We start from the raw sequence: 450,566 nt of genomic DNA on the forward strand, positions 1-450,566 counted from the left end.
CAATGCCGATGGGGGAACCGCCAACCAGCTCCGCCCCAACGGCCACATCGCTGCGCGCAAGGCCGGTGACGAGGCTGGTCCAGCCGCCGGTATGTTCGATGATCACGATCTGGCCATAGCCTCTATACGTGCCGGCAAAGGCCACGCGGCCCGCTGCCGGCGCCACCACCTGCGCCCCAGCGCGCGGTGCCAGCGTTATGCCCTGGCTCAGGGCCGCCCCCTGCGGTGCACCAAACCCCACAATCGTGCGTCCTGCCACGGGCAGGATATAGGGCGCTGGCGCATTGGCGGGTCCTGTGGGAGACGACGTTGCCAGTGGGGCCGCGAGCGGTGCCTGCTCGCCTTCGCCGGGTCGCAGGCTTGGCCCCGGCAGAGCGGCCAGACGCTGACGCAGGCTGGCGGCGCGATCCAGTTCGCCCACCAGCCCATCAAGATCGCGCGCCTGTTCCGCTAAGGCCAGAGCGCGTTCGGATTCGCGGTTGGCGGACATGCCCGCCTCGCGCGCAGCCAGACGCTGGCGCGTTTCGATCGCGGCGAGTTGCTGGCGTCGCTGCGCCAGAATGCCTTCCTCCTCGCGCAGCGCCGCCACGGCCTGCTGCGCCTGTCGCTGCAATTGCCGGGAGCGGGCGATGCGGCTGCGCAGGCTGGCGGTGCGGGCCTGCACTTCAGGCACCGCGCTGGCCATGACCGCGCGCAGATAGACCACGTCGCGCACTTCGCCCGGACGCAGCACAGAAAGCGCCACAGGACGCCTTGAGAATTGCTGAAGCGCCGCAGTAAGCCGGACAACGGGCCGCTGCTCGCGCCCCAGCTCCTCGCGCAGAGTGTCTCGCTCCCCTTCGATAAGGGCACTGCGCGCTTCTGCTGCGGCAATGCTGGCTTCGGCCTGCTGGACCCGGGCGGCCAGTGCGGCGGTTTCGCGGGCGGTACGCTGGGCGGCATCTTCGGCGCTGGCGGCTTCCTGCTCCAGCCGCTCACTGCGGGCCTGAGCCTGTTCACGCTCCGCCAGTGCCTGGCGCAGGGCATTTCGCGTCTCCACCGGACTGTCATAGACTGGCGCGCGCTGGGCGCTGGCGGCAAAGCCAAGCAGCAGGAACGATGCAGCCAGAAGCAAAATCCGCGACATCGCCCTATCCTGACCGATGATAGGGGTGTCCGGCAAGGATCGATGTGGCGCGAAACAGCTGTTCCATCAGCATGGCGCGCGCCAGCAGATGCGGCCAGGTGGCCTTGCCGAACGCCAGCAACAGGTCCGCCTCATCCCGCTCTGCCTGCGAGTGACCATCTGCGGCGCCGAGCACGAAGCGGCATTCGCGCATGCCGCCATCGCGCCATTTCTCCAGGGTTTGGGCCAGCTCCTCACTGGAGATATCGCTGCCCTTTTCATCAAGCAGGACGGTCTTGAACGGGGTTTGCGGATCGGGAATGCGGCCGCCTGTTTCGGGCAATTCGGTCAGCTTCAGCGGCCAGGCGATGCGCTTTTCGTAACGTGCCACAAGCTCCGCCTCTGGCGAGCGGGCAATCTTTCCACGGGCGATCACATGCAGGAGCATGCGATTGCTCTAGCCGCAATTGCAGGCGCGAGCCATCGGGGAGAGGTTTGTTTTGGGTGGGTTTGTTGTTTCTTGGAGGCTTTGTCTGGCCTCAAACGTTCCCAACAGCCTTTGCGCCGTCGTCGCCGAAGCCCCACATCCTCTCGAGGTTGTAAAAGCTGCGCACTTCGGGGCGGAACAGGTGGACGACCACGTCACCTGCATCGATCAGCACCCAGTCTGCCGCCGGCAGGCCTTCGATGCGCGGAGCTGGCTCGCCCGCCTTCTTGAGCCTTTCGGCCAGCTTGGAAGCCATGGCGGCAACCTGCCTGGTCGAGCGGCCGGAAGCGACGATCATGTGATCGGCGATCGAGCTCTTGCCTTCGAGCGGGATGGATACGAGGTCCTGCGCCTGATCATCCTCGAGCTGTTCGAGGATCAGGGCGTGGATCGAGCCAGGCTCTGCCTGGATGGTGTGCGGTGTGTCAGTCATGGAAATGATGGTTGCGGTGCCCGTTGATGCCGGGGTGGCTTGCGCCTGTATCATCGCGACTTTTCATGCTCCTGAATTGGAAAAGGGACAAATGCGGCATGGGGCCAGAACGCCTCATGCGTCATGTCCCCGTGCTGAACGATCGTTGGACGAACTGGTTGGTACGGAATTGCGAATGAGCGAATGCGTCACTTCATCCCTGGGAGCCGGGCCGGAAAACCGGTCCGCCCAATCAGGATCCGCATCACGAATTTGTGTTGCCGAGCGCGGATCAGGATCAAAACGCAATTCTATCAGCGCAGGTGCGCTCCATTCGCCCCGGTTGCGTAATCCGGCTGCGGATAACCGGTAACGCCGCAGCCAAGCCATCGCGGGGCTCGCGAGGGCGTCCTCGTCATAGCCGGGCCGGGCAATCACCGCAATCGGCATTTCACGGGCAATTTGGCGCCAGTTCCGCCACTTGTGGAACTGGGCGAGATTATCCGCCCCCATCACCCACACAAACTGGCGGCGCGGGAACATCCGCTTGACCGCGCGCAGCGTATCCACCGTGTAGCGCGTGCCCAGCTGCTGTTCGATCGCCGTGACCTTGATCGGGGCACTGCGGCTCATCATCCGGGCAGAGTGCATGCGGGCGGCAAAAGGCGCCATGCCCTGACGCGGTTTCAGCGGATTGCCGGGGGAAACCATCCACCACATCTCGTCCAGACCCAGCGCCCGCATGGCGAACAGCGACACCCGCCTGTGGCCGTGATGCGCGGGATTGAACGAACCGCCCATCAGGCCGGTCAGCGGCGCAGCGGGGCCGCGGCGGAATCTCACGATTGCGGGCGACGCGGGGAGACGCGAAAGCCGTGGCGGTGCAGCTGCGCCTTGAGCGCCCATGCCGGATATTCATCGTCCAGACGGCCGATTTCATCGAGCGTTGCCAGCTCATCCGATGTCAGTTCGATGTCGCTTGCGGCGAGGTTCTGCGCCAGCTGGTCCGCCCTTTTGGCGCCTACGATCACCGATCCCACGACCGGCTGGTGCAGCAGCCATGCCAGCGCAATCGAAGCGACGGAGACATCGCGCGCGGCCGCCATCGGCCGCATGGCGGCAACCGCATTTGCCGCCAGCTGCTTGTCCGCACGCGGGAAATCCAGCTTGGCGCGGCGACCTTCGCCCGACACCGTGCCATCTTCTCCAAAATCATACTTGCCGCTCAGCAGTCCGCCGATCAGCGGGCTCCAGACCATCAGGCCAAGACCCTCACTCTGCATCATCGGCACCACATCGCGCTCCAGCTCGCGGCCAGACACCGCGTAAAACGCCTGGTTGGAGATGAACTTGTCCCACCCGCGGCGCTCGGCAATACCCAGCGCCCTGGCGATCTGCCACGCGGCCCAGTTGGACACGCCGACATAGCGTGCACGGCCAGAGCGCACGATATCCTCCAGCGCGCGCAGACCTTCTTCCATCGGCGCAATCGGGTCCCAGCCGTGAATCTGATACAGATCGACATGGTCGAGGCCGAGCCGGTCGAGGCTGGCGTCGATCTGGTTCATCAGGTGATAGCGGCCATATCCGCCGTCATTCGGGCCTTCGCCCATCGGGCCCATGCCCTTGGTGGCGATCACCACCTGATCGCGCGCCACGCCGATATCGCGCAGCGCCTGACCGAGGAATTCCTCGCTCTGCCCCGCCGAATAGACATTGGCCGTATCGATGAAATTGACCCCGGCATCGATAGCCTGGCGGATCAGTGCGGTAGAGCCCGCCTGATCCAGATCATGCTGGAAGAACGCGCTGGGCTTATTGCCGAAAGTCATCGCGCCAAGGCATATCTCGGACACCACGAGACCCGATTTGCCAAGCTGGTTGTAACGCATGATTTCTCTCCCCGTGCAGGTTTCCCGCCAGCTTCAGGGCCGCGCCTGGCCGCTGCCAAGGACCTGCCACTTATAGGTGGTCAGCCCTTCCAGCGCGACCGGGCCGCGTGCGTGCAGGCGGCCGGTGGCGATGCCGATTTCCGCGCCCAGTCCAAACTCGCCGCCATCGGCATATTGGGTGGAGGCATTGTGCATCACGATCGCGCTGTCCACTTCGGCCAGGAAGCGATCCGCCGCCTGCTGGTCGGCAGTGATGATGGCATCGGTGTGGCCGGAGGAATGGCGGGCGATATGATCCATCGCCGCATCGATTCCATCGACCACGGCAACCGAGAGGATCGTGTCGAGATATTCGGTGTCCCAGTCATTGGCGCTGGCAGGCACTATGCGGGGGTCGAGCGCCTGCGCGCGGGCATCGCCGCGCAGTTCGCAGCCTGCATCCAGCAACGCGCCGATGATCTCGCCCGAAGCCGGGAAGGCGGCATCCAGCAGCAGGGTTTCCATCGCGCCGCAAATGCCGGTGCGGCGCATCTTGGCGTTGAGCGCGATGGTGCGCGCCATTTCCGGATCGGCTGCCTGATGGACATAGGTGTGGCAGATGCCGTCCAGATGGGCGAGCACGGGCACGCGGGCATCGGCCTGGACCCGTTCCACCAGCCCCTTGCCGCCGCGCGGCACGATCATGTCTATCAGCCCGGCGGCGCGCAGCATGGCGCCCACGGCTTCGCGGTCCTGCGTGGGCAGAAGCTGGATAGCATCGGCAGGCGCGCCGCCTGCAGCCAGCCCCTCGGCCATAGCCGCATGAATTGCGCGGTTGGAGTGAACCGCCTCGCTGCCGCCGCGCAGCAGCGCCGCATTGCCGGACATCAGGCACAGCGCAGCGGCATCGGCGGTAACATTGGGGCGGCTTTCGTAGATGATCCCGATCATGCCGATGGGGATGCGCCTTCGCACCAGTTCCAGTCCGCTGGGCACGGTGCTGCGATCGATCACCTGGCCCACGGGATCGGGCAGGCCGGCGACATTCTCGACCGCCGCCGCCATCGCTTCCAGCCGCGCGGGATCGAGCCGCAGACGATCGAGCATGGCCCCGGTCAGCCCATTGGCTTGCCCGGCGGCCACATCTTTGGCGTTCTGCGCCAGGATCTCGCCAGCATGGGTGCGCAGCGATGCCGCGGCTGAACGCAGCGCGCGGGCCTTGTCCTCATCCGACATCAGCGCGAGCTTGCGCTGCGCCGATCGGCCAGCCAGCGCGAGCTGTTCAATCAGCTGCGCAGGCGTTCGCGAGTCTGTTCTTGCGCCACTGTGCGCAGCGGATTGCGCGGGGCTGGATTGCAGTGTCTGGGCCATGCCAGCGCAACTATCATCGGCATCGCGCCTTGTCAGGCGGATTCGCCAGCAGCGAATCGTTTCGGGCGAAACGGATATGGTTCCCGGCAATCTCAACTATTTTTGCAGCCGCGAAACGCTTCACCGCACGACGGGTTCGATTCGCCCCAATCTTAACAGAGTCTGATAGACCTCTCCGGTCTGTCCGCTAGGCAAGCCGTGACGGGTTTTTACAAGAAGTCGGGGTCATTTTGGACACACAAACCGCTGGCGGGTATTGGGACCGCCTGCGAGCATTGTTCCCGGAGCGCGAGTTTTTCATGCGCTCCCAAGGGCAGGTTCGCTTTATCACAATTACCAGCCGGGTGCAGATGGTCACCGCCGGTCTTGTGCTCTCTGCACTGGTCGGCTGGGGTATCTCCATGGCCGCGATGGCCATCGGTCAGTACCAGGCCAGTTCCGAACGCGCCGAACTGCTCAGCCGAGAGGCGCAGGTCGCAACGGCGGAAAGCCGGGTTGAGGCCTACCGCGATGACCTGGCATCCGAAACTGCCGATCTTTCCAAGCGTCAGGACTACCTCGATGGCATCCTGGCCATGTTGCCCGAAGACCTGATGACAGAAGGCGTGGACGGCGAAGACACGGTTACCGACAGCACCGAGGAATCGGCAGAACTGATCAGCATGATCGAAGGCGCCATTCCCGAAGCCGCCGGACTGGCCCGCCTCGAAGCCCGCCAGCTGGCCTTTGTGGAACGGCTGACCCGCTATTCCGACCGCCGCGCCGCACGCACCGAACAGGCAATCCGCTCGCTCGGCCTCGATCCGCGCATGGTGATGATTGCAGACGAGCAGGCACAGGGTGGCCCGTTCGAGATGCTGGCATCGGATGCCGACGGATCGCTCGATCCGCGCTTCGAACGCCTCGCCATCAGCCTGTCGCGGATGAGCTCGCTGGAACGCGGCCTCAGCGAAATTCCGCAGGTCATGCCTGCCGACATGCGCAATATTTCATCGGGCTTCGGCTATCGCCGCGATCCCTTCAATGGCCGCGGCGCAATGCACAGCGGCCTTGATTTCCGCGGGCCTTATGGCGCCCCGATCCATGCCGCCGCCGATGGCCATGTCAGCTTCGTGGGCAACAAGTCCGGCTATGGCCGCGTGGTCGAAATCAGCCACGGCAACGGCATGATGACGCGCTATGCCCATATGTCGCGCTGGAACGCGCGCGTTGGGCAGGACGTGGTGGCGGGTGACGTGATCGGCAATATCGGCAGCACTGGCCGATCCACCGGACCGCACCTGCATTTCGAAGTTCGCATCAACGGGCGCGCAGTCAATCCGCGCCCCTTCCTGGAGACAGCCCCCAATGTTCTCGAAGAAGCCAGAGCGGAATACGCTCACACCGACGGCCCGGACCATGGCGAGTAGCGGCGCGACCTTTTCGGTGATCGGTGCAGACGTCACCATCAAGGGCGACGTGGAAGCATCCGCTGACCTGCATGTCGATGGAACGGTAACCGGCGACCTTTCCTGCGCCTCTCTGGTGCAGGGCGAATCGAGCCTGATCGAAGGCGCCATCACTGCCGAGACAGCGCGCCTTTCCGGCCAGGTCAAAGGCACCATCAAGGCGCGCAGCCTGGTGATCCTGAAGAGCGCCCGCATCGAAGGTGACGTCGATTATGAGACGCTGACCATCGAACAGGGTGCAACGGTCGAAGGCCGTCTGGCCATGCGTGACCGTCGCGACATGGCGAAGGGTGCAGGCGCACCACCTGCCGCCGCCGCCAAGGACAGCGAGCCGAAACTGTCGCTCGCCAACTGACATCATCCCACTGACAACATCCGCCAGCCGGATTTGACCAGACTGATATAGATATGAAAAGGGCGGCCCTGGAGCCGCCCTTTTTCTTGTCTTGAATAATCGGTGTGTGAGCGGACTATCAGTCCTGCTTGGCGCCTTCGCCAGCTTCGGCGGCGCGCTTGGCTTCCAGCCATGCTTCGGCTTCGGCTTCCTGGGCCGCCTGGGCCGCGGCCTTTACAGATGCGTCACGCTCTGCCTTCAGCTCCTCGATCAGCGCTTCGCGATCGTCGCGCCGTGGCACGACAATCTCTTCCTCGCCTTCGGCAACGGGCGGAGCATGCGCCGCAGCCTTCTTGGCCGCCTTGGCCACGGCGGCATCAAGCTCACGCTGCGAACACAGGCCCAGCGTGACCGGATCCTTGGGCTGGATGTTCTGGATGTTCCAGTGGCTCCGCTCCCGGATGGCGTTGATGGTGTTGCGGGTGGTGCCGATCAGCTTGCCGATCTGCGCATCGGAAATTTCCGGGTGGTTGCGGATGATCCAGGCGATGCCGTCTGGCTTGTCCTGCCGCTTGGACACCGGCGTATAACGCGGGCCCTTGGTGCGGCTGACATCGACGGGAGCCTTCTGCATCTTCAGGCGATATTCCGGATCGGCCTGGCCCTTTTCGATTTCCGCATGGGTCAGCTCGCCCGAATGCACCGGATCGCGCCCGGTGTACTTCGAACTGGCAAGATCGTCTGCCATGGCCTGCACTTCGAGAATGTGCAGACCGCAGAATTCGCTGATCTGCTCAAAGCTGAGCGCAGTATTGTCGACCAGCCAGGAAGCGGTCGCATGAGGCATGAGGGGAGTGGGCTGGGCCACGCGAAATCTCCGTATGAAATAAAAGGGCCGCCCCTTGCGGAGCGGCCATTGAAGCGCCCGATGTAGGCGCATCGCGCCCAAACGGCAAGCACAAGCGTCGGCGCGGCTTTTCAGCGCCCCGTCAGCAGGCCATTTTCATTCCATCGAGGAACTCGCGCGCGCTTTCCCCCCAGGTGAAGGTCTTGCCATAGGCGGCGCAGGCATCGCGGTCGCACAGCAGGGCGCGCTCTATCGCGCGGTCCAGATCGTGGTCCATCGCACCCACGGTTGGCGTCAGCACATCCATTGGCCCCGCCACCGGAAAGGCCGCCACCGGGGTGCCGCAGGCCAGCGCCTCTATCATCACAACGCCGAAAGTGTCGGTAAGGCTGGGGAACACCAGCGCATCGGCCCCGGCATAGACACCGGCAAGATCCGCGCCCTGCTTGAAGCCGAGGAAATGGGCCTGCGGGAACCGGGCCTGCAACGCCGCCCGGGCCGGACCGTCTCCCACCAGCACCTTGCTCCCCGCGTGGCGCGCGGTCAGGAACGCCTCGACATTCTTTTCAACGGCGATGCGGCCGGCATACAGGATGATCGGGCGTGGCAGGCTGAAGAATATGTCGGGCGGCAGTACTTCCGGCCTGAAATTGTCCAGATCGACGCCGCGGCCCCATGTCCTGACCGGCGAAATGCCTTCATCGGCCAGCGACTGCCTGATTGACGGGGTCGACCCGAAGGTGAACTGCGCAGGGCCGTGAAACCAGCGGAAATAAGGCCAGAACACCTTGGACGAGATGCCCGTCCGCAGCGCCAGATAGGTCGGGAAATTGGTGCAGAAGGCGGTGGTGAACGGCCTTTTACGGCGCAGGCACCAGCTGCGCGCCGCAAGGCACAGCGGTCCTTCGGTCATCAGGTGAATGGCATCGGGATCAAACCGGGCGATCTTTTCACCCACATCCGATGGCCGGGTCATCGCCAGCCGAATCTCAGGATAGGTCGGACAGGGGACGGACCTGAACTGGTCGGGCGTGACCAGCAGCACGGCATGGCCCTGCGCCGTCAATTGCTGCCAGACATTCCTGGTGGCGTTGACCACGCCGTTGATCTGCGGTGCCCAGGCATCGGTGACGATTGCAATTTTCATGGGGTCCTGCCTCGTGCGGGATTACGCGGCCACGGGGACGGCGGAACTGTCTGCGTCGGCCGGAAGCGCGGGCTCGGGGGGTTCGGCCAATGCGGTTGCTTCGGCAGGGGCTGATGGTGCGCGGCGGGCGATTTCATCGGGCCAGTGGAGGATTTCCATGCGCCCGTCGGCATGTTCGACCAGCGCGTTGCAGCCTTCCACCCAGTCACCGTCGTTCCAGTATTCGACCTTGTCGAACTGGCGGAATTCGGCAGTGTGGATGTGGCCGCACACCACCCCGTCCACACCGCGCTGGGCTGCGGCGCGGGCCACCACTTCTTCAAAGTGGGAGATGAATTCGACCGCGTTCTTGACCTTGTGCTTGGCCATTTTGGACAGCGACCAATAGGGCAGGTCCAGCTTCTGGCGGACCGCATTGACCCACACGTTAAGGCCCATCATCAGATGGTACAGCGCGTCTCCAACGAAGGCGAGCCAGCGATGCGCCAGCATGATCGTATCGAATTCATCGCCGTGCAGCACCAGCAGGCGGCGGCCATCGGCGGTATCGTGAAAGGCCGCGCGGCGGATTTCCACACCGCCAAAGCTGAGTCCGGAAAACTGGCGGAACATCTCGTCATGATTGCCGGGGATATAGACGATGCGCGTGCCGCGCTTGGCCCGCTTCAATATGCGCCAGACAATGTCGTTATGAGTCGAGGGCCAGTAGAACTTCTTCTTCAGTCGCCAGCCATCGATAATGTCCCCCACCAGATACATCGTCTCGCTGTCGACATTATCGAGGAAGTCGATCAGCAGCTCCGCATTGCAGCCCTTGGTGCCCAGGTGGATATCGCTGATCCAGATCGTGCGGAACGTGCGCCGCTGGGACTTTTCCGGTTCGGGAATCGATGGCTCATGCCGCTCGAAATCAGGCAGTGAGCTGATCGGCAGGTTATTTCCGAAATCACCCTGCATATAATCGCCAAACATGCCTCAAGAATCCCGAATAAGCTTCCATGGCTTGGATTCTGTAGACGCAGATTGTGACAGGCGATCCGCAGTTTAGGGTCAGATCGGCGACAATGTGACCATTTCGTGACCCGCCAGAGCGTGGACCTGGCGCCAGCGGAAGAGCGCTTTCAGCCCTCGATCACATAGGGTTGGCGGCCCACCCAGGGGGAGATCATGTTGTACGGCACGGTCACGAACACCGCCTCCACCCCGGCAATCTTGCCGTCCACGATCTTGAACAGTTCGAGCAACACGAAGCTGTGCGGGAAGTGGAAGATCGATGTGTGCTTGCTGCCATCGGTCCAGGTGACTTCCTTCACCTTGCCCGAGTGATCGATAAATCCGCCAGCCAGCACAATGCCCTTCTGCTCATCGATCAGGGGAAAGCGCCGGTCGCGCAGCCGGTCATCATAGATATACTGGCCAAGGCGGAACTGGTCGGCGGTGCCCATGCGCGCGATGGGATAGCCATCGATCTCCACATTGGTGGTTTGCAGGCCGTTTTCGATCCGGTCGCAATCATCGGTGAAGCTGGTGAACAGTCTGCCGTCATTCAGCTGGATGGTGTCGAAATAGCCGTTGGCGATGGCGATCATCTCGTCCCGCGACACGCGGCGGGCTTCTGGCACATCCTCCAGCATCAGCTGGCGCGGCGCGTCATAGCCTTCGATCTGCGGGAAGGGTCCAAATTCGAATTCCCGGCAGATGATGGTTTCCACCTCGGCGATGCGGCCATCGCGGGCGGCAAGGCGCAGCGCCATGATGGCGGGGTGGCCGCTTTCCTCGATAATGCCGATCCAGCTTGCCTGCCCGGTCTGGGGATCGGCGCACTTCAGATCATAATACTCGCGCGTGGCGGAAATCGTGTTCCACAGACCATCGCCAATGGTCAGCTCGACATTATTCTCCGTAAAAATGGCATCGTCGGTGAAGGAAAGCCGCGCAGGATCATGCGCCACCAGCGCCGCCAGATAGTCATCGACGAGCGCATAGAGCGCAGCACGCGCGGGGCCACTGGCCGGGGTATTCATTGCGCAATCTCCAATACCATCTTGCCGAAATGCTCGCCCGCTTCCATCCGCTGGTGCGCCCTGGCCGCCTGCTCAAGCGGAAATATCCGGTCCATTTGCGGGCGCAGCGCGCCCTCGGCCACGAATGGCCAGACATTTGCCGCGATCTCATCGGCCAGCAGCGCCTTGAATGCATCGCTGCGCGGACGAAGCGTGGACCCGGTCAGCGTCTGGCGGCGCACCATCAGCTTCACCACGTTGATCTGCGCCTTGATCCCGCCGAGCGTGGCGATGGTGACCAGCCGCCCGTCCACCGCCAGGCAATCCAGATTGCGCTGCGTATATTCGCCCGCGACCACGTCCAGGATGACATTGGCACCGCCGCCATCCGTCAGCGCCAGCACCTGCTCGCCAAAATCTGATGTCTTGTAATTGATTGCGTGATTCGCGCCGACCTGCCGCGCCAGTTCGCATTTCGCGTCACTGCCGCAGGTGGCGATCACGGTGATGCCGAACAGACGCGCCAGCTTGATCGCCATCGTGCCGATGCCGCTGGTTCCGCCATGCACCAGCAATGTCTCGCCATCGCGGGCATGGCCGCGCTCGAAAACATTGTGCCACACGGTGAACAGCGTTTCCGGCATCGCCGCCGCTTCGGCCATGGACAGGCCGGCGGGCACCGGCAGGCAGTGGCCCGCCTGCGCCAGGCAAAAGGCCGCATATCCCCCGCCGTTCACCAGCGCGCAGACCTGCTGGCCCATCATCGCCGGATCGACACCCTCGCCCAGCGCCGCGATCTGGCCCGAAACCTCAAGTCCGGGCAGGTCTGAAGCGCCCGGCGGCGGCGGATAGACGCCCATTCTTTGCAGGCAATCGGGGCGGTTCACCCCGGCATGGCTGACCGCGATCAGCACCTGGCCCGCGCCGGGCTGAGGCACTGGCCGCTGTGCCAGACGCAGCACATCTGGCCCGCCCGGCTTTGAAATCGTCATGGCCGGCATGGTGTCGGTAATCGTCTTGCCCAATTTTTCCTCCGGCACCGGTGGGTGTGCGGCGGGTTTGCAGCTGGCTGCGCAGCTGGTCCTGCTCCACAACACTAGAGACGTGGCCCATTGACAGCAAGCAGGACGCTGGCAATGTTGCATCGCAATGGAAGACGACCTTCCTCGACCGCGCACAGACGCAGCCGGCCTTCTGGCCAGCGAAGCGCTCGACAGCTATTCGCAGGACGAGCTGCTGGCACGCATCCAGTTGCTGGAGGCGGAAATAGTCCGGGTGAAGGCGCATCATGCCAGGGCGGCGGATCATATGAAATTCGCCGATGCGCTGTTCAAACCGCGAGAGAACAACTGACATGGGGCCGGCCGGGTCCCCTTTCCCTCTCGAAATTGCGCTTTGGCGCACCATATTACTGATATCGTCGCAAGAGCCGGAACATACCGGCCACCGGGCTTCACCACGCCTATGCCGCGCACCGGGAGGGCGGCGTTGGTAGAATAGCAACACTTCGGATCGTATTTTCCGCCCAACGGATAGGATTTCATGCCAAGTTTCGCGCAAAACCTCGAAAAGACCCTCCACACGGCGCTCAAGCACGCGACCGATCGCAGCCATGAGTATGCGACGCTGGAACATTTGCTGCTGGCCCTGATCGATGATCCCGATGCCGCAGAAGTGATGAACGCCTGCGGGGTCGAACTGACCGAGCTGGGCAATGTGGTGCGGCAATATCTCGATCAGGAATATCAGTCGCTCAAGACCGAGGATGATGCGGAACCGCAGGCAACTGCCGGTTTCCAGCGGGTGATCCAGCGCGCCATCCTGCACGTGCAGACGTCGGGCAAGGACACGGTAACCGGCGCCAACGTGCTGGTTGCGCTGTTTTCGGAGCGCGATTCCTACGCCGTCTATTTCCTCCAGCAGCAGGATATGAGCCGGCTCGACGCGGTCAGCTTCATCAGCCACGGCATCGGCAAGGGTGGTCGGCAGATCGAAAACCGCGCCATGGGCAGCGCCGAAGAGGGCGAGGCCAAGAGCGAGGAAAAGCCGGACAAGAACAAGAAGGATTCCGCGCTCGACCAGTTCTGCGTCAACCTCAACCAGAAGGCGCTGGACGGCAAGATCGATCCGCTGATCGGGCGCGGCCCGGAAGTGGACCGGACGATCCAGATCCTGTGCCGCCGGTCAAAGAACAACCCGCTGTATGTGGGCGACCCCGGCGTGGGCAAGACCGCCATCGCCGAAGGGCTGGCGCGCAAGATCGTGGAAGGCGATGTTCCCGAAGTGCTGGAAGAAGCGGTGATCTATTCGCTCGACATGGGCGCGCTGCTGGCCGGTACACGCTATCGCGGTGATTTTGAGGAACGCCTCAAGCAGGTCGTCTCCGAGCTGGAGAAACTGCCGGAAGCCGTTCTTTTCATTGATGAAATTCACACAGTCATCGGCGCTGGCGCAACCAGCGGCGGGGCTATGGATGCGTCCAACCTGCTCAAGCCCGCGCTGTCATCCGGCGCGATCCGCTGCATCGGCTCCACCACTTACAAGGAATTCCGCAATCACTTCGAAAAGGATCGCGCGCTGCTGCGCCGGTTCCAGAAGATCGACGTGAACGAACCCACGGTGGAAGACACGATCAAGATCCTGCGCGGCCTGAGAAGCGCATTCGAAGAGCATCACAAGGTCAAGTATACGCCCGACGCCATCAAGACCGCGGTGGAGTTGAGCGCGCGTTACATCAATGACCGCAAATTGCCCGACAAGGCGATTGACGTGATCGACGAGGTGGGCGCGATGCAGATGCTGGTCCCGCCCAGTCGCCGCCGCAAGACCATCACCGCCAGGGAAATCGAGAAGGTGATCGCCACCATGGCGCGCATCCCTCCCAAATCCGTCTCCAAGGATGACAAGACGGCGCTGGCCAATCTGGACCGCGACCTGAAGCGCGTGGTTTTTGGCCAGGACCCGGCGATTGAGCGGCTTTCCACCGCCATGAAGCTGAGCCGTGCCGGGCTGCGCGATGCGGACAAGCCAATCGGCTCGTTCCTGTTCTCCGGTCCCACCGGCGTGGGCAAGACCGAAGTCGCGCGCCAGCTGGCCTCCATCATGGGGATCGAGCTCAAGCGCTTCGACATGTCGGAATATATGGAACGGCACTCTGTGAGCCGCCTGATCGGCGCGCCTCCGGGCTATGTCGGCTATGATCAGGGCGGCCTGCTGACCGATGCCATCGACCAGCATCCGCATTGCGTGCTGCTGCTGGACGAGATCGAGAAGGCGCACCCCGACCTGTTCAACATCCTGCTGCAGGTGATGGATAATGGTCGGCTGACCGATCATCACGGCAAGACGGTGGATTTCCGCAATGTGGTGCTGATCATGACCACCAATGCCGGGGCGGCAGATGCGGCCAAGCAGGGCATCGGCTTTGGCGCAGGCACCAGGCATGAAGCCAGCGCCGAAGCGGTGAAGAAGATGTTCACCCCGGAATTCCGCAACCGCCTCGATGCCATCGTGCCGTTCGATTACCTTGGCACCGACACGGTCAGCCGCGTGGTCGACAAGTTCATCCTGCAGCTGGAATTGCAGCTGGCCGACCAGAACGTGCATATCCAGTTTGATGGCGATGCGCGTGAATGGCTGGCCAAGCGCGGCTATGACAAGCTGTACGGCGCAAGGCCGATGGCGCGGCTTATCCAGGACAAGGTGAAGCAGCCGCTGGCCGAGGAACTGCTGTTCGGCAAATTGGCCGGTGGCGGCGAGGTGCATGTGAGCGTGAAGGACGGCAAGCTCGCCTTCGAGCTTACACCCGCACCGCCCAAATCCCGGCCCAAGAAGGCGCGCAAGAAGCCTGCTGCGAAGAAGAAGCCGGGGGCGCCTGCATCAGAGGACACAGGTGAAAAGGGCGAAGAATAGCTCTTGCCTCGGGTCCAGCTGCAGATTTGCCAAGCAAGAACACGGGTCCGCCAAAGGCCCGTGTTTTTGGTTTCTCAGCGTCGCATCTGGAAACTTTCCGTTAGGGTTTTGCGTTCAGAACCTGAACACTCTCTCAATTCGCTTTTTGCAAGAAGGGTCGCACCACAATGCCAGAACGAACAAAAAAGCCTTACGTCAGTCCTGCCGTAAGCAATATGGGTAAGTTCGAGAACATCGAATTGTCCGAACTTACCCCCGCCAGATTAAAGATGATCATGTCATTGCGAGGCGAACAGGCTCCTCAAACTGCACGGCAGGCAGAGGGCGATGAAGCGCCTTCGGTCAGCCATCGCCGAAAGGCCTGATCCGGCGCGGGAGACAGGCGGGGTCGGAGCCCTGCGCGCGCCGATCCGCGGCTAATCGAGCTGCACCAGCTTTTCGCGAGAAGTTGCGCCGCGCAACAAGCTGAGCCGTGAAGGCGCGGTGCCAAGAGCTTTTGCCAGCAAGGCCATCACCGCGTCATTGGCCGCGCCATCCTGGGGTTTGACCCGCGTTTTCAGCAATAATCTGCCGCCGGAAATCTCGATAGCCTCGCTGCGAGCGCCGGGCGTCACCCGCACGGCCAGCCGTCCCTGTGCATCCGCCAGCGCGCGGATCGCATCGGCCGATGGAGAGTCAGTTTTCGGGCGGGCCATGGCCGAGGCCACTCAGGGCGGCCAGGTGACGCTGTGCCAGCTTGCAATAACGCTCCGTCTGGAAGCGGATCTTGGCGATCTGCGTCTCATCCTGTCTGCGCAGGAATTTGGCCGGACGCCCGATCCAGATCTCGCCCGCCGGTATCGCCTTGCCGGGGCTGAGCAATGCGCCTGCCGCCAGCATCGCGCCCGATCCGATGCGGCAATCGTCCATCGCAATCGCGCCCATGCCCACAAACGCCCGGTCTTCCAGAGTGGCCCCGTGGACCAGCGCCATATGCCCGATCACGCAATCCTCACCGATGATGGTGGGGCAGCCGTCCGTGTCAGGGCGCGGGCCTTCGACGTGGAACACGCTGCCGTCCTGCACATTGCTGCGCGCGCCCACTTCGATGCGGTGAATGTCGCCGCGCAGCACGCAATTATACCAGATGCTGGCCTGCGCCCCGATGGTGACATCGCCGATGATGCGCGCACCCGGCGCAACAAAGGCGGTTTCGTGGATTTGCGGATATTTGCCTTCGAAAGGCAGAATGGTGGCGCCGGGAAATCTGCTGTCTGCATTCATCGCAGCGCCTCCCAGTCAGCCCGATCCAGCGAATAGGCAATGATTGTGTCAGAGCCGAATGCCGCGCTGGCAAAATCGAGCGCTTCGTCCCGCTTCATCCCAAGGCGCAGCATCAGGCCCCAGCTTGCGGCATTTTCCGGCACAGTCAGGGCTATGATGCTGGGGGCGGCGAATATCTCAAACGCGGCATCGCGCACGGCAATGGCGGCTTCGCGGGCATAGCCATGCCCCCAGCTATCCGCCCGGAAGCGCCAGCCGATCTCGAACTCGCCCTGCGGACCGCCCTCCTGATTGCTGCGCTTCATGCCGCAAAAGCCCAGCACTTCGCCCGATAAATGGCCGCCGTCGTCTTTGCGTTCGACCAGCCAGAAACAGAAATGGTTGAGCGCGCGGCATTCTTCCACCCGCTGGCGTTGTTTCCGCTCGCCTTCCGCATCAAGCAGGCCGCCCAGCCACTCCATCACTGCAGGGGTGTTTGTGTGGCGCAGGAATGCGTCCCAGTCGGCATCGCCGGCCCAGTCGCGCACGATCAGGCGGTCTGTTTCGACCCGGAAATCAGCCATTGAGCAGGCGCGCGGCCAGCGGCGCGTGATAGCTCAGCACCCCGGTGCAGCCTGCGCGCTTGAACGCCATCAGCGTTTCCATCACCAGCGCTTCACGATCGCCCGCTCCGGCAGCGGCGGCGGCCTCTATCATCGCATATTCGCCGCTCACCTGGTAAGCGAAGACGGGCACGTCAAAGCGATCCTTCACCCGCGCCACGATATCCAGATAAGGCAGGCCGGGCTTGACCATCACGCTGTCTGCACCCTCGGCAATATCCATGGCCACTTCACGCAGCGCCTCCGCGCCATTGGCCGGGTCCATCTGGTAGGTCTTCTTGTCGCCCTTCAGCAGGCCGCCCGATCCCACAGCATCGCGGAACGGGCCGTAAAAGGCAGAGGCATATTTGGCCGCATAGGCCATGATCTGCACGTTGTGATGCTCGCCCATTTCCAGCGCAATGCGGATCGCCCTGATGCGGCCATCCATCATGTCTGACGGGGCGATGATGTCCGCGCCCGCCTGCGCCTGGTTGATCGCCTGATCCACCAGCATCGCGACCGTATCGTCATTAAGGACATATCCGGCCTGATCGATCAGGCCGTCCTGCCCGTGGCTGGTATAGGGATCGAGCGCGACATCGGTCAGCACGCCCACATCATCGCCGCAGGCATCGCGGATCGCCTTGATCGCGCGGCACATCAGATTGTCCGGGTTGAGCGCTTCCTCCCCGTCATCGCTGCGCTTTGCCGCAGGAGTGTTGGGGAACAAGGCGAGGCACGGAATGCCCAACGACACCGCTTCGCGCGCGCGCTGGGCGATCAGGTCCACCGACCAGCGCGATACGCCGGGCAGCGATCCGACCGGCTCCTCCACGCCCGCGCCTTCTGTCACGAACAGCGGCCAGATCAGATCGGCAGGCGTCAGCACGGTTTCACGGTGGAGCGCCCGGCTCCATGAAGTAGCGCGGCTGCGGCGCAGGCGGGTGGCGGGGTAGGAAGCTGTCATATCGGCCTTGGCTCCTGCCGCAAAAGCGCGTCCGGGGCAATCACCGGCGGATTTCAGCGGACCTTCTGGCGGTTTTCCAGACGGTCAATCTCGCGCACCGGCTCCTCGCTTGCGTCGGGGTCCGGCGCCAGGTCGACAAGCGCCGCGCCCGGCTCCACCCGTTGCAGCGAAGCCAGCTGGGCGCGGAATTCCTCCAGCTCGCGGCCTTCCAGCTGCGCGCGGGTGACAAAGCGCACGCTGGCTGGATCGACCTTCTGCCCGCCGCGATACATCTCATAATGAAGGTGGGGTCCGGTGGACAGGCCGGTGGAGCCGACATAGCCAATCACCTGCCCGCGGCGGACCTGCTGGCCCCGGTTGACGGCAATCCGGCTCATATGTGCATAGCCCGTTGCCAGATTGCCGGCATGATCCAGCTTCACATAATTGCCATAGGACCCGTTACGGCCGGCAAAATTCACCCGGCCATCGGTAACGGCATAGATCGGCGTGCCGTGGCTGGCGCGGAAATCCAGGCCGGCATGCATGCGGCGGATGCCCAGGATCGGGTGGCGGCGCATGCCATAGCGCGAGGTGATGGCGCCGGGCACGGGAGCCATCAGGCCCTGACGCTCCTCGCCCACGCCCGATGCCTCGTAATAGCGGCCCTCACGCCCCCAGCGCATCATGCGGCGGCGCGGCTCCCCATTGCGGTAGATCGCGGCATAGAGCACATCGCCCGCCTCAACCTCGCCGGTGGCGGCGCGTTTGTAATCCACGATCAGGTCGAACGTGTCGGTGGAGGAGATTTCCCGGTCGAGATCGAGCTCATTGCTCAGCACCCGCAGGAACTGCTGGACCGACTTGGCCGGAGCGCCTGCCGCGCGGGCGGAGCGGTAGAGGCTGCTGCCCACGTCGCCGCGGATGCGCAGCGGAGTGGTATCCACCAGAATCGGCCGGGGATCGAGGAACAGCTCCCCGTTGCGGCGCTCAACCGCGATCTGCAGGTCGAAGCGGGCGCGAAAGCTCAGCGCGTCCAGCGGGCGCGGCTGGCCATCTGCAAGGCGGCGGCCAAGCGTGATATCCACTTGCGTGCCAGGGGCGATATCTTCCAGCGGCATGGCCTGGCCAACCATGCCGGCAATGCGTTCCGCCTCTACCTCGCTGACACCGGCGCGGCGCAACATGCGGTCAAAACCGTCACCGGGAGTAAGCGTGGCGACCATTTCGATGCGCGGGCGTTCGGGCGCGTTGGCAAGCGGGATAACCGCCAAGGTGGCGCCCATGCGCCGCCCGCTATCCCCGCCCAGCGCCAGCGGCATGATCATCTGGCTGCGAAACTCATCGCGGGCATCTTCATCGATCTGCATGGCTGGAGCCGCTTCAACCGGGGAGAAGCCGGGCCAGCCGGACAGCGCCACCGCCGAAAGCCCGACCAGTGTGGCGACACCGCGCAGCCAGCGCCGCGATCCGATATCGCGCGCAAGGTCTGGTGCCAGGTCCAGTCCGGACAGGGTCAGGGAAGCATGTTCGCGCCATTCGTGATAGCGATCCGCAAAGCTGGCGATGCGCGCCTGTTTGCGCGGCGCCGCCCTGCCTTCATGCAGGATCTGGTCATGCAACAATTGCGCAGGCGGAAAGTCACCGTCCTGCGGTGTCACCTGAGCCTGATTGTCGCGATCCTTGAACAAACGCGCCCTCCTTGCGGCCGCGTGGAATTATTATCGGCAAATGGCCAGTGACGCGGTCCGCTACCCGCGCCTGCTGTGGCCTGACCATCTGCGCGCATAAAGTAAATTCCGCCTTAACAGCGACCAGCCGAGTCTCCGGAGCGCCGAACCGTGTCTGCCGGGGCGGTGGTCTGCCGATTACTCTGTGGGTAAGCGGTTGCGTATGCGGCCTGTGGCCTCCAGATTACCCGGTACTGTGGCAGCCCCTTATCATGACAGCCGGATTCGAGCCGTGCTTGGTCCGACCAATACCGGAAAGACCCATCTGGCGATTGAGCGCATGTGCGGCCATGCGAGCGGCGCCATCGGCTTTCCGCTGCGGCTGCTGGCGCGCGAGGTCTATGACAAGGTCTGCGCGATCAAGGGTGCAAGCCAGGTTGCGCTGATAACGGGTGAGGAGCGGATCGAACCGTCGGGCGCGCGCTATCTGCTGTGCACGGTGGAGGCGATGCCGAGGGACGGCGGCAACCGCGCCTTCGTGGCGCTGGACGAGGCGCAGCTGGCAGCCGACCGGGAGCGCGGGCATATCTTCACCGATCGCCTGCTGCATGCGCGCGGGCGGGATGAAACCATGCTGCTGGGTGCGGCCACGCTCGAGCCAATGGTCAGGGCGCTGGTGCCGGGTGTGGAAGTGGAGGAAAGGCCGCGCTTTTCCACCCTCAGCCATGCCGGTTCCACCAAGCTTTCCCGCTTGCCGCCGCGCAGCGCCGTCGTCGCCTTCTCGATCGAGCAGGTCTATCAGGTGGCCGAGTTGCTGCGCCGTTTTCGCGGCGGGGCGGCCGTGGTGATGGGCGCGCTCAGCCCGCAAACGCGCAACCGCCAGGTGGAATTGTTCCAGTCGGGAGAAGTGGACTACATCGTGGCGACCGATGCCATCGGCATGGGCCTCAACCTCGATGTCACCCATGTGGCCTTCGCCTCGCTCTCCAAATTTGACGGCGTTCGCCAGCGCAGGCTCACGCCTGCGGAGATGGCGCAGATTGCCGGACGCGCCGGTCGCCATCACCAGGACGGCACTTTCGGAACCCTGTCGGGCGGGCGCGGCAAGGAGCCGCTCGAATTTACCGAGGAAGAAATCTACGCGATCGAGCAGCACCGCTTTGCGCCGATCCCGCGTCTGTTCTGGCGCAATCCCCAGCCGCGCTTCGATTCCATCGACACGCTGATCGGCGATCTGGAAATTTCCCCGGAGGTGCCGCAACTGGCACTGGCGCCCGAAGCCATCGATCTGGCGGTGCTGAAAAGGCTGGTGGAAGATCACGCGCTGACCGCTGACGTCAGGACGCCGGGTCAGGTCAGGCGCTTCTGGGATGCGTGCCAGCTGCCCGATTTTCGCCAGCAGGGCGCGGACATGCACGCGCGCTTCGTGGGCCGCTTGTGGCGCGATTTGCGCCAGGGCCATATCGGCGCGGATTATGTCGCCGCGCGCATTTCGGAACTGGGCGAGGTGCGCGGCGATATCGATGTGTTGCAGGGCCGCCTGTCAGCCATCCGCAGCTGGGCCTATATCTGCCAGCGGCCCGACTGGGTGCTGGCGCGCGATGAAATGGCGGACCGCGCACGGGCCGTGGAAGCCAGATTGTCCGACGCATTGCACCAGAGGCTGACAGAACGTTTTGTCAATCGCCGCACTGCTGTATTGATGAAGTCGATGGGAAAGGATGCTGCATTGCTGCGTGTGGAATTGGCCGAGGATGGACAGGTTAAGGTTGAGGGACAGGTGATAGGCCATCTCGATGGTTTTCGCTTCGTGGTCGATGCCGATGCCGGAAAGGAAGACCGCAAGCTGATGCTGGCGGCGGCGGAAAAGCACATGCCGCAATTGCTGGCGCAAAAGGCGCAGGCGCTGATCGCGCAGGAACTGGGGGAGCTGAACATTGCCCACGGCGCGATCATGCGCGCCGGCAAGCCGGTGGCACAGCTTGAGCGCGGCAAGACCCCGACCCGCTTCCGCATCGTGCTGGCAAAGGAGCTGGTCGCTCTGGACCATGCGCACCGCGCGCGTTTGAGCGAGGCGCTGGAGCTGTGGCTGGAAGCCCAGATGGCACCGCTCGCTCCGCTGCGCAGCCTGGAACAGGCGGCGCAGGACCCCGATGCCGGTAGCGAGGTGCGCGCGCTGCTGCTGACGCTGGTTGACCGCAACGGCACCGTGCAGCGGGAATCCGCCGGCCTTGCAGCAATCCCCAAGGAAAAGCGGCCCTATATGCGGCGTCTTGGCGTCACCATCGGGGCGCTGGATGTATTCGTGCCCGCGCTGCTCAAGCCCGGTCCCCGGCAGTTGATGCGGGAACTGGGGATTGACCGGCGTCCGCTCAATCCGAACATGGAAGCGGTGATAGAGGCGCCTAGGCAGATCCCCGCGGGTTATCGCCGCGCAGGCCGGCAGGCGATCCGCATCGACATGGCGGAAAAGCTTTTTCGCGCCGCGCATGACCAGCGCGGTAAATCCAGCGGGCGCGGTTTCAGCGTCGATTCCGCGCTCGCCACTTCGATGGGCTTGCAGGCGGACAGTTTCGAACGGCTGATGCGCGACGCCGGTTTCCGGGCTGGCGAGCAGAAGCAACTGGCGGAAGGTGTGTTCGGCCCGCCCCGCCCCAGGCCGTGGAGCTGGCGTCCGCCGCGCAAGGACAGCCAGCCGCGGCCGGACAGGCAGGCCAGCAAGCCCGTCGCTGTCAACAGCGTGTTCGCCGGCCTGGCGGACCTGATCGGCTGAGCCTGTCCACAGATGCGGATCGACCTGCTGCTGTGCCGCCTGCGCTTCTTCAAAAGCAGATCATTGGCGCAGCGTATGATCGCGCAGGGTCATGTTCGCCGCAACCGGGTGCGTGTGACCCGCGCGGATCAGGCGATTTTTGCAGGCGATGTCCTGACCCTGCCGCTGGGTGCATCTGTGAAGGTGATAGAAATCCTTGCTTTACCCATCCGGCGCGGTCCTGCAGCGGAGGCACAATCCTGCTACCGCGAGCTTGACGCTGGCGCTTCAATCGCCGTAGCAGACATAATTCGGCGCCCTCTAGTGGACCAGTTTGAAGGGAATACGCACACATGACCTATGTCGTCACCGACGCCTGCATCAAATGCAAATACACCGATTGCGTCGAGGTCTGTCCGGTTGATTGTTTCTATGAGGGGGAGACCATGCTGGTCATCAATCCTTCGGAATGCATCGATTGCGGCGTTTGCGAACCCGAATGCCCGGCCGAAGCAATCCTTCCCGATACCGAGAGCGGGACCGAGAAGTGGCTTGAGCTGAACACCAAATACTCCGCCGAATGGCCCAATATCACCGAACGCAAAGACGCGCCTGCCGATGCTGATGAGCACAAGGGCGAAGAGGGCAAGTTCGAGAAGTACTTCTCCCCGGAGCCCGGCGAAGGCGACTGATTCAGCGCCGCGCCGCGCCTGTTCCACACCACTGCTGCCCGCCATCACACCGCTGATTGGCGGGTCTTGTGCTGTTGTTCTGCAGGGCTGGCATTTATGTTACGAATCTGTTATATAATTGCCCAATCGCCCGTATCGCTCAAGTGAAACGGGTGGATAGGAAGGCAGGTCTCCCCCTCTCAGCGTCATGACAAAGGAATACCGGCTGCCGGTGGGTCGTGCAGTCCGATGGTTCCGTGTCGCTGAAAAAGAGATCTGACCGGCAACGAAAGGAATGTTCATGGCAACCAATGCGCCAGCCTTCGATGTAGGCGATTACGTTGTTTACCCCAAGCACGGTGTTGGCCGTGTGATCGAACTGCAGAGCGAGGAAATCGCCGGAATGCAGCTCGAACTGTATGTTTTGCGTTTCGAGAAGGAGCGCATGACGCTCCGCGTTCCCGTCAACAAGGTTGAATCGATCGGAATGCGCAAGCTTTCCAGCGACAAGACGCTGAAGGAAGCGATGGAAACCCTCAAGGGCAAGCCCAAGGTAAAGCGGACCATGTGGTCACGCCGTGCCCAGGAATATGAAGCCAAGATCAACTCGGGTGACCTGGTGTCCATCGCCGAAGTGACGCGCGACCTGTTCCGTCCGGAAGACCAGCCGGAACAGTCCTATTCCGAGCGTCAGATCTTCGAGGCGGCATCCAGCCGCCTGGCACGCGAGCTCGCAGCAATGGAGAAGACCGATGAGCCGACAGCGCTCACCAAGATTCTCGAAGTGCTGAAAGAGCATGCGCCGCAATATTACGACAACACTGAAGACGCCTGACGGGAGCCTAAGGCTACCACAAAGGCACAAAGGGGCCGCTTCGCACCGCCGAAGCGGCCCTTTTTGCATCCAAACGAGACGCCGCGACCAAACGCTGGAACCACTCGACAAGCGCATTTGTTTGCCGCACTCCTTTCGTGTATCAGTGCGTTAATACACAGACACGCAGGTCAGGATTCGCTATGAACGGCAAAGATTTCGAAAAGATGTTCCGCACTGTCGGTCCACTGGTGGCGATGGCCGCGATGAGCGGCGTCATGGCGGCCGGACGCAAGAACAGGAAATTTGAATTCGACTGGGGCCACGGCCCGGATTTCGGCAAAGGATTCGGCAAAGGATTCGGCAAAGGTTTCGCCAATGGTTTTGGGCCCCGCAGTGGTGTGCCTCTCGCTGACCTGGAGATGGATGGCGATGTGCCGGAGGCGCTGGTGCTATCCGGGGCGGACAATGTGGTGGTGACGCGCGGCGATGACTTCAGCATTGCCATCCAGGGGGATGATGAGGCGAAGGATACACTCCGCTTCCGCTTGCAGGACGGTGCGCTGCACGTGGCCAGCGACAACAGCAGCCATGGCGGCGAAGGCATCGCCACTGTAACCGTCACCATGCCCGCTCCGCGCAAGCTCACCATCGCCGGTGCAGGTAAAATCACTGTCGATGGTCTTGCCGAAGATGCCGAGGTGGTGATCGCGGGGTCCGGAAGAATTCGCGCGCATGACCTGAATGTAGATCGGCTCGACGTGTCGATCGCGGGGTCCGGAAAGTTCAAGGCTGACGGCACCGTGCGCGCACTCTTCCTGACAGTGGCTGGCAGTGGCAGCGGCAAGCTTGGCGAATTGATGGTGGAAGAGGCGGAAGTCACCATCGCCGGATCGGGCAATGCAGTCTTTGCCAGTGACGGCGAAGTGAAGGCGCGGTTGATGGGTTCGGGCAATGTCACCGTGCGCGGATCGGCGCGCTGCCGGGTGCACGCGATGGGTTCGGGCAGTCTGGTGTGTGAGCCGCGCAAGGACAAGCCGGCCTGATTTCGCCGCCATTCATTGCCTGATAACGCAGGGCAGGTCATGATCGGGCCAAGTTCCAGTTCTACAGGACCCGCCCATGCGTGCCGCAACGCTAGTCTTTGCCGCCATCGCCCCGCTGCTGCTGGGTGGATGCCTGGCCAGTGCCGCAGTGGATCTGGCTACCGCGCCCGTCCGCGTTGCCGGAAAGGCGGTGGACCTTGCCACCACCAGCCAGTCCGAAGCCGATGAAGCGCGCGGGCGCGAAATCAGGCGGCGTGAGGAGCGGTTAGGCCGCCTGCAGCGCCAGTATCAGGATCTGGCCGAGGATTGCAGCGATGGTGAAGACAATGCCTGCCGCGAGGCCCTTGCCGTGCGCCGGGAAATGGACGCGCTGATGCCGGGCATTCCTGTTGAACAGGCCGAGTAGCCCCTAGGCAGCAGCCCGCTTCAGCCGGTCATTGATCGCTGCGCCAATGGCATCGCGCGGAACAGGCGCAACGGCAATGCGCGGGCGGGATGACGCCGCAGCTTCATGCAGGCAGGCATAAAGCCGCGCCGCCGCCTGAGCCAGATCGCTCGATGGGGACAGGTTGGAATCCCCCTCCACATCGCCAAAGCCGATCAGATACTCGTCGTCCGTCGCGGTCAGGGCGTTGAGGCGCAGCGGCTTGCCGGGCGAATAATGGCGCGCCATCTGCCCCGGTGCCTCTATGCCCGCCACGGATTCCACCGGGGCAGAGCCAAGCGCTGCCTCCAGCTGGGCCCGGGTAATCGGCCCTTCGCGCAGCAGGCTCCACATCCCCCCGTCACGTAAGGCGACAATGGTCGATTCCAGGCCTCTGGGACATTCGCCGCCATCCACAATCCCGGCAATCCGGTCCCCCAGCGATGCGGCGACGTGCGCGGCACTGGTGGGGCTGATGCCCGTGCTGCGATTGGCAGAGGGGGCCGCAAGCGGCAGCTCCAGCCGTTGCAGCAGGCTGCGCGTCAGATCATGCGCGGGCATGCGCAGCGCAATGGTGGAAAGTCCGGCGGTCACCGCGGGCGCGATCTCGGCTCCCGGGTTCAGCGGCAGCACCAGCGTGAGCGGTCCGGGCCAGTATTGCGCCGCCAGCGCCTCTGCCCGCGCATCGAAACGGGCGATCCGGCGGGCCATTTCCAGCGAAGAGACATGCACGATCAGCGGGTTGAAGCTGGGCCGCCCCTTGGCGCGGAAGATGGCCGCAACCGCATCCTCGCTGTCCGCCCGCGCGGCCAGGCCATAGACCGTCTCTGTCGGCACGGCGACGATCTGCCCTGCGCGGAGCAGCTCTTCGGCGCGGGCAAGTCCGCTTTCATCGCTTGGCAGGATGTTGCTCATGGCGCGGCGCTATCGCGCCAGGCAATTCCTGCCAAGCCTATTGCACACTTCCCGGCACATGGAAGCTGGCCGGATCGGGCCGCGCGATGGCCACTTCTTCGGGCACGGGCAATTGCGGAATCCAGCCATAGGGAATGCGATAGGCGCGGTAGATCGAGTTCAATCCGCCATAACCCTCGCTTGGTCCGTTCATATATTCCCACACGATGTCGCCTTCGCTGGTGACTTCGAAAATCCGCCCCGGTGCGCCTTCGGTGATCAGCGTGTTGCCGTTCTCCAGCCTCTGGGCGGAACTGATGTTGAAGCTGTAGAAATTGGCGTTGGCATAGCTCCACACCACTTCCAGCGTGACCGGATTGATTTCCAGCACGCGCGATCCCGGCCGCTGCATCACCGCATTGCCGTTGGGGGAGACCGCAGTGGGATCGCCATAACCGGCAGATCCGCCATTATCGAACACCAGCAGGTTTCCGGCCCCGGGCAGGCCAATCGGAATCAGATGCGCATGGTGCTGGCCGATGATCTGGCCGATCGCCTGTTGTGCCAGCGAATCGCTGAAATCCGGGCCGATCCGCCACACCACGGACCCGTCCCGCGCAATGATGGCGATGACATTGGCCTGCCTGCTGGAAATGATCACATTATCGGGATTGAACCGCTCATCACCGGCATCGAACCAGCGATTGGGCCCAAGATAGGTGGCGGAATTGACGTGGAACCAGTCAAATGCGTCCCTTTGCGCCAGACGGCGAATGGCGGTGCGGGCGGCCACATCAAAGCCCAGCTCGTCCACATGCTGCGATGCGCGCCATTCCCAGATGATCTCATTACCGGCGCTCAGCTCGATCAGCCGGTCATCTTCCAGCACGATATCGGCAATCGTATCATCGGTCAGGCTGGAATGGGTCAGCAACAGCTTGCGCGTGCCCTCCAGCGTGGGAGAGATGCCGGGTGACGGGTAGCCTGCGGGGAAATTGGCCAGTTGCCAGTCATGGTGCTGGCGGCCGCTCATGACCTGCTCGCCGTCTATCTCGATCGCTTCGGACTGGTGGTATTGCCACAGCTGCGTGCCGCCAAAGTCCTGCGCGATCATGGCGCGCGATTCCTGGTGGCGGGGAAATGTCCCCGTCGGCCCCACGGCAATTCCGCCCGGCAATACGCGCGCAGGCCCGCCGGAGGAGACGTTGAAGCCATCCCAGCGCTTCACCACGCGGCCATTCATGTCGATCACGATCACCGCCGGCGTACCAAGGATGGAAAGGACGGTGTAACCGCCCTGCGCCTGCTCCGGATCGTAGATCGTGGTACCGGTGGGATAGACGCTGGGCGCGGCCAGCATCGGCGATCCCAGCGCCAGAGCAGCCAGACCGGTAATGCATGCACCCAGCACGCGCAGGACCCTGCGTTTCATAATTTCCCTCCCCCATGTCCGGCCCCGCGCGTGTTATCGCGCCCTCATCCCGTCAGGGCCTGTGGGCATGTTGTAAGACAATGGCGAGCAGGTGCAATCCACTTGGCGGCTTGACGAGTGGGCGGTGAAAGCGCGAGGCAGTGCGGATGAGCAAGACCAATGACCTGCTGGCCCGCATTGCGCAGGCGCTCGAGAGCGCACAGGCACCGCAACACCCTCCTGCCGACTGGCTGGCCGCGCCCGCCTATGTCTGGAACGGATCGGCGCGCGCGGTGGAACGGATTGACGCACCGGCGCTGGCGCTGCTGCGCGGGATCGACCGGCAAAAGGCCATCGCGGCCGACAATGTGGCGCGGCTGGCTGGCGGCCATGCAGCGCATGACATGCTGTTGTGGGGCGCACGCGGCATGGGCAAGTCCGCCCTGATCCGCTCCGCCGTGAAGGAGGCGCAGGCGGGCGGCGGCGGCATCGCGCTGGTGCAGGTGACCACCGATGCACTGGCAACTCTGTCTGCCCTGTTTGCCAGTCTGGCGGGGGTGGAGCGCAATTTCCTGGTGTTCATCGACGACCTGGGTTTTGCCGAGGGCGATTCGGTTGGCCCGCGCCATTTGCGCAGCTGGCTGGATGGCGGGGTGGAGGCACGTCCGGCCAATGTCAGGCTGGCCGTCACCTCCAACCGCCGCGCCATCCTGTCCCGCCATGCCAGCGAGCAGGACGATCCGCTCAATCCGCGTGACAGTGTGGATGACAGCCTGGCGCTGGCCGATCGCTTTGGCCTGTCGCTGGGCTTCCACGCCTGCTCGCAGGACGATTACCTCGCCATATTGCGCGGTTATGCGGCGGAATATGCGCTTGATCTGGATGAGGCCGAGGCGCTGGAATGGGCCAAGCGGCGCGGCGCGCGGTCCGGACGCACCGCATGGCATTTCATCACCGAACTGGCCGGACGGGCCGGAAAGCCACTCGGCTGACGCGTCTCAGAAGTTGCCCGGCAGCAGATCGACCGGCGGGTCATCGAAGGCGCGCGCCGGATCGCCGTTCAGCTCTCGGCGCGGCGGCAGCGGTTCACCGCGATTGCGCACGGGCACTGCGGTTGCAGCAGCAGCCGGATTGGTGACCCGCCAGATGATGTTACCGGTGTCATCGCTCACCAGCAGGGCGCCGGTCCGGTCCCATGCCACCCATGTGGGGCGGCCATGCGTCTTGCCCTCTCCCGCCAGGAAGCTTTCCAGCACCGTCACCGGCTTGCCGAGCGGATTTCCGCGCTCATCAAAAGCGACGTAAACCACGTCATAACCGGCGGCAGGCTTGCGGTTCCACGATCCGTGGCGGGCGATAAAGGCACCCTGGCTGAACTGTTCGCCCAGCATCGTGCCGCCTTGCGTAAAGACAAGACCCAGAGGTGCCACATGCGCGCCCAGCGCGAATTCAGGCGTGCGGGTATATTCGGTGAGGAATTGCGGCATCGGCGCCTCAACCCGCTCGTCGATCACATCGTTATAATAAACCCACGGCCAGCCGTAATTGACGCCCAGCGGCACGTTGGTCAGGTAATCAGGCACCAGGTCCGACCCCAGCTGGTCACGCTCATTCACCGTGGTCCACAGCTCTCCGCTCCACGGGTTCCACGCCAGTCCATTGGGATTGCGCAGGCCCCCGGCATAGACGCGGGAGGAGCCGTTTTCGAGGTTGAGTTCGTGAATGGCGGCGCGGCCCAGTTCGATATCCATCCCGCCTTCACCGATGTTGGAGGCCGAACCGACCGCGACATACAGCAGCGTGCCCTCATCGTTGAGGATGATGTTGCGCATCCAATGGTTGCCCGCGCCGGGCAGGTCCATCAGCTTCTCCGCCTCGCCGGAAACCACGTTGGCGCCTTCGGCATAATCGAAGCGCAGCACCTCATCGTGGTTGGCGATGTAAAGGTTGCCGTCACGCCAGGCGATGCCCGACGGAGAATCGAGATCATCGCGCAGGACGTGCTGTTCCTCCGCCACGCCGTCACTGTCCGCGTCGCGCAGCAGCACCAGCTTGTTCGGCGATGGGACCGCAGCGCCTGCCTGGCTGAACAACAGGCCGGCAATGAAATTGGTGATCGCATTACCGCCTGCGACAACGCGTTCGGGTGCGTTGGAGAGCGTTACCAGCACATCGCCATTGGGCATGGTGTAGATCACGCGCGGATGCTCCAGCCCTTCGGCAAAGCGGGTGACGACCAGCCCGTCGGCGGCGGCAGGTGCCTCGCCATCTTCCCAGCCGATCGGCCTTGCCACACCCACGGTGGGAATGGTCTGCGGATCGGGCTCTGCCAGCACAGGGTCCGTGCCCGACGTTTCCTCAATCGTGTATTGCGCGGTATCCCCGCGGGTCAGCCACCAGAAGGCGGCACCGACCACGATGGCAAAGGCGAGGATGAAGATGACGATGTTTCTGATAATGCGCATGGACGATGAAATAGGCGCTGCGACGCCTTGCGGCAAATGCTTTGGTCGCTAGAGGCGTTGGAATGTATGATTTTCGCCCCGCCCCCGGCCTTCCCAAAGCCGATCTGTACCGCGATCTGCTGCAGGCTGCCGATGCGCTGACGAGCGGGGAAAGCGATGGCGTGGCCAATATGGCCAATGTCGCCGCCCTGCTGTGGGAAATGCTGCCCGATGTGAACTGGACCGGCTTCTATCGCCTGCTTGATGGTGAGCTGGTGCTCGGCCCCTTTGCCGGACGGCCCGCCTGCATCCGCATTGCGCTGGGCGTGGGCGTCTGCGGCGCTGCCGCGGCCAGCGGAGAGACCCAGCTTGTCGCCGATGTGCATGCTTTTCCCGGCCATATCGCCTGCGACGCGCAAACGAAGTCCGAGCTGGTCGTGCCCGTCATGCGGCAGGGCCGGGTGATCGCCGTCATCGATCTGGACAGCCCCCTGCCCGCGCGCTTTGACGCAGAAGACGCGGCGGCCATGGAGCAACTGGCCGCACTCCTCTCTGACCGGATCTGATTTCAGGGCCATTTGCCCCGTTTCGGGACAGCGCACCGCACAGGCTTGGGAACAGGCCCCTCCACATATAGTAAACACCGGCTTAATTCCGCTCTGTTCGCGCGGATTCGCTATGTTTGAGGGGCATTTCCCATGTCGAAGTACATTGCCGTCCTGACCGCCACTGCGTCGCTCGCGGCCATTGCCGCACCCGCCATGGCGCAGGAGAGCCCGCTCGATGATCGCTATATCGAGATCGCGCAGGCTGGCACTTATGATGGCGAGTGGGAAGGCAACTGGCAGGATCAGGACAGCTACACCGGCGAATGGGAAGGCACTTACGCTGACGAGGACGGATATGTCATCGAGACGCAGTATGAAGGCACCTGGAACGGCGAAGAGCAGGACGAACGGCCTGTATATCAGGACGGCAGGCACCGCATGGGCCGTCCCCGCATGGATGGTCACCACATGGATGGTCACCACATGGGTGGACGCCGCCCCGGCCCGCGTTTCGCCTATTCGCTGGCAGAGCGTGAGGAATGGCTGGCCCAGTGCCGCGCGCTCCGCAATGACGGCTATGATCGCCGCCCGGTCTATTATGAAGAAGAACGCGAGAATAATGGCGGCCTTCTGGGCGGCCTGCTGGGCGCAGTTGTCGGCGGCATTGCCGGCAACCGGATCGCCGATGGTGAACGCCTTGCCGGCACGCTGATTGGCGCTGGCCTTGGCGGCATTGCCGGCGCGGTGATCGGTTCGGCCATCGGCGAGGACAAGGACGATCACCGCATCGTCTACGCGGACGATTTCGAAGACGAAAAGCCGCTGATCGATTATTGCGAGGCCTATCTGATCAATTACGAGCGCGGCTATGGCCCCGCACAGACAGCCCGGATCGCCTATGCACCGGTCATGATGATGCCTGTCGCCTCCGGAATGCAGAATTTTGGCCGCGGCGGCCGGCCCATGATCCACCGTGAGATCGTGATCGAGGAACCTCGCGAGGAGACAGCAGCTCCCGCACCGCGCAGGGTCATCCGCCGCGCCGTTGAAGCTCAGCCCTCCAAGCTTCAGGAAATCAAGTAAAGGCTTGGTATAAAAAGGTAATGTGGAGCAAAGAGTCGCGCGGCGCGACTCTTTGCCCAGCCCCGATATCCCCTAGATACCACCGCCGGTAAGCCGCTGGCAGATCAGGTCCAGCTGGTCGAGCGTGCGGTACTTGATCGTCACCGCGCCTGATCGCGGATCGGCATCGGTGGCGATCTTCACCGGCAGGCCGAGGAATTCCTCCAGGTGGTTCTCTACCGCCGCGATATCCGCATCGCGCGCAGGATCGCGTGGTTCGCGTGCTGTACGCTGGCGTGACACCTTGCCGCCATCCTGCGATGCGCGGGCCAGCTTTTCCACCTCACGCACCGAAAGCCGCTTGTCGATCGCCTGCTTCGCCAGCTCCGCCGCATTGTCTCGCCCGATCAGGGCGCGGGCATGGCCCATATCCAGCCTGCCGTTTTCGAGATGGTCGAGCACTTCCGCAGGAAGGCTGAGCAGGCGCTGGAGATTGGCCACATGGCTGCGCGATTTCTCCACCAGACGGGCAATTTCCGCCTGTGTCATGTCTTCCAGTTCGGACAGGCGCTGATAGGCGCGGGCCTCCTCCACCGGATTGAGATCTTCGCGCTGGATATTCTCGATCAGCGCCAGGGCCATCACGTCCCGGTCCGCCAGATCGCGAATTAAGGCTGGAATTTCATGAAGTTGCGCCTTTTGCGCAGCACGCCAGCGGCGCTCCCCGGCCACCAGCTGATAGCGGCCATTGGGCAAGGGGCGGACAATCACGGGCTGGATGACACCGCGCGTCGCAATCGATGCGGCCAACTCCTCCAGCGCATCCTCCGCAAAGTGGCGGCGGGGCTGATCGGGATGTGCCTCTATCACTGCAATCGCCAGACTGGCCAGACCGTCACGCTGGCCCAGTTTTGCACCCGGTGTTGCACCCTGCGCGCGATCGCCCGCAGACTGACCGTCAGCGCGCGCCAGCGGCTCTTCACGGCGCGTCTCGCCCATCAAGGCGCCCAGGCCGCGGCCCAGCTTGCGGCGCGGCAATGGCTTGGCCGTGGTCTCGGCGTTTTCCTGCGTGCTCATGCGGCTTTCCTTTCCTGTGGCAGGCGGCCGATCAACTCACGCGCCAGCGCCATGTAGGCGCGGCTTCCGGCGCATGCGTGATCATAGACCAGCGCAGGCAGGCCGTGGCTTGGTGCCTCCGACAGCCGGACATTGCGCGGAATCACCGCCTCAAAAACAAGTTTGCCCAGACATTCGCGCACATCGTCGGACACCTGATCGGTCAGGCGGTTACGCCTGTCGAACATGGTCAGGACGATGCCGACAATACCCAGATCGGGGTTGAAACGCTGCTGAACCTGCTCAACCGTCTGCAAAAGCTGGCTGAGGCCTTCCAGCGCAAAGAACTCACACTGCAGCGGCACCAGCAGCGTATCTGCCGCACACAGCGCGTTGAGTGTCAGCAGACCCAGCGAAGGCGGGCAATCGATGAAGCACACATCGTGGCCCTGATGATGCTTCAGCGCATTGCGCAGGCGATGCGTGCGCTCTTCCACACCAACCAGTTCGATTTCCGCCCCGCTCAGATCCACCGTTGCCGGGATGAGATCGAGACCCGGAATGCGCGACTGCATGATGCAATCATCCACCGGCACATTGTCCACCAGTATGTCGTAGGTCGAAAGGCCGCGCTGAGACGCATCCACGCCGATGCCGGTTGAGGCATTTCCCTGCGGGTCCAGATCGATCAGCAAGGTTCGCCAGCCAGTCGCCGCCATGGCGGTCGCGATATTGATGGCGGTGGTGGTCTTGCCCACACCGCCCTTCTGATTGGCTATGGCGATACAGATCATTGGATCGGTGGCCTCCCGTGCCCTTTGACGATTCCGGCCTGCGGATCCGTGCTTGATTGTTCCACGTGGAACATCGCCCTGATCGATTCGGGCTGCTCAGACAGTTCTTGCGCTGCCGAACGCCCCTTCGGCAACAGCCACACGGTCTGCTGTGTGGAAAAACGGGCGGATAAGCGGAGGAGTTTTCCCAGCGGAGCGAAGGCGCGCGCGCAGATTACCGCGCTTTCAAAGCTTTCCACATTTTCCAGACGGGACCCATGAACATGGCAATTGGTGAGCGAATATTCCCTGGCAACGCTCTCCAGCCAACTCACCCGGCGCTTGCGCGATTCGACCAGGTGGAAGGCGAGATCCGGCCGTGCGATGGCCAGTATCAACCCGGGCATGCCCGCCCCGCTGCCAAGATCGAGCCAGGGCGATGTTTCACGTGGAACATGCGCAAGCAGCTGGAGACTATCGGCAATATGCCTCTGCCACACCGATTCCAGACTGTTGTTGGAGATCAGGTTCTGCTGCTCATTTTCCCGCGCCAACAGGTCAATGAAGGCGGTCAGCCGCTCCATGCCCGCCGCATCGCACAGGTTTGCGCAATAGGTGCGCGCTTCTTCCTCGGTGGAAATCATGCTGCCTCTGTAGCCGAATTACGCCGCGCGTGTACCAGAACCGCAGCCAGAGCCGCAGGGGTAATTCCCCGCACCCTGCCCGCTGCGGCCAGATTGGCCGGCCTTGCCGTGCTGAGCCGCTCGACCATTTCGTTGGAAAGGCCGGGAACCTGCGCATAGGCGAACCCGTCACCAAGCAGCACGGCCTCGCTTGAACGCAGATCGCGCAGCTCTGCATCCTGCCGTTCCAGATAGGGAGCGTAAGCCGCATCCTCCGCAAGTTCTTCCGCCAGAGCGCTGTCGGTGCGACATTCAGCAGGCAGCAGCGGGATGAGTGCGTGCAGATCGATATTGGGGAAGCGCAGCCATTCCCGCAACGTCAGCCGCCCGGCATCCTGCTTCGCTGAAATACCCAGGTCGATCAATTCACCGCCGGTCACCTTGCGATCAAGCGCGCTATCCCACACTGACCGTTCCTGCTCGCGGGAGGTGACCCACCCGGTGCGCTCCGCCCCGACACAACCCGCATCGATGGCGAGCGGAGTCAGCCGGGTGGTGGCATTATTGGCACGCAGGCGCAGGCGGTATTCGGCCCGCGCGGTGAGCATGCGATATGGCTCGCTCACACCGTGCAAGGTCAGGTCATCGACCATCACCGCCATGTAGGAATTTGCCCGGTCGATGGGGGCAGGCGCCACGCCCCGGACTTTTGCCGCCGCATGCATACCTGCAATAAGGCCCTGTGCAGCGGCCTCCTCATAACCGGTGGTGCCGTTGATCTGGCCCGCGCAATACAGGCCGGGCATTTCCTTCAGCTGCAGATCAGGGCCGAGCGCGCGTGGATCGATATGGTCATATTCCACCGCATAGCCGGGGACGACCATCTCCACCTGCTCCAACCCCTCCATCGTGCGCAGCATCGCGAGCTGCACATCGGTGGGCAGAGAGGTGCTGATACCATTGGGATAGACCATATGCGTGCCCAGCCCCTCAGGCTCGAGGAAGACCTGATGACCGTCGCGATCGGCAAAGCGGTGAATCTTGTCCTCTATCGATGGGCAATAGCGCGGACCGGCAGCACCGATTGCCCCGGTGAACAGCGGCGAACGATGCAAATTATCGGCAATAATCGCGTGGCTGGCGGGATTGGTGCGGGTGATGGCACAGAAAACCTGAGGATTGACGCGCTCCGGCGTCAACGCAGACATGGTCCACGGATCACTGTCAGACGGCTGTTCTTCCAGACGCGCCCAGTTAATCGTGCGCCCATCGAGACGCGGCGGTGTACCTGTCTTCAGCCGCGCCATCGGCAGGCCGGAATTGCGCATCTGCGCGGCAAGGACCTGAGCCGATGATTCGCCGATCCGCCCGCCTGTCAGCCGCTCCTCACCACGAAACAGCGTGCCGCCCAGGAATGTACCGGTACACAGGATCACTGCACCGGCAGGCACCTCGGTCCCGTCGCCCAGAATGACGCCGCAGACACGGTCTTCCTGAAACAGCAGCGAAGCCGCCTCACCCTCTATCAGGGTAAGATTGTCCTGCGCGCGGATCATCTTCTGGATCGCGGCGCGGAACAGGGTCCTGTCTGCCTGCACGCGCGGACCCTGAACCGCACTGCCCTTTGATCGGTTGAGCATGCGGTAATGAATGGCAGCGGCGTCGGCTGCGCGGGCGATCAGTCCATCGAATGCATCGACTTCGCGCACAAGATGGCCCTTGCCCAACCCGCCAATGGCCGGATTGCAGCTCATCGCGCCGATGGTGGCGATATCGAAGGATATGAGGGCCGTCCGCGCACCCATGCGCGCAGCCACAGAAGCAGCCTCGCAGCCGGCATGACCTCCACCGATCACCAGAATATCAAATGCGCTCATCCTGCCCGCCGATAGAACGCTGAGGCGCCAGCGTCAAAGTGGCAATGTTTCACGTGGAACACCGGGCGGCTACTTGCCGATGCAGAACCGGCCGAACAGCGCATCGAGAACATCCTCTGTCGACGTGCGTCCCAGCAGCGCATCAAAGGCAAGCCGCGCCTGACGCAGCCTTTCAGCGACCAGCAGGAGGTCGCGTTCACCTGCAATCGCGCCCAGCTCGTCGGCCGCGAGGCTCACCAGATCACGCTGCCGCCTGTTCAGCGCCAGCTCGCCGGGCCGGGGCAACTGCCCGCTGGCATGGATGACCAGGGCGGACTTCAACGCGTCCATCCCCTCCCCCGTCACAGCGGAGATGCGAAACGCGGGGGTGAGCTTGGGGCAGTGGTCTTCGCGGTCGCACTGCGCATCAATCTCCCACGCGCCTGCAGGACCAGCCCCTTCCGCGCCAAGCCACAGCACCAGGTCTGCGCGGGCAATTTCGCCATGGGCACGATCTATTCCGATGGCCTCGATCTCATCTCCGCTTTCGGTGCGAAGTCCGGCCATATCGACGAAGGAAAACGGCACGCCACCCATGGAAACAGGCCTGACCAGCACATCGCGCGTGGTGCCGGGAATGGCGGCGGTAATGGCCGCCTGATTATCAAGCAAAGCGTTGAAAAGTGTGGATTTACCAGCATTTGGCGGTCCAGCCAGCGCCACCCGGTATCCCTCCCGCAAGGGTTCCGCGGACGGAGCATCAAGGGCCTGCCTCAGCGATAGCGCCAGAGCTTCGATATCCTGCGCAAATCCGGCGGGCAGCGCATCGACATCGTCCTCATCCTCAAAATCGAGGACGGCTTCGACCTGCGCAGACAAATGCAGTAGCTGTTCACGCCAACCCTCCACCTGGCGCGACAAATGCCCGCCTGCTGAAAGGATAGCCGCCTGTCGCTGCAGTTCGGTCTCTGCCGAGAGCAGGTCCGCGAGGCCTTCGGCCTCCGCCAGATCTATCCGGCCATTGGCAAAGGCACGGCGGGTGAACTCACCCGCCCTCGCCTTGCGCAGGCCGGGAATGGCTGAGAGAGCGGCTTCCACCGCAGCGATGACCGCGCGGCCGCCATGCAAGTGAAATTCGGCCAGATCTTCTCCGGTCACCGATGCCGGGCCGGGGAACCACAGCACAAGGCCATCATCCAGCCGCTGGCCCCGATCATCGGTCAGCCATGCGCGCGTGGCCTGCCTGGGAACCGGCAATTTTCCTGCCAGCCTGCCGAGAGCATCACCCGCTGCCGGGCCGGTTACCCGGATGACTGCGATACCCGCCGGCGGCGCTCCGCTCGAAAGCGCGAATATCGTGTCCATCATCGGGGAGGTCAGTTGCCTGAGGAGCGGTTCTTCCCGGAAGGCGTGCTTCCAGCCTGGCCCATCGAATTCTCGATGAAGTTCTGGAACATCTTCAGCCCCAGCTGACCCATCGGCGCCAGCTGCTTGGCATAATCCTCCAGCTGGTCGACACTGGACACACCCTTCATCGCATTGCTGATGGCGTCGACATAGGCCGCATTGGCCTTCTCCACATCGGGCAGGCCCATGAAACGGCGTGCTTCCTCCGGGGAGCAATCGATCTCGATATTCATTTTCATGGCACATGCCCTTCACTTGCGGCGCATCGCCGCCTTGGCGAGATACGCGTCCAAGTGTCATATATGAGCAAGACGGTGGAAATTTCCAGTGGTGGGCACAAATTGCTGGCCGAACGCACATCTGGCCCAAACGCAAAACGGGGAGCCGAAGCTCCCCGTTTCCTTGTCAGTGCACCACAATTCTACTGGTTCATCGTGGCGAAGAAGTCTTCGTTGGTCTTGGAATCCTTCATCTTGTCGAGCAGGAATTCCATCGAGTCGATCGTGCCCATCTGCATCAGAATCCGGCGCAGCACCCACATCTTGGAGAGCTGTTCCTTGTCGACCAGCAGCTCCTCCTTGCGCGTGCCGGACTTGCCGACATCGAGTGCGGGGAAGATGCGCTTGTCGGCAACCTTGCGGTCGAGGACGATTTCGGAGTTACCCGTACCCTTGAATTCTTCGAAGATGACCTCGTCCATGCGGCTGCCGGTATCGATCAGCGCGGTGGCGATGATGGACAGCGAACCGCCTTCCTCAATGTTACGCGCAGCACCGAAGAAGCGCTTGGGGCGCTGCAAGGCGTTGGCATCCACACCGCCGGTCAGCACCTTGCCGGAGCTTGGCACCACGGTGTTGTAGGCGCGGCCAAGGCGGGTGATGGAATCCAGCAGGATCACCACATCGCGCTTGTGCTCAACCAGACGCTTGGCTTTTTCGATAACCATTTCAGCAACTTGCACGTGGCGCGTAGCGGGTTCGTCAAAGGTGGAGGAGATCACTTCACCCTTCACGCTGCGCTGCATGTCGGTCACTTCCTCGGGACGTTCGTCCACCAGCAGCACCAGCAGGATCACTTCGGGATGGTTGTCGGTGATGGCCTTGGCCATGTTCTGCAACAGCACGGTTTTACCGGTACGCGGCGGTGCCACGATCAGCGCGCGCTGGCCCTTGCCCTGCGGCGCGATCAGATCGATCACCCGGGCCGACTTGTCCTTGACCGTCGGATCCTTGGTATCGAGGTTCAGGCGTTCATCGGGATAGAGCGGCGTGAGATTGTCAAAATTGGTGCGGTGACGCACGGCATCAGGATCATCGTAATTGACCTTGAGCAGCTTGGTCAGGGCGAAGTAACGCTCCCCGTCCTTGGGTGCGCGGATCTCGCCTTCCACCGTATCGCCGGTGCGCAGGCCCCATTTGCGGACCTGGTTGGGCGAGACATAGATATCGTCGGGCCCGGCCAGATAATTGGCTTCGGGGCTGCGCAGAAAGCCGAAACCATCCTGCAGAACCTCGATTGTACCGATGCCGAGGATTTCCTCACCGTCTTCCGCCACTTCCTTGAGGATGGCGAACATCAGGTCCTGGCGGCGCATGGTCGATGCACCTTCGACGCCCAGTTCCTCTGCCATGGAGACGAGTTCTGCCGGCGTCCGCTGTTTCAGTTCTTTCAAATGCATGATTCGTAATTCCGTATGTAGTCTGGGAGCCGGCGGGCCGTCTGGGCTTGGAGAAAGCAGACCCGGTCGCTCTGGATGGCGACCTCAAAAGCCGGAATGGTTGCGAATTATGCTTTTCGCGTGGCGCGGTCAATTCGCAATCGATGAAGCGAGCCGCAAAGCGCGACGTAAGGTCAGAACGGCCGGACGATCACCAGGATCACGATCACCGCGGCGGCAATTCCGGGCACTTCGTTGAACAGGCGCAATTGCTTGCCCGTCAGCGTCCGCTCTCCGCGTGCCAGCTTCTTGTGATAGGCGGCCAGATAGCCGTGATAGCCCGACAGGCCGAGCACCAGCAGCAATTTGGCATGCAGCCAGCCTTCGCTCCACAGATTGAGCGTATAGGCCAGCGCCAGCCCCAGCACCCACACCACGATGATCGAGGGGAGCAGGATGATCTTGAGCAGTTTGCGCTCACGATCGATCCACGTCGCTTCTTCCGGCGATCCTTCGGCGGCTTCCTGATGATAGACGAAATAGCGCGGCAGCATGAACAACCCCGCCATCCAGAAGATCACGAAGATGATATGACCGGCCTTGAGCCACAGATACGTCATCGAAAGCACATCCAGCATGGGTTTGATCTAGGCATTCGTTCGCACCAAGTCATCAGTTGGTTTTGGGCCTGTTTGCAGACCTGTTTCAGGCCTTGTCCGACCGGACGATCTCGAGCAGACGTTCAACATGGGCGATGGGAGTGGTCTTGTCGATCCCGTGACCCAGGTTGAAGACATGCGGGCGCCCTTCGAAGGCACGCAGCACCGTGCGTGCCGCTTCCTCCAGCTCCGCCCCGCCCGATATCAGCAGCAGCGGATCAAGATTGCCCTGCACAGGCATGCTGGCTGGCAATTCGCGGTGAATCCAGTGCGGATCGACAGTCTCATCGACGCCGATGGCATCAACGCCGGTCTCCCGCGCATAGGCGGGCAATTTGCCGCCAGCGCCCTTTGGAAAGCCAATGATCGGCACGTGCGGATGGCGCTGGCGAATCGTATCGACGATGCGCGCCGTGGGCGCGACCACCCAGCGTTCGAACTGCTGCGGGGAGAGACTGCCGGACCAGCTGTCAAACAATTGCACCGCCTCGGCACCCGCTTCGATCTGGCCGGAAAGATAGGTGATCGAGCTTTCGACGATCGCATCGATGATCTCGGCAAAGGCCACCGGGTCGCGATAGGCCATTGCGCGCGCCACATGGTGATCCCGGCTGCCCTCTCCCGTCACCATATAGGTCGCCACGGTCCAGGGAGAGCCAATGAAGCCCAACATGGTGGTTTCAGGACCCAGGGCCGCCCGCACCTTGCGAACGGTCTCGTACACCGGCTCAAAATGATGCGGGGCAGCTTCAAGCGAGCTGAGCGTGGCATCCACCAGCCGCGGCGAGAGATGCGGGCCCTCGCCTGCCAGGAATTGCAGATTCTGCCCCAGCGCATGGGGAACGATCAGGATATCGGAAAACAGGATTGCCCCGTCAAAGCCGAAACGGCGGATCGGCTGGAGGGTGACCTCGGCCGCAGCGTCGCTATCGTAAACCAGTTCCAGAAAGCCGCCCTTTTCGGCCCTGAGGGCGCGATATTCAGGCAGGTATCGGCCAGCCTGCCGCATCAGCCACACGGGTCGCTGATCGGTCACTGCACCGCGCAAAGTATTGAGAAGAAGGCCAGGCATCGAGGGGTCCAAACAATATATATCTATATATTTATATAGGTTGCAGGAGTCTGTTGGTCCTGTGGATTTCGGGGATAGCGCGCCCTTGCCCGATTTCTCCCGGAATGAACAGAGGCGGTTGCACTGCGACTCGCTGGTCTTGACTGGTCAAGCAAAGCTTCTCCCCATTATCCCCAGCCTGTCCAAAACCACATCGGCCTGTCCACAAGCCTGCGCCTGAAAGAGCCGGTAGTGGGGGTGGAATCCTCTCCCATGCTTGTCCGCCGCTCTCTCCCGTGGTTTATGCTGGTATTTGTCCACATGGCCCGGCTGCATCTTCACCTCCTGTCTGACTCGACCGGCGAAACGCTCGAGATGATCGCCAAGGCTGCGCTGGCGCAGTTCGATGGCGCCGATGTCACGCGCCATTTCTGGCCGATGGTGCGCTCCAAGCAGCACCTGGACCGGATCCTGCAGGATTTCACCGCCAACCCCGGCCTGGTACTTTTTACGCTCGCCAATCCGGAGACAAGGGGCCACCTGGAAGAACGGTGCAGGACTCTGGGACTGCCGCATGTGGCGGTGCTGGATACGGTGACGCACGCACTGGCCGAAAGGCTGGGCCAGGAAGCCCATTCGCGCCCCGGTGCCCGCCACGTGATGGACGAGGCTTATTTCAGGCGCGTCGATGCGATCCAGTTCACCATCGCCCATGATGACGGGATCGGATGGGAAAACTGGGAGGAAGCGGACATCGTGCTGGCGGGCGTGTCGCGCACGTCGAAAACGCCCACCAGCATTTACCTCGCCAATCGCGGTTTCAAGGTGGCGAATATTCCGCTGGTGGTGGAAAGCCCGCCCCCCACATCGCTGTTTCGCCTGCGCGGGCCGATGGTGGTGGGCCTGACCACTGCGCCCAAGCGGTTGATCCAGATCCGCCGCAACCGGCTGCTGTCACTCAATGAAAAGGCGCAAACGGCCTATGTCGATGAGAGCCGCGTGGAAAAGGAGCTGAGCTTTGCCCGGCGCATGTTTGCCGACAATGGCTGGGCGGTGATCGATGTCACCCGCCGATCGATCGAGGAAACCGCGGCGGCCGTGATCAAGCTCCATCAGGAACGCGCTGCACGCGATACGCCGCCACAGTCTGGCCCCAAGCCAATCTGATGCCGCTATGATCTTGCTCCAATGATTATACTCGCCTCCAAATCCGCCTCCCGCAAGGCCATGCTGGATGCCGCCGGTGTGCGTTTCGACGCGCGCAGTGCCGACATTGATGAGCGCGCGCTGGAGCAGCAACTGGAAGGCGCACTGCCGGGCCGGATCGCCGTGGAGCTGGCCAAAGCCAAGGCACTGGCGGTGGATGGTGGGGAAAGTCTGGTGCTGGGCAGCGATTCGCTGGTGGTCGCTGGTGGCCGGCGGTTTGACAAGCCGGGCAGCCGGGATGAAGCCGCCCGGCATCTGCGGTTCTTTTCCGGGCGCGAAATGCAGCTCCATTCGGCAGCCGCCATCGCGCAGCGCGGCGAAATCGTATGGAGCTGTGCGGCGATGGCATCGTTGCATGTTCGTCCCCTGAGTGAGAGCTTCATCGAGGCATATCTCGATGAAGAATGGCCGCAGGTCAGCTATTGCGTGGGGGTTTTTCGGATAGAGGGACCCGGCGTGCAATTGTTCGAACAGATCGAAGGCGATCATTTCACCGTGCTGGGCATGCCTTTGCTGCAAGTGCTGGCGGCGCTGCGCAATCTGGGGGAGATGCCTGCATGAGCATGGCATATGCAGAGGTGATCGGCGATCCGATTGCGCAGTCCAAATCGCCCGCAATTCACGGCTACTGGATCGACCGGCTCGGACTCGATGCGCAATATCGCGCGTGCCACGTCACTGCCGCCGGGCTGGAGGCGTATATCGCCTCGCGCCGCGACGATCCGGACTGGCGCGGCTGCAATATCACCATGCCGCACAAGCAGGCGGTGATCCCTTTCCTTGACCGGCTGGAAATCGGCGCGGAGCTGATCGGAGCGGTCAACACTGTCACCAGACGTCACAATGGCGCATTGATCGGAACCAGCACCGATGGCGCGGGATTCCTCGAACCTCTGAAAGCGCATCTGGCGCAAAAGCACCTGTTCCGCATGGCGCGCGTGCTGGGGACAGGCGGCGCAGCGCGGGCGATTGTGGCGGCGCTGGCGGAGCAGGGTTTCACCATCGTTCTGGCCGGCCGCAATCCCGCCAAGGCGCAGGCCATCCTCGATGAAATCGATCCCGAGGGGCAGCATCACGCGGTCGATATCGCCCATTTCGCCACCTTCACCGATTTTGCCTTCGATGACCGGCAGGGCTGTTTCGATCTTCTCGTCAACGCCAGCCCGCTGGGTATGGCGGGTCAGGCCGAGCTGGCCTTTGACATGAGCCATGTCCCGCCCGGCTGCGTGGTCTATGACATCGTCACCCATCCGCTGGATACGCCGCTGCTCAAATCCGCGCGCGCCGCAGGGTTTGAAACGCTCGACGGGCTCAACATGCTGATCGGTCAGGCGGCGGCGGCGTTCAAGAAATTCTTCGGTGTCGCCCCGCCGCGCGAAGATGGCGATGCGGCCTTGCGCAAGATTCTTGCCCAATGACCGGGGATGCGGCGGACGGGCCGCTCATCCTTGGCCTCACCGGGTCGATCGGTATGGGCAAGTCCACCGTGGCAGGCATGTTTGCCGATCTGGGCGTGCCGGTGTTCGATGCCGATGCGCAGGTGCGCCGGATGCAGGGCGCAGGCGGATCGCTGATCGCGCGCATAGAGGAGGTGTTCCCCGGCTCGACCGGTCCCGAGGGCGTGATCCGCGAAAAGCTGGGCGCGATAGTCTTCAACGATCCCGGCGCGCTCGCCCGGCTGGAAGCGATTGTCCACCCCGCCGTTCGCGCCGCGCGTGAGGCATTTCTGGCCCGGCACCGCGATGCGCCGCTGGTGGTGTTCGATATTCCGCTGTTGTTTGAGAAAGGCGGCAGCGAGGACGTCGACAAGATTCTCGTCGTGTCAGCTCCCGCCGATGTCCAGCGCGCCCGCGTGCTGGCCCGTCCGGGCATGAGCGAGGAGCGGCTGGCCGCGATTCTTGCCCTGCAAATGCCCGATGCGGACAAGCGCGCGCGTGCTGATTATGTGATCGATACCTCGGTGCCCCTGGGCGAAACCGCAAAATCGGTTGCGGCGCTGGTGGAGAAGCTGGTGCATTGATCAACTGGCTCTTGCCAGCGCTGGCTGCGCGCATAATAGTCTGCCCATGCGCGAAATCGTCTTCGATACCGAAACCACCGGCCTCGACCCCGGCAGTGGTGACCGGCTGGTAGAGATTGGCTGCGTCGAAATGGTCAACAGGGTCACGACCGGGCAGAGCTTTCACGCATATTGCAACCCGCAGCGCGACATGCCGCTGCAGGCAGAGCAGGTCCACGGCCTTTCCGCCGCCTTCCTGTCCGACAAGCCGCTGTTTGCGGATATCTCGCAGGATCTGCTGGCCTTCATCGGCGATGCTCCGCTGGTGGCGCATAATGCGCAGTTCGATTTCGGCTTCCTCAACCATGAACTGGCCGCGTGCGAGCTGGACCCGATCGGGCTGGATCGCATGATCGATACGCTGGCGATTGCCCGGCGGCGCCATCCCGGCGCCAAGCATTCGCTCGATGCGCTGTGCTCGCGCTATGGCGTCGATCGCAGCCAGCGCGTGAAGCACGGCGCGCTGCTCGATGCCGAATTGCTGGCGCAGGTCTATGTGGAACTGACCGGTGGCCGCCAGATCGGGCTGGAGCTGGCCACGCAGCTTGAGGAAGAAGTTGTGACGATCCGCAGTTTCACACCGCGAACCGGATCTTTTCGTGCGCCCCGCCCGCATAATGCGTCGGAACAGGAAATTGCCAGGCACAAAGAGTTTCTAGAATCGTTGGAATCACCACTCTGGCTTAATTGAGTCCCAATCTGGGCGCATACGGTTTGAGCTTACAGGGTGCGAAAGATAACAGAAGGAGAACCCCCACATGGATATTCGCGTTTCCGGCCATCAGATCGATACGGGCTCGGCGCTGCAGGAGCATGCTTCGGACCGCCTTGAATCAATCATCGAAAAGCATTTCAGCCGGGCGCTTTCATCCACTGTCACATTCGGCAAGGCGCCATCGTCCGCCTTTGCCTGCGATATCGTGCTGCATGTGAATCACGGCCTGTTCCTGAAAAGCCATGGCCAGGCGCACGATGCGCACATCGCTTTCGACCAGGCGGCGGACAAGATCGAGAAGCAGCTGCGACGCTACAAGCGGCGCCTGAAGGATCGCCATGAACAGGCAGCCTATGCGCAGAAGGAAGAGGATGCGGCCTATACCATCTTCGCCTCGCAGGAACCTGAGGTTGAAGAACTGCCCGAAGAAGCGCCTCCGGTCATTGCCGAAACCCGCATCGATATCCCTGAAGCCAGCGTTTCGGATGCAGTGATGCTGCTGGATTTACGCCATACCAATGCGCTGTTTTTCAAAAATGCTGGAACTGGAAGGCATAATATGGTCTATCGCCGCGACGACGGATCGATCGGCTGGGTCGAACCATCCTGAGCGTTGCTGGCACCCAATCCTCGGCGGCGTTATTGAACCTCTAAGTTCGCACAGTTTTTTGCGATATTTCAGCGGTTTTCCGGCAGGAAAATCGTGACCGAGAGATTTGTGAAGCCCAAGATCATGGATGCCCTTTTTGCAATGAAGCCTGAATCGGTGGCTATCGTTGATGCCGCCGACAAGCAGGATATCCTGCAGAACCTGAGCGCGTTGTTCGCCCGGGCGTGGGATCTTGATGCCGCAATGGTGCTCGAACATCTTGATGAGCGGGAAAAGCTGGGAAGCACCGGCTTTGGCCGCGGCGTTGCTATTCCGCACGCCCGCATCCCGGGTCTTTCCCGTCCCGTTACCGCGCTGTTGCGGCTGCGCCATCCGGCCAGTTTCAACGCCGCCGACGGGCTTCCGGTGGACCTGTTCTTCGGATTGCTCTCACCTGAAAACAGCGGCGCCAGTCACCTGCATGCGCTGGCCGCTATCTCCCGCCTCATGCGGGACGAGGATATTCGGGAAGAATTGCGCGATGCCCCGCATGAAGAGGCCATTTATGGCCTGCTGACCAATGTCTCGGACAGATCCGTCGCCTGATCCCGTGCCAAGCGGAGCTGCCGTGCATTTTCGCGCGCTTGAGTCGCTTTATGCGTCCGCGCCGATAAACAGCATGTTCCGCTCAAGGCTGGAAGTGATTGGCGAGGGTCTTTCGCGCATCACCTTCGATGTCGATGAAGCGATGCACCATGCTGCCGGTGCCGCGCATGGCACGATCTATTTCAAGATGCTGGATGATGCGGCCTTCTACGCCGCCAATTCGCTGGTGTCCGACCGCTTCCTGCTGACCACCGGTTTCAACCTGCATTTCACCAAGCCCGTGCGGCATGGCCGGGTGGTGGCGCTGGGCAAATGGGTGAGCGGCAAGCGCCGCGTGTTCGTGGCCGAAGCCAGCCTGGTGGATGAAGAAGGTGACGAGATCGGCCGGGGAACCGGAACCTTTATGCGGTCCCACATCGCACTTTCGGGTCTGCCCGGATACAAGGCAGAAGGTTAAGCTGTATGGATGCCCGCATTCCCGCCCATCTGGAAGTTTCCGGCCTTTTGCGCGCCGTGCAGGCCGCTGGCGGCTTTGCCACGGTGATCGCAAAGGGTGAACGCGATGCCGGGACATTGCTTGTAATATGTTGCGAAAATGGCACAAAATTACGTGCTTATGAAAGAATGCCACAGGCGGATGGCACCAGAAAATGGGTGCTGACAAAGCGGGAAGACCCTGAAAATCCATCGGAATTTTCCGAATATTGTGACAGGCGAAAGCGCCAGGACAGCGATTTGTGGATCGTTGAACTGGATATCGCAGATGGTGAACGCTTCATCCTATAACCGGGAACCATTGGTTGACTATTAAGTCTCCGTCGCTATTTGGCCCGCGACTTCCAAAGCGTTAGTCATTCGCGATACGGCAATTACGCCGGGCCGGATGGTGCGCAGACGGGGGGCAACCGACAGGTCTTTCTTTTGTAAGGATCGCGGCATTTTCGGGTTGTAGTGAAACCCGCGATCGCTGGCCTGTGACGGGTTTCCCACCGCCTCGAGTTACAGGAAACATGAATCGCAAGACCCATCGTGTCGGGGCGTTAGCCTCGGCTGCAATGCTGGTTGCAGTATTTTTCGGTGTCGGCCTGACCGGCGCCATGGCCCAGGACCAGGCCGAGCCGACAGCGCTCGAACAGGTCGAAACTCAGGCTCCAGATGCCACACAGGCGCCCCAGAATGCGGTGCGCTTCGTTTCCCAGCCGATGGTGCAGGACATTCCTGCCCCCGAACTGGTTGATAGCCCCACGGCACTGGAAGCATCATCGCTGCGTGAACTGGTCGCAAAGACCCCTGTCAGCAACGCCATGTCGCGTGAGATGGAGTGCCTGGCTGAGGCAGTCTATTTCGAATCGCGCGGTGAACCGCTCGCCGGCCAGCTGGCCGTGGCGCAGGTGATCATCAACCGTGCCGAATCCAATCTCTTCCCCGATGATTATTGCTCGGTTGTCACGCAGCGCGCGCAATTCTCATTCGTTCGCGGCGGGCATATCCCCACCCCCAACACATCGTCGCTGGCCTGGGAACGGGCCCGTGCAATTGCCCGCATCGCGCATCAGGAATTGTGGGACAGCGAAGCCGATGATGCGTTGTATTTCCACGCGGCGCATGTTTCGCCGCGCTGGGCGCGCAACAAATCCACCCGCGCGCGGATCGACAGCCACATCTTCTATCGCTGAGTGATTGCCGGCTGGCTCCCCATCAGGGCGCCGGCCGGTATCGTCGCCGGGTATCAGTCGGCCAGTTCCACCCACACAGGAGCGTGATCGCTGGCCTTTTCCCGCCCGCGGTGTTCCTTGTCCACGCCCGCTGCCACCAGCCGGTCTGCGCATGCGGGTGACAGCAGCAGGTGATCGATGCGGAAGCCGTGATCGCGCTGCCATGCACCGGCCTGGTAATCCCAATAGGTCCACACTCCGCCGCGCGGGTTGAGCGTATCGATCGCGTCGGTCCAGCCATCGTTGAGCAGGCGGCGATAGGCATCGCGTGATTCCGGCTGCATCAGCGCGTCATTCTCCATCGCCTTGATCGACCACACATCCTTGTCTTCGGGGATGACGTTGTAGTCGCCCAGCACCACTGCGGGGATCTCTGCCGCCAGATGCTCCGCCATGCGCGCGCGCAACCGCTTCATCCACGCCAGCTTGTAATCGAATTTGGGGCCGGGCTGCGGATTGCCGTTGGGCAGGTAGAGATTGCAGATGCGTATGCCGTTCACCTCGGCCTCAAGATAGCGCGCCTGTTCGTCGCTATCGTCGCCGGGCAGGCCGCGCTGCACTTCAACCGGCTTCACGCCGTCAGCCAATATGGCCACGCCATTGAAGCTTTTCTGCCCGTGCCAGATGGCATGATAGCCGATCTTCTCGAATTCCTCGGCCGGGAAGCCCTGATCCTGCGTCTTGATTTCCTGCAGGCAGGCGACCGCGGGGCGGGTTTCCGCCAGCCATTCCAGCAGACGCGGCAGGCGCGCCTTGATGCCGTTGATATTGAAACTGGTTATTCGCAAAGTGCCCCCCTTGGCGTCGTCAGATGCCGAAGGAACTGCCACAGCCGCAGCCAGAGGCGGCATTGGGGTTTTCCACCCTGAACGCCGCACCGCCAAGCGATTCGACGAAATCAACCACGCAGCCAGCCACCAGATCCAGACTGACGGGATCGACCACCAGCTTGACGCCATCGGTCTCGCTCACTGCGTCATCGGCCTGCAGATCGTCATCCAGATCGAACTTGTACTGGAAGCCGGAACAACCGCCGCCTTCCACCGAAAGGCGCAAGATTGCGGGCTTGCCCTGCTTCTGCGCGATCCATCCCACGCGCTGCGCGGCGGACTTGGTGAGGGTGAGCGTTTGATCCATGCACGTGATGTAGGATGCGCACGCCCCGCACTCAAGGGCGCTTGGCCACCTGCACTCAGGCCATGGAGATATATTCGCGCATCTGCTCGGCCTCGGCCTCGATAATTCCCATCCGGTATTTCACCAGATCGCCGATGGACACGAAGGCCAGCAGCGCATCGCCGTCGACCACCGGAAGGTGGCGGATGCGCCGCTTGGTCATCAGCGAAAGCGCCTTGAGCACATCGCAATCAGGACCGATAGTGATGGCCGGTGACGTCATCACGTCACTGACCGGCCGCTGCAACACATCGGCCCCTTCACGGGCGATGCAATAGAGCAGGTCGCGCTCGGAAAATATGCCCACAACCCTGGAATCCTGCGTTACCGGCAGTGCGCCGATGCGCTTCTCCGCCAGAAGGCTGGCAGCGTGATGGACCAGGTCGCCGGGCGAACACTGGATGATGTCCTGTTTGTGACCTTCTATCAGGCGGGCGATTGACATCGTTTTTCTCCTTATCCCGTCGTCATCATGCCACGCTTTGCCGAGTCTGGGCAAATTCTGGCCCGATCATGCCGAAATGCCGCGTTGCCAGCACCCTCTTGTGAGGGCATGAGGCGGGCCATGGCCAAGCATTCCCCGCTCGACGATCCACAGACAGCTACCTACGCCTGGGCGCGTTACCGGCGGCTGATGCGGTTCATGTTCATGCTGACGGTAGCCGTGGTGATCATCGCCATGGCACTGATCTACAAGCAGAACGGAATGATATCGGTCCACTTCTTCATCGCCACCGCGCTGGGGATCGGTTTTTCGATGCTGTTGATGAGCGCGCTGATGGGGCTGGTGTTCCTGTCCAGCGGCACCGGTCATGACGAATCGGTGGAAGACCCGCTCAAGGATGAGACAGACCAGGCCTGACTAGGCCGACTCATCTGCCTGATCCGCGCGCCCGCGCAGGCGGAATTCCTCTACCGGTTCTCCGCCAATCAGGTGCTGCTGGATGATTTGCTCCAGCACGTCCTCATTGCAGGAGTGATACCAGATGCGGTCGGGCCAGATCATGGCAATTGGCCCGGCAACGCAGATTTGCAGGCAATCGGCCTTGCTGCGCTGGATACCGCCGCTGCCATCCTGCCGCTTGGGACCGAAAAGCCCCAGCTGCTTGAGCCGCTTCTTGAGGAACTTCCACGCGCGTTCGCCTTCCTCACGCCGGCAGCATTCCTGCTTTTCGGATATGCCGCACAGGAAGATGTGCCGCTCAATCGTCTCTCCGCCAATCTTGTGCAGAGCGCGCGAAGCCTGTTCCAGCTGATCGGGGGAATGGCCTGTATCGCTCATGTGCGGAGCCAGCCGAAGCGCTGCAGGGCGCTAGCCAGGATCAGCGCTTCTTGCCGGCGATGCGGGCAATCTCTGCCTTGACCAGCCGCTCCACAATCTCGGGCAGGTGGGCATCGAGCCATTGCGCCATCATCGGGCGCAGCATTTCGCGAACCAGCCCCTCGAGAGAGGTTTCGCCCGAGCGGACGATCTGTGGCGGCACTGATGGGCCAGAGAGCATGCTGAGCGCGGCAAGCGACTGGCGCATGGCATCGGCAGCTTCGTCCGTGGTCAGCCCTTCGCCCGAATCGCCGATTTCATCCTGTGCCATTTCAGCGGCGATCATGCCCAGATCGAGTACGTCGTCATCTGCCTGAACATGTTCCTGACCATATGACGCGTCGCGAACCATGCCGGCGCTTTCCCGGCGCTTGCGTTCAGCCTGCGCAATCTCGCGATTGTCACGGGCGATCACCTTCTTGATCGATTCGAGGATCTCCTCGACTGACGGTTCGCCATCCTGACGCATAAAGCCCCTGCCTGCCTGAACTGTGCGCGTCTGAACTGCGCGCGCCCGATCCGATTGATCAGTCTTGCGAAATCTCGCCATCTTGTGCCGGTATGTCAACGGTGCGCGTGGACCGGGCGACAGGATCGGGATCGCTGTGCCAGTCGAGATAGATCCCGCGCGAACGTTCATAATTGACCACGGGATCGTACAGCGGGCCTTCGCTCTCCAGTCCCAGATCGCGCGCTTCGGCGCGGCCCATCGCGGCCAGCAGGCTAAACCCGGCGACATATTCATTGCGGCGGGCCGTCACCAGCTGGACCTGTGCACGCAGCAATTCCTGCTCGGCATTCAGCACATCGAGGATCGACCGGTTGCCGATGGAATTTTCCGCGCGCACGCCTTCCAGGCTGAGCTCTGCGGCATCAACGGCGGACTGGGTCGAAGCGATGATTGACCGGGCCGCCTGCCAGTTGGAATAGGATGAGCGGACCTGTGCGATCACGCTGCGTTCCGTGGCAATGCCCTGCTCCAGCGCGACCGAGGAATTGGCCTGCGACTGGCGTTGCTGGGCGGAAATACGGCCACCCTGAAAAATCGGGATCGACAGGCGCAGGCCCGCCTGTGCCGAGGTGCTGACCTGCGATGGTGCCGCGGCGCCGGGAATGCTGCCCAGCGTGCCGAGGTAATTCTGATAGCCGCTGCTGGCGAAAGCCTCGATCCGCGGCAGGCGTCCGGCACCGGCGGCATCGATATCGTAGCCGGCAGCCTGAATGCGCTCCCGCGCGGCGATCAGGTCCGGGTTATGTTCCAGCGCCAGGTCCACGGCCTGTTGCAGATCGGCAGGAAGGCCGGGCAGCGGCGGCGGCGCTTCCAGAGCATTGGGAGCAGAGCCAACCAGCGCGATGTAGTTTTCCCGCGCGATCACCAGATTGGCCTGCGCTGTGCGATAATCGCTGCGGGCAAGCGCCAGCCGGCTTTCCGACTGGGCCACGTCGGTGCGCGTCAGATCGCCAATCTCGAACCGGTCGCTGGTGGCTTCCAGATTGGTTGACAGCACGTCGACGTTATTCGCCGTCAGGCCGACGATCGCCTCATTCTGGATGACGTCCATATAGGCGGAGACGACGCGCGTGAAAATCGTGCTTTCGGTACCGCGCAGATCGGCGCGGCCCGCCTCGACCCGGTTTTCCGCCGCGCGAACGCCATTGCGTACGCTGCCGCCGGAATAGAGCGGCACGCCAAGATCGATATTGGCCGACAGCGATCGCTGCGGGGAAATGAAGCTGGCAGAGCTTTGCTTCAGGAATTCGGTCAGGCTGGCCGAGGAACTGAGCGAAGGCAGGCCGCTGGCGCGCTGGATCGGCACGGTTTCATCGGTGGCGCGCAACTGTGCACGCGCGGCTTCCAGTTGCGGATTGCTGAAATATGTCTGTGCCAGCGCTTCCTTCAGCGTATCGGCAGCAGCCGGGCTGGCAGTTAGACAGACGCAGGCGAGCAGACTCGCTTTCAACCCTTTGGCGGGCATGTTCAGAATCTCCAGCCCTTGGGCTCATCAAATTGGGGAAGGCGAGGAATGCCGATTTCCGCGATCGGTTGCAGGGCAATGGTTCCTGCCAGCTTGCGGCCCTGTGCCAGATGGGTAACCCCATCCCTGACAATGCCGGTAACGATCCGGCCATTGTCGGCCAGGCGCTTGGCCAGTGCATCGGGAATATGTTCAGCCGCCCCGTCAATAATCAGCAGATCGGCCTTTTTCCCGCGCCCGGCTTCCAGTGCCTCCTGCGGGGTAAGCACCTTGAGAGAGGCGACCAGCGGACGCAGCAATTCGGCCAGATAGCCGCTGCCGCCATCGACGACGATCGCGCTTTCATGCGGCTTTGGCGCGGCTTCCTGCAACATCTTGCCGTGCACCAGTGGGGCCGCCAGGAACTTGCCATCGCCCAGCGGGATGGCCCGGTCGACATAGGCAACGCCCTTGACCGATGCGGGCACGAAATCCTCGCGCGCAACTTCGCCCATGCGGCGGATAACGTCATCGCCAACCACGCCGCTGGTGCGCAACTGGCTGTCAATCATCGCCCTGCGGGCGGATTGCGAGCCACTGGAAAGGGGCCGGGTTTCAACCATGGTCACTGCTATATATCTCTCGTCGCTTGAATGGGCGGAGCCTTAAGCGCAACATAGCGCAAGGCCAAGGCCTTTGACCATAACAGGGTGCAGCCTTAAGGGATGTCGAAAATTGTATCAGCAGGAGTCACCCTTCGATGAATGACGTCACCATTATCCGCGAGGAAGACATCATCGAGAGTGTGGCCGACGCGCTGCAATACATCTCCTATTACCATCCGATGGATTACATCAAGGCTCTGGGTAAGGCTTATGATGCGGAAATGGGGCCGGCGGCCAAGGATGCCATCGCCCAGATCCTGACCAACAGCCGCATGTGCGCGGAGGGGCATCGGCCGATCTGCCAGGACACCGGCATCGTCAACGTGTTCGTCAAATGGGGCCAGGATTGCCGCTTGGCATCGGACAAGGCCTTGCAGGACGTGGTCGATGAAGGCGTGCGCCGCGCCTATAATCACAAGGACAACAAGCTGCGCGCCTCGATCCTGGCCGATCCCGCTTTCACCCGCCGCAACACGCGTGACAACACGCCGTCGGTGCTGTCGGTGGAGATGGTGCCCGGCAACACGGTATCCATCGATGTCGCGGCCAAGGGCGGCGGCAGCGAGAACAAGAGCAAGTTCAAGATGATGAACCCGTCCGACAATATCGTCGACTGGGTGGTCGAACAGATCCCTTCGATGGGCGCGGGCTGGTGCCCACCAGGCATGCTGGGCATCGGCATTGGCGGCACGGCGGAACATTGCATGAAGCTGGCCAAGCTCAGCCTGATGGAACCGATCGACATGGGTCAGCTCAAGGCGCGCGGCGCGCAGAGCGATATCGAGCAGCTGCGCATCGATATCTATGACGCGGTCAATGCGATGGGCGTGGGCGCACAGGGGCTGGGCGGGCTTTCCACCGTGCTCGATGTGAAGATTCTCGACGCGCCTTGCCATGCGGCGGGCAAGCCGGTGGCGATGATCCCCAATTGCGCCGCCACCCGCCATGCGCATTTCACCTTGGACGGATCAGGTCCGGCCTATCTCGATCCGCCAGACCTCAGCCAGTGGCCCGATGTGCACTGGCAGCCCGATGCGGCGGCCAAGAAGGTCGATCTGGACAATCTGACCGCGGAAGAAGTTGCCGGCTGGCAGAACGGCGACCGCCTGCTGCTGAACGGCAAGATGCTGACGGGCCGCGATGCGGCGCACAAGCGCATTCAGGACATGCTGGAACGCGGGGAGGAGCTGCCGGTCAGCTTCCGGGGCCGCGCCATTTATTATGTCGGCCCGGTCGATCCGGTGATGGGCGAAGTGGTCGGCCCGGCGGGCCCCACTACCGCCACCCGGATGGACAAGTTTACCGAAATGATGCTGGACCAGGGCCTGCTTGCGATGATCGGCAAGGCCGAGCGCGGGGCCGATGCGGTGGACGTGATCAGCCGCTTCAAGGTGGCCTATCTGATGGCCACGGGCGGGGCTGCCTATCTGGTCGCCCGCGCCATCAAGGAATCGAAGGTGGTCGCCTTTGAGGATCTGGGCATGGAGGCGATCTACGAATTCACCGTGAAGGACATGCCGGTAACGGTGGCGGTGGATGCCAGGGGCAATAATGTCCACACGCTTGCCCCGCTGCACTGGCGCCGCCGGATTGCCGAGGAAGGCCTGTTGCAGCCCGGTTGATCGACCAAATGCCGTCCCGCTTCGACCGGGATATGGCGCGGGGCTGGCGTCCGGGGGCTGGCTGGGGGTAAGTAAAGCGGAATGAACAGGGAAAAACCTGAAGATCTGGTCGCGCGCGTGCCTTTCAGCACGGTACTGGCATCAATTGTCGGACTGTGGGTGTGCTATTTCCTGCTGACCACCCTGCGCGGTGAGCTGGTTGATCTGGGCTTTGTGACAGAGGCGTTCTGGCGCCGCGCGCTGGCATCGTTCCTCGGCATACTCATCACCATCGGCCTGTGGTCGATCCTGCGGCTGTTCGATCCACGCCCCTTGTGGCTCAAGATCTGTGCGGCGCTGCTGCTGTCCATGCCGGTGGCCATGCTGATCGCACAGAGCAACCAGATGGTCTTCTCATCGATGGAGGAACGGGTGTTCACGCGCACGGCGGAACAGCGCGGCTTTACCGTCCACCGCAGTGAAACGGGTGACCTGCTGGTGGATATTCCCGCGATGGGCATTCCCACCATGCCGGGCGCGGAAGCCGGCACCGACACCGTCACCGTCAATGCCACCAGCCTGCAAGGCACGCAGTGGCAGCAGCTGACCGAAGTGGCGTATGGCCGCTATTTCATGATGCTGGCGTGGTGCGCGCTCTATCTGGCGCTTCTGACAGGCGAAAAGGCCCGCGCGGCGGAACGGCGAGAGGGCACCTATCGGCGCGCGGCAAAGGCGGCGGAGCTGCGATCGCTGCGCTATCAGGTCAATCCGCACTTCCTGTTCAACACGCTCAACTCGCTGTCGGCGCTGGTGCTGACCGGCAAGACGCAGGCGGCGGAGCGGATGATCCAGATGCTTTCCACCTTCTATCGCCGCAGCCTGGCCGATGATCCCACCTGCGATGTGACGCTGGAGCAGGAGATTGCGCTGCAAAAGCTCTACCTCGATATCGAATCGGTGCGCTTCCCGCTGCGGCTGGTGCCAGATTACCAGGTGCCACCAGACCTGCAGGATTGCCTGATTCCCGGCATGATCCTGCAACCGCTGGTGGAAAATTCGGTCAAGCACGCGGTCGCTCCATCGTCCGGGCAGGTGACCATCACCCTTGCCGCGCGTGAGGAATACGGGCGGCTGGTGGTGACCGTTTCCGACGATGGACAGAGCGCTGCCGGCAAGGATGAGACCCGTCCCGGCTATGGCATCGGCCTGGCCAATGTGCGCGAACGGCTGGAAGCGCGCTTTGGCCATGAGGCATCGATTGTGTCCGGCCCCGTGCCCGGCGGCTATGCCACCCACCTGCGCCTGCCGATCCTGCGCGACCGCCATGCCGCCGAGGCTGCGGAATGAGTGCCGCGAACGATATCGCCGGTCTGCGCACGCTGATCGTGGATGATGAGCCGCTGGCGATTGAGCGGATGCAGGTGCTGTGTGCCGAGCTGGCCGGAATCTCGGTTGTCGGCACCGCCAGCGATGGCGAAGCGGCGCTGCGGCTGGCGGAAAAACTGCAACCGGACCTGCTGCTGCTGGACATGACCATGCCGGGCATGGACGGGCTGGCGGTGGCGCGCGGTCTGGGCAAGGTCAGTCGCACCACAGCGGTGATATTCGTCACCGCGCATGAGAATTTCGCCGTTGAGGCGTTTGACATGGATGCCGTGGATTATGTGCTCAAGCCTGTCGCCGCTGACCGGCTGGAACGCGCCATCGGCCGCGCGCTGGCCCGGCGCGACAATGCCGGTTCGTCTCCGGACGTCCAGTGGCTGAGCGAATTCTGGGTGCCCAACCGGTCTGAACTGCTGCGGATCGATGCCGATCAGGTCAGCCGCATCGATGCCGAGCGGGATTATGTGCGCCTGCATGTTACCGGCCCGGATGAAGCGCCGCGCAGCTATCTGCTGTTGCAGACCATTGCCGGGCTTGAGGCCAAGCTGGACCCGGACAAATTCATCCGCATCCACCGCTCCACCATATTGCGCCGCGACGAGATCCGCGGCCTGCGCCATGAAGGTCTGGGCGTGTGGTGCGTGGAATTGCAGGATGGTGAGGATCTGCGCATCGGGCGAACCTATCTGCGCAAGGTAAAGGCTCTGGCCGGCCGGTGATCGGGTTCGAGCAAGCCAAGCTCTACATGATCAATTATTCGGGCATGTCGCGCGATGCGCTGCATATCCATATCAGCATATTGCTGTTTTTCGCGGCGCTCTGGCTGAGCGGCCGGAAGCTGGGCAGCCTGCTGCCGCTGGTGATCGTGTTCGGCTTCTGCATCGCGGGAGAGATTGCCGACATCTTGCGGCTGGCACGGCTGCTGCAATGGCAGCAACCGCTTGAAAATTTTCATGATATCGCCAACACCATGTTCTGGCCGGTGGCCTTCACCGCCTATGGCCGGTGGCGCAGCCAGCGCCCTTCGATATCACCGGATGAACCTGCCGATAGTGACCCGGACGCATAGAAGGGCGCCCTGGGGCAGGCGCCCTTCCGCTTCGCAGCAAGGCCATTCAGCCGCCGCGACGCTGATCGTCGATGATCTCCGCAAAATGATTATCAAGCTGGCGCTTTGCATCGCGGTAGCAGGTGCGCGCCTCGCGTGAGGTCATGTTGGAACCGGTCGCCCGTTCGTTCATGCCGCACACATTCTTGGCGGCACTTTCGATCCGGCGATCAAGCTCTGCCCGGCCATCTTCCGTGGTCAGGTCGAGATCGGTATGCGTCACGCCAGTTGTCCGCGTTTCGCGCTCAGCTGCCGAGGCGGCTGGGGCGGCAAACAGCGCAGCGCTGGCCAATGCGAGAGTAATAGTCTTGATCATGCCCTTCTCCTTCCTCCGTTTGAATTCCCTTCGCGACCTCCCTTCCCCGGGGGGTCGCGCCGCAACCGGTGGGACTGGTATCGGCTGCGGCGCAATTGCAGGGATAGGGCGGAGCGCGATTCGGGTCCTGTCATGCTCGACTTGGGGCTGCTCTGGATCGACCGGCGAGTCCCAGCCCCGACGAAAAGGCCAGAGCCATCCACGAACTGCAATTTGCGAATGTCAGCGCCTTTGGGCACAAGGGTGATCATGGGTGTTGCCATCATCTTCCTGCTGGGAATCGCCAATTTCACCATGCACCGCGCCGTGCTGGAAAGCGGGCATGCCATGGTTCGGTCGATAGCTGCGCCGGGAAGTGTATTTGGCCCCCGGGTCACGCTGGCGCTGGAATTTGCACTGCTGCTGGCGGCCATGTTGCTGGTGGGAAACGGCATGGCGCTGTGGGGCTGGGCCTATGCGCTGTATACCGCAGGCAATGGACTGGCCGCGTGGCTGATCCTGTCGCGGCGCATATGAAGCGCCCTGTTACCTTGCCTGCGCCGATCTGCTAGCGATTGCCGCGATGGCCGACCACCTGACCCTTTTTCATATCAGCGACATCCATTTCGGGCTTGAGGACAATCTCGCGCTCGACTGGGTCAAGGCGGAGATTGCCGCGCGCCAGCCCGATGCGGTGGCGATTACCGGCGATCTGACCATGCGCGCCCGGCACCGGGAATTTGCCGCTGCCGCCACATGGATTCGCTCTCTCGATGCGCCGGTGACGGTGGAGCCGGGCAATCATGACCTGCCCAATTACCACCTGCCGTCACGCTATCTCAATCCGCTTGGCCGGTTTGAGGCTTTTCGCGATCTGGTTGAAAAGCGGCTGGAATTTCCGGGCCTGGCGCTGGTGCCGCTCAACACCAATGTTTCCGCCCAGCCGCGGTTGAACTGGTCAAAGGGATGGGTCAGCCGCCGGGCGCTGGACAATTGCCTGTCGCAGATTGACGCCCTGCCTGCCGGTACGCGGGTGATCGTGACTGCCCATCACCCGCTGCGGGAGGCGGGCACGCATGGCACCGCGCTGACCCGCAATGGCAATCATGCGCTGGATCAGCTGGCCCAGCGCAATGTTCTCGCCGTGCTGAGCGGCCATGTGCACGACGCTTTCGACCTGATGCAGGACACGCCCAGCGGACCTGTCCGGATGATCGGGGCGGGCACGCTGTCCCACCGCATTCGCTCCACCCCGCCGGGATTCAACGAACTGACGTGGGATGGCAGCAAGCTCACCGTCCATGTGCGCAATCTTGAGGGCATCTCGTCGCATGACATGATGGTGGACGAGGTCCCCGAAGACGCCATGCCGCCGCGTGAGGCGGGGGAACCTGTGGCACCCATCGGCCGCATTCCGCGCACCGATCCGCCGGTGGATTGAGGGGCTGGCGGCTCTTTGCGGGCCGAGCAGTTCTGCGCATGAGGCAAAGCGCCGTGCCGGGGCGGCACCAGAGCCGCCTTCAACCGTTTAGAAAGCGTGGCCCGCAAGATCCTCGTTGTCGAAGACGACCTCCTCAACCGCATGTTCTACCATGAGGTGCTTCAGAACCGTGGCTTTGAAGTGGCGATGGTTTCCGACGGGGCAGACGTGCTTGACGAGGTGCACCGCTTCGAACCCGACCTGATCACCATGGACATCCAGCTGCCGCATATTTCCGGCCTGCGCCTGATCCGCAAATTGCACCGTGATGAGGTGACGCGCGCCATCCCCGTGCTGGCTATCACCGCCTTTGCCGGAAAGGGCGAGGAGGCGCGTATTCGCGAGGCGGGTGCGAAGGGCTACCTCTCCAAGCCGGTTACGATCGATAAATTGCTGGCAGAGGTGGATAGCCTGTTCGCGCCATAGGATTGCGCCACAGGTTCGCGCGACAGGTTCGGGCCATCGGTGACCATGGTGTGCAGGCAAAGAAAAAGGGCGGCCCCTCGTGGGGACCGCCCTTCACATTTTCCACCGTCGCGGAAACTCTTGCAGCGCCAATTAGCGCTTGCTGAACTGGAAGCTCTTGCGTGCCTTGGCACGGCCATACTTCTTGCGTTCCACCACGCGGCTGTCACGGGTGAGGAAGCCGGCGGCCTTCACCGTCGCACGCAGCGCGGGTTCAAACTTGGTCAGTGCCTGGCTGATGCCATGCTTCACTGCGCCGGCCTGGCCGGACAGGCCGCCACCCTTGACGGTAGCGACGACATCATACTGGCCTTCGCGGTCAGAGATGGAGAACGGCTGGTTGATCACCAGGCGCAGCGTCGGACGTGCGAAATACACTTCCTGGTCGCGGCCATTGACCGTTACCTTGCCGGTGCCGGGCTTGATCCATACGCGGGCCACGGCGTCCTTGCGGCGGCCGGTGGCATAGGCACGGCCCTGCGCGTCCAGTTCCTGCTCACGCAGAACGGCAGCAGGTCCGGTACGGACGGGAGCAGCCACTTCATCAGAAGCAGGCGCATCGCCAGCGATATCCTTCAGATCGGCGAGATCTGACACGGTGTTGTTTTCCTCAGCCATCAGACAGTAGCCTTGTTCTTGCGATTCATGGAGGCAACATCGAGCACGGCGGGCTGTTGGCCGTCATGCGGGTGCTCGGTGCCATTGTAGAGGTGCAGCGCCTTCATCTGCGCCCGGCCCAGCGGACCGCGCGGGATCATGCGTTCCACAGCCTTTTCCAGAACACGCTCGGGAAAGCGGCCGTCCAGCACCTTGCCAGCGGTGACACCCTTGATGCCGCCCGGATAGCCGGTGTGCTTGTAATAGACCTTCTGGCCCAGCTTGTTGCCGGTGAACTTCACCTTGCCCGCATTGAGGATGATCACGTGGTCACCACAATCGACGTGCGGGGTGTAGCTGGCCTTGTGCTTGCCGCGCAGGATATTGGCGACAATCGTGGCGAGCCGGCCAACGACCAGGCCGTCGGCATCAATGATATGCCACTTCTTTTCGACCTCGGCCGGCTTGATCGACCGGGTCTGCTTCGACAGAGCCTTCATGGCTTCAAAATTCCTTGTTTCGCGAATGGTGCGCCGCAGGGCTTGCCGGGAATCACCGTCACAGCCTGCGAAGGCGCGGCATTTGTCCTTTTGGGGGCGGGAAGTCAAGCATTCGTGCGGCATAGCAGGGAGGTAAAATAATACCTTAACCCAAATGCAGGGCGTGAATGCGTGTGTTTTCGTCAGGCAGCAATCAGCCGCCAGCTCTCCACCGTGCGCCGTTGATCGCCGGCCAGATCGGTAACAACCTCGCGGCTGGCTTCGTGCATCAGGCCGGTCTGCGGATCGCACACGGCCACAAACCTTGTGGTCACTGCTCCGGACTCGCCCCAGGGAAGGGCTATTTCCTGCTGTTGTTCGCGGGTCGTTTCCACCGGCGCGAAAATGTCACGCGGCAGCTGGCTGGTCATGCGCGCACCGGCCTGGTGCAGCGCTTCCACCAGCAGATCGAGCTCCTGCCCGTCAGGTCCATTGCGCTCATATTCCCTGTTCAGCCCTGCCAGAGCCTCTTCAATCTCGTGCGATTCATGCGGGCCCGCACCATCCACGATCTGGCCCATCCGATCGAGCAGCAGCGGGAACACGCCGGTTTCAACCCGCTGTTCTTCCAGCCGGGCAAATTCCGCGATCCGGCTGGGAGCGGCTACGCTGGCAGACAGCTGCGTGCCCTCCAGCCTGTAGCCGGCGCCAAATGGCTCGAAGTGTACGTTGAAGTTGCGCGTAACCTCCAGCATCGCACCACCCACCATCTGGCGTTGCAGCTTGCGGGTATAGACCATCGGCACTGGCGGCGGGGCAAAGATACCGGATGCCCTGTGCCCGGAAGAGCTGTCCCCGGAAGACCTGTCTGTCGCCCATGCAGCGCGCGTGGCGAGCACAGGCGCCAAGGCGGCACCCAGAGCCAACATGATAGCGCTACGGCGATCAGAACGCTTCATCGCGATGCCTCCGTACCTGTCAGTCCGTCTATCCATGCGCTGGTGGCTTGTGCACTGGCTGTGGTTATCCACCCGGCAACCGCCGGGGTATCATAGGAATGCAAGTCGGCCAGTCTTGCAACAGATTTCTCCAGCAGCGATCCATGGGTCTTCAGCAGAACACCCACTTCGCGTGCCTCTCCCCGCTCACCCTGCCATTCAAAAATCGAGATCATGCCCGGCACGATATTGGCACAGGCGATGAGCCTTTCGTCAAGCAGCTGCCCGGCAACGCGGCGCGCCTCCTCTTCACTGGGAAAGGGGCACCAGATCAGCGCGGGGCCTTCGCTCACCGTGCACCTTGTCCCAGTCTGTGCGCGCCCCATGCCGTGGCCGCGACCAGTGCAGCCCCCACCACCTGATGCGCCACGGCCAGCCACAGCGCGACACCTGTCATCACCGTGGCGATGCCCAGAATGATCTGCGTACCAAAGGCGATGTGGATATAGACAGAGGCGCGCCGGTCACCCGCCTTCTTCAGTGCGCGGGCCATCACGATCAGCGCGGCCACCGCCACCCACGCCCACCAGCGGTGGATCCAGTGGATCAGGAAGGGATCATGCGTCAGCGTCCACAGCGCGCCGCGGGTCCAGCCGATCTCCGGGAACAGGCGTCCTTGCATCAGCGGCCAGCTGTCCGAAGCCAGTCCCGCATTCAGCCCTGCCACCCACGCGCCGAACAGCAGCTGGATGAACAATATCGCCAGTGTCGCCGTACCCAGCGCCGTGAGGCGGGCGGGCCGCGCCTGCGGATTGCCTGCCAGCACCAGCAGGTCACGCGCGGTCCAGATCAGGCCGCCGAGCGTGAACAGCGCCGTCAGCAGATGGATGGAGAGCCAGAAGTGGCTGACATCGGTCATCTCTCCCGAAAGGCCGGAGCGGACCATGAACCAGCCGAACGCGCCCTGCAGACCGCCCAGCGCCAGCAGCGCCACAAGGCGCGGCTTGTAGCCTGCGGGGATCGCCCCGCGAATCCAGAACCATGCCAGCGGCAGGGCAAAGGCCATGCCGATCACCCGCCCGATCAGGCGGTGGAACCATTCCCAGAAGAAGATGAACTTGAAATCGCTCAGCGTCATTCCCGCCGGCCCGGCTTCGAACCGGTATTCCGGCGTTGCCTGATAGGCGGCAAATTCCGCCTGCCACTGCGCCTCGCCAATGGGCGGGATCGCGCCGGTGACCGGCTTCCATTCGGTGATCGACAGGCCCGATTCGGTCAGCCGGGTAATACCGCCGACAGCCACGATCAGGAGGATGAGGATCGCCACGCCAAACAGCCAGCTGGCCAGGGCGGCGGGGCGAAGGGGCGATGCGGGCACTTGGGCCAGGCCATTTTCTGCTGCGGTTGCGACCATCTGCGCGATTTGCGCTTTGATGCCCCGAATCGCAAGACCGCATTTGGACGGTGGAGAGCGTGACAGCAAAAAGCCAAAAAACATTGCGCAATGTTATAGCGTTACATACATAGCCGCACATGAACTCAATCATCTTCAGGATTCGCGGCCAGCTTGACCGTGTTGGCGTGGTCTTGTCATGCCTGTGCCTGGTGCACTGCGTGGTCGGGCTGGTGCTGGTTGCGGGCCTGGGCCTTGGCGGCACTTTCCTGCTCGATCCGTCGATTCACAAGGTCGGCCTGCTGCTCGCCACCATCATTGCCGGCGTGGCCATCGGCATTGGCGCAATCCGCCACCGCCGTCCGCTGCCCTTCGTGGTGGCGATGACGGGCCTGTCCTTCATGGGCGGCGCGCTGGCGATCGGGCATGGCTATGAAGAGGCGGTGCTGACCGTGATCGGCGTGGTGCTGGTGGCCAGCGGACACATCCTCAACTTGCGCCGCGCAGTCTAGGCGCTATCCCGGCGAGCCTATGAGCACGCCCATCTCCATCACCGTAAACGGCGAAAGCCGCCGCAGCCAGGCCTCCACCATTGCCGATCTGGTGCGCGAACTGTCGCTCAAGCCGGAAAAGGTCGCGGTCGAACACAATGGCGTGATCGCGCCCCGCTCGACATTGGAGGATGTTCCGCTGGCAGACGGCGATGTGCTGGAGATCGTCACTTTCGTGGGCGGCGGCTGACGCGGGCGCCGCTCGGGGCATGGATCGGTCTTGCCTATGCGCTGCTTGGCGGATACCGCCCCGCGCATGACTGACCAGCCGAAAATTTCGCCCGAAGCCTCCAGCGATGGCTGGGAAGTGGCCGGCCACCGCTTTACCTCGCGCCTGATCGTGGGGACGGGCAAGTACAAGGACTTCGCCCAGAACGCAGCCGCCGTGGAGGCATCGGGCGCGCAGATCGTGACCGTGGCCGTTCGCCGGGTGAACATCTCCGACCCGACCCAGCCGGTGCTGATGGATTTCATCGATCCCAGGAAGATCACCTATCTGCCCAATACCGCGGGCTGCTTCACCGCAGAGGATGCGATCCGCACATTGCGGCTGGCGCGTGAGGCTGGCGGCTGGGATCTGGTAAAGCTGGAAGTGCTGGGCGAGGCGCGCACGCTCTATCCCGATATGCGTGAGACGCTGAAAGCCACCGAAGTGCTGGCCAATGAAGGCTTCAAGCCGATGGTCTATTGCGTGGACGATCCCATCGCCGCGCGGCAGCTGGAAGAGGCGGGCGCGGTGGCGATCATGCCGCTGGGCGCTCCCATCGGATCGGGGCTGGGCATTCAGAACAAGGTGACCATTCGCCTGATCGTCGAAGGTGCCACAGTGCCGGTGCTGGTCGATGCCGGGGTGGGCACCGCCAGCGAAGCGGCTGAGGCGATGGAGCTGGGCTGCGATGGCGTGCTGATGAACACCGCCATTGCCGAAGCAAAAGACCCGATCCGCATGGCGCGGGCGATGAAATACGGCGTGATCGCGGGCCGCGAAGCCTATTTGGCGGGCCGCATGGGGCGCCGCAAATATGCCGATCCCAGCAGCCCGCTGGCAGGATTGATCTGATCTGGACCTGATCTGGACCTGATCTTCGGCACGGCGCTTACCAGTTCTTAACCATGATCGGCGAAACATCGGACCTGTAATCCGCAGGAGCCGATCATGGCGCAGACGAAAACGACATCGCAGACCATCGCCGAATTGCGCGAATTCGCCAGTTTTACCGCTGAGGAACAGCTGTTTATCGAGCGCAGCCTCGATGTCGGGCTGGGCCGCGGAGATGCCTTCAAGTCATGGGTGGAGGAAGGCGGTTCCTGCTCTGCGATTCGCGGGCAATATATCGCCTACCGCGAACTGCGCGCCTTGCGCGGCAGTGTGCCATCGATCGAATCGCTGGACGGCGTGGCCGAGTTCATCGGCGCGCTGGTGCGTATGTCCGCAGCCGACCTGGCACAGGAACAGCTCAGCTGCTTTTCCGCCTATCGCTTCCTGTATGAGCGGCTGCTGGGTGCGCCGGTGCGCCCATGGCTGCCCGCAGCTTTCTGCGGCGCTGCCGCGCTTCCGCAAATCCGCCCTGAACGGCGCAAGATGCTGCTCCAGTCATTGAGCGAGGCGGCCGCCACAGCGCCCGCATGGTCCACCCGCGAACCGGGCTTCTTCCCCGAGAGGATCGAAGACGAAGCGGCGTGAGTTAATTGCCCGACATCGGGGTGAGCGAAATTATTGTGCGCCCGTATCGATCATGATGGGATAGTATCGCAAGGCTGGCATCGTACCGGACAGACAATTGTTCAGAACCAAGCCATTCCAGACTAACTGTTGGACGGTTTGAATCCTCGGCAAATGATCGCCCGGAAGCAATCAGAATATTGCCCGCGTCGGTCGGCGCGTCATCACGGTCAACGATCGATACCTGCGTTGAATAGCCTGTCGTTGCTCCGCAATTTCGTTCGAAAGCGACCGCATCGGCATTTCCAAAAGGCGCGCGGGCGCGTTCCAGAACCACATTCTCGCAACCATCTGTGCATCCGGCAAGCATGGCGGCAACAAGAACTGGTGCGATGAAATGACGGTGGATCAATACAGTTCGTCCAGCCGGTTCTGATATTTCTCGCGAATGAAGGGTCGGCGGATCTTGAGCGTCGGCGTCATCTGGTTGTTCTCGACGCTGAAGGATTCATCCGCGAAGGTGAACTTGCGGATCTTCTCGATCACCGAGAGGTCATTATTGGTGCGGTCCACCGCTGCCTTGATCGCGCTGCGGAAGGCGGGCAGGTCCTGCAGGGCGGCCATGTCGAATTTCTCGCCACTGGCGCGCGCCCAGCCAACGGCCCATTCGGCATCGGGCACAATCAGCGCCACCATATAGGGGCGCTTGTCGCCGCTCACCATGGCCTGCGATATCTCGGGCTGCAGGGTCAGCATCCCCTCCAGCTTCTGCGGGGCGATATTGTCACCCTTGTCGTTGACGATGATGTCTTTCTTGCGATCGGTGATCACGATCCGTCCACCATCATCGAGATGGCCGATGTCGCCGGTGTGCAGCCAGTCGTCTGGCAGTGCCTTGGCGGTATCCTCCGGATTTTGCCAATAGCCCTTCATCACGCATTCGCCGCGCACCAGGATCTCGCCATCTTCGGCGAATTGCACTTCGACACCGCGCAGCGGCGGGCCAACCGTGTTCAGGCGAATTCCGGCGGTGGGGTAATTGCAGCTGACCACGGGCGCGGTCTCTGTCTGGCCATAGCCTTGCAGCATCGTCAGCCCCATGGCCTGGAAGAAGCCGCCCACTTCCGGGTTGAGCGGCGCGCCGCCCGATACCAGCGCCTTGATCCTGCCGCCGAAGCGATCGCGGATCTTGGGGCGCAGGGTCAGGTCGAGCAGCCAGCCGGTGGGAATATCGCGCAAGGCCCACTTGCCGCTGACCTGCCGCTCTCCCAGCGAAATGGCCCGTTCCAGCAGGAAACCGGCGATGCCGCCCTGCTTCTCCAGCGATTTGATGATCTTGCCGCGCAGCAGTTCGAACAGGCGCGGGACCACGATCATGAAAGTGGGCTGTGCTTCCACCAGATTGGTGGAGAGCTTGTCCAGCCCCTCGGCAAACCAGATGTCGGCACCCAGGCCAATCGGAAGGTAGAGCCCGGCGGTGTGTTCCAGCGCATGGCTCATCGGCAGGAAGGACAGGAAGCGGTCTTCGCCCCAGCCGAAATCTCCCGCAAGAATCTCGCCCGCAGCGATGCAATTGTGCAGGATTGCCCCGTGATGCAGCATCACCCCGCGCGGAGAGCCGCTGGTGCCGCTGGTATAGATGATGCAGGCAATGTCGTCGCGCGTCACGCCCTCCAGCCGGGCGTCCACTTCGGCCCGTGCGGCCTGTGCATCGCCGGTAATCAGGTCCGGCCAGTCATGCATGACAAAGCCGCTGGCCTGCGCCGATGGAATATCCTCCATCGTGATGACATGTTCGGCATGGCCCGATCCCAGCATGGCGGTAAACAATGGCTCGGCCAGCTTGCTGTTGGATACGACCACGGCGCGCGCGCCGCTATCGTCCAGGATATGCGCGTGATCGCGCTTAGTGTTGGTGGTGTAGGCTGGCGTGGTGACGCAGCCTGCGGCCATGATCGCCAGATCGGCAATGCACCATTCGGGGCGGTTTTCGGATACCAGCATCACCCGGTCACCCGGCTTCAGGCCCATTGCCGTCAGCCTTGTCGCCAGCAGGCAGACCTGCCGCGATGCCTCGGCATAGCTGGTGGAAGTCCACTTGCCGTCAATCTTGGCGGTCAGGAAGGGCTTGTCCCCCTGCTCGTCCGCGCGTTTCAGGAACAGACCGACCAGGCTGCGCGCATTTTCAATATCCTGCAGCTGCACCTGCCGCGATCCTCCATCCCATGCCGATTCGTGCCGACAAACAGTGACGTTACTTATGCAACTTCCTAGGCGCTGGAGTGCGCGCGGGCAAGATCAGGGCCGGCAAGATCAGGGAATGATCGCAACACCTTCGCTGCGCGGATCGGCTCCGCCGACCCAGCTGCCATCCACCAATATCGCGGCATTGGTCTTCAGTGGCAGGCCGCGGGCCATAACTTTGTGGCCCAGCGCCTCCAGCGCAGGCTGCATCGCCAGCAGGGAAGAGCCTTCCTCCAGCACAATCGTGTCACCCGGCGAATAGAGCACCGGCAGGGCCAGCGCCCGGTCCAGCGGCAGGCCCCAGTCGATCACGCCGATCAGCACCCGGGCCACCTGCACCGGGATGGTGCTTCCGCCCGCCGCGCCCACGGCCATCACCAGTTCGCCGTCAGGGCCATAGACCAGCGTTGGCGACATGGAGCTGCGCGGGCGTTTTGATCCCTCCACGCGGTTGGCCACCGGAATGCCATCGCGCTGCGGCACAAAGCTGAAATCGGTCAGCTCATTATTCAGGTAGAAGCCGCCATACATATGGCCCGACCCGAAAGACCCCTCAACGGTGGAGGTCCATGACACCGCCGCGCCCCACTGGTCCACCGCCACGAAATGGCTGGTGCCGCTTTCCACCGGCTCTGCGCCATCGGCCATGATCGCGCGCGTTCCCGGCGGCGTTCCGGCAGACACGATCTGCAATGTCCGATCGGCAGAGATCAGTGTGCCGCGTTCGCGCAGGTAATTGCCATCCATCAACCCGGCGACGGGGACGGACACGAAATCATCATCCGCCAGATACAGCTCGCGGTCGGCATAGGCGAGGCGCTGGCTTTCGGCGAACAGGTGCCACGCGGTGGGCGATGCCGGCCCAAGCGCGCCCATGTCAAACCCCTCCAGCTGCTTGAGGATCGCGAACACCGTGGTCGCGCCAGAGGAAGGCGGACCCATCCCGCAGATGCGATATTGCCGGTATGTGCCGCACGGGCTTTCCCGCCACAGCGCCCGATAACTGGCGATGTCGGTGGCGGACATGTCGGCGGCGCCCGGCGTGGCATCGGCAATCACCTGCGCCATCGCCCGGCCATGCATGCCGGTATAGAAACTGTCCGGCCCCTCAGTGGCGATCCGTTCCAGTGTGGCGGCAAGCGCGGGATTGCGCACCAGCGTACCGACCGGCAGCGGCTCCCCCGCGGCATCATAGAACAGCGCGCGGCCCGCCTCGACATTGCCGGCGCGATTGGGCGAGCGTTGCAGATATTCGCGGAACCGCTCGGTAATCACGAAGCCGTCCCGCGCCAGAGCGATAGCGGGCTGGAACAGCTGCGCCCATTCAAGGCGGCCAAACCGGTCATGCGCCTGTTCGGCCAGGCGGATATTCCCCGGCACACCGATGGATAGGCCGGTCAGCACGGCCTGCGGAAATGGCACGGGATTGCCGTCTTCGCCCAGGAACCAGTCGGGCGTGGCTGCGGCGGGAGCGGTCTCGCGGCCGTCCAGCGTTGCCACCTGGCCATCGGATGTTCCGCGCACATAGAAGCCGCCGCCGCCAATGCCGGAGCTTTGCGGCTCGACCACGGTCAGCGCCAGCATGGTGGCAATGGCCGCATCGGTGGAACTGCCGCCCTGCCGCAACATCTGCGCACCGGCCTCGGCAGCGCGGGGGTCGGCAGCGCTGACGACTCCGGAAGAATGCGCAGCCGGATCAATGTTTGTCAGAGCCGGATTTTCGAGAGCTGGAGCTTCGCGCGTCGTGCAAGCTGCAAGCGCCAGCGGGGCTGCAAATGCGATCAGGAAATTGCGGGCCATGCGCATTCCCTATTCGGTTCCCACCGCCTCGGCAATGGAGCCGATACAATCGCGCTCCATCAGCGATTCCAAACCGGCGCAAATGTCTCTGGCGATGCCGGGGCCGCGATAGATCATGGCGCTGTACAGCTGCACCAGGCTGGCACCGGCGCGAATGCGCTGCCAGGCGTCCTGCGCTGTCGAGATGCCGCCCACGCCGACCAGCGGAATTGCCCCGCCCGTCGCCTGCCGGAAATCGCGCAGGCGCTGCAACGCCATGTCCCTCAGCGGCGCGCCGGATAGGCCCCCGGCCTCGCCTGCATGCGCGGATTTGAGGGGAGGGCGGGCAATGGTGGTGTTTGATATGATCAGCGCGGCCAGACCTTTGTCCATCGCAATGCGAGCAATGGCATCCACATCGGCCGGTTCCAGATCGGGCGCCACTTTCAGGAAAACGGGCACATGCTCCTCCCCGCGCGCTGCCAGCACGGCATCGAGCAGGGCGGACAGCGCGCCCTCATCCTGCAAGGCGCGCAGGCCGGGGGTGTTGGGGCTGGAGATATTGACGGTCAGGTAATCGGCCAGCGGAGCCATCAGGTCGGTCATCGCGGCATAATCGGCGATGCGGTCCTCCGAATCCTTGTTGGCGCCGATATTGATACCCACGATTCCGCCGCGCCAGCGCCGCTCCGCCAGACGGGCCGCCGCTTCCTCACCGCCGCGATTGTTGAAGCCCATGCGGTTGATCACCGCCTGATCTTCCGCCAGCCGGAACAGGCGCGGCTTGGGGTTGCCCTGCTGCGGGCGCGGGGTGATCGATCCCACCTCTGCATGGCCAAAGCCCAGCCGCAGCAGCGCATCGGGCACTTCGCCGTCCTTGTCGAAGCCTGCCGCCATTCCCAACGGATTGGGGAATGTCAGGCCAGCCACTTTTGTGCTGAGCGGACCATCGGCGGCGGGCGCTTCGCCCTCCGGCATCATCTTGAGTGCGTTGATGGCGAGGCGATGCGCCTTTTCCGCGTCGAGCGCGAATATGGCCGGTCGGATCAGGCGATAGAACATGGCTTGCCTATGGCAAAGCGCGGGGCACCTGTCGATGAATGTGGGCCACTGTTGGAAAGATAGGATTTTTCCTTCGAAAATAGTGCAAAAACAGACCGAATCTGGCCGAAAAACCACGTTTCGTGTCGTTTCCTTACAATTGAGAATCACACGAATCGGATAGGAAGTTTCTGCGACCCGAAGGGCTCGACGCGCTAACGCGACGGGTTCTCGACTTTCAAGGGCGGTCCCGCATGTCGGGGCCGCCCCTTTTTTATGCCTCTACCATGTCGCCATGATGCTAACGACTCGCAACAAGCTCTCTGGCGTTGAAAGCGCGCAAATCCGTCACTAGGTGAAATCGGACCGATACACTCCGATTAACCCTGGGACCGTCTTATGCGCCTGTCCAGCATGGCCGATTATGCCGTTGTCACAATGTGCGCCGCCGCGCGCCATTGCGGCTTTGCGCGCGTTTCGGCCTCGGATCTGGCGGAAGAAACGGGCCTGCCCCTGCCCACCGTGCAGAAGCTGGTGAGCGCGCTTTCCAAGGCCGGTCTGCTCAAGAGCATGCGCGGATCGGGCGGCGGGATAAAGCTGGCCCGTCCGGCGGCGGCCATTTCGCTCGCCGATATCGTGGAGGCCATCGAAGGGCCGATCGCGCTGACCGCCTGTGTCGAGGCGGGCCGCCATGATTGCGCGCTGGAGGCCAAATGCAGCGTGCGCCCGCACTGGGGCGTGGTGAACCAGGCGCTGCACGGCGCGCTGGACAATGTGAAGCTGAACCAGCTCGCCCAGCTGCCCGCAGCCTCAAAAGAACAAGAGATCGCATGAACAAAGAAACCACCATCGCTGAAGCCGATACCTCTGGCGGCGAAATTCAGGACAAGGCTGCGCGTGATGCCGCCCGCAAGCTGGAATCGTACGAATTCGGCTTCTCCTCGGATATCGAGCAGGAATTCGCGCCCAAGGGCCTGAATGAGGATACCGTCCGCTTCATCTCCGCCAAGAAGGGGGAGCCTGAATGGCTGCTGGAATGGCGGCTGAAGGCGTTCCGCCTGTGGTTGACGATGGAGGAGCCGGACTGGGCCAAGGTCGGCTATCCCAAGATCGATTACCAGGACGCCTATTATTACGCTGAGCCCAAGGCCAAGCCAAAGCTGGGCTCGCTGGACGAGGTCGATCCCGAAATCCTGCGCGTTTACGAAAAGCTGGGCATTCCGATTGCCGAGCAGGAAGTGCTCGCCGGCGTCGAAGGCGCGCGCAAGGTGGCGGTGGATGCCGTGTTTGACAGCGTTTCCGTGGCCACCACCTTCCGCAAGGAACTGGAAAGCGCCGGCGTCATCTTCCGCTCCATTTCAGAGGCGGTGAAGGAATATCCCGAGCTGGTGAAGAAGTGGCTGGGCAAGGTCGTGCCCCAGCGTGACAATTATTTCGCCGCGCTCAACTGCGCGGTCTTCTCTGACGGCACCTTTGTCTACATCCCCGAAGGCGTGCGCTGCCCGATGGAGCTGAGCACCTATTTCCGCATCAATGCGGAGAATACCGGCCAGTTCGAACGCACGCTGATCATTGCTGAAAAGGGCAGCTACGTCTCCTATCTGGAGGGCTGCACCGCGCCGATGCGCGATGAAAACCAGCTCCACGCCGCAGTGGTGGAACTGGTGGCGATGGAAGATGCCGAGATCAAATATTCGACCGTACAGAACTGGTATCCCGGCAATGCAGAGGGCCTTGGCGGGATCTATAATTTCGTCACCAAGCGCGCCCTGTGCCAGGGCGATCGCAGCAAGGTCAGCTGGACCCAGGTGGAAACCGGCAGCGCGGTGACGTGGAAATATCCGTCCTGCGTGCTCAATGGTGAGGACAGCGTGGGCGAGTTCTACTCGGTCGCCGTCACCAATAATTTCCAGCAGGCCGATACCGGCACCAAGATGATCCACAACGGCAAGGGCAGCCGGTCGACCATCATCTCAAAGGGTATTTCTGCCGGCAAATCGAACAACACCTATCGCGGCCTCGTCCGTGTGGGCGCGAATGCTGACAATGTCCGCAATTTCACCCAGTGTGACTCGCTCCTTCTGGGCAGCGAATGTGGCGCGCACACCGTGCCCTATATCGAAGTGCGCAACCCCACCGCGCAGATCGAGCATGAGGCCACCACCTCCAAGATCAGCGACGATCAGCTGTTCTACGCCATGCAGCGCGGGCTGGATCAGGAAGCCGCTGTGGCCCTGATCGTCAACGGCTTCGCCAAGGAAGTGCTGAAAGAACTGCCGATGGAATTTGCGGTTGAGGCGCAGAAACTGCTGGCAATCTCGCTGGAAGGGAGTGTGGGGTGAAGACAATCTACACCGACAATTACGGCGTCTATCCCTGGGCGATGCTCGCAGTTGCCCTGTACATGTTTTGGTCCGCCTACGAAGGTTTCGCAAGTGATGATGGGAATCGCTTGGGCCTTGGCATCGGAGCCGGTGCATTATTCCTCATTCTGGCGCTCAGGCGAGTATGGGACCGGCGGAACGCCCGTGTAGAGGGGCGCGATCCTTCGATTGTTCGAGTAGAGAAAAATGACTGAAAAAAAGACCCTCAAGATCCGCACCCCGTCGGCGGATGACACTGCGCCCGATCTCAAGAAGAAGGGGCGTGGCTGGGAAATCTCGGAAAAACGGCTCGACAATCTGCACGATCAGGCGCGCAAGTTGCGGCGCCATTCGACCGAGGCGCACAAGGCGCTGGCGGAGCGTTTCTCCAAGGCTGACATGGGCAGGCATGTGTTCAAGCGCCATGCGGTGATCGGCTCTGCCATTGTCGATTTTGGCTGCCACACGCTGGGCCTGGCTATCTCCATCGATGAGGAAGAGCCGGGCGTGGTGGAAACCCGCCGCGACAAGAGCCTGGAATCGGTCGGCGTGCGCGTGATGCGCATCAAGGCTGCCGATATCCTCGAGAACATGGACGATGTGCTCGCCCGCATCACCACCGTCATGCGGGAGCGCATAGCCGACAAGAACGTCGCCCGCGCCGCACACCGCGATGAAATGCGCCGGGGCGGCTCCGACCGCAACGATCGCCCCGGACGCTCCGACCGCCCGAATTACCCCAGGAAGTACTGATGCTGAAAATTGAAAACCTCCACGCCGAAATCGGTGGCACCAAGATCCTCAAGGGCCTGACTCTGGAAGTGGCCGCGGGTGAAGTGGCCGCGATCATGGGCCCCAATGGTGCGGGCAAATCCACGCTGGCCTATGTGCTGGGCGGGCGTCCGGGCTATGAAGTGACCGCAGGTTCCGTCACCTTCAAGGGACAGGACCTGCTGGATCTGGAACCGCATGAGCGCGCCGCGCTCGGCATGTTCCTGGGCTTCCAGTATCCGGTTGAAATCCCCGGTGTTTCCAATGTGCAATTCCTGCGCGAAGCGCTCAATTCGCAGCGCCGCGCCCGCGGGGAGGAGCCGCTTTCGGGCGGCGAATTCCTCAAGCTGGCGCGCGAGAAGGCGGCTCTGCTCAAGCTCGACATGGACATGATGAAGCGGCAGGTGAACGTCGGCTTTTCGGGCGGCGAAAAGAAGCGCGCAGAGATGGTCCAGATGGGCATTCTCGATCCCGCCTTTGCCGTGCTGGATGAAACCGACAGCGGCCTCGATATCGATGCCCTGCGCACCGTGGGCGATGGCATCAACGCCATCATGCGCGCGCCGGACAAGGGCGTGCTGCTGATCACCCATTACCAGCGCCTGCTCGACTATGTGAAGCCGGACAAGGTGCACGTTCTGGCCGCCGGCCGCATCGTCAAGACCGGCGGGCCGGAGCTGGCATTGCAGCTGGAAAGCGAAGGCTATGAGGCGGTGACTGCATGAGCGCGGCACCCATCACCCAGCCAGTCACACGGCCCACCATGCGCGACGAAGCATGGCGCTATGCCGATTTCGATGCGATTACGACTTTCGCACCCGAAGCCTTCGATGAATGGCGCGAGATTGACGTGGCGGCAGGCGAAACCTTCCGCGAATGCTTCATTCTGGATAGCGCCGCACCGACCTTGCGCCGCATCCGCATCAATGTGGCCAAGGGTGCACGCGCCGAAGTGTTCGCAGTCAATGCGGCGGGCGATTATGCCCGTGTGGAGCTGGCCGTCAGCCTTGCCGAAGGCGCACATTTCGAATTTGGCGGCGTGACCATTGGCGGCGGCGATGCCACGCGCGAATTCGTCACGCGGCTGGATCACGGCGCGCCCGATGCCACATCAAACCAGGTGGTTCGCAGCGTCCACTGGGGCCAGGCCACGGGCAATTTCCTTGGCCGGATCGACGTGGGCCGCGATGGCCAGCGCACCGATGCGGCGCAGGATTTCAAGGCCGTTCTGCTGGAGCGCGGAGCTTCGGCCAATGCCAGGCCCGAGCTGGAAATCTATGCGGATGACGTGAAATGCGCGCATGGCGCGGCCATCGGCCAGATGGACGAAATGGCCCGCTATTACATGGCCAGCCGGGGCATCGCGCCCGACATCGCGCGCGAACTGCTGATCCGCGCCTTCATCGCCGATGCCTTCGCCGCTCTTGATGACGAGGATGCGCGGGACGGACTGCTCGAAATTGCACTGAAAACACTGGGAGAGAGATGATGAAAAAACATGTTTTGACCCTTCTTCCCGCCGCTTTGCTGGCGGGTTGTGCCACCGTTGGAAGTCTTGAGCCGATCACCATTCCGGCAAGCGAATTCCGGCCGATCGAACGCGCCGACCGCGTCTTTGCAACCGAGCGCTGGGTGATCGATTATTACCTGCGGCTCGATGGCCGCGGCAGTGAGGAAGTGACCAGCCAGCTGGGCCGGGACGGCACCGGAAATGCTGACCGCGTCCTGCTGTTCTCGACAGACAATTATGCCGACGATTCGGTTCAGGGTGAGCAATGGCGCGTCGCGCTGGACAGCAGCGACATCGGCTATCTGGTGATCCAGGCGGGCAAGCGGTACAAATGCTATCGCGGTCCCAATGCCGGAAACTGGCAGCGCGATCTGTGTCCGTAAGCACCGATCATAAGGTGGCCGCGCTTGCGCGCCGGGCCGATTTTCCCGGGCTGGTAACGGCATCGGGCGCGGCATGGCATTATCTCGATTCCGCGGCAACGGCGCAAAAGCCGCAGGCGGTGATCGATGCCGCCAGCCGTGCGATGGGCCGCGATTATGCTACCGTCCATCGCGGGGTCTATGCGCGCTCGGCGGAAATGACGCTGGCCTATGAGGCGGCGCGCCGCCGCGTGGCGCAGTTCATCGGCGGGCAGGAGGATGAGCTCGTCTTCACCAGAGGTGCGACCGAGGCGATAAATCTCGTCGCGCAAAGCTGGGGACTTGCCAATCTCAAGTCAGGCGACCGCATCCTGCTTTCCGAGCTGGAGCATCATTCCAACATCGTGCCGTGGCAGATGCTGGCTGAGCGCGTGGGCGCGCAGATCGATGTCTGCCCGCTGACCGACGATGGCCGGATCGATCTGGACGCGGCGCAGGCGATATTGACCAGCGATCACAAACTGGTGGCCTTTGCCCATGTCTCCAACGTGCTCGGCTCCGTGCTGGATGCGCGCCGCGCGGCCGATCTGGCTCACGCAGTAGGCGCGAAGATATTGATCGATGGCTGTCAGGCCGTGCCGCGCCTGCCGGTTGATGTCACCGCGCTGGATTGCGATTTCTATGCCTTCAGCGCGCACAAGCTTTATGGCCCCACCGGCATTGGCGCATTGTGGGCGAAAGCGGATATCTTGAATGCCATGCCGCCGTGGCAGGGCGGCGGTGCGATGATCGACAAGGTCACTTTCGCGCGCACCACCTATGCCCCCGCACCGCAGCGTTTCGAGGCCGGAACGCCCGCCATCGTGGAGGCAATCGCCTTCGGTGCGGCCTGCGATTATGTCTCCGCCATCGGGCTGGAGGCCATTCACGCGCATGAGGCGGAGCTGGTGGCGCAAACGCGCGACGCGCTGCGCCAGATGAACGACATCACGCTGTTTGGCCCGGAAGACAGTGCCGGGATCGTCAGCTTCTCGATCGACGGAATCCACCCGCATGATCTGGGTACGATCCTGGATGAGGAAAACGTCGCCATAAGGGCTGGCCATCATTGCGCGCAGCCCCTGATGGACAAGCTGGGAGTACCGGCCACGGCGCGCGCCAGCTTCGGCATTTACAGCGATGAGACAGATGTTGCCGCACTGGTCCGCGGCATTGAACGAACCAAGAGGATTTTCGGCTGATGAACAAGCCAGAAGACAAGAAGGAATTTGTCGCGGCACCGCCGCCCAATGCGCAGGTTGTTGCCGAAGCGACAAAACCGCCACGCGCCCGGGTAGAAGATGCCGTAGAAGATGCTGCGGAGGATACACCGGTAGAAAGCGCCGCCGAAAAGCTCGAGCGCAAGCGCGATTACCTTGACGGTTTCCTCCAGCAGAAGCCGCAGAATGTCTCCCCCGGTGAACCCGGCGGCGATCTGTATGAGGAAGTTATCGCGGCGCTGAAGGACATCTACGATCCGGAAATCCCGGTGAATATCTATGATCTTGGCCTGATTTACGGGGTCGACGTGTCGGACGAGGCGGACGTGGTCGTCACCATGACGCTGACCACGCCGCATTGTCCGGTGGCCGAATCCATGCCCGCCGATATCGAGATGCGCATTGGCTCCATTCCCGGCGTGCGCGATGCCGAGGTCAACGTGACGTGGGACCCGCCTTGGGACCCGGCCAAGATGAGCGACGAAGCCCGCCTTGAGCTGGGGATGCTGTGAGCACACAGGCTCCCTCCCTCACGGTCGATCTGGCCGATTACTCCGATCCGCGCGATGCGGCGGATCTGGTGGCGCTGCTTGATGCCTATGCGCGCGATCCGATGGGCGGGGGCGAGCCCCTGTCTGACAAGGCGCGCGCAAACCTGGCCTCCGGTCTTGCCGCCACGCCGGGCGCGTTCTCGCTGATCGCGCGGGTCGATGGGCAGGCGCTGGGGCTGGCCAATTGCATCATGGGCTATTCGACATTCGCCGCCGCGCCGCTGGTCAATATCCACGATATGGCGGTCTTGCCCGGCCACCGCGGCAAGGGAATTGGCCGCGCGCTGATGGCCGCGGTTGAGGCCGAGGCATTGAAACGCGGTGCCTGCAAGATCACATTGGAAGTATTGACCGGAAACGAAACTGCCAGGGGCCTGTATGCCGCCTGCGGTTATGGTGACTATGTCCTCGATCCCGAGGCTGGCCACGCGGTGTTCTGGCAGAAGAGGCTGACATGAGGGAAACCAAGATCAAGACCCGCCAGATTCCCGCCGCCGTCACGCTGACGCCGCGCGCCGAGCAGCGCATCGCCGATCTGATGGCCAAGGCGCCCGAAGATGCGATCGGGGTCAAGCTCTCGACCCCGCGCCGCGGCTGTTCGGGCCTCGCCTATTCTGTCGATTATGTGACCGCGGAAGTGGCATTTGACGAGAAGATCGTCACGCCCGGCGGCACGCTCTACATCGATGGCGCCAGCGTGCTCTATCTGGTGGGCAGCGTGATGGACTGGGTGGAGGACGACTTCACCGCCGGATTCACCTTCGCCAACCCCAACGCCAAGGGCGCCTGCGGGTGCGGCGAAAGCTTCATGGTCTGAAATCCCGCGGACCGGCGGCAATCGCCGGGTCCGTTGAAGCCAGTCCTCAGGCCTCGCCCAGTTCCTCGGCAATGAAGGCCATCAGCGCCTGGTCATAATGGTCGCTCAGCCCGTTGGCGGCGATCTGCTGGTCGAGCCAGTCCTGCTCATAGAGCGAAAACGAAGCCGCCTCCTGCACCAGTTCATCGCGGCCGGGGAGCTGCCCCTTTTGGCCAAACACCACCCCAAAGGCATTGGGCGCAGATTGTGCCATGCGGCCCATGAAATGGCCGATGTTTGGCTTGTTGCGGCTGACAAAGCTCTCCAACTCCACCATCCGCTCACGGCTGAGCTGGGCGCTGGGTGAGGCAAAACCCATCAGGTAATTGCCCACGCCCTGGACGAACAGTTCCATGAATTCCGGCGCATTGGCTGCTTCGAGTGTCGCGTCCTTCAGGCGAAAGAGCATTTCAGCTTCGCGCTGGCTTACGGCAGCGGGCCGGTCACTCGCCTGACCGAAAATGACCCGGCGCATGATGGTGCATTCGCTGGGCGTCACATGGGTGTTGGACAGTTCTCCGCCATCGCGGGTGGGGCCAACGCCGGTCAGGACGGCGCGTTCAATTTCCCGCAGCACGAAGTATTTCAGCGCTTCGGGGACGTTGCAGGCCTTGTCGGTGATCTCCACCAGCAATTGCAGCTCTGTCATGGAGCACAGATGGCCGTCGCGCTCGATCTCGACGATCAGCCAGCCAGCCTCGCTGTCGCTGGCATAGCCGCGCGGCTCGGTGCCGTTGAGGACATATTCCTTGATCGCCTCGACAAAGAAATCGCTCCAAACGGGCGTGCGATCTGCAATTGCGCGTTGCAGCGAGAAGATGGCCGAAGCCTCCTCCCGCGTGATCGTGCCATTGGCCCAGCCTGCGGCGCGTAGCTGCAGAATCTCATCATCGGAAATGGCACCGTCAACTGCGGCCTGGCGCGTGAAATCGGCAAATTGGGCAGTCATTGCTCGCATCGTCCCCTTGATCGGAAGGGGTGTCTATCGCGCAATAGGCTTAAATTCTCCTTACCCGCGCCACCCTCAGCGCTGTCGGCGCAGCGCCTGCATGCAGGAGTAGCGGTCCACTTCCGCGCCATCGCTGGCCCGGCGGGCCTCCAGCCATGTCGCCACCGGCTCACCCCCGGGCCGCAGCGGATAGAGATAAATGTCCATGACGCAGGCCGGGGCAGCAAATTGCAGCTTGCGCATATCGCCTTCGGTGACATCCAGCCGCGGATCGCCGAATTGCCGCACCAGACTGCGCGCATCCTCGCGGATTACTCCGCTCAGACCCGGCCCGCTCTGGATTTCCGGCATGCGAAAGCCTGCCACGGGCGGCGGGGGCGGAGAGGTGGGTGGTGGGGCCGGCTGCTGAGTGGGCACACGGCTGGGCGGCGGCGGGCCAGCCGGTCCTTGCGGCGCGCTGACGCAGGCAGAGAGCAGAAGGGTCAGGCCCAGGGTTGCGATGATGCGCATGTCAGCAGGCATTCTTTCTATGGACCAGATGCGCGGCACCGGCCGCCCCCAGTACTGGCGCAAGGAAGTTAACGAAGGGTACCGCCAGCATAGCGGCTACAACGCCGCCAAGCACAAATCGCTCCCACTTGCTGACCGGGCACAGGTCTTGCGGTTGCTGGCGATGGCGCAGCCAGACCATGTCCTGCAATTCGCGCCCCACCAACAGGGCGTTGACCAGCCAGAACAGCAGCGCCGTTCCGACGCCTGTAAACAGCAGCGCCAGCGCGAAGGGCAGGGCGATCAGATTGGCCAGCAGAGCGCGGCCCGCTCCGCGCAGGCTGTTGCGCATCTGCTCGGCAAAAGTCAGCTCCCGCGCGGCACTGGCGGCATGCGGATAGTGCCGCGCCTCCACCGCATGGACCACGTCTTCGGCATAGAACTGGATCACCGCCATCGCGGTGATGCGCCAGGTCAGCCACAATCCCGTCAGCGCCAGCAGGGCAGACGCCACTTCGCGCAGGTTGCCCGCGCCGGTGAACATGGCATCGCCCAGTCCCAGCCATTCCAGCGCCGCATCGAAGGCGTACCAGCCCGCCCAGGCCAGCGCGACAAAGGCGACGATGGTCACGCCAATGCTCTTGAAAAGAATGCGCAACACCTTGCCATCGGCAAGCTGGCCGATCGCGAGCATCAGAGAGGTGGCAATTGCTGGCATTGTTGGCTTGCGATTGCTTCTGTGAGCGGCCAAGTCAATCTTTCGACCCTATCTTGGAACCACGGGAATAAACATGTCCGAACCACGTTATGATGTAATCGCCATCGGTAATGCCATTGTCGATGTAGTGGCCTCCTGTTCAGACGAGCTGATCGAGGAGCTGGGTATGACGCGCGGCGGCATGACCCTGATCGATGCCGACCAGGCGCGCGACCTTTATGATGCGATGGGTCCGGCGCGTGAAATCAGCGGCGGATCGGCGGCCAACACGCTGGCCGGCCTGTCCGCCCTGGGCGCGCAATGCGCTTTCGTGGGGCAGGTGGCGGATGATCAGCTGGGGCAGGTCTTCGCCCATGATATCCGCGCCGTGGGGATCGATTTCGATATTGCCGCGCGCGAAGGCGAACCGCCCACCGCGCGCTGCCTGATCTTCGTCACGCCCGATGGCCAGCGCACCATGAACACCTTCCTGGGCGCATCGCAATTCCTGCCCGCCGATGCTCTGGATGAGGAAGCCGTGGGCGGCGCACAGATCCTCTATCTGGAAGGCTATCTGTGGGACCCGGAAGAGCCGCGCGCAGCCATGCGCCGCGCTATTGAAAGCGCCAAGGCGGCGGGCCGCAAGGTCGCTTTCACCCTGTCGGATGCCTTCGTGATCGATCGCTATGGCGATGACTTCCGCGCGCTGATCGCCGATGGACTGATCGACATATTGTTCGCCAATGAAGTGGAGCTGGCCGCCATTACCGGCGAGGCAGACTTCGAGGCCGGCCTCGCCACGCTGGAGGGCAAGGTCCCGGTGCTGGTGGTGACCCGCAGTGAGAAGGGCGCGGTTTCCATCGCCCATGGCGAACGGGCGGCAGTATCCGCCGAACCGGTCGAACACGTGGTCGACACCACCGGCGCGGGCGACCTTTTCGCCGCCGGTTTCCTGTTCGGCTATGTCCGCAGCAAGCCGCTGGAGACTTGCCTGCGCATGGGCTCCATCGCCGCCGCAGAAGTTATCAGCCACTACGGTGCCCGGCCGGAGGCCGATCTGGCAAAGCTGATGCAGGAGAAGCTGGGCTAGGGCTGGTTATCGAAACCGGATTCGCCGAGAAGATCGTCGAGAAACAGCGACATGAGCATGGGCTGCCCGGTCACTTCGGCCTTGGCATAGACCTGGCTCAGTTGCGAGCGGACGGTGCCACCGGCGGCTCCGCGCATCTCGGCGATCTCGGCGCTTGAAAAGCCCTTCAGCGCAAACAGCGCCACTTCGGCTTCGGATCGCGACAGGCCCCAGTCGGCAAAGCGGTCCTGGATCAACTGGCCCAGTGCCCCGCGCGCGGCGGACAATGCCCGATCGCGGCGGCGTGCCTCGCTCTGGAGCCGCGTGAAGGTCAATGCGGCATAGGCGATTCCGGCCAGCAGGGCGAAGCCGACCAGCAGGTCCAGCGCAAACAGCGGGCCGAACTTGCCATCCCGGGACCAGCGACTTTCGCCCACCGCATCGAAGATGAAATAGATCGCGGCCACGGCCTGAAGGCCGATCACGGCCAGCGCCATCGCGGGCTTGTTCGCGGGTGTTGCTGCCATGGTACTTATGTTGATCCCCGCCGGTTTGAACATCTGCTTATACACTGTTTCTGAGGCCAGACGTATCTCACCTGCATGCATCACGCAGCAGGAGATATGCGTTGGACGACAATCTGAAATCCGCACTGACAAAGGTGCCTGCGGTCACGCTCGGTTTCTGGATCATCAAGATCCTGGCCACCACCTTTGGGGAGACTGCGGGCGACACGGTCAGCATGTCGATGAATCTGGGCTATCTTGTCGGCACGGCCATCTTTGCTGCGATTCTGCTGGCGCTGGTGATCTGGCAGATCCGTGCGACAAGGTTCCACCCGGCGCTTTACTGGACCACCATCATCGCCTCCACCACTGCGGGCACGACGATGGCGGATTTTGCCACGCGCTCGATGGGGATCGGCTATCCCGGCGGTTCGCTTTTGCTGCTGGGGCTGGTGCTGCTGTCGCTGCTGGCGTGGCGTATGGCTCTGGGCACGATATCGGTCGATTCGGTGCATGAGCCCAAGGCGGAGATCTATTACTGGGTCACCATCACCTTCTCGCAGACGCTGGGCACGGCGCTGGGTGACTGGGTGGCCGATGGGCCGCTGGGATATCTGGGCGCGGCGGTAATCTTCGGTGGCTTGCTGGCGCTGGTCGCGGTGGCCTACTGGCGCACCAAGGTGAGCCATGTGGTACTGTTCTGGCTGGCCTTCATCCTCACCCGCCCGCTGGGCGCAGTGGTCGGCGATTTCCTCGACAAGCCGGTCGCCAGTGGCGGCCTCGAACTCAGCCGCGGTGCGGCCTCGCTGGTGCTGGGCGCGGCGATCGTGCTGCTGGTGTGGCTGGTGCCGCAGCGGGCCGGGAGCAGGGCTGCTGCTGCCTAGCCGCCCTTGGTCCGCGCAATTTCGCGCCAGCCGATGTCGCTGCGGTAGAACCCGCTGGGGAAATCCACCTTGGCCACGGCGGCGTAGGCGGCTTGTTGTGCCGCCTGCACGTCCGTGCCCCTGCCTGTGACGTTCAGCACCCGTCCGCCGCTGGCGCGCAAGGTGCCGTCATCCTCGTCCAGCGTGGTGCCGGCGTGGAAGACCTTGGCGCCGTCTGCCTCTGCTTCGGCAATGCCGCCGATGGTGCCGCCTTTTTCGGGCGTGCCGGGGTAGCCCCTGGCGGCCATCACCACGGTCAGGGCGGCATCGCGGGAGAAGCGCGGACGCTCCATCGCGGCAAGGCTGTTGTTGGCGCAGGCCAGCAGGTAATCGGTCAGGTCGGATTCCAGCCGCATCATCAATACCTGGCATTCCGGATCGCCGAAGCGGCAGTTGTACTCCACCAGCTTGGGACCTTCGTCGGTCAGCATCAGCCCGGCATAGAGCACGCCGGAATAGGGCATGCCCTCATCCGCCATCTGCTTTACCGTGGGGGCGATGATCTTCTGCATCACTTCCGCCCGCAGTTCCGGGGTGAGCACGCGCGCGGGGCTGTATGCGCCCATGCCGCCGGTGTTGGGGCCGGTGTCGCCTTCGCCCACGCGCTTATGATCCTGCGCACTGCCGAAAGTCACGATGGTGGCGCCATCGGTGATCGCGAACAGGCTCACTTCCTCGCCGGTCATGAATTCCTCGATCACCACTTCGGCACCCGCATCGCCGAATGCGCCGTCAAACATGTCTGCCAGCGCGGCTTCGGCATCGGCGCGGTTTTCGGCAATCACCACGCCCTTGCCCGCCGCCAGCCCATCGGCCTTGAGCACGTATGGGGCCTTGAACCCGTCCAGTGCGGCCACTGCCTGTTCCAGCGATGTGGCGCGGACATATCCGGCGGTGGGAATATTGGCGCGGTCGCACAACTGCTTGGTGAAGCCCTTGCTCCCTTCCAGCTGGGCAGCGGCGGCGGAGGGGCCGAACACGGCGAAGCCCTCTGCGCGCAGGGAGTCGGCAAGCCCGTCCACCAGCGGTGCTTCGGGGCCGATCACCACCAGGCCGATCTGCTCCTGCTCGCAAAAGGCGATCACCAGTTCATGGTCGGTCACGTCGATGTTGAGACATTCGGCATGGTCCGCGATTCCCGGATTTCCCGGGGATGCGAACAGCTTTCCGCCTTCTTCGGCGATCACACGGGATTGCGCCAGCTTCCAGCTAAGCGCATGTTCGCGTCCGCCCGATCCCAGCAAGAGGATGTTCATGCCCGGCTCCAATTCCAGTTCCGATTTTGATTCTGCAAGTGATGGGCTGGTAGCCAAGGAGAGCGCCGGGGACAATTCCGGTGCCTTGACCATCACCGAGATTTCGCAGGCACTCAAGCGCACGGTGGAGGACCGGTTCGGCCATGTGAAGCTGCGCGGCGAGCTTTCGGGCGTGAAGCGCGCCGCCTCCGGCCACCTCTATTGCAGCCTGAAGGATGAAGGCGCGGTGATTGACGGGGTGATGTGGCGCGGATCGACGCAGCGCCTGTCCTTCGTGCCCGAAGACGGCATTGAAGTGATCGCGACGGGCAAGCTGACGACCTATCCGGGCCGGTCGAAATACCAGATCGTGATGGAGCGGATGGAGATCGCCGGTGAAGGCGCGCTGCTCGCCCTGCTGGAAAAGACCCGCAAGCGGCTGGAGGCGGAAGGCCTGTTCGCGCCTGAGCGCAAGCGGCAGCTGCCGTTCATTCCCACAACCATCGGCGTGGTCACATCGCCCACCGGTGCGGTGATTCGCGATATCCTCCACCGGCTGGCCGATCGCTTTCCCAGCCATGTGCTGGTGTGGCCGGTGCTGGTGCAGGGCAATGGCGCCGCCGCGCAGATCTCGGCTGCGATAAACGGCTTTGGGGCGATGCCCGAAGGCGTACGGCCCGATCTGCTGATCGTGGCGCGCGGCGGCGGATCGATAGAGGATCTGTGGGCCTTCAATGAAGAGGTGGTGGTGCGCGCCATCGCTGCCTCGCCGATCCCCACCATTAGCGCGGTGGGGCATGAAACCGATACCACGCTGGCCGATTTTGCCGCCGATGCGCGCGCACCCACGCCCACCGCCGCCGCCGAAATGGCGGTGCCGGTGCGGGCGGACCTGGCCAATACGCTGGATGATCTGGGCCTGCGCCAGCGCAAGACCGCTCTGCGCCCCGTCACTCTTGGACGCGAGCGGCTGGAGGCGCGTGCACAGCGCCTGCCCCGGCCCGAACAATTGCTGCAATTGCCCGCGCAGAAACTGGATGACCTGGGTGAGAAATTGCGCCGCGGCCTGCTCGACCGTGCAGCTTCGGGGCGGGAGCGGCTGGGCGCGCTGCGCCTCTCGCCCGCTGTGCTGGAGCGCAACTGGCGCGAATCGAAGCAGCGGCTCGATACCGTCCGACTCTCGCCCATGCTGGTCACGCGGCCGATTGCCGAAAAGGCGCAGAAACTGGCGGCACTGGCGCGGCTGGCCGAGCAATTGCATCCCGAAAAGCCGCTCCAGCGCGGATATGCGATGGTTTTCGATGCAGCGGGCAGGCCGGTGACGGACAAGGCTTCAGCGCAGGTAAAGCCTTCGCTCGCCATACGTTTTCGCGATGGCGATCTTCAGGTGGTGCCGGCGGGCAGGAAAAAACCGGCCCAGCCCAAGGCTCCAGCGGCAGAAGGTGGCCAGCCCAAATTGCTTTAAGACCAGCCTCTTGATAGGGATGCGCGCATGTTGATGTCTTCTTCCGAAAATGCCGCAACGCTGATTTACGGCCCCAACGGGTTTCGCGTGATCAAGCCCGGCCACTTTGTCGTCTGCGCCGTCAGCGGCGAACCCGTTCCGCTGGAGGAGCTGCGCTATTGGAGCGTGGACCGGCAGGAAGCCTATGCCAGCGCGGAACTTTCCACCCAGCGCGCCCTTGGCCTGAAGTGAAACTGGCCTTCAGGCTTCTGGCCCTGATCTCAGGCGTTGCCCTGGCGGGCGGCTATGCGCTTGCTTCATCGCAGCAGGGCCAGACAGGCGAGGCTGCCAGACAAGGCGCAGCTTCATCCGCTTTCCCGGCGCTGGAAACCGCATCGCGAGTGGCCGACATGTCCGATGGCTTCGTGTTCGAAGGGGATACCACCCAGGGCGGCTGGCTGCGTGGACGAGTGCCGCACGGCACCGTCGCTGCGCGGCTGGGCGATCAGGACCTGACTTTCAACGAAGAAGGATATTTCTTCGCCGCCTTTGACCGCGATGCAGGGCCGCAAGCGCAGCTGGTCGCGCAGCTTGAAGATGGCCGCGAGGTGACGGCAAATCTGGCGGTAGCCCCGCGCGACTGGCAGATAGAACGCGTCAACGTGGCGCGCACTGCCGGCGGTGCAAGTGCGGAATTCATGGAGCGCCGCCGCCCGGAACTGGCGCGGATCAATGCCGCACGCAATGTCGATGCCCCCGCCACCGGCTGGAGCGAGCGCTTCATCTGGCCGCTGACGGGCCGCATTTCGGGCCGCTTCGGATCGCAGCGCATCTATCGCGGGGAACCGGGCAGCTATCATTCGGGGATCGACATCGCCACCGGCGGCACCGGCAACCCGTTTGTCGCGCCTGCCGCAGGGGTGGTGACGCTGGCAGCGGAAACGCCGTTCAGCCTGGAGGGATATCTGCTGATCATCGATCACGGGCAGGGCCTCAACAGCGCCTTCCTGCACCTGTCCGAAATCGCCGTGAAACCGGGCGATGTGGTGGAACAGGGGCAATATCTGGGGCGCATCGGCTCTTCCGGGCGCGCTACCGGGCCGCATCTGCACTGGAGCCTGAAATGGCACGATGCGCGGCTCGATCCGCTGCTGTTCACCGGCCCCATGCCGTGATGCTGCAAAAGGCGCGACGCCGTGCCTTATAGCCGGCGCAAGTGGCGCCTTGCCGCCCTTGTCCTGCTGGCCGTGCTGCTGATCCCGGGAACTTTCTGGCGCAGCGAAATGGCGCCTGTTGCCGATGCGCAGGTGCGCTTTGTGCCGCTGGCCCTGCCTTCCGGCAGTTCGGGCGATGCAAGGCTTACGGCAGAGGCCGCGTGGGAAATTCGCAGCACCGATCCCTTCTTCGGCGGGTTCTCCGCCTTGCTGGCACGGCCAGATGGACGGCTGACGGCATTCTCCGATCGCGGCGGCAGCATCACCTTCCACCCGCCCGGCTCCGGCAATTCGATCCCGGAGTATCAGGATTACCTGCTCCCCGGCGTGCTCGACAAGAATGGCAAGAATGCCTTTCCGGATATCGAATCGGTCGCGGCGGACCCGGCAACGGGGCGCATCTGGCTGGGTTACGAGAATGCCAATGCGATCCGCCAGATCGGTGATGGCGATGCCAGCTTCCCCCTTGTGCGCCCGCCCGCCATGCGCGGCTGGCCGCTGAATGCCGGGGTGGAGGCGATGGCATGGTTGCCGGGCAAAGGCCTGCTGGTGATGCGGGAGAACGGCGGAAAGGGCCTGTTCTTCCCCTTTGATCCCACCAGCCAGGACGGGCAGCCGCAGCGAATCACCTATCCGGTTCCGCCGGGTTATGCGGTGACGGACATGGCGGCGCTGCCAGATGGCCGCCTGCTGGTGCTGACCCGTTCGCTGGCGCTGGCCTATCCGCCCTTTTCGATCCGGCTGTTCCTTGCCGACGCGCCCGATTTCGAATCGCAAGAAGGCTGGCAGTGGGAGGAGATCGCGGGTTCGGATCATCACCCCGCTGCCGATCTGGAAAACATCATCCCGCGCGACAATTACGAAGGGATCGCGGTGTCACCCCGCGGCGATGGCGCGCTTACCGTGTGGCTTGTCTCCGACGATAACATGGCCGCGATCCAGCGCAGCCTGCTGGTGCGCCTGCGCTGGGACCCGGATGCGACCGCCAGCGGGCAATAGCGGGCGGGCAACAATGGGTAGGGCCACGAAAAAGGGCGCCCTGCCTTGCGGCGGGCGCCCGTTTTTCAAGCCATCACAAATGTGATCAGGCAGCTTCGGCGGTTGCCGCCGCAGTTGCCTTCTTCAGCTCACGCTTCACCTTGACGGCGCGCGTGGACAGCTTTTCGTCCTTGGTCTTCAGCAGCCAGTTATCCAGACCGCCGTTGTGCTCCACCGAGCGCAGGCCCTGCGTGCAAACGCGGAACTTGAAGCTGCGGTCCAGCTTTTCGGAGATCAGCGTGACGTTCTGCAGATTGGGCAGGAACACACGCTTGGTCTTGTTGTTGGCATGGCTGACATTGTTGCCGACCTGGCGGCCTTTGCCTGTAAGTTCGCAGATGCGCGACATGACGAAACTCTCTCGCTCGAAAGGTGAATCAGTAAACAGCGTTCGCTGGGAAAGGCGGGCGCATACAGGGGGGTTGGCGGCACGTCAAGCAAAGGCGGGCGTGAAAACCGCCCATTGCCGTGACTTGCGCCAGCGTATAGCCCGCATCGCATGACCCGCTGGCCTATTCCTGCACCCATGATGGAGGCGCTCGACCTTGCGCGCAAGGCTGCCGATTCGGGCGAAGTGCCGGTGGGCGCGGTGGTGGTGCTGCGCGGCGAGATTATCGCCGGTGGCTTCAACCTGACCCGCACCGACTGCGATCCCACCGCCCATGCGGAAATTGTCGCCCTGCGCGAGGCTGCACGCAAGCTGGGCAGTGAGCGGCTGGGCGAGTGCGACCTGTTCGTGACGCTGGAGCCTTGCGCCATGTGTGCGGGCGCCATTTCCCACGCCCGGATCGCCCGCCTCTATTACGGCGCAGCCGATCCCAAAGGCGGCGCGGTGGAGCACGGCGCGCGCGTGTTCGATCAGGTCCAGTGCCTGCACCGGCCAGATGTCTATTCCGGCATTGGCGAGGGAGAGGCGGCAAAGTTGCTGCGCGATTTCTTCAGCGACCGCCGATAGACCCTACAATCCGCGCCAGATTCGCACCTGCTCATCATCGGCAGGCCCATATTGCTGCGGCGTGCAGCGGACCGGCTTGAAATCGCGCGCGTAACACAGCCGCATTTCCTCCAGCCAGCCGCGCGCATTGATCTTCAGACCGATATGCCCGGCCTCCCAATAGGGATTGGCCTCGGCAAAAGCGTTGCGGATGTCGCCAGCCGTCAGGCCGTCCCGCCGGGAAATGCGATCGTAATCGGGCCAGCGCAGCGAGCTCCACAGCACCTGCGTGACGCGGAAATAGGTTTGCGGGCGCACGCCCATGCAGCTGCCATGCTTGGCCCATTCATGCGCCAGCAGCCACGCATCGGGCGTCAGGCACAGGTTCTGGCGCAGGATGGCGGGCGATGGCTCGCTGCGCACCGGGCACCACTGCGGGAAGGAATTGCCCCGGCCATTGGGCCACAGGCCGTGGACAATGAAACCGAAACTGCCGCCCTGCCCGGAACACTGGCGGGCGTTGCGCGGATTGTCCTCGCGATTCCGACAAAACTCCGGCGACCATGACAGGGCCAGCGTATAGCCTGCCACCGGCATCTGCCGTGTTGGCCCATCCTGCGTGATGCGCGGCACGGATATGCCCGTGGTCGGTATGGTGCACTGATAGGCCTGAGCGTGAGCGGTGGCGGTCATCAATGTCAGGAGCGTGGCAAGCGTGATCGCGCTAATCGAAGTGTTCCGCATGCGGACGCCCCTTCCAGTCAAACCAGTTCCGTGCCTGAGGCGTAAAGAGCATGCCAGCGGCAAACAGGGCAAGGGCCTGCGCGCCGAGAAACGTGACAGGGTAGAATGTAGCTCCATCGCTCTGCAGCAGCAGGCCAACGATGGCGGGCATATTGATAAGCCTGCCTATGGCAAGAACGGTAACCATCCACCGGGCAAACCTGCTCGCGAGGAACCACACCAGCAGAACTGGAATCAAGGCGATCGATAGCCGTGCGCTGGTGATGACAATCACCCAATCATCGGTCAGCGCGACACCACTTCCTGCAAGCACGCTTATTGCCACCTCTTCTCGGTGAGAGATCTCCCACACAAAGGCCAGCAGGGCCTGAAGCATGAATGCCGCCGCGAACAGGCGGATTGCCAGTGGCCTTGGGCCAGACGCCCTTCTCACAGCGGCGTGAAGTCGAGCCCGATATCGGCAGCAGGCGCACTTTGCGTCAGGCGGCCGACGGAGACATAGTCCACGCCCGTTGCGGCCTTGGCGGCGATGGTGTCCAGGTTGATACCGCCCGATGCCTCTGTCTTCGCGCGCCCGGCGATCAGCTGCACCGATGCGCGCAGGGTGGCCGGGTCCATATTGTCGAGCAAAATGTGGTTTGCGCCCGCTGCCAGTGCCGCTTCGATCTGGTCGATCCGGTCAACCTCGCAGATGATGTCCTTCACCCCGGCCTCGCGTGCGCGGCGGACCGCTTCGCCCACGCTTCCGGCGACGAGGATGTGGTTGTCCTTGATCATCGCGGCATCCCACAGGCCCATGCGGTGGTTGTGCGCACCGCCCATCGTGGTGGCGTATTTCTCCAGATGGCGCAGGCCGGGAATGGTCTTGCGCGTATCGAGCAGGCGGGCGCTGGTTTCGCCCATCGCATCGACATATTCGCGCGCCATGGTGGCAATGCCGGACAGGTGCTGAACGGTGTTGAGCGCGCTGCGCTCTGCCGTCAGCATGGCGCGGGCATTGCCTTTCAGCCGCATCAGATCGGAACCTGCGGGAACCTGCGCGCCTTCTGCAACCAGAATATCGATCCGCATGTCAGGGTCCAGCGCGCGGAAAAAGGCCTCTGCCACCGGGAGGCCCGCCACCACGATCGGATCGCGGCTGTCCATCACGCCGGAAAACTGCGCATCGGCGGGAATCACGCTCTCGGCAGTCACGTCATGCCCGCCGCCGGGCAGTCCCACGCCAAGGTCCTCATCCAGAGTGGCACGGACGAAGGCCGCAAGGTCGAAGCCGGGAAGTGTGAAATTGCTCATGCCCCGCGTGTGAAGGATTTTTGGCAGAGCCTCAAGCGGAGGAGTTTGTGATTCGCGCGCGGGGATTTTTGTTTTACGCCCGCGCATCCGCACGCGCGGCTGCGCGGGCGTAAAACCAAATGCTAATGCACGAACCGCGCGACCACATCGCGGTAGCTGCGACTGACTTTCACCTCGGCGCCCGATTCCAGCACCAGGAAGCATTCGCCATTGGTGTGCGGGCGGACCTGGCGCACCAGGTCGAGATTGACGATGGTGGAGCGGTGCACGCGCTGGAAGTTCTTGGGGTCGAGCCGGCGCTCCAGATCCTTCATCGTCTCGCGCAGGATCAGCGAATTCTCGCCGGTGAAGATGCACATGTAATCCCCGGCGGCGTCGATATGTTCGATGCTGTCCACGTCGACACGGAAGATCTTGCCCTGATCCTTGATGTTGATGATCTTCTCATAGCGCGCGGCGGCTTCTTCATCGCCGTCCATGCCTTCAAGGCTCTCTGGCGAAACCTCGGCCAGCACGTCCTTCAGCTTCAGCGCCTCTTCGGCGGAGCGTTTCTCCGCCAGTCGCACGCGCACGCGCTCCAGCGTATCGGCCAGCTTCGCCTCATCCACCGGCTTCATCAGGTAATTCACCGCATTGGCTTCAAACGCGCGGATGGCGTGTTCCTGATAGGCGGTGACGAACACGAACAGCGGCGGTTCGATTTCCATCACGCCCTTGACCACGGAAAAGCCGTCAAAGCCGGGCATCTGGATGTCGAGGAACACCAGATCGGGCTTGAGCGTCTTGATCGCCCGGATCGCCTCGCGCCCGTTGGCGCAGGTCTCGATCACTTCGACGTCGGCGAAGGGCTCCAGCCGCAACAGCAGGCCCTGAATGGCCAGTTTCTCGTCATCGACAACAATGGTGCGAATGGTCATGAGCTGGTTCCGATCGGTTGCTGGGAGGGTTCGGCCTGAACGGGCCGGGGCGGTGGAAGTTTCCCGCTCAGGCGGTCATCTTCTTCGGACATGGTCGCTTCATATGGAATTTCAATGATGACGGTGAAGCCGCCGTCCGGCGGGGTTTCAATGTCGAAGCGATGGTCCTCGCCATAGGCCTGCGCCAGGCGGTCACGAATATTGGCCAGTCCAACGCCGGTGGAATCAGACCTGCTGGCGGTGGGCGTATTGCCGATGATCTCGGTGCGGCGCGATCCCTGAAGGCCCGGCCCGGTGTCCGAAACGGTAATCCGCAGCTTGTTGCCCAGCAATTGCGCGGCAAGGCTGATACGCGCCCCTTCCTCCTGCGCGGAGACGCCGTACTTGATCGCGTTTTCGATCAGCGGTTGCAGCAGCATGGAGGGGATGGCGGCATTGGCGGCGGCGGGATCGATGCGAAATTCGGTGCGCAAGCGCTCCTCAAACCGCATCCGCTCAATCTCCAGATAGAGTTGCAGCGTCTCCACCTCCTGCGCCACGGTCACTTTCCCGCCAGGCTGGGTCACCAGCGTGTGGCGCAGAAAGCTGGACAGGCGTGTCAGCATCGCATTGGCGGGCGCGGTCTGCTTCATCAGCACCAGCGTGCTGATCGAATTGAGCGTGTTGAACAGGAAATGCGGATTGAGCTGGTATCGCAGCATGGCCAGCTGCGCAGCCGTCGTCTGCGCCTCCAGCCGCTCCAGCCTGTCTGCCTGTTCTTCCACCTGAAGGAAAAAATTGATCGCGTAATACAGCGCCGACCACGCGCCCAGCAGCGTCATGTCGAGGTAGAACACGCCCAGCACCAGGCTGGCGAAATTGGCCTCGCTCCCGGCCTGATACAGGCTGATGGTCCAGGCGTTGATGATGGCCGAAACCACCACCGCGGCAGCCAGCACCAGCGTGGTCGCGCCCCAGGTCACCAGCGGGCGGCGATTGATCAGCTGGCCGTAGATCACCGACAGGATCAGGCTGATGGAAAAGCCGGTGATGGTGGCGATCAGCACCAGCACCAGGAAATCCAGAGGGCGTTCATTGGCGATGGCGGTGGCCGAACGCAGCACCATCGCTCCGCCCCAGCCAATCAGCTGCAAGCGCCAGAATGCACGGTTCTTGTCAGCAAAAAACGGCGTTGGCCGGAACGGCAGCATGACGATGCTGCCGGTCACATCCGGCTTGGGCTTGGCCTTGCGAAAGGAAAGTGACTTGATGAGCGCTTTCATGGCGCTCTCTCCCTATCAGGAATCGCGCGCTTCGGCGATTGCCCGGCCGATCGATTCAGCGCCGATTGCACCGTTGAGCGCCTTGTCACCCACTATCCAGCTGGGCGTTCCGGTTATGCCAAGGCTCTGCGCGAGGAAGATGTTGTTCTGCAACTGCGATTCGAACTGGCCCGCCGATATCGCTGCCAGCGCCTGTTCCACATCCACGCCGGCCTGCGTTGCGGCGGCGGTGATGGTTTCCTGCGTCACCTGCCCTTGCGCAAACATGGCGAGGTGGAATTGTTCAAACCGGCCCTGCTGCGCCGCAGCCAGCGCCATGCGGGCGGCATCGGCGCTCTGTTCGGTAAGGATGGGATATTCGCGCACCACCACCTTGAGATCGGGGTTGGAGGCGATCAGCGCATTCACATCGGCCACGCTCTGGCGGCAGTAGGTGCAGGCGTAATCGGTAAATTCGACCAGCGTCACCGCGCCATCGGGATTGCCCAGCACGGCGCCGGGGAAGGCCGCTTCCAGCTCATCGCGCAGCGGTTCGATCCGGGCAAGTGTGTCACGCCGCTGCAACTCCTCCATCGCCTGCGGCAGGACTTCGGGATTGGAAAGCAGGTAATCGCGCGTGTGGTTGTCCCCCAGCCCGGAGAAGGACCACAGGGCAGCTCCGGCAAAACCGGCGACAAGGGCGATCAGGGAAGTGGAAATCCAGCGCATGTCAAACGGCCTAACCGCGTTCATCCAATCGTTCAATCATCGCGCGTGCTTCAATCGCCACGTCCTGTGCGCGAATCCAGTCTGGCGTGCCTTCGGGCAGGCCCGCTTCTGCGGTACGAGCGCTTTGCAGCGCCGCGCGCGGATTGCCTGACATGATCTGCTGTTCGGCGCTGGCCAGCCGTGCGCGCGGAAAATCGCCGCGCTGACCATAGACCACGCCCAGCTGATACCAGGCAAAGGGGTTGAGCCGGTCACGCCCCACGGCGGCGCGCAGCACGCGCTCTGCCTCCTCCAGATAGGCGGGGTTTTCGGTGGCCAGCAGGGCATGGCCCAGCATTGGTGCAATCAGCGGGTTGTAATTGGTCAGCTCCACCGACCGGCGCAGCGGCAGCAGCGCCTCTTCCGCGCGGCCTGATTCAAGCAGGATCTGGCCCTTGAGCTCAAGGAAATAGGGGTTGTCCGGCTCCTGCGCGATCAGGGCGTCGGTTTCTGCCAGCGCATTGTCGATCAGGGCTTCCTTGTTATAGGCATAGGCCCTGGCATAGCGCGCGGGCACGCCTGTCATGTAAACGGGGAACGCGTTCAGCGTGCGCGCCGGATCGGCCTGAAAGCCGAACAGCTTGGCCTTGATCCGCTCAAACCGCATCTGCTGCACCGGATCGGGCGGAACATCCCATGCCGGGTCCGCCTCATAGCCCGCGCGCAGGGCGGCGATACGGCTGCCGGAAAGCGGGTGGGTACGGGCAAATTCCTGTTCGGCGGTCTGGCTGATGCCGCGGCGGAATTCATAATTCTGCAGCTTGCGGAAGAATTCCAGACTGCCGCGACCGGTGATGCCGGCGTCCGAGAGATATTGCGCGCCCGCCGCATCGGCGCTGGCTTCCTGCGTGCGGGTGAAGGTGAGGAAGCTGCCCATTGCGGCCTGCTGGCCCATGGCGAAAATGCCCATCGCCGCATCGCCGCTGCCCGCCAGCGCGGCGCCGATGGCGGCCAGCGCGGAAAGCAGGGTGATGCGCGTGGCATTGGTCGCGCCTTCGGAATAGCGGATGATGTGGCCGCCCATCACATGGCCCAGCTCATGCGCCAGAACGCCCTGCACTTCATTGGCGGTATCGGCGGCGGCGATCAGCCCGGAATGGACATAGATGCGCTGGCCACCGGCCACGAAAGCATTGATCGAATTGTCATCCAGCAGCACGACTTCGACCGATCCCTCACCCAGTCCGGCAGCTTCGGCCAGCGGATCGACCATGTCCTGCAGCAACTGTTCGGTCTCTGCATCGCGCAATATGCTCTGCGCGGCAGCGGGATGTGCTGCCAGCATGGTGAGGGCCAGTGCGGCAAAGATATGGGCAAGAATGCGCATGCAGATGCAGTGCTAGCCCGCTTCGCCCTGAACGGGAACTGAAGATTACTGCTCAATCGCCGGGGCGGGCGTCCGCAGCAGCCTCGCCCACCGCTGCCACGATGCGGCTGGCCTCAATATTGTGGTCAAGACCGGCCTGGCGCAGGAAGGCCAGACCCGCATCATAGGATGGCCCCATCCACAGCGGCACGCCGGCCTGTTCGATCATTTGCTGTGCGGCCCGCTCGGCCTCGCTCAAGTCATCGGTGGCAATCCGGCGCAGGAAGATGGCGGCGATCCTGCCGGGATGGCGGTCCACTACATCGGCAAAGGCCGGCAGGTCCCCTTGCGTGTCATCGCCGATCAGGGCGAAGCGAAGCTGCGGATACATCTCCACTATATGCCCGATCGATGCAGACTTGTGCGCCCCATGGCCTGCGCCGCCCAGAGTGGCGCGGTCCATGGCCCAGTCGCGCAGCATCAGCGGACCCAGCGGCAGGCGCTTGGCGCGCTTGAAGGCGACGAGGTAGGAAAACAGGTTCCACGGGCTGGACGAAACATAGAAGAACGGCCGGTGCGAGGCGGCAAGACGGATGGCGTCAGGCTCTCCATGCGGCGTTTCGGGAATGCCGCCGCCAAGCGCCGAGAAGAACACATCGGTACCCGGCACGGCGATACGGTCCTGTGGCCATTGCGCCAGCAGCCGCTGCCAGTTGCGCAGCAGCGGACGAATACCGCCGGTGATGCCGGTTTCGATGATCGTATCGTCAATGTCGGAAATGACCGCCAGATCGCTCAGCCGCCCGGGCGCCAGGACGTGGCCTGCCAGACTCTGTTCGCCGTCATCATCCGGCCAGCTCAGCCGGACCATTTCCCATGCCGGGTGATCGGGCAGGTCCCAGTGCGGATCGAGCGCCAGATCGAAATGCACGAAGCCTTCGGCATCGCTGTGCGCGCTGTGGTGCAGCAGATCGCCATCCGGGCGCTGCAATGCCAGCGTCACCCTGACTCCGGCCACTTCGCGCGAGGCAAACTGGGCGAGCATTGTGCGCACTGCCAGCCAGCGCCCGCCACCTGAATAATCGTGATCTCCTGATCGCAGTTGGCCAGATCGCAGGGCGCGCGCCTTCAGCACCAGCCGTGCATGGCTGCGATAGCCGAAATAGGGCTGGATGCGGACCGGCGAGGACTTGGGAGTTGCGCTGAACAGGGCCATTCCCGCCAAGGCTACAGGCCCGGCCCGCGTTTTGACAGGTGCGAGTTGCCGGACCGGGCAGCCAGTCAGCCGATCAGCTTGCGCGCGGCCTTTTCGATCAGGGCATTGTCTTCGGGGACTTCGCCCAGCAGGACCACGTCGCCATCATCTGTCCGGCGCACCATCACCAGCGCGAATTCCTCGCCCTGAGTGCCAATGGCAGAAAGCTGGCGCGGCTGGATGGCGCGCAACTTGCGGGCAAGCGCCTTGCGCGGCCCGGTCTGCACCGCGGCGCGCGTGTCACCGTCCTGTCGGCGCAGGCGGCGTTCGGCCTGGACCACGCCCTTCAACCCGCCATCGGCAGCGCGCAGGAAACTGCCCAATGCGCCGCGTTCCAGCCCGATGCGCTGTGCATGGGTCAGCGCTGCGGCATATTCGGTCAGCCGCGTCTTGTCGTAATCGGCGCCGAACACCAGCTTGACCACCGGCGTCATCGGCGCGCGTTGCTGCATGGCAAGACCGGCATCTTCGAGCATTTCGGCGAATTCGCCCGGCTCTTGCGCTGCTGCCAGGGCAAAATCATAGGCGCGCCCGATGGCATCGTACAAAGCCTTGCGGGTGCGATCTTCGCTGCTGCATGCAGTCTGCGCCAGCTCGCGGGCCGCAGCGAGCCAGTCAGCCAGGCCCATGTCGGCGGTATCGCGTTCGTTTGTCCCGTCAGAAGCCGCAGCATGGCTGGTCAGGTCAAGCCCGAAGGAGGGGCGGGGAAGGTCATCCATTTCCGGCGCGGCAAAACCGGTGCCGCCGGTCATCGATCCGGGACCATCGGCCCAGTCTGCCATCGGCGCCTCGGGTGAGCGGCTGCGCACGCCGGACCGTTCCAGCGCCTGGTCGATTTCCAGCAGCAATTCATCGGCGTCCTTGCTATCCGCCATTTCCTTCCAGTTGATCGCGCCGAAGATGAAATCAATCGTCTCGTCATCGCTGGAGAAAGGCAGCAGAATGCCGCGATAAAGGATCGTCACACCGCGCTGGTTGACGAATTCGGCCTCAAATCCGATCGGCGCCTGGTTGGCCAGGATCTGCATGTAATGATCGGTGATGCGGCTGAGCAATGAGCGCGAGGGGACATCGGACAGGCGGTTGATGACCATTCCGTTGGCACCGCACTCGCCAGCCAGTTCGCTGCCCAGGAAGGCAATTGCCGGGTCCTCCACGCCATGGGAGAAATCGAGCAACACGCCGTGCGGGCCAAAGTCGGGCAGCTTTTGCGGATCAAGATCCTCGACATTGGGAAAGTTGCGATTGTCCAGCAGGCTGGCCCAGAAATTATAGGCGCGCACTTGCATCCGCCGCTCATCCGCGCCGATCTGAGGGGGCGGAGCGTCGTGTTCCAGCTCATCATCGATCGCGTCGTCGCCATAGGCGCCATCGAAACCGTCAAAATTGCCACGTTGCGTGTCCATCGCACCAAAACCCCTTGAACCATGTGTCAGGAGCCTTTTGGCGCGACGTGGTAAATAATTGATGAAGTTGTGCCGATGGTGGTGGACTTATGCTGGCCTGGGCCAGTCTGCGGGTCGAGCGATCACAGCATATAGCGCATGCGGATGGTCTGGCTCACCGGCCTGCTGCCCACTTCGAAGGCAGCCTCGTCAAAATCCGGCGGGCCAAGCCGCACCGGCGCATCGCGGGAAAAGCCAAAGCCTTCGCGCGGGATCATGGTCAGCGCGCGGTCGGCGCGGCCGTTCTGATTCTCATCGTGCAGCAAGGCAATGGCATAGGTGCCGGGCTGCACGCCTTCGAAATGCAGCGTCAGCGTGGAGGCCGCCGGCACGGTGACGCGGTGCGAATGCGCATCGTTCCGGCAGCGCGGGAATCGTTCGGGATCATCGGTCATGCAGGCCATCACCACGCCGTGCGTATTGCGCAGGTTGGTGACCGAAATGCTCACCTCAACCGTGTGCTCTGGCGCAGCGCCCATCAGCAAGGGCGCCGCGATCAGCGTTCCAGCTTTGAGGATATGCCGCGATCGGTGCTGCACAGGCGATCCCAGAAGCGGAAATAAAGTCCGAAATTGCATAGATACTCGTCATGGTGACGTTGATGGTGGCTGGCCGTTATCACCCAATTTCCCAATGGGGAATGAACGAACCATCGCGGGAACATCTCCCAGCCCATGTGATTGGTCACGCCCATCACCGTCATTATCAACAGCACCGTGCCCAGCATGGCCACATGAATGGGGATCACGAACACCAGCAGCGGAATCACCAGCGCGCCGGTCAGCGCCTCCACCGGGTGAAAGCTCATCGCCGCCCATGCGGTGGGCGGGCGGCTGGCGTGATGCACCGCATGGGCGATGCGGAACAATCTGGGCCGGTGCATCCAGCGGTGTGTCCAGTAGAACCACGTGTCATGCGCGAACAGATACGCGAACAGCGATAGCGGCAGGTACCACAGCGGGTAATCGTTCCATTGCGTGTAAATCTGCGTCCAGCCCAGTTCCCGCCAGCCCCAGGCGACAATTCCGGCAGGCACGCCGTAGATCGCCGCCGACAGCAGCGACCACCAGATTTCCCTGCTGATCTGCGGCTCCAGCCCGCGATAGAGGCCCGGCCGCACCTTGCTCGTCACCCAGGCGAATGCGCCGCTGGTGAGCAGGTAGCGCACGCCCACTATCACCGTCATGGCAAGCGCGGAGAGGAGGATTGCGGTCATCGCTGCGGGCTTATCAATTGCGCGCCGCGCGCGATAGGCATTCCTTGGGCCATAGGAAAAGGGTGACAAGTAATATTGACATAAGGTCAAGAATTACATACATCGCGAGTCGTCAAGAAGATTAGACATACAGACAAGAGGATTTGACATGACGGATTGCGATGCAGAAGGCGGGCAAGCGCCGCACTGGTTCAGCCCCGCTGCCTGGCAGGCGGGCATGCGGCCACAGGATCTGCGCAATGCGCGCGTGGTGAACATGTGGTGCTGTGCCTGGGCGCTCGCGTTCGTGGGCGCGACTTTCCTGATCTCCCGGCTCCAGCCGACCCCGATAATGGGCGCGGTCATCATTGCCGTGCCGCTGGTGATCGGCGTGTGCACCATCAGGTCTTACCTGCGCTTCCTTCATCAGGCGGACGAATTGCTGCGCAAGGTTCATCTGCAAGGCCTGGGCGTGGGCAGCGGTGCGGCAATGGCGGTCGGCTCGACCTTTCTGATGGCGGCACCGATGGGTGCTTCTGCGCTGTGGGGGCTGACCTTCGCACTTGCCGCACTGGCGCTCAGCTTTTCGTTCAGTGTGCTGCGCGCGGCGAGGCGGCTCAATGCGTAACAGGCTGCGCGTGCTGCGGGCAGAGCGCGCCTTGTCGCAGGCTGCGCTGGCACAGATGCTCGATGTCTCACGCCAGACGGTGAACGCGATCGAGGTCGACAAGCACGATCCCAGCCTGACGCTGGCGTTCAAGATATCGCAGGTGTTCGGCCAGCCGATCGAGGCAATCTTTGCCGGACTGGAAGATACCGGCTTGGATGATGCCGGGCTGGATGATGAAGATGGCGCGAACGGCGGGCAGGAACCCTAACCCTCCAGGCGCATGCCCCAGTTCTCGCAATGGGGATCGCTCTGCACCACATTGCGGCGAAGGGCGGCCCGGGCCAGGCGTTCCACCTCTGTCTTGCGGCGCGCTGCGGCGAGCGGATGGCTGGGGGCCGGGCGGATAATCTCCGCATCATATTCATCGGCCACGATCACGCCGCACAGATCGGGGCGGAAATCCTCCCCTTCCAGACAGGCGCGGTCGAGCTCTGGCGGCAAGCCCCAGAAAAACCGGTCACAAAAATCGAGATAGTCGGGCCATTTGCCATCGCCCATCAGATCGCCGCGCGCGGTCTTGATCTCCACGATCACGATTCGACCCTTGCCATCCACGCCCATCAGATCTGCCCGCCGCCCGTTGCGCAGCGTCATCTCAGGCATGACCCATATGTCGTTGCGGGCAAACAGCCGGCAAATTCCCCTGGCGACAGCGTGCGAGCGCAGCTGATCCTTCTTTGCGGAAGTCTGGATTGGTAGCGAATCACCCATGCCGCGAAACTGGAACGAAATGGGAACATCGTCAAGCGCCTTGCCGCGCTGCTGTTACTTTGCTGGTGTTGCTTCCGGCAGGCAGAGGTCTGCCGAAAGGCTCAGGCGCTTCGGCGCGGACCCAGATGGCTGCTCTGCGGCAAAAGGCCCAGAATGGCCGCGCGGGCGCTCATGAATTCGTGCCACAGCGCGGTGGCCGCCGGGCGCGGATCGGCCCCGCGCGCATTCACCGCCAGCAGGGCGGCCAGTCCCGGCTCCATGATGGCAGCCAGATCCGCCACGGCGTTTTCCGCCAGCTGGCGGCGCCAGGGCGGGCAATCACGGATCAGGGCGGGAAAATTGCGGGCCAGCTTGTCTGGCGATTCCGCCGGCAACCCGGCCAGCATGGAAACCACCGAGCCCGCCTCGCTCAACGCACCCCAGCGCATGCTGGTGGCGCTTGCGCCGAGCATTGCGCGATCGGGGCGCGGGACAATATTTGGCGTGGCAATTTTCATGACACCAGCCATAGCGCCAGTGTGCTTGCCAATTGGTTAGCGGGCCCGGTGCGACACCGGGCCCGCCACATCACGGTTCGATCGAAAGCGCGCTATTCCGAAGGAGGAGCGCCGAACGGGTCGTCCTCTTCCAGATGGTCGAAGCCAAGATCGATATTCGCCCCGTCTTCACCCGATGTCAGGCGGTTGTTCTCGGCACAGACATATTCGCGCAAGGGGAACTCATTATCCAGCCGATAGGCCACGCGCGTGACATAGGGCACGCGCAGCACATCGGGATTGGTGATGGTGAATTCGATCATCAGCTCACCCGGCCCGCTCAGATAGATATGCTCATGCACGCGGCTCTTTTCGGTATGCGGGATACCGGCGGCGATATTGGTCAGCGGGTGCAGGCCCACCGTATCCACCACCAGCATGTCACCATCCCAGTAGCCGACCGATTCGCCGTTGAAGAACAGGTCCGGATCAGCAGGCAGGGCGCGGCCATCGGTGTAGATCCGGCGCACCTGCTCATAGGCTTCGGTCAGAATCGTCACGCGGCCCGGTGAGAACAGGATCTCGATCGGGTATGGCTGTTGCATCACGCCGGGAATGCCCGGCGGCAGGCACTGCGCCTGCGCCTCCTGATTGGGTCCGTTCTCGCGGATCGATGCCTGATAGGCGTCAAACGCGGCCTGCGCGGTTGGCGTCAGCTGGGGCGGGGCCGCGCGATCGGCAAACAGGCGCGTCCAGTCCGGATACCAGATACCCGTCCAGTCGGGCAGTTGCAGCACCTCCTGATAAGCGGTTGCCCGCGGCGAATCGGCTGCGACCTGCGCCGTGGCGGCGCTGGCTGCCATAAGTGCGGCGCCGCAGACTGCCGCCCGCGAAATCCATGCGATAGCTCTCATTCTCATCCCTTCCCGGAGAATTTCCCTCGGTTTTTGCCGAATTGGTTGCCTTTGCCCATTAGATTGATGTCGCAAAACGTATCAAGTCAAGTCGATGGGTTGATTCTGTCCGGCAATTGCTGGCAAAAGAATTGCAAAGGTGATCAGGGACCGTTCAGCTACCCTGCGCCAGGAGAGTGAACATGAATAGCAAAACCTTTCGCCGCGCTGCGCTCGGCTTCGCCTTCGCTCTGGCCGGGGCTGCCAGCCTGTCTGTGCCAAGCTCCGCCCACCATTCCACCGCCATGTTCACATGGGGCCAGGAATCGACCATGACGAACATGACTGTCGAGCGCTGGGAATGGACCAATCCGCACACCTTCCTTTACGCCCGCGATGCCCAGGGCACGCGCTGGGCATTTGAGGGGATGAGCCCGAATCACCTGGTCCGCTATGGCTGGTCGCGCCGGTCGCTGCAGCCGGGTGAGAAGGTGAACCTCACCTATTACCCCCTGCGTGATGGCCGCAATGGCGGCTTCAACGTCACCGTGACCAAGCCTGATGGCTCGCGCTTGTTCCAGTTCGGCGATCGCGGCACTACCCAGTAATCGCGATAGTGACCGGGTCGACTGGTCAGCACCGCACTTCAGCGATCAGGCGAATATAGCTTGGCGCGCCGCGCGCTGATTGCTAGGCGGCTGCCCTGTTGCACCCGTAGCTCAGCTGGATAGAGCGCTGCCCTCCGAAGGCAGAGGCCACAGGTTCGAATCCTGTCGGGTGCACCAAGGAATGAGCCGTCCGTGAGGGCGGCTTTTTCTTTTTCAGACATTTGTCGGCCAGCTATTCGCCCGTGGAGTACCGGCCCTATTCCCAGCCGTTTTCCAGGAAGCGCACCGCGCAGCTGGCCAGGAAGGCGGAGCCGGTGGGCAGGACGCTCTCGTCGACCATCATCTTGCTGGAATGGATGCCGCAGCAGCTCTTCCAGTCCGATCCCTCTTCCGCCACGCCCAGGAAGAACATCGCGCCCGGGACTTTTTCCAGCACATAGGCGAAGTCTTCGGCACCCATCAGCGCGTGGGCCAGCTGCTGATAGGCTTGCTCGCCGCCCATTTGCAGCGCCACTTGCCGGCCAAGATCAACTGCCCGGCCATCGTTGACGGTGACCGGGAAGCCTTCCTCGATATTGACGCTGGCGGTGCAGCCGTGCGCGCGGGCGACATTTTCCGCCACTTCGACGATGGCCGCGCGCAGGGCCTGGCGGCGCTGGGCGGAAAGCGTGCGGATCGTGCCACGTAGCAGGGCGGTGTCGGGGATGATATTATGCGCGCTGCCCGCTTCCATCTGGGTGATGGTGACCACGCAGGCCTCTGCCGCGGCAAAGCGCCGGGTGACCATGGTCTGCAGCGCGGTCACGATTTCGGCTGCGGCTGGGATGGGATCGCGCGTGTCATGCGGCATGGAGGCATGGCCGCCGCGCCCGGTCAGGGTGATCTCCACCATGTCGGCAGCAGCCATCATCGCGCCATGCCTGCCGGCGATCACGCCATGCGGCGAATTGGGCATGATATGCAGGGCAAAGGCGGCATCGGGCCAGGGATCGAGCAGGCCGTCCTCGATCATGTAGCGCGCGCCGTGAAAACCCTCCTCGCCCGGCTGGAACATGAAATGCACCTCGCCGCAAATCTCCTCACGCCGTTCTGCCAGTATGCGCGCGGCACCGGCCAGCATGGCGGTGTGCGTATCGTGGCCGCAGGCATGCATCCGTCCGGGAATGGTGGAGGCGAACGGCAGGCCGGTGTCCTCCTGCATCGGCAGGGCATCCATGTCACCGCGCAGCAGCGCAGTCCGGCCTGGCTTGCCACCTTGCAGCACGGCCACCGCGCCTGTGGCAGAGGTGCCCTCGCGCCATGCCAGCGGCAGATCCGCCAGCTCTGCCCGCACCTTGGCCAGCGTCCTGGGCGTTTCCAGCCCCAGTTCCGGTTCTGCATGGATGGCGCGCCGCAGGGCGACGATACGCGGCTCAATTTCCCGGGCGGCGAGGATCAGTGTCTCAGTCAGCATGCCGACTGTCTACCGCGCGTGCCTGATGCGCGCAAAACTATTTCGCCTGCACAGCCATACGGACGAGAGCTATGGGCTTGTCGGTTGCGGAGTGATACCTAACTTGGCAATTGGTGACCAAATGGTGGCCAATGCCAGTTCGGTGTTGCGCAAATATTGCAGTGTTGCGGCGAACTGTTGCCGTGCGGCGACAGCTTGCGGGCAATTTGAATTATTTCCGTAGTAATTGCATAGGGTGCGAGGTTAAGGCGGTGAGTATGCACGGGACCATACATCTGTTCGACCGCCTGCCGCAGGTTGATGTCGCGCAGGATTCGGCAGAAAGCCGCACATCGGTGCAGGTGCGGGCCCAGCCGCTGGTGGGCCTTATCCGCAATCCGCACAGTCACGGCAATGAAGGTTCGCCGCAGGACAGCGATGCCATTGCAGGCGTCATCACCGCCTCGCCATCGCGGCGCAGCGAACTGCACGAAATTCTGGCCGATTTTGCCGCCAAGCGCGTGGACTATATCGCCATCGATGGCGGTGACGGCACGGTGCGCGATGTGCTGACTTGCGGTGCGGGTTCGTTTGGTGAAACCTGGCCTGAACTGATCCTGCTGCCCAGCGGCAAGACCAATGCGCTGGCGCATGATCTGGGCATTGGTGATGACTGGAATCTGGCCAAGGCGCTGGAAGCTGCGAAGAATGACCGGATGGTCATGCGCCGCCCGCTGGTGGTGGCGCAGCGTGACAATGAAGCGGCGCAGGTGCGTGGTTTCGTGATGGGTGCCGGGGCCTATACCTCCGCCATCAGCCTGGGGCAGGACGCGCATAATTTTGGCGCCTTCAATGCCGCCGCCGTGGGCGTGACCGCTATCTGGAGCGCGTTGCAGGCGTTTTTCGGCAGGCAGGACAATCCGTGGCGGCGCGGCACGCGCATGCGCCTGCGCGATGAAGCCGGCGTGGATCTGGAACATGCCGGATTTGCTCCTGCGGATGAGCGGTTTTTCATGTTCGCATCCACCTTGCGGACATTCCCGGCTGGCCTGCGTCCGTTCAAGGACATGGAGGCCGCCCTGCGCGTGGCGGTGTTCGACAATTCGCGCCGCCGTCTGTTGCTGCGCATTCCGGCAATTTTTCGCGGCAATGTGGGCGAGGCCACGCGGCGCGGCGGCTATCACACGCATGGGCTGGAACAGCTGGAATTCGATATTGCCGATCGCTTCATCCTCGATGGCGAGGCATTTCCGCCCGGCTCCTACCGCGTGACGCCCGGCCCGCGCCTGCGCTTTATCGTTCCGTGAGCATGGATCTGCGCGCGCGGATCAACGCCGCGCAGACGCGCCAGGTCCACCCTGCCATCGCCGATTATGCGCGCTTCCTGGCCGAGGAGGCCGGTGCCTGCGCGGTGCTGTTCTATGGCTCCAACCTGCGCACGGGCGTGCTGGAAGGGGTGGTCGATTTCTACCTGTTGCTGCCCGGCCCCGCCGAAACCGGCCTGTGGCCGCGCGTTTCCTACCGCGAATGGCAGCATGAGGGGGAGGTGTTGCGGGCCAAGATCGCCACCATGTCGCTGGAGAAATTCGCCCAGGCCGCGCGCGGTGAGACGATCGACACGACCATCTGGGCGCGCTTCGTTCAGCCCAGTGCACTGATCTGGGCGCGTGACGATGCAGCGCGCGCGGCGGTTGGCGATGCACTGGCGCAGGCCGCGCAGACGGCGGCGCGGCTGGCGGTGGCTGTTGGCCCATCAGCCGGGAATGCCGCCGACTTCTGGCGCGCGCTGTTCCGGGCGACCTACCGGGCAGAACTGCGGGTGGAGAAGCCGGGGCGCGAAGACACTATCCTTGAAGCCAACGCCGCCCATTTCGATGGATTGCTGACTGCCGCGCTTGATGCGGCCGGGATCGGTTATGAGCGGCAGGGGCAGCTGATCGTGCCGCAGCTGTCCAGCCAGCGCCGCCGCGCGATTCTGCGCTGGTGGCGCAGGCGTCGGCGGATGGGCAAGCCGCTCAACATCGCGCGCCTGCTGCGGGCCACGCGCACATTCGATGGGGCGGGGCGATATGCGGCGTGGAAGGTGGAGCGCCACACCGGCGTCAAAGTGGAAGTGACGCCCTGGCGCGAAAAACATCCGCTGCTGTCCGCACCCGGCGTGATGTGGAAAATCTGGCGCGCGAAGCGGCATGGCTGAGCGGGTCAGGCTGACCCGGTCTGGCTAAGCAGCCTGCTGGCGCGCCTTACAGGTAGCGCATCTGCAAATTGAGCGTGATCACGCTGTTGCCGACATCAAAGCGGGTGCGGCGATAATTGGGCTTGCCCAGGTTGAAGATGTTCAGATTGGGATTGTTGGACATGGCCCCGCCGTCTGTGCGGATATCGGTGCTGCCATTGCCGTTCACGTCATGGCGCACGGCAATGCCATAGGTGCCGGCCTGCGGAACGGGCATGCAGAAGCTCATGTTGCCCTGCCGCGCCGGGGCTTCCATGCGATAGATCCACCGCCCGCTTTCCAGCCAGTCGGACTCGATCCCGCGATACAGCTGTACGCGCACTACGCCATTGGAGTTGCTGACACCGGCCACATTGATGCGGATGGCAGGCCCGCTGCCACGGCAGGGTGCGGGATCGTTGCGGATTTCCTGGCGGAACTGCGCATAGGCCGGAACCGCAAGCGAAACGCCCGCAATGGCAATCATCAGGGCTGCAAAGCCATTACGAACAGATAGACGCATGAATAATCCTGTTTCAAACTCGCGACCATTGCGATCACTGACCCCGCCGGGTCTTGCCGTGCAATCGCGCAGGGTTTGACCCCTGTTTGCGCCGGTTATTGGATATTTGCCACTGAACAGCATGTGAAGAATGCCGTCAGCCGCGTGTAAATATTCGGGCACAGAATGGCCCCTGTGTGGAAAATGTCCCCCGCCCAGCTTGTTCGCCGATTCGCCGCAGCCTATCGCATTATGGCAATCATGAAATCACCACTCATCTCGCCCTCGATTTTATCCGCCGATTTCGCCCGGCTGGGTGAAGAGGTGCGCGCCGTGGATGCAGCCGGGGCAGACTGGATCCATGTCGATGTGATGGACGGGCATTATGTCCCCAACCTCACCATCGGTCCGGCGGTGGTGAAGGCGCTGCGACCGCACAGCGCGAAGGTCTTCGATGTCCACCTGATGGTCTCACCTGTCGATATGTGGATCGAGCAATTCGCCGATGCGGGTGCCGATATCATCACCGTGCACCCCGAAGCGGGACCGCATGTCCATCGCAGCGTGCAGGCGGTGAAGGCGCTGGGCAAGAAGGCGGGCATTTCGCTCAATCCGGCAACGCCTGCCAAGATGCTCGACTATCTGATCGAGGAAATCGACCTGGTACTGATCATGAGCGTCAATCCCGGCTTTGGCGGGCAGAGCTTCATCGAAAGCCAGCTGCGCAAGATCGAGGCCGTGCGCAAGATGATCGACAAGGGCGGGCACGATGTCCTGATCGAAGTGGATGGCGGGGTAACAGCCGACAATGCGCGCCGCTGCGTGGATGCGGGCGCGGATGTGCTGGTTGCCGGTTCCGCCACCTTCAAGGGCGGGCCAGATTGCTACGCCGCCAACATCGCCGCGCTGAAGGGCTGCTAGGCATGGACGATCTTTCCACCCGGCTGCATCATGGCTCGGATGGGGATTCCGATGATGGTTTGCGGGAAGGACCCATGCAAATGGCGATACCCCTTGATGATGATCGACCAGAGGAACTGGCTCTGAAAAGCGCCATTGCCAGCAAGTCCGCAGATATGTCCGCAGATATGTCCGCAGATATGCCCGCAGACATGGCCAAAGACTATTCCGCAGACGCGCCGGTGGGGGCAGGGCGCGAACTGGCGCTGTCCGATTTCAACCCGCCAGACATCAGCGCCGGTGAACGGCTGCTGCGCTTTGCCTATCGCCTGGGTGTTCCCGGCTCCACCTTGTCCGCGCCTTTCCGCAAGCCGCTGCGCCCGCGCCTGCTGGCCACGGTGGAAACGCCGCTGGAGGGGGACCGTGTTGCCGGCATGGCGCTGCGGGCAGGCCATTTCCTTGTCCACGGGGTGAAGGCGCCGATCGCGCAGCTCGATTTCGCGTCTGTCGCCAAGCTGACCCCGCCTTTTGAGCGCGCGGTGCAGGGCTTCTCGTGGCTGCGTGATCTCGATTGCTGCGCCCCGCGTCCGCAAGGCAATGCCACGGCAGAGCGTATCCTCCAGGCGTGGATGCAGGCGAACAAGTCCGCCGACAAGGGCGCGGCGTGGAAGGTCGAAAATGCCGGGCACCGCCTGCTTGCATGGCTGGTGCATGCGCCGCTGATCCTGTCGGGTCAGGACAAGGCGCTGCGCCAGCAAGTGCTGGATGCGATGGCCGATACGGCGCGCTGGCTGGATCGCAACGTTACCCGCGCCGACGATCGTCATGGCGAGGTGATCGGCTGGTGCGCGATAATCGCCGCCGGTTTGCTGCTGCCCGAAGGCAAGCCGCGCCGCCTGTTTGGCGAAGCGGGACTGGTGCGCGCTCTGGGAGAACTGGTGGGCGACGATGGCGGCGTGTTGTCACGCAGCCCGGTGGCGCAGATGCATGTGATCGCGGCACTGATCGACGTTACCGCCTGTTACCGCGCGGTACGGCGCGATCCTCCTCAGGCGATAGAGACAATGCAGGCGCTGCTGGTGCCGCCGCTGCTGGCGCTGACCCATGCCGATGGCTCGCTGGGCAACTGGCAGGGCTCCGGCGCGGTGAAGGCGGAGCGGATAGAGGCGCTGGTGAAGGCCAGCGGCATTCGCGCCCGCCCGCTGCGCGATGCGCGCCAATGGGGCTATCAACGGATCGCCGCCAAGCCCGCGATCCTGCAATTCGATACCTCGCCGCCGCCGCTGGCGCGCCATGCCCGCAATGGTTGCGCATCCACGCTGGCGTTCGAACTCTCGCACGGGGATCACCGGCTGATCGTCAATTGCGGCGGCTCCGCACTGGCGGGCGGGCAGGTGCCGGTGCGCATCGAACAGGGCCTGCGCGCCACTGCTGCCCATTCCACGCTGGTGCTGGGCGATGCCAATTCCACCGCCGTGCTGATCAACGGCAAGCTGGGAACGGGCGTGGGCGAAGTGGAGGTGGACCGCCGCACGATCAAGCTGGACAATGGCGGGGCCACCAGGATCGAGGCCAGCCATGATGGCTATGCCACGCGTTTTGGCCTGATCCACCGCCGCATCCTGATCCTGCGCGACGATGGCAGTGAACTGCGCGGGGAGGACCTGCTGGTCCCCTCCGGCCGCAAGGGCAAGCGCGGCAAGGTGCCCTATGCCCTGCGCTTCCATCTTGGCCCGCAGGTGACCCTCAAGCTGGCCGACAACGGGCGCGGCGCCACATTATCGCTGCCCGATGGCAGCTATTGGCAATTCATGACCGGGGCAGAAAAGCTGGAAACTGAAGAAAGCCTGTGGGTCGATGGCGATGGACGCCCGCATCCTGTAGAGCAGCTGGTGATTCAGGGACTCGCTTCGCGCGGCGGCGGCAATTTCAGCTGGCTGCTGAAGAGAATGGGATAGAAATTCACGACATGACACAGGTTACGATCAAACGGGCGCTCCTCTCAGTGTCCGACAAGGACGGTATTGTGGAACTGGCCCGCGCGCTGGCAGCCAATGGGGTGGAGCTTGTTTCCACCGGCGGCACTGCCAAGGCGATCCGCGATGCCGGGCTGGAGGTGAAAGACGTTTCTGACCTGACCGGTTTCCCCGAGATGATGGACGGAAGGGTCAAGACCTTGCACCCGGTGGTGCATGGCGGATTGCTGGCCGTGCGCGACAATGCCGAGCACAAGGCCGCGATGGACAGCCACGGGATCGGCGCGATCGATCTGCTGGTGGTCAACCTCTACCCGTTCGAACAGACCGTGGCGCGCGGGGCGAGCCGGGACGAGATCATCGAGAACATCGATATCGGCGGCCCGGCAATGGTCCGCTCCGCCTCCAAGAACCATGGTTTCGTGACCATCGTCACCGATCCATCCGACTATGCAGAACTGCTGGCGGAGCTGGACGCGCAGGACGGTGCCACCAGCCTCGCCTTCCGCATCCGCATGGCAGGCAAGGCCTTTGCCAAGACCGCCAGCTATGATGCCGCCATCGCCAACTGGTTCGCCTTTGCCGATGCCTTCTCCAATCCGCTGGGGCCAGACGCGCTGAAAGCCACGCCCTTTGTCGACAAGCTGCCGCTGGCTTTCACCCTGAAGGACACTTTGCGCTACGGCGAAAACCCGCACCAGACGGCTGCGGTCTATCTGCCGCAGAGCGTGGGCGCGCGCGGCATTCCGCAGGCGCAGCAGGTGCAGGGCAAGGAGCTGTCCTACAACAATTACAACGATGCCGATGCGGCGCTGGAACTGGTTGCGGAATTTGCCGGCGGCGATCCGGCGGTGGTGATCGTCAAGCATGCCAACCCCTGCGGCGTGGCCCAGGCACCGTCCCTGCTGCAAGCCTGGCGCGAGGCGCTGGCCTGCGACAGCGTGTCTGCCTTTGGCGGGATTGTTGCCACCAATGTCCCGCTGGATGGAGAAACCGCGCGGGCGATCTGCGAGATCTTCACCGAAGTGGTGATCGCGCCGGGTGCGGACGATGCTGCGCGCGCGGCCTTTGCCGCCAAGAAGAACCTGCGCCTGCTGCTGGTGGAAGATCTGCCCGATGCCGCGCGTCCCGGCCTGCAGATGAAATCCATTGCCGGCGGCATGCTGCTGCAATCGCGCGATGCGGGCGATATCGGACCGGGTGACCTGAAAGTGGTCAGCAAGCGCGCGCCCAGTGCACAAGAACTGGCCGATTGCCTGTTCGCCTGGAAAGTGGCCAAGCACGTGAAGTCCAATGCCATCGTCTTTGCCAGGGATGGCGCCACGGCTGGCATTGGCGCTGGCCAGATGAACAGGCGTGACAGCGGGCGCATCGCCGCCGCGCGGGCGCGCGAAGCGGCGCAGACCGCCGGCTGGGACAATCCGCGCACCATTGGCAGCGCGATGGCGTCCGATGCCTTCCTGCCCTTTGCCGACGGCATTGAAGTGGCGCTGGAAGCCGGTGCCAGCGTCGTGATCCAGCCGGGTGGCGCGATGCGCGATGACGAGGTGATCAAGGCGGCCGATGACGCGGGCCTGGCGATGGTTTTCACCGGGATGCGCCATTTCCGCCACTGATGCTCCACTGATGCGCCACTGCTGCGCTGAAGCTTCAGGAATTCTGATATCGGGCCTGTGATACCGGCCTTTCGGGGCCGCAAAGCCTGCTTCCCCGCCCGAATCACGATGAAGCGACGCAGCGCTGCGGCGAGTTTGCGCCTGTTCAGCCGCATGCAAGACATTCGTGCCTACATAGGGTGCAATAAAGAATTCGCAGAAAGCAATTTCCCATGGGTCTGTTTACCGCCGAACTTTATCGTTCATTCCTTCTCGGCTTCGGTGTAACTGCCGTGGTACTTGCCGCGAATATCCTCCCACACCTTGGAGGTTCATGATGAAGTTCAAAGCCGCACTCCTTGCCGCCGCGCTTGCCGGCGTAGCCATCACCGCCACGCCCTCTTCCGCTGAAGAGGTCTTCAACGCGCCCGTCGCCACTAGGCAGGCGGATGAGAGCGGCTTGCAGACCGCCATTTTCGCAGGAGGCTGCTTCTGGGGGATCGAGGCGATCTTCTCCCACACGCGCGGCGTGCAAAGCGCCGTATCGGGCTATCACGGCGGCACACAGCAGCAGGCGAGCTACTCGCTGGTATCGTCTGGCGTGACCGGTCATGCAGAGGCGGTGAAGGTGGTTTATGACCCGTCTGTGGTCCGTTATGACCAGCTGCTGCAAATCCTCTTCTCGGTTGGTGCCGATCCGACCCTGCTCAACCGCCAGGGTCCCGATCACGGCACGCAGTATCGCTCCGCCATCGTCCCGATGAACGCCGAACAGCGCGCCGTGGCGCAGGCTTACCTGGCGCAAATGGGGCGCAGCGGGGTGTGGGACAGGCCCATCGTGGTGGCGATCGAGAACCCGCGCGCTTTTTATGAGGCGGAGGAATATCATCAGGATTTCTCGCTCAGGAATCCCACCAATCCCTATATCCGCCGTTGGGATGCTCCCAAGGTGGAGGCACTGCGCGAAGAGTTCCCGCAGCTGTACCGCAGCACTTTCCGCACCGGATAAACGCCGCGGCATTTGCCCATGGGGGAAGCTGCACCTATATCGGTGCGATGACGGGTCACAAGCATCACGAACATTCGGGCCTCCGGCTGATTGAGGAGGCTGAACAGGTCCTCACGCAGGCGGGTGAGCAGTGGACAGCCATGCGCGCGGATGTGTTTCGCGCTCTGGCCGCGCAGGAACGCCCTGCCAGCGCCTATGACATTGCCGAACTGGTCGGCCAGAACCGCGGCAAGCGCGTTGCGGCCAACAGCGTTTACCGAATCCTGGACCTGTTCGTGCGCACGAATCTGGCCAACCGGATTGAAAGCGCCAACGCCTATCTCGCCAACAGCCATCCCGGATGCCGGCATGATTGCATCTTCCTGATCTGCGATGATTGCGGCCAGGCAGACCATTTCGATGATGACAAATTGACCACCGCCCTGCGCGAAGCGGGGCAAAAGGCCGGTTTTTCCGATGTGCGCCCGGTGGTGGAGCTGCGCGGACTATGCTCAGAATGCGCCGGTTGAATGCCACGTTCTCGTTCATCGACAGCTTGGGTTGGTGGTTGTAAGACCCTGTAATGACTTTACGGCCCGAAACTCCGCTGCTCGACCAGGTCGACACTCCTCTGGATCTGCGAAAGCTGGAACCCGCACAATTGCGGCAACTGGCAGATGAACTGCGCGCCGAGATGATCGATGCTGTCGGTTCCACCGGCGGGCATCTGGGATCGGGCCTGGGCGTGGTCGAACTGACCGTGGCCCTGCACTATGTGTTCAACACGCCGCAGGACCGGCTGATCTGGGATGTTGGCCACCAGGCCTATCCGCACAAGATCATCACCGGGCGGCGCGACCGGATTCGCACCTTGCGCCAGGGCGGCGGGCTGTCCGGCTTCACCAAGCGGTCTGAAAGCGAATATGATCCGTTCGGCGCGGCGCACAGCTCCACCTCCATTTCCGCAGGGCTTGGCTTTGCCGTCGCCAACAAGCTGACCGGCAATCCGGGCAAGGCCATTGCGGTGATCGGCGATGGCGCGATGAGCGCGGGCATGGCCTATGAAGCGATGAACAATGCCGAACAGGCGGGCAACCGGCTGGTGGTCATCCTGAATGACAACGACATGTCGATTGCGCCGCCGGTGGGCGGGCTTTCGGCCTATCTGGCGCGGCTGATCTCCAGCAGCGAATATCTCGGCCTGCGCTCGATCGCCTCCAAGCTGGCCAAGAAGCTGTCACGCCGGGTGCACCAGTCGCTCGGCAAGGCAGAGGAATATACCCGCGGCATGGTGACCGGCGGCACTCTGTTCGAGGAGCTGGGCTTCTATTACGTCGGCCCTATCGATGGCCATAATCTGGACCATCTGCTGCCGGTGCTGGAAAATGTCCGCGACAGTGAACAAGGCCCGGTGCTGATCCATGTCGTGACGCAAAAGGGCAAGGGCTATGCCCCGGCCGAGGAATCGGCTGACAAATATCACGGCGTGCCCAAGTTTGATGTGGTGACGGGTGAAAAGGCCAAGTCCAAGGCCGGACCGCCCGCCTATCAGAACGTATTCGGGGAAACGCTGGCGATGCTGGCGCAAAGCGATGAGAAGATCTGCGCCATCACCGCCGCCATGCCTTCGGGCACCGGGGTGGACAAATTCGCCGCCGCTCATCCTGAGCGCGCCTTTGATGTCGGCATTGCCGAACAGCACGGTGTGACCTTTGCCGCCGGCCTTGCCGCGCAGGGCATGCGGCCATTTGCGGCAATCTATTCCACCTTCCTGCAGCGCGCTTTTGACCAGATCGTGCACGATGTGGCGATCCAGAACCTGCCGGTACGCTTCGCCATCGATCGCGCCGGACTGGTGGGCGCGGATGGCGCAACCCATGCGGGCAGTTTTGACCTGACCTATCTGGCCACGCTGCCCAACATGGTGGTGATGTCCCCTTCGGATGAAGCGGAGCTGGTCCACATGACCTATACCGCCGCCGAATATGACGATGGCCCCATCGCCTTCCGCTATCCACGCGGCAATGGCGTGGGCGCGGCCATGCCGGAGGTTCCGCAAAAGCTGGAAATCGGCAAGGGCCGGATTGTTCGCGGGGACGAAAAGGGCGGCAAGGTGGCCATCCTTTCGCTCGGCTCGCGTCTGGCAGAAGCGCTGGCTGCGGCTGATACGCTGGTGGCCAAGGGCCTTTCCACCACGGTGGCGGACCTGCGCTTCGTCAAGCCGCTGGATGCAGATCTGATCCGCAAGCTGGCCACCACCCATGAAGTGGTGGTGACGGTGGAGGAAGGCTCCATCGGCGGGCTGGGCGCCCACGTGCTGACGCTGGCCAGTGACGAGGGGCTGCTGGATGGCGGCCTGAAGATCCGCACATTGCGCCTGCCCGATATCTTCCAGGATCACGACACGCCTGAAAAGCAATATGAGCAGGCCGGCCTCAATGCCCCGCATATCGTGGAAACCGTGCTCAATGCATTGCGCCACAACAGCGCCGGCGTGGAAGAAGCGCGGGCCTAGGAGTGCCTGACTGGCTTGCCCGCACCCATGTGCAGGCAGGCTATCAGCAGCAGACTACGGGCCTAACCCTACCCCCGCACCTCCGGATGCATGCCGCCGGCTGACGGTTCACCCACTTCGCTCTGGCCCAGCAGGTCATCGCCCACATTGTCGTCCTCCAGCGTATCGAGGTGCATCCACCGCTTCACAATCGGGCTGAGCGCCAGCACCACCGCGCCCACGCCAATCGCCACCCAGCCTATCTGGTTGTAGACTGTCAGCACCAGGTCGCGGCTCATCTCGCCGCCCTCGCCGCCGGTCGCTTCGCCGATTTTGCCGCCGACGAAATTGCCCACTGCGGTCATGTAGAACCATGCGCCCATGATTAACGATGCCATGAAACTGGGGGCAAGGCGGTTCATGGCGGAGAGGCCAACGGGGCTGAGGCACAGCTCACCCGTGGTGTGCAAAAGGTAGATCAGGAAGACAAACAGCACCGGGGTCATCACTTCGGGGCCGACGGTGTTCGCACCCCAGACAAACACCAGGAAGCCCGCACCCACCTGGAACAATGCCAGGGCGAACTTGGCCGGGGCGGAAGGTTCCAGCCCCCGCTTGCCCAGCCACTGCCACAGCATGGCGAACAGCGGGGCGAACAGGATGATGTAAATGGGGTTGATCGACTGGAACACCGATGACGGCACATTGCCGATCTCCACATAGCGATCGGTGTAGAGGTTGAGGCTGCCGCCGGCCTGTTCGAACAGGCCCCAGAACAGCGGGTTCAGGGCGATCAGGAACAGGATGGCGAAAATGCGTTCGCGTGGCTGCTTGGGCAGCTTGAACGCCTCGTAAAGCACATATCCCAGCAGGCCCACGCCCGACACGATCAGCAGCGTCTGGATCACGTCGCGGTACTGGATCAGACCCCACATCAGGCCCACCGAGGCAATTGCGGCAACGTAGATCGTGATTTCCTTGCTCCTGGCGAGCATGTGGGGCGCTTCACCCGCTCCACGCAGCAGGCCCTTGCCCAGCACGAAGACGATCAGGCCCGCGACCATGCCGATTCCGGCAAGTCCGAAGCCAAAGGCCCAGCCAATGGTTTGACCGAGATAGCCGACCAGGATCGTACCTGCCGCCGCGCCCACATTGATGCCCATGTAGAAGATTGTGTAGGCTGCATCACGCCGGCCATCGGTGAGCGTGTAGAGTTGGCCCACCATCACCGAGATGTTGGCTTTCAGGAAACCGGAACCGACGATGATCAGGGCCAGTGCCAGCCAGAATATGTTGATCGTGGAATCGCCTTGTCCGCCCGTGCCTTCGAAGGCCATGAACAGATGGCCCATCGCCAGCAACACGCCGCCAAACAACACTGCCTTGCGCTGGCCCAGATAGCGATCTGCCAGCCAGCCGCCCAGAACCGGAGTGATATAGACCAGGCTGCCATAGGCGCCGTAGATCACCGTGCTTTCGCCATCGCTGAACAGCCAGTGTTGGGTCAGGTAGAAGATCAGCAGGGCGCGCATGCCGTAATAGGAGAACCGCTCCCACATCTCGGCGAAGAACAGCATGTACAGGCCCTTGGGATGGCCCAGTGGTTCCGGCTGGCGGCTGGCGGCGATCAATCCGCCTGCCACCAGGAAGGCGGCAAGAATGACCGCGGCGATGGCGGCGACCCAGTCGCCCTCGTTCCAAAGTGCCAGCTCTTTCATCGGCCCATGTCTTTCATTGCGATCCCCAGCCCCTTTGTCAGGCGCTTTGCGCGCGCCAAGCGTGGCACCCTAACGGCAGAAACGCGGCTGTGAAGCCTGTTTTGTTGCATGCGAAACCGGGCGGCCTGCCGCATGCAGCTTGACCCGACACGCTGTATTATGGCACTGCATCACCTGACATGAGCGAAACCAAGCCCGTATATCTCCGCCTGCGCGACCGGATTGCCGCCTCGATTATCGAGGGGGAGTATGCCGAGGGCGGGATGCTGCCATCGGTGCGCGCCTTCGCTGCGGACCAGGGCGCAAACCCGCTGACCGTGGCCAAGGCCTATCAGCAGTTTCAGGCAGACGGTCTGATCCGCGTGCAGCGCGGCGTGGGCATGTTCGTTCGCGAAGGGGCGGCAGACAAGCTGCGCAATGCGGAAAGGGATATCTTCCTGCAGGAAGAATGGCCCGAAATCCGCCGCAAGATGGAACGGCTTGATATCTCTCTTGCAGAGCTGACCGACCTGGCCTGAAGCGCCTCGCAGCGCCTCGCAGCGCCTGACATCACCTGTAGCGGGCCTGTCTCAAGGCTTGGTAGCGCGTCCCAATGCGCCGCGCAGGACTTGTAAAAACTCGACAATTGCGCAGGGCACACACTTCTGTCATGTTCACGATCATGTCGGCATGCCATCGGGTCGGGTATGCCGCAAGCTTGGCAATATGTGTCTGGCTTTCGCCGGGCCGAAAGGGACGGAAATGATAAGATCCGAACTGCTGCAATCACTCGCCGAAGACAATCCGGACCTGCGTCCTGAGGAAATCGAGCAGGTTGTCGATGTTTTCTTCGAGGAAATTTCTGCGCGTCTTGCCGAAGGCGGACGGGTTGAACTGCGCGGCTTCGGCACGTTCTCCACCCGGGAACGCGATGCGCGCCTCGGCCGCAATCCGCGCACTGGGGATGCGGTGGAAGTGCCGGCCAAGCGCGTACCCTATTTCAAGCCGGGCAAGGAAATGCGCGAAAGGCTGAATTCAGGATAGCACCGGCCAAGCGCGGTGTGACGGCAGCAATGCCTCCACGCGAAAGGCAGGCATAAGAAAAGGGGCGCGGATCGATGTGATCCGCGCCCCTTTTTCTTGTGATCCTTCCGGACCGAATCTGCCCCCGCACGAGGCGGGGGCATATCCGATTAGAAGCGGCGTCCGACGGACAGTGACCAGGTGCGCGGCAGGCCGGGCACACCGGTAACCAGGCCGAGCGAACCGGTAACGTCGCTGACACTGTTGAAGTAGTACTTGTCGAACATGTTCTGGACTTCCAGAGCAACGTTCCACTCTTCATCAGCAGTGGTGAAGCCGATGCGACCGTTGGCTACGAAGTAACCGTCGATCTTGCTCCAGCTGGTGTTGAAGCTGTCGGTGTAGATAGCCGACTGATACGCACCGTCGACACGGAACATGACCGTACCGGCGTCCATTTCATAGTCGTACTGACCACCCAGGCTGTAGGTCCATTCCGGCGTGTAAGGCGTTACCTCGTTACCGGTCAGGCCAGCAGGAGCGACCGAAGCCGTATCATACTGGAAGTCCAGGTAGGACAGGCCACCATCGAACGAGAGACCGTCAACCGGGAAGGCTGCGAACTCGAGCTCGAAGCCCTTGACCTCGGCAGAGCCGACGTTGTTGGGCTGGAGGCAGGGAGATGCCGGGCAAGCCGAGAGCTGCAGAATGATGTTGGAATAATCATTGTAGAATGCAGCACCGTTCAAGCGCAGGCGACGGTCAAGCAAGTCGGCCTTGAAGCCTACTTCGTACGTGACAATCGTTTCAGGATTGAACGACTTCAGCTGGTTACACGGACCGCCGACATAACCCTCTGCAGGGTCACAGCTACCGGCCGAAGGACCAAAGAACGGACGCGGGTTAACACCGCCGCCCTTGAAGCCCGTCGAAACCGACGCATACATCAGCAACTCGTCGGAGAAGCGGTAGTCGGCCGAGACACGCCAGTCGAAACGATCACCCCGGAAGGAGTCAGACAGGCCGAACAGGCCGGTCAGCAGACAGTTAGGCGTGTTGCCAAGCGAAACCGGGCCACCGAAGTCAGGATCGGCACCGTAGAAGTATTCGCAGATCGGCGGACCATCGGTTTCCGGGTTGTAGTCATCGAAGGGATAGGACCCATCCGGGTTGGACCGGAAGTAGGTGTAGACCTTCTTGTCCTTCGTATAACGCAGACCACCGGTGATGCTCATATCCGGGGTCGGATGGAGCGTAGCAGTACCGAAGATTGCCTTGGTCGTGCTGGGCGTGGTGTCCGGACCGTGGATGAAGTCAATACCAGCGTAGTTGAGGTCAACACGCGCGGTATATTCGCCAGCCTGATCAAGCAGGAAGCCGCCAACCGTACCTTCGACCATGCCATCGGCGAGTTCGAAGTTCAGGCGCAGTTCCTGGCTCCATGCGCGGTGGTTCAGCTGGTTGTCCAGCTGTGCCACGGGAACAGGAGTTGCGTCCTGATCCTGGCCCCACTTGGATTCATATTCACGCCAGGAGCTGATCCAGACAACCTGCAGGTCGTCCATCAGATCATAGGTGACATTGCTGTGAATGCCCCAGCCGGTGAAGTCCTGGTTCTGCAAGGCAGAATAGGGCTTGTAAGGCGCCTGGGAAGTCGGGGTGCGCGCATCCAGGAAGTTGGAATATGCGATGAAGCCCGGATCACCAAAGGCGTTGCCGATGTTGTCGCAGCTGTATGGGCCGTTCGGAACGAAGGCGCAGTTTACCGGAACAGCGTCGCCATCAAGGCCCGTGAGCCAAGGCAGCGATTCGTAAGCACCGTAACCGACGAGCTCATCATCATCGTTATAGATCTCGGTTCCGGCAATGCCATTGCCGACACTTGCGGCAGGATTGTCAGAGAACGGATCGAACGCTGTCGCACCACCGGTTGCCTTACCGGCAGCCAGCAGAACGGTCGGACCAGCTTCACCCTTGGTGGAGGAGAAGTCAGCCGAGATGTTCACTTCCAGGCGATCGGTCGGAACCCAGCGCAGCGCAATACGACCAGCAGTCGTGTTGGAACCGCCCATCGTGGTGTTGTCAGGGTTGCCGCGTCCACGAGCATTGTTGCTGGGAACGTTGGAACCCGGATGGGTCAGGCCGTAATCGAGCTGGGTGACATAGCCGTCCACGCTGCGGCCGAAGCCGGATACGCGGGCGAACAGATTATCAGCCACTTCGAAGTCGGCCATGCCGCGCAGTTCCATACGGTCAAAAGAACCGTAGGTTGCGCGCAGATAGCCTTCGCCGCTGCCTTCAGGACGGGCGCTGAACAGCTTGATCGAACCACCGATGGAGTTCTTGCCAGCCAGCGTGCCCTGCGGACCGCGCAGAACTTCGATGCGATCGAGATCCATCAGTTCCAGCAGCGAGCTGGAGAGCGTCGGGATGAACACGTCATCGACATAGACACCCACACCCGGATCGAGCGCGTAGTTGAAGTCGACCTGGCCGACGCCACGAATAAAGGCGATCAGGCCCGAGCCACCGTTCTGGGGCTGCGGCTTGAGAGTTACGTTCGGTGCCTGTGCGGCGACCTGTGCAATGTCGGTCTGGCCGCGCGCTTCGAGCATTTCCGCGTTGACGGCGGTAATGGCGATTGGCGTGTCCTGCAGGTTGGTTTCGCGGAATTCCGCAGTCACGACGATGGTGTTGGTGCGCGCACCTTCATCACCTTCGGCGTCCTGAGCATATGCTGGCGCGGCCATGCTTGCCACTATGGCAAGCGACGACGCAACGCTGAGCGTCTTGAACTTCATCAGGCATCCTCCCCTGGCGAGACCCGAAAGAGGCGCTCGCTTGGTGTTACGATTGTGTCCTGGCACGCCTTTAAACAGCTGTGCTCTAAGACCGGTAAGGAGGAAGCATGCCAGACTCGCAAAGAAGCCGACCGTCTCCTCTCCCTGTGTGCATCTCTAGCTGTAGTTTGGGTCGGAGCAAGGGCATCTAGGCAGAAAACCATTCCATTGCGTGGCCATTGTCGTAATCAAGCAACACAAAAAGCACCGGTTTCAGCAGCAATCGCATAGCCAGATTGACCAATGTTGCGCTTGCACAACAGGTCCAAATGGCTGAAACTCGGCCATAAACGTTCATTGGGGAGGGAAATTCATGAGCGAAAACAAGGGGACCAAATTTCCCAGAGGCTATGAGCTGACAGTCTTGCTGCTGTTGGGTCTGGCCTATGGCTTTGCCTATTTCGATCGCATGTCCATGACCTTCCTTGGCCCTGCGGTGCAGGCCGACATGGGCCTGAGCAATGAACAACTGGGCTGGCTCGGCTCCGGCCTGTCGCTGACCTGGGCGCTGGGCGCCTATTTCGTGGGCCGCTGGTCCGATCTGATCGGCCGGCGCAAACCGTTCCTGATTGCGGCGCTGGTGATCTTCTCCTTCTGCTCGATGATGTCCGGCCTGGCGTGGAGCTTCGGTTCGCTGCTGGCCAGCCGGATCGTGATGGGCGCGGCGGAGGGGCCGTTCCTGCCCATCTGCCTGGCGATCATGGTCGCCGCCTCGGCAGAAAGCCGCAAGGGCCTGAACGCGGGCATCGTCCAGAACGTGTTCGGTTCGATCATCGGCACAGCGCTCGCCCCTATCGTGCTGGTGCGCATCGCCGAGGCCTATGACTGGCGGATGGCCTTCTTCCTGGCCGGTGTGCCCGGCCTGATCCTGGCCGCCATCATCTGGCGCAAGATTTCAGAGCCGGAGCCTGATCCCGCAACGGTGGCCGCCCGCAAATCCGCTGCATCGCTGGGCATTGGCGCACTGGTAATGCGCGAACTGCGCGAAATGCGCTCGCTCATGGCCACCCGCAATATCCTGCTGTGTGCGATCGTCAGCATCTTCGGGGTGGGCACGGTGGTGATCGGATCGATCTTCATGCCGCTCTACCTTGATGGCCCGCGCGGCATCGCTCCTGCAACATGGAGCAACATCATGGCCACCATCGGTTTCTCGCCGGCAGCGGGCGCGGTGCTGGCTGGCCTGCTTTCAGAGCGCGTGGGACGCAAGCCTGCGCTGGTGCTGTTCGTATCGCTGATGATGATCGCGCCCGCCACATTGCTGTGGGTGCAGGGTCCCGCGCCCATGCTCGCGGCGCTACTGTTTGTCAGCTGGATGGGCCTTGGCTCCTTCCCCCTGTTCATGGGCATCATCCCGGCGGAAACGCTGGGCCGTGTGCGCGCCGCCACCGCCATGGGCGCGGTTGTGGCGGTGGGAGAGATCTTCGGCGGCTTTGCCCTGCCACCTATCACCGGGCGGCTGGCAGACAGCTACTCGCTCGACGTGGCGCTGTATGTGCAACTGGGGCTGGCCGCGCTGGGCGGCCTGGTGGCGCTGTTCGTGGCCGAAACCAATCCGCGCATACTGGCGCGCAAGACAGAAGGAATGGCTGCATGAGCTTCGATCCGGAAAAGACAGCGCTTGCCTATCTGGAATGCGTGCGCGCGCTCGATACCAAGGCCATGCTGGGCTATTTCGCCGAGGGTGCGAAAATCTGGCTGCCGGGGCAGGGATGGATGGAGCCATCGCAGCTGGCGGCGCTGCTGGATGGCGCGCGCTCACTGCTGGTGGACGGCATTCGCTTCACCCATCAGGGCACGCTGATCGATGGCAACAACGTGGTGGTGATGACCGCCTGTGACAGCCCGCTGATCAGGGGCGGTTCTTATGTGAACGACTTCTGCTTCGTCTTCACCTTCGATGAAGACGGCAAGATCGCCCGCATGCGCGAATATACCGACAGCGGCCCCGCCGTGGCCGCCTTCCACTCCTGACCGCCCGGAACGGTTCTGACAGCCCTCGCTAGCGTCCCGGCTCTACCCGCCGTGCGCGGTTGAAGGTCAGGGCTGACAGGATCGCCGGAACCGCCATCACTGCGCAGACTGCGGCCACGCTCATGCTGATGTCGATGGTGGCAAAGCCAAGGTCGAGCGGGGCCTCGCGCGTGCCCAGCAGTGCGCCGCCCACGATCGGTCCGAAGATCGATCCCACGCGGCCCGCCGTGGTGGCAAAGCCCAGCCCGGTGGCGCGCAGATAGGGCGGGAAGGCATAGGCAATCGTCAGCCAGTTGGCGACGGCGGAGCCGAACAGCGCCGCGCCCATCAGCGGGGCGATGATCAGCAGCGCACCGGGATTGCCCACGAACATGCCGAACAGGGTGATCAGTATGGCCAGGCTGACCATCGTCAGCCACATCATCCGTTTCACGCCCACCACGCCGCAGAAGAAGCCCGCGGACAGGCCGCCGATGATCCCGCCATAGGAAACCCACGCCGAATAGCGCGCGCCCAGCGCGTCAGACGCGCCTGCCTCTGCCACCAGCGGCGGTCCCCAGTTGATGATGAAATACCAGGCGAACATGTTCAGCGCATGGGCGATGAACAGTTTGAAGATCAGCTCGTTTCGGTGAACCGGTTGGAGGATTTCGCTCAGCGCGGTGGAGCCTTCGGTCGAATCCTGCGGGCGCGGCGGAAGCTGTGAAATCTCCGGCACGCGCATGCGTCGCAGAACCTTGTTGGTGGTTTCCAGCGCGCCCTTGGGCTGGCGCGTCAGCAGGAAGTCGAGGCTTTCGGGCAGCCAGATGAAGGCGATCGGGAACAGGATGGCAGACAGCGATCCGCCCACCCAGAAGATACCGCGCCAGCCATAGGTGTCGAGCACCGCCACCGCGACATAGGCACCGATGATGGTCCCCACGGGATAGGCCGCCGCCACCGCGCTGGTGGCAAATTCGCGCCGCTTCTGGCTGGCATATTCCAGCGCCAGAGTGCCTGCGGTGCTGGTCATCCCGCCAATGCCGATGCCAGTGATCAGGCGGCCCGTCGCCATCACCAGGAAGCCGTCAGACCCGGCGGATATCGCCATGCCGATGCTCATGAACAGCAGGCAGATCAGCATCGCCGGGCGGCGGCCCCACTGGTCCGCCACCGGCGATACGCCCAGCGCGCCCACCGCCATGCCGACCAGGTTCATGGCCAGCAATGTGCCCAGCGCAGCATCGCTCATGCCCCATTCGGTCTTCAGCGCGCTGCCTGCCTGCGCCAGTGCCAGAATGTCATACCCGTCGATCATGTTGATCAGCACGCACAGCGCCACCACGCCGTATTGCTTCAGGTTCATCGGACGCTCGCGCATCACGATACGCGGATCGACTACGTGCATGGCCCCTTGGCCTCCCTCTCCCATGCCGCTCGATGGCGGCTTGCACGCAAGGCTATGGTGCTAAATAAGGTCCGTCAAAAGAATAAGACCGCCAAGGATGCCAGCATGACCCACACCCAGACCCGCGACGTGCAAACCACGATGAAATATGTCGTGCGCGGCGAGAAGGCGACTTTCTATGCGGGCGACCGCGAGCGCAGCTATTGGCCCGGAGACGAGCGGCAGATCACGATTCACGACCTGCGCCCGCACTCAGAAGAGCTGGCGCTGGAGCGCAACGGCTTCGTGCTGGTGGACCGGTCCAGCGGCATTGCCGACTATACCGATGCAGACCAGCTGGCCACCTATTGCCGCCAGACCGAGGCACTGGTGCAAGCGCTGACCGGGGCGGACAAGGTGGTCAGCTTCGGCCCGATCATCCGCACCAGTGCCAGTGGCACCCACGGCCACAACCAGCCCGCATTCGGCGCCCATGTCGATTACGGCGCACGCACCGTGGCCGACTACACGCGCGACCTGCTGCCTGCGGAAGAGGCAGAGCGGCGGCTGGCGAAGCGGCACATGCTGATCAACGTCTGGCGGCCGATCCTGCCGGTCGAAAGCGCCCCGCTGGCCCTGTGCGATGCGCGCACGGTGACGCGTGACGACCTGTTCGACAGCGAGATCATCGGCGGCCTCGGCGGCGCATCGCGCTCGCTATGGGGCTTCAACCTGGCCTACAATCCGGAGCACAAATGGTACTGGGTGCCGCAGATGCAGCCGAGCGAGGCGCTGGCCTTCAAGCTGTTCGACTCCGAGCGCGACGCGGTGCAGTTCACCGCGCACTCCGCCTTTCAGGATACCACCGCGCTGGCTGGAGCCGCCCCTAGGCAGAGCGTGGAGCTGCGGACGATTGCGTATCTGGATTGATCCGAAGTATCCGGATACTCATTGATTGGCGATAAATTCCAGCAACAGCGGATCGCAGACCGGGTCGGATTCGGCGATGATAAGTTGCAACAGCTCGGCAATGTCAGCGTCGCGCAAATATTGCCGAGACAGAGTGATGCTTGGCGTTTCCTCAGCGTCCTGAAACAGAAACACTGCTTCGAATGGGTTCATGCCATGGGTGCCAACCTCAGCGACCAGTGCGGAAAAATCGCCAAGACCAACTGCGATCTCGGATTTTTCTGAGCGGTTGAAGCCAACTTTCCGCCAACATACAAAATCCTCATCAACGCGCACGCGGTAGTTTTTGTGCGCGAATTGCATGATCACCAAATATGTCGAAAAAATACCGCAAATAATCAAAAAGTCGGCGAGCCACTTTTCAGAAATTGCACGATTCATGAACAGAGGCAGGATATACATCAGCATGAATAATGTGATGATTATCAAACCGATGACGAGCCTTTGGTAGAGCATTCTGGGCGGGGTTTTGGTAGAGTAAATGATCATTCAGCAGCCCTAATCTGAACCTTTGGAAAGCCATCACCGCTCCGCCGGACTGGTCGTCTCCAGCCCTTTGGTGAACATCAGCCGCTCGCGGCAATAGTCGGGATCGTTCTGCATCCGGCGCATTCCGGCCACGGCATCCTGCAATTTCGCATCATCGCCGCGGAAGGCGTGGAACAGGAAGTCCTTGTAGTGGATCGCCATCGGGCTGGTCTTGTCCAGGAACACGTCGCGCCGTTCCTTGGCCCACACGTCCAGCAGCGCCGGGTCCGCGCCTTCCAGCACCACGGCGGCCAGCGTGGGCCACAGCGCATAGCTGTCAAACAGGCCGGTGGTCAGGCCAAAGCCGCCGGTGGGGTTGGTGACATGCGCGCTGTCACCCGCCAGCAGCACGCGGCCCTTGCGGAAGGTGGAGGCGCAGCGCTGGTGCATCTTGTAAGGCGCGGCGCTGGACAGGCGGTAGCCATCCTTACCGGGTAGCAGGTGCTCGTAAGCGGCGGGCAGGCGGTCGAGATAGGTCTCCTCCGGCAGTGAGGCATCTTCCATATAGGTGCAGCGCCACAGGCCATCGCGGGCGATGATCACGATCACCGCGCCCCATTTCTCGTCCACCACCATGGTGGAGAGGCCATAACCAGCGCCGGCAAAGTCATGATAGACATTGGTGGCAACGAAGCGCTCCGGCCAGGTGAAGCCATCGAATGTCAGGCCCAGGCACCCGCGCACCGTGCTGCCCGCGCCATCTGCGCCCACCACATATTTGGCGCGCAATTCCTCACCACCTGCCAGCGTAACCGTTACTCCGGCGTCGTCCTGCGCCAGCGTCTCCACCCTTGCGCCAAAGCGGATCTCGGCATTGGATAGCTTCTCCAGCCGCGCCCTGGCGATTCCGGCCAGCACGTCCTGACCCATGTTGATGTTGTAATTGAACGGGGTGACATCGCCCAGCACATCCAGCCGGTAGCGGATGTGCTCGTCCGTGCGCTTGATCAGCCAGGTATAGTCATCCTTCACGATGCCGGTGGCCTCGGCCTCCTCGCGAATGCCCAGCCGCTCCAGCCCGTCCAGCAGCGACCAGTGATAGACCGCCGCACGCGGGCTATCGATAATGGTATCGCCCGCTTCCAGCAGCAGCACGTCGCAGCCCGCCTGCGCCAGACCCAGCGCGGTGAGGAAGCCGGTTGGCCCGCCGCCCGCGATAATCACATCATGCATCACACTCTCCCGGCGCATATCATGGCCGATTGCAATTGAAGCTGCAAAGCCACTTTCGCATGTGGACTCACTTCCCTAGTTGTAACGTACGTTAGAGTCGCAAAGACCACGATATTGGGGAGATACGGTTTGTCGCAGGCGGAATTCAGCGAAACGATTGAGGCACGCGGCGGGAGCTTCCCGCTGAAGGGCCGCTATGATGAACGTTTCCGCCCGGCCGTGGACGCCTTCATCGAGAATTTCCGCGAAGAGGAGGAGCTGGGCGCGGGCTGCTCTGTCGTCATCGATGGCGAGACCGTGGTCGACCTTTGGGGCGGCTGGGCCAATTCCGCCCGCACGCAGCAATGGGACGAGCATTCCACCGTCTGCATGATGAGTGTGGCCAAGGGCGTGACCGGCATTGCCTTCAACATGTGTGTCGATGCCGGGCTGATCGATATCGACAAGCCGGTGGCGCATTACTGGCCGGAGTTCGCGCAGAATGGAAAAGAGGACATCCTCGTGCGCTGGTGCCTCGATCACCGCGCGGGCATTCCGGTGCTGACCACGGACACCATGTATCCCGGCGGCTTCTTCGATTTCGATGCCTATATCCATGCGCTGGAAGTGCAGGAGCCGTTGTGGCAGCCGGGCACGCGCGCGGCCTATCACGTGCATAATCAGGGCTTCCTGCTGGGAGAGATCATGCGCCGGGTCACGGGCAAGACCGTGGGGCCGTTCCTGCGCGAAAAGGTTACCGGGCCGCTGCATGCGGAATACAACATTGGCGGAATGGATGCGGCTGAACAGAGCCATGTCGCCGAAGTCCTGCCCAACACCGGCGCGCGGCTGTTCGCGGCCAAGGACCAGGCGGTGCCGGACAAGCCGACCACGCCCGAAGGCTGGCAGGATGGCGCGGTGCTGCGCAGCTTTGCCTTCCTGCAGAACCCGTCCGAACCATGGCACGCCACGATGAACTCGCCGCGCTGGCGCGAAGTGGAGATCGCCAGCGGATCGGGCCACGGCAATGCGCGGGGCGTGGCGCGCATCTATGGCGCGGCCACGGGCGAGGTGGACGGCATTTCACTGCTGTCGAAGAACCAGCTCGAAGCGATGATTACCGAACAGCACAACCAGATGGAGCTGCTGCAGGACCGGCCTTATCACCAGGCGCTGGGTGTGCTGCTCAACACCCCGGAAGCAGTCTATATGGGGCCCAACATGCGCAGCTTCGGCCATCACGGCCTTGGCGGATCGATCGGCTTTGGCGATCCTGACGCGAAGCTCGGCTTCTCATACTGCTGCAACCAGATGCATGCCGTGGGCGATAACGGCCCGCGCGCAAGGCGGCTGATTGATGCGGTTTACGGGGTGATCGGATGAAGGGCTTGGCCAGGTTCGCACGAATGGCGCCATTTGCGGTCGTCGTCTCTGCTGTGACCATCGGCGCGCAAATGCTGTATGATGGCTGGCAAACCAGGAAACTCGAAACCGAAAACGCTGCGGGCATTGAAAGGACGAGGGTCTTTGTTGGTCAGGCCCAGGCCTGCTACAATACCATTTGTGTTGCTGGGTTCCCGGAGAATGCGGCCTGCAGGCAGGCGATGGGTCTCCTCGGCGGCTCAGCCTTCATCAGCCCAGCAGATTCCGTGAACAATCTGCAGGGGCGTATCGCCTTGTTTCGCGCCTATTCCAAATGGCTGGAGGGGAGAGCCGGGGTCTCGGCGATGGGGCATTCTGTTTGCGGGCAGGACGTCGAATATTTCCACCCATTTGACGATGCAGCCGATCTCCGGCTGCAATGAGGATTTGAGGATAGACACAATGAGTGACACGAAGAACCCTTCCGAAATGACCGGCGCCGAAATGTTCGAACGCGGCATGACAATCCGCCGCGAGGTTCTGGGCGATGCCTATGTGAACAAGGCGACATCCAATCCCAATCCTTTCAACGCGCCGCTGCAGGAACTGGTCGCCACCTATTGCTGGGGCTGGAACTGGGGACGCGAGGAAGAGCTTCCGCGCCGGGATCGCAGCCTCATCAACCTGGCCATGATCGCGGTGCTGGGCCGCAGCCACGAACTGAAAATCCACACACGCGGTGCACTGAACAATGGGCTGACGCGGGAGGAAATCCGCGAAGTTCTGCTGCAGGTGGGCATCTATGCCGGCATCCCGGCGGCAGTGGACAGCTTCCGCATCGTCAATGAAGCCTTTGCTGAAATCGATGCCGAAGCCCAAGCTGGGGGAGCCGAGTGATGAAGGACAAGAAACGCCTGCTGATCGAGCATGAATGCGGCAAACTGCCGCTGCTGTTCGCCAGATATGCCGATAACGGCGATCACGCCGCGCTGGCCGAACTGTTCACGCAAGACTGCATACTGGCGCGGCCGTTCCAGCCCGATCACCCCTATCACGGGCGTGACCGCGTGCAGGCGATCTTCCGTGACCGCCCGCCGATACTGGTGCGCCACATCGTCACCAATGTGCTGGTGGAGGTGATCTCCGAGAACGAGGCGCGCGGGACCAATTACCTGACCATGCTCTCCAGCCACGAAGGCACCACGCCGCCGCAGCCATCGGGCGCGATCTATGTCGGCGGGTTCGAGGATCACTATGTGAAGACCGAGGGGACATGGAAGTTCATGAGCCGGTATGGAATGGTGGCGCTGCATCAGGGCGGCGCCATGCCCAATATTCCGGCCCCGTCGGATGCTGCCCGTGGTTTGGGCGAAGAGGAGTTGAAGTGATGGTCAAGGCCGCAAATGCAAACGAACAGCTGGTGCTCGATTTCTTCGAAGTCCTGTCCTCCGGCGATCTGGAGAAGCTGCGCGGCTTCTATCACGATGACAGCGTGTGGGAGCCAAAGGTGAAGGACATTGCCGGTGCCGGAAAGCACATCGGCATGGACATCATCGACAAGTTCCTGGCCCCCGTGCGCGGCATGTTCAACCCTGGCGATCCCAAGGTTCATGTGCACAACATGTTTTCGCGCGACGGCTGGGTCTGCGTGGAGAGCAACTCCACCGGCGGCCTTCCCGACGGCAAGGTCTATGACAATGACTATTGCTGGGTGTTCGAGATATCGAACGGCAAGATCGACAAGATGCGCGAATATATGGACAGCCATTACACCGCCAAGCTCTTCGGGATGGACTGACTTATGCCGCTCTGCGCCCGAAACCGGCCTGCAAATCGCGACTTTCTGAGCTTCCGGTGCTCACGGCCCGAAAAGGCCGCTGCGCGCCGGTTCTCGAAACCCACAATTTTCGGCCCGGTCTGGGGCACAGATCGACACAAGTCTGGAGCTCAATAAATGGCGCGTACTGCCAATCGATTCGATGGTCAGCCGATCCTGATCTCCGGCGCCGGACGCGGTCTTGGTGAGGGGATTGCGAAACACCTCGCATCCGAAGGCGCGATTGTCGGCGTGGCGGATATTCACGGGGAATCCGCGTTCGAAGTGGCCAATGCCATCATTGACGCGGGCGGCCGGGCCTTCAGCTATGGCGCCGATTGCGGCAGCCGCGATGCCTTCTTCCAGCTGGCAGAGGACTTCGCGAAGGATGCAGGGCCGCTGCGCGCGGTGATCAACAATGCATCGGTGCTGGTGTACGAACCGATCGAGCAGGTGACCGAGGAAACGCTCGACACCATGCTGTCGGCAGGACTGAAAAGCGTGTTCTGGGGCGTGCAGGCCTTCCTTGCCCACCGCGATGAGAGTGCGCAGGGCAATATCCTCAATTACTCCAGCCCCGTCGCCTATCGCGGACGGCCGGGCACCGGCGCCTACACCACGATCAAGGCGGGCATTGCCGGCCTCACCAAGGTGCTGGCGGGCGAACTTGGCCCGCGGAACATCCGCGTCAACGCCATCGCGCCGGGCAGCGTGCCGACGCCTGCTACGCAAGGCTTCGTCACCGCCGAACAATATGAGCAGAGGGCGAAGAACATCCCGCTGCGCCGCAACGGCACGGTGCCCGACGTAGCGCAGGCAGTGGCCTTCCTGCTCAGCGACGAGGCATCATTCATCAACGGGGCAATGCTGGCTGTAGATGGCGGCATCATCGCTGCCGGATAGGGAAAGAATATCATGGGTGCAGTTTGGCAGGAACGTCTGGATCATCTCAAAACGGTGATCGAGCAGGACATCGCGCGCGGCGATTATTACGGCGCAGTGCTGCAAATCGGGCGCGGCGGCGTGGTGGTGTTCGATGAAGCGATCGGCGCGCAGGATGCGGCGGGCACAAAGCCGCTGGTGAAGGACAACGTGTTCTCGCTGTTCTCCGTCACCAAGGCCTTCACCAATGTGCTGATCATGAAGGCGATTGAGGAAGGCCGCTTTGCGCTGACCACCAAGGTGCGCGACGTGCTGCCGGAATTCACCGGCATCCCGCGCCAGGAAGCCACGTTCTATCACCTGCTGACCCACACGGCGGGCATGCCGGGTGTGTGGAGCCCCAAGCCGGGCATGTATCTGGACCGGCTGGAGGAGCTTTACGACGAGAGCATCGCCAACGTCCACGGGGCCACCCCGCCGGGTGAGCGCTGCGATTATTCGCCGCTGGTCAACCACGTGCTGATGGGCACGGCACTGGTGCGCACCGATGCCAGGGGCCGCAATTACCAGACGCTGCTGCATGAAGACCTGTTCGCGCCACTGAAGATGAACTCCACCAGCATGGGCCTGCGTACCGATCTTCATCCGCGCCACGTGAAGCCAGACATGCGCGGCACCGTTCCGATCAAGCATCTGTCGCGCAATATCGAAGGCGATCATGCGCTGTTCGAGGACCCTGCCGTGGAGGCGCCGCATGTCGGCTGCGCGTCGACCACCGGCGATTTGTGGCGCTTTGCCGAAATGCTGCGGCGCGAGGGTGAGCTGGAGGGCACACGCCTCCTCTCCCCGCGCATGATCCGCCTGGCGCGCAAGGTGCACACCGGCGACATGCCGAACGAGCTTTACCGCGCAGTGGCCCTGCGCGCCGGGTGGGACGTTCCGCCGGGCAATCAGGGACTGGGCTTCCAGGTGCGCGGCACCGGCGTGTTCCACCACCTGTTCGGCCAGCTCGCCAGTCCGGAGACATTCGGCAATTACGGCGCGGGCAGCACGCTGTTCTGGGTCGACCCGGAAGCCGACGTCAGCTTCTCCTTCCTCAGCGCGGGCGTGATGACGCAGGCGGCCAATATCGTGCGCTGCCAGAAACTCTCCGACATCGCGCTGTCGGCCTGCCTTTAAGGGATTATTGCATGTCAGACGCAGATATCATTGTCATCGGATCGGGCCATAACGGGCTTGTCGCCGCCGCCTATCTGGCGGTTGCTGGCAAGAGCGTGCTCGTGCTGGAACGCAATGAATGGCACGGCGGCGGCGTGGTGACGCGTGAGCTGACCCGGCCCGGCTTCCATCACGATCAGCATTCGATGAGCCACATCTTCATCCAGGGCAATCCGCTGCTGTTGAATGACGAGCTGGGGCTGAAATCGAAATACGGCCTGAAATATCTCTTCCCCGAAGTGCCGATGATGAGTGTGTGGGAGGATGGCGCCACCCTGCCGCTCAACCGCGATCCGCACAAATCCGCCGAAGCCATTCGTCACTTCAGCGAGAAGGACGCCAGGACCTTCCTCGAAATGAGCCGTCAGGCGGCTGAATGGCTGCCGATGATTCAGGCGGGGCTGTATTCGCCGCCCATGCCGGTGGGCGCGCAGACCGCGATGATGGACCAGTCCGCCGAGGGGCGGGAGATCATGCGAACCATGGCCGTCAGCACGTTCGACCTGATGGATGAGCTGTTCGAGCATGAGAAGGTGAAGGCGCATTTCGGCCGCGTGGCGGGTGAAAACCTCGTCAGCCCGGATGAAAAGGCCACCGGTATCGGCGCCTATGTCTTCCTCGGCTTCCTCGAGAAATTCGGCTTCGGCGTGCCCGTTGGCGGCTCCGGTTCGCTCACCAATGCGCTGATCGCCTGCATCGAGGATCACGGCGGCAAGGTGGTCAATAATTCGCAGGTGCGCGAGATCGTCTCCGATGGCAGCCGTGCCACCGGCGTGGTGCTCGACAATGGCGATCGCCTGTCTGCCAATGATGGCATTATCGGCGCGATCCATCCGCATGTGCTGCCCGACATGGTGCCCAGCCTGCCCGCGAACGTGGCGAAGAACGCGCGGCGCACGCATATCACCGATGCCGCCTGCTTCACCGTCCATGCCGCGCTCGACGCGCCGATGAAGTTCAAGGCGAAGGATGCGCAGGGCGGCGAGCTGTCGGCGGTTATGTATGAGCTGATGCCCGATAGTTATGAGGACATGCGCCGCGCATTCGACGAGCTGCGCTATGGCAATTTCTCCCCCACGCCGCTGGTGGGTGTGGGCCAGCTGACCCAGCATGACCCCAGCCGCGCGCCCGATGGCAAGGCCATCTTCCACGCCTGGGATTACGTGCCCTATGCTCGCAAGGATGGCCGCAACTGGGATGAGGCCAAGGGCGAATTCGCCGAGAAGATGATCGCCCGCATGGGGGATTTCATCGAGAATGTGCCTGACATCGTGCTCGATTATCACTGCGATTCACCGGTCGATATGGAGCGCACATCGCCCAGCTTCTTCCGCGGCGACCTGCACGGCATTGCCACCACCACCTACCAGTCCGGATCGCACCGCCCCACGCCGGAACTGGGCCAGTACCGCGTGCCGGGCGTGGACCGCCTCTATCTGGTCGGCCCGTTCCAGCATCCCGGCGGCGGCGTGTTCGGCGCAGGCCGCGCCACGGCAATGGTGATGGCCGAGGATATCGGCGTCGATTTTGACGAGATCCGCATATGAAGATCTACGCCGCCGACAAGTCCGAGCTGATGCAGGTCAGCAAGATCGAGCGCAAAGGCAATGATCTGGTGCTGAAGGGCAAGGTCTATGGCACCATGCCGATGACCGCCACGCTCACGCCCGAACAGGCGAAAGAGGCGATGAAGTTGCTGACGCCAAAGCTGATCCTGTTCCTGCTCACCATGCCCTTCCGCAAGTCAAAGGCTGCCAAATGACCAAACGCCACGTGGGAAATTCCGTCATCGTTACCGGTGCTGCCGGGGCAATCGGCTATGCCACCTGCGAAATCCTCGCCCGCGAAGGGGCCGAAGTGCTGATGGTGGACATCGCCGCAGACCGGCTGGAGAAATGCGGCCATGTGCTGCGGGCCAAGGGCTATCACGTCATCACCCATGTCGCCGATTGCGCCGATGAGGCCGCCGTCGAAGGGTATGCCAAGGCGGCGATGGAGGCGTTCGGCAAGATCGACGGCTTCTTCAACAATGCCGGGATCGAGGGCGATCTGGCCCCCACCCATGAATATGACATCGCCATGTTCGACAAGGTCCTGCACGTGAATTTGCGCGGCATGTTCCTGGGCCTTCGCTTCGTGCTTCCGCACATGGTCGCCGCTGGAAAGGGCGCGGTGGTCAACACCGCCAGCATCGGTTCCGAACGCGGACTGGCGGGCGCCTGCGCCTATAATGCCACCAAGCACGGCGCGGTCGGCCTGACCCGCACGGCGGCATCCGAAGTGGCGCAAAAGGGCGTGCGGGTGAACTGCGTGATGCCCGGCGTGATCGAGACCCCGCTGCTCGTGGGCATGCTGGAACAGATGTTCGACAGCGTGGAAGCGGGCATGAAGAAGCTGGGCGAAGTGGCCACGCTCAACCGTGTTGGCCAGCCACCTGAAGTCGGCAATGTGGTCAGCTTCCTGCTCAGTGACGAAGCCAGCTACGTCAACGGCGCCAAGTGGGAAATCGACGGCGGCGCGCTGGCGACGATCCGCAACGATATTTGAGCAATTTTCTGCACAGGGCGGCGCGTCAGCTTGGGCAGGCGCCTTCCTAGAGCCGGGAGACCACGAAATTGGCCAGGTGGGCGCGGCCATGGGCGATGGCGGTGCAGGCGATGGTCGATACTTCCTCGTTGGCGTAATAGATCTGGCACGTGCCGCGCGCCTCCACCTGTTCGCCATTGCGCCCGGCGATGCTGGTCACGGTCATCCGGTCGCCTTCGAATGTGCCGGAAAAGCGCATCCTCACGCCCCAGCTTCGCGATGCAAAAACGATCCCCTTGTCATCCACGGTCACTCTGTTGCAGGTGACCAGATTGTCGCCTTCGGCCCGCTCGCGAAGGGTTTCGGGATAAAGGCATGTTCCATCGAACTGGCCGGTCAGCGGCGCGCCAGGATCGAACTGTGCGGCAATAAGGGTGAGCAGGGCGGCCAGCATGGGGGCGACTCCAGAATTGCGGAACAAACATCATTATCCGGCAGTTTAGGAGGCAAAGCAAAGGAGCCCAACATGATTGGCAAGATTTTCGGCGCTGTCGCAGGCGCACAGGCATCCAAATTCACCCGCAGCATTGGCGGAACAGGCGGCGCGGTTCTGGGCATGATCGCCGTGCCCGTGCTGCGCAGAATGCGCATCGGAACGATAGTGGCGCTTGGCGCAGGCGGCTATGTGGCCAAGAAGCTGATCGACCGCAAACGGCAGGATGAGGCTGCCGCGCCAACTCCGCCTGCGGAGTGATCAGCCGCAGTCAGGGTCCAGCCCGGCGGCTTCCTCCACCACCTTGGCGATGGCGGTAAAGTCGGCGTCCGGCCCTTCGCGTTCCAGCGTGCGTTCAAGGTAATCCTGCACGATCCTGCCCAGTGGCAGGGGCACGCCAGCTGCGGCGGCCTCATCCATCAGCAGCTTTGTGTCCTTCAGGCTGAGCGCGGCGGCAAAGCCGAAATCGAACGTGCGCGGCAGCACGGAACGTGGCCATTTGTCGCGCGTGGCGGAATTGATGCCGGTGGACTGGTTGAGCACGTCGATCATCCGCGCAGGGTCCAGCCCGGCCTTGATGCCAAAGGCCATGCCTTCCGCCGTCACCCCGATGGCGACCGCGCCCAGCAGATTGTTGACCAGCTTCATCGTCTGGCCGGAGCCGGGCGTTTCGCCCATGTGCGTGGGCTTGCCGATCGCTTCCAGCAGCGGACGCAGAAGCTGATATTCCTCCTCAGGACCGCCGACCATGATCGAGATCGTGCCGTCCACCGCACCCTTGATCCCGCCCGATACCGGCGCATCGAAACAGGCGACGCCCTGCGGGGTCAGCGCGGCGGAAAGGTCCTGCGCCAGCTGCGGTCCGGAAGTGGACAGGTCACAGAAGATCGAAGGCTTGCCGCGTGAGAAGATGCCGTCCGGCCCCAGCACCGCATCGCGCACGATGGCGGGGGTGGGCAGGCTGGTGAAAACGATGTCGCAACGCTCACCCAATGCGGCGGTTGATCCGGCTGCCTGGGCGCCCTTTGCCACCAGCGCGGCAATTGCCTCATCCGAAAGGTCATGCACCAGCAGCGTGTGGCCGGTCTTGAGCAGATTGGCGGCCATGGGCGCGCCCATGCGGCCCAGTCCCAGAAATCCGATAGTCGTCATAATGCCTCCAAAGCCGCAGCAACGGGCCTATGCGGCGGCAGGTCGACGCGGGCAATATCGTTGTGCGAAGGAAAGCACGCCAGCACCAGCGGATCATGGCCGGGAATGACGTGATCGAGCGATCCGCCCGCCAGTTCCATCACCCGCTGCTGCGCGCGGCCATAGTCCGCCTCATCAATGAAAATGGGGAATGGCAGCCTGCGGGTGATATTGGCGTAGAGATGCGCGGCATCGCTGGCCAGGATCACCGTTCCGCGCGACGTGTCGCAGGCGACAACCTGCAACCCCGCCGTATGGCCATGGGCGAGGTGAAGGCGGATGCCGGGGGCGAACTCCTCGTCCCCCTCATGAAACACCACGCGGTCGGCGTATAATTTGCGCACCAGCTGCGCCACCGGCTCCCCATCGAAAGGTGCGCGCACGCCGTGGTCGCAGACGTGACGGCTGGTGGCGAAGGCCAGTTCGGCATCCTGCACGTGGAAGCGGGCGTTGGGGAAATCCTCCATCCCGCCGGCATGATCGTAATGCAGGTGGGTCAGGATCACATCGGTCACGCCCAGCCGGTCCACGCCTGCATCGCGCAGGGACTTGCGGATAGGGCGGGTAATTTCCCGCCCCCGCGCCGCTGCCGCCGCCGCCCCGAAACCGGTATCGACCACCACTGGCGGCAAGCCTTCGCGATGGATCGCCCAGACATAATAATCCAGCGGCATGGGCAGGTCATGATCGTCCACCGGCGCGGTGAAATTGGCCGCGGCGGTGCGTTCATGCCGGGCATAGCGGATCGCCTGAATCATGGTGACCGGAGCTGATTCAGGCGATCCCACTATGTGTCAGGCGAACTTCAGCCGCACGGGCTGCTTGATCGGACCGTGGCCGACGGTGGTCATCCACGGTTCGTAATCGCCGGCAATCTCGAAGCTCGCCACTTCGCGCACGATCGTGCCCAGCAGCGCCTGCGCCTCTGTCTGCGCCAGCATCCGTCCCACGCAGCCATGCACTCCGTATCCCCAGCCGAGCGAATGCTTGGTATCTCGCTCTATCCGGTATTCATCGGGCGCATCCCAGTAACGCGGATCGCGGTTGGCGGCGGCGAACATCAGCCCGCAGCGAGTGCCAGCCGGCACGATGTAATCGTCAATCGGCACATCGCAGGTGGTGATGCGGCCGGCCATGCGGCTGGGCGAATCCCACCGCAGGCTCTCGTCAAAGGCATTACGGAGCAGCTTGGGATTGGCGCGCAGCTTGTCATACTCGCCGGGGAACAGGGCCCATGCGCGAATGGCGTTGGCCATGGTGAGATAGGTGGTGTCGGCCCCGGCGCTGAGCACGGTCTGCAGCAGCAGCTTTGCCTCATCCAGCGTCACCTGCCCGCGGTCGGCAGCACGGAAGAACTCCGCCCCGATGCCTTCGGGATCGATGGCATCGCGGGCGCAGACCTTGTCCAGCCACTCGATCACCGCGGAGAAATCGGCGTCCATCGCCTCGTCAAACAGCTCTCCGGGCGGGCCCATCGTGGCCCAGACCATCTGGCTGAAGCCGTGCATATGGTGGCGGCCTTCCTGCGGCAGGCCCAGCACATCGGGCAGCACGCGGAAGATGAAGGCCTGGGTGATCTCGCCCACGGCGTCCACCGCCTCACCCTCCCGGGCGCGAAGCTCATCCACGAATTCCTGCGCGGCCTGCTGGAAGATCGCCTTGGTTCGCTCCAGCGCACGCGGGCTGAGCGCATCGGACACGACCTTGCGCACCTGCGTATGCTTGGGCGGATCATCGGTCAGGAGGATTTCCGGCCTTGGCGAATTGGGATCATGCCACGGACGGCTGGCGCTGGAAAAGCTCTTCCAGTCGAGCAGGCCGCTGGTCACATGTTCATGCCGCGCGATCATCACCGTGCCATCGTGCAGGCGCACGGCGGGGGCGAATTCACGCAAGGCATCATCCACCGCGCGCGCATTGCGCACCGCATCGGGAGTGAAGATGTCGAGCGGATAATCGGGGATGGGTGTGCTCATGGCCTACAGCCCCAGCCCGTCAAAACGCACATCGCCTTCGCCATGCGTGTTGATATGGCCTGCCGTGGGATCGAAGAAATGCGCGCCGATCACCACCACGCCGCTGTCCTTGTACTTGTCGACGAAAGTGGTGCGGGAGTTGCGCCCGGCATCCTTGTCCATGTCGAAAGTGGCGGTGCGGTGCGGCATGGCGCATTGCATCGGGTGATGCATCAGGTCGCCGGTAATCACCGCGCGCTCCCCCTTGCTTTCAATGCACACATGCACGTGGCCGGGCGTGTGGCCGTGGCTCGGCTCGGTCGTAATACCCGGCGCGATCTGGTGATAATTGTCGATGAACTGTGCCATGCCCGCCGCCACGATCGGATCGACGCATTCGATCATGTGGTTGGGGTTGTGGATGCCGTCGCTGCGCAAGGTGTTCTGCCAGGCGTCGAATTCGGTCTTGCCGAACAGGTATTTGGCATTGGGGAACGTGGGCCTGTACTCGCCCGTTGCCGGGTCCTTGTAGGTGTTCCAGCCGACATGGTCGAAGTGCAGGTGCGTGCACATCACCGTGTCCACATCCTCGCGCGAAATGCCCAGGCTCTCCAGGTCCTGCAGGAAGCCTTCGGGCAGGTTGCAGAACACATCGAACTCACGCTCGCGCCCGGCGCCGATGCAGCTGTCGACCACGATGTTGCGGTCCGGCGTCTGCACCACGAAGCCCTGAAAGTTCATCCGCTGCTGGCCATCGGGCGTGGCATAATGCGGGTGCAGCCATTTCAGCGCGATCACCTCTTCGGGCGTCGCGTCGGAGATGGTCATGTTGATGTTGTCGGTGAAATTATAGATCTCGACAATGCGGGTGATTTTCACATCACCCACCTGCCAGCTCATCATGGTTTCCTTTGCCAAGGCTCTCTCTCCAGTCAGGCGGCTTCTGCCGCTCCGGGTTTGTAACGTGCGACGCTTGTCGGCGGCAATTGTGCGGCGGGCAATGCGGGTTTGCCGAGGATGAAATCGGCACAGCGCTCACCAATCATCACGCAGGGCGCATTGGTGTTGCCGCCGATGACCGATGGCATGACGCTGGCGTCGGCCACGCGCAGGCCTGTAATGCCCCGAACCCGCAGCTGTGGATCGACCACAGCGCTGGCATCGCCCGCTGCGCCCATCTTGCACGTGCCCACGGGGTGGTGAACGGTATAGCCGGTCTCGCGGATATAGGCGTCGAGCGCGGCATCACTGGTGACCTCTGCGCCCGGTGCCACTTCGGTGCCGTTGTAGCGCTTGAAGGCATCGCTGGCGAAGGCGGCGCGGGCGATCTTCAGCGCGCGGATCAGCGGCTGGATATCCTCCGGCTCCTGCAACAGCCTGGGATCGATCAGCGGCGCGGCGGCGGGATCATTGCTGCCCAGGCGAATGGTGCCGCGGCTCTTGGGATACAGCGCCACCGGGCTGATGGCATAGCCGTGGCCCACCGGGAACGGCACGCCCTTCACCGTCAGGCGTTTGGCCGGCTGGAACACGAATTGCACGTCCGGCTTTGTCAGGCTGGGATCGGTGCGCAGGAAGGCCACGCTTTCAAACACATTGCCCGCCAGCGGTCCCTTGCGGGTGGCGAGGTAATAGAAGAACCAGGCGATATCGCGCGGGGCAGCCTTCCAGCTGATGCCGTAACTGGTGGAATCGCTGGTTTCCATGTGCAGTGGGCTGGCCACATGATCGTGATAGTTTTCGCCCACGGCGGGCAGATCATGCACCACGTCCACGCCCATTTCCTTCAGATGGGCGGCGGGGCCAATGCCGGACAACATCAATATCTGCGGCGTCTGCACCGTTCCGGCAGACAGCACCACTTCGTGCCGCGCGCGGATCACCTTGCCGTCCACCAGCTCCACGCCAATGGCCCGTCCGTCTTCCACCAATATGCGCGCCACGCGGGCATCGGTCTGCAAATGGATATTGCCGCGCTCCATCGCGGGCAGCAGCATCTGCCGCGCGGTGCTCTGGCGCAGGCCCTTGCCGATCAGGCCCTGACGGCGGCCATAGCCTTCCGGGTCAGGCCCGTTGAAATCCGGGCAGGCGGGAAATTGCAGCGACGCCAGCGCATCCATGAAGGAGTAATTGAGCTGGTTGGGGTTCTCCACGTGCTTGACGTTGATCGGGCCATCGGTGCCGTGGAACACGCTGGCGGGATAATTCTCATTATGCTCGGTGCGGGTGAAATAGGGCAGCACTTCGGCATAGGACCAGCCGGTGCAGCCCGCGTCCGACCAGTCATCATAATCGGTGGGATGGCCGCGAAAATAGACCATGCCGTTGATCGCGCCCGATCCGCCCAGCACCCGCCCGCGCGGCACGCCGATCTTGCGGCCCGCCATGCCCGGCTGCGGCACGGTTTCAAAGCTCCAGTTCGTCTCCTTGCGGCCAATCGCGGCGGCAACGAAGCTGGGCACGTGGATGAACGGATGGCTGTCATGCCCGCCCGCTTCCAGCACGCAGACGGTCTTGGTCTCATCCTCTGAAAGCCGCGCGGCCAGCGCCGCACCGGCAGAACCTGCGCCGATAACAAGGTAATCGAATTCGCCAGCGATCATGTATCTCTCTCCCGAGAATTACTGTGCGAGGCGGACGCAGGCTTGGCAAGGCGGAACGTGAGCAGCAGCTGCCCCGGACCTCATTCTAGGATGCGGAATCCGCCCCACCTGCCCGCAGGCGGATCATGAAGGCGGCCAGCGATTCGATCTGGTGCTGCTCCAGAGTGAAGCCCATTTCGGCCGGATAATTGTGACCATCGGTAAGCCATGCAGCCAGCGCCTGCTGGGTCATGGCGGGACGGCCTGCGATTTCGCGGAAGGCGGTTGCGTCCTCATTCGGGGAATCCCCGGTCCTGCCCGTTGCATGACACTCCGCACAGGAATCGCGCGCGATCAGCATACCCATAGAGGCGTCGGGCGCATAAGGCGCGCCATCGGTGGTGGTTGCGCAAGCCGCCAGAGCCAGCAGCAGGCACGGCAGGCCAAGCTTGGCGAGGACCGCGCGAGGCGAGCCTGTGCGGGCGGCGATGTGGTCGGGCGTGGCAGCGGTCAAGTGGTGTCTCTCCTGAGGGCACTGTGCGGAGGGGCAGGAGGCTTGGCAAGGCTCTTGCGTCATTGGCTCCTGATTGCATCAATAAACATATGACTTGCGAACTCATGTGAAAAAATAGCAGCAAAATCCCTACGCTTTGCTTTGACTGTTCCGCCTTGCGTTGTTCGCGACATGCTTCCTGCCGTATGCGCAACAAAGTCTGCAACCACGAGGCCGGCGAGAAGCTCCTTTCCCGTATTTTTCGCTTGGGTGGCAAAAAAACAAGGGACTTTCGCGCCATCCTTACGACGGAAGTCATAACGCCTAAAATAGTCGTTGTAGAGCGAGTCCAATCGTTGTGAATGTTCAAATAGCATGACGATCCCGCTAAAGTCTCCTCCCATCCTCTTTATGACTTCCAGCATTTGCTGGATCGCCATGTAAGCTGTGAGATGGAAGGCGCTATGCTCCGTTTCGTTTATCATGCTCGATTTTGCAATTGCTGCGAAGCGGCCAAAAGCTCCCTTCGCGAAATATGTGCCTAATGCAGATTTTTGCGCATCGCTAAGTTCTTTCGGATTCAACTCTGATGCGTGCAGCCGACTACCTTTATAGGAGAATTTCGATTCCAAGATTGTCCAAGATCGTTCAATCGCGGTTTCATAATCCGAGGCTCGACAGAGGCAGCCCCCAAAGCCAAAATAGGGCACCTCGAAAGACGAAAGCCTCTCATCTCCCGTCTCGTCAACAAAGACTAAGAGAGTGTCATCGTCAAATTCAGTTGCGGTGCGATCGTGCTCAATCACGAACGCCATGGTAACCGCCTGCGTATTCTCTCACTCCCCATCATACTCAATCGCCTGCGCCGCAGCACCGCTCAGCACAAAGCCGATCGGTCGCTCGGCCTCCTCGGTCAGGTGGCCGATCAGGCCGCCGGTGCGGCACAGCAGGCCGATGCCTTTCAGCGCCGCGACGGGCCAGCCCAGGTCGAGCATGATCGCCGGGATCGGGCCGTTGACGTTGACGGGCAGTTCGCGGCCGATGGTTTCGGGCAGGGCGGCCTGCAATGCGCGCATCATGGCCACGTGTTCGCCCGATACGCCGCGCTCGTCTGCCAGCTTGAGCAGCAGGTTGGCACGCGGGTCGCCTTCTGAGTGTTGCGGGTGGCCAAAGCCGGGCACGGCCTTGGTGGTCTTGCGCAGTTCCACGATATTACGCTTGGCCACGTCCGCCACATCGTCGCCCGTCTCGCGCTGGTCGGCCACGCACTGCGCGTAGAATTTGCCCGCCACTTCGGCGCTGCCCAGTACCACCGATCCGCAGCCCAGCAGCCCTGCCGCCACGGCGCCCTGCACTGCCTCTGGCGCGGCGGCCAGGGTCATGCGGGCGGCCACGACGCTGGGCACCAGTCCGTGTTCGGCCAGCGCGCACAGAACGGCGTTGAGGAAGAAGGACTGGTCCTCGTTCGGCTCCTCCCCCGTCACCAGCAGCCAGAAGTAGGAGCTGAAATCCATTTTTCCGATGATGTCGCCGCACAGGTCTCTGCCCCTTACCGTGATGCTGGTCGCATCCGATTTACAGATAGCGCTGAAGGGTTGGTCCTGTTTGCCGATGCGCATTTGTCTCTCCTTGCCGATCAAGCTTTCAACCTATAGCGATCCACGCAAAGAGGAACAGGAGAGACGAATGGCCAGGCCGCTTGAAGGCATACGCGTGCTCGATATGGGCACTTTCATCACCGGGCCGGCTGCCGGCATGTTGCTGGCCGACTTGGGCGCCGAAGTGATCAAGGTGGAAATGCCCGAAACGGGCGATCCCTTCCGCGCCTTCAAGGGCGATCTCTATTCGCCGCATTACCAGACGTATAACCGCAACAAGAAATCCATCACGCTCAACACCAAGAAGAACCCGGAAGATCTGGCGGCGCTGGACGAGCTGGTGAAGACCGCGGACGTATTCATCCAGAACTTCCGTCCCGGCGTGGCCGAGCGGCTGGGCGTGGGGGCAGAGCGGCTGCAGGGCATCAATCCGCGGCTGATCTATGCCGATATCTCCGGCTTCGGTAACGATGGCCCGTGGAAGGATCGCCCCGCTTTCGACACGGTGGCGCAGGCGTGCAGCGGGTTTCTGCGGCTGCTGGTCAATCCGGGCAATCCGCGCGTGGTTGGCCCCGCGATAGGTGACGCTGTGACCGGCTTCTACACCGCCTTTGGCATTCTTGCCGCGCTGTATGAGCGGGAGAAGACGGGCAAGGGCCGCCGGGTCGAAACGTCGATGTTCGAGGCGATGTGCCACTTCAACCTCGATGATTTCACCCATTACCTCAGCGTGGACGAGGTCATGGGGCCGTGGTCTCGCCCGCATGTCAGCCAGAGCTATGTGTTCGAATGTGCCGACGGCGGCTGGATCGCGCTGCACATGTCCTCCCCGCCCAAGTTCTGGGAAAACCTGGCAGAAGCGGTGGGCCAGCCCGACATGCTCCAGCGTCCGGAGTTCGAAAGCCGCCCGGCGAGAATTGCCAATTACGAGAATGTGATCGCCTTCCTCGCGCCGATCTTCGCCACCCAGCCGCGCGCATATTGGGAGGAGCGGCTGACCGCTCTCGAAGTGCCGCATTCGGCGGTCTATTCGTCGAAGGAGGTGCTCGAAGGCCCGCTGGCAAAGCACCACAGGGTGAAAATTTCGGGCGAAGGACCGCGCGGTACGTTCCGTACCATCCGCAACCCCATCCGCTTTGACGGCGAGATAGAGGACACGGTCGTGCCGCCGCCAGAGCTGGGCGCGGACAATGCGGAAATCCTCGGGCGCAAAGGGTGATCCAGGGCGCGGCACTCGTCAATTGCGCCAACGCCCCAGTTTGATAGACTGACTGCATCAGGGACCGAGAAGAATCGGCCGAAGGGAGAATTCAAGATGTCCAGACTGCCTAACCGCCTGCACCATACCGCTTACGTCACCAAGGACATGGAAGCGACGCGCCATTTCTACGAGGATATCCTCGGCCTGCCGCTGGTGGCCACCTGGTGCGAATCAGACATGCTGTTCGGCAAGATGCGCACCTATTGCCACTGCTTCTTCGGCATTGGCGATGGCGGCGCGCTGGCTTTCTTCCAGTTCGCCAACAAGGAGGACGAGGAGCTGTTCGTCCCCGATATTCCGCAGACGCCTTTCGTCCACCTCGCGCTGGACGTGGACAAGGAAACGCAGGTGGAACTGGAGCGGCGGATCAAGGACGCCGGGCTGGATGCAACCTACGTGCTGGAGCACGGCTATTGCCGGTCGGTCTATGTCGTCGATCCCAATGGCATGACGGTGGAGTTCACCCATGACGATCCGCGGGCAGCGGCAGGTGACGCGGCGCGCAAGGCCAAGGCGCATGACGAGCTGAAGCGCTGGCTGGCCGGAGACTACACCTCCAACAACGACTTCCGCAGCGAAGAGGAAGCTGCCTGAACAGCAGGTTCCGCCACCTGAACTGGCGCTGCGAGGCGGATACCGCCCGGCGCGTGCTGCGTGCTTATAATTGAGAGGATACTGAATGACCCTTCCGCTGCTCCCGACTTCGCTGGTCGGCTCCTACGCCCAGCCCGAATGGCTGATCGACCGTGCCAAGCTGGCCGGGCGGTTCCCGCCGCGCACAAGGCAGAAGGAATTGTGGCGCATTCCGGAAGACATGCTCGAGGAAGCATGGGACGATGCCACGATCATGGCGATGGAAGCGCAGGAGCGTGCCGGGCTGGACATCATCACCGATGGCGAGATGCGGCGTGAGAGCTATTCCAACCGTTTCGCCACGGCGCTGGACGGGGTGGACATGGACAATCACGGCACCGCGCTGGATCGCAGCGGGGAGCCGGTGCCTGTGCCGCGCGTGACCGGACCGATCAGCCGCCGCCATGCGGTGCAGGTGCGCGACGTTGAGTTCATGAAGCAGCATACCGACAAGGCGATCAAGATCACCGTGCCCGGCCCCTTCACCATGAGCCAGCAGGCGCAGGACGATTACTACGGCGATCCCGAAGCGCTGGCGCTGGGCTATGCCGCCGCCGTGAACGAGGAGATCAAGGACCTGTTCGCCGCCGGCGCCGACGTGGTCCAGCTGGACGAGCCTTACATGCAGGCACGGCCCGACAAGGCGCGCCAGTTCGGCCTGGTGGCACTCGAACGCGCGCTGGAAGGCGTGCAGGGCACCACCGCGCTGCACATCTGCTTTGGCTATGCCCACCTGATTCACGAGCGGCCCGAAGGTTACAGCTTCCTGCCCGAACTTTCAGCGAGCGCGGTGCAGCAGATCTCGATCGAGACGGCGCAGTCGAAGCTCGATACCAAGGTGCTGGAAACCCTGCCGGGCAAGACCATCATCCTGGGCGTTCTGGACCTGTCGACCCATGCGGTGGAGGAGCCGGAAACCGTTGCCGCGCGCATTCGCAAGGCGCTGCCCCATGTCGATGCCAGGCGCATCATCGTGGCTCCTGATTGCGGGCTGAAATACCTCCCGCGCGAGGTTGCCTTCGGCAAGATGCGGGCCATGGTTGAAGGTGCGCGGATGGTGCGCGAGGAGCTGGCGTGAGCGGGTTCAAGACCACCCATACCGGCAGCCTGCCACGCCCAGAGTACCTGCTAGACCTGATGTTCGCCCGCGAAGGCGGCGACGGGGTCGATCAGCCGGCCCTGGATGAGGCGATTGACCGGGCCACGGCGGAGGTGATCGGCCACCAGAAGGCGGCGGGCATTTCCATCGTCGGCGATGGTGAAATGTCCAAGCCGTCCTACGCCACCTATATCAAGCACCGCCTGTCGGGCTTCGGCGGCGAAGCGGGCCAGTACGAGTTTCAGGACCTGGAGGAATTCCCCGGCGCCAAGGCACAGGTGTTTGGCAACAAGGGCCGCGCCAAGCGGTCCGCCCCTGCCTGCACCAGCCCCATCGAAGTGATCGACATGGAAGCTCCGCGCATCGATGCGGAGCGATTGACGCGCATTGCCGCTGGCCATGACAGCTTCATGTCCGCCGCATCTCCGGGTGTCACCGCGCTGTTCTTCCCCAACCAATATTACCCCAGTGACGAGGAATATGTCTTCGCCCTGGCCGAGGGATTGCGCCACGAATATGAGACGATTGCCGCTGCCGGGATCACCCTGCAGGTCGATTGCCCGGATCTGGCGATGGGCCGCCATGTGCAGTTCACCAATCTCAGCCTGGAGGAATTCCGCAAGCGGATCGGCATGAACATCGCCGCGCTTAACCATGCGCTGCGCAATATTCCGGCAGAGCAATGCCGCATGCACCTGTGTTGGGGCAATTATCCCGGCCCGCATCACTGCGACGTGGCGCTGGACGAAATTGCCGACATCGTGTGGAGCGCCAAGCCGCATGCCGTGCTGCTGGAAGGCGCAAACCCGCGCCACGCGCATGAATTCGCCTTCTTTGAGGACAATCCGCTGCCCGAAGGCAAGGTGCTGTGCCCGGGCATGATCGAACCGCAATCGACCTATATCGAACACCCTGAGCTGATTGCGCAGAGGATTGGCCGCTATGCCGATCTGCTGGGCCGTGAGCGGGTGATGGCGGGCGTGGATTGCGGCTTTTCCGTCCATGCCGGCAGCAACAACCTTGATCCCGATGTGGTGTGGGCAAAGCTGGCCACGTTGGCACAAGGTGCCGAGATCGCCAGCAAGCGATACTGGTAAGCGGGTAAAGCCCGCGCTAGGCACTTTTTTAACGATGTGGGCGTGGCGGAATTGGTAGACGCCGGGGACTTAAAATCCCCTGAGCTTTGCTCGTGCGGGTTCGAGTCCCGCCGCCCGCACCAGCTTTCCGCGCCAATGCTTGGCCACCGACGCATCCGCGTCTGAAACGAATGTCTCGCTGCGTTATCCATTCATCAACCACATGGGGTTAGATTAATTCTGTTCGCAGCCAGCGGGCCGGTTGATTGGGGCAGCCGCCGCGTAGACTTTTGGAGACGCCATGCGCGACGGATTACGCCGCGACACTGCCACTGCGCATTCCGCCGGGGCTGCACAATCGGGCAGCGATCAGCGCGGAGCACCCCGATTCGCTTTGCTGATTCGGGCGGCCAAGCTCATCACGCCCGAGGGGGAATTTCTGTGCGTTGTGCGAGATGCATCGGAGACCGGCGTCAATGTCAGGGTCTTCCATGCCCTGCCCGACTGCGGCGCGATGATGCTGGAAATGCAGAATGGTGACCAGCATGAGCTGGAGCTGATCTGGCAGGATAGCGACCGGGCAGGCCTCAAGTTTCTTGGCCCGGCAAATATCGCTCGAATCGTCGAAAGCCCCAGTCGCTTTGCCAAACGCCCCATTCGGATCAATCTGGAGGTTCCGGCTATTGTCGCCAGCGGAGATGAGCGTGCTGCGGCCCATATCCATGATATCTCCCAGCAAGGTGCCAAGATCACCAGCGATCACCGCTTCTCAATCGACCAGCGTGTCAGGCTTTCTGCGCAAGACCTGCCCGAAGTTAATGCCAAGATTCGCTGGCGGCGCGACAATGCCTTTGGCCTGGTGTTTGAAGATACGTTCCAATTCGGCGATCTGGCGCGGATCATTGCCGCCATGCAATCCCGGAAACCTGCCTGAATCCGGAAAGTCCGGCCCGCACAGGGCCGATCAGGGGCCGATCAGGCTCAGGCGGGGCGGAAGTCCATCGCCACACCATTGATGCAATGCCGCTTGCCGGTAGGCTGCGGACCATCATCGAATACATGGCCCAGATGCCCGCCGCAATCACCGCAATGCACTTCGCGGCGCGGATAGCCGAGCTTGTAATCGGTAGAAAATCCGACCGCTCCTGCGATCTCGCGATAGAAGCTGGGCCAGCCGGTGCGGCTGTCATACTTGGTGGCGGAGGAATAGATTTCATTCGCGCAGCCCGCGCACAGGAATGTGCCGGTGCGGTGCTCGTTATTGAGCGGGGACGTGAAGGCGCGCTCCGTCCCTTCCTCTCGCAACACGCGGAATTCTTCAGGCGTCAGGCGGCGGCGCCATTCGGCTTCGGTATAAGAAACGCGAAAACTCTGCGCCTTGGCGCTGAAACCACAGGCGGCAATGGCAGGCATTGCTGCGCCCATGCCCAACCAGGCCAAAAGCTTGCGTCGATCAATTTGCTGCCGGGTCATGATGATATTCCTACGCTGGTTTGTCGGAACCGTTCCTGAACATGCTCACAATCAGGGCCAGGCCGCGCGGACGCTGCCTGACGGCCTGCGGTCCCGATTTCATCACCTTCTTGCGGAACAATCCAGCCCCGACCTTGATGAACACGGCCACGCAGACAAGTTGCCAGCCAAGCGCCAGCACATGCGGCCAGATGGCTTCATCCAGCGCGGCACGGGCAAGCATGGCAAAGGGTGAGCTGAGCGGGAACACGATAGCTGCATATTCGATCCACTCCCCCGTTCTGGTTACCGCCAGGCTGGCAAAAAAGAACACCAGCACCTGCGTCATGGTGGCGGGCATGGCCATGGTCTGCACATCGCGCACGGTAGGCGCCATCGATCCGATGGTCAGGAAGATGGAGCCGAGCAGCAGATAACCCATGCCGAAATAGAGCGCCCCCAGCGTGAAGAACAACGGCCAGCCGACCCCCGGATTGGCGAATTCGGACAGAGACCTGCCGCCCAGCGCCAGCAAGGTGGCGCCCGCCGTTCCCCACACGGCGATACCGAATACGGAAATCGCCAGCATCGCGAACAATTTGCCCATGAACACGGCATCCATCGGGATGGCGGCGGCAAGGATCTCGATGATCTTGTTGCCCTTTTCCTCAACCAGATTGGACAGCACCATACTGGCCAGCAACATGATCAGCAGGAACAACATCAACTGCCCGCTCTGCGCCGTTCCCAGCCGGCCGCGGTTCTCGCTCGCCCCGCTGGTGGCAACGGCACTGGTGGTGACATGCGGATAGGCTGCCGGCTCCGCCCTGGATGCGCCCGCCGCGATCATCGCAATGGTGCCTTCCCAGCGCGCCAGATTGCCGGCGGGGGCGGTCAGTTCGGGGTTTTCGGGTGTACCGGTGACGATGGCGGCCAGGCTGCCTTCCCGGCCTTCCAGCACGGCACGGGCATCAAAGCTCTCACCCGGCTCCAGCCTCTTCAGTTCCACCATGGGCGGAATGGCCGGGCCTATATGCGATGCCAGATCGTTGCGTGCGGCCAGCATGGCATCCACATCATCGCCCTGCATGGCAACGCCCACATCGGCCGTGATGGCAGACGTCTGCACTTGCGCGCCGACCGTGCTCGCCAGCACCAGCACCACAATCGGGAACAGCGGGCCGAGCAGGAAGAAGATGAATGCGCGGCTGAACAGGATCGCGGTAAAATCGCGGCGGGCCACCACGAAGGCGGCGCGCCACAGCGACAGGCGGCCCGATTGGCTGGACTGGTTCATCACGCTACCTCGCTTAGGGGCCGGGTTACCAGATCGGCGGCGGCGGCTTCACCGGCAATGGCGACAAAGGCATCATGCAGGCCAGCCCGTTCTATGGAAAGCGACTGGATGCCGGCGTTGCCATCGATCAGCGCGCGCAGCAGTGGCTCAATCCCTGTCTCGGGAAGCGGGAAATACCAGAACTGTCCCACCCGGCGCGTTTCCTGCGGCAGGGCGGCCTTCCACGGACCTTCGCTTGCGCTGGTTTCCAGGCGGACCTGCGCGGGAATGCGATCGCGCGCGTCGTCCACCCGCCCGGCAAAGGGCACCTTGCCGCCGGCGATAATGGCAATGCCTTCGCACAGGCGCTCGGCATGGGCGATCACATGGGTGGAGAAGATGACTGTGGTGCCCTTGTCCGCCAGCGACCTGATCAGCACTTCCAGCTTGCCCTGATTAATGGCGTCGAGGCCGGAGAATGGCTCATCCAGAATCACCAGCTCAGGGTCATGCACCAGCGTGCCCAGCAATTGCACGATCTGCGCCATGCCCTTGGACAATTGCCGGATCTGCCGGTCTGCGGCATGGCCAAGGTCGTGATTTTCCAGCAGCTCGCGCCCGCGCCTGCGCCCTTCGGCCAGTGGCAGGCCGCGCAGCGCGCCCATGAAGGCGATCGCCTCATAGGCTTTCATCGCCGGATAGAGGCCGCGCTCTTCGGGCAAATAGCCGATCAGCCGGGCGACATCCTGCGGGTCCTTGTGGCCCAGCACGCGGCGCATTCCCGCATCGGGATCGATAATACCCAGAATCATCCGCAAGGTGGTGGTCTTGCCCGCGCCGTTGGGGCCAAGAATGCCGTAGATCGATCCGCGCTTTACGCTCAGATCAACCCCGTCCACCGCCAGCGTATCGTCAAAGCGTTTGACGAGGCCGCGAACTTCGATTGCCAGCCCCGTTGTGTCTGATGTCGCATTGTCCATCTGCTCGCGGTACAGCCCAAGCATGAACACGAGCAAGCAGGTTTATGGTTAACGCGGCCGTCATCAATTCACTTCAGCACGAATTGCGGCAGCAGGCGGCGCAGCTGGGCTTTGCGGCCATCGGTTTTGCACCGGCGGCGGATAATCCGCAGCAGGCGCAGCGCCTGCGCGAATGGCTCGATGCAGGCTTTCACGGCGACATGGCGTGGATGGAAGACAGGGCCGATGTGCGCCAGGGCCCGCAAAGCATGTGGAGCGAGGCGCAAAGCGTGATCGCGCTGGGCATGTCCTATGCGCCGGATGGCGATCCGCTGGCGCTGGAGGGCGATGACGAGAAGGCGCGCATATCGGTCTATGCGCAGGGCCGGGACTATCACGATGTGGTCAAGAAGGCGCTGAAGGCACTGGCCCGGTGGCTGGCTGCCGCGGCGCAGGATGCCGGGCTGGAGATGCAGCTGAAGGTATTCGTCGATACCGCGCCGGTGATGGAAAAGCCGCTGGGGCAGGCGGCGGGCATCGGCTGGCAGGGCAAGCATACCAATCTGGTGAGCCGCGAGCATGGCAGCTGGCTGTTCCTGGGCGCGATCTACACCACATTGCCGTTTGCCCCGGATATGCCGGAGAAAGACCACTGCGGATCGTGCAACGCTTGCCAGCAGGCCTGCCCGACAGATGCTTTTCCCGCGCCTTATCAACTGGATGCAAGGCGCTGCATTTCCTATCTGACGATCGAGCACAAGGGACCGATCCCGCTGGAATTTCGCGCCGCCATCGGCAATCGCATCTATGGCTGCGATGATTGCCTGGCAGTCTGCCCGTGGAACAAATTTGCCGAGGCGGCCGGGCGCAACCTTGCCTTTACCGCGCGCGACGATCTGGCCGGGCCGCTGTTGCGCGATCTTCTGACGCTGGACGACGCAGGCTTTCGGGCGAAGTTCTCAGGCTCTCCGATCAAGCGCATCGGGCGTGACCGGTTTGTGCGCAACTGCCTGATTGCGGCGGGAAACAGCGGCAATCGGGCGCTGGCCGGTCCGGTCCGGGCGTTGCTGGGTGACGGGGATGAAACGGTGGCTGAAAGTGCCCGATGGGCGCTTGAACAGCTTACAGGTAATCCTTGAGCGGTATATCGGCGTCCATCAGCGCCGCGGCATCTACTTCCGCCCGCGCCTCCACCAGTTTGCGGCCCTGCACATAATCCTTCACCCGGTTCACGCAGTCGATGGCGATGACGCGCCTGTCCTTGAGATAGACCACGCTGAAGCTGCGCTCTGCCGGGTCGCCGCGCAGGACGGTAGTGTCATGTCCGATGCTGAGGCCGGCGGTCTGCAGCTTGAGGTCATACTGGTTCGACCAGAACCACGGAATCGCGTGATAGGGCTGGGGCTGGCCGCAAATGGCCTTGGCGGCAGTGGTGGCCATGTCATTGGCGTTCTGCACGCTTTCCAGCCGGATGATCGCGCCATCGGCAAAGGCATTGGCATGGGCTGCGCAATCGCCGATCGCATAGACGTCGGGCAGGCTGGTGTGGCAATATTCGTCCACGTCCACGCCGTCCGCCCCGGCCGCTCCCGCAGCGATCAGCGGCCCGACGGCGGGCACGATGCCGATCCCGGCAACCACGATATCGCAGGCGATTTCCTCGCCACTTTCAAGCCGCACTGCCTTCACGCGCTCTTGATCGCCTTCACCATCGCCCAGCAGGCAGTCGACCGAGGCGGACAGGCGAATGTCGACCCCGTGGCGGCGATGTTCGGCTTCGAAAAAGCGCGAAAGATCCTCTCCCGCCACGCGCGCCAGCACGCGGTCCTGTGCTTCAACCAGCGTGACCAGGCAATTCAGCTTGGTCAGCACGGCTGCGGCTTCCAGGCCGATATAGCCGCCGCCCACAACCACCACGCGCTTGGCCCCGCCCTGCAGGTCCGCCATCATGCCATCGACATCGGGCTTGTGGCGCACGGCGTGCGTCCCGGCCAGATGCGCGCCGGGGCATGACAGCCGCCGGGCATCGCCGCCAGCAGCCCAGATCAGCGTGCCATAGCGCACCGGTCCGCCTTTGGAGAGGGTGATTTCCTTCGCATGGGGATCGATGCGGGTGACCGAAGTATCCAGCATCAGATCGATCTGCTTGTCAGGCCAGAACTGTTCGGGCCGGATCAGCAGACGCTCGAAAGGTTTGTCTCCGGCGAGATATTCCTTGGACAGCGGCGGGCGCTCATAGGGCGGAGACTTGTCTCGCCCGATCATCAGGATTGATCCTGCAAACCCGTTCTGGCGCAGGGCAATGGCTGCCTGTGCGCCGCCATGGCCCGTTCCCACTATCACGACATCAGCGCTGTTCATGGCCAACGGTTCGCTGGATTCGGCGGCTGCGTCAAGGACGCTGGGTCAAGCACCGGGTCAAGGCCACCGGATCAGGAGGACCGTTGCAGCAAATTGCGTGCCTGGCTGCCGATCTGCGCCAGTATGGCGGAGGAGACCGGTACGCTGGCCTGCGCGCGGGTGACTATCCGGCGGAACTGCTCGATCGCTCCGCTGTTGGCACCTGCCCATTTATCAATGCTGCTGCCAATATCGTCCCGGCCCTTGCGAGACTGGGCCTGACTGCGCAGGAAATCGAAGCGCATCTGCTGGAAATCGCGCGCCAGCCCCGCAACCAGCAGGCGTTCCCACGGATCGGACGGGTTCATCACCGAAGCGCGGGTCTGCGCCCAGTCGAGCCCCAGGCGGCTGCCCAGATCGACAAAGGCATTGGCCAGTTCCACCGGGTCCATCCGGCAGTCGCTGGCCAGCCGGGCCAGCCCGATAACGCCATCCTGCGCGAACAGCTCGGCCACCATATGCGCCAGCTTCACGGGCGATCCGGCTTCGATGAGCTGCGCGGAAATTGCCGTCACATGGCTGCGCGCCTCAACCCCCAGTGCATCATCCGCATGGGCCGAAAGATCCGCCACCATGGTGCCGATTTCAGCCTTGAGCTGCGAGGGAGGAATCTGGCAGCCGCCGGCCCTGAGCAGGTCCGCCATATGGCCGCGCAGGCCAAGTGCAGCCTGGTCAAACAGAGCCAGACGCGCGGCTTCGGGCATGGCAGCCTCGTCCAGCGCGCGCCAGATTGCATCCATGCCGATCAGGTCGCAGGCGGCGACAAAGGCACAGGCGACCTGGCTCAGGCCCACGCCTTCTTCCTCGGCCAGTTCGAAGGGATAGATCATGCCCATGCGGTTGACGATCTGGTTGGCCACGACCGTGCCGACAATTTCCTTGCGCAGGCGGTGGCTCAGGATCGCCTTGGGGAAGGCCTGCTGCAATTGCTCGGGGAAATCGCCCATCAGCAGCGGCTGTGCCGCCGCATCGTCTGCCAGCGCGCAGCCTTCCACCGCATCCTGCAACACCAGCTTGGCGTTGGACAGCAGGATGGCGAGTTCGGGACGGGTCAGGCCAAAGCCATCGCTGGCCCGGCGGGCAAGCACGTCACTTTCGGCCAGGCCCTCGGTGCGCCGGTCAAGATCGCCAATTTCCTCCAGCGTCTCGATCAGCCGCAGATGCGCGCCCATCGCCTGGGCCCCGCCCTGCTGGGCAATCGACAGGGCCAGAGCCTGCAGGCGGTTATCCTCCAGCACCAGCTCGCCCACCTGCGTGGTCATTTCCTGCAACAGGGCGTTGCGGCGTTCTTCGGACAGGCGACCGGCCTTGCGAGCGGCAGTGAGGGCGATCTTGATGTTCACCTCATTGTCCGAACAATCGACGCCTGCCGAATTGTCGATGAAATCGGTGTTGATGCGCCCGCCGCGCAGTGCGAATTCGATGCGGCCCGCCTGCGTCACACCCAGATTCGCGCCTTCGCCAATTGCCTTGGCGCGCACGTCGCGGGCGCTGACGCGCAGCCCGTCATTGGCCGGATCGCCCACTTCGGCATTCGTCTCGTTCTCGGCCTTGATGTAGGTGCCGATGCCGCCGAACCAGATCAGGTCGGCATGGCTCTTCAATATGGCCGAGATCAGGCTTTCGGGATCGAGCGCCTCTTCGGTGACGTCCAGCAGCGCGCGCGCCTGTTTTGACAACGGAATGCGCTTCATGCTGCGCGCAAAGACGCCGCCGCCCTTGGACAGCAGCTTGGCATCATATTCCGCCCAGCTGGATCGCGGCATGTCGAACAGCCGCTGGCGTTCCTTCCAGCTGACCGCCGGATCGGGATCGGGATCGATGAAGATATGGCGGTGATCGAAGGCTGCCACCAGCTTGATCGCCCTGGACAGCAGCATGCCATTGCCGAACACATCGCCCGACATATCGCCGCAGCCGACCACGCGGGTCGCCTCTGTCTGTACGTCCACGCCCATTTCCAGGAAGTGGCGCTGGACCGAAATCCACGCGCCGCGCGCGGTAATGCCCATGACCTTGTGGTCATATCCGTTCGACCCGCCGCTGGCGAAGGCGTCGCCCAGCCAGAAGCCCCGCTCCAGCGCGATGGCGTTGGCGGTGTCGGAGAAGCTGGCGGTGCCCTTGTCGGCGGCGACCACGAAATAGGGGTCCTCGCCGTCATGGATCACCACGTCCTGCGGGTGGATCACCTTGTCATCCACGATGTTGTCGGTGACGGACAGCAGCGTGCGGATGAACAGCTTGTAGCTCTCGCGCCCTTCCTCAAACCACGCATCGCGGTCGAGCGCGGGGTTGGGCAGGCGCTTGGGGTAAAAGCCGCCCTTGGCGCCGGTTGGCACGATCACCGCGTTCTTCACCCGCTGCGCCTTCATCAGGCCCAGAATCTCGGTGCGGAAATCGTCGCGCCGGTCGGACCAGCGAATGCCGCCGCGGGCAACCGGTCCGGCCCGCAGGTGAATGCCTTCCACGCGCCGCGAATAGACGAAGATTTCGCGCCATGGCACGGGCTTTGGCAGGCCGGGAACCTGCGAGGAATCGATCTTGAAGGCGAGCGCTTCGATCGCTGCCGGGGCGAACACATTGGTGCGCAGGACCGCACGCACAATCTGCCAGTAAAGGCGCAGGATGCGGTCATCGTTGATGGCGCCCACATCCACCAGCCCGGTGCGAATGGCGTCCTCTGCGGCCTCGCAGGCCTGTACGCGGTCGCCCTTGAAGGACGGATCGTGACTGGTGCGGAACAGCTGGATCAGCGCCCGGGTCACATCGGGCGCACGGGTCAGCGCGTTGACCACGGTGTAGATGGTGAAGGCGGTATTGGCCTGGCGCAGGTAGCGATAGAACGCGCGCAGCCATTCGGCTTCCTGCGCGGAAAGCGTGGTGGAAATGACCAGGCGGTTGAAGACATCGTCCTCCGCCCTCTCGTTCAGCACGCTGGTAATGGCCTGCTCGATCGCTTCCGCGCGTTCAAGCAGCGGGGCGCTCTGTTCGCCGGTCGGCATGCCGAGCAGGAAATCGTGGATCGTGCCGTGATCGTTACCGCCCAGCTTTGTGGGAATTTCGGACAGCACACGGAAACCGAAGTTCTCCAGCGCGGGCACCGCATCCGACAGCGGCAGCGATCCGCTGGTCTGGTAAATCTTCAGGCGCAGCTGGTCCGCCGCATCGCTTTCCAGCCGGTAGAGGCGGGCATCGCGGCCCAGTGGCTTTTGCGCATCCTCGCCGGCCATATGGCGCAGCCGTTCGATATCGCGGGCGGCCTCGATCGCGCCATAGGCGGCACGGTACGGGATCGGGAAACTGGCGGCATAGCGCAGCGCCAGCGCGGCGGCGCGGCTTGGCTCCTCCGTCTCGCCCAGCGCGGATTCCACCGCGTCACCCCAGCCGCGCAGCATATCCTGCAGGCGGGCATCGATAGCTGCTTCATCCGGCTCGAAATTCGCGCCGCGGGCATCGAGCACGAAGCGCAGCAGCGCCAGATTGCCGCCTTCCACCATCAGGCTCCAGTCGAGCGTGTGGGTGTGGGTGGTCTCTTCCAGCAGACCCTGGATCTGCAGGCGCACGGTGGTGGAGAGCATGTCGCGCGGCAACCAGACAAACGCGAACACATGCCTTTCCAGCGGTGCGGCGACGATGGCCACGCGCGGGCGCGGGCGATCGATCAGCGCCATCAGCGTGGTGGCGATCCGCAGCGTGTCATCCTCGGCAAAGCTGATGATCAGGTCATGCGGCAGCACGCTCAACGCATGGATCAGCGCCTTGTGATCGTGGCCGCCGGGCGTGAAGTTCAGCCGGTCCATGATCGATTTGAGTTGCTGGCGCATCACCGGCACGGTTTCCGGCGGGGAGGTCAGCGCGGCGCTGGTCCAGATGCCGGCATGGACCGACAGGGCAGCCACGCGTCCGTCCTCGAACAGCGGAACGATGAACAGGTCCAGCGGCACGCGGCGATGCACCAGGCTGAGCCGGTTGGCCTTGATGATCAGCGGCGAACGGCCCGGTGTGCCCTTGACCCCGTCGAACCAGGCAAAGGCGCGCTCATAAGTGGAATCGGCCAGCAATTCGTGCGCGCTCTTGCGGCAAATGCCCAGATGGCCCGATGTTGCTCCGTCGCGGCGGCGGACCAGATGGCCAAGCTGGGTCATCATGCCCCCGCCCAGCCAGCGCAGCAGCGCCGCGCCTTCGGCATCGCTCAGCCGGTCGGCATCGCTGGCAATGATCTCGCGCATTCTGGGCCAGTCGGCCACGGTCGCGCGGACATCGGCAATGGCGCTGTCCAGATCGGCCTGTACCGCGCGGCGTTCCTTCGCATCGATGCGGTCACATTCGATATAGACGAAGGATTCGTGCTTTTCGCCGGTGCCATTGCCCTGCGGCAATTCGGCCAGATTGCGGTTCGCGTCCCGCCGCACGGGCAGGATCGGATGGACCAGCCGGTCAATCGTCAATCCGCGCGCGGCAATGGCATGGGCAATCGAATCGACCAGGAAGGGCACGTCGCGATTGACGATGGCGATGCGGGTGAAGCGCTTCTCGCCACTGGCGGAGCGGATCAGGATGGAAGGCTTGCCATCGCCGCGATGTTGTGCGGCTTCCAGCAGGAACCGGGCGGCATCGTCGAGCGCCGGCCCATCCAGCGGCAGTTCGCCGGGAAGGATGGATCTGGCGATGCGATCGCGCAGGGTCTGCAACAGGACATCCTGCCCGGCCTGCTCACCCGTGCCGCTCTTTGCCGTGGAAACTGGTGCCTTGGCTTTTGCCATGTCCTGGCCCTTCTGTCTGGCCCTCTCCCGGGCCGTCTTATTGGTCTGATTGCCGGCAGGTCCGGCAGCTTGCCATGCCTCTACTATGCGCTCAGGGGCTTGGCACCCTTAAACTGGTAATTTGTGAAACCACTTAGATTCCCCGTTAGATTCCCCGGCTCATTTGGCAAGTGCGGCCCTGGCCAGCCGCAGCGATTCGCAGCGCGCCTCGGGATCGAATGTCGCGCCGGAGGTGATGATCTCATCCGCCTGCGTGCGCGCCACAAAGCGCCCGATCCGCTCGCGCACGGTTTGCGGCGAGCCGACTGCGCGCGCGGTGTCGAGCCGGTCCAGCATGGCGCGCGCGGACACCGGCAGGCTGTCGCGGTAACCGGGCACGGGCGGCGGCAGCTTGCCCGGATCGCCGGTGCGCAGGCGCACAAAGGACTGGTCCTGCGAACTGGCCAGATCCTGCGCCTCACGGTCCGTTTCGGCGCAGATCATCGTCATGGCGGCCATCACATGCGGCTTTTCCAGCGCCTCTGAAGGGCGGAAGTGGCTGCGATAGGTTTCCAGCGCGGCATCGAGGTGGTCGGGCGCGAAATGGCTGGCAAAGGCATAGGGCAGGCCCAGCCGCGCGGCCAGCTGCGCGCCAAACAGGCTGGAGCCGAGCATCCACAGCTCCACCTTTGCCCCAAGGCCCGGCGTGGCGGTGATCGGCAGATCGATGTCGCCGGTCAGCATGGCGCGCAGCTCGACCACGTCCTGCGGGAAATATTCGGCGTTCTGGTGCAAGTCCTTGCGCAGCGCCTGACCCAGTATCTGTCCGGCACCCGGCGCGCGGCCAAGCCCCAGGTCCACCCGGCCGGGAAACAGGCCGTCCAGCGTGCCGAACTGTTCTGCGATCACGAACGGGTTGTGATTGGGCAGCATGATCCCGCCCGCGCCGATGCGGATGGTGCTGGTGCAATGGCCGATATGCGCCAGCACCACCGACGTTGCGCCGCCTGCGATGCCCGGCGTTGCATGATGCTCCGCCACCCAGAAGCGCTTGTATCCGGCCTTGTCCGCCACTGCGGCCAGCTGGCCCGCCTGTGTCAGCGCCTGCGCGACATCGCTGCCTTCGCGAATGGGGACGAGATCGAGGACCGACAGGGGTATCATCGCGCGGGAGGTTCTCCATCCAGTTGCGCCAGATATGTCTGGGCGGTCATGGCTTCGGCGGTGCCGGGGGCAAGTGCAAGCACCGATTGCCAGCTGCTGCGTGCGGCATCGTCAAACCCGCCCAGCGCGGCGATCAGCCCGGCCTCCAGCCCGACAGCGGGGTTTTGCGGATCGAGCAGCGCGGCGGTGCGTATCCACCCCTGCGCCGCAGCAAGATCATCCATCCGCCGCGCCAGAGTGGCAGACAGCAGCCAGATGGCGCCTTCCTGCGGGGCCAGCTCGCGCGCCTGTTCAAGGACGGCGGCGGCCTCCTGATTGGAACCAAGCCCCACCAGCGCGCGGGCGCGATCGGTCGCCATTTGTCCTGCCAGCGGGTTATCGCCTGCTGCCAGCGCGTCTGCCTGCGCAGTGGCCAGCAACGGAGCGGCAGCGGCGAAGTCCTCCGCCCCCAATGCCGCATTTCCTGCCATGCCACCCAGCCTTGCGCGCCCGGCATGATCGGTTTCCGGCCGCGAATCGCGCGCGGCGATGAATGCCACGCGGGCGGAATCCCAGCGCAGCAGGCTCATATAGGCAAATCCCAGGCACTGCTGTGGATAGCTGAGGTCACCGCCATAGGTGCCTTCCATCCATTCCACCGCCGTGGTGATGGCGGTGGGCGGATCGCGGCGGGCCTGTGTCATGCAGGCGCGCAGCCGGTCTTCCTGCAATGTGAGTGGCTGGAGGGCAGGTGGCTGATGGATGAGCGGGGCCGAAGTCTGGGCGGCGGCCAGAAGCGTAAAGGCAAAGGCAATCATCAGCGCATGTCCGGATCAGCGTATCGATGCCGCCGTGCGCAGCAAAAGGGCGATATCCCCCTCACGCGACAAGCGGTGGTCGCCCCCCTTGACCAGCGTCACCTGCACATCGGGTGAACGCAGGGCTGCTGCCAGCCGCAGGGAGATTTCGACCGGCACGTCGCCGTCTTCCTGCCCGTGCAGCAGCCGCACCGGACAATCGAGCGGGATCTCATCCACCAGCTGCAACTGCTCCTGCCCATCGGCCCAGAAGGCGGCGTGGGTCGGGGTCGGGTCCGGGCCATAGGGATTGTCGCGCAGCACTGTGTGTCCCCCGGCCAGCCGCGCCTTTTCGCTATCGTCATAGCCCCAGCTGGTGAAATCCGGCGCTGCGGCGATGCCCACCAGGCCGGCGAGTCTGTCCTGCAACTGGCGGGCCGCCAGCAGCATCAGCCACCCGCCCATGGAAGAACCGACCAGCACCATCCGGTCACAGACGAGGGTCTGTTCTGCCAGACCGACCACTTCCTCGCACCAGCGGGACAAGGTGCCGTCGGCAAAATCGCCGGGGCTTTCCCCGCAACCCGAATAATCCAGCAACAGGCATTCGCGCCCGGCTGCGGTGCACCAGTCGAACAGCGCCGTCGCCTTGCTGCCGGCCATGTCGGACATGTATCCGGGCAGGAAGACCATGGCCGGGCCACTGCCCCGCACATGGCGCAAGGCAATTGTCCGGCCGGCGATATTCGTGTGGGCAAAATCCATATCGGCCATGACCAAATGAGTGAAAGCTTGGGCGCATCAATTCAAGTGAAATGCGCCCGCGCGCCGGGCACGGACATGGCCAGCTAGCGATTGCAGCGCGAATAGGCTGCTGCCATGAGGCACGGGCAATTGAAAAATCTGGATTATCGGGGGACATCCATGAACCGCATCGCATTTCTGCTGCTGACGCATGATGATCCCGCCATGACCGAACGCCTGTGCACCCGTCTGGCCCCGCACCGGGTGTTTGTGCATGTGGATGCCAAGGCCACCGGCTTCCCTGTCGAGCGGATCGAGGCCCTGGATAACGTCACCGTCATCAAGACGCGGGAAACGGTGTTCTGGGCAAGCTTCCCGATGGTGAAAGCCATTCTGGCGTTGATGCGCGCGGCTCTGGCAGACGGGGAGCAGTTCCTGCGCCTGATGCTGATATCGGGCACCTGCTATCCGGTTCGCCCGCTGGATGAACTGGTCCGGCACTTTGAAGAGAACCCCGGCCATCAGGATCTGGCCTTGGTCAAGGTGGCGCCAGGTTCGCATCTGGCAGGGCTTTCAGGCCGCCACTGGGCGCTTTCGCCAATGGTTTCATGGACCGCGCTGAAATCCCGTCCGGCGCTGGCCAGGGCGGACACCGCGCTGCGCAACTGGCGCAACCGCTTCGCCAAGCTGATCGGGCGGGATATCAGCCGGGAAATCGACCGCGCGATGTATTTTGGCAGCACCTGGTGGGCGATGACGCCTGACGCATGCCGGTTCGCGCTGGAGCAATCGGATCAGGAGCCGCGGCTGGCCAAGGCCTTCACTTCGGTCTGGGCTGCCGACGAACAATTCTTCCAGACGATCATGGGCAACTCTGCCTATGCACCGGCATGCGTGCCGGTCACTGACCGGGGGGGAGAGACGCTGTATGAGGCTCCGCTGCACTTCATTTACCCCACAGGCACCCGCGATTTCGGCAATACGGACAGCGATTTCGACATGATCCGCAACAGCGGAAAGTACTTCGCCCGCAAATTGACGAGCGCCCGCAACGCGCCACTGCTGGACAGGATCGACCGCGAGCTGCTCAATCCGGGGAGCTGATGGACGCCATTGCAGAGGCCGCATTCCCGGCATGCTGCGCTCCCGGGCGGGGAGTGCACGGCGCGCGGCCCGCGGGGGCTTGCCCCTTTCGCCGGATCGCACCATGTGCCATTGCGCCTGCAACCAGTTTGAACGGCTATTATCTCAATGACGAAGTACATCACGATTACCCTGCCCGACGGATCGTCGCGGCAAATGGAAGCAGGATCGAGCGCGGCCGACGTGGCAGCGGATATCGGTCCCGGCCTTGCCAAGGCGGCGCTTGCCGCCCGCATCAATGGTGAGCTGCGCGATCTCACCGCGCCTCTGCATGACGATGTGCAGCTGGCGCTGGTCACGTCGCGCGATGAGGCGGATGCGCTGGAACTGGCGCGGCACGATTATGCCCACGTGCTGGCAGAGGCTGTGCAGGCGCTGTGGCCCGGCACGCAGATCACCTTTGGCCCGGCCACCGATGACGGCTTTTACTATGACGTGATGGCGCCCGCCTCCCGCGAACCGTTCGGCATGGATGACCTGCCCGCGATCGAAGAGAAGATGCGCGAGATCATCAAGGCCGACAAGCCGCTGCGCCGTGAAGTGTGGAGCCGTGCCGACCTGATCAGGAAGTGGTCCGACGATGGCGAGCAGTTCAAGGCCGAATGGGCCGCTGAACTGCCCGAAGGCGAGGAGCTGTCGGTCTACTGGTCCGGCGATGCCAATGATCCCACGGCATGGATGGATATGTGCCGCGGGCCGCATCTGCCCTCTACCGGCAAGCTCGACCCGCAAGCCTTCAAGCTGATGCGCACCGCTGGCGCTTACTGGCGCGGCGACCAGAAGAATGCCCAGCTGACGCGCATCTATGGCACCGGCTGGCTCAACAAGAAGCAGCTGAACGAACATCTGATGCGGCTGGAGGAAGCCGCCAAGCGTGACCATCGCAAGCTGGGCCGAGAGATGGACCTGTTCCACCTGCAGGAAGAAGCGCACGGCAGCGTGTTCTGGCACCCGCACGGCTATCGCATCTGGCGCGAGCTGGAGGCCTATATGCGCCGCGCTATCGATGCCGCAGGCTATCTGGAAATCAAGACGCCGCAGGTGATGGATGCCCGCCAGTGGGAGAAATCCGGCCATTGGGGCAAATATCGCGAAAACATGTTCGTGATCCCGGACGAGGTTCCCAACACCGAGGATGAAGGCCCGATTGTCTCCGACGCCGCCGAATGGATGGCGCTCAAGCCGATGAACTGCCCGGCGCATGTGCAGGTCTTCAAGCAGGGCATCACCTCCTATCGCGACCTGCCGCTGCGGCTGTATGAGAACGGCTGCTGCCACCGGAACGAGCCGCATGGCGCGCTGCACGGACTGATGCGCGTGCGCCAGTTCACGCAGGACGATGCGCATATCTTCTGCCGCGAAGACCAGATCGTGGAGGAGGTGCGCAAGTTCTGCGAGCTGGCCGATCGGATCTATGCCGACTTCGGGTTCACCTATTCGATCAAGCTGGCGCTGCGCCCGGATCAGCGATTCGGCTCCGATGAGGACTGGGACAAGGCCGAGGCCGAGCTGCGCCAGGCGGTTGTCGATGCCGGCATGGCCACGGAAGAATTCGGCTGGGAAGAACTGCCCGGCGAAGGCGCGTTCTATGCGCCCAAGCTGGAATGGCACCTGACCGATGCCATCGGCCGCACCTGGCAGGTGGGCACGATCCAGTCCGACCGCGTTCTACCCGAACGTCTCGACGCCACTTATGTGGCAGAGGATGGCTCGCGCCAGCGCCCGGTCATGCTGCACCGGGCGATCTTCGGATCGTATGAGCGGTTCATCGGCATTCTGATCGAGCATTTTGCCGGCAAGCTGCCGGTGTGGATCGCTCCGGTTCAGGCGGTGGTGGCCACCATCGTTTCGGACGCGGACGATTATGCGAAGGACGTGGCGGCCCGGCTGGAAGCGGCGGGCATTCGCGCCGATACCGATCTGCGTAACGAGAAGATCAACTACAAGGTGCGCGAGCATTCCGTGGCCAAGGTCCCCTATATGCTGGTGGTCGGCAAGCGAGAGGCGGAAGAGGGCACGATTGCGCTTCGGACGCTGGGTGAGAAGGAGCAGAAGTTCCTTTCGCTGGAGGAGGCGATTGCCCTGCTGACCAGCGCCGCAACGCCGCCCGACCAGCTGGCGGACTAAGGCACGGGCGATCTTTCACGATCTGCCGCCAGAAGCATCGGCCCTCGCCATTGCTGCAGGGCGGGGCCAGGCGCGTGGTGGTTGTGGGCGGCGACTATGGCAGCACTGTTGATGCTGGGTTGAAGCTGGGCGGAATTTGAGCGGAAGCTGACTGAGCGTTCGCCCGCAGACCGGAGCGGTTTAGAAAGGCAGAGCCTGACCCGCTGCGACCAGCGCGCTGCCGCAAATCACCACAATGGAAAGGCGCGCGGCTTCGATGCTGCGCGCTGCAATCTGGCGGGTGTGGGCAATGGTCTTGCTCATCCCGCCCTTCTGGCCTGCAGATGCTAATGAATCGTTAAACCACCGCCGGAACGTGGCAGCTGCAACAGTGGAAACTGCCGCCGCCGGTCAGCACCGCATCGGCGCGCAGGCCCACAGCGGAGCGGCCGGGGAACAGCGCGCCAATGGCCGCCACCGCCAGATCGTCCTGCGCCGAGCCATAGGTTGGCACCACCACCACATCATTGGCGATGACGAAATTCATGTAGCTGGCAGGCTCCACATCGTCGCCCTGCCCCATCGCGCCGGGAGACGGAATGCGCGCGACCTCCAGCCCGAAGGCGGCGGCCCGTGCGGCGGCATCGTCATAGGTTGCGGCGTTGGGATCGTCGCTGCCAGTGGCCACCGGAATGGCAATCCTGCCCGGCGCCACGAAGCGCGCAAGATTATCGACATGGCCGTCGGTATGATCGCCCAGCAGTCCGTTGCCGAGCCACAGGATGCGATCGAAGCCGAGGTCCCGCTGCAAGCGCATGGCAATCTGCTCGCGCGTCAGCTGTGGGTTGCGATTGGGATTGAGCAGGCATTGCTCGGTCGTCACCACCAGCCCGCTGCCATCGCTGTCAATCGCGCCGCCTTCCAGGATCCAGTCAGCCTTGGCGCTCTCCAGCCCGCCTGCCTGCGCCAGCGAGAGGCCCGTTTCCTGATCGCCCTCCAGCAGATACTTTCCGCCCCAGCCATTGAAGCCGAAGCGCTGCGCAAAGCGCCGGCCATTGCCCAGCAGGGCCACCGGGCCGGTGTCGCGCACCCAGATGTCGCCATAGGGGTGCTGCTCGAAAATCACCGATCCATGCGCCAGCTTTCGCGCGGCGGCCTCGCTGGCGTCGTCTCGCACCACCAGTCGCACCTGCTGCCCGGTTTCGGCAATGGCATTGGCGAAAGCGGCCACCTGTTCCTGTGCGGGGGCAAGGTCGTCCTCCCACAAATCGGCGGCGGCCGGGAAGCCGATCCAGATCCAGTCCTGCTTGGCCCATTCGGCCGGCATCAGCATGGTCATGATTCTCGGCATCCTCCAGACGGTACAATTTGCGCATATCACGCGGAAAGCGTGCGCGCGCTGTGGCAAAGCGCGCGGCAAGCTGCAAGCTTGGGCCTTGCCCTTGGCGCCGATGCAATGCACTTCGCCTGTCATGCAAGGTGACTGGACAAATGCCATAGAGCGTGCGCGCGGCCATTCGCCCTTCCTTTCGCTCGCGCTGCAACGGCGGCCCGATCTGGCCGATCTGCTGGGCCGGGGGGAGGCGGATGCCGCCTTTTCTGCCATTGTCGGCCAGCATCATGACGATGTGGGCGTTGCCCTGCGGCGGGAACGGCTGGGTCTGGCGCTGGTGCTGGGGATCGGCGACCTTGCGGGCCATTATTCGCTGACCAGGGTGATGGGCGAATTGTCCGGCTTTGCCGATCGTGCGCTGGATACCGCCATCACCGCTGCCATCGCCCGGCGCGTGCCCGATGCTTCGCCCCAGGGCTTCTGCGCCATCGCTCTTGGCAAGCAGGGTGCAGGCGAACTGAACTACAGCTCCGACATAGACCCGATTCTGCTGTTCGATCCCGATCTGCTGCCGCGCCGGGAGCGTGACGATCCGGGCGAGGCGGCGCAGCGTTATGCCCGCCATGTGGTGGAGCTGCTGGCCCACCAGACCGGGGAGGGATACGTCTTTCGGGTGGACTTGCGGCTGCGCCCGGCGTCCGAAGTCAGCCCGCTGGCGATCTCCTTCGCCGCAGCGCTCAGCCATTATGAAAGTTCAGCGCTGGCGTGGGAGCGGGCGGCCTATATTCGTGCGCGCGCCGCGGGCGGAGATATTGCCGCGGGTGAGCATTTTCTCGACCAGATCCGCCCGTTCGTGTGGCGGCGCAGCCTCGATTTCACCGCGATTGAGGAAATCCGCCGCCTGACCGCGCGCATCCGCCAGGCCTATGACGGCCCGCGCCAGCCGGGGCCGGGCTTTGATCTCAAGCGCGGGCGCGGCGGGATTCGGGAGATCGAATTCTTCGCCCAGACGCACCAGCTGATCTATGGCGGACGGCAGCCTTCGCTGCGCCTGCGCGGCACCCGTGCGGCGCTGGATGCGCTGGCGGCGGAAGGGCTCATCTCCACCGATGATGCCGCCATGCTGGGCACTGCCTATGACCGGCTGCGCATTGTCGAACACCGGTTGCAGATGGTCGATGACCGGCAGACGCATGAACTGCCCGGCGATGTTGCGGCCATCGACAATGTGGCCCGGCTGGACGGGCTGGCGGACGGTGCGGCGCTGATTGCCGAACTGCGCGAAATCTGCGCGCAGGTGGCTGATCGTTATGGCCAGTTGCTGGGCGAGGATGAGGCCGGGCGGGCGAACGGCAAGGAAAAGCCTGAAGGCGAGATCCCCGCCGACTTCCTGGCGCGGGTCGATGTCTGGCAGGATACCATTCGCGCCCTGCGCGGGGAGGAAGCGCGCCTGGCGCTCACAGCCATCCTGCCCGATCTGTATGAGGCGTTTTCCAACGCGCCCGATCCGCAGCGGGCAATGGTGCGCTGGGAAACCCTTTTGGCACATTTGCCAACTGCAATTAACCTGTTCCGCCTGTTCGAACAAAGGCCGGGCCTGCTTGGACAGGTGCTCGCCGCGCTGACACTGGCTCCGCCGCTGGCAGACGCACTGTCGCGCCGGCCCGAGCTGCTCGATGCGCTGATCGATACCAGCGCGTTTGACCTGCCGCCCCCTGTGGCGGACCTCGCCGCGCGCATGGCCAGCTGCGAGGATGACGATTACGAATCGCGGCTGGACCAGATCCGGCAGGTGGTTGGGGAAGAACGTTTTGCCCTGGGCGTGCAGCTGATCGAAGCGCGCCATGACCCGCTCGACATTGCCGAAGGCCTGTGCCGTGTGGCTGAAGCGGCGCTGCTGACCGGGGCCGGGGCGGCGATTGGCGAATTCGAGGCCAAGCATGGACGCGTGGGATCGAGTGAGCTGGTGGTGCTGGGGCTTGGGCGGCTGGGCGGCGGCGCGCTGACGCATGCCTCGGACCTCGACCTGGTCTATCTGTTCGATGGCGAAATCGGCGACGAGTCCGACGGGCCGCGCCCGCTCACCGCGTCGCTCTATTTCAACCGCCTCGCCACCCGTGTCACCGCAGCGCTCAGCGTGCCCACGGCGGAGGGCGCATTATACGAAATCGATACCCGCCTGCGCCCGCAGGGCAATCAGGGCCCGCTGGCAGTCAGTCTGGAGAGCTTCGCCCTGTATCAGCGGGAAAGCGCGTGGACATGGGAACACATGGCCCTGTGCCGCTCCCGCCCCTTGCTCGGTTCTCCCGCCGCGCGGGCGAAATTGCAGGCAATTATCAGGGACGTGCTCGAAGCTCCGCGTGATGCAGACACGCTGCGCGCAGACGTACTCAAGATGCGCGGCGACATTGCCGCCCACAAGCCGCCGCGCGGGCTGCTGGATGTCAAATTGCAGCGCGGCGGACTGGTTGATTGCGAGTTCCTCGTCCATTTCCTGCAGTTGCGTGAAGGCATGGCGTTTGATCCTGCGCTGGAAGTGGCGATCGGCCAGCTGGCAGGCGCTGGCCACCTGCCCGCGGATTTCGCCGCCCACCATGCCGCTCTTACCCGGCTGCTTGTTTCGGCACGGCTGCTGGCCCCGGATGGCACCGAGCCACCGCCCGCAGCCGGTATTGCACTTGCCCGCGCATGCCGTGAAGAGAGCTTCGCAGACCTGCTGCGCAGCATGACCGTGGCCCGTCAGGCCATCGCGGCGCAATGGGAACGGCATTTCGGTGAGAAACTGGAGATCGAATGATGAGTGAACACCCTGATGTGGGCGACATGATGCCCGATATCGCCATGGCAACCCCCGACGGCGCAAGCGTGAAGCCATCGGATTTTGCGGGCAACCCGCTGGTAATGTTCTTCTATCCCAAGGATGACACGCCCGGCTGCACCACCGAAAACAAGGATTTCAGCGCGCTGAAGGGTGAATTCGATGCCGCTGGCGTGGCGCTGTTGGGGATCAGCAAGGACCCGCCGGCAAGGCACCAGAAATTTGCCGCCAAGCACGATCTGACCGCTCCGCTGGCATCCGATACGCCCGCAGAAGGCCCTGCCGGTATTGCCGATGCACTGGGTATCTGGACCGAAAAGAGCATGTATGGCCGCACCTATATGGGCATGATGCGCACCACTTATCTGGTGGATGCCAGCGGCAAGATCGCCAGGGTGTGGAACAAGGTGAAGGTCAAGGGCCACGCGCAGGAAGTGCTGGATGCCGCCAGGGCGCTGGCTGGCTGAGCAGCATGCCGGACCTCTCGAATGCGATTCGCAGCGCCCTGCTGACCGGCGAATCGCTGGCCAAGGTCAAGGCGACCCGAAGACTGGTGCGCCAATGGCGGCGGGGTGAACTGGCCACTGGTTTTCGCGCGGACATGCCCGATCGGCCCTGCTGGCCAGAGCGGCTGGAACTCCTGCCACCCGGCCAGATGCCCCGGCGCGGCGGCGGCGGATCGGACCGCAACAGGATCGCCCTGTGGCATTCGCTGGCGCATATCGAATTCGTGGCGATCGATCTGGCGCTGGACATCGTCGGCCGGTTCGGCGCCGGGATGGATCAGGCCTTCATCGCGGATTTCCTCTCGGTCGCCGCCGATGAAGCGATGCACTTCGTGCTGATAGAGCGAAAACTGCGCACGCTGGGCGCAAGCTATGGCGATCTGCCGGTGCATGATGGCCTGTGGAGCGCGGCATTCGATACGCGCCACGATGTCGCCGCCCGTCTCGCCATCGTGCCCATGGTGCTGGAGGCGCGCGGGCTTGATGTAACGCCCGCCATGATAGAGCGCGTGCGCAGCCAGGGCGATTCGGGCGGCGCGCGAATCCTCAAACGAATCCTTGACGACGAAATCCGCCACGTCCGCGCGGGATCAACCCATTTTGACGCGGTTTGCGCCTCAAGGGGCTCAGAACCGCAGGAATGCTGGAAAATTTTGGTGAAGCGTCACTTCAAAGGCGGTTTGAAACCGCCATTCAACGACTCGGCGCGTCTTGCAGCCGGTCTGTCGCGGGAAGCCTACACCGCGCTTGCGTGATTAACCTTCACCCGCTTACCAACACAATCAAGAGCGGGCCAAAAGGTTCCGCAGGAAGTTCAAAATCTGCCCGGACGGGGTTCCTGCAAAGGAAAAAGGGGTCCGGAATGAGGCGAACGGCATCGCAAGATGTTCGAAAACCAAAAGGGATCGCATGATCATCAAGTCAGCAATCGGACTCGTCGCAAGTCTGTTCATCGGGGCAACACCTGCCCTGGCAAAGGACGCAGCGATTTCCACGCAGGTCGCCAGCTCCATCGAAACAGCCAGCGACGGCATTACTGACAATGGCGACAACGAATTCCGTGAACTCTTCTCCAGCTGGGAAGCTCTTGACGATGGCGGCCGCGTCAATGCCGCCGGCCTGATCACTCCTGCTCCGCACAGCAGCGTTTCTGTCCCTTCTCGCATGCCGGTTGACGGTGTGCGGCTGACCAGCGGCTACGGAATGCGCAATCACCCGATCCTGAGCCAGCGCCGCCAGCATAATGGCGTGGACCTGGCCGCACCCAGCGGTACGCCGGTCTTTGCGACGGCTGATGGCCTTGTGGGCCGCGCCGAATATTACGGTTCCTATGGCAATTACGTGCAGATCGAGCACGGCGGCGATCTTGAAACCCGTTATGCCCATCTGTCATCCTACACCGTCAGCGCTGGTGACGAGGTCAACAAGGGCGACCTGATCGGCTATATCGGCAGCACTGGCCGTTCGACCGGCCCGCACCTGCATTATGAAGTGCGGGTTGAAGGTGAAGCGGTGAATCCCATTCCCTACATGGTCGCTCAATACGCAGAGCTGGACCAGGGCGAAGGCGGACGGGGCGGCCCCGAATAACGCAAGATACAATTTGCGCATGAAAAAGCCGGCAGGTCACCCTGCCGGCTTTTTCGTATCTGGTGCGTATGTGGTTCGCAACTGGCCGGATTTTCACATCCGAAGTGCGGACGATGACCCCCGGATCAGCGTTTCAGCAGACGCTCGGCAATGCGGCGGACTTCCTCGCCCATGTCTTCGCGTTCCAGCGCCAGAGCCAGCGTCGCTTCCACAAAGCCGGCCTTGCTGCCGCAATCGAACCGCCTGCCGTTGAAGGTCACCGCGTGGAACGGCTGGTGGCCGATCATCCGCGCCATGGCGTCTGTCAGCTGGATTTCCCCGCCGGCGCCCTTGCCCTGATTTTCCAGCGTCCGCATGACATCGGGTTGCAGGATGTAGCGCCCTGAGATGATCTTGTTCGATGGTGCCTGATCGACGGGCGGCTTCTCCACCAGGCCCAGCACTTCCGTCAGCGCGCCTGACACGGCGCCCGGATCGATCACGCCATAGCTGGAGACTTCCTCGCGCGGGACTTCGAGCACAGATATCAGATTGCCGCCAACTTCGTTATAGGCATCCACCATCTGCTTCATGCAGCCAGGCGTGCCTACCATCAGTTCATCGGGCAGCATGATGGCGAAGGGTTCATCGCCCACGATCGCCCGCGCGCACCAGATGGCATGGCCCAGCCCAAGCGGCACTTGCTGGCGAACGGTGATGATGTCGCCGGGTGTGGCGCGGGTGGCTTCCAGCACGTCGAGCGACTTGCCGCGTTCGCTCATCGTGCTTTCAAGTTCATATGCGACGTCGAAATGCTCGACGATGGCGGTCTTGCCGCGCCCGGTGACGAAGATCATCTGCTCGATCCCCGCCTCGCGCGCCTCGTCCACGGCATATTGAATCAGCGGCCTGTCAACGATGGGCAGCAGCTCTTTCGGGATCGCCTTGGTCGCCGGCAGGAAGCGGGTGCCAAGCCCAGCAACGGGGAACACGGCTTTGCGGATCGGTTTCTTTTCGCTCATGCACAATCCAATAGTTAGGCGGCAACCATGCGGTCAACCGCAATTGTCACCCGTTTCAGACAGATAGGCGCTTCAACAAATGAGGAACTTTGAACCTTCCCGGCTTTCGTTCGTTGTGACACCAGAAAGGAAGGATAGATATGTCTCTACTAAGAACTGTTACGCTCGGCGTGCTGGGCTTTCTGGGCTACAAATATTACCATATGCAGACCGGCAAGCAGAATGAAGCATTTGCCGAAGGTCAGGCAGGTGGTGAGAATACCACGCAGGTGCGCGATGCCGGCCCGGAGGCCATGGCAGACCCACCGGTGCGCGAATGGACCAAGGTGGATGAGCAGGGCGACGAAAGCTTCCCCGCCAGCGATCCGCCGGCGAATTACTGATCGTCTGATTGCTGCAGGCAGGCCGTACTCGCCTGCTTCACCGTGAGATCGGATTCGAAAAGGAGTTGGCCGTGGAAAATTCCGCACAAAATCCATCACGATATGGCAAATTCTTCGCCATGATCGCCACGTCCGGTGTGCTGATGTACGCGCTGATGTACCTGAACACCTATGCGCTGGATCACGTCTTCTTCAGCCAGACCCGGCTGTGGATGACGATGATCATGGTCGCCGCAATGGCGGTGGTCATGCTCACCTTCATGCGCGGCATGTATCGGCACAAGCCGACCAATCTGGCCATTTATGCCGGGTCATTGCTGCTGTTTGGCATGTCGGTCGGGCTAGTGCGCAGCCAGAGCACCGTAGGCGACATTTCCTATATGAAGGCGATGATTCCGCACCATTCCATCGCCATCCTTACCAGCCGCCGGGCGCATATCAGCGATCCGCGCGTGCGCGACCTCGCCAACAATATCATCGAGGCGCAGGTGCGGGAAATTGACGAGATGAAAGCTCTGATCGCCGATATCGAGGCAAATGGCGACGCGCCGGGACAGCTCGCCCCCGTAAGCTAGGTCATCAATCCGGACTACGCCCGCTGCTGGCCAGCCACAGCCTGATGGCACTGGCGAGGCCGGGCGGGTTTTCCGCCACGATCCGCTCCGCATCGATCCGCGCGACCAGCGCGTTTACCGGCAGGCCTTCAGCCTCGGCAGCCTCGCGCAGCAGGTTCCAGAAAAATGGCTCAAGGCTGATCGAGGTCTTGTGACCGGCGATCTCTACCGAGTGCTTGACCGGCGGATGATAGATGTCTTCCACCGGTCAGGCCGATCAGTACATGTGCTGGCCGCCGTTGATCGACAGCGTCGATCCGGTGACGAATCCGGCGTCTTCAGAGGCCAGGAAGCTCACCCCGCGGGCGATTTCCTCGGCATGGCCAAGACGGCCGACCGGGATCTTGGCGACGATCTTTTCCAGCACGTTCTCAGGAACTGCGGCCACCATCTCCGTGTCGATATAGCCGGGTGCGATGGCATTGACGGTGATCCCGGCGCGCGCGCCTTCCTGTGCCAGCGCCTTGGTAAAGCCGTGGATGCCGCTCTTTGCAGCAGCGTAGTTGACCTGGCCATATTGCCCGGCCTGTCCGTTGATGGAACCGATGTTGACGATCCGGCCCCACTTCTGGTCGCGCATGTGCGGGAAGCAGGCCTTGGCCATGTTGAAACAGCCACCCAGATTGACGCGCAGGACTTCGGTCCAGTCGTCATAGCTCATCTTCATCAGCGTGCCGTCGCGGGTGATGCCGGCATTGTTGACCAGCACGTCAATCGGGCCAACTTCCTCGGCAATGCGTGCGCAGGCGGCCTGGGTTGCGTCATAATCACCGACATTGAACTTGTAGGCCGGAATGCCCGTTTCATCGGTGAAGGCGCGCGCCTTTTCCTCATTACCGGCGTAATTGGCGACCACGGTGAAACCATCGCGCTTGAGCGTTTCAGATATGGCCCGGCCAATTCCTCTTGTCCCACCGGTAACAACTGCGACACGTGCCATTATCATTTCCCTTTCAAAGTCAGATGATCGAGTGATTGCATCGTTCTTAGGCGGCGCATGGTCGCCTGGTAAAGAAAAACCCCGCCGAAGCGGGGCTTTGCCAGTCCAGAACAGCCGCGCCGTTCCGGAACAGGTGCGATCAGAAGCGGAACTGCGTTCCGATATAGACTGCCTGGCTATCCTGCTGATCAATGCTGGGAAGCGATGACAGGCGGTCACGCTCCTGCTGGTAACGCACGCCAGCGGTAACATCGATGTTGCGGGTCAGGCGGTAGCTGCCTGCCACATCGAGCGACTGGTCCGTCAGCGCATCAAATGTCTGCGGTGCGGGGCGCGATGCGCGCTGTTCTTCGGCCAGGGCGATGCGTGCGGCAAACCGGCTAGGCGTTTCGCGAACACCGGGTGACGGTTCAAACTGCGAAAGATCCGGGATGGCGGCATCGGTCAGCGCGGGCGCAAGGACCGGAGCCTGCGCGAAGCTGTGATAGCCGCGGGCAAGGCCCAGATTGTAACGCGTCTGGGCAACACGCGGGGTGGCTTCTGCCACCGCCTGTTCACGCACGGAAGCGATTGCCGAGCGGACGGAAATCGCCTTCGCCGATTCTTCATCGACGCGTACTGCCACGGTGATGGCGCGATCGCTGTTGCCGGTCACGCCTGCGGGGGTGAAGCGCTTCATGCGGGCCTTGCCGCCGCTGCGCGATTCGATCATTTCGATCAGGCGCGGGTCGGAAATGGCGGGCGTGAAGGACGCAAAACTCTTCATCGATACGTCATCAGACCCATCGTTGAGCAGGTTCACGGCGAAGACGGCACTGGGAATGGCAAGCGCAAGGGCTGCCCCGGCAATGCCGGCAGCCAGTCGGCTCCTGAAGCCAGATGAAGCAATCTTGCTCACGCGATCAGCCTCTTTTCCCCAATAGACCCTGTCCATAGACACGCAGGAAACTGAATGGTTCCTTAGCGCATGCCCGCCGAGTCTCTTCTCCGATTCGGATATGTAATCCTGCCGCCGGGCTTTGACCAGCGCATCGCACGAAAGCCATGCTGTTTTTTCAGAGTGTTGCAGCCGGTCCACAGACTCGCGCCGGACCCGCGTTCACATTAAGCAGGGGTTCACTGTCGAAGTCCGTTATACGCCACTGCAATCGTGGGTGAGATTTCGCTTCGCCTTGCCGCAGGCGGCTGGCTGTTTATAGAGGCGCTTTATCCGTGCTGCGTCTTGCAGGCTTTGAGTACAGGACCAAGAATGGCTTTTTCCAATATCCGCATGGCTTCATCCGGCAATCCGCTGTTGTCTCGCGCCCTGCGCGCAATGGTGCTTGGCGGGCTTGCGCTCGGCGTAGCCGGCTGCGGCGGGGGCGATGAACGTCCGCGCGCCGACCTTGCCGCATCGCAGGTGACGCAGATCGGCGTGAATTCCTATCTGTGGCGCGCCAGTCTGGAGACCTTGTCGTTCATGCCGCTGACGCAGGCGGATAGTGCTGGCGGCGTTATCGTCACCGACTGGTATGCCAATCCCGATAGTCCGGAAGAGCGGGTGAAGGTTTCTGTCTCCATCCTCGATCAGGATCTGCGCGCCGATGCCTTGCGCGTCGCCGCCAGCCGCCAGGTGCTGCAGAACGGTGTCTGGGTGGAAGCCACGGTTCAGGCAGCCACGGTGCAGCGGCTGGAGGACATCATCCTCACCAAGGCGCGCGACTTGCGCCGTTCCGCTATCGGCTGATCCGCAACCCGCAGGATTTTTACATGACTACAACGCGTTTCGATGTCCGGTTTGATGCCGGGCAGGCTGACTCTCGCTGGCAAAAGGCGTGGGACGAGGCGCGCTGTTTCGAAGCTGACAGCAACTCCGCCAGGCCCAAGAGCTATGTGCTGGAGATGTTTCCCTATCCCAGCGGCCGCATCCACATCGGCCATGTGCGCAATTACACCATGGGTGACGTGCTGGCGCGCTACAAGGCGATGCGCGGGTTCGAAGTGCTGCACCCGATGGGCTGGGACGCATTCGGCATGCCGGCGGAAAACGCCGCGATGGAAAAGGGCGTTCACCCGGCCGGCTGGACCTATGACAATATCGCCGCGATGAAGGCCCAGCTCAAGCAGCTGGGCTTTGCGCTGGACTGGAGCCGCGAGCTGGCGACATGCGATCCCGAATATTACGGGCATGAGCAATCGCTGTTCATCGATCTGTACGAGGCGGGGCTGGTCTATCGCCGTGAAAGCGCGGTCAACTGGGACCCGGTCGACATGACCGTGCTGGCCAACGAACAGGTGATCGACGGGCGCGGCTGGCGTTCGGGTGCGGAAGTTGAGAAGCGCAAGCTGAACCAGTGGTTCCTCAAGATCACCCAGTTCGCTGACGAACTGCTCGACGGTCTGGGCACGCTGAAGAACTGGCCCGACAAGGTCCGGCTGATGCAGGAAAACTGGATCGGCAAGAGCAAGGGCCTGCGCTGCACCTTCCATTTCGTTGACAGCACGCAAGGGATCGAGGTGTTCACCACCCGGCCTGATACGATGTTCGGCGCCAGTTTCGTGGCCATTGCTGCCGATCATCCCTTCGCGCAGGAACAGGCCAGGCACGTTCCCCGGCTGGCGGAATTCATTGCCGAGTGCAAGCGCGGCGGCACCACTGCGGCGGAACTGGAAACGGCTGAAAAAATGGGCTTTTTCACCGGTTATTCGGTGGAGCACCCGCTGTCGAAGAACTGGCACCTGCCCGTCTATGTCGCCAATTTCGTGCTGATGGACTATGGCACCGGGGCCGTATTCGGCTGTCCGGCACACGATCAGCGCGATCTCGATTTCGCGCGCAAGTACGAATTGCCGGTTACCCGCGTGGTGGCCGATGGCGACCAGACCGAAGCCGAATTCCGCGGCGATGAGGCCTATACCGGTCCGGGCCGAATCGTGAATTCGGAATGGCTCAGCGGCATGAGCGTGGACGAGGCCAAGGCTGCGGTGATCGCCAAGGCCCAGCACGATGGCTGGGGGCAGGGTGAGACGCAGTACCGCCTGCGCGACTGGGGCGTTTCCCGCCAGCGTTACTGGGGCACGCCTATTCCCTTCATCCATTGCGATGCCTGCGGCGTGGTGCCCGTGCCCAAGGACCAGCTGCCGGTGAAACTGCCCGAGGATGTCGACTTTTCCGTCCCCGGCAATCCGTTGCAGCGCCATGCCACATGGAAGCACGTGGAGTGCCCCATATGTGGCGGCAAGGCAGAGCGGGAGACCGATACGCTCGACACGTTCGTCAATTCCAGCTGGTATTTCCTGCGCTTCGCCAGCCAGCCGGCGGACAAGCCCTTCGATGCGGCCGAAGTCGCCAAGTGGATGCCGGTTGAGCAATATATCGGCGGGATCGAACATGCGATCCTGCACCTGCTCTATGCCCGCTTCTGGACCCGCGCGCTGGCGCATGTCGGCCTGATCGACGTGACCGAGCCGTTCGCTTCGCTGTTCACGCAGGGCATGGTCACGCATGAGACTTATTCCCGCAGGGACGGGCCGCGAGAACTCTATTTCAGCCCCGCCGAAGTTGACCGCAGCAGCGATGGCGCGATCCTCAAGGCCGATGGCCAGCCGGTGGAAATCGGCAAGGTCATCAAGATGTCCAAGTCGAAGAAGAACGTCGTCGATCCGGAGGATATCATCGCCCAGTACGGTGCCGATGCCGTGCGCTGGTTCATGCTGTCCGACAGCCCGCCAGAGCGCGACCTGCCGTGGTCCGAAAGCGGGATCGAAGGCTGTGGCCGCTTCGTCCAGCGCCTGTGGCGGCTGTTCGGCCAGTATCAGGATGGCGCGACGGGTGAGGACAGGAAGCTGGCGCAAAAGACGCACCAGACCATTGCCGCCGTGGCGCAGGATATTGAAGCCCTGGCCTTCAACAAGGCCGTGGCGCGCATTTATGAGCTGACTTCCGCTGCCGAAAAGGCTGCAGACTCGGCATCGCGGAATGAGGCGATTCGCACGATCCTGCTGCTGGTGTCCCCGATGATGCCGCATCTTGCCGAAGAGGGCTGGGAAGCGCTGGGAGGCAACGGTCTGGCTGCCGAGGCAGACTGGCCGCAGGTGGACGAGGCTCTGCTGGTGGAGGACGAGGTTACCATCGCCATCCAGCACATGGGCAAGCTGCGCGATACGATCACCGCCGCCAAGGGCCTGCCCAGGGAAGAGCTGGAGGCGCTTGCACTGGCGAGCGAGAAGGTCCAGCGTTCGATCGATGGAGCGCAAGTGCGAAAGGTGATCGTGGTGCCCGACAGGCTGGTGAATATCGTCACGTGATGCATGCGCTGCGCCTTGCCCTGGCTGTGGCCCTGCTTCCGGCGCTGTCTGCGTGCGGCCTGCGCCCGATCTATGCCGGCGGCGCACAGGGCGCGGTTGCGCAGGGACTGGCTGCGGTCGAGGTGTCTCCGGTTGCGGGCCGCGAAGGCTGGCTGGTGCGCAATGCGCTGATTGACCGGCTGGGCCAGGGCGGAGCCAATACCGCGCCGCGCTATCGTCTTGATATATTGCTGGATGACCAGCTTGAAGGGCTGGGGCTGCTGACTGATGATACCATCGGGCGGGAGCGGCGCACCCTGCGTGCCCGCTATCAGCTGGTCGATCTTGCCAGCGGCGTGGTGATGGTGGACGCCACAGCGGGCTCGGACGCAGGCATCGATGTCGTCTCGTCCGAATATGCCACCATTGCGGCGGAAGAGCGCGCGCTCGAAAATCTCGCCCAGCAGGTAGCGGACAGGATCGTGACGCGCCTGACGCTGGCGCTCAGCGCGCAATCGTAAGGTTGATGGGCGTGAAGGTGTTTCAGCTGTGAAGGTGTTTCAGGCATGAAGGCAACCCAGCGTGATTTCCTGGCAGTGGCGCAGCGCGCAGCCGGGAATTGCGCGATTGCCTTCTTCTGTGGCCCGGATGAAGCCGGGGCCTCTGCCGCCGCGGCCAGAATGGTCGCCATGCTGCCCGATCCCGGAGAACGAATCGAGCTGAGCGGGGGGGATCTGCGGTCCGATCCGGTGCGCCTGGTGGACGAGGCGAGGTCAACATCGCTGTTCGGCACAACGCGCCACATCATGGTGCGCGCAGCGGGGGAGGAGACGCATGATGCGATCAAGTCCTTCCTCGAAATGGCCGATCTGGGAGAGACCAGCGGCGCCTGCCCGATCTTCATCGTCGCCACATCGGCAACCGACAAATCGCGTTCCGCCAAGCTCCTGATCGGCCGCGATGATGGGCTGGTGGCGATGTTCTATGCGCCCGATCTTCGCACCGTTACGGCAGAGGTGCGCACCATGGCCGATGCGGCAGGCCTGCGGCTGGGCGGCGATCTGGCCGAACAGATTGCCCGCGCCGCCGGGCTGGATGTGCGGCTGGCGCAATCGGAAGTCGACAAGCTGGCGCTGTTTCTTGACGCATCGCCGCAGTCGCCCAAGCTGGCCGATGGTGAAGCTTTTGAGCTGATTGGCGCCAGGACCGAGGAAGACGGCTTCATGCCGCTGGTCAACGCCGTCCTTTCCGGCGAAGTGCGCAAGCTGCCGGCCGAACTTGAGCGAATGCAGCACGTCGGGCTCAATCCCGTGGGCGTGGCGCTGGCGCTGGAACGGCGCGCGGCGCAGCTGGCGTCGCTGGCCGCCAAGCTGGAGCCGGGCAGCGATATCGGCGCAGTGCTTGACCGTCAGCGTGTGTTCTTTCGGGACAAGCGGGATTTGAGTGTTCAGCTGCGGCGCTGGCCCAGTAAGAAGCTGGAACGACTGGTGCCGCGACTGGCGGATATGCATGCTGCATTGCTTGGCAACAGCCAGAACGCGGATCTGATCCTTCGTCAGTCACTTACCCAGATCGCCAGGTTCGCCGCGCCACACCGCTGATCATTCTTTCGCATTTGCAATATTGCAGATGCAATATCGGCTGGTCTGCAATAGTTGTCGCTGGTATAGGTATTACTCCGTAGCCATACTGCTCTGGGGGTATCGACGGAAGTAATGGATATTTCAGCCGCACAGACCCAGGCTACACAAGCCGATGCTGCGCTGACGGCAGAGGATATATCCGCTTTTGTCCCGTCGGATGAGAGGCGCCTGCCGCGCCCACCCAAAAACGGCCTTGCCTCCTCGCTGGAACGTCGACGGCTGCAGGTCTATATGGTCCAGCTTCTGGCCGATGTTTTCATCATGCTGGGCTGCTTTGCGCTGGCGGTGGAGATTTACGAAACCAACGGGCTGAACAACGATGCGATGCTCGCCGCATATCTGCTTCTGCCGCTGTTCCAGACGATTGCATTCTACAACGCAACCTATTCGCGCGGCGGCCTGACGGAGTGGCGCAAATCGAGCGCGCGGGCGATTGGCGCCATGCTGATATCGGCATTGCTGCTCAATTTCTTCGCATTCTTTGCCAAGATGAATGCCGAGTTTTCCCGCGTCGTATTTGCCGCAGGGATGATGCTGACCGCGATTGGCATGACGGCGTTCCGCTATGGCGTGTCGCGCTGGATCACCAGCCGCTGGGGGCCCAGCGCCACCAACCGCCTGCTGATCGAAGCGGGCGGGCCGCAGGTCAACATCCCGCACCTTTACCGCGTGCGGGCCGATGAGCATGGCCTCAGCCCCGATATTACCGATCCGGTCGCGCTGGATCGCCTGGCGAAATATCTGCAAAACATGGACGAGGTGATCGTCAGCTGCAAGATTTCGGAGCGGCTTGGCTGGGCCGAGGTGCTCAAGGGGTCGGGCATCCATGGCGAGGTGATCAGCGAATTCGCGCGGGAAATTGGCGCACTCGGGGTGATCCATCACGATCAGGCGCAGGTTTCCGCCTTGCTGGTCTCGTCCGGACATCTGGGCTTGCGTTCGCGCGCAACCAAGCGTGCATTCGACGTGATCTCTTCCCTGCTTGGCCTGATTCTCCTGTCGCCGCTGATGCTGCTGTGCGCGCTGGCCATCAAGCTGGAAGATGGCGGCCCTGTGTTCTTCATGCAGAGGCGCATGGGGCGCGGCAACCAGTTTTTCGACATCTTCAAATTTCGCAGCATGCGCGAGGCAAAGGCCGATGCCGATGGCGCGCTCTCAGCCTCCAGGGATGATGACCGGGTCACCCGCATCGGCCGCATCATGCGGCGCACCAGCCTGGATGAGCTGCCACAGCTGATCAACGTCCTGCGCGGAGACATGAGCATAGTCGGCCCTCGTCCGCATGCGCTGGGATCGCTGGCCGGCAAGAAGATGTTCTGGCAGGTCGATCGCAAGTACTGGCAGCGCCATTCGCTGCGCCCCGGTATCACCGGCCTGGCGCAGGTTCGCGGCTTTCGCGGCGCGACGGATCGCGAAGTCGACCTGGCCAACCGCCTGCAGGCCGACCTTGAATATATGAACAGCTGGAGCCTGTGGGGCGATGTGAAGATCGTCCTCTCCACCCTCAGCGTGCTGGTGCACCACCGCGCTTTCTAGGACCCGACCCCTCAGGCCTGCTGCTCCAGAAAGGCGCGATAGGCATCCTCGATCCCGGCGCGCAGGGAAATGCGCGGAGCCCAGCCCATCTTTGCGATCCTGTCACCGCTCATCAATTTGCGCGGTGTGCCATCGGGCTTGCTGGTATCCTTGGTGATCTGGCCTTCAAATCCGACCACGTCACACACCAGCTGCGCCAGTTCGATGATCGGCAGGTCCTTGCCCGATCCCAGGTTGATGTGCTCCTCGCCGGAATAATTCTTCAGCAGGAAGATGCAGCCATCGGCCAGATCGTCCACATGCAGGAATTCGCGCCGCGGCGTTCCGCTGCCCCAGATCTCGATTGAAGGTGCGCCCGCCACCTTTGCCTCATGCGCCTTGCGGATCAGGGCGGGCAGCACATGGCTGGAGGTGAGGTCGAAATTATCGCCCGGGCCATACAGGTTGGTGGGCATGGCGCTGATGAAATCGCAGCCATATTCCCGCCGGTAGGCCTGACACAGCTTGATCCCGGCGATCTTGGCGATCGCATACCATTCATTGGTCGGTTCCAGCGGGCCGGTCAGCAAGGCCTCTTCCGGGATCGGCTGCGGCGCCATGCGGGGATAGATGCAGGATGAGCCGAGGAAGAGCAGTTTCTGCGCGCCGCTGCGATGGGCGGCATCGATGACATTCGCCTCTATCATCAGGTTGTCATAGAGGAACTGCGCCGGATAGCTGTCATTGGCCAGAATGCCGCCGACCTTTGCCGCAGCGACCACCACCGTATCGGGCCGGTTGGCGGCAAACCATTCGCGCACCGCCGCCTGCTCGCGCAGGTCGACCTCGCGCGGAGATGTCAGCAGCTCGCAGTTTTCCTGTGCCAGCCGCCGCACGATGGCCGATCCCACCATCCCGCGATGCCCGGCGACATAGACGCGCTTACCGGCCAGCTGATACATCAGTCATACTCGGCAATGGGGGCCTCACGCATGATCTGCAGATCTGCCTCGACCATTTCGCGGGCCAGTTCCCTGACCGAAGTCTCATGCCGCCAGCCGAGCTTCTGGTGCGCCTTGGACGGATCGCCGATCAGCAGTTCAACCTCGGTCGGGCGGAAATAGCGCGGATCGATCTCTATCAGCAGTCGGCCATCGCCCAGCGCATAGCCCTTCTCGTCCACGCCCTCCCCGCGAAATTCGATGGGAATGCCCGCGTCCTCGAACGCCCAGCGCACGAAATCGCGCACATAGGTGGTCTCTCCGGTTGCCAGCACAAAGTCGTCCGGCTCATCCTGCTGCATCATCATCCACATGCCGCGGACATATTCCCTGGCATGTCCCCAGTCGCGCCGGGCATCGAGATTGCCGAGGTAGAGCTTTTCCTGCCGCCCGAGACTGATTGCCGCCGCCGCGCGGGTGATCTTGCGGGTCACGAATGTCTCTCCGCGCAGCGGGCTTTCATGGTTGAACAGGATGCCGTTGCTGGCATGCATGCCATAGGCCTCGCGGTAATTCACCGTGATCCAGTAGGCATAAAGCTTGGCCGCCCCATAGGGTGAGCGCGGATAGAACGGCGTGGTCTCTCGCTGCGGCACTTCCTGCACCAGCCCGTACAGCTCCGATGTCGATGCCTGATAGAAGCGGCAGCTCTTTTCCAACCCCAGAATACGCATGGCCTCCAGCAGCCGCAGAGTGCCGATGGCATCGGCGTTGGCAGTGTATTCGGGGGTTTCGAAGCTGACTGCCACATGGCTCTGCGCGGCTAGGTTATAGATCTCGGTCGGCTGCACTTCCTGCACGATGCGGATCAGATTGGTGGAATCGGTCAGGTCGCCATAATGCAGGTGGAAGCGCTGGTTATCGACATGGGGGTCCTGATAGATATCCTCGATCCGGCCGGTGTTGAAAGAGGAAGACCGGCGCTTGAGGCCGTGCACCTCATAACCCTTTTCAAGCAGCAGATGCGCAAGATAGGCACCGTCCTGACCGGTCACGCCCGTGATCAGCGCGCGCTTGCCATTTCCACTGTTGCTCATTCCATACTCCACAAAACCCGCACCGCGCCTAAGCCAGCGGGCTGCATGGTGGCAAGATGTTACTCAATGTAAACGCGAAGCTGCTCGATTCGCTGAATTTCGAAAGGACCAGTCCATGGCCGCGAAGACACGCAATCAGAATGTCGAACTGCTCCGCATCGCTGCTGCCTTCGGCATCGTCCAGTTTCATGCAGGCGCGCCAGGTGCGGAGGTTGGCTATGCCGGACTGATCGTATTCGTCGCGATGTCCTGCCTGTTTGAAGCGTCAAGCGGGGATCGGAAGTCCGGTGCGGGCACTCTTGCCCAGAAGCTGCTGGTGCCCTGGGCGTTCTGGCTGGTGATTTATGGCGTGCTGAATCTGGTTGTGAAGGGCCGTGCCCTCGATCCCGATCTTCCACCGCTGAACGCGGTTCTCATGGGTACAGGAGCTCATCTGTGGTTCCTGCCGTTTATCTTCACCGTGCTTGTGCTGGTGGGATCGATAAAACGAGCCATCAGCGCGCGGACCATGTTGCTGGCCTCCGTGCTGCTGGCGCTGGTTTCGCTGGCCACGGTTCCCTGGTGGCGATCGGCGATGAACGGCTTCGATGCACCTGTGCCCCAGTGGATTCACGCCATGCCGGCGGTGTTCATCGGTCTGGCGCTCGGGTCCGCGATGGCGGCAGGCAGGACGCGCCCGACCTATCTGGTTCTGGCACTGGCCCTGTTGCTGAGCGCCTTGTGGCAGGTCCCCGGCGTCAGCACTGTCTATCTGGTTGGCGGCGGGTCGCTGATCGCGGCGCTGGTGTTGCCGCAGCTGCGCCTGAACGTTCGCCCGATCTCGGATTGCATGTACGGGGTCTATCTGGTCCACCTGCTCGCGCTCGCCGTCTTCAACCGCATTCTGGGGGAGCATCAGCTGCTGACCGTATGTGCCACGTTTCTGGCATCGCTCGCCGGGGTGTGGTTTGCGCGCAAGTACATTCGCCCGGCGCAAAGAGTGCTTTGACAGTCCTTTCCGGGGCCAGTCCTTGCCGGGCGACCCGGCATTATTGTGCGGTGCAATAAAACCTTGCGGAACCTACGTACAAGACCGTAGAAGATCGCCTGCGGGGCGTTTCAGGCCGCGCGCTATGCCGGATTATCCGGGCGCGGAGATATCTTGAAAATAGCAATTTTCGGAATGGGTTACGTTGGCTGCACAGCGGCCGGCTGCATCACCAGCCAGGGGCATACCGTCGTTGGAATCGACGTGAGCGAGGGCAAGGTCGCCGCGATCAATGCCGGGCAATCGCCCGTCCGCGAACCGGGCCTGGACGAGCTGATGGCCAAGGCCCGGCGCGAAGGACGGCTTTACGCCCTGCGCGATGCCGGGGCAGAGCTGGATGACTGCGATATTGCGATCATTTGCGTGGGCACGCCCAGCGGTGTGGATGGCGCACACAACATGAGCTATATCGCGCAGGTCACCCGCTCGATCGCCGCCGCGCTCAAGGCTGACCGTGCCACTCCGCTGACGGTGGCCTATCGCTCCACCATGCGGCCGGGCACGATGGAGCAGATCATTCTGCCGATCTTTCAGGCCCGGTTCGGCGATGCGGTGGGGCAGGTGGTGGAACTGGTCTACAATCCCGAATTCCTGCGCGAAGCGACCGCCATCGCCGATTATTTCGATCCGCCCAAGATCGTGCTCGGCACGCTGGACGGGACCCCTTCTGCAAACATGGAAAAGCTCCATGAAGGGATCGATGCGCCGGTCTTCCATGTTGGCATTCGCGAAGCCGAAGTGACCAAGTTCGTCGATAACACCTGGCATGCGGTGAAGGTCGCCTTCGCCAATGAGATCGGCCGCGTGTGCCAGAACCTCGATATCTCGGCGCAGCAGGTGCACCAGATTTTCGTCAGCGATACCAAGCTCAACATCTCGCCCTATTACACGCGTCCGGGCGGGGCATTTGGCGGATCGTGCCTGCCAAAGGACGTGCGCGCCCTGCAATATATCGCCGCTGACATCGGCGCCAACACGCATCTGGTGGATTCGCTGCTGCGCAGTAATGAAGCGCATAAGCACCATCAGTTCCAGAAGGCGACGCAGGGTCTTGAACCGGGCGCAAAAGTGCTGCTGGCCGGCCTGTCGTTCAAGGCCGAGACGGATGATCTGCGCGAAAGTCCGGCGGTGGACATGGCGCGCAAGCTGATCGATGCAGGCTTCGACCTCGATGTGTATGATCCGGGGCTGAAGCCGGAAATGCTGGTGGGGCAGAACCTTGGCTATGCCTTTGCCTTCCTGCCCTCGATAGAGAACCTGCTGGTGGACAAGGCGCAGGCAGAGAGCGGCGCCTATGCGCGCATCATCGCCACCAACCGGCTGATCGATACGCTGGATACAGGCGCAACGCCGGTCATCAATCTGAGTGTCATCGCTTGACCGGTGGGGCTGTGACTGGCGACGATTTTGAATTCCCCACGCATATTGAGGGGCAGCCGCTGGCCGGCAAAAGTGTCCTGATCGTGGTGGAGAACCTGCCCCTGCCGTTTGATCGCCGCGTGTGGCAGGAAGCGCGCACGCTGAAAGCGGCCGGGGCGACGGTGTCGGTCATCTGCCCCACCGGCAAGGGCTATGAAAAGCGCTACGAGGAAATCGAAGGCGTCCACATCCACCGCCATCCGCTGCCGATAGAGGCTGAAGGGGCGCTGGGTTTCCTGCTGGAATATGGCGCGGCGCTGTTCTGGGAAACGGTGCTGGCGTGGACAATCTACTTCAAGCGCGGGATCGATGTGATCCAGGGCTGCAATCCGCCCGACCTGATCTTTCTGGTGGCGCTGCCGTTCAAGCTGCTGGGCGTGAAATACATCTTCGATCACCACGATATCAATCCAGAGCTTTACGAAGCGAAGTTTGGCAGGCGCGGCTTTTTCTGGAAACTGATGGTGCTGTTCGAAAAGCTGAACTTCAAATCGGCGGATGTCTCGATGGCCACCAACCAGTCCTATCGCAAGATTGCGATAGAGCGCGGCGGAATGGACCCGGACAAGGTCTTTGTGGTGCGTTCAGGTCCCGATCTGTCCCGTCTCAAGCGCGTTGAGCCGGTCGATAGCTGGAAGCGCGGCAAGCGCTTCATGGTGGGCTATGTCGGCGTGATGGGGGATCAGGAAGGCATCGACCTGCTGATCGATTGTGCCGAGTGGCTGGTGCGCGAAAAGGGCCGCACGGACATCCAGTTTACGCTTGTGGGCGGCGGTCCCAGCCTGGAGAAACTCAAGGCCCTGGTGCGTGAAAAGCAGCTGGAGGAATGGGTCCATTTCACCGGCCGCGCGCCCGATCAGGACCTGTTCGAAGTGCTCTCCACAATGGACATCGGCGTCAACCCGGACCGCGTCAATGCGATGAATGACAAGTCGACCATGAACAAGATCATGGAATACATGTCTCTGGGCAAAGCCATGGTTCAGTTCGACGTGACCGAGGGGCGCTTTTCCGCCCAGGACGCATCACTCTATGCCAGGGCGAACGATCCGGTCGATATGGCCGAAAAAATCGTCCAATTGCTGGATGATCCCGCGCAGCGCGACGCGATGGGCAGTTTTGGCCGCAAGCGCGTGCAGGAAGAACTCAGCTGGCTGCATCAGGTCGATCCGCTGATCGCAGCCTATCGCCGCGCCCTTCGCCGCCCCTGAGTGCGCCTCGCGTCAGCGTGCGCGCCTCTTTTGCAGTGCAATATGTACAGGATGGCGGCGCCACCGATGGTCAGCGTAAGTCCGATATCGATTAGCCAGTTGAGGCGCAGCGGTCCTGCGTAAAGCAGGCGGTCGGTAAGGTGTAGCGACACGATCCGCAGGCCGAACAGCGGAACAAATCCAAGCATTGCCAGCTGCGCGATGACCGTTTGGCTCAGCTCTTTCCCCTGCCGTTGCCATCGCTTTACCAGATAGAAAGCCGCCACAAGTCCTGCCGCCGCAAGGACGACCACAATTGCCGTCAATGGCGCCTGATATTCCCAGCGATGGCCATACTCGCCATTTGCCTTGATCATTACGCGCAGGAACTGCCGAATGCGATCCTCGGCATTGGTCAGCCTCATCGCTGCCAGCAAAAGCATGAAAATTGAGGCAAAAATCCACGCGGCACCGTCTTTCCAGGGGCGCTTGCCAAAATGCCCGGCGAGCGCCGCGCCCATGGCCGCCAGGGCCACTGCTGCGTACAGCCCCACGGCGATCAGACCTAACATGGCGTTCGCACTCCTTCAAAAATCCGGCCATCATGCCATCAGCCCAAACTGACATCCGGGTGAGATACGGTACTCAAATGCACAATATCGTCGATCCAATGTCGGATCGAAGGATAGAACTGATGACATTTTGCTGCAATGCACCAAAATAGGCCGCAATCGCACAATACGGGTTGTTGCCCAGGAACTCTACCGCTAAGCCAAGGCAGTTCAAACCAGTTTGATACGGGGCAGAGCGTGATCGAATTACCGCAGATTAGGCTTTCGAAACGACTGGGTTCCATGATGGCCGGGCTCGGCGCAATCCTGTTGATTGGCGGCTGCGGCGGGGGCCCGCAAATCTCCCCTGGCATCGCATCCACCACCCCTGTGACTGCTTTGGGGCAGACGGGCTATTCGGCCGATGTTGCATCAGACTATATTCTCAGGCCGGCGGACGTCATCAGCATTACTGTCTTCCGTGAGGAAGATTTGTCACTCGATTCCATGCCGCTTTCGGCTGACGGAAAAGTCTCACTGCCACTTGTAGGTGCCGTTGATGCGGCGGGGCTGACGGCGCACCAGCTGGAACAGCGGGTGGAACAGCTTCTGGGTGCACGTTTCCTTCGCGATCCCAACGTTTCGGTCAACGTGCTGAAATATGGCTCGCACATGGTCACGGTGGAGGGCGCGGTAACGCGGGCCGGGTTGTTCGAATTCCAGCCCGGCACTCGCCTGTCTGGCGCCATTGCGCTGGCCGCGGGCACATCGCGCGTGGCCGATGCCAATAATCTGGCGGTATTCCGGCGCACGCCCGAAGGCCTGATGGTCGCCAAGTTCGATTATGCTGCGGTGCAATCGGGCACCATGCTTGACCCGGTCTTGCAGCCTGGTGACCGAATAGTGGTGGGCACGGACGGGCTCTCGCAACTCTGGCAGGATGCGCTGCGCGCGCTTCCGGTGTTCGCCATTTTCACCAACATGAATATTTGAGGCACCAAGGAGCCATGATGCAGGAATATGCTCCCGGCCAAGGCCATGCCAATGCGGGTCGATCTGAAGAGTTTGCTGCGGCACAGCCGGCGCTGGCTCAAATCAATCTCGCGGACATTCGCGGAATATTCTGGCGCCAGCGCTATGTGCTCATCGGGGTCGTCGCCCTCGTTATGCTGGGGGCCTTTGTCTACACCCTGCTCACACCGGCGACCTACCGCGCATCTGTCACCATGCAGATCGAACCCAATCAGCAGGCCATCATTGAAGGGCAGGAGCTGACTGGAACGAGCATCGCGTCGAACGATATCACCCGGTACATGGAGACGATGGCGGCGGTTATTCGCAGCCGGAATGTCGGCATGGCGGTTGTCGACGAACTGGGGCTGACCAGCAACCAGAGCTTCATGGAATCTGTGCTGGACGAGGGTGTCACAGTAGCCTCCGGCGATATGGCGAAGGACGCGGCTGTCGAGACGATAATGTCCGAAGTCGAGGTCGCTGTGCCGCTTGAAAACCGGGTGATGACGATCAGTTACACCTCGCGCGATCCCGCAATCGCGGCGCAGATCGCCAATGGTTATGCCGACGCGTTCCTCGCTTACGATCTCACCCGGTCGATGGCGGCCAACCAGTACGCCCGCGAATATCTTCAGGAACAGATCGTAAGTGTGCGCGAGCAGCTGCAGGATGCCGAGCAGCGCGCCAATAATTATGCGCGCAACAACCGTATATTTGGCTCGCCAGCATCCGATGATGGGGAAGGCCCCGCCGCGTCGACCGTCTCCGCCTCCAACCTGTCCGCAGCCAATACGGTATATGCCCAGACCCGGTCTGCCCGGATCGCCGCGCAACAGCGCTGGCTGGCAATTGCCAATGTCCCTGCCGGGCAGCTTCCCGAGATTCAGCAGAACGCCACCGTTTTGTCCCTGCAGGCGCAGCGGGCAGAGCTGCTCAGCCAGCTTACAACTCTGCGTGAGCGCTATCGCGATGACTATCCCGAGGTGCGGGAGCTTATTGTACGGACCGAAGTTCTCCAGCAACAGATCGACAGTGCCGCGGCTGACATCAAGGCCGGTATCCGTCGGCAGTACGAAATCGCCCAGCGGCAAGAGTCCGCGCTTGGGGGCGAGCTGGAGCGGGTTGCCGGTCTGACGCTCGATGAGCAGGATAGCCGCGTTGCCTATAACGTCATCGAACGCGAGGTGCAGTCCTATCGCGATCAAATGGCGGCACTGCTGGATCGTTTCAACGATATCTCCGCCGCGTCAAACATTCAGGCGCGCGAGGCGACAATCCTCGATCGGGCAATGGTGCCTGGGGCACCTTCGGCACCGAACCTGAGCCAGAATCTGCTGGTGGCCCTGATCCTGGGAATTGGTCTTGCCGTGGTTGTCGCAATCCTGCGCGAATTCCTCGATGACCGACTGCGCAACATCGAGGATGTCGAGCGCAAGCTGGGTCTGCGCCCGCTGGGCACTACCCCGGACGTTTCCGGCGACGTGCAGGAGGCGGTCACGGATACATTCAGCCCGCTCAGCGAGTCTTATGCCTCGCTCCGGGCGACGCTGGATTATGCGATCAGGGACATTCCCCATCCTGTTATCCTGGTCACCAGCGGGCAGGCGGTTGAAGGCAAGACCACCAGCTCAACCGCGCTCGCCCGCAAATATGCCGGTATCGGCAAGCGGGTGTTGCTGGTCGATATGGATTTGCGGCGTCCCGCTGTGGCCAAGGTGTTTGATCTGCCACGCCGTGACGCTGGCGTGGTCGAAGTGATCTACGGCAACGCTTCGCTCGACCAGACCGTGGTGAAGGACGTCGTCAAGAACCTTGATATCCTGCCAATCGGCACTCTTCCGTCCAATCCGATCGAGATACTTTCGTCGGGTCTGACTGGCGAATTCCTGGATAAATGTCGGCAGGCCTATGATGTCATCATTCTCGACGGCTCGCCGATCCTGGGGATCGCCGATGCACCCTTGCTGTCGCGTTATGTCGATGGCGTTGTCGTTGTCGTGGAGGCCAACAACATTCACAGCAGGCAGGCGCGCGCCGCTATCCGCCGCCTGAATGACGCCAGGGCACCCATTCTTGGTGCATTGCTGACCAAATATCGGGCGCTGGATGCTGGCGATAATTACGCGTACCAGTACGAATATTACAGCTACGGCAAGGCTGGCGACTAGCGTGCAGCTGGCTGCCGCAAGTCATCCTCGGGATATCCGATCGGGACGGGCGGCCATGCTCCACGAGGTGAAGGCGAGAGCCTGTTCGATACTGCGCGGGGAGGGCACTGATGCCGGATCCCAGCCGCCGCAGATCGACGCTCTCCATGCTCACGGGGGTTCAAGATGAACGCCCTGGATGCGTTCAGCGTCCTCAAGCCCGCTGATGACCGGCCGTCAGGCTCCAGAATCCTTCATATTTCGGCCGATTTTCCGGATCCGATCGAGGAATCCAAGACCAAAGCGGTGCGATGGCTGGTTGATCTGACACAACACCAGTTTCAGCACGAGGTGATCTCTCTGAACAGGGTCAGCCCAGCTCTTCTCCCTTTCGCTGCCCGCACGCTGGCCCATTGGGGCCGCCCGCCCTGCCGGGTCGAACAGCATGACTTTCCCTACGGCAAGTGCCTGAGATATCAGGCGCCCGCGCGCGGTATCTACCACCAGACATGCCTGCTGGACCTCGCCGAGAGGATTTGCGCACAACAGCAGGCCGGTCCGGTCCCGGACCTGGTGATAGGTCACAAGCTGACCGTGGAAGGCATCGTTGCCCGGCACGTTGCAGAACGTCTCGGGCGGCCGTTCGCAGTGGGGATCATGGGCGACACGGACCTCAAGATCCTCAAGGCGCGCCCGGACCTTGCCGGGACGTTTGCGCGCATTTTCCATGAAGCCGCTGTGGTCTTTCCGCTGGCCCCGTGGACGCTTACCGCATTCGAACAGCAGTTCGGCAAGCGTCACGGCCCGGTCCAGATGTTGCCCTGCGCAACCGACATTGACCGCCCGATGGACCCGCAATTGGGCGGCGATGGCTTCGTTTCGGTCTTCCATCTCAGAAGCCACGTCCGCAAGAACCTCAAAGGCATGGTCGCAGCCATGCAATTGCTGTCGGACGTGGGGCCGAAAACCCGTCTTTCCGTGCGAGGCGGCGGTAGCCCGCGTCAGGTTGAGCTGTGCCGCAAGGCCGCGAAGAACCTGCCCAATATCACCTTCGATGGGCCGATAGGGCGCGAGGAACTCGGGCCTTTTCTCAACGGGTTTGCGGGTTTTCTCCTGCCCTCGTTGCGAGAGAGCTTCGGAATGGTGTTTGTGGAGGCGCTTTTCGCCGGCCTGCCGGTGATTTATCCGCGCGGGGCCGCGATTGACGGCTATTTTGAAGGCTGCAATTTCGCTATTGCAGCAGATGCAGGCGATCCTGCGTCGATCGCCGCGGCTATGCGCACCATTATTGACCACCAGGCTGAACTCAAAGGGGAATTGGCACAATGGCAGCAATCGCCAGCAGCGCGCCGATTTACCCGTGCGCAGATCGGCCAGTCCTTCGCCGCTGCGGTCACTCAGGCAGTGATGGCACGATGAGCAGGCTTCGAGACCTCCCCTCGCCTTCCGGGCATCAGGCTTGGCAGGCGGCGCAATGAGCAACGGGGCAATGAACAGCAGGCCAATGAGCGGCGGGGCGAGCAACAACGGAGCAGTGGCAGCCAGGCCCGCCATTGGCAGGAAAATCAGGGAGCGGATTCCGGCACGCCTGTGGCCGGCAATTCTTGTTGGTTACAGCTGCCTGTTGCCCAAGGAAATGAGTGTCGATGTTGTCGGCGCAAACCTGTTCCCATGGCGGGTCATGATGATACTCGTCCTGCCCTGGGTCATTCGCTCCCTTATCAAGGACCCGGTCCGCTTCTCGATCGTCGATCTGTTTGCGGGTCTCGCAAGCCTGTGGTTCGTGCTGTCGCTGCTTGTCATGGATACCGTGGAAGACGCGCTGATCGTCGGGGTGTCCCAGCTGATCGACCTTGCCTTCGCCTATATAGCCGGCCGTGCAGCGATCCGCAGCTACCACGATTTCCGGACATTTTTCGCCTGTCTTATACCAGGACTTCTGGCGGTCGCGGCTATTCTTGCGGCAGAGAGCATAGCCAATCGCACCTTGTTACGGCCATTTGTGGGGGAATTGTTCGGCAACCTCCCGGCATATTTCTACAGCAAGCCGCGTTTCGGATTGACGCGCGCCATGGGGCCCTTCGCACACCCGATCGTGGCAGGCGTCATCATGTCTTCGTTGATACCGCTGGCATGGTTTGGCGCGCGCAACAATCGGGTTCGAGTGCTCGGTTTGATAGCGGCCGCATGTGGTATCTTCACCTTCAGTTCCGCAGCGGTTTTGGCTGCCATCCTGGGCGTGGGGTTGATTTCGCTACTGCTCATCCGTCGTCATTTTCAGATTCCTGCCCTGACGATTGCGGCGTTTTACATCATGCTGATGCTCTTGCTGACCAGTGTTGTATCCGAGAGTGGTATTCTGTCGGTCGCTATCCGCTATCTGACGCTTGACCCCGGCAGCGGCTATTACCGACTGCTGATCTGGAATTATGCTGGCGCGGAAGCCTTGAACAATCCAATCTTTGGAATAGGCGTGCGTGACTGGCATCGACCGGACTGGATGTTCGATCCGACCATTGACGCATTCTGGCTCGCCATCACGATGCGTCATGGCTTTCCTCTCGGCTTTGCGGTGCTGATGGTGGTATTCGGCGGCATCTTCGAGGCTGTGAAGAACAATTCCAACGTATCCAGTGAGGATCGCAACACCGGATATGCAACCGCAATCGCTTTGACAGCCTTCGCCTTTTGCGGGGTCACTGTGCACATCTGGGAAGGCGTCGTCAGCTGGATGTACCTTCTTGCAGGCCTGTCAGTGAGTCTGGGGACCCAGCGGGTTCGGTCACTGCCAATCAGAAACGGCGCGGAGCCTTCGGGGGCTTCGCCAGCATATGCCAGCACCCGAATTGCTGGCAGGGTTTAGCAGATGGCCAAGGACTTTTCCCTGCTCACCAAGACCTTCCGGAATGATCTTCCCGAATTCGAGAAACTATGTGCAACGATAGATGAGCACATGCCCGATCGCCGGCATTATGTCCTCATCGACCACAGCGATCTGGAACTGTTCAGCCGCTTCAAGTCCGAGCGCCGGATCATCGTCGATTGCAGCGAACTTCTGCCGGGATTCCATGAGTTCGAATTCATGGGCAGGAGGCTGTGGTGGGCTCCGCCTGCCAAACTCGTCCGCGGATGGATCTATCAGCAGTTGGCGAAGATACAGTTCGTCGCCCGGTGCACGGAAGATGCCATCGTGCTGGTCGACAGTGACGCCCAGTTCCTGCGTCCGGTAGAAGACCGGCATGTGTTTGACGGTGACCGGGTGATCCTGTTCCACAATCCGGACAATCCTTCGGGCGGCGTGGCGCAATCGGACAAGTGGCACAATATCGGCCTGCGCTCATTCGGGCTGCCGGAAACCGGCTACACGGGCTTTGACTATATCTCGCAGGCGGTGGTGTGGTCGCCGGAAATTGTCCGGGCGATGATCAGGCGCATTGAAAACGTCAGCGGTTCGCAATGGGTCAAGGCGCTGATCGGGCGGTTTCGGTTCTCCGAATATGTTCTTTACGGTGTGTTCTGCGAGCAGGTTCCCGGTCCGCATCAGGCCATGGTGGCGCCAACCGATCGCGAGATTTGCCATTGTTCCTGGCATCACGATCTCTCAACACCAGCCGGTGTGGAGGACTTCATCGCCGGGTTCAGCGATCACCATGTGGCGATATTGATCCAGTCCAACCTGCATATGCCTGCGGCGGAGCGTGACCGGATTTTTGAACGCTTTTCCGCTAACGAATCGGCTCAAGGCTAACGTCAGGCAGAGTTGGCGTCAGGCAGAGATAACGTCAGGCGAACCCGGAAGCTCTGGCCTGCCACAGTAGGCATCACTGCAAGGACGATCACTCCGCCGGAACTGAAACCCGCCAGGGGGTGGAACCGGATGAACCGGTCTCATCTGCAGAAGCCGAAGCCCTGGCAACGCAGAACAACGATTCACCAAGCGTCCTGGGGCCGAAAGCTGCTCGCATCGGCAACCAGATCGGGGCAGTCAGCATCCGGCGCATGGGGGTGGCGAACGAGCCTGCCGTGGTGGTTTCAATACAGTCGAAGCCGCACTCGGCAGTCATCAGCGGAAGCTGCCCTTCCTGGATCGGCGAAATATGCCGCTGGCTGCGATAGTTACGCTCTCCGAAGCCCCACAGATTGCCGGTCAGCGCAAACTTTATGCGACCTTCGAAGAAGGCGATGTTGGGTGTGGAGATCACCACGTGGCCGCCATCCTTCAGCAACTTGCGGCATTGCTTCAGGAAAGCCCGCGGATCGTCGAGATGCTCGATCACCTCGCAGGCGACAATTGCATCGAAATTGCGTTCGGAGATTGCCTCGGAAAAATCCTCATTGAAATCGCAGGCCCAGTGGTCGTCGACCTTTTCAGTCAGGTGATTGGCCAGATCGGCAGCCAGAAGGCGGGTATATCCGTTGGCCCTCAGCCGGGAAATCAACGCCCCTGTGTAAGCCCCCAGATCCAGAATCTTGGCGTCCAGCGGAACGTGCTGGAGCATCAGCTCGGCAATTTTCTGATGCGTTCCAGGCGCCGCCGCCACGCGATGATTGCCGTAGGTTTCGTTAGGTTTCCTGAACAAATCCACTACTCCGATCGTTACCGGTCACCATAGTGTGTTTTTGCACTGCACAAAACTCTTCAGTTGCTGCACTGCAAAATAAATCCTACGAGCGCGTCCATCGTGCAGCCGCATTAGAGGTTCCACAAGGAATGACCGAAGCCGGTATCGATGTCAGCATCCTGATTGTAGGCTACAACTCCCTCAAGCATCTTGAGGAGTGCCTTGGATCGATACCGCAAGCAGCCGCCAGCTATTCTTGCGAAGTTCTGTTCGTAAACAATGGTACGGACAATTCCGAAGCATTTATTGCCCGCCGCTTCCCCGATGTGCGCGTCTTGCAAAGCCGTGGGAACGTCGGCTTCGCGCAGGCCAACAATTATCTGGCAGCGCAGGCCCGTGGACAATGGCTGCTGCTGCTCAACCCCGATACACGCCTGTGCGAAGGCGCGATCGACACCCTCCTCCAAACGGCGGAGCGGCACAGTGATTATGCTGTGTTCGGCGGCATGCGTCTGACCGATGACGGCCAGCCGCAGACGCTGACCGCGCTGGAATTCCCGACCATCGGCAGTCTTTGGCAAGGCGTGATCGGCCGCGCGTCATCGGCACGAATGGGTATGACCAAAGACGAAATCGCCGAGGTCGACGCAGTGAGCGGCGAATTCCTGCTCGTCCGCTCCGCACTTTGGCAACAGCTTGGCGGGATGGACAACGCCTTCTTCCTTTACGCGGAAGAGATGGACTTCTGCTGGCGCGTCAAATCGGGGGGCGGCAAGGTCGGCTTCGTTCCGGGCAGCTGCATCTACCACGATGTGGGGAGCGGGGAGAGTTTCTCCGCATTGCGGATGGTCTTCCAGTTCACCGGCAACGCGCACTTCTATCGCAAGCATTATTCGGGCGCCTATGCCTTTGCCTGCCTGGCCACCTTGTGGCTGGTCGCTCTTACGCGCCTGGCCGGCGGTGTGTTGATGTCCTGGCGCAAGCCGAAATATGCCCGGATGGCGCGCGGCTTCAGGCAAGTCGGCCTGCAGCCATGGATCTGGATGCGCGGCTATGTCACCTCGGCTGATCCGCGCAGGACCAGTTCATAGGCGGTGTGCCCTTGCGCCGGGGGAACCCGCGCATGGGACTGGCAGGCGTGCTTCGAAGATCGGTCTATTCAGGCTGCGCAAGCTGGCGCTGGCTGACGATCCGGCCAGGTGATCCCGCGACGATGGCCATCGGCGGAATATCGCCCTTCACAACGGCCCCGGCCGCGATAATCGCCCCGTCACCGATCCGCGTACCCGGAAGCACAACCGCGCGCGTGGCCAGCCAGACATCATTGCCGATGATCACATCACCTTCGGTCATCGGCTGATCTGTAATCGGCGCGCCATCGTTGTAATTATACGTTGCGGCGGTCAGCATGACTTCGGGACCGAACAGCACATCATTGCCGATGATGATCCGGCCAGACCCCGGCCCCGCCCAAAGATGACAACGCGATCCGATTCTGACGCGGTCTCCGATTTCTATCCGTTCGGCATGGGAGAATACCGCGTCGGGGCTGATGCGCGGTGTGCTGCCAAGCTGCATGACGCGCAAAGGGCGGACGTGCATATAATTGTAATAATTCACAAATTTGAACAGGTGCAGCCATGCGCGCGGATCGATAACGGATTCTACCAGTTGCCACAGCCGCTGCCGCCTGGAGAGATTTACCTTTTGAACCGGCGCATCCATCGCGTTACCTTCGGTGCTAGCTGGGGGACGTGCTACACGGGTAATGCATTCGCCGGTCAAGCGTCCATACTCCGCGGCCAACAATCGCCAATATGGCAAATAGCGGATGGCGGGCGGGACTGGCTTCATGTCACAAATTGTTCATATTTTGTTCTTTCCTACAGTCAGAGACCACTCATAAGCGCCATGTCCTATCTGATTCACAAGAAGGAGCAGGACATGTTCAAAGACACTTTCCGCAACTCGGTCGATTCTCCGATGGCGCCAGCCGAAAGGTGCTTTCCGATCACCCCCGATGACAACGTCGACATCGATTTTGCGACCAAGGCGCTTTATGTTGGCACCGGCGGAGATGTAACTCTGGTCCCGGTGCGCGGGGAGAATCCCGTGACATTTCGCAATCTTCCCTCGGGAGCCATCCTGGACGTGCGGGTCCGTGCGGTGAAGGCGACCGACACAACGGCAGCTGATATCGTGGGCCTCGCCTGATGGGTGGTTTCGGGTTTGGCTTCGGTTCCCAGGGCCGGGTGCGCATGCACGTGCATCCTGGGTCTGGCGGAGGGGGAGTGCCCGAAGGGCAGCCCATGCTCTCCACCATCTCCCCTTCCGGCGCGTGGACCGGCACGGCGGGCAGCGGCTTTGTGGCCGCTCCGGCCGATCCGGTGCGCACCACGGCCAAGCCGGTCTGCCGCCTGCTGGTTCCACCAAACCAGTATTTCACCGACGAGTTGACCGTTGGCGTGATCGCGGCGGCAAATCACAACGGGTCTTTGCTCGCCAATCTCGGCCTGGTGAAGGTCGTCGCCCATTTCGAGGGCGCCAGCGTCGACATTATGGCGCCCAGCTTCCACACTTTCGCCGATGCCAATGGCAAGCCGGTTACCTATTTCGGCTGGTGGGTAAGTCTGAAGAAGCCGGTGGGGGTGGCAGGCCATGCCAATCTCTATTTCGAGGCTGTGCCCAAAGACGCGACGATGCAGCACCGCGTCATGGGGCCATATCAGTTCAGCCCGCAGGCTGCGTTGCATGACAGATATTACACCATTCAGCCGTCGCTGCCGAATGACATCCCCAATGGCCGTTTCATGGATTTCAACCAGCTCTTCTACAACATGGCAAACAATGCCTCATTGAGGGGGCAGAATCCCCATGTCCAGATACTGGAAGCGGGAACCTATGATCTGCCAACCTGGATGGGCACGTATCAGGGGCAGGGGTATCTGACGATTGAAGCGGATGTGCCTGTGACGATTGGCCGCGCGTCATCTGGCCTCATGCGCCCACGCTGGGACGGTATTCACTTCAAGGGCGAAAACATCACGCTCGACATGGTGAATATCCAGCAGCTTTACCACGAAGGCTCGGCCCGCAGGCACTGGCTGGACGGGATCACGATCACTGACAGCGCGGGCAATTACTACCTCGTCAACAAGGGCCAGAAGATTTCCACCGGCGTTCGTTATGGCGGCATTTTCACCGAATGCGACATCAGCAACGTGCAGGATTATTGCAATGGTTCAACGCTGGTGCGCGGGTGCCATATCCATGACGGCTGCCGAGATGTGATGAGCGATGCCACGTGCATGGTGGACAACACCATCACCAACTGGACCAGCAAGGAATGGCGCGAGGAAGTCCCCGCCCTGAGTGTGCAATATACCGGCGCAGGAGCCACCGCCACGCTGGCGCTTTCGGGCGCCAATGACGCAATTTCCCGCACCTTCACTGCCAAGGTGGGCGGCGTGTCCGTTGGCACCTATGTGGTGGTCAACAACAACCCGGCGGGCAATTATGACGTGTCTGACGTGGTCGCGTGGCTGAACGGCCTGACTGACTGGACCGCCACCACGCTGGACGATACCCGCCGCGCCACCGCGCTGGGCAAGGCTGGATCTGCGGGCGCGGCCTTTGGCGATACGGACGTGAAAACCGCGCCGTTGACGCTGATTGCAATGTTCGATCAGCACTCCGATCTTTGGCAGAGCGGCACGTCGCTGGACAATATCGTAATGTGGGGCCTGCGCTGCTGGGACATGGGAACGCAGAACATCTACATGGGTTCCGCATCCGGCATGAGGGACGTTCTGGTGGCCAACAACAGCTTCCACCTTGACCCGACAAACCCCGAAGCGACGGTGATTTTCCACCAGCTGTCCGGCGCACAGAGCCACTTCATGGTGGCGCATAATTCCAGCGCCAACCAGGCGATGTATCTGCGCGTCGATATTACCGGCTCGTTCAAATACAACCCCGATGGCTATTGCCTGATGAGCAACAACGTGTTCCCCGGCTTCGTGGTGAGCGGGACGCCCGATGCCGATCTGGTGATGGCCGATAACCATATGCATGGCGGGGCAGGCATACCAGACGGGGCGACAGGGACGACTACTGGCGGCACCGCTGCCAGCCTGTTTGCCGATGCCGCGAATGGCGACTTCACCCCGGCGGGCGAGTTGCTGACCAATCTGAAAGTGCCAATCCTGAAAATCGACCTGGTTGGCAGTGACCGCGGCGCAACGGCAGCAGCCGGAGCGTTGAGGTAGTCAGGACGTAGATGGATCGGGCAGGGTGGCGCGCGGATTGATCAATCGGCGTGTTATCCTGCCCCGTCAGGCGTTGCGTCGCCCTTCCTGGCAAACGGCGGCATGTACCGGGCAAACTTGCTCGCCGCGATGCTTTGGCGGATGGCATCGGGCATCTGCAGCAGGGTGACAAGCACAGCCAGACTGCCCAGAACCACCCCGATGAACAGGTTGGGGAACCAGTCTTGCGTTTCGGCGCAAAGTGCCAGTGCGATCGCCACCAGACCGCCGGGCGCCGCCAGCTTGCGCAACATCGGGGCGGTCAGCAGGCGGGCCTTGTACAACAGCACGATGCAATCGAGGGCGCAGCGCAGCGCGAACGCAATGGCGGCGCCGGCCAGGCCGAAAGATGTTCCCAGGAAATACAGCAGCAGGAAATAGGCGGGCAATTCGCAGACGTGCAGGATTGCGGTGAAGCGCGGATTTCCGCGCGCCTGAAGGAAAGTATAAGGGACATTCGCCAGCGCGTTGACCCAGAAGCCCACCAGAACGATCTGGCCGATCAGGATTGATCGCAGATCGAGGTTGTCGCCCAGCCACAGCTTCATCAACGGGCCGGCAAGGCAGATCAGCCCGATGATGATCGGCGCATAAAGCTGACCGATGAAAACCAGCGAAGTGCGCGACAGTTCGATTGATTCCCCATGTTCCTGGGCGGCCATTCGCGGGAACAGCGCCTGAATGATGCCATAGGGGAAGATCATCGTGCGAAGGGCAATCTGGAAGGGCACGGAATAGGCGACGACCGCTGCCGCGCCCATGACCGCGCCAATCACGAAGCGATCGGAGATCGTCATCAGCGGGCCAACGAATGCCGTCACCATGATCCACGCGCCAAAACCCGCAAGGCGGCGAAATTCGTCTTTTGAAGGCGCGATGGACTCACCCTTCAGGAAGGTTTTCCAGACGCCGAACGACACCATTGCCAGGCCCAGCAGTCGCCCGACGAGCGCGGAGCCGATCAGATATTTGAGCTCGTGACTGAACTGCCATGCCACCACCAGGGGGAGGATCTGTGAAGCGGCATTGCTGAAGGTGTTGCCAAGCGAGACGAGCTTGAACCTCTCCAGACCGGTCAGCGCGCCAGACACCACCCCGGCAATGGCGATCAACGGCACGCACAAGGCCAGCAACCACAGCGAATCCAGCAATTCGGCGCGCAGGACCTCATCGACCTTGAACAACTCGCTGAAGAACAGGCTGGACATGGCATAGATCAGCGCTGCGCCGACAAAGCCGAAAGCCGCGACGCTGAACAGGGCGGACCAGACTGCCCGCGCCATGCCGCTGCGGTCATCCTTCGCCATGGCGCCGATGCGCTGGGCAATCGCCCGGCCGATCCCGAAATCGGCCTGACCGAAGTATCCCAGCAGCAGCCAGGCGATCATCAGCGCGCCATATCGATCATTGCCGATCATGTTGATGTAGATCGGCACGGTCGCAATGCCGATGACAATGGCCAGACATGCGGGAAGAAAGCTCAGCAAGCTGTTGGTGGCGATTTTCATTCGATCTCCAGACTTCGCATCCGCAGCTTGTTCAAGAGCCGGTTCCGGCTCCGGCCATCGCCCGCTGCCTGCTCTTGGATGCAGCCAACGACAAGCAGAAATTGGTTGGCATCTCCAGTACGCGCCTTTAGAGATGCTGCAATGCAACATGAGACGCCAATAAAATGACGCCTTCTGGATCGGAAGAAAGAATTGGCGCGAGGGAGGCCAGTTTCGAAAGTGTCGAAGCCTGTCCTTTTTGTCGCAGCACAAGTCATTCTGCCGATGTCAGTGATGTAGCGGACTATTTCTTCGCCACTTACGATGGAACCAGCGATTTCGCGCGCTGCTCCGATTGTGGGAGCCTGTGGCAGCAAAAACGACTGGTGCCGCACCTGCTGGCCCAGACCTACAAGAATTATTATACTCATGAACTTCCCTCGGCTGAGCCGGATCAGGTCAAATCTGGTGGTTTGAAGGAGGCTTTGCGCGAATGTTACGTTCGCTGGCGTTTCGCGAACAGCGCGCGCATGGCCGACGTTCTGGGGGCAATATCCTATCGACTCGTCGCCCGTGAACTGGACAGATTGGATGTCCGGTACAGATATACGCCAAGAGGCCCCGCTAAAATTCTCGACTATGGATGCGGGAATGGTGACTGGCTCAGAATTATGCGCGGCATGGGGCATGATGTTAGCGGCGTCGATTTTGACCTCGCTGCAATCGCAGTTGCGGCGCAAAGCGAGATCCCTGTTTTTACTCCTGATCAAGCGGCGGAATTGGACTGGTCCGAGAAGTTCGACGCTGTAACATTGAGCCATGTGATCGAACATGTGCCTGACCCCCGGGCATTGCTTCAGCAGGTTTATTCCTGGCTCAAGCCGGGCGGCATAATCTATGTTGAAGCGCCGCATGCGAATGCAGAAGGTCTGGCAGTTTTTGGTCGGTACTGGCGCGGCCTCGAAGCGCCACGGCACCTCGCGATTCCAAGCCGGGTCGGACTTTTGACAGCGCTCAAGCATGCTGGATTTGCAAACCCTCAGTCTGCGATTGTGAGGCAGGTCAGATCATGGGTTTGGGAGCGGTCACTTTCTGTCATCAAAGAAGATGAACGAGGTGAGGTTAATGAGCGTTGGCGAGACGCCCAAGAGGAAAATATAGAAAATTCTGAGTATTTGGCATTTGCATTGCAGAAGCCTCAAATAAAGTGATTTGAGGGAGTTTGAGACTTCATTCAGCATCAGTATATTCAAGAATTTTTTCTGCAGGAAACCGATGTTGAAATCGGTAATCTATTTAAAATTTATATCCTAATTTGGGGCTGTTCTAAAATGGATAAAACGCAATTTGTACAAGCGCTTCGAGTTCGGTTGAAGGAGCGGGCGCCAGATTCTGTTGTAAGAGCCCTTCGTTTCGCCCGCGCACAGCTTCGACGGCCTCCAATTGACGATGTCGTGTTGATGGACTTCAAAATGGTGCCGGAAGCTTCCGAGATGCCGCGCATTAACCTCGTAATGCCCGCGCTCACGGCAGGAAGCGATTTCGGCGGTGTCTCAACCGGAATTGAACTCTTCCTGCGGCTGGTGCGTGATTTGCGTGCCTCTTGCCAGATCGACATGCGCCTGATCGTCACCGATTACACTACTCAGAGCGACCCGGGGATATTCACGCGGCGTGCGGAAAAGGCAGGTGAAACTGTTTCGCCTGAAGATATTTCGCTGGTCAGGTCGAGCAGCGACAACATCACGGTAAGGAAGAACGATATCTTTTTTACTTATAACTGGTGGACAACACTAAATATACAAAAACTGATTGATCAGCAGACGGTACATTTTGGCCGATCTCCGCTCCCGTTGATCTACCTTATGCAAGATTATGAGCCAATGTTTCACGAGTTCTCTTCATCCCATATGCTGGCGAGAGAAGCTCTTGATACAGTGCCTCGGCTCTGGACCATTCTCAACAGTTCCAATCTCAAGAATTTCGTTGATCTTCTCGGTCACCGGATGGAGCGTAGTTTTGTGTTCGAGCCGGTCGTCAGCGGGTCCCTGCGGCCATATCTTGGCATGGTGCCGGCGAGCCAGCGGGAAAAGAAGATCCTCGTCTATGGCCGCCCGACGGTGGAGCGTAACTGTTTTCCGGCGCTGGTCAGGGGCCTGCGTCGCTGGGCGCGGGATTACCCGGAATATGCGGATTGGGAGATCATCTCTGCCGGCACGGAGCATCCACCGGTGCCGCTGGTGGGTGACCGCGAGATCCGCTCGGTCGGCAAGCTCTCGCTGGATGATTACGCCGATACGTTGCTCAAATGCTCGGTCGGTGTCAGCCTGATGGCGTCTCCCCATCCCAGCTATCCGCCGCTGGAAATGGCGCATTTCGGGCTGCGGACCATCACCAACACCTATGCCTGCAAAGATCTGTCCAGCTTTCACGGCAATATCGTGTCGGTGCGATCCATCGCCGAGGAACCGTTGGCAGCGGCCATTGCGCAGGCCTGCGCCAGCTATGGCCAGCCGGTCAGCGATGAAGGCAATGCGGAATATCTGCGCGAGGATTCCTACCCTTTCCTTGCGCAGCTGGTTGCCGAAATCACCGCCGAACTGGCCTGAGCCCGGTCAGTCTGCGGCTGGCGGGGCCTGATTGGATTGCGATAACGCGCCTGCCAGATAAGGCGCCAGCCTTGCCTGCAGGACCGGTGAGAGTTGCAGCGAGTACGGCACCGAAAGGTGATCGCCATCCGAATATCGCAGCTGGCCTTCGGGGCCGAACAGCGGGCAGTCCACCGGGCCACAAATCGCATCTGTCAGAAACTGCTCATAGGCGACATTGCTGTGCGTCGCGGCCAGCTGTGACAGGATCGGGGCATAGAGCGCCCGTTGCTCCTCCGCCGCTGCGCGCGGCAGGGCATCCAGCCCGCTTCCATGGCTGACCACGCCGCGCACGTAATGGCGCACGTACAGCTCGCGTCCGGTGGGCACATCGTCCAGGAAAACAAACTGCCGATCGGGAAAACGCGCAACCAGCCGGTTCAGAGCGTTGGCAAAGGCGCGCGGATTATAGTCCGTGCCCGATCCGTCATAATCCTCATCCGCGAAGATAGTGCCATTGTGGCGATATGTCCGGCTGGTCGCCTCATATTGCCAATAGCCCGCCATCACGACGGTGTGGATCTGCGGATTGGCATCCAGCCAGCCGAACACCTCCGGGGTCAGGTTAGGGGCATAATTGGCACCCAGGTTTCGCCGCCCGGGCATGGGGACGTAGCCGGCAGAGGACAATTGCGCCCCTGACACGCCAAGCGCATCGGCGGCCTGGAATATTGGCGGGGAGAGTGCCCCGGCATGGCTGTCACCGATCAGCGCAAATGTCGGGGCCACGCCTTCGCGCCCCCGGATGCAGAAGTCTCCGGCGCTGATATCGCCTTCTTCCAGATTGTAGCATTCACCGCGCAGGTCGCTCCGGCTCTGAGTGTCCAGCAGCGCTTCGAGTTCCTGCCTATTGTCAAATCGTTGCGGGAAGCCGCCGCCCAGATACATCGCAAAGCCCGCAGCCACGAACAATGCCGTTCCGCCCGCCGCCGCCAGGAAAAGCGGCTTTCTGCCCGCCAGCACACGCTTGCGGCGTACGGGAGTTTCGACAAGCTGCAAGGAGGCATAGGCCAGCACCAGCGAGATCAGCAGCGCGATTGCTCCGCGCCATCCCCCTATCTCCTCGCGGCCATAGCTGAGCGCGACGATCACCGGCCAGTGCCACAGGTACAGCGAATAGGACAATTTGCCGATCCACACCAAGGGCGAGAGCCGCAGCACGCGGTGCATGATCGTGCCGGGATAATGGCCTGCCGCCAGCAGCGCAGCAGCACCCAGCACCGGCATGGCGACATAGCTGCCCGGAAAGGGTGTGGCCTCGTCAATCACGTAACACGACGCCAGAATCAGACCTGCACCGGCGAGCGTGATCGCCTCCGCCACTGGCCGGGACCTGACCCAGCCCGTTCCCGTCAGCGCCAGCACCCCGCCCACGCCCAGTTCCCATGCTCTGGCAGGCAGCAGGAAATAGGCCGCCATCAAGCTCACATTGGTCAACACGACGCACAGCACGAAGCCCGCGATAGTCATGGCGATGAGAATGGGCAGGATCAGCCGCCGCGGTATCCAGCGGATCAGCAGTGCGAACAGGATCGGCACGACGATGTAGAACTGCTCTTCCACCGCCAGCGACCACGTGTGCAGCAGCAGCATGGTGGTGGCATCATCGCTGAAGTAGCCGGTGTCCCAGTAGAAATTGAAATTGGCCAGATAGAGTGCGGCACTGAACAGGCTGCGGCCGAAGCTGGCGACATCGAACCACGCCATGGCCAGCAGCGCGTAAATCGCCGAGGCCAGGAACACCACGAAGGCGGCTGGCAGCAGGCGGCGAATGCGCCGCTCGTAGAAATCGGCGTAGCTGAAGGTGCCCGCCGTCATCTCGCCAAAGATGATGCGCGTGATCAGGAATCCGGAGATGACGAAGAACACGTCAACGCCAACAAAGCCGCCCGGCACGCCCAGATTGGCGTGGAACAGCAGTACGGGGATGATGGCCAGCGATCGCAGGCCATCGATATCAGCGCGGTACGTCAGGCCAGGATGTCCGGTTCCGCTCATCAGCCACCTCGCGCGCTCAACCGCGCAGCAGAGGACTCCACCACGCTTCGTTTTCAAGATACCAGCGCAGTGTTCCCGCCAGACCGCTTTCGAAATCATGCTGTGGCATATAGCCAAGTTCGGCCTTGGCCTTGCGTTCGTCAATCGCATAGCGGCGATCATGGCCGACGCGGTCGGTGACGAAGTGCTTCAGCTCGCTGGTGGCGCGGCCCTTTGCGGCCGGCGCATCGGGATAGCGATCGGCAAGCCCGTCAATCTCGGCGAAGGCGCGGTCAACCTCTGCACAGATGCGGTCTATCACGGCCATGTTTTGCAGTTCCTCGCCGCCGCCGATATTATAGGTCTCACCCGGCTTGCCCGCGGAAAGGCACGCTTCGATCCCGCGGCAATGGTCTTCCACATGCAGCCAGTCGCGCACGTTCATGCCATCACCATAGATCGGCAATGGCTTGCCCGAGAGCGCGTTGAGCAGGAACAGCGGAATCAGCTTTTCCGGATATTGGTAGGGACCGTAATTGTTGGAACAATTGGTGGTGGTCACTTCCAGCCCATAAGTGTGGTGGTAGGCGCGCACCAGATGGTCCGAAGATGCCTTTGACGCCGAATAGGGCGAGTTTGGCGCATAGGGCGTCGTCTCGCTGAAGGCGGGGTCCTGCGGGCCAAGCGTGCCGAACACCTCGTCTGTCGAGATATGGTGGAAGCGGTGCGGCTTGCCGCCGTCCACATCCAGCCAGACCTTGCGCGCGGCCTTCAGCAGGCTGTTGGTGCCAAGGATATTGGTTTCGATAAAGGCATCTGGGCCGGAGATCGACCGGTCGACATGGCTCTCGGCAGCGAAGTGAACGATGGTTGCAATATCGCGTTCACGCAGCAGCTTTTCGGCCAGATCGGTATCGAGGATATTGCCCACCACCAGCTCGGCCTGTTCCACGCCGGCAATGGTGGACCTGTTGCCAGCATAGGTCAGACAATCGAGCACGATGATGGCGTCATCGGGGTGTTTGTCCGCCCAGTAATGGACGAAATTGCCGCCGATGAAACCGGCACCGCCGGTTACCAGTACGTTAGCCAAGAGCCTTTTCCTCTTTCAACATGGTCCGCAGGTTGTGACGCCAATGCGTCCAGCCATCTTGCAGCAATGCGCGGGTGGCACTGCAATCCAGCAGTGAGAATGCCGGACGCACCGCCGGTGTGGGATAATCCGCAGTGGTGATCGGGTGCAGCGGGATCGCCTTGTCCAGCAGCCCGGCCGCAAGCGCCTCGTCCTGGATCGCGACGGCAAAATCATACCAGCTGGCCACGCCGGCATCGCTGTGATGATAAATGCCGCTGGCCCCCTGTGCGGCCAGCCCCCACAGCACGGTTGCCAGACCCGGTGCCCAGGTGGGCGTGCCAATCTGGTCGGCCACGACCCGCAGCTCGTCCTTCTCGCGCATCAGGCGGATCATCGTGCGCACGAAATTGGCGCCGCCAGCGGTATAGACCCATGCGGTGCGCACTATCAGCGCGCCGCTGTCTGCGGCAGCCTGCTCGCCGGTCAGCTTGGTGCGGCCATAGGCGGAAATCGGCGCGGGCGAGTCTTCGGGCCGGTAGGCGCGCGAGGAGGTTCCGTCGAACACGAAATCGGTCGAGACGTGGACCAGCCTGCCGCCGGTTTCAGCGAGCGCGGATGCCATCGCCGCCACGGCGGTGCCGTTGATGGCCAGCGCCAGATCTTCCTCGCTCTCCGCCTTGTCGACTGCGGTATAGGCGGCGGCGTTCATCACCAGATCGGGCCTGCCGGTCATTATTCTGGCGCGAATGGCCTCGGCGTCGGTCAGGTCGAGATCGGCAATGTCGATTGCTTCAAGCTCGCACCCTTCGGGCGCGCTGGCGATCAGCGCGCGGCCCAGCTGTCCGCCGGCCCCGGTCACCAGAACCTTCATGCGAAGGCCTCAATCTGCGACAGGCTCTGGCCTTGCTGGTCCTTGGCGGAAAGCTGCGGCCGGGAGCTGCCCAGTGGCCATTCTATGCCCACTTCAGGATCGTCCCAGGCCAGGCTGTGTTCGTTCTGCGGCGCATAGGGAGCGGTGCATTTGTAGAGGAAATCGGTGTTGTCCTCCAGCGTCAGGAAACCATGGCCGAAGCCCTCGGGCACCCAGAACATGCGCTTGTTGGCGGCCGACAGTTCCACGCCCACCCACTGGCCGAATGTCGGCGAGGAGCGCCTGAGATCGACCGCCACATCATAGACCGCGCCTGCCACCACCCGCACCAGCTTGCCTTGCGGACCGGGGTTCTGAAAATGCATGCCGCGCAGCACGCCCTTCTGCGACCGGCTGTGGTTGTCCTGCACGAAGGTCAGGTCCAGCCCGGCATCGGCAAATTTCTGCGCGTTCCAGCTTTCCAGGAAGAAACCCCGCTCATCGCCGAAGACCGGAGGCTCGATGATCAGCAGGTCTTCGATGGCGGTGCGGATGATCTTCATGGTGCGCCTCAGCTATCCAGCAGCTGCATCAGATATTCGCCATAGCCCGACTTGCGCAGCGGCTCGGCGATTTCCTGCAATTTGGCATCGTCGATAAAGCCCTGACGCCATGCGATTTCTTCAGGACAGCAGATCTTCAGCCCCTGCCGATCCTCGGTAATGCGCACATATTGCGCGGCATCGATCAGCGAACCGTGCGTCCCGGTATCGAGCCAGGCATAGCCGCGGCCCATGATTTCAACGTTGAGCTTGCCCTCATCCATGTACAGCCGGTTGAGATCGGTAATCTCCAGCTCGCCGCGCGGGGAAGGCTTCAGGTCGCGCGCGCGATCAACCACTGTTCCGTCATAGAAATACAGGCCGGTGACGGCGTAGTTGGATTTGGGCTTGGCGGGCTTTTCCTCAATCGAGGACGCGACGCCATCGGCATCGAAAGCGACCACGCCATAGGCTTCGGGATTGTTGACGCGGTAGGCGAACACGCTGGCGCCATCCTGGCAGTCGGTCGCATTCTTGAGCAGGTTGGGCAGGCCATGGCCGTAAAAGATATTGTCACCCAGCACGAGCGCGCTCGGCCCGTTGCCGACGAAATCGGCACCGATATGGAAGGCCTGCGCCAGACCTTCAGGGTTGGGCTGGACAGCGTAGGAGAGATCGATGCCGAAAGCGGACCCGTCTCCCAGCACACGCCGGAACTGGTCTGCGTCCTCTGGCGTGGTGATGATCAGTATATCGCGGATCCCCGCCAACATCAGCGTGCTGAGCGGGTAATAGATCATCGGCTTGTCGAAGACCGGCATGAGCTGCTTAGACACGCCTTTGGTCAGGGGAAAAAGCCTGGTGCCCGAACCGCCCGCCAGTATTATTCCCTTGCGCGCAATCACCACTTTTGCATCCCTTCCTGATATTCGAAACTCGCTCAGAAGACACGGTGCTGCATTGCAGCATTGGCAGCTACGGTCAATCACGTAATGCGGTTTCGAGCGGTAATTCAGGGTGGAATTTATGACGCTGTGGCCGCCTGCTCATCGTGTCAGCGCGATTGACCGCGCCGACCCACTCCTGCAAGATTGAACGATGCAGGACCGGGCGATCGCCAATTCTTCAGACGTCGAATTTGCCGGCCCTTCCATCGCGAATCCGGCTGTCGGCGAGGGGGATATTCCGGCGATAGACGAGTTCCTTGCCGGGCTTGGGCGGCCGGGGCCGATGGTGTGGCCCACGGACCTGGCGCCAGTATCGGCAAGCGCCGTCATGCAGCGGGTGAATTTCCACGGCGTGGTTCACCAGCTGCATGCAAGATTGCCCGAACTGGCGAATTTCCCCGCCGGACTTTTGCAGGACCTGCGCAAGGCGGCTGCCTTGCAGGCGCTGTGGGAAGAATCGCATCGCGCAACCTTGGTGCATGTGCTGGAGCTGTTTCACGCAGCGGGGATTGATGTCCTGGTGATGAAGGGCACGGCGCTGGCCTATTCGCTCTATCCATCCGCTGCCGCCCGATCGCGCACCGATAGTGATCTGCTGGTCAGAAAGGAACAGCTGGCCCGCGCCAGAGAGATTCTGGGCGAATGCGGGTATGATTGCCTGGCTCAGGGACGGATCTTTCAGGAAAGCTGGTGGGCCGATTCCGGCATCGGCTTCGTGCACAGCTTCGATCTCCATTGGCAGGTCACGAACATGCCTGCCCTGCGCCGCCTTTTCGATGTGGAGGAGTGTTTCGCCCGGTCCAGGCCGCTGCCCAAGCTGTGCGGCAGCGCGCGCGGCACCGATCCGGTCACAACTTTCATGCAGGGATGCGTGAACCAGTCGCTGCACGAACATTACGGCTATTATGTCGACGGGGAAAAGCTGAAAGGCACCGTGCGGCTGATCTGGCTGCTGGATAACCACCTGCTCGCCTCTTCCTTCTCGCAGGAGGACTGGAGCGAGCTGACCGGAAGCGTGATGCAACGCCATCTGGCACCGATTTGTCTTGCCATGCTGGAACAAACCGTCAGCCTGTTCGGCACGCAGGTTCCGCAGGCCACGCTGGAACAGTGGCGGGCCGCACCATCCACCAATTGGGTGACGCATTACATCGGCACGGCAAACGGGTTTTCCAGGTTCCGGTCAGATCTGCAGGGCTGCCCGGACATGAGGTCCAGGTTCGACCTTGTGACAGCGCGCCTGTGTCCTGGCCGTGACCAGATGCGTGAGCGTTTTCCGGATTTGGGGGATTGGCCGCTGCCGATCCTCTATCTGCTGCGGCTGGTCGCCGGACCGTTCCGCCTCCTTGCCCGGAGGAGCCGGTCATGAAGGCGGGTTTCATGCTGGCCAAGGCGCGCGAATACCGCGGCAGTCTGGTGCTGATCGCCCTGCTGGCGACCGGGGAATCGCTTGCCATGCTGGCGCTGCCGTGGCTGGCCGGCAACGTGCTGGGCGATGTGGTGGCGGCGCAGGCGCAGCTTGCCAATATGGGCGTGGGGCTGCTGATAATCGGCCTGATCGCCATCAGCGCGCTGCATTCGGCGGCGGCAATTCTGTCGGCCTCCACCTCGGGCAAGATACTGGCCGACCTGCGCAATCGCACCCATGCCCATGTCCAGAGCCTGCCGATCGGATTTCACGATCGCAGCCGCCAAGGCGATCTGCTGGCGCTGATGACATATGAGGTCACGCTTCTCAGCTCCTTCCTGTCCTCCACGCTGGCGCGGGCGCCGGCCATGCTCATCACCGGGGCAGGCGCCACGATCCTGCTGTTCATGATCGACCCGATGCTGGCGCTTTTCATACCGCTGATCATTCCGGGGTTCTTCCTGCTGATGAAGATCGGCGGACGGCGGATAAGGCGGCTGGGAGAGCGGAGCCGGGACGCCGAAGCCACCGTGTTCATGACGGCCGAGCGCCAGCTGGCCATTCTTCCTGCGATCAAGTCCTTTGCCATCGAGGAACGGCAGGATGCCGTTTACGCAGACCATGTGGAACAGGCGCGCCAGTTGCAGTTTCATCAGGCGCGGGTGGATTCGATCCTGGGGCCTGCGGTGGGGCTGCTGGCCGGGCTGGGAATTATCGCGCTGATCGTATTTGGCATGAGCGATCTGACCACGGCGAACCGCACGCCAGCGGATATGTTCCGCTTCCTGCTCTACGCCGCCTTGTTGACCCGGCCGGTGGGCGCGCTGGCGGATTTCTATGGCCGCTATCAATGGGCGGCGGGAACTCTTGCCCGGCTTGAAGCCCTGCTCGGCGAAAAGGCTGAGCCCGGCTATGCGCTGGCGGGTGATCCGGGCGCCGTCAGGGGCGCGATCCGGTTTGAAGACGTATCCTTCGCCTATCCGGGACGGCGCGCAACACTCAGCAACATAGATCTTGATATCAAGGCGGGTGAAATCGTTGCGCTGACCGGTGAGAATGGCGCGGGCAAATCCACCTTGATCAGCCTGCTACAGCAATTCTACGTGCCCGACGCTGGCCGGATTTTGCTGGACGGGCAGGACATTTCCACCTTTCAGGTGCAGGCGCTGCGGCGGCAGATCGCGCTTGTCCCCCAGCGCGCCCTGCTGTTCGATGGCACCGTTCGCGACAATATCGCGCTGGCGCTGGATGATCCCCATGACCAGCGGATAGAGCAGGCCGTGCAGCTGGCGCAGGCGGACGAATTCATTGCCGAATTGCCCGATGGATACGAAACCTGGATCGGTGACAACGGCGTGCGCCTGTCAGGCGGCCAGAGGCAGCGGATTGCGCTGGCGCGGGCACTGGTGCTCAACCCGCCCATCCTGATCATGGATGAAGCGACATCGATGTATGATCTGGAGGCCGAGCTGGCTCTTGTGGAGGAGTGTCAGACGGCGCTGGCGGGCCGGACGGTAATTCTGGTGACGCATCGGCCCGCCAGCCTGGCGCTGGCCAATCGCATCATTCGGCTGGATCACGGGCGGATCACCACCTCAGACCCTGGCTGAGTTATCGCTTGGACAAAGGGCTGTCAGGCATCGCTGGAAGTTATCAGCAGATCGTTTTCGAGCAGCTTTTCGACCAGTGCCGCCACGTCGCTTTCAAGCTGGTCGCGGGTGACGTCGAATTCTTCCTCGATTTGGTCGCAGATACCGGCAAGGTTCAGGCTCTGCTTGTCGAGCAATTCCCAGATTGCGCTGCCAACTTCGTTGAGGCCGAAATAGGTGCCACTGGACAAGTTGAGCAACACGGCTTCACCACCCACGGAGCGAGATACAACGTCGTCAGAGGTCTCAACCTTGGCATTCTTGTCCATTAAGCGTCCGATTCTTTCATGTGGTTGCGAATAGCATCGATAACCTGTGGAAGTATCTCAAATTCACGCGGGTAATCGAGTTCGTAGCACGGCAACTTGAATGACAGATTGCCGAGTCTCTCAAAATGGCCGCGCAATCGACCCTTGTCTTCCACGTCCAGAATGAAGGCGTGGGGCAGCAGTTGGGCCAGGGCGCGCTGCGGTTCGATCCGGCGAATCTGCGGCTTCGTGGCGTCGCCCGGCCCAAGCAGATAGATACTGGCGAGCGGCACGCTGTCCCGGCTGAACGGAAGCGATGCTCCTGTCGCCAGTTCCTGCTTGCCGTCTTCATCCGTCCAATCCGGATCATGGCCAAGCAGGAAAGACGCGCTGTCATGAAACAGCCGCAAAACCGCGCGCGCCGGATTGACCAGAAATGCATCTTCATCCGCTTCGATGGCGACGACATCTTCGGAAAGATAGGGATGGCCAGCCTTGGCAAATGCGCCTGCCAGCGTTGTCTTGCCGCGCCGTGAAGCACCCAGGAATGCCGCTGCCCTGCCATCCAGATCAATCGCGCTGCCATGCAGGTTCAGCCCACCGCGATAATTGCCGATCATCGGCAGGATGGCATTGTGATACAGGGTTATTGCAACCGGGCGCATGTCCTCGCTCACCGCGCAGGCGCGCGTGCTCAAGGTGCCCGATGCGATCTCGAAATCGGCCTGGTCGGGAAAGCGCACCAGATAGCCGCCATCCCTGCGGTAAAACTGCGCAATGGTGGAACCATCGGGGCTTACCCAACTGTCATAGGGGCTGGTGCGGACGGCCTTCTGGGACTGCGGTGGAGCTTCGGCGAATGACGTCAAGACGTGTCCTTGGCCATTGCCTGTCGAACGAAGCGGCGCAGGAGCGTTTCGGTTGAAAAGAGGTTGGCATGACTTGCAAGCATGGCGTCTTCGATTTGTGCCATTGTGCGCTGGCCATCAATCAGCGCCAGTATCGCCTTATGTGCTTCACCGCGCGTGTTGAGGCGCAGCGGGGTGTCGGCATTCTCAGCCAGATCCTGCGGGGCCAGGATGCGCGTCTGCCATGTCGACATCTTCTGTCTGGGTGCACCATTGGGCGGGCGGATTGTCCAGGCAATGGTCTCGGCATCTTGCCGCACGCGGATGGAGATACCGATCTCATCGCCAGCACGGACCTGAAATGGCTCGCTGCAGGGAAAGAAGGCGTTGGGCCGTTCGATCGCCTGTTCATCGAGCGGTGAATTGGTCATCCACACATCTTCGGCAATCTCGCAATTGAACCAGCCGACCAGACCATCAAACTGCGCATCGCGCGTGGCCAGCAAAGTGGCCGAGAATGACAGGTTCTCGGGGATGTCGGAATGCAAATCGATATCGCCCAGGGTGACCGGCTGCGCGCACAGTTGGGCGCCCGGGAAATCATACTGATATTTGGTGTTGACGCCCTGTTCGCTGAGCCACTGATAGACGGCGGGGGCCTTTCCGCTATCCCAGAAATCCACCTTGGCGCGGCATTCGGGAGACTGAACTGCCGATATCATCAAGGTGATCCGGCGCGGCACGATCCGTCCGCCAGGTTTCAGGAAGCGGCGCCGGGCATCCAGCACCATTTCCATGATGCCATAATCCACGCCGAAGAACCCGACATGGTCGCAGATGAGCACATCGACCTTTTCCGGCAGCACTGCGGAGAAGGAAGAGCCACGGATGCAAGTGTAACGATCAGCAAGCCCGGCGCGTTTAACGCTTTCGCGGGCGATCTCAATCGCATCGGAATGATCGATGCCATAAATCTGGCTGGCGCCGGCTTCCAGACACTGAATGCCCAGCACGCCAAAACCGCAGCCCAGATCGGCGACCACGTCGCCTGACTTGATCACTTTTTCGATTGCCGCCGAATACCGGTCATATCGACCGGTGAGGGACATGTATTCCTGATGTTCTTCGAGGATCGCGCTCATTCGCCGGCATCAATTCAGCAAAAGGAAGCCGCGAAACGCGCCGCAATCCAGTAAATCACCCTATGACTTTCGAGAGAAAGCCGGAGTTGATCACATTGGCGGAACGAATACCACCATACGCATGCCGCCGAAGTCGGGATTGGAGCCGCCGCTGCCACCGGTCAGGTTGCGCACCGAACCGAACTCGGTCAGCGCCGGGGCCGCGTAGGCCTTCTTCATGGATTCACCGGTTACGCCGTTATGAGCCATCACGTCTGTCCTGTTCTTCAAGGGTTCTGTACTTCTAACGGCTGGTTAAGCCGAAGAATTAAGTAAATTTCGTAAAGGCTCCATACTTGCCAAAGGGGCCTCTGGTCAATTGGTGCGTTGCAATACGATGACAATATTTTCGATAAGTCTTCAGAATCAATCAGTTGATGAATCGCCGTTGGCATCGGTTGGGTAACAAATTTGGTAAACTCGGCGGCCGAATGTTCGATTGATGCGGAGAATTCGGCCTTGTCGGCACGATTCCGAACCAATTCGGGCAGTATTCCACGCAATCCTGTGCGGTGGACCCGGCGTCTTTCCCCGCCGCGAAGGCGGATGTGTTCCGGCGTTGCCGCGGAAAATTCGATGAAAGCCCGTGACAGCATCGGGCTGCGCGGTTCGGCGCCAACATGCGCCAGCTGCCGCTCGCCCTGAGACAGGGCCAATGGCAGGTAGGGGAAGAGGTGCTTTTGCTGCTTGTAGCGCAGCCGTGCCGGTTTTGGCAGCGGCGCAAAATAGCGGTCCTTGCGTTCGGCCAGTTCCTTGCCGGCCTGCGGGGAAAGCACCCAGCCATTGCAGTCATCATTCTGTTGCGGAGCCAGAGCTTTACGCAGGCGTCGCAGGCCGTCCGGAGCAAATTGCCAGATCCCGTAGCGGGTGAGGAAGCCGGTTGCGGGCCTCCAGCCATAGGATCTGCAATCGGCACCATAGGCACTGGCCAGTTGTTTCCACTGGCCGGCCGCCATCATCTCGAAATAGTAATTCTGCGTTCCGTCCAGCCACTGGTCGCCGCCGTGACCGTTGATGGAAACACGGCATCCGTCCGCGACCAGCCTTTGCTGCATGTTCAGTCCCATCGCCGCGTTCGGTCGCGGCGGAAGGTCGCGGTCGAGCCGGGACCGGCGTTCGTACCAATCCAGCCCGGCAAGGAACAGGGGCTCGCGCTGGATGACCCGCCCCACATGCTCCTCCACCGCGTTGACATAGGCCAGCTCGTCCGAACCCGTGCCGGGGATGCCGGCAAGGGCGTAGCCGCGCATTTCCGGTGCCAGCAGCCGTCCTTGTCTGTCCAGTTCGTGCCCTACGCAATACAGTGCCGAGGAATCGAGCCCGCCGCTGACTTCAATGGCCAGAGGCAGGTGACTGCGCGAAGTCCTGCGAACGCAATCGAACAGCAGCTCGCGGTAATGCTCGGCATAGTCGCGCTCGTCTGCGTAAACGATGCTTATTTCGGGACTGACTTGCCAGTATTCGGTCAGTCGAGGCTCACCCCGGCCCAGCCGCAAGGAGTGGGCCGGAGGCAGGCGCATCACGCCCTTCCACACGGTTTCGTCCAGCGAATACCACTCATCGGCGAGTATTTCGGTGAAGTAGCCCAGATTAACCGACGGTGCCTGTTCCATCGCGGCCAGAACGCCCGCGACATCGGTGGCCAGAAACAGCGTGGCTCCATCCCAGTGCCAGTGCAGTGTGCGCAGCCCCTGATGATCGGTGCAGGCGAACAGCGAGTGGTTGCGCGCGTCAGAGACTATGAGGGCAAATTCTCCGTCCAGATGGCGCGGGCAATCCTCCCCCCAGACCTCATATGCCCGCAGCGCCAGTTCGGCATCGGATCGATTGCGCAGACGGATGCCGCGGGCGGTGAAATCGCGCCGCAACTCTTCCCAGTTGGACAAGAAGCCGTCCATCACCAGAACAATGGCGGCGTCTTCACTGGCATCATTGGCAGCGGGCTGGCACTCCTCCAGCGATTCGGGCGTGGTGCACATGCGGCAGTGCGCCAGCGCCGCACGTGCGCCAATCCAGTGGGTTATGCCGTCCGGCCCACGATAGCGCATGGCCTCGCCCGCCGCGGTGATCGCCTGCCGGGTGGCCGGCTTGCCGCCGGCATGAAAGATTCCGGCTATGCCCGCCAAGCCTACTGGTCCCCGGCCGACACCGAGTAGAAATCGGCGAACAGGTCACACAAGGGTTCCATCTCCGGGATATCGAAATAGCGCGCCCATCCCGTCGGCGTGATCAGGTCGCTGCAACCTGCCGGAAAGTAATGAAAGAACAGAAGGTTGCAATAACCGCCCGGAGGCATGGCCTTGCGATAGTGCCATTGAGAACTGCCAGCGAACAGGATCGCTTCATTGGGCTGGATGACTTCCGCGCGGAAATCCATCGAAGGATCGCGCAGAACTTCCTCCGGGTTCCAGTTCTGCAATTCGGCCGCGCCGGGCCAATCCACCACCCTGCTGAAATATATCGGCCAGTCCCCTTCCTGGTCGATGCAATAGTCCAGCGTATACATGGAGACAGGCTCGTCCATATGCGGTTCGCACCGGCCGGCATTGCCGTAGAGGCTGAGGAAGTTGTAACCGGCTTCCACCTCCTGACCGGCCAGTTCGCTCACGCGTGGCAGTATCTGGCGTTGCAGATCGAGGAAGAACGGGTGGTCATGCACCACGTGGCGGCCGAAGCTTGCCAGTTCGTGCTTCTCCAGCTGCTGCTCTTTCAGTCCGGCGACTATGGCGCGCATTTCCGCCTGCAATTCACCCGGGAAAAGGTCGCGAACCTTCTTCACCGTGAAATCGGCCGGGGTCCTGATCGGAGCAAATCCGGCAATGAATTCGTCCAGCCTGTCTGGCCGGACAAGCTGCAGATATTGCTTGGCGATCTCGAAGCTTCTGAGGAAATGGGCATCGTACCAGGGGACCTTGCGATTACTCTGCATCAGAGAGATGGCGAGCAGGTGCATCTGCCCGTAGTCATGGTCCTTCATCCGTTCCTTGAAAGACTGAACCATCAACTCTTACTCCGGCAAACGGCAAGCCTTCACGGAACGGGTCACGATGCGAAAGCAGCGGGGCAGATACGCATCAACAACCCTTGTCCTGTGCTCTCAGGATAGGTCTGGCCGGGAAGAATGCAAGCTTGGCACCAACCCGCAAAGCTGCCATTTCTGAGCCTGTGGACGAGACACCATCTCCTGCGGCCCCGCCTCCTCCCGAAAGCCCGGGGCGATCCGGATCTGTGCGGGATAGGTCTGGACCGGGCCTTGCGACAGGCCTGCCCTTGCTGGCAATCCGCGCGCTGATGGAACTGGCGCGTGCGCGGTTGCGGCTGGTGCGGCTCGAGGCTGGCGATATCCACCTGTACAACCGGATTGCCGCCAGATCGGGTCGGGCCGCCGGTAAGGCGCTGGCGGGTGATGCGGCGCAGGTTGATCTGGTGGCAAGGGCCGTGCCAGGCGTTGCGCGTCACATACCCTGGCGCTCCGACTGTCTGATTCAGGCGATTGCGGCACAGCGCCTGCTGACGGCCAGAGGGATCGCCACCGCCATCGTTATCGGCGTCGACCGGCCTGCCGAGACCGGCTTTGCCGCCCACGCCTGGCTGGAATACGGTGATCGAACCGTTACCGGGGGCGACGTTTCGGCCTTCACCACCCTGCTGGAGACGAGTCCGGAGAGTGGGCCAGAAAGCGGGCCGGAAAGCCGTGAATAGGGTGTTGGCGAAGCCGGGTAGTCAGTTGTTTAAGGAAATTAAGCATTTTTACGCAGTTTTGATTGCATTTCATTGTGCACTGCGGTATCGACAGTCTTGGAAATACGGAATTGCGAATCAATTTTAGGAGCCATGCCCATGATTAAGAATATTTTTGCATGCGCAGCGGCTGCAGGCCTGGCGCTTGCTCCTCTTGCGGCTCAGGCTGGAACACGTGCCAATGCAAGCGAGGTTTCTCTCGCACCGCTTTCGTCCTCGCAGGCTCGCCTTCCTTCGGCTATCGGCCAGAATGAAGCGCTTGACGGCGAAATTTCGCCTGTGTTCCTCATTATTGGCGGTCTTGTCGTGATCTGGGGCATCATCGAGCTGACATCGTCCAAGGGCATCATTCACTAAGATTGATTTCCGGACATCAAGGAATTCGAAAAAGGGAGCTTGCAGTGTATGCAAGCTCCCTTTTTCATTTGTGGCTCCATCAATGTGGCCGGTCATTGTGATGCGTTGGGATATTGATGGATAGGTCTGTGCCCGGCATGCGGAATCCTGCCCAGATTATCCGGCTTTCTGTGACCCAGCTCCAGATTCTTCTGGTTCTTGCGATAGGTCTTGGGGGCGGAGGCATCGCCTATGGCCTGCGCCACATGGCCATTCAACTGGTGGCCCTGGCTATTATGGCGCTGAACCGGCAGGCCGTGAGCCAGTTCTTCAGGGAAGCTCCGCGGGCGCTGGTTGGCATCGTGCTGCTCTCGCTGGCCCTGCCGCTGTTGCAGATTGTGCCGCTGCCCGCAGCCATCTGGCAGGCCTTGCCGGGCCGGGAACTGGTGAGCCAGACTTATGACATCGCCGGAATTGACGGCGACAGCTGGTTCACCTGGAGCGTGGACCCTGTCCGCACGCTGGTGGCCTTTTGCAGCACGATCGCGCCCGCTGCGATCATTGTGATCGGGTGGAGCCTGTCCTCGCCGATGAGGCTGCGCCTGGCGCTCACCCTGATCGTCGCCAGCCTGCTTGCGCTGCTGCTGGGCGCATATCAGCTGTCGACGGCGAATACTTCGGGCATTCTTCAGGCCATCAGTCCAGACACCAATGTCCTTTACGCCACCTTCTCCAACCGCAACTCGACCGGCATATTCTTCGTTATCGCCGCGATAATAGTGGCGGCGCTGCCCAGTGCAGGGCGCTCCGGTCTGTTGCTTGCCCAGATCGCCGCCGGTTCGCTGATGGTGATCGCGACGATATTGACGCAGTCGCGTTCCAGCATGGCGCTGCTGCTGGTCTTTCTAGCCTTCCTGACCCTGCGGCTTGGCGCACATTTCTGGGCCGCACGCGCGCCTGCCCGGAAGGACGCCCAAACGCCGAAGGGCGCAGCACAGGCTTCGCGCAAGGCGGTCTATCTTGCTGCCATCCTTGGCCTCGCCATGGTCTGCGCCATTGCCGCTTCGCTGGCATTTGGCGGGCGGGCATCCAGCAGTGTCGAGCGCTTCGCCAACCTCGATACGGATCGCACCGAAGTGTGGGAAGACGGCATTTACGTGGCCCAGCGCTACTGGCCGGTCGGCAGCGGTACAGGCACGTTCGACGAAGTTTTCCAGATCGACGAATCGCTCGAATATGTCTCTCTGGCGCGCGCGGGCAGGGCACATAATGACTACGTTGAAATCGCCATTGAATCTGGACTGCTCGGCCCGCTGCTTGTGCTCGCGTGGTTCGTCTGGATAGGCATGGCGGCGACAAGGCGCACAGGCGACAGCGACCGCTGGCTGGCCTTTGGCGCGGCGGCATCGCTGGCGTGTATCGCGCTGCAATCGGGAATAGACTACCCGCTGCGCAATGAGGCGATGCTGTGCGTCGCGGCTATCATGATCGTCTTGCTGTTCCCGCCAAGAAGGGCCGTGCGATGATCGGGCGGATTGCGTTTTATGGCCTGCTGCTGGCCTTGGCCGGGCTGGTGGTCAGCGTGCAGCTAGACCGGCAGGCACTGGACGATCCGCAACTGGGGCTGGTGGTGCCCGAACCGCTGCGGGCCGTCGCGCAGGAGCGTTTGCTGGAAGCGCAACTGGTCGCTGGCGGGACTGCACAATCTGCCGGCATGGCGCGCGAACTGCTTCGCAGGCGGCCACTGCCGGCCCGGCACCTGGTGCTGCTGGCTCAGGCTGCGCAGGTGAGCGGGGATACCGACCTGGCAATACGAGCGCTTGAAGGCGCGGCCTTGCGCGGCTGGCGCGAACCGTTCCCCCAGCTTGCGGTGGCGCAGGCCGGAGTGATCTCGGGCAATTATCCATCGGCCGCGCAGCGCATCGCGGCGCTGACCGCGATGGGCGGATATCCGGAAGAAACCAATCGCTTGCTGGGCATTATGCTGGATAGTGCCGAAGGGCGCGAGGCGCTGGCCAGCCAGATGGCGCTTGGTGGCCGCTGGACCAAGTACTTCGCCGGGCAACTTGCGCAGGCGGGCACTTTGGAACAATTCGCCGATACCATCGAACGGGCACGGGCAAAGGGCGCGCTGCTGGATTGCGGGCAGTTACAGGCGGTTGCCGAGAGGGGTCTGGCAGATGGCGAGGAAGACCTTGTGGCCCGCTTCTGGCCCGGCGCCTGCCCGGCCCGCTGACGCCTGCTCGCAAGCCTAGTTCTTGTCAGGAACGGCGAAAGTTCCCGATACGCGGCCACCCCGGCCGGTATTGCCTGCCGCATTGCCATCCACGCTGGATACGCCGGTATTGAGATCGATAACCAGCCGGCCACCGTTGAGCGTGTCATTGCCGCGCCGCAGCGCCACTCCGCCTGACATGATGATCAGCCGCCGATCCACATCATAAACCGCAGCCGCGCCGCTGGCCCGCTCATTGCCGCGGGTCACGGTGACGCCGCCGGTGGCATCGAGCCGGTGAATGGTGAGCCCGCCATCGCGGCTATAGGCGATGGTGGTGCGCTGTGCGGTCAACCGCATGTCACCCTGCGAAATCACCACATCGCCGCTGGCGACAACGCGGTTCTGGCGGTCCTGCAGATCGATCCGGTCCGCTTCGTAATTCACCGGCTGGTTGGTGTTGAAGCTGGCAAAGGCCTGCGCACCGGCCAGTGAGGAAAAGCCCAGGGCCGCAATTCCGCCAGCCAGCAGGCCACCCGCGAGCCCGCGCAGGGCCAGTTGGCTGAGTGAAGGACGAAGGGCGTGCATGGCAGACTCCGATAAACGATCAGGCTTCTGAGGCAAGCAGGTCATTGCACGCCCCTGGGCAGGCGCAGCTGGCTGGGCACCATGCGCAGCCGCGCATTGCCGATCAGCGACAGGGTCCGCTCCGCCAGATTGGCGCGCAGCGAATCAGCCTCGAACGTGCCGGCGGGGATGGAACCTTCCACCCGCCCATCGCTCACCAGCGAACGGGTCGGCAGGTCCACCACCACGTTGCGGGCCACCATGTGATAGCCATCCGCAGCGGTAAATTCGACCACGCCGGGAATGCCCACCTGCTCCTTGTCGATGGCATAGGTGCCGGTGTCGGCAGTGAGTACGGCGGGGCCTTCAGGCAGGATAATCCGCGCCACCAGATCGTGCATTTCCACCACCGGAACCGTCCGGCTGGTCTGCACGGCATCACCGGCGGCGAGCGAGAAAGGGCGGCCAGAGGAATCCTCGCCGCGGTACATGGCATTGTCCACCCGCAGGCGGTCCTCGGCAATCGCCACCTTGTTGCGATCGAGCAGGAAGCTGACCTCTCCGCGCGGCGAAAGCGGGGTGATCAGCATCATCGCCGCAACCACGCCCACCAGCGCCGGCAGGCCAATGGCCAGCACCCGCACCATGGTATCCAGCCTGCTGCCGGGAGCGGCAAAGGCCTGGCGGCGCGAACGGATCTTGTCAGCTTCAACAGTCATGCGGTGGTGCAATTCGCCTTTACGAGCTTACTCGTGGCTGAAGATGTCCTTGTCCGCCCATCCGGCAATATCGAGCAAGGCGCGGGTGGGCAGGAATTCGAAACAGGCCTGGGCAATTTCAAGCCGGCCTTCGCGTTCCAGCCTGACGATCAGAATGTCCCGCATGCGGTGCAAAAAGCGCACGTCGGACGCGGCATATTCACGCTGCGCCTGCGACAGTTCGTCCGCGCCCCAGTCGCTCGACTGCTGCTGCTTGGACATGTCTTCACCCAGCAGTTCACTCACCAGCATCTTCAGCCCGTGACGATCCGTATAGGTGCGGACCAGCTTGCTGGCGATCTTGGTGCAGAACACCGGCGCGGCCATCACGCCCAGGTAATGGTGGATGGCGGCCAGATCGAAGCGGGCATAATGATACAGCTTGATCCGCGCAGGATCGGCCAGCACCGCCTTCAGATTGGGCGCATCATAGGCGCTGCCATTGGCAAAGCGCACAAGATGCTCGTCGCCATTGCCATCGGATATCTGCACCACGCACAGCCTGTCGCGCGTGGTGACAAGGCCCATGGTTTCCGTATCGACGGCAACGGGTCCGGGAGCCAGCACATCGGCGGGCAGGTCTTCTTCGTGATAATATACAGCCATATGCAATTTGCCTTAGGCGGATTGGGGAAAGAGGGAAAGGGTGTGCTGGCTGCACACGGAACAGGGCAGTAGGAAAGCATCATGGCAGAGCAAATCCCCGATAGCTGGCGCGATGCGCTTGGCCCCGTGCTGGCAACTCCTGCGGCGCGGCAACTGGGCGGCTGGCTGCGGGCGCAGGAGGATGCGGGCAAGGCGATTTATCCACCGCGCGGGATGCGCCTGCGCGCGCTGGAGCTGACCCCGCTGGACACGGTGAAAGTGGTGATCCTGGGGCAGGACCCCTATCACGGGCCGGGGCAGGCGCATGGTCTCAGCTTCTCCGTCCCGCCGGGGGTGCGCCAGCCGCCGTCGCTGATGAATATGCTCAAGGAACTGCACAGCGATTGCGGGATAGAGCGGCCCGATCACGGCAATCTGGAAAGCTGGGCGAGCCAGGGCGTGTTGCTGCTCAACAATGCGCTGACGGTGGAGGCGGGGCAGGCCGGATCGCACCAGCAGCGCGGGTGGGAGGAAATCACCGATGCCGCCATCGCCGCCGTCGCTGCCCGGCCCCAGCCATCGGTATTCATTCTTTGGGGCAGCCATGCACAGAAGAAGGCGCAGCGAATCGACGCGCTGAAAAATGGCCACCACCTGGTGATCTCTTCCCCGCACCCCAGCCCGCTTTCTGCCCATCGCGGCTTCTTCGGATCGCGCCCGTTCAGCCAGGCCAATCGCTTCCTGGAGGAAAACGGCCGCGGCGCGATCGACTGGTCTCTCTGACCTGGATCAAGGCACGCACCTGCATGCTGGCCTAGTCCGGTCAGCGGCGATATGAAGCGCGCAAGAACAAGAGAGGACTGCCATGGCGATCACCGTCACCCCGATCAGCGAGCGCTTTGGCGCGGAGATTTCCGGCGTCGACATCAGCCGCCCGCTGGATGAAGCCACCAAGGCGGAAATCCGCGCGGCGCAGGACAAATGGGGCGTGACCGTGTGGCGCCAGACCGGGCTGGACGATGCCAGCCATGTCGCCTTCAGCCGCATCTTCGGCCATGTCGAACTGGCCCCGCGCCACAAGGGCAAGCCACCGCGTTTCAGTGAGCCGGAACTGTTCGATGCCAGCAATGTCGATGCCGACGGCAATATCATCGACAATGATCTGCGCCGCCTGATCAATGCCGGCAACCGGCTGTGGCATATCGACAGCTCATATATGGAGGTGCGCAGCGCGCAGGCCCTGCTGCTGTGCCATTCCGCCCCGCCGATGCCCGCGCCGACATGGTTTGCCGATGCGCGCAGCGCCTGGGACGACCTGCCGCAAAGCATGAAGGACAGGATCGAGGGGCTGACCGCGCGCCATTGCTATTTCTATTCGCGGATGAAGGCTGGTTACCCGACCACGGAGGAGGAGCTGGATGCCATGCCGCACGCCCACCAGCCGGTGGTTCTGGAGCACAAGGCCAGCGGCCGCCGCACGCTCTATCTTGGCAATCACGCGCGCGACATCATCGGCCTGAGCCGCGAGGAAGGCCGCGCGCTGATAGACGAGCTGAATGCGTGGATGACGCAGGACAAATATCTGATCTCTGTCGATTACCAGCCCGGTGACATGTCGATCTGGGACAATCTGGCCGGCGCCCACCGCGCCGGAGAATTCGACGATACCGCCTGGGCACGCGACATGCGCCGCACCACCGTGCGCGAAGCGGGCGTGGAAGCGGCGGATGACCATTTCAGCACCATGTTCAACAACTCCAAACGCAAGGCCGAAGAAGAGGCTGGGATAGAGGCTGGGGAAGAGGCTGGGGTTTACACAAGTGACACGGTGTAAAGCCGGGTAGCACTGCCATAAACCCAGGATTCCTGCGGCTTTGCGGCCTGTATCGGGGGTACGCGGAAACAGGCTGAAGGAAAAATTATCTTATCCATCTGCGTAATAATATTACGCGAGGGTTGCAGCCATACCCGCGCCGGAAATGGCTGGAATATGCACCGACAATGGGAAAGAGCCGCAAGGCCTTTGACATAGGGCAGGCATGTAGGACAGCATCGCCTCTCCATGACCGAAGATGCCGCCCGCAAGGCCCTGGAGGCCCGGCTTGCCGAGCTTGACCAGTTACAGGCGATGAGCGCGGAAGGCCGCGCGCCGGTGACCTTGCAGCAGGATAGCGTGGGCCGCCTCAGCCGCATCGATGCCATGCAGCAACAGGCGATGGCGCAGGCCGAACAGCGTCGGCGGGAAGCCGAGCGCACCCGCATCGCCGCTGCGCTGGCACGGCTGGATGAGGGCGAATGGGGCTGGTGCGTCACCTGCGGTGAGCAGATCGCCGAGGGACGGTTGAGCGGCGATCCCTCGCTGGCGACATGCGTGCAATGCGCGGGCGGCAGGCGATGAGGCTGGTCACGCCCACACGCGCACATCTGCCATCCTATATCGCCGCACTGGAACGCGGATGGTCGCCCAACAACATGGATTCAGAGCGCCACCGCCTGCGCGAACTGGCCGAGATCGCCGATGATGCGGACAGCTTCCTCGCCAGCATGACCGACCGGGAGGCGAAGGCGGGCGATGTCCAATTGCCCGATGGCAGCTTCGTCAAACGCCTGCCGGGCATCCGCAAATGGATGTGGGAAGACTCAGCAGATAGCGCGGGCGGCCAAGGCGGCGGGCAAAGCGGCGGTGAATTCTGCGGCCAGATCGGCTTTCGCTGGATGGAAGGGACTGAAGCGCTGCCGCCGCATCTGCTGGGCCATATCGGCTATGGCGTGGTGCCGTGGAGGCGGGGCAGAGCCTATGCCGCGCAGGCCGTGCGCGACATTTTGCCAGAGGCGCGGGCGCTGGGCATGCGCTGGGTCACCATCACCACCGATCATGATAATCCGGCATCGCTGCGCACCATCGCCAGGGCTGGCGGCTATCACACCGGCACTGCGGCCAAGCCCGCCGCCTATCGGCATGGCGACACCATCGAATGGTTCCGCATCGATCTGTAAAATGGGCGCAGCCTGTCCGGTTTCTGCCCCGATCTGTCGCCAGAGCAGGGCTGGCACACCCTGCTGCACCTTGAAAATCGGGCCTCTCACGCCAGATATTGATCAAATCAGATAAGTGGAATCATACAGTGATATTCAATCGACGCCAGTTTCTGGGCGCGTCGGTTGCGGCTACTTCCTGCCTGGCGGCCCCGCGTGCATTTGCCGCGCCGTGGACAACGTCAAGGCCCCGCCTGTTGCCGCAAGCCCTGACCGCCCTCGATACCCATTCCAGCCAGATCACCCAGCGGGACGTGATCGGTCTTGTCGACTTCTCCGCCCATTCGCGTGAATTGCGCTTCCAGCTGGTGAATGTCGCCAGCGGAGATGTTGCGGCGGAATGGCTGGTCGCCCATGGCCGCGGGTCCGATCGGGCCAACAGCGGCTTTGTCAGCCAGTTTTCCAACCAGCCGGGTTCCAACGCCTCCTCTCGCGGGAGCTTCCTGATCGCCAACGCCTATGTCGGCAGGCATGGCCGTTCGCGGCGCCTGATTGGTCTGGAGCCGCAGAACAACCTCGCGCTTGACCGGGCAATCGTGATCCACGGCGCAAATTATGTGGACCGGGACATGGCCCGCCAGCAGGGCCGCATCGGCCGCAGCCTGGGGTGCTTCACCGTCGAAATGCGTGAGATCGAAGCGGTGCTGGAGAAGCTGCCGGAAGGCTGCCTGCTGTTCGCCTCGAAATAGGTTCCCCTGCGGTGTGATCAGCCCCCGGTTGCCAGATCCGATGCCGGAATGGCGAGCTTGTAACCCTTTACCGGATGGGTGAAGTGCCAGGGGTTGAACTGGCGGCCCAGTGCTTCGACCACGGGCAGGCTGGGGCTATCGGGCGGCATATCCTCGCTCGGCGGGGCGGAGGGGAACCAGATCTTCGCCCGTTCCAGCGCGGCATAGAAGGTCATGGTCACGCCGATCCCGCGGATTTTCCATTGGCCGTCCTCACGCACATATTCGTTCTCGTAAATGCCGTCTGCCAGCAGGAAATGCGGCGTATCGGGAGGGGAATTTCCCTGCACCTGCGCCCGCGCGCGTGACTTTGCGCTCTGCCGGTCATCGGCGATGGTGATGATTGGCTGCTGCTGGACGTGGTTGATCACCTCATCCTTCGCCAGCCCCCAGCGGCCATCTCCCAGCACGCGCAGCAGGAAGGCGTGTATCCGCTCCTTGCCCAGATAGCGCCCGCGCTGGCCGATCTCTATCCACGCGCCTTCATCGCAGAACAGGTCGGCCATTTCGCGAAACATGCGGTTATCGATGAAATAGCCATAGGCATATTGCAGGCGCTCGATTTCGGCGCGGTCTTCCAGCAGGCCCAGCTGGTGGCGTGTGCGGGCAAGCTCGTCTGCCTGCTGTGCCACCGTCGCCTCCAGCGCGCGCAGCGCCTGCGTCAACTCGTCCAGCCTGTCCATCGCATGTCCCTCCACCTGTATTCAGAGTGCACCAGGTGGTGCGCGCAAACAAGAAGGGCGCGCCCTGTCAGGCACGCCCTTGCTCGATGTCACAGGGGTGCGGCGATCAGCGCGGCAGTTCGCTCACGCCCATCAGCGCCTCGTCCACGCTGCGCGCGCACTGGCGGCCTTCGCGGATGGCCCAGACCACCAGCGACTGGCCACGGCGCATGTCACCGCAGGCCCAGATCTGTTCGTCGGAGGTGCGGTAATCTTCGGTGTTGGCATCGATATTGCCGCGATCGGTCAGTTCCACGCCCGACTGGTCTATCATCCCGGCCTTGCGCGGGCCGACAAAGCCCATCGCCAGCAGGATCAGGTCGGCAGGCAGGGTAAACTCGGTGCCGGGCACTTCCTTCAGCTTGCCCTCGGACCAGTCCGCGCGCACGCATTTGAGGCCGGTAACCTTGCCGTCCTCACTCTCCACTTCCTTGGTCAGCACGGCCCAGTCGCGGGCCACGCCTTCTTCATGGCTGGAGGAGGTGCGCAGCTTCATCGGCCAGTCGGGCCAGGTCAGCAGCTTGTTCTCATGCACCGGAGGTTCGGGCATGATTTCGATCTGGGTCACGCTCTTGGCGCCCTGGCGGTTGGACGTGCCCACGCAGTCAGAGCCGGTGTCGCCGCCGCCGATCACGATCACGTTCTTGCCCGTTGCGGTCAGCGTGCCGCGCGGTGCGGCGCGTTCTTCGCTGTCACCGGCGTTGCGCTTGTTCTGCTGGGTCAGGAATTCCATCGCCAGACGCACGCCGGGCAGTTCCGCACCGGGGATCTGCAGCATGCGTGCATCTTCTGCGCCGCCCGACATCACGATGGCGTCGAAGTTTTCCTTCAGGCTCTTGATCGACACATCCACGCCCACTTCGGTGGAGGTGCGGATGGTCACGCCTTCGGCTTCCATCTGCACCGCGCGGCGGTTGATCAGGTGCTTTTCCATCTTGAAGTCAGGGATGCCGTAACGCAGCAGTCCGCCGATCCGGTCATTCTTCTCGAACAGGGTTACCGAATGGCCGGCGCGTGCCAGCTGCTGTGCGCAGGCCATGCCCGCGGGGCCGGAGCCGACCACGGCAATGTTCTTGCCCGTGCGCTTGGCCGGGACCTGCGGCTTGATCCAGTCTTCCTTCCACCCCTTGTCGACGATGGCGCATTCGATGCTCTTGATCGTCACCGGCTCGTCAGTGATGTTCAGCGTGCAGCTCGCCTCGCACGGGGCGGGGCAGATGCGGCCGGTGAACTCGGGGAAGTTGTTGGTCGAATGCAGCACTTCCAGCGCGTTCTGCCAGTCGCCCTTGTAAACCAGATCGTTCCAGTCCGGGATGATGTTGTTCACCGGGCAGCCGTTGTGACAATAGGGAATGCCGCAATTCATGCAGCGCGATGCCTGCGAGCGAAGTTTCTCCTCGCTCGGCTGGATCACGAATTCCTTGTAGTTCTTCAGCCGCTTGGCGGGAGCTTCATAGCTGCGCTCTTCGCGATCGACTTCGAGAAAGCCGGTTTCCTTGCCCATTGTAGTGTTCCTTACTCGGCAGCCACGGAGGCGGCAGCATTACGCTCCGCTTCAAGCTGCCTCAGCGCGTTTGCATAATCGCGCGGCATGACCTTGACGAATTTACCCAGCGCATTGTCCCAGTCTTCGAGCAGTGCGCTCGCCCTGGCAGAGCCGGTGTGCAGCTTGTGCCGCTCCACCAGAATGCGCAGCCGCTCGGCATCGTGATAGAGCATGTCGCCCATGCCGAAATCGGTAACGCTGGTGGCGCGCTGCTGCGGACGGCCGGTGCCTTCTTCGGCAGAAGGTGCGGGGCTGATCGGTTCCAGATCGACCTGCGCCATGTTGCAGCGATCCTTGAACGAGCCATCGGCGTCATAGACATAGGCCACGCCGCCGCTCATCCCGGCGGCAAAGTTGCGGCCCGTGCCGCCCAGCACGCAGACCACGCCGCCGGTCATATATTCGCAGCCGTGATCGCCGGTGCCTTCAACCACCGCCACGGCGCCCGAATTGCGCACCGCGAAGCGTTCACCCGCAACGCCGCCGAAATAGGCCTCGCCGGCAATCGCGCCATACAGCACGGTGTTGCCCACGATGATGTTCTGCGTCGGATCGCGGTCCACATTGGACGGCGGGCGCACGATCACGCGGCCGCCCGAAAGCCCCTTGCCGACATAGTCGTTGGCATCGCCCACCAGATCCAGCGTGACGCCATGCGCCAGCCATGCGGCAAAGCTCTGCCCGGCAACGCCGGTGAAGTTGATCCGCAGCTGTTCCGGCTTGAGGCCGGCATGGCCGAACTTCTGCGCGATCTGGCCCGACAGCATCGTGCCGACCGTGCGGTTGACATTGCGGATCGGGAAATCGAGCACCAGCGTTTCGCCATGTTCGATCGCCGGACGCGCAGCCTGGATCAGGTCGTTGTCGAGCGCAGCCTGAAGGCCGTGATCCTGCGTTTCGGTGTGATAGAGTTCCTTGCCTTCGGGCACGGGGATCGACGTCAGCAGGCGGGTCAGATCCACGCCGTCTGCCTTCCAGTGGCGAACGGCGCGCTTCATGTCGATCCGGTCAACCCGGCCGATCATCTCCTGCAGCGTGCGGAAGCCCATTTCGGCCATGATCGCGCGCAGCTCCTCGGCCACGAAGAAGAAGTAATTGATCACATGTTCGGGCTGGCCGACAAAGCGCTTGCGCAGTTCGGGGTTCTGCGTGGCCACGCCCACCGGGCAGGTGTTGAGGTGGCACTTGCGCATCATGATGCAGCCCGCTGCGATCAGCGGAGCGGTGGCAAAGCCGAACTCGTCCGCGCCCAGCAGCGCGCCAATGGCGACATCGCGGCCAGTGCGCAGGCCGCCATCGACCTGCACCGCAATGCGGCTGCGTAGATCGTTGAGCAGCAGCGTCTGCTGCGTTTCCGCCAGGCCGATTTCCCACGGCGAGCCGGCATGCGTCAGGCTGGTCAGCGGACTTGCGCCGGTGCCGCCTTCATAACCCGAGATGGTCACATGGTCGGCGCGCGCCTTGGAAACGCCCGCAGCCACCGTGCCCACGCCCACTTCGGACACCAGCTTGACCGAAATACGCGCGACCGGGTTCACGTTCTTGAGATCGTGGATCAGCTGCGCAAGGTCTTCGATCGAGTAGATATCGTGATGCGGCGGCGGGGAGATCAGGCCCACGCCAGGGGTTGAATGGCGGGTTGCGCCAATGGTCTTGTCGACCTTGTGACCGGGCAGCTGGCCGCCTTCACCGGGCTTTGCGCCCTGCGCCATCTTGATCTGGATATCGTCGGCATTGACCAGATATTCGGTGGTCACGCCAAACCGGCCCGATGCCACCTGCTTGATCGCCGAACGCATCGAATCGCCATTGGCCATCGGCGTGAAGCGGCTGGGATCTTCCCCGCCTTCACCGGTGTTGGACTTGCCGCCGATGCGGTTCATCGCCTTTGCCAGCGTGGTGTGCGCTTCCCAGCTGATGGAGCCATAGCTCATCGCGCCGGTGGCGAAGCGCTTGACGATTTCCGCCGCCGTTTCGACTTCGGAGATGTCCAGCGGCGTGTTGGCTGGCTTGAGTTCCATCAGCCCGCGGATCGTCAGCAGGCGTTCGGACTGCTCGTTGATCGACTTGGCGAACTCGGCGTAATTGGCCCAGTTGCTGGCCGGGTCCGTGCCGCGCACGGCGTGCTGCAAATGGGCGACATTGGCAGGCGTCCAGGCGTGATCCTCACCGCGCAGACGGAACTGGTAGATACCGCCCACGTCCAGCATGTTGCGATAGATCGGGTTGTCGCCATAGGCAGCCGCATGGCGGCGCACCGCTTCCTCCGCCACGTCGATCAGGCCGATGCCTTCGATGGTGGTGGCGGTGCCGGTGAAATATTTCTCCACGAACTCGGTCGACAGGCCGACCGCATCGAAGATCTGCGCACCGCAATAGGACTGGTAGGTCGAAATGCCCATCTTGGACATGACCTTCTGGATGCCCTTGCCGACCGCCTTGATATAGTTGCGGCGGACCTGAACGGGGTCCATGTCCTGATATTTCTCGGCGCGGATATCCTCCAGCGTCTCGAACGCGAGATAGGGGTTGATGGCTTCGGCGCCATAGCCCGCCAGCGCGCAGAAATGATGCACTTCGCGCGCTTCGCCGGTCTCCACCACCAGGCCGGTCTGCATGCGCAGGCCCTGGCGCACCAGATGATGGTGCACGGCTGCGGTTGCCAGCAGCGCGGGCATGGGAATGCGGTCCTTGTTGGCCGCGCGGTCGGACAGGATCAGGATGTTCTTGTCCTGCAGCACCGCTTCGGTGGCAGCCCAGCACATTTCCTTGATCGCCATTTCCAGCCCCTCGGCGCCGGTTTCGGCATCCCAGGTGATGTCGATCGTCTCGGTCCGGAAAGCGCCATCCAGGCTGCTTTCGACAGAGCGGATCTTCTCGACATCCTTGTTGGTCAGGATCGGCTGATCGACTTCCAGACGCTTGTGCAGGCCGCCATCATGGCCCAGCAGGTTGGGACGCGGGCCGATCATCGACAGCAGGCTCATCACCAGTTCCTCGCGGATCGGATCGATCGGCGGGTTGGTTACCTGGGCGAAGTTCTGCTTGAAGTAATCATACAGCAGCCGGCTCCTGGCGGACAGCACGGCAATCGGCGTGTCGGTGCCCATCGACCCCAGCGGATCGTCGGCGTTGACGGCCATCGGCTCCAGAAAGCGCGAGATGTCTTCCTGCGTGTAGCCAAAGGCCTGCTGGCGATCGAGCAGCGAATCTTCCGGCGCGCGCACGGCATCGCGGTCGGTCTCAATGGTTTCAAGGTCGCGCAGTTTGTACTGCGCCTGCTTGAGCCATTTTTCATATGGATGCGCGGCGGCCAGCTCCGCCTTCAGCTCGGCATCTTCGACGATGCGGCCTTCTTCGAGGTCGATCAGCAGCATCTTGCCCGGTTGCAGGCGCCATTTGCGGATGATGTCGGTTTCGGCAAACGGCAGCACGCCGCTTTCCGATGCGAGGCAGACGATATCGTCCCGGGTCACCACAAAGCGCGCCGGACGCAGGCCGTTGCGGTCCAGCGTGGCGGCGATCTGGCGGCCATCGGTAAAGGCCACGGCGGCGGGGCCGTCCCAGGGTTCCATAAGCGCGGCGTGATATTCGTAGAACGCCTTGCGCGCGGGATCGATCATCGGATCGCGCGCCCACGCTTCCGGGATCAGCATCATCATCGCATGGGCCAGCGAATATCCGCCCAGCAGCAGCAGCTCCAGCGCGTTATCGAGGCAGGCGGTGTCAGACTGGCCATGCGGCACGATCGGCCACAATTTGTCGAGGTCGGCGCCCAGCAGGTCGCTTTCCATCGTGCGGCGGCGGGCGTTCATCCAGTTCACATTGCCGCGAACCGTGTTGATCTCGCCATTATGCGCGATCAGGCGGAACGGCTGTGCCAGGCGCCAGCTGGGGAAGGTGTTGGTGGAGAAGCGCTGGTGCACCAGGCCCAGCGCGCTTTCGCAATCGGGATCGCGCAGATCGTCATAGAAACTGCCCACCTGATTGGCCAGCAGCAGGCCCTTGTACACCACCGTGCGGCTGGAGAAGCTGGGCATGTACAGCTTCAGCAGGCCGGGCATGTTGTGCTTTTCGGCCAGTTCCTTGAGCGGGTTCTGCGTCTGCTTGCGAATCACGATCAGCTTGCGCTCGAACGCGTCATGGTCCTCGCAATTTTCGCCGCGCGCGATGAAGCACTGGCGGATCATCGGCATCGAATCGAGCACGGCCTTGCCCAGGCCGTCCAGCGTGCAGGGCACATCGCGCCAGCCGATCAGCGTCTGGCCTTCCTTGGCGATGAACTTCTCGAACTGTTCGGTGATGAACTCGCGCGCTGCATCTTCCTGCGGCAGGAAGCACATGGCCACGGCATAATCGCCGGCCGGCGGCAGGCTCAGCCCTTCGCCCGTGGCCCATTTGCGATAGAGCTTGTCCGGGATCTGCATCAGGATACCCGCGCCATCGCCCAGCAGTGGATCAGCGCCCACAGCGCCGCGATGGTCGATATTTTCCAGAATCTGCAGCGCCTGGGTCACGATGTCGTGCGATTTGACGCCCTTGATATGGGCTACAAAGCCTACACCGCAGTTATCATGTTCATTGCGCGGATCGTAAAGGCCCTGTGGGGCTGGAAAATCGGTCAACTCTTCTATCCTGTCTCAAGCCGATGGTTTTGCACGCTCCGACACCGGCAAAAGCCAGCAGCGAAACGCGACTCACCCAGCTTGGGTGCTTATCGAAAATGTCGCGAAGGAACCCCATGGCGACAGGAAAGTGTTTTGGCAAGGTTTGCTGCAATGCACAATGGTCAATTCATGGCCTTGTGCCGGGATTCCAGATGTTTAGCGCCAGTGCGCGATCAGGCGACGCCGCTCATCCGCTGGAGGTTGAGCAGGGCTTCGCGCAGGACGCGCTCATTTTCCTCTGCATTGACCGGCCGGGCCTGTTCCGCAGCCGCAGGTTTGGCCTGTGCTGCGCCCTGGTCTGACGGCGCATCGAAGGGGCGCCGGGTGCCGGTGGAAATGGCAGCAAGAGCGGCGTCTTCCTGTGCGGAGCTGCTTGCAGCCTCGTGCGGGAACACCACGGCAGGCTCGACATGGTCGTCTGCGGCCTGCGGCTCATCCTCGATCCGGACGAATTCCTCCGCCCGCTGCCGGAAGGGATTGTTCATCGCGACCAGCGAGGCGAAGTCCTCCGCGTCATCGCCTTCTTGCTCTGACGGAGCGGTATCGGCGGGCCGGGAGAAATCGAGCGGCTTGCGGGCGGCAGGTGCCTTGGCCCGGGCCGTTTCGGTGCGCATGCGCTCAAGCGGAAGATTGAAAGACGCGGTGAGGTCATCCTCATCCGTGTCATCCTCGGCATCAAGCCCGCTCAGATGGGCGAAATTGGCGAACAGCCGGAATTCGCTGTCTTGTGGCGGCTGTTCTTCGCCTGCGTCTTCAAAAGGGGCCGCGTCTTCAAAAGGGGCCGCGTCCTCATAATCGGCATCGTCATGACCGGCAGCATCGTCGAGATCGGCGTCAGGCTCGTCCAAGCCCTGCGCAGGTGAGGAGAAATCGGCAAAGGGCGCTGGTTCTGCGGCAGCAGACGTGATCGGATCTGCGGCGGATTCGGTGCGGCCGAAATAGGCCTTCATCGCCTCGGCGGCCTCGTCCGGCTCGGCCACGTCGAAGCCACTGGGCATGGCGCGCATGGCGTGCGCGGGGATCGGTGCGGAAGCGGCCAGCCTGGCCCGGGCGGCGCGCATCTGGCGGTGTTTCTCGATCGAGGAGCCGAGGCGCTGTGCCAGCTGCACCAGCGCCAGGTCGCCCAGTTCCGCCTCGTCCCACTGCGCGGGCGCAGCGTCCGTTGAGATATCGGCTTCGGCTTGATCAGGCTCGGCGGCAGGCTCGAAACTGGACTCGATCATGGTGTCCTCGTTGTAAATGTCATCTTCCGGCAGCGGAGCCAGGAATCGTGCAGGCGATGGTGCAGGCTCTGCAGAGGGTTCGTCAGAAGGCCCCTTGACCGGCCCTTCAGCGGACTCGCCGCGCTTCATCGATGGCGGGGAGAAGGCCAGGGCATCCACAGCGGCTTCGCTGTCATCCTCAGCCTCGAACCAGGCCGTGTCGAACTGGTCTTCCGCCTCGTGTACATCGGGCTCTGCATCAAGACCGGCGGGCACTGGCGCTTCGATGGCGGCTGCGAATTCCGGCCCGTCGATCATTGGTTCATCCCCGTCCATGTCTTCGCCAAAGCTGGCGGCAGGCGCCATTTCCGACAGTTCCATCACGTCATCAAAATGATCGTCGCTGGCGACTCTTGCTGATTCTTCGACTGCTGCTTCCAGATCGAAGTCGGGCATGTCGGCGGCCTTGGCGGCAGCAAGAAATCTGGCGCCGGGGTTGCCGGGCAGCGGGGCGAAATCGAAATATTCGCTGTGACCTTCATCCACATCTATGGCCAGCGCGCGGCGGCGCGGCCCGGTATCGTCAAACCCTCTTTCGCCCAGCTCCTCATGCGCATTGATCGGTGAGCGCTTGGCTGAGCCTTTCTTGGCGGCGCGAGAACGCTGCGGGGCGGCAGGGGAATGGGCCCTGGCCACCTGGCGCGCGATCAGCAGGCCGGAAATCGCCCCCAGCACGGTGAAGCCGAGCGCCATCAGCGCGCGGGCGGTAAAGCCGAGCGGCGGCGCGGTGGCAGGCACGATGGAGGAAAGGCCGGTCGATACGGCGATCTGTTCGATCACCGGGACAGGGACCACCAGACTGCCCATGCCCAGAAGGGCGGCAAACCACAGGGCCACGATAAACGGGAACGCCGGATGCGTGCTGATGGGGGCCTTTGCGCCCCCTCGCTTCATGCCGGTTTCTTGTGCCATGCTAGCCAATTGATCACCCAGGTTTCGCGCCGGTCCATCTTGCCGCCACCTGTCAGGCTGCGGCGCAAATCCGGCTGTTCGGATCGTGGCCTAACAGCACTTGGTAAACAGCTTGATAACGTTGAACGTTGCAGGCCCAGTCATGATGGCTGGCAACATGCTGGCGAGCGGTCTGACGCATGGTGTCCCAGTTGCCGCGCGCATCCAGCAGATCGGCCAGCGCGCGGGCGCATGACTGCGGATCGTCGGGGGTGAACAGCGTGCCGGTGACCCCGTCCTCCATCAGCTCGCGGTGTCCGCCCACATCGCTGGCGGCGACCAACTTGCCCTGCGCCATCGCTTCCAGCGGCTTGAGCGGGGTGACGAGGTCCGTCAGCCGGCTGGCCTTGCGCGGATAGGCCATGATGTCGGCCAGCGCGTAATATCGTTCCACCTGATCGTGCGGCACGCGGCCGACAAAGCGAATCGCATGGCTGGCGGGGGAGGCTTCGGCGCGCGCCTTGAGCGCATCTTCCATCGGTCCGCCGCCCACCAGCAGCAGCCGCGCATCGCCATGGCGCTGCACCAGTGCGGGCATGGCATCGATCAGGTCGTCCAGCCCTTCATAATCATAGAAGCTGCCGATGAAGCCGATCACCGGGCCATCTCCCAGACCGAGCGAGCGCGCCAGCGCGCCATCGCGGGGCACCGGATTGCCGAACAGCGTCAAATCCACGCCATTGGGCATGATCGCAATCTTGCTTGCGGCAACACCGCGCGCCACCAGATCGGCGCGCAGACCTTCGCAAATGGTCACCACCCGGCCCGCCTGCGCCACCACGTGGTTTTCCAGGCTGCGGGTGAGGCGGTATTTGAGCGATCCGGCCTTGCCCACGCCGTTGCCCACGGCGGCATCTTCCCAGAAGGCGCGGATTTCATACACCACCGGTATGCCCAGCTTTCGCCCGGCGCGAACCGCCGCCATCCCGCCCAGCGCGGGCGAATGGGCATGCAGGATATCGGGCCGCCAGCCCTGCGCCAGATCGACAATCGCGTCTGCCAGGGCGGAAATCTCGCGCCATTCACGCACAGCGGGCGGGCCGGAGGCTTCTCCGCGTGTGCGGTGAAAGGTCAGCCCCTCGGCCGCTTCCACATCGGGACCATCGGCGGTGTGGCGCAGACCGGTTATGCCGCGCACTTCCAGGCCCTGCGCCAATTGCGCGCGCATGATCGCCCGCGTGCGGAAGGTATAGCCGCTGTGCATCGGCAGCGAGTGGTCAAGGATGTGCAGAATGCGTGTCATTGACGCAAATCCTTGCCACGACAACCTTAACGGCGCGTCAATTTGTCTGGGCTATGGCTGCCGATGAAGCTGCCGGAAATCTATCTGTGATCGACTATTTCACCATCGCGCTGACACACGGCCTGATCGCGCTTGCCGCTTTCCGGCTGCTGACGCGCGACGATCTCGATCGCGAGGATGAGGCGGCGGCTGCCGATACCGCCCCGGCGCCGCGCCCAAAGGGCAAGTTCTCTCCCTATGCGCGCCCCAACGCTGGCCGCAGCACGAACAAGGACGGCTGAGCGCGTGCTCGACCTTGTCCTGATCGGCTTTATCGGCCTGCTGCTGGCGATGGGGCTGAAGCGCCCGTTCATCTGGGTGCTGGTCTATATCTATATCGATGTCGTGGCCCCGCAGAAGATCGGCTGGGGGCTGATCCAGGCCTTGCCGCTATCGCTGATGGCCTTTGCCGCGGCGTTTTGCGGCTGGCTGTTCTTCGACAGCAAGCAGGGCATGCGCTTCACTTTCCGCCAGGGGCTTATCGTGGCGCTGCTGGTCTATTGCGGGCTGACCACGATGGCGGCGCAGTTCCAGGATTCGGCGTGGGAGAAGTGGGACTGGGTGTGGAAGGCGCTGGTGTTCGCCACTTTCCTGCCGCTGACATTGCGCACGCGGCTGCGGATAGAGGCGGCGGTCCTGATCCTGGTGCTGTCCATCGGCGCGATCATCATCAACGGCGGGATGAAGACCGTTTTCGGCGGCGGCGGCTATGCCACGCTCAAGCTGCTGGTGGATGAGAATTCCGGGCTGTACGAAGGCTCGATCATCTCCACCGCGGCGATTGCCACAATCCCGCTGATCGTATGGCTGGCGCGCCACGGCACCATCTTCAAGCCGGACTGGCGGGTGTGGACATTCAGCGGCGCGCTGATCTTTTCCTGTCTGCTGATCCCGATCGGCACGTCTGCGCGCACCGGGCTGGTGTGCCTTGCCGTGCTGGGGGTGCTGATGCTGCGGTCGGTGCGCTATCGCTTTGTCTATGGTGCGCTGGCGGGTCTGGTGCTGATGGCGGCGATACCCTTCCTGCCGCAGAGCTATCTTGAACGGATGGGCACGATCACCGGCTATCAGAGCGACCAGTCCGCCTCCACCAGGCTGGCGGTGTGGCAATGGACCTATGACTATTCGAAGGATCATCCGCTGGGCGGCGGCTTCGATGCCTATCGCGCCAATTCCTTCACCTACAACACCCGCGTGGTGACCGGAGAGGGCAATAACCAGCAGGTCGAATTCCGCGAAGTGACGGAAGAAGCGCGCGCCTATCACTCCTCCTATTTCGAGCTGCTGGGCGAGCAGGGCTGGCCGGGCCTGCTGCTGTGGCTGTGGTTGCAGGGGCTGGGCGTGTGGCAGATGGAGCGCATCCGCTGGCGCTTCTCCCGCACGGCAGGCGATCAGGACGCAGCCGATGGCCGCAAGAGCTGGCAATGGGGTCTGGCCACCGCCCTGCAGCAGGCCCAGCTGGCCTATCTGGTGGGCGCGCTGTTCGTGGGCATTGCCTATCAGCCGTTCATCTTCATGCTGGTTGGCCTGCAATGCGGCCTGTGGTCCTATGTCCGGCGCACGCAGGGCGATGCGCGCAAGGCCCGGTCCGGCCAGCCTGCCGAAACGGCGCAGGTGCCGTCAGCCGCCTGACCTGCGCGCGTCCTGTCGACAGCGTGTCCCATGCTGCGTCGGCCCGCGCCGATCAGCGCTGATCAGCGCGAATGGGCGCGGATCCAGTCTTCCACCACGGGAGCGATCTTGCCGCGCCATTTGCTGCCGTTGAAGATGCCGTAATGGCCCACATCTGTGGCCAGGTAGTACTTCTTCTGATCGGCTGGCAGGTGCTTGGTCAGGTCCAGCGCCGCGCGGGTCTGGCCCACGCCTGAGATATCGTCGTTCTCACCCTCGATCGCCAGCAGGGCGGTGTCGCGGATGGCATCAGGATCGATGGCCTTGCCGCGGTGCACGAATTCACCCTTGGGCAGCGAGTGTTCCTGGAACACGTGGTGGATCGTCTGCAAATAGAACTCCGCCGTCATGTCGCAGTGAGAGAGATATTCGTCGTAGAAATCCTTAGTCTTGTCGGCGCTTTCCTGATCCCCAACGGTCAGGTGCTTGAACATCTCGTAATGGCTCAGCATGTGGCTTTCCATGTTCATCGACAGGAAGCCCGCCAGCTGCAGGAAGCCGGGATAGACCTTGCGGCCCGCTCCGGGATAATTCAGCGGCACGGTGGCAATCACATTGTCGACGAACCAGCTGTGCGGCTTGTCCATCGCCACATCGTTGACGCTGGTCGGGCTGGCGCGCGTATCGATCGGGCCGCCCATCATGGTCAGCGTGGCGGGGCGGCACGCATCGCCTTCCGCCGCCATCACCGCCGTGGCGGCAAAGGCGGGAACAGAGGGCTGGCACACCGCCAGCACATGCGTGTTTTCACCGATGAACCGGAGGAATTCGATCAGGTAATCGATATAGTCGTCCAGATCGAAATCACCGGCGGACAGTGGCACCAGCTTGGCGTCGGCCCAGTCTGTCACCCACACTTCCTGATTTTCCAGCATGCGCGCCAGCGTACCGCGCAGCAGCGTGGCGTAGTGGCCGCTCATCGGCGCAACCAGCAGCAGCTTGGGCGCATCGGCGGGCAGGCCCTCGCGCTTGAAATGACGCAGCGATCCGAACGGCTTTTCCAGCACCACGTTTTCGGACACCGCATGGGCCTTGCCATCGACGGTGACCGATTCGATGCCGAATTCGGGCTTGCCGCGCTCTTCATAGACGTGGGCGAACACCTTCAGCGCGGAGGCCATGGCTGGCCCCATGCCGAAATACCCGATGGGAAGCGCCGGATTGCTCAGCAATTGGGCCCCGAAAGACGCCAGATTGCTGGCCGAATGCATCATCGATCGATGCATTTCATAGGCGGAATAGAGCATGTGCGTCCCCTGATGCGAACCATGTGCCAGGTGGATCTGCTGCGATCCCGGCACGGCGCGCAATTGTGTTGTCTGCACCATGCCATAGCCTGACTTGTGCATCCAATGTAAGCGATGTTGCATTGCAGCAAAAGGGGCTTGTGCCCGGAAAAACCGCAATAATGCAGAATTCCGGCGGGCAAGTGCTTCAATCGCGCGATCTTATCGGCTAGGCGCAGCAGCGAAATGGCCAGCCGCGCTTCCTCCGATGATGTAGAGCCCGCAGATAACCTGGGTCCGCTGGCGATGATTTTCCGCGCCGCCGGGCGCTATCCCGGCATGATCGTGTTCGCCTGTATCGCCCTGATGGTGACGGCAGCGGCCACGCTGGCGATCCCCGCCGGTTTCCGCCTGATCATCGATCGCGGCTTTGCCGAGGGCAGCAACCCGGACGAGATCGGCCGCTGGTTCCGCTATCTGTTCGGCATCGTGGTGGTGCTGGCACTGGGCACGGCCTGCCGGTTCTATTTCGTCAGCCTGCTGGGTGAACGCGTGGTGGCCGATATCCGCCTTGCCGTTCAGCAGAACCTGCTGCGCCTGTCCCCCGGCTTCTTCGAGGAGAACAGCCCGTCGGAGATTTCCAGCCGGATGACCGCCGACACCGCGCAGATCGAACATGTGGTGGGCACCACCGTCTCGGTCGCGCTGCGCAATGCCATCATGGCGGTGGGCGGCACGGCCTATCTGGTTTACCTCGCGCCCGCGCTGACCGGGATGATGGTGGTGGCCATTCCGGTGGTGATCATTCCGATTGCCATGTTCGGTCGCCGCCTGCGCGCTGTCAGCCGTGAGAGCCAGGACCGCGTGGCCGATGTCGGCGCGATGATTTCCGAAGTGCTGGGCGCGATGAAAATCGTCCAGGGCTTCAACCAGGAAAGCCGCGAACAGGCCCGCTTTGCCGCCAGTGTGGAGGCCACTTTCGAAACCGCCCGGCGGCGCATCGTGCTGCGCTCGACCATGACCGCGATCATCATTGCGGTGATCTTCGGCGCGATCACCGCGCTGATGTGGCGCGGGGCGATGCAGGTGGCCGAAGGCACGCTTTCGGGCGGCACCATCGCCGCCTTCGTGCTCACCGGCGTGCTGGTGGCGGGTGCATTCGGATCGCTGACCGAGGTTTACGGGGATCTTCTGCGCGGTGCCGGTGCGGCTGGTCGGCTGAACGAATTGCTCAACCAGGCACCCGCAATCGCGCCGCCCGCGCGTCCGCAGGCCCTGCCGGAGCCGCCGCGCGGCAGCCTGTCGTTCCAGAATGTCGGCTTCAGCTATCCCACGCGCTTGCAGGACAAGGCGATCGAGGGGTTCACCCTGACCGTTGAGCCGGGTGAGACAGTGGCCATCGTGGGGCCATCGGGCGCCGGCAAATCGACCATTTTCCAGCTGGTGGAGCGTTTCTACGATCCGCAGGTGGGCACCATCCGCATGGACGGCGTTCCGCTGGATCAGGCCGACCCTGCCGCCATTCGCGGACGCATGGCGCTGGTTCCGCAGGAAGGCGTCTTGTTCGCCGCCAGCGCGCGCGACAATCTGCGCTATGGCGCGTGGGATGCCGATGAAGAGGCTATCTGGGACGCGGCGCGCGCAGCCAATGCGGAAAAATTCCTGCGCGAACTGCCCGATGGCCTCGATACCTATCTGGGCGAAGGCGGGGCGCGTCTTTCGGGCGGCCAGCGCCAGCGCGTGGCAATCGCCCGCGCGCTGCTGCGCGATGCCCCGATCCTGCTGCTGGATGAAGCCACCAGCGCGCTGGATGCCGAAAGCGAACGGCTGGTGCAGCAGGCGCTGGAAAAGCTGATGGAGAACCGCACCACGCTGGTCATCGCCCACCGCCTGGCCACGGTGCGCGCGGCAGACCGGATCGTGGTGCTGGACGATGGCCGCATTGTCGAGCAGGGCGATCACGCCAGCCTGATTGCCAAGGGTGGGCTTTATGCCCATCTCGCCGCGCTGCAATTTGACGATCAGGCCGCCTGACGGCCCGCTTGCCCGCCTGACCGGCGAAGCACACGAAGTTTCCGGTTGAGAATTCGATTGAGACAGGGGTTAAGCCCCTGCTAATCGACGAAGTATCATATGAAACCGATGAATGACGTCGCCTTTCCGGGCTTGGCGCTAAACCGATATTTCACTTCGATTCCGCGGGCGCTGATCCTGCGCGGCGGAACAGATCAAGGGACGCTCGATGATTCGCAAGATATTCGCTACCGGCATTTCCGCCATTGCGCTCGCCGCCGCCATGCCGGCCCTGGCTCAGGAGGCGCAGGAGGCGCCGGAGCGGGCCACCCCGGCAATGTCGTTCGGCGCATGGGGCGTCGATCTGACGCAGCTGGACCCGTCGGTCGATCCCGGTGCCGATTTCGATGCCTATGTGAATGGCAAATGGGTGGCAGCGACCGAAATTCCCGCCGATCGATCCGGCTATGGCCCGTTCGACATTCTGGCCGAAGGCGCGGTGGACGATGTCGAGACGCTGGTGACGGAGCTGGTTGCAGCCGATCCGGCGCCCGGAACCACCCAGCGCCGCATTGTCGATGCCTATAATGCCTATGCGGACCGGCCTGCCATCGATGCGGCGGGGCTTGCGCCTGCCTATCCCTATCTGACGCAGATTTTCAACGCGCCCGATCTGGATGCACTTGCCCATCTGTTCGAACAGCCGGGCTATCCGGCGATGGTTTCCGCAGGCGTCACCGTCGATAGCCGCGATCCCAATTCCTATGTGGTATCGGTCGGCTTCACCGGCATGGGGCTGGATGACCGCGATTATTATCTGGTCGACAATGAGCGGAACCTGGAAATCCGCGCGGCATACATGGATTTCCTCACCTTCATGCTGGGCAAGGCAGGCTACGGCGATCCGGCGGCCGCGGCCCGCGTGGTGTATGATTTTGAGCATCAGGTGGCCGAACTGGAGTGGGACAGCCAGATGTTCCGCATTCCGGAGCTGACCTATAATGTGCTGAGCCGCGACGAGCTGATCGCGCTCGCCCCCGATTTTCCCACCGAGACGCTGCTGCAATCGGGCGGCTTCGGCGATGTCGATCGCTTCCTGGCCAGCCAGTTGCTGCCCGATGCCGAAGAAGCTGCCGCGCTGGGTCTGGACGATGAACAAATGGGCATGATGGGCGGCGGCCTGCCGGCGATGATGCAATTGCTCACGCAGACCCCGCTGGCCAATCTCAAGGCCTATATGGCGGTGCGTTTCCTGTCATCCTATGCCGCCGTGCTGCCAAGCGACATCGATGATGCGAATTTCGCCTTTTACGGTACGGTGATGAGCGGGCAGGACAGCCCGCGCCCGCGTGAAAAGCGCGCCATCGGCGAGGTTGAAGGCCTGCTGGGTGAGCAGCTGGGCGCGCTCTACGCTGCGCGCTATTTCCCGCCTGAAAGCAAGGCGCAGATGGATGAGCTGGTGGCCAACCTGCTGCGCGCGATGGGTGAGGATCTGGACGATAATGACTGGCTGACCCCGGCCACGCTGGCCGAAGCGCGGGCCAAGCTGGCAAGCTTCACCCCGATGATCGGCTATCCCGATGAATTCGAGACGTATGACGGGCTGGAGATCACGCCGGGCAATCCGCTGGCCAACCGCATCAGCGCCATTGCGTGGAATCAGGCGGATTCGCTTTCGCGCCTGGGCAAGCCGGTGGATCGCACCGAATGGGCCATGCTGCCGCAGACGGTGAATGCCTATTACATGGCGATCTTCAACCAGGTGGTGTTTCCCGCCGCCATCCTGCAGGCACCCTATTTCAACCCCAATGCCGAAGCGGCGGTGAACTATGGCGCAATCGGCGCGATCATCGGCCATGAGATTGGCCATGGTTTTGACGATTCCGGGTCGCGGTTCGACAGCACCGGCACGCTGCGCAACTGGTGGCAGGACGTGGACCGGGCGGGCTTTGAAGCGCGCGCGGGCAAGCTCATTCCGCTGATCGAGGCCTATTGCACCGATGACGGGGAAACCTGCCTGACCGGGCGGCTGGCTCTGGGAGAGACGCTGGGCGATGTGGTCGGCCTGCAAATGGCCTACCGCGCCTATCGCCTGTCGCTGAATGGAGCTGAGGCTCCGGTGATTGACGGGCTGACCGGCGACCAGCGCTTCTTCCTCGGCTTTGCGCAGAACTGGCGCGAGAAGCTGCGGCCCGAGCGCAAGCGTTCGCAAATGCTGTCCGATTCGCATCCTCCGGGCGATTTCCGCCTCAACAACACCGTACGCCAGCTGGACGCATGGTATGATGCCTTCGATGTGGGCGAGGATGATCCGCTGTACCTGCCGCCGCAGGATCGCGTTTCGATCTGGTAGGACAGGTTGCGGCGCAGGGTCACGGTGCGCCGCTGGTGTGGGCTGCTGATGTTGGGGGGCGGTTTGGCTTGACTAAACCGCCCGCCCTGCCAATTGCTCGGCAGCAATGGACACCACTCTCACCGCAGTATTGCTCGGCATTGTCGAGGGGCTGACAGAATTCCTGCCGGTCTCCTCCACCGGCCACCTGATCCTCGCCACGGAGATGTTCGGCTATGATGCCGATGAGTGGGCGATGTTCAACGTGGTTATCCAGCTGGGCGCGATCCTGGCGGTGGTGTATCAGTACTGGCCCACATTCTGGGGCGCGGGCATGGGCGTGCTGAAGCTGGAAAGCGAAGGCCTGCGCTTTGCCCGCAACATCCTGCTGGCGTTCATTCCCAGCGTGATCCTGGGGCTGGCGTTCAAGGATTATATCGACATCATGCTGGGCAGCCCGTCAATCGTGGCGTGGGCGCTGATCCTGGGCGGCATTGCCATTATCGGGATCGAAAAAGCCTCCAGCCCGGGTGACGAGGTGAAGGTTGCCGACCTGCCGATGAAGACGGTGATCGGTATTGGCCTGGCCCAGTGCACGGCGATGATCCCCGGTGTCAGCCGATCAGGCGCCACCATCATGGGCGCGCTGGCGATGGGCGTGAACCGCAAGACGGCGGCGGAGTTCTCCTTCTTTCTGGCCGTGCCCACCATGATCGGCGCCACCACACTGGAACTGTTCCAGAAGGGCGATGCGCTGATGGCCGGCACCACAAGCGTGGGCTGGTATGAAATCGCCATCGGCTTTGTGGTCAGCTTTATCGTGGCGCTGATCGTCATTCGCCTGTTCGTGGCCTTTGTCAGCCGCCGCGGCTTTACCCCCTTCGCCTGGTACCGGATCGTGGTGGGCACAGTGGCAATTGCCTGGCTGACGCTGCGCTAGGGCTTGCGCCTCCCCGCAATTTGACTTGGAACCAAGCGGTTGCCGCGGTGTTTTCTAGGCATGATGTCTGGAAACTATCTCGGATGGGCCTGATTTTCCTCATAGGATCCGGCGCGCTGCTTGGCTGGTTGACAACAATTGTCCTGCAGACCGGCGGCAATGCCCTGAAGGTCAATCTGGCATCGGGAATCGGTGGCGCGCTGGTTGGCGGGCTGCTGGTCAATCCCCTGATCGGCGAAGGGAACTTGCTGGCCGGGGGATATAGTATCGCGGCGTTGCTGATTTCGCTGGGCGGCTCTGTCGTCCTGCTGGCGTCAGTCAATATTTTGCGACACCGCGAATTGCGATGAATTTTGCGTGATGAGCCGATGGCTCGTTTTATGGGTCGGCCTGGCCGTCCCGAATCTTGAAGGGGAATACCAATGAAGAAGATTATTTCTGTCGCGTCTGCTGCTGTGCTGGCTCTGGGTGTTGTCGCTTGTGACGGCGCCAACGAAAATGCCATGGAAGACGAAGGCGAGCAGGCTGCTGAAGTCGTGAACGACCAGGCCGAAGCCATGGAAGATGCCGGCATGATCAGCGACGACCAGGCCGATGCCATGACCGACGCTGCCGAAGACCGCGCTGATGCCATGGAAGAAACCGGCGAAGCGATGGACGAAGCCGCGGAATAAACTTCCGCGCCGCTCCTTCAGGAGCGGACAAGAATTGGGGCCGGTCCCGCCATCATGGCGGGGCCGGCCCTTTCGTTTGCAGTCTAGGTTGCCTGGCTAGGGCGCCTGTTCGGCGGCGGGTGGCGCTTCATCGCCCGGCTCGCTCAGCGCTTCGGCGGGCAGGCGTTGCTGGTCGAGCATCTCGGCCGCCTGATCCAGCGCCGCCGCTTCCCCCACGCTCACGCCGCCGGGACCGGGATCATTGTCTCCCGCACCGCATCCGCACAGCATCGCGCAGGCGGCCAGGGCGGGGAGGTATCGGGCGTTGATCGCGCTTACTCCCCCACTCATTCCCCACCTTACTCCCCAACTCATTCCATCGACGATTCGGCGCTGCCGATGGCGGCTTCGACATCTTCATTGACCATGCCTTCGGCAGCAGCGGCGGCTTCCATCGCGTCAATCTCCGCATCGCCAGAAGCGGCGTCTGCGGCGTCGGTCACGGCGTCTTCATCCATTGCCGGCTCGGGCGTGCCTGCCAGGGCCTGATCGGCGGGCATTTCGACCGTGTCGGCCATCGCGTCTTCGGATGCATCGGTGGTGGAACCGCACGCGGAAAGCGTGAGCAGGGCCGTGGCGGCGATAGCCAGGGGGGCGATTTTCTTCATGGTATTATCTCCAGTGGAATGGTCCCGCTCAGGCATTTGCGCCTGATAAGGGTGAATTACCCCAGCGCGCCGGGGAATAAAATCGCAAAAAGCGCCTGCGCCGGTTCCGGTGGAGCAAAGCCTGTGCAATCGGTGGGCAGATGACGTCATCCGACATGATTGACCGGCCGGGGCTGGAACAGGCGCGTGCCGCGCTGCGCCGCACCTTCGGCTTCGAGGAGTTTCGCGGCGCGCAGGAACAGGTGCTCTCGCGCGTGCTGGCCGGGCAATCCACGCTGGCGGTGATGCCCACCGGCGCGGGCAAATCGCTGACCTACCAACTGCCCGCCACCATGCTGGAGGGGACCTGCGTGGTCATCTCCCCGCTGATCGCGCTGATGCATGACCAGCTGCGCTCGGCCCGTGCCAACGGCATTCGCGCGGCATCGCTGACCAGCGTCGATACCGATGGGATGCAGACGGTGGACGCCTTCCGCAGCGGCGCGCTGGACCTGCTCTATGTCGCGCCCGAACGTGCCAGCCAGCCGCATTTCCGTGATCTGCTGGGGCAGGGCCGGATCGCCCTGTTCGCGGTGGATGAGGCGCATTGCGTATCCGAATGGGGGCATGATTTCCGCCCCGATTACCGCCAGCTGCGGCCGCTGATGGATATGTTCCCGCAGGTTCCGCGGCTGGCGCTGACCGCCACCGCCGATGCGCATACCAGGCGCGATATCCTGCACCAGCTGGGCATTGGTGAGGACGGGATGATCGTGGCCGGGTTCGACCGCCCGAACATCCGCTACGCCATTCGCCACCGTGACAGCATGGGCGCGCAGCTTGCCGCGCTGCTGGATGAGCATTCCGGCCCCGGCATCATCTATGCCCCCACCCGCCGCAAGGTGGAGGAACTGGCGGAAAAGCTGGGCGCAGGCTCTCGGTCTGGATCCGGCTCTGGCTCGGGCAGGCAGGTGTTGCCCTATCACGCCGGGCTGGCCCCCGAAGTGCGCGCCGCCAACCAGGCTGCATTCGTTTCCAGCGAGGACATGGTGATCGTGGCCACCATCGCGTTCGGCATGGGGATAGACAAGCCGGACGTGCGCTTTGTGGCGCATGCCGGCATCCCCAAATCGATCGAGGCCTATTACCAGGAAACCGGGCGCGCGGGCCGCGATGGCGATCCCGCGCTGGCCTTGATGCTGTGGGGTGCGGGCGATTTCGTGCAGGCGCGGCAAAGGCTGTCCGAAGTGGATGAGGCGCGCCAGCAGGGGGAGCGGACCCGGCTGGACGCACTGGCCGCGCTGGTGGAAACGCCCACCTGTCGCCGAGCCGTGCTGCTGCGCCATTTCGGCGAGGACCCGCCGCAGACCTGTGGCAATTGCGACAATTGCCTGGAGCCGCCGCAGGTGATCGAAGTCACCGAACTGGCGCGCAAGCTGCTGAGTGCGGTCTATCGCACCGGGCAGAGCTTCGGCTTCGGCCATATCCAGAAAGTGCTGACCGGGGCGCAGGATGATCGCATCACCCAGCGCGCGCATGACCAGCTCAGCGTGTTCGGCATTGTCGAGGGGGAGGAGGCGCGCCTGCTCCAGCCGCTCGCCCGCGCATTGCAGGCACGCGGGGCGCTGGTGGCGACAGAACATGGCGGGCTGGCGCTGGGCGGCGATGCCCGCTCGATCCTGAAGGGGGAGAGCGATGTCGCGATCATTCGCCCGCCCGAACGCAGCCAGCGCCGGGGCCGCAAGGGCAGCGCGCAGGCGCCCAATCCGGTTGGCGATCCGCTGTTCGATGCCTTGCGCGAACTGCGCCGCTCGCTGGCGGCGGAGGCGCAGGTGCCGCCCTATGTCATCTTCCACGATGCCACCTTGCGCGAAATGGCTTCGCGCCGACCGGGCAGCCTTGATGCGATGGGCACTATCTCGGGCATCGGGGCCAGGAAGCTGGAAGCCTATGGCGATGCGTTCCTGGCCATCATCCGCCAATATTGATGGCCAGCAACAATGGCCGCCCGCTGCCGGTCCGAAAATCCGGTTTTGATTGCGAAAACCTGTAATTTGATATAATAATGATATCATAATTAAACAAACAGGAGATTCGATATGTCAAAGGGGCAAGAAGCCATGATCCGCAGCCGGGAAGGCCCGGCCAGCACGTATAGCGGCTATCCCATGCTGCTGGTGCTGCTGGCGATCGTCGCTTTGGCGCTGTTCGTCCTGAGCACGGGCATTCCGCCCAAGGGTTCGAGCAAGCTGATCAAGATCATGTTCGTGCTGACCACTTTCGGGTCGGGCTTTGCCGTGCTGTTCTTCTCGGTCGGCTTCTACATGATCCAGCCCAACCAGGGCGCGGTGATCACGCTGTTCGGCGAGTACCGGGGAACAGACCGCAAGGAAGGTCTGCGCTGGCGCTGGCCGTGGATGGGCCGCAACAAACTGTCCGTGCGCGCGCACAACATCCATTCGGAGAAGGTCAAGATCAACGATCTGCGCGGCAATCCGATCGAAATCGCCTGCAATGTGGTGTGGCGTGTGGCCGACACCGCGCAGGCGGCGTTCGACGTGGATGATTACAAGGAGTTCGTGAACATCCAGATCGAGGCCGGGCTGCGCACGGTCGGATCACGCTACCCCTATGACGATATCGAGGAGGCGGAAACCACGCTTCGCTCTGATGCGGACGTGGTGAACAGCGAATTGCAGACCGAGCTGAACGAGCGCCTGTCTGCCGCCGGTATCGTGGTTGATGAGGCGGGCCTGACCCACCTCGCCTACGCGCCGGAAATTGCCGGAGCCATGCTCCGCCGCCAGCAGGCCGATGCGGTCATCTCGGCGCGCGCCAAGCTGGTGCTGGGCGCGGTCAGCATGGTCGAAATGGCGCTGGAGAAGCTGTCCGCCGACGACATCGTCCATCTGGATGATGAGCGCCGCGCGGCGATGGTTTCCAACCTGATGGTGGTCCTGTGCGGCGACCGTGAGGTGAACCCCGTCGTCAACGCAGGATCTTTGTACCAGTAACTCCGCCATGGCCGGACGCAGCAAACCTACACCCGGCAAGAAAGCCTTTGCCCTGCGGCTCGACCCGGCGCTCCACGATGCGGTGGAGCGTCTGGCGGCCACGGAACTGCGTTCGGTCAATGCCGAGCTGGAAGTGCTGATCCGCGAAGCGTTGAAGCGGCGCGGCATTGATGTGCCGATGGGCGAGCGCCCGCGCCGTGGCCGTCCGCCGAAGGTAGACTAGCATCCGCCATTGCCCGGCCGGGATTGCCCGCTAGTCTGGCGGGAGAGAGGGAGAGCGGTGCATATGAAATTCGGCGTATTCGACCATGTCGATGACAGCGGCCTGCCATTGGCACAGCATCTGGCGGCGCGGCTGGACATGGCCTGCGCCTATGAGGCGGCGGGCTTTCATTGTTACCATGTGGCGGAACACCACGGCACGCCGCTGGGCCATGCGCCATCGCCCGGCATGCTGTTTTCCGCCCTGTCCCAGCGCACCAGCCGCATCCTGTTCGGCCCGCTGGTCTATCTGCTTCCGCTGTATCATCCGCTGCGGCTGATCGAGGAGGTGGCGATGCTGGATGCGCTGTCCGGCGGGCGCTTCCAGCTGGGCGTGGGGCGCGGCGTCTCGCCCATCGAAATGGGTTTCTACGGCATCGACATGGCCCAGCAGCGGGAGATTTTTGACGAGACGCTGGAGGTCCTGCTCAAGGGTCTTTCCAGCGACCGGCTGAGCCACGAGGGCAGGTTCTTCAGCTTCGACGATGTGCCCATGACCATGCGCCCCGTGCAGCGCCCGCATCCGCCGCTGTGGTACGGCGCGGGCAGTCCCGAATCGATCACCTGGGCGGCGCATAACGGCGTCAATATCGTCAGCCTCGCGCTGGGGGACCGGGTGAAGCAGGTCAGCGGCCTGTTCCGCAAGGAATGGGAAGCGGGCGGCGGCGCGGCGGAAAACCTGCCGCTGGTGGGCATCAGCCGTCATATCGTGGTGGCAGACAGCGATGCCCAGGCGCGCGACCTGGCCCGGCCAGCCTATGCCCGCTGGCGCGCCAGCCTTGCCAGATTGTGGGAAGATCGCGGCGGCGGATTTCCGCTGGGCGATCTCTATCCGCCCGAATGGGACGCAGCCGAGGCGATGGGCCACGGCTGCGCCGGCAGCCCCTCCACCGTGCGCGACTTCGTGCTGCGCGAGGCGGATGGCAGCGGCATCAATTACATGGTCGGCTGGTTCGCCTTTGGCGATCTGCGGGTGGACGATGTGACGCGATCCGCGCAATTGTTCGCCCGCGAGGTCATGCCCGCTTTCGCCTGAGAACTTGCACCTGAGAACAGGCTTTGCGAGCTCTTAACCAATCTGGCGTAGTCCGCTACGCATGACCCATGATGCGCAAATTGTGCCGACCCGCCCGTCGATGAAATTCGCAGCTGCCCTTGCCGCTGCCGCCATCGCGGCCATCCCGCTGACGGCGCTGTTCGCGCAGGCACCTGCCGCCCCCTATACGATTGTCGAGACCGGGCAGACCTTCAATTCGCTGCAACAGGCGGTGGATGCGATTGGTGACGGGCGCGGCTCGATCGCTATTGCCGTGGGCACCCACCGCCAGTGCGCGGTGCAGCAGGGCGGGGTGATCTCCTATCTCGCCGCAGTTCCGGGCGAAGTGATCTTCGATGGCGTGACCTGCGAGGGCAAGGCCGCGCTGGTGTTGCGCGGGCGCGGGGCGGAAGTGTCCGGCCTCACCTTCCAGAACATGAATGTGCGCGATTTCAACGGCGCAGGCATTCGCCTGGAAGCCGGCAACCTGACCGTGGCGCAAAGCTGGTTCCGCGATAGCCAGCAGGGCATCCTGACCGCCGACGATACCGGCTCCACGCTGGTGATCGACCGCTCCACCTTCTCCGGCCTTGGCACGTGCGAGGGATCGGGCGGCTGCGCCCATTCGATCTACACCGGCAATTATGGCCAGGTGCGCATCACCAACAGCCGGTTCGAGCGCGGGCAGGGCGGCCATTATGTCAAACTGCGCGCGGGCCGGGTGGACGTGGCCAGCAGCAGCTTTGACGATTCGAACGGGCATGAAACCAATTACATGATCGACCTGCCTGCCGGGGCCAGCGGGCAGATATCCAACAACTGGTTCGTGCAGGGGCGAGACAAGGAGAATTACTCCGCCTTCATCGCCGTTGCTGCCGAAAGCCGCGATCACTCCAGCGCCGGGCTGACCGTAGCGGCCAACACTGCGCGCTTTGCGCCGGGCGTGGACCGCAATTCCGCCTTCGTGGCCGACTGGTCGGGCGAAGTCAGCCGGATCTCGGACAATCGCCTCGATCCGGGCCTGACCACCTACGAGCAGCGCTGACACCGTTCGGAACCCAGCCCACCCTTGATCGGTTTATTGGGCAGGAGACACGATATGGCAGGCGGTTGGTCGCGCGATGGCGCGGTTCAGGATCAGATTGACGACACGGTGAAAGACGCGGTGGAAGCCGCGCGCGCCCGCCTGCCCAAAGGCGAAAGCGCTGAATATTGCGACGATTGCGGTGAACCTATTCCGCAAAAGCGCCGCATGGCCGTTCCCGGTGTGCGCCGCTGCGTGGCCTGTCAGTCTGGTCAGGATAGCCAGATCCGCCATTCCGCGATCAACCGGCGCGGAAGCAAGGACAGCCAGCTGCGCTGAAAATCTATTTCAGCAGATGCCCCGCGCGGTCACGCTTGGTGGCAAGATAGCGCTGGTTATGCGCGTTGGCAGGCAGCTGATGCTCCACGCGCTCCGCCACCGTCACGCCAGCCGCCTCCAGCGCAGCCACCTTGGCCGGGTTGTTGGTCAGCAGCCGCACCGCGTTCACCCCCAGCAGATCGAGCATGCGCGCCGCCACGGGAAAATCGCGCGCTTCCACCGGCAGGCCCAGTCGCGCATTGGCATCCACAGTGTCGAACCCGGCATCCTGCAGGCGATAGGCGCGTAACTTGTTGATCAGGCCGATGCCGCGCCCTTCCTGCCGCAAATAGAGCAATATGCCCCAGCCGCCCGCCTTGGCCTCCTCCGCCATGCGCGCCAGCGCCGCGTCCAGCTGCGGGCCGCAATCGCATTTGAGACTGCCGAAGATATCGCCGGTCAGGCATTCGGAATGCAGGCGCACCAGCGGCACGCGGTCAAAATCGGGATTGCCGATCACCAGCGCCACATGCTCGCGCATATCGTCCAGCTTGCGGAAGGCGATCACCTCGGCTTCCTCGCTGGCGCTGATCGGCAGGCGCGCGCGGGTGGCGATGGTCAGCGCCACCTGATCGCTCCAGGCGGCAAGGTCGGATGCCGCCAGCCGCACCGGCTCCCCGGCGTGGGCGGGATCGAACAGGAAGGCGGGCAATATGCCGGCCAAGCGCGCCAGCTCCATCGCCGCCTCGGCCTCTGCCTTGCAGGCGATGGTCTCGGCCCGGAAAGGCCCTTTCAGCGGCACCACCAGGTCGAGCGCGGGATCGGCAATCGGGCGCGCTTCATCCAGTCCCATCGGCGCGGAACTGCGAATCAGCACGGGCGCATGGCCGCTGGCGGCCTCGCGCTGGTTGGCCAGCTTGAGCGTGGCGGCGCGCGCGGCGGAGATCAGCGCCCGGTCAGAGCTGGCCTGCGGGGCCAGCGCGGTTTCCACCGGCAGCAGCACGGGCGCCTCGCCAATCCGGATCGGCCAGCCGTGGCGCAAGGCATCCACCGCCTGCGCCACCCGGCGCGCGGGGGATGCACTGGTCGAGGCGGGAGCCGCGCTCAGCTGGCCATCTCCGTAATCAGCGGGATATGGTCGGACGGCTTTTCCCAGGTGCGCGCATCTTCCACGATGCGGTGCCCGGTGGCCTGCTGCGCCAGCTGCGGGCTGGCCCACATGTGATCCAGCCTGCGCCCGCGATCGTTCACCGTGTGGTCCTTGTTGCGATAGCTCCACCAGGTGTAATAGCGCTGCGGATCGCGGATGAACTCGCGGCCCACATCTGTCCAGCCATGCGCATCCTGAAAGCGCTTCAGCGTCTCCACTTCCAGCGGCGTGTGTGACACGACCTTGAGCAGCGCCTTGTGGCTCCACACATCCGATTCCAGCGGTGCGATGTTGAAATCGCCGACGATCATGGTCGGCCGGTCCACCTTGTCTGCCCAGCGAGTCATCCGCTCGAGGAAATCGAGCTTCTGGCCGAACTTGGGATTGATCGCGCGGTCAGGCTCATCGCCGCCGGCGGGGATATAGACATTTTCCAGCACCATGCCCGCCAGGGCGCCCGCTTCGGGGCCGGTCAGCTCCACTCCGACATGGCGCGCCTCGCCATTGTCCTGCCAGTCATGGCGCGAAAATTCGCTGATGGGGATGCGGCTGACGGTGGCCACGCCGTGATAGCCCTTCTGCCCGTGCACGGCGAAGTGGGTATAACCCAGCTCCTCGAACGCCTTGTAGGGGAACTGATGCTCCTGGCACTTGATCTCCTGCAGGCACAGGATGTCGGGCGCCTCCTGTTCAAGGAAACGCGCGATTATGGGCATGCGCAGGCGGGCGGAATTGATGTTCCAGCTGGCGATAGAGATCATGGCAACGTGCTTAGGTGCGAAGGCGCCGGGCGGCAAGGTGTCGGGCAGCCGGGCATTGCCATGCGGGCGGCGCGGCTGGTCTGGCGGCGCATGGCCCGGACAAAGGAAAACCCTCGTCCCGGGGGCAAGTGGGACGAGGGTTCCATTTAGCGTTCGTCACGCTTGCAAGCTGCCTGTTAGAGGGGCGGACAACAGGGGGGAAATCCGGGCCCGAGGCTGGCTTGCAAGATCATTTATACGCAGGTCAGCCTGTCGCTGATATGAATAAACCGTCGCAGTTTGTCGCAAATCTACAACATTTCACCTGCGAAGCGTTCAGCGTGGGCGACGGGACGATTGCCGCGGGTCGCGAACCTGAAATGTGCTGTCAGGAACGGCCACGCCATAACGGTGATTGCGCAGGCGCACCGTGGTGCGGATATTCTGCGAATCATTGGCTACCCAGCTGACCAGTTCCAGCCCGCCGGGGGCAGCGCTGTTCTGCAGGAAGATCAGCACGATCTCGCCGAACTCGGGCCTGGTGGGAACGGTAACGGCGATGCTCACCACATTGGGATTGGCGCTGGGCACGATGCGGCCATATTGCGCCACGTTGCGATCGGGATCGAGCAGCGCGCCCAGCGGCGTATCGCTGATCGGCCAGCGTTCCAGCTGCTGCACGTCATAATCGGCCATGGTCAGCGACCGGCCGTTGGAGACGATCACCATATTGACCGATTCTTCGTATTCGAAGCGGATGCGGCCGGGGTTCTTCATCGTCAGCACGCCTGTCACCACCTGGCCGTTGCGATCGGTCTGGGTGAAATCGGCGCGCATGGTGGAGATGCCGCGAAGCGCCCGCACGGCGCGGTTGATCCTGGCGGTATCGGCCTGCGAAGTTGATTGCGATGCAGATTGCGCAGCGGCGGGGATGGCCGGAGCCACCAGCGCAAGCGGCGTGCAAACGGCAAGAGCGCCGGCAATCGCGGCGCTCAGTGTCTTGCCTGTGAAGGGCGTGCTTTTGAAGCTAATCAAGGTGTTCATGCTCCCAGTCCTGGCGGTGGGGCATTGAACCGATGGTGAACCCGGTTCGTTCCCGGAGTTCAGCTTACTTGATCTTGCCTTCCTTGAATTCGACATGCTTCTTCGCAACCGGGTCATACTTGCGGAAGACCATCTTCTCGGTGATGTTGCGCGGGTTCTTCTTCGTTACGTAGAAAAATCCGGTGTCCGCGGTCGAATTCAGGCGGATCTTGACGGTTGCTGGCTTCGCCATGTCTTAAGTTCCCAAAAGGTTCGCTGGGGCCGGTCAGGCCCGAAAAAATACAGGCGACGCGCAAGCGCCGCCCTCAAGCGCGGGCCATTGGGGCAGAATCGGTGCAAAGTCAAGCAAGACAGGCCCTGCCAGCCTGCCCTACCAATCCACCTTGCCGCGATTGACCTTGAGCTGGCCGCGGGCCTTCTTGCCCGCCAGGCGCTTCACCTTGCCTACGCGGTTAACTCTTGTTTTAGCGCGCTTTTTCGGCTCGACACAGGCGCTTTCAATCATCTGCGTCAACCGTTCGCGCGCATCGCGGCGGTTGGCCTCCTGCGTGCGGTGGCTGCGCGCATCGATCACGATCTCGCCCTTCAGGTTCAGGCGGTTTCCGGCAAGATCCTTCAGCCGGTGGAAGATTCGCGGCGGCAGGCCGATGCGGTAGATATTGACCCGCAGCTGCACTGCGGTGGCCACCTTGTTGACATTCTGCCCGCCCGGACCCGACGCGGTGACGAAGCTTTCCTCCGCCAGCGACAGCGCCCGTTCGACCAGATTGTCTTCAGGTCTGGACATCAGTTTCAGGAATTTCGGGAGCTTGCGGAACGTCTGCCGTCACCGCGCCAGCAACAGGCACCGCGCCCACATCGGCAAAGCCCAGGGCAATGAAATCGGCGGGCATGGGCGAATGGGCGGCAATCGCGCTCTTGCCCGCGCGCGGCACTTCAATCGCGCTGGCGTGCAGCATGGTGCGGGCAAAGCCGGACTTTTCGCCATAGACCGGATCGCCCAGCAGGGGGATGCCGATGCCGCTGGCGGCGTGCACGCGGATCTGGTGGGTGCGGCCGGTCTCCGGGCGGAATTCCACCAGCGCGCGGCCGTTCACCTCTGCCAGCACGCGCCAGCCGGTGGCCGATTCCTTGCCCTTCTTGGCCGGGATCATCCGCCAGCCCTTCTCGGCGCTGCTGATCTTGGCCAGCGACAGTTCGATGCGGCCTTCCTTCTGCTCAGGAATACCGGCCAGAATGCCGAGATAGGTCTTGGAGACGACCTTCTCCTCAAACGCCATGTTGAAGCGCTTGAGCGACTTGGGATTGCGCGCCAGCAGCAGGCAGCCCGACGTATCGGTATCCAGCCTGTGCGCGGGCTGCGGCTGGCGCTGGAAGCCCAGCTTCAGCTCGTCCAGCCGGTCGCCCAGCGAAGCGCCGCCCTTGCGCGGGCGGTCAATCGGCAGGCCCGCGGGCTTGTCGATCACCAGCGCTTCGCCGTCTTCATACAGGATTTCGAGATCGTTCATGCCAGGGCTTTCCCGATCCGGTGGATCGCTTCAGTCAGGGTCGCCTCATCGGTGGCGAAGGATATGCGGAAACCGTCTTTGCCGCCGAATGCGGATGCGGCCACCACGGCCACGCCGTGTTCCAGCAGGTGCAGCGCCAGCTTGGTATCGTCGCCGCCAAAGCGCCCCATATGGTCGCTGGCGTCGATGAAACAATAGAAGGCACCATCGGGCACCGGCGTGGAAAGGCCGGGAATGGCGTTGATGCCAGCCACCACCAGATCGCGCCGCTGGCGGAAAATCTCGCGCCAGTCGGTCAGGAAATCCTGCGGCCCTTCGAAGGCGGCCACCGCGGCGGCCTGGCTGACGGAGGACGGATTGCCGGTGGAATTGCTCTGCAATGTGCCCATCGCATCGATCAGCCATCCAGGGCCGGTCGCCACGCCGATGCGGAAGCCGGTCATGGCGTGGCTTTTGGATACGCCGGAGACGGTGCAGATGCGGTCCGCCAGATCGGGGCACAGATTGGCCAGCGTGGCGTGCGGCCCGTCCGAATAGTTGAGCGGGGCGTAGATATCGTCCGACAGCGCCATCACCTGCAGGTGGCGACGCATCACTTCGCCCAGCGCCAGCAGCATTTCCGCCGGATAGACCGCGCCGGTCGGGTTGCCGGGCGAATTGAGCAGCACCCAGTTGGTGCGCGGAGTGATCAGCGATTCCAGCTCGCCCGCCTCAAAGCGGAAGCCGCGATGCGCATGGGTGCGCAGCGGCACCACGCGGCCACCGGCAAAGCGCACCATCTGCGGATAGGACACCCACCACGGCGAAGGCACGATAACCTCGTCGCCCTCGCTCACCGTGGCCACGATTGCCTCGAACAGGGCCTGCTTGCCGCCGCTGGTGACGATGATGTTTGCCGGATCGGCAGCAATGCCCAGATCGCGCCGGAAATGCAGCGCGGCGGCTTTCTTCAGCGCCATCGTGCCGGTGACGGGGGTGTACTTGGTCTGCCCGGCATCCATCGCTGCCCTGGCCGCTTCGATCACATGGTCCGGCGTGGCAAAATCCGGTTCGCCCACGGACAGAGAGATGATGTCCCTGCCCTGTTCGCGCAGGGCGGTGGCGCGGTCGGTCATCGCCGTGGTGGGCGAGGCCTGAATCCGCTGCAAATGCTGGCTGAGACGACCGGTCATTTCAACAACTCCGCTTTCATCAGTCCGCGCACCGAATTGCCCAGCAGGAAGCCGCCGGCAAGATCGTCTGGCGTCAGTTCCGCCTCCAGGGCGCGGCCTTCGTCCAGCAGGTGACGGCGCAGTACGCCGGGCAGCAGGCCCAGGCTGGCGGGCGGGGTCAGCAACTTGCCACCGCGCTCGACAAAAATGTTCGAATGGCCCGCTTCTGTCAGCAAGCCATCATCGCGCAACAGCAATGCCTCATCCGCGCCCTGGCCGATCGCTGCGCGGCGCGCGGCATCGTAGAAGGAGCGGTCGGTGGTCTTGTGCCGCAGCCGCCAGTCGCCCGAAACCACGGGCAGCGGCAATATCGCGCATGTCACCGGATCGGGCAGAGCGCCGGACCCCAGCGGCACGCTTTGCAGGGTGATCGCTCCGCTGCGGGCCAGCAACATGCGCAGCTTGGCAGGCTGTTCCAGCTCAAAGCACAGCGCCTGTATGCGGTTGCGCGCATCGTGCCGGTCAAACGCAAAGCCCAGCGTGGCTGCGCTCGCCTTCATCCGTTCGAGATGGAGTTCGAGCAGCGGAATGCCGTCCTGCGGATCGAAGCGCATGCTTTCGATCAGGTCGGCACCGCTTGCCTCGCGCTGCATGAAGCTGCCCTTGATCAGGCATTCGCGCCATTCGGACATGCCTTCGCTGTCGGCCACGATCGCCCCGCCAACGCCCGCCACCGCATGATGGCGATCGTTCTCGCCCGGGGTCAGGCGGATGGTGCGGATGGCGACATTGAAGGCGGCATCGATCGATCCGTCGGCAGCGGTGCCGATCCGGCCAATCGCCCCGCAATACGGTCCGCGTGCATCGCGCTCCACCTGCTGGATCAGCTCCATCGCGCGGATCTTGGGGGCGCCGGTGATCGATCCGCAGGGGAACAGCGCGCGGATCATGTCCATCGCGCCCTTGCCCTCCTGCAATTCGGCCCGGACGGAGGAGACCATCTGGTGCACCGTGGGATAGCTTTCGATGGCGAAGGGCCGGTCCACGCGCACACTGCCTGCCTCTGCCACGCGGCTGAGGTCATTGCGCATCAGGTCCACGATCATCAGGTTTTCGGCCTTGTCCTTGACCGATGCGGCCAGTTCCTGGGCAAAAGCCTCATCCTCGGCCTGCGTCTGACCGCGCGGGCGCGTGCCTTTCATCGGCTTCACCTTGGCCGCGCGGCCCTTCAGCGTGAAGAACAGTTCCGGGCTGAAGGACAGCAACCAGTGCGATCCGTCAAAGATCACCCCGCCATATCCGGCCCCCGCCGCCGGGCGTATCGCGCGGTAGATTGCCAGCGGATCACCCTGCGCGGCGCCCGCCAGCGGCATGGTCAGATTGGCCTGATAGATATCGCCCGCGCGGATCGCTTCCTGCAGCGTGTCGAATGCGCTGAGATAGGCGCCGGTCGATATCTGCGGTTCCATCGGCCCGATGGAGGCGCGCTCGCTGCCGCCGCGCGCTTCCAGAAAAGCGGGCACCTTATCCGATGGAATGGCCTGCACATCGTCAAACAGGCCCAGCCACACCAGCGGGCCATTGGCGCCGCTGCGCTCCTCGGCCAGCACTTGCAGGCGCGGCTCCAGCGCCAGACCTGCTTCATAGGCGAGATATCCGGCCAGCGTCCCGCCCGTCTCCGCGCGCGCCTTGTCCGCCTGTTCCAGCACGGCGGACACCTGATCCGGGCGATGGGCGACAAAGATCGCGCGCGGGCGTTCAAAAAGCTGCGCGTCATTTGCCCCCGATGCGCGGGCATCGTCCAGCAATACGAAGGGTTCGTAAGCCTGCATTCGCCCCGCTCTACCGTCAAATTGCCGTGTGTCTATTGCTTGACCGCGAATAGGTGCCTGCGCCAAGCATGGGGCAGACATATTCGGGACAAATCGGGCCAAGGGAAATCGGGCGCATCATGGCAGACATCTTCATCGGCAAGGACCTGGACGGCGAAACGCAGTCGCTCAACCTGGGGCGGGCCAACCGCCACGGACTGATCGCGGGCGCCACCGGCACCGGCAAGACGGTGACCTTGCAAGGGCTGGCGGAAAGTTTCTCTGCCGAGGGCGTACCGGTGTTCGTGGCCGATGTGAAAGGTGACCTTTCGGGCATCTCCATGCCCGGATCGCCTACGTTCAAACACGCCGACAAGCTGGAGGGCCGGGCCAGGGAACTGGGCATGGACGATTATGCCTATTCGGATAATCCGGTGATCTTCTGGGACCTGTACGGCGAACAGGGCCACCCCATCCGCACCACGGTTTCCGAAATGGGGCCGCTGCTGCTGTCGCGCCTGCTGGACCTGAACGACACGCAGGAAGGCGTGTTGCAGATCATCTTCCGCCATGCCGATGACGAGGGGCTGCTGCTGCTCGATTTCGAGGATCTGCAGGCGGTGCTGGCATGGGCGGCGGAGAATTCGAAGGAAATCTCCGGCGAATACGGCAATGTCACCAAGGCCAGCGTGGGTGCGATCCAGCGCCAGTTGCTGAGTTTCGAAAGCCAGGGCGCAGACCTGTTCTTTGGTGAGCCGGCGTTGGAAATCGACGATTTCCTGCAAAGCGACGATCAGGGCCGCGGCTATATCAACGTGCTGGCGGCGGATAAACTGATGCGCAGCCCCAAGCTGTATGCCACATTCCTGCTGTGGCTGCTGGCCGAATTGTTCGAAAGCCTGCCCGAGGTTGGCGATCCCGAAAAGCCCAGGCTGGTGTTCTTCTTTGACGAGGCTCACCTGCTGTTCGACGATGCGCCCAAGGCGCTGGAGGACAAGATCGAACAGGTCGTGCGCCTGATCCGTTCCAAGGGCGTGGGCGTGTTCTTCGTCACGCAGAACCCGATCGATATTCCCGAGGAAGTGGCCGGCCAGCTGGGCAACCGCGTGCAGCACGCGCTGCGCGCCTTCACCCCCAAGGATCAGCGGGCGATCAAGGCCGCGGCCGAGACCTTCCGCATCAATCCCGATCTCGACGTGGCAGAGGCGATCACGCAATTGCGCGTGGGTGAGGCGCTGGTGTCCACGTTGATGGATGACGGCGCGCCCAGCATCGTGGAGCGCACGCTGATCAAGCCGCCGCGCAGCCGGCTTGGTCCGGTCAACGCCAAGGAACGGGCGATCATCCAGTCGGTCAGCCCGGTCGATGGCAAGTATGACCAGAAGATCGACCGCGAAAGCGCCGAGGAAGTGCTGCTGGCCAAGGCCAGCGATGCCGCCGAAACCGCCAGGGAGGTGGAGGAAAAGGGCGAAGAAGAAGTGGGCAAGCGCAGCCGCAAGACCACTTCCCTGTGGGAAAAGGCCGGCAAGGCCGCGATGGGCGCTGCCGCCAGTTCCGCCGCCACGATCATCGCCGCCAGGATTTCCGGCCGAACCAGCCGGTCTGACCCGATGCGCAATGCCGCCACCAGCGCGGCGGGCACGATTGCCACCGAATTCGGCGGATCGATCGCCGGGCGATTCGTGCGCAATCTTATCGGCGGCCTGATGCGCTAGAGATCGGCGCGAGCGGCTCCGGGGCGGGCTGCGAACGCCGCCTTCCCGCGCTTCTCAGTCGAGAGGCAGGTTAGTCGAGAGGAAGGCGCAGTTCGGCCACCAGGCCGATGACCTTGCCGCTATCGTCCAGCCGGTTGGCCAGCGTCAGCGTGCCGCCGTGCTGTTCGGCAATGGCGCGCGCCAGTGTCAGCCCAAGGCCTGCACCGCCGGTTTCGCGATTGCGCGACGCCTCGCCGCGCGTGAACGGTTCCATCATCGCCGATATCTCGCCGGTGGGAATGCCCGGGCCAGTGTCCTCGATCCGCACCAGCGCATGATCATCGTCACGCATCACGCTGACCACCGGCTTTGCACCATAGCGCAGCGAATTGCCGATCAGGTTGCGCAGTGCGCGGCGCATCCACGTGGCGCGCAGGCGCAGCGCCATGCGTGAGCTATCGCCCAGCACCACGTCATCGCCCATATCCTCATATTCCTCCACCACGGAGGCGACGAGGGCGGACAGTTCCGTGCGTTCGAGCGGATCGCTGGGCCGGCCCACGCGCGCCAGCGAGAGGATATCGTCGAGCGATCTGGTGATGTCCTCGATGCTGGCGGCCATGCGCTCACGCTCGGTATCGTCTTCCACGCTCTCGATCCGCACGCGCAATGCGGCCAGCGGGGTCTTCAGGTCATGCCCGATCGCGCCGAGCATCACGTCCTTCTCGCTCAGCAAGGCGGAGATGCGCGATTCCATCGCATTATGGGCGGTGATCAGGCGGCGCATGTCCTCCGGACCGGAGGGTTCCAGCTGGCCCGATATTTCCTGCGTCTCGCCAAATTTCTCGACCCTGTCCGCCAGCGCAGCCAGCGGGCGGGTGATGCGGCGCAGCAGGAAGGCGAGGCCGCCCACCAGCACGATATACAGCACCAGCGTTTGCAGGATGACCCCGCTGAACCGGCGCGGTTCTGCGCCGGGCAGCGGTACGCGGGCGACCAGCCATTCTTCCTCACCAGCGCGTTTCAGCCCGGCCAGCAGCATTTCGCCCTGGGGGTCCCAGCCATCGCGATTGTCAAAATTGTTGCGGCTGCGCATGCGGGTAAGACCGCGCATGATATAGCTGTCCTTGGCCACCGGGCGGGCCAGCACCACCAGATCCTGAATCTCTATGCCCTGATCGGTCAGCAGGCCGCGCAGCCGTTCCGCGCGCGCTTCATCCTGCATTTCACCCGTGATGATGGGAGACTGCAGCACGCGTTCAATCCGCAGGCGGCGGCGCTGGCTTTCGGGATGGGCGGCATCGCCATTGCCGGTGCGATAATCGACGCGCGGATCGGCCACTAGCTGGAAGGCCAGCGCATTGATCAATCCGTTTTCGCGTCTTTGCTGTTCGGCGCGGAACAGCAATACGCCAGAAAGCGTCTGCGCGGCCAGCAACGCCAGCGCCACGGACAGCAACATCTGGCCAAGCAGGCTGCGGGGCAGGAAGCGGCGCATTATTCGGCTTCCTGCGCCACGCGGCGCACGTCTGCGGCAAGGCGGTAACCACCGCCCCACACCGTCTGGATCAGCCTGGGATCGCGGCTGTCATCTTCCATCTTGCGGCGCAGGCGGCTGACCTGATTGTCCACCGCACGATCGAACAGATGCGCCTCGCGCCCCTGCACCATATCGAGCAGGCGATCACGGTCCAGCACCTGTCGCGGATGATCGAGGAAGGCGCACAAAAGGCGGAATTCGGCAGAGGATATCGGGATCACTGTGCCTTCGGGATCGCTCAGCCTGCGCTTGAGCGGATCGAGCTCCCAGCCTTCGAACTGATACAGCGCATCCACCACTGTGGGCGGCGTGGTCTGGCGGGCGGAGCGGCGCAGCACAGAACGGATGCGCGCCACCAGCTCACGCGGTTCGAACGGCTTGACCACATAGTCATCGGCGCCGATTTCCAGCCCGACGATGCGATCGGTCGCCTCACCCCTTGCGGTGAGGAAGATCACCGGCAGTTTCTTCGCTTCGATCAGGTGGCGGCACAGCGACAATCCATCCTCGCCCGGCATCATGATGTCGAGCAGGACGAGATCGGGCGTCTCATCGATCAGCGCGGATCGCGCCTTGGATGCATCGGCGGCCTGACGCACGACAAACCCCTGACGGGAAAGATATTCCGCCAGGGGTTGGCGCAGGCTGGCTTCATCATCGACCAGCAGCAATTTGATCGGTGGCTGTTCGCTCATCTGTTCTTGTGCCCCTCTTTGGACAAGGGCTTAGCCGATAAATCCACGCGGTGCACGTCGTCCATCGGGGCGACCTTCCGGGCGTCCGTCGGGACGGGCATTGCGGCGTTCCTCGCGTGTAATCTTGCCATCGGAATCGGCATCGGCACGGTCGAAGCGGGTCAATGCGGCGCTGAGGAATTCGGCCTGGGTGACGGTGCCGTTATTGTCGATATCGGCTTCGGCCACCCTGCGCTCACCGCCCGGGCCGCCAATACCGGGGCCGCCATTGCCTGGTCCACGATCACCGGGGCCGCGGCCCATGCGGCGTTCGCGAATGCCGGGTCCGCGGCGCTCTTCGCGCGCTGCCATACGCTCTTCGCGCATGTCCTTGCGGTTCTCGCGGGCAGAGTCGAATTCGCTCATGTCGATCATGCCGTTGCCATCGGTGTCAAACCGCGCAAAGCGGGCCTGCCGGGCGGCATCGCGGTCCGCTTCGCTCAGCGCGCCATCATCGTTGATGTCGAGCCGTTCAAACTGGCTTGTGGCACGCTCCTGCACGGCTTCGCGGGTCAGTTCCGCTGCGCCGCGCTGTCCGCGCTCGGGCATCTGGGCATGGGCTGCGCCAGCTGCGAGCAGGGCGGTGGCGGCAAGCGAGAGGGTCAGGGTCTTGCGCATCGTTCTCTCCTTCAAAGGATTATTCGGAGAGCAACGGGGCACCGTCTTGAAGGGGGGGGGAGGAGGAGTCCGGCGCCCCATTGCTCATGGGGTCCGTTCTAGGGTGGCATTGTCGCAGCGATTTGCCCGCATTCGCCATTTGTGTCGCAATTTGTCGCGTTCAGCCACCCGTGTTCATGCACGCGCAAACCCCGGTTTAGCGGGCGTTCATATTGGCAGGCCGGACCGCCGCCTCAGGGGGCCTTGGGCGGGACATAGGCGACCAGCTTGTTGCCATCAGGATCGCGGAAATAGGCGGCATAGAATGCCTCTCCGCGCGGACCGGGAGGGCCTTCATCGCTGCCGCCATTGGCCAGCGCATGGGCATGGATTTGCTGGACCTGCTCCTCGCTCTCGACAGGCAGGCCAAACATCGTGCCATTGCCACCGGTTGCGGGCTGCTCGTCATGTGGCTTGATCACACCGATCATGGCGCCCTTTTCAGGCGTGCCCCAGGTTACCACGCGATCGGTTTCAAACACGCGGCCTGCGCCGGTGATGGCGGCGATCGCATCATAGAATTTGGCAGACCTGGCAAGGTCATTGGTGCCCATCGTGGCATAGCCAAGCATAATGTTCTCCTCTTCGGGACAGGTCTATATTGGCCTGCAGGCAGCGTCCAGCCACGCCAGTGCCTCACCTGTCAGCTGCGGCGCCACCACTTCGTGAACGCGCGCGTGATAGGCGTTCCACCAGGCGATTTCGGCCTCGCTCAGCAGCGCCCTGTCCACCAGAGTGGCATCGATGGGGGCCAGCGTCAGCGTTTCAAAGCCCAGCCAGTCCCCCTCCGCGCCATCGATCCGGCGTTCTTCCACCAGCACCAGATTCTCGATCCTGATGCCGTATGCGCCGGTCTTGTAATATCCCGGTTCGTTGGAGAGAAACATTCCGGGCAGCAATTCCTGTTCACCGCCAGCCTGTCCGCCGCGCGGCTTGGCAATGCGCTGCGGGCCTTCGTGCACCGCCAGAAAGCTGCCCACGCCGTGGCCGGTGCCGTGGGCATAGTCGATGCCCGCCTCCCACAGATATTGCCGCGCCAGTGTATCCAGCTGCGAGCCGAGCGTGCCCTTGGGGAAGGTCTGCATCGCCAGGCAGATATGGCCCTTTAGCACGCGCGTATAGCGGTCCTTCACCTGCGCGGGCGGGGCATCGGGGCCGATCCACACAGTGCGGGTGATATCGGTGGTGCCGTCAGGATACTGGCCGCCGCTGTCCACCAGATAGACGCTGTTCGGCTCCAGTGTGCAGTTGGTCTCCTCGCTCACGCGGTAGTGCACGATGGCGCCATTGGGGCCTGCGCCCGATATCGTATCGAAGGAGAGATCGCGCAGGTCGCCGCAAGCCTCGCGGCAGGCCTGCAATCTTGCCGCTGCAGACAGCTCGTCCACCGTGCCGCGCGGGCCTTCCACGCTCAGCCAGTGGAGGAAATTGGAAACCGCTGCCCCGTCGCGCCGCTGCGCCGCACGGTGGCCATCCTGCTCCGCCTTGGTCTTCACCGCCTTGGGCAGGACGGCAGGGTCGGTATGGGTGACGACCTTTGCCCCGCCCGCCTCCAGCGCATCGAAAATGGCGGCGACGGAGCGGGCCGGATCGCTGGAAACGGTCTTGCCGGAAAATTCGCCCAGCGATGCTTCAAACTGCGCGCGGTCGCGGATGCGCACGGCATTGCCCAGCGCGGCGGCCACGTCTGCGGGGACCTTGCCGGGCGCGATGAACCAGTCCGCCGTGCCGTCTGCATGGATGGTGAGGTAAGACAGCGCCACCGGCGTGCGTTCCACATCGCTGCCACGGATATTGAGCACCCAGGCGACCGAATCGAGCGCGGAAATGACCACCCCATCAACCGATTCGGCCTTCAGCCATTCGGCAATTGCGCCGCGCTTGTCTGCGCTGGACCGGCCCGCCAGTGCCTCATCCTGCAGGAAGGCGGGCGCGGCTGATGGTTCGGGCTGGTCCTGCCACACCGCATCGATGGGATTGGCAGCGACCGCGACCAGCTGCGCCCCGGCCTTTTCCAGCTTCTCACGCGCATCCTTGGCCCAGCTGCGCGTGTGCAGCCACGGATCAAAGCCGATCCGCGCGCCCTTGGGGGCATTTTGCGCCAGCCAGTCGGCCATCGAATCCTCGGGCACGGATTTGTATTCGTACAGCTTGCCGTCCACCTGATCGCGCACTTGCAGCGTGTAGCGGCCATCGACGAAGATCGCCGCCTTGTCCTTTAGCACCGCCACGCTGCCGGCCGATCCGCCAAAACCCGTCAGCCACGCGAGGCGCTGGGCATAGGCGCCGACATATTCGGACAGATGCTCATCGCTGAGCGGGACGACGAATCCTGCCAGGTCGCGGCGGGAAAGCTCCTCACGCAGGGCCGAAAGTCGGGCTTCATGGGTCTGCATCAACATGGCATTTGATTCCGATAACAACTGTAACTAGGTATGGTAGCATACCCTCTCTGCAAACATAGGCCCTGTGTTGCAGGCTTTCCAGCCGCGCCCGGTCCTGCCAAGGAACGCCCTCTAGTGACGAACAAGCTTTTCAGTATTGCCGCTGCCGCCCTGCTTTGTGCGGGCGCCATCCCTGCAACGGCGCAATCAGGTGAGTCTAACAGCGTGAGCCATTCCATTCCCAACGGTCCTCCGGTCGCGGAGCAGCGCCCCTATGAATACAGCTATCACGGGATCACCATTTCCGATCCCTATCACTGGCTGAAGGACGCATCATACCCGGTCATCGATGATGAGGACGTGCTGGCCTATGTGCGCGCCGAGAACGCCTGGTACGAAGCGCAGATGGGGCCGCACCAGCCGCTGGTGGACAATCTGCTGGCCGAGATGCGCGGGCGGATCAAGGAAGCCGATTCCTCCGTGCCGCAGAAGGATGGCGACTATCTGTACTGGTCCGAGTTCGAGGAAGGCGCGGAATATCGCAAATATTATCGCCGCCCGGTGGCTGGCGGCGAGGCGCAGCTCTACCTTGACGTGACCGAGCTGGCCAAGGGCCATGACTATCTGAGCCTGGAGGATATCTCGGTCAGCAAGAATGGCCGCTATGTCGCCTATTCCACCGATACCACCGGGGCCGAACGTTTCACCGTGCGGATCAAGGACCTGGAGACGGGCGAACTGCTGCCAGACGTGATCGAGGGCACCAACACCGACCTGATCTGGGCCGCCAATGACACCATGCTGGTGTATGGCGTGGCCAATGACAACTGGCGTGTCGACAATGTCCGCGTGCACCGCATCGGCAGCGATGCGGCCGAGGATGTGGAGATCTATCACGAAGGCGATATCGGCTTCACCGTATCGGCTGGCCTATCCGCCAATGAGCAATGGCTGATCATGGCGGTGGGCGACAATGAAACGTCCGAGGTCTATCTGATCCCGGCTTCCGATCCGATGGCAACGCCCGTGCTGGTGCGCGCGCGCCAGACCGGCGTGGAATACGGCGTCGATGTGCGCGAAGACACGTTGTACATCTGGACCAATGACACGCATGTGAACTTCCGCCTGGCCACCGCGCCGCTGGCAGACCCCGCCAACTGGACGACGCTGATCGAAGGATCGGACGACTTCTACCTCACCGGGTTCACGCTGTTTCGTGATTTCTACGTCACCGAAGGGCGGCTGGCCGGGCTCGACCAGATCCAGATCCGCTATTACGACAATCCCGCCGCGATGGAGACCATCACCTTTCCCGAACCGGCCTATGCGGCGGGGCTGGGCGATAATCCCGAATGGGCGATGGACACGATCCGCATCGGCTATGAATCGCCGATCACGCCGGACACCGTCTATGACTACCATGTCGCCACCGGCACGCTGGAAACGCTCAAGGTGCTGGAGATCCCCTCGGGCTTCGATCCTTCGCTCTACACGGTCGAGCGGCTGAGCATTCCCGCGCGCGACGGGGCCATGATCCCGGTCTCCATCGTCTATCGCAAGGACCGCCCGATGGCGCAGGACGGCGCAGACGGGCAGAGCGTCCGGGGCGGGCCGCTGCACCTGTATGCCTATGGCGCCTATGGCTATGCCGTGGACCCGGGCTTTTCGACCACGCGCTTCACCTATGTCGATCGCGGCATGGCCTATGCCATCGCCCATATTCGCGGCGGCGATGATCTGGGGCGCAACTGGTATCTGCAAGGCAAGACCGAACAGCGCACCAACACCTTCAACGATTTCGTCGATGTGGCGCGCGGGCTGATCGCGCGGGGCTATACCAGCGAAGGCCAGATCAGCGCGGCGGGCCGTTCGGCTGGCGGCGAGCTGATGGGCGCGGTGGTCAACCAGGCGCCCGAACTGTTCGGCGCGGTGGTGGCGGGCGTGCCGTTCGTGGACGTGCTTTCCACCATGCTGGATGACAGCCTGCCGCTGACGCCGGGCGAATGGCCGGAATGGGGCAACCCGATCACCAGCAAGGCGGCCTTCACCCACATCCTCAGCTATTCGCCCTATGATCAGGTGGTGGCGCATGACTATCCGCCAATGCTGGTGACCGCCGGTCTCAACGATCCGCGCGTCACCTATTGGGAGCCGGCCAAGTGGGTGGCCAAGCTGCGTGAGCTGAAGACCGATGACAACATCCTGCTGCTCAAGACCAATATGGGCGCTGGCCATGCGGGCAAATCGGGCCGCTTCGAAGGCCTGCGCGAAGATGCCGAGGAGGCTGCATTCATCCTGTGGCAACTGGGCATCGAGGAATAGGCGCCGCCATGAGCAACAGTTTCACGATGAAGTTCATCGCCACGGCGGAAGACATTGATGCCAACGGCCACGTCAACAACACCGTGTGGGTGAAGTGGATGGAAGAAGTCGCCACCGCCCACTGGACACGTGATGGCGATCCCGAGCATGTCGCCGCCTATGCCTGGGTGGTGACCCGGCACGAGATCGATTACCGCGGCAACATCCGCGAGGGCGACAAGGTGACCGCGCTGACCGAAATCCGCGAAGGCCCATCGGGCGCGCGCTTTGACCGGCACATGACCTTCACCAATGCGGCGGGCAAGGTGATCGTGCGGGCCAAGACCACATGGGCGATGGTGGAGCGTGAGACGGGCCGCCTGATGCGCGTGCCGCGCGAAGTGGCGGCACCTTTCATGACCTCCGAGGACGAGGGCGCGTAACGCCTAGGCTGCGCGGCGACCGGGTTGCGGCGGGTGGCCATGTTTGAAGGCCTGAATGCGTTCCATCAGCATCTTGTTGCGGCCCGCTGCCTTGGCTTCATAAAGCAAGACATCGGCGCGCCGGTACAGCGTATCGAATTTGGCATCGGGCATGGCATCGATGGGCACTTCGATAACCCCCATGCTGGCGGTCACGGGCCGATCGACGGCCACGTCTCTGGCCACGATTCTGGTCAGGGCGGTACGGCGCAGCTCGGCACGGGCGTGAGCATTGCGGCCGCGCAGCAGCAGGGCGAATTCCTCGCCGCCCATCCTGACCACAATCGTATCGGCATCGGGCTCCATCGCCTTGGCCACCGTGCGCAGCACATCGTCGCCCACCCCGTGGCCGAAGGTGTCGTTGATGGACTTGAAATCATCGAGGTCGAGCAGAGCCAGCGTGGTAAAGCCCTCTGCCCGCAGCGCGGCAAAACGCTCCTCCAGCACGCGGCGGTTATACAGGCCGGTCAGCGTATCGCGTTCGGACAATCGCTCCAGCATCTGCGCTTCGGTGCGGGCGCGGTCGCGCTGGTCCTTCAGCGCCATGAAGCGGTCGGTCACACCCAGCGTGGTGGCCAGAACCTCGAACACGCAGCCCACATAGAACAGCGTCATCGCATCGGTCGGTTCCAGTCCGGGTGCGAACTGGCTGACAATCCGGATGATCCCGACCCCCAGAAGCGGCAGCCAGCCCACCAGCTGAAAGCGCGCGGCGCGGCTTCCCCGGCGCAGCGCATCCACCAGCACGCTGATATACAGGATCAGGATCGGCAGATAGCACAGGTAATAGATCCCCGATTGCCACGGGCGCAGCACAAACGGGAAATTGGCATGGGCAAAGCTGATCAGCAATGATGCCAGCGCCGCCCAGGGTAGCGCCTTGCGAATGACCGGATTGAGCCTGTCCGCCTCGATAAAACTATGCGCGAACATGCCGCCGGCGGCCACCGACAGGCCAAATACAATCGTCGTCATCCGGCTCAGATCGGACAGGGACAGGGCAACCATATGCATCGACAGGCCCGAATTGACGATGATCGTCAGCATCAGCGAAATGGTCAGCGCGGTGTGCCACAACACAAACGGTTCGCGCAGCACGCGGTAGAACGCGGCGTTGAACAGCAGCGGCATCAGCAGCATGCCGCACAGCGCGGCCAGAAGCAGCAGCAAATCGTGCCCGGCCTCGTTGTCGCCCGGATCCCCGGGCGCAAGATAGGCCTGTTGCAGCGTCATCAGGCTGGTCACCTCGTCCATCCCGACGATCACCTGGCGGGATGAATCGGTAAGGGCAGGCAGGCGGGCCTTGATGAATCCGCCGGCCATGGCGGGCTGCATCTCGTCATAGCGATAGCTGACATCGCGGCGCGATCCGTCGCTGTCGATCACCTGGATCTGCAGCCGGGATAGCTGGGTCCGGCGGGTGATCAGGAAGCGCGGCTGTTCGGCCTGCGGGTCGAGATCGAATTTCAGCAGTGTGCGACCGGGGACCAGCGAATAGGACTTGTCCTCGCATTCCCACCGGGCCGTGCGCACCGCATCCTGAAAGCTGGCCTGCGACGATCCGCTGGCCACGCAATGATCGTGCCGGGCATCATGTTGGGCGGGCGATCCCGGTGCAGGAGACGCGGCGAGAAGTTGCGCTGGCAGGAAAATTGCCAACACCAAAATGGCCACGTGCAGGAACAGGCCCCATGATCTCCCGCCAAACATTACCCGCACCCTAGTGAAGGGTGCTTAGGGGGTCGTTAACCCGGGCAACAAAAAGTCAGGCGAGCACCTCGGCCAGTTCGAGCAGGTCATGACCCAGTTCGCGGGCGACGGCACCATAGGTCACGCGGCCGGCATGGATGTTGAGGCCCTGCGCCAGATGCGGATCGGCGCGCATCGCCTCACGCCAGCCCAGATCGGCAATCCGCAAGGCATGGGGCAGGGTGACATTGTTGAGCGCATAGGTGCTGGTGCGCGCGACTGCTCCGGGCATGTTGGCCACGCAGTAATGGACGATGTCATCAACGATATAGGTCGGATCGTCATGCGTGGTGGCATGGCTGGTTTCAAAGCAGCCGCCCTGATCGATCGCCACATCCACCAGCACTGCACCGGGCCGCATTTCCCCCAGCATGGCTCGCGTCACCAGCTTGGGGGCTGCGGCACCGGGGATCAGCACTGCGCCAATCACCAGATCGGCATTGCGCACCGCATCCAGCAGGTTCGCCTCATTGGAGAAGCGGGTGCAGGCGCGCGATTCGAAATGGGTGCCCACGCGCTCCAGCACTTCGGGATCGCGGTCCAGAATGGTGGTGAGGCCGCCCATTCCGGCAGACATCTGCGCGGCGTTGAAGCCCACCACACCGCCGCCGATGATCACCACATTGGCAGGCATCACGCCCGGAACGCCGCCGATCAGTACGCCGCGACCGCCGTGGATTTTCTCCAGCGCATTGGCACCTGCATGAATGCTCATGCGTCCGGCCACCTGGCTCATCGGCTTGAGCAGCGGCAGGCCGCCTTCCTTGCTCGTCACCGTTTCATAGGCGATGGCGATCACGCCTGATTTTATCAGATCCGCAGTCTGGTCGGGATCGGGCGCGAGGTGGAGATAGGTGTAGAGGATCTGCCCTTCGCGCAGCTGCGCGCGTTCTTCGGCCTGCGGTTCCTTGACCTTCACCACCATGTCGCATTCGGCAAAGATCGGACCGGGGCCATCAACAATGGTCGCCCCGGCGGCGCGGTATTCGGCATCGGTCGCGCCAATGCCCATTCCGGCGTGGCTTTCGATCCACACCTGATGGCCGTGAGCCACCAGTTCCTTGGCGCTTTCTGGCGTCAGGCCAACGCGGTATTCACGGTTCTTGATCTCGCGCGGGCATCCGATACGCATGGGGGATTCTCCTTTGGCGGCAGTCGTTACAAATGATACGGAGCTGCGGCAATGGCATTGCACCATTGCACCGCGCGCATGGTGGCCCCAAGTAGGGTGCCATGCAATTCACTATGGACGATCTTGGCCCGGCCGAGCGGTACAAGCTGCTGGTCAACACCATTACCCCGCGCCCCATAGCATGGGTGCTGACGCGCGATGGCCAGGGGCGCTGCAATGCCGCGCCCTACAGCTTCTTCAACGCCATGGGCGGAACGCCGCCGCTGCTGGCCATCGGCATGGCGCCCGATTCCCAGCGCCCGGGCGTGAGCGAGAAGGACAGCCTGCGCGCCATTCGCGAGACGGGTGAATTCGCCGTGGCGCTGGTGGACGAGGCGCATGCGCAGGCGATGAATGTCACCGCCATCAATGCTCCGCCGGGAGAGGATGAGCTGGCGCTGGCAAAGCTGCCGACGATGCCCGCCACCTGCATTTCCGCCCCGCTGATCGCCGATGCACCCGCGCAGTTCGAATGCCGCCTGTGGAAGCTGGTCGAAACCGGCCCCGGCGCTGCCATCGTGATCGGGGAAGTGCTGGTGACCCATATCGCCGATCGCTTTCTTGGCGATGAGGACGGACGGCTGCGGATCGATAATCCGGCGATGAAGCTGATCGGCCGCACCTATGCCGCGGGCGAATATGTGAGGAATTCCGATCCGCTGCACATGGACCGCAAGGTCTGGCCGCTGGAACCTGAAAGCTAGGCTTCAGACCGCTCTCAGCGCACGTCGGCGAATTGCTCCAGCCCCGGCACGGTGATTGTCCGGTCGCCGCCAAAATCCTCGCGCACCACGATCAGGCCGGTGCGTTCCAGATGGTCGAGCAGGCGGCGGATGCGCCCCGGCGATGTGCTGCCATAGACGCGCGCCAGCTCGCCTTCGTCGGGCGCGGAAAGCCCCTGCGCGGCGGCCACGGCGATGGCCAGATAAGGTGCTAGCACATCATCCTCCACGCCCTGCGCCAGTCGCTCCACCGCTTCACGCTGGCTGTCATCCAGCCGCTCCAGACCGGCGCAGGCAATGGCGAACAGACGGCGGAAAATGACCATGTCGACATGCGATGATGCAACGCCGCGCTGGCGGCAGCGGATGGCGAAGGTGCGAAACAGGCTGGCGGCAGGCTGGAATGTCGCGCCATCCTCTGCCGCCATCTCCCGCAGGATGCTGTCCAGATCGTGATTCGCACCGGCCGCGGGCGAGCTGTCGTGCTGGTCGTCCAGCGGGATGGCGGGCGTCTCGCTGGCCGGTTTTTCCACAACTTTGGCCCGCTCTTCAGCGCTGGTTTCAGGCACGGTCACAGGTGCGGTAAAGCTGGATATCGCCTGTTCCAGATCGGCTGCGGGCCTGGGCGGCGGCGGTGACACCTGCCGCGCGGGAACCGGTTCTGCCGCCTGCTGCGCCAGTTCGGCGTGGAGCAGGGCTTCCATCCCTTCGCTTGGCGCATCGGGCAGTGGCATCAGGCCGGTGGTATCGCTCTTCCCGCCCGACTGGACCGAACCGATTCTGACCGCTACCGGACGGCGGCTGATCGCCGGACCAAGGCCAAGGAAATGCCCGCGTTCCAGATCGCGGATACGCTCCGCCTGCCGCCGGTCCATGCCCAGCAGGTCCGCCGCGCGCTGCATGTCGATATCCAGGAAGGTGCGCCCCATCAGGAAGTTGGACGCCTCTGCCGCCACGTTCTTGGCCAGCTTGGCCAGCCGCTGGGTGGCGACAATTCCGGCCAGCCCGCGCTTGCGCCCGCGGCACATCAGGTTGGTCATGGCGGACAGCGTCATGCGCCGTGTGTCCTCGGCAATCTCGCCCGCCACCGAAGGGGCGAACATCTGCGCCTCGTCCACCACCACCAGCGCGGGGAACCAGTGCTCCCGCGGGGCATCGAACAGGGCGGTCAGGAACTGCGCGGCGCAGCGGATCTGCTGTTCCACCTCAAGATCGTCGAGCGAGAGCACGACAGAGGCGCGGTGCTGGCGAATGCGGCCGGCCAGTGCCTCTATCTCCCGCGGGGAATAGCTGCCGCCTTCGATCACGATATGGCCGAAATGATCGGCCAGGCTGACGAAATCGCCTTCCGGATCGATCACCACCTGCTGCACCATCCCGGCGCATTGTTCCAGCAGGCGGCGCAGCAGATGCGATTTGCCCGACCCGCTGTTGCCCTGCACCAGCAGGCGCGTGGCGAGCAGCTCCTCTATGTCGATCGGAACCGCCTGCCCCGCCGAATCCCTGCCTATTTCAATCTGGGTGTGCACGGCGGGCAGCCTAGAGTGGCCCGCCGTGCGCGAGAACCCGCCCGCCCGAATTATCCAGCGCTAAAAGCCTATTCGGCGGCGAACAGCGACAGGTCGATGCTTTCACCCACGGCCTGCAATCCGGCGTCGGAGCCGTGCAGGAAATCGCCCATGTGATAGCCATCGCGCATGGCGGCAGGATCAGCCGGATCGGCAAAGGCGGTATCGATCCGCACGGTGGCGTCGAATTCACCGGAATTGAGGATCCAGCTGTTGATCGCCTGGCGCGCGGCCTCTCCCTCTTCGGTCCAGTAGCTGGCGCCCTTGTACGGGCCGATCGGCGAGCCGATGACCTTGATGCCCTTTTCATGCGCGCGGGCGATCAGCTGGCGGAAACCGGCAATCATCTGCGGCACGTCGATCTGCGGCTGGTCTATGGTCAGTCCGCCCACGCCGCCGCGCTGCGGTCCATAGCGGTTGCCGATGTCGTTCACGCCTTCGAAGATGATCAGATATTCGACATTGGGCAGGCTCAGCACGTCCTCGTCAAAGCGGGCCAGCGCGCTTTCGCCCATGCCGGGACTGAGCACGCGGTTGCCACTGATCGCGGCATTGGCAACGGCATATTCCAGCCCCGCGTCCTGCAGGCGATTGGCGAGGATGTCCGGCCAGCGGCGATTGGCGCCCGGGGTCGATCCCACGCCATCGGTAATCGAATCGCCAAAGGCCACGATCGTACCCAGCGCATCGGCCGATTCCAGCTCCACCACGGACAGGAAGGCGCGGTGGTTGGCGGTGGAAACCGGCTCCCAGCTCTGCCCCACATGGTTGCCCGTAGGAGAGACCGCCAGCGTATCCGTGCCGGTCAGGTGGCAGGTGCACGGTCCGGTATCGTCGGGCAGGTAGAACTCCACCTTCATCCGCGCCAGATCGGGCACGTTGAGCGCCACCGCATCGGTGGCGAAGGGTGCGCCGCGCGGAATTACGGCGGAGGCTTCCCCGCCAAAGGTCAGCGCGCGGCTGGTGCCTGCAATCTCGTTATTGTCATCATCGATCAGCACCACGCGCGCCTGCCCGATGTGCAGCGGCTGCTGGCCATAGCGGTTGGAGAAGCGCACGCGGATATTCTCTCCGCCTTCGGACACGCGCAGGATCTGGCTGATCGTGACGTCATCATAGGATGCGGCGGCAAACGGGCCTTCCCCTCCCAGCGGCGCATGCGGGGAAGCGGTCCAGCTGGCCACCCACATGCCGCCCTCATGGTGGTTTGCATGGGCAGCGGTCGCCATCGATCCCGCCATCAGCGATCCGGCCAGTGCCAGCGCGGCAAATTTCAAACGCATCCTTGTTTCTCCCTTGGCGGGCAATCTAACCGGCCATGACGCTAAAGCAATTGTCTTGCGGATGGGCGGTCCGTTCGTTCCGCCAACCCGCAAAGCCAGCCTCCGAAGTCTGCCTCCGAAGTTCGCCCCCTAGGTCAGGCCTTCCAGACCCAGTATTTCGCGCCCCAGCGCTCTTCCAGATCGGCGAGGCATTCCTTGTGGATCTCGCGCACGCGCTCGGGCGTCATGTAATCGGCGGGATCGATCTCGCGGATGGTGAGGGTGGATTTGTCCTCATACAGATGCTCGCCCTTCAGCAGCGCGTTCTCGTCATAGGGCCAGATGAAGGCCTGCAGCGAATCGACCAGGTACAGGCCGTCATCCTTGTCCACCTTGTGGCCCAGCTTCTTCAGTTCGGCCCCGGTGGACATCTGGTGGAACCACATCTCGTCGGCAATGCCCCAGTCGGCCACGGCCACCAGATCGCCCGAATTCCACAGCACGATATCGCCGATGCTGGAGTAGAAATCGAACACGCCCTTGCGGCCCTTGACCTGAAACGGGCTGTCGCCCCAGGTGATGTGATAGACCGGATCGTCGGCCATCATGTCGGGCGCGGTGATCTCCTCGAACATGGCCGCGCCTTCCAGATGCACGTGGCGGCAATAGTTCTTCAGGATCGCGCGGTGATGCGGGTTGGTGGTCTTCTCGAGCAGGTCGAGCGTGGGGTTCATGCAGTTATAGACTTCGGTCTCGTACTTGCTGGCCATGTGGTTCTCTCTCCCAATTTTCCGCTGAGATGCCACGACAAGGCGGCAAGGGCCAGAGGGGACGCAATAGGGGACGCAATCAGGCGTCCGGATTGGCCACCGGCCGTTCGCGCAGGCGCAGCGCCAGGCCGATGATGGTGCCGGTGGCGATGGCCACGGTCAGGTCGACCATCACCGTCAGCACGGCGGTCAGCGCCATCAGCAATATATCGCTGCGCGGCATGCTCAGTCGCTCACCCCAGCGGTGCGGCTCTGCCATGGACCATGCGGTGAGGATCAGCAGCCCGGCCAGCGCAGGCAGCACCATCGCGCCTGCCAGCGGCGCGGCCAGAGAGACCAGCGCCCAGATCACCAGCGCATGGACGATGCCTGCCACCGGCGTGCGCCCGCCCGCGCGGACATTGGTGGCGGTGCGCGCAATCGCGCCGGTGGCGGGCAGTCCGCCGAACAGGGACGTGGCGAGATTGGCCGCGCCCTGCGCCATCAGTTCCGCGCGCGGGCGGTAGGACCCCTGCACCATCCGGTCGGCCACCTTGGCCGACAGCAGCGATTCGATCCCTGCCAGAAAGGCGATCGCCAGCGCGGAGGGGAACAGCTCCACCACCATTGCCCAATTGGCATCGGGCAGGCGCGGCATCGGCAGGCCGTGGGGCAGCGCGCCATAGGTGCCCGATACCGTGTCCACCGGCATGGCGAACATGGCGACCGCCAGCGAGGCCGCTCCCACCGCGATAATCGAGCCGGGCAGGCGCGCAGACAGTTTGCGCAAGGCGACAATGGCGATGATCGTGGCCAGGCCAATCAGTGCCGCCGCGAGATCGAATGATCCGCGCGCGCCCCACAATTGCGGCAGTTTCTCCATGAAATCGGCCGGCAGCGTGCCGGTGTCGAGGCCCAGGAAGTCCTTCAGCTGGCTGACCGCGATGACGATGGCGATGCCGATGGTGAAGCCGTCGATCACCGGTTCGGGCACCAGCGCAACCAGGCGCCCGGCCTTGAACAGCGCCGCGATCACCAGGATCGCGCCACACATGCCGGTGGCCACCACCAGCCCGTCGTATCCGTGATTTGCAATCACGCTGTAGACCAGCACGATAAACGCCCCGGTCGGTCCGCCGATCTGCACCCGGCTGCCACCAAGCAGCGATATCAGCAGGCCGCCGACGATGGCGGTGATGATGCCCGCCGCGGGTGGAGCGCCCGAGGCAATGGCGATGGCAATGCTGAGTGGCAGCGCCACCAGCGCCACGGTTGTGCCCGCCAGCGCATCATGCACGAAGGCGGAGCGGTCATAGCCTTGCAGCGTGGTCAGCAGCTTTGGTTTCATTGGCGGGGCCTGATGTGAGCCTGTACCCGAATTATTGCGCCGGTTTAAAGCGGATTGCCGTCCCGGTCGCGGAAGATCTCGCGGCGGCCCACGTGGTTGGCGGGGCCGACCAGGCCGTCCTCCTCCATCCGCTCGATCAGCTTGGCGGCGGTGTTATAGCCCACGCCCAGCTGGCGTTGCAGCCATGAGCCGGAAGCCTTCTGGTTTTCCCACACGATCTGGCAGGCCTGGCGATAGCGGCGCTCTTCCGGATTGTCCGACGCGGTGAATTCGTCCTCGAAATTATAGCCGCCGTCTTCGGGCTCCTCGGTGACGGAATCGATGTAGTCAGGTTCGCCCTGGCCGCGCCAGTGGCTGGCCACTCTCTCCACCTCGTCATCCGATACGAACGGGCCGTGGACGCGCACCAGTGCGCCGGTGCTGGGCTTGAACAGCATGTCGCCCTTGCCCAGCAATTGTTCCGCGCCCTGCTCGCCCAGAATGGTGCGGCTGTCGATGCGGCTGGTGACGTTGAAGCTGATGCGGGTGGGCAGATTGGCCTTGATCACGCCGGTGATGACATCCACCGACGGGCGCTGCGTGGCCATGATCAGGTGGATGCCGGCGGCGCGGCTCTTCTGGCTCAGGCGCTGGATCAGCACCTCTATTTCCTTGCCCACGGTCACCATCAGATCGGCCAGCTCGTCCACGATCAGCACGATCTGCGGCAGGGCGGCGTAATCGAGCTGTTTTTCCTCCACCAGTTCCTCGCCGGTTTCGGGATCGAAGCCGGTCTGGATGCGGCGGCCCAGCGGCTTGCCCTTGGCGGCGGCGGCGGTCACCCGCTCGTTGAAGCCGATCAGGTTGCGCGCGCCGATATCGCTCATCATCCGGTAGCGCCGCTCCATCTCCTCGACCGCCCATTTCAGCGCGCGGATGGACTTGTGCGGCTCTGTCACCACCGGGGCGAGCAGGTGCGGGATATCGTCATAGCTCTTGAGTTCGAGCACCTTGGGATCGATCAGGATCAGGCGGCATTCGGCCGGGCTGAACTTGTACAGCAGTGACAGCAATATGCAGTTGAGGCCCACCGACTTGCCCGATCCGGTGGTGCCCGCCACGAGCAGATGCGGCATGGCGGCAAGGTCTGCCACCACCGGCTCCCCGGCAATGTCCTTGCCCAGGATGATCGGCAGCATGCCCTTGGCATCGACGAAGGCTTCGGACGCGGCCATTTCCTTGAAGCTGACCATCTGCCGGTCGGCATTGGGCAGTTCGATGCCCATCACCGTCTTGCCCGGAATCGGCGCGACGCGGGCGGATATGGCGGACATGTTGCGGGCGATATCCTCGGCCAGACCAACCACGCGGCTGGCCTTGATGCCGGGGGCAGGTTCCAGCTCGTACATGGTCACCACCGGGCCGGTGCGCACGGCGGTGATTTCGCCCTTCACGTTGAAATCGTCGAGCACGTTTTCCAGCAGGCGGGCGTTGCGTTCCAGCGCCAGCTTGTCGAGCTTGGGGGCATTGTCGGTCGGCGGATTTTCCAGCAGGTCGAGGCTGGGCAGGTCATATTCGGCGAACAGGTCCTTCTGCCGCGCCTTGGTCGCCCTGGCCGGGCGCGGGGGCGCGGAAGGATCGCTGATTTCGGGCGGCTTGCGGTCCGATTGCGCGATCGTGACCGGTTCAGACGAGCGTTCGGTCTTCTTGCGCGCGGGCGATGGCTTGAACGGATTGGCGTTGCTGCCGGGCAGGCTGGGCGCGCGCTTCAGCCATTCGGGCAGAGTCAGCAGGCCGGCCCAGTCCAGCGCAAAGACCTTGCCCGCCAGGAATGCGCCGGCCAGCAGGCTGAGCAATCCGCCCGCCAGTATGGTCCAGAACTGCGCCCCTTCGGGCAGGCGTCCGGCCAGAGCGCGCAAGGCGCCTTCGCCCAGCAATCCCGCCAGTCCGCCGGTCGATGCCGGAAGGCTCCATTCGCGCGGATCGGTGACCAGTGAGAGGACGGTGGAAAGCAGCGCCATCGCCAGCAGCAACAGCAGCACGGTGCGCCACCACTTGCCCTCACCAATCGCCTCCTCATCGGAGGCATCGCGCCATAACTTGCGTCCGAAGGCATAGAGCAGCGGCAGGAACAGCACCGATACCAGCCCGAACAGCGTCAGCACGCCATCGGCGGCATAGGCCCCGGCGCGGCCCATCCAGTTGTCCACCACGGACCCGGCGGCAGTCGACAGGGACGGATCGGTATAGCTGAAGCTGACCAGCGCCAGCGTCAGGAATGCGGTGGAGGCGAACAGGATGACGGCGCCGGACATCTGCAGCGCACGGCTCAGCGAACGGCGAAAAGCCGCGCGCCAATCGGCATTTTGCGATGAATTCCGGGCGCGTGACGCCATCAGCTTCGTTCCCTTTTCGTCCCGCAGGCGCGCATCATGAGTCCGCACAGACTCCCCGTCAAGATTTAGCGTGAGGTAAGTCCATCAATCGCCGCCCAGTGTGGCCAATCGAGCCGCATGGCGTTGCGGGTGTTCATCCCGCCCAGCGCGATCACCGGGACCTGTGCGTGGCGGGCCAGCAGGCGAAAGCGCACCGGTCCAAGCGAGGGCGCGCCGGGGTGGGTAGCCGTGGCAAAGGCGGGGGACAGCAGGATCGCATCGGCGCCCAGCGTGTTGGCCAGAGCGATTTCCCGCATGTCATGCGCGGTGGCCAGCATCAGCAGGTCGCGGCGCGGATAGAGGCTGCGCGGCGCGCCATAAATGCCGTCCGCACCCCATTCGCGCGCGGTCAGGGCGCTGTCTGCCAGCACCACCACATGGTCCCGTGCCCGGGCGATCCTCTCCAACGCGGCATAGCGGGCCACGCGCTGCGCATCGGGCAGGTGGTAATGGCGATAGATGAAGCCGCTGCCACGCGGCAGGCGGGCCAGCGCATCCTCCAGCACCGCATCGTTGCGCGCATCGGACAACAGCCACAGGCGGGGCAAGATTTGGGGCAGGGACTGGAAAGCGGCCATCGGCCCGCTATAGCGCCCGGATGAGCACAAATGCAGCCCAGCTATTGAACAATGTGCAGGCCCATATCGCCAAGGCCTGCAAGATCGCCCGCCGCGAAGGGGAGGAGGTGACGCTGATCGCCATCTCCAAGACCCATACCGCCGAAGACATCACCCCGCTGCTGGATGCCGGGCAGCGCGTGTTCGGAGAGAACCGCGTGCAGGAAGCGCAAGGCAAATGGCCGTCGCTGAAGGAGCAATACGCAGGGGTGGAATTGCATCTGGTGGGCCAGCTGCAATCCAACAAGGCGGATGAGGCGGTGGCGCTGTTCGATTGCATCCACTCGCTCGACCGGCCTTCTTTGGTGACCGCGCTGGCACGCGCGATGGACAAGGCGGGGCGGCGCGTGCCGTGCTTCATCCAGGTCAATATCGGGGCGGAGGAGCAGAAGGGTGGCTGCGCCATTGCCGATGTGTCCGCGCTGATCGAGCAGGCGCGCGCGGCCAATATCCCGCTGGCGGGGCTAATGTGCGTCCCGCCTTTGGGGATCGAGGCTGCCCCGTTCTTTGCCCTGCTGGACAAGCTGGCGCGCGACAACGGACTGGAAGGGCGCAGCATGGGCATGAGCGGCGATTATGAAACCGCCATCATGCTGGGCGCGACCCATATCCGCGTGGGCACGGCGCTGTTCGGCGCGCGGGACTGAGATCAGCTGGCGGCAAGATGACCCGATAACAGGGTGCAGGATTCCGCTGGCCGGGAGAGAGGTGTTAACCGGTTAGATATCCGCGGGGCCTAAGCCTCCTGCCTGTCAGGAGACACTTCAATGCAATTCGTCCCCCTCAAGTCGCGCGGCGGCAACTATCTTGTCGTCGCTTCCAATATTGCCTGGCTCAGGACCGCGGAAAACGGCCAGACGCAGGTCGGCATCGTCGGCGGCAGTCCGCTGGTGGTGAGCGGGACGATCGAGGAAACGGCGGCGGCGATTCAGGCTGGCTGAGGCGAAGGGTCACTGTGCCCGCCAGGCCTACTCCGCCGCCTCGGTCTCGGGCTCGCCCGCGGCGATGGCGGCCAGCAGGGCCTGTTCCACCTTCTTGAGCCGGTCTTCGGAGGTGATCTTTCCGCCCAGCAGATCGGTCACATAGAAAGTATCCACCGCGCGCTCGCCATATTGGGTGATGTGCGCGGAATTGATGATCAGGCTGGTTTCGAACATCGCCCGGGTCAGCCGGTTGAGCAGCGCCGGACGATCGGTGGCGTTGACCTCGATCACGGTGAAGCGGACCGATGCCTCGTTATCGAACAGGATCAGCGGCGCGATGCGGAAGTTTTCCGCGCGTGTGCGCGGCAGCGGCCGTGCGGCAAGGCTGGGGACCATGTCGATCTTGCCCGCCAGCGCATCTTCGATGGATTTCTTCAGCCGCTTGAGCTGCACCTCTTCCTGGAACGGCTTGCCCAGCGGGTCCTGCACCAGGAAATTATCGACCGCCTTGCCCACTCTGGTGGTGTGAATGCGGGCATCGATGACGTTCGCGCCGGCCAGGTTGATGGCCCCGGCGATGCGGAAGAACAGGCCCGGATGGTCATCGCCGATCACGGTGATAAGCGTTGCCCCGCGCGCCGGATAATATTCGGCATGGATGGACAGCTTGTGTTCCAGCCGCTTGGCAGCTTCGTAGTGCGGCAGGTTGATGGCGATGATATCGGCAGGCTCGGCCATCCAGTAGTCGCGGTCGAACCGGCTATCGAGTTCCTGCACCAGATGGGCCTTGTCGCCCAGCAGGCTGGCCACTTCGAGGCGCTTGGCATCGAGGCGCTTCTGGCGGCGGTCCTCGTCGCCTTCGCCCAGGCGCAATTGCTCCTCGGCCAGCGTATACAGATCGCCCAGCAGCTGGCGCTTCCAGCTGTTCCAGATACCCGGACCCACAGCGCGAATATCGACAATGGTCAGCACGGTCAGCTGGCCCAGCGCCTCGGCATCGTCGATTTCCTCAAGGAAATGCTCGATCGTCTTGGGATCGGCCAGGTCGCGCTTGAAGGCGGTGGCGCTCATCAGCAGGTGATAGCGCACCAGCCAGCTGACCAGCTCGGTCTCCGCCTTGGTCAGGCCCAGCCGCGGGCAGATGCGCAGCGCCAGTTCGGCGCCCAGCACGGAGTGATCGCCGCCGCGCCCCTTGGCGATATCGTGCAGCAGCGTGGCGACATACAGCACGCGGCGATATTTTAGCCCGGGCAGGATCTTGGTGGCCAGCGGGTGGTCCTCCACCAGCTCGCCCTTCTCGATCTTGGACAGCAGGCCGATGGCGCGGATGGTGTGCTCATCCACCGTATAATGGTGATACATGTCGAACTGCATCTGCCCGCCGACCTTGCCGAAATCGGGCACGAAGCGGCCAAACACGCCCGCCTCATTCATCCAGCGCAGCACGCTTTCGGGATCGTTGCGGCCGCACAGCACATCCAGAAACAGCGCGTTGGCGCGTTCGTCGCGGCGCACTTCGCGCTGGATCAGCCCGGAATCGCGGCGCGCCTTGCGGATCGTTTCGGGGTGGATTTCCAGCCCCTCACGCTCGGCAATGGTGAAGATCTCCACCAGCCGCACAGGGTCCTGCTGGAACCAGTCATCGCTCGGCGCGGAAAGCTTGCCGCCCGCGACCTTGTACCCTTCGATCAGCTTTTCGCGCTTGCCCATCAGGCCGGACAGGAAGCCGGCACCGCGGCGCTTCTGCTGGGTCTGTTCTTCCAGCGAGGAGAGAAAGACGCCGGTCAGATTGCCGACATGCTGCGCCTGCAGGAAATAGAACTGCATGAAGCGTTCCACCGCGCTCTTGCCCGGACGGTCGGCATAATTCATGCGCCGCGCCACTTCGCGCTGCAGATCGAAGGTCAGCCGGTCCTCGCCGCGCCTGGCGATGGTGTGCAGATGGCTGCGAACGGCCAGCAGGAACCCTTCGGCACGGCGGAAGCTGCGGTATTCCTCCTTGGTGAACAGGCCCTTGTCCACCAGCTCTGCCGCGCTGCGCACGCGGTAGACATATTTGCCGATCCAGTAGAGCGTCTGCAGATCGCGCAGCCCGCCCTTGCCGTCCTTGATATTGGGTTCGACGACATAGCGCGAATCGCCCATGCGCTTGTGGCGCGCATCGCGTTCGGCCAGTTTTTCGGCGATGAACTGGCTTTCCGTTCCGGGAACGACATCGCCCCAGAAGCGGTCCTCGGTCATCTGGTAAACGTCCTTGTCACCCCACAGATAGCGCCCTTCCAGCAGGGCCGTGCGGATGGTCAGGTCGCTGCGGGCCATGGTCACCATCTCGTCCAGTGATCGGCTTGAATGGCCCACTGTCAGGCCCAGGTCCCACAGGAAATAGAGCATCGCCTCGATCACCTGTTCGCACCAGGCGGTGGGCTTGCCGGGGGTGATGAAGGCGATGTCGACATCCGAATAAGGGGCCATTTCGCCGCGTCCGTATCCGCCCACGGCAATCAGCGTCAGCCGCTCTCCGCTGGACCTGTTGGCCACCGGATACAGGTCGCCCACCACGTGATCGTGCACCACGCGGATGATCTGATCGATCAGGAAGGCATAGCCATTGGTGATCTCGTGCCCGGCACCGGGCTTTTCGGCCAGCCTGTCGGACAATTCCTGGCGGCCATCCTCCAGCGCCTTCTTCAGCAGCGCCACGATCTGCGGGCGCGCGCCTTCGGCCCCCTTGTCCTCAATTGCATCGGCAATGGCGGAAACGAGCGCGCGGCGATCGATGATGGCGCGCTGGCGGGTGATGGTAAGCTTTGACACGCAAAGGGAGATAGTGCGCGCGGGCCAATAGTGCAAAAGCTGCTTGCACGGCGCTGTGCATGCGGATCAGGGGTTTTACCGGAAGGTGCGCTGTGCCATTGCCTGCGCCAACAACGGGGTGCGGTGACAATGCTCGAATTTCTGGCAGTAGCGACAGGCGGGACGACCAACTGGATCGACCTGGGGCTGAAGAACGGGATCGACCTGGGTATCTTCACCCTGCGCTATTATTCGCTGGCCTATCTGTTCGGCCTGTTTTTCGCCTACTGGCACCTCTCGCTCATGATCAAGGCGCCCGGTGCCCCGCTGGCCCAGCGCCATGCAGACGACCTGTTCTTCTATTGCATGGTCGGCACCATTCTTGGCGGCAGGCTCGGCTATGCCACTTTCTACCAGCCCGAACTGTGGACCACGTTTGAGCCGGACACCTTCATATCCTGGCGCGTGCTGCGCCTGTGGGACGGCGGGATGAGCTTCCACGGCGGGGTGATCGGGGTGACGACGGCGATCGGCTGGGTCTCATGGCGCGGGCAGCTCAATTTCATCCGCGTGTGTGATTATATCGCCGTCAATGTCGGCCCGGCCATGTTGCTGGGGCGGCTGGCCAATTTCATCAATGGCGAACTGTGGGGCCGCGCTGCCCCGGCAGACCTGCCGTGGGCGATGACTTTCTGCGATATCCAGCATTCGGCCAGCACCTGCATCTCCTCTTACGTGCCGCGCCATCCCAGCCAGCTTTACGAAGCGCTGCTGGAAGGGGCGCTGGTGGCCGCGGTGCTGATCCCGCTGTTCTGGTTCAGCCGGGCGCGTTATCGCCCCGGCCTGCTGGTGGGCACTTTCACCGTGCTGATCGCTTCGGGCCGGTTCATCGTGGAATTCTTCCGCGAACCCGATGCCCAGCTGGCGGAATTTGCCGTGCGCACCGGCCTCAACATGGGCCAGTGGCTGACCATTCCGCTGATCCTGGGCGGGCTGGGGCTGGTCATATGGGCGCTCACCCGCACGCCGCTGGCAAGCGGACACAAGCGGCCTGCCGGCTGACCGGGCGATGGACCACGGCAAATCCGGGACTGGTGCGGGCGATGATCTGGGGGATATTTTCCGGCGGCTGATATCGTCCACCGGACCCATCAGCCTGATGCACTTCATGGGCGAATCCAACGCCCGCTATTATTCCAGTCGCGATCCGTTCGGGTCCGAAGGCGATTTCATCACCGCGCCCGAGATCAGCCAGATGTTTGGCGAGCTGATCGGCCTGTGGCTGGCCGATCTGTGGATCAGGGGCGGACGAACGGAGCCGGTCCATTATGTGGAACTGGGGCCGGGGCGCGGTTTCCTGGCGCGCGATGCCGGGCGGGCGATGAAGCGCTATGGCCTCAGGCCGCGGATGCATCTGGTGGAAGGGTCCACCCGGCTGCGCGATGTGCAGCTGGAACAGGTTCCCGATGCGATTTTCCACGATGACCTGTCCACCGTACCCATGCGCGGACCGGTGCTGATCGTCGGCAATGAATTCCTCGATGCGCTGCCGGTGCGGCAACTGATCATGACCGCCGAGGGCTGGCGTGAGGTGATGGTGGGCGTCGATGGCGATGAATTCGTGCTGCTGCCCGGTCGCCAGCCGATGGATTCCGCCGTGCCGGAGGCGCGCCGACAGGCCGAAGTGGGCACGGTGATGGAAACCTGTCCCGGTGCTGCGGCCAATATGTTCGAAGTGGCGGGCCGACTGGTTGCCCAGGGCGGCGCGGCGCTGTTCATCGATTATGGCCATATCCAGCCGCGCAGCGGATCGACGCTGCAGGCGGTGCGCGCGCACCAGAAGCTGGAGCCGTTGAGCGCGCCGGGGCAGGCCGACCTCACCGCCCATGTCGATTTTGACCAGATGAAGCAGATTGCCCTGTCGCGCGGGGCCAAATGGGTGGGCACGGTCACGCAGGGCGAGTGGCTGCGTGCACTGGGCATCGACCAGCGCGCCGAATCGCTGGCGGACTTTGCCCCGCAGCACCGGCAGGCACTGATGTCTGCGCGTGACCGGCTGGTTGCGCCCGATCAGATGGGCGATCTGTTCAAGGTGATGGCGCTGGCGGGGCCTGAATGGCCACATGGCGCGGGCTTTCCCGAGGATTATTCGTAACGCCAGGCGTCAGGTTGAGGCCTCGGTTTCAGCCATCAGGCCCATCGGGGCGATGGCGTCCCTCGGTAGCACCAGTTCAACCACCAGCCCGGCCGGCTCGAACCGGCGTTCCCAGCTGCCCTGCAACTGGCCGGTGACCGTCAGGTCGACAAGCCGCGATCCGAACCCGCTTTTGCCATTGTCCTGCGGCGGCGGCCCGCCATGTTCCTGCCACAGAAGGTGAACCTGCTCGCCATCCTCGGCAATGTTCAGCGTCACCGTTCCGCCATCCACGCTCAGCGCGCCATATTTGGCCGAATTGGTCGCCAGTTCATGGAATATCAGCGCGATCGATGTGGCCGCGGCCTGACCCACGGCGCTTTCCTGCCCGGTCACGATCACGCGCGGTTCCTGTCCGGCGGCGCGATAGGGGGCAAACACCACTTCGAGCAGGCCCTTGAGGCTCTCCCGCGTCGAGCCGCTGGCAGGGCGGACGAAATCATGCGCCCGGCCCAGCGCGCGCAGCGTATCGTTCAGCGTCTCGGCAAAGTCCTTGTGCTCGGGTTCCTTGCGCGCCTGCAGGGATACCAGCCCGCTGACCACGGCGAAGATGTTCTTGATCCGGTGCGACAGCTCCTTGGCCAGCATGTCGCGGCTTTCGGAAAGCTTATGCGCATCGTCGATGTCGGTCATGGTGCCGAACCAGCGGATGCGGTCCCCCACGCCGGTCTTCACCGGCAGCGCGCGCACCAGCATCCAGCGATATTGCCCGTCGGCGCGGCGCAGGCGGTTCTCCCGCTCATACGGCTTGCGCGTGGCGATGGCCTCCATCCAGTCATCGATGATATCCTGATAATCGTCAGGATGCAGGACGGTGCGCCCGATCTCCTCATTATAAGGCAGCGGCGCGCCGGTGAATTCCTGCCAGCGCCGGTTGAAGTAATCGAACACGCCATCCTGATTGGCGGAAAAGGCAATGTCGGGCATCGAATCCGCCAGCGCCTTGAAGCGCGCCTCGCTACGCTCGATCTCACGCGTGGCCACCAGCCCCTGCCGGCGAGAGCGCAGGCGGCGCATGGCGGCCTGTGCCAGCACTGCCAGCCCTTCGCGCTGGAACTCATTCAACGCCTCGGCATGGGGTTGCAGATCGATCACGCACAAGGTGCCCAGCGGCGCGCCTTCATCGGAAACCAGCGGCTGGCCGGCATAATAGCGCACATGCGGATCGCCGGTGACCAGCGGATTATCGGCAAAGCGCGCATCCAGCGCGGCATCGGCCACTTCCATGATCTCCGACTGACCCAGCGCATGGGTGCAGAACGAAATTCCGCGCGGCGTCTCACGCTGGTCCACCCCGGTGCGGGCCAGGAAGAACTGCCGCCGGTCATCCAGCAAGGTCACCATCGATGCGGGCACGTTGCACAGTTTTGCGGCGAAATTGACGATCGCCTGCAATTCGGGGTCGTCTTCCAGCGCCTCTGCCTGGAAATCCTCCAGCACGCGCAGGCGCTTCTCCTCATCCGAATACTCGGGTGAAGGCATGGGCATTTCGGCCAGCGGTTTGGGATCGTGAAGATTCAACCTGTTTGCTCCGTTGTCAGGATAGGATGTCCGCCCCGGCTTGGCCAGAAAACAAGTTCTTGGGGGGATGATGTTTCATCTGTAACCACTAGGCCCGATGGCAGCGCCTTGCTATGCCTGCAAGGCAAGGAGAGAGACGTCATGCGCGCAACCCCCGATTTCGACTTTGCCCTGGGCGAAAACGCCGCGATGATCCGCGAAAGCGTGAGCCGCTTTGCCGATGAACAGATTGCGCCAAGAGCGCAGCAAGTGGACCGGGACGATGCATTTCCGCGGGACCTGTGGCCACAGATGGGTGAACTGGGGCTGCACGGAATCACGGTTTCTGAAGAAGATGGCGGTCTTGGCCTGGGCTATCTGGAGCACACTATCGCGGTGGAGGAAGTGAGCCGCGCCAGCGCCTCTGTCGGCCTTTCCTATGGCGCCCATTCCAACCTGTGTGTCAACCAGATCGCCCGCTGGGGCACGGCGCAGCAGAAGGCGCGCCACCTGCCGCGCCTGATCAGCGGCGAGCATGTCGGCGCGCTGGCGATGAGCGAGCCGGGCGCGGGATCGGACGTGATCGCCATGAAACTGCGCGCCGACAGGGTCGATGGCGGGTGGAAGCTCAACGGCACCAAGTTCTGGATCACCAATGGCCATTATGCCGATGTGGTGGTGGTCTATGCCAAGACCGATCCCGATGGCGGATCCAAAGGCATCACCGCCTTCGTGGTCGAAAAGCACATGGCGGGGTTCGAGCCGGGGCAGAAGATCGGCAAGATGGGCATGCGCGGATCGCCCACGTCGGAACTGGTGTTCGATGATTGCACCGTGCCTGACAGCCATGTGCTGGGCGAAGTGGGCGCAGGCGCGCGGGTGCTGATGAGCGGGCTGGACTATGAACGCACGGTGCTGTCCGGCGTGCAGCTGGGCATCATGCAGGCCTGCCTCGACACGGTGATCCCCTACGTCCGTGAGCGCCGCCAATTCGGCCAGGCCATCGGCAGTTTCCAGCTGATCCAGGCCAAGGTGGCGGACATGTATGTGGCGCTGCAATCGGCGCGTGCCTATGCCTATGCCGTGGCGCGGGCGTGCGATGCGGGCAAGACCACGCGCTTCGATGCAGCAGGCGCGATCCTGCTGGCGAGCGAAAGCGCCTTTCGCGTGGCGGGAGAGGCGGTGCAGGCGCTGGGCGGGGCGGGCTACACCACCGACTGGCCGGTGGAACGTTACCTGCGAGATGCAAAGTTGCTGGACATCGGCGCAGGAACCAACGAAATTCGCCGCATGCTGATCGGCCGGGAACTGATCGGCACCTGACGTTTGAGGGGAGATCAATGCTGAACAGGTTCATCGGCGCGCTTGGCGCGGCCACCATCACACTGGCCATAACTGCCGCGCCCGCATTGGCGCAGGACGCCGCCCGGATCGAGTGGACAAGTTTTCACAGCCGCGCGATGGAGGGCAATCTGGAAGGCAATAGCGCCGAGCGCGGCGTCTATGTCGTAACGCCGCCCGGATATGACGAGAATCCGACCAGGCATTATCCGGTGGTCATATTCCTGCACGGCTATTTCGCGACCCCGCAAATGTACCAGCAGAGCATGCATTTCGAAGAGTCGGTGCAGGCGGCGGCCGAGGCCGGTCATGACATGATCATGGTGATCCCTGACGGGCATTCAAAGCTAAAGGGCGGGTTCTATTCGAGCAGCCCGGTAGTCGGCGACTACGAGGCAATGGTGGCACAGGATCTGGTTTCCTGGGTTGATGCCAATTATCGCACCATCGCCGATCCCGACAGCCGCGGCCTGTCCGGCCATTCCATGGGCGGGTACGGCACAATCCGCATCGCAATGAAACACCCGGGCGTGTTTTCCAGCATCTATATGATGAGCGCATGCTGCCTGCCGCCGCAGCCGATCGATGCCGAACAGGCGGCCGGCATCAATGTGCTGACCGAGGCGGAATTGGACGGCGCCCAGTTTGGCGCGCTGGCGGGGGCCTCGACCGGGGCGGCCTGGGCGCCCGATCCCAACGCCGAAAACGCCTTGATGATCGATACCACGCTGGGTGATGATGGCGCCATCGACAAGCTGGTGGAATACCGCATGGCAGCCAATTCGCCGGTGGTGATCCTGCCGCAATATCTGAGCTCGCTAAACGATCTTGAAGGTTTCGCCATCGATATTGGGGATGCCGATTTCCTGCTGCAGGGCAACCGCACCTTCATGGCCGAACTTGACCGCTTCGGCGTCGAATATCAGTTCCAGCTGTATGAAGGCGATCACGGCAACCGCATCGCGGAACGCATCCGCACTCATGTGCTGCCATTCTTTGCCGCACACCTGGATGGCGAATAGATGCTGAGACAGATCGCTCCGGCCTGCGCTATTGCCTGCGCCGCCATCGCCGCATTGCTGTCCGTGCCGTCAGCCGCACAGGACCATGCCCGCATCAATGAAGTCACCTTTCACAGCCCCGCGCTGGAAGGGAACTGGGAAGGCAATCCGGCAGACCGGCTGGCGCTGGTGTTCACTCCGCCCGGCTATGATGAGAACCCCGGCAGGCATTACCGTGTGGTCTATTTCCTCCACGGATACTGGGCCACGCCACAAATGTACCAGGACTTCGCCCATTTCGAGGAGGCGGTGGACGAAGCCGCCGCTGCGGGTGAGGACTTCATCCTGGTGATGCCCGACGGGCAATCGCGCATGCGCGGCAGCTTCTATTCCAGTTCCCCCACCACGGGCGATTTCGAAACCTATGTGGCGCGTGACCTGGTGGCCTATGTCGACGCCAATTTCCGCACCGTCGCCAACCGCGAATCGCGCGGGCTGGCCGGCCATTCGATGGGCGGATACGGCACATTGCGCCTCGGCATGAAGTTCCCCGATGTGTTCTCCAGCATCTACGCGATGAGCGCCTGCTGCCAGCTGGTGCGCGATCTGTCGGCGGACGATGCGCGGCAGGCTGAAGGCATCACGGACGAGGTGATCGCCGATGCCGAATTCGGCCAGCTTGGAGCGATGCCCTTCCTCGCCGCATGGTCGCCCGATCCCGATGGCACCAATTTCGTCGACAATGGCCTGCTGGATGACGGCACGATCGATCCGGCGGTCACCGCGCGCATCGCCGCCAACTCGATCATTCCCATGCTGCCGCAATATCTGCCCAATCTGCGTCAGCTGGAAGCCATCGCCTTTGACGTGGGCAATGCAGACAGCCTGAGCGTGGGCAATGAAGCCATGCATCAAGAGCTGCTGCGCTTTGGCGTGGACCATGTTTACGAGGTTTATGAAGGCGATCACGGAAACCGGATCGCCGCGCGTATCCGCAGCCATGTGCTGCCCTTTTTTGCCGAACACCTGGATGAGGAATAACCCAATGCTCAAAGGCCTTATTATCACCGCAGCGGCGCTGACCGCGCTGACCGCCCAGCCCGCACTGGCGCAAAACATCACCGCGCCTGACGCGGTAGTGCCCGCCGGTATCACGGTGGAAGCACCGATGGTTCACGGTGCCTCGCTGGAAGGCAACCTGGAAGGCAACAGCGCCGACCGTGAAGTGATGGTGGTGCTGCCGCCGTCCTATGCCAGCAGCCCCAGCCGGCATTATCCGGTGGTCTATTACCTCCACGGCTTCGCCATCTCCGGCCGCGATTTCTACGATTACATGCAGGTCCCCACCGCCGTGGCTGAAAATGCCGCAGCGGGCCGTGAGTTCATCGTGGTGGTGCCCGATACGCTGACGGCGATGGGCGGATCGATGTATTCCAACTCCGTCACCACCGGCAACTTCCGCGAGTTCATCGCCAAGGATCTGGTGGCCTATATGGACGCCAATTACCGCACCATTCCCACCCGCGAAGGGCGCGGGCTGGCGGGCCATTCGATGGGCGGATACGGCACCTGGGTTACCGCCATGACCTATCCCGAAAGCTTCGGATCGATCTGGGCGCAGAGCGCCTGCTGCGTTTCGCCGCGCGGTGAAACGGTGGAGAGCGCCACCGCCATGGCCGCTGTCCCGCGTGACGGAGTGGACCAGTCCGGCTTTGGCATGCGCGCCGGGCTCGCCTCTGCCGTGGCATGGGCGCCCAATCCGCTCAAGCCGCCGTTCTACGTTGATTTCCCGCTCGCCGCAGACGGCACGGTCGATCAGCTGGTGATCGCGCGCTGGGCCAACAACTCTCCGCTCGCCATGGTCTCCAGCCATATCGATGCGCTGCAAAGCTTCGACGCCATCGGCAGCGACGTCGGCGAACAGGACGGCCTGATCCGCGACGACACGATGATCAGCGCGGAGCTGGACAAGTTCGGCATCAAGCACATCTTCGAAACCTATGAAGGCACCCACACCGACAAGATCGGCCAGCGCTTCAACGAACTGGTACTGCCGTTCTTTGCCGAGCATCTGAATATGGTGGAATGAGCGGACCCGTTCTCTCAACCAAGCTGGATGTAACCAGCGAAGAAAGCCGCCAGCGCGCGAGGCATAATCGCGCGCTGGCGGAAGAATTGCGCGCAAAGGTCGCCAAGGCGGCGCTCGGCGGGTCCGAACGCAGCCGGGAGCGGCACACGGCGCGCGGCAAGCTGCTGCCGCGGGAGCGGGTCGAGCGGCTGCTCGATCCCGGCTCGCCTTTTCTGGAAATCGGGCAACTGGCGGCGGGCGGGCTGTATGATGATGCGGTGCCGGGCGCAGGGCTGATCGCGGGCATTGGCCGGGTGTCCGGGCGGCAGGCGATGATCGTGTGTAATGATGCCACGGTGAAGGGCGGCACTTATTATCCGATGAGCGTGAAGAAGCACCTTCGCGCGCAGGAGATCGCGCAGGCCAACCGCCTGCCGTGCCTCTATCTGGTGGATAGCGGCGGCGCCAATCTGCCGCATCAGGCGGAGGTGTTTCCTGATCGCGACCACTTTGGGCGGATATTCTTCAATCAGGCCAATATGTCCGCGCTGGGCATTGCGCAGATTGCCTGCGTGATGGGCAGCTGCACCGCGGGCGGTGCCTATGTCCCGGCGATGAGCGATGAGAGCGTGATCGTGCGCGATCAGGGCACCATCTTCCTGGCCGGTCCGCCGCTGGTAAAAGCGGCCACGGGGGAGGAGATTTCGGCCGAGGATCTGGGCGGCGGCGCGCTGCATGCCAGGAAGTCCGGCGTGGCCGATCATCTGGCCGAAAATGACGAACACGCGCTGACCATCTTGCGTGATATCGTCAGCCATATGGGCTTTTCCACAAAAGCTGAAGTTAACTTGAGAGAGCCGATTGCGCCGAAGTTTGACGCCGAGGACCTGTACTCCATCATCCCCGACGACGTGCGCGCGCCCTATGACGTGCACGAGGTGATCGCGCGGCTGGTGGACGCCAGCGAGTTCCACGAATTCAAGGCGCAATATGGCGCAACACTGGTGTGCGGCTTTGCGCATATCTGGGGCATGCCCGTGGCGATTCTGGCCAACAATGGGGTGCTGTTTTCCGAAAGCGCGGTGAAGGGCGCTCACTTCATAGAGCTGGCCTGCCAGCGCGGTATACCGCTGTTGTTCCTGCAGAATATCTCCGGCTTCATGGTCGGCGGCAAGTATGAGGCGGAAGGCATCGCCAAGCATGGCGCCAAGCTGGTGACCGCCGTCGCCACGGCGCAGGTTCCCAAGCTTACGGTGGTGATCGGCGGCAGTTTTGGCGCCGGCAATTACGGCATGTGCGGACGAGCTTACGATCCGCGCTTCCTGTTCACCTGGCCCAATGCGCGCATCAGCGTGATGGGCGGCGAACAGGCCGCCAGCGTGCTCGCCACCGTCCACCGCGATGCCGACAGCTGGAGCGAGGAAGAAGCCGAAGCCTTCAAGGCCCCGATCCGCGAGAAATACGAGACCGAGGGCAACCCATATTACGCCACCGCCCGCCTGTGGGATGACGGCGTGATCGACCCTGTCCAGACGCGCGACGTGTTGGGGCTGAGCCTCGCGGCCTGTCTGGAAGCGCCATTCGAGGACCGCCCGAGGTTCGGCGTGTTCAGGATGTAATCGAGGCCATGGCTTTCCAACCATTTGGCGATCATTTTGAGGTGGCATCGCACATGCCAGTGGATGCGGTGAAGGCCGCAATTCGGGCGAACAAGAAGAGCTGGTTTGATCCCAAGCGTGGTGCCCGAGGCTGGATCGTGGGACCCTTCCTGTGCCTGTGGATCAGTGCTCTTGATAAAAACGGGCCAATGGTGCTGGCGCGCATTTCAGTCGACGGCTTCGGCACGCGGATAAGCGGCAGGGCAGGCTCCGACCTCAATGGCCTGATTGGCATGACGTTCATGGCCTGCCTTATGGCGGCAATCCCACTGATTGCTCATTGGCGTGCTGATACACTGGCGCCAGTATTCTATCTGGCGTTGGCTCTCGTATTTTTTTCAGTGGGATTGTCATTCTGGTTTGCAAACAAGTCGCGCCGGGATGCTGAGCCCCTGATCAGATTTCTGCGTCGGACGGTAAACCCTGCGGCAAAGGTTCCGAAACCACCGAAGTCTTCAGTCGCTTTTCCTGCACAAACAGCGGTGCCGATGCACCTCGATTTTTCGGGTGAGGAAGTGTTTGATAATGTCTCCCCCAATGCGGTGCGCGACATGCTGTGCCGGATTGCGGAGGATGAAGATGGCTTTGCTATCCTTTCCTTCGATGATGGGCACTATCTGCAAACCGCCTGGGCCGATGACGGTTTTGTCCTTGAGAAGCGCGAAGGCAGCGAAGATCTTCACTTCATTGCAGTTCGCGCAGGCGATCCTCAACCGGCAAGGGGACGCGGCTCCAGCCTGTCGCTTGCAGAAATCGAAACTGCCTTCGCGGCATATTGCGAGCAGGTGCCCATCACGGATGCCCTTGGATGGCAGCCACTCTTCCGCTGAGCGCCAGAGCTCAAAACTCAAGCCGACCGCGCAGGAACATTCGCGCCGCCCAAGGCTTGGGTAAGGTAGTATGGCGCGCAACATCCTGATCCGTATCACCAAGGCGATGATTGCCTTGCTGACCATCGCGACATTTGTCGGGATCGTCGCTGTCGATGCCTGGTGGATTCGGGTTTTCGATTTCCCGCGCCTGCAATTCGCCGCGCTGCTGGTGCTGGCGATGGCGGGTCTGTTTGCGCTGTGCCGGGCGAAGGCGCGCTGGTGGCTGGCGGTGGGCACGGTGGCGCTGGCGTTCCAGCTGTATCAGGTCTTTCCCTATTCATCGCTGGCCGATCGGCAGGCGATCCCGGCGATCAACTGCGTGCCGGAGCGGCGCCTGCACCTGCTCTCGCTCAACGTGCTGCAGGACAATCGCGATTATGGTCGTACGCTGGAGCTGGTGCGCACCGAGCAGCCGGACGTGTTCCTGGCGATGGAAGTGGATGCGGCATGGATCGATGCACTCACCCCGCTGGAGGTGGACTATCCCTATTCGCGCAGGATTCCGCTGGATAACAAATATGGCATGGCGCTCTATTCACGCCTGCCGCTGAGCGAGGTCGAGCATCTGGAGCTGGCGGGTGACGATACGCCGCTGATCCGCGCGCGGGTGGAGATGGGCAGCGGCCTGCGCCCCACCTTCTTTGCCGTCCATCCGCTTCCCCCACGTCCGGGGCAGGACAGCGGCCAGCGGGATGCCGAGCTGGTGCTGCTGGCCGATCTGGTGCGCGATTCTGGGCGCCCCACTCTGGTGATGGGCGATTTCAACGATGTGCCGTGGTCACGTGTGAGCGAGACGTTCCAGCGCGTGGGCGAGATGGTCGATCCGCGTATTGGCCGCGGCTTCTTCGCCAGCTTCGATGCCACCAATCCGGCCATGCGCTGGCCGCTCGACCATCTGTTTCACACCGAGGATTTCGGCGTCATGCGGTTCGAGACCGGGCAGGGTGTCGGCTCCGACCATTATCCGCTGATCGCGACACTGTGCCTGCAGACAGAGCGGTTCGAGCCGTTGCAGGACGCGCCCGCCTATACGCAAGAAGCGCGAGAGAATGCCCGCGAGGAGCTGGAAAGCGCCGATCCCGCCATGGTGGACGCAATACCGGGTAACGAGTGAGGGCGCGCCCCAGACGTAGCTGAATCAAACGTCCAGATTGGCCACGTTCAGCGCATTGTCCTGAATGAACTCGCGCCGCGGTTCGACCACGTCGCCCATCAGGCGGGTGAAGATTTCGTCCGTAACGTCGGCGTCTTCCACCTTTACCTGCAGCAGGATGCGCACATCGGGGTCGAGCGTGGTTTCCCACAGCTGGTCGGCGTTCATTTCGCCCAGACCCTTGTAGCGCTGAATGGAGAGGCCCTTGCGGCCCGCGGCCATCACTGCATCCACCAGCTGGGTTGCCAGGGTGATTGCACCATCGCCCGCCACCACGGCGGTTTCGGCCTCGGTGCCGTCCTCGTCTGCGGCCACTTCCTCCACCGGCTCCGGCTCTGCCGCGCTGGAACGCACCAGCCGCACGGGCGTGGTGAACACGCCGCCCTGATCGCCGGCACGGGCATGCAGGCGGCGCGCTTCGCCGCTTTCGAGGAACTTGGCTTCGATCAGGTGGACATCGGTCACGCCGCGCCACACGCGGTCAAAGCGCACGTGGCCATCTTCGGCAATGCGCGCGGACCAGCGGGCCTCGCTGTCGCCCATTTGCAGATGGGCGGCGCAGGCATCCAGCCGCTCGGCACGTTGGTCCAGCGTCAGCCCGGGCTCGAACGCGCCGTTCAGCGCCATCGCTTCCACCACATTGTAGTTATATTTGCGCGGTACGAAGGCGAGCGTGTTCTTGAGGCGCAGGGCCTGCTCCACCAGCTCTGCCAGATCGGCCCCGCTGCGCGCGCCGCCTGCCGTTTCCAGAACGCGGCCCTGCAATCCGGCTTCCACCAGATAGCGATCGAGCGCGGGCTGGTCCTTCAGGTAAACCTCGCTGCGGCCCTTGGCGACCTTGTACAAAGGCGGCTGAGCGATGAACAAATGCCCGGCTTCCACAATCGCGGGCATCTGCCGGTGGAAGAAGGTGAGCAGCAGCGTGCGGATATGCGCGCCGTCGACGTCGGCGTCGGTCATGATCACGATCTTGTGATAGCGCAGCTTCTCAAGGTTGAATTCCTCGCGAATGCCGGTGCCCATCGCCTGGATCAGCGTGCCCACTTCCTTGGAGGAGATGATCCGGTCCAGCCGCGCGCGCTCCACGTTGAGGATCTTGCCCTTCAGCGGCAGGATCGCCTGCGTCTTGCGGTCACGGCCCTGCTTGGCGCTGCCGCCAGCGGAATCGCCCTCCACCAGGAACAATTCGGACTTGGCGGGATCGCGTTCCTGGCAGTCAGCCAGCTTGCCGGGCAGGCTGGCGATGCTCATCGCGCCCTTGCGGCTCATCTCGCGGGCGCGCTTGGCGGCCTCGCGCGCGGCGGCGGCATCGATCACCTTCTGGATGATGGATTTGGCGTCGGCGGGGTTTTCCTCCAGCCATTCGCTCATCTTCTCACCCATCAGGCTTTCCAGCGGCTGGCGCACTTCGGAGGAGACCAGCTTGTCCTTGGTCTGGCTGGAGAACTTGGGATCGGGCAGCTTGACCGATACGATGGCGGTCAGCCCTTCGCGCATGTCCTCACCCGAAAGCGAGACCTTTTCCTTCTTCAGCAGGCCCGAGCTATCGGCATAATTGTTGATCGTGCGGGTCAGCGCAGAACGGAATGCGGCCAGATGCGTGCCGCCATCGCGCTGCGGGATGTTGTTGGTGAAACACAGCACGTTTTCGTAATAGCTGTCGTTCCATTCCAGCGCGACATCGATGCCGATGCCTTCCTTCTCCGCCGAGACGGAGATGGGTTCGGGCACCAGCGGCTGCTTGTTGCGGTCGAGATATTTCACGAAAGCCGCGATGCCGCCTTCGTAGAACAGGTCATGCTCCAGCGGCTCCTCTCCGCGATTGTCGCGGATCAGGATGCGTACGCCGGAATTGAGGAAGGCCAGCTCGCGGTAGCGATGCTCCAGCTTGTCGAAATCATATTCCAGCACGTTCTTGAACGTTTCGCTGGAGGCCATGAAGGTAACGCGCGTGCCCTTCTTGAAGCCATTGTCATCCGCATTGCCGTCAACCCTGGGCGCATCGGCGCGAATGACCAGCGGGGATACGGCGTCGCCGTGTTCAAAGCGGATGTAATGTTCCTTGCCATCGCGCCACACCACCAGTTCCAGCCATTCCGACAGGGCGTTGACGACCGAGACGCCCACGCCGTGCAGGCCGCCTGAAACCTTGTAGGCGTTCTCGTCATTGGTGTTGTCGAATTTGCCGCCCGCGTGCAGCTGGGTCATGATGACTTCTGCGGCGGAGACGCCTTCTTCCTTGTGGATACCCACCGGAATTCCGCGGCCATTATCTTCCACGGACACCGATCCATCGGGATTCAGCTCTATCAGCACCAGGTCGCAGTGGCCCGCCAGCGCCTCGTCAATGGCGTTGTCCGACACTTCGAACACCATGTGGTGCAGGCCGGAGCCATCGTCGGTATCGCCGATATACATGCCGGGGCGTTTGCGCACCGCATCCAGGCCCTTGAGAACCTTGATACTTTCGGCGCCATACTCGCCCATGCGCTTGGTGTTGCTGGCCGGAGTTTCGGCAGAAATTTCCGCGGGAGTTTCAGGTGTTTCCGTCATGCTCATTATATAGGAATCGCAGGGCGTAAAAGGAAGCTGGTGTGACACTACTCCACAAGTTTACGCGCAAGGGGACGGCGGGTTTGGCCTGGGACCTGCGTCTGACCCGCGCCCAAACGCAAACGGCCGCCCGGTGAGGGGCGGCCGCTTTACTGGTCAGCTGTTGGGCCGGCTCAGGCCATCCACACTGCCGGATAGGGCAGGCGGCCTACGCTTTCGAGGTAGGACTTCAGCAAACGCTTGAGAAGATTGATCATGATGGATCTCCTTGAAGGGGGGAGGGAGAGGGTGTGCGGCTCGCTTCAGGTCAGACCAGGATAGCGTTCAGCATGGTGGCGCTGATCGCTACGGAGGCGAGAGAGGCGAGGACGATGGTTGCAAGATTGCGCATTGTGAAACTCCTGATTGGCGAACGGGAGGGGGGATTCGCCTTCGGGGGGCCAAATGGGGCGCGTAATTAAATAATACAAATGCGAAAAATTCGACAAGTGTTGCGTATTTTGCAACAGTGATTTCGCGAGACGCATCCATCTTGTAGCCGACAGGCCAGGCGGGGTTGGGAGAGGAGTAACCCGGCCGGGCCTGCCGACTATTCGTGGGCCGATCAGCGCAGGGCCACTGCCAGATTGGCGGCGGTGTTGCGCTGGGCCAGCTGGGCTTCCACTTGCTGGCGCGCATCGGCGATGCAGGCGGCGTAGAGTTCCCAGCCCTTGAGGTTACGGATGAAAGGCTTCTCGCAGGCATTTTCCACTGCGATTTCAGCCAGCCTGTCCAGGGAGGCGGGAGCCTCTTGCGACGCACGATGCGCCGGATTGCTGGTGACGATGATCTGCACGGTCTGTGCGGCGGCGGGTGCTGCGCCCAGCAGGGCGGCGGCGAGCGCGGCGGCAGACATGATAATGGTCTTCATGATGTGAACTCCAATCAAAAGGGTCGATCTGCTTTCAGGTCCTGTCCCGGGCCTTCCTGCCCTCTTGCTGCACCACTGTTGTGCATTGCAGCATAGAATTGTGCAAATGCGAAAAGAGCCACACGTGTTGCGCATTTTTCAACGACGTTTCTCATGAAACTGAAATATTCGCGGCTGAGCATGGAGATCCGCCCGGCCAAATGTCCGGCAGGCAATTGTGGTCTGTGCATCCGCGCCGCTGGACAGGCGCGGGCCTTGGGGGCTAGCGATCCGGCATGAACCCAACAGATTCTCAAAGCGCCCTTCTTCCCGATTCCATCCTGATCGTCGATTTCGGCAGTCAGGTGACCCAGCTGATCGCGCGCCGCGTGCGCGAGGCGGGCGTCTATTCCGAAATCGCCCCCTTCACGCTGGCAGAGGAAGCGTTCCACCGGATGAAGCCCAAGGGCATCATCCTGTCAGGCTCACCCGCAAGTGTTCCCGATGAAGGATCGCCGCGCGCGCCTAAATTGCTGTTCGCAGCCGGCGTGCCGATTCTGGGCATCTGCTATGGCCAGCAGGTGATGAGCCACCAGCTGGGCGGCGAAGTGCGCCCCGGACACGAAACCGGCGAAGGGGGCGAATTTGGCCGCGCTTTCCTGACCGTGACAAAGGAATGCGCGCTGTTTGACGGGTTGTGGAACGTGGGCGAGCGCCATCAGGTGTGGATGAGCCATGGCGACAAGGTCACCCGCTTTGCCGACGGATTCGAGATTGTCGCGATATCTGACGGTGCGCCCTTCGCGGTGATCGCGGATGAGAAGCGCAAGTTCTACGGCACGCAGTTCCACCCCGAAGTGGTGCACACGCCCGATGGCGGAAAGCTGATCGCCAATTTCGTGCGCCATGTCTGCGGGCTGGCGGGTGACTGGACCATGGCCGCCTATCGCGAGACAAAGGTGGCCCAGATCCGGGAGCAGGTGGGAGATGGAAAGGTCATCTGCGGCCTGTCCGGCGGGGTCGACAGCTCGGTCGCGGCAATCCTGATTCATGAGGCGATCGGGGACCAGCTGACCTGCGTGTTCGTCGATCACGGCCTGCTGCGCCTGAATGAGCGCGAACAGGTGGAGAGCCTGTTCCGCGACCATTACAACATCCCGCTGGTGGTGGTGGATGCGGAGGATCGCTTCATGGCGGGCCTTGCGGGTGAGACCGACCCGGAAAAGAAGCGCAAGTTCATCGGCGGAGAATTCATCGCCGTGTTCGAGGAGGAGGCGGCCCGCATCGGCGGGGCAGATTTCCTCGCCCAGGGCACGCTCTATCCCGATGTGATCGAGAGCGTATCCTTCACCGGCGGGCCTTCGGTGACGATCAAGAGCCACCACAATGTCGGCGGTCTGCCCGAACGCATGAACATGCAGCTGGTCGAACCCTTGCGCGAACTGTTCAAGGATGAGGTGCGCGAACTGGGCCGCGAACTGGGCCTCAACGACCTGTTCGTTGGCCGCCACCCGTTCCCCGGCCCCGGCCTCGCCATCCGTATTCCGGGCGAAGTGACCAAGGAACGCTGCGATATCTTGCGCAAGGCCGATGCCATCTATCTGGACGAGATCCGCAAGGCCGGCCTGTATGACGCGATCTGGCAGGCCTTCGCCGTGCTGCTGCCGGTCAAGACCGTGGGCGTGATGGGCGACTATCGCACATACGACAACGTCTGCGGCCTGCGCGCCGTGACCAGCACCGACGGCATGACCGCCGACGTCTACCCCTTCGACGCCCACTTCCTCACCGGCTGCGCCACCCGCATCGTCAACGAAGTGCAAGGCATCAACCGCGTGGTCTATGACTACACGTCAAAGCCACCAGGCACGATTGAGTGGGAATGAGGTGTCTGCAGACTTAAAATCAGAATGGCGCTTGCGCCTGTCTGAATGGCAGGGCCCAGACGTCTTTTCCAATCTAGTTATGGAGTGCCGTCTCGAATTAGGAAGGTTTTCTCCTATGATTGAGCATGGCACACAGTTTTGGCGTGATGCTTGGATCGCTGCTGAATTTGGTAAACTGAGCAAAGCTGATCAAGTCAGGCTCTTGCATCCTGAGCCGTTCCCTGATTTCGCGGCGCGCTTTGGCAGTTTAACCCGACATTTCGAAGCAACTGAAGCGATGTTACCTCGACGTCGGGGCGATGAGTATCGTGAAGATTTGGAGGCGCATAGTGCTGGTCAGACCGTGCTGAGAGAGCATCCATCTGAACAATGGCTCACCGCTTCGACTACTTACACTCTCTTGAAACGAGCGGCGGCAAAGAAAGCAGAAAAGCCTTATGCCCCTAATTGCTCCTTGATTATCTATCTAAACGAGAGCGATTACGGATCCGAAGGGCAGCAGATCGAAGAGCAGTTTAAGTCGGCAACAGAGATTGCTGCAAGAAGGTTTCAATCCGTGCATATCCTATGGGGAAGCAAGTTGCACACGGTTTGGGAATAGTGAAGTTTAGTATTACATCTGTTGGTGATTACGACACAGATTCACTAGGTCGAATCCATTCAAGGGCTCTTATTATTCGATCTGTACAAACCGCCCAGCCTCGCGGTCCTTCTTCACCCGTAGCCCGTCAAACACCTGTCCGCTCATGGCGATGTAGACGCCCGGCGCGCAGGTCTGGGCGGCGGCGAAGGCCAGGCCCAGGTTGAAGGCGGCGTCGCTTTCAGTGAAGCGGGCGGGGGCGAGCGCTCCGGTCAGGACCATGGTCTTGCCGGGAATGGCGGCGAGCGCGCCGGCGGTGTCGGTCATGGTGTCAGTGCCGTGGGTGATGACGATGCGGCTTTCGGGCGCGGCGGCGGCGCGCGCGGCGATCAGCGCGCGGTCATCATCGGTCAGCTCCAGGCTGTCCTTGCGCAGCACTTCCTCGATCCTGAACGGATGCGCCACGCGGCCAATGCGCAGCAGCATGCCCACGGTGCTTTCACCCACCTGATATTCGCTCAGCGCGTCAAAATACTGCTTGTCGATCGTGCCGCCGGTGGTGAGGATCAAGATGGGTTCGCTGGTCATTCCCTGCTCCTAGCGCAGGTGCAGCCCCCGGCCCAAGACCTCAAACCGGTCTCAGCCCCTGGCCACCACGCTTTGTGCCGTGCGCAGCAGCAGCACGGTGGCGGGCCAGAGCAACACCACGAGGCAAAAGAAGGCGAACACGGCCGGCACTATCAACTGGAAGAAGGCCGCCGCGCCCAGCAGCGGCAGCAGCGCCAGCGCAAACTTGCGCGGCGCGGTCTGCCCGGCGGGATTGGCGTAGAGCGATTCGTAATACTCGCCGTTTTCAGCGCCCTCTCCCGCAGCAAGCGGGCGGCGCTCCAGCATCGGCCGGTAATGATCCATATGCGCCAGCATCAGCAGCGCATTCAGCCCCACCACGATGACGGCCACCAGCGCCCACAGCGGATCGCGTTCCAGCACCAGCGCCCAGTACAGCGCGCAGACGTTGACCGGCATCACTGCCGCCAGCGCCAGCGGCATGAACAGCCCGGCCAGCACCAGCGCACCCGCCACCAGCTGGATGCCCATGGCGACATTGATCAGCTCACTGAATTGCAACGCTTCCATCAATTGCACGGCCAGCGGCATGGTGCCGGTGGGCATCGGCAGGAATTGTCCGAAGAAATGGCTCAGCCCGTTGGCGAGCATGATCAGGCCGAACACCAGCCGGGCAGGCAGCAGCAGGCGGTTCATGCGCCGTCTCCTGAAAGCATGGGTGAGCCGGGCAGGCGCGGCGTCGTGCGCATCGCCAGCACGGGCAGGTAGGTGCGGATATAGGCGAGGCACAACAGCAGGTTCGCGCCCAGCACTGCCCAGCCATAATAGGCCGAAACGGAGCCCCAGCCCTGCAACGGCACATCCCAGTACCACACGTTGAACGAGACGGGCAGCAGCATCACCAGCGCCAGCGGCACGCGCCAGCCGGTTATCAGGCAGATCCCGGCAAACAGCTCCACGGCCTTGACCAGCGCGAACAGCCTGGAATCGATCAGCGCGGTCATCAGCGCCGTGCTTTCAGGCACATTGCCATACGGCTGGTAGAACAGCGGATAGAAATGGTTGAGGCCTGCGGGCACCAGCCACGCGGCAAATCCCAGCCTGAGCAGCCACACGGCATATTTCATCGTTCCATCCCCCGCATATTCCTCGGGGCAAGTCTCAATGGCTGCCCTCACCGCAGATTAGGCACCGCCGGGATGAAAAGTAAATGGCCGGGCCGCTCTGGCCATTCACCCTACCAGGCAAAGCCTGCCTTCACCGCGCGTATTTCCGCCGCAGTGCTGGTGCGGCCCAGAGCTTCATTGCGGTGGGGAAAGCGGCCAAAGCGGGCGATTATGGCATGGTGGTCGCGCGCGAACTGCATGCCAAAACGCGGGCCAAGCTGCGTGTAATAGCGCACAGCGAGCAGCTGGTCGGCCATCTGCTCGCTGTGCATCAGCGGCAGGGCCAGGAACTGGCGCTGGGCCGGTGTCAGCCCACTGTCCCACCCGCGCGCCAGCACGGCGCGGGTCAGCGCGCGCGCCTTGGCATCAAAGGCAAACGCCTTGGCGCTGCCGGAATAGAGGTTGCGGGGGAGTTGATCGAACAGCAGCACGGCAGCCAGCGCGGTGTGCGGATCGGACAGGAATTCATGATCGGGGCGGTTTTGCAGCGCTGTCAGCCAGCGTTCAAAGCCATTGCGCAGGATGGCGGTGGCCTTGTCCGATCCGCCCCACCAGTCTTGCGGGTCCAGCTGGTGGAACCACAGGTGCAGCAGGTTGGCTGCCCAGCCTCTTTGCCCGGCAGCCACCTGTCTGGATCAGCCGCGATCGACCTTGTTGTAGGCCACGAAATCTTCGAGGAACAAGGCGCCGGTCACGAACTGCGAATAGCGATCCATCGTGCGGATCACGTCGGTCCGGCACAACTGGCTGCCAAAGCGTTCGATGATAGGCACATCGGTATCGCGCAGGCGTTCCGGCCTGACAGCGCGGGCGACGTAGATCGTGTCCCCGGCGTCATAGACCAGCCCGACATACGGGATGACCTGCAGATCATTGGAACGGAAGGTGGTGATGCAGCTCTGCGATTCGCCGGCTTCATAGCCTTCGAGCATTTCAGCAAGGCGCGTTTCGCCGCGTTCCTGGCGGGTTTCAGCCTGTGCCGCAGTTGCGCCCAGGGCCAATGCGGCGCTGGCGGCTGCAAGTGTAAGAAGCTTTTTCATCGTCATTCTCCCTAGATGGGACAAAGTCTCATATCGCTACTTAACACAGGCTGACCGGAATCGATGGGAAAATCGCCCGAAGACCCTTCGGGATCAGGCCGCCTGCTTGCCAGCCGTGATATCCGCCGGGCCGCCCTTGAGGATGAATCGCCGGTCGCAATATCCGCAATCGACAAAGCCCTTCTCGTCGATCTGCATATACACGCGCGGATGGCCCAGGGCGGCGGGGCGATAGCCGGTGCCGCCGCGAATTTCGCCAGCGCCATCGCAGCTGACGCGCGGGGTATCGACCAGTGTGGTTTCGGGTGCATTGTCCATGGGCACACGCCCTATATCGTCAGCATGATTCAGGCAATATCGCTGCTGCCCGATCGGCGCTGCAAACCGGGGGGACTTTACCTGCGCGCCGCAAGCGGCCAATGGATGCCCCATGCCTGACACAACACCAGATAACTCCCCGGCGATCGAAATTCGTGACGTCGTCAAGCAATATGCCAGCAGCAACAAGGCAGAGCCCAAGCTGGCGCTGAAGGGGCTTTCCTTCGATGTGCCGCAAGGCGGCGTGTTCGGCCTGCTCGGCCCCAATGGCGCGGGCAAATCCACGCTGATCAACATCATGGCCGGGTTGGTCAACAAGACCAGCGGATCGATCAGGATCTGGGGCCACGATATCGACCGGGATCACCGCAACGCCAAGACCTGCATCGGCATCGTGCCGCAGGAAATCGTCTTCGATCCGTTCTTCACCCCGTTCGAGGTGCTGGAGAATCAGGGCGGCATGTACGGCATCGCCAAGTCTCTGCGCCGGTCGGAGGAACTGCTGCGCGCGGTGCGGCTGGAAGACAAGCGCGATGCCTATGCCCGCACATTGTCTGGCGGGATGAAGCGCCGCCTGCTGATCGCCAAGGCGATGGTCCATTCGCCGCCGATCCTGGTGCTGGATGAGCCGACGGCAGGCGTGGACGTGGAACTGCGCCGCCAGCTGTGGGAACTGGTGGGCGATCTCAACGATCAGGGCGTGACCGTGGTGCTGACCACCCATTACCTGGAGGAGGCGGAGCAATTGTGTGACCGCATCGCCATCATCAACCACGGTGAGCTGATCACCAACAAGCCCACCCGCGAACTGGTGGGCATGATGGGTGAGAAGATCGTGGCGGTCACGGTCGATGCCGACATCACCGACCTGCCGCACGATCCGCGCTTCCGCAAATGCGTGAAGGCGGGCGAACGGGTGATCGAAGTCACCTATGACAAGTCCGAGATGACCGCCGGACAGGTGCTCGCCAAATTGCAGGAACAGGGCTTTACGGTGGACGATGTGACCACCCGCGAAGCCGATCTGGAAGACGTGTTCGTGCAGCTGACCAGCCAGGTGGGGCAGGGCTGAGGCAGGGCTGAGGCAGGGCTGAGGCAGGGCTGAGGCAAGGCCGGGGCAAGGCTGGGCAGCCGCCCGGCTTTTCGCGTTACATTTCGCTCAACAGGCGTAGACTTCCTCCGGGTCGCGAACCTTGGGGGAGGATTCGCATGAATGACAATGATCTGGAAACACCGCCTGCCGCCGCGCAACTGATGGATATCGCCTGGGGGTACTGGACCAGCCAGATCCTGCGGCAGACTGCGGAAATGGGGCTGGCAGACAGGTTTTCCGGCGCGCCGCGCACGGCAGATGATCTGTGCGCCGAATATGGCATGCACCAGCCCAGCTTTCGCCGCTTCATGCGCACGCTGACAGGGATGGGGCTGGTCGAAACGGTCGGCCCGCACACCTATAGCCTGACCGAAATGGGAGAGGCGCTGAAGACCGGCGCGCCCGGTTCCGCCCGATCCACCGTGATCAGCCTGATCGGCAAGCTGGTCAGCCCGTCATGGGAAAACCTCGATTACTCGCTCACCACGGGGGAGCCGGGTTTCGAGAAGCACTATGGCAAGGGCCTGTTCGAACATATCCAGCAAGTGCCCGGCATGGCGGAGATGTTCTCCGAAACGATGGTCGGCATTCACGGGAAGGAGCCGCCTGCGGTGGCTGCCGCCTATGATTTCTCGGGCATCGGATCGCTGGTCGATGTGGGCGGGGCATCGGGCAATATGCTTGGCCATATCCTCTCGCGCCATGAAGGCCTGCATGGCGTGCTGTATGACCTGCCGCATGTGGTGGCCGATGCGCCCGCGCTGCTGGGCAAGTTCGGCGTGACGGACCGCGTTTCGATTGTCGGCGGCAGCTTCTTTGACGGTGTGCCCACGGGCCATGATGCCTATCTGATGTCGCACATCATCCACGATTGGGATGAGCAGGAATGCGCCACCATCCTTGGCCATTGCCACGCGGCCATGCACGACGATGGCCGGTTGCTGCTGGTGGAGATGGTGCTGCCCGAAAGCGATGAGCCGCATCCGGGCAAGGTGTTGGACATGATGATGCTGGTCGGCCCAGGCGGCGCCGAACGCACGCCGGGTGAATATGAGCACTTGCTGGCCGCAAGCGGCTTCAGGATGACCCGCGTGGTCCCCACTGCGTCCGCAGTCAGCGTGGTGGAGGCGGTGAAGGCCTGAGAAGTGGGCCTCCTAAACCGGATATTTATCACTTTGCTTGCATGACCGGCGGATGGACGCGCCTGCCCAGCAACACCAGTATTCGATCCATTACCTGCGCGCGCTGGCCGCGCTGATGGTGGTTGCCTGCCATTGCTTCGGCTATGGCATCGTGCCCGTGGCGGACATGCGGGCGGTCGAATGGCTCAGGCACGGGGTGGCCATCTTCTTCGTCATTTCCGGCTTCGTGATGGTGGTTTCCACCACCGGGCGCGACATCGGGGCGGGCGAATTCCTGATGCGCCGCCTGATCCGCATCGTGCCGCTGTACTGGCTGGCGACCCTGGCATGGGGCCTGCTGTGGAGCGATCTAGCGCCCGACCGGCTGATCCCCTCGCTCGCCTTTGTATTCCTGCTTGATCCGGTCTTGCCCATGGCGCGCCCGCCAGTGCTGGCGGTGGGCTGGTCGCTCAATTTCGAGATGTTCTTCTATCTGATCTTTGCCGCCGCGCTGTTCGTGCCGCAGCAATGGCGGCTGTATGCGGCCTGCGCGATGCTGCTGGCCTATGCCGCGCTGGCCAGCCTGCTGCCGCTGCCACCGCAGGCGGCATTCCTGGCAAATCCGCTGCTGGCGCTGTTCGCTGGCGGGATGGCGATGGCGCATTTCAACCTGCGCCTGCCGGTAATCTGCGCGCCGCTTGGCCTGGCGATGATGGCGCTGGTGCCATATGCCACAGACAGCGTTGTCGCGGCGGTGCTGGTCCCGGCAATGCTGATCGTCCTGGGCGCCCGATCGCTCGATGGCCGCCTGCCGCACTGGAAGCTGCCCGCGCTGCTGGGCGATGCGTCCTACAGCATCTACCTCACGCATATCTTCGTGATGCAGTTCATCGCCTGGTATGTGGCCCCGCATCTGCCGGGCGTGGCACTGGTGCCGCTGGCGATTGTGGCGGCATCGGTATTTGGCGTGGCGGTGTACCGGATGGTGGAACTGCCGATCACCAGCTTCCTGCGCGCGGCCCTGCGGGCGCGGCGTCAGCGGCTGGCGCTCAGCGAACAGGCCGCCTGAGCGACATACGCTAAAGGTCCATACTTGCCCAAGTCCCCACTTAAGGCCATGTCCGCATCATGACTGGCAAGGCTTATGACGTCCTCGTAATCGGCTCTGGTGCTGCCGGGCTGACGGCTGCATTGTCTCTGGCGACGCGGCTGAAGGTGCTGGTGCTGGCCAAGGGCACGCTCAACTCCGGCTCCACCGCATGGGCGCAGGGCGGGATCGCCGCCGTGCTCGATACCGGCGACACGTTCGAGGATCACATCCGCGATACGATGGTGGCAGGCGCGGGCCTGAACGATCTGGAGACGGTGGAATTCGTCATCGGCCAGGCTCCCGCAGCAATTGCCCGGCTGGTGGAACTGGGCGTGCCGTTCAATGCCGAGGGCAAGGACCTGCACCTCACCCGCGAAGGCGGCCATTCGCACCGCCGGATCGTGCACGTCAACGATGCCACCGGCTGGGCGGTACAGGCCGCGCTGCTGAAGGCGGCAGAGGAAAATCCCAACATCACCCTGCTGCCCGATCGCACCTGCGTGGACCTGATCACCGGCCGGAACGAGCTGAAATATTCAGGCTCCGGCCGGGTGTGGGGCGCCTATGCGCTGGATACCGCCACCGGCAAGGTGGAAGCCTATACCGCGCGCGCCACGGTGATGGCGGCGGGCGGGGCGGGACGCGTCTACCAGTTCTCCACCGCGCCGCGCGGCGCCACGGGAGATGGCATTGCCATGGCCTGGCGAGCCGGTGCGCGTGTCTCCAACATGGAGATGATGCAGTTCCACCCCACCTGCCTGTATAATCTGGAGGTCAAGAACTTCCTGATCACGGAGGCCGTGCGCGGCGAGGGCGGGCACCTGCTGCATCCTGAAACCGGCCACCGCTTCATGGCGGATTACGATCCCGAGCGGATGGAGCTGGCCCCGCGCGACGTGGTCGCCCGCGCCATCGATGACCAGATCAAGCGCTATGGCCTCGATTTCGTCCATCTGGATATCAGCCACCAGCCGGCGGAGTTCGTGCGCGAGCACTTCCCCACCATCCATGAAAAGCTGCTGGGGCTGGGGATCGACATGACCACCGGCCCGATCCCGGTTGTGCCGGCGCAGCATTATACCTGCGGCGGCGTGCTGATTGACCTCAACGGGCGGACCGATCTGCCCGGGCTTTACGCGGCGGGCGAATGCACCGAAAGCGGCCTGCACGGGGCCAATCGCCTCGCCTCCAACTCGCTGCTGGAATGCTTTGTGTTCGGCGATGCTGCGGCAAAGGACATTCTCGCCAGCTGGGACAGCTTCACCGCTCCGCCCGCGATCCACGAGTGGGATGAAAGCCGCGTCACCGATTCGGATGAAGAGGTGGTGATCAAGCAGAACTGGACCGAGATCCGCCGCTTCATGTGGAACTATGTCGGCATTGTCCGCACCACCAAGCGGCTGGAGCGCGCGGCGCACCGCATCGCCATGCTGGGCGGCGAGATCGAGGATTATTACGGCCACTTCCGCGTGACCACCGACCTGATCGAACTGCGCAACCTGCACCAGAGCGCCGAGCTGATCGTCAAGAGCGCGCTGGCCCGCCACGAAAGCCGCGGGCTGCACTACACGCTCGATTATCCGCAGACCGCCGCGGAGGCGAAGGATACGGTGCTGGTGCCTTAGGCTCCCCTGACCAGCATCCCTTAACCCGCTGGCGGCACGAACCCTTGGACCAGCACCATGCGGCCCTTGCTATTGTCGGTCCGCAGATGCTTGATCGCGCTGTATTCAGGCGAATCGTACCAGGCGCGCGCGGCGGCGGCGTCGGGGAATTTCAGCACGACGGTCGTCTTGGGCGGATCACCCTCAATCGCTGTGGAGGCCGGATCAATGGCCAGCACTTCTACGCCTGTCCCGGCAAGTGTCGGACCCACAGATGGACCATAGGCGGCAAAGCCTTCCGGATCGGTCACGTCATAGGTGGCGATGATATAGGCGCTCATGTCTCTCTCCCATGTGGTATTTTCTGGCGGGGCATTGATCGAAATTGCAGCGATTTCAATCGCCCATCATGAATATCAGCACCCAGAACAGGAAGGTTCCGCCAAGGAACAGCATCCATGACCAGTAGAGTTTGAAATCGAGACCGAGCATTGCGATGTCCACATCGAAGCTGCGAATGTTCAGCTGCCCGCCGGTTGTGCCGCCCGAACCCATGAACAGGGCTATCAGCAGGGTGAAGAAGATTCCGATGGGAATCGCTTTCAGCAATGAGATCATCTGTGCGTCCTTGTTGCTCCAGCATGCGATCCTGGCGCTTTGTGTCCCAAGGCGGCTCTGCGGTCCAGTGTTTCGCGCATACCCAGTGTTTCGCGGATACCCGGTGTTTCGCGGATCCTGTGGTCATGGAACACCACCACGGCGCAGCATTGTTGCGGCGCGCGATTCTTTTGAATCCCGATCGGGAAACTGCACAGATTTTTTTCCGCAGATCGATTTTGGGGCTTGCGCCCCGCGCGAGCCGAGTTTCTTCCACGCGTCGCGGTGTGTTGTGTGTGTAGGACACGTATGAATTTGCAGTCCAGGGGGCGGTAAAACTGTCTGAACCCACTTGCGCCGCAATTCAGTCCGATTCACTATGGGTTGTGGCAGGGTTGTAAGGGATACCCACAATACCTAGATTTCCAGTGCAGGCGCCAGGGCGCGCCAGGCATCAGGATTCTTTCGGTTCCGGTCTCCCTTTCACCGCTGCCTGTGGGCAGGCGGGGGATAAGTTTTTCTCTGCCGACGCGTGGAAACGGATAGGATGGGGCAACTCCCGCCGATTCGAACACATGCGGAACATCGGGCGAAACATCGGGGTGGTCCAGGACAGGACCGGATGAGCATTTAGATCGGGACGGGCGCAATTATGGAATTCAGGAACACGGACGAAGCGGCAATGGGCCTCGATTTTACAGCAAGCGCGCCAACCCCCGAAACCAGGACGGAAGCAAAGTCGGCCGGTGCCGATGTTGCCGGTAAGGTCGTCGACAAGTCCGAAAAGGCAGTGGCAATGGACAAGCAGGATGCAGGCAGTGACGAGCTGGTGGCACAGGCTGCCGCCGATGCCGTGGCCGGTGCGCTGGCGCAGGCCGCAAAGGCCGGGGCCGCGCCGCAAAGCGATTCCAAGACCGTCAATGCACGCCGGTTCGAGATCGCTACCGATCCCGCGCGCGATGCCAATCTGACCGAATTCGGCAAGGCGACGCTGGACGATCGCTACCTGCTGCCGGGTGAAACCTATCAGGACCTGTTCGCCCGCGTGGCCGATGCCTACGCTGATGATCAGGCCCATGCGCAGCGCCTGTATGACTATATTTCCAACCTGTGGTTCATGCCCGCCACGCCGGTGCTTTCCAATGGCGGCACCGGGCGCGGCCTGCCGATCTCCTGCTATCTCAATTCCGTGTCGGACAGCCTGGAAGGCATTGTCGGCACGTGGAACGAGAATGTCTGGCTGGCTTCTCGCGGTGGCGGCATCGGCACTTATTGGGGCCATGTGCGCGGCATTGGCGAGCCGGTTGGCCTGAACGGCAAGACCAGCGGCATCATCCCCTTCGTGCGGGTGATGGATTCGCTCACCCTGGCGATTTCGCAAGGCTCGCTGCGGCGCGGTTCGGCTGCCTGCTATCTGGATGTGAGCCACCCGGAGATCGAGGAGTTCCTCGAAATCCGCAAGCCATCGGGCGATTTCAACCGCAAGGCGCTCAACCTGCACCACGGCGTGCTGCTGACCGATGAATTCATGGAAGCGGTCCGCGCGGGCGAGAAGTTTGACCTCAAGTCACCCAAGGACGGATCGGTCCGCGCCACCGTGGATGCGCGCAGCCTGTTCCAGAAGCTGGTGGAAACGCGCCTCGCCACGGGTGAGCCCTATATCGTCTTCTCCGACACGGTGAACCGGATGATGCCCAAGCATCACCGCGATCTGGGGCTGAAGGTTTCGACCTCCAACCTGTGCAGCGAAATTACCCTGCCGACCGGCATTGACCATCTGGGCAATGATCGCACGGCTGTGTGCTGCCTGTCCTCGCTCAACCTGGAAAAATGGGAAGAGTGGAACGGCGAGAAGGACTTTATCGAGGACGTGATGCGCTTCCTCGACAATGTGCTGCAGGATTATATCGACCGCGCCCCGGACGAGATGGCCCGCGCCAAATATTCGGCCGAGCGTGAACGCTCCGTCGGCATGGGCGTGATGGGCTTCCACTCCTTCCTCCAGGCCAAGAACATCGCGTTTGAAAGCACGATGTCCAAGGTGTGGAACCTGAAGATGTTCAAGCACATCAATGCCAAGGCGAACGAAGCATCGATGATGCTGGCCAAGGAACGCGGCCCGTGCCCCGATGCCGAGGAAATGGGCGCGATGGAGCGTTTCAGCTGCAAGATGGCGATTGCGCCGACCGCGTCGATCAGCATCATCTGCGGCGGCACCAGCGCCTGTATCGAACCGATCCCGGCCAATATCTACACCCACAAGACGCTTTCGGGCAGCTTCGTGGTGAAGAACCCCTATCTGGAAAAGCTGCTCGACAAGAAGAGCAAGAATTCCACCAATGTGTGGAACTCGATCCTGGAGAAGGGCGGCAGCGTCCAGCACCTCGATTTCCTCACCACGGAGGAAAAGGCCACCTTCAAGACCAGCTTCGAGATCGATCAGCGCTGGCTGCTGGAATTCGCCGCCGACCGCACGCCGTTCATCGATCAGGCGCAGAGCCTCAACCTGTTCATCCCGGCTGACGTGGACAAATGGGATCTGGCAATGCTGCACTTCCAGGCATGGGAAAAGGGCATCAAGTCGCTCTATTACCTGCGCTCAAAGAGCGTGCAGCGCGCCGGTTTCGCCGGCGGCGTGGAAGCGGACAACACCGCGGAACCTTCCAAGTACGAGTTGCCGACGACCGATTACGACGAGTGTCTGGCTTGTCAGTAAGGCCAGGCCACCAGACAAGCGAAAACGGCGGCAGCAATTGCCGCCGTTTTTGTTTGCGCAACGCAGCTTTGCATGACCAGCGCACGTGTGTTATGTTTATGATACACCTTGGAGGAATGACATGACCGCGCGCCGTACCATCACGCTTGTTGCCACCGCTGGCCTCGTGCTGCTCCTCTCCGCCTGCGCCAACCAGATCGATGCGGGCGTGGCGCAGGGCGCGGATGTTCCCGGTTTCTGGTGGGGTCTGTGGCACGGCTTCGTGTTTCCGTGGGCGTGGATCGGATCGCTGTTCGATCCTGACATCGCCGTCTATGCCGTGCCCAACAAGGGCGGCTGGTATGACTTCGGCTTCTTCGTCGGCATCACCGTGCTGGGCGGCGGCAGCTTCTTCGGATCGAAGAAGGGCCGCAAGGACTAGCCCCGCGCCACCATCGGCTCACGCGCCGAAGAAGTAGTTGATCAGGTGGAAGAACACCGGCGCGGCAAAGCTGACCGAATCCATCCGGTCCATCGCTCCGCCATGTCCCTCTATCATCGTGCCCCAGTCCTTCGCGCCCAGTGAGCGTTTGACCGCTGACAGCACCAGCCCGCCCACAAAGCCCGCGGTGACGATGGCCAGCGCCATGCCCGCCGCCTGAACGGGCGTGAACGGCGTGATCCACCACAGGCCAGCGCCGATGGCCGAAGCGGTCAGGCCGCCGCCGATCAGCCCCTCCCACGTCTTGGCCGGGCTGACCCTGGGGGCGACCTTGCGTTTGCCGAAAAGCTTGCCGAACACATATTGCAGCACGTCCGACAGCTGCACCACGGTGATCAGGAAGAACAGCAGCAGGAAGTTCTGATCGAAGCCGGGAATATCCAGGATCAGCAGCGCGGGCGCATGGCTGATGCAGAACACCGTCAGCATCAGCGCCCACTGGATGCGCGCGCTGCGCTGGAGGAAATCCGATGTCTCCCCCTTCAGCACGATCAGCACGGGCAGCAGCAGGAAGGCCCACACCGGGATCAGGATGGTGAACAATGTCTGCCATTCCGCCGCGATCAGCCAGTATTGCAGCGGGATGAAAAGATAGAACGCCGCGGCGATGGCGCGGTGATCCTCCGCCCGTGTGGGCGTGATCGAAAGGAACTCGCGCAGGCAATAAAAGCTCACCAGCGCGAACAGCACGATGGTGACGATCTTGCCGAAGGCGAAGGCCACCGCGAAGATCGCAATCATCATCCACCACGCCTTGATCCGCGCGTTGAGATTATCGACCGTGGCGCGACCGGCCTCGCTCGCCACTGTGCGTGACAGCACAAAGCCGATGGCGGAGGCCACCAGCAGCAGCGCCGCCACGCCGCCGAACAGGGTGATCATCGTCGGGCTCATGCGGGCACTCCTGTGGATGCGGCGCCTTCGGCCATGACGCACACGGCATCATGCGCGCGGGCGAGGAAGGCCTGCTTGTCCTCGCCCTCCGCCAGCGTGATCGGCGTGCCGAAATTGGCCACGCAGCTGATCGGCGCGGGCAGGGTCGCCCCCTTGGGATAGGCGCGCGCCAGATTGGCCAGATAGACCGGCACCAGCTGCACTGCGGGAAAATCGCGCGCCAGATGGTGCAGGCCCGATTTGAACGGGGCGGGCAGGGCCTCATTCCGGCGCGTGCCTTCGGGAAAGATGATCAGCGATTCGCCGCTTTCCAGCACATCGCGCAACGGGGCCAGCGGATCGCGGCTGCCGCCGCGCTCCACCAGCACGGCGCGCAGCACCTTGAGCGCGATAAAGCGGGAGAGCGCATTGCGGCCCCAGTAATCCGCCGCCGCCACCGGATGGGTGGTGCGGCGCAGGGTCACGGGCAGGGCTGCGCACAGGATGATCGTATCCAGATGGCTGGCATGGTTGGCGAAATAGATCCGCTGAACCGGCTCCGGCCCGCAGCCGCGCCAGCGCGCATGGCCGCCGACCAGAAAGCGGGTGAGCGCAAAGATCAGCTCGCGCACCAGTCCTGCCACCGCGTCTGCGATCATCGGAATTGTGCTTTCAGCAGGTGGGCGATGCGCTGTGTACGGATCACGCAGGTCACCGCCGATCCGGCGATGATGAGCCACAGGGTCAGTTGCATGACGACGCCATCGTCCAGCGCGCAGGCGATCAGCGCGCCCAATGTCAGCACGAACATGCGGTGCTGCTTGGCCATCGGGCCGACGAAATCCTGCGCCAGCCCCAGCGCCCCGCCACTGGCGCGAATATAGGCGGTGCCAAAGGCCAGTATGGTGGCGCCATACCCCAGCTCCGCCACGCCGCTGGCATAGCCCGCGCCGATCAGCAGCAGCGCATCCTCCACCCGGTCCGGCAATTCGTTGAACAATGGCCCGGTGGCGCTTTTCCTTCCGCCTTCCACCGCCACCAGCCCGTCGAGCATATTGGCCAGCAGGCGCAATTGAATGCCCAGCGCGCCGCCCAGCCACAGCCACCGGCTCTCACCCGCCTGCAGAAACGCCCATGCGCCCGCCGCGGCGAAGATAATGCCGATGGTGGAGATCGCATTGGGGGAAAGCCCGGCGCTGCCCAGCGCGCGGGCAAGCGCCTGCGCCCAGCCCGCTTGCCGCGTTTTCAGCGGCCTGCGATTTTCCCGATCGGCCAAAGCATTTCTCCCCCCTGATGCAAGTAGAGGCTAGCACAGGCAGGCAAAATCGTTCTAGTTTGAAATAGATGAGAGGAAAGTAAGGCTTGGGGTCGCTTCCTGTAATGAAATATGTGGTTGCTGCGGTGCTTGCTTCTGGCTTGCTGGCCGCCGTTCCGCTTGCTGCGCAGGAGGTAGCGCCGGAGCCAACTTTGGCGCAGATGCAGGCGCGCGATCAGTTCAGCCCGCCCGCGCAGGAGCTGGCCGCATGGCAGGAATTTGCCGCCCGCGTGCTGGCCGATCCCTCCACCAGCGCCGATGTGGCGGCGCAGACGCATTTTGGCCTGGGCGTGGCCTATTATTACGCCCGCCAGTATCCGCAGGGGTGGGATGAGTTTGCAGCCGCCCAGGCATTGCTGGCGCAGATGGATGCCAGCCCGCCCTACCACGCCCGCCTGCTCGCCTATGGCTCGATGATGCTGGTCGAACTGAACCGCATTGATGAGGCGCAGGCGATGGCGCAGCAGGCCTTTGCGCTGGCCGAAGCTGGCGGAGAGGCGGCGCTTGCCGATCTGGCGCTGGCGCATAATGCGCTGGGCGTGCTGGCCTTTGCCGACAATGATCTGGTGGCCGCAGAAACAGCGTTCTGCGCTGCGCGGGACCTTGGCATGCGCGCACAAGTTCCCGACCATGCGATGATCGTGAACGATGCGTCTTCGTGCGGCGCGGTGAAATATTATCTGGAGCGGCGCGATACGGTGGAGGCGGCGCGGTTTGCGCGCGATTATGCCTCTGCCCACCTGCCCAGCGATCATCCCAAAATGGGCAATGTGCTCAACATCACCTATGCCGTGCTGGTCAGCTATGGCCGCTATGGCGAGGCGGTGCCGCTGATCCGTCGCCATCTGGATCTGGAGCGCAAGCTGCGCGGCGATACGGATGAAGATATTTATGACCCGCTATCCATGCTGGCGCGCTCGCTGGAGCAACTGGGCCAGTATGAGGAGGCGGAGGGCATCTTCCGCGCCGCCGCCGCCATAGCCGACAATATGAACACCAGCGCCCAGCCCTATATTCCCGGTATCGCGCATACCAACCTGGCCCGTGCGATCGCCCGGCAGGGACGGCTGGATGAGGCCGAGCGCGAGGCCCGCGCCGGGGTGGAACAGCTAGTCCGGGATCTGGAGCCGACCAATTTCAACATCGGCAGCGGGCAGGTCCAGCTGGCCGATCACCTCGCCCGGCTGGGCCGGTCGCAGGAAGCGCTGGCGCTGACCGACAGCGCCCTGCCGCTGCTGGAAGCAGGATTGCCCGAGGGCCACAGCGAAATCCTCACCGCCCGGCTGATCCGCGCGCGCATCCTGTCCGACCTTGGCCGCCATGATGAGGCGGTGGCGCTGGCCGCGCCGACTGCCCAATTCTTCGCCCGCCAGCTGTTCGACGTTGCTTCGAGCGAGACAGAGCTGGTCTCGCTCTCGCAAGTCCTGCCAGAGGCGCTGGGCGATTATCTGCTGGTGGCCCTGCGCGCCGGCGCAATGGATCAGGCAGCCGAAGCCGCGCAATTGCGGCTGCTGTCCGAACTCACCTTGTCCAACGCGCGCATCCGTGCCGGCGCGCTGGCGCGGGGCAACGGGCTGGGCAGCCTGCTCGATGCGCTGGATGCGGCGCGGGCGCGCACTGCATCGCTGGCCGCGCAAATGGCCGCAGCGCAGGCCGATGAGGGCGCGCAGCTGGCGCAGCTGGCCGCCAATCTGGCCAGCGCGCGCGAACAGGCGCAGGCGGCGCAGGCGCAGCTGGAAAGCGAATTTCCCGAATATGTCGCGCTGGCCCGTCCGCAAACGGCATCGCTGGCCGATCTGCAGGCGACATTGGGGGAGGACGACCTGCTGGTCCTGCCGCTCTCGCTGCCCGACCGGGCGGTGACCATCGCCATCAGTCATGACGATGTGCAATGGGGTGAGGTGCCGCTGCTCGCCTATGACCTGCGCACGCTGGCAGACCGGGTGCGGCAATCGGCGCAGGCGGTGGGCCTGTTCGATACAGATGCCGCCGCGCAGCTGTATGATGCGCTGTTCGCGCCCAATCTGCGCCCGCTGCTGGCGCGCAAGCAGCGCCTGCTGTTTCCCGCCAGCGGCTATCTGGCGCGCATTTCGCCCGCCATGCTGCTGACAACTGCGACCAGTTCGGACGATCTGGGCGATGCGCCGTGGCTGCTGCGCGATCACTCGGTCAAGGTGCTGGCGGATCTGGGGGAGCTGGCCTCTGGCCGCACCAGCCTGGCCGGGGCGGATTTCCTGGGCGTGGGCGCGCCAACCGGCCTGCCGTCCTCGCTGGGCAAGGGCGCGGCGATGAGCCTGCCTCCGTTGCCGCGCGCGCGGGATGAATTGCAGGCCCTGTCCGCCGCGCTGGGCAGTGCCGGATCGCTGGTCCTGTCAGGCAATGATGCCACGGAAGAGCGCCTGCACGCGCTGGAACTGGACCGGTACGGCGTGATCGCCTTTGCCACCCACGGCCTGCTGGGCGGGGAGGTGCCGGGGCTGGCGGAACCGGCGCTGCTGCTCACCCCCTCTGGCGAACAGGGCACGGCGGGTGACGGACTGCTGACCGCCAGCGAGATTGCCGCGCTGCACCTCAATGCCGACTGGGTGATCCTGTCCGCGTGCGAGACGGCGGCGGGAGAGAGCGCCAGCGCGCCGGGATATTCCGGCCTCGCGCGTGCCTTCGCCCAGGCCGGAGCGCACAGCCTGATGCTCAGCCACTGGCGCGTGCGCGATGATGCGGCGGCCTATCTCAGCGTGGAAACCCTGCGCCGCGCGGCTGCGGGCGAGGACCGGGGCGATGCCCTGCGCGGTGCCCAGCTGGCAATGATGGCCGATCGCGCCATGCCCGATGCCGCCCATCCGGCGATCTGGGCGCCGTTCGTGATCGTGGAGAACTGACGCGCTGGCCGCCTGTCGCCCGCGCGCCGCACACCGCTTTTCGATTGCAAAGTATTAACCACCAATCTGGTAGTTGCCCTGCTCATGAGCAAGCGCCCGAACAGATTTGCCACCCACTACGGCTATGGCGAGATCAAGACGTCTCGCTATCTTGTGCTGTATGTGGCGCAGGCGTTCTGGCTGGTGTTCGGCGTGTACCTGTATTCAGGGGCGTTCTGGCCCTCCACCTGCACGCCGGAAAATGTCCTCGAGATATACAGCTGTTCGATGCGCCTGCCCGAAAACGGCGGCTGGCGCGAAGCGGCCTTGCTCACCTGGCTGTGGGCCACGCCGATCCTGATCCTGCTCGAAATCTCCCGCCGCATGGGCAAGAGCGACGACTGATTGCAGCGCACGGCCATCGGCCAGGCTGCTGCCATGACTCTGACCGCTGCCCGCCCGGCGAACGGCTGGACTCACGCCGTGCACGGTTCGTCCTCAATTTATCCCCGCATAAACCTGCCTGCTTGCCTTCGATTCTGCGCCATGGTTCCCTATATTGGAACTTCGCTCAGATTCTCGGAGATACCACATGTCGTTGCTCGAAGCCCGCAAGACCTACAAGCCCTTTGAATATCCGTGGGCTTATGAGTTCTGGAAGCGGCAGCAGCAGATTCACTGGATGCCCGAAGAAGTGCCTTTGGGGGAGGATTGCCGCGACTGGGCGCAGAACCTCTCCGATCATGAGCGCAACCTGCTCACGCAGATCTTCCGCTTCTTCACCCAGGCCGATATCGAGGTACAGGATTGCTACCACGAAAAATACGGCCGCGTGTTCAAGCCGGTAGAGGTCAAGATGATGCTGGCCGCCTTCTCCAACATGGAGACGGTGCATATCGCCGCCTATTCCCACCTGCTCGACACCATCGGCATGCCAGAGAGCGAATATGGCATGTTCCTGGAATATGAGGAGATGAAGGACAAGCACGACTATCTGCAGGAATTCGGCGTCGACAATGACGAGGATATTGCCCGCACGCTGGCCATGTTCGGCGGCTTTACCGAAGGCCTCCAGCTGTTTGCCAGCTTTGCCATGCTGATGAACTTCCCGCGCTTCAACAAGATGAAGGGCATGGGGCAGATCGTCAGCTGGTCCGTGCGCGATGAGAGCCTGCACTGCGAAGGCATCACCCGCCTGTTCCACGCCTTCTGCGCAGAGCGGGACTGCCTGACAAAATCGGTCAAGGAAGACATCATGGACATGTGCCAGAAGACGGTGCGGCTGGAAGATGCCTTCATCGATCTGGCGTTCGAACAGGGCCCCGTGCCCGGCATGACGGCCAAGGAAATCAAGCGCTACATCCGCTACATCGCCGATTGGCGGCTGGGCCAGCTGGGCCTGCCCAACATCTACATGATCGAAGACCACCCGCTGCCCTGGCTCGCCCCGCTGCTCAACGGCGTGGAGCACGCCAACTTCTTCGAAACCCGCGCCACCGAATATTCCAAGGGCGCCACCCGCGGCAACTGGCAGGACGTGTGGTCCAGCTTCGACAAACGCAAGAAAGCCACCGCCGCGAATGAAGAAGAAGCGGTGGACGATGGCCCGGGGCTGTTTGGTGAGGGTGAAGGTTCAGGCATACAGGCGGCGGAGTAGGGGGTGGCGACTCGCGAAGACCTGAAAGGCTGGGTGTTTGAAGCTCTAACGGACCTCGGGCCTTCCTAGGTTCCGGACGTTGCGAGGCATATTTGGGACAATCATGAGGCAGATCTCCGTTCGTCAGGCGATCTATTTTACACTTGGCAGTACGCGATGCATTGGGAAGCGCAAAAGCTTCAGCAGGAAGGTCAGCTTCTTAAGAAGACCAAGGGTCGTATCTGGGAGCTCACCTAAGGAATTTGCATTCCCCTCCTGCGTGCGGGAGGGATCAGGCTTTCGGACTTTTTAGCCTTTGCACTTCTTCGGCGATGGCTAGCACCACTCCCTCTGAATTGCCCAACACATCACCATTGGTGAAGCGCAGCACGGTATAGCCATTCGCTTGCATCCAGTTGTCCCGAACGGCGTCTGACTGCGGCGCCCGGTCATGGCTGATGCCATCGCATTCGACCACCAGCTTCAATGCCCTGCACAGGAAATCGGCAAAGTAAGGCCCTACGGGCATTTGCCGGCTGAACTTTGCGCCTGCCTGGCTGCGGGCGAGGTATCTCCACAGCATGCGCTCGGCAGGAGTAGCTTGGTGGCGCAACGTGCGGGCGCGGGAAGTGTTGCGTGGGTTCCACTCGGCCATGCAGCGGGTTTGCCCTTATGAGGGAGTGTTCGCAAGGTGGTCGCTAATGTTGCTGGCCCACCCCCGTCCCCTCCCGCAAGCGGGAGGGGAGAAGAATGGTGCGACGAGTCCCCCTCCCGCTTGCGGGAGGGGTTAGGGGTGGGGTCTTCCTTTACTGCGAGACTGGGTAGCGCGCCACCACACCCCTTTCCTACACCCAAACCACCGCGCTACCGCCAGACCGGCTCTTTCACATGGTCAGGCAGGTCTGTGGCTCCGCGTAAGGATATTGCTCGAACGCGTCAGATAATTTTATTTTGTGCAAGGTGTGTGTTTGCCTCCAAACAGGACATAACACGCTGAAATACTGCGCAATTATCCCGGTCCGCGAAGTTTACACCGTGTCACTTGTGTAAACCTGGGCGGCGCAAACCGGGCGCGGAGTGGCCAACCGTGGGGTCACCTGCGCGGCCATCTCCCGGTCCCGTGTCCGCGCTATAGCCATCCACGTGCCGCTGCGGCATAGCATGGCAGCGGGATTGCCCGCCCCAGCCTTCAAGGGAGCGCGTGCCATCTGCTTCTCCGCCACCGCAAGTTTCACCGCCAGTGCCGTGCTTGCCGTGGTCGGCACGGTGAGTTTGCGGCAGGCGCACAGGTTCGGGCTGGCCGATGGCCAGGGTAACGGTGTGGGTAACGGGCCGGGTAACGGTCTGGGCGCGCGGAACTATCCCTATGCGGCGATCCCGCTGCTGTTCGCCGCGCAGCAATTCATCGAAGGGTGGCTGTGGCTGGGTCTGGCCGGTACGGGGCCGGAATACATGCCGTCCGTTCCCGCGCTGACGGTGCTCTACCTGATGTTCGCCAACATATTGTGGCCGGTCTATGTGCCCGTCGCCGTGCTGGCGCTGGAGACGAGCGCGGCGCACCGCCGCCGGCTGATCGTGCCGCTGCTGGCCGGGATCGCGGTTAGCCTGTTCTTCCTCAATGCGCTGATCACGCAGCAGGTGTGGGCGGAAATTGCCGGGCACCACATCGATTACCACCTGCCGCACAAGTATGATGTGGTGGCGGTGCTGGTCTATGCCGGGGCGGCGTGTCTTGCTCCGCTGATGTCCAGCCATCCGATGGTGCGGTTGTTCGGCGGCCTGCTGGTGGCATCGATGATCGCGGCGGCGGCGATCTACCTGACGTGGTTCGCCTCTGTCTGGTGCTTCTTCGCCGCTTTGCTGAGCGTGGCGGTGTTGCTGCAATTCAGGCGCCGCAATACGTAAATGGTGCAACTGGCACGGCCCCGGCAATCCGCGCTATGCTTCACGCGCGGGCGACTCGCTTCTGCCCGCGACACAGGAGTTTTGACCATGAATACATCCCCGTTCCCGTCCCTGCGCACTGCGGCCCTGCTGCCGCTGGCCGGTGTCTTCGCTCTCTCGCTGGCGGCGTGCCAGGCCGAACAGCCGACCTACGAAGCCGATGCGGAGGATGTGAGCGGCGGTGATCTGATCGTCTCTCCCGACGATCCGGCGAACGTGCCGGTGAATGTGCCCGAAACGCCGATGACGCCCGTGCCGGATGAAACGGCGTCCGCAGCAGATACAGCTGCCGAATAGTACCGGGGGTCAGAGGGGCTGGCGCAAGGCCGCCCCTCCTTCCCGCGCATGGGGCTGATCAGCCCTTGGTGTTGGCGGAGGCGCCTCGCGTGTCTGCGCCTTGCGCTTCGGCCTGCGCGCGCTTGGCTGCAACGGCCTGAGGGTCATCCACCCGCTCGGCGGTGTTCACGGTCTTATCGGCATTGCCGGCCTGCTCGCCGGCACCAGAGATCCCAGCAGCGGCTTCCTTGGCATGGGCGGCTTCGGCATCATGATGGGTGCTGTCATGGCTGCTGTCCTGGGCGAGGCCGGCGGTGCTCGTCCCGGCAATGGCCAGCGCTGCCAGCGCGGCAGCTGCAATCGTCTTTGGTATCATCTCGTCATCCTTCCCGGATCCGGCGCGGATCGCCGAATCGCGCGTATCAGCGCCTGCGCGCGCAGCTTTGCACGTCGCTAGCGCCAGAGCGGGGCCGGCTTGCGCCCGGATGCGGCGGACTGGCCCGCGCGGGACCGATCAGCACCAGTCCACCTTCGCGCGCGAATCATAGCGGCGGGCACTGCCGATGCGCCGCATGTGATCGCCCAGGTCGTCGCGCGATCCATCGGCGGCTTCGCGCCACACGGTCTGCAGCTCGCGGCCATAGCGGTCATGCCCGGCCTGATCGGCGGGCAGCATCAGGAACGGTCCGCGCTCCAGCCAGGCGAGCAGGTCGGCGGTGGCACGACGAGCCAGCTCGCGCTCGGCATCGCAGCGCCCGTCACGCTCAGGCGCGTCGATCCCTTGCACGCGGATGCGGCGGCTGGCGATGCGGAACGTGTCGCCATCGACCACGCAATTCGGCGCATAGCCGGGGGCATCGCACAAGGCGAAACCGGCGGTGACTTGCTCGCCTGCGGGCATCGGCAGGCCGATCCGCTGGCGCAGGGCCGCATCGTTCCACGCCAGAGCTGCGCCCACCAGCACCGCCACCAGCAGCATCGGGCGGATGTAACGCGCGGCGCGGCGCAGCAGGCTGAGGGTTTGGGCCACCGGCGCAGATAAAACCGGGGGCGGGCCAGCAGCAAGCGAGGCAACAAATTCCTCCCCGCCTGAAAATAACACTTGAAATCAGACCGAATCGCTCGCATTAAGGCTGCGCGGACCGGGCCCCTCTGGCGGGCGTTGTTCTACGACGCTCGTGATGTCGGACCGCATCGGACAACCGATGCGTTCTGGCGGGCACCTACCTCCCCCCACACACAAACGCAGCGGTTGAACGATCACCCTATTGCCTCTCGTAAGGAGACCAAGGATGACGGCCCGTTTGTATCGATTGACCCTGATGCACCAACGCATCGATGAGCGCTTGCGCATGGAGCTGAAGCGCCGTGCACCAGACCAGTTTGCGCTGGCGCGGCTCAAGAAAATGAAGCTGCGGGTGAAGGATCTGATCCACCGCCACACGCCGCGCTTTGCCGGCAGGTTTGCGTCCAGGCCCATCACGGGCTGAACGCAGCACGCGCAGGGGCGGCCAGCCGCTTCCCCTTTCCCGTTCCCCCCTCTCAGGAAATGGATGGGGCGGGTCGTCCCTGCGCAAACTGCCAGCTTTCCGCCATGTCGGAGAATTGATCCATGCTTTCCACAGTCACCCCGATGCTGCGCGATTTCCTGCGCCAGGAAAGCGCCGGCGGGATTGTGCTTATCGTCGCCGCCGCACTGGCGCTGGCGATCGCCAACAGTCCTGCAGCGCCGCTTTATGCCGCATTCCTGAGCCTGCCCGTGATCGCCGGGATCGGGCCGGTGGTGATCGACAAGTCGCTGCTGCTGTGGGTCAATGACGGGTTGATGGCGGTATTCTTCTTCCTGGTCGGGCTGGAAGTGAAGCGAGAGGCGCTGGTCGGCCAGCTCAACAGCTGGGACAAGGCCTCGCTGCCGGTGATCGCGGCGATTGGCGGTATGGCCATGCCCGCCGCGATATATCTGGCTATCAATGCCGGAACACCGGGAAACATGGCTGGCTGGGCAATCCCCGCCGCCACCGATATCGCCTTTGCGCTGGGCATATTGTCACTGCTTGGTCCGCGCGTGCCGGTGGCGTTGAAGGCGCTGCTGCTGGCGATTGCGGTGATCGACGACATTGGCGCCATCGCCATCATCGCACTGTTCTATACTGCCGAGACGAACCTCACCATGCTGGCGGGCGCGGCGATCACGCTGGTGCTGCTGGCGGCGGTGGGCAGGGCGCGTGTTGCCTCCTCCATTCCCTATGTGCTGCTCGGCATCATCCTGTGGGTGTTCGTGCTGAAATCAGGTGTCCACGCGACGCTGGCGGGCGTTGCCGCAGCGCTGTGCGTGCCTTTGCGCGCGGGACAGGAGAGACCGCTGGAACGCATGGAACATGCGCTGCACCCGTGGGTGGCCTTTCTGGTGATCCCCATTTTCGGCTTTGCCAATGCCGGCGTCGCGCTGGGCGGGGTGGAGGTTTCCGATCTGGTCGCGCCGCTGCCGCTGGGCATCGCGCTGGGCCTGCTGATCGGCAAGCAGATGGGCATTTTCGGCTTTGCCTGGGTGGCCATCAAACTGGGCCTGGCACGGCTGCCCGCTGCGGTGGGGTGGAGGCAGCTTCACGCATTGTCTCTGCTGGCTGCCATCGGCTTCACCATGAGCCTGTTCATCGGCAATCTCGCCTTTTCCGATCCTGCCACCGTGGATGCGGTGAAGATCGGCGTGCTGGGCGGGTCGCTGATCGCGGCGCTGGCCGGATATTTCATGCTGGACCGGGCGCTGCCCCGATCGGCAAACACCAAGGACATTTCTGAATGATCGAGTTTCTCACCGCCGACTGGCTCGGCACGCCCGCATGGTTCTGGGCGGCATTTCTTGCCATTGTGGCGATCCTGACCGTGTTCGACCTTGGCGTGCTGCACAAGGAAGACCGCGAGATGGGCATTGGCGAAAGCCTCAAGCTGTCGGTCTTCTACATTGGCGTGGCGATGGCCTTTGGCGTCTGGGTCTGGCTGGAGCGCGGTGCTACGTCAGCATCCGAATATTACACCGGCTTCTTCATCGAAAAGGCGCTGTCGATCGACAACGTCTTCGTGATCAGCCTGATCTTCAGCTATTTCGCCGTTCCGCCCAAATACCAGTATCGCGCGCTGCTGTGGGGCATCATGGCGGTGATCGTGCTGCGCGGCCTGATGATCGCGGGCGGCGCAGCCCTGCTGGCAGAGGCCTATTGGGTGCTGTATATCTTCGCCGCCTTCCTGATCTTCACCGGCTTCAAGATGATGGTGGCGGGCGACAAGCCGATGGATATTGGCAATAACCCGGCGGTCAAATGGATCAGCCGCCACATGCGCGTGACGCCTGATCATCACGGTGAACGCTTCATCGTGAAGGTGAAGGACGAGAAGACCGGGCAGATGGTCCGCGCGGCCACTCCGCTGCTGCTGGCGCTGGTGGTGATCAACCTGGCCGATCTGGTGTTCGCGGTGGACAGTGTGCCGGCGATCTTCGCCATCACCACCGATACCTTCATCGTCTACACCTCCAACATCTTTGCCATATTGGGCCTGCGGGCACTGTACTTCGCCCTGGCGGCGATGGTCCATCGCTTCCATTATCTGAAATATGCGCTGGCTGCGGTGCTGGTGTTCATCGGCACCAAGATCTTCGTGTCCGACTTCCTGCTGAATGGCGGAAAATTCCCCGCCTGGGCCAGCCTTGGCGTGACCTTCGCGCTGATCGCGGGCGGCGTGTTCTATTCGCTGTGGAAGACCCGCGGCGAGGAGGAGGCGGACTGGCCGGCATGACGCGTGCGAGGCCGGTATCAAACTTCATCACGCACCTGAAACATCACCTCAATTTCTACATCAAACCAAGGAGTCTGAAATCATGAGAAAATTGCTTTTGTCTGCCGCACTGGCCGGGCTTGTGGCCGGTCCGGCTATGGCCGCAGCGGAGTGGGAATATGAAGGGCCGCACGGCGCTGATCGCTGGGGACAGCTGTCCAGGGATTTCGAACTGTGCGAGCGGGGGATCATGCAGAGCCCGATCGATCTGGGCGGTGCCAATGCCATGGGCGAAATGGCGCTGGATATTGACTGGCGGGCAGGCCCGCTGACCATGCTCAACAATGGCCATACGGTGCAGGCCAACTTCGCGCCCGGTTCATCAATCACCAGCGGCGGCAAGCTGTTCAACCTGCTGCAGGTGCATTTCCACACGCCGTCCGAACATACGGTGGATGGCGAGCATTATCCGCTCACCGCGCATTTCGTCCATGCCAGCGATGCGGGCGAACTGGCCGTTGTCGGCGTGATGTTCGAGGAAGGCGCGGCCAATCCCGAATTGCAGAAACTGGTCGATGCCGCTCCCGCGCAGGAGCGCGAGGCGATGACTGTCGAGGGCGCCAGCTTCGATCCGGCGGCCTTGCTGCCCGAAGATATGGGCATCTATCGCTATATGGGATCGCTCACCACGCCGCCTTGCAGCGAAGGGGTGAACTGGCATGTCGTGGCTCAGCCGGTCAGCGCCAGCTCCGATCAGATCGCGGCGATGGAATCCATCATGGGCATGAATGCACGGCCGGTGCAGCTGCTCAACGGCCGCCTTCTGGTGGCACCCGAATAGGCCGGACATGGATGACGCAGTGGCCGGGACCTGCCCGGCTGCTGCGTCAGACCAGGCGGGGCCAGACAGGACAGTGGTTTGGCATGGGCCAGCCCAATCGGGGACCTGGCCGCTGCCGCGCCAAACGTCATTCGCGCAGTATCTTCTCCATCCCCTTGCCGCGCGCGAGTTCGTCTACCAGTTTGTCGAGATAGCGGATTTCGCGCATCAGCGGCGCTTCGACGTCCTCCACGCGAATGCCGCAGACCACGCCTTTTATGAGTTCGCGGCGGGGATTCATGGCCGGGGCCAGGGCGAAGAAATTCTCGAAATCGGTCTTGTCTGCGAGCAGCTGTTCCAGCCCGTCGGTATCGTAACCTGTCAGCCAGAAGATGATCTGGTCGACTTCAGCCTTGCTGCGCCCCTTGCGCTCGGCCTTGGCGACATAGAGGGGATACACGCTGGCGAAGCTGGTGGTGTAGATGCGGTGCGTATTGGTGGCGGATCGGCCCGTCTGCGCGGTGTCAGTCATCGTCCGGGCCATAATGATCGATCGGCTTCAGGCGGCCGAATTCCTCGTTCAGCGGCGGATGCTCCAGCCGGGGCCAGTCGATCTCGTCCTCGGGCACATCTGTTTCAGGCAGGCGGTCGAGCAGGTTGCGGATGAGGGTCAGGCGGCCCTGCCTCTGGTCATTGTAATCGACCACGGTCCACGGCGCCTGATAGCTGTGGGTGGCGGCAAACATGGCTTCGCGCGCGGCGGTGTATTCGGCGAATTTGGTGCGCGCCTTGATATCGATGGGGGACAGCTTCCAGCGCTTCAGCGGGTCTTCCAGCCGCTCGGCAAAGCGCTCCTCCTGATGCTCCTGATCGCAGGCCAGCCAGTATTTGAACAGGCGGATGCCATCGTCCACCAGCAGCTTTTCGAACGTGGGCACATCGCGCAGGAAAGCCTCCACCTGCTCATCGGTGGCAAAGCCCATGACCTTTTCCACCCCGGCGCGGTTGTACCAGCTGCGGTCGAACAGCACGATCTCCCCGGCGGCGGGAAGATGGGGGACATAGCGCTGGAAATACCACTGCGTGGCCTCGGTCTCGGTCGGCTTGGGCAGGGCGACAAGGCGGCACTGGCGCGGATTGATCCGCTCGCTGATGGCCTTGATCGTGCCGCCCTTGCCCGCCGTATCGCGTCCTTCGAAGATTACCAGAATCCGCTGACCGGTCGTCTTTGCCCAGCGCGCCATGGCCACCAACTCATGCTCAAGCTGCTCGAGCGTCTCTTCATAATGTTTGCGTTTCATGGGCGCATTCTTCTCACCTGCGGCGCGGGTCGGCAAGTGCCGCCGTGCGGGTGCGTGCGACGCGACCAATACGATTGCCCCTACGCCTCGCACCAGTCTCCGCGGCGGCCCTGCCATTGTTCGGCCAGCCCTTCGGCCACCAATATCGCGCCCAGACTCCGCCCGTCGCGCATGACGATGCGCAATTGCCGGCCATAGCGATCAAGGTTGCGACCCTCGCTCACCAGCGTGAACGGACCCTGATTCAGCAATATCGTCAGCCGCACCGTCGCCTCTTCGCCAAGCTCGGCCTCCCGGCGGCAGGCGGGACGACTGATTTCGGGGGTGTTGATATCGGCCAGACGGATCTTGTCCCCGCGATACCAGATCGTGTCCCCGTCAACGACGCAGGTGATGCGGCCGCTGCCCGAACACCGGGAAAATTGGCCCTGCTCCAGATCCTGCGCAGCAAGCAGGAACGGAAAAACCAGGAGGAGGAGCAGGGCCCGGGTCACGATGCGGACCCTATGGCTGTGGCCGCCAGCCACATATCCGCGAGACTACGCATCAGGGGGAATGCCTAATAGATTGCGGGATCGACTAGGCAGTGCGCGGCAAAGCGACTATTGCGCGCAGCCATTATGACCAACACAGCAACGACACACGCGGGCGACAAGCAGATGCTGGCCAAGGCCGAGACTCTGATCGAGGCCCTGCCTTACTTCCAGCGCTATGCCGGGCGCAGCTTCGTGGTGAAATATGGCGGCCATGCCATGGGCGATCCGGAGGCGGCGCAGGACTTTGCCGAGGATATCGTGCTGCTGAAAGCCGTCGGCATCAATCCGGTGGTGGTGCATGGTGGCGGCCCGCAGATCGGCGCCATGCTGAAGAAACTGGGCGTGGAATCGCAATTCGTCGACGGGCTGCGCGTGACCGACAAGCAGACCGCCGAGATTGCCGAAATGGTGCTGTCCGGCGCGATCAACAAGGAACTGGTCGGCTGGATCGCGCAGGCGGGCGGCAAGGCCATCGGCATTTCGGGCAAGGATGGCGGGCTGGTGCGCGCGGAAAAGGTCACCCGCACGGTGAAAGACCCCGACAGCCAGATCGAACAGATTGTCGACCTCGGCTTCGTGGGCGAGCCCAAGGAAGTGGACACCACCGTACTCAAGACTGTCAGCGATGCCGGGATGATCCCGATCATCGCCCCGATCGCCTCTGACGGGGAGGGACATACCTATAATATCAACGCCGATACCATGGCCGGCGCCATTGCCGCCGCTCTGGGCGCGGCGCGGCTGTTCCTGCTGACCGATGTGCCGGGCGTGCTGGACAAGCAGGGCAATCTGCAGACCGACCTCAAGCCTGCGGACATCGCCCGCATGCGCGCCGATGGCACCATCAGCGGCGGCATGATCCCCAAGCTGGAAACCTGCGTTGCGGCGGTGGAGGCAGGCTGCGAGGCGGCGGTTGTGCTGGATGGCCGCGTGCCGCACGCCATGCTGCTGGAATTCTTCACCTCGCGCGGGGCGGGTACGCTGATCAGCGCCTAATGCGTATTAGGCGGTTGATACACTCGCCGCTGATGCTGTAGGCTCCGTTCGGGGACGCAATAATAAAGGGTCATGACGTGCTGCTAATCACACTTTCGCAGATCATCGGTTATCTCGTCTCGATCATCATCGTGCTGGTGATCACCCAGTTCGTACTCAGCCTGCTGATCAGCTTCAATGTCGTGAACATGCAGAACAATTTCGTGGAGGCGATCTGGCGCGCGGTGAACGCGCTGCTCGATCCGATCCTCAACCCGATCCGCAAGCTGATGCCCAACACTGGCGCAATCGACTTCTCGCCGCTGGTGCTGATCGTGGGTCTCAACATCCTCGATATCGTCATTCGCAACCTGGCCACCACCGCGCTTTGACTTTGCGCGCGGCGGGGCGCAGTGGCGGTTTCATGAAAAACCATCTTGCCCTTGCCGCCTGCGCAGCAGCATGCGCCCTTCTGGCCCTGGGCGGATGCGCCTCTGGTCGCGGCGGTCCGCTGGGCGACCAGATCAGCGGCAGGGCGAGTGACCGCCCGCTGCCACCTGTGGGCGATCCCGGATCTGTCGCTGCCGCCGATATCGCCTTTGCCAAGGCTGTGCGCGAAGATGGCGAGAGAGCCGCTTTTGACAATTACGCTGCCGGTGATGCCGTGGTGCATGACGAGGCCGGACTGGTCCCGGCGATGAGCTGGCTTGCCGGACAGGGCGATGGCCATGCCCTGACGCGCCGGTCCCCGTCTGTTGTCTGGTCCAGCTGCGATGGCACGCTGGCGGTCAGCTTCGGGCGCTATCTGGATGCAGGCGGAATTGTCGGCTCCTATGTCACGGTGTGGGAACTGCAGGAACGCTCCGGCTATCGCTGGACCTATGATCTGCGCGCGGCGGACAATCCGCAGCCCCCTCCGCCCCCGCCGCAGGTGGAGCCGGATGAGGACACGATCATCGTCACCCAGATCGATTCGATTGAAGGCAAGGTGGCCGATTGCACGCGTGCAGCCGGTTCGTCAGCGCCGCCGGTGGCGGCAAGTGACAGCGCGCCCGGCTCTGCCCGCTCCCGCGATGGCTCACTGCAATGGCGCTGGGAACACGGCGCCGATGGCCAGCGCCGCGTGGTGGTGGATTACCTGCGCGAGGGAAGCTGGCAGCAGGCGCTGGATTTCTCCGCACCGCCGGCCCCGGGCAGCTAAGCCATGACCGAACTGTTTCTCTCCGCCTTCGTGACCCTGTTCGTGGTGATCGATCCTCCCGGATGCGCGCCGATCTATGCCGGGCTGACCGCCCACGCGTCTCCTTCCGCGCGGCGCAACATGGCCATTCGCGCCTGTTTCATCGCCGGACTGATCCTGGTGGGCTTTGCGCTGTTCGGCGCCGATCTGCTGCGCGCCATGCATATAGAGCTGGATGCGTTCCGCATTGCCGGCGGTATCATGCTGTTCCTGATCGCGCTGGAGATGGTGTTCGAAAAGCGGACCGAGCGCAGGGAGGACCGGGCCGACAAGATCCGCGACAAGCCCGAATATGAAGATGTGTCGGTCTTCCCCATGGCCATGCCCATGCTGGCCGGGCCGGGCGCGATTGCCTCCATCATGCTGCTGGAAGGTTCGGCTGACGGCGTGGAAGGCACTCTGGTGGTGCTGGGCGCATTGGCGGCCGTGCTGCTGCTCACCATGCTGGCGCTGATGGCGGCAAGCCCGCTGATGAAGCTGTTCGGCGCCAAGGTGGAAGCGGTCATCACCCGCCTGCTGGGCGTGCTGCTGGCAGCCCTTGCCGCACAATATGTGATCGACGGTTTGAGGAATAGTTTTTCTTAGCCTGAGGCTAAAACAAACTACTGCAACGTAACCTTGCTTTCGTCGGGATCGCTGCGGCCGAAGAATTCCATCAGCTGGATCAGCAATTCGCAGCGCTGGTTCAGGTCGTCGGCTTCCAGCAGCGCCTGCTTGGCGGCAGCATCGAAGGGGGCGATCTGGGACAGGCCGTTGATCAGCGCGACATCGTCCAGCTGGGCGATTGATTCCCAGTCCACGGAATAGCCCTGCGCCTCGGCGAACTTGCGTGCTTCATTTTCAAACCCGGCGCGTTCGGCGCTGCTGAGGAATTCGCCAATCGGCTCCTCTATCAGCTCTGCCTCCACCTGGCGGAACGGCGTGGTCACATCCAGTTCGCGCAGGATGCGGAAGCGCTGCTCGCCGCCCAGCACGATATTGTACAGCCCGTCCTCTGATGTCTCGACGTCCTCGATCTTGCCCACGCAGCCGATGTCGAACAGCGGCGATCCTTCGCGCATGTCCTGCGGCTGGATCATGGCAATACGCCGGTCGCGGGCCAGTGCATCGCCCACCATGGCGCGGTATCGCGGCTCAAAGATATGCAACGGCAGTTGCAGGCCGGGAAACAGGATTGCGCCGGTCAGCGGGAAGATGGAGAGCCGCTTTCCGCTCATCCGAACAGCAACAACGACAATCGGCGGCGCTGGCCGGAAACCCACGGGTCTTCCAGCCCGACGGCTTCGAATATCTGCAACAGCTTGGCCTTGGCCGCGCCTTCGTTCCATTCCGCCTCGCGCTCGATCATGGTCAGCAGCACGTCAGCGGCATCATCGCGCACGCCTGCGGCAAAGGCGGCCTCGGCAAAGGCCATTTGCGCGTCCATATCCGCAGGGCGTTCCGCCGCTGCCGCGCGCAGAGCCTGCAATTCGCTGTCATCCACGTCCGGCCCGGCCAGTTCCAGTGCGCTATAGGCCTGCGCCACGGCTGCTTCGGCCTGCATTTCGGGCGGCAGGGCATCATAGGTGGCCTGCGCCTGTTCCTTGTGTCCGGCGGCCAGCAGGGCGCGGATCAGTCCGGCAAACGCCTCTGGCCTGGTGTTGTCCATCTGGCCGATCTGCATGAAGGCCTGTGCGGCCTGCTCTGCCTCGCCATCGGCCAGCAGCTTATCTGCAAAGGCGATCAGCTCGCCAATATCAGGAGCCTTCTGCCCGCCCTCGGCAGCTTCGCCAATGGGCAGCTGCGTCAGGATCTGGTCCAGCGCACCCTTCAGCTGCGATTCGGTGCGCGCCGGGGTCAGGTCCGCCACAGGCTGGCCCTGGAACATGGCATAGACGGTAGGGATGGAGCGGACCTGGAACTGTTCGGCAATGAACTTGTCCTCGTCCACATTGATCTTGGCCAGCACCACGCCCTTGTCGGCATATTCGGCGCAGACTTTCTCCAGGATCGGCGTCAACGCCTTGCACGGGCCGCACCATTCGGCCCAGAAATCCACGATCACCAGCTGCGTCTGCGAAGGATCGACCACCTGGGTGCGAAATCTCTCGACGGCTTTCTGCTCGTCCATACTAAGGCCCATGCTTGCCAAGTGGCTGCTCCTGCTATGCGTGAATCTGTCCAGACCCCTATGTGGAGCATCGGGCGCATTTGTGAAGGGTGAAGGCGCGAATTGCGCTTATCCTGCCATTGCCGGCATTTGCTACTTGCAAGGGTGGGGACCCGGTGCTAACCGCGCGCCTCCCACCCGGAATCATCGTTTCGGGACGCGTCAGTGAGCGGGCGTAGCTCAGGGGTAGAGCACAACCTTGCCAAGGTTGGGGTCGGGCGTTCGAATCGCCTCGCCCGCTCCATTTTCTTTCTGCAGACACATGCTATCGACACGCGTTCGCGCGGTCTTTAGCCATGTGCGCAAAGGAGACGACGATGGGTATTCTGGCAGGACAAGTGGCATTGGTAACCGGCGCCGGGCGCGGGTTCGGACGCGCCATTGCGCAGCGGCTTGCGGCGGAAGGTGCCAGGGTGGCGCTGGCCGCGCGCTCCACCGGCCAGCTGGAGGAGGCGGCGCAGGCCATTCAATCAGCGGGCGGAGAAGCCTTGGCCTTTGCCTGCGATGTGACCGATCCCGGCAGCATCTCTGCCGCCTTGTCCGACGTTCAGGCAAGGCTCGGTCCCGTTGACCTGCTGATCTCCAATGCCGGCGTGCCCGGCCCGTTCGGGCCGCTGTGGGAAGTTGATCCGCAGGAGTGGTGGCGCGCACAGGAAATCCACATCCGTGCCCCTTTCCTGCTGATGCACGGCGTATTGCCCGGCATGGTGGAGCGCGGGCGCGGGCGGGTGATCTGCGTTTCGGCCAAGGCCGCGCGGATCGTGGCCCCGCATCTGTCCGCCTATTGCACCGGCAAGATCGCGCAGAACCGGCTGGTGGCCGAAGCTGCGGCCGAACTGGCGGGAACGGGCGTCAGCGCCTTTGCCATCGACCCCGGCTTCGTGCCCACGCAGCTGGCGCGCGAAACGATGGAGGATGCCGCAGCGCAGAAATACCTCGGCGGCATGGTCGATCGGCTGAAGGAACGGGTGGACGATCCGTCGGCGCAGGATGATCTGGCGCGTTGCGCCCGGCGCTGCCTCGACCTGGCATCGGGCCGGTATGATGACTTGTCGGGCGGCTATTATGAATTGCCCGATGATCTGGATGAGGCGCTGGCGGAAAAGCAGGCGGCTACGGCTGATCAGTCCTCTTCGGGGTGATCATTCTCATATTCGTCCAGCTCGGCGCCGCTCAGGGTCACGACATGGAGCAGGTTGGTCGCGCCTGAGTGGCCGAAGGGCACGCCCGCCATCACCGCAATGGCGCTGCCTTCCTGGCCAAAGCCATGGCGCAGGGACATGCGCTTGGCCTTGCCGATCATCTCCTCGAAACTGCCGATGTCCCTGGTCGCAATCGGATGCGCGCCCCACAGCAGGGCCACGCGCCGCGCCACTGCGACAGACGGGGTCAGCACCATCACCGGCACCGCAGGCCGTTCGCGCGCCACGCGGCGGGCGGATGATCCGGTGGAGGTGAACACGGTGATCGCAGCCAGTTCGATAGTGTCGCCCACCGTCATGCAGGCATGCGCCAGCGCATCGGCGGTGGTGGCATCGGGCGGCGTATCGAGCAGGCGCACGCGCATCTTGTAGCCTTCGTCACGCTCCACCTGGCGGGCGATGGAATCCATCATGATCACCGCTTCTTCGGGCCAGTCGCCGGCAGCGGTTTCCGCGCTCAGCATCACCACATCGGCGCCGTCATAGACCGCATTGGCCACGTCAGAGACTTCTGCGCGCGTGGGCGTGGGGCTTTCGATCATGCTTTCGAGCATTTGTGTGGCCACGATCACCGGCTTGCCGGTCAGCCGCGTGGCGTTGACGATCTTCTTCTGCAGCGGCGGCACTTCTTCGGGATTGAGCTCCACGCCCAGATCGCCGCGCGCCACCATCACCCCGTCGGACAGGGCGATAATTTCGTCCAGCCGCTTGATCGCCTGCGGTTTCTCGATCTTGGCGCACAGCGCGCCGCGCCCGCCCATCAGCTGCCGCGCTTCGCTCAGGTCCTCCGGGCGCTGCACGAACGACAGGCCGATCCAGTCCGCGCCATGCTCGATCGCGAAGTCCAGATCGCGCCGGTCCTTGGCGGTCAGCGCGGGGATGGGAATCTCCGCATCGGGCACGTTCACGCCCTTGCGATCCGATATCACTCCGCCCACTTCGGCCTGGCAGGTGATCGATGTGTCATCGACCTGCTTCACCTTCAGGCGGATCTTGCCGTCATTGATCAGCAGCCGCTGGCCCACTGCGATCACGTCGAAGATTTCCGGATGGGGCAGGCACACGCGGGAGGCATCGCCGGGCGTCTCGTCCCGGTCCAGCGTGAAGGTGGCGCCATGCGCGATCACCGCCTTGCCTTCGGCAAATTCGCCAACGCGCAGCTTTGGACCCTGCAGATCGCACAGGATGGCGATGGGGCGGTTGAATTCCTTTTCCAGCGCGCGAACGGTCTTGAAATTCTCGGCATGCACCGCGTGGTCGCCGTGGCTCATGTTGAAGCGGAAGGCGTCCGCGCCGGCGCACAGCAAGGCGCGCAGCGTATCGGGATCGCGGCTGGATGGGCCAATCGTGGCGAGAATCTTGACCTTGCGGCCACGGGGGAGGAGCTTTGCCATTGGCGGGAGTCTATGGCAGGGCAGCGCGACAAGACAAGGACGTAAAATGACCAATTCCACCGATCCGATCGATCAATTGCCCGATGATGTGGCCGCCGCTGCCTTTCGTCGGCTGGTGCGCCATCTGCGCCACCGCCACGATGCGCAGAATATCGAGCTGATGGGCCTGGCAGGCTTCTGCCGCAATTGCCTGGCGGACTGGATCCGCGATGCAGGCTTCGAAGGCGACAAGGGTGCAGTACGCGAGCTGATTCACGGCATGCCAATGGCCGAGTGGAAAGACAGGTTCCAGAGCGAGGCCACGCCTGAGCAACTGGCGCGCATGGAAGCGAGCCTGGCGAAGAACTCACAGGAATAATTCCGGCCCGGGTTCACCCCTTGGGCCAGTCTGGCTATCGCACTGCCAACTGATTCTCACATACTGTACCGGAGCACATGATGGCCGAAGCCACCGACGATCGCCTGCGCCTGCTGATAGAGCGCATTGAACGCCTTGAAGAAGAGAAGAAGGGCATCGCCGACGATATCCGCGATGTCTATGCCGAGGCAAAGGCGGTGGGTTACGATCCCAAGATCATGCGCCAGATCGTGCGCCTGCGTAAGATGAAGCCCGACGATCGCAGCGAAATGGAAATGATCCTGGATACCTACAAGGCCGCGCTGGGCCTGGGCTGAGGTCCAGCCGCCGTCAGGTCCGACTCGATTGATCCGGCTGCTGTATTATGCTAGTAATACGGCAGTTTGGAGCAATTGAGGAAGGATCAGTCACCCATGGCCGGACCCTGGAAAGACGCACGCGGCATCATCGTTACCACCACTCCCACCATTGAGGGGCGACCGATCCAGGAATATCTGGGCGTGATCACTGGCGAGGTGATCGTGGGCGCGAATATCTTCCGCGACATGTTTGCCAATATACGTGACATCGTGGGCGGGCGCTCTGGCAGTTATGAGCGCATCCTTGCCGACGCGCGCGAGCAGGCGATCCAGGAATTGCAGGCCGCCAGCGCCACGCGCGGCGGCAATGCCGTGGTCGGTGTCGATCTGGATTACGAGGTGATCGGCAAGACCGGCTCCATGCTGATGGTTTCGGTCAGCGGCACGGCGGTGCGGATCTGACACAAGGCTGGCGCTGGTCCATTGCCGCGCGCGCGCCTCTTCGCTAGGGCTGCTGCAGAAATTCCATCTCAGCAAAACAAGCGATACCATGGCAGGCCATTCCAAATTCAAGAACATCATGCACCGCAAGGGTGCGCAGGATAAGAAGCGTTCCAACCTCTTTTCCAAACTCAGCCGCGAAATCACCGTGGCGGCGAAAATGGGCATGCCCGATCCGGACATGAACCCGCGCCTGCGGCTGGCAGTCAACGCGGCCAAGGCGCAGTCCATGCCCAAGGACAATATCCAGCGCGCGATCGACAAGGCCACCGCCAGCGACGGCGAGAATTACGAGGAGGTGCGCTATGAGGGCTACGGCCCCGGCGGCAGCGCCATCATCGTGGAAGCGCTGACCGACAATCGCAACCGTACCGCCACCAACATCCGCACCGCGTTCAGCAAGAACGGCGGCAACATGGCCGCCTCTGGCGCCGTGGCCCACGGGTTTGAGCGCAAGGGCCTGATCGAATATCCGGCCAGTGCGGGCGATGAGGAAACCGTCCTGATGGCGGCGATGGAAGCGGGCGCCGACGATATCGAAAGCAGCGAAGACGGCCACACCATCTGGACCGAGATGGAGGCCCTGCACGAAGTATCCTCCAGCATGGAAAAGGCGCTGGGCGAGGCAGAGAACGTCAAGCTGGCGTGGAAGCCGAACCTGACCGTGGAACTGGACGAGAAGGACGCCGGCGTCCTGCTCAAGCTGGTCGACATGCTCGACGACGATGACGATGTGCAGACCGTGTGGGGCAATTATGAAATCTCTGACGAGATCATGGACAAGCTAGACGGCTGATGTGGAGCCTGGTCGCCAAGGCGCTGCTTGCCGGCACCATGATCGCGGCCATCGCCGAACTGGGCAAGAAGCTGCCCGCGATGGCGGCTCTGGTGGCCAGCCTGCCGCTGGTCAGCGTGCTGGGCATGATCTTCCTGTGGAGCGCGCGGCCTGACGCGGAGAACATGGCCGTCCATGCGCAGGCGACCTTCTGGTACGTGCTGCCCAGCCTGCCGATGTTCCTGCTGATCCCCATGTTGCTGCGCAGCGGCGTGCATTTCTGGATCGCGCTGGCGCTGGGCTGTGTGCTGACGGTGGGGCTTTACCTGCTGATGATGCAGATCGGTCCGAAATTCGGCCTCAGGCTGTGAAGATATCGTGATCATACTGGGGCTGGACCCGTCGCTGTCATGCACCGGCTGGGGCGTGATCCGCAGTGAGGGCAGCCGCCTTGCGCACATCGCCAATGGCCAGGTGAAAACCGATGCCAAGGCGCCGATGGCTCAGCGGCTCGCCCATCTGCAAACCGAACTGGCGCTGCTGATTGCCCAATATCTCCCGGACCGTGCCGCGGCGGAGGAGATCTACCTCAACAAGAACCCGCAAAGCACTTTGAAACTGGCGCAGGCGCGGGGCGCGGTGCTGGCGGCTTGCGGTGCGGCGGGGCTGGGCGTGAATGAACATGCCGCGCGGCTGGTGAAGAAAGCCGTGGTCGGCACAGGCGCAGCAGAAAAAGCCCAGGTGCAGGCGATGCTCAAGATATTGCTGCCCGGCGCAGTGGTGGCGGGTGCGGATGCGGCAGACGCGCTGGCGGTGGCCATCGCCGATGCGCATCTCGGGCCCAGGGAAGCTGCGCGCTGATGTTCCTCGTCGTCTTCCGCAGCCGCAAGCGCGATGGTATCGATTATGCCGCCTATGAAGCGCTGGCCGCACGGATGGTGGAACTGGCGCGCGATCAACCGGGTTACATATCCTTCAAGAGCTACACCGCCGACGATGGCGAAGTGGTCGCCATTTCCGAGTGGGCGGACGAAGCCTCGGCGCGCGGCTGGGGCCTTGTGGAGGAACACCGCGCTGCACAACAGGATGGCCGGGCGCGCTGGTATGCAGGCTATACGCTGTTTGCCTGCGCCAATCCGCGCATCCACGAATTCAGCACAGAGGATAAAGAATGACCATCCATTTCTACGGCATTCCCAATTGCGACACAGTGAAAAAGGCCCGCAAATGGCTGGACGCCAGGGGCATCGAATACGCTTTTCACGACTACAAGAAGGAAGGTGCCGACGCGGGCAAGCTGGCCGGATGGGTGGCGGCAAAGGGCGTGGACACGGTGCTCAACAGGCGCGGCACCACCTTTCGCAAGCTGCCCGAAGCAGACAAGGCCGGGATCAACGATGCCAAGGCGGTGGTGCTGATGGAGGCCAACCCTTCCATGATCAAGCGCCCGGTAGTGGAGCATGACGGCGGCCTGCTGGTCGGCTTCAACCAGATGGAATGGGAAGCGGCTTTGTCGTGAGGTGGCTGTTGGCTCTGGCCGCGCTGCTGCTTGTGCCACTGGGCGCGGGTGCACAGGACATGCTCATCATCGCCCACCGCGGTGCGAGCGGGGAGCGGCCCGAACACACGCTGGCCGCCTATGAACGCGCGATCGATCAGGGCGCCGATTATATCGAGATGGACCTGGTGCCGACGAAGGACGGCGTGCTGGTGGCGCGGCACGAGAATGAGATGTCCGGCACCACCGATGTCGGTGAGCACCCCGAATTCGCCGCGCGCCTGTCCACCCGTACAATCGACGGGGAAGAGGTGACCGGCTGGTTCACCGAGGATTTCACCCTGGCCGAATTGCAGACCCTGCGCGCGCGCGAACGCCTGCCCGAAATTCGCCGCGCCAACACGGCCTTCGATGGCTTGTATCCGGTGCCTACCTTCGCCGAGATCATCGATCTGGTGCGCGCCAAGGAGGCGGAAACGGGCCGTGCCATCGGCATTTATCCGGAGATCAAGCACCCGGCATATTTCGCCAGCATCGGCTTCGATCTGCCCGAAATGCTGGTGGAGCAACTCAGCCGCGCGGGATATCGCAGCGCAGCCGATCCGGTGTTCATCCAGAGCTTTGAAGTCACGCCGCTGGTGCGGCTGAACGCGATGACCGATCTGCGGCTGGTCCAGCTGATCGCGGCGGAAGGTGGTCCGGCGGATATTGCGGGGCGGAGCTATGCGCAGATGATCGCGCCCGATGGGCTGGCGATGATCGCCACTTATGCCGATGGAATCGGAGCGGATATTTCACTGTTGCTGGCAGCTGATAGCTATGGCCTGCCGCTGGTGCGAAATGCGCAGGCGGCCGGCCTTGCCGTGCATGGCTGGACCTTGCGCAAGGAGAACCTGTTTCTGCCCGCGCCGCTGCGCTCACCCGGGGCAGATGCGCAACCGGGCGAAATGGGCACGCTGGTCGGCCTGTTGCAAAGGGCGGGTGTGGACGGAGTATTTACCGATGATCCGGCGATCGCGGTGGATGCGCGTGTCTCGGAAAATTGAGCCTCAGGCGGTCCGCGCCGTAACAATATAGTTCAGCGCCAGATCGCCAGACAGGTGCAGCCCCTTGCTGGCGCTGAAGGCGATGCCGCGCGGCTCTCCCATCACCATTCCTGCGCCGGAGAGCAATTCTTCCAGTTCATCAGGCGTGACGAAGTCTTCCCAGTGGTGCGTGCCCTTTGGCACCGCGCCCACCGCCTCTGCCGCGCCGACCATCAGCAGGCGTGATTTCAGCGTGCGGTTGGGGGTGGACAGGATCATCAGCCCGCCGGGCGCAAGATGAGCCGCCAGCTGCGCCACAAAGGCCGGCTTGTCCGCCACATGCTCCAGCACTTCCATGCAGGTGATCAGGTCGAACTGGCCCAGACCCAGCGCGCCGAGTTCGCCGTGGCGGTAGGCAATGTTCAGGCTGGAGCCTTCTGCATGCAGCCGCGCCGCAGCGATATTTTCCGCCGCCGCGTCCACGCCGGTGACATTCGCGCCCAGCCTTGCCAGCGGCTCTGCCAGCAGCCCTGCGCCGCAGCCCACGTCCAGTGCGCTTTTGCCGGCGAGCGGCTTCACGCTGCGAATATCGCCGGCCCAGTGCAGGTCGATCGCCTCACGAATAAAGCCCAGCCGTACCGGATTCAGCTTGTGCAGCATGGCGGAGGAACCCTTCGGGTCCCACCAGTCGGCAGCCAGCTTACCGAAATGTGCCGCCTCTTGCGGGCGGATGGTTTCATTTGTGATGCTTGCACGTTTCATATCCCGCCACTAACAGCGCGCGAAGCTTCGAGCCAGACTCGATAAGGAATAACAGGGCGCCGACAGGGGAGCTTTTCTTGGCCCGTATCGTGATGAAATTTGGCGGCACATCTGTCGCCGGGACCGAACGCATTCGCCGCGTGGCCAATATCGTGCGCGCGCAGGCGGCTGCGGGCAATGAAGTGGCCGTGGTGGTTTCTGCCATGGCGGGTGAGACGGACCGGCTGGTCAACTTCTGCCGCGAGGCCAATCCGCTGTACGATCCGGCTGAATATGACGTGGTCGTATCCAGCGGCGAACAGGTGACCGCTGGCCTGCTGGCGCTGACGTTGCAGGCGATGGGCTGCAAGGCGCGCAGCTGGCTGGGCTGGCAATTGCCGGTCAACACCTTCTCCGCCCATGCCAATGCGCGGGTGGATTCGATCGATGCCGAAAAGCTGATCTCCAGCATGCAGGCAGGAGAGATCGCGGTGATCCCCGGCTTCCAGGGCGTTTCCGAAGATGGCCGCATCACCACCATGGGGCGCGGCGGATCGGATACGTCGGCAGTGGCGATTGCCGCTGCGGTCAAGGCCGATCGCTGCGATATCTATACCGATGTGGACGGGGTCTATACCACCGATCCGCGCATCGTGGCGCGCGCCCGCAAGCAGAAATACGTCACCTATGAGGAAATGCTGGAGCTTGCCTCTGTCGGCGCCAAGGTGCTGCAGACGCGCTCCGTCAGCCTCGCCATGAAACGCGGCGTGCGCGTACAGGTGCTGTCTTCCTTCGTGGATGACGGCGCGCCGCCCGCAGATACGCTTCCCGGCACCATGATCGTCTCCGAAGAGGAGATGGATGCAATATTGGAGAATTCGGACGTGGAACGCCAGACCGTTACCGGCATTGCCCATGACAAGAATGAGGCCCGCGTGGTGCTGACCCGCGTGCCAGACAGGCCCGGCGCCGTGGCAGAGATCTTCCTGCCGCTGGGCGAGGCGGGTATCAACGTGGATATGATCATCCAGAACGTGGGCCGCGACAAGGGGGAGACCGATGTCACCTTCACCGTGCCCCAGTCCGATCTGGCGCGCGCGCAGGCGCTGCTGGAGGACAAGAAGGACAAGATCGGCTTCAACCGCATCATCACTGACAGCAAGGTGGCCAAGGTGTCCGTGGTCGGCATGGGCATGAAGAGCCATGCCGGCGTTGCCGCCACCATGTTCAAGGCGCTGGCGGATCGCGGCATCAACGTGCAGGCCATCTCCACGTCGGAGATCAAGGTCAGCGTGCTGATTGACGAGGATGAGACCGAACTGGCCGTGCGCGTGCTGCACACCGCCTATGGGCTGGATGCAGAAGCTCCCGCTGGCTGAAGCAGAACGGGCCCGCCTGTGTGGCGAGCACGCTTTGCATAACAGTGTTGGGTAGCGGCTTTGCCGCTCTGGCTTGATCTGGCTTAATCGAAAGTGATGGTGAACACGCCGCAGACATTCACGTCGCGGCGTTCGATCACGCGGCCGCTGGCGGTTTCCGCCTTGAAATCGAAGCGGCAGGCGCCCGAACCATCATCCACGGTGACATTCCACTGCTGGCCGGAGGAGAGGATGCCCGATCCCAGCTTGTCATCACCCCAGTTGCCCGCGCCCACATTGCTCCAGTAGATGTAGTAGATCGTTTCCTTGGTGCCATTGACCAGCGCAACATCGCGGTTCTTGCCGTCACCCGATCCCACGCGGTCGGCTCGCACCGTTTCCAGCGTGACTTCATAGCGGTTCCACACATTGCCCAGATTGCGCACTTCCAGCTTGAACGTCTCGCACGCCACGCCATCGCGGCGATAGAGGCTGGCAAAAGTGATATCGGTAAGGTCATAATCTGAATGAACGATGCTGCCCGCCGCATTGGTGATGCTGAAATCCAGATCGGTATCGCCATCGCCGCGTACCGAGACATACACTTCGGGGTTGCAGATATTGAGGTCGATCGTCTGCGTCGAATTCGCCTCAACCCGGTAGGAATCGCTCTGCGCAAAGGCTGGCGCGGAAATGGCCAGACCGGCGGCAATCAGCATTCCGGTGAGAAAACGGACAATCTGCATGGTCGGCCCCCTTTGTCGCCTGGATCGGGAGCCGCAGTCAGGCCCCATCCGGATATCGTGAGGCAGGATATTACGGGATGCCCGCCCTGACAACTCGGCTTGCACAAGCCATTGCAAATGTGACGGCATTTGTATCAAACTGCCGACTTTCCCGGGCAACCCATGCTCCCCGGGGGCGTGCGCTTGTCGGGTGCGGCAATCGGTCCTAAAGCCGCGTGGTCCAGGGCGCCGGTGCGCCGTTATGAAAGTCTGCCCGTCCATGTCCGCATACCCCAAGACCAGCGCCCTGATGCAGCGCGGCTGCGAATTCCTTGGCAGTGAAACAGCCATATTATGCGGGGCGATGAGCTGGGTGAGTGAGCGCAATCTGGTGTCCGCAATCAGCAATGGTGGCGGCTTTGGCGTGATTGCCTGCGGGGCGATGACGCCCGACCTGCTCGATGCCGAAATCGCCGGGACCAAGGCGCTGACGGACAAGCCGTTTGGCGTGAACCTGATCACCATGCATCCGATGCTGTTCGATCTGATCGCGGTATGCGCGCGGCACAAGGTCAGCCATGTCGTGCTCGCAGGCGGCATTCCGCCCAAGGGCAGTGTGGAGGCGATCAAGGCGTTTGGCGGCAAGGTCATCGTCTTTGCGCCCACGCTGGCGCTGGCCAAGAAACTGCTGCGCAGCGGCGCCGATGCGCTGGTGATCGAAGGGATGGAGGCAGGCGGCCATATCGGTCCCGTCGCCACCAGCGTACTGGCGCAGGAATTCCTGCCTGAGCTCAGCGCCGATCATCTGGTGTTCGTTGCCGGCGGGATCGGGCGTGGCGACATGATCGCATCCTATCTGGAAATGGGCGCGGCAGGCGTGCAGCTGGGCACCCGCTTTGCCTGCGCGACAGAGAGCATTGCCCATGAGAATTTCAAGAAGGCCTTCTTCCGCGGCAAGGCCCGCGATGCGGAGGCCAGCGTGCAGGTCGATCCGCGCCTGCCGGTGATCCCGGTGCGCGCCCTGAAGAATAAGGGCACCGAGGAGTTTACCGCCAAGCAGCGCGAAGTCGCGCAATTGCTGGATGAAGGCAAGGTGGACATGGGCGAGGCACAATTGCAGATTGAACATTTCTGGGCAGGCGCACTGCGCCGCGCGGTGATCGATGGCGATGTCGAGAATGGCAGCCTTATGGCGGGCCAGAGCGTCGGCATGGTGACAAAGGAAGAGCCTTGCGCCGAGATCATCGCCAGCCTGATGCAGGAGAGCGAGGCCGCGCTGGAGCGGCGCTGATCCTCGCTGGAAAGGGGACTTGTGAAGATCGGGGTGTATGGACGAAAGTTGACACGTAAACTGGCACTGGTTTCAGAACTGGCTTTGGCACTGGCGGTACTCGCTGCACCTGCGGCGGCGCAGGATTTTGTGCTGATTGACAATATCGGCCCCGATGCCGGTTCCATCCTGATTGAAGACGGCACAATCGTATTCAACGGCCCGTCTGATGGCCTCCCCCCGCATCAGACCCCGACCACACGCATCGATGCCCGTGGGCTGCATCTGCTGCCCGGGCTCATCGACATGCACGTCCATGTCTGGAGCGAGGCGGGACTGGGAGCTTATCTTGCGCACGGCGTCACCACTGTGCGCAACCTTTCGGGCATGCCGTTCCACCTGAGGATGGCCGAAGCAGTGGAGGCCGGACAGCTCACCGGCCCGCACCTGTTCACCAGCGGGCCCATTCTCAACTCGCCCGGTCCGAATGCGCAGATCAACCACCAGATCGTGCTGACCCGTGAAGATGGCCGCGAGGCTGTTCGGGCGCAGGCTGAGGCGGGCTACACGCGCATCAAGACGTACTCAAACCTGACCGCCGATGCCTGGCACGGCGTGCTGGAAGAAGCACAGGCGCGCGGCATGGCCCTGACCGGCCATACGCCCGAAGGGGAGCGGCTGGAGGGCATCCCGCATGAGCGGCCTTTCCAGATTCCGTTCGCCGATATTCTGGACGCCGAGTGGGAAACCATCGAGCATGTCGAATCGATCTATTTCCACGGCCTGTCGGATCAGTGGGACGATCAGGCGGCCCGCGCACTGGCAGAACGCATCGCCTCCGCCGGAACACCCGTCACGCCCACGCTCGTGGCGCATCGCAACCTCGTCAATGTCGCCGTTACGCGCGGAGAGTTCGCCCAGCGTCCGGGAATGGAATGGCTCAATCCGGTAACGCAGGCGTTGCAAGCGCCGGTGATCGAATTCTGGGCCGGACAGGACCCGGCCTTCGAAAGCGAGCGGGCGGATCACTATGCCAATTTCACCGCCATGTTGCGCGATGCGGGTGTGTTGCTGGTGGCGGGCAGCGATGCCGGCATCTTCACCAATATTCCCGGCGCCTCGCTGCTGGATGAGCTGGAACTGCTGGTCGATGCCGGGCTGACGCCGGATCAGGCCATCGCCAGCGCCACCAGCAATGCCGCGCTGGCTTTGGGCGAGCAGGGGCGGCTTGGCTGCCTTGACGCAGGTTGCCTGGCGGACGTCGTCTTCTACCTCTGCGACCCCATCGCCGACATGGCCTGCCTCAGGGAACCTGCCGGGCTGATCCGCGCAGGCCGATGGTACGATGAGGCGGGCCTTGCTGCTTTGCGCGCAGGGGCCGCCGATCACGATGTGGAGCAGGTCCTCGCCGATCTGATGGCCGGTATGGAAGCACAGGGGACGCCGCTCGATCCCGCAGTATTGGGGATGTAAACGCATTCGTCACGCCGCGTGACGGGCAGGGGGAGGCATAATGGACGAAGCCGCAAGGCGCACGGGCGCCCGCATCGATATGGTCGACGGCCTGCGCGGCTTTGCGCTGCTGGGCCTGCTGCTGGTTCATTGCGTCGAACGGTTCGAGCTATACTGGCTCAACCCCCAGCCGGACATCTGGTTCGACACCGTGTTCGCGCTGTTTGGGGGCAAGAGCTTTGCCATCTTTGCGCTGCTGTTCGGCTTCGGTTTTGCCACGATCATGGGCAACCAGCGCGCGCGGGGCGTGGATTTCACCGGGCGCTTTGCGTGGCGCGCGATCCTGCTGGCGATCATCGGCACCGCACATGCGCTGGTCTACCGCGGAGATATATTGCAGGTGCTGGCGCTGATGGGGCTGCTGCTGATCCCGTTCGACCGCATTCGATCATCGCGCAGCCTGCTGCTGATCGCGGGTCTGTGCTTCCTGCAAATCCCCTTGCTGCTGCGCGTGTATATGGCGGGGGAGGGTGCCGCCTGGGCGCAGGCCACCCCGGCCTTCTTCGGCGACACCGGCCTTGCCGTGTTGGCGCAGGGCAGTCTGGCGGATGTGCTGGCGGCCAATGCCGGGCCGGGCATGATCGGCAAATGGTCATTCTACTGGAACACCGGCCGCATTGTGGAGATCGCCGGACTGTTCGCCGTGGGCATGGTGCTGCAACGCGGGCAGGCCTTTGCCGCGGCGCAGGAGAAGCGCACGGGCTGGCTGGCCGCGCTGGCGATCGCGGCGGCGGTGTGGGCGCTGTGTGCCTATGCCCTGCCGCAACTGCTGCCGGCACCGCCGCAGGATGGCGGCGCGCCGATGCAGCGGCAGGCGGGCGAATGGGCGCTGGACCAGTGGCGCAGCCTGGCCGCCACCGCCTTTCAGGTCAGCCTGTTTGTGCTCGCCTGGCAAACGCCCGTGCGGCGTGTGTTGCAATGGCTGGCCGGGCCGGGCCGGATGACGCTGACGCTGTATGTGGGGCAATCGCTGATCGCCGTGCCGCTGCTCTATGGCTTTGGCGCGGGGCTGTGGGATGATGGCTCTCACGCTGTCATGGTAATGGCAGGCATTGCCCTCTTCGCCGCGCAGATCCTGTTCGCGCGCTGGTGGTATCGCCATTATCGCTATGGCCCGCTGGAATGGACATGGCGCGCGGCCACGCTCACCCGCATGGACGTGCCCTTCCGGCGCTAGCCCGCCAATCCCGCAAATTCTCCCCTAGTCTCTATTGCGTGTAAAAATGCGCCTTTATATTCCCTATATAGGGCACTATAGGGAGCAATAGAGAATCGGAGATCGTCATGTCGGAAGAGTTATGCACCGTCCGCGCGGTTGCCGCAGAGCTGGATCTGCACCCCAAGACCGTGCTGCGCTACATTCATGAAGGCAAGCTCCCGGCGACTCGCGTCGGCAAGTCCTATCGCATTCGTCGCAGCGATCTGGCGCAGCTGGTCGGCATGCCATTGGCCAGCGAACGTTCAGCCGGAAGAACCACTGTCACAGCCGTTGCCGACGTTGAGGATGTTACCGCCGATGAGGCGATGGCCGCGGCCAATGTCTTCAGCGCAGCCGGGATGGGGCGCGACAAGGGCAGTGCACCGCTGCATGTCAGCACCACGCATTATCCCGCGCAGCGCAGGCTGAAGGTGATCGTCATCGGCTCCCCCGCTGACGCGGCCCGGATGCTGCAATTGATCGATGTGCAGATCGGCAATCTGCGATGAGCGTTGCCTTTCGCAGCAGGCGGGGCGCAGAAAAAGTCCTCGCCGCCTATCGGGGGGTGCTGGATGGCTGGCCCGTGCCAGCCAAGGAGCATCGCCTGCCCACATGCCAAGGGGAGACATTCGTGCTGGAATGCGGCCCGCAGGACGCGCCGCCGGTCATCCTGCTGCACGGCGCGCAGGCCAATGCGGCGGCATGGATGGCCGATGCCGCGCAATGGTCACGCCAGTTGCGGATTTTTGCGATCGACATGATTGGCGAGGCGGGGTTCAGCGCGGAAGTGCGCCCGCCGCTGGACAGCGATGCCCACGCCCTGTGGCTGGACGATGTGATGGCAGGTCTTGGCCTTGCGCAGGCGAGCTTCGTGGGCACTTCGCTCGGTGGGTGGCTGGCGCTCGATTATGCCGTGCGGCGGCCGCAAAAGGTTGAGCGACTGGCGCTGATCGCTCCGGCGGGCATTGGGCGGCAGAAGAACCTGCTGCTCAAGGCGGCACCGCTGCTGTTGCTGGGGGCTTGGGGGAAGAAGCGCATCCGGCGGATGGTGTTTGGCCCGCAGCCGAAGCTATTGCCGGAAAATGTCAGCCCATTCGTGCAATTGATGGAGCTGATCGGCAAGGAAATCAGGCCCAGGATCGTCACCATACCGCGCCTGAGCGACGAGCAGTTGCAGCACCTCGCCATACCCATGCATGTGGCTCTGGGCGGGCGCGATGCCTTGCTGGATTCAGTGGACACCCGCCAAAGGCTGGAAGCGTTCGCGCCGCATGCCCGGATTTCCTTCGATCCGGACGGCTATCATTTCCTGCCCGGCCAGGCCGGTCCGGTCGAAGATTTCCTCCTGCAAGGCAGAATGCGGTCCTGAGCCTAGTCCGCCAGCCCCAGCAGCACTTCAACCGTTTCGTCCGGCCTGTTCTGCATCACGAAGTGGTCGCAATCGACTTCGTGGTAATCCCAGCCTGCGGCCTTTGCCTTCTCGGCAAAGCGGGGGAAGGGGGTGGGCTGGTAGCCGGTGGCGAAGATGTAGCTCTGGCGCGGGATCGCCTGTTCGTCGCCTGACAGGGGGATGGCTTCGAGCAGGGTGAGGAGAGGCTGGTAGCCGCGCACGCCGGGCTGGACGGTGAATTCCCCCGGAAAGCCGATCGGCGTGACATAGCCGGGGCGGTGGCGCTGGCTGTCCACATACCAGTTGTGCTCGAACTCGCCGGTGATGTCCCACAGGCTCTGGTCGTCATCGGGCCAGAAGGCATCGATGTAGCAGATCGCGTCGATGCGTTTGCCAAGGCGCGAGGCTGCGCCGGTGATGACCATGCCGCCATAGGAATGGCCAGCCAGGATGAAGCGGCCGAAGCCTGCCTGTTCCACCTGCTCGCACACGTCGTCGATATGGTCGGAAAGGGTGATGCCGGGATGAAGCTCGTCCTGCCGTGACCCCAACCCGCGCAAGGTGCAGTTGATCACCTGATGCCCTGCCGCGCGCAGCCGTTCAGGCACGTCGCCATAGGTGTGATTGCCGCCCCATGCGCCGTGAACCAGAACGTAATTCGCCATGTGATGTCTCTCCCGTGAGCCGCGACATTAGCGCTGTGCATGAAAAAGGGGAGGCACCTTGCGATGCCTCCCCCAAATCTTTGCGCCAAGTGCGCGTGGTCGCGAGGGGATTAGCCCTGGCGGCCCGAGCGCCAGCCAGCGGCGTAGGTGTCGCCGGCCATCTTGGAGTAAGGCACCGGAGAAACGATGACCTTGACGTCGATCTGCTTGTGGCGCTCGACGGTGGTCTTGGCGGTGCCGCCATTTTCTTCGCCCCAGGTGAGAGCCAGCTCGGTGCCGAGCGGAACTTCCGAGTCGACGAAGCCGAGCGACAGAGCCTTCTTCTCGTTGAACGAGTAGCCGGTGAACATCGACTTGCCGATCACGCGGCCGTCAACGTCCTTCACAGCGTCGAAGCTGGAGTTACCGTAGTTGGCGAGCGGCAGGTCGAAGAACTTGTACTGTTCGCCTTCCGGATCGAACATGGAACCGACGATCTTCTTCATGTCGTCAGCATTCCACTCGAAGGTCACCTTCTTGCTGGCCTTGTCCGTGCCGTCGGCTTCCATCTTCTTCAGCGCGTCTGCGCCGATGAAGTCGTGGTCGAACTTCACGAACGGACCATAGCCCAGCTCGTACGGGTTGGTGTAGTAGTCTTCGATGCTGTCACCGATGAAGGAACCGGCGATGGAGCCAGTTGCTTCGTAGCTGTCAGCGCCCAGCCAGTTGCGGTAATCTTCCAGTTCGTCACCGGTGTAGATGGGAGGCAGCGGGCTGGGGATCCAGCCGGATTCCAGCGTGTTGGACGGATAGGCGCGGCTGCCGACCGGGATCAGGCCGAATTCTTCGCCAGCCTTGAGGATTTCCTCACGAACATATTCCTGCTCGTCATAGGGACCCCAGATTTCCAGACCGGGCGAACCGGCCATGCCGTGACGCAGGGTGCGGATGGTCTTGTTGCCGATCTTCATGGTCGACATGTTGAAGAACTTCAGCTTGTCGAGCGGCTCACCATTCAGCTTCTCGATCACGTCCCAGGCGCGCGGGCCCTGGATCTGGAAGCGCCAGGAGATGCGCGTGACGGGCTTGCCCATCGGACGCGAAGGCGAGCGGGGATCGTTGATGATGTCAACGTTGTAGCCGCCCTTTTCAGCCTGGAACATCAGCCAGTTTGCAGCAGGTGCACGGCCAACGTAGACATATTCTTCTTCAGCAAGACGGAAGATGATGCCGTCACCGATCACGTGGCCATAAGGCGTCGTGGGGACGTACTGCTTGGCCTTGTTGACTTCCCAACCCTTGGACGAGTTGACCATCGTGTCCGACAGCAGCTTACCCGCGTCAGGACCGTTGATGTACAGGTCGAACATGTGGTGCGACTGGTCGAACAGGACCGCGCCATGCTGCCATGCCCACTGCTCGTCACGCCAGTTGGAGAATTCAGGAGCAACAACCGGATACACATAGGCACCGATCTTGTTGTTGCGAAGCTGGCCGACGATATCGCCGTTGGCACCAGCGAGAACTTCATTCAGGTTTTTAGCCATTCGAACTTCCTCTCACGATTGTGAATGAATCACATATACGAAATTAGTATGTGGCACATACAATAATGAGCTACAGGTGCAAGCCATAAGGCGCAGGAAAATGTCAGGAGGCGAAAAGATGCAGGTTCAGGCCCTCGATCACGTGAATATCATCACCGACAGGATGGATGAGACGGCGCAGTTCTACGCCGATCTGCTCGATCTGGACCGCCGCGACGCCCCGCCGCCGCTGACCCCGCAGACCGCCACCTGGATGTTCGATGCGGAAGATCGCGCGATCATCCACATCAATTCCGTCGATTGCCCGCGCGCCTATGACCGCGAAGTCCAGCCCGGCGCGCTGACCGGCGCGCTGCACCACGTGGCGCTGAAATGCGAAGGCTTCGACGAGGTGAAAGAGCGTCTCGACGCGCGCGGGGCGGACTACAAGGAGAATCTGGTGGAGGCGATTGGCCTCAGGCAAATTTTTACAGCGGACCCCAATAATGTGCTGCTGGAGCTGAACTTCTTTGGGGAGTGAGGGGCAGGAGCCTGAAGCAAGCCTGCTTGCCAGGATAGTCTGGGGGCTCGTTGTGACAGTGTTTTTCGTTGCTCTGGCCTCGCTTGCGGTCGGCAAGGCGCTTGACTGTCTGGATGGAGAGCTGATCACCCGACGTGGGGCGCCGGTACCGCCTTTCTTGTTGGGCGGGTTGGGGATTTCCTTCTTTGTTCTGCCGGTTTGGTCTGGCATCCGGCTGTATAATTTTGAAAGCGAGGTGCCTGTCACCTTGCGGGATTGGTTGTTGGCTGGCGCGTTCCTGCTCTCGCTTGGCGTTTCCGGCGGCGCAATCGTTGTCATGGCATGGGCGCAGGCCGAAAATCTCGGCATGTTCTAGTCTGGCCTGAGTTGGCATAAACGTGATGCCCCTCCAATTCGTCATTCCCGCGAAGGCGGGAATCCAGTTAGCGCAGCGTTTCAAAACCGAGATCTTCGGCCAGATCACGCCAGTTCTTGTTGGCTTCCTCAATCATCCGCATCTTCCACGAGCGGTTCCATTTTTTCAGCTGCTTTTCGCGGGTGATGGCGTGATCCATGGTGGCGTGGATCTCAAACCAGACCAGCATCTTGCAGCCATGCCTCTTGGCAAAGCCTTCGAAAACCCCGGCGCGATGCTGGGCAATGCGTTGCGGTAGATTCGAGGTTACTCCGAGATAGAGCGTGCCATTGCGAGCGGAGGCAATGAGATAAACTGCGGGCTGAAATTCCCTTTGTATAACCAGCGCTTACTGGATTCCCGCCTTCGCGGGAATGACGAATGGGCAGGTGGTAAGGTTGAACTCAGCAATACCACGGCACCGCCTCACTTCTTTGCCGGAACAATCCGCAAAATCTTGCCCTCAACCCCGTCGGTCAGGACGTAGAGCGAGCCGTCGGGCGCCTGTTTCACCAGTCGCAGCCGCTCTTCCTGATCAACCAGCAGACGTTCCTCGCCCACCACACGGTCTCCTTCCAGCTTCAACCGCACAAGATGCATCTGGCTCAATGAGGTGACGAAAGCATCACCCCGCCATTCGGGGAAGAGGTCGCCGGTGTAAAAGGCAAGGCTTGAGGGCGAGATGACCGGGTCCCAGTAATAGACCGGCTGGAGATAGCCGCCTGCATCCTCGCCGCCGCTCACCGGGCCATCGCCCACCAGCTCGCCGCTATATTCAAGGCCGTAGGAATTGACCGGCCAGCCATAATTTGCGCCCGGTTCGATCAGGTTCAGCTCATCGCCGCCGCGCGGGCCTACATCCACTTCCCACAATTGCTCCGTGCCGGGCCGGAACGCGAGGCCAAGCGGATTGCGGAAGCCCGCCGCCCACAGCTCCGGCAGAGCGCCCTCCTGTCCGGCATAGGGATTGCCGGGCGCCGGCTTGCCATCGGTGGTGATGCGCACGATCTTGCCGATGCCGGTGTCCAGCTGCTGGATATAGGGGCGCAGCGGGGTGGATGCGAGATCACCCAGAGTAACGAACAGCGCGCCGCTATCATCAAACAGCATGCGCGCACCAAAATTGCCATGCTCTGAGGGAAGACTGGGTTCCTGCCGGTAGATTACTTCCACATCGTCCAGCCGAGGCGCAGCTCCATCAATCAGAGTGCCACGCGCCACGGTGAGCATATTGCCTTCGGGTCGCCCTTCGACATAACTCCAGAAAATCCGGTGGTTCCGGGCAAAATCAGGGTCAAGCACCACGTCTGCCAGACCGGAGATTTCCTGGCGGGTGATTTCGGGAACGCCTTCAATGGCGGGCGACAAGTTGGCGCCATCGACGATGCGCATGCGCCCGTCGCGTTCGGTTACCAGCAGCCGCCCATCGGGCAGGAAGGCCATACCCCACAGATCGACCAGCCCTTCGGCGATAGTCTCCACTTCGAAGGACACGTTGGAAATCATCGAAGGGGCGCGCGTTTGTTCAGGAAAAGCGGGGACCTGCTCTGGCGCATTGGCGGCGTTTTCTTCCACCGGAGGGCCCATTACGGGTTCCGGGATCTCAGCTTCCCGAGAGCACCCTCCCACGAGGAAAGCGCATAGAGCTGCGCTTGCGGCCATATTGGCAATCTTCATGTCTTCACTCCCCCCAAATCAGATTCCGGTTCTCAAACCGGCACACCCCCTGCCGTCGTCGTCCGGTACATCTCCCGCCGCCAGCCGTCATAATCGTTCGGCCCCAGGTGCATGGTGGCGCGGTTGTCCCACAGGGCGACCATGCCGGGCTGCCAGCGCAGGCGGCAGGTGAAGGCCATTTGCGTGGTGTGCTGCACCAGATAATCGACCAGCGGCTTGGCCTCATGCGTGGTCATGCCTTCGATTCCCACAGTGTAGGTATCGCAGATATACAGCGATTCCTCGCCCGTTTCCGGGTGAGTGCGCACCAGCGGGTGGAAGCTGCCCTTCATCCCTTGCTCGTGCTTGGCCGCATCGCCAAAGCCGATCGCCTCGCCGCGCAATTTGTTCTGCGTGGCATAGTTGTTGGCGGCGGACATATGCACGCGCAGGCCGCGCAGCATATCCTGATAGGTCTTGCTCAGATGGCGGAAAGCCAGCGCGCAATTGGTCCAGCTGGTATCGCCGCCATAGGGCGGGCCTTCGATCTGCCGCAGGGTGGTGAAGCTGGGCGGTTCGGGCAGGAACGGGCTGTCCGTATGCCAGCCGCCGCCAAACAGGCTGGGCGTGACTTCGTCCGCTTCCTTGATGATCGGGTGCACCTCGCGGTGGCCGGGAACGCCCTGGGTATAGGCATCCACTGCAAACGGGCCGAGGCGTGCAGCGAATTCCTCATGCTCTGCGTGGCTCAGGTGCTGATCGCGCAGGAACAGCATCTTGTGGCGGCACAGCGCCGCACGGAAATCGGCAAAGGCCTCGTCCGATAGACCGGTCAGGCGCACGCCGGCAATTTCGGCCCCCATCGCGCCCGACAGCGGCAGCGTTTCGAAATGGGGGGAGGGCTCGGCATGATTGTCGAATCCGCCCGCCGGTGTGACGCGCACTTCCCACATTGGTCTTCTCCCTCGCCCCGTTTCGCGGGCCTGCTCTTAAAGTTCGATCACCGTCTTGCCGAAGCTGTCGGGACCCCATGCATGGGCATAGGCCTTGGCCGCCTTGTCGAAGCTGAAGCGTCCACCAATCGGCGGCTCGATTTCGTTGCTGTCGATAAAGTCGTTCAGGTCACGCGCCATCTCGGCCGACCCGACGAAGATACCGCGCAGCGTGCCGCCGGTCATCATCAGCGCATGCGGGCTGGGCGGTTCGCCCTGAGACAACACGCCGATCAGCGCGATCTCGCCTTCGTTGGCGAGCGCTTGCATCGACTGGGCCAGCGTGCCCACACCGCCGACTTCAACCACCTGGTTGGCGCCGCCGAACTGCGATTTCACCGCCGCGCCCCAGTCGGGAGTGGTCTTGTAATTGATCAGGTGATCCGCACCCAGGTTCTTGGCGCGGCTCAGCTTCTCATCGCTGGAGGAGGTGCAGATGACTTCTGCGCCCATCGCCTTGGCCAGTTGCAGCGCGATCATCGAGACGCCGCCGGTGCCCAGCACCAGCACCTTGTCTCCCGGCCTGACCATGCGGCCACGCGTCAGCGCGTTCCACGCCGTCACGCCGGCGCAAGGCAGGCAGGCAGCCTGCGAATAATCGAGGCTTTCGGCGATCTTCACCACGCCCTGTTCGGGCAGCACGACGAGTTCGGCCAACATGCCGGGGCCCATGCCATCACCCAGGGCGCGGCCCATCACCATCGGGCCATCAACCCAGTCGAGGAAGAAGCTGCCCTGAACGCGGTCACCCACGGCCACGCTGGTGACGCCTTCGCCCACGGCAACAACTTCACCTGCGCCATCTGACAGGGGGATGGACGGCTGCTTCAGCGCGCCGCCGAAATACTTGCCGCTGGCAACGGCGAAATCGCGGTAATTGATCGTCCATGCCTGCGGTGCGATCAGCACTTCGCCCGGGCCTGCCACGGGATCGGGCAGGTCCTGTATGTAAAGTTTGTCGAAACCGTCTGACCCGGCGGGCAACATCCATGCGCGCATTTTATGTTCTCCAGTTCTTAAACTTCAATCGATTCCAGCACGCCGCCATCCACGGCCCAGTCCTGGCCGGTGACATGGCTGGCGGCATCGGACAGCAGGAAGCAGGCGACTTCGGCCAGTTCCTCCGGGCTGCCCATGCGGCGCTGGGGAATGCGGGCTTCTATCCTGCCCTTCTGCTCGGTGGGAATACGGTCCAGGGCCTCTGTACGGATGAAACCGGGGATGATGCAATTGGCGCGGACATTATGCGGGGCCATCTCCACCGCAATCGCGCGGGTCAGGCCCAGCACGCCATGCTTGGAGGAGACATAGGCCGGGTTCATCGCCATGCCGCGCTTCGATCCCATGGAGCCGGTGACGAGGATGGAGCCCTTGCCCGCCTCGATCATGGCAGGGAGCACCTTTTGCGCGGCCCAGAATACCGATGTCAGATTGACCTTGATCGTCTCTGCAAAAACCTCCGGGTCGAAAGCGGTGAAGGGGGTGAAGCCGCCGGTCAGACCGGCATTGGCGAACAGCGCCTCAACGGGTCCGAAATGGGCCGCAGCGGCATCCAGCGCGCCTTCAAGTGCGGCCTTGTCACCCACATCGGCGGCAAAGCCTGCGGCATTGGTGCCCAGTTCGCTGCACACTTCGTCCAGCACGTCCTTGCGCCGGGCCAGCAGCGAGACGCGCGCACCGCGCTCCACCAGCATTTTCGCCGCCACCAGGCCGATGCCCGATGATGCGCCGGTGACGCAGATATGCTTGCCGCCAAAGTCCATTGCTACCCTCTTCCCTTTTTCATTATCGCCGCGAAGGTTCAGGCCAGCCCCAGCACCCGCGCGGCATTGTCCTTCATGATGCCGGGCATCACTTCCTCGCGGAAGCCAACTTCCTTGGCTGCGGCGATCCACTTGTCCGGGTGGATCAGCGGGAAATCGGTGCCGAACAGCATCTTCTTCTTCAGCTGCGTATTGGCGTGCTGGATCACCTGCGGCGGGAAGTACTTGGGGCTCCAGCCGCTCAGGTCGATGAACACGTTGGTCTTGTGCAGCGCCATCGACAGACTCTGGTCAACCCAGGGCCAGCTGGGGTGGGCAAGGATGATCTTCATGTCGGGGAAATCCACCGCGACATCATCGATCAGCATTGGCTCGCCAAATTTCAGCCGCATGCCGCCGCCGCCGCGCATCCCCGTTCCCATGCCGGAATGGCCGGTGTGGAAGATGGCGGGCAGCTTGTATTCGTTGATCACCTCGTAAATCGGATAGCCCATCTGGTCCGCCGGATGGGCATTCTGGGCGATGCCGTGGAACTTGAAGCCCTTGACCCCGTGGTTCTCGATCAGGTCGAGCGCCTCGCGCGCGCCATACTTGCCCTTGTGCGGATCGATGGAGGCGAAGGGAATGCAGATATCGTCATTCTTGTTCGCCAGCTCCGCCACCTCGTAATTGGAGACGCGCTTGGCCCCCATGCCGCTTTCGCAATCGACGGTGAACATCACGAAGGCGATCTGCGTCTCACGGTAAAGCTCGATGATCTCGGGCATTTTTGGCCGTTCGCGCGGCGCCTTGAAATAGGTGCTGGCGGCATCGAAGAACTTGCCCATGATCGGATCTTCGGGATCGTGGCAGCTGACTTCCGCATGCACATGCATGTCGATGGCGCGGATCTTGGTGAGGTCGATGGGCATGGCGATTTCCTGCTGCAAATTTGTCCTGTGAGGCTGAACACGAAAAGGCCCGCCCCGGCAATGCCGAAGGCGGGCCCCAATCGCGTTTCAGCGCATCACAGCTTCATCATGACTGCCTTGGTTTCCAGATAAGCCTCAAGGCCCAGGCGGCCCTGTTCGTGGCCGATGCCGGATTCTTTGTAGCCGCCGAACGGGATGGCGGTGTCGATCATGGCGTGGCAGTTGATCCACACCGTGCCGGCCTGCAGCTTGCTGGCGATGCGATGGGCGGCGGAAACGTCCTTGGTCCACACACCGGCGGCGAGGCCGTATTGCGTGTCATTGGCTTCCTTCACCACATCGTTGATGTCGTCAAAACGCTGGGCGACCACCACCGGGCCGAAGATTTCCTCGCGCACTACGCTCATCTGCGGGTTCACATCGGTGAGGATGGTGGGGTTGACGTAATAGCCGCCATCGCTGGACGGCACATCGCCGCCCATCAGTACCGAAGCGCCATCGCGCTTGCCGGCATCGATGTAGCCCATCACGCGTTCGTGCTGTTCGGCAGAGACCAGCGGGCCCATGTGGGCGGTGGGATCAAGGCTGGCCCGCGGTGCCCAGAATTCGGCGGTTTCGGCCATGCCTTCCACCACCTTGTCGAACACGCTCTTGTGCGCATAGAGGCGCGAGCCGGCGACGCACACCTGGCCCGAGTTGAAGAAGATCGCCTGGCTGACGCCGGGTGCGGTTTCGGCCACGTCGACATCGGGCATCACCACAACCGGGCTCTTGCCGCCCAGTTCCAGGGTCACATGCTTGAGCGTATCGGTGGCGTTCTTGTTGATCAGCTTGCCGATTTCGGTGCTGCCGGTGAAGGCCACCTTGTCCACGTCAGGGTGCTTGACCAGACGGTCACCGCCGGTGTGGCCATAGCCGGTGATGATGTTGACCACGCCAGCGGGAATGCCGGCTTCCATCACCATGTCGGCCAGACGCAGCGCGGTCAGGCTGGTCTGTTCGGCAGGCTTGAGGATGGTGGTGCAGCCAGCGGCCAGCGCCGGGGCGATCTTGAGGCAGGCCATCAGCAGCGGGAAGTTCCACGGCACGATCTGCGCGCACACCCCCACCGGCTCCTTCAGCGTATAGGCAAACATCATGCCGCCGGGCATGGTGTAGGGGGCAATCGTCTCACCGTTGATCTTGCCGGCCCAGCCAGCCATGTAACGGATGTGGGCGACGGCGCCGGGCACGTCGATCATTGCGGCCATGCCCTTTGGCTTGCCCACGTCGATGGCTTCCAGCTCGGCGAATTCGTCGGCATGGGCTTCGATCAGGTCGGCCAGACGGTGCATGATCTTTTCGCGCGCGATCGGCGGCATGCCGCGCCAGCGCTCATCATCAAAGGCAACGCGGGCAGCGGCCACGGCCCGGTCCACGTCCTTGTCGGTCGCTTCCACGAAGCTGGAGACGACCTTGCCCGAGGACGGATCCTCGACATCGATGGTCGCATCGCCGGAGCTGTCGACCCACTCGCCATTGATGAACAGCTGCGGCTTGCGGGCCAGGGCCTTCTTCACGGCAGCCGAATATTCGCGCTGGGTGCGATCGATAGTGGTCACTTCATTCATGGGCGGGTTTTCCTTCTCCGAAACGAATCTATTTGCCGAACAATCTAACAGAGGCGGCGCACGCTGCCTATGCGTGCGCGGCCAAGCTAACGATCGTTACGATGAACCGAATTTGCGCGCCAGACAAGCGCCGCGCTCAGCGATTCTCCAGCGCCTTGTCCTCATTGGCGCGACTGATCAGATACTGGCGGATGTTCTCTGCATCATCGGCGTTCAGCACCGATGCAAAGGACACCATGCCGCGTTCATGCAGCGCGCCATCGATCAGCACCATGCGCATGACATCGCCATCGCCGATTGCACCCGAATGGCGCAGGTCGGGATTGAGCGCACCGGCGATGCCGGCATCGCCGTGGCAGGCGCCGCAGTAACGGCCATAGCTTTGCGCCCCTGCGGCGACCTGCTGGGGCGTACCGGTAAAGGCGGGCGGATCGAGGACCATCTCAGCCAGCGCAGGCGGTGCGGGCAGTTGCCCGGTAGCGCCCAGCTTGAACACCATCAGGCGGCTGATATTGCGCGGACGGCCTGACTTGGCGGTCATCACGCCGGGCGCGATATCCCAGATGCCGCCCCAGCCCACCAGAACGGCGACATATTGTTCGCCGTCGATGGCATAGGTCATCGGTGCGGCCATCACCCCGCTCTGCGTGGCAAAGGACCACAGCCGCTCACCTGATGTTGCATTGAACGCCGCGAACTGCTCGCCTGCGCTGCCCTGGAACACCAGATTGCCCGCCGTCGCCAGCGTGCCGCCGTTCCACGGGCCTATGTAATCGTGACGCCATGCCTCGCGTCCGGCCACCGGATCCCACGCGACCAGCGCGCCGGTGGTGGCATCGAGAGCAGCCTGGCGGATTTCTGGAATGGCCGGCATGGCAGTGCCGGCGCCGTCAATCCCGGTCTGGAAGCCAAGCGCGCTCGGCTCCCAGTCATCGCCCGCTGCGCGATAGGGGAATGCAGTGAGGTTGGCAGGAATATAGACCAGGCCGGTATCGGGCGAATAGCTCATCGGCTGCCAGCTGTGCGCGCCGGCTGCACCGGGAAGGCCGGTCCAGGTTTCTCCGGTCAGCTCATAGCGGGCCTGCGGATTGATTTCGGGCTTGCCGGTGACCGGATCGATGCCGGTGGACCAGTTGAGTGCGGTCCACGCCTCGGCCTGAATGAATGCGCCGCTGGCCGCATCCAGAACGTAGAAATAGCCGTTCTTGGGGGCGTGCAGCACCACGTGGCGCTGTTCACCCTTTATGGTCATGTCGGCCAGGGTGATCCCGGCATTGGAATCATAGTCCCAGCGGTCTTCCGGCGTCTGCTGGAAGTGCCAGGCATATTCGCCGCTGTCGGCATGGAGTGCCACGATGGAGGAGGTAAACAGATTGTCCCCCTGCGTATCGGGCTGCGTATTGGCCACGGCATTGCGATCGTTGACTGCGGGGTTCCACGGCTCGGCATTGCCGGTGCCGAACAGCACCAGGTCATTCACCGGGTCATAGGTAATCGAATCCCACACGGTGCCGCCACCGCCCAGTTCCCACCAGTTGCCGCCCCACGTGGAAGCGGCCATTTCCATCGCATCATTCTCGAAACCGTCAGCGGGATTGCCCGGCACGGTGTGCCAGCGCCAAAGCTCCTCGCCGTTCTCCCAGTCATAGGCGGCGATGAAGCCGCGCGCGCGATATTCCGCGCCGCCGGTGCCGATGAACACGCGGCCACCGGCCACGCGCGGGGCGCCGGTAATGGTGTAATCTTCCTGATTGGGAACCACCGTGCTGGTCCATTCCACGGCGCCGGTCTTCTGGTCGAGAGCGACCAGACGGCCATCCAGCGTGGCCACGAACACCTTGTCACCATAAAGCGCCACGCCGCGGTTCACCGCATCGCAGCACGCGCGCACCAGCGTTTCGCGCGGGACTTCGGGGTCATATTCCCAGATCAGAGTACCGGTCTTGGCATCATAGGCCTTCACCATGCTCCAGGCGGTGGAGACATAGAGCACGCCGTCATGCATCAGCGGAGTGGCTTCCTGCCCGCGGGCGGTATCCAGATCGGCATACCAGGCCAGGCCCAGGTCACCCACGTTGGCGGCGCTGATCTGCGTCAGCGGGCTGAAGCGCTGCTCGCCATAATCGCGGCCATAGGTGAGCCATTCGTTGCCGTCCGCAGCGGCCAGCATCGCGTCTGTCACGCCTTGCGTCGCGGGGCCGGAGAAGGAAGGTTCCGCCTCTCCGCAAGCTGCCAGCGCCAGCGCAGCACATGATGCCGCGATCCATTTTGCCAATGCCATCGGACTACTCTCCCAACCCATTTCCATATGTTTCGCGCTTAGCCGCGATTTTGTAAGTTTTGCATACAAAAGCGCCGCGCAGGATCAAGCGCAATTTCCCAGTTGCAGCGCGCTGGCAAATGGGTCTATCGCCCTTTTGTCCAGTCGAGCGCGAGCCCGCGTTATGACCCTGGTCTAGCCAAATCATTGCTTAGACAGGACATTTTAGATGACAACGAAACTGCCTTCGCGCGCCGACCATGTCGGCTCGTTTCTTCGTCCGCAATCGGTGATTGAAGCACGCAATCACCGCGCGGCCAATAATATCTCCTATGAAGACCTGCGCCAGATCGAGGATGCGGCAATTGCCGACCTTGTTACCTGGCAGGAAGGGCTGGGCCTGAAAGCCATTACCGATGGCGAATTCCGGCGCTATTTCTTCCATACCGATTTCCTGCTCCAGCTTGCTGGCGTGGAGGAAAAGGGCGGGCTGAAGAAAGCCTTCAAGAACGATGCCGGCAAGGATGTGCAATTCGCCCCGCCGGTGATGGTGATCAACGGCAAGATCAGGCATCAAAAGCCGATCCAGCTGGCCGATTACCAGTTCCTGGCCAGCAAGGTGAGCGATGGACATATGGCCAAGGTAGCCATTCCCTCGCCGTCCATGCTGCATTTCCGCGCCGGACGTTCGGGCATTCCCGAAGATGTCTATCCGACGATGGATGAGTTCTATGCCGATGTGGCGGCGGCTTACCGCGCCGAAGTGACCAGCCTGGCCGATGCCGGTTGCCGCTACATCCAGATGGACGACACCAACCTTGCCTATCTGTGCGACGATGAGCAGCGCGCGGCGGCGGCGGAACGGGGCATGGACCCAGATGCCACCACCCGCCAATATGCGCAGCTGATCAATGACAGCTTCGCCTCCGCTCCGGCTGACATGATCAAGGCGATCCACCTGTGCCGCGGCAATTTCCGCAGCAGCTGGGCCGCCGAAGGTGGTTATGAGCCGGTGGCCGAGATCATGTTCAACGAGCTGGATATCGACGCCTTCTTCCTGGAATATGACGATCCCCGCTCTGGCGATTTTGCCCCGCTGCGCTTCCTGCCCAAGGGCAAGACCGTGGTTTTGGGTCTGGTCACCACCAAGCTGGGCGATCTGGAAACCAAGGACGATATCAAGCGCCGCATCGATGAGGCGGCCAAGTTCGTCGATCTGGATCAGCTGGCGCTGTCGCCGCAATGCGGCTTTGCCAGCACGGTGCACGGCAATGACATCACCACCCAGCAGCAGGCCGACAAGATCAGCCTGTGCATCGAAGTGGCAAAGGAAGTCTGGGGCTGATTTCTGCGGTTTTCAGAACGGACCAAGAAAGGGGGGCGGCGCTCAGGCAGTGCCGCCCCTTTTTATGCCCGACCGCTTGATGAACAGGCCGAACACCCGGTGTTAACCATGCCTGCGTAATACAGGTCTTGCTGTATTTGTGCGGAGGGCGAAATGCCAAGTCGTAAGGTCAGGTGCAAGACGTCGCGCATAGGCGCACAATGCGATCTCGATCGCGGCTCCTTCGCGGTTGCCCTGTCCGATATCACGCCCGACGGCTGTTCCTGCGAAGCGCCGGTCGACTGGGAGGGCGATCTGGATTTCCTCCACCTGAAAATCGCCGGCCGCATCGACATCAACGGCCGCGTTCTATGGCAAGAAGGCAAGCGCGCAAGCATTCGCTTCTTTGGCCAGATTCACCCGTCTGTGGTGGATGAACTGGGCCGACTGGCGGCCTGATCAATCGGCGCGCTCGCGCAGTGTCATCCGGTTATCCGGAACACCGCCCGCGCATTGTCTTCCATCAGCATCTTCTTGACCTTGGGGTCCATGTCCATGCGGTCATAGGCGGCGACTTCATCGTAGCTCTGCTGGTAGGGGTAATCCATTGCGTAGATCACGCGGTCCGGGCCCAGCACATCCTGACAGAACTTGATCGCAGGTTCCCACGCCACGCCGCTGGTGGTGATCCAGATATTGTTCCTGAAATAATGGCTGACCGGGTGCTGCAACTTGATCTGCTCGCCCCCGTCGATCAGCGGACGCGGGCGGCCATCGGCATTGCCCTGCATCCAGTCGAACCGGTATAATTGCAGCGGCATGCATTCGCCCATGTGGCCGATCACCAGCCGCAATTTGGGGAACCGGTCGAATGCGCCGGACATGATCAGGCCCATCGTGTGCAGCCAGACATCATGCGGGAAGCCGCCCAGTGCGCCGAAGAAGCCGCGCTTTTCGTAATGGCCGCCGTTGAAGGGTGCGGTGGGGTGGATATACAGCGCCAGGTCATTGGCCTCCAGCGCCTCCAGGATGGGCGCGAATTCCGGCTCATCCAGATAATGCCCCTGGAAGTGCGAATTGAGCACGGCGCCGTTGAGCTTCAGCTCCTTCGCCGCGCGCTCCAGCTCCTTCACCGACCCTTCCACATCGCGCGGATCGAAGGCGGCGCAGGCGGAAAAGCGGTCCGGATATTTGCGGCAGGCCGCGGCGGCAATGTCATTCGCCTGCCGCGCCAGAGCAGTGCCTTCACCGGGGCGCACCACCTGCACGCCGGGCGCGGTCAGCAGCAGCAATTGCCGGTCGATCCCCAGCTCGTCCATATGGCTGATGCGCAGTTCGCCCAGATCCTGCAGCATGTCCTGCAGGCTGGGCATTTTGGCGAACATGCCCGCCATGCGCAGCGAATCGTCCTCCGGCGCTTCGCCGCTTTCGAGATATTCGACCTGCGCCTTTACCAGCGCGGGGAAGGTCCATGCCTCCTCTATCGCGATCCGCTTGTACGGAGCATCGCGGTCCACATGGCCCGAACGCGGGGCCAGTCCAATGCGGGTGCGGTGGCTGAAATCTTCCTTGAAGTGGCCTTTCAGCCCCTTTTCACTGCCGTCTTCCAGTTTCGTCATCAGAACATTCCATTCGGGTTCTTGGAGGTCGCCGGATCGGGCACCTCCTGCATCACGTCCCAGTGCTCGACAATATAGCCGCCTGCCACGCGCAATATATCGACAATGGCGTGGCCGCGCGTGCCCTTCTCGCGGCGGAAGTGGAAATGCACCGCCACCAGATCATCCGTGCCCCAGACCACGCGCTTCACCTCATGCGTCAGGTCGGGCAGGCGCGCCATGCTCGCCTGCATCATGTCCAGCGTGGCATCGCGGCCCGTGGGGGCGTTGGGATTGTGCTGGATATAGTCAGGATGCATCCAGCAGGTGAATGCGTCAGTGGGATTATCCTCGACATAGAACAGCTGGATGAAGCGCTCCGCCACCTGCCGGGTGGAGAGCGTTTCACGTGCTGCCGTATCGCGCGGATCGAAGGGCGGCGCGCCCGTATCCCAAGGCAGGGCCGAGGGGGCGGGCTTCACTTGCCGGCCTGTTCCGCAAAGGCGATGCCGAATTTGGGATGGGCGAAGTGCATCGGCACATCCTGACGGAACGGCCACGTCTGGCGGTGCTGGTCCGCAGTCAGGATCCGGTCAGGACCGAGCGGGTCTTCCGGGAACAGCTTGGTGGCCGGTTGCAGATGCGCGGTGGTGTGTGCCCAGCCGCTTTCATAATCGCCCTGCCACTGCATCATGTAATCCAGCCGCTTGATCTTCCACACACCGTCCACCTTGACGTAATCATTCTCGTAAATGCCTGCTTCCATGAACTGCTGCGGCATCATTTCCTCGCGCGTGTCCTGGAAATCATCGTGCCAGCCGCCCAGCAGAATGCCGTGGAAACGGCCCTTCGCAGTCATCCCGTCCGGCGCCACGGTGACGATGTCCTGCATCTGGAAATGGTCGAGCAGCAGGCCGTTGACGGGGCCGGGCTTGCCGCCGGTAAAGCGCCCGGCGATCCAGTCTCCATACAGGCGCTTTACACCCGCATGGCCGACATATTCGCCCGACAGGAAGACCACGCAGCCATCTTCGGCAAACAGGTCCGCCACTTCGTCCGGGCGGTTGAAATCGATGTAATAGCCATAGGCCCAGTGCAGGCGGCGGATCGCGGCCATGTCTTCCAGTTCGCGTACACGCAGTTCCAGCGCACCCAGACGGGCTTCCACATCACTCATTGTCGACTCTCCCAAAAATCTTACTATCAACCCTAACGAACGATACTGTTTTGGCGAGAGGGAATTTGGGAAATGAGCGAGCAAGCTGAAGGTTGGGCCAAGGAATGGGAAGGCCGCGTGGCTTTCATCACGGGTGCAGTTACGGGCATCGGCCTTGGCGTGGCGCAGGCGTTCGCCGATGCGGGCATGAAGCTGGCGCTGTCCTATCGCAATGAGGATGACAAGGCGGCCACGGCCAGGTGGTTCGAGAGCAAGGGCTATGACCAGCCGCTGTTCATCAAGCTGGACGTGACCGACCGCGAGGGTTTTGCCAAGGCCGCCCGGCAGGTGGTCGATCATTTTGGCGAAGTGCACGTGCTGGTGAACAACGCCGGGGTCAGCGTGTTCGGCCCCACGGATGAGGCCAGCTATGACGATTATGACTGGATCATGGGCGTTAACTTCGGCGGCGTGGTCAACGGCCTGGTCAGCTTCCTGCCCGCGATCAAGGCCAGCGAGGGCCGCCGCCACGTGGTCAATATTGCCAGCATGGCCGCCTTCCTTCCGGGTCCGCAGGCGGGCATTTACACCGCCAGCAAATTCGCCGTGCGCGGCCTGACGGAGAGCCTGCGTTACAACCTTGCGCCGCACGGCATCGGCTGTTCGCTGTGCTGCCCGGCACTGACCCGCACCAATGCCTGGACCAGCGCGATGAAGCGGCCCGATGGCTTTGGCGAAAGCGGCTTTCCCGAGACTTCGGATGAGCAGCTGGCCCAGTTCGGCACGGCGTTCGAGGAAGGGATGGACCCCTATGAAGTGGGCACCAAGATCCTGCGCGGCATGACGCGGCAGGACGGGCTGATCCTGACCCACCCTGAACACGGCCCGGATTTTGAGGAAAATCACGCGAAGATCATGGCGGCTCTGCCGGATGAGGAGGCCCCTGCCGGCCGCCTGAAGATCGAGCAGCTGCGCCGCGATGCGATGAAGGCCGCAGAGGAAGGTCTGATCATCAAGCTGGACGATCTGACCTGATGCTGATGCGCGATCGGGCCTAGACCTTACGCCTTGCTCTGATATCCTCGCGGCCAATCAAGAGGATCACATCAAGAGCAATTGGGGAGGTCACTATGTGCGATCAGGATATTCTGGACGGAATGGCAACGCTGAAGGGCGGCATTAATCGTCGCCAGTTTGCCCATCTGGGCGTGGTGGCAGGCGCGGGCGCAACGCTTGCGGCCTGCACCACCACCAGCGATGCAGCGTCGGGCGGGGTGGTGGAAACCGCCGTTTCCTTCGCCGCACCGGGCGGCACGATGGACGGGTTCTTCTATCACCCGGCCACCGGCAAGCATCCCGCGGTGATCATGTGGCCGGACATTGCCGGTATTCGCGATGCCAAGAAGGCGATGGCTCGGCGGCTGGCTGAAGCGGGCTATGCGGTGTTCCTGGGCAATCCCTATTACCGCAGCGCGCCGGCACCGCAATTTGCCGATTTCGAGGACTGGCGCGCCAATGATGGCTTTGCCGCAGTGCGTCCGTGGATGGCCCAGAATACGCCGGAAGCGATCATGGAAACCGTGCGTGCCGTGGTCGGCTGGCTGGATGGCCAGGCGGCGGTGGACTCATCGCGTGGCATCGGCACGCAGGGCTATTGCATGACCGGCAGCTGGACGATCTACGGCCTTGCCGCAGTCCCCGGCCGGGTGAAGGCAGCGGGCAGCTTCCACGGCGGCGGACTCGTGGGAGAGGCGGCCAATGCGCCGGTCAACATGTTCGACGATGTGGCAGCCGATGCTCACGCGCTGATCGCCATTGCCCAGAACGACGATGCCAACGCGCCTGACGACAAGGTTGCACTGCGCGCTTCTGCCGATGCCGCGGGCCTTGATGCGACAATCGAGGTTTACGCCGGGGACCACGGCTGGACCGTGCTCGACAGCCCCGTTTACAACGAAGCCGAGGCCGAGCGTGCCTGGGCCAATCTGCTGGCGCTGTATTCGCAGCTTTGATGCAAGGCGCCACCGCGCGGCAAGGTGCTGCGCGGTGGCCGCCCGGCCATTTCCTATATTGCGCCAGATCAAGGCAGGCCATTTCCCGGCCACCTATCCCCCTTCACACAATGCGGTGTGTCACCGCCGATAATTGTGAGGGGAAACCGAATGAAAAAGATTGTCCTGGCATCGCTCGCACCGATTGCCCTGCTGGCCGCTTGCGGCGGCGGAGATCCGGCTGAGTCCGTCGCGGCCATCCGTCACACCGAACAGGGGCAGCTCGATTCGATTGCCTCGGGCGATCTGGTGGGTATTGCGCGCCTCTATTCCGATAACGCCCATCTCGTGAAGCCAGACGGTACGGTGCTGGATGGCGGCGTGGCGATCGTGGAGGAATATGACCGGCTGCTGGCCGATCCCAATTTCGCGCTGACGATGGAACCGCTCAACGGCTGGGCCTCCGCGTCTGACGATCTGGCGGTGGTGACATCGAAGATCAGCTTCACCACCACCGATCCCGAAACGGGTGAAGCGGTGACGATGCCGCTGGAAAGCCAGACCGTGTGGCAACGCGCCACCGGCTCAACATGGAAGATCGTGTCGGCCTATAATGTCGCTGTTGCGCCAGCGGCAGAGGCACCGGCAGAAGTCACAGACGCGGCCGCCGAATAGGTTTCAGCCGAACCAGTAGCATACGCCGCGCATTTCAAGGCTGATGCGCGGCGGTGCTTCGGCGGGAGCGATGGGATTATCGAATGCGCCGTGCGGCATCAGTTGCGCGCGCGCCGGATCGCTTTCGCTGGTCTTGAAGATCAGCGCCTCGCCGGGATGCATGTCGGCGAAATAGTACCAGCGATGCGCCGGATTTTGCGCCAGCAGGTAATTCTCGAAAGACCATTCGGGCGCGCCGGGCGGATCGAAGATTGCATCGCAATCGATCAGGTCGCCATCCTGCAGCGAATTGGCCGCGCACAGCGCCAGCGGCACGTCCTGCGGCGGCTGGCTGAGCACGCGCCAGACATTATATTGCGCGCTGCGGGCGATGGCGTGTCCTTCGGGGGCCGATGCCTCGCGCGCCTTGGCAGCGGCGTCCCTGGCCATATCGACATGGACAAAGCGCGCCGGGTGCGAATTGTCATGCGCGTCATTGGCGCCCAGCCGCTCCGAAAAGCGCAATATGCCGCGGCTGAACATGTCCACATGGTCGCAGCCGGTCTGCGCTTTCAGCAGGTCGGCAATTTCGCCAGCATGCACGGCGGCCACCTGCGCCAGATCGGTCAGATCGGCCACCGCGCTGCGATGTTCCACCAGCGTGAAGCCCTCCACATCAAGGCTGCAATCCATGCCGCGCGCATCGGTGATGTCCACCTCTGCCGGTTCCAGCGGTACGAAGTCCTTCTCATGCGCATTGGCATAAAAGAACGGCTTGCGCGTGGTGCGCCGGGAATAGCCGATGGGGGCGCGCACCGATGCCATCAGGCGTCCTCGAATTCCTCTGTGTCGATCGTCGGCTTGATCGCATCGTGATAGCGGTGGCCGGATACGGTGGACTGGTTGATCAGCGCATCGGCCCTTGCCAGCACGTCAGCCGGGATCGCCACATTGGCGGCGTTGTAATTGTCCTCAAGGTGCTGAGGATTGGTGGTGCCGGGGATCACATGCATGACCTCGCTCTGCGCCAGCACCCAGTTCAGCGCCAGCTGGCCGGCGGTGACGCCAGCGCCTTTGGCCAGATCCACCAGCTGTTCGATCAGCGCCAGATTATGCGGCCAGTGATCGGGCGTGAAGCGCGGCATCTTGTGGCGCAGGTCCTGCTCTTCCAGCGTGGAGGGGTCCTTGATCTCCCCGCCCAGCGCACCGCGCCCCACGGGGCTGAAGGCCACCAGCGGAATGCCCAGTTCCTCGCACGTGGGCAGCACGCCCAGTTCGACATTGCGGGTCCACAGCGAATATTCGGTCTGCACCGCGCCCACCGGATGGATGGCATGGGCCTCGCGGATATGGGCGGCGGACCATTCGGACACGCCATATGCCCCGATCTTGCCCGCCTCTATCGCGCGCGACAAAGCGCCCACGCTATCGGCAATCGGCACCTTGGGATCGAAGCGGTGCATGTAATACAGATCGATATGATCGGTGCCGAGCAGGTCCAGGCTGGTGTCCAGCGCCGCGTCCAGAGCGGCGGGGCTGCAATCCACCCCGCGCTTGGGACCTTCCACCACAATGCCGCATTTGGAGGCGAGGAAGAATTCGTTCCTGCGCCCCTTCAATGCCTCACCGATCAGCGCCTCATTCTTGCCCGCGCCATAGATGCGCGCGGTGTCGAGATGATCGTAGCCAAGGTCCAGCGCGCGATTGAGGAAAGCGACGCAATCCTCATGCGCGGGCGGGGTACCATAGGCCCAGGACAGGTTCATGCAGCCCAGCCCCACGGGGTGCAGCGCGCGCCCCGCAATCTCTCTCGCACCGATAGCCATCAGGACCAGCCGTCCTGCGCTTCAAGGCTGGCGGCCAGCTGGCCGATGGTGCGATAGCATTCGATCACGCCGCGCACGGAGCTGTTGGGCTCACGCCCTTCGCGGATGGCGGAAATGAATTCCCGGTCCTGCAGCTCGATACCGTTGTTGGATACGGCCACGCCGGTCAGGTCAATCGGCTCATCCCGGCCGGTGAACAGATCGTCATAGCGCGCCAGATAGGTCGCCGTGTCGCCGATATAGCGGAAGAAGGTGCCGAACGGCCCATCGTTGTTGAAGCTGAGCGACAGGGTCAGGATCTGGCCCTTGTCGGTCTTCATCTGGATCGACTGGTCCATCGCAATGCCCAGCGTGGGGTGCTTTGGCCCCTGCAGGATATTGGCCGCGATCACCTTGGCGCCGGTCATGTACTGGAAGATGTCGATCGTGTGCGCACTGTGGTGCCACAGCAGGTGATCGGTCCAGCTGCGCGGTTCGCCCTTGGCGTTCTTGTTCTCGCGGCGGAAGAAATAGGTTTCCACATCCATCGACAGGACGTTGAACTTTCCGCTCTCGATCTGCTGCTTCACGTACTGGTGCGAAGGGTTGAAGCGGCGGGTGTGGCCGGCCATGCAGACCAGGCCGGTTTCTTCCTGCTTCTTCAGCACGGCTTCGGCATCGGCCCAGCTGTCTGCCAGCGGGATTTCCACTTCGACATGCTTGCCCGCATCCATCGCCTTGATCGTCTGATCGGCGTGCATCTGCGTGGGCGTGCACAGGATCACCGCGTCGACATCGTCGCGCTCCAGCATCGCTTCATAATCGGTGGTGGCGTGCGGAACGCCGTATTTGGCGGCCATTTCCTGGGTCTTGTCCAGAGTGCGGCCAACCAGCGCGGTCACTTCCACGCCGTCGATATTCTTCAGGCCGTCGAGGTGCTTTTCACCAAAAGCGCCGCCACCGGCGAGTGCGATCTTCATGGGGGGTCTCTCCTGTTGCGCAGGGTTGAGTGGGTCTTGTGAAAGGAAAGGGCGCCCGCGAAAATTGTTCCGCGGGCGCCCGTAAAATCAGGCCGGAGCCAGGCTGTGGCCGCTCAGCACCTTGCGCGGATTGAGCGGTTCGCCAGCGGTTTCCTCCGGCTGGAGGATCAGCGCGCCCAGCGCGGTGTTGGAGGCGGGGATGTGGTAGAAGTTGTACAGATCCTTCACCTTGTCACCCAGCGCACCGCGCATGATCAGCCACATCACCAGTTCGATGCCTTCGCTGCCTGCTTCGCGCAGATAATCGATATGCGGCATCTTGGAGAGGGTCTCAGGGTCATTGATCAGCATGTCGATGAACTTGAGATCGAAGTCCTTGTTGATCAGGCCGGCGCGCGGTCCCTGCAACTGGTGGCTCATCCCGCCGGTGCCCCAGACGTGCACGTTCAGGTCTTCGGGGAAGCTTTCCACCGCAGCCTTGATGCTGTCACCCAGCGCAAAGCAGCGAGCGCCCGAGGGCGGCGGATAGGTCACCACATTGACCGCCAGCGGAATGACCTTGCACGGCCATGCGTCAGGCTCGCCAAACATCATCGACAGCGGCACGGTGCAGCCGTGGTCAACATCCATCTTGTTGAAGATGGTCATGTCGAAATCGTCGAGGATCAGGCTCTGAGCGACATGCCAGGCCAGATCGGCATGGCCGATCACGTCGGGCACCGGGCGCGGGCCCCACCCTTCATCAGCGGGCTTGAAGCTGTCCGCGCAGCCGATGGCAAAGGTCGGGATGCAGTTCATGTCGAATGCGGAGGCATGGTCGTTGTAAACCAGGATCACCACATCGGGCATGTTTTCCGGCTTGCTGATCCATTCCTTGATCGCCTTGTAGCCATCAAAAACCGGACCCCAGTAATCGTTCTGGCTGGTGCCAGTCTGAAGCGCAGCGCCCAGGGCGGGAATGTGGCTGGACGTGATGCCCGTTGTTACGCGTGCCATGTTCAGTAACCTCCTTTGATCGAGCGGACACCTTCGGGTGAACGACCGCCATCAATCATCATTTTAGCATATTCTTCCTGGCTCATGCCGGTCATCGAACCCGCAGCAGTCTGGAAGCTCTGTCCGTCGGTGGAGAACAGCTTGGACAGGAAATAGACGTTGCCGCCTTCATCGATCATCGCATTGTAATTGCGATCCAGGACTGCCTGCTTGGCAGCCGGAGTCAGGTTCCAGTCGTCGAGATAGGTGCTCTCATCGGCCAGGAATTTCTTGCGGTTCTCTTCCTTCATCAGGCTCATGGCGAACTGGTTCAACCAATAGCCCTTGCGCGCCCGCTGTGCGGTAAACACGCGAGTGCCGGGAATATCGTCGAATGCGGCGAGATATTCGTGAATGTCTATCCGCTCTTTCTTATTGCTCATGTCAGGATTCCTTGGCTTCTTTCCATTCGTAGGTCAGCGGCGCCTCGCGAAAGGCGAAGCGATCGATATGGCGCTCGATCACGCCGCGCATGTGTTCGTTGCGATCCTTGTCCCCGGTGGTCAGCGTGATGCCGATGCCGTCCTTGTGCGCGGTCATCACTGCGGTCTCATGCTCGGAGAAGGGGAACACGCCCATGCCGTCACCCTCGTCATAGCTGGTGGCATATTTGTGCCCCCAGTGCGCGACGAGTTGCTGGATATAACGCTCGGGCTTGGCGCATTTGGCAAAGCCTGTGGCGACGGAGGGGGTGTCTGTTTCGCTCAAAGTCCCTTGCCTTTCAGGATGGCGTCCATGCGGGGATACACCTTACGCGCATTGCCTTCGAAGATGGCGTGCTTCTCTTCATCAGAGATATCGAGTGCGTCGATATAGCGCTTGGTGTCGTCGAAATAATGGCCGGTCTGCGGATCGATGCCGCGCACCGCGCCCACCATCTCGCTGCCGAACAGGATATTCTTGTTCTCGATCACGTCGGCCAGCAGGTTGATGCCCGGCTGGTGATAGACGCAGGTATCGAAAAACACGTTGTTCATCAGGTGCTGATCCAGGCTTGGCTGCTTGAGCATATCGGCGAGACCGCGATAGCGGCCCCAGTGATATGGCACAGCGCCGCCACCATGCGGAATGATCAGGCGCAAATTGGGGAAACGCGCAAAAAGATCGCCCTGCAGCAATTGCATGAACGCCACCGTGTCCGCGGCGAGGTAATATCCGCCCGTGGCATGCATGGCCGGATTGCAGCTGCCCGAAACGTGGATCATGCCGGGCACGTCCAGCTCCTCCATCACCTCGTACAGCGGGAACCAGTATTCGTCGGTCAGCGGGGGATGGGTGAAATGCCCGCCGCCCGGATCGGGATTGAGGTTGCAGCCGACAAAGCCCAGCTCCTCCACGCAGCGGCGAAGCTCCTTGATGCTGGCGGTCAGGTCGGCCTTGGGGCTCTGCGGCAACATGCAGCCGCCAATGAATACATCGGGGAACAGCTGGGTGACGCGGTAGATCAGGTTGTTGCAATGGGTGGCCCATGCCGCGCTGACTTCCTGATCGCCGATGTGATGCGCCATGGCGCTGGCACGCGGGGAAAACAGCGTGAAATCCGCGCCGCGTTCCTTGATCAGCTTGAGCTGGTTGTCCTCGATCGTCTGGCGAATCTCGTCATCGGAGATTTCCGGATAGGGCGGAGGTGCCTTGCCTTCCTTGTAGGCGGCCTTCTGGTCCTCGCGCCACTGGTCGTGCCCCTTGGGGAGCACCGTGTAATGGCCGTGACAATCGATAATCAGGCTCATGCTGCCTTGTTCCTCCTGGCTTTGGGTTTTGCTGCGCGCCGCTGGAGCGTGACCGTACCTTCGCTCATCACCGGCTCTACGCCCAGTTCGCGAAGTGTGCGCGCCACTTCTTCCATTTCCGCCGCGCGGCGAAGTCCGTGTGTTTCCATGCGCTCGCGATTATAGGCGGTGCGCGTCATCCAGTCCCAGTCCTTTTCCGAGGCATCGAGGGAGGACATCACTTCATCCATCACGCCGGCCTTTTCGGCAGCGGCGGCGCACTCATAGGTCAGCGCTTCCATGCCCTTGACCATGATCGAGCGGATCATCTTGATCGATGAGGCGCGGCCCACCTCGTCGCCCACGATCCGCGCCCTGGCAAAGCCGAGCGTTGCCAGCATCGCGCGCGCCACTTCGGCATCCGGCCCGCTGATCAGCAGCGGCACATCGCGGCCCTTTTCAACCGGCGCCATCACCGCAACATCGACATAGCGCCCGCCAGCCGCGGTAACGGCCTGCGCGGCCATCAGCTTGCTACCGGGGGAAACGGAATTCATGTCACACCACAATGCACCCGCTTTCATCAGTGGCGCATAATCGCTGGCCGCGTTGACTGCGCTGTCTGCGGTGACGAGCGAGAGGATGATATCGGCATCGGCCAAAGCCTGCGCCGCATTGCTGCCTGCGGTCACGCCATATTGCGCCATCGCGGCGCAGCGATCGGGCACGATGTCCCATCCGCTGGCCCGCCCGTTCCAGCCGCCGGGGGCAGCAAAGGCGGACCCGGCCTCACCGAAGCCGATCATAGCCACACGCGGGGCTGCAAGGGTGTCTTTCGAGTCTGGCATCTCTCTGCGGCGCGATCTACATAATGTATGTGTTGCTTACAAGTTTGCGAGGCTGCTCGTGTGCGGCCTTGACGAGAGAGGGCGAGGCGGTCAACCGATGCCGCAGCGATTGAAGTGAGCAACATTCGAGCAGGAGAACGGTGAATGTCCGGAATTGTCGTCCAGAATATCGAGCGTGCGGATAAGGAAATTGTGCAGGCTTTGGGCGCTTGCGGGGTTGCCACCGTGCACGAATCGCAGGGCCGCACCGGCCTGCTGGCGAGCTACATGCGCCCCATCTATTCGGGCATGCGCGTGGGCGCCTCGGCGGTGACGATCAGTGTTCCTCCCGGTGATAATTACATGGTCCATGCGGCGATCGAGCAGTGCCAGGATGGCGACATTCTGGTGATCGCACCCACTAGCCCGTGCGAAGATGGCTATTTCGGCGATCTGCTGGCCACATCGGCGCAGGCGCGCGGCGTGAAGGGCCTGATCATCGATGCCGGTATTCGCGATATCCGCGATCTGACCGAGATGAACTTCCCCGTCTGGTCCAAGCGCATTTTTGCGCAAGGCACGATCAAGGCCAGCCTTGGCAGCGTGAACGTGGACGTGGTCTGCGCCGGTGCCTTCATCCGTCCCGGCGATATCATCGTGGCCGATGATGACGGCGTGTGCGTGGTGAAGCGAGAGCAGGCAGAAGAAGTGCTGAAGAAGGCACAGGCGCGCGAGGCCAATGAGGAAGACAAGCGCCAGAAGCTGGCCGCCGGCGTACTCGGCCTCGACATGTACGGCTTCCGCCAGAAGCTGACCGACATGGGGCTGAAGTGGGTTTGAGGAACTTGCGATGAATTCTGCACCGGTCATGTGGATGCGCGGGGGGACCTCCAAAGGGGGCTATTTCCTCGCCGAGGATATCCCGGCTGACGAGGGCGAGCGCGCGGCATTTCTGCTGGGCGTGATGGGCAGCCCCGATCCGCGCCAGATTGATGGCATGGGCGGGGCCGATCCCCTGACCAGCAAGGTCGCCGTGGTGAAGAAGAGCGAGCGAGAAGGCATCGATGTCGATTACCTGTTCCTGCAGGTGTTCGTCGATCAGGCGATTGTCACCGATGCGCAGAACTGCGGCAATATCCTCGCCGGTGTCGGCCCCTTCGCAATCGAGCGTGGACTGGTGGAGCCGACGGGCGATGAAACGCGCGTGGCCATCTATATGGAAAACACCGGCCAGTCGGCGGTCGCCACCATTGAAACTCCGGCGGACGAGATCGGCAAGCGTGCGGTAAACTACTCCGGCACGGCGAAAATTGACGGCGTGCCGGGCAGCCATGCGCCGATCCCGGTGGAGTTTCGCGATACGGCGGGCTCAAGCTGCGGCGCGCTGCTGCCCACCGGCAATGCCTTTGACGTGGTTGAAGGCGTGAAGGTCACGCTGATCGATAACGGCATGCCCTGCATCGTGATGAAGGCGGCCGACGTGGGCGCGACCGGCTACGAAACGCGTGAAGAGCTGGAAGGCGACGGCTTTGCCGATGTGCGCGCCAGGATAGAGGCCATTCGCCTTGCCGCTGGTCCGCTGATGAATCTGGGCGACGTGAAGGACAAGTCCGTCCCCAAGATGTTCCTCGTCGCCCCGCCAAAGGATGGCGGCGCAATCTGCACGCGCAGCTTCATTCCGCACCGCGCTCACGCCACCATCGGCGTGCTGGCCGCTGTCACGGTAGCGACTGCGGCACTGGTGGACGGCTCCCCCGCCGCCGAAGTTGCGCAGATACCCGATGGCCGGAAGAAGACGCTCAGCGTCGAACACCCGACCGGCGAAATGACCTGCGTGCTGCAAGTGGGCAGCGATGGCGAAGTGGAAAGCGCCGCGCTGCTGCGCACGGCCCGCAAGCTGATGGATGGAATAGTATTCGTATGAGCGCTGAAGAATCAGGCCGCATTACTTCGTGGCATGCAAACCCCAGCAAGCCTGCCTACACGCCGCCCGCAGGCGCGGTAGATGCGCATTGCCATGTGTTCGGGCCGATGGCGCAGTTTCCGTTCAGCCCCAAGGCCAAATACCTGCCCGAAGATGCCGGGCCGGACATGCTGTTTGCGCTGCGCGATCACCTGGGCTTTGCCAGGAATGTTATCGTGCAGGCCAGCTGCCACGGCACCGACAATGCCGCCACGCTGGACGCGATTGCCAAGTCGAACGGAAAGGCACGCGGCGTGGCCGTGGTCGATCCGGCGATTTCGGAAGAGGCGCTGGCCGATTTGCACACCGGCGGGATGCGCGGCATTCGTTTCAACTTCCTCAAGCGGCTGGTCGACAATGCGCCCAAGGACAAGTTCCTGGAAGTCGCCGCGCGCCTGCCCAGGGGCTGGCATGTGGTAATTTATTTCGAGGCTGACATTCTGGAGGAACTGCGCCCGTTCATGGATGCGATCCCCGTGCCGATCATCATCGATCACATGGGCCGCCCGGATGTGTCCCAAGGGCCCGATGGCGCGGACATGAAAGCCTTCCGCGCGCTGCTGGAAAGCCGCGACGATATCTGGTTCAAGCCGACCTGCCCCGACCGCCTCGATTCAAGCGGCGATCCGTGGGACCAGTTCGCCCATGCCGTTGCGCCGCTGGTGGAGGATTATCAGGACCGCGTGATCTGGGGCACCGACTGGCCGCACCCCAACATGCAGGACAACATTCCCGATGATGGCCATGTGGTGGACATGATCCCCCGCATCGCGCCGACGCTGGAATTGCAAACCAAGCTGCTCGTCACCAATCCGGACCGGATGTACTGGGCGGATTGACGGACAAACGCGCAGAGCAGGGCTGCGGGCTTTGCTTCAGCCTGCTTTGAACCAATGCCTGCGGTTGCCGGCATTCGCCAGAGCATAGAGAGCAGCCGCGCTGACCAGTGCGGCGGCGATCAGCGTTGCCATGCCGACATACTCCGAAACTTGCCCACCTGCTGCGTGAATGGCGGCAAGTGCCCACAGGAACACCAGCGCATACCAGGGGTTGCCGCGTTCACGCAGAACTGCGGTTGCGGCTATGATCCCGCCTGCCAAGACCACCGCAGCGGACAGCGTTGGTCCCAGACTGCCAGCATCTACGCCGTGATATTTCAGCGATGCGGCAACATTGACGATGGATGCAGCGGAAAGCCACGCGGCCAGAGTGCTCAACGGCAGCACCACGCACCATTGTTCTGCGCGCGAGAAGGCAGTCTGCCAGGGTGCCATCTGGCGGAAGGCGGTCAGAATACTCGCCAGAGTGAACGCGATGATCGCCACCGATACGCCATTCAGGTCGGTGAACTGGACATATAAGGCCCACAGCCCGTTGCCGAAGAATGCGCAGGCGGCAGGCCATGCAGTACTGGCCAGCAAGCCATTGCTGCGCTGTCGCGGCATAGCCTGATAGACCGCATAGACGATCGAACCGGTATAGAGCGGCCCCCAGATGATGAAGGCCCAGCCTGCCGGAGTTATCAGTGTGTTGGTGGCATCGGATTGCTCACCAATGTTCACCCCGAAGCCCAATGCGGGAAGAAAGGTTGCGCAGATCTGGAACAGGACGGCCAGAACCACCCCCCAAACTTGAGCGGTAGATCTGACCATGCCTGTCTGCACTTTTTTATCCTCTCAGATTAATCCGAGAGAGGTCTTACCCCTCAACCACCATTCTGACAAAATCGACCGTCTGGCGGGTGGCGGCGGCGAATTCTGTCGCAGTGGCCTGGAAGCTGCCGAACTGGGCAAACTCGCTCGGCTTCATGCCTTCGAATTCATAAGCCTGGCGGAAGCTGGGAAGCTTCATCAGCTTGGCCACGCTGGCCGGGTTGGGAGCGCGGTCGATAGCCTTGGGATCGAATTCACCCAGAGCCTCTTCCTCGGCCATCAGACCGGCGATGTAGCTGGGCGGGCAGGTGTAGACGAAATCGCCACCGGCAAAATCCTGGATGTGACGGCTGACGGTCTTGCCGCTGCCATCCTTCTCCACGCGCATGGAGCATTGCAGCATCTTGGACGGGTGGCCGTTGTCCTTGCCCCAGTGATAGGCGCGCTTGAGAACGGCTTCCTCGCCATCGCGGATTTCATCCAGCGACAGATCGATGCCGCGAACCTTGGCTTCGTTCTTCCAGTCACCCTTTTCGCCCAGACGGCTGGACATGTGGGTGATGACGCTGCGCCACCTGGAAAGATCGACACCTGCGGCCTTTGCGCGCTGGAGGCCTGCGGTCACGGCAGCCATGCAGCGCATGTACTGGGCCACGGTGAAGCTGGTGGTGTTGTTGGTGGAGATGCCGCGCGCGGTCAGCTCCTCGATCACTTCATAGCCTTCCTTCGATCCGGGGATCTTGACCATGACGTTTGCGCCCATTTCGGCAATCGACAGGCCCTGTGTCAGCATCTTGTCAAAATCGGTGACGAAGCGCGGATCGACCTGGCCAGACAGCATGCCATATTTGCCGCCGGAGGACTTGTAGACCGGCAGGATGGCGTCGGCGCCCAGCTTCACCAGATGCAGATAGACCTTCCAGTAGACACCTTCGACATCGAGGCCGGGATTGGCGGCGGCGACATCCTTGATGATCCTGGTCCAGCCGGCGGGATCAAGCTGGATCGCCTGCAGGCTGAGCGGCGGATTGGTGGTGACACCGCGAAAACCCATCGTGCCCTTGGCATCGATAGTGGCCTGATCGTACATGCGGTCCAGCTGCTCGGTCCACGCGGCCAGCTTGTCAGCCGGGGCGGCGGCCAGCGTTTCTGCCTTCCAGCTGGGATAGATCAGCGGGGACGAATCCCACCAGATCTCACATTCCGGATTGGTTTCAGCCAGCTTTTCAAGGACATTCTTGGACATCGGTAACTCCTGTCTGGTGCGAAAGCGCAGCGCCGCTTTGGTCTTTCGCGGCCCCTCTAACGCAAATGTTGCGGTTGATTAAGCCTTGCTGTCATTTTGCCCCACAAAGCCGAGCTTTGCATCTGGCGCAAATGGCAAAATTGCACTTTTCGCCGCAAATCATGCTATATGTGCGCAAGAGAAGTTCGCACGTGTTTCAACCCCGGGGGCCGGACAAGTCTTGGAGTAAGTAGATGACGATGACATTTCGCCGTGCTCTTGCCTGCCTCGCAGGCGCTGCAATCGCCCTTACCGCCGCCCCGGCAGCGGCCAACAGCTTCCTGGGCGATCCGCTCGCCCGTTTCGAGGAGCCGATCTGCCCCGGCATCATTGGCCTGCAGGAAGATTTCGCCACGGCCATGGTGGCGCGTATCCGCGAAAATGCCGAACGGATCGGCCTGGCAACCGCCAACATGGAAAGCTGCGACGCCAATCTGATTATTGCCTTCTTTGATGACGGTCGCAGCTATTTCCAGCGGCTGGCCGATGAGCGCGGCTATCTGTTCCTGCCGCTTTCGGTTTCAGAGCGGCGCGAACTGATTGAGGAAGCCGGTCCGGCGCGGGCCTGGATCACCACTGAAACCCGCACGCGTGACGGCATGGTCGTGGGGCGGCGGGAGAACATGGACGATCTGCCCACGGCGCGCGTCATGGCTGCACATTCGCGCATCTATGTGCCGATCCGCCGCGAAATCACCTCCAGCATGGTGGTGATAGACCGGGCTGCGGTCTCCGGCCTGTCGGTCAACCAGCTGGCCGATTACGCCACGCTTCGCGGCATTGCCCAGACCTATCCTGAAAGCGATGAGGGCGCTGCCAGCATACTCACCCTGTTTGACAGCGGGGCGGATGCACCTGCCGGCCTGACCGAATTCGACAGTGCCTATCTGGAAAGGCTCTATTCCTCGATCCCCAATCTTCCGGCCTCGTCGCGCCTGCGCAATCTGGAATAGGCAGGCGGCGCACCGTCAGGGGCGGGCCATTGCTACAATCTGATACGATTTGGTGGCTGGCCCGCGCCAAGCCGCATGCGGTATGGTGGATGCGGAAGAGGGAGTTGGATCACGCCATGTTTCGCGCATTGAGGGCTGTCAGCCTCGCCATCGTTCTTGCTAGCGGTTTCAGTCACTTGCCTCTCCGGGCACAGGAAGGCGATGGCCCGGCCTTGCCCGAAGTTACGGAGAATGACGATCAGATCGTGGTGCGCGGAGGGCGTCCGCCCAATGTGACGCGCGAAGACGTGCACCGCCAGGCGCGCGATATCGCCGACTCCGGCGATCAGCTGGATACGCCGCTGGCCCGTTTCGAGGACCGGCTGTGCCCCGGCATCATCGGCCTGCAAGAAGAATATGCCAGCATGATGATCGACCGGATCAGGCAGAATGCGGTGGATCTGGGCGTGCGCGTCCTGCCCGACAATTGCACTCCCAACATGCTGGTGATCTTCTCCACGGACAGTCTGGCGACGATGCAGAACATGGTCGATCGCAACCCCTATATCTTCCAGTACATGCAGCCAGAGGAACGCCGCGCCCTGTTGCAGCCGGCCCCTGTCCATGTGTTTGCCAATGTTGAATTGCGCACCCGCGACGGCATGCCCGTGGGCCGTGTGCGCAGCCTGACAGAAGCGCCGGTGGTACGCGCGCAGATGGCGCATTCGCGCATCTACACGCCCACACGGCGCGATATTGCCTCGATCATGGTGATTTTTGACCGGGATGAGGTGGGCGGCATGTCGGTGATGCAGCTGGCCGATTATGCCACCATGCGCGGACTGGCGCAGACCAAGCCGGTGGACGGGCTGGCCATGCGCTCCATCCTCAGCCTGTTCGAACCGGTTGGCCCCTATCCTGAAAGCCTGACCGATTTTGACCGGGCCTATCTGCGTGCGCTGTATGAATGGATTCCAAACCTGCCGGCGGCGGCAAAACTGGGCAATGTAAACCGCCAGTTGCGGCTGATGGCTGAAGAGGAATAGCGCACCGCATTTATTCGCGCCCTGCCAATAGAAGCCAGTAACCGCCAACAATTATCCAATCCTGCGCTGACCGGATTCGCTTGCTCCGTGCCCCCCGTGCGCTACCATGTATTTGTGAGAATTTAGCGGGGAGTAGTGATCGTGGAACTTGTTCTGGGCGCGTTGGTGTTTCTGGTGCTCGTCTTTCTGGTGATGGGCGTGCGCGTGGTGAAGCAGGGCTTCGTCTATACGATTGAACGCTTCGGCCGCTTCACCAAGGCAGCCGATCCCGGCCTGCACCTGCTGATCCCGTTCTTTGACCGCGTTGGCCACAAGATCAACGTGATGGAGCAGGTGCTGGATATTCCCGGACAGGAAATCATCACGGCAGACAATGCCATGGTCGGCGTGGATGCGGTGGTGTTCTTCCAGGTGCTGGAAGCGGGCAAGGCAGCTTACGAGGTGTCCAACCTGTATGGCGCGATCATGGCCATCACCACCACCAACCTGCGCACGGTGATGGGATCGATGGACCTGGATGAAACCCTGTCCAAGCGTGACGAGATCAACGCCCGCCTGCTGTCCGTGGTCGATCATGCCACATCGCCATGGGGCGTGAAGATCACCCGCGTGGAGATCAAGGACATCCGCCCGCCGCACGATATCTCCGAAGCGATGGCGCGGCAGATGAAGGCCGAACGCCTCAAGCGGGCCGAAATCCTCGAAGCTGAAGGCGACCGCGCCAGCTCCATCCTGCGCGCCGAGGGCGACAAGCAGAGCGCTATCCTGAAGGCCGAAGGTCGCCGTGAGGCGGAGTTCCGCAATGCCGAAGCGCGCGAACGCTCTGCGGAGGCGGAGGCCAAGGCCACGGAAATGGTGTCAGAAGCCATTGCCAGATCAGGCAGCCAGGCGATCAATTACTTCATCGCCCAGGAATACACCAAGGCGATCGCCAAATTCGCCGACAGTCCCAACTCCAAGACCATCCTGTTCCCGGTTGAGGCGACCCAGCTGATCGGCACGCTGGGCGGCATTGGCGAACTGGCCAAGGAAGCACTGGCCGAGCACAAGCCCGGCCCTGCGCCTGCAACTCCGCTGGACCTCGACCGCCGTCCGCGCACCAGCGTGCCGCGCACCCGCGGTGACGGGGACAGCTGAGGTGGATTTCCTCGAAGGCATCGATGCGCACTGGCTGTGGGTGACCTTCGGCCTGGTGCTGGCCGCGCTGGAAATGCTGGTGCCCGGTGTGTTCCTGATCTGGTTTGCGGTGGCGGCGCTGATCACCGGCCTGCTGACGGGTCTGTTCGATCTGAGCGTTACGATGCAGGTGATCGACTTTGCCTTCCTGTCGCTGATCGCGGTTTTCTCCGCCCGGCGGTTCTTCATCGAAAAGCCGATTGAAAGTGCCGACCCGCTGATGAACCAGCGCGGCGCGCGGCTGGTGGGGGTCAATGCGCTGGTGGTGCAGGCGATCGAGCACGGCAGCGGGCGCGTGCACATTGGCGACAGTGAATGGATTGCGCGCGGCCCTGATACGGACATCGGCCAGCGCGTGCGCGTGGTCGGCAGCGAAGGCGCGATATTGCTGGTGGAACCGATTACGCTGATCGCGGCGGATACGGCAGAGCCAGCCGCCTGACCGGAGCCGCCAATTACCCCGTCAGGCTCCTAGGCCGCCTCTACAGTGAAGCGGCCGTGCTTGCGGAAGCGGACCATCCATTTGTCCAGAAACAGCCCCAGCGGCTTTGCTGTCACGCCCAGTCCGGCAATGCCCGGAAGATCACCCGTGGCCACGCTGCCGGCCTTCAACAGGCGCCACTGGTCCCCGTTCATCGGCGTACCGGGCAAAGCAGCGAAAATCGCGCTGATGGCATCGGGCACGGCAATGAAACTGCGCTTGCGATCCTGCCCCGCGGCAATCCGTTCATGCAGATCGCCCATGGTCAGCTGCTCGGGTCCGGCCAGTTCATAAGTCTTGCCGCCAAGCGTGGCGGGATCGGACAGGGCATTGCCGATCGCTTCGGCCACATCGTCCACCCACACCGGCTGCAGCTTAGCCTCGCTGCCAAAAACCGGCAGCACGGGCAGGGTGGCCACCAGTCCGGCGAACATGTTCAGGAACTGGTCGTCCTGGCCGAAAATCACTGAGGGGCGCATGATCGTGGCACCGGGAAATGCCTGCTTCACCAGCTGCTCCCCCAGCCCCTTGGTGCTGGCATATCCGCTTTGCTCATTCGCCGCATCGGCGCCGATGGCGGACAGATAGACGAAGGCCTGGGCGCCGCCGGCCTTGGCCGCAGCAGCAGCATGGCCCGCGCCTTCGGCCTGCAGTGCCAGCTGGTCCTTGCCGAAGGTGCCGACAAGATAGACCACCGCATCGGCGCCATGGCAGCACGCCTCGATACTGGCCTTGTCCTTCACATTGCAGCGCGCGAACTGCAACTGGCCCAGATTGGCGAGCGGCTTCAGCGAATAGGCCTTTTCCGGATGGCGCGCCGCAATGCGCAGCCGCGCCCCGCGCTCCAGCAGATCCTGCGCCAGATGCCGGCCGATAAAGCCGTTGCCGCCGATCAGGACGATGAGTTTGTTCTGGAGGGGTTTGCTCTGCGCCATGCCTGTTCTTTCCTGCGCCGGATCACCGGCCGTTTCGCTATTGGCCCCTTCGCACAATGCGGGCCCACGGGGCAAGCGCGCGGCGCACCCTGTCGGTTCCCGCAATGCGAATGATCCCATATGCGGCAAAGATGATGAAGTAGTAATCGAGGTAGGAGCGGTGGCTGGTATGCCCCCAGATCGCCGCCGTCACAGCGGCAAATGTGCCCAGCAGCGCATAGATCAGCAGATCGCGCCGCCAGTTCGCCCGGTCCAGCCACAGTCCGGCCAGCCCGCCTGCCAGCACCGGCAGCCAGCCCAGCGCATACAGCCAATTGACCAGCGTGGATTTGCGCGGGCTGGGGAAGGGGCCGAACGCCGCCCACAGCTTGGCCATGCCATAGCGGACCGTCCGTCCCGGATGCGCCAGTATCTCCTCAACGGCGCGGTCGCGATACCAGGCCTCCCGCTCCAGTTTGGGCAGGGCGAGGGCGCGGGCATATTCACCGCGGTCCTGAGCGGCGAACACCGCCTGACGCGACCTGTCGATGCTTTGCTCGGGGTAGAAGCTGAACGTCAGTTCGCTGTTCCCGGCATAGAACGCGCGCCCGCTTTCCGTTCCCAGAGCGGGCGCCCCCAGCACACGCTCGGCGTGGACCAGCCACGGTCCCAGCGCCAGCAGCAGGCCGCCCGCACAGATCGCCGCAGTGGCGAGCCCCCTTTTCAGCGGTTCGCCGTCCTGCAAAGGCAGCGCCAGCCACACAATCGCACACAGGGCAAAGGGCAGGATCGTGGCGCGTGTCAGGATCGCCATGCCAAGCACCAGCCCCGCCACCAGCGCCAGCATCGCCCGGCGCTCCAGCTGAAGCCGCAGCAGCAGCCAGATCGACAGCGCCACCAGGAAGGCCAGCAGGCCCGACTCCTGCAATGCGGTATCGTGCGACACGGCATAGGGCCACACGGCGGCGATGGCCGCGGCCAGCAGGCCGGTGGCAGGCCCGAACAGGTGCCGCGCGATCAGGGCGGTCAATACGATAGTCCCGGTCGAAACCAGCGCCTGCGCCAGCAACACTGTCCAGAAATTCGCCTGCCCTCCGCCGGTCAGCAGCAGGAAGATGGGGTAGAAAGGCACGCGAAAGGCAGTCAGCTCCTGACCATTGAGCGAATAGCCGTTCCCCTGCGCCATATTCTGCGCCAACCGAGCGAAACCGAGATAGCCGTTGGTCCAGAAATCCCCCTCACCCCGCAGGGCGCGCAGGCCGAATCGCAAGGCGAATCCGGACATCGCAAGCAGGGCAAGACCGCGGCTGAACCAGTGTTGCCCCATCGATCGTCCATCCCTCCCGGCAAAAAATCCGCCAGCAAATGCTGTAACGATCGCAAGCTTTGATTGACAAGCACTGTCACCCTTCGCTAGTGGCCCGCGCCTACCAGCGAGACGGATTTCGATGACCGCTCTCGCTCCGGTGCCCAGATGGCGGAATTGGTAGACGCACCAGCTTCAGGTGCTGGCGCTCGCAAGGGCGTGGAGGTTCGAGTCCTCTTCTGGGCACCATTTGTTCTCCTCAGAACGTTCCAAAACATTGCAGAAATGGCGGAATTCTGCCATTCTTGACCTCTAGCGCAGAAAGCGAGGTCTTGTTTTGTTCCGCTTTGTTCCAGCATCTCTGGGGGCCTCGGTTGGGGGCTTCAGCTCAAAAGCCCCCAAATCGCACGAAAGTGAGGCCCCCAAATGAGCCTCAATGTGCAGGAAATCAAAGGCTTCCGGGCTGCCGACAAGTCGTACAAGAAATACGACTCGCGGGGGCTGCTGCTTCTGGTGAAGCCCAACGGCTCCAAGCTCTGGTATTTCAAGTACCGCTTCGGCGGGAAGGAAAAGAAGCTGCCCATTGGCGCGTTCCCAGAGGTCAGCTTGTCGCAAGCGCGCCAGCTTCGCGACCGAGCGCGGCTCAAGGTTACCGATGGCATCGATCCGATGCTGGAGCGCAAGCGCAAGAAGGCCAGGATCAAGTTAGGTGCGGAGAACACCTTCGAGGTCATCGCCAACAAGTACATCGACGAGAAGATGGTGCCCGAAGGCAGGGCGGAGGCCACGCTGCGGAAGGCGCGCTGGTTCCTTGAACTGCTCAAGCCCGCAATCGGCAATATGCCAATAAACGATGTCGATCCGCAGTTGATGCTGGCGGCTCTCAAGAAGCTCGAAGCCAAAGGCAATCTGGAGACCGCGAAGAAATGCCGATCCTTCGCAAGCCGGGTGTTCCGGTACGGCGCCGCACTTGGTCAATGCCAAACCGATCCAACATCCATCCTGCAGGGCGCACTGGTGACGCCAAGGGCACGGCACTACGCGGCGATCCTTGAGCCCGAGAAGTTGGGCGGGCTACTTCGCGCGATCGATGATTTCGAATGCTACCCTGCAACGAAATTCGCGTTGACGATCGCACCGCATGTCTTTGTGCGACCCGGTGAGCTTCGCCATGGCGAGTGGAACGAGATCGATTGGGACAAGGCCACCTGGACAATTCCGGAAGGCAAGATGAAGGCGCGGCGGACCCATGTGGTGCCTCTATCACGCCAGGTGTTGGAACTATTTCGAGAGCTAAAATCGATTACCGGCAGCAAGGGCTACATGTTCCCAGCGTTTCATACGCGACAGCGCCCAATGAGCGAGAATACGATCAACGCGGCGTTTCGGCGTATGGGCTTCACCAAAGACGAGGTGACAGCACATGGTTTGCGCTCGACGGCATCGACCATGCTCAATGAGAGCGGGCTCTGGCACCCCGACGCGATCGAGCGCGCACTCGCTCACGGCGATAGCAATGCCATTCGCGGCGTCTACAATCGCGGCAACTATTGGGATGAGCGGGTGAAAATGGCTCAGTGGTGGAGCGATTATCTTGATGGGCTACGAGTAGGAATGTGCAACTTCGCCCGTTAGGTTTCCCGTTTCCACTACGCTCCATGTGGCCTTGACTTAGCCAGACACAAGCATCGGCTTGTGCCGACCCTAGGCGCAGCCTACTGGTCTATCGAAAGTCAACGAAAGGCGCTTTTGTGCATCAACATGAAATGACGACCAAAAGAGGCCCAGAGAATTGTCGCTGACGCGAATTTCACTTGAGACAAAGATCATCGGAATGCTGCTTCTGACGGTCGGAGCAATTCTGGCGGCCGCTGCATGTGCTGGACAAGCTAAAAGCGGTTGGGATGGCTTTGATATCGAATCCCAGATATCAGAATTCGATAAGATTAAGGGTGAGTTAGAAGTTCGGCTAGAGGTAGGAGAAGAGTCCGAGCGCGATTTTGAAAATTCGTGGAGATATGAAGAAGAGTATTCCGAATCGATCGGTTCTGTCGATATTTTCCATTGCTACCCCCCTTATTACACAGGGGATGATCCTGAATATCGAAATGAATTCTACAATAGGCTGGCCAAACAAACTGTTGGAATAGAAAGAAGGTTGCGAGAAGCGGGATATCTATCTGAAATTTATCAAGGGCCGCTCCGGGATTATGAAATTAGAAGTATATATAGAAGCTACAGAATCGTCGCGCCGCATGTCAGCACAAATCAATTCGATGGAGTGCTTCGCGGTGATCCGGAATTTAAGATTCTTACGATGCGCATCGAACAAAATAGACGAGTGATGCAATCGGAATCGCTCCCAATTGTCGCTTCTGGAGAATGCGGAGACGGAGATGTTCCGTACCTATTCTCTACCATTCCCGCCAATGCAAGTCTCTGGATAATCCCGGAATTCGATTCTTTGATATGCGAGCGACGTGCGATAGATCCTTGGAATAGGGATCAATGCTTTGGGTGGTATGAGTCTACACCAAGTGAAGAGGTCTACTTGTCTGGCCGCTATCTGTTTGTTGCCGAATGGCCTGATGGCACAGTACGGCGTGGGAGACGCCTCTTTGAAGCAGATGAAGTGACGAGAGACGCCAGGCTAATTGTGATACGAAAGCAATGATTGATAGCTATTTAAAAAATTTGGCGAAAGTGATGGGGTTGGGCGCCGCCTTCGCCTCAGCTCCGATAATTGCAACGCTGGCTGAATTGCAGCCTCCATGGCCGGTTGCGATGGGGCAGCTGAGCGCAGCATTAATCGTGGTATCCGCGTTGGTTAGCTGGGAATGGACGAGAAGTGCAAAGGTTCGATTTAGGCGATCATGGATCATTGCGTCAATGATCATGGTTTTTGCAGGAATTATTTCCTATCTTGTGATTTATTCGTATTTTGTAGCCGAACCTCCGTCAGGTAGTTTCCGTGTTGTTACGGGCTACGAATGCACAGCTGATGCCAAGCTCGTGTACGGGGCTAGTTGTCCTGAACTGGGTAGGGAAGCGCTCCGAAGCGCGGAATGGGAACCATCTCGGCTTTGGACTCGGCAATCTTTGACGATAGTCCGAGTTGCTCTTGCCGGCACATGGTTGTTGTTTATCCTTGGATTGATTGGCACGGTTGGCTCAATTGTAGCTGGACGCAAGATGAGTGAGCGCGCCAAGCCATAGTGCGGTTTCTATTTATGAGGTCGGGCGCTAAGCGCCCGGCTCCTTCTTCTCGTCGTCCAGTGGCGTGCGCAGGACGATCCGGCCATTGATCGGCACAACTTCCAGTTGAAGCGAAAGCCCTTTTCGGTCGCGGTGGAATCAGGCGGCTCCGATGCGGGTCCAGAAGCCCTTGTCGCCCTTGTTTGCGACATGCCAGGAGAGGAAGTCCGGCGGATTGGCCTCCTGCGCGGGTGCGGTATTGCTGCGTGCCATGATGATTTCCTTTCGTGTCTGCTGTCTCGTTGCACCAACAGAAAGGCCGCACGGCCAAGCGCAGGATTCATGTCCAACACGGGTGACCCCGGCGAAGTCAGGGGGAACCGGCGCGGGCCGGACATTGAAGGCTGACCGAGAGCGGCCAGTGAGGGTGCTCAATAACGAAACCGCCTTATCGAAAGGCATCCAAACACATGCCAAACCGTTACACTTGCGCCCTGGATCACTCTCGCCCAAACCTTCGTCATGGCAATCGAGGGCAGTTCACGGAAACGCTGGAGCGATGAGGAGACGGTGCTCGCGCTGTATCTCTATTTCCAGCTGCCGTTTGGAAAGCTGCACTCGGGCAATCCCGAAATCCAAGAGCTCGCCGCTGCGCTCGGGCGCACGAACAGCTCGGTCGCGATGAAGCTGTGCAACTTCGCCAGCCTCGATCCCAAGATCACCAATAGCGGGCGCAAAGGCCTGGACGGCGCATCCAAGCTGGATCGCGCCACCTACGCGGAGTTCGGTCAAGACTGGACCGGTCTAGTCTCGCGGGCAGAAGACCTTTGGACTGCACCGGTCGGCCAGTTTGAGCTGCTGTCCGCGCCATCACGCCTCAATGAGAAGCGCAGCGAATTCCGGTTCGAGCCCTATCAAGGCGAGTCCACCACACAGGCGCTCGTCAATCAGCGCGTCGGCCAAGACTTCTTCCGCCGCGCGGTGCTCGCCAATTACGAAGAGACGTGCTGCATCACTGGGATCGCCGATCCGCGCCTGCTTACCGCAAGCCATATCAAGCCGTGGGGCAAGGACAGCGAGAACCGGCACAACCCGGCCAATGGCCTATTGCTGTCAGCGACACTCGACCGCGCGTTTGATCGCGGGCTCATCACGGTAGATCGCCAACAGCGCATTCGCGTCTCGAGGCAATTGCGCGAAAGCCAGAGCCGCGAGACACGCGACTATTTCCAGCAATTCGAGAACGCAACGTTGCGATCAGCAATCCGGTTCGATCCCGAACCGGCGTTCCTCGATTGGCACAACGAACACTGCTTCGTCGATCAACGCGCCGCCTGAAGTGTCAGGCGGCGCGCGGACTGCCTCTCGTCAGTATTCGCTGGCAAGCATGATGGTGAGCACCCGCCGGGTAACCGCAGGATTGGCCGGGTCGTCGCTGCCAAACTGCAAATCGCGGTCGTAGGCATCAATCTTCCAGAACACGGTTTCGGCAGGCCGCGCAGGTCGTGTCGTCATCCAGCGACCTTCGCCAGCCTGATAGATCGCCCCGAAATCGCGCTCGCCATAAGGATCGTTGTCCGGCGTGAACGCGTCGAATGCACCAGCTCGCGCACCCGCGACTGATCCTCATCGGGCAAGGCCCGGAACCCCTCGGTCGCCACGGCAACACAGGCCAGGCCCATCGCCTGCCGTGCCCGGTCATTGAGCCGGGCAATCCGCTCGCTGCGGCAAAGGGTTCCAGCAGTCATTGCACTGCCCTCCCGCCGCATTCGCAGATGTGAACCAACTCGCCAAAATCTTCCCGCTCGCCCAGTTCCTCGGCAAGCCTGCGCACCGTTCCGAACGGCAAGCCATTCTCATTGGCCAGCATTCGCAACCAGTCCTCGCGGCACTCGGCCCCACAAGCCCGGTAGTTCAAGATCAGGTCAGCCATTTTCTGCCCTCCTTCGACTGAAAGCCGCATCCGACGCGCGGCATGCGGCCTGCCTTCCGGCGAGGATGGGAGGGGGAGGGAAAACCGGAATCGATGCCCTGGCGCGGGCCAGCGGGTACAGCCCGCCACACGGGGGCGTCTAGTTCCGGTTTCGGGAACGAGAGGGCAAAGCCTTTGGTGTTCCCGCCAGGGATCGCCCTGCGATCCACACAAGATCGGCACCCTTGCAACGGCGCGAAGCCGACGGAGGTCCTGCGCGCGCGATCAGTGCGCCAGCGGGCATCCGGCAAGGAGAGAGGCAAAAGTGCCTGCGGGTTAGCAAAGGAATGCCGCGCCCTCAGGAGCATGACCGCAGGGCATGGGGGACAGAGCGCGTCTATCAGGAATTCCCGCTCCGCTTAAAACTGCTCCTGATCGTCACCCGGATGGGCCGGGACAACAGGCCCGGTCTGCGCCAGCGGATAGAGCAGGTTGCCCGGCAGGGTAGCTTACCTAGACACTTGTCTTTTCAGCTGAGTATGGTGCTCTCCGCGAGCAATGATTGACGATTCACAGCTGCCTTTCGCACAGGTTTTGATTGATCAATTCCCTCAAACTTTCAATCACCTCGGCTATCGATTTTGTGACATCAATACTCGCAACTTTCAGGCGTTCTCCTCCTTCTGCCATGCGGTATTTGATGGCCAAAGCGGGAGCGCCAAGGGCCGTGTGATGGGGGTACAGTAATACAAGATCTCGACACCGATACAGCCGCGCATATGCCATCATCTGATAGACATCAGATTGGGAAACACCACGCTTCTTGTCTTCGGGGTTACAGCCAATCAGCTTCCATTTGGTATCCAGCACCAACTCGACCTGTTCATGCCGCTTGATCAAAATGTCCGGCGTGGTCTGGAAGCGTGGGTTGCCGCCTTCGCCTTCTTCCATCAGGCAATAGCGCAATCCGCCTTGTGAATGGACTGTCAGATCGCTGCCCAACAATGCTTTGCGCACAAGTGCAGCGACATAGGCTTCGAAAAGGTCATTCATGGCGAACAACAATGTGATCCCCTTACCCGCCTTAGGATCGTGGTCAGTTCGCTGCCATTCGCGCTTCAGGAACAGCTTTGCCAACTCGTAAAGGCTCTCCCATCGGCGGTTTGTCCGGTCGATCCTAACCTGTGTCCACGGTAGTGCGCTGACAGGGATATCTCTCACCTCCGCCAGAACGAAGCGCAGCTCATCCAATCGTCGCTGCGTCTCTATTGCGTGCGCGTGGCGGCGCAGCAGCAGGACGCAGGCCTTCATGATCCGGAGTAGCGGTGTGTCTGGCAGCAGTGTATCGAACTGGCAGGCGAGCCGGTCGGGACGTACCGCATGATGGGTGAACTGGCGGATAACATTGAGCCGCCCGCGCAGCGCGGCCAGATCCTCCTCCTGCGCCATATAGGCACGCGGCAGGCCGCGCCGCGTTTCGGCTAGCAGGCGGTCGGCAAACAATCGAATTAGGATGTCGAGCAGGGTTTCCTTCTGACGCGCCATAGACAGGGCCTGCCCGTCTCCAAGTTTCAGTCCGAGCGCGACATCGAGCATTGAGACAAGCCGAGTACGAATTGTTTCATTGCTTTCATCCGAAACAACATCGATCTTGGGCAGAATCTCAAGACTGCACCCTGGCGCAGCGATAACCCCAACTACCTGCCGTGCCCTTATCTCACTGTGGTGGTCGATAAGGATGTTGGTTCCTGATTGGTTTGCCAGTGGGTGCGACCGCGCAGCCCAAAGCAGTGCATTGGCCTGGCCCCGGGTGAAAGCTCCACTCGGTGAGGGTCCGGGGCCATTATGGACATTGGTGCGCCCCCATTCGTGTACGGTCAGGTGCGTCATGGCTGGAAGAGCGTGATCAATCCCCACGCTCCTCCGCTGCAGTCGATACTGTCGTGGTCAATCGTTCGAAGGCGTCGGTTTTGAACTCTTCGAGCACAGACCAACTCGATATGCGATCTCCTTCGATTCCTGGTGGAGGATCAAGTTTGTCCTCGTCAATGAAACCGTCGCCTAATACGGCATGAATCCGGCTCCAATCCTCGAAGAAGTACTCCTGTAACAGCGGGATAACCTTGTCGCGCATAGCGGCGTGGACCTGCTCAGCCGTCTCGCAGCCGATAAAGAATGCATGTCCGATGCGGTGTTCGCGGTCGATCAGATACTCGATCCGGTGATTGATGGTAGTCAGGACTCGGACAAGATCGATCCCAGTCCGATTGGAAGCGTCCGCTAGCAAGCCCGGTCTCGGCTCGATTTCCCGGAAATTGAACCGGCGCCGCAACGCAGTGTCGAGCAAGGCGATCGACCGGTCAGCCGTATTCATTGTGCCGACGATGTGGAGGTTGGCGGGAACAGAAAACGGTCTCTTCGAATAGGGCAAGGTCACCGACAGCGCATTTTCCATGCCTGCGCGCTTATCCGGCTCCAGTAGTGTGATCAGTTCGCCAAAAACCTTCGACACATTGGCTCGGTTGATCTCATCAATGATAAGTACAAATGGCTTGCTGGGTCCTTCTTCCGGTCCGTCCCTGCCCACTTCGATTAGGCCGCGAATGGCGTCGAGCTTGAGCTCAGCGTCGGTGAACTCGTAAATAGTCCGCTGTGAAAACCTTTTGCCGTAGATCACATCATGGCTGACACCGTCGCGGTCGATCCAAAGCCATCTGACCGAGCGCCGCATGGTGTAATCGTCATTTTCGCGTTCAACCTGATGGTATTCGCCGGTGATTTCGCCGATCGCCCGGAAAAGCAGGTTGCCTTTGCTGACGATGACAATGTCACCGACCCGCGCGCGGGCCCTCAAGCGGAAAGGAAACTCTATGATGCCGTTGTTCGGGTGCTGCCTCGGCAATTCGGGATGGCGCTCGGCGTAGCCGTCAATCATCGCTTCCTTGGTGCTGAAGCGAGCCTCTGACCAATCCATCCCCCCATCATCGCCCATATGAACGAATCCGCCCTCGATTGCCTCGTCGAAGAGATAGTCGTCTTCGGGGTTGGCGACCTCACCAAGGGACATCTTGAAAAAGCGCTTGCCTGAGAAGTCATACCCTTCATCCCGCGCGCTGCGCAGTGCCTCTGCCCGTTCGGCGATCTTGGTGAAGATGCCAGCCTCAGGCGCGAGCCGAAAACCTGTCTCCAACGGCTCTCCATCGTCGCCGAAGCTGGACGGCCTCAAGCCCTCGACGAAATCCTCATAGCCGTAATTTTGGTGGAAGGTGACAAAGGCGATCCGCTCTTGTCCGACCAATTCGTTATAGCGCGCCATCAGCGCAGCGCGGCCCTCCTTGGTTGGCGGGTAGTCTTCCACACCATCGCACAGTTTCACCGCTTCAAGGGCTGTGTTGTAGGTCTTTCCGGTGCCTGGCGGACCATAAAGGATGAGGTTTGTAGGCAGGATTGCCAACTCCAATTCTGACGATTGGCTGTTGTGACTACGCAGGTTTGCTGGCTGACCGCTTTGCTCAACAATTGTGAAACCTAACGAGGCAAGCTTCTTTCGCGCGGTTGTGCCGTTGCACTCGTCATTGCCGAGCGCTGCGCCATTATCCAGAAATCGATGCGCTACGCCGTAGATGGCTTTGGACGGATAAGATTTTGCCCCACGCTCGACCCAGTAGCGAAGATTGTTCCAGCTATAGCCATATTCGTCCATGAAGGCATCGACGCCCATTGCGTCGCATTCATCCATTGCAGCTTCCACGTCAGCCTTTTGGATTCCGCTCATGCTGGCAGCCCCCTCCTGGAGATCATCGTCATAGTTGGGATCAGCGCCGTCCAGAAACCGACCGTACATCCCAACTGCTTGCCGCGTGTTCGCAACCTGCAGGTGTGGATCAGCCGATTGAGGTGCAATTGCCCTTGCGGCGGCCTCGTTGGTGCGCCAGTCTGAGCGCAGCTGTGAAAGCGCCTGCAATAGGGCATCCCACTGTCCGGCTGCGTGCACATCGTCGAGGGTTGTTTGTGCGAAGCCCAATTCGGCCAGCGCCCGCTCGGCAGCCTTGACCCAACCGACACGGTTGCCCACCGTCTTGAGTGGCTTGCCTTGATAAAGCCGCCTGCCAAGCCATTCCTTGAACTCAGCTTCTTTCATCGCCGACGCTCAGCAAGATGTTGTTTTCTCGATCGGCAAATCTTTGGACAGACAGGATACTACGGCGCATCAACAGCTGGATCGCGGAGCGCTGCGGCGAGCATTCGTGGACGATTTCCAAACTAGTCATTTGAGTTCCGCAATTTGGAATATGCTTCGGTTGCCAGCCAGTTCGTGACAAGACCTTGAAAGGCTTTGTCATTCATGAATCGGGCAAAGATTTCTTCATTCTGATCCATGCGCTCAACAAACAGGGCTTCAAGCAGATTCTTGAACAATAACTCGAATTTTTCGCCTGGGTTCGCGATCGCGGCTTGGCGCAGGTTGGCGTCGGCCATCGCGGCCTCAACGATCTGATCGAAGAACAGTTGGTCAGCATTGTTGAAGTCAGTGCCGAACCGCTCGTTCACGACGTCAATCAGCCGGGAAAGTGGTACCTCTTCTTCACGCGCGACTTTCGATCCCACAGAGGAAGGTCCGTCGAGTTTGTTTGCCGTCCCTTCGGAAAGACTGATCGAACCCTCACTGACCTTTTGGAGGCGATAGTAATCAAGTCTGACCTCGTCATCGAACTGATAGGAGGGGCTTCCGCCCTTCTTCGGCAGCTTGGAAGCCAGATGGCGTAGGAAGACGTATAGGGTTTCGAGGTCAGAGTCCTGATAGGGGATGATCTGACTTAGAAAGCCGTAGAGACTGCCGAATGCCAGGATCTTTCCGCGCAACACCTCGGCCTCTGCCGGATCGGCTTTCGCAAGATCGCCGAAATTCGACACTGGTCGATCGATAATGGCATTCATTTTTTGGTGGTCGGCAGGACTCTGTTTCAGCTTTGGCTTGAAGTACACCTCCGAAAAAAGATCGACATCGCTGAGGGTGTAAATACCGCTCGAATCGAGCTCACCTTTGATCTGATACATTCGGTTCGGATCGACTTCCTCGCCGATCTCTGCGCCCTCGTAATAAGTCTTGAAGGCCTCTTGAATCTCGGTTCGGTCGTTCACGAAATCGAGAATGAACGTGTCTTCTTTGAAGGGGTGTGTGCGATTTAGCCGCGACAGAGTCTGGACGGCTTGGATGCCTGACAGCCGCCTATCGACGTACATGGTGTGAAGCAATGGTTGGTCAAATCCGGTTTGATATTTCTCCGCGACTAGCAGAACCTGATACTCGGACGTGGCGAAGACATCCGGTAGCTCCTTTTCGCGGACGCCCAGATTCATCGCCTCTTCGGTATAGGTGACATCGGGGAGCTTGTCGTCGGGAACAGCCCCGGAGAAGGCGACCAGCGATCTGATGGCATAGCCTTTCGCTTTGATATAGGCGTCAAAGCTCTGCTTGTAGCGCACGGCTTCAAGGCGTGAGCCAGTAACAACCATGGCTTTGGCGCGACCGCCAACTTTGTGCTGGGTGGCCGCATGGAAATGCTCGACCATTACTTCGGTCTTCTGGGCGATATTGTGCGGATGCAGCTTGAGGAACCGCGCCAGCGCAAGCGCCGCCTTTTTCCTGACCACATTCGGATCGTCGTCGCTGGCCTTCAATAGCCGGAAATAGGTAGCGTAGGTGGTGTAGTGCTTCAGCACATCGAGGATGAAGTGTTCCTCGATCGCCTGGCGCATGGTGTAGCGGTGGGCGGGTTTGCCGCCATTTCCAAACACGGCCAAAGTCTTGTGCTTCGGCGTCGCGGTGAATGCGAAGAAGCTGATATTTGCCTGACGACCGCGCTTCGCCATGCTGCGGAATAGCTCATCCTCGCCGACACTCTCGTTTTCGACCATGTAGCGTTGGGCCTCTTCGCGCAGACGCTGACCACCGAGAACTTCTTTCAGGTCGGTTGCCGCTTCACCGCCCTGTGAGCTGTGCGCCTCATCAATGATAACCGCAAAATTCCGGGTCTTGAGCACAACACCGTCACCATCGTCCCCGCGCTCTTCTGCCAGGCGGATCAGCTGGCGCGAGACGAATGGAAACTTCTGCAAGGTCGTGATGATGATCGGCACCGAGCTTTCAAGCGCTTCTGCCAACTGCCGGGAATTGTCGTCAATCTTCTGGACCACGCCGTGTTTGTGCTCGAACTGGTAGATCGTGTCCTGCAATTGCTTGTCGAGTACCACGCGATCAGTGATGACAATGACGCTGTCGAACACGCGATCATTTTCGCTGTCGTGCAGCGACGCAAGTCGATGGGTAAGCCAGCCGATGGTGTTGCTCTTGCCGCTGCCCGCCGAATGCTCGATCAGATAGTTGTGACCAGGGCCTTCAGTTTTAGCCCGCGCGACTAAATCCCGGACCGCTTCAAGCTGATGGTAGCGCGGAAAGATAAGAGTTTCTTTCTTGACCTTTCGCCCCGCGTCGTCGCGCTTTTCTTCCACTTGCAAATGGATGAACCGGGCGAGCAGATCGAGCAGGCTGTCGCGCTGAAGCACTTCTTCCCATAGGTAGGCAGTGCGATAGCTACGGCCCTTCGGGTCAGGAGGATTGCCTGCCCCACCATCATGACCTTGGTTGAAAGGCAGAAAGTAAGTTGCTGGGCCAGCCAGTCGCGTCGTCATGAAGACTGCATCGGTATCTACGGCGAAGTGTGCCAATATACGCCGCTTAAATTCAAAGATGGGTTCGCGCGGATCGCGGTCACGGCGGTACTGCCGAACGGCATCTTCGACCGTCGATCCGGTCATCGCGTTTTTTAGCTCGACCGAGATCACCGGGATGCCGTTTACGCTGAGCACGAGATCAAGCTCGTTATCGTTACTGAGCGAGTAGCGAAGCTGGCGCGTAACGCTGACGTTGTTGGCGGCGTATCGTGCCTCCAGCTCTGCGTTCAGATCGTGCGCAGCCTTGAATGTGGCTACGCGGAGGGTCTTGCCATAGCACTTGAAGCCGTGCCGCAGCGTGGCGAGCGAGCCATTGGCATCGATCCACTTAACCAGATCAGAAAGGATCTGGTCCCGCGTTTTGTCGCCATGAAGTGCTTCAAGCGCGCTCCATTCTTTGGGCTGCGTCGACCGAATGAAGGCAATCACTGGATCAGGGAAAATTGCAGCTGTTCTATCGAACTGCCTTGACGCGAGCGCGTTGTATCCACTTGAAAGCAGAGCGCTCTCAACAACCGTTTCGAAGGCTTCTTCCGTATGGCGAGTATGACTCATGCCTTCTTCTTTCCGCCGGCAATCTTTTGAATCCGCTCGATATGTTTCTCCAATGCGCAGATTAAGGCAAAGGAAAATTGCTCTAGCTGATCGCTGCCTTCCTCTTGCTTGCGCAAGCCTTCAAGGCGCCGTTTGGCAGTTTTCGCATCGAGAGACGCTGGTCCTTTTTTCGGAGCTTGCAATGTCTGACCTATCGCCTCGCGCCGATACTCGACCAAAATACTATGGTTGAGGCCAAGGCGCTTGATCGTCTCTAGTGCTGGTTCATCATCTGGGTTTGAGGGCTCGATCTTGCCCCTGAAGTTATAGGTGAAGCGAGCGGTACAGCCTGCTTGTAGTGGAGAAACGAACATCGCGACTTCGTCGTCAGAAGGCCAATTGGCCTTGAGATGCGCGCCGTATGGCAAATTCGGTGAGTTTGGCTTCGGGACGGCTGCAACGAGATTCTTGTAAGACACTTCTTCCAGATCTTTACAATGTGCCTGTGGCTTCAGGTGCTCGATATGACAGCTGTCGGGATCGATGCCTCTACCTGAATAGGCACACAGGCATCCTTGTTCTGCTACTAACGCTTCGCGGATTACTCTGCGAAGCTCACCGGTTAGAGACCGATAATTGCAGTTCGGACCGTTCTGATTTGCAGCAATCCACTCGGTCAAGGCAGCGGGAGGCGCTTGCTTCTTAATCTGCCTCATCGGCTAAGGCCTCGAGGTTATTGATGGCTGCCTCTAGGCCCACTGTTGTTGGGTCGTCGCCGTGCTGCAGTTGCTTCAAGTCTGCCAACTTTACGCGGGCGAGCTCAAGGTCGCCCTCGTCCAGTGCGCTCTCAACTTCTTCAATAGCAGCCCGCACAGGCGCTGAACGGGAAGCCGTTTCCATAATTTGTTCGAGCACGAAATTCGTGTCGAGTCCGTAGGCCTGCCCACATTGATGCGTGACGATTTGCCCATCTTCTTCCTTTAGAAGAACCAATTGATTAGGTTGGGTCTCCCCGATGATTTGAGGAGAATGGCTGGAGGCGATGAACTGGCAGTTGCGAAAAGTCTGTGTCAGCAGGGAAGAAATCTGACGTTGCCAAGTGGGATGCATATGCATGTCGAGCTCGTCGATGAGCACAACGGCAACGCCATCGCGGACCGGATCGTCAAGGCCGGGGTTTGCTTGCGATAGGCGGCGGGCAAGGTCGAGAGCGAGCGCAAGCATACCGCGCTCCCCTTCTGACAGGAAACGAACGTCTAGTTCAGTATCGCCCTTAGTGATCAGGAGGCGCGGTCTGTCCTCGTCACCGATCGCCCTCAGACCGGTGCAAGTCGGCAGAAATCGCGCAACTGCCAACTTCAGCGCGTCCAGGTGCATCCCTGCACGCGGCAATTCAACAGCCAGTGCTTCTTGCGCCAAGATCCATGAAGCCATGTCCGCAAGATGCAACGCGCGGACATCTGAGAGCGCATCTGCATAGGCCGCAGCCTGACCGCCGCGCGTCTGTCCTATTTTCGCCTGCGCATCAGTGGGATGGGAACGGCGAATGCCGAAGTACAGGCCAAGCGGCTGCTCTGCCGCCTTGTCCTCCTTGGGCCAGGGCTGTGACATTTCTTCGCGTTCCGGAGTTTCGATAACGCCGTGCCGTACCGAACCTTCTTCGCCCTTGGCATAGCGTTCGCGGGGTACGTGTATCAAGAAATGGCGGAGGTCATCCGCAAACCGGAAGTCTGCCCGGACAGAAAGGGCCGAGCTGCCGACCCGGATGTCGTCGTCGGAAAATGCCAATGGACCAGCGCGGCTGGCGGTGAACTTGGGCATGATGCGCGACAGGGATATGCGCAGGGCTTCGAGCACGCTGCTCTTGCCCACGCCATTGACGCCAACCAGCAGCGTGAAGGAGGGATCGAACTCAAAGCTTGCTTGGGCAAAGCCGCGCAGTCCAGAAACGTCGAGATTGGTAATCCTCATGCGGCCTCCGGAATATCGATCTGGCCGGTGACGGCGGCGGCGATCAGGGCGCTGCGGCGTTCCTTCAGCAAGGCGATGGATCGTTCGGTGGCTGATGCCAGCCTGTCGATTTTCGACGCTTCTTGCGCTTGCATTTTCGCGATTTTTCGCTGCTCGTCCAAAGGAGGGAGGCCAATCGAGATGTCCCGAAACCCATCCCAATAGAGCCTCAATCTGTCCCAGGTGATCCCTTGAGAGTGTCGCGCGCATTCGGCGCTGAAAGCAGGTGTCCGGAAAAGCAGACCAGCGAAGTCAGCGTCAATATTTTCTGATGGCTCGGCAACCACATAGTCCGGGCTGATCAATCCATCAGTTGGGGTAACGCCAACTGCGCCCTGCCACATGCGCATTTTGTTGAAGGCGATGCTCCCCTTGCGGGCAACTTTGTAGGTGTTGAAGTCGGCCGCCGTTCCCTCAATCTGCGTGGTTGAAAACTGACGGACGGATACGCCCGTGTTGATAGAGACTTCCAGCAGCGGCAAGTCCGGCTCGTTCCGTTCGTCCTTTTCAGTGAAAAGTGTGGCGAGGCGGCGAACCTCCCAATGCGCCGGGATATCGCCGAGCCAGTCGATGCCAGAGGGACGCAAGGGGGCGGAGCGGTCCAGCCCGCGCATGACTGCCTCTGCCACCAGCGTCCGCCGCTTTTCGGCCAGAAGGCTCAGCAGCTTCTCCTTGGCCTCGATCAGGGCGTCGAGTTGGACCAGTTCCGCGTCTAGAAATGCCGCAGTTCTTCGCTGGATTGGCAGTTCCGGCAATGCAATCGCGATGTCGCCAATTTCAGACGCATTGATCGCAGGGTAGCTGATGCCCGTTGATCGCATTTCGACTTCCGCCAGAAATCGCGGCTCCCGAACGGCATAACGGCAAAAACCCGGATCGAGTTGATCCGGACGAGGGCGAACGACCGCGAACCCAGTCGAGACAATCAGATTGTCGGGAGGCTCTATGATCGGAGCAATTGCTTGCAGGTAGGTGCGAACGGTGGAAATGATGACGTCGCCATCCCGTACGATCCTGCGCGCGCGGCTTGGGGCAGCCTCGAACCGGTAATCGACAATCTCATGGATTGTCCCGGAGGAGTCCACGTTGCCAATATCAATGTAGGCGATCTCAAAGTCCGGATCGACGTTCTCGGGCAATGTCTCATCGTTGATGGTCGCCGCGAACTTAAGACGCATCGTGTTTTGCTGTTGCGTGCTGCTCACTCTGTCACCTCCCGCAAAAGGTGCAGGATTTCCTCTTCTGCCTGCTTCAGCTCGGCATCGATGATTGCCAGCGGGCGGGGCGGAGTGAACTTGTAGAAGTGGCGGTTGAAGTTGATTTCGTAGCCAACCTTGTCCTTGCTCCGGTCCATCCAGGCATCTGGCACATGGGGCAGGACTTCGAGCGCGAAGAAGGCGTCGATATCGACCTTGAGCGGGATACTCTCGAAATCGCGCAGATCGGGATCGGGCTCGAACCCCTTGCCCTTTCGCACCTCTTTCGCGGTGATATCCTTGGCGGTGAACACGCCACGAAACAGTTTTTGGTCGGCTGCTTTCCACTTTGACCCGCGCTTCTTCAGCAAGCGATCAATGGCAGCGGATACCGAGTTCCAGTCAAATTGCGGTTCGCGCCCAAGTTCCTTATCGATCGCCTGGATATCGTCGAGCAGATGCGGTGCGGCATCGAGGAAGCGCGCCTTGTCCTCGACCGTCATCTGATAACGCAGCCGCAAGGGTCGCTCGACCGTGACGCGGGTATAGCCGAAATCGTTATTGTCGAAGATCTTTGACTGCTCGCCTTGGGCGAACTGGCCATAGCGACGGACGATGTCGGCAATCTGGTCCGGCTCGTCCGGACGGTCATCGCCCTCCAGCGCGGGGCCTTCGCCGATCTTGCGCCGCTTGTCGCCTTGACTTCGGCGCATCGGAATCCAGGTGTCGCGCGCGTCGACCAATTGGACCTTGCCCTTGCGATCCTTCGCCTTCCGGTTGGTGACGATCCAGATATAAGTGCCAATGCCAGTATTGTAGAACATCTGTTCAGGCAGGGCGATGATCGCCTCCAGCATGTCCTTTTCGATGATCCACTTCCGGATGTTGCTTTCCCCACCCCCGGCACCGCCGGTGAACAATGGCGAACCGCTGAAAACGATGGCAGCGCGTGAGCCGTGTTTGTTGTCTGCCGGATCAACGTCTTCAAACTTCGAGATCATGTGCTGGAGGAACAGCAAAGACCCATCGTTTACCCTAGGCAGGCCGGCATGGAAGCGCCCGGACTCGCCCCGGTCGTGCTCGGCTACGATTTCCTTTTGCTGCTTCTTCCAATCCACTCCAAATGGCGGATTGGCGATGAAGTAGTCGAACTTCTGGCCCTCGAACTTGTCCTCGGTGAAGGTGTCACCGAACTGAATGTTCTCGCCGTGCCCGTTGTGGTCAACCTGCTTCATCAGCATGTCGGACGCGGCGGTAGCGAAAGCGCGCTTGTTATAGTCTTGGCCGTATACGTAGAGCTTCGCAGGTGAGTTGTGCCGCCGCATATAAGCCTGCGCCTCGGCCAGCATTCCGCCCGTGCCGCACGCCGGATCGAGGATGGTGCGTACGGCTCCTTCCTTCACGAAAAGATCGTCATCATCATTGAACAGTAAATCGACCATAAGCGTGATGACCTCACGCGGAGTGAAGTGATCGCCAGCCGTTTCGTTCGCCAGTTCGTTGAAGCGCCGGATCAGGTTTTCGAAGAGCAGTCCCATCTGCTCGTTCTTGACCTTGTTGGGGTGAAGATCGACGCCAGCAATCTCTTTCACAATCAGGAACAGGATACCTGCCTCGTGCATCCGTTCAATCTCGGCAGTGAACTCGAAATACTCGAAAATTTTCCGGACGTTGGCGGAAAAGCCATTGATGTAGGTTTGCAGGTGCTGATTGATGTGGTCTGGGTCGCCCAGCAGCTTCTTGAAGTCATAGGGCGCACGGTTGTGGAAGCGATGCCCGGCCACTTGGTTCAGTTTGCTGTCGAGCGCATCGCCCTGAATCTTGCTGCCCTCGCGGCGTTTTGCCTCGGCAACCACCGCTTCTTTCGTATCGGCTAGAACGCAGTCGAAGCGGCGCAGGACCACGAGCGGCAGCATGACACGTTCGTATTGCGGCGGGCGATACGGGCCACGCAGCAGGTTGGCGATTTCCCAAATTAGGTTGGCAAGGTCAGTATGGGTGGCCATCTAGGAATTCGCTCCGCGCTTCGAAGCAATTGCAGTCAGTCGCTCGTACTCTTCGACCGAAAGTACAACGACGACGGGGCGTCCAAATTTGTCGATCGAAACGGGTTCGGCTCTCGCCAAATCAATCAGGCGTCCAAATCCATTCTTGGCTTCCCTTGCCGAAATATGCTGCATTTCCCCCTCCCGATCTGGAGCTACTTTAGCCATCTTTTAGGCAAACTCAATTTGAAATTCGATGCGTTAGGCCCCTGGCTTAGTAAGCCAATCCGCAGCCTTCGCCGCCGCACTCGCAGCGGTGAAGATCGCCCGATTGTCGGCCTTAAGCACCTTGAGCCAGCTCGCGAGGTAGCTAGCGTGATCGGGGCGCGGGCTGGTGGAAAGGCCAAGGTCGCCACAAAGGAAGGCTGAACCAAGCTCGGCCACCAGTTCTTCCATGGCATAGGCATCGTCACCGAACCGTTTCCCAAACGTTCGCGCAAGGCGGTGATCAGCGCCAGACCAATGGATGAGCTCGTGCATCAAGGTTGCGTACCAGTTCTGCGCCGCGCTGCCGCTGGCCGTTGCGAAGAACCGCTCGCGGTCTGGCATGGTGATCGTGTCGGTAGAAGGGGTGTAGTGGGCGCTGTCGCCATGGATGCGCACGCTGGCACCTGTGCCCGCAACGAAGCTGTCCGTCTGCGGGATAGGGTCGAAGTCTTCGCCGTCCGGCACTTCGGGCATGGCGAAGCCTTCGACCTGACTGGCGTTGAACACGTGCGAGGCCTGCGCGAAGATGCGGGTCGAGCTGTCCGATTCCTTGGCTTGATCGTCATCACGCTTGTCGAAGACCTTGTAAAACACGATGGGCGAAGCCTTCTCGCCCTTGCGGACCTGAGCGCCAAGTGACTGCCACTGGCGATAAGTCGCCCAGAGGCCATGTCCGAAGTCCTGCGCTTCGGCACTGGCCCAAAGGGCAAGTACGTTGACGCCGCGATAGGCTTTCCCAGTCGTCGCATTCATGGGGCGCGAAAGCGGTGCGGTGCTGCGATGCCAAGGGAGCGAGAATGTGGCCGTGCCGCGTTCAAGGGCAGCGATGATCTGGTTGTTGATCGTGTCGTAGATGCTGGCGGTTGTGGTGCTAGCCATGGTGAAAATCCTTCGTCCAATCGTTGGGAACGCGGATGAAGGGACGGGCCGGATTGGTCGGGCGGGTCAGCGGTTACGCGGAACAGGCAACACGGGAGGGCGTGAGCCCGAATGGAGCGGGCAGGCTGTTGATCCCGCCCGGCACGGCCTGTCGAAGAGGAGCGGTTCATTCCAACGGCAGGACGAAGGACGCCATGGCCTGCCATCGCCGGGGATATTCGATCACCCCATACCTGCACCCATCGCCTTTGACTTGACGGCCTCCGGAGTGCTCGCGGTTATGGCCGTCTGCTTCTCACCCGCGCGCTCATAAATCGCACGGACAAGCCGGTCCTTATCATCGGTTACAACCACCGCCTCTGCCTTGGCGCGCGAAAGCGCGACATAGAGCATCTTCTGATCGACCAGGTTGGCGGAACGGCTGTCGGCGTGGATCAGGACACGCTCGGCGGTCTGGCCCTGCGCGGCGTGGGCGGTCTGGGCATAGGCGTGACGCAAATGGGTGTCGCGAGGATCAGAAAGATCGAGGTTCTGCTCTCGTCCGTTGGCGAGCGTCACGGCTGCCAGGCCACGTTCGGAATCGATGCGAGTGACGGTCCCGCCAAGGCCATTGACCCGCCCGGCCTCGCGGTCGTTGCGGGTGAACTGTACGCGGTCGCCGGTGCGCAGCTCCCTTGGTTTCGGCTCGAACACCTCGGCTTTGCTCGCGCCCCACTGCCGGGGATGCCAGTCCAGCGACCGTCCGTCGAGGCCTTCGAGGGCAATGCGCCCGCGCTCGGGATCGACAGCGGAAATCGCGTAGCTCTCGCCCCGGCGCACGCCTTTGGCGGCGTAGTCGTGACTGAACCGGACGACATCGCCGATGGCATAGCTTGCTGCCTCGCGCGCCTCTGCGCGGGTCAGGCCCTTCGCTTCGAGCGCGTCGAACCTCACGGCATTTGCCGAAAGCTCGCCGCGCACGGTCAGCTTCCTGCGGATCATGTCGGTTAGCCTGTCCCGGCCTTCGCGGGATGGCTCGATTACCAGCGTTCGTGCGCGCTCTGAGGATGACAAGGCCAGATAATGCCGGGCCATCTCCCCAAGGCGAGCATCCGGCGTTGCGCCTTCGATCACCTTGCCGCCGCCGCGTTCAAGCGCGGCCAGGGCCTTGCCTGCATGGCCCTCGATAGAGGCCATTACGGCTTCGCGGGTTCCGGCATTGGTCTGCCGGACGACCTCGGCAAGTTTCGCGGTCGCCATGCCTGCCTGCTGCAATTGTGCGAAGGCTGCGCCCGCGCCAACCGAACCCAGCTGCTTCACGTCGCCGACCAGAACGAGCCGGGCTCCGGCCTTGTCGGCACGGGTCATGAGTTTCGCCAAGTCGTGGGCAGAAAGCATCGAGGCTTCATCGACGATCCAGACGGTATCCTTTCTCGCTGTCTTCGCCTCGGGCGCGAGCAGGTGCCGCGCCACCGTATCGCCACGCAGGCCGAGCGCTTCGCCCAGCACGGTCGCCGCCGAGGCGGTTGGCGCAAGCGCCGTCACGGCAAGTCCGTGCCGCCGCGCCTCTCGCGCGAAGGTGGCGAGCACGGTGGTGGTTTTGGCGGTCCCGGCATAGCCCTGAACCGCAGTAACGCGGTCGCTCGAGGTGAGCAGGTCTGCGGTCGCCCGCTTCTGGTCATCGGTCCAGGCATAGCCGGACCGGGCTGATTGCCGCGCCACGCGCTCGATGGTCCGTGCTGCTGCTACCGGACTGGCGAGCGATTGCGCCATGCCGCGCCCGGCTTGCGCAAGCCGCAACATGGTGCGCTCGGTGTCGATGGCCTGGGGTGTTGTGAACCCGGCAAACTCCGCCCCGCGCCGGTCAAGGAAAGTGCGCGGGACAAGCTCGCCGCGCTTTCCGGCCTCGGCAATTGCTGCGCTGATTGAACCGTGCCCGACATGACCAAAGGCAAAGTCCCCGGCCTCGCGCGCTAGCGTGCTGGCCGAGAACACCGCCTCGCGCTCGGATAATTTCGCAGCTGCCCATGTCACCGCCTGCTGTGCCAGCAATTCCGGACTGGCCGTAGCTTCACTGCCCTTAGCCTGCTCTCTTGCTTCACCGATCAGCCTGTCTCGCGCTGCCTTATCGAACCCGTTCGCAGCGGCAGTCGCACGCCAGTCGGTCCGAAGGTTGCGATGATCTGCACTGGTCTTGGCCTCGCGCGTATCGAGCGCGGCGATCTGCTTTTCGGCGGCGCTCGCCTCCGCACGGCTCGTGCCGCGCTCGGCGAGCCGGGCATCGATGGCCGCGGTGCGCTGGCTCAGTGCATCGATGGCCTTCTCGGGAACGCCTGCGATTTCGAAGAGCGAGTCCTTGCTCACCTCGATCCGATAGCCCAGTGCGGCGACACCGTGCGCCAGCTCTTGCCGGTAGATCGCGCCGAGCTCCTTTTGCAGCTGATATAAGGCGCGCGGCTCCAGACTGCGCCAGTTGCCATGCTTGTCCTGCGTGGCGTTGAGGATAACGCCGTGGGTGTGGAGCTGCGGGTCCTGTGCCCTGCTCGTGGCATGGCGAAAGGTAGCGATGGCAAGATTGCCGGTCGTATCGCGTCGGACCTCGCCGCCTTGCCTTACACGTGTTGCCGCCATGTGCTTCTCGACATGGGCGAGCGCCACCTTAACCGCCACGCCGTGCGCCTTGATCAGCCGCTTGTCTCCGGCAACCTCGGCCATGATCGAGACCGATTTGGGCGCGGACAGGGTGATGTCCCAGCCAGGGCGATGCTCTACCTTCCCATCACGGGTGGTGCCGAGCTGCTGTCCGGCAATGCGGCCTTCGAGCAGTTCGGCGAACTTTTCGCGATCCACTTCGCCCGACAGGCCCAGCTTCTCTGCTGCCTCGCCAAACCAGTCGGACGGAGCCATGCCACCTTCGGCATAATAGTCGTCGGCTTCGTAGTAGCTCGCCGCCTGACTGGCACTCGACAGCGCCGAGACCGATGCGACCATCAAACCGGTCCCGGTTTAGCATCGGGCTCGGCACCCTTCGCGATCTCGCTCACCCGGCTCCACAGCGTATCCGCCGGATCGCCTGGCACGTAACCGGGCTGACGAGGCTCGCCACGGCGGTTGATGTGATCAGCGGTAAGACCGATACGCGCGACTGGCAGGCCATCGGGAAGCAGCAGGTAGCCCTGATGCGGACTGAGCCGCAATTCGCTTTCAAGCACTGCGGGGCGGAACTGGCGCTGGGTCGCGATGGTGGTGCGCGGCACTTCGCTGCCAATTGACAGTGTGTCGGTGGCAACGCGCAATTCCACCTCGCACTGGCCGATGGTTTCACTCGCCCATTTGCGGGTTTCCTGATCGACGGTTTGCAGGAACAGCTTGGTGTTGCAGCACGCCAGCATGGCCTCGGCGATGTTCGCGCCGTAGCGATTGCGCATCTGCCCGAGCGCCTGGAAGGTCAGCACAATCGCTGCGCCGAACTTGCGGCCCTCTGGCAAAAGACGCGCAAGGTTCTCGACACGGGGCAGGTCAGCCAGCTCGTCGAGCACGAACCAGATGCGGCGGTCTGGCGAGGGCGACAGACCCAGCACCGCACTCGCCGCGCATTCGAGCCAGCATGCCATGAGTGGCTTGGACGCTTCGAAGTAGTCTTCCTTGCGGGGGACAAAGATCCACGGCTTTGCACCCTCGCACTCGTCCAGCTTCGCGATGAAGTCGCGGAAGGCAAAGCGGTCCTCTCCCTCATCTTCGACCTTCAGGAATTGGATCAGGTTTGCCGCCTTGGCGAGCATGAACAGCACACTGCCGGTGGCACGGTCAGCATCGTTGGCAAAGGTGCGGGCCGACGACGTATGTCCCAGCCACTCCTTCAACTGCTCCTTGTCCTTGACCTGCAAGGCTTCGAGCAGGGCTTCGAGGCTGCAGTTCTTTTCCGCCCAGAGCGAGCGGATCATGTTGGCGACAAGAATACGGCTTGTTTCGAGCCAGACATCATCATCCTGGCTGCTGGTTTCCGAAACCAGCTGGCGTGCAATCCGGTCGGCATCGGCGGGATGCGATATCTCGTCGAACGGCGTCCAGAAGGCGCAGCGCGCATCGAAGGGATTGAGGATGATGTCACCGCGCGCGGGGTTGTAATAGTGAGCTATGAACTCGCCCGATGTGTCATAGACCAGCGCCGCTTCGCCGCGCCTTTCGATTCCATCGAGCATCTGGCGAAGGACAGTGGTCTTGCCGCTGCCGGTGGTGCCGAGAAAGGCAAAGTGACGGGTCTCGATCCGGCGCGGAATTGGGACCGGACCGATGCGCAGGGCGTCCCTGCCGCAAAGTAAAGTGGTCTGTGCCGCAACATCCTCTTCGTCCGCTACGCGAGTGCCGCCGATGACCCGGTCGGCAAGCGTATCCTTGCCTTGCTCAGACATCGATCTTTTGACCACAACCGATAGGAAAATGCCGATGGCCAGCCCCGCGAGCGTGCCTCCAATTACCTGTCTCACAGTCCAGAAGAAGTTCGCGGCAGTTGCGGGATCGTTGGCAATAACGGAAGCGGGGACGATCAGCCTCTCGCCGTTGACCGTGATCCTCATGTCGAAATCCTTGCCAGCGAACTCGCCCAGCAATGAGAGTGCCTTTGCTCCAATGAAGTGACCCACAGCAGCTATCTCTTCCGGACCAAGCCGGAGCAGCGGGGTGATGATCGCTCCTGCGACGCAGCTGAAAAGAAGGAGCTTGGCAAAGAAGCCGAAGCGTTGCTGCCAATGCGCCATACGCACGCGCCAAAGGGCATGGGCGCGGGTGACAAAATCGATGTTCGAATTCATGGCTCGATCTCCAGAGCAAGCGAGCGCTGGCGCTCGAACGCGTCGCGCGCTTCGCCTGCAATTGTCTCGTCGGTTTTCTTCGTGCCCAGCGCGGCATGGCGGGCGTAAGCGTAGGCCGCACAGGCGGTGAACAAGGTACGATCGAGCACCCGTTCAGCCTCGGCGAGGCGCGCCGATATCGCCCCGATCTCGTGCGCCAGTTCTGCGAGATCGGTCTCCTTGTCGGTGCCGTGAAGCATGGCGAGAAAGCCTGCTTCCACGACCCGCGCCAGCATGGCGTAGTCGCTCAGCCCTCTGCGCTTGGCGAAGTCAGCCAGCACCCGGTATTGCGACGGACTGAGGCGCACTGTCTGTGCCCGCGCACTCATCGGTCCGCTCCAGCGGCGATGCTATCCGCCATCGCGAGGAATGGCGGAATTGCGCGGGTTCGGGGCCTGCTGCGCGGGCGAGATGCTATCCGCATCCCGCCAAACCCGCAGAAATCCTCGATGCACACGTGCGTGGGGTGTGTATGAAAATTACGGGTCCGATACGCAGTATCGTGGCCCCTTCTTTCCCCAGTCTTTCTCCGGTCAATTGGCATGGGTGTCTTGCTCCATGCATACCGTTGGAGGCGTCGCAGACAGGATCAGATTGCGGGCGACATAATCGTCGAAATAGCGCTCGCGGGATTGGCGCGCAGGCAACTGGCGTTCCGCCATGTCGGGGCGCGTAAACCAGCGAAGTAGCGCGAGGTCGATCGCTGACCGGACTTCATCTGCGAGCCGGTTGGTCTCTTCTGGCGTGAGGTCCAGCCACCCGAATTCGGTGCGAACCTGGCTGCCGAGCGGATATCCGGTTCCGTCCCGGCTCCTGTAGATCGGGCCCTCGACAGTGAGGCAACAATCTTGTCCCTCAAACCGCTCACGGACCGGGCGTTCGTACCAGAGCCAGGGCTGCAATGTGTGTCGACGGGCGCGCCCATCGGCATTGTCTTCAACGAGCAATTCGACGAGCTGGGCCGCGCGCACTTCTTCGTTGCTCGGAAGGCGAGTGATCAGCCAGCCATGCTTCTGCAGGACCGCGTTGATCATGGAAAGGATAGACATGGGGGAGATGCTTTCTGCGGGCCATTGCCCGCCTTGGAGGGGGTCAATAGCTGCGCAGGGGGAGGGCTTCGATCCACTCCTCGATGTCAGTGGAACGCCAGCGGATACGTCCGCCGCCAATGTCTATCGGATGAGGAAAGGCACCCCGGCGGATGCGTCGCCAGATCGTAGTCCGGCTGCGAATGCCAGTCAGGCGCATGACCTCATGGCAGGTGAGTAATTCGATATTCGACATGACAGATTCCTTTGCTTCAAGGTTCTGTCACCGTTGCCGCTTGTCCCCTGCGACGATGGGTTGCTTTCAGTTTGCCGCTACGGATCGTGCAATCAGATGTTCAACTCAGCGCCACCCTTGGCTTAGGTGACGCTCGCCAAGCTATGCGAATCGCAATGATGTAGGAAAGAACAAAAATAGAACACATGCCGTTCCGCATTGGCGGTTGGACGATGTTGGATCGCTATGCACAGTCCGGGACGGGAAGAATTTTTCTCTCCAGTGCCCGCTTCAGGCCCATGCAGTTCCGAATCTACGGTTCTGGTGCAGCGGAAGACCGATTTTCGCGTGAATTGCAGCTTGAGTCGATATGACAAGCAAACGCGCTTTCGCTTTGCACGTCGATACGCACATGCAAAGAAAACGCGAAAATCTTTACACGTTGCGCCGGTTCGAGCCCATTTATCCCGCGTTTATTGAAATTTGGAAAATTGTGGGATAAATCGCAGCGATGGCTGTGATCCAACCCTTCTCCGCAGAGCAGGAACGCGCGCTCATCAACATGCGCCAGCGCTATGACGCGTGGATCGAGGCCGAGCGCGAACTCTATTCCATGCCTTACGACCTGAGGCGCAAGAAGGTCGGCGAATACGAGTATCTCTACGAGATCTTCGATCGAAGCGGGAACGGGAAGAGTCTCGGCGCTTGGGGCGACGAAAAGCAAACCCAGTTGGAGGAATACAAGGCTGCAAAGGCTGCTTTGAAGGAGCGTCGTGACGGAGCGCGGGATGCCCTTGGCGAGAGCAGCCGGATTGCGCGCGCGTTACGCTTGCCGCTCCTTTCGGCGGACGCAGGCCCTATCCTTCGAGAGGCAGACAGGCGCTCGCTTCTCGGCAGCCATCTGCTTGTGGTCGGGACAAATGCGATGGCCGCCTACGCGCTAGAAGCTGCGGGCACTTTCCGCGACGTGCCGGACGAAACAGAGGACTTCGATCTCGCCTGGACGGCTGACGAACCGGAAGACGGAACGCAGCTTTGGGACATGCTCAAAGCGGTCGATCCGACATTCACGATTAATACCGAGCGGGAATTTCAGGCGCGCAACGCGAAGGCCTATGAAGTCGAATTGCTGGTAGCACCATCGCGTGTCGAAACGCTGGCCGGAAAGGATCGGCCACGACCCGTTCCTCTACCCGAACAGGAATGGCTCTTGCCCGGTCGGCGGGTAGACCAGGTCGTCCCGTGCCGTGATGGCAGCCCGGCACGTATCGTCGCACCTGACCCCCGCTGGTTCGCGCTCCACAAACTCTGGTTGGGTGCACAGGCAAAGCGGAACCCGCTCAAGCGGCGTAAGGACACGGTGCAGGGAGCGGCGCTGCTCGACGCGGTTGCCGAGGCGATGCCCCAATATTCATTGGGCCACGAATTTGTGAACTGCCTGCCTGATGAGCTAGTGCCCTATTGGGAGGAGTGGGCGAAGGCGCGCGGATAGCTCCTGAATTCAGTCACTCGGTTGGGGCAAAATGGCTGGTCTTTCCCATCAATTTGCTGTAAAAGACGGGCTTTGAAATCATTAGACTTTTTCGAGGATGGGACCCAAATCCTCTGGTAAAAATGCATTCTGGGGGCACCAACGGGGGCCTCACTTAAGTAACCAAGGTCAAGATTCTCGCAGTTTTGCGACATTCTGAGAGCGGTTCGAGTCCTCTTCTGGCACCATTTTCCTGTTTCTCGATGCCCCCCAAAGTATCGACAAACCCCGGTAAATCTGCCATTTATTGTCCCGTAATGTCGCTCATTGTTCGCGACTGCATCTGGGAAATCCCCCAAATGGCGCTCAAAGACACAGAAATCCGTGGTTTCAAGCGGCAAGCCAAGCCTTACAGGAAGGCCGATGCGAAGGGCCTCTATGTCGAAGTCTTTCCAAATGGATCGCGGCTTTGGCGTTTCAAGTTTCGCATTGCCGGGAAAGAGAAGTGGCTGGCTCTGTGGGCATAGACAACTTCGTGCACACCGGACGCAGCGGTGCCGCTTTTATTTTCCTAATAGTATCAATTGTTTGAACCGCAAATTTCGGGTGTGCATCGACCGATTTGGGCGCAAGTCACGACTTGGATCGGCAAATCGGAGACAAATCACCTCTCGGCAAAATACCGCAATTAGGTGATATTTCTATCCTGGATGTGCATCATTCGGAGTTTTGAGCAATTTGCGCCTTTGGGTTCCCGGTACGCCTTATCTGGAGGCTTGTGGAACCGGGATAGTGCCAGATTCTAGCCTGCAAACTGTCCAATTGTGCTGATACATTGCTTCCAAAACTTCGACGAAAACTGGGCCGAAAACAGACCGTCCGCTTCCAAGCGTGACGACGGGCTCAGCTGCCGCTTGGTCGGTTAGCTGCCTTAGTCCGTACCCGCCGACAAAGCCGCCGTTTGCCGGGGGCTTCATGTGGATTCCCGCGTTGTCGTTTCGCTGCCTCGTTCCGGTGCTCGCTGTGCAGTGCCCCGGGCGCCTCCGGGCCATGCCAGCAGGAGCAGCGTGCCCGCAGCGAGCAGGCCGATGGTCAGTACACTGCCTTCGGGTCCAGCAGGGCCTCCGGTCAGGACGTCCGGACCAGTGGGCGTCAGTTGCACAAGCAAGGCCGGCAGCTTCAAATCGAACCCGGTGATCGGCACGGCAAAGCCGACGCCTGTGATCCAGTTCCAGCCCGCATGCCAGCCCATCACACCCCAGATGCTGCCCGCGCGCCAGGCCCAGGCGCAAGCAAATAGACCGAAGGTGAAGGTCATGATGATTTCGCGAAGCGGCTGGTGCGGTGAAAAGTGCAGAAACGCGAATGCGCACGAACTAGCGATAAACCCCGCCGCCAGGTTCCAGCGACGTGTCGCCGTGGAGAGCAGCCAGCCACGGAAGATGAATTCCTCTACCCCAGATTGAAAAGCGAAGCAGGGCAGCAGGATCGCTATCCAGAACAGCGATGCGGTAGAGGAAAAGGCAGGAAGAACATCTCCGCCGACAAAGCCCCCGGCGAGCCAGATCGAGCCGACCGTCAGGGCGATCATGCCCACTCCTATCGCCAATCCGGCCATATACTTGTGCAGCCGTCGCTCGCCGGTCAGGCCCATGGTCGCGAGGCTGCGGCGCTCGACATACCGCGACCAGGCCCAGACGGCAGCGCCCATCCCCGCGAATGGCAGCAGCAGGTTCAGGCAAAACCCGAACGCGGAGCTTGGCTGTCGGGTGGCGTCCATCACGCCAATCCATTCCAGGCCATAATCGAGCGGGAGGCTGGAGAATGCGACAAGCAGAATGCAGACCACTGGCGAAAGCCAGGCCCAGGGCAGCCAGCCGCCATGCGGTTCGGGCGAAAAGATGGTATGTTTCATTCCGGCTGTTTAGCCCGCGGGCTGGTCAGGCTTATAGAATGATTGTGCGTGTCGGTCCGGACCGGTGCCAGGCCAATGGCGTGGTTCCAAAAGTGCGCCTGAAGACCCGGCCAAAGTGGCTCTGGTCCGCGAATCCGGCCTCGTGGGCAGCTGCGGCCATGCCAAGCCCGCTGCGCAGCAGCTGTCCAGCTCGCTCAAGCCTGCGGCATTGCAGATAGCGATAGGGGCTGGTCCCCAGCATCGCACGGAAGTCGCGCGAAAGCTGCCAGCGGTCATAACCGGCGAGTTCTTCGAGCTGATCGAGGTTCGTCCCGGGTGCAGGAACGCTGTCGAGGAATTCTCGCACCCGCATCACGGCTTCGCGATTGACACTCCGCCTGGCCGGCGGACCGCCTTCGCACCGCTGCATCGCAGACACAAACTGGTGGAGTGCGTCCTGATAGCCGAAAAGCTCGTTCCCGGCAGAACACATCGCGATCAGTCGAAGCGCCGAACCGACCAGATCGGCGTCGGTTGAAACCCCTTCAGCCAGAAATGGAAGCGCGGCACCCCCGACCACAGTCTGGACATGAGCAGGCGGAAGATAGGCCGCCCGATAGGAAAAGCCGGCCTGGTCGCAGCAGTATCCATCGTGCAGCTCGTCCGGATGCAGGACCATCACTTGTCCGGGCTGCGACTGCCAGCGCTTCCCCAGATAGTTGAACGACTGCACCCCAGCTGTGGTCACCGCGATCGTATAGGTATCGTGGCGGTGCGGCGAAAACGCGCCCACGCGAAGTTGCGCGTCAATCAGTTCGACCCTGGAAACATCCAGACCGGAATCGCGATTTTCCGAATTGAACTGCATGCAATCGATATCGCCCCTGAACAGGCTGTCCGCAAGTGTCTAGCCCTTCGACCAGTGTCGAATTGATGTCCGCATTCAGGCAATCGGTCGCGGAGCGTCCATGTCCGACATTGGGGCGCAAAGCGCAATGGCCGGTTCTGCAGCTCATGAGGGCGAGGGCGGACGATTGCTGAAAAACTTGATCAATCGGCCTTTGTAAATGTATACCGCTCGATATGGAAAAGACCGCCACGAGAGGACGCCCGCGCGAGTTCGATTTGGACCAGGCGCTTGCTGCGGCCCTGCGCGTATTCTGGACCAAAGGGTACGAAGGCGCCTCGTTGACGGATTTGACAGAGGCCATGGGCATTACGCGGCCCAGCCTCTATGCCGCGTTCGGCAATAAGGAAGCGCTCTTCCGGCAGGCGCTCGACCTCTATGGTGAGGAGAAGCTCGCCTATGTCGGGCAGGCTCTGGCTGCAGAGACTGCGCGCGGTGTGGCCAACAACCTCCTGTATGGTGCCATCGACACGGTGACCGGAGAGGAGTGCCGCGGCTGCATGGGCGTGATTGCGTCCGTCGCCTGCCAGAGCGCCGAGGAATCGATCCGCGACGATGTGGCGCGGCGCACCGAGTCGTCGCGAGCGGCGCTGGTGGCGCGCATGAGGCGGGCGATTGCTGATGGCGATTTCACTGTGCCGGTCGATGCCGAGGCGATGACGCGCTACCTGCTTGCCGTGCTTCAGGGCATGGCGGTTCAGGCTGGCGCGGGCGCAAACCGTCAGCAATTGCAACAGGTTGCGGAGGCCACTCTGGCTATCTGGCCCTCGCGCTAGACAGCGACAAAATGCTGCAGTGCGAAAAAAATATCGAGCAGTATAGAATTCCCGCTTGACCTGAACGCCAGATTACATACTAACCGGTACAGAACTTAGGCCCGGTGGTCGGCTCATGCCGCCCACCAGGAATGTGCGGCGTCGCTGGTGCGATTCCGTGCCGCTCCGGCCATGCCTGCAACCTGTCTCTCCCCGGGCCGACGTGCTTGCGGGAACGGACCCATTCGCCCTCGATCGGGGTGGGGATACGACCATGTTCGATACGCCTTTCGACACGCATGAAGACCGCTATCGCGCCCAGCAGAATGAGGCGGAGACTTTCGCGGAGAACGAGCTGCTCGCCCAGGCCGAACCCCCGCCCGCGCTGGAGCGGCGCCCGGGTCGCCGGCGCTGGCTGGCGCTTGCCGCCATAGTCGTGGCTGTGGCGCTGTCGTGGTTCCTGCTGACCGGTGACGATGCCCCGGCGGCGGCTCCGCCTGTTCCGGTTGTAACGGTCGCGACGCCATTGCAGGGCGAGGTGACAGAATGGGACGAGTTCATTGGCCGGTTCGAAGCGAGCCGCAGCGTCGAAGTGCGCCCGCGCGTTTCCGGGCAGGTGACTGCTGTCCACTTCACTGACGGACAGTTCGTGCGCGCCGGCGCGCTGCTGTTCACCATCGATCCACGCCCCTACCGTGCCAGCCTGGCCGAGGCGCAGGCGCGCGCCGCGAGCGCATCGAGCGCACTTGCGCTTTCGCGCAGCAACCTTGCCCGCGCGCAGCGGCTGGTGGAAGAAGACGCCGTCGCCGCAACCGAGATCGACCGGATGGAGGCGGAGGTGCGCGCCAACGAGGCGGCGCTGGCCGCGGCGCAGGCATCGGTCAGTTCGCGCCGGCTCGATGTCGAATTCACCGCCGTGCGCGCGCCGATCTCGGGCCGTATCTCGGACCGCCGGATCGATCCGGGCAACCTGGTGGCAGCGGGCAGCGGCGAGGCCGCAACGCTGCTGACGACGATCAACGCCATCGACCCGATGTACTTCACGTTCGAAGGCTCGGAAGGCCTGTTCCTCAAGGCCCGCCGCGAGGGGCTGGGCGGTTCGGCCCCGGTCGAGATCCGCCTCGCCGACGAAAGCGACTATCGCTGGCAGGGCACGCTCGACTTCACTGACAATGCGCTCGATCCGCGCTCAGGCACAATCCGTGCGCGGGCGGTGATTGCCAACCCTGAAGGTTTCCTCGCCCCCGGCCTGTTCGGCAATATGCGCATGGCGACTGGCGGCACGACCGCAGCGCTGCTGGTACCCGATACGGCGGTGACCACCGATCAGACGCGCAAGCTGCTGCTGCTGGTGGATGACGAGGGCGTGGTGTCCGCGCGCGAAGTCGAACTTGGCCCTGTGGTCCACGGCCTGCGCGTGATCCGCAGCGGTCTGGAACCGGGCGATCGCGTGGTGATTCAGGGCGTCCAGACGGCCATTCCAGGCCAGAAGGTGCGGACCGAAACGGGTCAGATCGCAGCTGCCGACGAGACCGCTGCCGCCCCCGGTGAGCCGGAGCGGTCATCGGCGCCTGCCGCAAGCGCCACCATCGCCGATTGAGCCCCCTTTCCGACCGGAGCACCCCATGCGCCTTTCCCGCTTCTTCATCGACCGGCCGATCTTTGCCGGGGTCATCGCGATCATCATCACGCTGGTGGGTGCGATCTCCTACTTCTTTCTGCCGGTCAGCCAGTATCCCGAGGTCGTTCCCCCCACGGTGACCGTGAACGCCGTCTATCCCGGCGCGTCCGCCGAGACGGTGGCTGACACGGTCGCCAATCCGATTGAGCAGGAGATCAACGGGGTGGACGGCATGCTCTACCTCTCCAGCCAGTCAACCGGTGATGGGCGGGTGACGATCACCGTCACTTTCGAGCCTGGCACCGATCTCGACCAGGCACAGGTGCTGGTCCAGAACCGGGTCGCCATTGCCGAACCCCGCCTGCCCGAAGAGGTGCAGCGCCTTGGCATCGTCACCGCCAAGACCACGCCGGACTTCCTGCTGGTGGTGAACCTGATTTCGCCCGACGACTCGCTGACCCGCGAATATATCTCCAACTACGCCCAGACCCGGATCAAGGACCGGCTCGCGCGGATTGAGGGGGTGGGCGCGGTGCAGCTGTTCGGCAGCCGGGAGCTGGCCATGCGTGTGTGGATCGATCCTGGCCGCGCCGCCGGGCTTGGCCTGACAGCGGGCGATATTGTCCGCGCTCTGCGGGCGCAGAACGTGCAGGTTGCCGCCGGCACGCTGGGCCAGCAGCCGAGCCCCGACGCAGCCTTCCAGGTCAACGTGGAAACGCAGGGCCGCTTCACCGATCCGCAGCAGTTCGAAAATGTCGTGATCCGTACAGATGCCGAAGGGCGGCAGGTGCGCGTGGGCGATGTCGCGCGGGTGGAGATCGGGGCGCAGGACTATTCGACCTCGGCCTATCTCGACGAAATGGATTCGGTGATCATTCCCGTGCAGCAGGAACCCGGCTCCAACGCGCTGGCCTCTGCTGAGGAAGTGCAGGCGGTGATGGAGGAACTGGCCGCCGATTTCCCCGCCGGCCTCGAATACCGCATCGTCTACAATCCTACTGACTTTATTTCGCAGAGCATCGATGAAGTAATTCGCACGCTGATCGAAGCCATCGCGCTGGTGGTGATCGTGATCGTCGCCTTCCTGCAGAAATGGCGCGCGTCGATCATTCCGGTACTGGCGATCCCGATCTCGCTGGTGGGCAGCTTCGCCGTGCTCGCCACGCTCGGCTATTCGCTCAACAACCTCTCGCTGTTCGGGCTGGTGCTGGCAATCGGCATCGTGGTGGATGACGCAATTGTCGTGGTCGAGAATGTCGAACGCAATCTCGAACGCGGCATGTCCCCGCTCGATGCCGCGCGCTTCTCCATGGACGAGGTGGGCGCGGCGCTGATCGCCATCGTGCTGGTGCTGTGCGCGGTGTTTGTCCCCACGCTGTTCATCGGCGGGCTGTCGGGCGCGTTCTACCAGCAATTCGCGGTGACCATCTCGTCTGCCACGGTGATCTCGCTGATTGTCTCGCTCACCCTGTCGCCCGCATTGTCGGCACTGCTGCTGCGCAAGCATGAGCAATTGCCTGCCAGCGCACCGCGCTGGCGCCGCGTGATCGAGCGCGCAGGCGATGCTTTCAATCGCGGTTTCGAGCGCTTCAGCAATGCCTATGGCAACTGGACCGCCCGGCTGGTGCGCATGCCGCGCCGGATGATGGTGATCTATGCCGCCCTGATCGGGCTGACCGGCTTTGCGATTATAGCCACCCCGGCCGGTTTTATCCCGCAGCAGGACCAGGGCTATTTCCTTACCGTCATCCAGCTGCCCCCCGGCTCTTCCACCGCGCGCACCGACGAGGTGATGAAGAAGGTTGCCGAGCGCATGCTGCCGATTGACGGCATTTCGGGCACGGTCATGCTGTCCGGCTTCGACGGCACTTCGGAAACGCAGAGCGCCAGTTCGGCCGCCGCCTATTGGGTGCTGGACGATTTTGAGGACCGCGCGGCTTCCGGTCAGACCATCGATGCGCTGATGCAGCAGGCGCAGGCTGCCACCGCCGACATCAACGAGGCACGGCTGATGATCGTAAAGCCGCCGGTCATTCGCGGTATCGGTTCGGCGGGCGGTTTCCGCATGATGATCGAGGACCGCAATGGCGAGGGCTATCGCGCGCTGCAGCAGCAGGCCTATGCGGTGATAGCCGAGGCCAACCAGCGCGAGGGCCTGGCCGGAGTCTATACTTTCTTTGACACCGGCACGCCGCGTGTGCGTGCGAATATTGACCGCGACAAGGCGCAGATGCTGGGCGTTGCCCCTTCGAGCATATTCGAGACACTGCAGGTCTATCTCGGCAGCGCCTTCATCAATGATTTCAACCTGCTGGGCCGCACCTATCGCGTCACCGCGCAGGCCGATGCGCAATATCGCGACGATGCCGCCGATATCGCCGCGCTCTACACACGCTCGGAAAACGGGGCGATGGTCCCGCTGGGTTCGGTGGCGACGCTGAGCGACACGACCGGCCCCTATCGCGTGACGCGCTATAATCTCGTCCCCGCCGTGGCGGTCGATGGCGATACCGCGCCGGGGTATTCCTCGGGCCAGTCGCTGGAGACGATGGAGGCGGTGGCGCAAGAGGTCCTGCCGCGCAATTTCGACACCGAATGGACCGGCATCGCCTATCAGCAGGACACGGCAGGCAATACCGCTGTGCTTATCGTCGGGCTGGCAGTGCTGCTCGTCTTCCTTGTGCTGGCGGCGCAATATGAAAGCCTGATCATGCCGCTTTCGATCATTCTGATCGTGCCCATGTGCCTGCTCGCAGCCATGGCGGGCGTGAACTTGCGCGGCCTGGACAATAATGTGCTGACGCAGATCGGGCTGGTGGTGCTGATCGCGCTGGCGGCGAAGAATGCGATCCTGATCGTCGAGTTCGCCCGTCAGGGTGAGGAGCAGGACGGCCTCTCTCCCGTCGAGGCCGCCGTGCAGGCCGCGCGCACCCGCCTGCGCCCGATCCTGATGACCAGCTTCGCCTTCATCCTCGGCTCGGTGCCCTTGGTGATTGCAACCGGTGCGGGTGCGGAACTGCGGCAGGCGCTGGGTACGGCAGTATGTTTCGGCATGCTCGGCGTGACCGGCTTCGGGCTGATCTTCACGCCCACTTTCTACGTCGTTTGCCGCGCGCTGGGCGACCGCATCGCCGGGCTGCGCGCATCCGGTTCCGGCACCGAAGATCGCGATCGCCATGACGATGCGCAGATGACCCCCGCGGAATAGGAGACCCGTCCCATGCATATCCGCTCGCACATTCTTGCCTCGCTTTCCGCGCTCGCCCTGATGGGGTGCGCGGCGGGGCCGGATTACGTCGCTCCCATCCCCCCACCCCAGGCGACGACCGGCCCCTTCCTTTCCGCACAGGAGGGTGTGACCGCGCCCACCGTGCTCCCCGCCGACTGGTGGCGTCTCTATGACGATCCGGCGCTGGACGGGCTCGTCGAAGATGCGCTGGCCGCCAATACCGATATCCGCCAGGCGACTGCGCGGATCGCGCGGGCACGAGCGGGGCTGCGCGGTGCGCGCTCGGGCCGCCTGCCGCAGACCGGCATCGGCGCGGGCGCTAGTTACGGACGCGTATCCGAAAGCGACGTGCCACCCGGCACCGATCGCGACGGCTGGGCCTTCGATGCGGGCCTGTCCGTTTCCTATGAGCTGGACCTGTTCGGCAGGGTTGGACGCGGCGTGGAAGCGGCACGCGCCGATCTCGACAGTGCGCAGGCCGATGCCGACGCCGTGCGCGTGATCGTGGTTGCCGATACCACGCGCGCCTATGCCGATGCCGCCAGCGCGGCGGCGCGGCTGGCGGTGGCGCAGGACATCGTTGCCCTGCTCGACGAATCGCTGCGCCTGACGCGTCGTCGCCACGAGGCCGGTCTCGAAAGCGGGCTGGCTGTGGCGCGGATCGAGACCTTGCGTGAACAGCGCGCGGCGACCATCCCCGCAATCGAGGCCGAGCGGCAGACCGCCCTGTTCGCGCTTGCCACGCTGACCGGGCGCGTGCCTGCCGAATTGCCATCCATCGCCGCCGAGCGCAGCGTGGCGCTCGAAGTCACCGATGCGCTGCCGGTGGGCGATGGTGCCGCACTGCTTGCGCGGCGCCCGGATATCCGTGCCGCCGAACGCCGGCTGGCGGCGGATACGGCGCGCATCGGTGTCGCCACCGCGGACCTTTATCCGCGCGTTACGCTGGGCGGATCGGTGGGGGCCACCGGGCCGAGCCTGAGCGACCTGCTCACTGGCGGGCCGCTGCACTTCCTGCTCGGCTCGCTGATCGACTGGAATTTCCCCAATAGCGAGCCTGCGCGCGCGCGGATCAATGCGGCGGAGGCGGGAGCCGAGGAATCGCTCGCCGCTTTCGACGGCACTGTGTTGCAGGCATTGCAGGAGACTGAGACCGCACTCTCCACCTATGCCCGTACGCTGGAACGGCGGCAGAACCTGCTCGCTGCGCGCGAGGCAGCCGAACGCGCTGCCGCCATCACCCGCGCACGCCAGCGCGAGGGGATCGTCAATTCGCTCGAACTGCTCGATGCCGAGCGCACGCTGGCCGAAACGCGGGCAGTGCTTGCAGAGCAGGACGCGGCCATCTCGCGGGCCCAGATCGACGTGTTTCGCGCCCTGGGTGGAGGCTGGTCGTAAGGCCATTATCTTCCAGCTTGAACACCGGACCCTGTTCAGACCGGCGTTTTAAGGGGCGTGCCATCGAGGACTCGCGAGCAGACTTCGGATAGCCCCCCTTTCCTTGTTTCGATGGATCAGATCAAAGCGGCGAAAGCGGCTTGCGTCCGGGCGCTTCTCAGTCCAAGGTAGCGCTACCATAAGGGTCGCCGGCGGTTAGCGCCGGGGCGGGGAGAGGAAAACATGGAAAGCAAAGCGCAAGGCGTCAATATGGCGCTGATTTCGGCGATTGTGGCGGTGGCGACAATCGGCGGACTTTTGTTCGGTTACGATAGCGGTGCGGTCAACGGCACGCAAAGCGGGCTGGTCGAGGAGTTCAGCCTCAGTTCTACGTCGCTTGGATTTACGGTGGGCTCACTGCTGATCGGTTGCGCGGTGGGTGCCTTTTTCGCCGGACGACTGGCCGATGTGATCGGGCGCCGCGCGGTCATGATCATGGCTGCGCTGCTGTTCGTATTCGGGGCGCTGATCCAGGGCATTACCGATGTCCATACGCTGTTCGTGCTTGCCCGCTTCTGCGGCGGCATGGCGGTTGGCGCAGCCAGCGTGCTCTCACCGCTGTATATTTCCGAGGTCGCTCCGGCCAATATCCGCGGGCGGCTGACGACGGTGCAGCAGGTGATGATCATCACCGGCCTGACCGCCGCCTTCGTGGTCAATTACTTCCTCGCCCAATCGGCCGGCAGCTCGCTTGGTCAGGTTGCCGGACTGCCTGCATGGCGCTGGATGTATCTGGCGCAGGCTTTTCCCGCCGTGATCTTCCTGGTGGCGCTGTTCTTCATTCCTGAAAGCCCGCGCTACCTTGTCAGCAGGGGCCGCGATGAAGAGGCCCGCAGCGTCCTTACCCGCCTGTTCGGCACGGTGGAGGCTGATCGCAAGCTTGTTGAGATCCAGGGCAGCTTCGATGCCGATCATCGGCCGCGCCTGTCCGATGTCACGCAGAAGGGCTCCGGCCTGCGTCCCATCGTCTGGGCGGGTCTGCTGCTGGCCACTTTCCAGCAGTTCGTGGGTATCAACATCATCTTCTATTACGGTGAGACGCTGTGGCGCCTGGCGGGCGTATCGGAAGAGGTCGCGCTGGAACGCAACATCTATTCCGGCCTCGCCTCGATTGCGGCGGTGTTCTTTGCGCTGGCGGTGATCGACAAGATCGGCCGCAAGCCGCTGCTGATGATCGGTTCCTTCGGCATGGCGGTGACTTTGGGCGCGATGACATGGGCCTTCAGCGGCGCGGGCACCGATGCCGCCGGCAATCTGGCTCTGGGTGAAACCGCAGGCTGGACCGCCCTGGTGGCGGCCAATCTTTACGTCATCTTCTTCAACATGAGCTGGGGCCCGGTGATGTGGGTGATGCTGGGCGAAATGTTCCCCAACCAGATCCGCGGATCGGCGCTGGCCGTGGCGGGGCTGGCGCAATGGGTGGCCAACTATGTCGTGGTGCAGAGCTTCCCGTGGATGGCCGACAATCTGGGCCTTGCCACAACCTATGCCACCTATACCATCAGCGCCGTGATCAGCTTCTTCCTGGTCAAGAGCTTCATCAATGAGACCAAGGGCAAGGAACTGGAGGAGATGGAGGGCTGACCGGCATCTGCATCATCCGCAAAGCAGAATGGAAGCCGGGGCAGCCTGTCGCGCCCCGGCTCCGCTTGTCAGGTCCCGCGCATGAATGAAGCTGCTCCCTCCTCTGCCGGCCCACTCTTTCGGCCACGCGTTCGGCCACCTGTGCGAGTTGTCGTCCTTGGCGGCGGTACCGCGGGCTGGATGACAGCGGCCGGTCTGGCCCGCATGCTGCCGGGCCTTGCCACCGTCGACCTGATCGAGAGCGAGGATATCGGCATCGTCGGCGTGGGAGAGGCCACCTTGCCGCATATTCGCGGCTTCGTGGAAAGCCTTGGCATAGACGAGGCGGCCTTCATGAAGGCGACCCACGCGACCTACAAGCTGGGTATCGATTTTCGCGATTTCGGCCGCATTGGCGAAAGCTATATCCACCCCTTCGGCTCCTTCGGCGAAGAAGTGGCCGGGGTCGGCTTCCACCATTACTGGCTGGAACTGCAGCGCCAGGGGCTGGCCGGAGAAATCGGCGAGTATTCGCTGGCCGTGGCTGCTGCCAGGGCCAACCGCTTCACCCCGCCTGCGGGCGATAGCTCGCTCGCCTCCACCTATGGCTATGCCTATCAGTTCGATGCCACATTATTCGGCCCGTTCATGCGCGACTTCGGCATCGGGATCGGGGTCACGCGGCATGAAGGGCTGGTGGTGGATGTGGAGCGTGACGGCGCCAGCGGCAATGTCACCGCGCTGGTGCTGAAGGACGGGCGGCGGATAGAGGGCGATCTGTTCATCGACTGCTCGGGCTTTCGCTCTCTTCTGCTGGGCGGCGCGCTGGAGGAGGAGTGGGAGGACTGGACGCACTGGCTGCCATGTGACCGCGCCGCCGCCATGCCCTGCACCCACGCCAGCGACGATATCCGGCCCTATACCACCGCCACCGCCATGCCCGCCGGCTGGCGCTGGCAGATCCCGCTGCAGCACCGGATGGGCAATGGCTATGTCTTTTCCAGCGCGCATATCTCTGAGGATGAGGCGTGCGAGGCGATCCGCCATTCGGCGGAGGGCAAGCCGCTGGCCGATCCGCGCATATTGCGCTTCCGGCCCGGTCGCCGCCGCCGATCGTGGAGCCACAATGTGGTGGGCGTGGGCCTTGCCAGCGGGTTCCTCGAACCGCTCGAATCCACCTCCATCTACCTGGCGCAGATGGCGATCACCTACCTGATCGAACTGTTCCCCGATGGCGGCGCAATCGATCCGCGCGACCGCGATGAATTCAATCGGCTGGTGGACATGGAATATGACCGGGTGCGCGACTTCCTGATCCTGCACTACAACGCCACCACGCGGGATGATTCCGAATTCTGGAACCATGTGCGCACCATGACAGTGCCCGATAGTCTGGCCGACAAGCTGGAGCTGTGGCAGCGCGCGGGCCGGATCGAGAAATATGCCGATGGCCTGTTCTACGATGCCAGCTGGATCGCGGTCTATGTGGGGCAGGGCATGCTGCCCCGGCGCCACGATTCGCGGGTAACACTGGCCGATCCGATGCGCGTGAGGAACGCGCTGGAGCGCCTGCGACAGGAAATCGGCACGCAGGTTTCGGCCATGCCCGGCCACCGCGATTACCTGATGTCCGAAGCCGCCCGTCTGGCAGACGCAGCATGAGCGAGGCGCGCGAAAGACTGCGCCGGATCGCCATAGCGGGTGGCGGGCAGCTGGGCATTCTCACGGCCATTGCTCTGCGCCGCGCCTTACCCGATGCGCAGGTGGTGGTGATCGGCCTGCCGCCAGATCCGGCGGGCTTTGCCGACCGCGCCAGCACCGCGCTGCCATTCACCAACCGCCTGCATGATCGCCTGAAGATTGACGAGACGCAGCTGGTCCAGCGCGCCGGAGGAAGCCACCGGCTGGTCACGCGCTATTTCGGCTGGGGTGATGAGGACCAGGTCGGCGAGAAACAGAACGGCGCGATGGCCTATGGCGCTACGCTCGATCCGCAATTGCGCACCCGTTTTGCGCAGGAATGGGGCGGCGGGCGCAGCGCTGGCGGCGGGGCATCTCCCCCCGGCTCGCTGGCCGAAGTGCTGGCCGATGCGGGGCGCTTTGCCGTGCCGCCGGGCGATGTGTCCACGCCGATCGACCAGGTCGATTATGCATTGCGCTGGAACATGCCCGCCTATCGCGAGATGCTGATCGCCATGGCGCAACAGCTGGGCGCGCAGCATGTGGCCGGAACGATGGAAGCGCTGCAGCCAGATGGCGCGGGCGGGCTTGCTGCCATCGCCATTGCCGGACAGGGCCTGATCGAGGCCGATCTGTTCATCGATTGCAGCGGCACGCAGGCACATTTGCTTTCCGCCCTGCCTGAAGCGAAGCGGCAGGACTGGAGCGCCATGCTGCCCGTGCGCCGCGTGCTCCATGCCATTCCGGGCGAGCCGATGCTGGCGCTGGAGGACCGTTTCTCGCTGCTGCCCGAAGGCTGGCTGTGCGAATTTGCCGGGCGCGACGGCTTGCAGGTGACACTGGCGCTGGCCGATGGCGTATCAGAAGACGCCGCGCTTCGGGCACTGGGGGCAGGGCCTGCCGGGCTGGTGCAGATGGAGCCGGGCTGTGCTCAGCTTCCGTGGTGTGGCAATGTAATCGCGCTGGGGGATGCGGCCGCGAGTTTTGAGCCGCTCGGCTTCCTCAACCTCGATCTGGCGCATCGCCAGCTTGCCCTGCTGCTGGAAATGCTGCCGGGGCGCACGATCGAACCGCTCGAACGCGCCGAATATAATCGCCGTGCCTTGCTGATGGCGCAGCAGGTGCGCGATACGCTGGCGGTGCATTATGCCTCCCCGCGCGCGCGGCAGGTGTTCGGCGCATGCGAATTGCCGCCTTCGCTGGAGGCCGCGCTGGACCAGTTTGCCCGGCGCGGACGCCTGCCCTTCCGGGATGAGCCGGCGCTGCTGGTGCAGGAATATATGGCCCTGCTGCGCGCGCTCGGCTTTGCCGAAGGCACCACGCCGCAATCGCGCAGCGCGGACCAGCGCAGCGTTGAGGCCAGCCGTCAGGCATTTGCAGCGCAGGCGCGCGCCGCGCTGGAATTCACCCCGCCCTACCAGCAGTTCATGCAGCAGGCCCTGCAGCCACAACCCGTGGCCAGCGACCTGCAATATTGATGTGCCCGGCGCGTTATTCGCGCCGGGGCTCTCCAGCACTCAGCGCAGCTGTTGCCACCGGCGCCTGCCTGCTCACATCAATGGTCGCCTGAGCCCGCAGGGTGCCGACCTGTACGACCACAGGTCCGTCGGCGGTGGCGTCCTCCACCACAAGCTTGACCCACAGCGTCTCGCCATCCTTGAACCATGCGGTCTGGTTTGAGGCGCGCAAGGCGTCCATGCTGGCCAACTGCGCACTACCAGCGGGGGCGGCGAAGCCGGGAAGCTCAAAGATCACCCAAGAGCCTTGGTCCATTTCCCGCAGGTTAAGCGACATGCTGTCCCTCGCTGTCGATACCCGGACCTGGGCACCGCTGGGGATCGTCGTCTCGCCATTATATTCGAACCGCTTCCCGTTGCGTTCAAGGACAACCGGATTGGTGGCGGGGCCGGCAGCGAATTCGGGGAACTGGCGCGTATCGTCGATGCTCAAGCGACCCATGTCGGCAACGCACACGGCGGCATTCCAGTTCGCTCTGATTACACAGCTGTCTTCAGCCGAAGCCATACCGTTATCGATGACGATGTAGGCACCGGCAGTCCCGCTGACCGAGCCGTCGACGTCATGAATCGTCGCACTCCTGTAGGCAGCCCGCCCGGCGAAGTCCGACGACCAGCGGCGCTGTATTTGCGGGAAATGAACTGGCTGGGCGTTAACGAACGTGGCGTTCTCGACCATGTTCTCCGTGCTCATGCCGAAGCTGGTGAACAGCAGATAGGACAGCGCACCCGCTTCGCGCAGATCGTTGGGTTCGTAATTCACGAAGGTCGTATTCACCACGTCATGGCGGTAATCGTAATATTCGTAGCCGCGGATCGGGAAATCCGCCGTTACGTGCGGCAAGGTGCGGCCATAGGCAATTTCCTCGGGCGTCGAGGGATTGCCGATATTGCCGCTTTCGCCCACGAATAGCGAATCCTGTACCCGTGACGAGTAAGGCGCCACGCCATAGCCGCCCGCCGCATGGGTGAAGCCGATGGCGTTGTCGGCCAGCTTGAGATTGGTGAACAGGTGATATTCGCCGCGGCCCCAGATGGCGCCATTGCGGTTCTTGTAGGCCGTGTAGCTGTCGACGACCGACGGTATTGCTCCGCTGCTCGGATCGGTCGGATCATTATAGGCAATATGCCCGGCACCGCCGACATTGAAAGTGCCATCGGGCGAAGGGCCCCGGTCGAACATCAGGCTGTCAAAATTGGAGTGGGCGGTGTTGCCGCTGAACTCGCGCAATGGCATCCGGCGTGGCCAGGTCTGGGCACTGATCTCCGATCCTTCGAACTGTCCGGTCGGGTGCGCGGGCAGGGCGATCCAGAAGCCGACCGCGTCCGACCCGGCAGCCACGTTGTCACGATAGATATTGTCCGGATTGGTGATCCAGAAAGTGGAGACGGTATTGTCCGAAGGGATCAATATGTGGTCGGATTGCTGACCCCGGCTGCCCCGGGCCGCATCGGTCAGGTTGGTCGGCTCGCACGGCAGCGTCGGGTGACACTTGGTCTGGATGCCGAGGTTGCGGACGAACTGGTTGCCCGTTTCGATCCCGTCTTCCATGAAAAAGCAGTGACCCACGGTGTTGAAAGTCACATTGTTTTCTACCAGCAGATTGTTGGTGCCATGCACCGTCACGCAGCGGCTGAAGGTGTCGTGGATGGCCGCATTCCTGATATACTGCCCCTCCCCTTCGCCGATCAGGTGCCAGTGGAGCGGGTAACGCGCCAGATGCATGTGCTGGCCCATGCGGCTCAGCTCAACGCTGTCGACGTACATCTTGGACCCGACCATCCCCATGATGTGCCCGCCGAAGTAATTGCTCTCGGAATCTTCCGATGCCTGAATGCGGATATTGCGCGTCAGCAGACCCACTTCGCCGCGCTCGTCCACGCCGAAGGTGATCTCGCCAAAGTGCATGTATTCAAGCGCGCTATCCAGCGTCAGCGTGTTGCCGCTGATAGCCGTAATATGGCGCCTTTCGGCCTGCCTCGGGTTAAAGTCGGTTGAGGCAAGGACAATCTCGTCACCTACACGCCAGCCGCTGGCGTCCAGCACCTCGATCCGGGCGGAGCCGCGCTCGGCTGTCCGGGCCAGCTTGGTCCATGTATTTTCCCGGTTGCCGTGCAGGTTCAGCGTCCCGCGCATGAGCATGATCCCGCGATCGCCCATGGTGTTGATATCTTCGTCCGGGACATTGTCTGTCAGCGTGATGGAAGCATTGCGTTTATGAGGATTGGCCTCTGTGCCGATTTCCAGTTCACCGCCGGGAACATAGATCCACTCGGTCACCAGATCGATATCGCGCTGGTCCGAAAAGCTCAGCTTGCCGCTGATCGTCAGGCTGCGCAGCGCAGGCGGGCTGACATCGAGGACAACATGCATGTCCCGGTCAATGGTGACCGCATCGCCTTCGCCCGGCACCGCACCCGAAGGCCAGGCCGCCGGATCGGACCAGCGCATTTCCCTGACCGCTGATGTCGACGGGCCTGTGTCTGCCTGCATCTCTGCATGGTCGTGAGTTGCCTGCGCATTTGCAGCCGTTCCCGCGCCCAGCAAAAGGGCCGCAGGAAGCAGCCGGCATGATGACAGCAAGCCAGAAAGATGGCGCATGATGTTTTCCCCTCCATCGGGACTGTGAGTCCCGCCATTATTATTGGAGTGATCCTGCAACAGATAGTTCGCTTTGCCAAGGTTTAGTCCGGCACCATGGCGGGACTGGTGGCAATTGCCTGTAACAGTTGTTGTATCCTCCCCCTCTGCTTGCCCACCTGCCTGCTTCCGCAAGAGGCTCCAGAGACAAGCCGGTGTGGAATGTTTTGGGGTTCGAACAACGCTGCGGACCAATATTGACCGCGATTGACGGCCCGCATGTTGTTGCTCGGCCAGCTTCGCGCTAACATCCTGAACACAAGCATGCCATCTGGGGAGATGGGCAAGGATCAGGCACACAATAGATGCCAGCACCTTGAGGGGAGGACATATTCATGAAAAGTGAAAGTGAATGGGGCAGCCGGCCATCGAAATTGGCAAGAGGCACGATCAAGTGCTCAATCATTCTGGCGGGCATGACCGCGGCGACGAATGCGCAGGCGGCGTGCGAGCGGGGGATGCTGCGGCAGTTGGCAGCGACCTATGTCGAAGCGCAATCGACCGGCCAGCCCGCGATAGTGCCTCTCGCAGCCGAATCGTATTACGGAGAGAACAATCTGCCCGTGGACATTGCTGCGGGCATACTGACCCAGGCCCTGCCGGTCGACTTCACCCGCAGCTTCTATGACACGGAGCAATGCGCCACTTTCACAGAACTCGTGTCGGCCACGAACGCGCACCCTTACGTGATCCACACGCGGATGGAGGTGAGCGATGGCGAAGTGACCGTAATGGAATCCGTGGTGACCGACGAAGGGGACTGGGTGTTCGGTGCGGACGCGCATCTTGCCCAGACGCAGGTTGAGAACTGGGGCGAGATCCCCGCAGGCCAGCGCGACACGCGCGAGTCCATCCAGGCGGCGGCCGACGCGTATCTGGACAATTGGGGCAACCCCGAACTGCCGGTGCCGCACGGCACGCCATGTGCCCGGCTGGAGGGCCGCATTTATACAGGCAGCAGAGACCCTGAAGGCCAGACCTGCACCATGGGGGCGTTCCCGCAGCCGATAGAGACGGGCAGCCGCCGCTATGTCATCGATGAGACCGTGGGCGCCGTCAGCATCTTCCATAACTTCTCCTGGATCGATGCGGGCCTCGGGCCCTATCATCCGGGGACCCCGACCAGCCAAACCTTCCGGGTTGAGGGCGGCATGAACCGCTACATCCACGAGGTGACGGCATGCACCACGCCAAAATGCGGCAGGTAGGATGGTGAATGCCTGCCCGCTTCCGGAAGCAAGAGTGCGCAAACCGGCTTAAGGCAGGCCGTCAGAATAGGTCCCCGCCGCGCTCAACCAAGCGCCTGGCGGATGATCTGGCGCATCTTGTCAAACAGGCCGGGTGAGGGCTTGCCGATCACGCCCGCCGCGTGATCTGGCAGGTGGGCAGCGGGATCGCCGGACTTTTCGAACACGTAATAGTCCAGCATCCCGCGCCACACTTCGCGCTGCCCTGGCGGCAGGTGGCGATAGGCCAGCAGCGCGTGGAGCAGCGCATCGTAGGGGCCGCCAATTCCGGCAGGCTGGCCATCGTTCCACCAGTAGTTGACCAGTATGCTGACCGGATCGAGCGATTCCACGCCGTGCCACCAGCAATAGGGGATGTAGATCGCATCGCCCGGCGCCAGCGTGGCCTGACGCGCGCTGGCCCATGCATCGGCAAAACGCGGATAGCGGGCAAGATCGGGCGAATGGGCATCAACCATGCTCACCGGCGTTCCGGCGGGCGTGGATTCGAAGGGGCCGGGATAGAGATTGGCGATCTGTTCGGGCGGATAAAGAGTGAAGCGCCTGTGGCCAGAGACGCAGCAGGCGATATTTTCCTTCACATCATAATGCGCGGCCACGCGGATGCGATTGCCGATCCAGATGCGCGCCGGGACATGGGCCAGCAAGTCCAGCCGATTGGCCTGCGCAAAGGCGGGCAGCAGTTCCGCCACCCCTTCAGACTGCACCGCCAGCCCCGGCGGCTGCGGCAAGTCTGCGGCACGCAGCAGATCATCCAGGAACATGCCGAGCTGGCCCTGTCCCTTGACGAAATTCATGCCCGACAGATCGGAATTGTAGAAGAACCGGCCGTTCTCAGCGGGCATTGCAGCGATGGCGGTTACCGGGCGCGCGCTGCCGCACTGGTGCAGATAGGCGACAATCGCCGCGCCGCCCTGCCGCCCCGCTGCAACCGCAGGCCAGTGCTCCACCAGTCCGCGCAGAACAACGGGCCTGTTGGCGGCGCGTATCTGATCGAAGCGCTGCTGGTCGATCGGTCCGGTGATTTCATCCAGCGGCGGCGGATCTGCCAAACCGCTCATGAGGTGACGCGCAGGGCCGGATCGATCGCGCTGCCATTGCTGCGCAGGAAATCCTCCTGCGTCGGCATCTGCGATACGGCGGTGGCGATCACCTGCCGGATATGGCCCAGCCGGTGCAGCAATTCCTCGTCGCTCATCAAATCGGCTGCGGGGTGATAACCACCCGCCGTGATGCCCTGACACGCCATGACGGAGAGCCAGCTGGTCTCTGTAAACAGCTCATTATGATCGCGGATCACCCGGCCGGAGGAGCGGAACATCTCCAGCTTTTCCTTCAGCCCGTCGGTCGGTTCCAGATTGCGGCAATAGTTCCATAACTCGGAATCGTCGCGCGTGGTGGCCTTGTAATGCAGCACCAGGAAATCGCGGATGTCGATGTAATCCTGCTCGGTCTCGCGGTTGAAGCGCTCAATCTCCTTGGCGGAAAATGTGGTGGTGGGGAACAGCGCCATAAGCCGCGCAATGCCCGATTGCACCAGATGGATGGCGGTCGATTCCAGTGGTTCCAGAAAACCGCCCGCAAGCCCCAGCGCGACCACATTCCTGTCCCAGCCTTTGGCCCGGTGGCCTGCGGCAAAGCGCAAATGGTTGGGCGCAGCGAATGGTTCACCGTCCAGGTTGTCTATCAGGATCTGCGTCGCCTCATCCTCGCTCATATGGGCGGAGGAATAGACGTGGCCGTTGCCTATCCGGTGTTGCAGCGGAATGCGCCATTGCCAGCCGGCGGCGCGTGCGGTGGAGCGGGTGAGCGGCTCCCGCGATCCGCCGTGGGTGCAGGGCATGGCCACGGCGCGGTCGCACGGCAGCCACTTGCTCCAGTCGCGAAATTCCACACCCAGTGTCTGGCCCAGCAACAGCGCGCGAAAGCCCGAGCAGTCGATGAACAGCTCGCCCGTCACCAGCTCACCCGATTCGAGCTTTACGCCGGTGACAAAACCGCTCTCGCCGTCCTGTTCGACCTCGGTGATGCGGCCCTCGATCCGGGTGACGCCCTGCATTTCTGCGCGCGTGCGCAGGAATCGGGCATAGCGCGACGCATCGAACTGGAAGGCATAGCCGAGCCGTGCGAGCGGGGAATTGGGCTGGTCCGGCTGCGGCCAGAAGAACTTGCCCGCCTTGCCCGCCATCGCGCCGATGGAATAGTCATCGAGCGGGTGGCTGTCTCCCAATTCCAGCCCCCTGAGCCAGAAATGGTGAAATTCGATCCCCAGCATGTCGATGCCATAATGGCCGAACGGGTGGACATAGCGGTCCCCGATATGCGTCCAGTCGACGAATTCGATGCCCAGCTTGTAGGTCGCATGGGTTTCCCGCACGAATTCGTTTTCATCGATGCCCAGCAGGCTGTTGAACTGGTTGATCTGCGGGATGGTGGCTTCACCCACGCCCACCGTGCCAATCGCCTCGCTTTCCACCAGACTGATGGAGAGGCCCGGCATTTTGCCCATGATCTTCGATATGGCGGCGGCTGCCATCCAGCCTGCGGTTCCGCCGCCCACGATCACGATGTTGCGGATGGGTGCGCCGTTCATGATGCAGCGAGAGTCCATGCAGGGGCCGCCACCGCACCGCCCTCAGTGTTTGCCCCGGTATCCGCCCATGCGCCGGCCTGCCGCAGGAACTGTTCCTGTGTGGGCAGACCCTCGGCGGTCTGGCGATAGGCTTCGCGCATTTGTGCCATGGCGGCGGCGACCTTGGCCTCGTCCAGCGTATCGGCGATGGGATCGTGGCGGGCCGGGATGATGTTCTGCCCCAGCATCACCGCGATCCAGCTGGGTTCGGAAAACAGTTCCGCATTCTCGCGGAAGATGCGCCCGTGCAGGCGCCACAGTTCCGTCTTCGTGGCCAGGCTGTCCGGCACGTCCATGTCGCGCACATAGCGCCAGAACGGCGTGTCATCGCGCTGGGTGGCCTTGTAATGCAGGATGATGAAGTCGCGCACGTCCTCATACAGCTCGCGCATCCCGCGGTTATATTCGTCACGCTCCACCGGGCTGATCTGCTTGTCGGGGAACAGCGCAAACAGGCGGGCGATGCCGTTCTGGATCAGGTGGATGCTGGTTGATTCAAGCGGTTCGATAAAGCCCGATGACAGGCCGAGCGAGACGACATTGTGGTTCCACGCCTTGCGCCGCATGCCGGTGACAAAGCGCAGCTCACGCGGATCGGCCAGCGGCTCCCCCTCGACATTGGCGAGCAGGATGCGGGTGGCCTCCTCACTGTCCATATAGGCGCTGGAGAACACGTGGCCGTTGCCCATGCGGTGCTGCAAGGGGATGCGCCACTGCCAGCCCGCGCCATGCGCCGTTGCGCGGGTGAAAGGTGGCGGTGAGTTGATGTTGGAGGTGGGCAGGGCAATCGCCCGGTCCATCGGCAGCCAGTGGCTCCAGTCCTCATACCCCGTTTCCAGCGCATCTTCGATCAGCAGGCCGCGAAAGCCGGAGCAGTCGATGAACAGATCGCCCTCGATCCGCTCCCCGCTGTCCAGCTCGATTGCGCGCACATCGCCGCTTTCCCCGTCGCGGTGGACCTTTGATATGCGCCCCTCGCGGCGGATTGTGCCCTGCTGCTCGGCCTTCCTGCGCAGGAAGGCAGCATACAGGCCGGCGTCGAAATGGAAGGCGTAGAACATCTGCGAAATGAGCGATTTGGCACCCGGTCCGGGCCTGCCGAATCGGCCCATGATCGCCGCCATCGAGCTCATCGAGTATTCGTGAATGCCCCCGGCGGTGCCGCCATGCGCCAGTTCACGCAGATAAAGCTGGTGGAACGGGATGCCGTGCAGGTCCTGCCCATAGGTGCCGAACGGGTGGAAATAGCGGTCCCCCTGCTGGCCCCAATTGACGAATTCGATGCCCAGTTTGAACGTTGCGCGCGTTTCGCGCAGGAAATCATTCTCGTTGATTTCCAGCATCTGGTTAAAATTCTTGAGCGGCGGAATCGTCGCTTCACCAACGCCCACGGTGCCGATTGCGTCCGATTCCACTAATGTGAATCGGCGTTTTCCATTGTCGAAATATTTGGAGAAAGCAGCCGCGGCCATCCACCCGGCGGTGCCTCCCCCGACGATTACCACTTCCGTGATATCGTTACCATCCGCTCCACTCACCACGGTCAATTATCCATCAACATCTATTTATGCCGTTGATCCTAGTCGTGACAACACCCTCTTGCCAAGGCGGGATTGCGTCGATATGCAGTGAGGTAACAAAAAAATCAGCGCTGCACATATTAATGGTAGCGCTAACATGGGGAGGGACATCTTGTGAGGAAAGCGTCTGCGCTTTGTGGCGGCCTTGGAGCCGCGGAATTTCGGATTAATCGCAGTCTGTTGAAGGCGGGTGCGTCGGTCGCTGTGATCGGCAGCATGCTCGCCAGCGGCGCGGCGATGGCGCAGGATGCGGCGCCCGATGATGACGATTTGATCGTTGTCACGGGTATTCGCCAGTCGCTGGCATCGGCCCAGAACATCAAGCGTGATTCGGACACTGTGGTTGATGCAATCACGGCGGAAGATATCGGCGCCCTGCCTGATCGCTCCGTAACCGAGGCGCTTCAGCGCGTGCCGGGTATCGCGATCAACCGCTTTGCCGGTTCGAACGATCCCGATCACTTCTCGGTCGAAGGTTCCGGCGTGGTTATCCGCGGCCTCAACTTCGTTCGCTCCGAATTCAATGGCCGCACGGCCTTTGCTGCCGGCGTCGGCGGTCAGGCGCTCAATTTTGCCGATGTGCCTTCCGAACTGCTCGGCTCGGTGATCGTCAGCAAGAACGCCACTGCCGACATGATCGAAGGTGGTCTTGCCGGTACGGTCAACCTGATCACGCGCAAGCCGCTGGATCACAACGGCTTCCAGATCGCCTTCAGTGCAGAGGCCAATTATGGCGACTTCAGCAAGGAATGGACGCCCAACCTGTCCGGCCTGATCAGCAACACGTGGGAAACCGGAGCCGGTACCTTTGGCGTGCTGGTCAGCGGTTCCTATTCGCAGGTGCGCAGCCGGGCCGATGGCCTGCAGATCACCAACTTCCAGACCCGTGACGGGACGCTGGTTGATTCTGCCAACACCGGGGGCGTGCAGGTTTGCCGCAATCCGCTGCCTGGCACTGCCGACGAATTCACCCTGCCCGTTGACGGATCGGAATGTGGCGCGACCGGGGCTGCCGGAGCTGATGGCTATGCCGATTACAACACCGGCCTGTTTGCTCCGCTGGGTGGCCAGTTCCGCACGCAGGAATTCAACCGCAAGCGCGATGGTATCGCTGTTTCCGCGCAGTATGAATCGCTCGACGGCGGGACCACCGTCACGGCGGAATTCATCCGCTCGCACTCAACCAGTGACTGGGGCGAATATACTTACGAAACCGCGCCCGATCTGGCCGAATATGGCACCTATCCGCTGGGCTGCGAACAGAATGCCAACGGTCCCAATGTGATCAACACCGACGGGTCGCTGGGCGATCCCACCACGCGGGCGCAGTGCCCGGTCGGCGGGTTCGAGAACTATGCCTATGATGCCAACGGTCTGTTCCAGTCCGGCTACATCACCAATCCCAGCAATGGCTGGCGCGGTGCCACCAACACCAACGATCCTTCGGTTGGCGGCGGCTCGCCTTTCGTACCCGTTGGCGGCCTGCAGCAATCGCTGGCGCGTCGTCAGGTGTTCGATGAGACGACCAACTCCGACTACAGCTTCAACGTGGACAGCCAGCTGACCGATCGCCTGCATGGGATGATCGACGTGCACTACACCAGCTCTCGCAAGCAGAGCACCGACGTGAGTGTGTTCGGGTCCGTCTATGCCGATCAGGAACTGGATCTGACGGGCAATCTGCCGGTCGTCATTCCGCACAAGCCTGCGCAGCTGGGCTATACCTGGTCAAATCCGGACCCCGCGCTTCGCGGCAGCGAGCAGCTGCTGGCCGCCAGCGAGTCCGAATATTTCGCCGATCCGCGCTTCCAGTTCTGGCGTGCGGCGATGGACCACATCGAGGATAGCACGGGCGAGCAATATGCCATCCGTGCCGACCTGGAATATGAATTCGACGATGATTCGTTCATCCGCCGGGTCAAGGTCGGTGGCCGTTATCAGGACCGCGACCAGACGGTTCGCTACACCACCTATAACTGGGGCATGCTCAGCGAAGTGTGGAGCGGCAGCCGTCCGATCAACTTTGCCGACACACCGGCCGGTTCTTCGGACTATTACGAATTCCCCAATTTCTTCCGCGGCCAGGTGCCCGGACCGCAGGGTGGGTTCTACTACAATGGCAATCTGACGCAGGATTATGCCGGCAGCGTTGCCTTCTTCCAGTCGATTCAGGATCAGGCACGCGTCTACGGCGCCAACCCCTCGTGGAATCCCCTGTCGGGCCGCGATGGAGCAATCGCCGGAACGCCGTATCTGCCGGCGGACATCCAGCCCATCTCGCAGGATGACAAGTCGGCCTATATCATGCTGAACTTCGGTTCGGATGATTTCCTGGGCGGCCATCGTCTGGGCGGCAATATCGGCGTTCGCTACGTCAGCACCGATGTCCGTTCGATCGGCAGCATCGGTGTCGGCACGCAGCAGCAGTTCAACATTGTCGACGATTACGATGTCCGCTGCGAACCGACCGTCCCGGATGGCGCCCCTCCGGGCACCGAGGCGCAGTCACCGGGCGGCGTCTGTCTGCTTGGTCCGGCTGGTTATGCCGACCTGCAAACCTTTGCCGACGGGACGACCAGGTCGGATATCGCTGGCACCAGCTATGATTACTGGCTGCCCAGCTTCAATGTCCGCTTCGAAGTCACGCCGGAACTGTTGCTGCGCTTTGCAGCGTCGAAGGTGATCACGCGTCCGGACAATTCCTATCTGCGCAACTTCCTGACGCTGGGTCTGGACCAGAGCGGCAATCTGACGGCGAACGCGGGTAACCCCTCGATCCGTCCGGCTTCTGCATGGCAGTTCGATCTGACCGCCGAATGGTATTTCGATACGGTCGGCTCGCTTACCGGCAACCTGTTCTACAAGAATGTGAAGGACTTCTTCTTCCAGGACGTGACGAACAGGTCGATCACCAACAATGGCGTCACGCAGAATGTGCTGGTGCGCGGTCCGGCCAACTTCGATGGCAGCGGCAAGGTCAAGGGTTTCGAGCTGGCTTACCAGCAGACCTACGACTTCCTGCCGAGCCTGCTTGGCGGACTTGGCATGTCGGCGAACTACACATTCATCGACAGTTCCGGCCTGCCCAACACCTTCCTCAACGGTGGCAATATTCCGAACACCTCCACCGTTCCGGCGGGCAATCTGCCGCTTGAACAGCTCTCTCGTCACAATGCCAATGTCACGGTGTTCTTCGAGCAGGGTCCGCTGTCCATGCGCGCCGCCTACAACTGGCGGTCGAAGTTCCTGCTGACGGCGACCGACGTGATCTTCCCGTATTATTCGATCTTCAATGACGATACCGGGCAGCTCGATGCGTCGATCTTCTACAGCCTGACGGATAACCTCAAGGTGGGTGTGCAGGGCGTCAACCTGCTCAACGAAGTGACCACCACCTTGCAGGCCTATACCGGTGATCCGGGTGCGCTGGCACCGCGCTCATACTTCATGAACGATCGCCGGTTCTCCTTCATCCTGCGCGGTCAGTTCTGAGGGCTGGCGGGATATAATTGAAACGAAGGGGCTGCCGCACTCCCTGGGCGGCCCCCTCGAAATCCCGGGTGACTCCTTTCCGGGCAAAGAAAAAGGCCGGCACCTGGTGCCGGCCTTTTGCTTGTGTGGAGTGTGAGCGGGGGACTTCCCGCCAGACTGCGCGCCATCAAGCGCGGCAGTCGGCGCGAAGGGATTAGCTTGCGGCGTCCAACAGCGAAGCGGCCAGCGCCTCTCGCATCGGCTTGGGCTGATAGGTGGAGGAATAGGGCGTTCCGCGCACCTCCATCCCGTCATCGCGCGGGGCAAAGCCCTGCAACCAGTTGAACTGGTCCACCATGCCCCACGCCAGAATGTCCGACAGCTCGGCATAATCGAGCATCACATCGAAATAGCGACGCGTGTAATCGGCCACCTTCTCGTCACGAAGCGCGACAGCGGATGGGAGCGCCTTGTCCTTCACGTCGAATTCGGTGATCAGCAGCTTGTAACCCATGCCCACGACCTCATCGATGAAGTCGCGCCATTCGCGCTCGCGATAGGGGCCAACGCCGGTGGCCGGATCAACCGAATAAATCTCTATGTGAGACTGGATGCCCAGCGCATCGACCGGCACGTTGCGCTTGCGGAAGCCCTCCAGCAGGCGCAGCACATCGTTGCAATGCGCTGCATGGGCGGGTTCCCAGCTCATGTAATCATTATACACCAGCTCGCCATCGGGCAGCTGTTCGCGCGCGGTGTGGAACGCCAGGTCCATCACCGCTTCGGGGCTGCCCATTGCGCGGCTCATGCTGGTCTCAATGGTGGCGTTGCGATCATGATCGATGGCCTCATTGACCACATCATAGCTGGCGATCTGTCCGCGATAGCGATCCGTCACCGTGCGGATATGGTCGGTCAGCAGGCGCTCGGCCTCGCGCGCGGGATTGGCGCCGTAATCGTAATTGTTGAGCCAGTCCGGGAACCAGCGCGGGCGGTGCCACAGCAAGGTATGCCCGCGCAGCGCCTTGCCATTGGTCCGCGCAAATTCGGCAATCGCATCCATGCGGGCGAAATCATAAACATCGGGCGAAGGGCGGGTGAACTGCCACTTCATTTCGTTTTCCGGCACCAGCAGGCCGCATTCGGCCTTCACCACATCGGCATAGCGCGGGTTCTGGATCGATCCGCCGGTGGTGCCGCCATTCCACGAGATCGCGCTGCCAAAGCGCCGGCCAGAACGGCTTGCGGCCCCATCAAGGCTGCCCGCAACGGTTGGAAACTGCGTGGCGGGCGGTGACACGGGGGCCGGTGTGGACGTGGGGGAGGAGCCTATCAACTCCTCCGCGCCGCAGCCGATCAGCGGCAGTGCGGCCATGCCTGCCAGGGCAGAGCGGCGGGTCATGGGAAGGGCATTGCGCATTGTCAGATAACCTCGATCTGGGTGGAGTGCAGCCGGGCGCTGCTGCTGCCGGCCGAAAGAGTTACCGGCCCCGGCTCATTCACTTCTTCCATATCACTGTTCCAGAAGGCGAGCTGCTGCGGCGCAAGGGTGAAGCGCAAGGTGCGGCTTTCGCCCGCCTGCAAGGTCACCCGCCGGAAGCCCTTCAGTTCCAGCACCGGCCTGGTGACCGAAACCTCGCTGCGGGTGATATAAAGCTGCACCACTTCATCGCCCGCAGTTCTGCCGCTGTTGGTGATGTCCACTTCCACCTCGACGCTCTCATCAGCGGCGAAAGCCTGTTTGGCCACGCGCGGGGCGGAGATGGTGAAGTCGGTATAGGAAAGCCCGTGGCCAAAGGGGAACAAGGGCGCCGCGTCATCGAACAGATAGCCGCGGCGGGAGCTGGGCTTGCGGTTGTAGAACAGCGGGATCTGCCCGGCATTGCGCACCACGCTGACCGGCAGCTTGCCACCCGGATTGACCTGGCCGAGCAAGGCCTCCGCCATCGCCACGCCGCCTTCCTGCCCCGGATACCAGCACTCGAGCAGCGCATCGGCTTTCTCGACCACATTGGGCCAGCTGGGCGGACGGCCATTGATGGCGCACACCACCAGCGGCTTGCCCAGTGCGGCCAACGCATCGACCAGCGCGTTCTGCTCGCCGACGATATCGATCTGGGTGCGGTCACCCAGATGGTTGGCGGCAAAGCCTTCGCGGCTGGTCTGTTCGGTATCGCCGATGGCCACCACGATGGTGTCTGCGGTGCGCGCAACCGCAACAGCCTCGGCAATCAGGCGCAGGTTCCGCGCCCGGTCGGCCAGTTCGATAATGTCCTGTGATCGGTCTTCGCTGGTGGTGATGAACACGCCCTGCGCGGTGACGAAATCGGCAGTGGGCGCGACCTGTCGCAGCCCTTCGATCAGCGAAATCGTCTGCTTCGGTACGGAGGAATAGCCACCCAGCCGGGCAATCGCATGATTGGGTCCGATCACCGCCACGCGGCCCATGTTCGCCTGGTCCAGAGGCAGAGCGCCATTCCTGTTGGTCAGCAGGCAGATGCTCTTGCGCGCCGCTTCCAGAGCCAGCGCGCGCGCCTCCGCATTGCCGGTGATGCGCTGCGCCTTCTGCCAGTCGCCATAGGGATTTTCGAACAGGCCGGCGCGGAATTTGAATGTCAGCATGCGCGCGCAGGACCGGTCGATCAGCTCCACCGGAATGCGCCCGGCGTTCACCTCATCCTCCAGCAGCGCATAGGCGCGGCCTTCGGGCAGTTCGCTGTCGACACCGGCCAGCAGCGCCTGATGGGCTGCGTCGGCTTCATTCAGCGCCACATGGTGCAGCGTGGCGAGTTCATGCACGCCGCCGTAATCGGAGACGATCACCCCATCAAAGCCCCACTCGCCGCGCAAGATATCGCCCAGCAGCCAGGTGCTGGCGTGGCTGGGCACGCCGTCGATCTCATTATAGCTGGGCATGACCGCGCCGATGGAGGTGCGGCGCACCACTTCGCGGAAGGGCGGGAAGAAATTCTCGCGCAGTTCCCGCTCGGATATCTGCGCCGGGCTGATGTTGTTGCCCGCTTCGGGCTGGCCGTGGCCGGTCATGTGCTTCAGCGTGGCGAAAACCTTGTCCGCGCCCAGCTTCTCAGACTTGCCCGCGCCTTGCAGGCCTTCCACTGCGGCAACGCCCATTTCGCCGCACAGATAGGGGTCCTCACCCCAGGTTTCCTCAATCCGGCCCCAGCGCGGGTCACGCACGATATCCACCACGGGGGAGAGCACCAGCGGCACGCCGCGCGCGCGCACTTCGCGGGCGATCACGGACTGCACGCGGCGCATCAGGTCGGTATCGAAAGTGCCCGCCAGCGCGATGGCCTGCGGGAACATGGTCGCTTCCGTGGCCATGTAGCCATGCAGCGATTCCTCATGCAGCAGTACGGGAATGCCCAACCGCGTATCTTCCAGCGCCCAGCGTTGCAGCGCATTGATGAACTCCACCGTCTGGCGCGGAGTGCGCCAGCGCGCCGCCGTGCCGCCTGCCGCGCCCGATATGCCGGGCACGCCGCGCTTGTCGGACGGACGGGTGACATGGCCGATGCCATCGGGGAATGCGGCGCTGGCCTTGGCCGGATTGAAGGCCAGATCGTCGATCATATCGGCCTTGCCCTGCCAGGCGGTGCGTATCTGCTGGATCTTTTCGGCCAGTGTCATGCGCGCCAGCAGGTCTGCCACGCGCGCCGGAATGGGAGCGGCGGCATCCTTGTAGATCGGCGCGGAGCCTTGCGCGAAAGCCATTGGCGCATACGCCACCGCCATTGCCGAAAGGCTTCCGCCCGCCAGCAGCTTCAGTGTGCCGCGGCGACTGGCCAGACCGGCAATCACGGTGTCACCGTCAGCACGGTTTCAGTCACGTCGCGCGAATTGGGACCGGTCATGATGGTGAACGTCCCCGGCTCCACCACCTGCTCCATATCGCGGTTCCACAGCGCAAAGCTCTGCGGGCGGATGGCGATATCGACCATGCGCGTTTCGCCCGGATCAAGTGTGACGCGGGAAAAGCCGACCAGTTCCTTCACCGGCTGGGTGACGGTGCTGATATCGTCGCGCAGATAGACCTGCACCACTTCATCGCCCGCCATGCTGCCGGTGTTGGTCACCGGCACGCGCACGGTCACGCCCTGGCCTGCGGTGATGCTGCTGGCCGAAAGGATAGGCGCATCGAAGGCAAAGCTGGTGTAGGACAGACCATAGCCGAACGGATAAAGCGGGCTGACTTCGGAGAACAAATAGCCGCGCCGCGCGCTGGGCTTGTAGTTGTAGAACACCGGCAGCTGGCCCACATCGCGCGCCACGGTGACGGGCAGTTTGCCGCCCGGATTGATCCGCCCGAACAGCGCATCGGCAATGGCATGGCCCTGCTGCTCACCCGCATACCAGGTTTCCAGAATGGCATCGGCACCCTCGGCAACAGCGGGATAGCTGGGCGGGCGGCCGTTCACCAGTACCGCGACAATCGGCTTGCCCAGAGCCTTCAACGCAAGGAACAGATCGTTCTGCTGCCCCACCAGGTCCAGATCGGTGCGATCGCCCAGATGGCCATCGGCCCAGCCCTCGCGGCTGGTCTGTTCGGTATCGCCGATGAACAGCAATATGGTGTCGGCATCGCGTGCAGCCTCGACAGCCTCGGCAATGCGGGCGGCGTTTTCTGCCGGATCGGCCAGCGTCACCTCATCGGCCCACCAGTCATCATCCTCGGTAATCACCACGCCTTGCGCATGGACGATGTCGGCCCGGTTACCCACCAGTTCGCGAATGCCCGCCAGCGGAGACACGGTCGCGCGCGGAATGCCGTAATAGCCGCCCAGCCGCGCAACATCGGCATTGGGCCCGATAACCGCGATCGTGGGACGCTCCCCGCCGGCAGCGGGCAGGGCAAGCGGCAGCACGCCATCGTTCTTGAGCAATACCAGAGAGCTTTCCGCCGCGCGCCGCGCCAGGGCAATGCCCTCTGCGGTGTTGGACCGCTGCGCCGCTGCCAGATCGCCATAGGGATTTTCAAACAGGCCGGCATCGAACTTGATCGTCAATATGCGCGCTGCGGCCTGATCGATTGTAGCGATATCCACCGTGCCATCGGCCACGGATTGCGCCAGCGTGGAATAGGCCGCGCCCACGGGCAGATCGATATCCACCCCGGCCGCCAGCGCCATGCGCGCAGCGGTGGCAATATCGGGCGCGACATGGTGGATCTGCGCCATCTGTTCGATGGCATAATAATCGGAGACGACCGCGCCGCCAAAACCCCATTCGCCGCGCAATATATCGCCCAGCAGCCATTTGCTGGAATGCGAAGGCACGCCGTCAATTTCGTTGTAGCTGGCCATCACCGCGCCGATGGCCGTGCGGCGCACCACCTGCTCAAACGGCGGGAAGAACACCTCGCGCAAGGTGCGTTCGGACACTTGTGAGGGGCCGACATTGGTGCCGCTTTCGGGCTGGCCGTGGCCGGTCATGTGCTTGAGCGTGGCAAACACCTGCCCATCGCGCAGGCGGTGATCGCGGCCCGGACCCTGCAGACCCTCCACCGCGGCAACGCCCATCTCGCCAACCAGGAAGGGGTCCTCGCCAAAGGTTTCCTCAATCCGGCCCCAGCGCGGATCCAGCGCCACGTCCACCACCGGGGAAAGCACCAGATGCACGCCGCGCGCGCGCACTTCGCTGGCGATATAGTCATTCACGTCGCGCACCAGACCGGGGTCCCAGCTGGACGCCATGCCGATGGATTGCGGGAAGCTGGTGGCATTGAGTGCGGCCAGGCCGTGCAGCGATTCTTCATGGAACAGCACGGGAATGCCCAGCCGCGTGGAGGAGCGCGCCCAGTCCTGCACCGCATGCACATATGCGAGGCTGTCCTCGATTGAGCGCGGCGGATTTTCGCGCGGGCTGGTGGGGCCTGTCAGGTCAGACGGGCGGGCGATCATGCCGATGCCGTGCGGGCGCACGGCGCTGGCCCGGGCCGGGCTGAAGGCAAAATCCGCGTCCTGGATTTCCACCTTATTGTCCCAGATGGTGGTGATCTGGGCGATCTTCTCGTCCAGCGTCATCCGCGCCAGCAGGTCTGCCACGCGCTGATCGGTGGGCAGCGATGCATTCCAGTACGGCGCATCGGCCATGGGCCGCGCGACCTGATGTGAGGCGTCCTGCGCCATCGACTGGGTTGCTATCGGACCTGAAAGCGCCATGATACCGGCACTGGCGGCCAGGCTGGCGCGCAACAATTTGCGCATAAATAAATCCCTCTCCCGAGCGCCGCGACTTGACTGTGAGGCGTCTTGTGGTAGCGCTACCATGATGAGAGGGAGAGAGCTTGTCAACCGCCTTGCGACGGGTCTTGTGCTGCTTTGTGCCGCGCTCGCCCTTGCGCCTGCTGCACGGGCCGAGGATGGCTATGGCCTGTGGCTGCGTTATGCCCCGCTGGAGGGGGAAGCGCTGGAGCGGCTGGCGCGGTTTGACCCGGAGATTCGCATCAATGACCACGCCGGATATATTGACCCAACGCTAGCAGCTGCGGCCGACGAACTGGCGCGGGGAATTGTCTCGCTGCTCGGGGACCGCGCAAAAGCCAGGCCCAGTGGCAACGGGATCATTGAAGTAGCCTGCGAAGGCATGATGGACATGAATCCGGAGCGGTTCATTGTTACGCCTTTTCGCGAAGCCGGTCGCCGCGGCCTGCGCATTACCGGCGGCGATTATGGGGCCTGCATATACGGCGCTTTCGGTTTGCTGCGCGAGCTATCGCTGGGCCATGACCCGGCAAGCATAACGCTGGACGAGGCGCCCGCCATGCCGCTGCGCATGCTCAACCACTGGGACAATCCCGATGGCCATGTGGAGCGCGGATATGCCGGACGCTCGATCTTCGACTGGTGGCACCTGCCAGACCGGCTGGACCAGCGGATGATCGACTATGCCCGCGCCAATGCCAGCATCGGCATCAACGGCGTGGCGGTAAATAATGTGAATGCGCGCGCCTTCATGCTGGAACCGGACTATATCGCCAAGCTGGCGCGGCTGGCGGACGCATGGCGCCCTTATGGTATTCGTGTGTTCCTCTCTGCGCGCTTCAGTGCCCCTGTGGACATCTGCGGACTGGCCACCGCAGACCCGCTCGATCCAGCCGTGGCAGCGTGGTGGCAGGCCAAGGCGGACGAAATCTACGCCGCCATTCCCGATTTTGGCGGCTTTCTGGTCAAGGCCAATTCCGAAGGCCAGCCCGGCCCGCAGGACTATGGCCGCAGCCATGCCGACGGCGCCAACATGCTGGCCGCCGCGCTGGGCGACCGGGGCACGGTGATCTGGCGCGCCTTCGTCTATTCCGCCGATGACGAGACCGACCGGGCGATGCAGGCCTATAATGAATTCGTGCCGCTGGACGGGCAGTTTGCTGACAATGTGATCGTGCAGGTCAAGAACGGCCCGGTCGATTTCCAGCCGCGCGAACCTTTCCATCCGATGTTCGGGGCCATGCCGAATACGCATCTGATGCTGGAAGCGCAGGTGACCAAGGAATATCTCGGCTTTGCCAGCCATCTCGCCTTTCTCGCGCCCATGTGGGAGGAAGTGCTCGACGCGGACACCGGGCACGGTGGCACGGTAGTCCGGACTGTGGCGCAGGTCGTGGCGCCGGTGGGCATGGCGGGCGTGGCCAACACCGGGTCTGATCGCAACTGGACAGGATCGGACTTCGATCAGGCGAACTGGTATGCCTTCGGGCGGCTGGCGTGGAACCCGCAGCTGTCCAGCGATCAGATCGCGCGGGAATGGGCGGCGCAGACCTTCAGCCGCGATCCGCAATTCCTGGGTGCGGCGGTGCCGATGATGCTCGAAAGCCGCGAGGCGGTGGTCGATTACATGACCCCGCTCGGCCTCGCGCACCAGATGGCGACCGGCCACCACTACGGTCCCGGCCCCTGGGTGTGCGACCTGCCGCGCCCCGAATGGAACCCCTGCTATTACAGCCGCGCCGATGCGGAGGGGATCGGATTCGATCGTAGCGCAACGGGCAGCAATGCTCTCGGCCAATATGCGTCCGCCATCGCTGCGCGGTGGTCCGATCCCGAAACGATCGACCCGGCCTTGCTGCTGTGGTTCCACCATGTCGGCTGGAACCATCAGATGCGTTCCGGCCGGACGCTGTGGGAAGAACTTGTCTGGCATTACGACAGGGGTGCCGCGAAGGTCGATACGATGGCCGAAACATGGTCCACCCTCTCCGAATATGTCGATGAAGAGCGCTTCCGCGCAGTGTCGGAAATGCTCGCCATTCAGCAGCGTGAGGCGCGCTGGTGGCGCGATGCCTCGCTGGCTTACTGGCAGTCTGTGAACGGGCTGAGCCTGCCCGCAGGCGCAGAGCCACCGGCCCATCCGCTGGACTATTATCGCGGCCTCGAATTTCCGGAGGCACCGGGTCAATGATCGGATACTTGCCGTTCCTGCAACGGGCGGTCTATGGCCTGAATTATGGCTGAAACCGGACCGAGCAAAACAGCGCGTAACGCACGGGGAGGCCGCCGCCGCAATGGTGCGCCAACCATCGCCGATGTCGCGCGTGAGGCGCACTGCTCACCCATGACGGTGAGCCGCGTCATCAATGACGAGGGCAATGTGCGCGATGCGACGCGCGAACAGGTGCTGGAGGCGATTGCCCGGCTCAATTATTCGCCCAACCGCGCGGCGCGCAGCCTGGCAGGCGGAGAGCAGGCGCGCATCGCGCTGCTGTTCGATAATCCTTCCGCCTCCTATCTCAGCGAATTCCTGATGGGCGCGCTGGAAGAGGCGAGCAAACGCGACATTCAGCTGGTGGTGCAGAGCTGCGATAATGTCACCGATGCCAAGCACCTGATGCGCAGCCTGTCGGAAGGCGGGATCAGGGGCTTCATCCTGCCGCCGCCGCTGTGCGACGATCAGAGCGTTCTCGATCTGGTGGCAGAACTGGATGGCATTGCCGTGGCCGTGGGGCCGGGCAAGGCAACGGGCACGCAAGGCGCCGTGCTGATCGACGATTACCAGGCCGCCTATGACATGACCAAGCACATCATCGGCCTGGGGCATGAGCGGATCGGCTTCATCATCGGCAATCCCGAACAGGTGGCGGCCGACAGGCGCCTCAACGGCTATCTTGCCGCCATGCGCGATGCCGGGCTGGAAACCCCGCAGGAACTGATCGTGCAGGGCCGTTTCACATACCGGTCAGGCATGCAGGGCGCAGAAAAGCTGCTGTCCGTGGAGCCAAGGCCCACCGCCATCTTCGCTTCCAATGACGATATGGCCGCAGCCACCGTGGCCGTGGCGCACAGGCGGCATCTGGATGTGCCCAACGATATCACCGTGTGCGGATTCGACGATACCGACATGGCCAGCTCGATCTGGCCGGAGCTCACCACCATTCGTCAGCCGATCCGGGAAATGACCGCTTGGGCAGTTGAAGCGATCATGCGGATCCTGCGCAGCAAGCGCGCGGGGGACCGCATCAAGGCGGAGCAAAAGACGCTGCCCTACACGCTGGTGCGGCGTGAATCCGATGCCGCCCCCTCGCTCGCATCGCGCGGCCAGCGCGCCTGACATGACATGACCGACCAGAAACGCCGCCTGCGATCAAGGGACTGGTTCGACAATCCCGAGCGGATGGACATGACCGCGCTCTATCTTGAGCGCTTCATGAATTACGGCGTTACGCCGGAGGAACTGCGCAGCGGCAAGCCGATCATCGGCATCGCACAAAGCGGCAGTGACCTGTCGCCCTGCAACCGCATCCACATCGATCTCGCCAGGCGCACGCGCGACGGCATCCGCGATGCGGGCGGCATCCCTATCGAATTCCCGGTGCACCCGATCTTCGAGAATTGCCGCAGGCCGACCGCCGCGCTCGATCGCAACCTGCTGTATCTGGGGCTGGTCGAACTGCTCAATGGCTATCCGATCGATGGCGTGGTGCTGACAACGGGGTGTGACAAGACCACGCCCAGCCAGATCATGGCGGCCAGCACGGTGGATATTCCCGCCATCGTCCTTTCGGGCGGGCCGATGCTGGATGGCTGGCATGAAGGCGAGCTGGTCGGATCGGGTACGGTCATCTGGCGCAGCCGCCGCAAGCTGGCGGCGGGCGAGATAGACGAGGAGGAATTCCTCCGCCGCGCCACCTCCAGCGCGCCCAGCGCCGGCCATTGCAATTCGATGGGCACGGCCAGCACGATGAATGCGGTGGCCGAGGCGATTGGCCTGTCGCTCACCGGCTGCGCAGCGATCCCCGCGCCATATCGGGAGCGCGGGCAGATGGCCTATCGCACCGGGCGGCGGATTGTCGAAATGGTGCATGAGGACCTGTGTCCCAGCCGTATCCTGACGCGCGAGGCCTTCCTCAATGCCATCGCCGTGGTCAGCGCCTGTGGCGGGTCTTCCAATGCCCAGCCGCATATTCAGGCGATGGCCGCCCATGCCGGTGTCGAACTGGAAGGCGCGGCGTGGCAGGATCATGGTTATGACCTGCCGCTGCTGCTCAACATGCAGCCTGCGGGCAAATACCTGGGTGAGCGTTTCCACCGCGCGGGCGGCGTGCCCGCGGTGATGTGGGAATTGTTGCAGGCGGGCAAATTGCACGGCTCCAGCCTGACCTGCACCGGCGCGACACTGGAGGAGAACCTCGCGGGCCGCGAAAGCAATGACCGCGAGATGATCCGCCCTTTTGCCGATCCGCTGATGGACAAGGCCGGATTCCTGGTGCTGAGCGGCAATCTGTTCGATTTCGGCATCTTGAAAACTTCCGTCATCTCGGATGAATTCCGCGCCCGCTACCTCTCACGCCCCGGGCAGGAAGGCGTGTTTGAATCGCGCGCCGTGGTGTTTGACGGGTCCGATGATTACCACCACCGCATCAACGATCCCGCGCTGGAGATTGACGACAATTGCATCCTCGTGATCCGCGGGGCGGGCGTGATCGGCTGGCCGGGCAGTGCCGAGGTGGTCAATATGCAGCCGCCAGATGCGCTGATCCGTGCGGGCAAGACATGTCTGCCAACGCTGGGCGACGGGCGGCAATCGGGCACCAGCGACAGCCCCTCCATCCTCAACTGCTCGCCCGAAAGCGCGGCGGGCGGCGGATTGTCATGGCTGCGCACGGGCGATCTGATCCGGGTGGACCTGAACGCGGGCACCTGCAACGCGCTGGTGGAAGATGCGGAGATCGCACGGCGCAAGGCCGAGGACCCCGCTCCGCCGGTGCCTGAAAGCAATACGCCGTGGGAAGAGATTTTCCGCGAGAAGACCGGCCAGCTGGGTGAGGGCGGCGTGATGGACTTCGCGCTCAAATATCGCGGCACTTCCAAAAAGCTGCCGCGCCATAATCACTAGACTGGCGCGTCAGGCGTCAGCGCCGATCCACAATTGCAGCGTTGCCGAGCAGGCTGGCGGCAGGGCGGTGATGCCGCCGGGGTCCTGATTCAACGCATCGGGCGCATGGCTGACCGGCTCCAGACACAGGGCGCTGCCATCGGCGGGGGCATAAAGATGCAGGAACGGCGCGCCGCGCGCGGCCAGCGTGATCGTGCCCAGATCGTCGGTGATCACCGCAGAACCGTTCCAGCCTGAAAAGCAGTGGTCGATGGTGCTTGCGGGCAGGGCGCTGCCATTCTCCCAGTCACCATACAGCGCGGGCGGGGCGATCTCCCCGGTCGGGATCAGCGCATCGTCCACCATCAGCATGCCGTCTGCATGGAACTGCACGCGGCTTCCCGCGCGGCGACGGAAGTAGGGATGCAGGCCAAGCCCGGCAGGCATGGGAATATTGGAGCGATTGGTCAGCGTCAGGCTGATCGCGCAGCCTTTTGGCCCCAGCCGGATGCGCTGTTCCGCCTCATAGGCCCACGGCCATTGATCCGACTGCCCATTCCACCGGGCCGGTCCTGAACCGGCGTGATTGTGGACCATGGCGATCTTGAAGTCGCGCCCGCCGGTAACCTGCCATTCCTCCTGCCAGCCAAGGCCGTGCAGGCTGCTGGTTTCTGGCATGAAATTATGCGGCAATTGCACCGCCTGCTCCTGCCATTCGAAGGCGGCATCGCGGATGCGGTTGCAATAGGGGACGAGCGGGAAGCAGGCGGCTTGCAGCACATCGCCCGATTGCGGCGGCATGGTGCGCAAGATATCCACGCCGCGAAAACTGAGGTGGCTCAAGGCGCCGCCGACAGCGGGCAGCACTCCTGCTTGCCAGTCACCAGCGCGCAGTGTCAGGCCGGGCATGGCTCCGTCAGGCCGCGGCATTTGGCGCGCACATGGTCACGGATAAGGCCGAGCATGGCGGCATCGCTGTCAAAATTGCCATACCAGCCCTGCGGTTCATGCGGCGGATCGCCCATGTAGGCGCGGTCGCCATCGCGGAAATGGAAGTCCGGATGGGCGGCGCGCGCTTCTCCGTTCCAGGCCCAGAAATTGCTGCCCTGCAAAGGGCCGCCATCGCGCCAGCTTGCTTCCACCGCATCATAGATGGTGCGATAATAGAGCTGGCGGAAATTGGTAGTCGCTTCGGGCGAATAGGCCTCACCGTCGCGGGGAAAGCCGAACTCCTCCACCAGCAGCGGCTTGTTCAGACCGGTGGCAATGCTGGTGTGCGTGGCGAGATAGGCGCTCACCAGTTCCTGCGCGGCAGGCCATGTGCCCGCCAGATCATCGCCCGAAACCCAGCCCCAGTTGAGCGGCCAGATATGCGCGGTGACATAATCGATCTGCGCATGCGCCAGTGCCACCAGCTCCTCACTGCCATTGGTCGCCTGCGTCCCCTCCTGCCCCAGTGACACGAGGTGATTGGCATCGAGCGAGCGGATCAGTTCGGCAGTGCCGGAAATCCACGCCAGATAGGCCTCGCCATTCCTGGCGATAGCCGCATCGCTGCCGCCGGGGCGCGGTTCATTGGCAAGCTGCCAGCTCATGATCGCAGGGTCATCGGCATAGGTGGTGCCGGTGATGGAATTGGTGCGGCTGACCATGTCGCGCAGATGCGCGTGATACAGCGCCACCGCGTCTGCATTGGCGTAAAACTCCGCAGTGGCATCGGCAAATTCGGGCCACGGATGGGCCGGATCGCCCATGTCCATATACTGCCCCGTCACGCGCTGAAGCAGCGTTTGCAGTCCGCCCGACCATTCCCAGAAATTGGACAGCACCAGCACCGCCGTCATGTCCCGCTTGGCAATTTCCGCCATCGCGAAATCCAGTCCTTCGAACATCGCCACATTGGCGCTGCCGTCAGGATGGGTGAAGCCGGGCTTGATGGAATTGTTGAGCGGGCCTTCCTCGGCTGCGGCCATGATGCGCAGATTGTTGATGCCCAGCGCCTGCAACCGGTCCAGCTCACGCATCAGCCGTGCGCGGTCTCCGTAATCGGCATCGGCACCCAGCCATGCGGCATACCACAGATTGGCGCCGACGATGCGATAAGGCTCGCCCCCGCGCAGCAGGCGCTGGCCGTCCACGGTGATGAAATCGGCGGCGGCGGCGGAGCTCTCATCCGCTGCCATGCAGCCGACCAGTCCCAGCGGCAGTGTCAGCGCCAGAGCGCCGGTGGCAGTACCGGCCAGAAGCCTGCGCCGGTCCATCATCACTGGACGATCTCCAATTCGAAGGCGGGCACGGCAATGTCCCGCGCATCGTACAGATTGACCACGGGCGCATCGGCCCAGCCATGACGAACGCGGGTGGCGGGAAGTCCATCGGCGCTGATCAGCAGCTGGTTGCCGTGCGGGCGGGCCAGCACGAAGCGGCAGGTTTCCTGACTATCCCCGCACAGTTCCACGCCCAGCGGAAAGGGGCCGCTATAGGCTTGCAGGCCGCCTACCACACCGCTGAATGTCACCGTGATGCTGTCACCATCAAGGGCGGCGCTTTCGGGCTGCGGCAGGGCCACGCCCTCGGCCGCCAGCGCCATGCGCAGGCCCAGCACATTCTTGTTGGCCGGGTGAATATCCGAAGGCTCGCCCAGATCGATGGCGGTCACCAGCGCGGCATTGCCATCGGCCAGAACGGCCTGGCGCTGTTCCTCGCGCAGGTCTGCCCAGCCGGACGCGACCGGCTGGCTGGTGCGCGTGCCGTAATCGGCCAGTTGCACCACCAGCATGCGCGCCTGATCGCCGAACTGGCCGCGCCATCCGTCAAACAGCGCGTGCAGCTTGTCCGCATATCCTGCCGGGCCGACATCGCTCTCACCCTGATACCAGGCGACGCCTGCCAGCCGCATGGGGCCAAGCGGGGCGATCATGTAATTGTGCATCACGCCAAGTCCGGCGATGCCATCCCATGGCGCGCGCGGCGGCATGTCCGCAATGGCGCCGATGGAATATTCCCAGTCAGCCCCCAGCGGGACCGTGTCACCGCCTGCGCTTGCAAAGAACAGCCGCTCCGGCCCGGCGAAAAATCCGCCCGTGTCCCAGTTGTTGCTGGCCACGATCAGCACTTCATTCTCGCCTTCGTGCAGATATTCCGCCGGCACGCGGTAATTCCGCTCGACACCCCAGCCGAACGTGTAACCGACCGGGTGGCCGTTGACCCATGTCAGGTCGAGATCGTCGATCGCGCCGATGGACAAGGTGCCTTCGCCGCGCGCCTGCTCTGCCGTGAGGGTGAAGCTCTGGCGTAGCCAGACATTGGCGGCGGGCTGGGTGTCCAGCCCCGTGCCGCGCCATTCATTCCAGAAGGAGAATTTGGGGATGTCGGCCCATTCCAGCATGTCCGGATTGGTCCACGGTTCATTGCCATTGTCATTGGCGCGCCACCAGTCATACCATTGCGGCACGAAGGCCTGCGCGGCGGCCAGCGGATCATGATCATACAGTTGCAGCTGATCCAGCGCGGCCTGGCCAAACATCGTTCGCACATGATCGGGGCTGAGCCATGAACTGGCGGCAGACCCGCCCCAGTTCGAATGGATCAGGCCAACCGGCACGCCATTATCGGCGCGCAGCTTCTTGGCCATGTAGAAGCAGGCGGCGGAGAAAGGCTCGACCGTTTCTGGCGTGGCGGCATGCCATGCGGCTGGCTCGCCAAATTCGCGGCGCGGGGCTGCGGCGGTGAACTTGGGCACCATCAGCAGACGCATGTTCTCATCGGGAGAGAGGCGTAGCTCATTATAACTGTTGAGCGCGCGGGCGACCGAAAGCTCCATGTTGGACTGGCCCGAACACAGCCAGACATCGCCGATCAGTATATCGCCAATCGCAGTTTCGCCGCTGGCATCGCGCAAAGTCAGCGTGAGCGGATCTGTGCTGCCTTCGCGGGCGGAGAAGGTGAGGCGGAACACGCCTTGGAAATCGGCCCGCGTACGCTGCGTTTCACCGTCCAGAGTGCCGGTGACCTGTGCCCCGCCCCCGGCAGTGCCTTCAATCATGATCGGCTGTCCGCGTTGCAGCACCATGTGATCGCCATAAGCAGCACCCGGCTGCGGAGCGGCATGGGCGGCACCTGCTGCAAGCATAGCGGCCAGCGCGGCGGATGCGGCCAGATATCTCATCCCAGTTTCACCGCAGCGGCGGCGAAACCGGCCACCGGCGCATCGAATGCGAACAGGCTTCCTGCCAGCGGGTATTGCTGCATGTCGGCTTCCTCCATGTTCTTGGTTGCCGTGGTGACATAGGCGGTGCGCAGGTCCGGCCCGCCAAAGCCCATCTTGGTGATGTCGCGCGCGGGCATTTCAATCTGGTCCACCAGTTCGCCATCGGGAGAAAAGCGCGCCACGTGCGATCCCAGATAAAGCCCGGTCCACACGTGGTCCTCGGCATCTACGACCGGCCCATCGGGATAGGCATCGGGGAACAGCGCGCCAGTATCGGCAAAGGGCCGCGCCTCGCCCACGCCATCGCGCGAAAGGTCTGCCACCATGATCTTCTGCGCGGTGGTATCGGTGAAATAGATCCGGTCGCCAGAGGGGCTGACGGCGGGGCCGTTG

Annotated in this window: 444 protein-coding genes, 4 tRNA genes and 1 pseudogene (2 of these 449 cut by a window edge); 224 read left to right on the plus strand and 225 right to left on the minus strand. The window is 62.5% G+C overall.

The window, feature by feature from the left end:
* The 6 genes from ABDZ98_RS00535 to ABDZ98_RS00560 all read right to left on the minus strand — a co-directional run.
* A protein-coding gene (locus ABDZ98_RS00535; protein WP_160590857.1) for a murein hydrolase activator EnvC family protein crosses the window boundary here: on the minus strand, positions 1-1,126 show its 5' portion. 80 nt of this gene lie to the left of the window's left edge; 1,126 of the gene's 1,206 nt are visible here — the first part of the coding sequence; it begins with the start codon at positions 1,124-1,126; its stop codon lies off the left edge, out of view.
* Between the two features lie 4 nt (positions 1,127-1,130).
* Entirely contained in the window at positions 1,131-1,553 is a 423-nt protein-coding gene (locus ABDZ98_RS00540) for a 23S rRNA (pseudouridine(1915)-N(3))-methyltransferase RlmH (RefSeq protein ID WP_160590855.1), read from the minus strand.
* A 91-nt stretch (positions 1,554-1,644) separates the two neighbouring features.
* Entirely contained in the window at positions 1,645-2,079 is a 435-nt protein-coding gene (gene rsfS / locus ABDZ98_RS00545) for a ribosome silencing factor (protein ID WP_160590853.1), read from the minus strand.
* Positions 2,080-2,139: 60 nt separating this feature from the next.
* The gene (locus tag ABDZ98_RS00550) at positions 2,140-2,847 is read right to left on the minus strand and encodes a nicotinate-nucleotide adenylyltransferase (RefSeq protein WP_337190185.1); all 708 of its coding nucleotides are present in this window, start codon (positions 2,845-2,847) and stop codon (positions 2,140-2,142) included.
* Positions 2,844-3,896, minus strand: a complete 1,053-nt coding sequence (locus ABDZ98_RS00555) for an aldo/keto reductase (RefSeq protein WP_160590849.1) — start codon at positions 3,894-3,896, stop codon at positions 2,844-2,846. The genes ABDZ98_RS00550 and ABDZ98_RS00555 overlap by 4 nt, the downstream gene beginning before the upstream one ends.
* Before the next feature lie 33 nt (positions 3,897-3,929).
* A complete protein-coding gene (locus tag ABDZ98_RS00560) occupies positions 3,930-5,246 on the minus strand; it encodes a glutamate-5-semialdehyde dehydrogenase (RefSeq protein WP_160590847.1) in 1,317 nt (438 codons plus the stop codon).
* Between the two features lie 275 nt (positions 5,247-5,521).
* On the opposite strand from ABDZ98_RS00560, the gene ABDZ98_RS00565 reads away from it, so the two are divergent.
* Together ABDZ98_RS00565 and ABDZ98_RS00570 are read left to right on the plus strand one after the other, a co-directional pair.
* Positions 5,522-6,655, plus strand: a complete 1,134-nt coding sequence (locus ABDZ98_RS00565) for a M23 family metallopeptidase (RefSeq protein ID WP_343805772.1) — start codon at positions 5,522-5,524, stop codon at positions 6,653-6,655.
* On the plus strand, positions 6,645-7,049 hold the full coding sequence (locus ABDZ98_RS00570; protein ID WP_160590843.1) for a bactofilin family protein: 405 nt from the start codon (positions 6,645-6,647) through the stop codon (positions 7,047-7,049). Before ABDZ98_RS00565 ends, ABDZ98_RS00570 begins: the two co-directional genes overlap by 11 nt.
* A 118-nt stretch (positions 7,050-7,167) precedes the next feature.
* Here ABDZ98_RS00570 and ABDZ98_RS00575 read toward each other — a convergent pair whose 3' ends face one another.
* The 5 genes from ABDZ98_RS00575 to ABDZ98_RS00595 all read right to left on the minus strand — a co-directional run bounded on the left by ABDZ98_RS00575 (position 7,168) and on the right by ABDZ98_RS00595 (position 12,026).
* The gene (locus ABDZ98_RS00575; protein ID WP_237437442.1) at positions 7,168-7,875 is read right to left on the minus strand and encodes a DUF1013 domain-containing protein; all 708 of its coding nucleotides are present in this window, start codon (positions 7,873-7,875) and stop codon (positions 7,168-7,170) included.
* 142 nt (positions 7,876-8,017) lie between these two features.
* On the minus strand, positions 8,018-9,022 hold the full coding sequence (locus tag ABDZ98_RS00580) for a glycosyltransferase family 4 protein (RefSeq protein ID WP_160590839.1): 1,005 nt from the start codon (positions 9,020-9,022) through the stop codon (positions 8,018-8,020).
* A gap of 21 nt (positions 9,023-9,043) precedes the next feature.
* Positions 9,044-9,979, minus strand: coding sequence for a UDP-2,3-diacylglucosamine diphosphatase (locus ABDZ98_RS00585; RefSeq protein ID WP_160591127.1), 936 nt, complete (start codon positions 9,977-9,979; stop codon positions 9,044-9,046).
* Positions 9,980-10,143: 164 nt separating this feature from the next.
* Positions 10,144-11,046: a DUF8021 domain-containing protein gene (locus ABDZ98_RS00590; protein WP_160590837.1), complete on the minus strand. Its 903-nt coding sequence runs from the start codon at positions 11,044-11,046 to the stop codon at positions 10,144-10,146.
* A complete protein-coding gene (locus ABDZ98_RS00595; RefSeq protein ID WP_160591125.1) occupies positions 11,043-12,026 on the minus strand; it encodes an NAD(P)H-quinone oxidoreductase in 984 nt (327 codons plus the stop codon). The genes ABDZ98_RS00590 and ABDZ98_RS00595 overlap by 4 nt, the downstream gene beginning before the upstream one ends.
* 148 nt (positions 12,027-12,174) lie before the next feature.
* Between ABDZ98_RS00595 and ABDZ98_RS00600 the strand changes: the two genes are divergently transcribed.
* On the plus strand, positions 12,175-12,378 hold the full coding sequence (locus ABDZ98_RS00600; RefSeq protein WP_160590835.1) for a DUF1192 domain-containing protein: 204 nt from the start codon (positions 12,175-12,177) through the stop codon (positions 12,376-12,378).
* A gap of 189 nt (positions 12,379-12,567) precedes the next feature.
* On the plus strand, positions 12,568-14,937 hold the full coding sequence (gene clpA, locus ABDZ98_RS00605; RefSeq protein WP_160590833.1) for an ATP-dependent Clp protease ATP-binding subunit ClpA: 2,370 nt from the start codon (positions 12,568-12,570) through the stop codon (positions 14,935-14,937).
* Between the two features lie 416 nt (positions 14,938-15,353).
* Here the strand turns inward: clpA and ABDZ98_RS00610 are convergent, their stop codons facing one another.
* Genes ABDZ98_RS00610 through ABDZ98_RS00630 form a run of 5 tightly spaced genes read right to left on the minus strand, consistent with a single transcriptional unit; the run spans position 15,354 to position 19,421 of the window.
* On the minus strand, positions 15,354-15,632 hold the full coding sequence (locus ABDZ98_RS00610; protein WP_160590831.1) for a DUF167 domain-containing protein: 279 nt from the start codon (positions 15,630-15,632) through the stop codon (positions 15,354-15,356).
* On the minus strand, positions 15,613-16,200 hold the full coding sequence (locus ABDZ98_RS00615; RefSeq protein WP_160590829.1) for a gamma carbonic anhydrase family protein: 588 nt from the start codon (positions 16,198-16,200) through the stop codon (positions 15,613-15,615). Before ABDZ98_RS00615 ends, ABDZ98_RS00610 begins: the two co-directional genes overlap by 20 nt.
* Positions 16,197-16,763 carry a GNAT family N-acetyltransferase gene (locus tag ABDZ98_RS00620; RefSeq protein WP_160590827.1) on the minus strand — a complete coding sequence of 189 codons (567 nt, stop codon included), beginning with the start codon at positions 16,761-16,763 and terminating at the stop codon, positions 16,197-16,199. Before ABDZ98_RS00620 ends, ABDZ98_RS00615 begins: the two co-directional genes overlap by 4 nt.
* Positions 16,756-17,751 carry a porphobilinogen synthase gene (hemB, locus tag ABDZ98_RS00625; protein WP_160590825.1) on the minus strand — a complete coding sequence of 332 codons (996 nt, stop codon included), beginning with the start codon at positions 17,749-17,751 and terminating at the stop codon, positions 16,756-16,758. Before hemB ends, ABDZ98_RS00620 begins: the two co-directional genes overlap by 8 nt.
* 53 nt (positions 17,752-17,804) lie before the next feature.
* Complete coding sequence (locus ABDZ98_RS00630; RefSeq protein WP_202385977.1) at positions 17,805-19,421, minus strand: M23 family metallopeptidase; 1,617 nt, start codon at positions 19,419-19,421, stop codon at positions 17,805-17,807.
* A 202-nt stretch (positions 19,422-19,623) separates the two neighbouring features.
* Between ABDZ98_RS00630 and ABDZ98_RS00635 the strand changes: the two genes are divergently transcribed.
* From ABDZ98_RS00635 to ABDZ98_RS00660, 6 genes are all read left to right on the plus strand, one after another.
* Positions 19,624-22,173, plus strand: a complete 2,550-nt coding sequence (locus tag ABDZ98_RS00635) for a helicase-related protein (protein WP_160590823.1) — start codon at positions 19,624-19,626, stop codon at positions 22,171-22,173.
* A 12-nt stretch (positions 22,174-22,185) separates the two neighbouring features.
* Positions 22,186-22,509 (plus strand): S4 domain-containing protein, encoded by a 324-nt coding sequence (locus ABDZ98_RS00640; protein ID WP_160590821.1) that lies wholly within the window; start codon positions 22,186-22,188, stop codon positions 22,507-22,509.
* Entirely contained in the window at positions 22,506-22,844 is a 339-nt protein-coding gene (gene fdxA / locus ABDZ98_RS00645; RefSeq protein ID WP_160590819.1) for a ferredoxin FdxA, read from the plus strand. Before ABDZ98_RS00640 ends, fdxA begins: the two co-directional genes overlap by 4 nt.
* A gap of 280 nt (positions 22,845-23,124) precedes the next feature.
* Positions 23,125-23,658 (plus strand): CarD family transcriptional regulator, encoded by a 534-nt coding sequence (locus ABDZ98_RS00650; RefSeq protein ID WP_160590817.1) that lies wholly within the window; start codon positions 23,125-23,127, stop codon positions 23,656-23,658.
* A gap of 182 nt (positions 23,659-23,840) precedes the next feature.
* A complete protein-coding gene (locus ABDZ98_RS00655; protein ID WP_160590815.1) occupies positions 23,841-24,683 on the plus strand; it encodes a head GIN domain-containing protein in 843 nt (280 codons plus the stop codon).
* A gap of 76 nt (positions 24,684-24,759) precedes the next feature.
* Positions 24,760-25,089 (plus strand): hypothetical protein, encoded by a 330-nt coding sequence (locus tag ABDZ98_RS00660; protein ID WP_160590813.1) that lies wholly within the window; start codon positions 24,760-24,762, stop codon positions 25,087-25,089.
* A 3-nt stretch (positions 25,090-25,092) separates the two neighbouring features.
* Here the strand turns inward: ABDZ98_RS00660 and ABDZ98_RS00665 are convergent, their stop codons facing one another.
* Positions 25,093-26,022, minus strand: coding sequence for an L-threonylcarbamoyladenylate synthase (locus ABDZ98_RS00665; protein WP_160590811.1), 930 nt, complete (start codon positions 26,020-26,022; stop codon positions 25,093-25,095).
* Positions 26,023-26,059: 37 nt separating this feature from the next.
* Complete coding sequence (locus ABDZ98_RS00670; RefSeq protein ID WP_160590809.1) at positions 26,060-27,433, minus strand: aryl-sulfate sulfotransferase; 1,374 nt, start codon at positions 27,431-27,433, stop codon at positions 26,060-26,062.
* A gap of 146 nt (positions 27,434-27,579) precedes the next feature.
* Here ABDZ98_RS00670 and ABDZ98_RS00675 point away from each other — a divergent pair, with 146 nt between their 5' ends.
* On the plus strand, positions 27,580-28,404 hold the full coding sequence (locus ABDZ98_RS00675) for an ATP-binding protein (RefSeq protein WP_160590807.1): 825 nt from the start codon (positions 27,580-27,582) through the stop codon (positions 28,402-28,404).
* Positions 28,405-28,410: 6 nt separating this feature from the next.
* Here ABDZ98_RS00675 and ABDZ98_RS00680 read toward each other — a convergent pair whose 3' ends face one another.
* Positions 28,411-29,877, minus strand: a complete 1,467-nt coding sequence (locus ABDZ98_RS00680; protein WP_160590805.1) for a PQQ-dependent sugar dehydrogenase — start codon at positions 29,875-29,877, stop codon at positions 28,411-28,413.
* A gap of 62 nt (positions 29,878-29,939) precedes the next feature.
* Between ABDZ98_RS00680 and ABDZ98_RS00685 the strand changes: the two genes are divergently transcribed.
* Positions 29,940-30,422, plus strand: a complete 483-nt coding sequence (locus ABDZ98_RS00685; RefSeq protein ID WP_160590804.1) for a GAF domain-containing protein — start codon at positions 29,940-29,942, stop codon at positions 30,420-30,422.
* A gap of 132 nt (positions 30,423-30,554) precedes the next feature.
* On the plus strand, positions 30,555-31,487 hold the full coding sequence (locus ABDZ98_RS00690) for a glycine zipper domain-containing protein (protein WP_237437441.1): 933 nt from the start codon (positions 30,555-30,557) through the stop codon (positions 31,485-31,487).
* Between the two features lie 72 nt (positions 31,488-31,559).
* Here the strand turns inward: ABDZ98_RS00690 and ABDZ98_RS00695 are convergent, their stop codons facing one another.
* The 9 genes from ABDZ98_RS00695 to hemE form a co-directional block, all read right to left on the minus strand.
* Positions 31,560-32,543 (minus strand): ParB/RepB/Spo0J family partition protein, encoded by a 984-nt coding sequence (locus ABDZ98_RS00695; RefSeq protein WP_160590803.1) that lies wholly within the window; start codon positions 32,541-32,543, stop codon positions 31,560-31,562.
* A complete protein-coding gene (locus ABDZ98_RS00700; RefSeq protein WP_160590802.1) occupies positions 32,540-33,316 on the minus strand; it encodes a ParA family protein in 777 nt (258 codons plus the stop codon). Before ABDZ98_RS00700 ends, ABDZ98_RS00695 begins: the two co-directional genes overlap by 4 nt.
* Positions 33,313-33,879: a 16S rRNA (guanine(527)-N(7))-methyltransferase RsmG gene (gene rsmG, locus ABDZ98_RS00705; RefSeq protein ID WP_419866764.1), complete on the minus strand. Its 567-nt coding sequence runs from the start codon at positions 33,877-33,879 to the stop codon at positions 33,313-33,315. The genes ABDZ98_RS00700 and rsmG overlap by 4 nt, the downstream gene beginning before the upstream one ends.
* 56 nt (positions 33,880-33,935) lie before the next feature.
* A complete protein-coding gene (gene mnmG, locus ABDZ98_RS00710) occupies positions 33,936-35,795 on the minus strand; it encodes a tRNA uridine-5-carboxymethylaminomethyl(34) synthesis enzyme MnmG (protein ID WP_160590800.1) in 1,860 nt (619 codons plus the stop codon).
* 69 nt (positions 35,796-35,864) lie between these two features.
* Positions 35,865-37,142, minus strand: a complete 1,278-nt coding sequence (gene mnmE / locus ABDZ98_RS00715; RefSeq protein WP_160590799.1) for a tRNA uridine-5-carboxymethylaminomethyl(34) synthesis GTPase MnmE — start codon at positions 37,140-37,142, stop codon at positions 35,865-35,867.
* Between the two features lie 8 nt (positions 37,143-37,150).
* Positions 37,151-37,420, minus strand: a complete 270-nt coding sequence (locus ABDZ98_RS00720) for a DUF6489 family protein (protein ID WP_160590798.1) — start codon at positions 37,418-37,420, stop codon at positions 37,151-37,153.
* A gap of 182 nt (positions 37,421-37,602) precedes the next feature.
* Positions 37,603-38,859 (minus strand): transcription termination factor Rho, encoded by a 1,257-nt coding sequence (gene rho / locus ABDZ98_RS00725; RefSeq protein WP_160590797.1) that lies wholly within the window; start codon positions 38,857-38,859, stop codon positions 37,603-37,605.
* A 173-nt stretch (positions 38,860-39,032) separates the two neighbouring features.
* On the minus strand, positions 39,033-39,476 hold the full coding sequence (locus tag ABDZ98_RS00730; protein ID WP_160590796.1) for a CopD family protein: 444 nt from the start codon (positions 39,474-39,476) through the stop codon (positions 39,033-39,035).
* A gap of 67 nt (positions 39,477-39,543) precedes the next feature.
* Entirely contained in the window at positions 39,544-40,569 is a 1,026-nt protein-coding gene (gene hemE / locus ABDZ98_RS00735) for a uroporphyrinogen decarboxylase (protein ID WP_160590795.1), read from the minus strand.
* 300 nt (positions 40,570-40,869) lie between these two features.
* Here hemE and ABDZ98_RS00740 point away from each other — a divergent pair, with 300 nt between their 5' ends.
* From ABDZ98_RS00740 to ABDZ98_RS00785, 10 genes are all read left to right on the plus strand, one after another.
* Positions 40,870-41,715: a pyruvate, water dikinase regulatory protein gene (locus ABDZ98_RS00740; RefSeq protein WP_160590794.1), complete on the plus strand. Its 846-nt coding sequence runs from the start codon at positions 40,870-40,872 to the stop codon at positions 41,713-41,715.
* Positions 41,716-41,736: 21 nt separating this feature from the next.
* Positions 41,737-42,315 (plus strand): Maf family protein, encoded by a 579-nt coding sequence (locus tag ABDZ98_RS00745; RefSeq protein WP_160590793.1) that lies wholly within the window; start codon positions 41,737-41,739, stop codon positions 42,313-42,315.
* Positions 42,312-43,172, plus strand: coding sequence for a shikimate dehydrogenase (gene aroE, locus ABDZ98_RS00750; RefSeq protein ID WP_160590792.1), 861 nt, complete (start codon positions 42,312-42,314; stop codon positions 43,170-43,172). Before ABDZ98_RS00745 ends, aroE begins: the two co-directional genes overlap by 4 nt.
* Complete coding sequence (gene coaE / locus ABDZ98_RS00755; RefSeq protein WP_160590791.1) at positions 43,169-43,774, plus strand: dephospho-CoA kinase; 606 nt, start codon at positions 43,169-43,171, stop codon at positions 43,772-43,774. Before aroE ends, coaE begins: the two co-directional genes overlap by 4 nt.
* A 46-nt stretch (positions 43,775-43,820) precedes the next feature.
* A complete protein-coding gene (gene dnaQ, locus ABDZ98_RS00760) occupies positions 43,821-44,504 on the plus strand; it encodes a DNA polymerase III subunit epsilon (protein ID WP_160590790.1) in 684 nt (227 codons plus the stop codon).
* 67 nt (positions 44,505-44,571) lie between these two features.
* Positions 44,572-45,138, plus strand: a complete 567-nt coding sequence (hpf, locus tag ABDZ98_RS00765) for a ribosome hibernation-promoting factor, HPF/YfiA family (protein WP_160590789.1) — start codon at positions 44,572-44,574, stop codon at positions 45,136-45,138.
* A gap of 123 nt (positions 45,139-45,261) precedes the next feature.
* Positions 45,262-45,723 carry a PTS sugar transporter subunit IIA gene (locus ABDZ98_RS00770; RefSeq protein WP_160591119.1) on the plus strand — a complete coding sequence of 154 codons (462 nt, stop codon included), beginning with the start codon at positions 45,262-45,264 and terminating at the stop codon, positions 45,721-45,723.
* Positions 45,698-46,180, plus strand: a complete 483-nt coding sequence (locus tag ABDZ98_RS00775) for a PaaI family thioesterase (RefSeq protein WP_160590788.1) — start codon at positions 45,698-45,700, stop codon at positions 46,178-46,180. The genes ABDZ98_RS00770 and ABDZ98_RS00775 overlap by 26 nt, the downstream gene beginning before the upstream one ends.
* Before the next feature lie 5 nt (positions 46,181-46,185).
* Positions 46,186-46,509, plus strand: a complete 324-nt coding sequence (locus ABDZ98_RS00780; RefSeq protein WP_160590787.1) for a DUF1491 family protein — start codon at positions 46,186-46,188, stop codon at positions 46,507-46,509.
* Between the two features lie 269 nt (positions 46,510-46,778).
* Positions 46,779-47,399 (plus strand): cell wall hydrolase, encoded by a 621-nt coding sequence (locus tag ABDZ98_RS00785; RefSeq protein ID WP_237437440.1) that lies wholly within the window; start codon positions 46,779-46,781, stop codon positions 47,397-47,399.
* Between the two features lie 53 nt (positions 47,400-47,452).
* On the opposite strand, the gene xth (ABDZ98_RS00790) is transcribed toward ABDZ98_RS00785, so the two are convergent.
* Genes xth (ABDZ98_RS00790) through ABDZ98_RS00800 form a run of 3 tightly spaced genes read right to left on the minus strand, consistent with a single transcriptional unit; the run spans position 47,453 to position 49,059 of the window.
* Positions 47,453-48,226 (minus strand): exodeoxyribonuclease III, encoded by a 774-nt coding sequence (gene xth, locus ABDZ98_RS00790; RefSeq protein WP_237437439.1) that lies wholly within the window; start codon positions 48,224-48,226, stop codon positions 47,453-47,455.
* Between the two features lie 19 nt (positions 48,227-48,245).
* Positions 48,246-48,575 carry an iron-sulfur cluster insertion protein ErpA gene (gene erpA / locus ABDZ98_RS00795; protein ID WP_160590784.1) on the minus strand — a complete coding sequence of 110 codons (330 nt, stop codon included), beginning with the start codon at positions 48,573-48,575 and terminating at the stop codon, positions 48,246-48,248.
* Positions 48,576-48,630: 55 nt separating this feature from the next.
* Positions 48,631-49,059, minus strand: a complete 429-nt coding sequence (locus tag ABDZ98_RS00800; protein WP_160590783.1) for a CBS domain-containing protein — start codon at positions 49,057-49,059, stop codon at positions 48,631-48,633.
* 120 nt (positions 49,060-49,179) lie between these two features.
* Between ABDZ98_RS00800 and ABDZ98_RS00805 the strand changes: the two genes are divergently transcribed.
* The gene (locus tag ABDZ98_RS00805) at positions 49,180-49,476 is read left to right on the plus strand and encodes a hypothetical protein (RefSeq protein ID WP_160590782.1); all 297 of its coding nucleotides are present in this window, start codon (positions 49,180-49,182) and stop codon (positions 49,474-49,476) included.
* On the opposite strand, the gene ABDZ98_RS00810 is transcribed toward ABDZ98_RS00805, so the two are convergent.
* From ABDZ98_RS00810 to ABDZ98_RS00825, 4 genes are read right to left on the minus strand one after another with little or no spacing between them, the layout of a single operon-like run.
* Positions 49,477-49,896 carry a (2Fe-2S) ferredoxin domain-containing protein gene (locus tag ABDZ98_RS00810; protein ID WP_160590781.1) on the minus strand — a complete coding sequence of 140 codons (420 nt, stop codon included), beginning with the start codon at positions 49,894-49,896 and terminating at the stop codon, positions 49,477-49,479. It lies immediately after the preceding gene.
* A 40-nt stretch (positions 49,897-49,936) separates the two neighbouring features.
* Positions 49,937-50,404 (minus strand): DUF2497 domain-containing protein, encoded by a 468-nt coding sequence (locus tag ABDZ98_RS00815; RefSeq protein ID WP_160590780.1) that lies wholly within the window; start codon positions 50,402-50,404, stop codon positions 49,937-49,939.
* A gap of 58 nt (positions 50,405-50,462) precedes the next feature.
* Positions 50,463-51,911, minus strand: a complete 1,449-nt coding sequence (locus ABDZ98_RS00820; protein WP_160590779.1) for a TolC family outer membrane protein — start codon at positions 51,909-51,911, stop codon at positions 50,463-50,465.
* A gap of 2 nt (positions 51,912-51,913) precedes the next feature.
* Positions 51,914-52,513, minus strand: a complete 600-nt coding sequence (locus ABDZ98_RS00825; RefSeq protein WP_237437438.1) for a protein-L-isoaspartate O-methyltransferase family protein — start codon at positions 52,511-52,513, stop codon at positions 51,914-51,916.
* Positions 52,514-52,650: 137 nt separating this feature from the next.
* Between ABDZ98_RS00825 and ABDZ98_RS00830 the strand changes: the two genes are divergently transcribed.
* The 4 genes from ABDZ98_RS00830 to ABDZ98_RS00845 all read left to right on the plus strand — a co-directional run bounded on the left by ABDZ98_RS00830 (position 52,651) and on the right by ABDZ98_RS00845 (position 56,608).
* Positions 52,651-54,177 carry a fumarate hydratase gene (locus ABDZ98_RS00830; RefSeq protein WP_160590777.1) on the plus strand — a complete coding sequence of 509 codons (1,527 nt, stop codon included), beginning with the start codon at positions 52,651-52,653 and terminating at the stop codon, positions 54,175-54,177.
* Between the two features lie 81 nt (positions 54,178-54,258).
* Entirely contained in the window at positions 54,259-55,503 is a 1,245-nt protein-coding gene (locus ABDZ98_RS00835; RefSeq protein ID WP_160590776.1) for a sensor histidine kinase, read from the plus strand.
* On the plus strand, positions 55,500-56,258 hold the full coding sequence (locus ABDZ98_RS00840) for a LytR/AlgR family response regulator transcription factor (RefSeq protein ID WP_160590775.1): 759 nt from the start codon (positions 55,500-55,502) through the stop codon (positions 56,256-56,258). The genes ABDZ98_RS00835 and ABDZ98_RS00840 overlap by 4 nt, the downstream gene beginning before the upstream one ends.
* On the plus strand, positions 56,255-56,608 hold the full coding sequence (locus ABDZ98_RS00845) for a hypothetical protein (protein WP_160590774.1): 354 nt from the start codon (positions 56,255-56,257) through the stop codon (positions 56,606-56,608). Before ABDZ98_RS00840 ends, ABDZ98_RS00845 begins: the two co-directional genes overlap by 4 nt.
* A 46-nt stretch (positions 56,609-56,654) precedes the next feature.
* Here ABDZ98_RS00845 and ABDZ98_RS00850 read toward each other — a convergent pair whose 3' ends face one another.
* On the minus strand, positions 56,655-56,963 hold the full coding sequence (locus ABDZ98_RS00850; protein ID WP_160590773.1) for a UrcA family protein: 309 nt from the start codon (positions 56,961-56,963) through the stop codon (positions 56,655-56,657).
* A 249-nt stretch (positions 56,964-57,212) separates the two neighbouring features.
* Between ABDZ98_RS00850 and ABDZ98_RS00855 the strand changes: the two genes are divergently transcribed.
* The 3 genes from ABDZ98_RS00855 (at position 57,213) to ABDZ98_RS00865 (ending at position 58,848) form a co-directional block, all read left to right on the plus strand.
* Entirely contained in the window at positions 57,213-57,479 is a 267-nt protein-coding gene (locus ABDZ98_RS00855) for a hypothetical protein (protein WP_160590772.1), read from the plus strand.
* A 46-nt stretch (positions 57,480-57,525) separates the two neighbouring features.
* The gene (locus ABDZ98_RS00860) at positions 57,526-58,383 is read left to right on the plus strand and encodes a metallophosphoesterase family protein (protein WP_160590771.1); all 858 of its coding nucleotides are present in this window, start codon (positions 57,526-57,528) and stop codon (positions 58,381-58,383) included.
* A 96-nt stretch (positions 58,384-58,479) separates the two neighbouring features.
* Positions 58,480-58,848, plus strand: coding sequence for a response regulator (locus ABDZ98_RS00865; protein WP_160590770.1), 369 nt, complete (start codon positions 58,480-58,482; stop codon positions 58,846-58,848).
* A 132-nt stretch (positions 58,849-58,980) separates the two neighbouring features.
* Here ABDZ98_RS00865 and rpsI read toward each other — a convergent pair whose 3' ends face one another.
* From rpsI to ABDZ98_RS00890, 5 genes are all read right to left on the minus strand, one after another.
* Positions 58,981-59,505 carry a 30S ribosomal protein S9 gene (gene rpsI / locus ABDZ98_RS00870; protein ID WP_160590769.1) on the minus strand — a complete coding sequence of 175 codons (525 nt, stop codon included), beginning with the start codon at positions 59,503-59,505 and terminating at the stop codon, positions 58,981-58,983.
* On the minus strand, positions 59,505-59,984 hold the full coding sequence (rplM, locus tag ABDZ98_RS00875) for a 50S ribosomal protein L13 (RefSeq protein ID WP_160590768.1): 480 nt from the start codon (positions 59,982-59,984) through the stop codon (positions 59,505-59,507). The genes rpsI and rplM overlap by 1 nt, the downstream gene beginning before the upstream one ends.
* A 182-nt stretch (positions 59,985-60,166) precedes the next feature.
* A complete protein-coding gene (locus ABDZ98_RS00880) occupies positions 60,167-60,922 on the minus strand; it encodes a hypothetical protein (RefSeq protein WP_160590767.1) in 756 nt (251 codons plus the stop codon).
* Positions 60,919-61,254 carry a divalent-cation tolerance protein CutA gene (gene cutA, locus ABDZ98_RS00885; RefSeq protein ID WP_337190183.1) on the minus strand — a complete coding sequence of 112 codons (336 nt, stop codon included), beginning with the start codon at positions 61,252-61,254 and terminating at the stop codon, positions 60,919-60,921. Before cutA ends, ABDZ98_RS00880 begins: the two co-directional genes overlap by 4 nt.
* Positions 61,251-62,315 carry a COX15/CtaA family protein gene (locus tag ABDZ98_RS00890; protein WP_160590765.1) on the minus strand — a complete coding sequence of 355 codons (1,065 nt, stop codon included), beginning with the start codon at positions 62,313-62,315 and terminating at the stop codon, positions 61,251-61,253. Before ABDZ98_RS00890 ends, cutA begins: the two co-directional genes overlap by 4 nt.
* A gap of 119 nt (positions 62,316-62,434) precedes the next feature.
* Here ABDZ98_RS00890 and ABDZ98_RS00895 point away from each other — a divergent pair, with 119 nt between their 5' ends.
* From ABDZ98_RS00895 to ABDZ98_RS00910, 4 genes are all read left to right on the plus strand, one after another.
* Positions 62,435-62,806, plus strand: coding sequence for a MerC domain-containing protein (locus ABDZ98_RS00895; protein WP_160590764.1), 372 nt, complete (start codon positions 62,435-62,437; stop codon positions 62,804-62,806).
* A gap of 19 nt (positions 62,807-62,825) precedes the next feature.
* Entirely contained in the window at positions 62,826-63,035 is a 210-nt protein-coding gene (gene thiS / locus ABDZ98_RS00900) for a sulfur carrier protein ThiS (RefSeq protein ID WP_237437437.1), read from the plus strand.
* Positions 63,036-63,101: 66 nt separating this feature from the next.
* Positions 63,102-63,905, plus strand: coding sequence for a thiazole synthase (locus tag ABDZ98_RS00905; protein ID WP_237437436.1), 804 nt, complete (start codon positions 63,102-63,104; stop codon positions 63,903-63,905).
* A gap of 96 nt (positions 63,906-64,001) precedes the next feature.
* Positions 64,002-64,529: a hypothetical protein gene (locus tag ABDZ98_RS00910; protein ID WP_160590763.1), complete on the plus strand. Its 528-nt coding sequence runs from the start codon at positions 64,002-64,004 to the stop codon at positions 64,527-64,529.
* A 1-nt stretch (position 64,530) separates the two neighbouring features.
* On the opposite strand, the gene ABDZ98_RS00915 is transcribed toward ABDZ98_RS00910, so the two are convergent.
* From ABDZ98_RS00915 to ABDZ98_RS00930, 4 genes are all read right to left on the minus strand, one after another.
* Positions 64,531-64,920: a hypothetical protein gene (locus tag ABDZ98_RS00915; RefSeq protein ID WP_160590762.1), complete on the minus strand. Its 390-nt coding sequence runs from the start codon at positions 64,918-64,920 to the stop codon at positions 64,531-64,533.
* Positions 64,917-66,713 carry an AMP-binding protein gene (locus tag ABDZ98_RS00920; protein WP_160590761.1) on the minus strand — a complete coding sequence of 599 codons (1,797 nt, stop codon included), beginning with the start codon at positions 66,711-66,713 and terminating at the stop codon, positions 64,917-64,919. The genes ABDZ98_RS00915 and ABDZ98_RS00920 overlap by 4 nt, the downstream gene beginning before the upstream one ends.
* A gap of 108 nt (positions 66,714-66,821) precedes the next feature.
* Positions 66,822-68,552, minus strand: a complete 1,731-nt coding sequence (gene ggt / locus ABDZ98_RS00925) for a gamma-glutamyltransferase (RefSeq protein WP_160590760.1) — start codon at positions 68,550-68,552, stop codon at positions 66,822-66,824.
* 9 nt (positions 68,553-68,561) lie between these two features.
* A complete protein-coding gene (locus ABDZ98_RS00930) occupies positions 68,562-69,593 on the minus strand; it encodes a quinone-dependent dihydroorotate dehydrogenase (RefSeq protein WP_160590759.1) in 1,032 nt (343 codons plus the stop codon).
* Between the two features lie 378 nt (positions 69,594-69,971).
* Between ABDZ98_RS00930 and ABDZ98_RS00935 the strand changes: the two genes are divergently transcribed.
* Genes ABDZ98_RS00935 through ABDZ98_RS00985 form a run of 11 tightly spaced genes read left to right on the plus strand, consistent with a single transcriptional unit; the run spans position 69,972 to position 77,205 of the window.
* Positions 69,972-70,406, plus strand: a complete 435-nt coding sequence (locus ABDZ98_RS00935) for an SUF system Fe-S cluster assembly regulator (protein WP_160590758.1) — start codon at positions 69,972-69,974, stop codon at positions 70,404-70,406.
* The gene (gene sufB, locus ABDZ98_RS00940) at positions 70,403-71,914 is read left to right on the plus strand and encodes a Fe-S cluster assembly protein SufB (protein ID WP_160590757.1); all 1,512 of its coding nucleotides are present in this window, start codon (positions 70,403-70,405) and stop codon (positions 71,912-71,914) included. The genes ABDZ98_RS00935 and sufB overlap by 4 nt, the downstream gene beginning before the upstream one ends.
* On the plus strand, positions 71,911-72,150 hold the full coding sequence (locus ABDZ98_RS00945; RefSeq protein ID WP_160590756.1) for a hypothetical protein: 240 nt from the start codon (positions 71,911-71,913) through the stop codon (positions 72,148-72,150). Before sufB ends, ABDZ98_RS00945 begins: the two co-directional genes overlap by 4 nt.
* A complete protein-coding gene (locus tag ABDZ98_RS00950; RefSeq protein WP_160590755.1) occupies positions 72,143-72,688 on the plus strand; it encodes an endonuclease domain-containing protein in 546 nt (181 codons plus the stop codon). The genes ABDZ98_RS00945 and ABDZ98_RS00950 overlap by 8 nt, the downstream gene beginning before the upstream one ends.
* Positions 72,688-73,431: a Fe-S cluster assembly ATPase SufC gene (gene sufC / locus ABDZ98_RS00955; protein WP_160590754.1), complete on the plus strand. Its 744-nt coding sequence runs from the start codon at positions 72,688-72,690 to the stop codon at positions 73,429-73,431. Before ABDZ98_RS00950 ends, sufC begins: the two co-directional genes overlap by 1 nt.
* The gene (locus ABDZ98_RS00960) at positions 73,428-74,195 is read left to right on the plus strand and encodes a SufD family Fe-S cluster assembly protein (RefSeq protein ID WP_160590753.1); all 768 of its coding nucleotides are present in this window, start codon (positions 73,428-73,430) and stop codon (positions 74,193-74,195) included. The genes sufC and ABDZ98_RS00960 overlap by 4 nt, the downstream gene beginning before the upstream one ends.
* Complete coding sequence (locus tag ABDZ98_RS00965; protein ID WP_160590752.1) at positions 74,195-74,599, plus strand: hypothetical protein; 405 nt, start codon at positions 74,195-74,197, stop codon at positions 74,597-74,599. The genes ABDZ98_RS00960 and ABDZ98_RS00965 overlap by 1 nt, the downstream gene beginning before the upstream one ends.
* Before the next feature lie 14 nt (positions 74,600-74,613).
* Complete coding sequence (locus tag ABDZ98_RS00970) at positions 74,614-75,819, plus strand: aminotransferase class V-fold PLP-dependent enzyme (RefSeq protein WP_343805244.1); 1,206 nt, start codon at positions 74,614-74,616, stop codon at positions 75,817-75,819.
* On the plus strand, positions 75,819-76,349 hold the full coding sequence (locus tag ABDZ98_RS00975; protein ID WP_160590750.1) for an SUF system Fe-S cluster assembly protein: 531 nt from the start codon (positions 75,819-75,821) through the stop codon (positions 76,347-76,349). Before ABDZ98_RS00970 ends, ABDZ98_RS00975 begins: the two co-directional genes overlap by 1 nt.
* Entirely contained in the window at positions 76,346-76,846 is a 501-nt protein-coding gene (locus ABDZ98_RS00980; RefSeq protein WP_337190181.1) for a GNAT family N-acetyltransferase, read from the plus strand. The genes ABDZ98_RS00975 and ABDZ98_RS00980 overlap by 4 nt, the downstream gene beginning before the upstream one ends.
* Positions 76,843-77,205 (plus strand): HesB/IscA family protein, encoded by a 363-nt coding sequence (locus ABDZ98_RS00985; protein ID WP_160590749.1) that lies wholly within the window; start codon positions 76,843-76,845, stop codon positions 77,203-77,205. Before ABDZ98_RS00980 ends, ABDZ98_RS00985 begins: the two co-directional genes overlap by 4 nt.
* Positions 77,206-77,251: 46 nt before the next feature.
* Here ABDZ98_RS00985 and ABDZ98_RS00990 read toward each other — a convergent pair whose 3' ends face one another.
* From ABDZ98_RS00990 to ABDZ98_RS01000, 3 genes are all read right to left on the minus strand, one after another.
* On the minus strand, positions 77,252-78,193 hold the full coding sequence (locus ABDZ98_RS00990) for a hypothetical protein (protein ID WP_160590748.1): 942 nt from the start codon (positions 78,191-78,193) through the stop codon (positions 77,252-77,254).
* Positions 78,194-78,268: 75 nt separating this feature from the next.
* Entirely contained in the window at positions 78,269-78,703 is a 435-nt protein-coding gene (locus tag ABDZ98_RS00995) for a hypothetical protein (protein ID WP_160590747.1), read from the minus strand.
* Between the two features lies 1 nt (position 78,704).
* On the minus strand, positions 78,705-79,376 hold the full coding sequence (locus ABDZ98_RS01000; RefSeq protein WP_237437435.1) for an EI24 domain-containing protein: 672 nt from the start codon (positions 79,374-79,376) through the stop codon (positions 78,705-78,707).
* Between the two features lie 97 nt (positions 79,377-79,473).
* Between ABDZ98_RS01000 and ABDZ98_RS01005 the strand changes: the two genes are divergently transcribed.
* Positions 79,474-80,469, plus strand: a complete 996-nt coding sequence (locus tag ABDZ98_RS01005; protein ID WP_160590745.1) for an adenosine kinase — start codon at positions 79,474-79,476, stop codon at positions 80,467-80,469.
* Here ABDZ98_RS01005 and ABDZ98_RS01010 read toward each other — a convergent pair.
* Positions 80,466-80,975 carry a helix-turn-helix transcriptional regulator gene (locus ABDZ98_RS01010; RefSeq protein WP_160590744.1) on the minus strand — a complete coding sequence of 170 codons (510 nt, stop codon included), beginning with the start codon at positions 80,973-80,975 and terminating at the stop codon, positions 80,466-80,468. The genes ABDZ98_RS01005 and ABDZ98_RS01010 overlap by 4 nt on opposite strands.
* 101 nt (positions 80,976-81,076) lie before the next feature.
* On the opposite strand from ABDZ98_RS01010, the gene ABDZ98_RS01015 reads away from it, so the two are divergent.
* The gene (locus tag ABDZ98_RS01015) at positions 81,077-81,838 is read left to right on the plus strand and encodes a COG4705 family protein (RefSeq protein WP_160590743.1); all 762 of its coding nucleotides are present in this window, start codon (positions 81,077-81,079) and stop codon (positions 81,836-81,838) included.
* Here ABDZ98_RS01015 and purD read toward each other — a convergent pair.
* Positions 81,835-83,133, minus strand: a complete 1,299-nt coding sequence (purD, locus tag ABDZ98_RS01020; protein ID WP_160590742.1) for a phosphoribosylamine--glycine ligase — start codon at positions 83,131-83,133, stop codon at positions 81,835-81,837. The two genes, ABDZ98_RS01015 and purD, sit on opposite strands and share 4 nt — an antisense overlap.
* On the opposite strand from purD, the gene xseA reads away from it, so the two are divergent.
* From xseA to ABDZ98_RS01040, 4 genes are read left to right on the plus strand one after another with little or no spacing between them, the layout of a single operon-like run.
* On the plus strand, positions 83,132-84,577 hold the full coding sequence (gene xseA, locus ABDZ98_RS01025) for an exodeoxyribonuclease VII large subunit (protein WP_160590741.1): 1,446 nt from the start codon (positions 83,132-83,134) through the stop codon (positions 84,575-84,577). The two genes, purD and xseA, sit on opposite strands and share 2 nt — an antisense overlap.
* Before the next feature lie 27 nt (positions 84,578-84,604).
* Complete coding sequence (locus tag ABDZ98_RS01030; protein ID WP_160590740.1) at positions 84,605-84,808, plus strand: DUF2093 domain-containing protein; 204 nt, start codon at positions 84,605-84,607, stop codon at positions 84,806-84,808.
* Positions 84,805-85,731, plus strand: coding sequence for a M23 family metallopeptidase (locus ABDZ98_RS01035; protein WP_337190180.1), 927 nt, complete (start codon positions 84,805-84,807; stop codon positions 85,729-85,731). Before ABDZ98_RS01030 ends, ABDZ98_RS01035 begins: the two co-directional genes overlap by 4 nt.
* A gap of 21 nt (positions 85,732-85,752) precedes the next feature.
* Positions 85,753-86,769, plus strand: coding sequence for an esterase-like activity of phytase family protein (locus ABDZ98_RS01040; RefSeq protein WP_160590739.1), 1,017 nt, complete (start codon positions 85,753-85,755; stop codon positions 86,767-86,769).
* Between the two features lie 85 nt (positions 86,770-86,854).
* Here the strand turns inward: ABDZ98_RS01040 and rpmB are convergent, their stop codons facing one another.
* Entirely contained in the window at positions 86,855-87,157 is a 303-nt protein-coding gene (gene rpmB, locus ABDZ98_RS01045; protein ID WP_160590738.1) for a 50S ribosomal protein L28, read from the minus strand.
* A 150-nt stretch (positions 87,158-87,307) separates the two neighbouring features.
* Between rpmB and ABDZ98_RS01050 the strand changes: the two genes are divergently transcribed.
* Positions 87,308-87,763 (plus strand): nucleoside deaminase, encoded by a 456-nt coding sequence (locus ABDZ98_RS01050; RefSeq protein ID WP_160590737.1) that lies wholly within the window; start codon positions 87,308-87,310, stop codon positions 87,761-87,763.
* A 3-nt stretch (positions 87,764-87,766) separates the two neighbouring features.
* Here ABDZ98_RS01050 and ABDZ98_RS01055 read toward each other — a convergent pair whose 3' ends face one another.
* The 11 genes from ABDZ98_RS01055 to ABDZ98_RS01105 form a co-directional block, all read right to left on the minus strand.
* Positions 87,767-88,435 carry a ribonuclease T2 family protein gene (locus tag ABDZ98_RS01055; protein WP_160590736.1) on the minus strand — a complete coding sequence of 223 codons (669 nt, stop codon included), beginning with the start codon at positions 88,433-88,435 and terminating at the stop codon, positions 87,767-87,769.
* 31 nt (positions 88,436-88,466) lie between these two features.
* Positions 88,467-88,862, minus strand: coding sequence for a hypothetical protein (locus ABDZ98_RS01060; RefSeq protein WP_160590735.1), 396 nt, complete (start codon positions 88,860-88,862; stop codon positions 88,467-88,469).
* Positions 88,863-88,915: 53 nt separating this feature from the next.
* Entirely contained in the window at positions 88,916-89,779 is an 864-nt protein-coding gene (gene nadC / locus ABDZ98_RS01065) for a carboxylating nicotinate-nucleotide diphosphorylase (RefSeq protein ID WP_160590734.1), read from the minus strand.
* A 122-nt stretch (positions 89,780-89,901) separates the two neighbouring features.
* The gene (locus tag ABDZ98_RS01070) at positions 89,902-90,696 is read right to left on the minus strand and encodes a LytR/AlgR family response regulator transcription factor (RefSeq protein ID WP_160590733.1); all 795 of its coding nucleotides are present in this window, start codon (positions 90,694-90,696) and stop codon (positions 89,902-89,904) included.
* The gene (locus tag ABDZ98_RS01075; RefSeq protein ID WP_160591113.1) at positions 90,693-91,892 is read right to left on the minus strand and encodes a histidine kinase; all 1,200 of its coding nucleotides are present in this window, start codon (positions 91,890-91,892) and stop codon (positions 90,693-90,695) included. Before ABDZ98_RS01075 ends, ABDZ98_RS01070 begins: the two co-directional genes overlap by 4 nt.
* A gap of 81 nt (positions 91,893-91,973) precedes the next feature.
* Positions 91,974-92,666, minus strand: a complete 693-nt coding sequence (locus tag ABDZ98_RS01080; RefSeq protein ID WP_160590732.1) for a DsbA family protein — start codon at positions 92,664-92,666, stop codon at positions 91,974-91,976.
* Positions 92,667-92,676: 10 nt separating this feature from the next.
* A complete protein-coding gene (locus ABDZ98_RS01085) occupies positions 92,677-94,032 on the minus strand; it encodes a M48 family metalloprotease (protein WP_160590731.1) in 1,356 nt (451 codons plus the stop codon).
* Between the two features lie 52 nt (positions 94,033-94,084).
* A complete protein-coding gene (locus ABDZ98_RS01090; protein ID WP_160590730.1) occupies positions 94,085-95,227 on the minus strand; it encodes a phosphatase domain-containing protein in 1,143 nt (380 codons plus the stop codon).
* A gap of 65 nt (positions 95,228-95,292) precedes the next feature.
* Positions 95,293-96,672, minus strand: a complete 1,380-nt coding sequence (locus ABDZ98_RS01095) for a PAS domain-containing protein (protein ID WP_160590729.1) — start codon at positions 96,670-96,672, stop codon at positions 95,293-95,295.
* Positions 96,673-96,794: 122 nt separating this feature from the next.
* Positions 96,795-97,160 (minus strand): DUF2141 domain-containing protein, encoded by a 366-nt coding sequence (locus tag ABDZ98_RS01100; protein ID WP_337190179.1) that lies wholly within the window; start codon positions 97,158-97,160, stop codon positions 96,795-96,797.
* A gap of 47 nt (positions 97,161-97,207) precedes the next feature.
* Positions 97,208-97,927, minus strand: a complete 720-nt coding sequence (locus tag ABDZ98_RS01105; RefSeq protein WP_160590727.1) for a sterol desaturase family protein — start codon at positions 97,925-97,927, stop codon at positions 97,208-97,210.
* Between the two features lie 148 nt (positions 97,928-98,075).
* Between ABDZ98_RS01105 and ABDZ98_RS01110 the strand changes: the two genes are divergently transcribed.
* A complete protein-coding gene (locus ABDZ98_RS01110) occupies positions 98,076-98,534 on the plus strand; it encodes a hypothetical protein (protein ID WP_160590726.1) in 459 nt (152 codons plus the stop codon).
* Positions 98,527-98,706: pseudogene (locus ABDZ98_RS01115) on the plus strand (helix-turn-helix transcriptional regulator); the annotation flags it as partial. The gene ABDZ98_RS01110 and the pseudogene ABDZ98_RS01115, both read left to right, overlap by 8 nt.
* A gap of 74 nt (positions 98,707-98,780) precedes the next feature.
* Here the strand turns inward: ABDZ98_RS01115 and ABDZ98_RS01120 are convergent.
* The 3 genes from ABDZ98_RS01120 to ABDZ98_RS01130 form a co-directional block, all read right to left on the minus strand.
* On the minus strand, positions 98,781-99,287 hold the full coding sequence (locus ABDZ98_RS01120) for an MmcB family DNA repair protein (protein ID WP_160590724.1): 507 nt from the start codon (positions 99,285-99,287) through the stop codon (positions 98,781-98,783).
* A 101-nt stretch (positions 99,288-99,388) separates the two neighbouring features.
* Entirely contained in the window at positions 99,389-99,739 is a 351-nt protein-coding gene (locus tag ABDZ98_RS01125) for a hypothetical protein (protein ID WP_160590723.1), read from the minus strand.
* 137 nt (positions 99,740-99,876) lie between these two features.
* Positions 99,877-100,677 (minus strand): hypothetical protein, encoded by an 801-nt coding sequence (locus ABDZ98_RS01130; RefSeq protein ID WP_160590722.1) that lies wholly within the window; start codon positions 100,675-100,677, stop codon positions 99,877-99,879.
* A 182-nt stretch (positions 100,678-100,859) separates the two neighbouring features.
* Here ABDZ98_RS01130 and ABDZ98_RS01135 point away from each other — a divergent pair, with 182 nt between their 5' ends.
* Complete coding sequence (locus ABDZ98_RS01135; protein ID WP_160590721.1) at positions 100,860-101,264, plus strand: DUF6152 family protein; 405 nt, start codon at positions 100,860-100,862, stop codon at positions 101,262-101,264.
* 100 nt (positions 101,265-101,364) lie between these two features.
* Positions 101,365-101,441 (plus strand) — tRNA-Arg (locus ABDZ98_RS01140).
* Between the two features lie 79 nt (positions 101,442-101,520).
* Here the strand turns inward: ABDZ98_RS01140 and ABDZ98_RS01145 are convergent.
* Positions 101,521-102,717, minus strand: coding sequence for a M20 metallopeptidase family protein (locus ABDZ98_RS01145; protein ID WP_160590720.1), 1,197 nt, complete (start codon positions 102,715-102,717; stop codon positions 101,521-101,523).
* Between the two features lie 257 nt (positions 102,718-102,974).
* On the opposite strand from ABDZ98_RS01145, the gene ABDZ98_RS01150 reads away from it, so the two are divergent.
* Positions 102,975-104,003 (plus strand): diacylglycerol/lipid kinase family protein, encoded by a 1,029-nt coding sequence (locus tag ABDZ98_RS01150; RefSeq protein ID WP_160590719.1) that lies wholly within the window; start codon positions 102,975-102,977, stop codon positions 104,001-104,003.
* Complete coding sequence (locus ABDZ98_RS01155) at positions 104,000-104,893, plus strand: hypothetical protein (RefSeq protein ID WP_160590718.1); 894 nt, start codon at positions 104,000-104,002, stop codon at positions 104,891-104,893. Before ABDZ98_RS01150 ends, ABDZ98_RS01155 begins: the two co-directional genes overlap by 4 nt.
* Positions 104,894-104,939: 46 nt before the next feature.
* Here the strand turns inward: ABDZ98_RS01155 and ABDZ98_RS01160 are convergent, their stop codons facing one another.
* On the minus strand, positions 104,940-105,398 hold the full coding sequence (locus ABDZ98_RS01160; RefSeq protein ID WP_237437434.1) for a DUF2141 domain-containing protein: 459 nt from the start codon (positions 105,396-105,398) through the stop codon (positions 104,940-104,942).
* A gap of 276 nt (positions 105,399-105,674) precedes the next feature.
* Between ABDZ98_RS01160 and rpe the strand changes: the two genes are divergently transcribed.
* From rpe to dxs, 6 genes are all read left to right on the plus strand, one after another.
* Positions 105,675-106,334, plus strand: coding sequence for a ribulose-phosphate 3-epimerase (rpe, locus tag ABDZ98_RS01165; protein ID WP_160590716.1), 660 nt, complete (start codon positions 105,675-105,677; stop codon positions 106,332-106,334).
* A gap of 80 nt (positions 106,335-106,414) precedes the next feature.
* On the plus strand, positions 106,415-108,271 hold the full coding sequence (locus tag ABDZ98_RS01170; RefSeq protein ID WP_202385975.1) for a heparinase II/III family protein: 1,857 nt from the start codon (positions 106,415-106,417) through the stop codon (positions 108,269-108,271).
* An 11-nt stretch (positions 108,272-108,282) separates the two neighbouring features.
* The gene (gene purH / locus ABDZ98_RS01175) at positions 108,283-109,905 is read left to right on the plus strand and encodes a bifunctional phosphoribosylaminoimidazolecarboxamide formyltransferase/IMP cyclohydrolase (protein ID WP_160590714.1); all 1,623 of its coding nucleotides are present in this window, start codon (positions 108,283-108,285) and stop codon (positions 109,903-109,905) included.
* Positions 109,906-110,218: 313 nt separating this feature from the next.
* Entirely contained in the window at positions 110,219-110,893 is a 675-nt protein-coding gene (gene msrA, locus ABDZ98_RS01180; protein ID WP_202385974.1) for a peptide-methionine (S)-S-oxide reductase MsrA, read from the plus strand.
* 47 nt (positions 110,894-110,940) lie between these two features.
* Positions 110,941-111,402, plus strand: a complete 462-nt coding sequence (locus ABDZ98_RS01185) for a Fur family transcriptional regulator (RefSeq protein ID WP_160590713.1) — start codon at positions 110,941-110,943, stop codon at positions 111,400-111,402.
* A gap of 53 nt (positions 111,403-111,455) precedes the next feature.
* On the plus strand, positions 111,456-113,387 hold the full coding sequence (gene dxs / locus ABDZ98_RS01190) for a 1-deoxy-D-xylulose-5-phosphate synthase (RefSeq protein ID WP_160590712.1): 1,932 nt from the start codon (positions 111,456-111,458) through the stop codon (positions 113,385-113,387).
* 68 nt (positions 113,388-113,455) lie between these two features.
* Here the strand turns inward: dxs and ABDZ98_RS01195 are convergent, their stop codons facing one another.
* Positions 113,456-115,084, minus strand: coding sequence for a peptide MFS transporter (locus tag ABDZ98_RS01195; RefSeq protein ID WP_160590711.1), 1,629 nt, complete (start codon positions 115,082-115,084; stop codon positions 113,456-113,458).
* 179 nt (positions 115,085-115,263) lie between these two features.
* Here ABDZ98_RS01195 and ABDZ98_RS01200 point away from each other — a divergent pair, with 179 nt between their 5' ends.
* Positions 115,264-115,602 carry a GntR family transcriptional regulator gene (locus tag ABDZ98_RS01200; protein ID WP_160590710.1) on the plus strand — a complete coding sequence of 113 codons (339 nt, stop codon included), beginning with the start codon at positions 115,264-115,266 and terminating at the stop codon, positions 115,600-115,602.
* A 223-nt stretch (positions 115,603-115,825) separates the two neighbouring features.
* Positions 115,826-116,107, plus strand: a complete 282-nt coding sequence (locus ABDZ98_RS01205) for an integration host factor subunit beta (RefSeq protein WP_160590709.1) — start codon at positions 115,826-115,828, stop codon at positions 116,105-116,107.
* A 149-nt stretch (positions 116,108-116,256) separates the two neighbouring features.
* Here ABDZ98_RS01205 and ABDZ98_RS01210 read toward each other — a convergent pair whose 3' ends face one another.
* Positions 116,257-118,887 (minus strand): TonB-dependent receptor domain-containing protein, encoded by a 2,631-nt coding sequence (locus ABDZ98_RS01210; protein WP_160590708.1) that lies wholly within the window; start codon positions 118,885-118,887, stop codon positions 116,257-116,259.
* 352 nt (positions 118,888-119,239) lie between these two features.
* Here ABDZ98_RS01210 and ABDZ98_RS01215 point away from each other — a divergent pair, with 352 nt between their 5' ends.
* Together ABDZ98_RS01215 and ABDZ98_RS01220 are read left to right on the plus strand one after the other, a co-directional pair.
* The gene (locus ABDZ98_RS01215) at positions 119,240-120,523 is read left to right on the plus strand and encodes an MFS transporter (RefSeq protein ID WP_160590707.1); all 1,284 of its coding nucleotides are present in this window, start codon (positions 119,240-119,242) and stop codon (positions 120,521-120,523) included.
* Positions 120,520-120,900, plus strand: coding sequence for a nuclear transport factor 2 family protein (locus ABDZ98_RS01220; protein WP_160590706.1), 381 nt, complete (start codon positions 120,520-120,522; stop codon positions 120,898-120,900). Before ABDZ98_RS01215 ends, ABDZ98_RS01220 begins: the two co-directional genes overlap by 4 nt.
* A 28-nt stretch (positions 120,901-120,928) precedes the next feature.
* Here ABDZ98_RS01220 and ABDZ98_RS01225 read toward each other — a convergent pair whose 3' ends face one another.
* Positions 120,929-122,287 (minus strand): MFS transporter, encoded by a 1,359-nt coding sequence (locus tag ABDZ98_RS01225; protein WP_160590705.1) that lies wholly within the window; start codon positions 122,285-122,287, stop codon positions 120,929-120,931.
* A gap of 105 nt (positions 122,288-122,392) precedes the next feature.
* Between ABDZ98_RS01225 and ABDZ98_RS01230 the strand changes: the two genes are divergently transcribed.
* A complete protein-coding gene (locus ABDZ98_RS01230) occupies positions 122,393-123,196 on the plus strand; it encodes a CmcJ/NvfI family oxidoreductase (protein WP_160590704.1) in 804 nt (267 codons plus the stop codon).
* An 18-nt stretch (positions 123,197-123,214) separates the two neighbouring features.
* Here ABDZ98_RS01230 and ABDZ98_RS01235 read toward each other — a convergent pair whose 3' ends face one another.
* Positions 123,215-123,643: a hypothetical protein gene (locus ABDZ98_RS01235; RefSeq protein WP_160590703.1), complete on the minus strand. Its 429-nt coding sequence runs from the start codon at positions 123,641-123,643 to the stop codon at positions 123,215-123,217.
* A 114-nt stretch (positions 123,644-123,757) separates the two neighbouring features.
* The gene (locus ABDZ98_RS01240; RefSeq protein ID WP_160590702.1) at positions 123,758-124,936 is read right to left on the minus strand and encodes an FAD-dependent oxidoreductase; all 1,179 of its coding nucleotides are present in this window, start codon (positions 124,934-124,936) and stop codon (positions 123,758-123,760) included.
* A 129-nt stretch (positions 124,937-125,065) separates the two neighbouring features.
* On the opposite strand from ABDZ98_RS01240, the gene ABDZ98_RS01245 reads away from it, so the two are divergent.
* The 10 genes from ABDZ98_RS01245 to ABDZ98_RS01290 all read left to right on the plus strand — a co-directional run bounded on the left by ABDZ98_RS01245 (position 125,066) and on the right by ABDZ98_RS01290 (position 132,740).
* Positions 125,066-126,298, plus strand: a complete 1,233-nt coding sequence (locus ABDZ98_RS01245; RefSeq protein ID WP_160590701.1) for a serine hydrolase domain-containing protein — start codon at positions 125,066-125,068, stop codon at positions 126,296-126,298.
* A gap of 23 nt (positions 126,299-126,321) precedes the next feature.
* Complete coding sequence (locus ABDZ98_RS01250; protein WP_160590700.1) at positions 126,322-126,720, plus strand: hypothetical protein; 399 nt, start codon at positions 126,322-126,324, stop codon at positions 126,718-126,720.
* A gap of 19 nt (positions 126,721-126,739) precedes the next feature.
* Positions 126,740-127,174 (plus strand): carboxymuconolactone decarboxylase family protein, encoded by a 435-nt coding sequence (locus ABDZ98_RS01255; RefSeq protein WP_237437431.1) that lies wholly within the window; start codon positions 126,740-126,742, stop codon positions 127,172-127,174.
* On the plus strand, positions 127,174-127,665 hold the full coding sequence (locus ABDZ98_RS01260; RefSeq protein ID WP_160590699.1) for a nuclear transport factor 2 family protein: 492 nt from the start codon (positions 127,174-127,176) through the stop codon (positions 127,663-127,665). The genes ABDZ98_RS01255 and ABDZ98_RS01260 overlap by 1 nt, the downstream gene beginning before the upstream one ends.
* The gene (locus ABDZ98_RS01265; RefSeq protein ID WP_160590698.1) at positions 127,665-128,075 is read left to right on the plus strand and encodes a nuclear transport factor 2 family protein; all 411 of its coding nucleotides are present in this window, start codon (positions 127,665-127,667) and stop codon (positions 128,073-128,075) included. The genes ABDZ98_RS01260 and ABDZ98_RS01265 overlap by 1 nt, the downstream gene beginning before the upstream one ends.
* A 156-nt stretch (positions 128,076-128,231) precedes the next feature.
* The gene (locus ABDZ98_RS01270; RefSeq protein WP_160590697.1) at positions 128,232-128,996 is read left to right on the plus strand and encodes an SDR family NAD(P)-dependent oxidoreductase; all 765 of its coding nucleotides are present in this window, start codon (positions 128,232-128,234) and stop codon (positions 128,994-128,996) included.
* A 12-nt stretch (positions 128,997-129,008) separates the two neighbouring features.
* Positions 129,009-130,154 carry a serine hydrolase domain-containing protein gene (locus ABDZ98_RS01275; protein ID WP_160590696.1) on the plus strand — a complete coding sequence of 382 codons (1,146 nt, stop codon included), beginning with the start codon at positions 129,009-129,011 and terminating at the stop codon, positions 130,152-130,154.
* Positions 130,155-130,165: 11 nt separating this feature from the next.
* The gene (locus ABDZ98_RS01280) at positions 130,166-131,740 is read left to right on the plus strand and encodes a phytoene desaturase family protein (RefSeq protein WP_160590695.1); all 1,575 of its coding nucleotides are present in this window, start codon (positions 130,166-130,168) and stop codon (positions 131,738-131,740) included.
* Positions 131,737-131,955, plus strand: a complete 219-nt coding sequence (locus ABDZ98_RS01285; RefSeq protein WP_160590694.1) for a hypothetical protein — start codon at positions 131,737-131,739, stop codon at positions 131,953-131,955. The genes ABDZ98_RS01280 and ABDZ98_RS01285 overlap by 4 nt, the downstream gene beginning before the upstream one ends.
* Entirely contained in the window at positions 131,952-132,740 is a 789-nt protein-coding gene (locus ABDZ98_RS01290) for an SDR family NAD(P)-dependent oxidoreductase (protein ID WP_160590693.1), read from the plus strand. The genes ABDZ98_RS01285 and ABDZ98_RS01290 overlap by 4 nt, the downstream gene beginning before the upstream one ends.
* Before the next feature lie 46 nt (positions 132,741-132,786).
* Here ABDZ98_RS01290 and ABDZ98_RS01295 read toward each other — a convergent pair whose 3' ends face one another.
* Positions 132,787-133,173 (minus strand): hypothetical protein, encoded by a 387-nt coding sequence (locus ABDZ98_RS01295; RefSeq protein ID WP_160590692.1) that lies wholly within the window; start codon positions 133,171-133,173, stop codon positions 132,787-132,789.
* A 72-nt stretch (positions 133,174-133,245) separates the two neighbouring features.
* Here ABDZ98_RS01295 and ABDZ98_RS01300 point away from each other — a divergent pair, with 72 nt between their 5' ends.
* Positions 133,246-133,473 carry a hypothetical protein gene (locus tag ABDZ98_RS01300; RefSeq protein WP_160590691.1) on the plus strand — a complete coding sequence of 76 codons (228 nt, stop codon included), beginning with the start codon at positions 133,246-133,248 and terminating at the stop codon, positions 133,471-133,473.
* Here the strand turns inward: ABDZ98_RS01300 and ABDZ98_RS01305 are convergent, their stop codons facing one another.
* The 8 genes from ABDZ98_RS01305 to ABDZ98_RS01340 form a co-directional block, all read right to left on the minus strand.
* Positions 133,474-134,364 carry an NAD(P)-dependent oxidoreductase gene (locus ABDZ98_RS01305; RefSeq protein WP_160590690.1) on the minus strand — a complete coding sequence of 297 codons (891 nt, stop codon included), beginning with the start codon at positions 134,362-134,364 and terminating at the stop codon, positions 133,474-133,476.
* A complete protein-coding gene (locus ABDZ98_RS01310) occupies positions 134,361-135,191 on the minus strand; it encodes an N-acyl homoserine lactonase family protein (protein ID WP_343805309.1) in 831 nt (276 codons plus the stop codon). The genes ABDZ98_RS01305 and ABDZ98_RS01310 overlap by 4 nt, the downstream gene beginning before the upstream one ends.
* 6 nt (positions 135,192-135,197) lie before the next feature.
* The gene (locus ABDZ98_RS01315) at positions 135,198-136,379 is read right to left on the minus strand and encodes a cytochrome P450 (protein ID WP_160590688.1); all 1,182 of its coding nucleotides are present in this window, start codon (positions 136,377-136,379) and stop codon (positions 135,198-135,200) included.
* A 3-nt stretch (positions 136,380-136,382) separates the two neighbouring features.
* Positions 136,383-137,276, minus strand: coding sequence for an MBL fold metallo-hydrolase (locus tag ABDZ98_RS01320; RefSeq protein WP_160590687.1), 894 nt, complete (start codon positions 137,274-137,276; stop codon positions 136,383-136,385).
* 14 nt (positions 137,277-137,290) lie between these two features.
* Positions 137,291-138,961, minus strand: coding sequence for a GMC family oxidoreductase (locus tag ABDZ98_RS01325; protein WP_160590686.1), 1,671 nt, complete (start codon positions 138,959-138,961; stop codon positions 137,291-137,293).
* Positions 138,962-139,046: 85 nt separating this feature from the next.
* The gene (locus ABDZ98_RS01330; RefSeq protein WP_160590685.1) at positions 139,047-139,454 is read right to left on the minus strand and encodes a c-type cytochrome; all 408 of its coding nucleotides are present in this window, start codon (positions 139,452-139,454) and stop codon (positions 139,047-139,049) included.
* Between the two features lie 59 nt (positions 139,455-139,513).
* Complete coding sequence (locus tag ABDZ98_RS01335) at positions 139,514-140,248, minus strand: DUF3800 domain-containing protein (protein WP_160590684.1); 735 nt, start codon at positions 140,246-140,248, stop codon at positions 139,514-139,516.
* A 21-nt stretch (positions 140,249-140,269) separates the two neighbouring features.
* A complete protein-coding gene (locus tag ABDZ98_RS01340; RefSeq protein WP_160590683.1) occupies positions 140,270-141,052 on the minus strand; it encodes a citryl-CoA lyase in 783 nt (260 codons plus the stop codon).
* Between the two features lie 67 nt (positions 141,053-141,119).
* Here ABDZ98_RS01340 and ABDZ98_RS01345 point away from each other — a divergent pair, with 67 nt between their 5' ends.
* From ABDZ98_RS01345 to ABDZ98_RS01370, 6 genes are all read left to right on the plus strand, one after another.
* Positions 141,120-142,250 carry a CaiB/BaiF CoA transferase family protein gene (locus ABDZ98_RS01345; protein ID WP_160590682.1) on the plus strand — a complete coding sequence of 377 codons (1,131 nt, stop codon included), beginning with the start codon at positions 141,120-141,122 and terminating at the stop codon, positions 142,248-142,250.
* Positions 142,251-142,346: 96 nt separating this feature from the next.
* The gene (locus tag ABDZ98_RS01350) at positions 142,347-142,886 is read left to right on the plus strand and encodes a VOC family protein (protein WP_160590681.1); all 540 of its coding nucleotides are present in this window, start codon (positions 142,347-142,349) and stop codon (positions 142,884-142,886) included.
* Positions 142,887-142,971: 85 nt separating this feature from the next.
* The gene (locus ABDZ98_RS01355; protein ID WP_160590680.1) at positions 142,972-144,003 is read left to right on the plus strand and encodes a uroporphyrinogen decarboxylase family protein; all 1,032 of its coding nucleotides are present in this window, start codon (positions 142,972-142,974) and stop codon (positions 144,001-144,003) included.
* The gene (locus tag ABDZ98_RS01360) at positions 144,000-145,121 is read left to right on the plus strand and encodes a uroporphyrinogen decarboxylase/cobalamine-independent methonine synthase family protein (RefSeq protein WP_160590679.1); all 1,122 of its coding nucleotides are present in this window, start codon (positions 144,000-144,002) and stop codon (positions 145,119-145,121) included. Before ABDZ98_RS01355 ends, ABDZ98_RS01360 begins: the two co-directional genes overlap by 4 nt.
* A 36-nt stretch (positions 145,122-145,157) precedes the next feature.
* Positions 145,158-145,243, plus strand: a tRNA-Leu gene (locus ABDZ98_RS01365).
* Positions 145,244-145,401: 158 nt separating this feature from the next.
* Entirely contained in the window at positions 145,402-146,034 is a 633-nt protein-coding gene (locus ABDZ98_RS01370; protein ID WP_160590678.1) for a PilZ domain-containing protein, read from the plus strand.
* Between the two features lie 47 nt (positions 146,035-146,081).
* Here ABDZ98_RS01370 and msrB read toward each other — a convergent pair whose 3' ends face one another.
* The 3 genes from msrB to ABDZ98_RS01385 are packed head-to-tail and all read right to left on the minus strand — an operon-like array spanning position 146,082 to position 148,832.
* Positions 146,082-146,573 (minus strand): peptide-methionine (R)-S-oxide reductase MsrB, encoded by a 492-nt coding sequence (gene msrB, locus ABDZ98_RS01375; RefSeq protein WP_160590677.1) that lies wholly within the window; start codon positions 146,571-146,573, stop codon positions 146,082-146,084.
* 10 nt (positions 146,574-146,583) lie between these two features.
* Entirely contained in the window at positions 146,584-147,849 is a 1,266-nt protein-coding gene (locus ABDZ98_RS01380; protein WP_160590676.1) for an ABC transporter permease, read from the minus strand.
* Complete coding sequence (locus tag ABDZ98_RS01385; RefSeq protein WP_237437430.1) at positions 147,849-148,832, minus strand: ABC transporter ATP-binding protein; 984 nt, start codon at positions 148,830-148,832, stop codon at positions 147,849-147,851. The genes ABDZ98_RS01380 and ABDZ98_RS01385 overlap by 1 nt, the downstream gene beginning before the upstream one ends.
* A gap of 20 nt (positions 148,833-148,852) precedes the next feature.
* Between ABDZ98_RS01385 and queG the strand changes: the two genes are divergently transcribed.
* Positions 148,853-149,926: a tRNA epoxyqueuosine(34) reductase QueG gene (queG, locus tag ABDZ98_RS01390; RefSeq protein WP_160590675.1), complete on the plus strand. Its 1,074-nt coding sequence runs from the start codon at positions 148,853-148,855 to the stop codon at positions 149,924-149,926.
* Here queG and ABDZ98_RS01395 read toward each other — a convergent pair.
* From ABDZ98_RS01395 to ABDZ98_RS01415, 5 genes are all read right to left on the minus strand, one after another.
* Entirely contained in the window at positions 149,910-151,148 is a 1,239-nt protein-coding gene (locus ABDZ98_RS01395) for an NAD(P)/FAD-dependent oxidoreductase (protein ID WP_160590674.1), read from the minus strand. The genes queG and ABDZ98_RS01395 overlap by 17 nt on opposite strands.
* Before the next feature lie 71 nt (positions 151,149-151,219).
* A complete protein-coding gene (locus tag ABDZ98_RS01400) occupies positions 151,220-155,950 on the minus strand; it encodes an NAD-glutamate dehydrogenase (protein WP_160590673.1) in 4,731 nt (1,576 codons plus the stop codon).
* A gap of 159 nt (positions 155,951-156,109) precedes the next feature.
* Positions 156,110-157,093: an LLM class flavin-dependent oxidoreductase gene (locus ABDZ98_RS01405; protein WP_160590672.1), complete on the minus strand. Its 984-nt coding sequence runs from the start codon at positions 157,091-157,093 to the stop codon at positions 156,110-156,112.
* A complete protein-coding gene (locus ABDZ98_RS01410) occupies positions 157,090-157,890 on the minus strand; it encodes a tetratricopeptide repeat protein (protein ID WP_160590671.1) in 801 nt (266 codons plus the stop codon). Before ABDZ98_RS01410 ends, ABDZ98_RS01405 begins: the two co-directional genes overlap by 4 nt.
* Positions 157,891-157,905: 15 nt before the next feature.
* Complete coding sequence (locus ABDZ98_RS01415) at positions 157,906-158,634, minus strand: alpha/beta fold hydrolase (protein ID WP_419866766.1); 729 nt, start codon at positions 158,632-158,634, stop codon at positions 157,906-157,908.
* 159 nt (positions 158,635-158,793) lie between these two features.
* Here ABDZ98_RS01415 and ABDZ98_RS01420 point away from each other — a divergent pair, with 159 nt between their 5' ends.
* The gene (locus ABDZ98_RS01420) at positions 158,794-159,717 is read left to right on the plus strand and encodes a beta-1,6-N-acetylglucosaminyltransferase (protein ID WP_160590669.1); all 924 of its coding nucleotides are present in this window, start codon (positions 158,794-158,796) and stop codon (positions 159,715-159,717) included.
* 147 nt (positions 159,718-159,864) lie between these two features.
* On the plus strand, positions 159,865-161,883 hold the full coding sequence (thrS, locus tag ABDZ98_RS01425; RefSeq protein WP_160590668.1) for a threonine--tRNA ligase: 2,019 nt from the start codon (positions 159,865-159,867) through the stop codon (positions 161,881-161,883).
* 180 nt (positions 161,884-162,063) lie between these two features.
* Here the strand turns inward: thrS and ABDZ98_RS01430 are convergent, their stop codons facing one another.
* Together ABDZ98_RS01430 and ABDZ98_RS01435 are read right to left on the minus strand one after the other, a co-directional pair.
* Positions 162,064-162,186, minus strand: coding sequence for a hypothetical protein (locus ABDZ98_RS01430; protein WP_272916785.1), 123 nt, complete (start codon positions 162,184-162,186; stop codon positions 162,064-162,066).
* A gap of 34 nt (positions 162,187-162,220) precedes the next feature.
* Positions 162,221-163,201 (minus strand): agmatine deiminase family protein, encoded by a 981-nt coding sequence (locus ABDZ98_RS01435; protein WP_160590667.1) that lies wholly within the window; start codon positions 163,199-163,201, stop codon positions 162,221-162,223.
* Between the two features lie 133 nt (positions 163,202-163,334).
* On the opposite strand from ABDZ98_RS01435, the gene glnE reads away from it, so the two are divergent.
* The 4 genes from glnE to ABDZ98_RS01455 all read left to right on the plus strand — a co-directional run bounded on the left by glnE (position 163,335) and on the right by ABDZ98_RS01455 (position 168,109).
* On the plus strand, positions 163,335-165,992 hold the full coding sequence (gene glnE / locus ABDZ98_RS01440; RefSeq protein ID WP_160590666.1) for a bifunctional [glutamate--ammonia ligase]-adenylyl-L-tyrosine phosphorylase/[glutamate--ammonia-ligase] adenylyltransferase: 2,658 nt from the start codon (positions 163,335-163,337) through the stop codon (positions 165,990-165,992).
* Positions 165,992-166,480, plus strand: coding sequence for a peroxiredoxin (locus ABDZ98_RS01445; protein WP_160590665.1), 489 nt, complete (start codon positions 165,992-165,994; stop codon positions 166,478-166,480). The genes glnE and ABDZ98_RS01445 overlap by 1 nt, the downstream gene beginning before the upstream one ends.
* A 5-nt stretch (positions 166,481-166,485) precedes the next feature.
* On the plus strand, positions 166,486-167,274 hold the full coding sequence (locus ABDZ98_RS01450; RefSeq protein WP_160590664.1) for a ferritin-like domain-containing protein: 789 nt from the start codon (positions 166,486-166,488) through the stop codon (positions 167,272-167,274).
* A 154-nt stretch (positions 167,275-167,428) separates the two neighbouring features.
* On the plus strand, positions 167,429-168,109 hold the full coding sequence (locus tag ABDZ98_RS01455) for a M23 family metallopeptidase (RefSeq protein ID WP_160590663.1): 681 nt from the start codon (positions 167,429-167,431) through the stop codon (positions 168,107-168,109).
* A gap of 125 nt (positions 168,110-168,234) precedes the next feature.
* On the opposite strand, the gene galU is transcribed toward ABDZ98_RS01455, so the two are convergent.
* Positions 168,235-169,110, minus strand: coding sequence for a UTP--glucose-1-phosphate uridylyltransferase GalU (gene galU / locus ABDZ98_RS01460; RefSeq protein ID WP_160590662.1), 876 nt, complete (start codon positions 169,108-169,110; stop codon positions 168,235-168,237).
* Between the two features lie 140 nt (positions 169,111-169,250).
* Between galU and ABDZ98_RS01465 the strand changes: the two genes are divergently transcribed.
* Complete coding sequence (locus tag ABDZ98_RS01465; RefSeq protein WP_160590661.1) at positions 169,251-169,493, plus strand: hypothetical protein; 243 nt, start codon at positions 169,251-169,253, stop codon at positions 169,491-169,493.
* A 119-nt stretch (positions 169,494-169,612) separates the two neighbouring features.
* Positions 169,613-170,068 carry a DUF305 domain-containing protein gene (locus ABDZ98_RS01470; protein ID WP_160591105.1) on the plus strand — a complete coding sequence of 152 codons (456 nt, stop codon included), beginning with the start codon at positions 169,613-169,615 and terminating at the stop codon, positions 170,066-170,068.
* A 4-nt stretch (positions 170,069-170,072) separates the two neighbouring features.
* Here the strand turns inward: ABDZ98_RS01470 and ABDZ98_RS01475 are convergent, their stop codons facing one another.
* From ABDZ98_RS01475 to ABDZ98_RS01485, 3 genes are all read right to left on the minus strand, one after another.
* A complete protein-coding gene (locus tag ABDZ98_RS01475) occupies positions 170,073-170,312 on the minus strand; it encodes a ribbon-helix-helix domain-containing protein (protein WP_160590660.1) in 240 nt (79 codons plus the stop codon).
* A 12-nt stretch (positions 170,313-170,324) separates the two neighbouring features.
* Positions 170,325-171,047 (minus strand): acetoacetyl-CoA reductase, encoded by a 723-nt coding sequence (gene phbB / locus ABDZ98_RS01480; RefSeq protein ID WP_160590659.1) that lies wholly within the window; start codon positions 171,045-171,047, stop codon positions 170,325-170,327.
* Positions 171,048-171,186: 139 nt separating this feature from the next.
* Positions 171,187-171,945 (minus strand): hypothetical protein, encoded by a 759-nt coding sequence (locus tag ABDZ98_RS01485; RefSeq protein ID WP_160590658.1) that lies wholly within the window; start codon positions 171,943-171,945, stop codon positions 171,187-171,189.
* Between the two features lie 417 nt (positions 171,946-172,362).
* Here ABDZ98_RS01485 and ABDZ98_RS01490 point away from each other — a divergent pair, with 417 nt between their 5' ends.
* From ABDZ98_RS01490 to ABDZ98_RS01510, 5 genes are all read left to right on the plus strand, one after another.
* Complete coding sequence (locus ABDZ98_RS01490; RefSeq protein ID WP_160591103.1) at positions 172,363-172,773, plus strand: DUF3576 domain-containing protein; 411 nt, start codon at positions 172,363-172,365, stop codon at positions 172,771-172,773.
* Positions 172,774-172,796: 23 nt separating this feature from the next.
* The gene (gene leuS, locus ABDZ98_RS01495; RefSeq protein ID WP_160590657.1) at positions 172,797-175,334 is read left to right on the plus strand and encodes a leucine--tRNA ligase; all 2,538 of its coding nucleotides are present in this window, start codon (positions 172,797-172,799) and stop codon (positions 175,332-175,334) included.
* The gene (gene lptE, locus ABDZ98_RS01500; RefSeq protein ID WP_160590656.1) at positions 175,334-175,834 is read left to right on the plus strand and encodes an LPS assembly lipoprotein LptE; all 501 of its coding nucleotides are present in this window, start codon (positions 175,334-175,336) and stop codon (positions 175,832-175,834) included. The genes leuS and lptE overlap by 1 nt, the downstream gene beginning before the upstream one ends.
* A 45-nt stretch (positions 175,835-175,879) precedes the next feature.
* The gene (gene holA / locus ABDZ98_RS01505; protein ID WP_160590655.1) at positions 175,880-176,914 is read left to right on the plus strand and encodes a DNA polymerase III subunit delta; all 1,035 of its coding nucleotides are present in this window, start codon (positions 175,880-175,882) and stop codon (positions 176,912-176,914) included.
* A gap of 273 nt (positions 176,915-177,187) precedes the next feature.
* Positions 177,188-178,492, plus strand: coding sequence for an exopolysaccharide biosynthesis polyprenyl glycosylphosphotransferase (locus tag ABDZ98_RS01510; RefSeq protein ID WP_160590654.1), 1,305 nt, complete (start codon positions 177,188-177,190; stop codon positions 178,490-178,492).
* Between the two features lie 11 nt (positions 178,493-178,503).
* On the opposite strand, the gene fcl is transcribed toward ABDZ98_RS01510, so the two are convergent.
* Positions 178,504-179,433 (minus strand): GDP-L-fucose synthase, encoded by a 930-nt coding sequence (gene fcl / locus ABDZ98_RS01515; protein WP_160590653.1) that lies wholly within the window; start codon positions 179,431-179,433, stop codon positions 178,504-178,506.
* Positions 179,433-180,509, minus strand: a complete 1,077-nt coding sequence (gmd, locus tag ABDZ98_RS01520; protein ID WP_160590652.1) for a GDP-mannose 4,6-dehydratase — start codon at positions 180,507-180,509, stop codon at positions 179,433-179,435. Before gmd ends, fcl begins: the two co-directional genes overlap by 1 nt.
* A 115-nt stretch (positions 180,510-180,624) precedes the next feature.
* Between gmd and ABDZ98_RS01525 the strand changes: the two genes are divergently transcribed.
* The 3 genes from ABDZ98_RS01525 to ABDZ98_RS01535 all read left to right on the plus strand — a co-directional run bounded on the left by ABDZ98_RS01525 (position 180,625) and on the right by ABDZ98_RS01535 (position 184,166).
* The gene (locus ABDZ98_RS01525) at positions 180,625-181,497 is read left to right on the plus strand and encodes an acyltransferase family protein (protein WP_160590651.1); all 873 of its coding nucleotides are present in this window, start codon (positions 180,625-180,627) and stop codon (positions 181,495-181,497) included.
* Positions 181,498-181,650: 153 nt separating this feature from the next.
* Complete coding sequence (locus ABDZ98_RS01530; protein WP_160590650.1) at positions 181,651-182,916, plus strand: nucleotide sugar dehydrogenase; 1,266 nt, start codon at positions 181,651-181,653, stop codon at positions 182,914-182,916.
* An 11-nt stretch (positions 182,917-182,927) separates the two neighbouring features.
* Entirely contained in the window at positions 182,928-184,166 is a 1,239-nt protein-coding gene (locus ABDZ98_RS01535) for a glycosyltransferase family 4 protein (RefSeq protein WP_337190177.1), read from the plus strand.
* Here ABDZ98_RS01535 and ABDZ98_RS01540 read toward each other — a convergent pair.
* A complete protein-coding gene (locus ABDZ98_RS01540) occupies positions 184,139-184,717 on the minus strand; it encodes a hypothetical protein (RefSeq protein ID WP_160590649.1) in 579 nt (192 codons plus the stop codon). The genes ABDZ98_RS01535 and ABDZ98_RS01540 overlap by 28 nt on opposite strands.
* A 282-nt stretch (positions 184,718-184,999) precedes the next feature.
* On the opposite strand from ABDZ98_RS01540, the gene ABDZ98_RS01545 reads away from it, so the two are divergent.
* The 5 genes from ABDZ98_RS01545 (at position 185,000) to ABDZ98_RS01565 (ending at position 191,605) form a co-directional block, all read left to right on the plus strand.
* Complete coding sequence (locus ABDZ98_RS01545; RefSeq protein ID WP_160590648.1) at positions 185,000-185,689, plus strand: polysaccharide biosynthesis/export family protein; 690 nt, start codon at positions 185,000-185,002, stop codon at positions 185,687-185,689.
* A 14-nt stretch (positions 185,690-185,703) separates the two neighbouring features.
* Positions 185,704-187,878, plus strand: a complete 2,175-nt coding sequence (locus ABDZ98_RS01550; protein ID WP_237437428.1) for a GumC family protein — start codon at positions 185,704-185,706, stop codon at positions 187,876-187,878.
* Between the two features lie 165 nt (positions 187,879-188,043).
* Complete coding sequence (locus ABDZ98_RS01555) at positions 188,044-189,276, plus strand: glycosyltransferase (RefSeq protein WP_160590646.1); 1,233 nt, start codon at positions 188,044-188,046, stop codon at positions 189,274-189,276.
* 55 nt (positions 189,277-189,331) lie between these two features.
* The gene (locus ABDZ98_RS01560; RefSeq protein WP_160590645.1) at positions 189,332-190,720 is read left to right on the plus strand and encodes an O-antigen ligase family protein; all 1,389 of its coding nucleotides are present in this window, start codon (positions 189,332-189,334) and stop codon (positions 190,718-190,720) included.
* A gap of 3 nt (positions 190,721-190,723) precedes the next feature.
* On the plus strand, positions 190,724-191,605 hold the full coding sequence (locus tag ABDZ98_RS01565) for a DUF6492 family protein (RefSeq protein ID WP_160590644.1): 882 nt from the start codon (positions 190,724-190,726) through the stop codon (positions 191,603-191,605).
* Positions 191,606-191,693: 88 nt separating this feature from the next.
* Here the strand turns inward: ABDZ98_RS01565 and ABDZ98_RS01570 are convergent, their stop codons facing one another.
* A complete protein-coding gene (locus ABDZ98_RS01570) occupies positions 191,694-192,356 on the minus strand; it encodes a class I SAM-dependent methyltransferase (RefSeq protein ID WP_160590643.1) in 663 nt (220 codons plus the stop codon).
* Between the two features lie 212 nt (positions 192,357-192,568).
* Between ABDZ98_RS01570 and ABDZ98_RS01575 the strand changes: the two genes are divergently transcribed.
* On the plus strand, positions 192,569-193,510 hold the full coding sequence (locus ABDZ98_RS01575) for a glycosyltransferase family 2 protein (protein ID WP_237437460.1): 942 nt from the start codon (positions 192,569-192,571) through the stop codon (positions 193,508-193,510).
* Between the two features lie 64 nt (positions 193,511-193,574).
* Here ABDZ98_RS01575 and ABDZ98_RS01580 read toward each other — a convergent pair whose 3' ends face one another.
* A complete protein-coding gene (locus ABDZ98_RS01580; protein WP_160591099.1) occupies positions 193,575-194,144 on the minus strand; it encodes a DapH/DapD/GlmU-related protein in 570 nt (189 codons plus the stop codon).
* A 186-nt stretch (positions 194,145-194,330) separates the two neighbouring features.
* Here ABDZ98_RS01580 and ABDZ98_RS01585 point away from each other — a divergent pair, with 186 nt between their 5' ends.
* Both ABDZ98_RS01585 and ABDZ98_RS01590 read left to right on the plus strand, forming a co-directional pair.
* A complete protein-coding gene (locus tag ABDZ98_RS01585; RefSeq protein WP_343805371.1) occupies positions 194,331-194,633 on the plus strand; it encodes a spike base protein, RCAP_Rcc01079 family in 303 nt (100 codons plus the stop codon).
* A 77-nt stretch (positions 194,634-194,710) separates the two neighbouring features.
* The gene (locus tag ABDZ98_RS01590) at positions 194,711-196,687 is read left to right on the plus strand and encodes a hypothetical protein (protein WP_160590640.1); all 1,977 of its coding nucleotides are present in this window, start codon (positions 194,711-194,713) and stop codon (positions 196,685-196,687) included.
* Between the two features lie 53 nt (positions 196,688-196,740).
* Here the strand turns inward: ABDZ98_RS01590 and ABDZ98_RS01595 are convergent, their stop codons facing one another.
* On the minus strand, positions 196,741-198,234 hold the full coding sequence (locus ABDZ98_RS01595) for a flippase (protein ID WP_160590639.1): 1,494 nt from the start codon (positions 198,232-198,234) through the stop codon (positions 196,741-196,743).
* 164 nt (positions 198,235-198,398) lie between these two features.
* On the opposite strand from ABDZ98_RS01595, the gene ABDZ98_RS01600 reads away from it, so the two are divergent.
* Positions 198,399-199,424 carry a class I SAM-dependent methyltransferase gene (locus ABDZ98_RS01600; RefSeq protein WP_160590638.1) on the plus strand — a complete coding sequence of 342 codons (1,026 nt, stop codon included), beginning with the start codon at positions 198,399-198,401 and terminating at the stop codon, positions 199,422-199,424.
* A gap of 249 nt (positions 199,425-199,673) precedes the next feature.
* The gene (locus ABDZ98_RS01605; protein WP_337190190.1) at positions 199,674-200,822 is read left to right on the plus strand and encodes a rhamnosyltransferase WsaF family glycosyltransferase; all 1,149 of its coding nucleotides are present in this window, start codon (positions 199,674-199,676) and stop codon (positions 200,820-200,822) included.
* A 6-nt stretch (positions 200,823-200,828) separates the two neighbouring features.
* Here ABDZ98_RS01605 and ABDZ98_RS01610 read toward each other — a convergent pair whose 3' ends face one another.
* Genes ABDZ98_RS01610 through rfbA form a run of 5 tightly spaced genes read right to left on the minus strand, consistent with a single transcriptional unit; the run spans position 200,829 to position 206,186 of the window.
* Entirely contained in the window at positions 200,829-202,859 is a 2,031-nt protein-coding gene (locus tag ABDZ98_RS01610) for an acyltransferase family protein (RefSeq protein ID WP_160590636.1), read from the minus strand.
* 16 nt (positions 202,860-202,875) lie between these two features.
* Positions 202,876-203,931, minus strand: a complete 1,056-nt coding sequence (gene rfbB / locus ABDZ98_RS01615; RefSeq protein WP_160590635.1) for a dTDP-glucose 4,6-dehydratase — start codon at positions 203,929-203,931, stop codon at positions 202,876-202,878.
* Positions 203,924-204,784: a dTDP-4-dehydrorhamnose reductase gene (rfbD, locus tag ABDZ98_RS01620; protein ID WP_160590634.1), complete on the minus strand. Its 861-nt coding sequence runs from the start codon at positions 204,782-204,784 to the stop codon at positions 203,924-203,926. The genes rfbB and rfbD overlap by 8 nt, the downstream gene beginning before the upstream one ends.
* Positions 204,781-205,326, minus strand: a complete 546-nt coding sequence (rfbC, locus tag ABDZ98_RS01625) for a dTDP-4-dehydrorhamnose 3,5-epimerase (RefSeq protein ID WP_160590633.1) — start codon at positions 205,324-205,326, stop codon at positions 204,781-204,783. The genes rfbD and rfbC overlap by 4 nt, the downstream gene beginning before the upstream one ends.
* Before the next feature lie 8 nt (positions 205,327-205,334).
* Positions 205,335-206,186, minus strand: coding sequence for a glucose-1-phosphate thymidylyltransferase RfbA (gene rfbA, locus ABDZ98_RS01630; protein WP_160591097.1), 852 nt, complete (start codon positions 206,184-206,186; stop codon positions 205,335-205,337).
* 217 nt (positions 206,187-206,403) lie between these two features.
* Here rfbA and ABDZ98_RS01635 point away from each other — a divergent pair, with 217 nt between their 5' ends.
* Positions 206,404-207,621, plus strand: a complete 1,218-nt coding sequence (locus ABDZ98_RS01635; RefSeq protein WP_160590632.1) for a nucleotidyltransferase family protein — start codon at positions 206,404-206,406, stop codon at positions 207,619-207,621.
* Positions 207,618-209,270 (plus strand): ABC transporter ATP-binding protein, encoded by a 1,653-nt coding sequence (locus ABDZ98_RS01640; protein WP_237437427.1) that lies wholly within the window; start codon positions 207,618-207,620, stop codon positions 209,268-209,270. Before ABDZ98_RS01635 ends, ABDZ98_RS01640 begins: the two co-directional genes overlap by 4 nt.
* A gap of 23 nt (positions 209,271-209,293) precedes the next feature.
* On the opposite strand, the gene ABDZ98_RS01645 is transcribed toward ABDZ98_RS01640, so the two are convergent.
* From ABDZ98_RS01645 to ABDZ98_RS01670, 6 genes are all read right to left on the minus strand, one after another.
* On the minus strand, positions 209,294-209,578 hold the full coding sequence (locus ABDZ98_RS01645; protein ID WP_160590631.1) for a PqqD family protein: 285 nt from the start codon (positions 209,576-209,578) through the stop codon (positions 209,294-209,296).
* Positions 209,578-210,426: a phosphoenolpyruvate carboxykinase (ATP) gene (locus tag ABDZ98_RS01650; RefSeq protein WP_160590630.1), complete on the minus strand. Its 849-nt coding sequence runs from the start codon at positions 210,424-210,426 to the stop codon at positions 209,578-209,580. The genes ABDZ98_RS01645 and ABDZ98_RS01650 overlap by 1 nt, the downstream gene beginning before the upstream one ends.
* Positions 210,423-211,547: a methyltransferase domain-containing protein gene (locus ABDZ98_RS01655; RefSeq protein WP_160590629.1), complete on the minus strand. Its 1,125-nt coding sequence runs from the start codon at positions 211,545-211,547 to the stop codon at positions 210,423-210,425. Before ABDZ98_RS01655 ends, ABDZ98_RS01650 begins: the two co-directional genes overlap by 4 nt.
* 90 nt (positions 211,548-211,637) lie before the next feature.
* Positions 211,638-211,796 carry a lasso RiPP family leader peptide-containing protein gene (locus ABDZ98_RS01660; protein WP_160590628.1) on the minus strand — a complete coding sequence of 53 codons (159 nt, stop codon included), beginning with the start codon at positions 211,794-211,796 and terminating at the stop codon, positions 211,638-211,640.
* Between the two features lie 17 nt (positions 211,797-211,813).
* Positions 211,814-213,712 (minus strand): asparagine synthetase B family protein, encoded by a 1,899-nt coding sequence (locus ABDZ98_RS01665; RefSeq protein WP_160590627.1) that lies wholly within the window; start codon positions 213,710-213,712, stop codon positions 211,814-211,816.
* 2 nt (positions 213,713-213,714) lie between these two features.
* Positions 213,715-214,587 (minus strand): hypothetical protein, encoded by an 873-nt coding sequence (locus ABDZ98_RS01670; RefSeq protein ID WP_160590626.1) that lies wholly within the window; start codon positions 214,585-214,587, stop codon positions 213,715-213,717.
* 269 nt (positions 214,588-214,856) lie between these two features.
* On the opposite strand from ABDZ98_RS01670, the gene ABDZ98_RS01675 reads away from it, so the two are divergent.
* The 4 genes from ABDZ98_RS01675 (at position 214,857) to ABDZ98_RS01690 (ending at position 217,899) form a co-directional block, all read left to right on the plus strand.
* Entirely contained in the window at positions 214,857-215,288 is a 432-nt protein-coding gene (locus ABDZ98_RS01675) for a lasso peptide biosynthesis B2 protein (RefSeq protein WP_237437426.1), read from the plus strand.
* Positions 215,289-215,426: 138 nt separating this feature from the next.
* Positions 215,427-215,684, plus strand: coding sequence for a hypothetical protein (locus ABDZ98_RS01680; protein ID WP_160590624.1), 258 nt, complete (start codon positions 215,427-215,429; stop codon positions 215,682-215,684).
* A 260-nt stretch (positions 215,685-215,944) separates the two neighbouring features.
* Positions 215,945-217,189 carry an O-antigen ligase family protein gene (locus ABDZ98_RS01685; RefSeq protein ID WP_343805390.1) on the plus strand — a complete coding sequence of 415 codons (1,245 nt, stop codon included), beginning with the start codon at positions 215,945-215,947 and terminating at the stop codon, positions 217,187-217,189.
* Positions 217,186-217,899, plus strand: a complete 714-nt coding sequence (locus ABDZ98_RS01690) for a hypothetical protein (protein ID WP_160590622.1) — start codon at positions 217,186-217,188, stop codon at positions 217,897-217,899. The genes ABDZ98_RS01685 and ABDZ98_RS01690 overlap by 4 nt, the downstream gene beginning before the upstream one ends.
* A gap of 15 nt (positions 217,900-217,914) precedes the next feature.
* On the opposite strand, the gene ABDZ98_RS01695 is transcribed toward ABDZ98_RS01690, so the two are convergent.
* From ABDZ98_RS01695 to ABDZ98_RS01705, 3 genes are read right to left on the minus strand one after another with little or no spacing between them, the layout of a single operon-like run.
* Complete coding sequence (locus tag ABDZ98_RS01695; protein WP_160590621.1) at positions 217,915-218,466, minus strand: LptA/OstA family protein; 552 nt, start codon at positions 218,464-218,466, stop codon at positions 217,915-217,917.
* Between the two features lie 41 nt (positions 218,467-218,507).
* Positions 218,508-219,164: an LPS export ABC transporter periplasmic protein LptC gene (lptC, locus tag ABDZ98_RS01700; protein ID WP_160590620.1), complete on the minus strand. Its 657-nt coding sequence runs from the start codon at positions 219,162-219,164 to the stop codon at positions 218,508-218,510.
* Between the two features lie 27 nt (positions 219,165-219,191).
* Positions 219,192-219,809, minus strand: coding sequence for a ribonuclease D (locus ABDZ98_RS01705; protein ID WP_160590619.1), 618 nt, complete (start codon positions 219,807-219,809; stop codon positions 219,192-219,194).
* A gap of 81 nt (positions 219,810-219,890) precedes the next feature.
* Between ABDZ98_RS01705 and ung the strand changes: the two genes are divergently transcribed.
* From ung to ABDZ98_RS01730, 5 genes are all read left to right on the plus strand, one after another.
* Positions 219,891-220,571, plus strand: coding sequence for a uracil-DNA glycosylase (ung, locus tag ABDZ98_RS01710; protein ID WP_160590618.1), 681 nt, complete (start codon positions 219,891-219,893; stop codon positions 220,569-220,571).
* Between the two features lie 82 nt (positions 220,572-220,653).
* Positions 220,654-221,622 (plus strand): TauD/TfdA dioxygenase family protein, encoded by a 969-nt coding sequence (locus ABDZ98_RS01715; RefSeq protein ID WP_160590617.1) that lies wholly within the window; start codon positions 220,654-220,656, stop codon positions 221,620-221,622.
* A 228-nt stretch (positions 221,623-221,850) separates the two neighbouring features.
* The gene (locus tag ABDZ98_RS01720) at positions 221,851-222,186 is read left to right on the plus strand and encodes a TraR/DksA family transcriptional regulator (RefSeq protein ID WP_160590616.1); all 336 of its coding nucleotides are present in this window, start codon (positions 221,851-221,853) and stop codon (positions 222,184-222,186) included.
* On the plus strand, positions 222,183-222,785 hold the full coding sequence (locus ABDZ98_RS01725; RefSeq protein WP_160590615.1) for a GNAT family N-acetyltransferase: 603 nt from the start codon (positions 222,183-222,185) through the stop codon (positions 222,783-222,785). The genes ABDZ98_RS01720 and ABDZ98_RS01725 overlap by 4 nt, the downstream gene beginning before the upstream one ends.
* A 236-nt stretch (positions 222,786-223,021) precedes the next feature.
* Entirely contained in the window at positions 223,022-223,513 is a 492-nt protein-coding gene (locus ABDZ98_RS01730; RefSeq protein ID WP_237437425.1) for a murein L,D-transpeptidase catalytic domain family protein, read from the plus strand.
* A gap of 17 nt (positions 223,514-223,530) precedes the next feature.
* On the opposite strand, the gene ABDZ98_RS01735 is transcribed toward ABDZ98_RS01730, so the two are convergent.
* From ABDZ98_RS01735 to ABDZ98_RS01755, 5 genes are all read right to left on the minus strand, one after another.
* Complete coding sequence (locus ABDZ98_RS01735; RefSeq protein ID WP_160590613.1) at positions 223,531-224,235, minus strand: nuclear transport factor 2 family protein; 705 nt, start codon at positions 224,233-224,235, stop codon at positions 223,531-223,533.
* Positions 224,236-224,341: 106 nt separating this feature from the next.
* Positions 224,342-225,778 carry a glutamate synthase subunit beta gene (locus ABDZ98_RS01740; RefSeq protein ID WP_160590612.1) on the minus strand — a complete coding sequence of 479 codons (1,437 nt, stop codon included), beginning with the start codon at positions 225,776-225,778 and terminating at the stop codon, positions 224,342-224,344.
* Between the two features lie 11 nt (positions 225,779-225,789).
* On the minus strand, positions 225,790-230,445 hold the full coding sequence (gene gltB / locus ABDZ98_RS01745; protein WP_160590611.1) for a glutamate synthase large subunit: 4,656 nt from the start codon (positions 230,443-230,445) through the stop codon (positions 225,790-225,792).
* Between the two features lie 215 nt (positions 230,446-230,660).
* Positions 230,661-232,643, minus strand: a complete 1,983-nt coding sequence (locus ABDZ98_RS01750) for a hypothetical protein (protein ID WP_237437424.1) — start codon at positions 232,641-232,643, stop codon at positions 230,661-230,663.
* Between the two features lie 70 nt (positions 232,644-232,713).
* Positions 232,714-233,943, minus strand: coding sequence for a TIGR04063 family PEP-CTERM/XrtA system glycosyltransferase (locus ABDZ98_RS01755; protein ID WP_160590609.1), 1,230 nt, complete (start codon positions 233,941-233,943; stop codon positions 232,714-232,716).
* An 86-nt stretch (positions 233,944-234,029) separates the two neighbouring features.
* On the opposite strand from ABDZ98_RS01755, the gene ABDZ98_RS01760 reads away from it, so the two are divergent.
* Positions 234,030-234,224, plus strand: a complete 195-nt coding sequence (locus ABDZ98_RS01760) for a hypothetical protein (protein ID WP_202386004.1) — start codon at positions 234,030-234,032, stop codon at positions 234,222-234,224.
* A 4-nt stretch (positions 234,225-234,228) separates the two neighbouring features.
* Positions 234,229-235,614, plus strand: a complete 1,386-nt coding sequence (locus ABDZ98_RS01765; protein WP_160590608.1) for a putative O-glycosylation ligase, exosortase A system-associated — start codon at positions 234,229-234,231, stop codon at positions 235,612-235,614.
* Positions 235,615-235,676: 62 nt separating this feature from the next.
* On the opposite strand, the gene ABDZ98_RS01770 is transcribed toward ABDZ98_RS01765, so the two are convergent.
* Positions 235,677-236,900 (minus strand): polyhydroxyalkanoate depolymerase, encoded by a 1,224-nt coding sequence (locus tag ABDZ98_RS01770; RefSeq protein WP_160591093.1) that lies wholly within the window; start codon positions 236,898-236,900, stop codon positions 235,677-235,679.
* Between the two features lie 225 nt (positions 236,901-237,125).
* Between ABDZ98_RS01770 and ABDZ98_RS01775 the strand changes: the two genes are divergently transcribed.
* The 5 genes from ABDZ98_RS01775 to ABDZ98_RS01795 all read left to right on the plus strand — a co-directional run bounded on the left by ABDZ98_RS01775 (position 237,126) and on the right by ABDZ98_RS01795 (position 242,838).
* Positions 237,126-238,913: an ABC transporter transmembrane domain-containing protein gene (locus ABDZ98_RS01775; RefSeq protein ID WP_160590607.1), complete on the plus strand. Its 1,788-nt coding sequence runs from the start codon at positions 237,126-237,128 to the stop codon at positions 238,911-238,913.
* A gap of 208 nt (positions 238,914-239,121) precedes the next feature.
* Positions 239,122-241,245 (plus strand): M13 family metallopeptidase, encoded by a 2,124-nt coding sequence (locus tag ABDZ98_RS01780; RefSeq protein ID WP_160590606.1) that lies wholly within the window; start codon positions 239,122-239,124, stop codon positions 241,243-241,245.
* Between the two features lie 106 nt (positions 241,246-241,351).
* On the plus strand, positions 241,352-242,164 hold the full coding sequence (locus ABDZ98_RS01785) for an undecaprenyl-diphosphate phosphatase (protein WP_160590605.1): 813 nt from the start codon (positions 241,352-241,354) through the stop codon (positions 242,162-242,164).
* Between the two features lie 83 nt (positions 242,165-242,247).
* Complete coding sequence (locus ABDZ98_RS01790; RefSeq protein ID WP_160590604.1) at positions 242,248-242,514, plus strand: GlsB/YeaQ/YmgE family stress response membrane protein; 267 nt, start codon at positions 242,248-242,250, stop codon at positions 242,512-242,514.
* 72 nt (positions 242,515-242,586) lie between these two features.
* The gene (locus ABDZ98_RS01795; RefSeq protein ID WP_160590603.1) at positions 242,587-242,838 is read left to right on the plus strand and encodes a hypothetical protein; all 252 of its coding nucleotides are present in this window, start codon (positions 242,587-242,589) and stop codon (positions 242,836-242,838) included.
* 96 nt (positions 242,839-242,934) lie between these two features.
* Here the strand turns inward: ABDZ98_RS01795 and ABDZ98_RS01800 are convergent, their stop codons facing one another.
* Both ABDZ98_RS01800 and ABDZ98_RS01805 read right to left on the minus strand, forming a co-directional pair.
* A complete protein-coding gene (locus tag ABDZ98_RS01800) occupies positions 242,935-243,168 on the minus strand; it encodes a hypothetical protein (RefSeq protein WP_202386003.1) in 234 nt (77 codons plus the stop codon).
* 20 nt (positions 243,169-243,188) lie between these two features.
* A complete protein-coding gene (locus ABDZ98_RS01805) occupies positions 243,189-243,485 on the minus strand; it encodes a hypothetical protein (RefSeq protein WP_160590602.1) in 297 nt (98 codons plus the stop codon).
* A gap of 140 nt (positions 243,486-243,625) precedes the next feature.
* On the opposite strand from ABDZ98_RS01805, the gene recQ reads away from it, so the two are divergent.
* The 6 genes from recQ to ABDZ98_RS01835 all read left to right on the plus strand — a co-directional run bounded on the left by recQ (position 243,626) and on the right by ABDZ98_RS01835 (position 249,138).
* Positions 243,626-245,452, plus strand: a complete 1,827-nt coding sequence (recQ, locus tag ABDZ98_RS01810; protein WP_419866763.1) for a DNA helicase RecQ — start codon at positions 243,626-243,628, stop codon at positions 245,450-245,452.
* 111 nt (positions 245,453-245,563) lie between these two features.
* A complete protein-coding gene (locus ABDZ98_RS01815; protein ID WP_237437422.1) occupies positions 245,564-246,478 on the plus strand; it encodes an SPFH domain-containing protein in 915 nt (304 codons plus the stop codon).
* Positions 246,479-246,485: 7 nt separating this feature from the next.
* Positions 246,486-246,701: a type II toxin-antitoxin system antitoxin gene (locus ABDZ98_RS01820; protein ID WP_160590601.1), complete on the plus strand. Its 216-nt coding sequence runs from the start codon at positions 246,486-246,488 to the stop codon at positions 246,699-246,701.
* Positions 246,702-246,764: 63 nt separating this feature from the next.
* Positions 246,765-247,775: an LLM class flavin-dependent oxidoreductase gene (locus ABDZ98_RS01825; protein WP_160590600.1), complete on the plus strand. Its 1,011-nt coding sequence runs from the start codon at positions 246,765-246,767 to the stop codon at positions 247,773-247,775.
* A gap of 100 nt (positions 247,776-247,875) precedes the next feature.
* Positions 247,876-248,820 carry a right-handed parallel beta-helix repeat-containing protein gene (locus ABDZ98_RS01830; protein WP_343805411.1) on the plus strand — a complete coding sequence of 315 codons (945 nt, stop codon included), beginning with the start codon at positions 247,876-247,878 and terminating at the stop codon, positions 248,818-248,820.
* Positions 248,821-248,874: 54 nt separating this feature from the next.
* Positions 248,875-249,138, plus strand: a complete 264-nt coding sequence (locus ABDZ98_RS01835; protein WP_160590598.1) for a DksA/TraR family C4-type zinc finger protein — start codon at positions 248,875-248,877, stop codon at positions 249,136-249,138.
* Positions 249,139-249,142: 4 nt separating this feature from the next.
* Here ABDZ98_RS01835 and ribA read toward each other — a convergent pair whose 3' ends face one another.
* The 8 genes from ribA to pabB all read right to left on the minus strand — a co-directional run bounded on the left by ribA (position 249,143) and on the right by pabB (position 256,542).
* Positions 249,143-250,168 carry a GTP cyclohydrolase II gene (ribA, locus tag ABDZ98_RS01840; protein ID WP_337190174.1) on the minus strand — a complete coding sequence of 342 codons (1,026 nt, stop codon included), beginning with the start codon at positions 250,166-250,168 and terminating at the stop codon, positions 249,143-249,145.
* Between the two features lie 53 nt (positions 250,169-250,221).
* A complete protein-coding gene (gene xth, locus ABDZ98_RS01845; protein WP_160590597.1) occupies positions 250,222-251,028 on the minus strand; it encodes an exodeoxyribonuclease III in 807 nt (268 codons plus the stop codon).
* 315 nt (positions 251,029-251,343) lie between these two features.
* A complete protein-coding gene (locus ABDZ98_RS01850) occupies positions 251,344-252,051 on the minus strand; it encodes a LolA family protein (protein WP_160590596.1) in 708 nt (235 codons plus the stop codon).
* A 64-nt stretch (positions 252,052-252,115) separates the two neighbouring features.
* Positions 252,116-252,283: a 50S ribosomal protein L33 gene (rpmG, locus tag ABDZ98_RS01855; protein WP_160590595.1), complete on the minus strand. Its 168-nt coding sequence runs from the start codon at positions 252,281-252,283 to the stop codon at positions 252,116-252,118.
* A gap of 138 nt (positions 252,284-252,421) precedes the next feature.
* Positions 252,422-252,838, minus strand: a complete 417-nt coding sequence (arfB, locus tag ABDZ98_RS01860) for an alternative ribosome rescue aminoacyl-tRNA hydrolase ArfB (protein WP_160590594.1) — start codon at positions 252,836-252,838, stop codon at positions 252,422-252,424.
* Entirely contained in the window at positions 252,825-253,559 is a 735-nt protein-coding gene (locus ABDZ98_RS01865; RefSeq protein ID WP_160590593.1) for an RluA family pseudouridine synthase, read from the minus strand. The genes arfB and ABDZ98_RS01865 overlap by 14 nt, the downstream gene beginning before the upstream one ends.
* Positions 253,556-254,731, minus strand: coding sequence for a pyridoxal phosphate-dependent aminotransferase (locus tag ABDZ98_RS01870; protein ID WP_237437421.1), 1,176 nt, complete (start codon positions 254,729-254,731; stop codon positions 253,556-253,558). The genes ABDZ98_RS01865 and ABDZ98_RS01870 overlap by 4 nt, the downstream gene beginning before the upstream one ends.
* Positions 254,728-256,542, minus strand: coding sequence for an aminodeoxychorismate synthase component I (pabB, locus tag ABDZ98_RS01875; protein WP_160590592.1), 1,815 nt, complete (start codon positions 256,540-256,542; stop codon positions 254,728-254,730). The genes ABDZ98_RS01870 and pabB overlap by 4 nt, the downstream gene beginning before the upstream one ends.
* A gap of 119 nt (positions 256,543-256,661) precedes the next feature.
* Between pabB and ABDZ98_RS01880 the strand changes: the two genes are divergently transcribed.
* Complete coding sequence (locus ABDZ98_RS01880) at positions 256,662-258,236, plus strand: helicase HerA-like domain-containing protein (protein WP_160590591.1); 1,575 nt, start codon at positions 256,662-256,664, stop codon at positions 258,234-258,236.
* A 70-nt stretch (positions 258,237-258,306) separates the two neighbouring features.
* Here ABDZ98_RS01880 and ABDZ98_RS01885 read toward each other — a convergent pair whose 3' ends face one another.
* The 5 genes from ABDZ98_RS01885 to ABDZ98_RS01905 all read right to left on the minus strand — a co-directional run bounded on the left by ABDZ98_RS01885 (position 258,307) and on the right by ABDZ98_RS01905 (position 263,548).
* A complete protein-coding gene (locus ABDZ98_RS01885; RefSeq protein WP_160590590.1) occupies positions 258,307-259,713 on the minus strand; it encodes an ATP-binding protein in 1,407 nt (468 codons plus the stop codon).
* Entirely contained in the window at positions 259,713-260,450 is a 738-nt protein-coding gene (locus ABDZ98_RS01890) for a response regulator (protein ID WP_160590589.1), read from the minus strand. The genes ABDZ98_RS01885 and ABDZ98_RS01890 overlap by 1 nt, the downstream gene beginning before the upstream one ends.
* Before the next feature lie 30 nt (positions 260,451-260,480).
* On the minus strand, positions 260,481-261,107 hold the full coding sequence (locus ABDZ98_RS01895; protein ID WP_160590588.1) for an EF-hand domain-containing protein: 627 nt from the start codon (positions 261,105-261,107) through the stop codon (positions 260,481-260,483).
* Between the two features lie 233 nt (positions 261,108-261,340).
* Complete coding sequence (locus ABDZ98_RS01900; RefSeq protein ID WP_160590587.1) at positions 261,341-261,718, minus strand: VOC family protein; 378 nt, start codon at positions 261,716-261,718, stop codon at positions 261,341-261,343.
* Between the two features lie 24 nt (positions 261,719-261,742).
* Positions 261,743-263,548, minus strand: a complete 1,806-nt coding sequence (locus ABDZ98_RS01905; protein WP_160590586.1) for an aminopeptidase P family protein — start codon at positions 263,546-263,548, stop codon at positions 261,743-261,745.
* Between the two features lie 207 nt (positions 263,549-263,755).
* Here ABDZ98_RS01905 and ABDZ98_RS01910 point away from each other — a divergent pair, with 207 nt between their 5' ends.
* On the plus strand, positions 263,756-265,852 hold the full coding sequence (locus tag ABDZ98_RS01910; protein WP_337190172.1) for a S9 family peptidase: 2,097 nt from the start codon (positions 263,756-263,758) through the stop codon (positions 265,850-265,852).
* An 8-nt stretch (positions 265,853-265,860) separates the two neighbouring features.
* Entirely contained in the window at positions 265,861-266,274 is a 414-nt protein-coding gene (locus tag ABDZ98_RS01915; protein ID WP_160590584.1) for an acyl-CoA thioesterase, read from the plus strand.
* 3 nt (positions 266,275-266,277) lie between these two features.
* Here ABDZ98_RS01915 and ABDZ98_RS01920 read toward each other — a convergent pair whose 3' ends face one another.
* Positions 266,278-268,023 (minus strand): sensor domain-containing diguanylate cyclase, encoded by a 1,746-nt coding sequence (locus ABDZ98_RS01920; RefSeq protein ID WP_160590583.1) that lies wholly within the window; start codon positions 268,021-268,023, stop codon positions 266,278-266,280.
* A 55-nt stretch (positions 268,024-268,078) separates the two neighbouring features.
* Positions 268,079-269,194, minus strand: coding sequence for an alanine dehydrogenase (gene ald / locus ABDZ98_RS01925; RefSeq protein ID WP_160590582.1), 1,116 nt, complete (start codon positions 269,192-269,194; stop codon positions 268,079-268,081).
* A gap of 101 nt (positions 269,195-269,295) precedes the next feature.
* On the opposite strand from ald, the gene ABDZ98_RS01930 reads away from it, so the two are divergent.
* Positions 269,296-269,937, plus strand: coding sequence for a flavin reductase family protein (locus ABDZ98_RS01930; protein ID WP_160590581.1), 642 nt, complete (start codon positions 269,296-269,298; stop codon positions 269,935-269,937).
* A 14-nt stretch (positions 269,938-269,951) separates the two neighbouring features.
* On the opposite strand, the gene ABDZ98_RS01935 is transcribed toward ABDZ98_RS01930, so the two are convergent.
* The 6 genes from ABDZ98_RS01935 to ABDZ98_RS01960 all read right to left on the minus strand — a co-directional run bounded on the left by ABDZ98_RS01935 (position 269,952) and on the right by ABDZ98_RS01960 (position 277,844).
* Positions 269,952-271,484: a helicase HerA domain-containing protein gene (locus tag ABDZ98_RS01935; RefSeq protein WP_160590580.1), complete on the minus strand. Its 1,533-nt coding sequence runs from the start codon at positions 271,482-271,484 to the stop codon at positions 269,952-269,954.
* 68 nt (positions 271,485-271,552) lie between these two features.
* Positions 271,553-272,806 (minus strand): SGNH/GDSL hydrolase family protein, encoded by a 1,254-nt coding sequence (locus ABDZ98_RS01940; protein WP_160590579.1) that lies wholly within the window; start codon positions 272,804-272,806, stop codon positions 271,553-271,555.
* Between the two features lie 134 nt (positions 272,807-272,940).
* Positions 272,941-273,555, minus strand: coding sequence for a hypothetical protein (locus ABDZ98_RS01945; protein WP_160590578.1), 615 nt, complete (start codon positions 273,553-273,555; stop codon positions 272,941-272,943).
* Between the two features lie 79 nt (positions 273,556-273,634).
* Positions 273,635-274,882: a SulP family inorganic anion transporter gene (locus ABDZ98_RS01950; RefSeq protein WP_160590577.1), complete on the minus strand. Its 1,248-nt coding sequence runs from the start codon at positions 274,880-274,882 to the stop codon at positions 273,635-273,637.
* A gap of 44 nt (positions 274,883-274,926) precedes the next feature.
* The gene (locus tag ABDZ98_RS01955; RefSeq protein WP_160590576.1) at positions 274,927-277,257 is read right to left on the minus strand and encodes an FtsK/SpoIIIE family DNA translocase; all 2,331 of its coding nucleotides are present in this window, start codon (positions 277,255-277,257) and stop codon (positions 274,927-274,929) included.
* Positions 277,258-277,322: 65 nt separating this feature from the next.
* The gene (locus ABDZ98_RS01960) at positions 277,323-277,844 is read right to left on the minus strand and encodes a thiamine phosphate synthase (protein WP_337190170.1); all 522 of its coding nucleotides are present in this window, start codon (positions 277,842-277,844) and stop codon (positions 277,323-277,325) included.
* A 50-nt stretch (positions 277,845-277,894) separates the two neighbouring features.
* On the opposite strand from ABDZ98_RS01960, the gene ABDZ98_RS01965 reads away from it, so the two are divergent.
* Together ABDZ98_RS01965 and ABDZ98_RS01970 are read left to right on the plus strand one after the other, a co-directional pair.
* Complete coding sequence (locus ABDZ98_RS01965; protein ID WP_160590574.1) at positions 277,895-278,560, plus strand: YggS family pyridoxal phosphate-dependent enzyme; 666 nt, start codon at positions 277,895-277,897, stop codon at positions 278,558-278,560.
* 120 nt (positions 278,561-278,680) lie between these two features.
* Entirely contained in the window at positions 278,681-278,854 is a 174-nt protein-coding gene (locus tag ABDZ98_RS01970; RefSeq protein ID WP_202385969.1) for a hypothetical protein, read from the plus strand.
* Between the two features lie 27 nt (positions 278,855-278,881).
* Here ABDZ98_RS01970 and ABDZ98_RS01975 read toward each other — a convergent pair whose 3' ends face one another.
* Positions 278,882-281,650, minus strand: coding sequence for a [protein-PII] uridylyltransferase (locus ABDZ98_RS01975; protein WP_160590573.1), 2,769 nt, complete (start codon positions 281,648-281,650; stop codon positions 278,882-278,884).
* A 129-nt stretch (positions 281,651-281,779) separates the two neighbouring features.
* Here ABDZ98_RS01975 and lgt point away from each other — a divergent pair, with 129 nt between their 5' ends.
* Together lgt and ABDZ98_RS01985 are read left to right on the plus strand one after the other, a co-directional pair.
* Positions 281,780-282,691, plus strand: coding sequence for a prolipoprotein diacylglyceryl transferase (gene lgt, locus ABDZ98_RS01980; protein ID WP_160590572.1), 912 nt, complete (start codon positions 281,780-281,782; stop codon positions 282,689-282,691).
* A 7-nt stretch (positions 282,692-282,698) separates the two neighbouring features.
* On the plus strand, positions 282,699-283,784 hold the full coding sequence (locus tag ABDZ98_RS01985) for a class I SAM-dependent methyltransferase (protein ID WP_160590571.1): 1,086 nt from the start codon (positions 282,699-282,701) through the stop codon (positions 283,782-283,784).
* A gap of 9 nt (positions 283,785-283,793) precedes the next feature.
* Here ABDZ98_RS01985 and ABDZ98_RS01990 read toward each other — a convergent pair whose 3' ends face one another.
* Positions 283,794-285,305, minus strand: a complete 1,512-nt coding sequence (locus tag ABDZ98_RS01990) for a sensor histidine kinase (RefSeq protein WP_160590570.1) — start codon at positions 285,303-285,305, stop codon at positions 283,794-283,796.
* 180 nt (positions 285,306-285,485) lie between these two features.
* Between ABDZ98_RS01990 and ABDZ98_RS01995 the strand changes: the two genes are divergently transcribed.
* The 7 genes from ABDZ98_RS01995 (at position 285,486) to ABDZ98_RS02025 (ending at position 293,377) form a co-directional block, all read left to right on the plus strand.
* Complete coding sequence (locus tag ABDZ98_RS01995; RefSeq protein WP_160590569.1) at positions 285,486-286,646, plus strand: acyl-CoA dehydrogenase family protein; 1,161 nt, start codon at positions 285,486-285,488, stop codon at positions 286,644-286,646.
* A 17-nt stretch (positions 286,647-286,663) separates the two neighbouring features.
* Positions 286,664-287,686, plus strand: a complete 1,023-nt coding sequence (locus ABDZ98_RS02000) for an alpha/beta hydrolase (RefSeq protein WP_160590568.1) — start codon at positions 286,664-286,666, stop codon at positions 287,684-287,686.
* Positions 287,687-288,706, plus strand: a complete 1,020-nt coding sequence (locus ABDZ98_RS02005; protein WP_160590567.1) for an alpha/beta hydrolase — start codon at positions 287,687-287,689, stop codon at positions 288,704-288,706.
* A gap of 4 nt (positions 288,707-288,710) precedes the next feature.
* Positions 288,711-289,754: an alpha/beta hydrolase gene (locus ABDZ98_RS02010; protein ID WP_160590566.1), complete on the plus strand. Its 1,044-nt coding sequence runs from the start codon at positions 288,711-288,713 to the stop codon at positions 289,752-289,754.
* Positions 289,751-291,352, plus strand: a complete 1,602-nt coding sequence (locus ABDZ98_RS02015; protein ID WP_160590565.1) for a carboxyl transferase domain-containing protein — start codon at positions 289,751-289,753, stop codon at positions 291,350-291,352. The genes ABDZ98_RS02010 and ABDZ98_RS02015 overlap by 4 nt, the downstream gene beginning before the upstream one ends.
* Before the next feature lie 8 nt (positions 291,353-291,360).
* A complete protein-coding gene (locus ABDZ98_RS02020) occupies positions 291,361-292,221 on the plus strand; it encodes a hypothetical protein (RefSeq protein WP_160590564.1) in 861 nt (286 codons plus the stop codon).
* A gap of 70 nt (positions 292,222-292,291) precedes the next feature.
* On the plus strand, positions 292,292-293,377 hold the full coding sequence (locus tag ABDZ98_RS02025) for an endonuclease/exonuclease/phosphatase family protein (RefSeq protein ID WP_160590563.1): 1,086 nt from the start codon (positions 292,292-292,294) through the stop codon (positions 293,375-293,377).
* A gap of 24 nt (positions 293,378-293,401) precedes the next feature.
* Here ABDZ98_RS02025 and gyrB read toward each other — a convergent pair whose 3' ends face one another.
* Both gyrB and ABDZ98_RS02035 read right to left on the minus strand, forming a co-directional pair.
* The gene (gyrB, locus tag ABDZ98_RS02030) at positions 293,402-295,903 is read right to left on the minus strand and encodes a DNA topoisomerase (ATP-hydrolyzing) subunit B (RefSeq protein WP_160591083.1); all 2,502 of its coding nucleotides are present in this window, start codon (positions 295,901-295,903) and stop codon (positions 293,402-293,404) included.
* 670 nt (positions 295,904-296,573) lie between these two features.
* Positions 296,574-296,879: a hypothetical protein gene (locus ABDZ98_RS02035; RefSeq protein ID WP_160590562.1), complete on the minus strand. Its 306-nt coding sequence runs from the start codon at positions 296,877-296,879 to the stop codon at positions 296,574-296,576.
* 275 nt (positions 296,880-297,154) lie between these two features.
* Here ABDZ98_RS02035 and guaA point away from each other — a divergent pair, with 275 nt between their 5' ends.
* Positions 297,155-298,744, plus strand: a complete 1,590-nt coding sequence (guaA, locus tag ABDZ98_RS02040; RefSeq protein ID WP_160590561.1) for a glutamine-hydrolyzing GMP synthase — start codon at positions 297,155-297,157, stop codon at positions 298,742-298,744.
* Between the two features lie 115 nt (positions 298,745-298,859).
* Complete coding sequence (locus tag ABDZ98_RS02045) at positions 298,860-299,345, plus strand: hypothetical protein (RefSeq protein WP_160590560.1); 486 nt, start codon at positions 298,860-298,862, stop codon at positions 299,343-299,345.
* 72 nt (positions 299,346-299,417) lie between these two features.
* On the opposite strand, the gene ABDZ98_RS02050 is transcribed toward ABDZ98_RS02045, so the two are convergent.
* The 6 genes from ABDZ98_RS02050 to ABDZ98_RS02075 all read right to left on the minus strand — a co-directional run bounded on the left by ABDZ98_RS02050 (position 299,418) and on the right by ABDZ98_RS02075 (position 302,415).
* Complete coding sequence (locus tag ABDZ98_RS02050) at positions 299,418-299,912, minus strand: asparaginase domain-containing protein (protein WP_160590559.1); 495 nt, start codon at positions 299,910-299,912, stop codon at positions 299,418-299,420.
* 51 nt (positions 299,913-299,963) lie between these two features.
* Entirely contained in the window at positions 299,964-300,587 is a 624-nt protein-coding gene (locus tag ABDZ98_RS02055) for a DoxX family membrane protein (protein ID WP_160590558.1), read from the minus strand.
* Positions 300,584-301,018: a DoxX family protein gene (locus ABDZ98_RS02060; protein ID WP_160590557.1), complete on the minus strand. Its 435-nt coding sequence runs from the start codon at positions 301,016-301,018 to the stop codon at positions 300,584-300,586. Before ABDZ98_RS02060 ends, ABDZ98_RS02055 begins: the two co-directional genes overlap by 4 nt.
* A gap of 110 nt (positions 301,019-301,128) precedes the next feature.
* Positions 301,129-301,683 (minus strand): DUF924 family protein, encoded by a 555-nt coding sequence (locus ABDZ98_RS02065; RefSeq protein ID WP_160590556.1) that lies wholly within the window; start codon positions 301,681-301,683, stop codon positions 301,129-301,131.
* Positions 301,684-301,692: 9 nt separating this feature from the next.
* Positions 301,693-302,097, minus strand: coding sequence for a hypothetical protein (locus tag ABDZ98_RS02070; protein ID WP_160590555.1), 405 nt, complete (start codon positions 302,095-302,097; stop codon positions 301,693-301,695).
* Between the two features lie 93 nt (positions 302,098-302,190).
* A complete protein-coding gene (locus ABDZ98_RS02075; protein ID WP_160590554.1) occupies positions 302,191-302,415 on the minus strand; it encodes a zinc-finger domain-containing protein in 225 nt (74 codons plus the stop codon).
* A gap of 112 nt (positions 302,416-302,527) precedes the next feature.
* Here ABDZ98_RS02075 and ABDZ98_RS02080 point away from each other — a divergent pair, with 112 nt between their 5' ends.
* The 4 genes from ABDZ98_RS02080 (at position 302,528) to nadB (ending at position 307,344) form a co-directional block, all read left to right on the plus strand.
* The gene (locus tag ABDZ98_RS02080) at positions 302,528-303,487 is read left to right on the plus strand and encodes an ABC transporter ATP-binding protein (RefSeq protein ID WP_160590552.1); all 960 of its coding nucleotides are present in this window, start codon (positions 302,528-302,530) and stop codon (positions 303,485-303,487) included.
* A gap of 137 nt (positions 303,488-303,624) precedes the next feature.
* Positions 303,625-304,650, plus strand: a complete 1,026-nt coding sequence (locus ABDZ98_RS02085; protein ID WP_160590550.1) for a methyltransferase — start codon at positions 303,625-303,627, stop codon at positions 304,648-304,650.
* 52 nt (positions 304,651-304,702) lie between these two features.
* Positions 304,703-305,698, plus strand: a complete 996-nt coding sequence (locus tag ABDZ98_RS02090) for an acyltransferase family protein (RefSeq protein WP_160590548.1) — start codon at positions 304,703-304,705, stop codon at positions 305,696-305,698.
* A 59-nt stretch (positions 305,699-305,757) separates the two neighbouring features.
* Positions 305,758-307,344, plus strand: a complete 1,587-nt coding sequence (gene nadB, locus ABDZ98_RS02095) for an L-aspartate oxidase (protein ID WP_160590547.1) — start codon at positions 305,758-305,760, stop codon at positions 307,342-307,344.
* A gap of 20 nt (positions 307,345-307,364) precedes the next feature.
* On the opposite strand, the gene ABDZ98_RS02100 is transcribed toward nadB, so the two are convergent.
* Together ABDZ98_RS02100 and ABDZ98_RS02105 are read right to left on the minus strand one after the other, a co-directional pair.
* Complete coding sequence (locus ABDZ98_RS02100) at positions 307,365-307,664, minus strand: DUF1330 domain-containing protein (RefSeq protein ID WP_160590546.1); 300 nt, start codon at positions 307,662-307,664, stop codon at positions 307,365-307,367.
* Between the two features lie 55 nt (positions 307,665-307,719).
* On the minus strand, positions 307,720-307,941 hold the full coding sequence (locus tag ABDZ98_RS02105) for a hypothetical protein (protein WP_202385966.1): 222 nt from the start codon (positions 307,939-307,941) through the stop codon (positions 307,720-307,722).
* A gap of 631 nt (positions 307,942-308,572) precedes the next feature.
* Here ABDZ98_RS02105 and ABDZ98_RS02110 point away from each other — a divergent pair.
* Entirely contained in the window at positions 308,573-310,636 is a 2,064-nt protein-coding gene (locus ABDZ98_RS02110) for a ribonucleoside-diphosphate reductase subunit alpha (protein ID WP_160590544.1), read from the plus strand.
* Between the two features lie 121 nt (positions 310,637-310,757).
* Entirely contained in the window at positions 310,758-311,057 is a 300-nt protein-coding gene (locus tag ABDZ98_RS02115; RefSeq protein ID WP_160590542.1) for a hypothetical protein, read from the plus strand.
* Positions 311,058-311,075: 18 nt separating this feature from the next.
* Here the strand turns inward: ABDZ98_RS02115 and ABDZ98_RS02120 are convergent, their stop codons facing one another.
* The 3 genes from ABDZ98_RS02120 to ABDZ98_RS02130 are packed head-to-tail and all read right to left on the minus strand — an operon-like array spanning position 311,076 to position 313,266.
* Positions 311,076-312,011 carry a phosphatidate cytidylyltransferase gene (locus tag ABDZ98_RS02120; protein ID WP_160590540.1) on the minus strand — a complete coding sequence of 312 codons (936 nt, stop codon included), beginning with the start codon at positions 312,009-312,011 and terminating at the stop codon, positions 311,076-311,078.
* Positions 312,008-312,649, minus strand: coding sequence for a lysophospholipid acyltransferase family protein (locus ABDZ98_RS02125; protein WP_160590538.1), 642 nt, complete (start codon positions 312,647-312,649; stop codon positions 312,008-312,010). Before ABDZ98_RS02125 ends, ABDZ98_RS02120 begins: the two co-directional genes overlap by 4 nt.
* A complete protein-coding gene (locus ABDZ98_RS02130) occupies positions 312,646-313,266 on the minus strand; it encodes a CDP-alcohol phosphatidyltransferase family protein (protein WP_160590536.1) in 621 nt (206 codons plus the stop codon). The genes ABDZ98_RS02125 and ABDZ98_RS02130 overlap by 4 nt, the downstream gene beginning before the upstream one ends.
* Before the next feature lie 104 nt (positions 313,267-313,370).
* On the opposite strand from ABDZ98_RS02130, the gene ABDZ98_RS02135 reads away from it, so the two are divergent.
* From ABDZ98_RS02135 to ABDZ98_RS02145, 3 genes are all read left to right on the plus strand, one after another.
* Positions 313,371-316,184: a CHAT domain-containing tetratricopeptide repeat protein gene (locus tag ABDZ98_RS02135; RefSeq protein ID WP_160590534.1), complete on the plus strand. Its 2,814-nt coding sequence runs from the start codon at positions 313,371-313,373 to the stop codon at positions 316,182-316,184.
* 84 nt (positions 316,185-316,268) lie between these two features.
* The gene (locus tag ABDZ98_RS02140; protein ID WP_160590532.1) at positions 316,269-316,568 is read left to right on the plus strand and encodes a hypothetical protein; all 300 of its coding nucleotides are present in this window, start codon (positions 316,269-316,271) and stop codon (positions 316,566-316,568) included.
* A gap of 187 nt (positions 316,569-316,755) precedes the next feature.
* Positions 316,756-317,820: a ribonucleotide-diphosphate reductase subunit beta gene (locus ABDZ98_RS02145; protein WP_160590530.1), complete on the plus strand. Its 1,065-nt coding sequence runs from the start codon at positions 316,756-316,758 to the stop codon at positions 317,818-317,820.
* A 271-nt stretch (positions 317,821-318,091) separates the two neighbouring features.
* Here the strand turns inward: ABDZ98_RS02145 and ABDZ98_RS02150 are convergent, their stop codons facing one another.
* A complete protein-coding gene (locus ABDZ98_RS02150) occupies positions 318,092-318,454 on the minus strand; it encodes an endonuclease domain-containing protein (protein ID WP_160590528.1) in 363 nt (120 codons plus the stop codon).
* A 506-nt stretch (positions 318,455-318,960) separates the two neighbouring features.
* Between ABDZ98_RS02150 and ABDZ98_RS02155 the strand changes: the two genes are divergently transcribed.
* Entirely contained in the window at positions 318,961-319,704 is a 744-nt protein-coding gene (locus tag ABDZ98_RS02155; RefSeq protein WP_202385965.1) for a DUF6629 family protein, read from the plus strand.
* 87 nt (positions 319,705-319,791) lie between these two features.
* Positions 319,792-320,040 (plus strand): hypothetical protein, encoded by a 249-nt coding sequence (locus ABDZ98_RS02160; protein ID WP_237437420.1) that lies wholly within the window; start codon positions 319,792-319,794, stop codon positions 320,038-320,040.
* Positions 320,041-320,098: 58 nt separating this feature from the next.
* Here ABDZ98_RS02160 and ABDZ98_RS02165 read toward each other — a convergent pair whose 3' ends face one another.
* Both ABDZ98_RS02165 and ABDZ98_RS02170 read right to left on the minus strand, forming a co-directional pair.
* Positions 320,099-320,395: a hypothetical protein gene (locus ABDZ98_RS02165; RefSeq protein WP_160590526.1), complete on the minus strand. Its 297-nt coding sequence runs from the start codon at positions 320,393-320,395 to the stop codon at positions 320,099-320,101.
* Between the two features lie 138 nt (positions 320,396-320,533).
* Complete coding sequence (locus ABDZ98_RS02170; protein WP_160590524.1) at positions 320,534-321,049, minus strand: thermonuclease family protein; 516 nt, start codon at positions 321,047-321,049, stop codon at positions 320,534-320,536.
* Between the two features lie 262 nt (positions 321,050-321,311).
* Here ABDZ98_RS02170 and ABDZ98_RS02175 point away from each other — a divergent pair, with 262 nt between their 5' ends.
* From ABDZ98_RS02175 to ABDZ98_RS02190, 4 genes are all read left to right on the plus strand, one after another.
* Positions 321,312-321,509 carry a YdcH family protein gene (locus tag ABDZ98_RS02175; RefSeq protein ID WP_160590522.1) on the plus strand — a complete coding sequence of 66 codons (198 nt, stop codon included), beginning with the start codon at positions 321,312-321,314 and terminating at the stop codon, positions 321,507-321,509.
* A gap of 122 nt (positions 321,510-321,631) precedes the next feature.
* Positions 321,632-322,822, plus strand: coding sequence for a Na+/H+ antiporter NhaA (gene nhaA, locus ABDZ98_RS02180; protein ID WP_160590520.1), 1,191 nt, complete (start codon positions 321,632-321,634; stop codon positions 322,820-322,822).
* Positions 322,822-323,811, plus strand: a complete 990-nt coding sequence (locus ABDZ98_RS02185; protein WP_160591075.1) for a TerC/Alx family metal homeostasis membrane protein — start codon at positions 322,822-322,824, stop codon at positions 323,809-323,811. The genes nhaA and ABDZ98_RS02185 overlap by 1 nt, the downstream gene beginning before the upstream one ends.
* A gap of 82 nt (positions 323,812-323,893) precedes the next feature.
* Positions 323,894-324,631, plus strand: a complete 738-nt coding sequence (locus ABDZ98_RS02190) for a carbonic anhydrase (protein WP_160590518.1) — start codon at positions 323,894-323,896, stop codon at positions 324,629-324,631.
* 127 nt (positions 324,632-324,758) lie between these two features.
* On the opposite strand, the gene ABDZ98_RS02195 is transcribed toward ABDZ98_RS02190, so the two are convergent.
* From ABDZ98_RS02195 to ABDZ98_RS02205, 3 genes are all read right to left on the minus strand, one after another.
* Positions 324,759-325,142, minus strand: coding sequence for a DUF2200 domain-containing protein (locus tag ABDZ98_RS02195; RefSeq protein WP_160590516.1), 384 nt, complete (start codon positions 325,140-325,142; stop codon positions 324,759-324,761).
* A complete protein-coding gene (ppk2, locus tag ABDZ98_RS02200; RefSeq protein ID WP_160590514.1) occupies positions 325,135-325,911 on the minus strand; it encodes a polyphosphate kinase 2 in 777 nt (258 codons plus the stop codon). The genes ABDZ98_RS02195 and ppk2 overlap by 8 nt, the downstream gene beginning before the upstream one ends.
* An 80-nt stretch (positions 325,912-325,991) precedes the next feature.
* Positions 325,992-326,405 (minus strand): thermonuclease family protein, encoded by a 414-nt coding sequence (locus ABDZ98_RS02205; protein WP_337190168.1) that lies wholly within the window; start codon positions 326,403-326,405, stop codon positions 325,992-325,994.
* Positions 326,406-326,531: 126 nt separating this feature from the next.
* On the opposite strand from ABDZ98_RS02205, the gene argB reads away from it, so the two are divergent.
* From argB to ABDZ98_RS02225, 4 genes are all read left to right on the plus strand, one after another.
* The gene (gene argB / locus ABDZ98_RS02210) at positions 326,532-327,443 is read left to right on the plus strand and encodes an acetylglutamate kinase (RefSeq protein ID WP_237437419.1); all 912 of its coding nucleotides are present in this window, start codon (positions 326,532-326,534) and stop codon (positions 327,441-327,443) included.
* A 77-nt stretch (positions 327,444-327,520) separates the two neighbouring features.
* On the plus strand, positions 327,521-327,814 hold the full coding sequence (locus ABDZ98_RS02215) for a YggT family protein (protein ID WP_160590512.1): 294 nt from the start codon (positions 327,521-327,523) through the stop codon (positions 327,812-327,814).
* Between the two features lie 32 nt (positions 327,815-327,846).
* Complete coding sequence (locus ABDZ98_RS02220; protein ID WP_160590510.1) at positions 327,847-328,623, plus strand: hypothetical protein; 777 nt, start codon at positions 327,847-327,849, stop codon at positions 328,621-328,623.
* 3 nt (positions 328,624-328,626) lie between these two features.
* Complete coding sequence (locus ABDZ98_RS02225) at positions 328,627-329,247, plus strand: MarC family protein (RefSeq protein WP_160590508.1); 621 nt, start codon at positions 328,627-328,629, stop codon at positions 329,245-329,247.
* Positions 329,248-329,264: 17 nt separating this feature from the next.
* Here ABDZ98_RS02225 and ABDZ98_RS02230 read toward each other — a convergent pair whose 3' ends face one another.
* Both ABDZ98_RS02230 and ABDZ98_RS02235 read right to left on the minus strand, forming a co-directional pair.
* Positions 329,265-329,879 (minus strand): LON peptidase substrate-binding domain-containing protein, encoded by a 615-nt coding sequence (locus tag ABDZ98_RS02230; protein WP_160590506.1) that lies wholly within the window; start codon positions 329,877-329,879, stop codon positions 329,265-329,267.
* Positions 329,876-330,784, minus strand: coding sequence for a tetratricopeptide repeat protein (locus ABDZ98_RS02235; protein WP_160591069.1), 909 nt, complete (start codon positions 330,782-330,784; stop codon positions 329,876-329,878). Before ABDZ98_RS02235 ends, ABDZ98_RS02230 begins: the two co-directional genes overlap by 4 nt.
* A gap of 196 nt (positions 330,785-330,980) precedes the next feature.
* On the opposite strand from ABDZ98_RS02235, the gene ABDZ98_RS02240 reads away from it, so the two are divergent.
* Together ABDZ98_RS02240 and ABDZ98_RS02245 are read left to right on the plus strand one after the other, a co-directional pair.
* Positions 330,981-331,055, plus strand: a tRNA-Gly gene (locus ABDZ98_RS02240).
* Between the two features lie 73 nt (positions 331,056-331,128).
* Entirely contained in the window at positions 331,129-331,953 is an 825-nt protein-coding gene (locus ABDZ98_RS02245; RefSeq protein WP_160590504.1) for an SDR family NAD(P)-dependent oxidoreductase, read from the plus strand.
* On the opposite strand, the gene pyk is transcribed toward ABDZ98_RS02245, so the two are convergent.
* Positions 331,935-333,407: a pyruvate kinase gene (pyk, locus tag ABDZ98_RS02250; RefSeq protein WP_160590502.1), complete on the minus strand. Its 1,473-nt coding sequence runs from the start codon at positions 333,405-333,407 to the stop codon at positions 331,935-331,937. The genes ABDZ98_RS02245 and pyk overlap by 19 nt on opposite strands.
* Before the next feature lie 46 nt (positions 333,408-333,453).
* On the opposite strand from pyk, the gene ABDZ98_RS02255 reads away from it, so the two are divergent.
* The 9 genes from ABDZ98_RS02255 to ABDZ98_RS02295 all read left to right on the plus strand — a co-directional run bounded on the left by ABDZ98_RS02255 (position 333,454) and on the right by ABDZ98_RS02295 (position 337,884).
* Entirely contained in the window at positions 333,454-333,765 is a 312-nt protein-coding gene (locus ABDZ98_RS02255; protein ID WP_160590500.1) for a DUF1244 domain-containing protein, read from the plus strand.
* An 80-nt stretch (positions 333,766-333,845) separates the two neighbouring features.
* Positions 333,846-334,082, plus strand: a complete 237-nt coding sequence (locus tag ABDZ98_RS02260) for a DUF2312 domain-containing protein (protein WP_160590498.1) — start codon at positions 333,846-333,848, stop codon at positions 334,080-334,082.
* Between the two features lie 96 nt (positions 334,083-334,178).
* Positions 334,179-334,526 (plus strand): heavy metal-binding domain-containing protein, encoded by a 348-nt coding sequence (locus tag ABDZ98_RS02265; RefSeq protein WP_202385963.1) that lies wholly within the window; start codon positions 334,179-334,181, stop codon positions 334,524-334,526.
* Positions 334,527-334,614: 88 nt separating this feature from the next.
* Positions 334,615-335,361, plus strand: coding sequence for a YebC/PmpR family DNA-binding transcriptional regulator (locus tag ABDZ98_RS02270; RefSeq protein ID WP_160590496.1), 747 nt, complete (start codon positions 334,615-334,617; stop codon positions 335,359-335,361).
* On the plus strand, positions 335,361-335,711 hold the full coding sequence (locus tag ABDZ98_RS02275) for a DUF3147 family protein (RefSeq protein ID WP_160590494.1): 351 nt from the start codon (positions 335,361-335,363) through the stop codon (positions 335,709-335,711). The genes ABDZ98_RS02270 and ABDZ98_RS02275 overlap by 1 nt, the downstream gene beginning before the upstream one ends.
* A 7-nt stretch (positions 335,712-335,718) precedes the next feature.
* Positions 335,719-336,201 carry a crossover junction endodeoxyribonuclease RuvC gene (ruvC, locus tag ABDZ98_RS02280; protein WP_160590492.1) on the plus strand — a complete coding sequence of 161 codons (483 nt, stop codon included), beginning with the start codon at positions 335,719-335,721 and terminating at the stop codon, positions 336,199-336,201.
* Positions 336,201-336,515 (plus strand): antibiotic biosynthesis monooxygenase family protein, encoded by a 315-nt coding sequence (locus tag ABDZ98_RS02285; protein WP_160590490.1) that lies wholly within the window; start codon positions 336,201-336,203, stop codon positions 336,513-336,515. Before ruvC ends, ABDZ98_RS02285 begins: the two co-directional genes overlap by 1 nt.
* Positions 336,512-336,859, plus strand: a complete 348-nt coding sequence (locus ABDZ98_RS02290; RefSeq protein ID WP_160590488.1) for an arsenate reductase — start codon at positions 336,512-336,514, stop codon at positions 336,857-336,859. Before ABDZ98_RS02285 ends, ABDZ98_RS02290 begins: the two co-directional genes overlap by 4 nt.
* The gene (locus ABDZ98_RS02295) at positions 336,838-337,884 is read left to right on the plus strand and encodes a glycerophosphodiester phosphodiesterase (protein ID WP_160590486.1); all 1,047 of its coding nucleotides are present in this window, start codon (positions 336,838-336,840) and stop codon (positions 337,882-337,884) included. Before ABDZ98_RS02290 ends, ABDZ98_RS02295 begins: the two co-directional genes overlap by 22 nt.
* Positions 337,885-337,887: 3 nt before the next feature.
* Here the strand turns inward: ABDZ98_RS02295 and ubiG are convergent, their stop codons facing one another.
* Positions 337,888-338,625, minus strand: a complete 738-nt coding sequence (gene ubiG / locus ABDZ98_RS02300; RefSeq protein ID WP_160590484.1) for a bifunctional 2-polyprenyl-6-hydroxyphenol methylase/3-demethylubiquinol 3-O-methyltransferase UbiG — start codon at positions 338,623-338,625, stop codon at positions 337,888-337,890.
* Positions 338,626-338,702: 77 nt separating this feature from the next.
* Here ubiG and ABDZ98_RS02305 point away from each other — a divergent pair, with 77 nt between their 5' ends.
* Positions 338,703-339,983 carry an aspartate kinase gene (locus ABDZ98_RS02305; protein WP_160590482.1) on the plus strand — a complete coding sequence of 427 codons (1,281 nt, stop codon included), beginning with the start codon at positions 338,703-338,705 and terminating at the stop codon, positions 339,981-339,983.
* 83 nt (positions 339,984-340,066) lie between these two features.
* On the opposite strand, the gene ABDZ98_RS02310 is transcribed toward ABDZ98_RS02305, so the two are convergent.
* Entirely contained in the window at positions 340,067-340,708 is a 642-nt protein-coding gene (locus ABDZ98_RS02310) for a hypothetical protein (protein ID WP_160590480.1), read from the minus strand.
* A 259-nt stretch (positions 340,709-340,967) separates the two neighbouring features.
* Between ABDZ98_RS02310 and ABDZ98_RS02315 the strand changes: the two genes are divergently transcribed.
* The 5 genes from ABDZ98_RS02315 to ABDZ98_RS02335 all read left to right on the plus strand — a co-directional run bounded on the left by ABDZ98_RS02315 (position 340,968) and on the right by ABDZ98_RS02335 (position 346,036).
* Positions 340,968-341,978: an NAD(P)H-dependent flavin oxidoreductase gene (locus ABDZ98_RS02315; RefSeq protein ID WP_160590478.1), complete on the plus strand. Its 1,011-nt coding sequence runs from the start codon at positions 340,968-340,970 to the stop codon at positions 341,976-341,978.
* 48 nt (positions 341,979-342,026) lie between these two features.
* Positions 342,027-343,430 carry an amidohydrolase family protein gene (locus ABDZ98_RS02320; RefSeq protein WP_160590476.1) on the plus strand — a complete coding sequence of 468 codons (1,404 nt, stop codon included), beginning with the start codon at positions 342,027-342,029 and terminating at the stop codon, positions 343,428-343,430.
* A gap of 40 nt (positions 343,431-343,470) precedes the next feature.
* Positions 343,471-344,646 (plus strand): DUF418 domain-containing protein, encoded by a 1,176-nt coding sequence (locus tag ABDZ98_RS02325; RefSeq protein ID WP_160590474.1) that lies wholly within the window; start codon positions 343,471-343,473, stop codon positions 344,644-344,646.
* A gap of 107 nt (positions 344,647-344,753) precedes the next feature.
* The gene (locus ABDZ98_RS02330; protein WP_160590472.1) at positions 344,754-345,176 is read left to right on the plus strand and encodes a helix-turn-helix domain-containing protein; all 423 of its coding nucleotides are present in this window, start codon (positions 344,754-344,756) and stop codon (positions 345,174-345,176) included.
* Complete coding sequence (locus tag ABDZ98_RS02335) at positions 345,173-346,036, plus strand: alpha/beta fold hydrolase (protein ID WP_160590471.1); 864 nt, start codon at positions 345,173-345,175, stop codon at positions 346,034-346,036. The genes ABDZ98_RS02330 and ABDZ98_RS02335 overlap by 4 nt, the downstream gene beginning before the upstream one ends.
* A gap of 2 nt (positions 346,037-346,038) precedes the next feature.
* On the opposite strand, the gene ABDZ98_RS02340 is transcribed toward ABDZ98_RS02335, so the two are convergent.
* Positions 346,039-346,722, minus strand: a complete 684-nt coding sequence (locus ABDZ98_RS02340) for an alpha/beta fold hydrolase (RefSeq protein WP_160590469.1) — start codon at positions 346,720-346,722, stop codon at positions 346,039-346,041.
* Between the two features lie 110 nt (positions 346,723-346,832).
* Positions 346,833-348,248, minus strand: coding sequence for a vanillate/3-O-methylgallate O-demethylase (ligM, locus tag ABDZ98_RS02345; RefSeq protein ID WP_160590467.1), 1,416 nt, complete (start codon positions 348,246-348,248; stop codon positions 346,833-346,835).
* 118 nt (positions 348,249-348,366) lie between these two features.
* Here ligM and ABDZ98_RS02350 point away from each other — a divergent pair, with 118 nt between their 5' ends.
* Both ABDZ98_RS02350 and ABDZ98_RS02355 read left to right on the plus strand, forming a co-directional pair.
* The gene (locus ABDZ98_RS02350) at positions 348,367-348,768 is read left to right on the plus strand and encodes a VOC family protein (RefSeq protein WP_160590465.1); all 402 of its coding nucleotides are present in this window, start codon (positions 348,367-348,369) and stop codon (positions 348,766-348,768) included.
* 52 nt (positions 348,769-348,820) lie between these two features.
* Complete coding sequence (locus ABDZ98_RS02355) at positions 348,821-349,123, plus strand: hypothetical protein (RefSeq protein ID WP_343805509.1); 303 nt, start codon at positions 348,821-348,823, stop codon at positions 349,121-349,123.
* Between the two features lie 67 nt (positions 349,124-349,190).
* Here the strand turns inward: ABDZ98_RS02355 and ABDZ98_RS02360 are convergent, their stop codons facing one another.
* The 8 genes from ABDZ98_RS02360 to ABDZ98_RS02395 form a co-directional block, all read right to left on the minus strand.
* Positions 349,191-349,508: a GIY-YIG nuclease family protein gene (locus ABDZ98_RS02360; RefSeq protein ID WP_202385986.1), complete on the minus strand. Its 318-nt coding sequence runs from the start codon at positions 349,506-349,508 to the stop codon at positions 349,191-349,193.
* An 80-nt stretch (positions 349,509-349,588) separates the two neighbouring features.
* Positions 349,589-350,749 (minus strand): PQQ-dependent sugar dehydrogenase, encoded by a 1,161-nt coding sequence (locus ABDZ98_RS02365; RefSeq protein WP_202385962.1) that lies wholly within the window; start codon positions 350,747-350,749, stop codon positions 349,589-349,591.
* Positions 350,750-350,871: 122 nt separating this feature from the next.
* Positions 350,872-351,771: a TauD/TfdA dioxygenase family protein gene (locus ABDZ98_RS02370; RefSeq protein ID WP_160590459.1), complete on the minus strand. Its 900-nt coding sequence runs from the start codon at positions 351,769-351,771 to the stop codon at positions 350,872-350,874.
* 36 nt (positions 351,772-351,807) lie between these two features.
* Positions 351,808-352,809, minus strand: a complete 1,002-nt coding sequence (locus tag ABDZ98_RS02375) for a zinc-dependent alcohol dehydrogenase family protein (protein ID WP_160590457.1) — start codon at positions 352,807-352,809, stop codon at positions 351,808-351,810.
* A gap of 17 nt (positions 352,810-352,826) precedes the next feature.
* A complete protein-coding gene (locus ABDZ98_RS02380; protein WP_160590455.1) occupies positions 352,827-353,573 on the minus strand; it encodes an SDR family NAD(P)-dependent oxidoreductase in 747 nt (248 codons plus the stop codon).
* A gap of 38 nt (positions 353,574-353,611) precedes the next feature.
* Positions 353,612-354,484 carry an amidohydrolase family protein gene (locus ABDZ98_RS02385; RefSeq protein WP_160590453.1) on the minus strand — a complete coding sequence of 291 codons (873 nt, stop codon included), beginning with the start codon at positions 354,482-354,484 and terminating at the stop codon, positions 353,612-353,614.
* 95 nt (positions 354,485-354,579) lie between these two features.
* Positions 354,580-356,094: an aldehyde dehydrogenase family protein gene (locus ABDZ98_RS02390; RefSeq protein ID WP_160590451.1), complete on the minus strand. Its 1,515-nt coding sequence runs from the start codon at positions 356,092-356,094 to the stop codon at positions 354,580-354,582.
* A 136-nt stretch (positions 356,095-356,230) separates the two neighbouring features.
* Complete coding sequence (locus ABDZ98_RS02395; RefSeq protein WP_160590449.1) at positions 356,231-358,375, minus strand: PQQ-dependent dehydrogenase, methanol/ethanol family; 2,145 nt, start codon at positions 358,373-358,375, stop codon at positions 356,231-356,233.
* 208 nt (positions 358,376-358,583) lie between these two features.
* Here ABDZ98_RS02395 and ABDZ98_RS02400 point away from each other — a divergent pair, with 208 nt between their 5' ends.
* Positions 358,584-359,699, plus strand: a complete 1,116-nt coding sequence (locus ABDZ98_RS02400) for a 5-methyltetrahydropteroyltriglutamate--homocysteine S-methyltransferase (protein ID WP_160590447.1) — start codon at positions 358,584-358,586, stop codon at positions 359,697-359,699.
* A 153-nt stretch (positions 359,700-359,852) separates the two neighbouring features.
* Positions 359,853-360,137, plus strand: a complete 285-nt coding sequence (locus tag ABDZ98_RS02405) for a hypothetical protein (protein ID WP_160590445.1) — start codon at positions 359,853-359,855, stop codon at positions 360,135-360,137.
* 23 nt (positions 360,138-360,160) lie between these two features.
* Here the strand turns inward: ABDZ98_RS02405 and ABDZ98_RS02410 are convergent, their stop codons facing one another.
* Genes ABDZ98_RS02410 through ABDZ98_RS02420 form a run of 3 tightly spaced genes read right to left on the minus strand, consistent with a single transcriptional unit; the run spans position 360,161 to position 362,453 of the window.
* Positions 360,161-361,297 (minus strand): amidohydrolase family protein, encoded by a 1,137-nt coding sequence (locus ABDZ98_RS02410; protein WP_160590443.1) that lies wholly within the window; start codon positions 361,295-361,297, stop codon positions 360,161-360,163.
* Positions 361,297-361,758 (minus strand): nuclear transport factor 2 family protein, encoded by a 462-nt coding sequence (locus tag ABDZ98_RS02415; protein WP_160590441.1) that lies wholly within the window; start codon positions 361,756-361,758, stop codon positions 361,297-361,299. Before ABDZ98_RS02415 ends, ABDZ98_RS02410 begins: the two co-directional genes overlap by 1 nt.
* Positions 361,755-362,453, minus strand: a complete 699-nt coding sequence (locus ABDZ98_RS02420) for a nuclear transport factor 2 family protein (protein ID WP_160590439.1) — start codon at positions 362,451-362,453, stop codon at positions 361,755-361,757. Before ABDZ98_RS02420 ends, ABDZ98_RS02415 begins: the two co-directional genes overlap by 4 nt.
* Before the next feature lie 72 nt (positions 362,454-362,525).
* On the opposite strand from ABDZ98_RS02420, the gene ABDZ98_RS02425 reads away from it, so the two are divergent.
* From ABDZ98_RS02425 to ABDZ98_RS02435, 3 genes are all read left to right on the plus strand, one after another.
* Complete coding sequence (locus ABDZ98_RS02425) at positions 362,526-363,467, plus strand: SDR family NAD(P)-dependent oxidoreductase (RefSeq protein ID WP_160590437.1); 942 nt, start codon at positions 362,526-362,528, stop codon at positions 363,465-363,467.
* A gap of 95 nt (positions 363,468-363,562) precedes the next feature.
* The gene (locus ABDZ98_RS02430; RefSeq protein ID WP_160590435.1) at positions 363,563-364,444 is read left to right on the plus strand and encodes a dienelactone hydrolase family protein; all 882 of its coding nucleotides are present in this window, start codon (positions 363,563-363,565) and stop codon (positions 364,442-364,444) included.
* Between the two features lie 150 nt (positions 364,445-364,594).
* The gene (locus ABDZ98_RS02435; protein ID WP_160590433.1) at positions 364,595-365,098 is read left to right on the plus strand and encodes a YybH family protein; all 504 of its coding nucleotides are present in this window, start codon (positions 364,595-364,597) and stop codon (positions 365,096-365,098) included.
* Between the two features lie 3 nt (positions 365,099-365,101).
* On the opposite strand, the gene ABDZ98_RS02440 is transcribed toward ABDZ98_RS02435, so the two are convergent.
* The 8 genes from ABDZ98_RS02440 to ABDZ98_RS02475 all read right to left on the minus strand — a co-directional run bounded on the left by ABDZ98_RS02440 (position 365,102) and on the right by ABDZ98_RS02475 (position 371,412).
* Entirely contained in the window at positions 365,102-365,902 is an 801-nt protein-coding gene (locus tag ABDZ98_RS02440) for a CmcJ/NvfI family oxidoreductase (RefSeq protein WP_160590431.1), read from the minus strand.
* Positions 365,902-366,903 (minus strand): aldo/keto reductase, encoded by a 1,002-nt coding sequence (locus ABDZ98_RS02445; RefSeq protein WP_160590429.1) that lies wholly within the window; start codon positions 366,901-366,903, stop codon positions 365,902-365,904. The genes ABDZ98_RS02440 and ABDZ98_RS02445 overlap by 1 nt, the downstream gene beginning before the upstream one ends.
* The gene (locus ABDZ98_RS02450; protein ID WP_160590427.1) at positions 366,903-367,862 is read right to left on the minus strand and encodes a Gfo/Idh/MocA family oxidoreductase; all 960 of its coding nucleotides are present in this window, start codon (positions 367,860-367,862) and stop codon (positions 366,903-366,905) included. Before ABDZ98_RS02450 ends, ABDZ98_RS02445 begins: the two co-directional genes overlap by 1 nt.
* A gap of 87 nt (positions 367,863-367,949) precedes the next feature.
* Positions 367,950-368,858, minus strand: coding sequence for a class III extradiol dioxygenase subunit beta (locus ABDZ98_RS02455; RefSeq protein WP_160590425.1), 909 nt, complete (start codon positions 368,856-368,858; stop codon positions 367,950-367,952).
* A 2-nt stretch (positions 368,859-368,860) separates the two neighbouring features.
* Complete coding sequence (ligA, locus tag ABDZ98_RS02460) at positions 368,861-369,280, minus strand: protocatechuate 4,5-dioxygenase subunit alpha (protein ID WP_160590423.1); 420 nt, start codon at positions 369,278-369,280, stop codon at positions 368,861-368,863.
* Position 369,281: 1 nt separating this feature from the next.
* Positions 369,282-369,605 carry a DUF2218 domain-containing protein gene (locus tag ABDZ98_RS02465; protein ID WP_160590421.1) on the minus strand — a complete coding sequence of 108 codons (324 nt, stop codon included), beginning with the start codon at positions 369,603-369,605 and terminating at the stop codon, positions 369,282-369,284.
* The gene (locus tag ABDZ98_RS02470; RefSeq protein ID WP_160590419.1) at positions 369,602-370,627 is read right to left on the minus strand and encodes an amidohydrolase family protein; all 1,026 of its coding nucleotides are present in this window, start codon (positions 370,625-370,627) and stop codon (positions 369,602-369,604) included. Before ABDZ98_RS02470 ends, ABDZ98_RS02465 begins: the two co-directional genes overlap by 4 nt.
* Positions 370,624-371,412 carry an NAD(P)-dependent oxidoreductase gene (locus ABDZ98_RS02475; RefSeq protein ID WP_237437453.1) on the minus strand — a complete coding sequence of 263 codons (789 nt, stop codon included), beginning with the start codon at positions 371,410-371,412 and terminating at the stop codon, positions 370,624-370,626. Before ABDZ98_RS02475 ends, ABDZ98_RS02470 begins: the two co-directional genes overlap by 4 nt.
* Positions 371,413-371,598: 186 nt before the next feature.
* Between ABDZ98_RS02475 and ABDZ98_RS02480 the strand changes: the two genes are divergently transcribed.
* From ABDZ98_RS02480 to ABDZ98_RS02490, 3 genes are read left to right on the plus strand one after another with little or no spacing between them, the layout of a single operon-like run.
* Positions 371,599-372,273, plus strand: a complete 675-nt coding sequence (locus tag ABDZ98_RS02480; protein ID WP_160590416.1) for a 4-carboxy-4-hydroxy-2-oxoadipate aldolase/oxaloacetate decarboxylase — start codon at positions 371,599-371,601, stop codon at positions 372,271-372,273.
* Positions 372,274-372,301: 28 nt separating this feature from the next.
* On the plus strand, positions 372,302-373,357 hold the full coding sequence (locus ABDZ98_RS02485) for a 4-oxalomesaconate tautomerase (protein WP_160591063.1): 1,056 nt from the start codon (positions 372,302-372,304) through the stop codon (positions 373,355-373,357).
* Entirely contained in the window at positions 373,354-374,235 is an 882-nt protein-coding gene (locus ABDZ98_RS02490; RefSeq protein WP_160590414.1) for an amidohydrolase family protein, read from the plus strand. Before ABDZ98_RS02485 ends, ABDZ98_RS02490 begins: the two co-directional genes overlap by 4 nt.
* A gap of 36 nt (positions 374,236-374,271) precedes the next feature.
* On the opposite strand, the gene ABDZ98_RS02495 is transcribed toward ABDZ98_RS02490, so the two are convergent.
* Together ABDZ98_RS02495 and ABDZ98_RS02500 are read right to left on the minus strand one after the other, a co-directional pair.
* Positions 374,272-375,018, minus strand: a complete 747-nt coding sequence (locus ABDZ98_RS02495) for a hypothetical protein (protein ID WP_337190167.1) — start codon at positions 375,016-375,018, stop codon at positions 374,272-374,274.
* 76 nt (positions 375,019-375,094) lie between these two features.
* Complete coding sequence (locus ABDZ98_RS02500; protein ID WP_160590410.1) at positions 375,095-376,294, minus strand: transaldolase family protein; 1,200 nt, start codon at positions 376,292-376,294, stop codon at positions 375,095-375,097.
* A 233-nt stretch (positions 376,295-376,527) separates the two neighbouring features.
* Here ABDZ98_RS02500 and ABDZ98_RS02505 point away from each other — a divergent pair, with 233 nt between their 5' ends.
* From ABDZ98_RS02505 to ABDZ98_RS02520, 4 genes are all read left to right on the plus strand, one after another.
* Positions 376,528-377,286, plus strand: a complete 759-nt coding sequence (locus tag ABDZ98_RS02505; protein WP_160590408.1) for a hypothetical protein — start codon at positions 376,528-376,530, stop codon at positions 377,284-377,286.
* 212 nt (positions 377,287-377,498) lie between these two features.
* Positions 377,499-378,311, plus strand: a complete 813-nt coding sequence (locus ABDZ98_RS02510) for a hypothetical protein (protein WP_160590406.1) — start codon at positions 377,499-377,501, stop codon at positions 378,309-378,311.
* A 192-nt stretch (positions 378,312-378,503) separates the two neighbouring features.
* Entirely contained in the window at positions 378,504-379,448 is a 945-nt protein-coding gene (locus tag ABDZ98_RS02515) for an SPFH domain-containing protein (RefSeq protein ID WP_160591061.1), read from the plus strand.
* 1 nt (position 379,449) lies between these two features.
* Complete coding sequence (locus ABDZ98_RS02520) at positions 379,450-379,929, plus strand: NfeD family protein (RefSeq protein WP_337190166.1); 480 nt, start codon at positions 379,450-379,452, stop codon at positions 379,927-379,929.
* A gap of 29 nt (positions 379,930-379,958) precedes the next feature.
* On the opposite strand, the gene ABDZ98_RS02525 is transcribed toward ABDZ98_RS02520, so the two are convergent.
* Entirely contained in the window at positions 379,959-380,903 is a 945-nt protein-coding gene (locus tag ABDZ98_RS02525) for a complex I NDUFA9 subunit family protein (protein WP_160590404.1), read from the minus strand.
* A 37-nt stretch (positions 380,904-380,940) separates the two neighbouring features.
* On the minus strand, positions 380,941-382,167 hold the full coding sequence (locus tag ABDZ98_RS02530) for an ArnT family glycosyltransferase (RefSeq protein ID WP_160590402.1): 1,227 nt from the start codon (positions 382,165-382,167) through the stop codon (positions 380,941-380,943).
* 183 nt (positions 382,168-382,350) lie between these two features.
* On the opposite strand from ABDZ98_RS02530, the gene ABDZ98_RS02535 reads away from it, so the two are divergent.
* From ABDZ98_RS02535 to ABDZ98_RS02555, 5 genes are all read left to right on the plus strand, one after another.
* Positions 382,351-382,437 (plus strand) — tRNA-Leu (locus ABDZ98_RS02535).
* A 177-nt stretch (positions 382,438-382,614) separates the two neighbouring features.
* A complete protein-coding gene (locus ABDZ98_RS02540; protein WP_160590400.1) occupies positions 382,615-383,823 on the plus strand; it encodes a tyrosine-type recombinase/integrase in 1,209 nt (402 codons plus the stop codon).
* A gap of 199 nt (positions 383,824-384,022) precedes the next feature.
* Positions 384,023-384,862, plus strand: coding sequence for a type 1 periplasmic-binding domain-containing protein (locus ABDZ98_RS02545; protein ID WP_160590398.1), 840 nt, complete (start codon positions 384,023-384,025; stop codon positions 384,860-384,862).
* Positions 384,859-385,404 carry a hypothetical protein gene (locus tag ABDZ98_RS02550; RefSeq protein WP_160590396.1) on the plus strand — a complete coding sequence of 182 codons (546 nt, stop codon included), beginning with the start codon at positions 384,859-384,861 and terminating at the stop codon, positions 385,402-385,404. Before ABDZ98_RS02545 ends, ABDZ98_RS02550 begins: the two co-directional genes overlap by 4 nt.
* Before the next feature lie 501 nt (positions 385,405-385,905).
* Positions 385,906-386,721: an HNH endonuclease gene (locus tag ABDZ98_RS02555; RefSeq protein ID WP_160590394.1), complete on the plus strand. Its 816-nt coding sequence runs from the start codon at positions 385,906-385,908 to the stop codon at positions 386,719-386,721.
* 30 nt (positions 386,722-386,751) lie between these two features.
* On the opposite strand, the gene ABDZ98_RS14970 is transcribed toward ABDZ98_RS02555, so the two are convergent.
* The 17 genes from ABDZ98_RS14970 to ABDZ98_RS02635 form a co-directional block, all read right to left on the minus strand.
* Positions 386,752-386,925: a DUF3768 domain-containing protein gene (locus ABDZ98_RS14970; RefSeq protein ID WP_419866765.1), complete on the minus strand. Its 174-nt coding sequence runs from the start codon at positions 386,923-386,925 to the stop codon at positions 386,752-386,754.
* Positions 386,895-387,131, minus strand: coding sequence for a hypothetical protein (locus ABDZ98_RS14975; protein WP_419866762.1), 237 nt, complete (start codon positions 387,129-387,131; stop codon positions 386,895-386,897). The genes ABDZ98_RS14970 and ABDZ98_RS14975 overlap by 31 nt, the downstream gene beginning before the upstream one ends.
* On the minus strand, positions 387,128-387,316 hold the full coding sequence (locus ABDZ98_RS02565; protein WP_160590392.1) for a hypothetical protein: 189 nt from the start codon (positions 387,314-387,316) through the stop codon (positions 387,128-387,130). Before ABDZ98_RS02565 ends, ABDZ98_RS14975 begins: the two co-directional genes overlap by 4 nt.
* Positions 387,317-387,865: 549 nt before the next feature.
* Positions 387,866-389,185: an McrC family protein gene (locus tag ABDZ98_RS02570; RefSeq protein ID WP_160590390.1), complete on the minus strand. Its 1,320-nt coding sequence runs from the start codon at positions 389,183-389,185 to the stop codon at positions 387,866-387,868.
* 16 nt (positions 389,186-389,201) lie between these two features.
* Positions 389,202-391,436, minus strand: a complete 2,235-nt coding sequence (locus tag ABDZ98_RS02575) for a ScoMcrA-related endonuclease (protein ID WP_160590388.1) — start codon at positions 391,434-391,436, stop codon at positions 389,202-389,204.
* Between the two features lie 122 nt (positions 391,437-391,558).
* Positions 391,559-394,585 carry a type I restriction endonuclease subunit R gene (locus ABDZ98_RS02580; protein WP_160590386.1) on the minus strand — a complete coding sequence of 1,009 codons (3,027 nt, stop codon included), beginning with the start codon at positions 394,583-394,585 and terminating at the stop codon, positions 391,559-391,561.
* The gene (locus ABDZ98_RS02585; protein WP_160590384.1) at positions 394,582-395,280 is read right to left on the minus strand and encodes a retron system putative HNH endonuclease; all 699 of its coding nucleotides are present in this window, start codon (positions 395,278-395,280) and stop codon (positions 394,582-394,584) included. The genes ABDZ98_RS02580 and ABDZ98_RS02585 overlap by 4 nt, the downstream gene beginning before the upstream one ends.
* Complete coding sequence (locus tag ABDZ98_RS02590; protein ID WP_160590382.1) at positions 395,267-396,535, minus strand: AAA family ATPase; 1,269 nt, start codon at positions 396,533-396,535, stop codon at positions 395,267-395,269. The genes ABDZ98_RS02585 and ABDZ98_RS02590 overlap by 14 nt, the downstream gene beginning before the upstream one ends.
* Entirely contained in the window at positions 396,532-397,779 is a 1,248-nt protein-coding gene (locus ABDZ98_RS02595) for a restriction endonuclease subunit S (RefSeq protein WP_202385961.1), read from the minus strand. Before ABDZ98_RS02595 ends, ABDZ98_RS02590 begins: the two co-directional genes overlap by 4 nt.
* Positions 397,776-399,776, minus strand: coding sequence for a type I restriction-modification system subunit M (locus ABDZ98_RS02600; RefSeq protein WP_160590380.1), 2,001 nt, complete (start codon positions 399,774-399,776; stop codon positions 397,776-397,778). Before ABDZ98_RS02600 ends, ABDZ98_RS02595 begins: the two co-directional genes overlap by 4 nt.
* Positions 399,777-399,983 (minus strand): type II toxin-antitoxin system Phd/YefM family antitoxin, encoded by a 207-nt coding sequence (locus ABDZ98_RS02605; protein ID WP_343805552.1) that lies wholly within the window; start codon positions 399,981-399,983, stop codon positions 399,777-399,779.
* Between the two features lie 33 nt (positions 399,984-400,016).
* The gene (locus ABDZ98_RS02610) at positions 400,017-400,901 is read right to left on the minus strand and encodes an ArdC family protein (RefSeq protein ID WP_160590376.1); all 885 of its coding nucleotides are present in this window, start codon (positions 400,899-400,901) and stop codon (positions 400,017-400,019) included.
* Between the two features lie 222 nt (positions 400,902-401,123).
* A complete protein-coding gene (gene mobF, locus ABDZ98_RS02615) occupies positions 401,124-403,871 on the minus strand; it encodes a MobF family relaxase (protein WP_160590374.1) in 2,748 nt (915 codons plus the stop codon).
* Positions 403,871-405,691 carry a type IV secretion system DNA-binding domain-containing protein gene (locus ABDZ98_RS02620; RefSeq protein WP_160590373.1) on the minus strand — a complete coding sequence of 607 codons (1,821 nt, stop codon included), beginning with the start codon at positions 405,689-405,691 and terminating at the stop codon, positions 403,871-403,873. The genes mobF and ABDZ98_RS02620 overlap by 1 nt, the downstream gene beginning before the upstream one ends.
* The gene (locus ABDZ98_RS02625) at positions 405,688-406,059 is read right to left on the minus strand and encodes a hypothetical protein (RefSeq protein ID WP_160590371.1); all 372 of its coding nucleotides are present in this window, start codon (positions 406,057-406,059) and stop codon (positions 405,688-405,690) included. The genes ABDZ98_RS02620 and ABDZ98_RS02625 overlap by 4 nt, the downstream gene beginning before the upstream one ends.
* Positions 406,060-406,263: 204 nt before the next feature.
* Positions 406,264-406,779, minus strand: coding sequence for a hypothetical protein (locus ABDZ98_RS02630; protein ID WP_160590369.1), 516 nt, complete (start codon positions 406,777-406,779; stop codon positions 406,264-406,266).
* A 43-nt stretch (positions 406,780-406,822) separates the two neighbouring features.
* Positions 406,823-407,014, minus strand: coding sequence for a helix-turn-helix transcriptional regulator (locus tag ABDZ98_RS02635; protein WP_079640299.1), 192 nt, complete (start codon positions 407,012-407,014; stop codon positions 406,823-406,825).
* Between the two features lie 490 nt (positions 407,015-407,504).
* Here ABDZ98_RS02635 and ABDZ98_RS02640 point away from each other — a divergent pair, with 490 nt between their 5' ends.
* Both ABDZ98_RS02640 and ABDZ98_RS02645 read left to right on the plus strand, forming a co-directional pair.
* Positions 407,505-408,485 (plus strand): GSU2403 family nucleotidyltransferase fold protein, encoded by a 981-nt coding sequence (locus ABDZ98_RS02640; RefSeq protein WP_160590367.1) that lies wholly within the window; start codon positions 407,505-407,507, stop codon positions 408,483-408,485.
* A 338-nt stretch (positions 408,486-408,823) separates the two neighbouring features.
* Positions 408,824-408,991 (plus strand): Arm DNA-binding domain-containing protein, encoded by a 168-nt coding sequence (locus tag ABDZ98_RS02645; protein ID WP_237437418.1) that lies wholly within the window; start codon positions 408,824-408,826, stop codon positions 408,989-408,991.
* A gap of 446 nt (positions 408,992-409,437) precedes the next feature.
* Here ABDZ98_RS02645 and ABDZ98_RS02650 read toward each other — a convergent pair whose 3' ends face one another.
* Positions 409,438-410,379, minus strand: a complete 942-nt coding sequence (locus ABDZ98_RS02650) for a CPBP family intramembrane glutamic endopeptidase (RefSeq protein ID WP_160590365.1) — start codon at positions 410,377-410,379, stop codon at positions 409,438-409,440.
* A gap of 31 nt (positions 410,380-410,410) precedes the next feature.
* Positions 410,411-411,226, minus strand: coding sequence for an AraC family transcriptional regulator (locus tag ABDZ98_RS02655; RefSeq protein ID WP_160590363.1), 816 nt, complete (start codon positions 411,224-411,226; stop codon positions 410,411-410,413).
* A gap of 215 nt (positions 411,227-411,441) precedes the next feature.
* Here ABDZ98_RS02655 and ABDZ98_RS02660 point away from each other — a divergent pair, with 215 nt between their 5' ends.
* The 7 genes from ABDZ98_RS02660 to ABDZ98_RS02690 all read left to right on the plus strand — a co-directional run bounded on the left by ABDZ98_RS02660 (position 411,442) and on the right by ABDZ98_RS02690 (position 423,028).
* The gene (locus tag ABDZ98_RS02660; RefSeq protein WP_160590361.1) at positions 411,442-412,041 is read left to right on the plus strand and encodes a TetR/AcrR family transcriptional regulator; all 600 of its coding nucleotides are present in this window, start codon (positions 411,442-411,444) and stop codon (positions 412,039-412,041) included.
* Positions 412,042-412,294: 253 nt separating this feature from the next.
* Positions 412,295-413,620, plus strand: coding sequence for an efflux RND transporter periplasmic adaptor subunit (locus ABDZ98_RS02665; protein ID WP_160590359.1), 1,326 nt, complete (start codon positions 412,295-412,297; stop codon positions 413,618-413,620).
* Positions 413,621-413,645: 25 nt separating this feature from the next.
* A complete protein-coding gene (locus tag ABDZ98_RS02670) occupies positions 413,646-416,849 on the plus strand; it encodes an efflux RND transporter permease subunit (protein ID WP_160590357.1) in 3,204 nt (1,067 codons plus the stop codon).
* A 12-nt stretch (positions 416,850-416,861) separates the two neighbouring features.
* Positions 416,862-418,268 carry an efflux transporter outer membrane subunit gene (locus tag ABDZ98_RS02675; RefSeq protein ID WP_160590355.1) on the plus strand — a complete coding sequence of 469 codons (1,407 nt, stop codon included), beginning with the start codon at positions 416,862-416,864 and terminating at the stop codon, positions 418,266-418,268.
* Positions 418,269-418,490: 222 nt separating this feature from the next.
* On the plus strand, positions 418,491-419,891 hold the full coding sequence (locus ABDZ98_RS02680) for a sugar porter family MFS transporter (protein ID WP_160590353.1): 1,401 nt from the start codon (positions 418,491-418,493) through the stop codon (positions 419,889-419,891).
* 81 nt (positions 419,892-419,972) lie between these two features.
* Complete coding sequence (locus tag ABDZ98_RS02685; protein ID WP_160590351.1) at positions 419,973-421,532, plus strand: tryptophan halogenase family protein; 1,560 nt, start codon at positions 419,973-419,975, stop codon at positions 421,530-421,532.
* Entirely contained in the window at positions 421,529-423,028 is a 1,500-nt protein-coding gene (locus tag ABDZ98_RS02690) for a tryptophan 7-halogenase (protein WP_160590349.1), read from the plus strand. Before ABDZ98_RS02685 ends, ABDZ98_RS02690 begins: the two co-directional genes overlap by 4 nt.
* 13 nt (positions 423,029-423,041) lie before the next feature.
* Here ABDZ98_RS02690 and ABDZ98_RS02695 read toward each other — a convergent pair whose 3' ends face one another.
* Positions 423,042-425,669, minus strand: a complete 2,628-nt coding sequence (locus ABDZ98_RS02695; RefSeq protein ID WP_160590347.1) for a G8 domain-containing protein — start codon at positions 425,667-425,669, stop codon at positions 423,042-423,044.
* Between the two features lie 374 nt (positions 425,670-426,043).
* Between ABDZ98_RS02695 and ABDZ98_RS02700 the strand changes: the two genes are divergently transcribed.
* Positions 426,044-426,916 (plus strand): DUF8021 domain-containing protein, encoded by an 873-nt coding sequence (locus tag ABDZ98_RS02700; protein WP_160590345.1) that lies wholly within the window; start codon positions 426,044-426,046, stop codon positions 426,914-426,916.
* An 83-nt stretch (positions 426,917-426,999) separates the two neighbouring features.
* On the opposite strand, the gene ABDZ98_RS02705 is transcribed toward ABDZ98_RS02700, so the two are convergent.
* Genes ABDZ98_RS02705 through ABDZ98_RS02715 form a run of 3 tightly spaced genes read right to left on the minus strand, consistent with a single transcriptional unit; the run spans position 427,000 to position 431,125 of the window.
* Positions 427,000-428,016: a cupin-like domain-containing protein gene (locus tag ABDZ98_RS02705; protein ID WP_160590343.1), complete on the minus strand. Its 1,017-nt coding sequence runs from the start codon at positions 428,014-428,016 to the stop codon at positions 427,000-427,002.
* Positions 428,013-429,548 carry a tryptophan halogenase family protein gene (locus ABDZ98_RS02710; protein WP_160590341.1) on the minus strand — a complete coding sequence of 512 codons (1,536 nt, stop codon included), beginning with the start codon at positions 429,546-429,548 and terminating at the stop codon, positions 428,013-428,015. Before ABDZ98_RS02710 ends, ABDZ98_RS02705 begins: the two co-directional genes overlap by 4 nt.
* Complete coding sequence (locus ABDZ98_RS02715) at positions 429,545-431,125, minus strand: tryptophan halogenase family protein (protein ID WP_337190165.1); 1,581 nt, start codon at positions 431,123-431,125, stop codon at positions 429,545-429,547. Before ABDZ98_RS02715 ends, ABDZ98_RS02710 begins: the two co-directional genes overlap by 4 nt.
* 222 nt (positions 431,126-431,347) lie before the next feature.
* Between ABDZ98_RS02715 and ABDZ98_RS02720 the strand changes: the two genes are divergently transcribed.
* The gene (locus ABDZ98_RS02720) at positions 431,348-434,659 is read left to right on the plus strand and encodes a TonB-dependent receptor (protein ID WP_237437416.1); all 3,312 of its coding nucleotides are present in this window, start codon (positions 431,348-431,350) and stop codon (positions 434,657-434,659) included.
* A gap of 193 nt (positions 434,660-434,852) precedes the next feature.
* On the opposite strand, the gene ABDZ98_RS02725 is transcribed toward ABDZ98_RS02720, so the two are convergent.
* From ABDZ98_RS02725 to ABDZ98_RS02735, 3 genes are all read right to left on the minus strand, one after another.
* A complete protein-coding gene (locus tag ABDZ98_RS02725; RefSeq protein ID WP_160590337.1) occupies positions 434,853-436,058 on the minus strand; it encodes an endo-1,4-beta-xylanase in 1,206 nt (401 codons plus the stop codon).
* Positions 436,059-436,060: 2 nt separating this feature from the next.
* Positions 436,061-438,394 (minus strand): glycoside hydrolase family 3 N-terminal domain-containing protein, encoded by a 2,334-nt coding sequence (locus ABDZ98_RS02730; RefSeq protein ID WP_160591053.1) that lies wholly within the window; start codon positions 438,392-438,394, stop codon positions 436,061-436,063.
* 62 nt (positions 438,395-438,456) lie between these two features.
* On the minus strand, positions 438,457-440,865 hold the full coding sequence (locus ABDZ98_RS02735) for a glycoside hydrolase family 3 N-terminal domain-containing protein (RefSeq protein ID WP_160590336.1): 2,409 nt from the start codon (positions 440,863-440,865) through the stop codon (positions 438,457-438,459).
* Positions 440,866-440,926: 61 nt separating this feature from the next.
* Here ABDZ98_RS02735 and ABDZ98_RS02740 point away from each other — a divergent pair, with 61 nt between their 5' ends.
* The 3 genes from ABDZ98_RS02740 to ABDZ98_RS02750 are packed head-to-tail and all read left to right on the plus strand — an operon-like array spanning position 440,927 to position 445,984.
* Complete coding sequence (locus tag ABDZ98_RS02740) at positions 440,927-443,053, plus strand: alpha-glucuronidase (protein ID WP_160590334.1); 2,127 nt, start codon at positions 440,927-440,929, stop codon at positions 443,051-443,053.
* A gap of 45 nt (positions 443,054-443,098) precedes the next feature.
* Positions 443,099-444,199 (plus strand): LacI family DNA-binding transcriptional regulator, encoded by a 1,101-nt coding sequence (locus ABDZ98_RS02745; RefSeq protein WP_160590332.1) that lies wholly within the window; start codon positions 443,099-443,101, stop codon positions 444,197-444,199.
* A gap of 6 nt (positions 444,200-444,205) precedes the next feature.
* Positions 444,206-445,984 carry an IlvD/Edd family dehydratase gene (locus tag ABDZ98_RS02750; RefSeq protein WP_160590330.1) on the plus strand — a complete coding sequence of 593 codons (1,779 nt, stop codon included), beginning with the start codon at positions 444,206-444,208 and terminating at the stop codon, positions 445,982-445,984.
* A 9-nt stretch (positions 445,985-445,993) separates the two neighbouring features.
* Here the strand turns inward: ABDZ98_RS02750 and ABDZ98_RS02755 are convergent, their stop codons facing one another.
* The 4 genes in view from ABDZ98_RS02755 to ABDZ98_RS02770 are tightly spaced (each overlapping or abutting the next) and all read right to left on the minus strand, a layout consistent with a single transcriptional unit that may run on beyond the window.
* On the minus strand, positions 445,994-446,872 hold the full coding sequence (locus ABDZ98_RS02755) for an aldose 1-epimerase (protein ID WP_237437414.1): 879 nt from the start codon (positions 446,870-446,872) through the stop codon (positions 445,994-445,996).
* On the minus strand, positions 446,860-448,227 hold the full coding sequence (locus tag ABDZ98_RS02760; RefSeq protein ID WP_202385959.1) for a glycoside hydrolase 5 family protein: 1,368 nt from the start codon (positions 448,225-448,227) through the stop codon (positions 446,860-446,862). The genes ABDZ98_RS02755 and ABDZ98_RS02760 overlap by 13 nt, the downstream gene beginning before the upstream one ends.
* Complete coding sequence (locus ABDZ98_RS02765) at positions 448,227-450,131, minus strand: sialate O-acetylesterase (protein WP_237437413.1); 1,905 nt, start codon at positions 450,129-450,131, stop codon at positions 448,227-448,229. The genes ABDZ98_RS02760 and ABDZ98_RS02765 overlap by 1 nt, the downstream gene beginning before the upstream one ends.
* Positions 450,128-450,566 carry the end of an SMP-30/gluconolactonase/LRE family protein gene (locus ABDZ98_RS02770; RefSeq protein WP_160590326.1) on the minus strand. It continues 446 nt past the right edge of the window, so 439 of the gene's 885 nt are visible here — the last part of the coding sequence; its start codon lies beyond the right edge, outside the window — the gene reads right to left on this strand; it ends in the stop codon at positions 450,128-450,130. The genes ABDZ98_RS02765 and ABDZ98_RS02770 overlap by 4 nt, the downstream gene beginning before the upstream one ends.

Origin of the sequence: Alteraurantiacibacter aestuarii, assembly GCF_039523595.1 — a bacterium.
Classification (GTDB): Bacteria; Pseudomonadota; Alphaproteobacteria; order Sphingomonadales; family Sphingomonadaceae; genus Alteraurantiacibacter; species Alteraurantiacibacter aestuarii.

Bases quoted from the DNA above. Each gene is read 5' to 3' on its own strand.
- ABDZ98_RS00540 (WP_160590855.1), bottom strand. From the start codon at position 1,553: ATGCTCCTGCATGTGATCGCCCGTGGAAAGATTGCCCGCTCGCCAGAG.
- rsfS (WP_160590853.1), bottom strand. From the start codon at position 2,079: ATGATACAGGCGCAAGCCACCCCGGCATCAACGGGCACCGCAACCATC.
- ABDZ98_RS00555 (WP_160590849.1), bottom strand. From the start codon at position 3,896: ATGCGTTACAACCAGCTTGGCAAATCGGGTCTCGTGGTGTCCGAGATA.
- ABDZ98_RS00560 (WP_160590847.1), bottom strand. From the start codon at position 5,246: ATGGCCCAGACACTGCAATCCAGCCCCGCGCAATCCGCTGCGCACAGT.
- ABDZ98_RS00570 (WP_160590843.1), top strand. From the start codon at position 6,645: ATGGCGAGTAGCGGCGCGACCTTTTCGGTGATCGGTGCAGACGTCACC.
- ABDZ98_RS00575 (WP_237437442.1), bottom strand. From the start codon at position 7,875: ATGCCTCATGCGACCGCTTCCTGGCTGGTCGACAATACTGCGCTCAGC.
- ABDZ98_RS00580 (WP_160590839.1), bottom strand. From the start codon at position 9,022: ATGAAAATTGCAATCGTCACCGATGCCTGGGCACCGCAGATCAACGGC.
- ABDZ98_RS00585 (WP_160591127.1), bottom strand. From the start codon at position 9,979: ATGCAGGGTGATTTCGGAAATAACCTGCCGATCAGCTCACTGCCTGAT.
- ABDZ98_RS00590 (WP_160590837.1), bottom strand. From the start codon at position 11,046: ATGAATACCCCGGCCAGTGGCCCCGCGCGTGCTGCGCTCTATGCGCTC.
- ABDZ98_RS00595 (WP_160591125.1), bottom strand. From the start codon at position 12,026: ATGCCGGCCATGACGATTTCAAAGCCGGGCGGGCCAGATGTGCTGCGT.
- ABDZ98_RS00600 (WP_160590835.1), top strand. From the start codon at position 12,175: ATGGAAGACGACCTTCCTCGACCGCGCACAGACGCAGCCGGCCTTCTG.
- clpA (WP_160590833.1), top strand. From the start codon at position 12,568: ATGCCAAGTTTCGCGCAAAACCTCGAAAAGACCCTCCACACGGCGCTC.
- ABDZ98_RS00610 (WP_160590831.1), bottom strand. From the start codon at position 15,632: ATGGCCCGCCCGAAAACTGACTCTCCATCGGCCGATGCGATCCGCGCG.
- ABDZ98_RS00615 (WP_160590829.1), bottom strand. From the start codon at position 16,200: ATGAATGCAGACAGCAGATTTCCCGGCGCCACCATTCTGCCTTTCGAA.
- ABDZ98_RS00620 (WP_160590827.1), bottom strand. From the start codon at position 16,763: ATGGCTGATTTCCGGGTCGAAACAGACCGCCTGATCGTGCGCGACTGG.
- hemB (WP_160590825.1), bottom strand. From the start codon at position 17,751: ATGACAGCTTCCTACCCCGCCACCCGCCTGCGCCGCAGCCGCGCTACT.
- ABDZ98_RS00635 (WP_160590823.1), top strand. From the start codon at position 19,624: ATGCGGCCTGTGGCCTCCAGATTACCCGGTACTGTGGCAGCCCCTTAT.
- ABDZ98_RS00640 (WP_160590821.1), top strand. From the start codon at position 22,186: ATGCGGATCGACCTGCTGCTGTGCCGCCTGCGCTTCTTCAAAAGCAGA.
- fdxA (WP_160590819.1), top strand. From the start codon at position 22,506: ATGACCTATGTCGTCACCGACGCCTGCATCAAATGCAAATACACCGAT.
- ABDZ98_RS00650 (WP_160590817.1), top strand. From the start codon at position 23,125: ATGGCAACCAATGCGCCAGCCTTCGATGTAGGCGATTACGTTGTTTAC.
- ABDZ98_RS00655 (WP_160590815.1), top strand. From the start codon at position 23,841: ATGAACGGCAAAGATTTCGAAAAGATGTTCCGCACTGTCGGTCCACTG.
- ABDZ98_RS00660 (WP_160590813.1), top strand. From the start codon at position 24,760: ATGCGTGCCGCAACGCTAGTCTTTGCCGCCATCGCCCCGCTGCTGCTG.
- ABDZ98_RS00665 (WP_160590811.1), bottom strand. From the start codon at position 26,022: ATGAGCAACATCCTGCCAAGCGATGAAAGCGGACTTGCCCGCGCCGAA.
- ABDZ98_RS00670 (WP_160590809.1), bottom strand. From the start codon at position 27,433: ATGAAACGCAGGGTCCTGCGCGTGCTGGGTGCATGCATTACCGGTCTG.
- ABDZ98_RS00675 (WP_160590807.1), top strand. From the start codon at position 27,580: ATGAGCAAGACCAATGACCTGCTGGCCCGCATTGCGCAGGCGCTCGAG.
- ABDZ98_RS00680 (WP_160590805.1), bottom strand. From the start codon at position 29,877: ATGCGCATTATCAGAAACATCGTCATCTTCATCCTCGCCTTTGCCATC.
- ABDZ98_RS00685 (WP_160590804.1), top strand. From the start codon at position 29,940: ATGTATGATTTTCGCCCCGCCCCCGGCCTTCCCAAAGCCGATCTGTAC.
- ABDZ98_RS00690 (WP_237437441.1), top strand. From the start codon at position 30,555: ATGTCGAAGTACATTGCCGTCCTGACCGCCACTGCGTCGCTCGCGGCC.
- ABDZ98_RS00695 (WP_160590803.1), bottom strand. From the start codon at position 32,543: ATGAGCACGCAGGAAAACGCCGAGACCACGGCCAAGCCATTGCCGCGC.
- ABDZ98_RS00700 (WP_160590802.1), bottom strand. From the start codon at position 33,316: ATGATCTGTATCGCCATAGCCAATCAGAAGGGCGGTGTGGGCAAGACC.
- rsmG (WP_419866764.1), bottom strand. From the start codon at position 33,879: ATGGAGCGGCTGACCGCCTTCATTGACCTGTTGGCGCGGGAAAATGAG.
- mnmG (WP_160590800.1), bottom strand. From the start codon at position 35,795: ATGAGCGCATTTGATATTCTGGTGATCGGTGGAGGTCATGCCGGCTGC.
- mnmE (WP_160590799.1), bottom strand. From the start codon at position 37,142: ATGATGGACACGATATTCGCGCTTTCGAGCGGAGCGCCGCCGGCGGGT.
- ABDZ98_RS00720 (WP_160590798.1), bottom strand. From the start codon at position 37,420: ATGAAAATGAATATCGAGATCGATTGCTCCCCGGAGGAAGCACGCCGT.
- rho (WP_160590797.1), bottom strand. From the start codon at position 38,859: ATGCATTTGAAAGAACTGAAACAGCGGACGCCGGCAGAACTCGTCTCC.
- ABDZ98_RS00730 (WP_160590796.1), bottom strand. From the start codon at position 39,476: ATGCTGGATGTGCTTTCGATGACGTATCTGTGGCTCAAGGCCGGTCAT.
- hemE (WP_160590795.1), bottom strand. From the start codon at position 40,569: ATGCCTGGCCTTCTTCTCAATACTTTGCGCGGTGCAGTGACCGATCAG.
- ABDZ98_RS00740 (WP_160590794.1), top strand. From the start codon at position 40,870: ATGGCCCGGCTGCATCTTCACCTCCTGTCTGACTCGACCGGCGAAACG.
- ABDZ98_RS00745 (WP_160590793.1), top strand. From the start codon at position 41,737: ATGATTATACTCGCCTCCAAATCCGCCTCCCGCAAGGCCATGCTGGAT.
- aroE (WP_160590792.1), top strand. From the start codon at position 42,312: ATGAGCATGGCATATGCAGAGGTGATCGGCGATCCGATTGCGCAGTCC.
- coaE (WP_160590791.1), top strand. From the start codon at position 43,169: ATGACCGGGGATGCGGCGGACGGGCCGCTCATCCTTGGCCTCACCGGG.
- dnaQ (WP_160590790.1), top strand. From the start codon at position 43,821: ATGCGCGAAATCGTCTTCGATACCGAAACCACCGGCCTCGACCCCGGC.
- hpf (WP_160590789.1), top strand. From the start codon at position 44,572: ATGGATATTCGCGTTTCCGGCCATCAGATCGATACGGGCTCGGCGCTG.
- ABDZ98_RS00770 (WP_160591119.1), top strand. From the start codon at position 45,262: ATGGATGCCCTTTTTGCAATGAAGCCTGAATCGGTGGCTATCGTTGAT.
- ABDZ98_RS00775 (WP_160590788.1), top strand. From the start codon at position 45,698: ATGTCTCGGACAGATCCGTCGCCTGATCCCGTGCCAAGCGGAGCTGCC.
- ABDZ98_RS00780 (WP_160590787.1), top strand. From the start codon at position 46,186: ATGGATGCCCGCATTCCCGCCCATCTGGAAGTTTCCGGCCTTTTGCGC.
- ABDZ98_RS00785 (WP_237437440.1), top strand. From the start codon at position 46,779: ATGCTGGTTGCAGTATTTTTCGGTGTCGGCCTGACCGGCGCCATGGCC.
- erpA (WP_160590784.1), bottom strand. From the start codon at position 48,575: ATGGATCAAACGCTCACCCTCACCAAGTCCGCCGCGCAGCGCGTGGGA.
- ABDZ98_RS00800 (WP_160590783.1), bottom strand. From the start codon at position 49,059: ATGTCAATCGCCCGCCTGATAGAAGGTCACAAACAGGACATCATCCAG.
- ABDZ98_RS00805 (WP_160590782.1), top strand. From the start codon at position 49,180: ATGGCCAAGCATTCCCCGCTCGACGATCCACAGACAGCTACCTACGCC.
- ABDZ98_RS00810 (WP_160590781.1), bottom strand. From the start codon at position 49,896: ATGAGCGATACAGGCCATTCCCCCGATCAGCTGGAACAGGCTTCGCGC.
- ABDZ98_RS00815 (WP_160590780.1), bottom strand. From the start codon at position 50,404: ATGCGTCAGGATGGCGAACCGTCAGTCGAGGAGATCCTCGAATCGATC.
- ABDZ98_RS00820 (WP_160590779.1), bottom strand. From the start codon at position 51,911: ATGCCCGCCAAAGGGTTGAAAGCGAGTCTGCTCGCCTGCGTCTGTCTA.
- ABDZ98_RS00825 (WP_237437438.1), bottom strand. From the start codon at position 52,513: ATGGTTGAAACCCGGCCCCTTTCCAGTGGCTCGCAATCCGCCCGCAGG.
- ABDZ98_RS00830 (WP_160590777.1), top strand. From the start codon at position 52,651: ATGAATGACGTCACCATTATCCGCGAGGAAGACATCATCGAGAGTGTG.
- ABDZ98_RS00835 (WP_160590776.1), top strand. From the start codon at position 54,259: ATGAACAGGGAAAAACCTGAAGATCTGGTCGCGCGCGTGCCTTTCAGC.
- ABDZ98_RS00840 (WP_160590775.1), top strand. From the start codon at position 55,500: ATGAGTGCCGCGAACGATATCGCCGGTCTGCGCACGCTGATCGTGGAT.
- ABDZ98_RS00850 (WP_160590773.1), bottom strand. From the start codon at position 56,963: ATGATCAAGACTATTACTCTCGCATTGGCCAGCGCTGCGCTGTTTGCC.
- ABDZ98_RS00855 (WP_160590772.1), top strand. From the start codon at position 57,213: ATGGGTGTTGCCATCATCTTCCTGCTGGGAATCGCCAATTTCACCATG.
- ABDZ98_RS00860 (WP_160590771.1), top strand. From the start codon at position 57,526: ATGGCCGACCACCTGACCCTTTTTCATATCAGCGACATCCATTTCGGG.
- rpsI (WP_160590769.1), bottom strand. From the start codon at position 59,505: ATGGCTGAGGAAAACAACACCGTGTCAGATCTCGCCGATCTGAAGGAT.
- rplM (WP_160590768.1), bottom strand. From the start codon at position 59,984: ATGAAGGCTCTGTCGAAGCAGACCCGGTCGATCAAGCCGGCCGAGGTC.
- ABDZ98_RS00880 (WP_160590767.1), bottom strand. From the start codon at position 60,922: ATGAAGCGTTCTGATCGCCGTAGCGCTATCATGTTGGCTCTGGGTGCC.
- ABDZ98_RS00890 (WP_160590765.1), bottom strand. From the start codon at position 62,315: ATGGTCGCAACCGCAGCAGAAAATGGCCTGGCCCAAGTGCCCGCATCG.
- ABDZ98_RS00895 (WP_160590764.1), top strand. From the start codon at position 62,435: ATGAACTCAATCATCTTCAGGATTCGCGGCCAGCTTGACCGTGTTGGC.
- thiS (WP_237437437.1), top strand. From the start codon at position 62,826: ATGAGCACGCCCATCTCCATCACCGTAAACGGCGAAAGCCGCCGCAGC.
- ABDZ98_RS00905 (WP_237437436.1), top strand. From the start codon at position 63,102: ATGACTGACCAGCCGAAAATTTCGCCCGAAGCCTCCAGCGATGGCTGG.
- ABDZ98_RS00910 (WP_160590763.1), top strand. From the start codon at position 64,002: ATGGCGCAGACGAAAACGACATCGCAGACCATCGCCGAATTGCGCGAA.
- ggt (WP_160590760.1), bottom strand. From the start codon at position 68,552: ATGGCCCGCAATTTCCTGATCGCATTTGCAGCCCCGCTGGCGCTTGCA.
- ABDZ98_RS00930 (WP_160590759.1), bottom strand. From the start codon at position 69,593: ATGTTCTATCGCCTGATCCGACCGGCCATATTCGCGCTCGACGCGGAA.
- ABDZ98_RS00935 (WP_160590758.1), top strand. From the start codon at position 69,972: ATGCGCCTGTCCAGCATGGCCGATTATGCCGTTGTCACAATGTGCGCC.
- sufB (WP_160590757.1), top strand. From the start codon at position 70,403: ATGAACAAAGAAACCACCATCGCTGAAGCCGATACCTCTGGCGGCGAA.
- ABDZ98_RS00950 (WP_160590755.1), top strand. From the start codon at position 72,143: ATGACTGAAAAAAAGACCCTCAAGATCCGCACCCCGTCGGCGGATGAC.
- sufC (WP_160590754.1), top strand. From the start codon at position 72,688: ATGCTGAAAATTGAAAACCTCCACGCCGAAATCGGTGGCACCAAGATC.
- ABDZ98_RS00960 (WP_160590753.1), top strand. From the start codon at position 73,428: ATGAGCGCGGCACCCATCACCCAGCCAGTCACACGGCCCACCATGCGC.
- ABDZ98_RS00965 (WP_160590752.1), top strand. From the start codon at position 74,195: ATGAAAAAACATGTTTTGACCCTTCTTCCCGCCGCTTTGCTGGCGGGT.
- ABDZ98_RS00975 (WP_160590750.1), top strand. From the start codon at position 75,819: ATGAACAAGCCAGAAGACAAGAAGGAATTTGTCGCGGCACCGCCGCCC.
- ABDZ98_RS00985 (WP_160590749.1), top strand. From the start codon at position 76,843: ATGAGGGAAACCAAGATCAAGACCCGCCAGATTCCCGCCGCCGTCACG.
- ABDZ98_RS00990 (WP_160590748.1), bottom strand. From the start codon at position 78,193: ATGACTGCCCAATTTGCCGATTTCACGCGCCAGGCCGCAGTTGACGGT.
- ABDZ98_RS00995 (WP_160590747.1), bottom strand. From the start codon at position 78,703: ATGCGCATCATCGCAACCCTGGGCCTGACCCTTCTGCTCTCTGCCTGC.
- ABDZ98_RS01000 (WP_237437435.1), bottom strand. From the start codon at position 79,376: ATGCTCGCGATCGGCCAGCTTGCCGATGGCAAGGTGTTGCGCATTCTT.
- ABDZ98_RS01005 (WP_160590745.1), top strand. From the start codon at position 79,474: ATGTCCGAACCACGTTATGATGTAATCGCCATCGGTAATGCCATTGTC.
- ABDZ98_RS01010 (WP_160590744.1), bottom strand. From the start codon at position 80,975: ATGGCAGCAACACCCGCGAACAAGCCCGCGATGGCGCTGGCCGTGATC.
- xseA (WP_160590741.1), top strand. From the start codon at position 83,132: ATGCCCGGCTCCAATTCCAGTTCCGATTTTGATTCTGCAAGTGATGGG.
- purD (WP_160590742.1), bottom strand. From the start codon at position 83,133: ATGAACATCCTCTTGCTGGGATCGGGCGGACGCGAACATGCGCTTAGC.
- ABDZ98_RS01030 (WP_160590740.1), top strand. From the start codon at position 84,605: ATGTTGATGTCTTCTTCCGAAAATGCCGCAACGCTGATTTACGGCCCC.
- rpmB (WP_160590738.1), bottom strand. From the start codon at position 87,157: ATGTCGCGCATCTGCGAACTTACAGGCAAAGGCCGCCAGGTCGGCAAC.
- ABDZ98_RS01050 (WP_160590737.1), top strand. From the start codon at position 87,308: ATGACCCGCTGGCCTATTCCTGCACCCATGATGGAGGCGCTCGACCTT.
- ABDZ98_RS01055 (WP_160590736.1), bottom strand. From the start codon at position 88,435: ATGACCGCCACCGCTCACGCTCAGGCCTATCAGTGCACCATACCGACC.
- ABDZ98_RS01060 (WP_160590735.1), bottom strand. From the start codon at position 88,862: ATGCTTCAGGCCCTGCTGGCCTTTGTGTGGGAGATCTCTCACCGAGAA.
- nadC (WP_160590734.1), bottom strand. From the start codon at position 89,779: ATGAGCAATTTCACACTTCCCGGCTTCGACCTTGCGGCCTTCGTCCGT.
- ABDZ98_RS01070 (WP_160590733.1), bottom strand. From the start codon at position 90,696: ATGACCATTCGCACCATTGTTGTCGATGACGAGAAACTGGCCATTCAG.
- ABDZ98_RS01080 (WP_160590732.1), bottom strand. From the start codon at position 92,666: ATGCGCTGGATTTCCACTTCCCTGATCGCCCTTGTCGCCGGTTTTGCC.
- ABDZ98_RS01085 (WP_160590731.1), bottom strand. From the start codon at position 94,032: ATGCGCATTCTTGCCCATATCTTTGCCGCACTGGCCCTCACCATGCTG.
- ABDZ98_RS01090 (WP_160590730.1), bottom strand. From the start codon at position 95,227: ATGGCCCTGTTCAGCGCAACTCCCAAGTCCTCGCCGGTCCGCATCCAG.
- ABDZ98_RS01095 (WP_160590729.1), bottom strand. From the start codon at position 96,672: ATGGACACGCAACGTGGCAATTTTGACGGTTTCGATGGCGCCTATGGC.
- ABDZ98_RS01105 (WP_160590727.1), bottom strand. From the start codon at position 97,927: ATGACCGCAATCCTCCTCTCCGCGCTTGCCATGACGGTGATAGTGGGC.
- ABDZ98_RS01110 (WP_160590726.1), top strand. From the start codon at position 98,076: ATGACGGATTGCGATGCAGAAGGCGGGCAAGCGCCGCACTGGTTCAGC.
- ABDZ98_RS01120 (WP_160590724.1), bottom strand. From the start codon at position 99,287: ATGGGTGATTCGCTACCAATCCAGACTTCCGCAAAGAAGGATCAGCTG.
- ABDZ98_RS01125 (WP_160590723.1), bottom strand. From the start codon at position 99,739: ATGCTCGGCGCAAGCGCCACCAGCATGCGCTGGGGTGCGTTGAGCGAG.
- ABDZ98_RS01130 (WP_160590722.1), bottom strand. From the start codon at position 100,677: ATGAGAGCTATCGCATGGATTTCGCGGGCGGCAGTCTGCGGCGCCGCA.
- ABDZ98_RS01135 (WP_160590721.1), top strand. From the start codon at position 100,860: ATGAATAGCAAAACCTTTCGCCGCGCTGCGCTCGGCTTCGCCTTCGCT.
- ABDZ98_RS01145 (WP_160590720.1), bottom strand. From the start codon at position 102,717: ATGCTGACTGAGACACTGATCCTCGCCGCCCGGGAAATTGAGCCGCGT.
- ABDZ98_RS01150 (WP_160590719.1), top strand. From the start codon at position 102,975: ATGCACGGGACCATACATCTGTTCGACCGCCTGCCGCAGGTTGATGTC.
- ABDZ98_RS01160 (WP_237437434.1), bottom strand. From the start codon at position 105,398: ATGATTGCCATTGCGGGCGTTTCGCTTGCGGTTCCGGCCTATGCGCAG.
- rpe (WP_160590716.1), top strand. From the start codon at position 105,675: ATGAAATCACCACTCATCTCGCCCTCGATTTTATCCGCCGATTTCGCC.
- ABDZ98_RS01170 (WP_202385975.1), top strand. From the start codon at position 106,415: ATGGCGATACCCCTTGATGATGATCGACCAGAGGAACTGGCTCTGAAA.
- purH (WP_160590714.1), top strand. From the start codon at position 108,283: ATGACACAGGTTACGATCAAACGGGCGCTCCTCTCAGTGTCCGACAAG.
- msrA (WP_202385974.1), top strand. From the start codon at position 110,219: ATGATGAAGTTCAAAGCCGCACTCCTTGCCGCCGCGCTTGCCGGCGTA.
- ABDZ98_RS01185 (WP_160590713.1), top strand. From the start codon at position 110,941: ATGACGGGTCACAAGCATCACGAACATTCGGGCCTCCGGCTGATTGAG.
- dxs (WP_160590712.1), top strand. From the start codon at position 111,456: ATGACTTTACGGCCCGAAACTCCGCTGCTCGACCAGGTCGACACTCCT.
- ABDZ98_RS01195 (WP_160590711.1), bottom strand. From the start codon at position 115,084: ATGAAAGAGCTGGCACTTTGGAACGAGGGCGACTGGGTCGCCGCCATC.
- ABDZ98_RS01200 (WP_160590710.1), top strand. From the start codon at position 115,264: ATGAGCGAAACCAAGCCCGTATATCTCCGCCTGCGCGACCGGATTGCC.
- ABDZ98_RS01205 (WP_160590709.1), top strand. From the start codon at position 115,826: ATGATAAGATCCGAACTGCTGCAATCACTCGCCGAAGACAATCCGGAC.
- ABDZ98_RS01210 (WP_160590708.1), bottom strand. From the start codon at position 118,887: ATGAAGTTCAAGACGCTCAGCGTTGCGTCGTCGCTTGCCATAGTGGCA.
- ABDZ98_RS01215 (WP_160590707.1), top strand. From the start codon at position 119,240: ATGAGCGAAAACAAGGGGACCAAATTTCCCAGAGGCTATGAGCTGACA.
- ABDZ98_RS01220 (WP_160590706.1), top strand. From the start codon at position 120,520: ATGAGCTTCGATCCGGAAAAGACAGCGCTTGCCTATCTGGAATGCGTG.
- ABDZ98_RS01225 (WP_160590705.1), bottom strand. From the start codon at position 122,287: ATGCACGTAGTCGATCCGCGTATCGTGATGCGCGAGCGTCCGATGAAC.
- ABDZ98_RS01230 (WP_160590704.1), top strand. From the start codon at position 122,393: ATGACCCACACCCAGACCCGCGACGTGCAAACCACGATGAAATATGTC.
- ABDZ98_RS01235 (WP_160590703.1), bottom strand. From the start codon at position 123,643: ATGCTGATGTATATCCTGCCTCTGTTCATGAATCGTGCAATTTCTGAA.
- ABDZ98_RS01240 (WP_160590702.1), bottom strand. From the start codon at position 124,936: ATGCATGATGTGATTATCGCGGGCGGCGGGCCAACCGGCTTCCTCACC.
- ABDZ98_RS01250 (WP_160590700.1), top strand. From the start codon at position 126,322: ATGGCGCCATTTGCGGTCGTCGTCTCTGCTGTGACCATCGGCGCGCAA.
- ABDZ98_RS01255 (WP_237437431.1), top strand. From the start codon at position 126,740: ATGAGTGACACGAAGAACCCTTCCGAAATGACCGGCGCCGAAATGTTC.
- ABDZ98_RS01260 (WP_160590699.1), top strand. From the start codon at position 127,174: ATGAAGGACAAGAAACGCCTGCTGATCGAGCATGAATGCGGCAAACTG.
- ABDZ98_RS01265 (WP_160590698.1), top strand. From the start codon at position 127,665: ATGGTCAAGGCCGCAAATGCAAACGAACAGCTGGTGCTCGATTTCTTC.
- ABDZ98_RS01270 (WP_160590697.1), top strand. From the start codon at position 128,232: ATGGCGCGTACTGCCAATCGATTCGATGGTCAGCCGATCCTGATCTCC.
- ABDZ98_RS01275 (WP_160590696.1), top strand. From the start codon at position 129,009: ATGGGTGCAGTTTGGCAGGAACGTCTGGATCATCTCAAAACGGTGATC.
- ABDZ98_RS01280 (WP_160590695.1), top strand. From the start codon at position 130,166: ATGTCAGACGCAGATATCATTGTCATCGGATCGGGCCATAACGGGCTT.
- ABDZ98_RS01285 (WP_160590694.1), top strand. From the start codon at position 131,737: ATGAAGATCTACGCCGCCGACAAGTCCGAGCTGATGCAGGTCAGCAAG.
- ABDZ98_RS01290 (WP_160590693.1), top strand. From the start codon at position 131,952: ATGACCAAACGCCACGTGGGAAATTCCGTCATCGTTACCGGTGCTGCC.
- ABDZ98_RS01295 (WP_160590692.1), bottom strand. From the start codon at position 133,173: ATGCTGGCCGCCCTGCTCACCCTTATTGCCGCACAGTTCGATCCTGGC.
- ABDZ98_RS01300 (WP_160590691.1), top strand. From the start codon at position 133,246: ATGATTGGCAAGATTTTCGGCGCTGTCGCAGGCGCACAGGCATCCAAA.
- ABDZ98_RS01305 (WP_160590690.1), bottom strand. From the start codon at position 134,364: ATGACGACTATCGGATTTCTGGGACTGGGCCGCATGGGCGCGCCCATG.
- ABDZ98_RS01315 (WP_160590688.1), bottom strand. From the start codon at position 136,379: ATGAGCACACCCATCCCCGATTATCCGCTCGACATCTTCACTCCCGAT.
- ABDZ98_RS01325 (WP_160590686.1), bottom strand. From the start codon at position 138,961: ATGATCGCTGGCGAATTCGATTACCTTGTTATCGGCGCAGGTTCTGCC.
- ABDZ98_RS01335 (WP_160590684.1), bottom strand. From the start codon at position 140,248: ATGGCGTTCGTGATTGAGCACGATCGCACCGCAACTGAATTTGACGAT.
- ABDZ98_RS01340 (WP_160590683.1), bottom strand. From the start codon at position 141,052: ATGCGCATCGGCAAACAGGACCAACCCTTCAGCGCTATCTGTAAATCG.
- ABDZ98_RS01345 (WP_160590682.1), top strand. From the start codon at position 141,120: ATGGCCAGGCCGCTTGAAGGCATACGCGTGCTCGATATGGGCACTTTC.
- ABDZ98_RS01350 (WP_160590681.1), top strand. From the start codon at position 142,347: ATGTCCAGACTGCCTAACCGCCTGCACCATACCGCTTACGTCACCAAG.
- ABDZ98_RS01355 (WP_160590680.1), top strand. From the start codon at position 142,972: ATGACCCTTCCGCTGCTCCCGACTTCGCTGGTCGGCTCCTACGCCCAG.
- ABDZ98_RS01370 (WP_160590678.1), top strand. From the start codon at position 145,402: ATGCGCGACGGATTACGCCGCGACACTGCCACTGCGCATTCCGCCGGG.
- msrB (WP_160590677.1), bottom strand. From the start codon at position 146,573: ATGACCCGGCAGCAAATTGATCGACGCAAGCTTTTGGCCTGGTTGGGC.
- ABDZ98_RS01380 (WP_160590676.1), bottom strand. From the start codon at position 147,849: ATGAACCAGTCCAGCCAATCGGGCCGCCTGTCGCTGTGGCGCGCCGCC.
- ABDZ98_RS01385 (WP_237437430.1), bottom strand. From the start codon at position 148,832: ATGCTTGGGCTGTACCGCGAGCAGATGGACAATGCGACATCAGACACA.
- queG (WP_160590675.1), top strand. From the start codon at position 148,853: ATGGTTAACGCGGCCGTCATCAATTCACTTCAGCACGAATTGCGGCAG.
- ABDZ98_RS01395 (WP_160590674.1), bottom strand. From the start codon at position 151,148: ATGAACAGCGCTGATGTCGTGATAGTGGGAACGGGCCATGGCGGCGCA.
- ABDZ98_RS01400 (WP_160590673.1), bottom strand. From the start codon at position 155,950: ATGGCAAAAGCCAAGGCACCAGTTTCCACGGCAAAGAGCGGCACGGGT.
- ABDZ98_RS01405 (WP_160590672.1), bottom strand. From the start codon at position 157,093: ATGATACCCCTGTCGGTCCTCGATCTCGTCCCCATTCGCGAAGGCAGC.
- ABDZ98_RS01410 (WP_160590671.1), bottom strand. From the start codon at position 157,890: ATGATTGCCTTTGCCTTTACGCTTCTGGCCGCCGCCCAGACTTCGGCC.
- ABDZ98_RS01415 (WP_419866766.1), bottom strand. From the start codon at position 158,634: ATGGATTTTGCCCACACGAATATCGCCGGCCGGACAATTGCCTTGCGC.
- ABDZ98_RS01420 (WP_160590669.1), top strand. From the start codon at position 158,794: ATGAACCGCATCGCATTTCTGCTGCTGACGCATGATGATCCCGCCATG.
- thrS (WP_160590668.1), top strand. From the start codon at position 159,865: ATGACGAAGTACATCACGATTACCCTGCCCGACGGATCGTCGCGGCAA.
- ABDZ98_RS01430 (WP_272916785.1), bottom strand. From the start codon at position 162,186: ATGAGCAAGACCATTGCCCACACCCGCCAGATTGCAGCGCGCAGCATC.
- ABDZ98_RS01435 (WP_160590667.1), bottom strand. From the start codon at position 163,201: ATGACCATGCTGATGCCGGCCGAATGGGCCAAGCAGGACTGGATCTGG.
- glnE (WP_160590666.1), top strand. From the start codon at position 163,335: ATGCAAGGTGACTGGACAAATGCCATAGAGCGTGCGCGCGGCCATTCG.
- ABDZ98_RS01445 (WP_160590665.1), top strand. From the start codon at position 165,992: ATGAGTGAACACCCTGATGTGGGCGACATGATGCCCGATATCGCCATG.
- ABDZ98_RS01450 (WP_160590664.1), top strand. From the start codon at position 166,486: ATGCCGGACCTCTCGAATGCGATTCGCAGCGCCCTGCTGACCGGCGAA.
- ABDZ98_RS01455 (WP_160590663.1), top strand. From the start codon at position 167,429: ATGATCATCAAGTCAGCAATCGGACTCGTCGCAAGTCTGTTCATCGGG.
- galU (WP_160590662.1), bottom strand. From the start codon at position 169,110: ATGAGCGAAAAGAAACCGATCCGCAAAGCCGTGTTCCCCGTTGCTGGG.
- ABDZ98_RS01465 (WP_160590661.1), top strand. From the start codon at position 169,251: ATGTCTCTACTAAGAACTGTTACGCTCGGCGTGCTGGGCTTTCTGGGC.
- ABDZ98_RS01470 (WP_160591105.1), top strand. From the start codon at position 169,613: ATGATCGCCACGTCCGGTGTGCTGATGTACGCGCTGATGTACCTGAAC.
- phbB (WP_160590659.1), bottom strand. From the start codon at position 171,047: ATGGCACGTGTCGCAGTTGTTACCGGTGGGACAAGAGGAATTGGCCGG.
- ABDZ98_RS01490 (WP_160591103.1), top strand. From the start codon at position 172,363: ATGGTGCTTGGCGGGCTTGCGCTCGGCGTAGCCGGCTGCGGCGGGGGC.
- leuS (WP_160590657.1), top strand. From the start codon at position 172,797: ATGACTACAACGCGTTTCGATGTCCGGTTTGATGCCGGGCAGGCTGAC.
- lptE (WP_160590656.1), top strand. From the start codon at position 175,334: ATGCATGCGCTGCGCCTTGCCCTGGCTGTGGCCCTGCTTCCGGCGCTG.
- holA (WP_160590655.1), top strand. From the start codon at position 175,880: ATGAAGGCAACCCAGCGTGATTTCCTGGCAGTGGCGCAGCGCGCAGCC.
- ABDZ98_RS01510 (WP_160590654.1), top strand. From the start codon at position 177,188: ATGGTCCAGCTTCTGGCCGATGTTTTCATCATGCTGGGCTGCTTTGCG.
- fcl (WP_160590653.1), bottom strand. From the start codon at position 179,433: ATGTATCAGCTGGCCGGTAAGCGCGTCTATGTCGCCGGGCATCGCGGG.
- gmd (WP_160590652.1), bottom strand. From the start codon at position 180,509: ATGAGCAACAGTGGAAATGGCAAGCGCGCGCTGATCACGGGCGTGACC.
- ABDZ98_RS01525 (WP_160590651.1), top strand. From the start codon at position 180,625: ATGGCCGCGAAGACACGCAATCAGAATGTCGAACTGCTCCGCATCGCT.
- ABDZ98_RS01540 (WP_160590649.1), bottom strand. From the start codon at position 184,717: ATGTTAGGTCTGATCGCCGTGGGGCTGTACGCAGCAGTGGCCCTGGCG.
- ABDZ98_RS01545 (WP_160590648.1), top strand. From the start codon at position 185,000: ATGATGGCCGGGCTCGGCGCAATCCTGTTGATTGGCGGCTGCGGCGGG.
- ABDZ98_RS01550 (WP_237437428.1), top strand. From the start codon at position 185,704: ATGATGCAGGAATATGCTCCCGGCCAAGGCCATGCCAATGCGGGTCGA.
- ABDZ98_RS01555 (WP_160590646.1), top strand. From the start codon at position 188,044: ATGAACGCCCTGGATGCGTTCAGCGTCCTCAAGCCCGCTGATGACCGG.
- ABDZ98_RS01560 (WP_160590645.1), top strand. From the start codon at position 189,332: ATGAGCAACGGGGCAATGAACAGCAGGCCAATGAGCGGCGGGGCGAGC.
- ABDZ98_RS01565 (WP_160590644.1), top strand. From the start codon at position 190,724: ATGGCCAAGGACTTTTCCCTGCTCACCAAGACCTTCCGGAATGATCTT.
- ABDZ98_RS01570 (WP_160590643.1), bottom strand. From the start codon at position 192,356: ATGCTCCAGCACGTTCCGCTGGACGCCAAGATTCTGGATCTGGGGGCT.
- ABDZ98_RS01575 (WP_237437460.1), top strand. From the start codon at position 192,569: ATGACCGAAGCCGGTATCGATGTCAGCATCCTGATTGTAGGCTACAAC.
- ABDZ98_RS01580 (WP_160591099.1), bottom strand. From the start codon at position 194,144: ATGGATGCGCCGGTTCAAAAGGTAAATCTCTCCAGGCGGCAGCGGCTG.
- ABDZ98_RS01585 (WP_343805371.1), top strand. From the start codon at position 194,331: ATGTCCTATCTGATTCACAAGAAGGAGCAGGACATGTTCAAAGACACT.
- ABDZ98_RS01595 (WP_160590639.1), bottom strand. From the start codon at position 198,234: ATGAAAATCGCCACCAACAGCTTGCTGAGCTTTCTTCCCGCATGTCTG.
- ABDZ98_RS01600 (WP_160590638.1), top strand. From the start codon at position 198,399: ATGACGCCTTCTGGATCGGAAGAAAGAATTGGCGCGAGGGAGGCCAGT.
- ABDZ98_RS01605 (WP_337190190.1), top strand. From the start codon at position 199,674: ATGGACTTCAAAATGGTGCCGGAAGCTTCCGAGATGCCGCGCATTAAC.
- ABDZ98_RS01610 (WP_160590636.1), bottom strand. From the start codon at position 202,859: ATGAGCGGAACCGGACATCCTGGCCTGACGTACCGCGCTGATATCGAT.
- rfbD (WP_160590634.1), bottom strand. From the start codon at position 204,784: ATGAAGGTTCTGGTGACCGGGGCCGGCGGACAGCTGGGCCGCGCGCTG.
- rfbC (WP_160590633.1), bottom strand. From the start codon at position 205,326: ATGAAGATCATCCGCACCGCCATCGAAGACCTGCTGATCATCGAGCCT.
- ABDZ98_RS01635 (WP_160590632.1), top strand. From the start codon at position 206,404: ATGCAGGACCGGGCGATCGCCAATTCTTCAGACGTCGAATTTGCCGGC.
- ABDZ98_RS01640 (WP_237437427.1), top strand. From the start codon at position 207,618: ATGAAGGCGGGTTTCATGCTGGCCAAGGCGCGCGAATACCGCGGCAGT.
- ABDZ98_RS01645 (WP_160590631.1), bottom strand. From the start codon at position 209,578: ATGGACAAGAATGCCAAGGTTGAGACCTCTGACGACGTTGTATCTCGC.
- ABDZ98_RS01655 (WP_160590629.1), bottom strand. From the start codon at position 211,547: ATGAGCGCGATCCTCGAAGAACATCAGGAATACATGTCCCTCACCGGT.
- ABDZ98_RS01660 (WP_160590628.1), bottom strand. From the start codon at position 211,796: ATGGCTCATAACGGCGTAACCGGTGAATCCATGAAGAAGGCCTACGCG.
- ABDZ98_RS01670 (WP_160590626.1), bottom strand. From the start codon at position 214,587: ATGGTTCAGTCTTTCAAGGAACGGATGAAGGACCATGACTACGGGCAG.
- ABDZ98_RS01680 (WP_160590624.1), top strand. From the start codon at position 215,427: ATGATTAAGAATATTTTTGCATGCGCAGCGGCTGCAGGCCTGGCGCTT.
- ABDZ98_RS01690 (WP_160590622.1), top strand. From the start codon at position 217,186: ATGATCGGGCGGATTGCGTTTTATGGCCTGCTGCTGGCCTTGGCCGGG.
- ABDZ98_RS01695 (WP_160590621.1), bottom strand. From the start codon at position 218,466: ATGCACGCCCTTCGTCCTTCACTCAGCCAACTGGCCCTGCGCGGGCTC.
- lptC (WP_160590620.1), bottom strand. From the start codon at position 219,164: ATGACTGTTGAAGCTGACAAGATCCGTTCGCGCCGCCAGGCCTTTGCC.
- ABDZ98_RS01705 (WP_160590619.1), bottom strand. From the start codon at position 219,809: ATGGCTGTATATTATCACGAAGAAGACCTGCCCGCCGATGTGCTGGCT.
- ung (WP_160590618.1), top strand. From the start codon at position 219,891: ATGGCAGAGCAAATCCCCGATAGCTGGCGCGATGCGCTTGGCCCCGTG.
- ABDZ98_RS01715 (WP_160590617.1), top strand. From the start codon at position 220,654: ATGGCGATCACCGTCACCCCGATCAGCGAGCGCTTTGGCGCGGAGATT.
- ABDZ98_RS01720 (WP_160590616.1), top strand. From the start codon at position 221,851: ATGACCGAAGATGCCGCCCGCAAGGCCCTGGAGGCCCGGCTTGCCGAG.
- ABDZ98_RS01725 (WP_160590615.1), top strand. From the start codon at position 222,183: ATGAGGCTGGTCACGCCCACACGCGCACATCTGCCATCCTATATCGCC.
- ABDZ98_RS01735 (WP_160590613.1), bottom strand. From the start codon at position 224,235: ATGGACAGGCTGGACGAGTTGACGCAGGCGCTGCGCGCGCTGGAGGCG.
- ABDZ98_RS01740 (WP_160590612.1), bottom strand. From the start codon at position 225,778: ATGGGCAAGGAAACCGGCTTTCTCGAAGTCGATCGCGAAGAGCGCAGC.
- ABDZ98_RS01750 (WP_237437424.1), bottom strand. From the start codon at position 232,643: ATGAAGCGAGGGGGCGCAAAGGCCCCCATCAGCACGCATCCGGCGTTC.
- ABDZ98_RS01755 (WP_160590609.1), bottom strand. From the start codon at position 233,943: ATGACACGCATTCTGCACATCCTTGACCACTCGCTGCCGATGCACAGC.
- ABDZ98_RS01770 (WP_160591093.1), bottom strand. From the start codon at position 236,900: ATGCTCTATTCCGCCTATGAAATGCATCGATCGATGATGCATTCGGCC.
- ABDZ98_RS01775 (WP_160590607.1), top strand. From the start codon at position 237,126: ATGGCCAGCCGCGCTTCCTCCGATGATGTAGAGCCCGCAGATAACCTG.
- ABDZ98_RS01780 (WP_160590606.1), top strand. From the start codon at position 239,122: ATGATTCGCAAGATATTCGCTACCGGCATTTCCGCCATTGCGCTCGCC.
- ABDZ98_RS01785 (WP_160590605.1), top strand. From the start codon at position 241,352: ATGGACACCACTCTCACCGCAGTATTGCTCGGCATTGTCGAGGGGCTG.
- ABDZ98_RS01790 (WP_160590604.1), top strand. From the start codon at position 242,248: ATGGGCCTGATTTTCCTCATAGGATCCGGCGCGCTGCTTGGCTGGTTG.
- ABDZ98_RS01795 (WP_160590603.1), top strand. From the start codon at position 242,587: ATGAAGAAGATTATTTCTGTCGCGTCTGCTGCTGTGCTGGCTCTGGGT.
- ABDZ98_RS01800 (WP_202386003.1), bottom strand. From the start codon at position 243,168: ATGAGTGGGGGAGTAAGCGCGATCAACGCCCGATACCTCCCCGCCCTG.
- ABDZ98_RS01805 (WP_160590602.1), bottom strand. From the start codon at position 243,485: ATGAAGAAAATCGCCCCCCTGGCTATCGCCGCCACGGCCCTGCTCACG.
- recQ (WP_419866763.1), top strand. From the start codon at position 243,626: ATGACGTCATCCGACATGATTGACCGGCCGGGGCTGGAACAGGCGCGT.
- ABDZ98_RS01815 (WP_237437422.1), top strand. From the start codon at position 245,564: ATGTCAAAGGGGCAAGAAGCCATGATCCGCAGCCGGGAAGGCCCGGCC.
- ABDZ98_RS01820 (WP_160590601.1), top strand. From the start codon at position 246,486: ATGGCCGGACGCAGCAAACCTACACCCGGCAAGAAAGCCTTTGCCCTG.
- ABDZ98_RS01825 (WP_160590600.1), top strand. From the start codon at position 246,765: ATGAAATTCGGCGTATTCGACCATGTCGATGACAGCGGCCTGCCATTG.
- ABDZ98_RS01830 (WP_343805411.1), top strand. From the start codon at position 247,876: ATGAAATTCGCAGCTGCCCTTGCCGCTGCCGCCATCGCGGCCATCCCG.
- ABDZ98_RS01835 (WP_160590598.1), top strand. From the start codon at position 248,875: ATGGCAGGCGGTTGGTCGCGCGATGGCGCGGTTCAGGATCAGATTGAC.
- xth (WP_160590597.1), bottom strand. From the start codon at position 251,028: ATGATCTCTATCGCCAGCTGGAACATCAATTCCGCCCGCCTGCGCATG.
- ABDZ98_RS01850 (WP_160590596.1), bottom strand. From the start codon at position 252,051: ATGAACACCTTGATTAGCTTCAAAAGCACGCCCTTCACAGGCAAGACA.
- rpmG (WP_160590595.1), bottom strand. From the start codon at position 252,283: ATGGCGAAGCCAGCAACCGTCAAGATCCGCCTGAATTCGACCGCGGAC.
- arfB (WP_160590594.1), bottom strand. From the start codon at position 252,838: ATGTCCAGACCTGAAGACAATCTGGTCGAACGGGCGCTGTCGCTGGCG.
- ABDZ98_RS01865 (WP_160590593.1), bottom strand. From the start codon at position 253,559: ATGAACGATCTCGAAATCCTGTATGAAGACGGCGAAGCGCTGGTGATC.
- ABDZ98_RS01870 (WP_237437421.1), bottom strand. From the start codon at position 254,731: ATGACCGGTCGTCTCAGCCAGCATTTGCAGCGGATTCAGGCCTCGCCC.
- pabB (WP_160590592.1), bottom strand. From the start codon at position 256,542: ATGCAGGCTTACGAACCCTTCGTATTGCTGGACGATGCCCGCGCATCG.
- ABDZ98_RS01880 (WP_160590591.1), top strand. From the start codon at position 256,662: ATGGCAGACATCTTCATCGGCAAGGACCTGGACGGCGAAACGCAGTCG.
- ABDZ98_RS01885 (WP_160590590.1), bottom strand. From the start codon at position 259,713: ATGCGCCGCTTCCTGCCCCGCAGCCTGCTTGGCCAGATGTTGCTGTCC.
- ABDZ98_RS01890 (WP_160590589.1), bottom strand. From the start codon at position 260,450: ATGAGCGAACAGCCACCGATCAAATTGCTGCTGGTCGATGATGAAGCC.
- ABDZ98_RS01895 (WP_160590588.1), bottom strand. From the start codon at position 261,107: ATGCGCAAGACCCTGACCCTCTCGCTTGCCGCCACCGCCCTGCTCGCA.
- ABDZ98_RS01900 (WP_160590587.1), bottom strand. From the start codon at position 261,718: ATGCTTGGCTATGCCACGATGGGCACCAATGACCTTGCCAGGTCTGCC.
- ABDZ98_RS01905 (WP_160590586.1), bottom strand. From the start codon at position 263,548: ATGTTGATGCAGACCCATGAAGCCCGACTTTCGGCCCTGCGTGAGGAG.
- ABDZ98_RS01915 (WP_160590584.1), top strand. From the start codon at position 265,861: ATGAGCAACAGTTTCACGATGAAGTTCATCGCCACGGCGGAAGACATT.
- ABDZ98_RS01920 (WP_160590583.1), bottom strand. From the start codon at position 268,023: ATGTTTGGCGGGAGATCATGGGGCCTGTTCCTGCACGTGGCCATTTTG.
- ald (WP_160590582.1), bottom strand. From the start codon at position 269,194: ATGCGTATCGGATGCCCGCGCGAGATCAAGAACCGTGAATACCGCGTT.
- ABDZ98_RS01930 (WP_160590581.1), top strand. From the start codon at position 269,296: ATGCAATTCACTATGGACGATCTTGGCCCGGCCGAGCGGTACAAGCTG.
- ABDZ98_RS01940 (WP_160590579.1), bottom strand. From the start codon at position 272,806: ATGCGTTTGAAATTTGCCGCGCTGGCACTGGCCGGATCGCTGATGGCG.
- ABDZ98_RS01945 (WP_160590578.1), bottom strand. From the start codon at position 273,555: ATGGCCAGCAAGTACGAGACCGAAGTCTATAACTGCATGAACCCCACG.
- ABDZ98_RS01950 (WP_160590577.1), bottom strand. From the start codon at position 274,882: ATGAAACCAAAGCTGCTGACCACGCTGCAAGGCTATGACCGCTCCGCC.
- ABDZ98_RS01955 (WP_160590576.1), bottom strand. From the start codon at position 277,257: ATGGCGTCACGCGCCCGGAATTCATCGCAAAATGCCGATTGGCGCGCG.
- ABDZ98_RS01965 (WP_160590574.1), top strand. From the start codon at position 277,895: ATGAGCACAAATGCAGCCCAGCTATTGAACAATGTGCAGGCCCATATC.
- ABDZ98_RS01970 (WP_202385969.1), top strand. From the start codon at position 278,681: ATGCAATTCGTCCCCCTCAAGTCGCGCGGCGGCAACTATCTTGTCGTC.
- lgt (WP_160590572.1), top strand. From the start codon at position 281,780: ATGCTCGAATTTCTGGCAGTAGCGACAGGCGGGACGACCAACTGGATC.
- ABDZ98_RS01985 (WP_160590571.1), top strand. From the start codon at position 282,699: ATGGACCACGGCAAATCCGGGACTGGTGCGGGCGATGATCTGGGGGAT.
- ABDZ98_RS01990 (WP_160590570.1), bottom strand. From the start codon at position 285,305: ATGCCTTCACCCGAGTATTCGGATGAGGAGAAGCGCCTGCGCGTGCTG.
- ABDZ98_RS01995 (WP_160590569.1), top strand. From the start codon at position 285,486: ATGCGCGCAACCCCCGATTTCGACTTTGCCCTGGGCGAAAACGCCGCG.
- ABDZ98_RS02000 (WP_160590568.1), top strand. From the start codon at position 286,664: ATGCTGAACAGGTTCATCGGCGCGCTTGGCGCGGCCACCATCACACTG.
- ABDZ98_RS02005 (WP_160590567.1), top strand. From the start codon at position 287,687: ATGCTGAGACAGATCGCTCCGGCCTGCGCTATTGCCTGCGCCGCCATC.
- ABDZ98_RS02010 (WP_160590566.1), top strand. From the start codon at position 288,711: ATGCTCAAAGGCCTTATTATCACCGCAGCGGCGCTGACCGCGCTGACC.
- ABDZ98_RS02015 (WP_160590565.1), top strand. From the start codon at position 289,751: ATGAGCGGACCCGTTCTCTCAACCAAGCTGGATGTAACCAGCGAAGAA.
- ABDZ98_RS02020 (WP_160590564.1), top strand. From the start codon at position 291,361: ATGGCTTTCCAACCATTTGGCGATCATTTTGAGGTGGCATCGCACATG.
- ABDZ98_RS02025 (WP_160590563.1), top strand. From the start codon at position 292,292: ATGGCGCGCAACATCCTGATCCGTATCACCAAGGCGATGATTGCCTTG.
- gyrB (WP_160591083.1), bottom strand. From the start codon at position 295,903: ATGGGCGAGTATGGCGCCGAAAGTATCAAGGTTCTCAAGGGCCTGGAT.
- ABDZ98_RS02035 (WP_160590562.1), bottom strand. From the start codon at position 296,879: ATGAAGACCATTATCATGTCTGCCGCCGCGCTCGCCGCCGCCCTGCTG.
- guaA (WP_160590561.1), top strand. From the start codon at position 297,155: ATGAACCCAACAGATTCTCAAAGCGCCCTTCTTCCCGATTCCATCCTG.
- ABDZ98_RS02045 (WP_160590560.1), top strand. From the start codon at position 298,860: ATGATTGAGCATGGCACACAGTTTTGGCGTGATGCTTGGATCGCTGCT.
- ABDZ98_RS02050 (WP_160590559.1), bottom strand. From the start codon at position 299,912: ATGACCAGCGAACCCATCTTGATCCTCACCACCGGCGGCACGATCGAC.
- ABDZ98_RS02055 (WP_160590558.1), bottom strand. From the start codon at position 300,587: ATGAACCGCCTGCTGCTGCCTGCCCGGCTGGTGTTCGGCCTGATCATG.
- ABDZ98_RS02060 (WP_160590557.1), bottom strand. From the start codon at position 301,018: ATGAAATATGCCGTGTGGCTGCTCAGGCTGGGATTTGCCGCGTGGCTG.
- ABDZ98_RS02070 (WP_160590555.1), bottom strand. From the start codon at position 302,097: ATGAAAAAGCTTCTTACACTTGCAGCCGCCAGCGCCGCATTGGCCCTG.
- ABDZ98_RS02075 (WP_160590554.1), bottom strand. From the start codon at position 302,415: ATGGACAATGCACCCGAAACCACACTGGTCGATACCCCGCGCGTCAGC.
- ABDZ98_RS02080 (WP_160590552.1), top strand. From the start codon at position 302,528: ATGCCTGACACAACACCAGATAACTCCCCGGCGATCGAAATTCGTGAC.
- ABDZ98_RS02085 (WP_160590550.1), top strand. From the start codon at position 303,625: ATGAATGACAATGATCTGGAAACACCGCCTGCCGCCGCGCAACTGATG.
- ABDZ98_RS02090 (WP_160590548.1), top strand. From the start codon at position 304,703: ATGGACGCGCCTGCCCAGCAACACCAGTATTCGATCCATTACCTGCGC.
- nadB (WP_160590547.1), top strand. From the start codon at position 305,758: ATGACTGGCAAGGCTTATGACGTCCTCGTAATCGGCTCTGGTGCTGCC.
- ABDZ98_RS02100 (WP_160590546.1), bottom strand. From the start codon at position 307,664: ATGAGCGCCTATATCATCGCCACCTATGACGTGACCGATCCGGAAGGC.
- ABDZ98_RS02105 (WP_202385966.1), bottom strand. From the start codon at position 307,941: ATGATCTCATTGCTGAAAGCGATTCCCATCGGAATCTTCTTCACCCTG.
- ABDZ98_RS02110 (WP_160590544.1), top strand. From the start codon at position 308,573: ATGGAATTCAGGAACACGGACGAAGCGGCAATGGGCCTCGATTTTACA.
- ABDZ98_RS02115 (WP_160590542.1), top strand. From the start codon at position 310,758: ATGACCGCGCGCCGTACCATCACGCTTGTTGCCACCGCTGGCCTCGTG.
- ABDZ98_RS02120 (WP_160590540.1), bottom strand. From the start codon at position 312,011: ATGAGCCCGACGATGATCACCCTGTTCGGCGGCGTGGCGGCGCTGCTG.
- ABDZ98_RS02125 (WP_160590538.1), bottom strand. From the start codon at position 312,649: ATGATCGCAGACGCGGTGGCAGGACTGGTGCGCGAGCTGATCTTTGCG.
- ABDZ98_RS02135 (WP_160590534.1), top strand. From the start codon at position 313,371: ATGAAATATGTGGTTGCTGCGGTGCTTGCTTCTGGCTTGCTGGCCGCC.
- ABDZ98_RS02140 (WP_160590532.1), top strand. From the start codon at position 316,269: ATGAGCAAGCGCCCGAACAGATTTGCCACCCACTACGGCTATGGCGAG.
- ABDZ98_RS02145 (WP_160590530.1), top strand. From the start codon at position 316,756: ATGTCGTTGCTCGAAGCCCGCAAGACCTACAAGCCCTTTGAATATCCG.
- ABDZ98_RS02150 (WP_160590528.1), bottom strand. From the start codon at position 318,454: ATGGCCGAGTGGAACCCACGCAACACTTCCCGCGCCCGCACGTTGCGC.
- ABDZ98_RS02155 (WP_202385965.1), top strand. From the start codon at position 318,961: ATGGCAGCGGGATTGCCCGCCCCAGCCTTCAAGGGAGCGCGTGCCATC.
- ABDZ98_RS02160 (WP_237437420.1), top strand. From the start codon at position 319,792: ATGAATACATCCCCGTTCCCGTCCCTGCGCACTGCGGCCCTGCTGCCG.
- ABDZ98_RS02165 (WP_160590526.1), bottom strand. From the start codon at position 320,395: ATGATACCAAAGACGATTGCAGCTGCCGCGCTGGCAGCGCTGGCCATT.
- ABDZ98_RS02175 (WP_160590522.1), top strand. From the start codon at position 321,312: ATGACGGCCCGTTTGTATCGATTGACCCTGATGCACCAACGCATCGAT.
- nhaA (WP_160590520.1), top strand. From the start codon at position 321,632: ATGCTTTCCACAGTCACCCCGATGCTGCGCGATTTCCTGCGCCAGGAA.
- ABDZ98_RS02190 (WP_160590518.1), top strand. From the start codon at position 323,894: ATGAGAAAATTGCTTTTGTCTGCCGCACTGGCCGGGCTTGTGGCCGGT.
- ABDZ98_RS02195 (WP_160590516.1), bottom strand. From the start codon at position 325,142: ATGACTGACACCGCGCAGACGGGCCGATCCGCCACCAATACGCACCGC.
- ppk2 (WP_160590514.1), bottom strand. From the start codon at position 325,911: ATGAAACGCAAACATTATGAAGAGACGCTCGAGCAGCTTGAGCATGAG.
- argB (WP_237437419.1), top strand. From the start codon at position 326,532: ATGACCAACACAGCAACGACACACGCGGGCGACAAGCAGATGCTGGCC.
- ABDZ98_RS02220 (WP_160590510.1), top strand. From the start codon at position 327,847: ATGAAAAACCATCTTGCCCTTGCCGCCTGCGCAGCAGCATGCGCCCTT.
- ABDZ98_RS02225 (WP_160590508.1), top strand. From the start codon at position 328,627: ATGACCGAACTGTTTCTCTCCGCCTTCGTGACCCTGTTCGTGGTGATC.
- ABDZ98_RS02230 (WP_160590506.1), bottom strand. From the start codon at position 329,879: ATGAGCGGAAAGCGGCTCTCCATCTTCCCGCTGACCGGCGCAATCCTG.
- ABDZ98_RS02235 (WP_160591069.1), bottom strand. From the start codon at position 330,784: ATGGGCCTTAGTATGGACGAGCAGAAAGCCGTCGAGAGATTTCGCACC.
- ABDZ98_RS02245 (WP_160590504.1), top strand. From the start codon at position 331,129: ATGGGTATTCTGGCAGGACAAGTGGCATTGGTAACCGGCGCCGGGCGC.
- pyk (WP_160590502.1), bottom strand. From the start codon at position 333,407: ATGGCAAAGCTCCTCCCCCGTGGCCGCAAGGTCAAGATTCTCGCCACG.
- ABDZ98_RS02255 (WP_160590500.1), top strand. From the start codon at position 333,454: ATGACCAATTCCACCGATCCGATCGATCAATTGCCCGATGATGTGGCC.
- ABDZ98_RS02260 (WP_160590498.1), top strand. From the start codon at position 333,846: ATGGCCGAAGCCACCGACGATCGCCTGCGCCTGCTGATAGAGCGCATT.
- ABDZ98_RS02265 (WP_202385963.1), top strand. From the start codon at position 334,179: ATGGCCGGACCCTGGAAAGACGCACGCGGCATCATCGTTACCACCACT.
- ABDZ98_RS02270 (WP_160590496.1), top strand. From the start codon at position 334,615: ATGGCAGGCCATTCCAAATTCAAGAACATCATGCACCGCAAGGGTGCG.
- ABDZ98_RS02275 (WP_160590494.1), top strand. From the start codon at position 335,361: ATGTGGAGCCTGGTCGCCAAGGCGCTGCTTGCCGGCACCATGATCGCG.
- ABDZ98_RS02285 (WP_160590490.1), top strand. From the start codon at position 336,201: ATGTTCCTCGTCGTCTTCCGCAGCCGCAAGCGCGATGGTATCGATTAT.
- ABDZ98_RS02290 (WP_160590488.1), top strand. From the start codon at position 336,512: ATGACCATCCATTTCTACGGCATTCCCAATTGCGACACAGTGAAAAAG.
- ABDZ98_RS02295 (WP_160590486.1), top strand. From the start codon at position 336,838: ATGGGAAGCGGCTTTGTCGTGAGGTGGCTGTTGGCTCTGGCCGCGCTG.
- ubiG (WP_160590484.1), bottom strand. From the start codon at position 338,625: ATGAAACGTGCAAGCATCACAAATGAAACCATCCGCCCGCAAGAGGCG.
- ABDZ98_RS02310 (WP_160590480.1), bottom strand. From the start codon at position 340,708: ATGCAGATTGTCCGTTTTCTCACCGGAATGCTGATTGCCGCCGGTCTG.
- ABDZ98_RS02315 (WP_160590478.1), top strand. From the start codon at position 340,968: ATGTCCGCATACCCCAAGACCAGCGCCCTGATGCAGCGCGGCTGCGAA.
- ABDZ98_RS02325 (WP_160590474.1), top strand. From the start codon at position 343,471: ATGGACGAAGCCGCAAGGCGCACGGGCGCCCGCATCGATATGGTCGAC.
- ABDZ98_RS02330 (WP_160590472.1), top strand. From the start codon at position 344,754: ATGTCGGAAGAGTTATGCACCGTCCGCGCGGTTGCCGCAGAGCTGGAT.
- ABDZ98_RS02335 (WP_160590471.1), top strand. From the start codon at position 345,173: ATGAGCGTTGCCTTTCGCAGCAGGCGGGGCGCAGAAAAAGTCCTCGCC.
- ABDZ98_RS02340 (WP_160590469.1), bottom strand. From the start codon at position 346,722: ATGGCGAATTACGTTCTGGTTCACGGCGCATGGGGCGGCAATCACACC.
- ligM (WP_160590467.1), bottom strand. From the start codon at position 348,248: ATGGCTAAAAACCTGAATGAAGTTCTCGCTGGTGCCAACGGCGATATC.
- ABDZ98_RS02350 (WP_160590465.1), top strand. From the start codon at position 348,367: ATGCAGGTTCAGGCCCTCGATCACGTGAATATCATCACCGACAGGATG.
- ABDZ98_RS02365 (WP_202385962.1), bottom strand. From the start codon at position 350,749: ATGGGCCCTCCGGTGGAAGAAAACGCCGCCAATGCGCCAGAGCAGGTC.
- ABDZ98_RS02370 (WP_160590459.1), bottom strand. From the start codon at position 351,771: ATGTGGGAAGTGCGCGTCACACCGGCGGGCGGATTCGACAATCATGCC.
- ABDZ98_RS02375 (WP_160590457.1), bottom strand. From the start codon at position 352,809: ATGCGCGCATGGATGTTGCCCGCCGGGTCAGACGGTTTCGACAAACTT.
- ABDZ98_RS02380 (WP_160590455.1), bottom strand. From the start codon at position 353,573: ATGGACTTTGGCGGCAAGCATATCTGCGTCACCGGCGCATCATCGGGC.
- ABDZ98_RS02385 (WP_160590453.1), bottom strand. From the start codon at position 354,484: ATGCCCATCGACCTCACCAAGATCCGCGCCATCGACATGCATGTGCAT.
- ABDZ98_RS02390 (WP_160590451.1), bottom strand. From the start codon at position 356,094: ATGAATGAAGTGACCACTATCGATCGCACCCAGCGCGAATATTCGGCT.
- ABDZ98_RS02395 (WP_160590449.1), bottom strand. From the start codon at position 358,375: ATGGCATTGGCAAAATGGATCGCGGCATCATGTGCTGCGCTGGCGCTG.
- ABDZ98_RS02400 (WP_160590447.1), top strand. From the start codon at position 358,584: ATGACAACGAAACTGCCTTCGCGCGCCGACCATGTCGGCTCGTTTCTT.
- ABDZ98_RS02405 (WP_160590445.1), top strand. From the start codon at position 359,853: ATGCCAAGTCGTAAGGTCAGGTGCAAGACGTCGCGCATAGGCGCACAA.
- ABDZ98_RS02410 (WP_160590443.1), bottom strand. From the start codon at position 361,297: ATGACGAAACTGGAAGACGGCAGTGAAAAGGGGCTGAAAGGCCACTTC.
- ABDZ98_RS02420 (WP_160590439.1), bottom strand. From the start codon at position 362,453: ATGAGTGATGTGGAAGCCCGTCTGGGTGCGCTGGAACTGCGTGTACGC.
- ABDZ98_RS02425 (WP_160590437.1), top strand. From the start codon at position 362,526: ATGAGCGAGCAAGCTGAAGGTTGGGCCAAGGAATGGGAAGGCCGCGTG.
- ABDZ98_RS02430 (WP_160590435.1), top strand. From the start codon at position 363,563: ATGTGCGATCAGGATATTCTGGACGGAATGGCAACGCTGAAGGGCGGC.
- ABDZ98_RS02435 (WP_160590433.1), top strand. From the start codon at position 364,595: ATGAAAAAGATTGTCCTGGCATCGCTCGCACCGATTGCCCTGCTGGCC.
- ABDZ98_RS02440 (WP_160590431.1), bottom strand. From the start codon at position 365,902: ATGGCATCGGTGCGCGCCCCCATCGGCTATTCCCGGCGCACCACGCGC.
- ABDZ98_RS02445 (WP_160590429.1), bottom strand. From the start codon at position 366,903: ATGGCTATCGGTGCGAGAGAGATTGCGGGGCGCGCGCTGCACCCCGTG.
- ABDZ98_RS02450 (WP_160590427.1), bottom strand. From the start codon at position 367,862: ATGAAGATCGCACTCGCCGGTGGCGGCGCTTTTGGTGAAAAGCACCTC.
- ABDZ98_RS02455 (WP_160590425.1), bottom strand. From the start codon at position 368,858: ATGGCACGCGTAACAACGGGCATCACGTCCAGCCACATTCCCGCCCTG.
- ligA (WP_160590423.1), bottom strand. From the start codon at position 369,280: ATGAGCAATAAGAAAGAGCGGATAGACATTCACGAATATCTCGCCGCA.
- ABDZ98_RS02470 (WP_160590419.1), bottom strand. From the start codon at position 370,627: ATGAGCCTGATTATCGATTGTCACGGCCATTACACGGTGCTCCCCAAG.
- ABDZ98_RS02475 (WP_237437453.1), bottom strand. From the start codon at position 371,412: ATGATCGGCTTCGGTGAGGCCGGGTCCGCCTTTGCTGCCCCCGGCGGC.
- ABDZ98_RS02480 (WP_160590416.1), top strand. From the start codon at position 371,599: ATGTCCGGAATTGTCGTCCAGAATATCGAGCGTGCGGATAAGGAAATT.
- ABDZ98_RS02485 (WP_160591063.1), top strand. From the start codon at position 372,302: ATGTGGATGCGCGGGGGGACCTCCAAAGGGGGCTATTTCCTCGCCGAG.
- ABDZ98_RS02490 (WP_160590414.1), top strand. From the start codon at position 373,354: ATGAGCGCTGAAGAATCAGGCCGCATTACTTCGTGGCATGCAAACCCC.
- ABDZ98_RS02500 (WP_160590410.1), bottom strand. From the start codon at position 376,294: ATGTCCAAGAATGTCCTTGAAAAGCTGGCTGAAACCAATCCGGAATGT.
- ABDZ98_RS02505 (WP_160590408.1), top strand. From the start codon at position 376,528: ATGACGATGACATTTCGCCGTGCTCTTGCCTGCCTCGCAGGCGCTGCA.
- ABDZ98_RS02515 (WP_160591061.1), top strand. From the start codon at position 378,504: ATGGGCGTGCGCGTGGTGAAGCAGGGCTTCGTCTATACGATTGAACGC.
- ABDZ98_RS02525 (WP_160590404.1), bottom strand. From the start codon at position 380,903: ATGGCGCAGAGCAAACCCCTCCAGAACAAACTCATCGTCCTGATCGGC.
- ABDZ98_RS02530 (WP_160590402.1), bottom strand. From the start codon at position 382,167: ATGTCCGGATTCGCCTTGCGATTCGGCCTGCGCGCCCTGCGGGGTGAG.
- ABDZ98_RS02540 (WP_160590400.1), top strand. From the start codon at position 382,615: ATGAGCCTCAATGTGCAGGAAATCAAAGGCTTCCGGGCTGCCGACAAG.
- ABDZ98_RS02545 (WP_160590398.1), top strand. From the start codon at position 384,023: ATGCTGCTTCTGACGGTCGGAGCAATTCTGGCGGCCGCTGCATGTGCT.
- ABDZ98_RS02550 (WP_160590396.1), top strand. From the start codon at position 384,859: ATGATTGATAGCTATTTAAAAAATTTGGCGAAAGTGATGGGGTTGGGC.
- ABDZ98_RS02555 (WP_160590394.1), top strand. From the start codon at position 385,906: ATGGCAATCGAGGGCAGTTCACGGAAACGCTGGAGCGATGAGGAGACG.
- ABDZ98_RS14975 (WP_419866762.1), bottom strand. From the start codon at position 387,131: ATGACTGCTGGAACCCTTTGCCGCAGCGAGCGGATTGCCCGGCTCAAT.
- ABDZ98_RS02565 (WP_160590392.1), bottom strand. From the start codon at position 387,316: ATGGCTGACCTGATCTTGAACTACCGGGCTTGTGGGGCCGAGTGCCGC.
- ABDZ98_RS02570 (WP_160590390.1), bottom strand. From the start codon at position 389,185: ATGACGCACCTGACCGTACACGAATGGGGGCGCACCAATGTCCATAAT.
- ABDZ98_RS02575 (WP_160590388.1), bottom strand. From the start codon at position 391,436: ATGAAAGAAGCTGAGTTCAAGGAATGGCTTGGCAGGCGGCTTTATCAA.
- ABDZ98_RS02580 (WP_160590386.1), bottom strand. From the start codon at position 394,585: ATGAGTCATACTCGCCATACGGAAGAAGCCTTCGAAACGGTTGTTGAG.
- ABDZ98_RS02585 (WP_160590384.1), bottom strand. From the start codon at position 395,280: ATGAGGCAGATTAAGAAGCAAGCGCCTCCCGCTGCCTTGACCGAGTGG.
- ABDZ98_RS02590 (WP_160590382.1), bottom strand. From the start codon at position 396,535: ATGAGGATTACCAATCTCGACGTTTCTGGACTGCGCGGCTTTGCCCAA.
- ABDZ98_RS02600 (WP_160590380.1), bottom strand. From the start codon at position 399,776: ATGGCCACCCATACTGACCTTGCCAACCTAATTTGGGAAATCGCCAAC.
- ABDZ98_RS02605 (WP_343805552.1), bottom strand. From the start codon at position 399,983: ATGGCTAAAGTAGCTCCAGATCGGGAGGGGGAAATGCAGCATATTTCG.
- ABDZ98_RS02610 (WP_160590376.1), bottom strand. From the start codon at position 400,901: ATGGCTAGCACCACAACCGCCAGCATCTACGACACGATCAACAACCAG.
- mobF (WP_160590374.1), bottom strand. From the start codon at position 403,871: ATGGTCGCATCGGTCTCGGCGCTGTCGAGTGCCAGTCAGGCGGCGAGC.
- ABDZ98_RS02620 (WP_160590373.1), bottom strand. From the start codon at position 405,691: ATGAATTCGAACATCGATTTTGTCACCCGCGCCCATGCCCTTTGGCGC.
- ABDZ98_RS02625 (WP_160590371.1), bottom strand. From the start codon at position 406,059: ATGAGTGCGCGGGCACAGACAGTGCGCCTCAGTCCGTCGCAATACCGG.
- ABDZ98_RS02630 (WP_160590369.1), bottom strand. From the start codon at position 406,779: ATGTCTATCCTTTCCATGATCAACGCGGTCCTGCAGAAGCATGGCTGG.
- ABDZ98_RS02635 (WP_079640299.1), bottom strand. From the start codon at position 407,014: ATGTCGAATATCGAATTACTCACCTGCCATGAGGTCATGCGCCTGACT.
- ABDZ98_RS02640 (WP_160590367.1), top strand. From the start codon at position 407,505: ATGGCTGTGATCCAACCCTTCTCCGCAGAGCAGGAACGCGCGCTCATC.
- ABDZ98_RS02645 (WP_237437418.1), top strand. From the start codon at position 408,824: ATGGCGCTCAAAGACACAGAAATCCGTGGTTTCAAGCGGCAAGCCAAG.
- ABDZ98_RS02650 (WP_160590365.1), bottom strand. From the start codon at position 410,379: ATGAAACATACCATCTTTTCGCCCGAACCGCATGGCGGCTGGCTGCCC.
- ABDZ98_RS02655 (WP_160590363.1), bottom strand. From the start codon at position 411,226: ATGCAGTTCAATTCGGAAAATCGCGATTCCGGTCTGGATGTTTCCAGG.
- ABDZ98_RS02660 (WP_160590361.1), top strand. From the start codon at position 411,442: ATGGAAAAGACCGCCACGAGAGGACGCCCGCGCGAGTTCGATTTGGAC.
- ABDZ98_RS02665 (WP_160590359.1), top strand. From the start codon at position 412,295: ATGTTCGATACGCCTTTCGACACGCATGAAGACCGCTATCGCGCCCAG.
- ABDZ98_RS02670 (WP_160590357.1), top strand. From the start codon at position 413,646: ATGCGCCTTTCCCGCTTCTTCATCGACCGGCCGATCTTTGCCGGGGTC.
- ABDZ98_RS02675 (WP_160590355.1), top strand. From the start codon at position 416,862: ATGCATATCCGCTCGCACATTCTTGCCTCGCTTTCCGCGCTCGCCCTG.
- ABDZ98_RS02680 (WP_160590353.1), top strand. From the start codon at position 418,491: ATGGAAAGCAAAGCGCAAGGCGTCAATATGGCGCTGATTTCGGCGATT.
- ABDZ98_RS02685 (WP_160590351.1), top strand. From the start codon at position 419,973: ATGAATGAAGCTGCTCCCTCCTCTGCCGGCCCACTCTTTCGGCCACGC.
- ABDZ98_RS02690 (WP_160590349.1), top strand. From the start codon at position 421,529: ATGAGCGAGGCGCGCGAAAGACTGCGCCGGATCGCCATAGCGGGTGGC.
- ABDZ98_RS02695 (WP_160590347.1), bottom strand. From the start codon at position 425,669: ATGCGCCATCTTTCTGGCTTGCTGTCATCATGCCGGCTGCTTCCTGCG.
- ABDZ98_RS02700 (WP_160590345.1), top strand. From the start codon at position 426,044: ATGAAAAGTGAAAGTGAATGGGGCAGCCGGCCATCGAAATTGGCAAGA.
- ABDZ98_RS02705 (WP_160590343.1), bottom strand. From the start codon at position 428,016: ATGAGCGGTTTGGCAGATCCGCCGCCGCTGGATGAAATCACCGGACCG.
- ABDZ98_RS02710 (WP_160590341.1), bottom strand. From the start codon at position 429,548: ATGAACGGCGCACCCATCCGCAACATCGTGATCGTGGGCGGCGGAACC.
- ABDZ98_RS02725 (WP_160590337.1), bottom strand. From the start codon at position 436,058: ATGCGCAATGCCCTTCCCATGACCCGCCGCTCTGCCCTGGCAGGCATG.
- ABDZ98_RS02730 (WP_160591053.1), bottom strand. From the start codon at position 438,394: ATGGCGGTGGCGTATGCGCCAATGGCTTTCGCGCAAGGCTCCGCGCCG.
- ABDZ98_RS02735 (WP_160590336.1), bottom strand. From the start codon at position 440,865: ATGCGCAAATTGTTGCGCGCCAGCCTGGCCGCCAGTGCCGGTATCATG.
- ABDZ98_RS02740 (WP_160590334.1), top strand. From the start codon at position 440,927: ATGATGAGAGGGAGAGAGCTTGTCAACCGCCTTGCGACGGGTCTTGTG.
- ABDZ98_RS02745 (WP_160590332.1), top strand. From the start codon at position 443,099: ATGGCTGAAACCGGACCGAGCAAAACAGCGCGTAACGCACGGGGAGGC.
- ABDZ98_RS02750 (WP_160590330.1), top strand. From the start codon at position 444,206: ATGACCGACCAGAAACGCCGCCTGCGATCAAGGGACTGGTTCGACAAT.
- ABDZ98_RS02755 (WP_237437414.1), bottom strand. From the start codon at position 446,872: ATGCCCGGCCTGACACTGCGCGCTGGTGACTGGCAAGCAGGAGTGCTG.
- ABDZ98_RS02760 (WP_202385959.1), bottom strand. From the start codon at position 448,227: ATGATGGACCGGCGCAGGCTTCTGGCCGGTACTGCCACCGGCGCTCTG.
- ABDZ98_RS02765 (WP_237437413.1), bottom strand. From the start codon at position 450,131: ATGAGATATCTGGCCGCATCCGCCGCGCTGGCCGCTATGCTTGCAGCA.